The sequence below is a fragment of the Acinetobacter sp. V115_6 genome, from assembly GCF_031799025.1.
GTDB classification, from domain to species: Bacteria; Pseudomonadota; Gammaproteobacteria; order Pseudomonadales; family Moraxellaceae; genus Acinetobacter; species Acinetobacter pittii.
Window position 1 is genome coordinate 980,415 of sequence record NZ_JAVQNO010000021.1, and the last position, 461,373, is coordinate 1,441,787.

414 protein-coding genes and 10 pseudogenes (2 of these 424 running past the window's edge) are annotated in these 461,373 nt (G+C 38.2%); 198 read left to right on the top strand and 226 right to left on the bottom strand.

What is annotated here, in order from left to right; all coding sequences use genetic code 11:
- Positions 1-167 carry the 3' end of a hypothetical protein gene (locus tag RMA94_RS13085; RefSeq protein WP_311083294.1) on the top strand. It extends 301 nt beyond the left edge of the window, so 167 of the gene's 468 nt are visible here — the last part of the coding sequence; its start codon lies off the left edge, out of view; the stop codon is at positions 165-167.
- Positions 168-461: 294 nt separating this feature from the next.
- Here RMA94_RS13085 and RMA94_RS13090 read toward each other — a convergent pair whose 3' ends face one another.
- Positions 462-1,547, bottom strand: a complete 1,086-nt coding sequence (locus RMA94_RS13090; RefSeq protein ID WP_311083296.1) for an alpha/beta fold hydrolase — start codon at positions 1,545-1,547, stop codon at positions 462-464.
- Positions 1,548-1,683: 136 nt separating this feature from the next.
- On the opposite strand from RMA94_RS13090, the gene RMA94_RS13095 reads away from it, so the two are divergent.
- From RMA94_RS13095 to RMA94_RS13115, 5 genes are all read left to right on the top strand, one after another.
- Complete coding sequence (locus RMA94_RS13095) at positions 1,684-2,871, top strand: O-succinylhomoserine sulfhydrylase (RefSeq protein ID WP_311083298.1); 1,188 nt, start codon at positions 1,684-1,686, stop codon at positions 2,869-2,871.
- 169 nt (positions 2,872-3,040) lie between these two features.
- Positions 3,041-3,277: a hypothetical protein gene (locus RMA94_RS13100; RefSeq protein ID WP_311083300.1), complete on the top strand. Its 237-nt coding sequence runs from the start codon at positions 3,041-3,043 to the stop codon at positions 3,275-3,277.
- Positions 3,278-3,542: 265 nt separating this feature from the next.
- Positions 3,543-3,872 carry a YbaB/EbfC family nucleoid-associated protein gene (locus RMA94_RS13105; protein ID WP_002113538.1) on the top strand — a complete coding sequence of 110 codons (330 nt, stop codon included), beginning with the start codon at positions 3,543-3,545 and terminating at the stop codon, positions 3,870-3,872.
- Positions 3,873-3,881: 9 nt separating this feature from the next.
- Positions 3,882-4,478, top strand: coding sequence for a recombination mediator RecR (gene recR / locus RMA94_RS13110; protein ID WP_086398987.1), 597 nt, complete (start codon positions 3,882-3,884; stop codon positions 4,476-4,478).
- Between the two features lie 332 nt (positions 4,479-4,810).
- The gene (locus RMA94_RS13115; protein ID WP_311083304.1) at positions 4,811-5,935 is read left to right on the top strand and encodes an HRDC domain-containing protein; all 1,125 of its coding nucleotides are present in this window, start codon (positions 4,811-4,813) and stop codon (positions 5,933-5,935) included.
- Positions 5,936-6,398: 463 nt separating this feature from the next.
- Here RMA94_RS13115 and RMA94_RS13120 read toward each other — a convergent pair whose 3' ends face one another.
- Complete coding sequence (locus RMA94_RS13120) at positions 6,399-7,073, bottom strand: NAD(P)H-dependent oxidoreductase (RefSeq protein ID WP_311083306.1); 675 nt, start codon at positions 7,071-7,073, stop codon at positions 6,399-6,401.
- A 118-nt stretch (positions 7,074-7,191) separates the two neighbouring features.
- Between RMA94_RS13120 and RMA94_RS13125 the strand changes: the two genes are divergently transcribed.
- The 3 genes from RMA94_RS13125 to RMA94_RS13135 all read left to right on the top strand — a co-directional run bounded on the left by RMA94_RS13125 (position 7,192) and on the right by RMA94_RS13135 (position 8,922).
- Positions 7,192-8,043, top strand: a complete 852-nt coding sequence (locus tag RMA94_RS13125; RefSeq protein ID WP_311083309.1) for a LysR family transcriptional regulator — start codon at positions 7,192-7,194, stop codon at positions 8,041-8,043.
- Between the two features lie 97 nt (positions 8,044-8,140).
- On the top strand, positions 8,141-8,407 hold the full coding sequence (locus RMA94_RS13130) for a hypothetical protein (RefSeq protein WP_014206661.1): 267 nt from the start codon (positions 8,141-8,143) through the stop codon (positions 8,405-8,407).
- 179 nt (positions 8,408-8,586) lie between these two features.
- Positions 8,587-8,922, top strand: a complete 336-nt coding sequence (locus RMA94_RS13135; RefSeq protein WP_311083311.1) for a hypothetical protein — start codon at positions 8,587-8,589, stop codon at positions 8,920-8,922.
- A gap of 72 nt (positions 8,923-8,994) precedes the next feature.
- Here the strand turns inward: RMA94_RS13135 and RMA94_RS13140 are convergent, their stop codons facing one another.
- The gene (locus RMA94_RS13140) at positions 8,995-9,159 is read right to left on the bottom strand and encodes a hypothetical protein (protein ID WP_002113596.1); all 165 of its coding nucleotides are present in this window, start codon (positions 9,157-9,159) and stop codon (positions 8,995-8,997) included.
- 471 nt (positions 9,160-9,630) lie between these two features.
- Here RMA94_RS13140 and RMA94_RS13145 point away from each other — a divergent pair, with 471 nt between their 5' ends.
- The 8 genes from RMA94_RS13145 (at position 9,631) to RMA94_RS13180 (ending at position 17,036) form a co-directional block, all read left to right on the top strand.
- Complete coding sequence (locus RMA94_RS13145; protein ID WP_005069366.1) at positions 9,631-9,936, top strand: YcgL domain-containing protein; 306 nt, start codon at positions 9,631-9,633, stop codon at positions 9,934-9,936.
- A complete protein-coding gene (locus tag RMA94_RS13150; protein ID WP_025469819.1) occupies positions 9,929-10,315 on the top strand; it encodes a hypothetical protein in 387 nt (128 codons plus the stop codon). The genes RMA94_RS13145 and RMA94_RS13150 overlap by 8 nt, the downstream gene beginning before the upstream one ends.
- A 29-nt stretch (positions 10,316-10,344) precedes the next feature.
- Positions 10,345-11,196: a MoxR family ATPase gene (locus RMA94_RS13155; RefSeq protein WP_002113662.1), complete on the top strand. Its 852-nt coding sequence runs from the start codon at positions 10,345-10,347 to the stop codon at positions 11,194-11,196.
- Positions 11,197-11,211: 15 nt separating this feature from the next.
- Positions 11,212-12,399, top strand: coding sequence for a VWA domain-containing protein (locus RMA94_RS13160; protein ID WP_000498060.1), 1,188 nt, complete (start codon positions 11,212-11,214; stop codon positions 12,397-12,399).
- 36 nt (positions 12,400-12,435) lie between these two features.
- Complete coding sequence (gene trpB, locus RMA94_RS13165; protein WP_311083313.1) at positions 12,436-13,641, top strand: tryptophan synthase subunit beta; 1,206 nt, start codon at positions 12,436-12,438, stop codon at positions 13,639-13,641.
- Between the two features lie 236 nt (positions 13,642-13,877).
- Complete coding sequence (gene prmB / locus RMA94_RS13170) at positions 13,878-14,885, top strand: 50S ribosomal protein L3 N(5)-glutamine methyltransferase (RefSeq protein WP_311083315.1); 1,008 nt, start codon at positions 13,878-13,880, stop codon at positions 14,883-14,885.
- A 12-nt stretch (positions 14,886-14,897) separates the two neighbouring features.
- Positions 14,898-15,989 carry a chorismate synthase gene (gene aroC, locus RMA94_RS13175; RefSeq protein WP_311083317.1) on the top strand — a complete coding sequence of 364 codons (1,092 nt, stop codon included), beginning with the start codon at positions 14,898-14,900 and terminating at the stop codon, positions 15,987-15,989.
- A 330-nt stretch (positions 15,990-16,319) separates the two neighbouring features.
- Complete coding sequence (locus RMA94_RS13180; protein ID WP_017401713.1) at positions 16,320-17,036, top strand: hypothetical protein; 717 nt, start codon at positions 16,320-16,322, stop codon at positions 17,034-17,036.
- 244 nt (positions 17,037-17,280) lie between these two features.
- On the opposite strand, the gene RMA94_RS13185 is transcribed toward RMA94_RS13180, so the two are convergent.
- Complete coding sequence (locus RMA94_RS13185; RefSeq protein WP_017386898.1) at positions 17,281-18,510, bottom strand: GGDEF domain-containing protein; 1,230 nt, start codon at positions 18,508-18,510, stop codon at positions 17,281-17,283.
- Between the two features lie 320 nt (positions 18,511-18,830).
- Here RMA94_RS13185 and RMA94_RS13190 point away from each other — a divergent pair, with 320 nt between their 5' ends.
- Positions 18,831-19,583, top strand: a complete 753-nt coding sequence (locus tag RMA94_RS13190; RefSeq protein WP_002113940.1) for a TenA family transcriptional regulator — start codon at positions 18,831-18,833, stop codon at positions 19,581-19,583.
- 48 nt (positions 19,584-19,631) lie between these two features.
- Here the strand turns inward: RMA94_RS13190 and RMA94_RS13195 are convergent, their stop codons facing one another.
- Positions 19,632-20,771, bottom strand: coding sequence for a transcriptional regulator (locus RMA94_RS13195; protein ID WP_311083322.1), 1,140 nt, complete (start codon positions 20,769-20,771; stop codon positions 19,632-19,634).
- Positions 20,772-20,927: 156 nt separating this feature from the next.
- Positions 20,928-21,914: a lipoyl synthase gene (gene lipA / locus RMA94_RS13200; RefSeq protein ID WP_032034987.1), complete on the bottom strand. Its 987-nt coding sequence runs from the start codon at positions 21,912-21,914 to the stop codon at positions 20,928-20,930.
- A 362-nt stretch (positions 21,915-22,276) separates the two neighbouring features.
- Between lipA and RMA94_RS13205 the strand changes: the two genes are divergently transcribed.
- The 6 genes from RMA94_RS13205 to RMA94_RS13230 are packed head-to-tail and all read left to right on the top strand — an operon-like array spanning position 22,277 to position 29,126.
- Positions 22,277-23,239, top strand: coding sequence for a thiamine pyrophosphate-dependent dehydrogenase E1 component subunit alpha (locus RMA94_RS13205; RefSeq protein ID WP_001177517.1), 963 nt, complete (start codon positions 22,277-22,279; stop codon positions 23,237-23,239).
- Between the two features lie 13 nt (positions 23,240-23,252).
- Positions 23,253-24,272 (top strand): alpha-ketoacid dehydrogenase subunit beta, encoded by a 1,020-nt coding sequence (locus tag RMA94_RS13210; protein ID WP_004792520.1) that lies wholly within the window; start codon positions 23,253-23,255, stop codon positions 24,270-24,272.
- 1 nt (position 24,273) lies between these two features.
- Complete coding sequence (locus tag RMA94_RS13215) at positions 24,274-25,812, top strand: 2-oxo acid dehydrogenase subunit E2 (protein ID WP_311083325.1); 1,539 nt, start codon at positions 24,274-24,276, stop codon at positions 25,810-25,812.
- Between the two features lie 10 nt (positions 25,813-25,822).
- Positions 25,823-27,226 carry a dihydrolipoyl dehydrogenase gene (gene lpdA, locus RMA94_RS13220; protein WP_311083327.1) on the top strand — a complete coding sequence of 468 codons (1,404 nt, stop codon included), beginning with the start codon at positions 25,823-25,825 and terminating at the stop codon, positions 27,224-27,226.
- Between the two features lie 26 nt (positions 27,227-27,252).
- Complete coding sequence (locus RMA94_RS13225; protein WP_104074564.1) at positions 27,253-28,038, top strand: acetoin reductase; 786 nt, start codon at positions 27,253-27,255, stop codon at positions 28,036-28,038.
- Between the two features lie 29 nt (positions 28,039-28,067).
- Positions 28,068-29,126, top strand: a complete 1,059-nt coding sequence (locus RMA94_RS13230; protein ID WP_044103219.1) for a 2,3-butanediol dehydrogenase — start codon at positions 28,068-28,070, stop codon at positions 29,124-29,126.
- Between the two features lie 47 nt (positions 29,127-29,173).
- On the opposite strand, the gene RMA94_RS13235 is transcribed toward RMA94_RS13230, so the two are convergent.
- Both RMA94_RS13235 and RMA94_RS13240 read right to left on the bottom strand, forming a co-directional pair.
- Positions 29,174-30,085 carry a bestrophin family protein gene (locus RMA94_RS13235; RefSeq protein WP_311083331.1) on the bottom strand — a complete coding sequence of 304 codons (912 nt, stop codon included), beginning with the start codon at positions 30,083-30,085 and terminating at the stop codon, positions 29,174-29,176.
- 69 nt (positions 30,086-30,154) lie between these two features.
- Positions 30,155-31,426: a sigma-54 dependent transcriptional regulator gene (locus RMA94_RS13240; protein WP_311083333.1), complete on the bottom strand. Its 1,272-nt coding sequence runs from the start codon at positions 31,424-31,426 to the stop codon at positions 30,155-30,157.
- A gap of 191 nt (positions 31,427-31,617) precedes the next feature.
- On the opposite strand from RMA94_RS13240, the gene RMA94_RS13245 reads away from it, so the two are divergent.
- From RMA94_RS13245 to RMA94_RS13265, 4 genes are all read left to right on the top strand, one after another.
- The gene (locus RMA94_RS13245; protein WP_005076121.1) at positions 31,618-32,313 is read left to right on the top strand and encodes an MBL fold metallo-hydrolase; all 696 of its coding nucleotides are present in this window, start codon (positions 31,618-31,620) and stop codon (positions 32,311-32,313) included.
- A gap of 9 nt (positions 32,314-32,322) precedes the next feature.
- Positions 32,323-33,978 carry a TIGR01244 family sulfur transferase gene (locus tag RMA94_RS13255; RefSeq protein WP_202732466.1) on the top strand — a complete coding sequence of 552 codons (1,656 nt, stop codon included), beginning with the start codon at positions 32,323-32,325 and terminating at the stop codon, positions 33,976-33,978.
- 238 nt (positions 33,979-34,216) lie between these two features.
- Positions 34,217-35,008, top strand: a complete 792-nt coding sequence (locus tag RMA94_RS13260) for a sulfite exporter TauE/SafE family protein (RefSeq protein ID WP_202732465.1) — start codon at positions 34,217-34,219, stop codon at positions 35,006-35,008.
- Between the two features lie 109 nt (positions 35,009-35,117).
- Positions 35,118-36,122: a homoserine dehydrogenase gene (locus RMA94_RS13265; RefSeq protein ID WP_311083337.1), complete on the top strand. Its 1,005-nt coding sequence runs from the start codon at positions 35,118-35,120 to the stop codon at positions 36,120-36,122.
- A gap of 32 nt (positions 36,123-36,154) precedes the next feature.
- Here the strand turns inward: RMA94_RS13265 and RMA94_RS13270 are convergent, their stop codons facing one another.
- Entirely contained in the window at positions 36,155-37,072 is a 918-nt protein-coding gene (locus RMA94_RS13270; RefSeq protein ID WP_311083338.1) for an EamA family transporter, read from the bottom strand.
- A gap of 166 nt (positions 37,073-37,238) precedes the next feature.
- Between RMA94_RS13270 and RMA94_RS13275 the strand changes: the two genes are divergently transcribed.
- Positions 37,239-38,093, top strand: coding sequence for a helix-turn-helix domain-containing protein (locus RMA94_RS13275; RefSeq protein ID WP_068565760.1), 855 nt, complete (start codon positions 37,239-37,241; stop codon positions 38,091-38,093).
- Here RMA94_RS13275 and RMA94_RS13280 read toward each other — a convergent pair.
- Positions 38,090-38,485, bottom strand: a complete 396-nt coding sequence (locus RMA94_RS13280; protein ID WP_081309808.1) for a helix-turn-helix domain-containing protein — start codon at positions 38,483-38,485, stop codon at positions 38,090-38,092. The two genes, RMA94_RS13275 and RMA94_RS13280, sit on opposite strands and share 4 nt — an antisense overlap.
- Positions 38,486-38,580: 95 nt before the next feature.
- Here RMA94_RS13280 and RMA94_RS13285 point away from each other — a divergent pair, with 95 nt between their 5' ends.
- On the top strand, positions 38,581-39,189 hold the full coding sequence (locus RMA94_RS13285; RefSeq protein WP_005069320.1) for an FMN-dependent NADH-azoreductase: 609 nt from the start codon (positions 38,581-38,583) through the stop codon (positions 39,187-39,189).
- 83 nt (positions 39,190-39,272) lie between these two features.
- On the opposite strand, the gene chrA is transcribed toward RMA94_RS13285, so the two are convergent.
- The gene (gene chrA / locus RMA94_RS13290) at positions 39,273-40,622 is read right to left on the bottom strand and encodes a chromate efflux transporter (protein WP_311083339.1); all 1,350 of its coding nucleotides are present in this window, start codon (positions 40,620-40,622) and stop codon (positions 39,273-39,275) included.
- A 183-nt stretch (positions 40,623-40,805) separates the two neighbouring features.
- A complete protein-coding gene (locus RMA94_RS13295) occupies positions 40,806-42,092 on the bottom strand; it encodes an MFS transporter (protein WP_311083340.1) in 1,287 nt (428 codons plus the stop codon).
- A 516-nt stretch (positions 42,093-42,608) separates the two neighbouring features.
- Between RMA94_RS13295 and RMA94_RS13300 the strand changes: the two genes are divergently transcribed.
- Positions 42,609-44,816 carry a TonB-dependent siderophore receptor gene (locus RMA94_RS13300; protein WP_311083341.1) on the top strand — a complete coding sequence of 736 codons (2,208 nt, stop codon included), beginning with the start codon at positions 42,609-42,611 and terminating at the stop codon, positions 44,814-44,816.
- A gap of 54 nt (positions 44,817-44,870) precedes the next feature.
- Here RMA94_RS13300 and RMA94_RS13305 read toward each other — a convergent pair whose 3' ends face one another.
- Positions 44,871-46,289, bottom strand: a complete 1,419-nt coding sequence (locus RMA94_RS13305) for an aspartate ammonia-lyase (RefSeq protein ID WP_311083343.1) — start codon at positions 46,287-46,289, stop codon at positions 44,871-44,873.
- 404 nt (positions 46,290-46,693) lie between these two features.
- Between RMA94_RS13305 and RMA94_RS13310 the strand changes: the two genes are divergently transcribed.
- The 4 genes from RMA94_RS13310 to RMA94_RS13325 all read left to right on the top strand — a co-directional run bounded on the left by RMA94_RS13310 (position 46,694) and on the right by RMA94_RS13325 (position 49,773).
- Complete coding sequence (locus RMA94_RS13310; protein WP_002113649.1) at positions 46,694-46,876, top strand: hypothetical protein; 183 nt, start codon at positions 46,694-46,696, stop codon at positions 46,874-46,876.
- Between the two features lie 110 nt (positions 46,877-46,986).
- The gene (locus RMA94_RS13315) at positions 46,987-47,208 is read left to right on the top strand and encodes a hypothetical protein (protein ID WP_014206692.1); all 222 of its coding nucleotides are present in this window, start codon (positions 46,987-46,989) and stop codon (positions 47,206-47,208) included.
- A 544-nt stretch (positions 47,209-47,752) separates the two neighbouring features.
- Positions 47,753-48,646 carry a LysR substrate-binding domain-containing protein gene (locus RMA94_RS13320; RefSeq protein ID WP_002113716.1) on the top strand — a complete coding sequence of 298 codons (894 nt, stop codon included), beginning with the start codon at positions 47,753-47,755 and terminating at the stop codon, positions 48,644-48,646.
- Between the two features lie 233 nt (positions 48,647-48,879).
- Positions 48,880-49,773: a LysR family transcriptional regulator gene (locus tag RMA94_RS13325; protein WP_003651675.1), complete on the top strand. Its 894-nt coding sequence runs from the start codon at positions 48,880-48,882 to the stop codon at positions 49,771-49,773.
- A 49-nt stretch (positions 49,774-49,822) separates the two neighbouring features.
- Here RMA94_RS13325 and RMA94_RS13330 read toward each other — a convergent pair whose 3' ends face one another.
- The 6 genes from RMA94_RS13330 to RMA94_RS13355 all read right to left on the bottom strand — a co-directional run bounded on the left by RMA94_RS13330 (position 49,823) and on the right by RMA94_RS13355 (position 55,564).
- On the bottom strand, positions 49,823-50,995 hold the full coding sequence (locus RMA94_RS13330) for a thiolase family protein (protein WP_311083345.1): 1,173 nt from the start codon (positions 50,993-50,995) through the stop codon (positions 49,823-49,825).
- Positions 50,996-51,060: 65 nt separating this feature from the next.
- Positions 51,061-52,470 carry a short-chain fatty acid transporter gene (locus RMA94_RS13335; RefSeq protein WP_086264642.1) on the bottom strand — a complete coding sequence of 470 codons (1,410 nt, stop codon included), beginning with the start codon at positions 52,468-52,470 and terminating at the stop codon, positions 51,061-51,063.
- Between the two features lie 116 nt (positions 52,471-52,586).
- A complete protein-coding gene (locus tag RMA94_RS13340; RefSeq protein ID WP_014206696.1) occupies positions 52,587-53,228 on the bottom strand; it encodes a 3-oxoacid CoA-transferase subunit B in 642 nt (213 codons plus the stop codon).
- Between the two features lies 1 nt (position 53,229).
- Positions 53,230-53,934 (bottom strand): CoA transferase subunit A, encoded by a 705-nt coding sequence (locus RMA94_RS13345; protein ID WP_199992402.1) that lies wholly within the window; start codon positions 53,932-53,934, stop codon positions 53,230-53,232.
- Positions 53,935-54,179: 245 nt separating this feature from the next.
- The gene (locus tag RMA94_RS13350) at positions 54,180-55,061 is read right to left on the bottom strand and encodes a LysR family transcriptional regulator (RefSeq protein WP_311083347.1); all 882 of its coding nucleotides are present in this window, start codon (positions 55,059-55,061) and stop codon (positions 54,180-54,182) included.
- A gap of 116 nt (positions 55,062-55,177) precedes the next feature.
- Positions 55,178-55,564 (bottom strand): hypothetical protein, encoded by a 387-nt coding sequence (locus RMA94_RS13355; protein ID WP_013197973.1) that lies wholly within the window; start codon positions 55,562-55,564, stop codon positions 55,178-55,180.
- A gap of 191 nt (positions 55,565-55,755) precedes the next feature.
- Between RMA94_RS13355 and RMA94_RS13360 the strand changes: the two genes are divergently transcribed.
- Together RMA94_RS13360 and RMA94_RS13365 are read left to right on the top strand one after the other, a co-directional pair.
- Positions 55,756-56,583, top strand: a complete 828-nt coding sequence (locus RMA94_RS13360) for an RsiV family protein (RefSeq protein WP_130172682.1) — start codon at positions 55,756-55,758, stop codon at positions 56,581-56,583.
- A gap of 87 nt (positions 56,584-56,670) precedes the next feature.
- A complete protein-coding gene (locus tag RMA94_RS13365; RefSeq protein ID WP_130172681.1) occupies positions 56,671-57,072 on the top strand; it encodes a J517_1871 family lipoprotein in 402 nt (133 codons plus the stop codon).
- Positions 57,073-57,326: 254 nt separating this feature from the next.
- On the opposite strand, the gene RMA94_RS13370 is transcribed toward RMA94_RS13365, so the two are convergent.
- The 3 genes from RMA94_RS13370 to RMA94_RS13380 all read right to left on the bottom strand — a co-directional run bounded on the left by RMA94_RS13370 (position 57,327) and on the right by RMA94_RS13380 (position 58,715).
- A complete protein-coding gene (locus RMA94_RS13370; RefSeq protein WP_130172680.1) occupies positions 57,327-57,740 on the bottom strand; it encodes a hypothetical protein in 414 nt (137 codons plus the stop codon).
- A gap of 104 nt (positions 57,741-57,844) precedes the next feature.
- Positions 57,845-58,270 (bottom strand): hypothetical protein, encoded by a 426-nt coding sequence (locus RMA94_RS13375; RefSeq protein ID WP_228259741.1) that lies wholly within the window; start codon positions 58,268-58,270, stop codon positions 57,845-57,847.
- A gap of 16 nt (positions 58,271-58,286) precedes the next feature.
- The gene (locus tag RMA94_RS13380; protein ID WP_130172679.1) at positions 58,287-58,715 is read right to left on the bottom strand and encodes a hypothetical protein; all 429 of its coding nucleotides are present in this window, start codon (positions 58,713-58,715) and stop codon (positions 58,287-58,289) included.
- A gap of 603 nt (positions 58,716-59,318) precedes the next feature.
- Here RMA94_RS13380 and RMA94_RS13385 point away from each other — a divergent pair.
- The 3 genes from RMA94_RS13385 (at position 59,319) to RMA94_RS13395 (ending at position 62,873) form a co-directional block, all read left to right on the top strand.
- Positions 59,319-60,740, top strand: a complete 1,422-nt coding sequence (locus RMA94_RS13385; RefSeq protein WP_311083353.1) for a GntP family permease — start codon at positions 59,319-59,321, stop codon at positions 60,738-60,740.
- Positions 60,741-60,773: 33 nt separating this feature from the next.
- Complete coding sequence (locus tag RMA94_RS13390; protein ID WP_000163845.1) at positions 60,774-61,559, top strand: 3-hydroxybutyrate dehydrogenase; 786 nt, start codon at positions 60,774-60,776, stop codon at positions 61,557-61,559.
- Positions 61,560-61,886: 327 nt separating this feature from the next.
- Entirely contained in the window at positions 61,887-62,873 is a 987-nt protein-coding gene (locus RMA94_RS13395; RefSeq protein WP_005076090.1) for an AraC family transcriptional regulator, read from the top strand.
- Positions 62,874-62,940: 67 nt separating this feature from the next.
- On the opposite strand, the gene RMA94_RS13400 is transcribed toward RMA94_RS13395, so the two are convergent.
- Together RMA94_RS13400 and RMA94_RS13405 are read right to left on the bottom strand one after the other, a co-directional pair.
- Positions 62,941-64,284, bottom strand: coding sequence for an aromatic acid/H+ symport family MFS transporter (locus RMA94_RS13400; RefSeq protein WP_311083358.1), 1,344 nt, complete (start codon positions 64,282-64,284; stop codon positions 62,941-62,943).
- 16 nt (positions 64,285-64,300) lie between these two features.
- A complete protein-coding gene (locus tag RMA94_RS13405) occupies positions 64,301-65,512 on the bottom strand; it encodes an OprD family outer membrane porin (RefSeq protein ID WP_404976537.1) in 1,212 nt (403 codons plus the stop codon).
- A gap of 368 nt (positions 65,513-65,880) precedes the next feature.
- Here RMA94_RS13405 and RMA94_RS13410 point away from each other — a divergent pair, with 368 nt between their 5' ends.
- Genes RMA94_RS13410 through RMA94_RS13430 form a run of 5 tightly spaced genes read left to right on the top strand, consistent with a single transcriptional unit; the run spans position 65,881 to position 70,769 of the window.
- A complete protein-coding gene (locus RMA94_RS13410; RefSeq protein WP_130172675.1) occupies positions 65,881-67,131 on the top strand; it encodes a dienelactone hydrolase family protein in 1,251 nt (416 codons plus the stop codon).
- A gap of 12 nt (positions 67,132-67,143) precedes the next feature.
- Complete coding sequence (locus RMA94_RS13415) at positions 67,144-67,929, top strand: SDR family oxidoreductase (protein ID WP_069123283.1); 786 nt, start codon at positions 67,144-67,146, stop codon at positions 67,927-67,929.
- 43 nt (positions 67,930-67,972) lie between these two features.
- A complete protein-coding gene (locus RMA94_RS13420; RefSeq protein WP_199112525.1) occupies positions 67,973-69,211 on the top strand; it encodes a styrene monooxygenase/indole monooxygenase family protein in 1,239 nt (412 codons plus the stop codon).
- 28 nt (positions 69,212-69,239) lie between these two features.
- Positions 69,240-69,770: a flavin reductase family protein gene (locus tag RMA94_RS13425; RefSeq protein ID WP_032003622.1), complete on the top strand. Its 531-nt coding sequence runs from the start codon at positions 69,240-69,242 to the stop codon at positions 69,768-69,770.
- Between the two features lie 51 nt (positions 69,771-69,821).
- Entirely contained in the window at positions 69,822-70,769 is a 948-nt protein-coding gene (locus tag RMA94_RS13430) for a transporter (RefSeq protein WP_311083367.1), read from the top strand.
- A gap of 57 nt (positions 70,770-70,826) precedes the next feature.
- On the opposite strand, the gene RMA94_RS13435 is transcribed toward RMA94_RS13430, so the two are convergent.
- From RMA94_RS13435 to antA, 4 genes are all read right to left on the bottom strand, one after another.
- Entirely contained in the window at positions 70,827-71,885 is a 1,059-nt protein-coding gene (locus RMA94_RS13435; RefSeq protein ID WP_311083369.1) for an AraC family transcriptional regulator, read from the bottom strand.
- A gap of 450 nt (positions 71,886-72,335) precedes the next feature.
- Positions 72,336-73,370, bottom strand: a complete 1,035-nt coding sequence (gene antC / locus RMA94_RS13440) for an anthranilate 1,2-dioxygenase electron transfer component AntC (protein WP_081312809.1) — start codon at positions 73,368-73,370, stop codon at positions 72,336-72,338.
- 5 nt (positions 73,371-73,375) lie between these two features.
- Positions 73,376-73,867 (bottom strand): anthranilate 1,2-dioxygenase small subunit, encoded by a 492-nt coding sequence (antB, locus tag RMA94_RS13445; RefSeq protein ID WP_000076809.1) that lies wholly within the window; start codon positions 73,865-73,867, stop codon positions 73,376-73,378.
- 2 nt (positions 73,868-73,869) lie between these two features.
- Entirely contained in the window at positions 73,870-75,285 is a 1,416-nt protein-coding gene (antA, locus tag RMA94_RS13450) for an anthranilate 1,2-dioxygenase large subunit (protein ID WP_213385015.1), read from the bottom strand.
- A gap of 220 nt (positions 75,286-75,505) precedes the next feature.
- Between antA and RMA94_RS13455 the strand changes: the two genes are divergently transcribed.
- The 7 genes from RMA94_RS13455 to RMA94_RS13485 all read left to right on the top strand — a co-directional run bounded on the left by RMA94_RS13455 (position 75,506) and on the right by RMA94_RS13485 (position 80,905).
- On the top strand, positions 75,506-75,856 hold the full coding sequence (locus RMA94_RS13455) for a winged helix-turn-helix domain-containing protein (protein WP_068530616.1): 351 nt from the start codon (positions 75,506-75,508) through the stop codon (positions 75,854-75,856).
- Positions 75,857-76,038: 182 nt separating this feature from the next.
- Complete coding sequence (modA, locus tag RMA94_RS13460) at positions 76,039-76,824, top strand: molybdate ABC transporter substrate-binding protein (protein ID WP_202724090.1); 786 nt, start codon at positions 76,039-76,041, stop codon at positions 76,822-76,824.
- A complete protein-coding gene (gene modB, locus RMA94_RS13465) occupies positions 76,821-77,513 on the top strand; it encodes a molybdate ABC transporter permease subunit (RefSeq protein ID WP_227063765.1) in 693 nt (230 codons plus the stop codon). Before modA ends, modB begins: the two co-directional genes overlap by 4 nt.
- Positions 77,514-77,517: 4 nt before the next feature.
- Positions 77,518-78,138: an ATP-binding cassette domain-containing protein gene (locus RMA94_RS13470; protein WP_202724091.1), complete on the top strand. Its 621-nt coding sequence runs from the start codon at positions 77,518-77,520 to the stop codon at positions 78,136-78,138.
- Positions 78,139-78,497: 359 nt separating this feature from the next.
- The gene (locus RMA94_RS13475; RefSeq protein ID WP_130625472.1) at positions 78,498-79,268 is read left to right on the top strand and encodes an SDR family oxidoreductase; all 771 of its coding nucleotides are present in this window, start codon (positions 78,498-78,500) and stop codon (positions 79,266-79,268) included.
- Between the two features lie 68 nt (positions 79,269-79,336).
- Positions 79,337-79,999, top strand: a complete 663-nt coding sequence (locus tag RMA94_RS13480; RefSeq protein ID WP_311083375.1) for an isochorismatase family protein — start codon at positions 79,337-79,339, stop codon at positions 79,997-79,999.
- A gap of 504 nt (positions 80,000-80,503) precedes the next feature.
- Positions 80,504-80,905, top strand: a complete 402-nt coding sequence (locus RMA94_RS13485) for a transcriptional repressor (RefSeq protein WP_005076029.1) — start codon at positions 80,504-80,506, stop codon at positions 80,903-80,905.
- 66 nt (positions 80,906-80,971) lie between these two features.
- Here RMA94_RS13485 and RMA94_RS13490 read toward each other — a convergent pair whose 3' ends face one another.
- A complete protein-coding gene (locus RMA94_RS13490) occupies positions 80,972-82,753 on the bottom strand; it encodes a bifunctional metallophosphatase/5'-nucleotidase (RefSeq protein ID WP_311083377.1) in 1,782 nt (593 codons plus the stop codon).
- Positions 82,754-83,001: 248 nt separating this feature from the next.
- Here RMA94_RS13490 and pqqA point away from each other — a divergent pair, with 248 nt between their 5' ends.
- The 8 genes from pqqA (at position 83,002) to RMA94_RS13530 (ending at position 88,577) form a co-directional block, all read left to right on the top strand.
- Complete coding sequence (gene pqqA / locus RMA94_RS13495) at positions 83,002-83,076, top strand: pyrroloquinoline quinone precursor peptide PqqA (protein WP_001982218.1); 75 nt, start codon at positions 83,002-83,004, stop codon at positions 83,074-83,076.
- Positions 83,077-83,150: 74 nt separating this feature from the next.
- Complete coding sequence (gene pqqB / locus RMA94_RS13500; protein ID WP_311083379.1) at positions 83,151-84,062, top strand: pyrroloquinoline quinone biosynthesis protein PqqB; 912 nt, start codon at positions 83,151-83,153, stop codon at positions 84,060-84,062.
- A gap of 8 nt (positions 84,063-84,070) precedes the next feature.
- Entirely contained in the window at positions 84,071-84,829 is a 759-nt protein-coding gene (gene pqqC, locus RMA94_RS13505; protein WP_311083381.1) for a pyrroloquinoline-quinone synthase PqqC, read from the top strand.
- Positions 84,826-85,110 (top strand): pyrroloquinoline quinone biosynthesis peptide chaperone PqqD, encoded by a 285-nt coding sequence (gene pqqD, locus RMA94_RS13510; protein ID WP_068565827.1) that lies wholly within the window; start codon positions 84,826-84,828, stop codon positions 85,108-85,110. Before pqqC ends, pqqD begins: the two co-directional genes overlap by 4 nt.
- The gene (gene pqqE / locus RMA94_RS13515) at positions 85,107-86,261 is read left to right on the top strand and encodes a pyrroloquinoline quinone biosynthesis protein PqqE (protein WP_311083382.1); all 1,155 of its coding nucleotides are present in this window, start codon (positions 85,107-85,109) and stop codon (positions 86,259-86,261) included. Before pqqD ends, pqqE begins: the two co-directional genes overlap by 4 nt.
- 18 nt (positions 86,262-86,279) lie before the next feature.
- Positions 86,280-87,332, top strand: a complete 1,053-nt coding sequence (locus tag RMA94_RS13520) for a dipeptidase (RefSeq protein ID WP_311083384.1) — start codon at positions 86,280-86,282, stop codon at positions 87,330-87,332.
- A 579-nt stretch (positions 87,333-87,911) separates the two neighbouring features.
- Positions 87,912-88,088, top strand: a complete 177-nt coding sequence (locus RMA94_RS13525; RefSeq protein WP_002113575.1) for a hypothetical protein — start codon at positions 87,912-87,914, stop codon at positions 88,086-88,088.
- A 252-nt stretch (positions 88,089-88,340) separates the two neighbouring features.
- Positions 88,341-88,577 carry a hypothetical protein gene (locus RMA94_RS13530; protein WP_016806236.1) on the top strand — a complete coding sequence of 79 codons (237 nt, stop codon included), beginning with the start codon at positions 88,341-88,343 and terminating at the stop codon, positions 88,575-88,577.
- An 80-nt stretch (positions 88,578-88,657) separates the two neighbouring features.
- On the opposite strand, the gene RMA94_RS13535 is transcribed toward RMA94_RS13530, so the two are convergent.
- Entirely contained in the window at positions 88,658-91,765 is a 3,108-nt protein-coding gene (locus tag RMA94_RS13535; protein WP_311083387.1) for an efflux RND transporter permease subunit, read from the bottom strand.
- Positions 91,762-92,928, bottom strand: coding sequence for an efflux RND transporter periplasmic adaptor subunit (locus tag RMA94_RS13540; RefSeq protein ID WP_017386946.1), 1,167 nt, complete (start codon positions 92,926-92,928; stop codon positions 91,762-91,764). The genes RMA94_RS13535 and RMA94_RS13540 overlap by 4 nt, the downstream gene beginning before the upstream one ends.
- A 143-nt stretch (positions 92,929-93,071) precedes the next feature.
- Between RMA94_RS13540 and adeR the strand changes: the two genes are divergently transcribed.
- The 3 genes from adeR (at position 93,072) to RMA94_RS13555 (ending at position 95,565) form a co-directional block, all read left to right on the top strand.
- The gene (gene adeR / locus RMA94_RS13545) at positions 93,072-93,803 is read left to right on the top strand and encodes an efflux system response regulator transcription factor AdeR (RefSeq protein ID WP_002113657.1); all 732 of its coding nucleotides are present in this window, start codon (positions 93,072-93,074) and stop codon (positions 93,801-93,803) included.
- A complete protein-coding gene (gene adeS / locus RMA94_RS13550) occupies positions 93,793-94,857 on the top strand; it encodes a two-component sensor histidine kinase AdeS (protein WP_014206730.1) in 1,065 nt (354 codons plus the stop codon). Before adeR ends, adeS begins: the two co-directional genes overlap by 11 nt.
- A 120-nt stretch (positions 94,858-94,977) precedes the next feature.
- Positions 94,978-95,565: a uracil-DNA glycosylase family protein gene (locus RMA94_RS13555; RefSeq protein WP_014206731.1), complete on the top strand. Its 588-nt coding sequence runs from the start codon at positions 94,978-94,980 to the stop codon at positions 95,563-95,565.
- Between the two features lie 17 nt (positions 95,566-95,582).
- Here RMA94_RS13555 and RMA94_RS13560 read toward each other — a convergent pair whose 3' ends face one another.
- A complete protein-coding gene (locus tag RMA94_RS13560) occupies positions 95,583-97,172 on the bottom strand; it encodes a phospholipase D family protein (RefSeq protein ID WP_080759656.1) in 1,590 nt (529 codons plus the stop codon).
- A gap of 189 nt (positions 97,173-97,361) precedes the next feature.
- Here RMA94_RS13560 and RMA94_RS13565 point away from each other — a divergent pair, with 189 nt between their 5' ends.
- From RMA94_RS13565 to RMA94_RS13575, 3 genes are all read left to right on the top strand, one after another.
- On the top strand, positions 97,362-97,796 hold the full coding sequence (locus tag RMA94_RS13565) for a GFA family protein (RefSeq protein ID WP_227063838.1): 435 nt from the start codon (positions 97,362-97,364) through the stop codon (positions 97,794-97,796).
- Between the two features lie 188 nt (positions 97,797-97,984).
- On the top strand, positions 97,985-98,440 hold the full coding sequence (locus RMA94_RS13570; RefSeq protein WP_002113876.1) for a hypothetical protein: 456 nt from the start codon (positions 97,985-97,987) through the stop codon (positions 98,438-98,440).
- An 832-nt stretch (positions 98,441-99,272) separates the two neighbouring features.
- The gene (locus RMA94_RS13575) at positions 99,273-99,578 is read left to right on the top strand and encodes a hypothetical protein (protein WP_311083391.1); all 306 of its coding nucleotides are present in this window, start codon (positions 99,273-99,275) and stop codon (positions 99,576-99,578) included.
- Positions 99,579-99,643: 65 nt separating this feature from the next.
- Here the strand turns inward: RMA94_RS13575 and RMA94_RS13580 are convergent, their stop codons facing one another.
- The gene (locus RMA94_RS13580; protein ID WP_311083393.1) at positions 99,644-100,801 is read right to left on the bottom strand and encodes a catalase family protein; all 1,158 of its coding nucleotides are present in this window, start codon (positions 100,799-100,801) and stop codon (positions 99,644-99,646) included.
- Positions 100,802-100,984: 183 nt separating this feature from the next.
- Here RMA94_RS13580 and RMA94_RS13585 point away from each other — a divergent pair, with 183 nt between their 5' ends.
- Both RMA94_RS13585 and RMA94_RS13590 read left to right on the top strand, forming a co-directional pair.
- The gene (locus RMA94_RS13585; protein ID WP_311083395.1) at positions 100,985-102,856 is read left to right on the top strand and encodes a phage capsid protein; all 1,872 of its coding nucleotides are present in this window, start codon (positions 100,985-100,987) and stop codon (positions 102,854-102,856) included.
- A 228-nt stretch (positions 102,857-103,084) separates the two neighbouring features.
- Positions 103,085-104,194: an S-(hydroxymethyl)glutathione dehydrogenase/class III alcohol dehydrogenase gene (locus RMA94_RS13590; RefSeq protein WP_014206736.1), complete on the top strand. Its 1,110-nt coding sequence runs from the start codon at positions 103,085-103,087 to the stop codon at positions 104,192-104,194.
- Between the two features lie 42 nt (positions 104,195-104,236).
- On the opposite strand, the gene RMA94_RS13595 is transcribed toward RMA94_RS13590, so the two are convergent.
- The 6 genes from RMA94_RS13595 to RMA94_RS13620 all read right to left on the bottom strand — a co-directional run bounded on the left by RMA94_RS13595 (position 104,237) and on the right by RMA94_RS13620 (position 111,075).
- A complete protein-coding gene (locus tag RMA94_RS13595) occupies positions 104,237-105,229 on the bottom strand; it encodes a DUF4882 family protein (RefSeq protein WP_311083396.1) in 993 nt (330 codons plus the stop codon).
- 93 nt (positions 105,230-105,322) lie between these two features.
- A complete protein-coding gene (locus RMA94_RS13600; protein WP_039761636.1) occupies positions 105,323-106,336 on the bottom strand; it encodes a fimbrial protein in 1,014 nt (337 codons plus the stop codon).
- Positions 106,333-108,894 (bottom strand): fimbria/pilus outer membrane usher protein, encoded by a 2,562-nt coding sequence (locus tag RMA94_RS13605; RefSeq protein WP_311083399.1) that lies wholly within the window; start codon positions 108,892-108,894, stop codon positions 106,333-106,335. The genes RMA94_RS13600 and RMA94_RS13605 overlap by 4 nt, the downstream gene beginning before the upstream one ends.
- A gap of 55 nt (positions 108,895-108,949) precedes the next feature.
- Positions 108,950-109,684 (bottom strand): molecular chaperone, encoded by a 735-nt coding sequence (locus tag RMA94_RS13610; RefSeq protein ID WP_017398844.1) that lies wholly within the window; start codon positions 109,682-109,684, stop codon positions 108,950-108,952.
- Between the two features lie 87 nt (positions 109,685-109,771).
- On the bottom strand, positions 109,772-110,305 hold the full coding sequence (locus RMA94_RS13615; protein WP_000731824.1) for a fimbrial protein: 534 nt from the start codon (positions 110,303-110,305) through the stop codon (positions 109,772-109,774).
- Positions 110,306-110,784: 479 nt separating this feature from the next.
- Positions 110,785-111,075: a hypothetical protein gene (locus RMA94_RS13620; protein ID WP_005069200.1), complete on the bottom strand. Its 291-nt coding sequence runs from the start codon at positions 111,073-111,075 to the stop codon at positions 110,785-110,787.
- A gap of 1,232 nt (positions 111,076-112,307) precedes the next feature.
- On the opposite strand from RMA94_RS13620, the gene RMA94_RS13625 reads away from it, so the two are divergent.
- The 8 genes from RMA94_RS13625 to RMA94_RS13660 are packed head-to-tail and all read left to right on the top strand — an operon-like array spanning position 112,308 to position 122,019.
- Positions 112,308-113,366, top strand: coding sequence for an ABC transporter substrate-binding protein (locus RMA94_RS13625; protein ID WP_206260876.1), 1,059 nt, complete (start codon positions 112,308-112,310; stop codon positions 113,364-113,366).
- Between the two features lie 13 nt (positions 113,367-113,379).
- The gene (locus RMA94_RS13630) at positions 113,380-114,090 is read left to right on the top strand and encodes a class II aldolase/adducin family protein (protein WP_000209266.1); all 711 of its coding nucleotides are present in this window, start codon (positions 113,380-113,382) and stop codon (positions 114,088-114,090) included.
- A 32-nt stretch (positions 114,091-114,122) separates the two neighbouring features.
- The gene (locus tag RMA94_RS13635) at positions 114,123-115,316 is read left to right on the top strand and encodes an LLM class flavin-dependent oxidoreductase (protein ID WP_032061420.1); all 1,194 of its coding nucleotides are present in this window, start codon (positions 114,123-114,125) and stop codon (positions 115,314-115,316) included.
- Between the two features lie 10 nt (positions 115,317-115,326).
- Positions 115,327-116,901 carry an ABC transporter substrate-binding protein gene (locus RMA94_RS13640; RefSeq protein ID WP_311083403.1) on the top strand — a complete coding sequence of 525 codons (1,575 nt, stop codon included), beginning with the start codon at positions 115,327-115,329 and terminating at the stop codon, positions 116,899-116,901.
- A gap of 5 nt (positions 116,902-116,906) precedes the next feature.
- Positions 116,907-118,058 (top strand): ABC transporter permease, encoded by a 1,152-nt coding sequence (locus RMA94_RS13645; RefSeq protein ID WP_311083405.1) that lies wholly within the window; start codon positions 116,907-116,909, stop codon positions 118,056-118,058.
- Positions 118,055-118,903 carry an ABC transporter permease gene (locus RMA94_RS13650; RefSeq protein ID WP_000096369.1) on the top strand — a complete coding sequence of 283 codons (849 nt, stop codon included), beginning with the start codon at positions 118,055-118,057 and terminating at the stop codon, positions 118,901-118,903. The genes RMA94_RS13645 and RMA94_RS13650 overlap by 4 nt, the downstream gene beginning before the upstream one ends.
- Before the next feature lie 2 nt (positions 118,904-118,905).
- Entirely contained in the window at positions 118,906-120,723 is a 1,818-nt protein-coding gene (locus RMA94_RS13655; RefSeq protein ID WP_311083407.1) for an ABC transporter ATP-binding protein, read from the top strand.
- Between the two features lie 27 nt (positions 120,724-120,750).
- The gene (locus tag RMA94_RS13660; protein ID WP_021510746.1) at positions 120,751-122,019 is read left to right on the top strand and encodes an acyl-CoA dehydrogenase family protein; all 1,269 of its coding nucleotides are present in this window, start codon (positions 120,751-120,753) and stop codon (positions 122,017-122,019) included.
- A gap of 336 nt (positions 122,020-122,355) precedes the next feature.
- On the opposite strand, the gene RMA94_RS13665 is transcribed toward RMA94_RS13660, so the two are convergent.
- On the bottom strand, positions 122,356-123,408 hold the full coding sequence (locus RMA94_RS13665) for an ABC transporter substrate-binding protein (protein WP_000209743.1): 1,053 nt from the start codon (positions 123,406-123,408) through the stop codon (positions 122,356-122,358).
- Between the two features lie 283 nt (positions 123,409-123,691).
- Between RMA94_RS13665 and RMA94_RS13670 the strand changes: the two genes are divergently transcribed.
- The 4 genes from RMA94_RS13670 to RMA94_RS13690 all read left to right on the top strand — a co-directional run bounded on the left by RMA94_RS13670 (position 123,692) and on the right by RMA94_RS13690 (position 131,291).
- Positions 123,692-125,503, top strand: a complete 1,812-nt coding sequence (locus RMA94_RS13670; protein ID WP_311083410.1) for an ABC transporter ATP-binding protein — start codon at positions 123,692-123,694, stop codon at positions 125,501-125,503.
- A complete protein-coding gene (locus RMA94_RS13675; protein ID WP_311083412.1) occupies positions 125,500-127,332 on the top strand; it encodes an ABC transporter ATP-binding protein in 1,833 nt (610 codons plus the stop codon). Before RMA94_RS13670 ends, RMA94_RS13675 begins: the two co-directional genes overlap by 4 nt.
- A gap of 166 nt (positions 127,333-127,498) precedes the next feature.
- Positions 127,499-129,991 carry a TonB-dependent receptor gene (locus tag RMA94_RS13685; protein WP_311083415.1) on the top strand — a complete coding sequence of 831 codons (2,493 nt, stop codon included), beginning with the start codon at positions 127,499-127,501 and terminating at the stop codon, positions 129,989-129,991.
- An 88-nt stretch (positions 129,992-130,079) separates the two neighbouring features.
- Complete coding sequence (locus RMA94_RS13690) at positions 130,080-131,291, top strand: lipase family protein (RefSeq protein ID WP_192833734.1); 1,212 nt, start codon at positions 130,080-130,082, stop codon at positions 131,289-131,291.
- A gap of 92 nt (positions 131,292-131,383) precedes the next feature.
- Here the strand turns inward: RMA94_RS13690 and RMA94_RS13695 are convergent, their stop codons facing one another.
- A complete protein-coding gene (locus tag RMA94_RS13695) occupies positions 131,384-132,472 on the bottom strand; it encodes an LLM class flavin-dependent oxidoreductase (RefSeq protein ID WP_005131911.1) in 1,089 nt (362 codons plus the stop codon).
- Positions 132,473-132,788: 316 nt separating this feature from the next.
- Here RMA94_RS13695 and RMA94_RS13700 point away from each other — a divergent pair, with 316 nt between their 5' ends.
- The gene (locus RMA94_RS13700) at positions 132,789-133,865 is read left to right on the top strand and encodes a sigma-54-dependent Fis family transcriptional regulator (RefSeq protein ID WP_000846949.1); all 1,077 of its coding nucleotides are present in this window, start codon (positions 132,789-132,791) and stop codon (positions 133,863-133,865) included.
- Positions 133,866-133,894: 29 nt separating this feature from the next.
- Here RMA94_RS13700 and tatC read toward each other — a convergent pair whose 3' ends face one another.
- The 7 genes from tatC to RMA94_RS13735 form a co-directional block, all read right to left on the bottom strand.
- Positions 133,895-134,641, bottom strand: a complete 747-nt coding sequence (gene tatC / locus RMA94_RS13705; RefSeq protein ID WP_311083417.1) for a twin-arginine translocase subunit TatC — start codon at positions 134,639-134,641, stop codon at positions 133,895-133,897.
- A complete protein-coding gene (gene tatB, locus RMA94_RS13710) occupies positions 134,638-135,054 on the bottom strand; it encodes a Sec-independent protein translocase protein TatB (RefSeq protein ID WP_311083419.1) in 417 nt (138 codons plus the stop codon). Before tatB ends, tatC begins: the two co-directional genes overlap by 4 nt.
- Positions 135,055-135,067: 13 nt before the next feature.
- Entirely contained in the window at positions 135,068-135,283 is a 216-nt protein-coding gene (locus RMA94_RS13715; RefSeq protein ID WP_013197898.1) for a Sec-independent protein translocase subunit TatA, read from the bottom strand.
- A gap of 96 nt (positions 135,284-135,379) precedes the next feature.
- The gene (locus RMA94_RS13720) at positions 135,380-136,135 is read right to left on the bottom strand and encodes an ABC transporter ATP-binding protein (RefSeq protein ID WP_311083421.1); all 756 of its coding nucleotides are present in this window, start codon (positions 136,133-136,135) and stop codon (positions 135,380-135,382) included.
- Between the two features lie 34 nt (positions 136,136-136,169).
- Positions 136,170-136,958: an ABC transporter permease gene (locus RMA94_RS13725; protein WP_311083423.1), complete on the bottom strand. Its 789-nt coding sequence runs from the start codon at positions 136,956-136,958 to the stop codon at positions 136,170-136,172.
- Complete coding sequence (locus RMA94_RS13730) at positions 136,958-137,797, bottom strand: ABC transporter permease (RefSeq protein ID WP_311083425.1); 840 nt, start codon at positions 137,795-137,797, stop codon at positions 136,958-136,960. Before RMA94_RS13730 ends, RMA94_RS13725 begins: the two co-directional genes overlap by 1 nt.
- Before the next feature lie 3 nt (positions 137,798-137,800).
- Positions 137,801-138,874 carry an ABC transporter substrate-binding protein gene (locus RMA94_RS13735; RefSeq protein ID WP_311083427.1) on the bottom strand — a complete coding sequence of 358 codons (1,074 nt, stop codon included), beginning with the start codon at positions 138,872-138,874 and terminating at the stop codon, positions 137,801-137,803.
- Positions 138,875-139,189: 315 nt separating this feature from the next.
- Here RMA94_RS13735 and RMA94_RS13740 point away from each other — a divergent pair, with 315 nt between their 5' ends.
- From RMA94_RS13740 to RMA94_RS13755, 4 genes are all read left to right on the top strand, one after another.
- Positions 139,190-140,323, top strand: coding sequence for an LLM class flavin-dependent oxidoreductase (locus RMA94_RS13740; RefSeq protein ID WP_202732420.1), 1,134 nt, complete (start codon positions 139,190-139,192; stop codon positions 140,321-140,323).
- Positions 140,324-140,513: 190 nt separating this feature from the next.
- Complete coding sequence (locus RMA94_RS13745) at positions 140,514-141,341, top strand: energy transducer TonB (protein ID WP_311083430.1); 828 nt, start codon at positions 140,514-140,516, stop codon at positions 141,339-141,341.
- Positions 141,342-141,365: 24 nt separating this feature from the next.
- Positions 141,366-142,103, top strand: coding sequence for a MotA/TolQ/ExbB proton channel family protein (locus RMA94_RS13750; protein ID WP_272350590.1), 738 nt, complete (start codon positions 141,366-141,368; stop codon positions 142,101-142,103).
- Positions 142,103-142,507 carry a biopolymer transporter ExbD gene (locus RMA94_RS13755; protein ID WP_001018517.1) on the top strand — a complete coding sequence of 135 codons (405 nt, stop codon included), beginning with the start codon at positions 142,103-142,105 and terminating at the stop codon, positions 142,505-142,507. The genes RMA94_RS13750 and RMA94_RS13755 overlap by 1 nt, the downstream gene beginning before the upstream one ends.
- Before the next feature lie 64 nt (positions 142,508-142,571).
- On the opposite strand, the gene RMA94_RS13760 is transcribed toward RMA94_RS13755, so the two are convergent.
- Complete coding sequence (locus RMA94_RS13760) at positions 142,572-144,155, bottom strand: ABC transporter substrate-binding protein (RefSeq protein WP_311083433.1); 1,584 nt, start codon at positions 144,153-144,155, stop codon at positions 142,572-142,574.
- Between the two features lie 285 nt (positions 144,156-144,440).
- Between RMA94_RS13760 and RMA94_RS13765 the strand changes: the two genes are divergently transcribed.
- The 14 genes from RMA94_RS13765 to mgrA all read left to right on the top strand — a co-directional run bounded on the left by RMA94_RS13765 (position 144,441) and on the right by mgrA (position 163,482).
- Positions 144,441-147,053, top strand: coding sequence for a TonB-dependent receptor plug domain-containing protein (locus RMA94_RS13765; RefSeq protein WP_311083435.1), 2,613 nt, complete (start codon positions 144,441-144,443; stop codon positions 147,051-147,053).
- 252 nt (positions 147,054-147,305) lie between these two features.
- Entirely contained in the window at positions 147,306-149,636 is a 2,331-nt protein-coding gene (locus tag RMA94_RS13770; RefSeq protein ID WP_404976533.1) for a TonB-dependent receptor, read from the top strand.
- Between the two features lie 22 nt (positions 149,637-149,658).
- On the top strand, positions 149,659-150,855 hold the full coding sequence (locus tag RMA94_RS13775; protein WP_167563585.1) for an LLM class flavin-dependent oxidoreductase: 1,197 nt from the start codon (positions 149,659-149,661) through the stop codon (positions 150,853-150,855).
- 319 nt (positions 150,856-151,174) lie between these two features.
- A complete protein-coding gene (locus RMA94_RS13780) occupies positions 151,175-152,800 on the top strand; it encodes an ABC transporter permease (protein WP_311083438.1) in 1,626 nt (541 codons plus the stop codon).
- Positions 152,801-152,809: 9 nt separating this feature from the next.
- Entirely contained in the window at positions 152,810-153,625 is an 816-nt protein-coding gene (locus tag RMA94_RS13785; RefSeq protein WP_019459188.1) for an ABC transporter ATP-binding protein, read from the top strand.
- A 12-nt stretch (positions 153,626-153,637) separates the two neighbouring features.
- Positions 153,638-154,480, top strand: a complete 843-nt coding sequence (locus RMA94_RS13790; RefSeq protein WP_311083442.1) for an energy transducer TonB — start codon at positions 153,638-153,640, stop codon at positions 154,478-154,480.
- A gap of 36 nt (positions 154,481-154,516) precedes the next feature.
- The gene (locus RMA94_RS13795; RefSeq protein WP_311083445.1) at positions 154,517-155,251 is read left to right on the top strand and encodes a MotA/TolQ/ExbB proton channel family protein; all 735 of its coding nucleotides are present in this window, start codon (positions 154,517-154,519) and stop codon (positions 155,249-155,251) included.
- On the top strand, positions 155,251-155,658 hold the full coding sequence (locus tag RMA94_RS13800) for a biopolymer transporter ExbD (protein ID WP_004925095.1): 408 nt from the start codon (positions 155,251-155,253) through the stop codon (positions 155,656-155,658). Before RMA94_RS13795 ends, RMA94_RS13800 begins: the two co-directional genes overlap by 1 nt.
- Positions 155,659-155,814: 156 nt before the next feature.
- On the top strand, positions 155,815-156,612 hold the full coding sequence (locus RMA94_RS13805; protein WP_068527854.1) for a Crp/Fnr family transcriptional regulator: 798 nt from the start codon (positions 155,815-155,817) through the stop codon (positions 156,610-156,612).
- Between the two features lie 119 nt (positions 156,613-156,731).
- A complete protein-coding gene (locus RMA94_RS13810) occupies positions 156,732-157,640 on the top strand; it encodes a TauD/TfdA family dioxygenase (RefSeq protein WP_086223722.1) in 909 nt (302 codons plus the stop codon).
- A 50-nt stretch (positions 157,641-157,690) separates the two neighbouring features.
- Positions 157,691-158,758: an ABC transporter substrate-binding protein gene (locus RMA94_RS13815; RefSeq protein WP_311083450.1), complete on the top strand. Its 1,068-nt coding sequence runs from the start codon at positions 157,691-157,693 to the stop codon at positions 158,756-158,758.
- A 128-nt stretch (positions 158,759-158,886) separates the two neighbouring features.
- The gene (locus RMA94_RS13820; RefSeq protein ID WP_311084033.1) at positions 158,887-161,082 is read left to right on the top strand and encodes a TonB-dependent receptor; all 2,196 of its coding nucleotides are present in this window, start codon (positions 158,887-158,889) and stop codon (positions 161,080-161,082) included.
- A gap of 61 nt (positions 161,083-161,143) precedes the next feature.
- The gene (locus tag RMA94_RS13825) at positions 161,144-162,472 is read left to right on the top strand and encodes an LLM class flavin-dependent oxidoreductase (RefSeq protein WP_311083452.1); all 1,329 of its coding nucleotides are present in this window, start codon (positions 161,144-161,146) and stop codon (positions 162,470-162,472) included.
- A gap of 11 nt (positions 162,473-162,483) precedes the next feature.
- A complete protein-coding gene (gene mgrA / locus RMA94_RS13830) occupies positions 162,484-163,482 on the top strand; it encodes an L-glyceraldehyde 3-phosphate reductase (RefSeq protein ID WP_311083455.1) in 999 nt (332 codons plus the stop codon).
- A 68-nt stretch (positions 163,483-163,550) separates the two neighbouring features.
- Here the strand turns inward: mgrA and RMA94_RS13835 are convergent, their stop codons facing one another.
- From RMA94_RS13835 to RMA94_RS13845, 3 genes are all read right to left on the bottom strand, one after another.
- Positions 163,551-166,040 (bottom strand): TonB-dependent receptor, encoded by a 2,490-nt coding sequence (locus tag RMA94_RS13835; RefSeq protein WP_311083457.1) that lies wholly within the window; start codon positions 166,038-166,040, stop codon positions 163,551-163,553.
- Between the two features lie 213 nt (positions 166,041-166,253).
- Entirely contained in the window at positions 166,254-167,918 is a 1,665-nt protein-coding gene (locus RMA94_RS13840) for an arylsulfatase (RefSeq protein WP_311083459.1), read from the bottom strand.
- 117 nt (positions 167,919-168,035) lie between these two features.
- Positions 168,036-168,857, bottom strand: a complete 822-nt coding sequence (locus tag RMA94_RS13845) for a Crp/Fnr family transcriptional regulator (RefSeq protein WP_004701544.1) — start codon at positions 168,855-168,857, stop codon at positions 168,036-168,038.
- Between the two features lie 221 nt (positions 168,858-169,078).
- Between RMA94_RS13845 and RMA94_RS13850 the strand changes: the two genes are divergently transcribed.
- Together RMA94_RS13850 and RMA94_RS13855 are read left to right on the top strand one after the other, a co-directional pair.
- A complete protein-coding gene (locus tag RMA94_RS13850) occupies positions 169,079-170,032 on the top strand; it encodes a TauD/TfdA family dioxygenase (protein WP_202732407.1) in 954 nt (317 codons plus the stop codon).
- 72 nt (positions 170,033-170,104) lie between these two features.
- Positions 170,105-171,205 (top strand): ABC transporter substrate-binding protein, encoded by a 1,101-nt coding sequence (locus RMA94_RS13855; RefSeq protein ID WP_311083461.1) that lies wholly within the window; start codon positions 170,105-170,107, stop codon positions 171,203-171,205.
- Between the two features lie 292 nt (positions 171,206-171,497).
- On the opposite strand, the pseudogene RMA94_RS13860 reads toward RMA94_RS13855, so the two are convergent.
- Positions 171,498-171,716 (bottom strand): annotated as a pseudogene (locus RMA94_RS13860) (aldehyde dehydrogenase family protein); the annotation flags it as partial.
- A 13-nt stretch (positions 171,717-171,729) separates the two neighbouring features.
- Between RMA94_RS13860 and RMA94_RS13865 the strand changes: the two are divergent.
- On the top strand, positions 171,730-172,212 hold the full coding sequence (locus RMA94_RS13865; RefSeq protein WP_151302532.1) for an RNA 2'-phosphotransferase: 483 nt from the start codon (positions 171,730-171,732) through the stop codon (positions 172,210-172,212).
- 124 nt (positions 172,213-172,336) lie between these two features.
- On the opposite strand, the gene RMA94_RS13870 is transcribed toward RMA94_RS13865, so the two are convergent.
- The 8 genes and pseudogenes from RMA94_RS13870 to RMA94_RS13905 all read right to left on the bottom strand — a co-directional run bounded on the left by RMA94_RS13870 (position 172,337) and on the right by RMA94_RS13905 (position 175,607).
- Positions 172,337-172,672 carry a hypothetical protein gene (locus tag RMA94_RS13870; protein ID WP_311083462.1) on the bottom strand — a complete coding sequence of 112 codons (336 nt, stop codon included), beginning with the start codon at positions 172,670-172,672 and terminating at the stop codon, positions 172,337-172,339.
- A 435-nt stretch (positions 172,673-173,107) separates the two neighbouring features.
- Positions 173,108-173,614: a hypothetical protein gene (locus RMA94_RS13875; RefSeq protein WP_202724123.1), complete on the bottom strand. Its 507-nt coding sequence runs from the start codon at positions 173,612-173,614 to the stop codon at positions 173,108-173,110.
- 11 nt (positions 173,615-173,625) lie between these two features.
- The gene (locus RMA94_RS13880) at positions 173,626-173,850 is read right to left on the bottom strand and encodes a hypothetical protein (RefSeq protein ID WP_311083465.1); all 225 of its coding nucleotides are present in this window, start codon (positions 173,848-173,850) and stop codon (positions 173,626-173,628) included.
- Positions 173,819-173,986, bottom strand: coding sequence for a hypothetical protein (locus tag RMA94_RS13885; RefSeq protein WP_311083466.1), 168 nt, complete (start codon positions 173,984-173,986; stop codon positions 173,819-173,821). The genes RMA94_RS13880 and RMA94_RS13885 overlap by 32 nt, the downstream gene beginning before the upstream one ends.
- Before the next feature lie 65 nt (positions 173,987-174,051).
- Positions 174,052-174,216, bottom strand: a pseudogene (locus tag RMA94_RS19395) (hypothetical protein); the annotation flags it as partial.
- Complete coding sequence (locus RMA94_RS13895) at positions 174,217-174,771, bottom strand: hypothetical protein (RefSeq protein WP_311083468.1); 555 nt, start codon at positions 174,769-174,771, stop codon at positions 174,217-174,219.
- Positions 174,772-174,773: 2 nt separating this feature from the next.
- Positions 174,774-175,055: pseudogene (locus RMA94_RS13900) on the bottom strand (hypothetical protein); the annotation flags it as partial.
- Positions 175,056-175,058: 3 nt separating this feature from the next.
- Positions 175,059-175,607 (bottom strand): TetR/AcrR family transcriptional regulator, encoded by a 549-nt coding sequence (locus tag RMA94_RS13905; protein WP_202724125.1) that lies wholly within the window; start codon positions 175,605-175,607, stop codon positions 175,059-175,061.
- A gap of 398 nt (positions 175,608-176,005) precedes the next feature.
- Between RMA94_RS13905 and RMA94_RS13910 the strand changes: the two genes are divergently transcribed.
- Positions 176,006-176,146 carry a hypothetical protein gene (locus RMA94_RS13910; RefSeq protein ID WP_284090669.1) on the top strand — a complete coding sequence of 47 codons (141 nt, stop codon included), beginning with the start codon at positions 176,006-176,008 and terminating at the stop codon, positions 176,144-176,146.
- A gap of 172 nt (positions 176,147-176,318) precedes the next feature.
- Here RMA94_RS13910 and RMA94_RS13915 read toward each other — a convergent pair whose 3' ends face one another.
- The 5 genes and pseudogenes from RMA94_RS13915 to RMA94_RS13935 form a co-directional block, all read right to left on the bottom strand.
- On the bottom strand, positions 176,319-176,759 hold the full coding sequence (locus tag RMA94_RS13915; protein WP_311083472.1) for an immunity protein YezG family protein: 441 nt from the start codon (positions 176,757-176,759) through the stop codon (positions 176,319-176,321).
- A gap of 36 nt (positions 176,760-176,795) precedes the next feature.
- Positions 176,796-177,152, bottom strand: coding sequence for an Imm8 family immunity protein (locus tag RMA94_RS13920; RefSeq protein ID WP_311083473.1), 357 nt, complete (start codon positions 177,150-177,152; stop codon positions 176,796-176,798).
- A gap of 238 nt (positions 177,153-177,390) precedes the next feature.
- Entirely contained in the window at positions 177,391-177,723 is a 333-nt protein-coding gene (locus RMA94_RS13925) for a hypothetical protein (protein ID WP_202724126.1), read from the bottom strand.
- 67 nt (positions 177,724-177,790) lie between these two features.
- Positions 177,791-190,816 (bottom strand): annotated as a pseudogene (locus tag RMA94_RS13930) (hemagglutinin repeat-containing protein); the annotation flags it as partial.
- A gap of 63 nt (positions 190,817-190,879) precedes the next feature.
- The gene (locus RMA94_RS13935; RefSeq protein WP_311083475.1) at positions 190,880-192,637 is read right to left on the bottom strand and encodes a ShlB/FhaC/HecB family hemolysin secretion/activation protein; all 1,758 of its coding nucleotides are present in this window, start codon (positions 192,635-192,637) and stop codon (positions 190,880-190,882) included.
- A gap of 380 nt (positions 192,638-193,017) precedes the next feature.
- Between RMA94_RS13935 and adeT1 the strand changes: the two genes are divergently transcribed.
- Positions 193,018-194,013 carry a putative multidrug efflux protein AdeT1 gene (gene adeT1 / locus RMA94_RS13940; protein WP_311083477.1) on the top strand — a complete coding sequence of 332 codons (996 nt, stop codon included), beginning with the start codon at positions 193,018-193,020 and terminating at the stop codon, positions 194,011-194,013.
- A gap of 43 nt (positions 194,014-194,056) precedes the next feature.
- On the opposite strand, the gene RMA94_RS13945 is transcribed toward adeT1, so the two are convergent.
- A complete protein-coding gene (locus RMA94_RS13945; RefSeq protein WP_311083478.1) occupies positions 194,057-195,076 on the bottom strand; it encodes an AraC family transcriptional regulator in 1,020 nt (339 codons plus the stop codon).
- 191 nt (positions 195,077-195,267) lie between these two features.
- On the opposite strand from RMA94_RS13945, the gene RMA94_RS13950 reads away from it, so the two are divergent.
- The 3 genes and pseudogenes from RMA94_RS13950 (at position 195,268) to RMA94_RS13960 (ending at position 197,962) form a co-directional block, all read left to right on the top strand.
- Positions 195,268-196,182 carry an alpha/beta fold hydrolase gene (locus tag RMA94_RS13950; RefSeq protein ID WP_311084034.1) on the top strand — a complete coding sequence of 305 codons (915 nt, stop codon included), beginning with the start codon at positions 195,268-195,270 and terminating at the stop codon, positions 196,180-196,182.
- A gap of 30 nt (positions 196,183-196,212) precedes the next feature.
- The gene (locus RMA94_RS13955; protein ID WP_311083480.1) at positions 196,213-197,073 is read left to right on the top strand and encodes an SDR family NAD(P)-dependent oxidoreductase; all 861 of its coding nucleotides are present in this window, start codon (positions 196,213-196,215) and stop codon (positions 197,071-197,073) included.
- Positions 197,074-197,118: 45 nt separating this feature from the next.
- Positions 197,119-197,962 (top strand): annotated as a pseudogene (locus tag RMA94_RS13960) (SDR family NAD(P)-dependent oxidoreductase).
- Positions 197,963-198,061: 99 nt separating this feature from the next.
- Here the strand turns inward: RMA94_RS13960 and RMA94_RS13965 are convergent.
- On the bottom strand, positions 198,062-198,961 hold the full coding sequence (locus RMA94_RS13965) for a LysR family transcriptional regulator (RefSeq protein ID WP_182918046.1): 900 nt from the start codon (positions 198,959-198,961) through the stop codon (positions 198,062-198,064).
- 110 nt (positions 198,962-199,071) lie between these two features.
- Between RMA94_RS13965 and RMA94_RS13970 the strand changes: the two genes are divergently transcribed.
- Complete coding sequence (locus RMA94_RS13970; RefSeq protein WP_311084035.1) at positions 199,072-199,995, top strand: alpha/beta hydrolase; 924 nt, start codon at positions 199,072-199,074, stop codon at positions 199,993-199,995.
- A 62-nt stretch (positions 199,996-200,057) separates the two neighbouring features.
- Here the strand turns inward: RMA94_RS13970 and RMA94_RS13975 are convergent, their stop codons facing one another.
- On the bottom strand, positions 200,058-200,576 hold the full coding sequence (locus tag RMA94_RS13975) for a GNAT family N-acetyltransferase (RefSeq protein WP_161282172.1): 519 nt from the start codon (positions 200,574-200,576) through the stop codon (positions 200,058-200,060).
- Positions 200,577-200,783: 207 nt separating this feature from the next.
- On the opposite strand from RMA94_RS13975, the gene RMA94_RS13980 reads away from it, so the two are divergent.
- Positions 200,784-201,497: a hypothetical protein gene (locus RMA94_RS13980; RefSeq protein ID WP_311083483.1), complete on the top strand. Its 714-nt coding sequence runs from the start codon at positions 200,784-200,786 to the stop codon at positions 201,495-201,497.
- 12 nt (positions 201,498-201,509) lie between these two features.
- Positions 201,510-202,619 (top strand): XRE family transcriptional regulator, encoded by a 1,110-nt coding sequence (locus RMA94_RS13985; protein ID WP_161282174.1) that lies wholly within the window; start codon positions 201,510-201,512, stop codon positions 202,617-202,619.
- 37 nt (positions 202,620-202,656) lie between these two features.
- Here the strand turns inward: RMA94_RS13985 and RMA94_RS13990 are convergent, their stop codons facing one another.
- Positions 202,657-203,202, bottom strand: coding sequence for a TetR/AcrR family transcriptional regulator (locus RMA94_RS13990; RefSeq protein ID WP_311083487.1), 546 nt, complete (start codon positions 203,200-203,202; stop codon positions 202,657-202,659).
- A 795-nt stretch (positions 203,203-203,997) separates the two neighbouring features.
- Here RMA94_RS13990 and RMA94_RS13995 point away from each other — a divergent pair.
- Positions 203,998-204,438 (top strand): HD domain-containing protein, encoded by a 441-nt coding sequence (locus RMA94_RS13995; protein ID WP_311083488.1) that lies wholly within the window; start codon positions 203,998-204,000, stop codon positions 204,436-204,438.
- 35 nt (positions 204,439-204,473) lie between these two features.
- Here RMA94_RS13995 and RMA94_RS14000 read toward each other — a convergent pair whose 3' ends face one another.
- The 14 genes from RMA94_RS14000 to RMA94_RS14065 form a co-directional block, all read right to left on the bottom strand.
- Entirely contained in the window at positions 204,474-205,118 is a 645-nt protein-coding gene (locus RMA94_RS14000) for a hypothetical protein (RefSeq protein WP_311083490.1), read from the bottom strand.
- 11 nt (positions 205,119-205,129) lie between these two features.
- Positions 205,130-206,101 (bottom strand): 5'/3'-nucleotidase SurE, encoded by a 972-nt coding sequence (gene surE, locus RMA94_RS14005; RefSeq protein WP_311083491.1) that lies wholly within the window; start codon positions 206,099-206,101, stop codon positions 205,130-205,132.
- Positions 206,102-206,333: 232 nt separating this feature from the next.
- Positions 206,334-207,497 (bottom strand): hypothetical protein, encoded by a 1,164-nt coding sequence (locus tag RMA94_RS14010; protein WP_311083492.1) that lies wholly within the window; start codon positions 207,495-207,497, stop codon positions 206,334-206,336.
- Complete coding sequence (locus tag RMA94_RS14015) at positions 207,490-208,818, bottom strand: TolC family protein (protein WP_311083493.1); 1,329 nt, start codon at positions 208,816-208,818, stop codon at positions 207,490-207,492. The genes RMA94_RS14010 and RMA94_RS14015 overlap by 8 nt, the downstream gene beginning before the upstream one ends.
- Positions 208,815-210,401 (bottom strand): GH3 auxin-responsive promoter family protein, encoded by a 1,587-nt coding sequence (locus RMA94_RS14020; RefSeq protein ID WP_311083494.1) that lies wholly within the window; start codon positions 210,399-210,401, stop codon positions 208,815-208,817. The genes RMA94_RS14015 and RMA94_RS14020 overlap by 4 nt, the downstream gene beginning before the upstream one ends.
- On the bottom strand, positions 210,398-211,186 hold the full coding sequence (locus RMA94_RS14025; RefSeq protein ID WP_311084036.1) for a hypothetical protein: 789 nt from the start codon (positions 211,184-211,186) through the stop codon (positions 210,398-210,400). Before RMA94_RS14025 ends, RMA94_RS14020 begins: the two co-directional genes overlap by 4 nt.
- A gap of 187 nt (positions 211,187-211,373) precedes the next feature.
- Positions 211,374-212,921, bottom strand: coding sequence for a DHA2 family efflux MFS transporter permease subunit (locus tag RMA94_RS14030; protein WP_311083495.1), 1,548 nt, complete (start codon positions 212,919-212,921; stop codon positions 211,374-211,376).
- Positions 212,922-212,945: 24 nt separating this feature from the next.
- Positions 212,946-214,007: an HlyD family secretion protein gene (locus RMA94_RS14035; RefSeq protein ID WP_126645530.1), complete on the bottom strand. Its 1,062-nt coding sequence runs from the start codon at positions 214,005-214,007 to the stop codon at positions 212,946-212,948.
- Between the two features lie 730 nt (positions 214,008-214,737).
- A complete protein-coding gene (locus RMA94_RS14040) occupies positions 214,738-214,860 on the bottom strand; it encodes a hypothetical protein (RefSeq protein ID WP_000737387.1) in 123 nt (40 codons plus the stop codon).
- A gap of 166 nt (positions 214,861-215,026) precedes the next feature.
- Positions 215,027-216,421 (bottom strand): methylenetetrahydrofolate reductase C-terminal domain-containing protein, encoded by a 1,395-nt coding sequence (locus RMA94_RS14045; RefSeq protein ID WP_311083498.1) that lies wholly within the window; start codon positions 216,419-216,421, stop codon positions 215,027-215,029.
- Between the two features lie 72 nt (positions 216,422-216,493).
- Positions 216,494-217,261, bottom strand: a complete 768-nt coding sequence (locus RMA94_RS14050; protein ID WP_311083500.1) for an NrtR DNA-binding winged helix domain-containing protein — start codon at positions 217,259-217,261, stop codon at positions 216,494-216,496.
- Between the two features lie 60 nt (positions 217,262-217,321).
- Entirely contained in the window at positions 217,322-218,815 is a 1,494-nt protein-coding gene (locus RMA94_RS14055) for a nicotinate phosphoribosyltransferase (protein ID WP_311083502.1), read from the bottom strand.
- A gap of 11 nt (positions 218,816-218,826) precedes the next feature.
- Entirely contained in the window at positions 218,827-219,711 is an 885-nt protein-coding gene (locus RMA94_RS14060; RefSeq protein ID WP_311083503.1) for a phosphoribosyltransferase family protein, read from the bottom strand.
- A 181-nt stretch (positions 219,712-219,892) separates the two neighbouring features.
- On the bottom strand, positions 219,893-220,702 hold the full coding sequence (locus tag RMA94_RS14065; RefSeq protein WP_284090908.1) for a sulfite exporter TauE/SafE family protein: 810 nt from the start codon (positions 220,700-220,702) through the stop codon (positions 219,893-219,895).
- A gap of 98 nt (positions 220,703-220,800) precedes the next feature.
- Here RMA94_RS14065 and RMA94_RS14070 point away from each other — a divergent pair, with 98 nt between their 5' ends.
- Complete coding sequence (locus tag RMA94_RS14070; protein ID WP_311083504.1) at positions 220,801-221,589, top strand: helix-turn-helix transcriptional regulator; 789 nt, start codon at positions 220,801-220,803, stop codon at positions 221,587-221,589.
- On the opposite strand, the gene RMA94_RS14075 is transcribed toward RMA94_RS14070, so the two are convergent.
- The 4 genes from RMA94_RS14075 to RMA94_RS14090 are packed head-to-tail and all read right to left on the bottom strand — an operon-like array spanning position 221,584 to position 224,865.
- Positions 221,584-222,075: a GNAT family N-acetyltransferase gene (locus RMA94_RS14075; RefSeq protein ID WP_284090910.1), complete on the bottom strand. Its 492-nt coding sequence runs from the start codon at positions 222,073-222,075 to the stop codon at positions 221,584-221,586. The genes RMA94_RS14070 and RMA94_RS14075 overlap by 6 nt on opposite strands.
- Positions 222,072-222,836: an ABC transporter ATP-binding protein gene (locus tag RMA94_RS14080; RefSeq protein WP_311083506.1), complete on the bottom strand. Its 765-nt coding sequence runs from the start codon at positions 222,834-222,836 to the stop codon at positions 222,072-222,074. The genes RMA94_RS14075 and RMA94_RS14080 overlap by 4 nt, the downstream gene beginning before the upstream one ends.
- Entirely contained in the window at positions 222,833-223,843 is a 1,011-nt protein-coding gene (locus RMA94_RS14085; RefSeq protein ID WP_311083507.1) for an iron ABC transporter permease, read from the bottom strand. The genes RMA94_RS14080 and RMA94_RS14085 overlap by 4 nt, the downstream gene beginning before the upstream one ends.
- Positions 223,844-223,845: 2 nt before the next feature.
- Positions 223,846-224,865 (bottom strand): ABC transporter substrate-binding protein, encoded by a 1,020-nt coding sequence (locus RMA94_RS14090; protein ID WP_311083508.1) that lies wholly within the window; start codon positions 224,863-224,865, stop codon positions 223,846-223,848.
- A gap of 323 nt (positions 224,866-225,188) precedes the next feature.
- Between RMA94_RS14090 and RMA94_RS14095 the strand changes: the two genes are divergently transcribed.
- The gene (locus RMA94_RS14095) at positions 225,189-226,532 is read left to right on the top strand and encodes a PepSY-associated TM helix domain-containing protein (RefSeq protein WP_311083509.1); all 1,344 of its coding nucleotides are present in this window, start codon (positions 225,189-225,191) and stop codon (positions 226,530-226,532) included.
- Between the two features lie 79 nt (positions 226,533-226,611).
- Here RMA94_RS14095 and RMA94_RS14100 read toward each other — a convergent pair whose 3' ends face one another.
- From RMA94_RS14100 to RMA94_RS14110, 3 genes are all read right to left on the bottom strand, one after another.
- A complete protein-coding gene (locus RMA94_RS14100; RefSeq protein ID WP_311083511.1) occupies positions 226,612-227,166 on the bottom strand; it encodes a TetR/AcrR family transcriptional regulator in 555 nt (184 codons plus the stop codon).
- A gap of 788 nt (positions 227,167-227,954) precedes the next feature.
- Entirely contained in the window at positions 227,955-228,656 is a 702-nt protein-coding gene (locus tag RMA94_RS14105) for a DsbA family oxidoreductase (protein ID WP_311083513.1), read from the bottom strand.
- A gap of 84 nt (positions 228,657-228,740) precedes the next feature.
- Entirely contained in the window at positions 228,741-229,850 is a 1,110-nt protein-coding gene (locus RMA94_RS14110) for an alkene reductase (protein ID WP_311083516.1), read from the bottom strand.
- 282 nt (positions 229,851-230,132) lie between these two features.
- Between RMA94_RS14110 and RMA94_RS14115 the strand changes: the two genes are divergently transcribed.
- The 7 genes from RMA94_RS14115 to gorA all read left to right on the top strand — a co-directional run bounded on the left by RMA94_RS14115 (position 230,133) and on the right by gorA (position 235,909).
- On the top strand, positions 230,133-230,315 hold the full coding sequence (locus RMA94_RS14115; RefSeq protein WP_311083518.1) for a thioredoxin domain-containing protein: 183 nt from the start codon (positions 230,133-230,135) through the stop codon (positions 230,313-230,315).
- A 338-nt stretch (positions 230,316-230,653) separates the two neighbouring features.
- Positions 230,654-231,448, top strand: coding sequence for an SDR family NAD(P)-dependent oxidoreductase (locus tag RMA94_RS14120; protein ID WP_068556606.1), 795 nt, complete (start codon positions 230,654-230,656; stop codon positions 231,446-231,448).
- 26 nt (positions 231,449-231,474) lie between these two features.
- On the top strand, positions 231,475-231,810 hold the full coding sequence (locus tag RMA94_RS14125) for a carboxymuconolactone decarboxylase family protein (protein WP_311083520.1): 336 nt from the start codon (positions 231,475-231,477) through the stop codon (positions 231,808-231,810).
- Between the two features lie 86 nt (positions 231,811-231,896).
- The gene (locus tag RMA94_RS14130; RefSeq protein ID WP_068556605.1) at positions 231,897-232,451 is read left to right on the top strand and encodes an OsmC family protein; all 555 of its coding nucleotides are present in this window, start codon (positions 231,897-231,899) and stop codon (positions 232,449-232,451) included.
- Between the two features lie 96 nt (positions 232,452-232,547).
- A complete protein-coding gene (locus tag RMA94_RS14135; protein ID WP_068556604.1) occupies positions 232,548-233,111 on the top strand; it encodes a TetR/AcrR family transcriptional regulator in 564 nt (187 codons plus the stop codon).
- 238 nt (positions 233,112-233,349) lie between these two features.
- Positions 233,350-234,564, top strand: coding sequence for an MFS transporter (locus RMA94_RS14140; protein WP_311083522.1), 1,215 nt, complete (start codon positions 233,350-233,352; stop codon positions 234,562-234,564).
- The gene (gene gorA, locus RMA94_RS14145) at positions 234,557-235,909 is read left to right on the top strand and encodes a glutathione-disulfide reductase (RefSeq protein WP_311083524.1); all 1,353 of its coding nucleotides are present in this window, start codon (positions 234,557-234,559) and stop codon (positions 235,907-235,909) included. The genes RMA94_RS14140 and gorA overlap by 8 nt, the downstream gene beginning before the upstream one ends.
- A 128-nt stretch (positions 235,910-236,037) precedes the next feature.
- Here gorA and RMA94_RS14150 read toward each other — a convergent pair whose 3' ends face one another.
- The gene (locus tag RMA94_RS14150) at positions 236,038-237,090 is read right to left on the bottom strand and encodes an NAD(P)-dependent alcohol dehydrogenase (RefSeq protein WP_311083526.1); all 1,053 of its coding nucleotides are present in this window, start codon (positions 237,088-237,090) and stop codon (positions 236,038-236,040) included.
- 287 nt (positions 237,091-237,377) lie between these two features.
- Here RMA94_RS14150 and RMA94_RS14155 point away from each other — a divergent pair, with 287 nt between their 5' ends.
- Complete coding sequence (locus RMA94_RS14155) at positions 237,378-238,268, top strand: AraC family transcriptional regulator (RefSeq protein ID WP_311083528.1); 891 nt, start codon at positions 237,378-237,380, stop codon at positions 238,266-238,268.
- Positions 238,269-238,382: 114 nt separating this feature from the next.
- Here RMA94_RS14155 and RMA94_RS14160 read toward each other — a convergent pair whose 3' ends face one another.
- The 4 genes from RMA94_RS14160 to RMA94_RS14175 all read right to left on the bottom strand — a co-directional run bounded on the left by RMA94_RS14160 (position 238,383) and on the right by RMA94_RS14175 (position 242,785).
- A complete protein-coding gene (locus RMA94_RS14160; protein ID WP_311083530.1) occupies positions 238,383-239,255 on the bottom strand; it encodes an NAD(P)-dependent oxidoreductase in 873 nt (290 codons plus the stop codon).
- The gene (locus tag RMA94_RS14165; RefSeq protein ID WP_032003681.1) at positions 239,255-240,631 is read right to left on the bottom strand and encodes an MFS transporter; all 1,377 of its coding nucleotides are present in this window, start codon (positions 240,629-240,631) and stop codon (positions 239,255-239,257) included. The genes RMA94_RS14160 and RMA94_RS14165 overlap by 1 nt, the downstream gene beginning before the upstream one ends.
- A gap of 33 nt (positions 240,632-240,664) precedes the next feature.
- Entirely contained in the window at positions 240,665-241,636 is a 972-nt protein-coding gene (denD, locus tag RMA94_RS14170; protein WP_233732766.1) for a D-erythronate dehydrogenase, read from the bottom strand.
- 213 nt (positions 241,637-241,849) lie between these two features.
- Complete coding sequence (locus RMA94_RS14175) at positions 241,850-242,785, bottom strand: LysR family transcriptional regulator (RefSeq protein WP_086376248.1); 936 nt, start codon at positions 242,783-242,785, stop codon at positions 241,850-241,852.
- Positions 242,786-242,896: 111 nt separating this feature from the next.
- Between RMA94_RS14175 and RMA94_RS14180 the strand changes: the two genes are divergently transcribed.
- The 3 genes from RMA94_RS14180 (at position 242,897) to RMA94_RS14190 (ending at position 247,541) form a co-directional block, all read left to right on the top strand.
- Complete coding sequence (locus RMA94_RS14180) at positions 242,897-244,072, top strand: fumarylacetoacetate hydrolase family protein (RefSeq protein WP_233732769.1); 1,176 nt, start codon at positions 242,897-242,899, stop codon at positions 244,070-244,072.
- Between the two features lie 87 nt (positions 244,073-244,159).
- Positions 244,160-245,947: an IlvD/Edd family dehydratase gene (locus RMA94_RS14185; protein ID WP_311083536.1), complete on the top strand. Its 1,788-nt coding sequence runs from the start codon at positions 244,160-244,162 to the stop codon at positions 245,945-245,947.
- Between the two features lie 16 nt (positions 245,948-245,963).
- Positions 245,964-247,541, top strand: coding sequence for an aldehyde dehydrogenase (NADP(+)) (locus RMA94_RS14190; RefSeq protein WP_311083538.1), 1,578 nt, complete (start codon positions 245,964-245,966; stop codon positions 247,539-247,541).
- An 83-nt stretch (positions 247,542-247,624) separates the two neighbouring features.
- Here RMA94_RS14190 and RMA94_RS14195 read toward each other — a convergent pair whose 3' ends face one another.
- Entirely contained in the window at positions 247,625-248,245 is a 621-nt protein-coding gene (locus tag RMA94_RS14195; RefSeq protein ID WP_311083540.1) for a TetR/AcrR family transcriptional regulator, read from the bottom strand.
- Positions 248,246-248,411: 166 nt separating this feature from the next.
- Between RMA94_RS14195 and RMA94_RS14200 the strand changes: the two genes are divergently transcribed.
- Both RMA94_RS14200 and RMA94_RS14205 read left to right on the top strand, forming a co-directional pair.
- Positions 248,412-249,989 (top strand): MFS transporter, encoded by a 1,578-nt coding sequence (locus RMA94_RS14200; RefSeq protein WP_069123413.1) that lies wholly within the window; start codon positions 248,412-248,414, stop codon positions 249,987-249,989.
- Positions 249,986-251,071, top strand: coding sequence for an HlyD family secretion protein (locus RMA94_RS14205; RefSeq protein ID WP_032003689.1), 1,086 nt, complete (start codon positions 249,986-249,988; stop codon positions 251,069-251,071). The genes RMA94_RS14200 and RMA94_RS14205 overlap by 4 nt, the downstream gene beginning before the upstream one ends.
- 88 nt (positions 251,072-251,159) lie before the next feature.
- Here the strand turns inward: RMA94_RS14205 and RMA94_RS14210 are convergent, their stop codons facing one another.
- From RMA94_RS14210 to RMA94_RS14220, 3 genes are all read right to left on the bottom strand, one after another.
- Complete coding sequence (locus tag RMA94_RS14210; protein ID WP_005075928.1) at positions 251,160-252,551, bottom strand: amino acid permease; 1,392 nt, start codon at positions 252,549-252,551, stop codon at positions 251,160-251,162.
- Positions 252,552-252,655: 104 nt separating this feature from the next.
- A complete protein-coding gene (locus RMA94_RS14215) occupies positions 252,656-254,224 on the bottom strand; it encodes a CoA-acylating methylmalonate-semialdehyde dehydrogenase (protein WP_311083545.1) in 1,569 nt (522 codons plus the stop codon).
- 108 nt (positions 254,225-254,332) lie between these two features.
- The gene (locus RMA94_RS14220) at positions 254,333-255,715 is read right to left on the bottom strand and encodes an aspartate aminotransferase family protein (RefSeq protein WP_311083546.1); all 1,383 of its coding nucleotides are present in this window, start codon (positions 255,713-255,715) and stop codon (positions 254,333-254,335) included.
- 97 nt (positions 255,716-255,812) lie between these two features.
- Between RMA94_RS14220 and RMA94_RS14225 the strand changes: the two genes are divergently transcribed.
- Positions 255,813-256,730: a LysR family transcriptional regulator gene (locus RMA94_RS14225; protein WP_068612978.1), complete on the top strand. Its 918-nt coding sequence runs from the start codon at positions 255,813-255,815 to the stop codon at positions 256,728-256,730.
- Here RMA94_RS14225 and RMA94_RS14230 read toward each other — a convergent pair.
- The 3 genes and pseudogenes from RMA94_RS14230 to RMA94_RS14240 all read right to left on the bottom strand — a co-directional run bounded on the left by RMA94_RS14230 (position 256,727) and on the right by RMA94_RS14240 (position 259,079).
- Positions 256,727-256,915: pseudogene (locus tag RMA94_RS14230) on the bottom strand (type II toxin-antitoxin system Phd/YefM family antitoxin). The gene RMA94_RS14225 and the pseudogene RMA94_RS14230 overlap by 4 nt on opposite strands.
- 61 nt (positions 256,916-256,976) lie before the next feature.
- Positions 256,977-258,245 (bottom strand): DcaP family trimeric outer membrane transporter, encoded by a 1,269-nt coding sequence (locus tag RMA94_RS14235; RefSeq protein WP_311083547.1) that lies wholly within the window; start codon positions 258,243-258,245, stop codon positions 256,977-256,979.
- 156 nt (positions 258,246-258,401) lie between these two features.
- Positions 258,402-259,079 (bottom strand): RraA family protein, encoded by a 678-nt coding sequence (locus tag RMA94_RS14240; RefSeq protein WP_311083549.1) that lies wholly within the window; start codon positions 259,077-259,079, stop codon positions 258,402-258,404.
- A gap of 199 nt (positions 259,080-259,278) precedes the next feature.
- Here RMA94_RS14240 and RMA94_RS14245 point away from each other — a divergent pair, with 199 nt between their 5' ends.
- Both RMA94_RS14245 and RMA94_RS14250 read left to right on the top strand, forming a co-directional pair.
- Positions 259,279-260,268 (top strand): hydroxyacid dehydrogenase, encoded by a 990-nt coding sequence (locus RMA94_RS14245; RefSeq protein WP_080973570.1) that lies wholly within the window; start codon positions 259,279-259,281, stop codon positions 260,266-260,268.
- 75 nt (positions 260,269-260,343) lie between these two features.
- Entirely contained in the window at positions 260,344-261,663 is a 1,320-nt protein-coding gene (locus RMA94_RS14250; RefSeq protein ID WP_017399159.1) for an MFS transporter, read from the top strand.
- A 62-nt stretch (positions 261,664-261,725) separates the two neighbouring features.
- Here RMA94_RS14250 and RMA94_RS14255 read toward each other — a convergent pair whose 3' ends face one another.
- The 4 genes from RMA94_RS14255 to RMA94_RS14270 all read right to left on the bottom strand — a co-directional run bounded on the left by RMA94_RS14255 (position 261,726) and on the right by RMA94_RS14270 (position 264,672).
- A complete protein-coding gene (locus RMA94_RS14255; RefSeq protein WP_002113797.1) occupies positions 261,726-262,424 on the bottom strand; it encodes an IclR family transcriptional regulator in 699 nt (232 codons plus the stop codon).
- A 318-nt stretch (positions 262,425-262,742) separates the two neighbouring features.
- Positions 262,743-263,876 (bottom strand): OmpW family outer membrane protein, encoded by a 1,134-nt coding sequence (locus tag RMA94_RS14260; protein WP_311083551.1) that lies wholly within the window; start codon positions 263,874-263,876, stop codon positions 262,743-262,745.
- 342 nt (positions 263,877-264,218) lie between these two features.
- Positions 264,219-264,455 carry a hypothetical protein gene (locus tag RMA94_RS14265; protein WP_013197775.1) on the bottom strand — a complete coding sequence of 79 codons (237 nt, stop codon included), beginning with the start codon at positions 264,453-264,455 and terminating at the stop codon, positions 264,219-264,221.
- Between the two features lie 7 nt (positions 264,456-264,462).
- A complete protein-coding gene (locus RMA94_RS14270; protein WP_311083554.1) occupies positions 264,463-264,672 on the bottom strand; it encodes a hypothetical protein in 210 nt (69 codons plus the stop codon).
- A gap of 351 nt (positions 264,673-265,023) precedes the next feature.
- Here RMA94_RS14270 and RMA94_RS14275 point away from each other — a divergent pair, with 351 nt between their 5' ends.
- Positions 265,024-265,200 (top strand): hypothetical protein, encoded by a 177-nt coding sequence (locus RMA94_RS14275; RefSeq protein WP_262519633.1) that lies wholly within the window; start codon positions 265,024-265,026, stop codon positions 265,198-265,200.
- Between the two features lie 254 nt (positions 265,201-265,454).
- On the opposite strand, the gene RMA94_RS14280 is transcribed toward RMA94_RS14275, so the two are convergent.
- Both RMA94_RS14280 and RMA94_RS14285 read right to left on the bottom strand, forming a co-directional pair.
- Complete coding sequence (locus RMA94_RS14280) at positions 265,455-265,691, bottom strand: hypothetical protein (RefSeq protein ID WP_061875132.1); 237 nt, start codon at positions 265,689-265,691, stop codon at positions 265,455-265,457.
- 192 nt (positions 265,692-265,883) lie between these two features.
- Complete coding sequence (locus tag RMA94_RS14285) at positions 265,884-266,024, bottom strand: hypothetical protein (RefSeq protein ID WP_000770264.1); 141 nt, start codon at positions 266,022-266,024, stop codon at positions 265,884-265,886.
- A 249-nt stretch (positions 266,025-266,273) separates the two neighbouring features.
- On the opposite strand from RMA94_RS14285, the gene RMA94_RS14290 reads away from it, so the two are divergent.
- Positions 266,274-266,726, top strand: a complete 453-nt coding sequence (locus RMA94_RS14290; protein WP_311083556.1) for a hypothetical protein — start codon at positions 266,274-266,276, stop codon at positions 266,724-266,726.
- A gap of 100 nt (positions 266,727-266,826) precedes the next feature.
- Here RMA94_RS14290 and RMA94_RS14295 read toward each other — a convergent pair whose 3' ends face one another.
- From RMA94_RS14295 to RMA94_RS14320, 6 genes and pseudogenes are all read right to left on the bottom strand, one after another.
- Positions 266,827-267,606 (bottom strand): hypothetical protein, encoded by a 780-nt coding sequence (locus RMA94_RS14295; RefSeq protein WP_311083557.1) that lies wholly within the window; start codon positions 267,604-267,606, stop codon positions 266,827-266,829.
- Between the two features lie 181 nt (positions 267,607-267,787).
- Positions 267,788-268,039: pseudogene (locus RMA94_RS14300) on the bottom strand (TetR family transcriptional regulator); the annotation flags it as partial.
- A gap of 109 nt (positions 268,040-268,148) precedes the next feature.
- Positions 268,149-270,548 (bottom strand): membrane-bound PQQ-dependent dehydrogenase, glucose/quinate/shikimate family, encoded by a 2,400-nt coding sequence (locus RMA94_RS14305; protein WP_311083558.1) that lies wholly within the window; start codon positions 270,546-270,548, stop codon positions 268,149-268,151.
- A 331-nt stretch (positions 270,549-270,879) separates the two neighbouring features.
- The gene (locus RMA94_RS14310) at positions 270,880-271,473 is read right to left on the bottom strand and encodes a glutathione S-transferase family protein (protein WP_311083559.1); all 594 of its coding nucleotides are present in this window, start codon (positions 271,471-271,473) and stop codon (positions 270,880-270,882) included.
- A gap of 70 nt (positions 271,474-271,543) precedes the next feature.
- A complete protein-coding gene (locus RMA94_RS14315) occupies positions 271,544-271,963 on the bottom strand; it encodes a DoxX family protein (protein WP_017403364.1) in 420 nt (139 codons plus the stop codon).
- A gap of 12 nt (positions 271,964-271,975) precedes the next feature.
- Positions 271,976-272,548 (bottom strand): FMN-dependent NADH-azoreductase, encoded by a 573-nt coding sequence (locus RMA94_RS14320; RefSeq protein ID WP_017403365.1) that lies wholly within the window; start codon positions 272,546-272,548, stop codon positions 271,976-271,978.
- A gap of 158 nt (positions 272,549-272,706) precedes the next feature.
- Here RMA94_RS14320 and RMA94_RS14325 point away from each other — a divergent pair, with 158 nt between their 5' ends.
- Positions 272,707-273,624: a LysR substrate-binding domain-containing protein gene (locus RMA94_RS14325; protein ID WP_000654049.1), complete on the top strand. Its 918-nt coding sequence runs from the start codon at positions 272,707-272,709 to the stop codon at positions 273,622-273,624.
- 54 nt (positions 273,625-273,678) lie between these two features.
- Here RMA94_RS14325 and RMA94_RS14330 read toward each other — a convergent pair whose 3' ends face one another.
- A complete protein-coding gene (locus RMA94_RS14330; protein WP_017481061.1) occupies positions 273,679-274,740 on the bottom strand; it encodes an MBL fold metallo-hydrolase in 1,062 nt (353 codons plus the stop codon).
- Positions 274,741-274,933: 193 nt separating this feature from the next.
- Positions 274,934-275,110, bottom strand: a complete 177-nt coding sequence (locus RMA94_RS14335; RefSeq protein WP_017481060.1) for a hypothetical protein — start codon at positions 275,108-275,110, stop codon at positions 274,934-274,936.
- A 312-nt stretch (positions 275,111-275,422) separates the two neighbouring features.
- Between RMA94_RS14335 and RMA94_RS14340 the strand changes: the two genes are divergently transcribed.
- Both RMA94_RS14340 and RMA94_RS14345 read left to right on the top strand, forming a co-directional pair.
- On the top strand, positions 275,423-276,757 hold the full coding sequence (locus tag RMA94_RS14340) for an MFS transporter (RefSeq protein WP_032052081.1): 1,335 nt from the start codon (positions 275,423-275,425) through the stop codon (positions 276,755-276,757).
- Between the two features lie 49 nt (positions 276,758-276,806).
- Positions 276,807-277,670: an alpha/beta hydrolase gene (locus RMA94_RS14345; RefSeq protein ID WP_311083560.1), complete on the top strand. Its 864-nt coding sequence runs from the start codon at positions 276,807-276,809 to the stop codon at positions 277,668-277,670.
- A gap of 38 nt (positions 277,671-277,708) precedes the next feature.
- Here RMA94_RS14345 and RMA94_RS14350 read toward each other — a convergent pair whose 3' ends face one another.
- The 9 genes from RMA94_RS14350 to RMA94_RS14390 form a co-directional block, all read right to left on the bottom strand.
- A complete protein-coding gene (locus RMA94_RS14350; protein WP_068556871.1) occupies positions 277,709-278,275 on the bottom strand; it encodes a TetR/AcrR family transcriptional regulator in 567 nt (188 codons plus the stop codon).
- A gap of 778 nt (positions 278,276-279,053) precedes the next feature.
- Positions 279,054-279,938, bottom strand: coding sequence for a bile acid:sodium symporter family protein (locus RMA94_RS14355; protein WP_068556869.1), 885 nt, complete (start codon positions 279,936-279,938; stop codon positions 279,054-279,056).
- A gap of 76 nt (positions 279,939-280,014) precedes the next feature.
- Positions 280,015-281,652, bottom strand: a complete 1,638-nt coding sequence (locus tag RMA94_RS14360) for an AMP-binding protein (protein ID WP_311083561.1) — start codon at positions 281,650-281,652, stop codon at positions 280,015-280,017.
- Between the two features lie 137 nt (positions 281,653-281,789).
- Positions 281,790-283,163, bottom strand: coding sequence for a long-chain fatty acid transporter (locus RMA94_RS14365; RefSeq protein WP_311083562.1), 1,374 nt, complete (start codon positions 283,161-283,163; stop codon positions 281,790-281,792).
- Positions 283,164-283,320: 157 nt separating this feature from the next.
- On the bottom strand, positions 283,321-285,144 hold the full coding sequence (locus RMA94_RS14370; protein ID WP_311083564.1) for an acyl-CoA dehydrogenase: 1,824 nt from the start codon (positions 285,142-285,144) through the stop codon (positions 283,321-283,323).
- 3 nt (positions 285,145-285,147) lie between these two features.
- Positions 285,148-285,615 (bottom strand): MaoC family dehydratase, encoded by a 468-nt coding sequence (locus RMA94_RS14375; protein ID WP_017386095.1) that lies wholly within the window; start codon positions 285,613-285,615, stop codon positions 285,148-285,150.
- A 2-nt stretch (positions 285,616-285,617) separates the two neighbouring features.
- Positions 285,618-286,529, bottom strand: a complete 912-nt coding sequence (locus tag RMA94_RS14380) for an SDR family NAD(P)-dependent oxidoreductase (RefSeq protein ID WP_311083566.1) — start codon at positions 286,527-286,529, stop codon at positions 285,618-285,620.
- 44 nt (positions 286,530-286,573) lie between these two features.
- The gene (locus tag RMA94_RS14385; RefSeq protein WP_311083567.1) at positions 286,574-287,329 is read right to left on the bottom strand and encodes a glucose 1-dehydrogenase; all 756 of its coding nucleotides are present in this window, start codon (positions 287,327-287,329) and stop codon (positions 286,574-286,576) included.
- Positions 287,330-287,341: 12 nt separating this feature from the next.
- A complete protein-coding gene (locus tag RMA94_RS14390; RefSeq protein WP_000190710.1) occupies positions 287,342-288,106 on the bottom strand; it encodes an SDR family oxidoreductase in 765 nt (254 codons plus the stop codon).
- A gap of 179 nt (positions 288,107-288,285) precedes the next feature.
- Between RMA94_RS14390 and RMA94_RS14395 the strand changes: the two genes are divergently transcribed.
- Complete coding sequence (locus tag RMA94_RS14395; RefSeq protein WP_311083568.1) at positions 288,286-289,221, top strand: LysR family transcriptional regulator; 936 nt, start codon at positions 288,286-288,288, stop codon at positions 289,219-289,221.
- 39 nt (positions 289,222-289,260) lie between these two features.
- On the opposite strand, the gene RMA94_RS14400 is transcribed toward RMA94_RS14395, so the two are convergent.
- The 5 genes from RMA94_RS14400 to RMA94_RS14420 are packed head-to-tail and all read right to left on the bottom strand — an operon-like array spanning position 289,261 to position 293,888.
- Entirely contained in the window at positions 289,261-290,136 is an 876-nt protein-coding gene (locus tag RMA94_RS14400) for a metal-dependent hydrolase (protein WP_311083570.1), read from the bottom strand.
- Between the two features lie 35 nt (positions 290,137-290,171).
- The gene (locus RMA94_RS14405) at positions 290,172-291,401 is read right to left on the bottom strand and encodes an NADH:flavin oxidoreductase/NADH oxidase family protein (protein WP_311083572.1); all 1,230 of its coding nucleotides are present in this window, start codon (positions 291,399-291,401) and stop codon (positions 290,172-290,174) included.
- Positions 291,402-291,458: 57 nt separating this feature from the next.
- Positions 291,459-292,328, bottom strand: a complete 870-nt coding sequence (locus RMA94_RS14410; RefSeq protein WP_060466493.1) for a metal-dependent hydrolase — start codon at positions 292,326-292,328, stop codon at positions 291,459-291,461.
- A gap of 13 nt (positions 292,329-292,341) precedes the next feature.
- On the bottom strand, positions 292,342-293,088 hold the full coding sequence (locus tag RMA94_RS14415; RefSeq protein ID WP_311083574.1) for an acetoacetate decarboxylase family protein: 747 nt from the start codon (positions 293,086-293,088) through the stop codon (positions 292,342-292,344).
- Entirely contained in the window at positions 293,085-293,888 is an 804-nt protein-coding gene (locus RMA94_RS14420) for an SDR family oxidoreductase (protein ID WP_060466491.1), read from the bottom strand. Before RMA94_RS14420 ends, RMA94_RS14415 begins: the two co-directional genes overlap by 4 nt.
- A gap of 107 nt (positions 293,889-293,995) precedes the next feature.
- On the opposite strand from RMA94_RS14420, the gene RMA94_RS14425 reads away from it, so the two are divergent.
- The 5 genes from RMA94_RS14425 to RMA94_RS14445 all read left to right on the top strand — a co-directional run bounded on the left by RMA94_RS14425 (position 293,996) and on the right by RMA94_RS14445 (position 298,962).
- Entirely contained in the window at positions 293,996-295,042 is a 1,047-nt protein-coding gene (locus RMA94_RS14425; protein ID WP_000654754.1) for an AraC family transcriptional regulator, read from the top strand.
- Between the two features lie 80 nt (positions 295,043-295,122).
- The gene (locus RMA94_RS14430) at positions 295,123-295,692 is read left to right on the top strand and encodes a TetR/AcrR family transcriptional regulator (protein ID WP_068530018.1); all 570 of its coding nucleotides are present in this window, start codon (positions 295,123-295,125) and stop codon (positions 295,690-295,692) included.
- Positions 295,693-295,832: 140 nt separating this feature from the next.
- Positions 295,833-296,852, top strand: a complete 1,020-nt coding sequence (locus tag RMA94_RS14435) for an MBL fold metallo-hydrolase (protein WP_311083576.1) — start codon at positions 295,833-295,835, stop codon at positions 296,850-296,852.
- A 199-nt stretch (positions 296,853-297,051) separates the two neighbouring features.
- Positions 297,052-297,600 (top strand): Rrf2 family transcriptional regulator, encoded by a 549-nt coding sequence (locus RMA94_RS14440; RefSeq protein WP_199987599.1) that lies wholly within the window; start codon positions 297,052-297,054, stop codon positions 297,598-297,600.
- A gap of 156 nt (positions 297,601-297,756) precedes the next feature.
- Positions 297,757-298,962 carry an FAD-dependent oxidoreductase gene (locus RMA94_RS14445; protein ID WP_311083579.1) on the top strand — a complete coding sequence of 402 codons (1,206 nt, stop codon included), beginning with the start codon at positions 297,757-297,759 and terminating at the stop codon, positions 298,960-298,962.
- Between the two features lie 97 nt (positions 298,963-299,059).
- Here RMA94_RS14445 and RMA94_RS14450 read toward each other — a convergent pair whose 3' ends face one another.
- Complete coding sequence (locus RMA94_RS14450) at positions 299,060-299,752, bottom strand: type 1 glutamine amidotransferase domain-containing protein (RefSeq protein WP_311083581.1); 693 nt, start codon at positions 299,750-299,752, stop codon at positions 299,060-299,062.
- A gap of 155 nt (positions 299,753-299,907) precedes the next feature.
- Here RMA94_RS14450 and RMA94_RS14455 point away from each other — a divergent pair, with 155 nt between their 5' ends.
- Positions 299,908-300,324, top strand: coding sequence for a MerR family transcriptional regulator (locus RMA94_RS14455; protein ID WP_151768034.1), 417 nt, complete (start codon positions 299,908-299,910; stop codon positions 300,322-300,324).
- Positions 300,325-300,414: 90 nt separating this feature from the next.
- Here RMA94_RS14455 and RMA94_RS14460 read toward each other — a convergent pair whose 3' ends face one another.
- The 4 genes and pseudogenes from RMA94_RS14460 to RMA94_RS14475 all read right to left on the bottom strand — a co-directional run bounded on the left by RMA94_RS14460 (position 300,415) and on the right by RMA94_RS14475 (position 304,503).
- Positions 300,415-300,990 (bottom strand): dihydrofolate reductase family protein, encoded by a 576-nt coding sequence (locus RMA94_RS14460; protein ID WP_311083585.1) that lies wholly within the window; start codon positions 300,988-300,990, stop codon positions 300,415-300,417.
- Positions 300,991-301,191: 201 nt separating this feature from the next.
- Complete coding sequence (locus RMA94_RS14465; protein WP_311083586.1) at positions 301,192-302,259, bottom strand: saccharopine dehydrogenase NADP-binding domain-containing protein; 1,068 nt, start codon at positions 302,257-302,259, stop codon at positions 301,192-301,194.
- Between the two features lie 15 nt (positions 302,260-302,274).
- Positions 302,275-303,513 (bottom strand): annotated as a pseudogene (locus RMA94_RS14470) (NADH:flavin oxidoreductase/NADH oxidase family protein).
- A 159-nt stretch (positions 303,514-303,672) separates the two neighbouring features.
- The gene (locus tag RMA94_RS14475) at positions 303,673-304,503 is read right to left on the bottom strand and encodes an alpha/beta fold hydrolase (RefSeq protein WP_191900911.1); all 831 of its coding nucleotides are present in this window, start codon (positions 304,501-304,503) and stop codon (positions 303,673-303,675) included.
- 328 nt (positions 304,504-304,831) lie between these two features.
- Between RMA94_RS14475 and RMA94_RS14480 the strand changes: the two genes are divergently transcribed.
- Entirely contained in the window at positions 304,832-305,728 is an 897-nt protein-coding gene (locus tag RMA94_RS14480; RefSeq protein ID WP_151302491.1) for an acetoacetate decarboxylase family protein, read from the top strand.
- Between the two features lie 129 nt (positions 305,729-305,857).
- Here the strand turns inward: RMA94_RS14480 and RMA94_RS14485 are convergent, their stop codons facing one another.
- The 6 genes from RMA94_RS14485 to RMA94_RS14510 are packed head-to-tail and all read right to left on the bottom strand — an operon-like array spanning position 305,858 to position 313,027.
- Positions 305,858-306,475 (bottom strand): NIPSNAP family protein, encoded by a 618-nt coding sequence (locus tag RMA94_RS14485; RefSeq protein WP_192835626.1) that lies wholly within the window; start codon positions 306,473-306,475, stop codon positions 305,858-305,860.
- Positions 306,472-308,208, bottom strand: a complete 1,737-nt coding sequence (locus tag RMA94_RS14490) for an FAD-dependent oxidoreductase (RefSeq protein WP_311083591.1) — start codon at positions 308,206-308,208, stop codon at positions 306,472-306,474. The genes RMA94_RS14485 and RMA94_RS14490 overlap by 4 nt, the downstream gene beginning before the upstream one ends.
- A 12-nt stretch (positions 308,209-308,220) precedes the next feature.
- Complete coding sequence (locus RMA94_RS14495; protein WP_202724175.1) at positions 308,221-309,996, bottom strand: FAD-dependent oxidoreductase; 1,776 nt, start codon at positions 309,994-309,996, stop codon at positions 308,221-308,223.
- Between the two features lie 5 nt (positions 309,997-310,001).
- Entirely contained in the window at positions 310,002-310,829 is an 828-nt protein-coding gene (locus tag RMA94_RS14500) for a sugar phosphate isomerase/epimerase (RefSeq protein WP_151302489.1), read from the bottom strand.
- Positions 310,819-311,634 (bottom strand): shikimate dehydrogenase, encoded by an 816-nt coding sequence (locus RMA94_RS14505; RefSeq protein ID WP_151302488.1) that lies wholly within the window; start codon positions 311,632-311,634, stop codon positions 310,819-310,821. The genes RMA94_RS14500 and RMA94_RS14505 overlap by 11 nt, the downstream gene beginning before the upstream one ends.
- Positions 311,635-311,671: 37 nt before the next feature.
- Positions 311,672-313,027 (bottom strand): MFS transporter, encoded by a 1,356-nt coding sequence (locus RMA94_RS14510; protein WP_202724176.1) that lies wholly within the window; start codon positions 313,025-313,027, stop codon positions 311,672-311,674.
- A 209-nt stretch (positions 313,028-313,236) separates the two neighbouring features.
- Between RMA94_RS14510 and RMA94_RS14515 the strand changes: the two genes are divergently transcribed.
- The gene (locus tag RMA94_RS14515) at positions 313,237-314,007 is read left to right on the top strand and encodes an IclR family transcriptional regulator (RefSeq protein ID WP_151302487.1); all 771 of its coding nucleotides are present in this window, start codon (positions 313,237-313,239) and stop codon (positions 314,005-314,007) included.
- Between the two features lie 88 nt (positions 314,008-314,095).
- Here the strand turns inward: RMA94_RS14515 and RMA94_RS14520 are convergent, their stop codons facing one another.
- On the bottom strand, positions 314,096-315,304 hold the full coding sequence (locus RMA94_RS14520) for an MFS transporter (protein WP_311083595.1): 1,209 nt from the start codon (positions 315,302-315,304) through the stop codon (positions 314,096-314,098).
- Positions 315,305-315,405: 101 nt separating this feature from the next.
- On the opposite strand from RMA94_RS14520, the gene RMA94_RS14525 reads away from it, so the two are divergent.
- Positions 315,406-316,023, top strand: coding sequence for a TetR/AcrR family transcriptional regulator (locus RMA94_RS14525; protein ID WP_005305827.1), 618 nt, complete (start codon positions 315,406-315,408; stop codon positions 316,021-316,023).
- A 38-nt stretch (positions 316,024-316,061) separates the two neighbouring features.
- On the opposite strand, the gene RMA94_RS14530 is transcribed toward RMA94_RS14525, so the two are convergent.
- The 5 genes from RMA94_RS14530 to RMA94_RS14550 form a co-directional block, all read right to left on the bottom strand.
- Positions 316,062-317,396 carry a carbohydrate porin gene (locus RMA94_RS14530; protein ID WP_404976538.1) on the bottom strand — a complete coding sequence of 445 codons (1,335 nt, stop codon included), beginning with the start codon at positions 317,394-317,396 and terminating at the stop codon, positions 316,062-316,064.
- A 211-nt stretch (positions 317,397-317,607) separates the two neighbouring features.
- Positions 317,608-318,960, bottom strand: coding sequence for an aromatic acid/H+ symport family MFS transporter (locus tag RMA94_RS14535; protein WP_311083600.1), 1,353 nt, complete (start codon positions 318,958-318,960; stop codon positions 317,608-317,610).
- 87 nt (positions 318,961-319,047) lie between these two features.
- Positions 319,048-319,380: an NIPSNAP family protein gene (locus tag RMA94_RS14540; protein WP_311083601.1), complete on the bottom strand. Its 333-nt coding sequence runs from the start codon at positions 319,378-319,380 to the stop codon at positions 319,048-319,050.
- The gene (locus RMA94_RS14545) at positions 319,370-321,154 is read right to left on the bottom strand and encodes an FAD-dependent oxidoreductase (protein WP_311083603.1); all 1,785 of its coding nucleotides are present in this window, start codon (positions 321,152-321,154) and stop codon (positions 319,370-319,372) included. Before RMA94_RS14545 ends, RMA94_RS14540 begins: the two co-directional genes overlap by 11 nt.
- Before the next feature lie 312 nt (positions 321,155-321,466).
- A complete protein-coding gene (locus RMA94_RS14550; protein ID WP_005305842.1) occupies positions 321,467-322,273 on the bottom strand; it encodes an IclR family transcriptional regulator C-terminal domain-containing protein in 807 nt (268 codons plus the stop codon).
- A gap of 190 nt (positions 322,274-322,463) precedes the next feature.
- Here RMA94_RS14550 and RMA94_RS14555 point away from each other — a divergent pair, with 190 nt between their 5' ends.
- Complete coding sequence (locus tag RMA94_RS14555) at positions 322,464-323,204, top strand: glucose 1-dehydrogenase (RefSeq protein WP_311083604.1); 741 nt, start codon at positions 322,464-322,466, stop codon at positions 323,202-323,204.
- Between the two features lie 370 nt (positions 323,205-323,574).
- Here the strand turns inward: RMA94_RS14555 and RMA94_RS14560 are convergent, their stop codons facing one another.
- Genes RMA94_RS14560 through RMA94_RS14575 form a run of 4 tightly spaced genes read right to left on the bottom strand, consistent with a single transcriptional unit; the run spans position 323,575 to position 327,692 of the window.
- On the bottom strand, positions 323,575-325,044 hold the full coding sequence (locus RMA94_RS14560; RefSeq protein WP_206222876.1) for an amidohydrolase family protein: 1,470 nt from the start codon (positions 325,042-325,044) through the stop codon (positions 323,575-323,577).
- A complete protein-coding gene (locus RMA94_RS14565; protein WP_206222875.1) occupies positions 325,041-325,835 on the bottom strand; it encodes an ABC transporter permease in 795 nt (264 codons plus the stop codon). Before RMA94_RS14565 ends, RMA94_RS14560 begins: the two co-directional genes overlap by 4 nt.
- On the bottom strand, positions 325,828-326,649 hold the full coding sequence (locus tag RMA94_RS14570) for an ABC transporter ATP-binding protein (RefSeq protein ID WP_044103375.1): 822 nt from the start codon (positions 326,647-326,649) through the stop codon (positions 325,828-325,830). Before RMA94_RS14570 ends, RMA94_RS14565 begins: the two co-directional genes overlap by 8 nt.
- A 50-nt stretch (positions 326,650-326,699) precedes the next feature.
- The gene (locus tag RMA94_RS14575; protein WP_019767751.1) at positions 326,700-327,692 is read right to left on the bottom strand and encodes an ABC transporter substrate-binding protein; all 993 of its coding nucleotides are present in this window, start codon (positions 327,690-327,692) and stop codon (positions 326,700-326,702) included.
- Positions 327,693-328,350: 658 nt separating this feature from the next.
- Here RMA94_RS14575 and RMA94_RS14580 point away from each other — a divergent pair.
- From RMA94_RS14580 to hpxO, 3 genes are all read left to right on the top strand, one after another.
- A complete protein-coding gene (locus tag RMA94_RS14580; RefSeq protein ID WP_311083608.1) occupies positions 328,351-329,364 on the top strand; it encodes a 2-oxoglutarate and iron-dependent oxygenase domain-containing protein in 1,014 nt (337 codons plus the stop codon).
- 233 nt (positions 329,365-329,597) lie between these two features.
- Positions 329,598-330,314 (top strand): FadR/GntR family transcriptional regulator, encoded by a 717-nt coding sequence (locus tag RMA94_RS14585; RefSeq protein ID WP_311083610.1) that lies wholly within the window; start codon positions 329,598-329,600, stop codon positions 330,312-330,314.
- A 192-nt stretch (positions 330,315-330,506) separates the two neighbouring features.
- Complete coding sequence (gene hpxO / locus RMA94_RS14590; protein ID WP_311083614.1) at positions 330,507-331,664, top strand: FAD-dependent urate hydroxylase HpxO; 1,158 nt, start codon at positions 330,507-330,509, stop codon at positions 331,662-331,664.
- A 98-nt stretch (positions 331,665-331,762) separates the two neighbouring features.
- Here hpxO and RMA94_RS14595 read toward each other — a convergent pair whose 3' ends face one another.
- The 6 genes from RMA94_RS14595 to abaQ form a co-directional block, all read right to left on the bottom strand.
- The gene (locus tag RMA94_RS14595) at positions 331,763-333,058 is read right to left on the bottom strand and encodes a hypothetical protein (protein WP_151302477.1); all 1,296 of its coding nucleotides are present in this window, start codon (positions 333,056-333,058) and stop codon (positions 331,763-331,765) included.
- Between the two features lie 176 nt (positions 333,059-333,234).
- A complete protein-coding gene (locus tag RMA94_RS14600; protein WP_068529981.1) occupies positions 333,235-334,608 on the bottom strand; it encodes a nucleobase:cation symporter-2 family protein in 1,374 nt (457 codons plus the stop codon).
- Positions 334,609-334,658: 50 nt separating this feature from the next.
- Complete coding sequence (gene uraH, locus RMA94_RS14605) at positions 334,659-334,994, bottom strand: hydroxyisourate hydrolase (protein WP_068530032.1); 336 nt, start codon at positions 334,992-334,994, stop codon at positions 334,659-334,661.
- Positions 334,995-335,392: 398 nt separating this feature from the next.
- Positions 335,393-336,967, bottom strand: a complete 1,575-nt coding sequence (locus tag RMA94_RS14610) for an aldehyde dehydrogenase (NADP(+)) (RefSeq protein ID WP_202724183.1) — start codon at positions 336,965-336,967, stop codon at positions 335,393-335,395.
- Between the two features lie 10 nt (positions 336,968-336,977).
- Positions 336,978-337,976: an AraD1 family protein gene (gene araD1 / locus RMA94_RS14615; RefSeq protein ID WP_262728678.1), complete on the bottom strand. Its 999-nt coding sequence runs from the start codon at positions 337,974-337,976 to the stop codon at positions 336,978-336,980.
- A gap of 10 nt (positions 337,977-337,986) precedes the next feature.
- Entirely contained in the window at positions 337,987-339,291 is a 1,305-nt protein-coding gene (gene abaQ, locus RMA94_RS14620; protein WP_202724184.1) for a multidrug efflux MFS transporter AbaQ, read from the bottom strand.
- A 169-nt stretch (positions 339,292-339,460) separates the two neighbouring features.
- Between abaQ and RMA94_RS14625 the strand changes: the two genes are divergently transcribed.
- Positions 339,461-341,194, top strand: coding sequence for an IlvD/Edd family dehydratase (locus RMA94_RS14625; protein ID WP_202724185.1), 1,734 nt, complete (start codon positions 339,461-339,463; stop codon positions 341,192-341,194).
- 83 nt (positions 341,195-341,277) lie between these two features.
- Entirely contained in the window at positions 341,278-341,994 is a 717-nt protein-coding gene (locus RMA94_RS14630) for a FadR/GntR family transcriptional regulator (protein ID WP_151302474.1), read from the top strand.
- Positions 341,995-342,062: 68 nt separating this feature from the next.
- On the opposite strand, the gene RMA94_RS14635 is transcribed toward RMA94_RS14630, so the two are convergent.
- On the bottom strand, positions 342,063-342,869 hold the full coding sequence (locus tag RMA94_RS14635) for a TorF family putative porin (RefSeq protein WP_202724186.1): 807 nt from the start codon (positions 342,867-342,869) through the stop codon (positions 342,063-342,065).
- Between the two features lie 80 nt (positions 342,870-342,949).
- Positions 342,950-343,864, bottom strand: a complete 915-nt coding sequence (locus RMA94_RS14640) for a LysR family transcriptional regulator (protein ID WP_017386078.1) — start codon at positions 343,862-343,864, stop codon at positions 342,950-342,952.
- Between the two features lie 100 nt (positions 343,865-343,964).
- Between RMA94_RS14640 and RMA94_RS14645 the strand changes: the two genes are divergently transcribed.
- From RMA94_RS14645 to pcaD (RMA94_RS14675), 7 genes are all read left to right on the top strand, one after another.
- Entirely contained in the window at positions 343,965-345,071 is a 1,107-nt protein-coding gene (locus tag RMA94_RS14645; RefSeq protein ID WP_032035240.1) for a muconate/chloromuconate family cycloisomerase, read from the top strand.
- Between the two features lie 23 nt (positions 345,072-345,094).
- Positions 345,095-345,385 (top strand): muconolactone Delta-isomerase, encoded by a 291-nt coding sequence (catC, locus tag RMA94_RS14650; RefSeq protein WP_032035242.1) that lies wholly within the window; start codon positions 345,095-345,097, stop codon positions 345,383-345,385.
- Positions 345,386-345,545: 160 nt separating this feature from the next.
- Positions 345,546-346,466: a catechol 1,2-dioxygenase gene (catA, locus tag RMA94_RS14655; RefSeq protein WP_032035244.1), complete on the top strand. Its 921-nt coding sequence runs from the start codon at positions 345,546-345,548 to the stop codon at positions 346,464-346,466.
- Between the two features lie 131 nt (positions 346,467-346,597).
- Positions 346,598-347,269 (top strand): 3-oxoacid CoA-transferase subunit A, encoded by a 672-nt coding sequence (locus RMA94_RS14660; protein ID WP_311083621.1) that lies wholly within the window; start codon positions 346,598-346,600, stop codon positions 347,267-347,269.
- A gap of 18 nt (positions 347,270-347,287) precedes the next feature.
- Positions 347,288-347,941 (top strand): 3-oxoacid CoA-transferase subunit B, encoded by a 654-nt coding sequence (locus RMA94_RS14665; RefSeq protein ID WP_311083622.1) that lies wholly within the window; start codon positions 347,288-347,290, stop codon positions 347,939-347,941.
- 399 nt (positions 347,942-348,340) lie between these two features.
- Positions 348,341-349,555 carry a 3-oxoadipyl-CoA thiolase gene (pcaF, locus tag RMA94_RS14670; RefSeq protein WP_311083623.1) on the top strand — a complete coding sequence of 405 codons (1,215 nt, stop codon included), beginning with the start codon at positions 348,341-348,343 and terminating at the stop codon, positions 349,553-349,555.
- Between the two features lie 10 nt (positions 349,556-349,565).
- Positions 349,566-350,345 (top strand): 3-oxoadipate enol-lactonase, encoded by a 780-nt coding sequence (pcaD, locus tag RMA94_RS14675; protein WP_311083625.1) that lies wholly within the window; start codon positions 349,566-349,568, stop codon positions 350,343-350,345.
- 57 nt (positions 350,346-350,402) lie between these two features.
- Here the strand turns inward: pcaD (RMA94_RS14675) and RMA94_RS14680 are convergent, their stop codons facing one another.
- From RMA94_RS14680 to RMA94_RS14740, 13 genes are all read right to left on the bottom strand, one after another.
- Positions 350,403-351,890: an NAD-dependent phenylacetaldehyde dehydrogenase gene (locus RMA94_RS14680; RefSeq protein ID WP_311083628.1), complete on the bottom strand. Its 1,488-nt coding sequence runs from the start codon at positions 351,888-351,890 to the stop codon at positions 350,403-350,405.
- A gap of 33 nt (positions 351,891-351,923) precedes the next feature.
- Positions 351,924-353,141, bottom strand: a complete 1,218-nt coding sequence (locus tag RMA94_RS14685; protein WP_311084037.1) for a hypothetical protein — start codon at positions 353,139-353,141, stop codon at positions 351,924-351,926.
- A gap of 144 nt (positions 353,142-353,285) precedes the next feature.
- On the bottom strand, positions 353,286-355,601 hold the full coding sequence (gene tynA, locus RMA94_RS14690; protein WP_311083630.1) for a primary-amine oxidase: 2,316 nt from the start codon (positions 355,599-355,601) through the stop codon (positions 353,286-353,288).
- Between the two features lie 209 nt (positions 355,602-355,810).
- A complete protein-coding gene (gene feaR / locus RMA94_RS14695) occupies positions 355,811-356,725 on the bottom strand; it encodes a transcriptional regulator FeaR (RefSeq protein WP_032060578.1) in 915 nt (304 codons plus the stop codon).
- A gap of 198 nt (positions 356,726-356,923) precedes the next feature.
- A complete protein-coding gene (locus RMA94_RS14700; RefSeq protein ID WP_311083631.1) occupies positions 356,924-357,880 on the bottom strand; it encodes a p-hydroxyphenylacetate 3-hydroxylase reductase component in 957 nt (318 codons plus the stop codon).
- Positions 357,881-357,925: 45 nt separating this feature from the next.
- Positions 357,926-358,879, bottom strand: a complete 954-nt coding sequence (locus RMA94_RS14705) for a PDR/VanB family oxidoreductase (protein ID WP_311083633.1) — start codon at positions 358,877-358,879, stop codon at positions 357,926-357,928.
- A 34-nt stretch (positions 358,880-358,913) separates the two neighbouring features.
- Positions 358,914-359,651: an SDR family NAD(P)-dependent oxidoreductase gene (locus RMA94_RS14710; RefSeq protein ID WP_032053853.1), complete on the bottom strand. Its 738-nt coding sequence runs from the start codon at positions 359,649-359,651 to the stop codon at positions 358,914-358,916.
- 10 nt (positions 359,652-359,661) lie between these two features.
- Complete coding sequence (locus tag RMA94_RS14715) at positions 359,662-360,147, bottom strand: aromatic-ring-hydroxylating dioxygenase subunit beta (protein WP_069122229.1); 486 nt, start codon at positions 360,145-360,147, stop codon at positions 359,662-359,664.
- A gap of 10 nt (positions 360,148-360,157) precedes the next feature.
- The gene (locus RMA94_RS14720) at positions 360,158-361,435 is read right to left on the bottom strand and encodes a Rieske 2Fe-2S domain-containing protein (protein WP_005074154.1); all 1,278 of its coding nucleotides are present in this window, start codon (positions 361,433-361,435) and stop codon (positions 360,158-360,160) included.
- 29 nt (positions 361,436-361,464) lie between these two features.
- Entirely contained in the window at positions 361,465-361,992 is a 528-nt protein-coding gene (locus RMA94_RS14725) for a nuclear transport factor 2 family protein (RefSeq protein ID WP_130172538.1), read from the bottom strand.
- Between the two features lie 10 nt (positions 361,993-362,002).
- Positions 362,003-362,362 (bottom strand): hypothetical protein, encoded by a 360-nt coding sequence (locus RMA94_RS14730; RefSeq protein ID WP_000387554.1) that lies wholly within the window; start codon positions 362,360-362,362, stop codon positions 362,003-362,005.
- A gap of 25 nt (positions 362,363-362,387) precedes the next feature.
- Positions 362,388-363,536: an acyl-CoA dehydrogenase family protein gene (locus RMA94_RS14735; RefSeq protein WP_311084038.1), complete on the bottom strand. Its 1,149-nt coding sequence runs from the start codon at positions 363,534-363,536 to the stop codon at positions 362,388-362,390.
- 36 nt (positions 363,537-363,572) lie between these two features.
- Positions 363,573-364,682: an amidase gene (locus tag RMA94_RS14740; protein ID WP_202724194.1), complete on the bottom strand. Its 1,110-nt coding sequence runs from the start codon at positions 364,680-364,682 to the stop codon at positions 363,573-363,575.
- Between the two features lie 149 nt (positions 364,683-364,831).
- Between RMA94_RS14740 and RMA94_RS14745 the strand changes: the two genes are divergently transcribed.
- The 3 genes from RMA94_RS14745 to RMA94_RS14755 all read left to right on the top strand — a co-directional run bounded on the left by RMA94_RS14745 (position 364,832) and on the right by RMA94_RS14755 (position 368,431).
- Positions 364,832-365,299 carry a MarR family winged helix-turn-helix transcriptional regulator gene (locus RMA94_RS14745; RefSeq protein WP_151302469.1) on the top strand — a complete coding sequence of 156 codons (468 nt, stop codon included), beginning with the start codon at positions 364,832-364,834 and terminating at the stop codon, positions 365,297-365,299.
- Between the two features lie 416 nt (positions 365,300-365,715).
- On the top strand, positions 365,716-367,065 hold the full coding sequence (locus RMA94_RS14750; protein WP_174740394.1) for an MFS transporter: 1,350 nt from the start codon (positions 365,716-365,718) through the stop codon (positions 367,063-367,065).
- Positions 367,066-367,174: 109 nt separating this feature from the next.
- Positions 367,175-368,431, top strand: coding sequence for an OprD family outer membrane porin (locus tag RMA94_RS14755; RefSeq protein ID WP_130172535.1), 1,257 nt, complete (start codon positions 367,175-367,177; stop codon positions 368,429-368,431).
- Between the two features lie 35 nt (positions 368,432-368,466).
- Here the strand turns inward: RMA94_RS14755 and RMA94_RS14760 are convergent, their stop codons facing one another.
- Genes RMA94_RS14760 through RMA94_RS14775 form a run of 4 tightly spaced genes read right to left on the bottom strand, consistent with a single transcriptional unit; the run spans position 368,467 to position 372,302 of the window.
- Positions 368,467-369,210 carry an SDR family oxidoreductase gene (locus RMA94_RS14760; protein ID WP_202732329.1) on the bottom strand — a complete coding sequence of 248 codons (744 nt, stop codon included), beginning with the start codon at positions 369,208-369,210 and terminating at the stop codon, positions 368,467-368,469.
- A gap of 16 nt (positions 369,211-369,226) precedes the next feature.
- Entirely contained in the window at positions 369,227-369,925 is a 699-nt protein-coding gene (locus RMA94_RS14765) for a histidine phosphatase family protein (RefSeq protein WP_202732328.1), read from the bottom strand.
- Positions 369,922-371,043, bottom strand: a complete 1,122-nt coding sequence (locus tag RMA94_RS14770; RefSeq protein WP_202732327.1) for a phosphotransferase family protein — start codon at positions 371,041-371,043, stop codon at positions 369,922-369,924. The genes RMA94_RS14765 and RMA94_RS14770 overlap by 4 nt, the downstream gene beginning before the upstream one ends.
- A 17-nt stretch (positions 371,044-371,060) precedes the next feature.
- Positions 371,061-372,302: an acyl-CoA dehydrogenase family protein gene (locus RMA94_RS14775; protein ID WP_033847199.1), complete on the bottom strand. Its 1,242-nt coding sequence runs from the start codon at positions 372,300-372,302 to the stop codon at positions 371,061-371,063.
- 88 nt (positions 372,303-372,390) lie between these two features.
- On the opposite strand from RMA94_RS14775, the gene RMA94_RS14780 reads away from it, so the two are divergent.
- Positions 372,391-373,311 (top strand): LysR family transcriptional regulator, encoded by a 921-nt coding sequence (locus RMA94_RS14780; protein ID WP_130119274.1) that lies wholly within the window; start codon positions 372,391-372,393, stop codon positions 373,309-373,311.
- Positions 373,312-373,353: 42 nt separating this feature from the next.
- Positions 373,354-374,166, top strand: coding sequence for an IclR family transcriptional regulator PcaU (gene pcaU / locus RMA94_RS14785; protein WP_002120879.1), 813 nt, complete (start codon positions 373,354-373,356; stop codon positions 374,164-374,166).
- Between the two features lie 58 nt (positions 374,167-374,224).
- On the opposite strand, the gene RMA94_RS14790 is transcribed toward pcaU, so the two are convergent.
- The 20 genes from RMA94_RS14790 to RMA94_RS14885 form a co-directional block, all read right to left on the bottom strand.
- The gene (locus RMA94_RS14790) at positions 374,225-375,091 is read right to left on the bottom strand and encodes an MBL fold metallo-hydrolase (RefSeq protein ID WP_033847203.1); all 867 of its coding nucleotides are present in this window, start codon (positions 375,089-375,091) and stop codon (positions 374,225-374,227) included.
- A gap of 4 nt (positions 375,092-375,095) precedes the next feature.
- Entirely contained in the window at positions 375,096-375,509 is a 414-nt protein-coding gene (locus RMA94_RS14795) for a DUF6691 family protein (RefSeq protein ID WP_060466636.1), read from the bottom strand.
- A gap of 4 nt (positions 375,510-375,513) precedes the next feature.
- Positions 375,514-375,927: a YeeE/YedE family protein gene (locus tag RMA94_RS14800; RefSeq protein WP_005069081.1), complete on the bottom strand. Its 414-nt coding sequence runs from the start codon at positions 375,925-375,927 to the stop codon at positions 375,514-375,516.
- A gap of 135 nt (positions 375,928-376,062) precedes the next feature.
- Positions 376,063-376,521, bottom strand: a complete 459-nt coding sequence (locus RMA94_RS14805) for a DUF6438 domain-containing protein (RefSeq protein WP_014206923.1) — start codon at positions 376,519-376,521, stop codon at positions 376,063-376,065.
- A 646-nt stretch (positions 376,522-377,167) separates the two neighbouring features.
- Complete coding sequence (locus RMA94_RS14810) at positions 377,168-379,597, bottom strand: glucose/quinate/shikimate family membrane-bound PQQ-dependent dehydrogenase (RefSeq protein ID WP_311083647.1); 2,430 nt, start codon at positions 379,595-379,597, stop codon at positions 377,168-377,170.
- Positions 379,598-379,679: 82 nt separating this feature from the next.
- Positions 379,680-380,999: a carbohydrate porin gene (locus tag RMA94_RS14815; RefSeq protein ID WP_311083649.1), complete on the bottom strand. Its 1,320-nt coding sequence runs from the start codon at positions 380,997-380,999 to the stop codon at positions 379,680-379,682.
- A 65-nt stretch (positions 381,000-381,064) separates the two neighbouring features.
- Complete coding sequence (locus RMA94_RS14820; protein WP_311083651.1) at positions 381,065-382,516, bottom strand: right-handed parallel beta-helix repeat-containing protein; 1,452 nt, start codon at positions 382,514-382,516, stop codon at positions 381,065-381,067.
- A 19-nt stretch (positions 382,517-382,535) separates the two neighbouring features.
- Positions 382,536-383,363: a type I 3-dehydroquinate dehydratase gene (gene aroD, locus RMA94_RS14825; RefSeq protein ID WP_075383137.1), complete on the bottom strand. Its 828-nt coding sequence runs from the start codon at positions 383,361-383,363 to the stop codon at positions 382,536-382,538.
- A 69-nt stretch (positions 383,364-383,432) separates the two neighbouring features.
- Positions 383,433-384,062: a protocatechuate 3,4-dioxygenase subunit alpha gene (gene pcaG, locus RMA94_RS14830; protein WP_311083653.1), complete on the bottom strand. Its 630-nt coding sequence runs from the start codon at positions 384,060-384,062 to the stop codon at positions 383,433-383,435.
- A 14-nt stretch (positions 384,063-384,076) separates the two neighbouring features.
- Positions 384,077-384,802, bottom strand: a complete 726-nt coding sequence (pcaH, locus tag RMA94_RS14835; protein ID WP_000077913.1) for a protocatechuate 3,4-dioxygenase subunit beta — start codon at positions 384,800-384,802, stop codon at positions 384,077-384,079.
- A gap of 10 nt (positions 384,803-384,812) precedes the next feature.
- Positions 384,813-385,226 carry a 4-carboxymuconolactone decarboxylase gene (gene pcaC, locus RMA94_RS14840; protein WP_000997505.1) on the bottom strand — a complete coding sequence of 138 codons (414 nt, stop codon included), beginning with the start codon at positions 385,224-385,226 and terminating at the stop codon, positions 384,813-384,815.
- 15 nt (positions 385,227-385,241) lie between these two features.
- Positions 385,242-386,597, bottom strand: a complete 1,356-nt coding sequence (locus tag RMA94_RS14845) for an MFS transporter (protein ID WP_005069068.1) — start codon at positions 386,595-386,597, stop codon at positions 385,242-385,244.
- 42 nt (positions 386,598-386,639) lie between these two features.
- Entirely contained in the window at positions 386,640-387,425 is a 786-nt protein-coding gene (pcaD, locus tag RMA94_RS14850; RefSeq protein ID WP_017386044.1) for a 3-oxoadipate enol-lactonase, read from the bottom strand.
- Positions 387,422-388,777 (bottom strand): 3-carboxy-cis,cis-muconate cycloisomerase, encoded by a 1,356-nt coding sequence (locus RMA94_RS14855; RefSeq protein WP_311083657.1) that lies wholly within the window; start codon positions 388,775-388,777, stop codon positions 387,422-387,424. The genes pcaD (RMA94_RS14850) and RMA94_RS14855 overlap by 4 nt, the downstream gene beginning before the upstream one ends.
- 2 nt (positions 388,778-388,779) lie before the next feature.
- Positions 388,780-389,991: a 3-oxoadipyl-CoA thiolase gene (gene pcaF / locus RMA94_RS14860; RefSeq protein ID WP_311083659.1), complete on the bottom strand. Its 1,212-nt coding sequence runs from the start codon at positions 389,989-389,991 to the stop codon at positions 388,780-388,782.
- Between the two features lie 12 nt (positions 389,992-390,003).
- The gene (locus RMA94_RS14865) at positions 390,004-390,657 is read right to left on the bottom strand and encodes a 3-oxoacid CoA-transferase subunit B (RefSeq protein ID WP_119685088.1); all 654 of its coding nucleotides are present in this window, start codon (positions 390,655-390,657) and stop codon (positions 390,004-390,006) included.
- 18 nt (positions 390,658-390,675) lie between these two features.
- Entirely contained in the window at positions 390,676-391,347 is a 672-nt protein-coding gene (locus tag RMA94_RS14870) for a 3-oxoacid CoA-transferase subunit A (protein ID WP_017386040.1), read from the bottom strand.
- Between the two features lie 348 nt (positions 391,348-391,695).
- Positions 391,696-392,412: a 2-C-methyl-D-erythritol 4-phosphate cytidylyltransferase gene (ispD, locus tag RMA94_RS14875; protein WP_032036311.1), complete on the bottom strand. Its 717-nt coding sequence runs from the start codon at positions 392,410-392,412 to the stop codon at positions 391,696-391,698.
- On the bottom strand, positions 392,378-392,767 hold the full coding sequence (gene ftsB / locus RMA94_RS14880) for a cell division protein FtsB (protein ID WP_005069056.1): 390 nt from the start codon (positions 392,765-392,767) through the stop codon (positions 392,378-392,380). Before ftsB ends, ispD begins: the two co-directional genes overlap by 35 nt.
- Positions 392,768-393,042: 275 nt before the next feature.
- Positions 393,043-395,235, bottom strand: a complete 2,193-nt coding sequence (locus RMA94_RS14885; protein ID WP_347745706.1) for a TonB-dependent siderophore receptor — start codon at positions 395,233-395,235, stop codon at positions 393,043-393,045.
- Positions 395,236-395,609: 374 nt separating this feature from the next.
- On the opposite strand from RMA94_RS14885, the gene RMA94_RS14890 reads away from it, so the two are divergent.
- A complete protein-coding gene (locus tag RMA94_RS14890; protein ID WP_311083663.1) occupies positions 395,610-396,290 on the top strand; it encodes a hypothetical protein in 681 nt (226 codons plus the stop codon).
- A 348-nt stretch (positions 396,291-396,638) separates the two neighbouring features.
- Positions 396,639-397,316, top strand: coding sequence for a DUF421 domain-containing protein (locus RMA94_RS14895; RefSeq protein ID WP_068557086.1), 678 nt, complete (start codon positions 396,639-396,641; stop codon positions 397,314-397,316).
- Positions 397,317-397,399: 83 nt separating this feature from the next.
- On the opposite strand, the gene eno is transcribed toward RMA94_RS14895, so the two are convergent.
- The 3 genes from eno to RMA94_RS14910 all read right to left on the bottom strand — a co-directional run bounded on the left by eno (position 397,400) and on the right by RMA94_RS14910 (position 401,278).
- A complete protein-coding gene (gene eno / locus RMA94_RS14900; RefSeq protein WP_002121066.1) occupies positions 397,400-398,689 on the bottom strand; it encodes a phosphopyruvate hydratase in 1,290 nt (429 codons plus the stop codon).
- 63 nt (positions 398,690-398,752) lie between these two features.
- Positions 398,753-399,610: a 3-deoxy-8-phosphooctulonate synthase gene (gene kdsA, locus RMA94_RS14905; protein WP_002121042.1), complete on the bottom strand. Its 858-nt coding sequence runs from the start codon at positions 399,608-399,610 to the stop codon at positions 398,753-398,755.
- A 30-nt stretch (positions 399,611-399,640) separates the two neighbouring features.
- Positions 399,641-401,278, bottom strand: coding sequence for a CTP synthase (locus RMA94_RS14910; protein WP_002121060.1), 1,638 nt, complete (start codon positions 401,276-401,278; stop codon positions 399,641-399,643).
- A gap of 223 nt (positions 401,279-401,501) precedes the next feature.
- Here RMA94_RS14910 and RMA94_RS14915 point away from each other — a divergent pair, with 223 nt between their 5' ends.
- Positions 401,502-401,957, top strand: a complete 456-nt coding sequence (locus RMA94_RS14915) for a hypothetical protein (protein WP_032003774.1) — start codon at positions 401,502-401,504, stop codon at positions 401,955-401,957.
- A 241-nt stretch (positions 401,958-402,198) separates the two neighbouring features.
- Complete coding sequence (locus tag RMA94_RS14920) at positions 402,199-403,044, top strand: metal-dependent hydrolase (RefSeq protein WP_311083666.1); 846 nt, start codon at positions 402,199-402,201, stop codon at positions 403,042-403,044.
- 62 nt (positions 403,045-403,106) lie between these two features.
- On the opposite strand, the gene RMA94_RS14925 is transcribed toward RMA94_RS14920, so the two are convergent.
- From RMA94_RS14925 to RMA94_RS14940, 4 genes are all read right to left on the bottom strand, one after another.
- Positions 403,107-404,201 carry a YheT family hydrolase gene (locus RMA94_RS14925; RefSeq protein WP_032036318.1) on the bottom strand — a complete coding sequence of 365 codons (1,095 nt, stop codon included), beginning with the start codon at positions 404,199-404,201 and terminating at the stop codon, positions 403,107-403,109.
- Between the two features lie 19 nt (positions 404,202-404,220).
- Positions 404,221-404,937: an SGNH/GDSL hydrolase family protein gene (locus RMA94_RS14930; protein ID WP_151283076.1), complete on the bottom strand. Its 717-nt coding sequence runs from the start codon at positions 404,935-404,937 to the stop codon at positions 404,221-404,223.
- 37 nt (positions 404,938-404,974) lie between these two features.
- On the bottom strand, positions 404,975-405,382 hold the full coding sequence (locus RMA94_RS14935; RefSeq protein ID WP_199112711.1) for a nuclear transport factor 2 family protein: 408 nt from the start codon (positions 405,380-405,382) through the stop codon (positions 404,975-404,977).
- A 73-nt stretch (positions 405,383-405,455) separates the two neighbouring features.
- Positions 405,456-407,480, bottom strand: coding sequence for an NADPH-dependent 2,4-dienoyl-CoA reductase (locus RMA94_RS14940; protein WP_311083669.1), 2,025 nt, complete (start codon positions 407,478-407,480; stop codon positions 405,456-405,458).
- Positions 407,481-407,615: 135 nt separating this feature from the next.
- On the opposite strand from RMA94_RS14940, the gene RMA94_RS14945 reads away from it, so the two are divergent.
- Positions 407,616-408,176 carry a PadR family transcriptional regulator gene (locus RMA94_RS14945; RefSeq protein WP_005069032.1) on the top strand — a complete coding sequence of 187 codons (561 nt, stop codon included), beginning with the start codon at positions 407,616-407,618 and terminating at the stop codon, positions 408,174-408,176.
- A 2-nt stretch (positions 408,177-408,178) separates the two neighbouring features.
- On the top strand, positions 408,179-409,096 hold the full coding sequence (locus RMA94_RS14950) for an alpha/beta fold hydrolase (RefSeq protein ID WP_002120883.1): 918 nt from the start codon (positions 408,179-408,181) through the stop codon (positions 409,094-409,096).
- 46 nt (positions 409,097-409,142) lie between these two features.
- On the opposite strand, the gene RMA94_RS14955 is transcribed toward RMA94_RS14950, so the two are convergent.
- From RMA94_RS14955 to argC, 6 genes are all read right to left on the bottom strand, one after another.
- Positions 409,143-410,198 carry a 3-deoxy-7-phosphoheptulonate synthase gene (locus RMA94_RS14955; protein WP_005073981.1) on the bottom strand — a complete coding sequence of 352 codons (1,056 nt, stop codon included), beginning with the start codon at positions 410,196-410,198 and terminating at the stop codon, positions 409,143-409,145.
- A 425-nt stretch (positions 410,199-410,623) separates the two neighbouring features.
- On the bottom strand, positions 410,624-410,986 hold the full coding sequence (locus tag RMA94_RS14960) for a YnfA family protein (RefSeq protein WP_086265565.1): 363 nt from the start codon (positions 410,984-410,986) through the stop codon (positions 410,624-410,626).
- A gap of 3 nt (positions 410,987-410,989) precedes the next feature.
- On the bottom strand, positions 410,990-413,266 hold the full coding sequence (clpA, locus tag RMA94_RS14965; RefSeq protein ID WP_017400370.1) for an ATP-dependent Clp protease ATP-binding subunit ClpA: 2,277 nt from the start codon (positions 413,264-413,266) through the stop codon (positions 410,990-410,992).
- A gap of 9 nt (positions 413,267-413,275) precedes the next feature.
- On the bottom strand, positions 413,276-413,689 hold the full coding sequence (clpS, locus tag RMA94_RS14970) for an ATP-dependent Clp protease adapter ClpS (protein WP_002121129.1): 414 nt from the start codon (positions 413,687-413,689) through the stop codon (positions 413,276-413,278).
- 9 nt (positions 413,690-413,698) lie between these two features.
- Positions 413,699-414,457 carry a DUF6776 family protein gene (locus tag RMA94_RS14975; RefSeq protein ID WP_086265567.1) on the bottom strand — a complete coding sequence of 253 codons (759 nt, stop codon included), beginning with the start codon at positions 414,455-414,457 and terminating at the stop codon, positions 413,699-413,701.
- A gap of 75 nt (positions 414,458-414,532) precedes the next feature.
- Positions 414,533-415,588: an N-acetyl-gamma-glutamyl-phosphate reductase gene (gene argC / locus RMA94_RS14980; protein ID WP_086265568.1), complete on the bottom strand. Its 1,056-nt coding sequence runs from the start codon at positions 415,586-415,588 to the stop codon at positions 414,533-414,535.
- Between the two features lie 184 nt (positions 415,589-415,772).
- Here argC and RMA94_RS14985 point away from each other — a divergent pair, with 184 nt between their 5' ends.
- On the top strand, positions 415,773-417,293 hold the full coding sequence (locus tag RMA94_RS14985; RefSeq protein ID WP_311083671.1) for a hypothetical protein: 1,521 nt from the start codon (positions 415,773-415,775) through the stop codon (positions 417,291-417,293).
- Here the strand turns inward: RMA94_RS14985 and RMA94_RS14990 are convergent.
- Both RMA94_RS14990 and rpiA read right to left on the bottom strand, forming a co-directional pair.
- Complete coding sequence (locus tag RMA94_RS14990; RefSeq protein ID WP_119685721.1) at positions 417,290-417,970, bottom strand: SprT family zinc-dependent metalloprotease; 681 nt, start codon at positions 417,968-417,970, stop codon at positions 417,290-417,292. The two genes, RMA94_RS14985 and RMA94_RS14990, sit on opposite strands and share 4 nt — an antisense overlap.
- Before the next feature lie 2 nt (positions 417,971-417,972).
- Complete coding sequence (gene rpiA / locus RMA94_RS14995) at positions 417,973-418,641, bottom strand: ribose-5-phosphate isomerase RpiA (protein ID WP_311083673.1); 669 nt, start codon at positions 418,639-418,641, stop codon at positions 417,973-417,975.
- 101 nt (positions 418,642-418,742) lie between these two features.
- Here rpiA and ilvA point away from each other — a divergent pair, with 101 nt between their 5' ends.
- The 3 genes from ilvA (at position 418,743) to RMA94_RS15010 (ending at position 422,441) form a co-directional block, all read left to right on the top strand.
- Positions 418,743-420,290, top strand: a complete 1,548-nt coding sequence (gene ilvA / locus RMA94_RS15000) for a threonine ammonia-lyase, biosynthetic (protein WP_170814121.1) — start codon at positions 418,743-418,745, stop codon at positions 420,288-420,290.
- Positions 420,291-420,434: 144 nt separating this feature from the next.
- Positions 420,435-421,085 carry a TrkA family potassium uptake protein gene (locus RMA94_RS15005; RefSeq protein ID WP_033847250.1) on the top strand — a complete coding sequence of 217 codons (651 nt, stop codon included), beginning with the start codon at positions 420,435-420,437 and terminating at the stop codon, positions 421,083-421,085.
- Positions 421,086-421,103: 18 nt separating this feature from the next.
- Positions 421,104-422,441, top strand: coding sequence for a TrkH family potassium uptake protein (locus RMA94_RS15010; protein WP_311083675.1), 1,338 nt, complete (start codon positions 421,104-421,106; stop codon positions 422,439-422,441).
- A 42-nt stretch (positions 422,442-422,483) separates the two neighbouring features.
- Here RMA94_RS15010 and RMA94_RS15015 read toward each other — a convergent pair whose 3' ends face one another.
- Both RMA94_RS15015 and RMA94_RS15020 read right to left on the bottom strand, forming a co-directional pair.
- Positions 422,484-423,635, bottom strand: coding sequence for a phospholipase A (locus RMA94_RS15015; protein WP_311083677.1), 1,152 nt, complete (start codon positions 423,633-423,635; stop codon positions 422,484-422,486).
- A gap of 20 nt (positions 423,636-423,655) precedes the next feature.
- A complete protein-coding gene (locus RMA94_RS15020; RefSeq protein ID WP_311083678.1) occupies positions 423,656-426,595 on the bottom strand; it encodes an insulinase family protein in 2,940 nt (979 codons plus the stop codon).
- 382 nt (positions 426,596-426,977) lie between these two features.
- Between RMA94_RS15020 and RMA94_RS15025 the strand changes: the two genes are divergently transcribed.
- The 8 genes from RMA94_RS15025 to RMA94_RS15060 all read left to right on the top strand — a co-directional run bounded on the left by RMA94_RS15025 (position 426,978) and on the right by RMA94_RS15060 (position 432,657).
- Positions 426,978-427,982: an adenosine kinase gene (locus tag RMA94_RS15025; protein WP_017480985.1), complete on the top strand. Its 1,005-nt coding sequence runs from the start codon at positions 426,978-426,980 to the stop codon at positions 427,980-427,982.
- Between the two features lie 16 nt (positions 427,983-427,998).
- On the top strand, positions 427,999-428,307 hold the full coding sequence (locus RMA94_RS15030) for a Rieske (2Fe-2S) protein (protein ID WP_002121079.1): 309 nt from the start codon (positions 427,999-428,001) through the stop codon (positions 428,305-428,307).
- Positions 428,308-428,332: 25 nt separating this feature from the next.
- Positions 428,333-428,941, top strand: coding sequence for an OB-fold-containig protein (locus RMA94_RS15035; RefSeq protein WP_002121106.1), 609 nt, complete (start codon positions 428,333-428,335; stop codon positions 428,939-428,941).
- Between the two features lie 381 nt (positions 428,942-429,322).
- The gene (gene cydP / locus RMA94_RS15040) at positions 429,323-429,517 is read left to right on the top strand and encodes a cytochrome oxidase putative small subunit CydP (protein WP_005073962.1); all 195 of its coding nucleotides are present in this window, start codon (positions 429,323-429,325) and stop codon (positions 429,515-429,517) included.
- On the top strand, positions 429,517-431,103 hold the full coding sequence (locus tag RMA94_RS15045; RefSeq protein WP_057068257.1) for a cytochrome ubiquinol oxidase subunit I: 1,587 nt from the start codon (positions 429,517-429,519) through the stop codon (positions 431,101-431,103). The genes cydP and RMA94_RS15045 overlap by 1 nt, the downstream gene beginning before the upstream one ends.
- Positions 431,100-432,245 (top strand): cytochrome d ubiquinol oxidase subunit II, encoded by a 1,146-nt coding sequence (cydB, locus tag RMA94_RS15050; protein ID WP_057068260.1) that lies wholly within the window; start codon positions 431,100-431,102, stop codon positions 432,243-432,245. The genes RMA94_RS15045 and cydB overlap by 4 nt, the downstream gene beginning before the upstream one ends.
- Before the next feature lie 10 nt (positions 432,246-432,255).
- Complete coding sequence (gene cydX, locus RMA94_RS15055; RefSeq protein WP_002120988.1) at positions 432,256-432,357, top strand: cytochrome bd-I oxidase subunit CydX; 102 nt, start codon at positions 432,256-432,258, stop codon at positions 432,355-432,357.
- Complete coding sequence (locus RMA94_RS15060) at positions 432,358-432,657, top strand: cyd operon YbgE family protein (RefSeq protein ID WP_004791954.1); 300 nt, start codon at positions 432,358-432,360, stop codon at positions 432,655-432,657. It abuts the gene before it with no gap.
- Positions 432,658-432,721: 64 nt separating this feature from the next.
- Here the strand turns inward: RMA94_RS15060 and RMA94_RS15065 are convergent, their stop codons facing one another.
- The 5 genes from RMA94_RS15065 to RMA94_RS15085 form a co-directional block, all read right to left on the bottom strand.
- Entirely contained in the window at positions 432,722-433,393 is a 672-nt protein-coding gene (locus RMA94_RS15065; protein ID WP_262729681.1) for a DUF2057 domain-containing protein, read from the bottom strand.
- Between the two features lie 221 nt (positions 433,394-433,614).
- Positions 433,615-434,211, bottom strand: coding sequence for a nitroreductase family protein (locus RMA94_RS15070; RefSeq protein ID WP_002121011.1), 597 nt, complete (start codon positions 434,209-434,211; stop codon positions 433,615-433,617).
- Positions 434,212-434,400: 189 nt separating this feature from the next.
- Positions 434,401-435,513: a signal recognition particle-docking protein FtsY gene (gene ftsY, locus RMA94_RS15075; RefSeq protein ID WP_004791946.1), complete on the bottom strand. Its 1,113-nt coding sequence runs from the start codon at positions 435,511-435,513 to the stop codon at positions 434,401-434,403.
- A 120-nt stretch (positions 435,514-435,633) separates the two neighbouring features.
- Positions 435,634-435,960, bottom strand: a complete 327-nt coding sequence (locus RMA94_RS15080) for a hypothetical protein (RefSeq protein WP_005306180.1) — start codon at positions 435,958-435,960, stop codon at positions 435,634-435,636.
- 104 nt (positions 435,961-436,064) lie between these two features.
- Complete coding sequence (locus tag RMA94_RS15085) at positions 436,065-436,424, bottom strand: hypothetical protein (RefSeq protein ID WP_004791942.1); 360 nt, start codon at positions 436,422-436,424, stop codon at positions 436,065-436,067.
- Positions 436,425-436,640: 216 nt separating this feature from the next.
- On the opposite strand from RMA94_RS15085, the gene RMA94_RS15090 reads away from it, so the two are divergent.
- From RMA94_RS15090 to RMA94_RS15100, 3 genes are all read left to right on the top strand, one after another.
- The gene (locus RMA94_RS15090; RefSeq protein ID WP_002121063.1) at positions 436,641-436,874 is read left to right on the top strand and encodes a hypothetical protein; all 234 of its coding nucleotides are present in this window, start codon (positions 436,641-436,643) and stop codon (positions 436,872-436,874) included.
- A 331-nt stretch (positions 436,875-437,205) separates the two neighbouring features.
- A complete protein-coding gene (locus RMA94_RS15095; protein ID WP_004791939.1) occupies positions 437,206-437,580 on the top strand; it encodes a DUF2750 domain-containing protein in 375 nt (124 codons plus the stop codon).
- Positions 437,581-437,724: 144 nt separating this feature from the next.
- Positions 437,725-438,156: a CBS domain-containing protein gene (locus RMA94_RS15100; RefSeq protein WP_032036362.1), complete on the top strand. Its 432-nt coding sequence runs from the start codon at positions 437,725-437,727 to the stop codon at positions 438,154-438,156.
- A gap of 54 nt (positions 438,157-438,210) precedes the next feature.
- Here the strand turns inward: RMA94_RS15100 and RMA94_RS15105 are convergent, their stop codons facing one another.
- The gene (locus RMA94_RS15105; protein WP_311083680.1) at positions 438,211-439,419 is read right to left on the bottom strand and encodes an aspartate aminotransferase family protein; all 1,209 of its coding nucleotides are present in this window, start codon (positions 439,417-439,419) and stop codon (positions 438,211-438,213) included.
- Positions 439,420-439,646: 227 nt separating this feature from the next.
- Here RMA94_RS15105 and grxD point away from each other — a divergent pair, with 227 nt between their 5' ends.
- Positions 439,647-439,988 carry a Grx4 family monothiol glutaredoxin gene (gene grxD / locus RMA94_RS15110; RefSeq protein ID WP_002120913.1) on the top strand — a complete coding sequence of 114 codons (342 nt, stop codon included), beginning with the start codon at positions 439,647-439,649 and terminating at the stop codon, positions 439,986-439,988.
- A 47-nt stretch (positions 439,989-440,035) separates the two neighbouring features.
- Here grxD and RMA94_RS15115 read toward each other — a convergent pair whose 3' ends face one another.
- Positions 440,036-440,359 carry a hypothetical protein gene (locus RMA94_RS15115; protein WP_262470323.1) on the bottom strand — a complete coding sequence of 108 codons (324 nt, stop codon included), beginning with the start codon at positions 440,357-440,359 and terminating at the stop codon, positions 440,036-440,038.
- Positions 440,360-440,600: 241 nt separating this feature from the next.
- On the opposite strand from RMA94_RS15115, the gene RMA94_RS15120 reads away from it, so the two are divergent.
- Positions 440,601-441,500 (top strand): LysR family transcriptional regulator, encoded by a 900-nt coding sequence (locus tag RMA94_RS15120; RefSeq protein WP_002120927.1) that lies wholly within the window; start codon positions 440,601-440,603, stop codon positions 441,498-441,500.
- Between the two features lie 45 nt (positions 441,501-441,545).
- Here RMA94_RS15120 and map read toward each other — a convergent pair whose 3' ends face one another.
- On the bottom strand, positions 441,546-442,340 hold the full coding sequence (gene map, locus RMA94_RS15125; protein WP_002121088.1) for a type I methionyl aminopeptidase: 795 nt from the start codon (positions 442,338-442,340) through the stop codon (positions 441,546-441,548).
- Positions 442,341-442,692: 352 nt separating this feature from the next.
- Between map and brnQ the strand changes: the two genes are divergently transcribed.
- From brnQ to RMA94_RS15140, 3 genes are all read left to right on the top strand, one after another.
- A complete protein-coding gene (gene brnQ / locus RMA94_RS15130; protein ID WP_005073945.1) occupies positions 442,693-443,994 on the top strand; it encodes a branched-chain amino acid transport system II carrier protein in 1,302 nt (433 codons plus the stop codon).
- A gap of 189 nt (positions 443,995-444,183) precedes the next feature.
- Entirely contained in the window at positions 444,184-444,603 is a 420-nt protein-coding gene (locus RMA94_RS15135) for a heme-binding protein (RefSeq protein ID WP_005073943.1), read from the top strand.
- Between the two features lie 259 nt (positions 444,604-444,862).
- A complete protein-coding gene (locus RMA94_RS15140) occupies positions 444,863-445,117 on the top strand; it encodes a hypothetical protein (protein ID WP_005073940.1) in 255 nt (84 codons plus the stop codon).
- 25 nt (positions 445,118-445,142) lie between these two features.
- On the opposite strand, the gene RMA94_RS15145 is transcribed toward RMA94_RS15140, so the two are convergent.
- Entirely contained in the window at positions 445,143-445,598 is a 456-nt protein-coding gene (locus RMA94_RS15145) for a hypothetical protein (protein ID WP_019767691.1), read from the bottom strand.
- 141 nt (positions 445,599-445,739) lie between these two features.
- Here RMA94_RS15145 and RMA94_RS15150 point away from each other — a divergent pair, with 141 nt between their 5' ends.
- The 5 genes and pseudogenes from RMA94_RS15150 to RMA94_RS15170 all read left to right on the top strand — a co-directional run.
- Positions 445,740-446,600: an alpha/beta fold hydrolase gene (locus tag RMA94_RS15150; RefSeq protein ID WP_311083681.1), complete on the top strand. Its 861-nt coding sequence runs from the start codon at positions 445,740-445,742 to the stop codon at positions 446,598-446,600.
- A gap of 316 nt (positions 446,601-446,916) precedes the next feature.
- On the top strand, positions 446,917-449,769 hold the full coding sequence (gene ptsP, locus RMA94_RS15155; RefSeq protein ID WP_311083682.1) for a phosphoenolpyruvate--protein phosphotransferase: 2,853 nt from the start codon (positions 446,917-446,919) through the stop codon (positions 449,767-449,769).
- A 15-nt stretch (positions 449,770-449,784) separates the two neighbouring features.
- Positions 449,785-450,732: a 1-phosphofructokinase gene (gene pfkB, locus RMA94_RS15160; protein ID WP_311083683.1), complete on the top strand. Its 948-nt coding sequence runs from the start codon at positions 449,785-449,787 to the stop codon at positions 450,730-450,732.
- Complete coding sequence (locus tag RMA94_RS15165; protein ID WP_311083684.1) at positions 450,719-452,437, top strand: fructose-specific PTS transporter subunit EIIC; 1,719 nt, start codon at positions 450,719-450,721, stop codon at positions 452,435-452,437. The genes pfkB and RMA94_RS15165 overlap by 14 nt, the downstream gene beginning before the upstream one ends.
- A gap of 76 nt (positions 452,438-452,513) precedes the next feature.
- Positions 452,514-453,161 (top strand): annotated as a pseudogene (locus RMA94_RS15170) (hypothetical protein); the annotation flags it as partial.
- On the opposite strand, the gene RMA94_RS15175 reads toward RMA94_RS15170, so the two are convergent.
- Complete coding sequence (locus tag RMA94_RS15175) at positions 453,158-453,910, bottom strand: hypothetical protein (protein ID WP_311083685.1); 753 nt, start codon at positions 453,908-453,910, stop codon at positions 453,158-453,160. The pseudogene RMA94_RS15170 and the gene RMA94_RS15175 overlap by 4 nt on opposite strands.
- 60 nt (positions 453,911-453,970) lie before the next feature.
- A complete protein-coding gene (locus RMA94_RS15180) occupies positions 453,971-454,720 on the bottom strand; it encodes a hypothetical protein (RefSeq protein ID WP_311083686.1) in 750 nt (249 codons plus the stop codon).
- 183 nt (positions 454,721-454,903) lie between these two features.
- Between RMA94_RS15180 and RMA94_RS15185 the strand changes: the two are divergent.
- From RMA94_RS15185 to RMA94_RS15205, 5 genes and pseudogenes are all read left to right on the top strand, one after another.
- Positions 454,904-455,183 (top strand): annotated as a pseudogene (locus RMA94_RS15185) (DNA adenine methylase); the annotation flags it as partial.
- Between the two features lie 854 nt (positions 455,184-456,037).
- Complete coding sequence (locus RMA94_RS15190; RefSeq protein ID WP_002121027.1) at positions 456,038-456,502, top strand: MarR family winged helix-turn-helix transcriptional regulator; 465 nt, start codon at positions 456,038-456,040, stop codon at positions 456,500-456,502.
- Between the two features lie 195 nt (positions 456,503-456,697).
- Complete coding sequence (locus RMA94_RS15195) at positions 456,698-456,913, top strand: hypothetical protein (RefSeq protein WP_002120955.1); 216 nt, start codon at positions 456,698-456,700, stop codon at positions 456,911-456,913.
- Between the two features lie 580 nt (positions 456,914-457,493).
- The gene (locus RMA94_RS15200; protein WP_311083687.1) at positions 457,494-459,584 is read left to right on the top strand and encodes an EAL domain-containing protein; all 2,091 of its coding nucleotides are present in this window, start codon (positions 457,494-457,496) and stop codon (positions 459,582-459,584) included.
- Between the two features lie 147 nt (positions 459,585-459,731).
- Complete coding sequence (locus RMA94_RS15205; protein ID WP_002120966.1) at positions 459,732-460,175, top strand: universal stress protein; 444 nt, start codon at positions 459,732-459,734, stop codon at positions 460,173-460,175.
- Between the two features lie 53 nt (positions 460,176-460,228).
- Here RMA94_RS15205 and RMA94_RS15210 read toward each other — a convergent pair whose 3' ends face one another.
- On the bottom strand, positions 460,229-461,373 hold the 3' portion of the coding sequence (locus RMA94_RS15210; RefSeq protein WP_064784803.1) for a glucose/sorbosone family PQQ-dependent dehydrogenase. The gene runs 292 nt beyond the window's last position; 1,145 of the gene's 1,437 nt are visible here — the last part of the coding sequence; its start codon lies beyond the right edge, outside the window; its stop codon occupies positions 460,229-460,231.

Below are 461,373 nucleotides of genomic sequence, written 5' to 3' on the forward strand. Positions count from 1 at the left end.
AGTTTCCACCACTTACAAATAGTTTACTACCGAGCTGTATAGTGACTAATCCTTATTTAACAAAACTGGAGCAGGCAAAGGCTTCTTCTGAAAAAAGTGCACAGATGATTGTAAATTACTTTAAATCATCCGATTATAAAAAAAATAATAAAGTTCCTACATCTTAAAAAATAATAAAATTGAAGTGCTTAAGATGCTTTTTATATAAAAAGATTTGAGTCATAAATGAGATGACTTAATAGAATAGTTGATTACTCTTAGTAAATATATTTCATTGACTTATATTTTATAAACCGCCCATTTGAACGGTTTTTTTATATTTAAATTAAGTACTTTTAAACTATTAAGACAAGCCAGTAAGTAGCTATGAAAATAATAGTATTATTAGTCAATGCGCAGCTATACGGTATCAATTACTCCTAAACCAGTAAATGCAACGAATTGAATCATGACTTTTATCATTAAATTTGCGTTGATCGTTCGGTGAGCCATTTTGCTAGTTGTGGCCAGAACTCCAATGCACTTGCCTGACTCGACATGAGGCCTAAATGTCCGCCAGGGATGAGAGTAAACGTAACATCTTGGCTACTGGTTAACTGGCTTAATGGTTGAGCTGCATCAGCGGTAACCAGTTGATCACTACGACCCGCGCCCACTAAGAGAGAGCAGTCGATATTTTTTAATTCAATTTTTTTATCTTTTAACTCAATAAAGCCGCGCTTCAATGGATTTTGTAGCCAAACATTGAACAACATGTCCTGATTAATTCCCCCCGGGTAATCAATCATATTATTTAAAAAGCTACTTAGTGTGGCATGTTCTTGTACGAACTGAAGATCATTAAGATTTTTAAGTAATTGAATATGACCATCGAGCCAGCCTTTAGGGTCGAGAATTTTGAAACCTAAAGAATTTAAAATTCCTGGGCTATGAATCAAACGTTTTGGTAGTCCAGAGTAAATACGTTCTTGAATTTTTTTATTGCGACCAATCGCGTTGTTTATGGCTCGGTAGAGTTTTCCAATATAACCAGAAGCATAACTGTCTATTGGACTACCAAGAACAATAAGATTTTTAACATAATTTGGATGATTATGCGCTGTATATAAAGTGACGAATATACCTGCCATACTCCATCCGTGAAGCGAGATTTGTTCACTTCTGGAGTGTGTTCTGACAAGTTGTATGGCTTTAGGAATGAAATCTTCAATAAATGATAAAAAGTTAAGATGTCTGTCCTTAAACTTTAAACGGCCCCAATCTACCAAATAGACATCAAAACCAGCATTTTGGAAGTATTTAATAAGAGAACGATAAGGATATAAATCATATATCGCCATATTAATAGCTAAAGGAGCAACGAATACTAAAGGTTCTTTAAATTGTTTTTGAGTAGCTGCGTAATAACGTATACGGGTTTGATTAAATTCACCAATCACTTCGAACGGAGTGCTTTGTGACAATACTAATGTCTGTGGGTGAAATAGTCGGGTAGAGAGATGCTTGATTTGACTTTGTTCAGAGACAAGGGACTTTAAGCGTTTCATCTTACTTTTACCAACTATTTACTAAAGTTGAATAAAGTCTAAGCGATAATTTTAAGGTTTACCTTGACCTTAAATACCCTAGACACTCAAAATGATGATAGTTTTTTAGTACATGACCAGTAAAGGCGAACATTTAATGCACCAGTCTGATGATTTAGAATACCAACTTGATACTTTAGCCATTCGTACCGGACATACTCGTAGTTTTGAAGGCGAACATGGCGAACCGATTTTTTTGACTTCATCATTTGTATATGAAAATGCGGCTGAAGCTGCAGCAAAATTTTCTGGTCAGGTTCAAGGAAATATCTATTCTCGTTTTACTAATCCGACTGTATCGATGTTCGAAAAACGTTTAGCAGCTTTAGACAGTGCTGAACGAGCTGTAGCGACGAGCTCTGGAATGGGCGCAATCTTGTCAGTTGCTATGGCATATCTAAAAGCGGGTGATCATGTTATTTGCTCAAGAGCAGTTTTTGGTTCAGTTGTTGCCTTATTTGAAAAATATATTGCCAAGTTTGGTGTAGACATTACATTTGTTGATTTATGTGATTTAGACGAATGGAAAAATGCTGTACGTCCTGAAACCAAACTTTTCTTTGTTGAGTCACCGTCTAACCCTCTAGCTGAGATTGCAGATATACAAGCACTAGCAGATATCGCCCATGCGAATGGCGCATTACTTGCGGTTGATAACAGTTTCTGTACACCTGTTTTGCAGCAACCACTCAAGTTTGGTGCGGATCTTGTGATTTACTCTGCGACTAAATACCTAGATGGGCAAGGCCGTGCATTAGGCGGTGCTGTTGTTGGCAATCATCAGTTGTTAGAAGAAGTTTTTGGTGTTGTTCGTACGCTTGGACCATCAATGAGCCCATTTAATGCATGGGTTTTCTTAAAAGGTCTAGAAACTTTACGTTTACGTATGAAAGCACACTGTGAGAGTGCTCAAATTCTTGCAGAATGGTTATCTACTCATGAAAAGGTAGAGAAGGTTTACTACGCTGGTTTACCACCTCATGACGGTCATGAACTTGCTGCCAAACAACAAAATGGCTTTGGCGGTATTGTATCGTTCGTTGTTAAAGGCGAGCGTGAAGGTGCGTGGAAGGTTATTGATAATACTAAGTTTATCTCGATTACAGGTAATCTAGGTGATGTGAAATCGACGATTACCCATCCAGCAACCACAACTCATGGCAAACTTTCTGTTGAAGCAAAAGAAGCAGCTGGTATTCAAGAAGGTCTAATTCGTGTTTCTGTTGGTCTAGAAGATATTAATGATATTATTGGCGATATCTCGCGTGGGTTAGATTTAATCTAATTAAGTTATGTTTGTTATGGAAAAGCCACATACATTTTAATGTGGCTTTTTTTTGTTACTTATAAACAACAATAGCAATAAAAAGTCTACGTTTTGTTATAAATCAGTCTAAAATTTCAACGTATAAAAGTTCTAAATTTAATAAAAATAACAAAGAGAGTCTTTAGTCATGCTTAAACCAATAATTATTTTAGTTACGATAGGGGCAATTGGTCTGGTTGGATATAGAGTATTTGCCCAAAAAAATGAACCAACACAGATGAGTGAAACTGTATTATTAATTAATGATGCAAACAAATCTGTTCAGGATGCTGATCTTTCAATAGAAAAAGCCAATACTTCGTTCAAGAAAGTTCCCTTAAGTGAATATAAAACAAACAATAAAAGTCTACAAGCTGCCCAGTAACTTTTCTAAATTTTACTTTTTTCTATTCATCAAAAGTTTTTTATATAAAAGCTTTATAGTGGATTGACCATAGAAAATAGTTTCATAGATACCAATAGAAAACATTGATTTATTGTGTCAGAATTACGGATTAATTTTGATTTAAACGTACTAACCTCAATGATCTTGATGATCTATAGGGGGAGTAGAAAGAGTTTAAGTTTTGCAGTGTTATGTGACTATCAATAATACTTGAAATATTTGATAGAGATACGGAGTTAGGTTTATGAATATCAATATGCTTATGCAGCAAGCGCAGCGCATGCAAAAAGATATGGAATCAAATATAAAAAAGGCTAAAGAAGAGCTTGCTCAAACTGAAGTACACGCTGAAGCGGGCGGTGGTTTAGTTAAAGTCACAATGACTGGCCGTTATATCGTAAAACGTATCGAAATTAATCCAGAATTACTTCAAGATGAACCAGACATGATAGAAGACTTAATTGCTGCTGCAGTAAATGATGCTGTGCGTCAAGCAGAAGTGATTTCTGAAGAAAAAATGCAAAAAGCAAATTCTGGTATGGGTTTACCACCTGGCTTAGCGGGCATGTTCTAAGGAAATTCAGTGTTTAGCGATAGATTTGAACAACTCGTTCAAGCTTTACGTATATTGCCAAGCGTTGGTCCGAAGTCGGCTCAACGTATGGCTTTACATCTTTTGATGAAAAATCGAGAAGGGGCATTTGCATTAGCTCATGCTTTACATGAGGCTTCAAGTTATATACATGAATGTAATGTCTGCCATTCTTTGACTGAAAATGAAGTTTGTGATATTTGCGCCTCAACTGACCGAGATGATCAGTTATTGTGTGTAGTTGAATCACCAGCTGATGTGATGGCGATTGAGCAAAGCGGTAGCTTTCGTGGAAAATACCATGTTTTAGGTGGTCATCTTTCTCCATTAGATGGTATTGGTCCAGAAGAAATTGGTATTCCTTACCTAATTCAGCGTCTAAGCCAAGGTACTATTGAAGAAGTCATTTTGGCAACTAATGCGACTGTAGAAGGACAAGCGACAGCCCATTATTTGGTAGAGGCGACTAAACATTTACCAATACAAATGACGCGTATTGCTCAAGGTGTACCTCAGGGTGGTGAACTCGAATACGTAGATAGCCATACTTTAAGTCAGGCAGTACATAATCGCATGAGAATGAAATAAGTATTTCGATGCTTATTTCATTAATGAATGTACTATCAATTTGATTAAATTTATTAATTGAATTCAGTTATTAAACATAAATATTATTTTGTATTTTATTATTAAAGATATTTTAAACAAAATATGAATATAAGCATGAAAAAGATCTTATAAATTTTAAATAAAGAACATTTGGAGATAAATTTAAAAAGTACAAATAAAAGATCAAAAAATTATCTATTTTCGAAAATTTGTTCAAAAATAGAGTATTCATAAAGGTTTAAGTGGCATTTTTCTGCTTCTATGTTATATATACCAGAGTTTAAAGCACTCTTTGCAATACTTGAGAAAGCATGTTTCAGTTTATCCAACAGCAAACCGAATTGGTTGATGTTCTTCAAAAAATGGATCAATGTTCAATATATGGACTTGATACAGAATTTATTAAGGTTGATACACTCTGGCCTAAACTTGGAGTATGCCAAGTCAATGTAAATGGTGATGTCTATCTGTTGGATGGTGTTTCATTAGATCTAAGTCAGTTTTGGAAAAAGATCTTCCTCGCACAGCAAAACATTTTTCATGCATGCGGAGAAGATATTGATTTAATCTATCATTACGCTGATCAAGAAGATTTGCTTAATGTATTTGATACTCAAGTGGGTCTTTCTTTTTTAGGTCATGGCCTGCAAGTGAGTTACCAAGGTGCTTTAAAACTTTGTCTTGATATTGATATTGAAAAAGATCAAACCAGATCTGATTGGTTAGCTAGACCTTTATCGCCTCAACAACTTTGTTATGCTGCTAACGATGTTTTGTATCTAATGAAGTTAGCTCATCATATTCAAGAGCAGCTTAAGCAGAAAGGGCTTTATAATTATGTTCTTGAGGACTGTAGTAGTCTAACTAAAGAAATCATTAGTGAAACCCCTAACGAATTACTATATACCGATGTGGGAAATTATCGTCACTCACGTCGTCAGCTAATGCAGCTACAAAATTTAAGCGAATGGCGTGAATACATTGTGAAAGCAACGAATCAGCCACGCAGTTTTATTCTTAGAAATTCAACCATGATTGATATGGTTGAAAAGAACCCACGCAATAGCTTTCAACTATCGCAAGTGAAAGATATTCGTCCAAATGTGGTTCGCGAGTACGGCAAAACGATTTTAGAGCTTCTTAAAGATTTGCCAGTCGAAAGCAAATGGCCATCAAAGATTGCAAAACCATTTAAGATTACGTCTAAAGAGACTTTAAATAAAATGGATATGGTGCTTGCTCATGCAATAAATGAGACTTCTATTCCTAAAGAAGTGTTGCTGAGAAAAAAATGGTTAAACGCCATTCATCAACATGTTCTATCTCAAGGGGATGAACGAGATTTACCCGACTATCTGTTAGGATGGCGTTATGAGTTATTAACGCAACCATTAATCCAATTGTTTCAAGAAGAAAAACAAAGTTTATCTATTTAAAATGCAATAAATAATTAGAAATTTAAAGGCTCATCATATGATGAGCCTTTTTAACTAAAGCATAACCATTCTGTTAAATTTTTAATTAATTACTATTTAAAATGAGCTAATTATAATATCTAAGTATACAAAAAATAGATTTTCTTTAGTTTATCTAAATAATTATGTAGTCTAATAAAATTCATAAAATAATGTAATAAAGTAAATATAATTTGAAATTTCAATAATGAATTAAATTAACTTATATAATGAGAAAAATTCAATTGATTAAACATACAGGTCTGTATATTCTTGGATTTAAGAAAAACAACTTCAATTTATATAATATATAACTATAAGTTTGTTTCGGTGCAGAAATGAAAAGCCTACCCAATTGGGTAGGCTTTTTTATTTTTAATGATATGGCTTAGTTAAAGTAACTTAATTTATAAAATTTAAAAATGAGTATTAAAATCTACAGATATTATCTAAATGAATCAGCAAGTTTAGAAACAACTTCTTCAGCTTTTTGAAAAGCATTTTCCAATGATTCTATATGCCTATGATCTCCAAACTCTTGATACTCAGAAGTAATTTCATAAATTTTTTCTACGCCTAAATATTTGCTCAGTGTACGAATGTGGGGTACAAGATGACTCATATCGTGCCGAAGCCCATCTTTCTCAAACCCAAATTCACCGCTGGAAGTGATAATAATTAAAATTTTTCCAGCTAAAACTGGCTGTAAGGGAAAGTCTCCCCGAGCAAGGTCAAAATCAAAGGTTTTATTGATCCGAATAATTTGGTCAAACCATGCTTTCAGTTGAGCAGGCATACCGTAATTGTACATAGGCGAAGAAATTACAAGTATATCTGAGCTCGAAACTTCTGCTATTAATTGATCTGATATAGATAAAACATCACATTGAGCTTCGGTTCTTTTATTGTCAGGTGTGAACACAGCATCAATCCAGTCTTGATTAATAAAGGGTGGTGGATTTATTCCTACGTCACGATAGATATACTCATCTATAGGCAGTTGTTTTTTCCATGAGTTGATTAGCCGATTGGCAATATTTTTTGAAATAGAATTATGATTTGGGTTGGGGTTAATCGCAGCTCTAACACTAGCATCTATATGTAATATCTTACTCATCATTAATTCCAGAAGGGTTAGGATTTAATTTATTTTGATTTTTAAAACATAAGTAGACAAACGAGAAAATTACATTTATAGATGATTTTAGTTCATCTATAAATATAAATGGGGAGGAGGCATGCAAGTTTCTTTGCAAGCACTTAAAGCATTTGAATCAGCCGCTCGATTGGGTAGTTTTAAGTTGGCTGCTGAAGAACTTTCGCTAACACCGACTGCAATTTCACATCATATTGCGAATCTAGAAAGCAGGTTAAATGTTGATTTATTTCATCGACAGGTAAGGAAAATAACGCTTACAACGACAGGGGAAAGACTTGCTGGAGCAATTTCTGAAGGATTTCGTAAAATTGAAAATGCGCTAGATGAAATAACAGTAAATGGAAACGTAGTGAGAGTTGCTAGTACTTCTTCAGTAGCTGCAATGCTGCTAATTCCTTCAATAAATGAATTTTATCAATTGCATCCCGATATATCAGTTGAGTTTTCTACAGGTGAAACTTTAGATAATCACTTATATACATTACCTATTCGATATGGCGACGTATCTTTGGTCCAGTCTCAAGATATCGTTAAATATGAGTCTTTTAATGTATTTGGTTCATCCAAACTTGATCTGCTTAAATGTTCTAGTGAGCCAATAACTTTATTTACGACAGAATGGAAAAATAAGGCGTTACCGAGCCCACCACTAGAGGCTTGGCTTGAGGAAAATGAATGGAACCAAGATAGGGTGACGATTAAGAAATTTGATCAGGAAATTTTTGGGATACACGAGGCTTTATCTGCCAATGGATTAGTATTTTGCTCTACTACACTTACCCAAAGGTTTGTTAAGGCGAATCTTTTACAGGAGTTTAAAACTAAAGCCGTTCAATCAAAGCTGTGTTACTACATTCCAAATAAGGAGGATCTTAAAAATAGAAATGCCAGAAAATTTATCGAATGGGTGGAAAGTTTATTCAATCAATAAACCTATATCTCTGATTGGTTTTAACTACACAACACTAAAACTTATATAGCCTTTTTATGCTATAAAATTATATAGATTAATAATTAGAGAGATAAATATGCTTAACAACTTTAATGCTGAACAAGCTCGTCAAAACGCTAAAAACTTTAAAATAAATCAAGACGTCATATTGGAAAAAATTTTAACTGGGACGGAGTCTGAATCTAAAGAGGGGAAGCGAAAAGCAACTTTCTGGTTTCCTGTTGATGCTATAAGTCCTGATCATCTTACACTGGTTGAAGAGGAGCTTAGAAGCAGAGGTTTTAATGTGTCAACTGATATTGAGCACTCCGGTACTACGATCACAATTGAAATAAGCTTCTAATGAATAATTGTTTTAACTAAACCACTCTTAAAAAAGAGTGGTTTTTTTATTGCATGATTTATCGTGATCTAGAGGAAGTTAAATATAAATTTATTTACAATTAAATTTATATTAATCAGGATATTATTTGACAGGTTTTATCTTGTTCTGTAGCTTTACTTTTTGAGTGGAATATGGATATGAACTTCCAAACAATACTTTTATCTTTCAAAAATCAATCTACTGGTACAGATGCATTTAAAGACTTAAAAAATGCATGTGAGCAGTCACTTAAAGAATCTCAAGATACAAAAGAAAAAGCAGCAGTTTACCTAATCTACGGTTTCGCACGTAGTTATGTAATCTTATATGAAGATGAAGCTGTAACGAGAGAATTTGCCCATACCTCTAAAACTCAACTCATTGCTTATATGGAGAGTTTTAATGAGGCTCTATTAAGTCAAGATGATAGCGCTATTTTGAGTGCCTTAAATCAAGTAAGCGATGACTATATAAAAAGCTCTCGCGTCTTCTAGAAAAAAATTAACACGTCCTTAAATAAAAAATACTTCTTTAGTTTGGGCTAAAGAAGTATTTATTTTAATATATTAATGGGACTTTTTCTTACCGCCACCATCTTGTTTATTGACGGTAGACCATGCAATTCGTTCGGCTTCTTCTTGAGAATGGCCTCTATCTACTTCACTCTCAACAATATGTTTGGCCTGACGTTTTTGCTTGGCTGTATAAGCAGTTTTATCACCACGAGGCATAATTTCATCCTCCATATCTATGAACAAGATACTTAATATTTAAACATGTTGAAAATTTAAACCAGTTAAGTAATGTCTCCCAATGTGTATTAAGTGCATAGAAATTTTACTCAAATGTGAATTTAAAAAGGTAATACCTGATTGTAATATGATAAATTTCATAGAATTAAATCGTGAAATTATTAAAGATAGATCACAAAAAGTACTCAGTAACGAACATTTTTTCTTTTTTCCTAAAAATTGTTTTATTTTATTAAATTTGAAAATTATGTTTAATTATTTAAAATCAAATATTTATTAATTTTATATGGAACCTTGTTTTTAACAGGAACAAAGTTATTATCGACCTTAATCAATGTTGTAGGTTAATATTTCTCAAGAATTAAAAAAACGACTGATGCGTAAACAAACCTGCGTGTGTGTGTCGTTTTTTTTCATGTATGCTGTCCTTAGTTCAAGAGTTGATTTGAAATGCACTGTGATATTTATAGATCGAGCAAAAAAGATGAAATGTACATGTATATTGCTCGTCCAAACTATCCTGACAATACGGAACAAGCTGATCCGTTTGAAAATGTTCCTGAAGCTGTTTTACAAGCGTTTGGTCGTGCAACGTTTGTCATGCATTTAGAGTTGGCTCCAACACGTAAATTGGCGCGTGTTAATGTTTTACATGTTTTAGACTCATTACAAACAAAAGGTTTCTTTATTCAGATGCCGCCAGAAGGGTTAATTAACCCGAATGCAGTTGAACCAGAGGGCTTACGTGGTGCGTGAAGATCAAACTGGAATAATGAATCAATTATTCTCTTTTTTGGATGTTATTCCTGAAGGTGTTATTGCTTTAACAGCTTATGGAATAGGCGCTATTATTGCTTTGTGGTGTTGGTGGCGATTAATGCGCCGTCTTCCTACCACCTTTGGTGCAATTAGCTGGCTGATTGTATTTGCTATTTTAGTTACACCAACAGTGTCTGAAGGACCGAATGCATCTGTAGCACCTGCTATTTTTGGACTACTTTTTGGTATTTTAACTAAAGATAGTCCGTTGATTTGGTCAAATTTATCTTTAATTCTGTTTGTAGTTGGTCTAGGTTTGGTGATTGGATATTGTTGGTCAAAATATTCAACAAACAAAAGCATGCGTTCCATCTAACCATTGAAATAGAAAAATAAGGTCTTTACATGTCTGCTGATACCCAACATTTTACCGGTACAGATCAATATATCGCGACTGATAGTCTTAAGCTTGCTGTAAAAGCAGCTCGTGCTTTGCAAAAGCCTTTACTGATTAAGGGTGAACCGGGCACGGGTAAAACTTTACTTGCTGAACAAGTAGCACAAAGTTTAGGTTTAAAACTGATTACTTGGCATATCAAATCTACAACTAAAGCACAGCAAGGGTTGTATGAATATGATGCAGTTTCTCGTTTAAGAGATAGCCAATTAGGTGATGACCGAGTTTACGATATTAAGAACTATATTAAACCCGGTAAATTGTGGGAAGCTTTCACCAGTGAAGAGCGTTGCGTATTATTAATTGATGAAATTGATAAGGCCGATATCGAGTTTCCAAATGACTTGTTGCATGAACTCGATAAAATGTCTTTTTATGTTTATGAAACGAATGAAACAATTACGGCAACGCAACGCCCAATTGTAATTATTACTTCAAATAATGAAAAAGAATTACCAGATGCATTCTTGCGTCGTTGCTTCTTCCACTATATTGAGTTTCCAGATGAAGCCACAATGCGAGAAATCATTGCGGTTCATTTCCCAAATATCTCTGCAACATTGGTGAACGAAGCTTTACAGGTTTTCTTTAAACTACGTGAAATTCCTAATTTGAAGAAACCACCATCAACCTCTGAGTTAATTGATTGGTTAAGCTTGCTCATGGCAGATGATATGCCTGAAGATGTATTACGTAATCGAGATACCTCTAAAGCTATTCCACCTTTATATGGTGCTCTCATCAAAAACGAGCAAGATGTACAACTTCTCGAACGCTTGGCTTTCATGTCTCGACGTTAAGGGAGGAAGTAACCCATGTTTGTGCGGTTATTTTACACCTTACGTAAATATGGTGTTCCAGTTACCACTCGTGAACTCATTGATCTAAACCGTGCGGTGAGTGAAGGTTTGGTTTTTGCTGACCAAGAAGAGTTCTATCAGCTTGCTAAAACTATTTTAGTTAAAGATGAGCGATTTTTTGATAAGTTTGATCGTGCCATGAAAGATTACTTTGATGGTATTGAAACTTTTGATATCGATGAGTTGCTTAAGCAAGTTCATAAATTACCAAAAGACTGGTTCGATTTAGAACTTCTCGAAAAGCATTTAACCCCAGAGCAAAGAGCTGAACTTCAAAAAGCAGGTTCTTTAGAAGAACTGATGAAGATGCTAGAAGAGCGTTTACGCGAACAGCATAAGAAACACCAAGGTGGTAACCGTATGGTTGGCACAGGTGGAACTTCACCTTTTGGAGCTTTTGGTGACCATCCAGAAGGAGTCAGAATTGGTGGGCCGGGGCGTAAACGTTCGGCGGTTAAAGTCTGGGAACAACGGAAATACCAAAATCTAGATGACGACCAAGTTCTTGGAACTCGTCAGATGCAAATTGCGTTACGACGTTTACGCAAATTTGCTCGCCAAGGCGCAGCTGAAGAGTTAGACGTTGATGGAACTATTCGAGAAACAGCCAAACAAGGTATCTTGGATGTTCAGATGGTGCCAGAGCGTCGCAATCGAATCAAAGTACTCATGTTGTTTGATGTGGGTGGTTCGATGGATGCACACATTGCCCAATGTGAAAAGCTTTTCAGCGCAGCTAAAACCGAATTCAAAACGCTTGAATACTTTTATTTTCATAACTGTCTCTATGACTATGTTTGGAAAGATAACTACCGAAGAACAGCAACCCGCATGAATACATGGGATCTGTTCCATACTTACGGACGCGACTATCGTGTAATTGTCGTAGGTGATGCCAGTATGGCACCGTATGAGCTGAAATCGGTGGGTGGCTCGGTTGAATATATGAATGATGAAACAGGTGAGGTTTGGTTACGTCGCCTACGTCAACATTTTGATAAAACAGCATGGTTAAACCCTGAAACTGAAGGGTATTGGCATTACACTCAAACCATTGGTTGGATTAAAGAGATTTTTGAAAACCATATGTATCCAATGACCCTAAAAGGTATTGAGGATCTGACGCGTTACCTTTCTCGATAAACTTGATAACTTTAATAATTTAAAAAGAGGGATGATATGCAACATCAAATTAATGGTATTGCTTTGCCAAATGAACAGGGATTTTTTGGTGAATATGGAGGCCAATTTATTCCTCCGCATTTAAAAGAAGCAATGGATGAAATTAATGTTGCTTATGAAGAAATTCGCCATACACCAGAATTTCAAAATGAATTATCAGACCTCTTTTCAAATTATGTAGGTCGTCCAAGTCCTTTATTTCACGCAAAACGTCTTTCTGAGCAGTTAGGCGGTGCACAAATTTATTTAAAACGTGAAGACTTAAATCATACAGGTGCTCATAAAATTAATCACTGTTTAGGTGAGGCTCTACTTGCTAAATATATGGGCAAAAAGAAAGTTATTGCCGAGACTGGTGCGGGACAGCATGGCGTTGCTTTAGCCACGGCTTGTGCTTTAGTTGGTATTCCATGTGAAATTCACATGGGACAAGTCGATATTGAAAAAGAACACCCTAATGTGGTCAAAATGAAAATTTTGGGTGCTCATTTAGTTTCAGTAACACGTGGTACAGCAACCTTAAAAGATGCTGTAGATAGCGCGTTTGAAGAATATTTAAAAGACCCTAAAAATTTTATATATGCCATTGGTTCTGTGGTTGGACCACATCCATTTCCAAAAATGGTTCGAGATTTTCAATCGATTATTGGCAATGAAATTAAAGAGCAGACGCATCATCATTTTGGTAAAAACCCAGATTATGTTGTCGCATGTGTTGGTGGCGGTTCAAATGCAATCGGTGCTTTTACGGCATTTTTAAATGATTCGGATGTGAAATTGGTTGGGGTTGAACCAGCAGGACATGGTTTAGAAACTCACATGCATTCGGCAACTTTAACCTTAGGTAAACCAAGTCAAATTCATGGTATGGCGTGTTACGTGCTTGAAAATGAAGCTGGTGAACCGTTACCCGTGCATTCTATTGCTTCAGGATTGGACTATCCTGGTGTTGGGCCACAGCATAGTTTCTTAAAAGATTTAGGCCGTGTTGAATATAGCACAGCAACTGACCAAGAATGTTTGGATGCTTTTATGACCTTATCTCGTGTAGAAGGAATAGTTCCTGCGCTTGAAAGCTCACACGCTGTCGCATGGGCAATACGAGAAGCGCCAAAGCTGTCGAAAGAAACCATGATTGTGGTTAATCTTTCTGGTCGTGGAGATAAAGATTCAGATTATGTGGCAGAAAAACTTAAGATTTAAACCCACTAAACATCAAAAGCGGTCAAACTTCAAAGACCGCTTTTTTATTTCATAGACGAAATCTATCCTTTGCTAAAAGTTCATTATTTCTTAATTAAAACAAAGTATGCTGATTTTAAGCTGTGATTGTTAGAGATAGGTGTGTAAAACACTGCTTCACAAGGCAAAGCGTTGCGTTGCTTTGTCTCACTCAGTAGAATAGTCACTTTGCAAAATTTGCCTTTGGAGACGCCTAAGTGGAGCGACCGACGATTAGCCCTGAACATTTACAGGAAGCTGCTGAAAATTTATCTACAATTCGAGATTTTATTCGCTTTGGGGTATCAGCATTACGTCAACATGATGCACATTTAGGACAAGGTACTGAAGATTATTTTGCAGAAAGTTCTGCATTAGTTTTACAAACCTTATCTCTTGAATGGTCAGCAGACTCAGAGATTTTAGACGCTAAGCTTTTGCCAAGTGAAAAAGCAGAATTCTTAAGTTTGTTAGAACGTCGTATTAATGACCGTATTCCGACTTCTTATTTATTAAATTTAGCTTACTTCTTTAATAAGCCATTTTATGTGGATGAGCGCGTACTTATTCCGCGTTCACCAATCGCTGAATTAATTGAACAGCGCTTTGCACCATATTGCTTAGATGAAAATGGTCAAATGCGTGAAGCACTTAACAACCTGCCAGAAAATGCTAAACCTAAAACTCCACAGCGTATTTTAGATATGTGCACAGGTTCTGGTTGTATTGCTGTTGCTTTGGCTTATGCATATCCAGATGCGGAAGTGGATGCAACGGACATCTCTAAAGAAGCCTTAGAAGTAGCATCGATTAATGTTGAACACCACAATAAGCAATATCAAGTTGCGTTACTTGAATCTGATTTATTTGCCAAGATTCCAGCTGAAAACCAGTACGATTTAATTGTAAGTAATCCTCCGTACGTTGATGCCGAAGATATGGCTGACTTACCGGAAGAGTTTTTACACGAACCTGAGCTTGCATTGGCAGCAGGCCAAGACGGTTTAGATCTAGTGCGTAAAATGCTTGTTCAAGCGGCAGATTATTTAACTGAAGATGGTTTAATTGTCATTGAAGTGGGTAATTCTGAATGGGCTATGCGCCAAAACTTCAATACGATTGATTTCAACTGGCTTACTTTCCAAAAAGGTGGTTCTGGCATTTTTGCTTTAACCGCAGAACAATGTCGTCGTTATAGAAAACTATTTGAACAGCAACAAGCATAAGGAGTTGTACATATGGCAGGGAACAGTATTGGACAACTCTTTCGTGTAACGACATGTGGCGAGTCTCATGGCGTTGGCTTAATGGCAATTGTTGATGGCGTGCCACCTGGTCTTGAGTTAACTGAAGACGATCTACAAAAAGATCTGGACCGCCGTAAGCCGGGAACCTCGAAATTTGCGACTCAGCGTAAAGAACCTGATCAGATTGAAATTATTTCTGGTGTGTTTGAGGGCAAAACTACTGGTACGCCAATTGGTTTACTCATTCGTAATACTGACCAAAAATCGAAAGATTACGGCAATATTGCTCAGACTTTTAGACCGGGTCATGCGGACTACACCTATACACAAAAGTATGGTTTCCGTGATTATCGTGGTGGCGGTCGTTCGAGTGCACGTGAAACTGCTATGCGTGTTGCAGCAGGTGCTATTGCAAAAAAATATTTAGCAGAAAAATTTGGTGTCTTGATTCGTGGTCATGTCACTCAAATTGGTAATGAAGTTGCTGAAAAACTGGATTGGAATGAAGTTCCAAATAATCCATTTTTCTGTGGTGATGTAGATGCTGTTCCTCGTTTTGAAGCATTGGTTACGTCTTTGCGTGAACAAGGCACAAGCTGCGGGGCTAAGCTAGAAATTTTAGCTGAAAAAGTTCCTGTAGGTTGGGGTGAACCTGTTTTTGACCGTCTAGATGCTGACATTGCTCATGCCATGATGAGCATTAATGCGGTTAAAGGGGTTGAAATCGGGGATGGTTTCGCAGTTGCTGGGCAGTTTGGTCATGAAACACGTGATGAGTTGACGAGTAATGGCTTCTTAGCGAACCATGCAGGTGGTATTTTAGGCGGTATTTCGAGTGGTCAGACGATTCGAGTTGCCATTGCATTAAAACCTACTGCAAGTATTACAACACCAGGTAAAACGATTAATTTAAGCCGTGAAGATACTGATGTGTTAACTAAAGGTCGTCATGACCCATGTGTAGGTGTACGAGCAACTCCAATTGCAGAAGCAATGTTGGCTATTGTCCTAATGGATCACTTCCTACGCCATCGTGCACAAAATGCAGATGTTGTTCCACCGTTTGAACCAATTGAACCATAGTCATAATTTTGACTATAGTAAATTAAGCCCCCATATTTAACTTAAACTTGGGGGCTTTAATTTTTTTATCATATTCGGCTCTATTAAATTTTAAATTATTTCCTTGTCTTATAATCTCTATATAAATATAATACCCGCGATTTATTTCTGAATATATTTATCTGCTTAAGTAAGAAATTAAAGTCTTATTAATTTTATACTTACTCAAGATATTTATATCTTAAAACTAATTTTATTCAAATTAGTTTTATATAAGTTTATTACATATTTAAATTTTATTACTTTAAACAAATAATTTTCAAAGTCATCATTGAAATTGGGGAAATATCAATGAATCAATGTACATATAGAATTGGCTGTATGTCAAAGGATAAACTATTGCCTAAAAACTTAGAGGCAATGATAAAAGTTATTCATGACTTATCTTTATCCTCTCAGCTATCTGAAAACTGGATATATAGTGATGATAATCCAGATATATATATTATTGATTTAGACAGTGGCTATACAAATATTCTTATTCCTAAAAAAATTAAAATTGTATTAAGTAATAACCCTGAGCTTTTAAAAGGTTATCAATATGGATTAAAGAGGCCCTTAAGGTATCAGGAGCTTTTAAAAATTTTATTAGAAATTGAAAATAATGAATATTTTAAAAAATCTTATCGAGAACGAATAGAAAATATAACTGCTACAGATCCGTTTGAGACAAAAATTCTATACAAACTTGTTTGTTATCCAAACTTTAAAAATATTCATGCAGAGCAGATTGTTAATGTCACTAGAGTTTGTGCTTTATTATCTATTGAATCAAAGACAGTCCAAGAAATTAAAAAATTCTTGAACTTATCTGTAGATGAAATACAAAAAATTATAGAGATTATTAAAAAAGAGGCTTATCCGAACTATGAAACGATACATGAGAATATTGTCTCGATATTGCCGTTTTCAAATGAAGTTGTTCAGACAACACCTCCAAGGATGGAGCAAAACTTATTGCTCTATTTTATAAATAAACTTTGGAAGAAGTTAAAAGGAGAATTCTGATGAACTGGAATTTTTTAGCTTAGAGTAGGTATGTATTAATCTTAACTAAACCATTCTTAATTTAATATTAAGAACTAAACAACAATATTTAGTACATATTAAATCTAGATTACATTTTAGCTTTACCACGGATGGAAAAGCTAAATAGAGAATTCTTTCATTATTTTAATTCAAAAGATTAATATCAAAAAACAAATAATGTAATCACTAGCCAAAAGTTATCCTCAATTGTTATTTGCCATTATTAAGTTAAATCTACAATTTGTTCTTCATTTACAGCAATCTTATATTGATTACGTCCATTGGTTTTTGCTTTATATAATGCATGATCAGCTCGTGCCACAAAAGCAGAAATAGAATCGTTTAGACGTGGAATTGTGGTTGCGACTCCTACACTAATAGTGACATGTGGTGAAACATCACTACATGGGTGTTTAATCGCAATTTTATTAATCGCATTCATTAAACGTTCGACTTGTATCAAAGCTTGCTGAGAATTTGTCATTGGGAATAGTAGTAAAAACTCTTCACCACCATAACGAGCAACTAAATCTCCACTACGAGCAGCAATAGAAGAAATAGCAATTGCGATTTCTTTTAAACATTCATCACCTTTGAGGTGTCCTAGCGTGTCATTGTATGCTTTAAAATAATCGATATCGACCATCATAATAGTGAGTGGGGTTTCATGTCGTAATGCACGTCGCCATTCATTATCCAAAGTTTCATCTAGATAACGTCGATTGGCTAAACCAGTAAGTGCATCTTGCTGAGAAAGTAAGGATAACTGCTGCGCTTGTTGCATGAGCTCAATGCGGTTCAGCTCAATCATACAGTTTTGTAAATAGTTTTCTCGATGTTGACGGTCCGTTGCATAGGCGAGGGTCATTCCCAAAAAACTACTAAAAGTGTAAGTTCGGTTTAAGAACGTCCAGTCGATCACACCATTTAAGTAGTTACTTACTAAAATTCCAACTAGTCCTCCCATCCATCCAGCAAATATGGCGGTATAAAAGCGCATACCAACAGCACCATAAATAATAACGATTGCATACATCATGGCAGCATGAAAAAGAACATTATCTTGTCCATTCTCAATAACGTTAATTAAAATAAAAGTAATTGCTACCGCTAAAGCCGAGCCAACTCCTACATAATAATCAAAATACTGATTTAATTTTTTAATAAATGATAAAATCCAAGCGATAAGAACAATTACACCAACCCAAGAATAATAGCTAAACCAGGATAAAACTTGTTCACTTGGTAAAACTTGATATATACCAAAGCTTAAAAATATATATAATATTAAAATAATAGGCGCTCTATAGCGGAACTCATAGGCAGCACCGTTTTGGTATTGAAAACGATAAATCGTTTCAAGCTGCTTTGGAAACCATACAAAGTTTAATCCTCGTGTGGTTAATAAATCTATTTGTTCCTGTCCCAATATATTGGAACCCTGCAACTTCATAATTAATGCTCTCTATATTGGAAGTTGTCATAAAATGAGACTTATTTTAAGTAAAGTTCCATCTAAAAATATTGATTATATAATGTGTGGTTTATTCAAAATAATAATACAGATTTTTTAAAAAAGTAATGATTTTTATCTATGTTAAATGTGATAAAAATCACGACATTTCAATGATTAGCCTAATAATTATCTAAAGTTCTCCAATTCATCGAAAAAAGTTACAAATGGTCGATTAACGATTGTATCTTTATCATTTTCGGATAGACTTATAGCGTGAAATACAGATGATTGCTGTCATATAAATAGGAAAATTAGCAATGACTGCTCTAAATCAATATGGAATGAATTTAGAAATTACGCCGCATAATGGATGGTCACAACGGTTCTGGGACGACCTGTTACCAGCTAAAGAACGGGTGAGTAAACATCCGTTTTTTACGGAAATGGCCAATGGGGGATTGAGCCTAGATAGTTTCCGTTATGCTCTACTTAATTTCTATCCATTAGTCGCCCATTTCCCGTCATATATGGCTGGAGCATTGGGGAAAGCGACTGGATTTTCTGAACCGGGAGTTACTGAAGCGCGAGATTGGTTAATTCAAAATATTAAGGTAGAAGAGCGACACTTAAAATGGTATCGCGATTGGGCTGGAGGTTTTGGCTTAACAGTTGAAGAACTTGATCATGTACGACCACCCGCTGCTATGAATGCTGTAAACCATTTTCTATGGAATATGAGTCATCGAGGCAATTTGGCAGAATGTCTGGCTGCAACAAATTTGGCGATTGAATGGGCAACTGGAGATTGGTCTATTCAGGTGTATAAAGGTATTCATACCTATACTAATCATCCTGAAGTCACGATTGATAAACGTTCTTTAGCTTGGTTGCGCGCTCATGCACATTACGATGATCTTCATCCATATGAAGCTATGGAGTTGATTAAACGCTTATGTAATGACCGTCCTGACTGGCAGCAAAAAGCATTTCATGCTGCTGAAGAAGGGCTGCGATATTATGAATTAGCTTTGGACGACTGCTATAGGGTACAGCTTCAAGCCTCTGCTTGATCTAGCCTTAAAAAGGGAGAATATCGTATGGATATTCTCCCTTTTATTTTATTCGAGCAACTTTAAGAGTTTAGTTCGATAAGGTGTTTCTTCGGGTAATAATTCAAGTAAACGCTCAACAGCATCTACACGGTCTGGTACACGACTGACTACTCGCAATAATTGATCAATATCTTCAATTTGATAAATCACATGACTCAAACGAGCATCAAAACAATCTCTCCATGCGCATAAAAAAGGACTTTCTGATTTAGCTAAGAAACTTCCTCTATAGAGTGTAAGCGTAGTTGATGTAAAACCAAGGTTTAAGGCTTGTTCGGCCATTAAAAAATCACATTGAATTTCGCAGTTAAGTCTATATGGTCGCGACTCGATAACGTCAGGTATTAGGTTTCTGAGTTGAGAAAGTTCTGCTTTTAAAGTGGTGGTACTTACAGGCCGATCACCATATAAAGCATAGTGAAGTTCTTCAAGATTAATTCCTTCGGGACAAAGGGTTAGGATGCACAGAATCTCAATTTGACGTTGAGTCAATGTAAGGCTGTGTTGGTTATATTGAACTTTAGGAGTGCCGAAAGCTTTAATATATAAGATATTTTTCTGATGAAATTGAATTGCTTGTTTAACAATGTCAGCACAACGCTCTACTGCTAAAACTCCAAGTGAATTATGTTTTTGATATTTAGTCGATAAATTCATAATTCCATAAAACTGACCTGTATTTGTATCAGTTATTGGGGCTGCATAACAGACCCAGTCTCTGACACTATTCATTTGGTTTTCATGTGAGTAAACACAGCTTGCAGAATGTGTATTTAATGCTAGACCAATGGCGTTTTGACCTACTGCCTGAGTAGACCACTGACCACCTTCAACAAAGTGGACTTGCTCAGCCGATGAGCGCATAGGGTGACTACTCCATGTCCAAAGTAGAGTACCATGAGGATCAGTCACACCAATGGCCATATCGGCATCTTCGGCAATATGCATTAAGTTGCGATGGCACTCGTGAATCGAACGACCAAATAATGAGTGTTCCCATTCCTCACCCAGATCAAACAAAGGTGCTGCTTCAAGGTCAAGTGATGGTTTTTTTCCTAATTGTTTAGAATGAGATGAGGATTCCGGCCGAAATAAGGACGGAGTAGTGTCTATTAAAGGCGATGATAATTGTTCTGACATATCCATATCGAAATTCCTTTATCATTGAAATGGCGTATCCGTAGCCGCTCAACAGTTATAACTTTCTTATTGTGACTATTTCCTAGTTATCTCCTTACCTTAAATAATTTTATAAGTCTTGACCATTATCCTATTGGATAAGTTTTGTTAATTGCCTAATCATTAAGATAAGACATCTTGTCGGCTGAAAGGCTTTGGCACTTCTTCTCCAAAATATTGTCGATCAGCAAAATAGCTAGAACGAACCATAGGTGCACTCCAAATATTTTTAAAACCTAATCGCTTACCGTGTCGGGTATATCGTTCAAATTCTTGTAAATTTACAAATCGATGAATAGGTGCATGTGATTTTGAAGGCTGAAGATATTGACCAATCGTGACAAGATCGACTTGATAATCTTTTAAATCGTTGAGTAGGGCAAGCACTTCAGCCTCTATTTCTCCTAATCCAACCATCAGGCCAGACTTGGTTTTGATATCGGGACAATATGCTTTAAAGCGTTTAAGTAACTCTAGTGAATGTTGATAATCTGAACCGGGGCGCATCGCTTTATATAAACGAGGAACGGTCTCAATATTATGATTAAACACATCTGGAGGCGATAAGCTCAAAGTCGAAAGAGCTGTTTCTAAACGACCGCGAAAATCTGGTACTAAAATCTCAATCAATGTTTCTGGACAACGTTTCCTAATTTCTTCAATACACTTTACAAAATGTGCAGCGCCGCCATCATGTAGATCATCGCGGTCTACAGAGGTAATCACGACATACTTTAAGTTTAGATTTGCGACTGTTTCTGCAAGGTGCTTAGGTTCATCTTCATCTAGCGGTTTTGGGCGACCATGAGCGACATCACAAAATGGGCAACGACGAGTACAAATATCGCCCATAATCATAAATGTTGCCGTACCTCCACCAAAACATTCCGGTAAATTTGGACACGCCGCTTCTTCGCAAACACTGTGTAACTTCTGTTGGCGTAGCAAATTTTTTATGCGGTTAATTTCTTCAAAATCGGTTATTTTGGCTCTAATCCAGTCAGGTTTAGTCGGTAACTCTTCTGTAGGTAAAATTTTAATCGGAATGCGAGCAACTTTATCCGCTCCTCTTAATTTAATACCAGTTTCTATTTGCCTTTTTAAGTCCATATATAAAATTCCATTTTATATTAAATAATATTTAACTAGACTCTATATAATAAAAATCCTTATAATTTAAATAAAGGACATAGAGTTTATTAATGAGCGTAGTACACAGCTAATATTATAAATTAATAAAGGTTGGTTAAAGGTTTGTTTCACAAGCCAATGAAATGTATTAAAATTTTTTAATTTTATTTTTGCTGTACAAGTTTTTGAAAAATAAAAAATAATATCCATAAAAACCATTTAAAACTTTTTAGTCTAATAGCATATTAAATTAAATTGAGCTTTATTATTTATAGCGAAATATATAACTCTCGCTGAAACTTGGTTGATTTTTAATAATCAAGATAATAAAGGAAAAGGATATGCAATTAACGGAAGAGCAATTACTCGCAGCATATAAACGCATGCGCGATATTCGTGAATTTGAGGATCGACTTCACGAAGAAAATACCAATGGTGATATTCCTGGCTTTATTCACTTATACAGTGGTGAAGAAGCTGTAGCAGTCGGGATTTGCGAAAATTTAACCGACAAAGACTATATCACTTCAACACACCGTGGACATGGACACTGTATTGCAAAAGGTTGTGACATTCACGCCATGATGCTGGAAATTTTCGGTAAAGATGACGGGCTATGCCGTGGAAAAGGTGGTTCTATGCATATTGCCGATTTAGATAAAGGTATGCTCGGTGCCAACGGGATTGTGGGTGGTGGACCTCCTTTAGCAATTGGTGCGGCGTTGACAGCGAAAACCTTAAAGACTGGTGGGGTCGGACTGTCTTTTACAGGTGACGGTGGCTCAAACCAAGGCCTTACTTTTGAAGCGATGAATATGGCTGTTGTACTTAAACTTCCAGTAATTTTCGTTTTCGAAAATAACGGCTTTGGTGAAGGAACAGGGCATGATTACGCAGTAGGAAGCAAGGACATTGCTGGTCGTGCAGCAGGTTTTGGTTTACCTGCAGTTAAAGTTGATGGGACCGATTTCTTTGCCGTCTATGAAGCTGCTCAAACTGCCATTGAACGTGCACGTCGTGGTGAAGGTCCAAGTGTGATTGAAACCATTACAAACCGTTTTTATGGCCACTTCGAAGGTGACCCTGGCTTGATTCGTTCTAAAGAAGAAGTCGAGTTCATCAAAGAAAATAAAGATCCTTTGAAAATTTTCCGCGAAAAAGTCAAAGGCAAAATTGATGAAGCCAAACTAGACGAGATTGATGCAGCTTCTAAGGCAAATGTTGATGATGCCGTTGCTAAAGCTCGTGCTGCGGCTTATCCAAAACCAGAACAACTCCTTACTGACGTCTATGTCTCTTACTAAAGGAATAGTAAAGATGCCAAATAAAAGTTTTCGTAATGCAATTAAAGAAGCCATTGAATCAGAAATGCGTCGTGATCCAACCGTATTTGTTGTTGGTGAAGATGTTCGTGGTGGGCACGGCGGTAAAAATACCGAAGAGAACGAGCTTGAAGGCTTCGGTGGGGTACTTGGTGTAACCAAAGGTTTATGGACGGAGTTTGGTTCAGAACGTGTGATTGATACACCAATTACCGAGTCTGCAATTATCGGTATGGCCGCCGGTGCGGCTGCAACAGGTTTACGTCCTGTTGCTGATTTAATGTTTATGGATTTCTATGGCGTGTGTCATGACATGCTTTATAACCAAGCCGCTAAATTCCGTTATATGTTTGGCGGAAAAGCAAAAGCGCCAATGGTTGTACGTGGCATGATTGGCGCAGGTTTTTCTGCGGCAGCTCAGCATTCTCAGTCACCATATAACGTATTTGCCGCGGTTCCGGGCTTAAAAGTTGTGGTTCCATCTAGCCCATATGATGTGAAAGGGCTATTAATTCAGGCCATTCGTGATGATGACCCTGTGGTGTTCTGTGAGCATAAAATGCTCTATGACATTAAAGGCGAAGTTCCAGATGATGCCTATACCATTCCTTTTGGTGTAGCAAATTACACCCGTGAAGGGACAGACGTGACCATTATTGCTTTAGGCTTGATGGTACATCGTGCTAATGAAGTGGCAGACAAATTGGCAAAAGATGGTATTTCGGTTGAAGTGGTAGACCCTCGTACAATTTCACCTCTGGATGAAGAAGGAATTTTAGAGTCTGTTGCGTCGACTGGACGTGTGGTTATTGTGGATGAATCAGCTGCACGTTGTGGTTTTGGACATGATGTTGCTGCACTAGTTGCACAGAAAGGTTTCCACTATTTGAAAGCACCTGTTGAACTTGTAACGCCACCACATACGCCTGTTCCATTCTCTCCAGTTTTAGAAAAAGAATGGATTCCAAGTGTAGAGCGTATTGAGCAAGCTGTGCGAAAAACATTGGAGGCTTAGGATGAGCGAAATTAAAACGCTGGAGATCCCGAAATGGGGATTATCCATGGAAGAAGGCACGATCGCCCAATGGTTGATTAAAGAGGGTGATAGCTTTAATAAGGGCGATGAAATTTGTGAAATTGAAACCACAAAAATCGTCAATGTGTTAGAAGCGCCTTTTGCTGGAACACTCCGTAAAATTTTAGCGAAAGATAGTGATACTTTACCTGTTGGTGGTCTTATTGCTGTATGTGCTGAAAGCCAAGTTTCTGATGCAGAAATTGAGCAGTTTATTGCATCACTAGGTGGTTCAGCAGCTAAAGCCCCTGAAACACCTTCGGAGCAAAGCAAAGCAGAAACATCTGCACCTGTTGCTGAAAAAGCAGAACAACCACAGACTGTAGCAGCTAGTGCTTCAGCTCCTGCAAAGGTAGCGAAAGATGACTACGCTGTACCAGAGTCATTACAAGGCTATCAAACATCTGATGTTTTTTTTGCAACACCACATGCGTTAAAGCTTGCAGAAAAGCACAATGTAAACTTGGCAAAAATCACGGGTTCTGGTCGTGAAGGACGTATTAGTGTTCAAGACATCCAGAAAGCTGTACAGGCTGCTGGTGGTCAATGGCCTGATATTAAACAGCAAACTCAAGCTAAAGTGTTTAAATCTACAGCCGATGATAGCCAAGTTTTAGCGACACCTGTAGCACGTCGTTTAGCAAAACAATGGGGTATTAACCTAAATGACTGCCGTGTTTCAGGTACTCGTGGTCGCGTCTGTAAAGAAGATGTTGAGGCAGTTTACTATCGTAATAAACCAACGTCGGTAAATGAACAATCTGCTCAATGTGCTGTTACTCAACCACAATCAACAATTACGACTGTGGCGATGAATGGGATGCGTAAAGCGATTGCTTCACGCTTACAAGCTGCAAAACGTAATGCACCGCATTTCCGCTTAGTGGTCGATCTCAACGTAGAGGCTTTGCAAAAATTACGTAAGCAGATTAATGAAACGGTTCCTCAAGTCAAACTTTCTATTAATGACATGCTAATTAAAGCAGCTGCTGCGGCACTGATTAAAGTACCTGAAGTGAATGTTCAATTTGATGAGGCGACTCAATCAATTTTACAGTTCTCTCAAGCGGATATTTCGGTGGCTGTAGCGATTCCAAACGGTTTAATTACACCCATTGTGAAAGCTGCAAATCAGAAGTCTTTAGCACAGATTTCCGATGACATGCGTGATTTGGCAACCCGTGCTAAGACTGGCAAGTTGCAACCTGACGAGTTTCAGGGGGGGAGCTTTAGCATTTCAAATTTAGGAATGTTAGGCATTAAACAGTTCGACGCCATTATCAACCCTCCGCAAGGTGCAATTATGGCATTAGGTGCTTCTGAATCACGTGCTGTTGTTGAAAATGGCAATGTAGTGGTTCGTGAGATTGTTACAGCGACGTTGTCATGCGATCACCGAGTCATTGACGGCGCAGTTGGGGCGAAATTCTTGGCCAGCTTTAAGCAGTTTGTTGAAAACCCTGCTTTAATTTTGGTGTAGGAGAACCCGCATGTCAGAAGCTCAATTTGATTTAATTGTGATTGGCGCGGGACCGGGTGGGTATGTGGCTGCAATTCGTGCAGCCCAGCTCGGGTTAAAAACCGCAATTGTAGAAGAGCAACATTTAGGCGGAATTTGTCTAAATTGGGGCTGTATTCCAACTAAAGCTTTGCTTGCAGGAGCAGAGCTTGCAACCCAGTTTAAACATGCCGGACAGTTTGGTTTTCAGGTATCCCAACTCGATTTTGATATTCAAAAGCTTGTGCAACATAGCCGCCAAGTGTCAGCTCAGTTAGTACAAGGCATCGATTATTTACTTAAAAAGAATCAGGTGACGGTTTTTAATGGTCGTGCTCAGCTTACGGCGAAAGAAAAAATTGAAGTGACAGATGCTCAAGGTAACAGTCAGGTTTTAAGTGCGCCACATATCATCTTGGCAACTGGAGCTAAAGCCCGACATGTTCCTCAACTTCCTGTCGATGGAATATATGTCTGGAGCTATAAAGAAGCACTGGTTCCCGAGCAGTTACCAAAAAGCTTATTGGTTGTAGGCTCGGGAGCGATTGGCAGTGAGTTTGCTAGTCTTTATCAAGACTTGGGTTGTCAGGTAACTTTAATTGATTTGGCTAAACAAATTTTACCAACCGAAGATGCAGAAGTTGCTCAATTTGTCAGAAAACAGTTTGAACAAAAAGGAATGAAAGTCTTAACCGATGCTGTCGTTCAAAGTATTCAAATTGAAAATGATCAAGTCCACTGTGTGATTGAAACAGCAAATGACGTTCAAACGATTATTTTCGACCGTGTGCTTTCAGCAATTGGTGTACAGCCTAATACCACGGGGCTAGGACTAGAACGTTTAGGTGTAGAACTCAACCCACAAGGTTTTGTGGCAATTGATGACTATTGTAAAACCAACGTAGCGGGGCTTTATGCAATTGGTGATGTGGCTGGTGCACCGTGTCTTGCCCATAAAGCAAGCCATGAAGCCATGATATGTGTCGAGAAAATCACTGGTGTAACAAACGTCCATTCACTCGATCGTAGCCAGATTCCGGGTTGTATTTTTACTCATCCACAAGTGGCGAGTATTGGTCTAACAGAAAATGCAGCAAAAGCTAAGAATCTACCTATACGAATCGGCAAGTTTTCTTTAACCGCAAATGGCAAAGCTTTGGCAATTGGAGATGCGTCAGGTTTTGTGAAAACTATTATTCATGCAGAAACGGGTGAATTACTTGGTGCACACATGGTAGGTCATGAAGTGACTGAACATATTCAGGGCTTTGCGATTGCCAAATACTTGGAAGCAACTGATGAAAGTTTAGCTCAAGTGATTTTCCCGCATCCAACATTATCAGAAGCCATGCATGAATCCATTTTGGCTTCAATGCAACGAGCGATTCATATGTAGAAATTCTGCATTTACAGGAGTTGAATATGGTTAAGGGATTAAAAAATAAAGTCGTTTTAGTGACGGGGGCAGCTCAAGGCATTGGCCGTGGGATTGCCCTGCGCTTGGCGCAAGAAGGGGCACACATCGCATTAGTTGATATGAAACAAGATCGACTGAATGATGTGCAGCAAGAAATTCAGGCTTTAGGCGTAAATGCGAGTACATTTATTGCCGACGTAAGTGACCGCGAGCAAGTGTATGCCGCTATAAATCATGCTGAGAAGACCCTTGGTGGGTTTGATGTCATAATTAATAATGCTGGAATTGCACAAGTTCAAGCGATTGCGGATATCACACCGGATGAATTTCAAAAAATTGTTGATATTAATATTGGTGGCGTGCTGTGGGGAATACAGGCTGCTGCTGCAAAATTCAAGCAACGCCAACATAAAGGTAAAATCATTAATGCTTGCTCAATCGCAGGCCATGATGGGTTTGCTTTACTCGGTATTTATTCGGCAACCAAATTTGCGGTACGAGCACTTACCCAAGCTGCGGCAAAAGAATATGCCAGTCACGGTATTACGGTAAATGGATATTGCCCCGGAATTGTCGGAACTGATATGTGGGTTGAAATCGATAAACGTTTTGCTGAAATTACCGGTGCCGCAATTGGTGAAACTTATAAAAAGTATGTGGAAGGTATTGCTTTAGGTAGAGCCCAAACACCAGACGATGTAGCCGCATTAGTTGCTTTTCTGGCAAGTGAAGATTCGGACTATATTACGGGTCAATCCATTTTAACAGACGGCGGAATTGTCTATCGCTAAAACAACATCCTGATTTGAGGGAGATAATAATGAAAGCAGCACGTTTTTATGACAGAGGCGATATTCGTATTGAAGATATCCCTGAACCAGAAGTCACTCCCGGCACTGTAGGTATCAAGGTGGCTTGGTGTGGAATCTGTGGTACAGATTTACATGAGTTTATGGAAGGGCCAATTTTTATTCCACCGTGTGGACATCCGCATCCTATTTCAGGTGAATCTGCACCGATTACCATGGGACATGAATTTTCAGGTGTGGTCTATGCCGTAGGAGAAGGTGTTGATGATATTGAAATTGGTCAACATGTCGTCGTGGAGCCTTATATTGTGGCGGATGATGTACCGACTGGACCGGGCGATAATTATCATCTTTCCAAAAATATGAACTTTATTGGTTTAGGCGGTCGTGGCGGTGGCTTATCGGAGAAAATTGCGGTTAAACGCCGTTGGGTGCATCCAATTTCCAATAAAATTCCACTGGATCAGGCGGCCTTAATTGAACCGTTATCGGTAGGTCATCATGCCTATGTGCGCAGTGGTGCAAAGGCTGGTGACATTGCACTGGTTGGCGGAGCCGGCCCAATTGGTTTATTGCTTTCGGCAATTTTAAAAGCGAAAGGGCTTAAGGTCATCATTACTGAGCTAAGTGCAAAACGTAAAGAAAAAGCCAAAGAGTCGGGAGTCGCAGATTATATTTTAGACCCGTCAGAAGTTGATGTTGTTTCTGAGGTTATGAAAATTACTAATGGAGATGGTGTTGATGTTGCGTTTGAATGTAGTAGCGTTAACAAGGTATTAGATACTTTGGTTGCGGCAGTGAAACCAACAGGCGTGATCGTTATAGTTTCGATTTGGAGCCACCCAGCATCAATTAATGTGCACAGTGTTGTAATGAAAGAGCTCGATGTAAGAGGCACAATTGCCTACGTAAATGACCATCAAGAAACCATTAAACTGGTCGAAGAAGGTAAAATAAATCTGGAACCTTTTATTACCCAGCGCATTCAACTTGATGATTTGATTTCAAAAGGTTTTGAAACCTTAATTCATAACAATGAATCAGCCGTTAAGATTATTGTACATCCATAAATAGACACTTATGCCTATAAAAAAGAGCGATGATTCGCTCTTTTTTATTAAAGTAAGTTGTTGTTTTGAGCTTCAATAATAGGCGGCAATGGCTGTCCTAAAGAGCTTAGAGACTCACGTTCAATCAAACGTACAATTGAATCGAGCGGTAAATCATTTTCTTGCAAACCAAAAGGTTCTTCAATTTGAGCACTTAGGGCATCTAAACCTAAAAACATATAAGCAATTAAGCCGACAATAAGCGGTGTCCAAATACCTAGAGCTGCTTCAAGGCTAAACGGTAATATGAAACAGAAACAATAAACGGCACGGTGTAAAAGTACTGAATATGAGTAGGGTAAAGGTGTCCCAGCAATACGGTCACAACCTGCTTGAATATTGCCTAGCTCAACAATATGTCGATTTAAGGTGCTATAGATAATGTCACTAATTTCGCCGTCTTTTAGTATTTTAACTAAATCTTTTTGAATATTTTCGAGTACAAACTGAGGGGCATTAATATGCTCATTTAAATACTTAAGTGAAGAATTATTTAAATAGGCATGTTCAAGAAATTTTGTGGGTTCGACTGTTTGTTGACGTAAACGATCACGCAGTAAATTACTAAAAATTAAGACCTGATGAATTAAATGTTCACGTTGTTCATTGGTTAGAACATGGCTATCTCTAACAATATGTCTAGCATTGGCAATTAGTGCACCCCAAAGTTTGCGACCTTCCCACCATCGGTCATAACACGCATTATTTCGAAAACCCGTACAAATCGAAAGAATCACACCAAATATTGTAAATCCAATCGCAGGTACGGTAGGAATTTGAATCCAATGATAATAAGAGAGCCAGACTACACATGCTGAAATAAGGACAACAAAACTCAGTGCAGGTAAAACCTTCGGCAAAATTGTTCCTTTCCAAGCAAATAATAATTTAAATACATTGCTTTTATCGCGGACAATCATATAAAGCCTTTGAACTAACGAACCTAACCTAGTGCAATATGATACGCCTTAGACGAGCCAAATACCTAGCTAAAGCTTATGCTTTTGTCTGTATCGCCAAAGAGTAGTGCGGCTAATTCCAAAAATATTCGCGACCATATTCAGGTTATGGTTATATTTTTCTAAAGCTGCTTGTACATTTTCAGGACTAAGCTCTGTATTTGTCTCGGGTAATTTAACGTAATCTTCAGCATTTAAGAGTTCATTTGGTAAGTCTTCGACCTCAATTTCATCTTTACCATTTGCCATGGTTAACGCATAAAGGAGGGTGTTTTTTAACTCACGAACATTTCCTGGCCAGTCATAGTTTAATAAAATTTGCATGGCTTTTTGATTAACATGCCGAGGCATGGTGTCGAGTTGAGTTGAGCTTTCTTTTAAAATCTGATCGACAATGAGTGGAATATCGACTTTTCGTTCTCTGAGTGGTGGTATAAAAATTGGAATCACACGCAAACGATAGAGTAAATCATGACGGAAACGCCCAGCCTTAGCCTCTTCGCGTAGCGCCTTATGCGTTGCAGTGATAATACGGACATTGGCTTGAATTGGTTTTTCACCACCTACAGGAGTAAATTCACCTGTTTCTAACACCCGTAATAATTTAGCTTGAAGCTCTAAAGGAATCTCGGCAATTTCATCTAGAAACAGTGTTCCACCTGCGGCACGTTCAAAAACGCCTTTATGGTCACGAATTGCTCCCGTAAAAGCACCTTTCACATGTCCAAAAAGTTCACTCTCTAGAATATTGGCATTAAGAGCTGCACAGTTAATCGCAACAAAAATCTTATTTTTACGTTGGCTATAATCATGAATTGCTTTTGCCACAAGTTCTTTACCACTACCAGATTCGCCGCGGACGAGCACTGGAAACTCAGTAATTGCCACTCTTTGAATAATTGAAAACATACGAGTCATTTCTGGTGAACAACTATTGAAAACTTTAGCCAAGTCTTGCAATTGTTCTGTTAGCTCTACTTGATCAGCAATATCATTCTCTATGCTAACGGGCTGTAGAATATGCAATTTCCCGATAATGCGATGCTCTGCGATGTAAATATCATTTTCCTGATAGATGAATCGCTTTCTCATTTTAGGAGTATTAATTTCAAGATACTGATTATGATGGTCTTGAGTAAGCGCTGCCATGCTCTCTACAGAAATATCGTCTGTATTAAATTTATAGTGAATTGCTTGAGTCGTTGTGTCTGCTAAAAACAGACTCGCATTTGGGAATAAAGCTTTTAATTGCTCAAATAAAATAAAAAAATCTTGTTCTGACTCAAAATTTAACTTTGCCATTTCATATGTTTCACAATCGTTTCATTGAAACATACTTGAGTTTCATAGGAACATCAAGCTGCGTTTGTTTTCTAACTTTAATTTCATTTTTTATTTTAAGTATTTAATTTTTATATTTATTATTTAATTTTAAATAATTGGCATCTTATTTGCAAAATATAGGAAAGAAATAAATTATTGGGGTATAAATCATGTTCTTTAAGCAGTTTTTTGAAAAAGAAAGTTCGACTTATACATATATGCTTGGGTGTGAAGAAACACGAGAGGCTGTTTTAATTGACCCAGTCGCATCAGATATAGAGATTTATGCCAAAGAATTAGAGCAGCATCAATTTACGCTCATCTATACCTTAGATACCCATGTTCATGCAGACCATATTACCGCTGCGAATTTGCTTCGGGAACGTCTCGATTGCAAATCGGTTTTACACCGTAATTCAGATGTAAGTTGCGGAGATATTTTAATTACAGATGGTTGCATGCTTAAAGTTGGCAACCTCAGTATTGAAGCGCGCTATACACCAGGTCATACCAATGCTTGTACGAGTTACTTGGTTGAAAACATGGTTTTCACTGGTGATGCATTATTAATTGACGGCTGCGGTCGAACCGATTTCCAGCAAGGTAGTGCGGGCACACTTTATGACAGTATCCATAAACAACTTTTTAGCCTACCTGACGACACTATTGTATATCCGGGACACGATTATAAAGGTCGTTTGTCTTCAACGATCGGTAATGAACGTTTAAATAACTCACGTTTAGGTCAGAATCGCTCACGAGAAGATTTTATTGAATTAATGAATAACTTAAATCTGCCATATCCAAAACAAATCGATAAAGCACTTCCTGCCAATCAGGCTTGCGGCTCAATTTCACAATTATAAGGTGGCAATATGGAACTTAAACGAGTTAATCAAGATTTTTATGTTGCTGGCCAGATTACTGCCAACGATATTGCAAAAATTGCAGCCCAAGGAATAAAAACTCTGATATGTAACAGACCAGATGGAGAAGGTGCAGATCAACCCAATGTGATTGAAATTGAAGAAGCAGTTCAGCGGCATAGCCTAAAAGTAATCTATCAGCCTGTGACCAGTGGCAAAATTACCGATCAACAAGTTACCGAGTTTAAGCAGCTTTATCAGAATGCTCAGAAGCCCGTTTTAGCATATTGTCGCTCTGGTATGCGTGCAATCAGTTTGTGGGCTTTGGCTGAAGTTGCCCCACAAGATGTAGCACTGTTAGTTGAATCGGGTAATAAGCTTGGGTTTAACTTAAAAGGCTTGGTGCCACGTATTTTAAAACGTGATCATGAACCAGCCACAATTCCTTGTTATAGCGTTGTGATTGTTGGCGCTGGAGCAGCTGGAATTTCTGTAGCGTCTAGTCTTTTATGCCGTGAACCTAATTTAGATATTGTCATTATTGATCCCGCAGATACACATTATTATCAACCGGGCTGGACCATGGTTGGTGGCGGTATTTTCAAACCACAAGTAACTGCACGCTCAATGGCAAGTGTGATTCCTTCAAAAGTAAAATGGATGAAAGCAGCAGTTGCCGGATTCGACCCTGAGCATAATCAGGTTATTTTGGAAGGATGCCAACCCATTCAATATAAAGCTTTGGTCGTCTGCCCTGGTTTAAAACTGAATTGGCATGGAATTGAAGGTTTAGTCGAAACCTTAGGTAAAAATGGGGTGACGTCTAACTATCGTTATGATCTAGCGCCGTATACATGGGAACTGGTGCAACAGCTAAACGGTGGAAAGGCAATCTTTACCCAGCCGCCTATGCCGATTAAATGTGCCGGTGCTCCTCAAAAAGCGATGTACCTTTCAGCCGACTACTGGTTAAAGCAAGGCAAACTTAAAGATATCTCTATCCATTTTTATAACACTGGTGCTGTTTTATTTGGTGTGAAGGAATATGTACCTGCACTAATGCAATATGTCGAAAAATATGGCTCTGAACTTCATTTTAACCATCAACTTGTCAAAGTAGATGGGCCTGCAAAAAAAGCATGGTTTAAGGTAGTGAACAATGAAAATGCAGCATTGGTCGAGACTGATTTCGATATGTTGCATGTTGTTCCACCGCAACAAGCCCCAGACTTTATTCGTGCCAGCACACTCACTGATGAAGCAGGCTGGGTGAGCGTGAATCCTCAAACCCTACAACATACACAGCATGCCAATATTTTTGCTTTAGGTGATGTGATGAATGCGCCTAATGCCAAAACTGCTGCTGCGGCACGAGCACAAGCTCCGATCGTTGCAGTAAATGTTCTCGCACAACTGAACGGTGAGCAAAACTTCTGTGAATACGACGGCTATGGCTCATGTCCACTTACTGTAGAACGTGGAAAAATCGTTCTGGCTGAGTTTGGTTACGGCGGCAAATTACTTCCAAGTTTTCCAAAATGGGTGATTGATGGGCAAAAACCGTCTCGTTTGGCTTGGTTGCTTAAAGAACAGATTTTGCCACCGATTTATTGGCAAGGCATGCTAAAAGGCCGCGAGTGGATGGTCAAACCTGAGCGAGGATAAGTAAAGCAACGCTTTGTACGAGCGCAAGGCGAGAGCTATGCTCGAGCGGAAGAGGATAAGTAAAGATTAATAATCTTTACCCGAGCGCAAGACGAGAGCTGTGCTCAAGTTAAGAGGATAAACAAAGCAACGCTTTACCCTGAGAAGCGGTTAAAGCTTCGCAAGAAGACGAGAATCTACTTCCTCATTAACCAGCAGTCTACTGCAAATGATGTATATGCAATTTTAGGCTTTTGATATGTTATTACTTGTCGTTGAAGGCATCGTGATTGGCTTTTTACTTGGTCTTACTGGTGCAGGTGGGGGTATTCTTGCTGTACCCGCGCTTATGACCAGTCAAGGCTGGAGTGTGGCTCAAGCTGCGCCGATTGGGTTATTGGCGGTTGCGCTATCTACTCTCATAGGAACCATTGAAGGCTTATTTAAAAAGATTGTTCGTTATCGTGCTGCGATCTGGATTGCCTTAATTGGTGCTCCTATGGCACATATCGGCATTTTAATAGCTAACACGATTTCACCTATTTGGCTCATGTTAATGTTTAGCTTGGTCATGTTTACAGTGGGTTATCGACTTATTAGTAACCGAGTATCAGACTTTCATAACCCGCCGTGTCAGGTCAATCCAAGTACAGGACGCTTTATCTGGAATTTTAAAACTGGTGGTGTACTTGCCGGCATTGGAATTATTGCGGGGCTTTTAACTGGGATGCTCGGTGTAGGTGGCGGCTTTGTAATTGTGCCAGCACTTAGAAAAGTCACAAATTTGGATATGCATAGCATTGTTGCAACGTCACTTATGATTATTTTTCTCATTAGTGGAATGAGTATTGTGATGCATATTGCAGAGGGTTTTCACTATCCAGTAGACATTACTAGTGCGTTTGCGCTCGCATGTGCAGTTGGTATGTTATTAGGGCGCAGAGCTATTCGTTTTATTCCGTCTGCAATTGTGCAAAAAGTCTTTGCTTTAATGGTTTTTGCTGTCGCAATTTATATGGTCATTAAGATAGTTAATCTAACAAATATCTAAGTAATATAGTATTTTAACTATCTCTGTAGTTAGCAATTTTCCAAAGATGAGATGTTAAAATTCTCTTGGGAAATTTGATTTAAACGATATAAATTTTTGAGAAAGCGATATGAAGCGAGTTAACGTAGCAATTTGTGGTTTTGGACGGATTGGGCAACAAATTGCAGAGCTTCTTTTAAATAGATCGACATACTATAAACAAAAATATCAAATTGATGCCCGTTTAGTGGGCGTCTGCAACTCATCATCAGGTTTAATTGATCAAGAAGGTTTACACGCTTCGAAGTGGCTAGATAAAACAAAATATCAAGTAGACCTAACAGAGCAAAAGTTTTTAGAACAGGTTCAAGCAGATGTCATTATTGAGACAGGGCCAAGTGACTATGTGACAGGTGGAAAAGGCCTATTTTATTTAGATTATGCTTTAACACATAGCATGAATGCGATTGCGGTATCTAAAGGTGCTTTAGTCGTAGATGGTAAAAAATTAGTTAACTTGGCACATCAGCACAATAAAAAACTATTTTTTAGCGGTGCAACAGCTGCTGCCTTACCAACTGTTGATTTATTTGAATATAACTTAGCTGGCTGCCAAATTTTAGAAATAGAAGGTGTGTTTACAGGCACCACGAATTTTATTTTGAATGATATGTTGCAACACGAATGTGCATTTGCTGAATCTCTTGAAAAAGCTCAAGCAAAAGGTATTGCAGAACCTGACAGCTCTTTCGATGTAGATGGATGGGATACTGCTGCCAAAATTACGATACTAGCCAATACTGTTTTGGGGGCTGATGTAAAAATTCAAGATATTCCAAGACAAGGAATTAATCACGTTACGGCTGAACATATTCGTGGTTGGAAAAAAGAAAATGTAATTCCTCGTCTGGTTGGTTTTATTGATATTAAAAATCAGCAAATCCAAACAGGTGTTGAATTAAGGTTAGTCCCAGCAAATCATCCTTTTGCTTATCTACAAGGTTCTAATAAATGCATTCGTGTGTTAACGCAAGAAATGGGAGAATTTGTGGTAAGTGGAGGGGCATCTGCGCCTTTAGCCACAGCAGCCGCGGCTTTAAAAGATTTTGAGTTGATGCTTAAAACGGGCTGCTAGAGATGAATTATTACTTATAAAAAAGCAGGCTTTTAGGCCTGCTTCTCACAATTTTTTTGACTATTAAATAACTTTTTTCCAATTTCTAACTTACTAAACATTAAGTAGTTACCAAGTAAGATTAATAAAATTCCAAATACCGCATTTAAAGTCCATACATATCCTTCAAAGAAAGTAGAAACTGTTAGAGCAACTAAAGGAAAGAGCAATGTGCTATAGGCTGCTTTGGCTGCGCCAATTCGTCCAACAAGAGAAAAGTAAGCAGAGAACCCAATAACCGTACCAAATACAGCCAAGTAAAGTACCGAACTTAAAAATGGGAAATTCATTGGAGGCATTAAATCTTGGCCAGTAAATAAAGCTAGACTTAACATAACCAATGCACCATAAGTCATAGCATAACAGTTTGTTGAAAAGATATTTAGCCCACGTTTTTGGTGTCTAACACTAATCATATTTCCTAAAGAAAAACCGTAAGTGCCTATTGCACATAGGCCGATACCCATTAATAACTGTATATTAAATTGGCTATTAATCAGGTCATGGCAGAACAGTAAAACAATACCAATTAGACCCAGAATTGCAGCTGGTGCAAAGTTTGGGGAAGGTTTTTGCTTAAAAAAGATAAGCGCATTAATGGCATTAAAGAAAACAGCCATCGAAAAAATAACGGACTCTAAACCGCTGTTTACATATTTAACGGCGGTATAAAAACAAATAAAGTTTAGGCCGAAAACACAAAGGCCTTGCAGCATACAAAACAAGTGATCTTTTAAAGCAATTCGCTGTAATTTTCCTGAAAATAATAAAACAACCCACAGTAATAAGGCTGAAATAGCAAAACGCCATAAAATTGCGACAACTGGTGTTGCATAATGGCTTTGAACCGCAATTCCAATCCATGTTGTTCCCCAAATCAACACCACCGCAACATAGAGTAAAATATTCATAACTTCATCCTCGATTACCAATCTTAAGTATCTAGGATTGCTTTATTTTTCACGTATATATTCTTGTGTTGTACATGCAAGATCTTGCGTTTTTTATAGATCTAAACTAGCTGAATTTTGCGGAATATGGTTAACTTAAGCTCAATGATATTCGTTTTAATTTTGCATGGCCTATCAAACTTTAGAACAGCTACAGCAATCTAAAGCCAAGCTTCACGAAACTGTGGTGCTTGATGAGAATATGCAACTTGCATTTTGGTCTAATCAGCAAGATCGTGTAAGTGTCTGTAGCGATCACCACACTTTAAGTCTCTATATTCAAGATGGCTATGAAAGCTATCAAAAAACCCCTGCAGGCTGGAAAAACGGCGGTGGGCCGGGGCGTTTTTGCTTATTGCCTGAGCATCAGGAGTCGACTTGGGATATACGTGGTGGGCTTAAATTCGTTCACCTATATTATACCGACCAACATTTGCGTGATGTTGCTGAAAAAATATGGGACAAAGAGCCGAACCAAATTGAACTAAACGAAGTTGTTTTTAACGATGACGAAAAGATTCGAGCGCTTTATCAGTTTTTCTTGCTAGATTGTGATTGGAAAGATTCAGCAAACCATTTACAAATGAGTACAACTGCCAGTTTATTGCTGAACCATTTAATTCGAAGATATAGCAATGTTAAGTGGCAGCAACCTATCATTAAAGGTGGGCTCGCTCCTCATAAACTCAAATATATTCAGGACTGGATTGAAGGGCATCTAGATCAAGCACTTACCTTGTCTGATTTGGCAAATGTTGTAAATTTAAGCGAATACCATTTTGCTCATATGTTTAAACAGTCCATGAATATGGCACCTCACCAATATGTCATGCAAAGACGCTTAACCAGAGCCAAAGGGCTAATTCAGTCATCTCAGCTTTCCTTACAAGATATTGCCTTAGTGTGTGGTTTTAGTTCAGCAAGCCATTTGAGTCATCGCTTTAAACAGTTTTATGGTATGAGTCCTTCACAGTTACGTTAAACGTCAAATGTAATTGGTTTATCTTGAGCTGCATCAAAGGCAGCTCTTGCCGCATCAATATCCGCAATGTGCTGCTGAGCCCATTGGCCTAAAGCAATTACAGGTTCTGTAAGTGAATGACCGAGTGGAGTTAATTCATATTCAACACGAGGTGGAACTACAGGATAAACCGTACGTTTAACTAATCCATCTCTCTCTAAACCACGCAAACATAAGGTAAGCATACGCTGCGATATTCCATTGATACTTCTTTTAATTTCAGAAAAGCGATGAGAACGTGATGCAAGTGTCATTACAATGAGTATACTCCATTTCTCGCCAACTCTAGCCAATACTTGACTGACTCTTTGGCAATCTGAACTTTGGATATCGTGAGGTATGGTTACAGTCATATTACTTGGTTCCCTAAATGTGCCTTCTTGTGCATCAGAATAATAGTAGTAACATAATTAGTACAAGTAACAATTTTATACTGTAGGTATAAACGATGAAACTACTTCAAATTGACACAAGTATTTTAGGTGAGCAGTCTGTTAGCCGCCAACTCACCTCATCTGTTACTGGAAAGCTCAGCGCAGCTTATCCTGATGCAGAAATTATTCATCACGATTTTGCTTTAGAACCAATTCCTCATTTGTCTGATGCTGAGTTTTTGGCATGGCAAGGTGTTGAACCTAATAATGAAACAGCGCAGCAACGTGTTGCACGAAACACCCAATATTTGGACGAGTTCTTATCGTCAGATATCGTTGTAATTGGCGCACCAATGTACAACTTTAGCTTCCCATCACAGTTAAAAGCGTGGCTTGACCGACTATCTGTTGCTGGAAAAACTTTCCGTTATACGGAAAACGGCCCTCAAGGTTTAGTAGAAGGTAAACGTGTCATTATTGCTTCTTCGCGTGGCGGTGTGTACTCAGAAGGTTCACCAGCCGAAGCTTTAGACTATCAAGAAACTTATATCAAAGCGTTTTTCAATTTTATAGGTGTGACTGATATTACTTTTGTGCGCGCGGAAGGGATCGCTTTCGGCCCAGAAGCACGTCAAGCTGCCTTAGATAACGCAGCAGCACAAATCGCACAATTAGCGGGTTAAAAATATAAGCAACCGAACAGTAAAGAAACTGTTCGGCCTTATTGATAAGATTTTATGAATTTAAAAAATATTAAAATCAATAGTTAACTAAAAAAAGTGACAGAGAGTCCAACCAGCGCTGATGCAAAAATCACATATAGCACGTTCACGTTAAAGCGGAATAAAGCAATAAATGCAGCAACAGTAATGAACGCTGCAACAATGTCAAAATGCCCTGAAAAGCCTTGTGGCCATAACACATGATAACTAAAAAATAGGGCGAGATTTAAAATTACACCGACCACAGCCGCGGTAATTGCAGTGAGTGGCGCAGTAAATTTAATTTCATTATGTGTAGATTCAATAATGGGCGCACCCGCAAAAATAAATACAAATGAAAAGAGAAAGGTAAACCAAGTCACAATGACTGCACCAAGTGCTCCAGCAAAAAATAGATGCTCAGAGCCAAGTAATGAATGATTGACGCCTCCTAAAAAGCCAACAAAAGCCACTACCATAATCAGTGGACCCGGTGTAGTTTCACCTAAAGCTAAACCATCAATCATTTGTGTAGGTGAAAGCCATCCAAAATGATTTACAGCTCCTTGATAGACATAAGGTAAAACTGCATAGGCCCCCCCAAACGTAAGTAAAGCAGCTTTGGTAAAGAACCACGCCATTTGAGTATAAGAATGATGCCATCCAAAATATGCGCCTAAAGCTAAAATTGGCAATAGCCATAAAGCGATTGCTACAAAAATAAGTTTAGCTAAACGCAACCAATGGAATTTAGCGTGCTCTGGTGTTGGAGTCTCATCATCAATAAATGCCGGACCATAATCTTTTTGACTGGCTTTATGTCCAGCCGCGGAGGAAAATAGTTCTGGGTACTTTTTACTCGCTAAATAGCCAGCAATACCAGCTGATAAAACGATAAGCGGGAAAGGAAGCTTTAAGACAAAGATGGCAAAGAACGCCGCAATCGCGACGATCCATAAAAACTTATTTTTAAGCGAACGACTACCTATACGGTACGTTGCATGGAAAACAATTGCGGTAACGGCAGGCTTGATTCCGTAGAAAATACCTGCAATAACGGGAACATCTCCAAATTTTATGTAAATCCAAGACAGTCCAATTAAAATAAATAAGGAGGGTAATACAAATAGAATACCTGCAACCAATCCTCCAGCAGTTCTATGCATAAGCCAACCAATGTAGGTTGCTAATTGCTGTGCTTCAGGACCAGGTAATAACATGCAGTAGTTCAGGGCATGCAAAAATCTTTTTTCGGATATCCAGCGTTTTTGCTCAACGAGTTCCTGATGCATCACAGCAATTTGTCCAGCTGGTCCCCCAAAGCTAATAAAGCCGAGCTTGAGCCAAAATAAAAAGGCTTGCCAGAAGGTGACTTGAACAATACTTTCAGGTAAAGGGGATTTTTCGTTTTCCATTTTTTATCCCATCAAAAAATTGATTCATACGGATCAAGAACATCAAAAATTAGTAACGTTTAGTTAATTGAATGATTTAGATGTGCTAGGCAGCTATAGCATACAGAACAAAAATGACTTTCTTATTATTTTAAAAAGATATTCTTCTAAAAAATCTCTAGAAGAATATCTATCTTTTACTTTTTAATGATCATGTTCTAAATAATCTGGTTTTCTCGGAAGCGCAAGGCTACATAAGAAACAGATAATCAGCATGACAATGACATATATAAAGAAGGTATTTTCAATTCCGGCAGCTTTAAACTGTAAGGCAACCGAAGGCGCAGAACCACCAAACAGCGCATTACCTACTGCATAAGAGAAACCTACACCTAAAGCTCGCACATGAGGTGGGAACATTTCAGCTTTTACCAAACCACTAATAGAAGTATAGAAGCTGAGTAACATCATCATAAAGATGAGTAGCAAGGTAATAATGATCGGCGAATCTATATAGGCACGCATCCCGATCACCATGACGGGATAAATAAAAATGGCGGACAATAAGCTAAATGCCAACATTGAAGAGCGTCGTCCAATACGGTCCGAAATTGCACCAAATACAGGTTGAGCACACATATAGACAAATAGGGCGAAGGTCATGATATAACCAACGGTTTTTCCATCCATCCCTAAGTTGGTTAAATAGGTTTTTGAATAAACAGTCTCTACATAAAACGTTAATGAACCAGCAGAAGTGTATCCAACCACCAATAAAAAGGTTTTCCAGTGCTTTTTAAAGAGTTCTCTTAAGCTACCAGATTCTTTTCGTTCACTATCTTGATGAGAAAGCGTTTCTTCTAAACGACTACGTGCAAGCAAAGATAAGATTGCTGCGATACCACCAATAACAAATGGAATACGCCATCCACCATCATGTAATTGTTGTTCACTTAAGAACGTTAATAAAATTACACCAAGTAAGCTTGCGAGTAACTGACCACCAGAGAGGGTGACATATTGGAAAGATGAGTAAAAACCACGTTGGCCTTTTAAACCCAATTCACTCATATATGTTGCTACTGCACCATATTCACCACCAACCGATAAGCCTTGAAGTAAGCGCACTACCAGTAAAAGAAAAGGGGCAAATAAGCCAACTTGGTCATAAGTAGGTAGGGCTGCAAATAGAAAAGAACTCAAAGCCATCAGACAAATTGAGATGACCATCGACTTTTTTCGACCATGCCGGTCTGCAATTCGTCCAAATACCCAACTACCAATAGGACGCATAAAAAAGCTTGCAGCGAATACGCCCCACACATAGATAGATTTAGTCGTACTATCCATATCTGGTGCAGTTAGAGCTTGTGTAAAGTAGGCAGCAAATACTGCATAGATATAAAAGTCGAACCATTCAACTAAATTACCAGAGGCTGCGCCTACAATCCCACGTATTCTGCTACGTTTTTCTTCCTGAGTGTATGTCATATTTCTTCCATCATTTTGCAGACAAAAATGAGGAATTTTTAGATATGCTGGATAGAAAATAGAATGAAACTTTAAATATCACTCAATCCTGAGCACTTCCTTAAATTCCTAACCATTCATTTTTTCTAATTTTAAAATTCGTTTCTAGTAAGATTACGTCCTTTTGTTCGATTTAAAGATAATTTTACCAATGATCGAACACTTCCTTTCATTTAACTTAATAATTAATTCTATTTAAAATCAGTGAGCTAATTTACAACGGTACTTTTCTATTTTATTTCTCCTTTTAAGTTTCATTTCGAGCTTAAGTTTATTTTGAATATTTGGTAATACTTAAAAAGTTATAGCGTCAATTCCTAATAAAATAAATGAAATTTATATAATGATAAGTTTATAAAATTTGTGTCAAATACACTTAATCGAAAAAGTACAGAATATGTTGTTTCTCAATATATGTAGCTGTATTCTTGCGTGGCTAAAAATAGACTCCGCATTCATTTCTAGCGCTTTAGAATTATGCACGGTATGGCAGGTAGTTATTCAATGGAAAGACGTTCGTTAAATCTTCACTTCATGACATGCTCTAAAACAGCATTGGCTTCATCTATTGCACTCATAACATCTGTCGTCTATGCAAATGAAGCGGAGATTTCGCAGCTCCCAACCATTACTGTGAATGCTACACAAAATAATGATGCACTATATACATCTAAGAAAGTCAATTTATCTGGTTTTCAAACTGGTGATGTAAAGAAAGTTCCTGCATCTATTACAACCATTACCTCTGAACGCATAGCAGATCAACACGCAAAAACACTGACTGATGTTATTAAAAATGATTCATCATTAGGGGATGGCTACGCTGCAATTGGCTACTATCCAAACTTTGTAGCACGTGGTTTTGCGCTTGATTTAGGCTCAAGTTATCTTATTAATGGTCACACTATACGTGGCGAACAAAATGTGGCTTTAGAAAATAAAGAACAAGTTGAAATCTTAAAAGGTATTTCTGCAATTCAATCTGGAATGTCGACGCCGGGTGGTGTGGTTAACTATGTAACCAAAAGACCCGTCGATGTTAAAACTATTACGGTCGATGCAAATTCAGAAGGCGGCTATACACTGGCAACAGATGTTGGCGGCTTTGTTAATGATAGTTTTGGTTATCGAATCAATTTAGCCCATGAAAGCATCCATCCAAATGTTGATCACGCAAATGGTAAACGAGAGTTTGGTTCAGTTGCTTTAGACTGGAAAATTAATGAGCGTTCTAAATTATTATTTGATATTGAAGCTCAGCATCAAAGTCAACGTTCAGTACCAGGTTATCAACTGCTTGATGGGCAAGAAGTACCAACAAATGTAGATCAAGACCGTTTATTGGGTTACCAGTCTTGGAGTAAACCTGTTGTAAATAATAGTGTAAATGCGAGTTTGAAATATCAATATGCATTTAACGATCAATGGAATGCTAGCTTAAGTGCGTCTCAAAGCCGTGTTGTGATTGATGATTACAGCGCGTTTCCATGGGCTTGTTATAGTAATAATGGAGTTTGTCAAAATAATACTTTTGATAAAGATGGTAATTACGGTATTTACGATTTTCGTAGTCCAGATGATACACGTATTACCAACCAGTTTTCTGCTGGGTTAAATGGTCAATTCAGCACTGGCATCATTCAGCATCAAATCGCTTTTGAAATACAACATACTTATAAAACATTGAAGCGCTATAACTCTAACTCAATGGAGCTTGACCCTATCGGATTAGGTAATATCTATGAAGAAACAAAGGATTATGAACCAGCTCAGATTGACTTAAGAAATTACTATAAAGCGTTAGAAAGTGATCAGACTGCATTTACTCTATCTGACCGAGTTCAATTTAATGATCAATGGTCAACTTTACTCGGTGGAAAACTTATTCATCTTGATGAGCAAACTTATAATTCAGATGGGCAACAAAGTCGTGATACCGACTTAAACAAGTTCTTGCCACAATTAGCGCTCATGTATAGTCCAACTGCTGGGACTAACCTTTATGCTTCATATGCCAAAGGTTTATCGGATGGTGGTGAAGCTCCGTGGTTCGCTAATAATGCTCTAGAAGTTCTATCTCCTAAAAACTCTGAACAATATGAAATTGGTATTAAGCAACAAATTCGGAACTTCTTAGTAACAGCAGCTATTTTTGATTTAAAACAAGACAATCAATATAGCAAAGTGAATGCAGAAGGAACTTTCGATTTTGTTTCACAAGGCGAACAACACAACCAAGGTATTGAGTTAGGTTTAACTGGTGCCTTAACCGATACAGTTGACGTAAGCTCTGGCGTTACCTATACCAAATCTCGTCTAGTTGATATTGATAGTGACAGCTATAAAGGTCATCAAACTCAAAATGTACCAAAAGTACGCGCAACTGCACAGTTATCTTATAAAGTTCCGTCAGTTGAAGGGTTAAGATTACTCAGTGGTATGCAATACAGTAGCAGTAAATATGCAAACAAAGAGGGAACGGCAAAAGTAGGTGGTTATAGCGTCTTTAATATTGGTGCTGCCTATAAAACAAATTTTGCTGGACATGACACAACTTTTAGATTCAATATTGATAACTTATTTAATAAGAAGTATTGGCGTGATGTTGGTGCATTTATGGGTGATGACTACTTATTTTTAGGTAATCCACGTACAGCTCAGTTCTCTACAACTTTCAGTTTTTAAAATATAAAACAAATAAAAAAGGAGCTTATAAAAGCTCCTTTTTTATTTCAGGAATTAAGCCGACATTTTTGGTTTAACCATATTATTAATCGACAAGATATCATCAAGCATTTGTGCCGATAATAAACCTTCATTTTGAACTAAAGCCAATACGCTTTGTCCAGTTTCGTTTGCAGTTTTAGCAATACGAGTTGTAGTTTCATAACCTAGATATGGGTTAAGTGCAGTCACGATACCAATTGAGTTTTCAACCAAAGCTTTACAATGCTCAGGGTTCGCCGTAATTGTATCAATACACTTAGTTTGGAACATTGCCATTGCTTTACCGAGCAAGTCCATCGATTCAAATAGTTTGAATGCAATAAGTGGTTCCATTGCATTTAACTGTAATTGACCAGCTTCAGCAGCTAAAGTTACAGCCAAGTCATTTGCAATAATTTGGAAACAAGCAAGGTTCATTGCTTCAGGTATAACTGGGTTTACCTTACCCGGCATGATCGAGCTACCCGGTTGGCGAGCTTCTAAATTAATTTCATTAATGCCAGTACGTGGACCACTTGAAAGTAAACGTAAGTCATTGGCAATTTTTGAAAGTTTAGTTGCGGTACGCTTTAATAAACCAGATAAAAGAACAAAGTCACCCATATCTGAAGTTGCTTCGATTAGATCAGGAGCAGACTTAATTTTCTTACCAGAAATTTTTGCAAGCGCTTGAATCGCAAGTTCACGGTAACTATATTCAGTAGTAATTCCCGTACCAATCGCCGTGCCACCAAGGTTCATATACGCTAAAATATTTGGAATAAGCGTATTAATTTGCTCAAGGTCTTTTTGTAAAGTTACTGCAAAAGCACCAAACTCTTGACCTAATGTCATTGGCACAGCGTCTTGTAACTGTGTACGGCCCATTTTTAGAATATGAGCAAATTCTTGAGATTTATTGCGGAAACTTAAGATTAAGTTGTTAAAAGGAAGATTTAGTTCATCTAAGCTTAATAACAAACCTAAGCGAATCGCAGTAGGGTACACGTCATTTGTTGACTGTGACATGTTAATGTCATTATTAGGATGCAAATATTGATATTGGCCTTTTGCGTGTCCCATATATTCTAAAGCGATGTTTGCTAATACTTCATTTGCATTCATATTGGTTGAAGTACCAGCACCGCCTTGCATCATATCAATTGGGAACTGGTCGTGAAAATTACCACGAATAAGTTGATTACAGCTGTATTCAATCGCTTCAAATTTAGTCTGATCTAAGCTTTTAAGATTATAGTTCGCTTCAGCACAAGCAAGCTTTACCATTGCTAAAGCTTTAATAAGGTGAGGGAAATTTCCGACCTTGCTTTGAGTTAAATTAAAGTTTTCTAGAGCACGTAATGTTTGAACTCCGTAGTAGTCGTTATTATTGATCTCTCTATAACCAATAAGATCCTTCTCAATACGGGTGGTAATTTCAGCGTTCATCATTAAACTTCGAATTAGTAAAGAAGATAATTCATATTAGATTTCGAAATGCTTCACTTCTAATGCATTTATCAAGTTAATTATGCATTTTTTGCATATCAGTTTTTTAATTTTATAGTCAACTAACTAGGAGGGTTCATTTTAAACTATTAATTTAACTATATAAATTAATAACTTAATAATTAGATGAAGTTAATTTCAAAATTTGCTTGATACAATGAATGGTCATCTAATTTTTAAAAGCAACCCATTGCAAAAATTAAGACTAGTTAATTTAAGTGAAATATCAACTTAATTATCTTTATTATTAGCTTTTAAAGTGAAGCCTATCTAACAAATTCATATAAAAATGTGATGCATTTCACATAAAAAACACTATAATACGAAAAAATCTTAGTTTTAAGTTTATGTTAAAAGTCACAGCCGCATTAATTATTTTGGGAAGTTTTACATACTATGTGCTTTTCCATGGTGAAGAGAAAAGTGAGTCTAAAACTTCTCGTCTGCTTAAAGAAGCAGAGCAATCAATCGCTTCTGCTGAAACCTCGGTAAACAAAGCTAATAGTATTGTGCCCATATCTTACAAGTAGCCTCAGTTCTTAGGTTAACTATTTCATATTATCCATCAAAATATTGTTTTATCTAGATTTTTTTAAAATTTGGGTAAAAGACTGTATGTATAGAGACAAAATTCATGAGAATGAAGTTTATCGCCTATGATCCCAATTCTGGGGAAAAATTAAGCTTAAAAGAGCATATCCACCATATGGATAAATACACCACTTATATCTTTTTTAGTGATGAAAATGACAATATGGTGTTCAATCCCCAGAAAAAGCAAGTTTTTGAAATTACTCAATATACTTCTAATATGATGGTTGAAATTTCAAGAAAGTTATATTACCTCATTGGTGAATATTAAGAATTCGTTTTAATTCAATCTTAAGTTAAATACTTTAGTAGAATAGTCAGGTTTTATGGACTGAGCTATACTACAAGCATATCTTCTGATCTAAATGAATTTATTGAGTCAGAGAGCTTAACTCCTGAAATAAGCAAGATAGTCATTTTCAGTTTTACAGTCCGTATTCTTCCCCAAGGTGCGGACTTTTTTTATAAAATAAAACATGAGTAAAGCATAGGATTATTTCTATTTTTTATTAACTTAAAATTTGTTATTTACTTGCGTTATATGCTCCTTACTTTTTGATTTAAAATAATTTTTAGAGTGATAATTTTATATTTGTATGAGTTGTTGAGTTAAATCAAAGTCTTTTATTCTCTTACGCTCTTTTCTATGTCAGAATTATTTAAATACTTACTTTTATTGTTTGGCTTTGCCAACCCTCCATCGCATTTTTGCAGGTACTCCCATGTTTTATAGTTTTTATTCATCTATTCAGCTATTTATTCAGCTTCCCAACCAGACAGATTAAGGACATAACTATAAAAAGGGAATGCATAAAATGAACTTAGAAGTACGTTGGGTAGAAGACCTTTTGACACTTGAGCGTGAGCGTTCTATTTCAAAAGCAGCCGAAAAACGATTTATTAGTCAATCTGCGTTTACGCGTAGAATTCAGCAAATAGAAGAGATGATCGGAGCTGAAGTTATTATCCGAAATAATAAAAATAATATTGAATTTACAGACATTGGACGGATTATGCTGGTGATGTCTAAAAATATTGAGAAGCAGGTAGAAGAAACAGCAAAGCTGATTAAAAACATCAAAAATGAAACCGAATCTACGATTCGTTTCTGTGTTGTCCACTCATTAGCATCAGGTTTTTTAACCACTTTTTTAAAAAAATTCCCAACGTTTATGCGTGATTTAAAAATTGAAATTGTCGCAACGAATAGTGGTGAAGGCTTATCTCTTTTAAAAGAAGGTGCCTGCGATTTTATGATTTGTTATGCAGATCGATCTAATATTAATCGAGTTGGTGATGATATTTTAAGTGGCATCAAGATCGCTGAAACAGAGATTGTCCCAGTGTCAGCTACCGAAGCAGATCATACGCCTAAGCATACAATTCAGAGTAATTTTTCATTACTTGCTTATAGTAAACATGCTTATTTGCGCAAATTGGTCGATCAATTGATTGAAGGTAAACTGATCTATAAAACCTTATATGAAACTGACAATGCCACCAACTTGAAAGAGCTTGTATTACAAGGTTTAGGTGTAGCATGGATTCCAAAAATTAATGTAGAGGAAGATCTCGCTACCGGAAAATTGGTCATGTTGGACCATAACGAATACTGCCTGCCACAGGATATTTATATTTTTAAAAATAACTTGAGTGATAACAAATCTGTTCAGCAAATTTGGAAGGGCTTCCAAACTCAGCATGATTAAAATTTATAATGATATGTGATGTCCTCAAGATATTTACATACAAAGTAATCAATCAAAGAGCTCATACCTTTGTCTTTATGATGAAAGGCTTTATAAAGCATTGCTCATGGTCTAGGTTCTTTGTTAATTTAGACCATATATCAATAATTCAGAAATCTAGTGAGCATTTTTATATATGCTGTGTCTGATTTTATTCCTTTTGAATGGATTATTTGATCCAGACGGAGACAATTTTGTTTGATCTAGATAGTAGATTACTAAATATTTTTTATCATATTTATCGGTTTAAAAGTGTTTCAATGGCTGCTGATGCTATTGGGCTTACACAACCGAGCGTTAGTAATGGACTGAACAAAATCCGTCAGCATTTTAATGATCCACTTTTTATTCGTGTTGGGAATGAAATGATTCCAACCGAATTAGCTAAAGAAATCTTTCCACTCATTAGTGAAGTGATTGATAAAGTGGAAAGCATTAATAATTTTAGTGTGAATTTTGATCCGCTAACTTCAGATCAGCTTTTTACAATTGCGATGACAGATGTATCTCATCTGGTTTTATTACCGCAATTAACAAACTATTTAAAAGAGAAAGCCCCTTTAATTCGCTTGAATATTAGGCCGATTACGCCAGAAACCAGCTATCAAATGGCAAATGGTGAGATTGATCTTGCAATTGGCTTTTTACCCCAATTAGAAGAAGGCTTTTATCAACAAAAGTTTTTTAAACAACATTATGTGGTGATTAGCTCTAAAAGCCATCCTCGTTTAGACCCAAATAATTTTACTTTAGATGATTATATGCGCGAGTATCATATCGACATTGATGCGGGAATCGGGCACTACCATATTAAAAATGAATTGCAGAACAAAGGATTGGATCGAAATATCTTAATTCGATTACCAAGCTATCTTGGAGTAGGATTAGTCGTTCAAGAAACAGATGCGATCGCAACGGTACCGTATTATTTAAGCCAAGTCTTATTGGTGAGAGAAAATTTACAGATTTTACCAGCACCTCTAGACTTTCCAACTTATGATGTAAAACAACATTGGCATATGTCATGCCATCATAAAAGTAGCCATAAATGGTTCCGTCAAACCTGCTATGAGCTTTTTAAAGTCTAAAAAAAGAAGATGTAAGAAAAATGCTTACATCTTCTTGGTAGTTTGATTTTTAGATTTCAATCGCGACAGCTGTAGCTTCACCACCACCAATACATAACGCAGCAACACCTTTCTTTTTACCAAGGCGTTTTAAAGCATAGATAAGAGAAAGAATAATTCTTGAACCAGTTGCGCCAATTGGATGGCCTAAAGCACAAGCACCGCCATGTACGTTGACTTTTGCTTCATCGATACCTAAATCATGAATTGGTGCCATTGCTACCATTGCAAAAGCTTCATTAATTTCCCAAGCATCTACCTCGTCAACAGACCAGCCAGCGCGCTCAAGCACTTTTTGAATTGCACTAATTGGAGCAATGGTAAATTCGCTTGGATGTTGTGAGTGAGTAGAAGTTGCAACAATTTTTGCTAAAGTATTTAAACCATGACTTTGAGCATATTCTTCAGTGGTAAGTACTAACGCAGCAGCACCATCAGAAATTGAGCTTGAGTTCGCAGCTGTAATTGTCCCATCTTTACTAAAAGCTGGACGCAATGTTGGGATCTTCTCAAGATTCGCTTTTAATGGCTGTTCATCTTGATCGATAACTTCAACACCTTTACGTGTTTTTACTTCAACAGGAACAATTTCTTCTTTGAAGTAACCTTCGGTGATGGCAGTTTGCGCTTTTTTCAATGAAGAAATTGCAAAGTTATCCATTTGCTCACGGGTAAAGCCTTTAGTATTTGCCATGTCTTGAGCAAAAGAACCCATTAAACGGCCTGTTTCTGCATCTTCAAGGCCATCTAAAAACATATGGTCTTTAATCTCACCATGACCCATACGGTAACCACCGCGAGCTTTTGGTAAAATATAAGGCGCGTTAGTCATAGATTCCATACCGCCAGCAACAATAATATTGGCACTGCCTGCTTTTAGAGTATCTGATGCCATTAACACCGCTTTCATGGCAGAGCCACAAAGTTTATTAATGGTGACAGCGCCGACATGATCAGGTACACCAGCTTTACGCATCGCCTGACGAGCAGGACCTTGGCCAATACCCGCACTTAATACGCAACCAAAAATAACTTCATCTACTTGTTCAGGGGTAACACCTGCACGTTGGATCGATTCACGGATAACTGCAGCGCCAAGTTCTGGTGCAGTTAAAGCCGTTAGGCTGCCTTGAAAACCGCCCATTGCAGTACGGCTACCTGAAACTATAACAATTGAACTCATCTTAATATCTCTTATTGATGTATTTGCTAAATTTGCCTTTAGCCGAAACTAAAGGCGCCGGTAAATTAAAAAGTAGGTGGGGTATAGCTAAGCGTTCTTCCAAAGAACCATAATAAAAATAAAACTAACGGAAAATGCACAACGAGTTGAGTGACTGTAAAACCAATCACATCTTTTGCTTTTAGTTTTAGAATGCCTAACATTGGAAGCATAAAGAATGGATTAATTAAGTTCGGTAAAGCTTCGGCTGCATTATAAATTTGTACAGACCAGCCTAAATGAACTTTCAAATCATTTGCTGCTTGCATAACATATGGGGCTTCAATAATCCATTTTCCACCACCAGACGGTACAAAGAACCCCAGAATCGCAGAGTAAATCCCCATCACGATTGCAAAGGTTTCTTTTGAAGCGATTGAAACGAAAAACTCAGCTATATAATGCGACAGCGATAAATCTTGACTGTTTAAAGCTTGCGTCATAATAAAAGCGATGCTTCCATAAAGTGGAAACTGAATTAAGATTCCTGATACAGCTGGAACTGCCTTTGAAACAGCATTTAAGAAGTTTCTTGGTGTTCCATGCAAGGCTAACCCAAGCATTAAAAACACAAAGTTGTATGTGTTTAAACTTGAAATAGCAATGATTGGATTGCTTTTTGAAAATTCAAAAAACATCCAGATTAAGCCTAATGCGACGACAATAATCGTTAAGATAGGCGAGTTTTCTAACCAATCACCCGGACGCGTCGATTTTTCCTCATGTGGTTTGTCTTCTTCAAATTGAACATCAAAACTATCAATTGTTTTAACATTATTGCCTTTTGGAGCTGACCAGTAAGCGATTGCGATTGACACAATAACCAAAATAATGGTCATCGCAATTGATTGCCAAAGGAAAATCGTTTCGGTAAATGGAATAACCCCTGTTAGGTTATAAATTGACTCAGGTAAACTAGTTTTATTCGCTTGAAGCTGTGCTGCCGAAGAGCTAATTCCAAGTGCCCAAGTTGCTCCCATACCAATAATTGCCGCCGCCGCTGCTGCACGGTAATCCATGTTCAGCTCTTTACGTTTTGCTAATGCAATCACTAAAAGTGCAGTAAGAATCGTACTTACTGCCCAATTGACTAATGAAATTAACAAGCTGACAGTTGCAACTAAAACAATAGCACCACGTCCAGAATTTGGAATACGTGCCATTTTTTGGATTAGGAACTTTACGGGCTTAGATACAGAAACGACATAACCCACAATAATGAGCATCGTCATTTGCAGGGTAAAGGGAATAAGACTCCAGAAACCGTTACCGAAGGAAGTCGCGACATCGTGAATAGGTGCACCAATACCTAAAGAGGCAACTGACACGATAATGACGCCAAGTAATGCAAAAATATATGAATCAGGAAACCATTTTTCAGACCAGTCACTAATCCGAAGGGCAAATCTTTCAAAAATTCCTTGTTGTTTTTCCATAGCTGAAAAAATCCTTCTCGTTCTTATTTATAAACAGCACATCCGGTGCTTAAAAGGGCTAAGACTTAAGCTAACTTTGTAACTTAAGTCTTATCTGGCTAACTAAAAATTAGAATTTACGCAACTAAGGTTTTATAAAACTCGACACCTGTAGCAGCTTGAATCTGTTCAAGCGTGACATCTTTAGCAAGTTCAATGAGCTCTACACCTTGCGGGGTAATGTCCATTACGCCTAAGTCAGTAATGACGCGATGAACCACACCTTTACCTGTTAAAGGTAGGCTACAGTTTTTCACGATTTTTGGCGTACCGTCTTTTGCACAATGTTCCATAAGCACTACAACTTTTTGGACACCAACAACCAAGTCCATTGCACCGCCCATACCTTTGACTTTCTTACCCGGAATCATCCAGTTCGCTAAGTCACCATTTTCGGAAACTTCCATTGCGCCTAAAATTGCAATATTGACATGACCACCACGGATCATGGCAAAAGATTCTGAACTTGAGAAAAAAGCAGCACCAGGGCGAGCTGTAACCGTTTGTTTACCGGCGTTAATTAAATCGGCATCGACAGTTTCTTCAGTCGGGAATTCACCAATACCTAATAGGCCATTCTCAGATTGAAGCCAAACATTAATATTTTCAGGAATATAATTAGCAACAAGGGTAGGTAAGCCAATACCTAAATTGACATAAAATCCGTCTTCAAGTTCTTTTGCAGCACGTTGTGCCATTTCATTGCGTGACCAAGCCATTTTATACTGCCTCCGTGCTTAAAGTTTTATGCTCAATGCGTTTTTCAGGTGACGCATTAAGTACAATGCGGTTTACATAAATACCCGCTAAATGGATCTCATCTGGATCTAATTCACCAATTTCAACAACCTGTTCAACTTCGGCGATTGTAATTTTGCCAGCCATCGCACATTCAGGGTTAAAATTTTGAGCAGTTTTACGGAATACTAAGTTACCTGCCTTGTCTGCCTTATAGGCTTTAACAAGCGAAACATCTGCTGTTAACGACTCTTCTAAAATGTAGTTTTTGCCATTAAAGGTACGTTCTTCTTTACCTTCTGCAATGAGTGTACCGACGCCTGTTTGTGTGTAGAACGCAGGAATACCAGCACCGCCAGCACGTAACTTTTCAGCTAATGTACCTTGCGGAGTAAGCTCTACATCAAGTTCACCATTTAAATATTGGCGCTCAAATTCTTTGTTTTCACCAACATAAGAAGAGATCATTTTTTTGATCTGTTTTGTTTGAAGCAAAATACCTAAACCAAAATCATCTACACCTGCGTTATTTGAAATACATGTGAGACCAGTCACACCACTTTGCTTAACTGCAACAATCAGTTTTTCCGGAATTCCACATAGACCAAAACCGCCTACGGCAAGTGTTTGATTATCTGCAATAACGTCTTTTAGTGCTGCCTCTGCATTGGCATAAACTTTATTCATTCTATTGTTATCCTATATCCCTTAGTAATCTTAGTTTTAGCATCACATTTTGCGTTATAGAAGTTAATTTTTTTAAAGGATTAATGAGTATATTCAATGAATGCTATCAAATTAACAACAAAAAATTAGATGTATAGAATGCTAAAATCTTCATGAATTTGCATTAATGTATTGAAAGTTATAATAATTAATAAACTTGGCTTAAGCCTATGCTTAGCTCATCCTAAAAAGCAGTCTTTAATTTTTTAAAATTTATATTGAATCAAAGCTTCAATAAATTGAGTCGAAATATTTGAAATTTCAAAGTTCTTTTTATAAACAATTCCTACAGTCTTATGAATAGATTCATCCTTTAACTCAATGAGTACGTTATGTTCTTTATCAATGTGTTTAGCAAAATGCCTTGGAATTGCACTCACCCCAATTCCATAAGCCACAAAGCTTGAGAGTGATGAAATTTGATGACATTCAACTTTCAAATCGAGCGTTATATTATTTCTCAAACAATTTTGTTCAACTAAATATCGAACAATTGAAGGTTTTTGCAATGTCACGAATGGATTTGAACAAAGCTCGGACCATGTAATAGAAGATGATTGAGCAAGTGGGTGAGTCTTAGGTAATAGAGCCAAGAAATCTTCTTCAAACAAAGGTCTAAACTCTAAGCCCTCGGTAAGATCTGGTTCAAAGCAGATGCCAAGCTCGAAAATACCATCTTGTACTTTTTCTATAATGGTCTCGTTAGGGATATCGTGAATTGAAAAGTTAAGATTGGGATGAAGTTCTAAAAATTGATGAATCACCTCAGGCAAAATTGCATGAGTCACAAAGGGCATTGAGGCGATACTTAAGGTTCCGCGATTGAGCTTAAAACGTTGTTTAACATCGTTTTCCATTTCATCCCAATTGGCGAGTAATTTTTTAGCATAGGGAATTAGGGATTTACCTTCTTGGGTAAGCTCAACACGACGTGTATTACGATTAAACAATTTTCCGCCTAACTCTTCTTCTAAGCTTTTAATGGTGAGGCTTAAAGCAGACTGGCTTAGATGTAGCTCTAGTGATGCATTGGCATAGTTGAGGGTACGTGCAAGAGCTAAAAAAGCTTTTAATTGTTTAAGCGTCATTTCATTCCTTTAGATTGCTCAGCTCACCTAGAAGGATAATTTATACGAAAAGTTGTCTAATATGATGTTTTTTGACAAAAAATTATGAAAAAGAAAGTAGAGAACAGTGTGCTGAACTACTTTAGTAAATTTTCCCAGCAGAATTCATCCGTGTTGTTTGCAAAATATAGAGCCATTCCAACAACATGGAAAAATAAATAACCTAGCCAAATTGCTTGAGGGGCAACTTTTAAGCCTTCTAATAAAATTATGGTTGAATAAATTGCTACTAAAAAAGTGAATAAGATGATGTATGTAATACTCGCTACAAACTTATATTTTGGTGCTAATTGAGGAACTTTATAACCAATCAAAATTTGCATACCGCAATTTATGATCAGTGCAATTATAGCTACAATTATTTGTGGTGCATTTAAAAATTCTAAAGAAAGCTGTTCGATGATGAAAATGATTTGCCACAGTACAAACATTCCCAAAGGGTACAACATAAATTTAAGCCACATAGTTTTTTCATTTTCTTATCAATATTTTATAAAAGTATTCTATTAAATAACAAAGATTAAATAAATACTGTTTTTCAAAAAAACTATATCTCAATATAAAGCTGGTCTTAATTCAATTAAAATATTTGTGAATTTTAAATTCATTAAAACTTAATTTAAAAGATAAATGAGATTATGTAAGGGTAAAATTAATGAATAAAACTATTCTTGGTTTAGTGCTGGCTCCACTCATATTAAGTGGCTGTGTGAAAAAAGCTGAAGAAAAAACTGTAGAAAAAACAGAAAATGCTTCAACTATAAAAACGACTGAACAACCCCAAACAAAAGAAAATCAAATTCCTGCAATAATAGCGCACAGTTTTCTCGTGAAGTTTGAACAACCCAAAATTTGTGGGTCTAATCCAGATGTCGAGGGTATAGTATGTACTTCTAAAGAAGCCATTGCACTTAAAAGTAATATTGACTGGATTGATCAAGTAATCGATAAGGAAATCCGTAAAAATTATGCAGATGCTCTTACTCCTGCATCAGAACAGCAAAAACAGTTAAATCAAACACAAGCTGAGGGGCTTAATAACTGGTCAGATAGTGTGGTTTATCGCTTTAATGGACAGTTTGGTCAATATGTTCAAATTTCGAAAGTTAGCTCAGAATATTCTGGCGGAGCACATGGTATATCAACTTTTGAAGATTATATTTTTGACTTAAAAAGCAAAAAGCGCATTGGATTAAAAGATATTGTAGTCAATGGAAAAATGAATGCGCTTAAAGATGCTTTATGGAAACAGTACGAATATTGGTGCCAAGAAAATGATATGGAACCTTCTATTAGCAAAGAAGACTTTAAAGTAAGTGATAATTTCTATATCAATCAATCAGGTGGAGTGACCTTTGATTTTCAGCTTTACGAATTGGCTCCATATGCTGCAGGTCCTGTGAGTTTAGAGCTATACGATACAGATCAACTGATAAAATCAGATTTTTTACCGCCAATGCCTACTTTAAAAACTGAAATGTAAGATTAACAAATTACTTGAACCACCTTCGGGTGGTTTTTTATTTTCTGAACTGTTAAATTTTACTCATAATTAAAATGGATAATTATCATGCAAAAGATAATTGTATTAAGCTTAATTTTTTTATTAAGTGGATGTGTAAGCCCAACTAATCAAATGAATAATAATAATTTTAGCGAAGTGCAGCCTTCAACACCTTCAATATCAGGTATATGGACGATTTCAATTGGCCCAAGCATATCAACCATAAAACTTGACTCAGATGGCAATGGAGTACTTTGTGATGATACGAGTGGGCATGTTGTATTCAACAAAGTTAAGTCTGTAAATAATATGATCTATATTCAAAATGGTATGACTCTAGAAGTGAAGCATCTAAACAAAGATATACTCGAAGCTAGAACAATTTTAAGTGCTTCTAATTCAAATATGATCTACAAAGCTGATAATGATTTAAAGGCAGCTTCATTAAAGTGTGTCAAAGAATTATAGATAACTATCTTCATAAACCAGTAGGCGTTTTTTTATTGTCTGGAGGAAAGTAAAGATGGCATAAGAATCACGTCTGTTCATTTTTATTGTTAGCGTAGGTAATTTCATGAAAAAATTATTTTTTAGGGTTAATTTCAAGTTTTACTTTTTTTTAATGGTTGCCAATCTATAGAACAGCAAACGAAAAATAAAGTAAGCACTTAATGATTGTGCCTAAAAGATATTAATATGTAATAAAGAATACGTAATCGTCTTTAAGTTTCACATTTTGAATTATTGGTTTTGAAATGATCTAAATATTCCTGAGATTGAAAGAAAATTGGTTTCGCATCTTTCTGTTGTAAAAGCTTTGGATAGTACTGCATATACACTGCCAGAAGTTTTTGAGCATCTGCAAGATAATCACATTCTGCTTGAAGTTTATCCTGTAAATTATTTGCAAATTTAATTCTTGGTTCATGGTGAGCTTTAAAGATATCAACCTGTTTTTTCATTTTTTGGTCAAATATTTCTCTAGATGCTTTTTCACCATCCGAAAAGAATACGTAATGAAAATCAAAACCCTGCCAATTCAAATCATTTTTAGGTATGTAAATAATTTGTGCTGCATGGGTAAATTTATAAGATATTAAGGAAAGAAGAATAATTAAAATTGTCTTTTTTATCATTTTCCAACTCTTTTCAAAATTTTAAGGAGATTCTATCAAATAACAAATTTCTCACAATAATATCCAAGACTTAATTTTACGATGATATTAAGCCAAATAAGAGCTTATTTTACTTCCATAGGGCCAGCTAACCAATAACCATAATCTGCGCAAGCTTTAGAAATAGAAGGAGTAACTTGAGTAGATTTCACTTCATATAAGCCACCACCTAGTGATATCTGTTCACCAATTACAGCAGATTGATTTGTAAAACCATTAGTGATTTTAAATTTACCATGGCCTAAATTTACTAATTTGCTGCCATAAGGCCAAATAATCAACGGACCTTTTTCATCGCCCAGTCTGATACATCCATTTTTATCTGCTATAAGCTTTCCATGTGCTGAAGCCATCATTGAAATATTACTTTTCGTATTGCTTGTAATAAGTATCGGTTGAATAGAAACCTCTTCATGGTTAGTTATAGTAGGCTTTACCATGCAAGATGTTAGGCTAAAAGCAGTTAAAGAGGCTAAGAGTTGAATTTTCATATAGGGGCTTTTTTCTTTACTTTTTAGTAAGAGGTTCTATAAATTGATTGATAATAACGCCTTTACTTAAATCACATGTAGTATCAGGTTTAATTATCCATTTGTAGTTGTTCAAATTAATGGGATAAGCTTCTCCGTTGCCATAAGCAATCGTGTCACCATCTTTATATTCTTTTGAGTCAACAATTAAAAGATATTTATTGCTATTCCAATGAGCATCTTTAGTTGCAAAAATAGGAATCACTCGATCATTTGTATTCATTAAATAAACACAAGAGCCTTCAATCTTGATTTGTGCCTCACTATAGCTTGCATTATCAGCATTACCAGAGTAACCAATTTTTGGAACAATAACCTTATTTTGAGCCAGAGAAGTATCGGTACATCCATTAAGTAGGATGATCAATCCAGTTTGAATAGTAAGCAAAAGATTTCTTTTATTCATGACTAAGATACTGGTGAGAAGTCTAAATTATAAAGTTCATCAGTAGAAATGTAATAGTATTCATTAAATTTTCCAGCTCTAATGACGTAAGTAGAAGTTACTTTTAATAAACTAAATACCGTTTTCGAGTAAAGATGAGAATAGTAAAAAACATGATTTTATATTCCTGTTTTAATCCTTGGATGGCTTTGTTCAACTAAAGATAAAAAAATTATCTGTGTGATATTTATAAAGAATAAGACAAAAAAAATTTATTTAATTATTTTAAGAAATATATTATTTAATTGTCTTTATTAAATAATATAGAGATATTAATTTAATTTAATTTGCTCAACAATTAATAAGTTTTATAAAATAATAATAGCTTTTAAATAATAAAATTTTACCAACAAACCAACTTAAATATTTGTATTATATGTATATTTTAAAATTTAAATAAATTACATTGTTTTTAAATATTTTAGTGATATTTTATTTTTAAGCTCATTTACCTATTACCACACATGGATATTGTGATTTTTATCATTATAGGTTTGGGATAACCTAAATATCTTTTGGTAATTTTATTGAACCTAATATCTATTCTTTAGGGAGAAGGAATATATGTGGGAATTATTTGTAATTCTACTTTCGCTTGGGCTGTTGATGTATACAGCTTACAAGGGTTTTTCAGTCATTCTCATGGCACCAATTTGTGCCTTACTCGCTGTTTTACTCATTAACCCAGCCAATGTCTTACCATTTTATTCGGGTGTATTTATGCCCAAAATGGTGAACTTTATTAAAGATTACTTTCTTGTATTTTTACTCGGAGCAATTTTCGGTAAAGTCGTTGAAATGTCAGGAATTGCTGAGTCTATTGCACGAACCATTGTGAGATGGATTGGAGCAAAAAAAGCAATTTTAACCGTTGTATTGTTAGGTGCAATTTTAACATATAGCGGTGTAAGTTTATTTGTTGCTGTATTTGCCATTTATCCTTTTGCAAACCAGCTTTTTAGACAAGCGAATATTCCAAAACGTTTAATTCCGGGAACTATCGCACTCGGTGCATTTACATTTACCATGGATGCTTTGCCTGGTACACCACAAATCCAGAACGTAATTCCAACCACATTCTTTGGCACCAATATTTATGCCGCACCATTTCTAGGAATTATCGGTGCAATTTTTGTTCTATGCATGGGTTTGGCTTACTTGGAATGGCGTCGCCGTGCAGCTGTAAAAGTTGGTGAGGGCTACTCTGGTTTTGGTGTAGACAATACGCCGTCTCAAGAAATTGAAGCCGATATGAACTTGCAAAATAATGGAAGTACGGCTCGTCAGTTTTTAGCATTTGTACCCCTCATTCTTGTTGCTGTAATGAACAAATATTTGTCTAAAGCCATCAAAGAATGGTATCCAAATGGTTTTGATTTTGCCGCAGTTGGTCTTGCTGATTACACCGTAGATGTTGCAAAAACTGGTGCAATCTGGGCGGTGGGCCTTGCACTGATTGTCGGGATTATTTCTGCAATTTTATTTGATTATCAGCGTGTAGTGACGAACTTCAAAGAAGGCATTAATGCCAGTATTGGTGGCTCACTTTTAGCAGTGATGAATACCGCATCTGAATATGGTTTTGGTGCAATTATTGCGTCATTACCAGGCTTTGCCCTGATTAGCCATGCAATGAGCAGTACCTTTACAAATCCTTTAGTCAATGGGGCTGTGACCACAACCGTTTTAGCAGGTATTACTGGTTCCGCTTCTGGTGGTATGAGTATCGCTTTAAGTGCGATGGCTGAACAATATAACGCCGCGATTTTAGCCGCAGGTATTCCACCAGAAGTCATGCACCGTGTGGTTGCAATGGCATCGGGTGGTATGGATACCTTACCGCATAATGGTGCTGTTATCACTTTACTCGCTGTTACGGGTTTAACCCATAAACAGTCGTATAAAGATATTTTTGCAGTTACGGTAATTAAAACGGTAGCGGTATTTGTGGTGATTACGGTCTTTACCGTAACGGGTATTGTTTAAGTCAGCACGTTATAAGTATTAAGGAGTAAATAAATGACAAAACTTTTAGACGGTAAGGTCGCTTTTATTACAGGTTCTGCAAGTGGTATCGGTCTAGAGATTGCTAAGAAATTTGCTCAAGAAGGTGCCAAAGTTGTTATTTCTGATATGAATGCTGAAAAGTGTCAAGAAACGGCGAACTCACTTAAAGAGCAAGGTTTTGATGCATTATCTGCACCATGTGATGTGACCGATGAAGATGCTTATAAACAAGCCATTGAGCTCACTCAAAAGACCTTTGGTACAGTTGATATCTTAATTAATAATGCTGGTTTCCAGCATGTTGCGCCTATTGAAGAGTTTCCAACTGCTGTTTTTCAAAAATTAGTTCAAGTCATGTTAACGGGGGCATTTATTGGTATTAAACATGTTCTTCCAATTATGAAAGCTCAAAAATATGGCCGTATTATTAATATGGCTTCAATTAATGGCTTGATTGGTTTCGCTGGAAAGGCAGGTTATAACAGTGCTAAACACGGCGTAATTGGCCTAACAAAAGTTGCAGCTTTGGAATGTGCACGTGATGGTATTACGGTAAATGCTTTATGTCCGGGGTATGTAGATACACCATTGGTCCGTGGTCAAATTGCAGATTTGGCTAAAACCCGTAATGTGAGTTTAGACAGCGCACTTGAAGATGTAATTTTGGCAATGGTTCCTCAAAAGCGTTTGCTATCTGTTGAAGAAATTGCTGACTATGCGATTTTCCTTGCGAGTAGCAAAGCAGGTGGGGTAACAGGCCAAGCTGTTGTTATGGATGGTGGTTACACCGCCCAATAATTTAAGTATTTTATAAAAGCCGCTTATTTAAAATAGGCGGTTTTTTATTCGTTAAAAATTTACGATAGTCTCCTGTTCAAAATAATGATTTATCTCTACTCTATTTGCTTATAAAAAATCTAATAAAATAAATTCGTTAAGGTATGAAATTATACTTTAAAGGTATTTAACTTATTTCCATTTTTAAAATTTAATAGAGTATGAGAAAGTAATCTTTACTCTCTTTCTTGATTCGATATTTTTCAGGAAAACTCGTCAATTAAAGGATATTAATTGGCATACAAGTTGCTTTTTAAGCAATAAGTTATTTAGCTAGGTGAAAAGGATATGATATCACTCAGCCAACAGATGGAACTCAATCATTATTCACGCAAAGCTGAATTTGCGCAGAATTTGATGTCCACAATTTGTGGTGAACACCGTCTAGACACAATTTACAAAGACACTCTCGATTTTCACTATGACGGAATGCGTTTGCCTAATAAAAAAATGGCGATCGGTACAATCAGTTATGGTGCAAACGTTGCCATCAACATCTCAAATTTAAAAGCGTATAGCATTAGTTTGCCGATACAAGGTCGACAAGCTCTTAATATTCGTGGCGCTCATTATCAATCTGATGAAAACAGAGGCCTCATTGTTTCAAATAACGATCAGCAAGATTTGATTATCGATAAAGACTGTAGAAAATTTCAGGTCGTTATTCCTGAGCGGAGTATGCAGATTGTCCTTGCAGATCTACTGAATAAACCTATAGAAACGCCTATCATTTTTAACCCTGAAATGCATCTGGACTCGGAGCAACTGATTGGTGCATGGTGGAAGAATATTCAGAATTTTTTACAGCTAAAATCGCAATATAGTAATTTTTATGGTTTGCAGATGTTATCTGAAGACTATGAAAATTTTGTAATTAAAGCCTTACTATTATCTCAAGAAAACAACTACTCTGAAGCCTTAAAGTCACTTTCACATCAAGATGAGCCAGCTTATATCCGTAAGGTTCGTAATTTTATTATTGAACATGCGCATGAAGAAATCTGTGCAGAAGATTTGCAGCGTTTGGCTGGGGTTTCAAAATCAAAATTGTATGATGAATTTCAACAATACTATGGCACCAGTCCAATGTCATATTTAAAAAAATATCGCCTCCAACAAATTTACAAAATCCTGAGCACCACAGGTGCAGATAGAAAGGTTTCTATTTCAAAGCTTGCCTATGACTGGGGCTTTAACCATTTAAGTCGTTTTTCTCAAGAATATCGTGAAGAGTTTGGTGAAAATCCAAGCGAGACCAAAGGGAAAATTTTCTGACATTTAACTTTCGCAATAAAAAACTGATTTAGGCAACTAAATCAGTTTTTTATTTATTGCCTAATATTTATAAACTTTCTTCGAGCTTTAACACTTGTTTGTTTTTAGATTTCTCATAAATCACTTTGAGACTAAGTGCAATAAATGAGATGAAAGTTGGTATTGCTAGAATAAAGAAAATACCGCTTAAGCTTAGGTTAAAAGTAAAAATGAGCGAGCCAAAGAAAGCACCTAAAATTGCACCGATACGACCAATACCATGCATCCATGAAACACCAACCGCGCGACACACTGCCGGATAGAACATAGCTGCAAGTGGCAGTAATGAAGACTGCGCACCAGCGAGTAGTGCACCAATTAAGAAGATAGTAAGACCTAATAAGAAAATATTTGAGCTCACCAGACCAGCAATAATGAATAGGGCGAAAGCAATTAGGTATGAATATTTAATCACTGTAGTTGGATTCAGTTTATCCATGTACCATCCCATAATAGTTGCACCAATTACACCACCAAAAGGGAAAATCGCAGCAATTAAACTAAACTGTTGAGTACTAAAACCTGCTGTTTTTAAAATCGTTGGCATCCAGCTTGTTAAAAGATAAAACACTAAAAGACTCGTAAAGCAGCAGAGCCAAAGCATACTTGAACCCCACAGATATTTTCCTAAAACCACTTTAACTGGATTTTCATCTGATACAGTTTCTGCTTGAGTTAAAACAAGTTTTACTGGCTCTTGGAAGGAATGACCTTGAATATCTTCTAAAATACGCTGAGCTTTGTCTTGTTGATGACGTGTAATTAAGTATTGAGTTGATTCAGGTAATTTAAGCAATAAAGCAACCACTAAAATGAGGGGAATGCTTCCGCCAATAATAATAACCTTAGCCCAACCATAGCTTTCTAACAGATAAGCGGATAGCACACCGCCGCAAGAAATACCCAGCATAAATCCACAGCCAGCAAGACCTGTAAGAAATGCTTTACGTTTTACAGGCATATACTCAGAAACAATCGTACTGATGTTTGGCATGGCTGCGCCTAAACCAACACCTGTTATAAAGCGATAAATCATTAAGTCTTGAGTTGAGTTGGCAAAGCCACACAAAATCGTAAATATGGAAAATAAAAGGCTTGTAAAAACAATAACGCCTTTGCGGCCAAACTTATCAGACAGAGGCCCAGAAATAATTGCACCAATCGACATACCGACTAAAGCAGCACTTAAAACTGGAGCAAGCTGAGGCTTAGTAATTCCCCAATCATCGAGTAATGCTGGAGCAACAAAACCAATAATTCCTGTATCTAGACCATCACAGAAGAAGACAAAAAAGCCTAGTATAAAAACCATCCATTGTAATGGAGACAGTTTTTCGCGATTGATAATCGTGTTTGCATCTATCGTTTTCATACGTATTCCTTATTCATTAAAATTTTTTGCTGTAATTGACGAAGAAACGGTTTTCAGAGAAATCGTTTCCATGCTTAACGTCGTAATTGATGAAGATGTACTGAAGGGCTAAACCTTTGAGGAGTGGCTGTTGAAGGGCATAATTGATGATAACGTTGGATTCACTTTCTTTATTTTTTAAGCCATCTGCTGTCTTAAAGTGATCGCCATATACATATTTGAAAGTGGTATTTAAACCAGGCACATGATCTTTAAAGTCATAGCCATAGATGAAGTGATAAGACTTTTCATCTTGTTTGAAGAAACCAGTCGTGTTCCAGTTAATGAAATAAGTTTCAGGCAAGAAGCCATCTGGTAACGGGTAAGCAGACTCACCAATAATTTGCTGATAACCCACACTAAAGCTGTGATTTTTTACTTTAAGCGTTTCTAATAACCCTACGTTTTGTGCGTCGATGTCAAAAAGATTTCCATTATCTTTAGCATTGAAATATTTGAATTTTGAATTAACTGAAAAATTAGAATTTTTCCATAGATGGTCAATGCCGACATAGTGTTTGTTATATAAATCCTCCATATTCCCAAAGTAATATTCACCCTTCAATGTAGGCGTAAATTGATAGCGCAGATCTATGTAGTTAAGTCCGTCGGAGTAGCCAGTCACACCTTTTGAAGTAAAAGAAAATCGATGGAAATCTTCTTCATTTCGCGGTGATACTTTTTCAATACGGCCAATTTCAGCAAAAAGTTTGTCGTTTAGCTGGCTCTTAAGATTAGTTCCCCAATAAGACGTCAGTAGTTGTCGGCTTGCATCTACAGTGGTTACGGGTAAATCCAGCCATAATTCACCAATGCTGAGTAGCGTCTTGTTATATCCTAACTTTAAGGTCGCACCATATTTTAGATAATCGGGTGCTTGGGACTGCGTCGCTTTATCAAAAGGTAATACCGTATCTGCAACATGTTTATCTTGGCTTAAACGAACCGCATATTGTGCTGAAGCATTTGCGCCAATTTGAATCGGGGTTCCTCCAATTTCTAACGGCGTATCATGCATATTTGAGTTGTAAAATAGAGAAACTGATTGTGACCAACTACCTGTGTCTTTTACATCTGGATTGTCATAGTTTCTGTCTATATATGCATTTTTTAATGTAAATTTCCATTCTTCATCCGCTGAATAAGCCTGAGTAGAAAATGCACTGCAACATAAAATATTGATGAGCATTAACGTTTTTTGTTGTCCATAAATTGGCCATGGTCGATGCATAAATAAACGCCTTAATTTAGAAAATGACTGGGCTTTTTTTATGTAATCAAACGAATTACATGACTTGATTGAACTATTTTTAGCCAATCGTCACTATCCAATAAGTCCTAATCTTCATCCATTTTTTCCAAATTAGATAAAAAGCATTCATTTCCATTTTTAATTTAAAGTTTTGAAATATAGGTGTTTCTTTGTTTTTAATTTTTTATCCAGTTTGATTGATTTTGATAATTGCGCAGAGATTGGATAGTGCTTGCAGCTTTTGGACAGTCTAAAAAAAAATTCGGATAGAAGATAAAGCCATAACAATGTCAGGAGTTGACACTATGGCTGGTCAAACCGTTCAAATTAAAACAGCATCTGGAAAGCAGTTCAGTGCATATCTAGCAACACCAGAAACAGGAAAAGGACCTGGAGTTGTGCTTTGTCAGGAAATCTTTGGGGTTAATGCAGCCATGCGAGAAAAAGCAGAATTTCTTGCAGAAGAAGGCTATACCGTTTTAGTTCCTGATTTATTTTGGCGTGTAGCACCTAATATAGAACTGGGTTACACACCAGAAGATTTTCAAAAGGCTTTCGAGCTTTATCAGCAATATGATGAAAATCTTGGGGTTGAAGACATTCAGGACAGCCTAGCTTTTTTAAAGACTCGACCAGAATGTGACACCTCTACAGGCCTCGGTGTAGTGGGGTACTGTTTGGGTGGAAAGCTTGCTTATCTGGCAGGCTGCCGACTTCCTGATGTGGCATGTGCTGTAGGTTATTACGGTGTAGGCATTGAAAAATCGTTAGATGAGTTAGCCAACGTAAAAGGACATTTGGTTTTACATATTGCAGAACTGGACCAATTTACACCGCCAGATGCGAGACAAGCGATTGTTGATGCAGCCAACCAATATTCAAATGTACAAGCTTATGTTTATGAAGGTGTTGATCATGCTTTTGCACGCCCAAAAAGCAATCATTATCACAAACCTTCAGCACGTTTTGCCCACGAGCGTACAGTAACAGCTCTACATGACACGATTGGACCGAAATATGACCTAGTTGCCTTATGGGAAGAGCATATTCGTCATGAGTTTGATACGCGTGATGTGCCAGCAACCATGGCAACAATGGTCGCAGAACCGTATGTGAACCATATTCCAACTTTAACTGGTGGTGTAGGCCAAAGCCAGCTTGCTCGTTTTTATCAATATCACTTTGTGCATCAAAACCCGAAAGATATGAAGATCACCTCGATCTCTCGTACGGTTGGCTCAACGCAAGTGGTAGACGAGTTCATTATGAGCTTTACACACGACGCTGAAATTGACTGGTTATTACCGGGTGTAAAACCGACTGGTAAATATGTCGAGATTCCAATGTTAGGTGTAATTCAGTTCAGAGGTTCAAAGCTATGCCATGAGCATATTTACTGGGACCAAGCATCGGTGCTCGTTCAAATTGGTTTATTAGACCCAACAGGCTTGCCAGTTGCAGGTGTCGAGACAGCACGAAAACTTCTTGATGAAGATCTTCCTTCCAATACTTTGATGCCATCTTGGTCAAGTAGCGAAGGCAAGCCAGTCAATTAAGGAGTATTTGCAATGAATATAAATTTAAAAGGAAAAGTCGCTGTGGTAAGCGGCGGTGCAACACTCATTGGTAAAGCTGTTGTGCAAGCCTTAGTCAGTGCAGGTGCTCATGTCGCTATTTTAGATATTGATACAAAAGGTAAGGCGATTGCCGAAAGCTTTAACCATGACGTGATGTTTATTCAAACCGATTTAACCAGTGATGCGGCTATCCACCAAGCCGTGGCGGATATTCACCAACATTTAGGTGAAGTGAGTTATTTGGTCAATCTGGCATGTACCTACTTAGATGATGGTTTTAAATCTTCACGTCAGGACTGGTTACAAGCACTCGATATTAATTTGGTCTCCACAGTTGAGCTGAGCCGTGCTTTATACACTGACCTAAAAAAGCAGCAAGGTTCAATCGTTAATTTTACTTCAATCTCGGCCAAAGTGGCACAAACAGGGCGCTGGTTATATCCAGTGTCTAAAGCCGCGATACGTCAACTCACACAAAGCATGGCAATGGATTTTGCTGCCGGTGGTATTCGCGTCAATTCAGTTTCTCCCGGTTGGACATGGTCTCGTGTCATTGCAGAAGTCAGTGGTAATAACCGTGAAAAGGCCGATAGCGTGGCAGCCGATTACCACTTGCTAGGCCGATTGGGCCATCCCGAAGAAGTCGCCAATGTTGTTTTGTTTTTATTGTCACCTGCTGCGAGCTTTGTCACCGGAGCAGATTACGCAGTCGACGGTGGCTATTCAGTGATGGGCCCTGAAGGATCACAGCCTGCTATTCCACGCTTAGCCGAATAGCACAGCGTTTTAAAAGTACATTTAGAAAATTATGGAGAATATTATGCGCCGTATTGCAATTGTTGGAGCAGGACAGTCTGGTTTACAGCTTGGTTTGGGGTTATTAGATACAGGTTATGACGTGACCATGATCACCAATCGAACTGCCGACGAAATCCGTCAAGGTAAAGTCATGTCAAGCCAGTGTATGTTTCATACCGCTTTACAAACTGAACGTGACTTGGGACTAAATTTCTGGGAAGAACAATGTCCAGCAGTAGAAGGCATTGGGCTAGCTTTAGTTAACCCTGAAAATGGCGGTAAAGCATTTGAATGGAGTGCTCGTCTTGAGCGCTACGCTCAATCAGTCGATCAACGCGTCAAAATGCCATATTGGATGGAAGAATTTGAACGCCGTGGCGGTCGATTGGTGATTCAGGATGTTGGTATAGAAGAGTTAGAACAACTCGCAAACGACTACGAGCTTGTATTACTCGCGGCTGGTAAAGGTGAAGTTGTTAAACAGTTTGAGCGTGATGATGCACGTAGTGTTTTCGATAAACCTCAGCGCGCTTTGGCTTTGACCTATGTCAAAAATATGAAGCCAATTTCACCATACTCTCGTGTGACTTTTAACATTATTCCTGAAGTCGGTGAGTACTTTTCATTTCCAGCACTTACCGTGAATGGGCCTTGCGACATTATGGTCTTTGAAGGTATTCCAAATGGGCCAATGGACTGTTGGCAAGATGTCAAAACACCTGAACAGCATCTGCAATGTAGTTTGGATTTGCTCAAAAAATTTGTGCCTTGGGAATATGAACGTTGCACAAATGTTGAGCTAACCGATGCAGGCGGATATTTGGCAGGGCGTTTCCCGCCGACAGTACGCAAACCAATTTTGACATTACCGTCTGGCAAGCAAATTTTTGGTATGGCAGATGCCTTGGTGGTCAATGATCCAATTACTGGTCAAGGCTCAAACAACGCTGCTAAGTGTAGCAAAATCTATTTCGATGCCATTTTAGCCAATGATAATCAAAGATTTAGCGAACAATGGATGGCTCAAACTTTTGAACGTTATTGGGCTTATGCAGAAAAAGTCGTGGCTTGGACTAATAGTCTGTTAGTACCACCGCAGCCACATGTTGTTGAACTATTAGCAGCCGCAAGCCAAAACCAGAGCATTGCTTCGATTATGGCCAATAACTTTGATGACCCACGCGCATTTGCTCCTTGGTGGTTTGATGCAGATCAGGCTCAGGCATTCTTGGCTTCAAAAACCGCAGCAAAAGTAGCTTAAGGGCAAAACAGCAAAGGGAGAATTAAAAATGGACACAATTGAAACTTTAGCTTTACAAGCAATTAATGCTGAAAACCCAAGAGAAATCCGTAATTTACTTGGACAGTTTGCAACTGGCGTTACAGTGATTACAACTCGTGGTAAAGATGGTCGGAAGATAGGCATGACAGCCAATTCATTTTCATCGCTGTCTTTAGATCCGCCATTAATTTTGTGGAGTCTTTCAAAAACAGCGCCAAGTTTGTCTGATTTTGTAGAAGCTGAATATTTTGCCATCCACATGTTGGCACAAGAGCATCATCAACTTTCTGGACATTTTGCTCGAGGTGCCGAAGACAAATTTGCAGGCATTGCCCATCAACAATGCAATGCTGGCGTTCCAATTTTATCCGATGCACTCGCAACCTTGGTTTGCCGCAATGTAAATCAGTATGAAGGCGGCGATCACCTGATTTTTATTGGTCAAATTGAACAATACCAACAGCGCCAAGGTGAACCATTGGTATTCCACGCAGGAAAGTATCGGATTGCCGCTGAGCATCCAGAATTAGCAGGTTAATTCACTACAATCACGATCAATCCGGTCGTGATTTTTTTAGGAAATAAGAAGATGAAAAGCACTTTAATTAAACATGGATTTTTAGCAGGGACATTGTTGGGTTTGCCATTAGTTTCTCATGCCTATGATTTACCAACCGTAAATTTAGGCATGACCAGCTTTCTCGATGGCGGATTACCCGCTGGGCCCGGTTGGTATGCTCAAACCTATTTTCAAAATTACGATAGCAATAAACTAGTCGATGCCAATGGACAAAAACTCGGTTTACCTAAAACAGATTTAAATTATCAAGTATTGGTTGAGCAGATTAGTTATTTATCGAATGTCCGAGTAAAAGATAAAGCCAGCCTAGGTATGAATTTTTTAATTCCTTTTGTCAGTAAAATGGACATGGATGATGGCTTGAATAATGCTGCCATTAAGGCCCAAAGTGGCTTTGGGGACATTATGATTGGACCTTTTATTCAGTTCGATCCAGTCATGGGCGCACAAGGACCGAGGTTTGTACATCGTTTTGAGTTTCAGGTGAATTTACCTACTGGCGAATACGATCAACAAAAAGATATTAATCCAGGTAATAACGCTGTTTCATTTGACCCTTATTGGACTGCAACATATTGGTTTAATCCCAAATGGACCGCTTCCACACGTATCCATTATCTTTATAACTTTAAGAATAATGACCCAAGCTATGCTTTTGCTGGAGCAAATGATATGCAGGCAGGGCAAGCAATTCATGCAAACTTTGCAACGGACTATGCCATTACCGAACGGTTCCGCTTAGGACTAAATGGTTATTGGCTAAAACAAGTCACTGATACCGAAGTTGATGGTGAAAAAGTCAAAGGTCGACGTGAACAAGTTTGGGCAATTGGTCCCGGTGCGATGTACAGTTTTTCTAAAAATGATCACTTAGTTGCAAATGCATATTTTGAGCAAGATGCTGAAAACCGCCCAGCGGGAACACGACTACAAGTTCGTTATGTCCATCATTTTTAAATTATAAAAAAAGCCTTTTATATCAATCAATATAAAAGGCTTTCGTCTATTTTAAACTTAAGAAAAAATTGAAGTAATTAAGCCTGAACCTTCACTGTGACCAGATCGACGAGTAGACGAAGGTAGCTCCCCATAACGGCGTTTATATTCTTGAGAAAAACGGCCCAAGTGAGTAAATCCCCATTTAAATGCAACGTCAGTAACCGATAGATTTTCATTATGCATCAGTTCTAAATGAGCTTGTTCGAAGCGTAATTCTTTTAAATAAGACATTGGGGTAGTACCCAAATAGTTTTTAAAACCGGTAAATAGCGTTCTCACGCTCACGCCTGCATGCTCGGCCAGAATTTCGACGTTAAGCGGCTCATGTAAATGTTCTTTTATGTAGGCTTCTGTACGCTTCACAAAATAAGGAGAGACTGTTTTTTCTTTATGCTGATCTATTTTATGTAACGCATTATTAGGTTGACCATAAATGAGTGCATTAAATAGATTTGACTCAAATTGTTTAAAGGCTAAAGGATGATGAAGCGGGTGTTGCTCGCATGCTAAAGCATCCATCAGTGTTCTGACGAGCTGTAAAAAGTAGGCTCCACTTTGTGTAGCAAAGTCTAATTTTGGGTCGAAAACGAGTAAGTTATTTTCTGAATCGGCAATGTGTTGGCGACAATGGTAAGTAAAATCATCCTTTGAAACTTTTAAAATGAGCTGCGGTGAGTTCGCATGCCAGCGCATACGTAAAGATTGCTGAGGAGAAATAAGAGAAGCAACTTGAGAATAAGAAATAAACTTTTGAGAACCAAACTCGATTTCTGCGTAGCCTTGAGTTGGAATTTGAATTAGGTAAAAGCTATCAAGGTGATCTGGTTCAATAATGACATCCGCGCCATATTCCAAGCGACTAATAGACAATGCGCCTGTTTTAACATGGTGCATTGTTGCACTGAAATCTCGCTTCTGATGAGAAATTTTAAGATTATGCGGTTTAAAAATTTGCCCTACATTTCGGCAGGTTTCGCTTAAATCGTGGTGATCAAACACTAAATTATGATCAGTAAAGATAGACTCATTTTGAAAATGACGTCCACTGAGTTCGGGGGAGTTGGCTTGGTTCATATATATCCCTTTTGGCTCACTCCTGTATTTACCTGTGTTGTAAAAGCTTTAAAACTTCGCTGTACAGCAAGTAAATACGGTACTTAAAAAATTAAGTTACTCGCAAATTACAATGAGATATAAGCAAAATACAGACCAATTTAACCGCTAATTAATGTGATTTTCTCAAATTTTTAATTCGGATTTTGTCCATCAATTTAATACATTTGAGAAATAGAATAGGGGGATATAAAAGGTGCTATAAGTTAATCTCATCATGATCTTATTCCTTAAGATCTATCAAAATTTATAGCAAATCCGAGCGAACTGGTCAATTTATTTTGTCGGAATTTATTATTTTATATTATTGATATATAATAACTTTTAATTTAAATGCAAAAATTCAATATACCCCTTGCAGAGTATATTGAATAATTTCAGGTTTCAGTGGTTTTTAAATTATTTATACTTTTAACGTGAGGTATTGCTCTGTAAAAACTTTTCGCTATAAATACGATAGTTTTGCAAAGATTGCTCATCTAACCAATTTTTCACGGCTTCAATCATTGGTGGTGGGCCACATAAATACATATCAAAAGCCTGCTCGGCCAGTTGATCTTTATTTAAGTGCTCATGGATATAGCCGGCTTTACCTTGCCAAGCTTCGGTTGCTTTAGTCACAATCGGGTGATAACTAAAGTTTGGAAGCTGTTCTGCATAGGCATGTAAACGCTGTTGTTCACACAAGTCAGTTTCATTATTTACGCCGTAATACAACTGAACGGCAGGTGAGTTAGGCTGTTCAACCAAGTTATCTAGCATTCCCAAGAAAGCTGATAATCCTGTTCCACCTGCTACAAAAACCAATGGTCGCTGTACTTCACGTAAATAGAAACTACCAAGTGGGGCTTCAATGAGTAGGGTTTGTCCAACTTTACAGCGATCACGCAGGTAATTACTCATCACACCGTCTGGCAAGAGACGAATGAGAAATTGCAATTGATTGGTTGTATTTGGTCTGTTTGCAAAAGAATAAGAACGCCAATCTTCAGTATCTGGAATTTGCAAACGAGCATATTGACCCGGCAAAAACTGAAGTTGTTCAGCATAACTGCTCGCATCAAGATGCAAAATTGCTGTCGTTTCAGAAACCAGCTCAACCGCAGTCACTTTGGTTTCAATTTTTAAAGTATCACCAGCGTTACAGATAGCAGAATCATGATCGAAATAAAAAGCTGCATCTGATTTCACACGCGTCTGGCAAGCTAACATTTTTCGCTCGGCCAAATCACGTTCACTTAATGCATCTTCATCGACATATTCTTGTTCATAAATACCAGTTTCACATTGTCCCTGACAGGTACCACAAACACCTTCACGGCAATCTAATGGCAGGTTAATTCCTTGGCGAACTGCTGCATCAAGCAACAATTCGTCGTTATTTACCGAAATGAAAAAGGTTTTGCCATCGGCAAAGTTAAGTGCAACTGAATGTCCCATTTTCATTCCCCTTAAACGTGATAGAAGTCTAAAACGGAATCAATTTTGTCATTAAGCAAAATGCTGTGCTGACGACGAATACGGAAACCATCTGCGGTTTGGCGTAAAAGATAAGTAGCGTGTCCGTAAAAACAGCCTTCTAATCCTTGACGGTTATAGAGCGTTTGCCATGCAACTTTTGCTTCAATTAACCCATCATCCAATGTTTTCACTCGGATATTGTTTATGCTGTGCAAAGTACGTGGTAAGGGTGTTGCAGACGCTGCTTTTCCGGTACGAATACGGAATACACGGTCTTCGAGTCCAGTACGGTCTGCATAATAAATATAAGACAAACCCTGATTTGGATCTTGAACATAGTTATGGTCATCAATCCACTGTGGAATATGATATTCACTATCTTCATCGTAAAGCTCTAGATAGGCATCCCAGTCATAAGCATCGCAAAGCTCTGCCTTTTTGTACAAAAACTGAGATACAGCAAAATGTAGTTCTTGTGACATGGTTACACCTCATCCATTAGGGCATTGTTTTCAAAAGTAATATCCTGCATTTTTAATGCTTTCTTGTTTAATCCGTCGAGCATTAGACGTTGCCAATGTCCATGCTGGTTTACATACAGTCCTTCGTGGGTAAATTCACGACCAGTAATAACGGGGTGAATGCCTAAATCTTGCGAGTTTTTGGTCGCGCCATATTCCCAAGACTGACAACCACGCGAAATATCGCTCCAACGTTCAAGTCGTGCCTGAAAACCTTTTTGCTGTTCACGGAATTCAACTAAATCGTCGGGTGTACCAAGGCCTGATACGTTAAAGAAATCTTCGAACTGGCGAATACGGTTACGGCGTGCTTCAGCAGATTCACCTTTAACACCAATACATTGGCTGATGACTTCAGTTTTATTCCATGCAACAGGGCGAACAATACGAAGCTGTGAACTAATTTGGTCCATAAAAAATAGGCTAGGGTACAAGTTCAAATTTCTTAAACGATGCATTGCCCATTCAGCATATTTTTCGCCATATTTTTCGACCATATATGGCATAACTGTACTGTAACCCGGACGAACAGTTGGGTTCGGCATGTCACTAAACAATACGCTATGACCATTTTTGAAGCTGAACCAGCCATCGTCAGTTTCTGAGTCACCGGCACCTAACTTGCTATAGTCAAGCGTATCGAGTTCTTCACCTTTTGATGCATTGACTTGCTGACGGTGTTGGACTGTAGAGACATAGTTATAGTGAACAGTACTTACATGGTAACCATCTAGGCCATTTTCATTTTGTAGCTTCCAGTTACCTGCAAAGGTATAAGATGACTTGCCTTGTAATACTTCGAGTTCACCTGTTGGAGATTGGTTAACCATTAAATCAAGGAACAGTTTTGCATCGCCCAAAAAATCTTCTAGAGAGTCTGTTGCTTGAGTATCAAGACTTACAAATACAAATCCACGATAGCTGGCAATACGGCCTTGTTTTAAGCCACGGCTTGATTTATCAAAATCTTCACAGTACTCGCTAGGCGCTTTGACTTTAACCAAACGACCATCTGACTTATAGCACCATGCGTGGAACGGACAAGTAAATGTAGACTGATTGCCTTTAGCAACGCGTGTTAAGGTCGCACCGCGGTGTTCACAAGCATTAACCATGGCATGTAGTTCGCCTTTACCATCACGGCTCACAATAATCGGTTGACGACCAATTTGAACGGTTAGGAAATCATGATTGTTTGGAATCTCACTTTCGTGGCATGCATAAATCCAAACCTTTTCAAAAATAAGTTCCATTTCCAAGTCAAATAGTTCAGGCTCGGTAAACATATTACGTGCAATACGAAACACGCCATCGTTAGGACGGAAGTCGATACATCCATCTATAAAATCATTCCATTGTTTTAAACTAGATGAGGTCATTGCTCAATCCTCCAATCAATCAGCTTTTAACTGATTGAACCGCGATTAAGCCTTAGCCTCTATCCGTTTTTTCCAGATCTTTATCCACTTTGTGCAGATTTGATTTTTTAAATGAACTCTTTTTATGAAAGAGTAGAGATTTAAATTTGTATGTGTTTTAACCTATTAAAGTTCCTTATAATGTTAAGGAGCATAAAATGAAATTTTGTGAACTAAGTCTATGAAAGAACAAAACTTAAAATTACAAATTAGAATTCTTTTAGAGCAAAACATCGCATTTGGTCCGGGTAAAGCAGATTTACTTGAAGCAATTGAAAGAACTGGTTCGATCTCACAAGCTGCAAAATCTATGAATATGAGCTACCGCCGTGCATGGCAGCTGGTAGACACCATGAACCAGTGCTTTGAAACAGCTTTAGTTGAAACTCAAACAGGCGGAACACATGGTGGTGGGGCAGCTGTTACAGCTTTAGGCCAAAAAGTCTTAGAGCATTACCGACAAATGGAAATCAATGCTCGACAAGCCTTAGAACAGGACTATCAAATCATGAGTAGCTATTTAAAGAAATAAGATGAGAAATACTTTATAAATTAAAGAATTTAAGCGCGAATCAGTTTTATCTACCAATAGTTTTCAGTTGCTCAGAAAAAAATATCCATCTTTATAAATAATTTCTACTTTTCATCGTCTATGGTTATCGCTATATTCTTGGGTATATATCGCTGCAAAAAACGACAAAAAGGTAAAAAATAATGGTAAGTGATACGAAGATAAAAAAATTGGCTTTAGCCTGTTCTGTGCTCAGCATAGGATTGGTCTTTAATGTTCCAGCCAAGGCTGAATCGGTTACCGTTTATGCAGCAGCGAGCTTAACCAATGCAATTAATGATTTAGAAAAAATTTACGAAAAACAGAATAAAGTAGAAGTTAAAACTTCGTATGCTGGTTCATCAACCTTAGCTAAACAAATTGAAGCTGGGGCACCAGCTGATGTATTTATCTCTGCTGATACCCAGTGGATGGATTATCTGCAAAATAAAAAACGAGTTGCAGCAAATGACCGTATAAATTTATTAGGCAACCGTCTGGTTCTAATTACCCCAAAAGGGCAGTCACTAAATATAAAATTAGATAAAACGACCGATCCCAATAAAGTATTTACAGGCAAGATTTGTACAGGGGATACCAAAAGTGTGCCTGTAGGCAAATATGCTAAACAAGCTTTTACTAATTTAGGTTGGTGGAGTCGTATTGAGCCAAAATTAGTCGAAACACAAGATGTTCGAGCTGCATTAAACTTTGTGGCACGTGGTGAATGTCAGGTTGGGATTGTTTATGCAACCGATGCAGCAATTAGCAAAGAAGTGAAAGTAGCTGGTGTATTTCCGCAAAATACACATTCACTAATTATTTATCCTGTAGGGTTGATTAAAAAGAACTCAAACTCAGTAAAGTTCTATCAATTTTTACAAAGCAACCAAGCCAAAGCAGTCTTTAAAAAATATGGCTTTAGTGTGTTGGCTTCAGTTAAACCATGATGCTTTCTTTAACTCCAGAAGAACTCAGCGTTCTGCAACTTTCTTGTAAGGTTGCATCAAGTTGTCTTGTGGTCAGTATTATTCCTGCAATTTGTGTGGGATGGTTTTTGGCACGTAAAGAGTTTTGGGGTAAGTCATTTATTGAAACATTGGTGTTTTTACCTTTAGTGCTACCGCCAGTTGTACCTGGTTATTTGCTTTTACAAGTTTTTGGCAGTCGCGGCATTATTGGGCAATATTTGGCACCGATCGGAATTGATTTTGCATTTAACTGGAAAGGCGCTGTTCTTGCTTCGGCAGTGATGGGTTTTCCGCTTTTGGTGCAATCTATTCGACTAGCAATTGAATTGGTCGATCAGCGTTTAGAAATGGCAGCAAAGACATTAGGAGCTTCATCTTTAGGGGCATTTTTTCATGTCACTTTACCTCTTGCCAGCAGTGGCATTTTAGTTGGTGCTATTTTATGTTTTTGCCGTAGTTTAGGTGAGTTTGGTGCGACCATTACCTTCGTGGGTAATATTTCAAATGAAACACGGACTTTGCCTTTAGCTATGTATAGCTTAATGCAACAACCAGATACAGAGGCCGCTATTCAACGGCTTATTGTTTTATCGTTAAGCGTGGCTTTTCTGGCATTATGGTTTGCGCAGTGGTTTCATCGTTATCAAAAGAAGCGTTTAGGGCGGTAAAATTATGTTGATTGATTGCCGTTTCCAGCTACAAATGGGGCAATTTCATATTGAACCTAGTTTCCAGTCAGATGCTTCTGTTATTGGCTTATTCGGTGCATCGGGTTCAGGTAAAACATCGATTTTACATGCCATTGCTGGCCTGAACACTCCGCGTAGTGGGCTCATTAAAATACAGGACCAAACATGGTTTGATTCAGATCAAAAAATTAACTTGAGTACCCAAAAGCGGCATGTTGGGTTGGTTTTTCAAGATGCTCAGCTTTTTCCGCATAAAACGGTAAAGCAAAATTTATTATTTGGTCTTAAGCATCTGTCCCAACAAGAACGTCACTTCGAAGCAGATTATATTATTGAGTTATTAAAGTTAGGGCATTTATTACAACGCATGCCCATTAAACTTTCAGGTGGGGAAAAGCAGCGCGTGGCACTAGGTCGAGCATTGTTATATTCACCTAAGCTGTTACTGCTTGATGAGCCTTTATCAGCATTAGATGCGAATCATAAAGCTGAAATTATTCCTTTTTTTCAGAAAGTAAAAGAGGAAATAAAAATTCCAATGATTTATGTGAGTCATGATATTCAAGAGATTAAACATCTGACCGAAACTATGTGGATTTTATAATTTTTCATTTTTTATACGCATTTCCAAACTTACGAGAGTCGGAGTTATAGAGAACTCATTCTTAGCCTGCTGGAGATTGAACCCTAAAAAGTTACTAGGTTTGATAAACCATAAATCTGATTTTAGCCGAATAAATCAAAACCTGCTTTATTGAAAATGATTATTAACAATAAAATATTTCTGACCTTCTAATTTAATAAAACTAATATAAAACAACAATGTAATTTAAAATTTTAAGCTAAAGCTCATTTACCTGAGATCATAAATTAATCTTTTATCTTAATTTGCTCTTGATAAGAATGATAATTATTTGCAATTATATTTATAGATTTCTTTATAATATAAATTGGAGTATCCACATGCGCTCTACCATCGTGGTCACAGGTGCTGCAAGAGGGATAGGAGCGGCTATTGCCAAGCAACTACTAGATCAGGGCTATCACGTTATTGGTATTGACCGACAAGAAAATCCTAAACAATGGGATATCAGCAAAACAATAACGCCAGATCAAACTTCACAATGGCAAGGCATCTCACAAGACATTACCCATCAACAAGAAACACAAACTTTAATTTCAGAGCTTTTAGAAAGATACGAAATTACGGGGTTAGTAAATGCAGCAGGAGTATTAATTATGCGCTCCATGCTTGAAGCAAAAATGGAAGATTGGGAAACACTTTTTGCGGTCAATGTCATGGCGCCTATCGCGATCAGCCAACAAGTAGCTAAACATTTTTGTGCAAAAAAGCAGGGCAGTATTGTCACTATTAGTTCAAATAGTGCACGAATGCCGCGTATGCAACTTGGTATGTATGCCACCACTAAGGCTGCACTGAGTCATTTTTGTCGCAATCTGGCACTTGAAATCGCGCCTTATCAAGTCAGGCTGAATATTGTTTCACCAGGATCTACTCTCACTCAAATGCAGCAACAACTTTGGACTGATAATGCACCTCCACCTGCAGTAATTGATGGTGATTTGAGCCAGTACCGAACAGGTATTCCCTTAAGAAAACTCGCGCAACCAGATGATATTGCCAATACCGTGAGCTTTTTACTCTCGGACCAAGCTGCCCAAATTACGATGCAAGAAATAGTGGTAGATGGGGGAGCGACACTTGGGGTTTAAATACTACTTCAGCACAACAACCATCTGAAATTAAAAAATATTTTGAAAAATAGAAAAGGAAAATACTAATGAGTATTCCAAAGATTGCAAGTTACAGTATGCCCCAAGCCCATGAATTTACTCCCAACAAAACAAATTGGTTATTGAATACCAATCGAGCTGTTTTATTGATTCATGATATGCAGCAATATTTTTTAGATTTCTATGACTTAACTCAAGAACCTATTCCAGAACTCATTAAAAACACCAAAGCATTAATTGATGCCGCTCATCAGTCTAATATTCCCGTTGTTTATACAGCGCAACCCGGCAATCAATCACCTGAACATCGACAGTTATTAACTGATTTTTGGGGACCTGGTTTAAAGAACGAGCCAAGCTTTACGCAGATTTTGCCAAAAATTTCACCTCAAAAAAATGATACGGTTCTTACCAAGTGGAGATATAGTGTTTTTAAATTTTCACCTCTCGAACAACTCATGCGGGAATCTGGTCGCGATCAACTGATTATCTGCGGGGTATATGCGCATATTGGTTGTCTTATGAGTGCTGCTGAAGCATTTATGCTAAACATCCAACCATTCTTATGTGGTGATGCACTAGCTGACTTTAGCCGCGAAGAGCACGATATGGCATTAAAATATGCCAGTACACGATGTGCTCAAGTCATGACAACACAACAAGTAATCCAAGCATGGATGCAAGAACAAGATGTACTATCTTTAGCATAATAGTCATTTAACTTATTCTATTTAAAATATAAAAAGCAGATCATCGATCTGCTTTTTATATAGGTGGAAATGAATACTTATAATAGAGAATTGATGCAACTCATCATCATTTAATTGGTAATATATAATGGTTATCATTATGTATTTGATAATTACTTAATATTGAATATTAAAACTTATATGTATATGATACACCGCTAAACACAAATGATAATATTTATCATATGTTAATCATTATATAGAATAAGCTCGAAAAATGACTTAATGAAGAGGGTCGCAATATGGTTCAGCTCAAGAATGCTTTTATTCGCCAAGGGCGTACATGTAGATAGTGAGGTAGGAATAATATTAAATTATTCAGAATCTTATAATCAGATCAAAGCTTATTTATAGGGTAATAAGCTCTGATTTATACATCAAATCATTTCCATAATTTTCAAGTAAGTATAGACAAAATAATTTTAAAAAATTTCTATATTTTTTCAACATTAAGGTTAATTAATCATGACAGCAACTTCAAAATCATTATTAAATGGACTACCCATAAAAAAATCGAGAATACAGGTTTTTGAAATTTTAAATCAAAATCCACAAGGCTTAAGTGCTGTGAGTATTTATACGCAAATTAAAAATGAACATAAAATAACGCTAGGAACGATTTATCGAATCTTGTCGGAATTTGAAAACCGTAAACTCATCAAAAGGGTGTTTTTAGGAAAAAGCAAAAGTATTTATAAGCTTAGAAAAGACAAGATGAGTTGTAACCTCATTTCGCTCAAAACCTCTGAAGCTTTGAACTTTGAAAATGACAAAGTTAAAGAATTACTTCATGAGGTTACTGATATTATTTTTGCAAATACTGGAGTCGATATCAGTAGTGTTGAGCTCAATCTATATACCGAATAAAAATCTTTTAAACTGCCATAAAAATAAAGGACAGCATCATACTGTCCTTTATTTTTATTAAATCAGTTACTTGATAACTTTAATTCGAGTCGTAGCTGGAATAGTTAAAGGTGAATTGTTAGCAACATAAGTTTCAAGAGCATCAATATCTTGACCACCACCGACACGGTTTTGGCCTTCTTTTAATACCGTAAAGTTGTCACCACCATCTGCCAAGAAGCTATTTACTGTCACGCGATACACTTTAGTGTCAACCAACGGCGAACCTGCAATCATAATATTACTTGCTCGTGGTGAAACAGATGTATTTGCCGCATATTGGTAACTCAACTCTTTAGATGGCTGTAAAATTCTAGGTGAATTTGCATTTGCACCAGACCATTGCTGTTCAAGCACATCTCTAATCTGTTTACCGGTTAAGCTCAAAGTCACAATAGAGTTACCGAAAGGTTGAACTGCAAAAACATCGCCAAAGGTAATCTGGTTACTACTATTAATGAGTAGATCCGCACGCACACCGCCTGGATTCATTAGTGTAAAGTCTGAGCCTTGATTACTTGCTTTTAAGGCAGCCGCTTGCTGAGCATCGGCAATCATAATACCTAGCGGACTTTCACCACTTTCGACTTGAGTACGGCTCACAACGGCAGTAGATGTACCAACCACACGACTTGAAATGGTGGTCACAGCTTGGCGGTATTTATCTAAAATCGCTTCAATGCTTGGGGTTTTGTTAAATTTTTGATAGAGGTCTGTCAGGCTTACCGTGGTTGTGCCAGACGTATAGGCCTCACTTTGTACAGGAACTTGTTTAGCATCTTTTTTAATGACATCACCAGTTTTACCATCTAATTCAATCTTGATGTCAGTAATGAGCGTGCCATATTGTCCAGCTGAAGTAAGTAAGAATGGTTTAGCTGGATTTTTTGTTGCATAGTCACAAATATAAGATTGATGTGTGTGACCTGAAACAACAATATCAACTGCTGGATTAAGCTTATCCAAAATTCCTAAAATCGGACCACTTAAACCATCACATGTTTTTTGATTGAGCTTCGTACTTGGCGCCGCACCTTCATGTACCACAACAACAATTGCTTCAATGCCTTGTTTTTGTAACTCAGGAATCAAGGCATTTACCGTATCAGCTTCATCACGAAACTCAACATCCTTAATACCCGCCGCAGAAACAATACTTGGCGTCGCTTTAAGGGTTAAACCAATAAATGCGACTGGAATTCCACCATAAGTTTTGACTTTATATGCAGGAAAGATTGTTTTGCTCGCATCATTTTTCATTGCTACGTTAGCAGCGAGAAAATCAAATTTTGCACCACTAAAATTTTTATTAATTTGACAAGGTGCAGTGCTGGTATATTGCTGACATCCACCATTTTTTAAACGGCGTAATTCGTCTGTACCACGGTCAAATTCATGGTTACCTACAGCATTAAAGTCAATTTGAATATCATTCATGACTTCAATAGTTGGTTCATCTAAAAATAAAGAAGAGGTGAGAGGAGAGGCACTAATTAAATCACCCGCCGAAACCACAACATTATTTGGATTTTCTGCTTTAAGTTTTTTAATTGCATCGGCAAAGTAACTCACTCCTCCCACAGGAATACGAACAGATTGAGTAGCATCATTTGGATTTGATGCCTCGACATAACGTTTAGGTGGCTCAAGATTTCCGTGAAAGTCATTAAAAGCTAAAATATTTACAGTTTGATTGCTTCTTTGGGCAGGTGGTGCTGTGTCATTATCATCATCGTCATTACATCCCGCCAATAACGCTACAGCCAGAGAAAGTGTTGTTACTTTAAAAAATATTGTTAAATTTTTCATTTTTTTATCATTTGATCAATTAAGACGGATAAAAAATACGCTTTTAGTATGAATATTTGATGAAACACCCAATAAGGAAATATGTTCGAAATATTAAAATTTGGACAAAAAACACAATTATCGAACAATATCTTAGCTAGGGGTGGTCTACAAACCCAATTTTTTTATTTAGAATAAATTTTTAATTGCCTTATAAATCTTAATCAAGTGATTCATTTCATAAGATTAATATGAACCGGAGATAATTTATGCAATGGACTAAACCAGCTTTTACTGATTTACGCATTGGTTTTGAAGTTACAATGTACTTTGAAGCACGTTAATCAGTTTCATCAAATATGTCATAAGCCCTAGTCTTGTTCTAGGGCTTATCTCTTTCTAATAAGATATTAATTTTATGTATATTTATGTTTTAGGTTCAGCTGCTGGAGGCGGATTCCCGCAGTGGAATTGTAATTGCCCGAATTGTCATGGTGTGCGCACAGGCACAATCCAAGCCAAACCCCGTACTCAATCATCAATTGCTATTTCTGAAAATGGAACAGACTGGGTTTTATTAAACGCATCACCTGATATCCGTCAGCAACTCTTCGAATTTAAAGCGGCTCAACCAGCGCGTAAATTGCGTGATACAGGAATAACAAGCGTTATTTTAATGGACAGTCAGTTAGACCATACGACTGGGCTTTTAACCTTACGTGAAGGTTGCCCAATGAATGTATGGTGTACAGAAATGGTCCATCAAGATTTAACGAGTGGTTTTCCAGTTTTTAATATGCTCAAACACTGGAATGGTGGTCTTCAATACAACCAAATTAATCCTAAACAAGCCTTTAAAATTGATGGTTTCGAAAATTTAGAGTTTGTGCCTTTAATTATTAAAAGTGCTGCGCCGCCATATTCACCACATCGATATGACCCACATGATGGCGACAATATTGCTTTAATTATCAAAGATCATAAAACACAAAAGCAGTTGTTTTATGCACCAGGTCTTGGAAAAATTGATGATCAAATCATGCAGATTATGCAGAGTTCAGACTGCGTCATGATTGATGGTACGCTTTGGACAGATGATGAAATGCAGCAAACAGGGGTGGGAACTAAAACTGGTCGCGAAATGGGGCATTTATATATTAGTGGCGAGGGTGGTTCACTGTCTTATTTAAACCAGCTGAGTACACCTAAAAAAGTGCTAATTCATATTAACAATACCAATCCAATTTTAAATGAAAACTCTAGCCAGTTTGCTGAACTTAAAGCAAATGGTGTAGAAGTTGCCTATGACGGCATGCAGATTGAACTCTAAGGTGAAACATGACTCAAACACCTGAAGCTTTAACAACCGAACAATTTAAACAAGCCATTATCGATAAAGGCCAGTATTATCATATCTATCATCCATTTCACGTGATGATGTATGAAGGTAAAGCAACCCAGCAACAAATTCAGGCTTGGGTTGCAAACCGCTATTACTATCAAATTAATATTCCGCTTAAAGATGCGGCGATTATGGCAAATTGTCCTGATCAACGTGTGCGTCAAGAATGGATTCAACGTATGATCGATCAAGATGGTGAATATCCAGATGGCGGTGGTCGAGAAGCATGGCTACGCTTAGCCGAAGCTGTGGGCTTGAGTCGTGAACAAGTTATTTCCGAAGAATTAGTTTTGCCGGGTGTACGTTTCGCAGTAGATGCATATGTGAACTTTGCACGTCGTGCTTCATGGCGTGAAGCAGCAAGCAGTTCTTTAACAGAACTTTTTGCTCCTCAAATTCATCAATCACGTCTTGATTCATGGCCACAACATTACCCATGGATTGATGATAAAGGCTATGAGTATTTTCGTTCTCGTTTAAGCCAGGCACGCCGTGATGTTGAACATGGTTTAACAATTACGCTTGATTCATTTACAACTTTTGAGCAACAAGGACGAATGCTGGAAATATTACAGTTTAAGCTGGATATTTTATGGAGCATTTTAGATGCTTTAACTTTGGCATATGTTCACAATGAAGCACCATATCACAGCGTGACAAGCAAACGAGTTTGGCACAAAGGACTATTTAAATGAATAAAGAGCAGTTTGATTTAAACCTTGTGCCAACATGGCGACAAGGTTACCGTTTTCAGTTCGAGCCAGCTCAAAATGGTTTTGTGATTTTATATCCTGAAGGCATGATCAAATTAAATGAAAGTGCAGGGGCAATTGGACAATATATTGATGGGCAGCAAAATGTTTCTGCAATTATTGCTCAGTTAAAGCAAAAATTTGGTGATATTGCTGAGATAGATCAAGATGTAGTGGATTACATGCTGGTCGCAAAACAGCAACACTGGATTGATTTAATATGACAGAAGGTGTTGGCCTACCTTTATGGTTATTAGCGGAGTTAACTTATCGTTGTCCGCTACAATGCCCATATTGCTCAAACCCATTGGACTACGCTCAGCATAAAAATGAGCTGACTACTCAAGAGTGGTTTGATGTTTTTGATCAAGCACGTCAGATGGGTGCTGTTCAACTCGGTTTCTCTGGTGGTGAACCACTGGTACGTCAAGATTTAGAACAACTCGTTGCACATGCTCATCAGCAAGCGTTTTATACCAACCTCATTACCTCAGGCATGGGCCTTAGCGAACAACGTATTGCTGATCTAAAACAAGCGGGTTTAGACCACATTCAAGTGAGCTTCCAAGCGAGCGACCCTGTGGTAAACGATGCCTTGGCAGGTTCAAAGCATGCTTTTGAACAAAAGTATGAAATGTGCCGATTGGTTAAGAAATACGATTACCCAATGGTGCTTAACTTTGTTATTCATCGGCATAACATTGACCAGATTGAACAAATCATTGAACTTTGCCTTGAGCTGAATGCAGATACAGTCGAGCTAGCAATTTGTCAGTTTTATGGTTGGGCTTTTTTAAACCGCCAAGGTTTATTACCCACACAAGAGCAACTGACACGAGCTGAACGGATTACCAATGAATATCGAGAAAAATTAAAAGCGCAAAATCACCCTTGCAAACTCATTTTTGTAGTGCCCGATTATTATGAAGAACGACCAAAAGCCTGTATGAATGGCTGGGGTAAAATCTTCTTTACGGTTGCTCCAGATGGTATGGCGCTACCTTGCCATGCAGCACGACAACTGCCCATTTTGTTTCCAAACGTCCGCGAACATAAATTGTCAAATATTTGGTACAAATCAACCGGATTCAATCATTTCCGTGGCGATGCATGGATGCCAGAAGGGTGCCGTAGCTGTCCCGATAAAGATCGTGACTTTGGCGGATGTCGTTGTCAGGCCTATATGTTGACTGGAGATGCGGCTAATGCCGATCCTGTATGTGGGAAATCGCCGTATCATCAAATGATTGAACAAGCACGGGCAGAAAGTCAGTTGGTTGCACCTCTACAAAATTTAGTCTTCCGTAATAGTAGAAACTCTAAATCTTTAAGCGCCACCCAAAATATTCCAGTCCACACAATTACAGACATATAGCAATTAACAGGAATACTCATGAAGCCTAGCCATATTCCAGTTTTTGATGGACATAATGACGCATTAACACGCTTATGGCTAAGTGACTATCCAGATCCTGTACATGCTTTTGTTCATGAACGCCTATCAGGCCATCTTGATTTAAAACGCTGTCAAGAAGCTGGTTTTATTGGTGGAATGTTTGCGATTTTTTTACCGCCATATAGCTATGTGCAACAGCATCATCCTAATAAATTATTTGATCCGAATGCTTCTGATTTTACCCAACAGCAAATTGAACAAATTTGCTTGGAACAACTCGATTTAGCTCACCAACTTGCTCAGTATTCTAAAAATATTAAAATTTGCACCTCGGTTCAAAATATTCAGGATTGTTTAGCAGAGCAAAAGCTAGCAATTGTATTGCATATGGAAGGTGCAGAAGCTTTACAACAAAATCCTGATTTACTCGATGTATTTTATGAAAGAGGCTTACGTAGTATTGGTCCCCTCTGGAATAGACCTAGTCGTTTTGGACATGGTTTAAATACTAAGTTTCCGCACTCACCTGACACAGGAGCAGGTCTTACCAGCGATGGTAAAGACTTTATCAAACGCTGTGCTGATAAAAAGATGGTGATTGATGTTTCACATATGAATGAGAAAGCTTTTTGGAATACTGTAGATATATTGCAGCAGCCAATTGTAGCAACACACTCTAATTCACATGCTTTATGTCCTCAAGCTCGCAACTTAACTGACCCACAACTCAAAGCAATCCGAGAAAGTAAAGGGATGGTGGGGGTAAATTTCGATGTCGCTTTTTTACGGTCAGATGGACAACGAAATGCAGATACATCGATTGATGTAATTTTGGAACATTTAGAATATTTAATGGATCATTTGGGCGAAGAACATGTGGGCTTTGGTTCGGACTTCGATGGTGCACTTATAGGTACTGAACTTGAAGATGTAACAGGCCTACATCGCTTAATTGAACGTATGCAACAGCGTGGTTATTCAAAAACACTAATTGAAAATATATGTCTTAATAATTGGGTGAGGGTGCTTTATAGAATTTTTGGTCAATAATGAATGACTAAATAGAGTTAATCTACAGAATCATAACTATTTTTTTATTGGCCGAAATGACTAAAAAAAATACAAATAGTTTAATTGTCAACCATTCGGTATATTCACTACACTCAACCTTACTGAATGTAAGAACATTTGGTATTTCAGGTCTTTTGTGGTTTTCACATCACCCATTTCTTTATGAGAAGTAGAAATGGGTTTTTTCTTATTCTAATTATATAAACGTGACAGTCATCACAATAATCGCTAATTATTGGTAAAAACCCTCAATCCCATCTTGACTAAAAGTTCAGCATTAAATACATTTGTAATGTATTTTTAAAGATAATAAGATTGCCTAAAGCGATTCATAATACTGCTTAATCCTGAAATACAGTGAAAAGCCTATTCTTTTTTAGAATAGGCTTTTTGCTTTGTATCAAAATTTATTTTTCGGGATTATTTTTCTCTTCAATTAACATAAAAAATAAACACCTTACAAAAGCGGAGCAAATGAAAGCCGTTAAATAACAAATTTTATGTTATTAATTTAAGCTAATTTCTCAAAAGTTACTCCGTTAATCGAAGAGGTGCAAAATGTTAAAGTCAATTATAGTATTGGGAACAGGTATCGCGATTGGGATGTGTATGTACAAGAAAAAGCAAAAAAATAGCAAAAGCTTTACCACAGATAGTGATACAGACTCATTGATTAGTAAAGACACTGCTAAAAATAAAGATGATGGTTCGCTGGATAACGCAGTACAAGTTTAGAATTAAATAAAAAGGGTTCAGTTAATGAACCCTTTAATTTTGATTAAAAGTAAATTTTTTAATAAGTAATATTTACATTGAATAGATTAACTTAAAAATAATATTTAAATTAAATAATCACTCAACTATTCATTTAATTATTGCAAAAATATGATTAAAACAAAGAAAACACTTTCATTATTAAAATTTACATATTGTATCAGTGGAGTCTTTATTATTGTCGATGCGGATAATAAAAAAATGGAGACTAGTATGTCAAAACGCCATATCTTAAAAGAAGTGAATGCTAAAAGTATGTGTGGTATGGAAATCGTTGTCGAACAAATTTATGAAAATATCAATGAAAAAAACTTTATAGACGTTGAACTGGAACAGAGCTGGTTACCACTTTCTAAAATTGTGATTTCGGATAAAGTCATCAATTTAGATCCAGATAATAGCTTTGCTCATCCTAGAACAGGTAAAGTCTTTAAAGTCCTTAATTCTTAATCGTTTTTCTGTAAGTACATTTTTCATATTTCTAAGTCATTGAGGCGAAACATAGATACGTTTCGCCTCAATGTATTTAACTAAGAATTAATTTTCTTTTTGGAAAATAGTTTCTCTGCGGCTCCCAACACAAAAATAAAGAACACGGGAACAAAAAAGATGGCCAAGATGGTGGCAGATATCATGCCTCCAAATACTCCTGTACCTAATGCATGCTGAGTTTCCGAACTTGCTCCAGTTGCAATGACCAATGGGATAACACCACAAGTAAAGGCAAGGGAAGTCATCAAAATTGGGCGTAGGCGTAACTTTGCTGCTGCAACGGCTGCTTCAATTAAAGTCATGCCTTCTTCTTTGAGCATCTTTGCGAACTCAACAATTAAAATCGCATTTTTGGCAGATAAACCAATAATAGTGATAAGACCAATTTTGAAGAAAATATCGTTTGGCATTCCTCTTAACATAATGGCCATTACCGCACCAAAGATGCCTAAAGGAACAACAAGCATGACAGATAACGGAATTGACCAACTTTCATAAAGTGCAGCTAAAACTAAAAACACGACTAACATTGATAAAGCAATAAGGAATATCATTTGAGATTCAGATTGCTTTTCTTGCAGTGAAATACCTGTCCACTCATAACCAATACCTTGAGGAAGTTTGGCAATCAGCTTTTCCATTTCTCGCATCGCATCACCTGAAGATACCCCTATGTTAGGCACTCCAGCGATACTTAATGATGGTCGGCCATTGTAGCGATTATATTGCTGCGGCAACTTATTCCACTGAGGAATCACGACCTCGGATAAAGACACCAGTTGTCCGTTTGCGCCTGCAACCTTTAAACTCAAGATATCTTTTAAATGCATTCGTGATTTTGCATTGGCTTGAACAATAACTTGCTGCATTCTGCCTTGATTTGGAAAATCATTGATATACATCGATCCCATTGAGGTCGAAATAATATCCGAAACAGAAGCAAAGCTTACTCCTAGAGTGTTTAATTTCTCGCGGTCGATCTTCAAGCTAATATTGTCACCTTGAGGTAAACCTTCTGGGTAAACCATGTAAAACTTTTTGTTTTGTGCCGCCATTTCCATGAGCTTTTCTTGGGCCGAAATTAAAGCAGGCATTCCTAAATTTGCTTTGTCTTGTAAACGCAAACTAAAGCCTGAAGATGTACCCAATTCATCAATGGCAGGGGGAAGTACAGACATAGTTGTACCTTCTTTACTGTTTGCCATTTCTGCATTTATGAAGTTGGTATAGTCAGTAGTAGATTTATCACGCTCACCAAAATCTTTTAAGGTTGTAAAAGCGAGTGCAACGTTTTGGCCAGCGCCACTAAATCCCCAACCCATAATTGAAATATTGCTTTTAACATCCGACTGCTCATTTAAATGGCCTTCAAAATCTTTCACAATTTTTGTTGTACGTTCAGCAGTCGCATCTGAAGGTAATTGAAACGACGTTAAAAACCAGCCTTGATCTTCCTCGGGCATAAAAGCAGTTGGCCAATATTTCATACCTGCAAAAGTTAAACCTGTAATCACCACAAAAATAATTAAAGTCGGAATAGTATGTTTAACAACTTTAAGTAAAATCGCTTCATATTTTTTTGTGACTTTATCAAAGCTACGATCAAACCATGCATAAAAACCTTTCTTTTGATAATTTGCATCAACTGGTTTTAATAAGGTTGCACAAAGTGCAGGGGTGAGTGTTAAAGCTAAAAATGCCGAGAATAAAATTGAGACTGACATCGTAATGGTAAATTGGCGGTAAATAATACCGACTGAACCACTTGCTAAAGCCATTGGTAAAAATACGGCTGCTAGTACCAAAGTAATACCAATAATCGGGCTGGTAATCTCTGTCATGGCTTTGGAAGTCGCTTCTTTAGGCGATAGACCTTCGGTTGCCATAATTCGTTCTACATTCTCAACGACTACAATCGCGTCATCGACAATAATCCCGATCGCAAGCACCATACCGAACATAGTTAACACATTAATTGAGTAACCCGTTAAAAGCATGATGGTAAAGGTGCCAAGCAAGGCAATTGGAGCGACAATCGCAGGAATTAAGGTATAGCGAACATTATGAAGAAATAGATACATCACAATAAAGACCAAAACCATGGCTTCAATTAATGTATGAACGACCTTTTCTATCGAAATTTTAACAAAAGGTGCAGTATCGTAAGGAACGCTAAATTGCATGCCTTCAGGTAAATTTACTTTTAGTTCTTCGAGTTTCTGTTTTACCGCATCTGCTGTTTTTACTGCATTTGCACCAGGGCTCAACTGAATGGCCGCAGCTGTTGCAGGTTTACCATTTTCTAAAATCGCAAAATTATATGACTGAGCTCCCATTTCTACATCGGCGACATCCGACAACTTAATATTGGCGCCGCTAATATTGCTCTTTAGACTAATATTTTTGAACTGCTCTACATTTTCAAGCTGTCCTTGAGCGGATAAAGGTATGGTAATTAATTGACCATTAACTAGAGGACGATCACCAAGTCGTCCTGGTGCAATATCGATATTATTGTTACGAATCGCATTATTTACATCACTAATCGATAGACCATAAGAAACTAATTTATTTGGGTCTACCCAAATTCGCATCGCTTTTTCGGCACCAAAGGACTGAATTTTTCCGACACCGTCAACACGTTTAAGCTCTTCGACCACATTACGAACCATATAATCGCTTAAATCGACTTCTGAATAACGATGGTTAGGTGAGTTTAAACCGACAAGCATTAAAAAGCCTGAGGACGATGCCTCTACAGCTAAGCCTTGTTGGCGGACGACTTGGGGTAAGCGTGCTTCAACCGCTTTAATTTTGTTTTGTACGTCGACTTGTGCCATATCCACATTAGTACCGGGTTTAAACGTCGCGGTAATTTCAGCGGTTCCTGACGAATCTGTTGTAGCACTATAGTAGAGTAAGTTTTTTACTCCTGACATTTCCCGTTCAATAAGGGTAATTACACTATCATTAATCGTTTTGGGAGTAGCGCCAGGATAACTTGCTGTAATGTTCACTTCGGGTGGAGCGACACTCGGAAAGCGTGCAATGGGTAACTTTGGAATACTCAGTACACCAAATAGAATAATAAAAATTGCAATTACCCATGCAAAAACAGGACGGCGAATAAAGAATTGAGACATCATTTAGCATCTCCTTGCTTCACCGTATTTTTTGTTGAGGCTGCTTTCCATGCTGAAATTGCCAGTTTTTGGTTGGGTTGGATACGCTCTATGCCTTCAACAACAACTTTGTCGCCTGCTTTCAGCCCTTTATTGATGAGATAAAACTGCTCATATTGTTGCCCTAACTCTATTGAGCGAACATCTGCGCCACCTTTGGCATTCACTACATATACTTGAGGATCGCCATTCATATTGCGCTGAATAGCTTGTTCTGGCACGAGTAAGGCCTGAGGAACCGAAGCACGCTCAATATTAACGCGGACATACATACCCGGCAGTAATTTTCTTTCAGGATTGTTCACTTCAATACGGATGGTGACATCCCCAGTTTCAGGGTCCACATTTATATCTTCAAACAGCATTTTTGCTGTAACGTTATAGGGCTGTCCCAAACTATTCAAAATCTGTACAGCTTTTTGATTGTTGGCTGATAACTCACCACTTTGTAGAGCCGCCTGTAGGCGCTCATATTCTCCAATAGACTGCTTTACATCGACATAAACGCGGTCAATTTGTTGAATAGTCGCCATAGTGTTGCTATCAGCCTGACTAACCAAAGCGCCTTCCGTTACGAATGATTTACCAATACGTCCGGAAATCGGTGCTCGCACTGTCGCATACTGTAAATTAAGATTTTGACGAGCCAATAACGCTTTCATTTGAGCAACATCTGCAATCGCTTGTCGATATTGCGCTTCGACATTACTTACTTCTTGCTTGCTAATCGCATTACTTGGTAAAAGTTGCTGGTAGCGCTCAAGTTGTATTTTTAAGCGGTTTACTTCTGCTTCAGCTTTATTTAAACCCGCTCTATTACTATTTACATCAGCCTCAAATGTTTCTGAGTTTATTTTATATAGAGGTTGTCCAGCTTTAACTTCACTACCTTGAGCGAATAAAACTTTTTCGATAATACCGCCAACTTGAGGACGAATTTCAGCAGTTCTGAAAGCTTGAACACGCGCTGGTAGATTTTCACTAAAGTTAATAGACTGCGGTTGAATTGAAATAACGGTAACCTTAGCCGTAGATACCTGTGTTTGATCACTTACTTGTTCATTGCCACAGCCATGTAATACAAGACCGAAAGATAGAATGAATGGAACTAAAAAATGCTTTTGCACTTTTATAACACCTAATGGACTTCTAGATGCTGGCATTATTTTTGATGTGTGTGTAACCAAAATCACGAATATGTGGAAAAAGTGTGGAGATCTATCAAAAAATACGCGTATGATAAATCAAATTTTTCCCGCGTCTTATTGCTATGTTCGAGTCAACCTTTACGTTTAATTGTCAGGATAAGCTTATTCTTGTTGTAGAAGATGAATATGATATTGGCGATATTATTGAACATTATCTTAAGCGTGAAGGTATGCGTGTTGTACGGGCCATGAATGGTAAGCAGGCAATTGAAATACACGCAGCGCAGCCTATTGATCTGGTGATTCTCGATATAAAAATGCCGGAACTGAGTGGGTGGGAAGTACTGAATAAAATTCGGCAAAAAGCAGCGACACCAGTCATTATGCTTACGGCTTTAGATCAAGAAATTGATAAAGTCATGGCTTTAAGAATTGGAGCAGACGACTTTGTCGTAAAACCCTTTAACCCAAATGAAGTGGTCGCACGTGTACAAGCAGTACTAAGACGTACTCAACAAAACCAGCAAACTCCTAACCGAAATCTGATTTATAAAAATATTGAGGTCAATACCGAAATTCATACTGCTTACATCCATTCGGGCGATCAAAAACAAACACTCAATTTAACTCTAACTGAGTACAAAATTTTATTACTGATGTTACCGCATCCTCATAAAGTCTTTACTCGTTCAGAGCTCATGAATCAGTGTCTACCAGACCGAGATGCATTAGAACGTACGGTCGATAGTCACGTCAGTAAGCTACGAAAGAAAATAGAAGATCTTGGTTTACGAAATATGCTCATTAATGTTCGTGGTGTAGGCTACAGGTTGGATCATCCACATGAAAAATAAAACGGGAATTAGTAAACAACTGATTATTGCACTGAGCTTTACCAGCCTAAGTGTTACGCTGAGTTCGCTAATTTTAGGTTATGGCACCTACTATGTTGCAATTGAAGTAGGGCTTATATCTCTCGAAAAGCTGAAAGAAAGTGATGAGTTTTTTCACTATCTAGATGGTATATGGTTATTCGCCGTGCTTTTGTTTGGCACAGCATTATCAATTATTTTAGGCATCAAGCTTGCTCAACGCTTTATCGTGCCTATTAATCTATTAGCAGATGCAGCCAAGAAAATTAGTCATGGGGATTTAAGCGCACGAGTTGAAAAACCGACGCATCATTCTTCTGAAATTGGTGAGCTCATGGATAATTTTAATGATATGGCTCAAAAACTAGAGATTTCAGTTGAAAATGCTCATGTCTGGAATGCCGCAATTGCACATGAGTTAAGAACGCCAGTCACCATTTTGCAAGGTAGGTTGCAGGGGATTATTGATGGTGTTTTTGAAGCTGACCCTATTTTATTTAAAAACTTACTGAATCAAGTAGAAGGTCTTTCAAACCTAGTCGAAGATTTACGTACATTGAGTCTTTTTGAAAACCAACAGCTTAGACTTAACCTCGAAACGATTTGTTTTAATGAAACTGCTCACAAAGTCGTGCACATGTTTGAAGAAAAATTAGAAAAAGCTCAGCTTAAAGTCATTTTCGATATTGAAGCGCCAAAAGTTGAGTGTGATCAACGGCGAATTGAACAGATTTTAATTGCTTTACTTGATAACGCTACACGTTATGCAAATCCGGGAAAGTTAATTGTTTCAACGAGACAAGAACAAACTAGCTGGATTCTTGAAATAGAAGATGAAGGACCTGGCATTTCAGCTGAGCATCGCAAAGATTTATTTAACCCTTTTTTCAGGTTAGAACAATCAAGAAATAAAGAGTTAGGCGGCACTGGGTTAGGTCTTTCGGTTGTACAAGCTCTTGTCATTGCCCATAAAGGTCAAGTCGATTATTTAAATCAATATTCACATAGTATTTTTAGAATAAGCATTCCTCAATAATGATCGCTTTTGTACAACCTTTAACGCTTTAATTAAGAGAAATTGCATTTCATGACTCGTGATTAACTCAAAAATAGGTTAATTTGTTTATAAAATTTTTTAAGTAAATACTGATTTTTTATGATAATTGAGATAGAAACCCATCCACTTGAGCCATTTTTACCGGAAAATGCCCGTTTATTGATGTTAGGCAGTTTTCCACCGCCACGTAATAAATGGAAGATGGATTTTTACTATCCGAATTTCCAAAATGATATGTGGCGTATTTTCGGTTTGATCTTTTTCCAAGATAAAACACACTTTTTAAGTGAAAGCCAAAAAAATTTTAATGAAGAACGTATTCGAAAATTCTTAATTGAAACTGGTATTGCAATCTTTGATACTGCTTATCAAATTAAGCGGTTGAAGGGGAATGCCGCAGATAAATTTCTTGAAATAGTAACACCAACAGATCTTGCAGTTTTACTTCAGCAGATTCCTCTATGTCAGACCATTATGACCACAGGCGATAAAGCGACTGATACTTTAATTTCAGTTTTACCAGAGCACACCGAAAAACCGCTTATAGGAATGTCTACCTCGACTTACTTTGCTGGACGAAATATTAATTTATATCGTCTACCATCTTCTTCTAGAGCATATCCATTAGCGCTAGAGAAGAAAGCAGAGGCTTATCAAAAATTCTTTAAAGAGATAGGCATTTTATAAGTAAACTTGAAATGCTGTTACATCATCCATTCAACTGGTAAATATGAAACAGCTTTAATCATAGTACGTTGGAAAAGGCTCGTATCTGGGTCTTTTTCATATTCAACAATCTTTCCATCCGACTGATAATCTAACCAAATGATCTTTCCTTCACTATTTAACTTAAGCTGGTAAGCAACTTGAGGTAAGTGCTGATCGAGCATGACTGAAATTTGCGCTTGTAATTGACTCGACTCGATAACAAGACCGACCTCTGTATTTAAGTAAGTCGAACGCGGATCAAAGTTAAAAGAACCAATAAATACTTTACCGTCTACATCAAAAAATTTGGCATGTAAGCTCGATTTATTTTTACCTTTTGCAGGGATCACACTTCCAGTCACCACTTCATACCATGTTCTGCGCCTGCGTTCTAAAAATGGCTTAAACTCAAATAGTTCTACACCACTTTTAAGCATCTCGACTCGATATTGACTATAAAAGGCATGCACAATTGCTACGTCATTTGCAGCAAAAGAGTTGGTTAAAACCCTAACTTTAACACCTTGCACCTTGAGTTGTTTTAAATAGTAAGTGCCTTGTTGAGTAGGAACAAAATAAGCAGAAGCTAATTCAATATGCTGCTTTGGTTCACCCATAATGGCCATAACTTGCCCATAAAGCATTTCTTCTTTAGAAGCTACTCCTAAGATCTTTTTTGGTGAATCAGCAACAAAATATGCTTTTGACCACTGGATTGGATAGTGCTCTAAAAGTTCTTTTAAATAGCTTTGAGCATCATAAAGCTTATCTTCGGTTTGAGTATGATTTTCACTTTCATGAATTAAATCATGGTAGTGCTGCCTTAGTGTTTGCAAATGGTGAACAGCACATGTTCCCACCAACTCAGTAGCATTTTGACTTAAATCACTTTGCCAAAAATCATTAAAGACAGACTGTGCATGTTGTACAGTATGTCCATAAAATAAAATATCTAGATCTGTAAACTGAAACTTACTACTTGCGTCAAAATATTCACTACTAATATTTCGACCGCCTGTTACCGCAATCACGCCATCCGCAATAATTAACTTATTATGCATGCGATGGTTTACTTTTTTGAACCGAAAAATATAGTCTAAAATTCTTAAATATCTAAATTTGTATGGATTGAATAATCGAATTTCAAAATTGGGATGGTGGAGAAGGCTTCTAAGAACTCCATCCAGCTTTACTCCATTTTGATCATCAATAAGTAACCGTACTTTTACACCACGATCTGCCGCCGTTAGTAACTCGTGCAACATTAAGTTTCCAACAAAATCATTTGTCCAAATATAATATTGTAAATCGATTTTTTCTTTTGCATTTCTAATTAGATACATACGAGAAGCGATACTGATAAAGGCATCATCTAATGCCACAAAAGCAGTCAGTCCTTGTTCTGTTTTTTTTGTAGCTTGCTCATCATTCAACCAATTAAAGCTATTCGTCACTATATCATTCTCATCAGGGTCGTATGTACCGTTATACGAAGGTGTATGTGTAAAGCCCCAAGCATTTAATGCCATACTACTATACTGCTGATAGATTTGATTAATCATGTAAGCTTTTAAAGTCGCATCCAAGATAAGCACATCACAGCATTTTTATATTCAATTTATATGTCAAAATTCATATTAAACGTTATAAATACATTCTGCCAAGCCTCAACGCTAGCAATTCTTTATTTTTATAGAGATATATCTATTTAAAAATATAAAGTTAAATTTAACCCTTTTATGCCTAATGCTATATTCAACATTATTTTTTTAAGGATGCTTGAGATGAGTCACGTGGGTTCTTGTCTGTGCCATGAAGTCAAATTTTCAGTTACTAAGAGAATAAATACTGTCTATCATTGCCACTGTAGTCTCTGCCGTAAACAAACCGGAACCGGGGCAAACGCAGCAACATTAGTGAATAAGGATAAATTTGAATGGTTATCAGGTTTAGAATTTGTCCGCACCTATAAAAAAGAAACAGGCTTCACATCTTCATTTTGCAGTCAATGTGGCTCACCAGTACCTAACTTGGTAGGCACTACTGATTTTATGTGGATTCCATTAGGCCTGTTAGACCAAGATATTGTTGTGCTAAAAAAGCTTAATTTTTGTATCGTTTCAAAGTCAAATTGGGTAAACACAGTAGATGCAGATGAATCTTATGATCAACTTCCAACTCTGAATGAACTAAACATATTGTTTGACTAAAGAATTTTTTAAAAATGAGATTTAGTTTGCATTAAATTGAATTTTTTCGGATGGTTATGCTTGCAGGTTTCACAAAAACACACTAATTACAATTGGCAGTACAACAATTACATTAGAAAACATGATATCTATCATACTTCCTTAAAGGGCTGAGTGAGTAGCTTAATAATAAAAGGGAGAAAATAGAGATGCCACAATATTTAATCATCGCTGAGAATGTATATAAAAAGATTGAGGACAAAAATTTATTTTCAGAAAGCTCGGCAGAAAACTTAAATCAATTAGTTGGTGTAATTCGTAATGAAATTAAAGGTACCAAATTTAAACTTAAATACAATTTTATAGATTTTGAGGAATGCCTAACCAAGCCCTTAGAGGAGTGTGCCATTAAGTTAGACATGAGCCTTATGCCTAAATATAAAAATAAAGACGAATATATACTTTGGCTTGCGGGTTTTATTGAAAGAATTACGACAGGAGGTGAGGCAAAGCTTCCTCCGATCTCAAAATTTATTCCTCCAGACTTTAAGTTTAATTATGAGGAACCACCCAAAGTATCATCTTCTACACAAGATGATGGAGAGATGATCATTAATTATTTCAAATCAGATGCCTTTAATAAAATTATAAGCCAAGAAAAATAAGTACATAAAAAATATAGAAGTGATCGTCCACTACACTTCTATATCTCGCTGTAAATTCAGCAACCGCCTACTGGGGCGGTTTTTTAATTTTACCCACCTTATTCATAAAAAATATATTGTTATAACTTTTCACAAAAGTTTGCATAACGCACAGAATCAGTCTCATTGGCCTAAAAACAGATACAACCTTCAATGTTAATTTTAAATTTACTTAATTATCGTTTGGAGATAAGTATGTTCAAGGCTATGTTTTTCTTTGGTGCTGGTGCTGTTTTCGGTTACTGCTGTAAACACAAGGAGGATAAAGCTAAAGAGGAAAACTCATCAAAATAAGCGAACTGCATTCATAAAGAACTTACTAATGAGTTGGTTTTTTATAAGGAGGTGTCTATGCTCCACAACCTTAGACAGCTTTTCTGTATTCATGTCTGGGAATATGACTTTGATATTACTCATGACGAAGTTAAAGAATGCAGAAAATGTGGGAAAATTCATAAAATCAAGAATTTCCCAAAATTGACTTAAGATGTGAATTTTTAATTTTAGTCTTAAGTGAATATTAAAAATTAAATAGGCTCAAAATTTTAAATATTGAGCCTATTTAATATAAAATTTAGTTAATTACCCTTAAATGAGATTAAAGAATACCTACCAATTTAATCAGAATAAAATCCCAAATAAATCACATTTTAAAACAATAAAATAGTTATATTACACATAACTTATCAATTAAAATTAAAAACACAGAAACAATTTAATAAAAATTAAAAAATTATTTTTATAACTTTCAACTTATACTTATATTTTATAAATAATTAATAAGGAAGTAGAAATGCCAAAATACTTACTATTAGCAGAAAAAATTAATAAAAATATTAAAAGTTCTTATTCAAACAACCATTTTAGAAATTTAAATAATCTCATTATAGAAATAAAAAAAGCTATTGTTGGCACTGAACTAAAGTTTTTATATAACTTTGTGAATTTTGAAGGTACTGTGGTTAGCGTAAAAAATGAACTTCCTATTAGGCTAGATATGAGTTTGATTCCAAAGCATAAAAGCGAAGATGACTTTATTTTATGGTTGGCAGATTTCATTGATCGAATCACTATCGATACAAGCAAAAATCTCCCTTAAAAAGAAGCAATTGCAAACTCTCATCTTTAAAAAATTTTTATACCAAACCACAATAGATAAGGTATTTAAGGTTCTTGTCTAGGAACTGAATTCATATCATGTCGAACTCTGCTGATGTTTTCATAAATGACTTTACGCATTCGGTTTACTGCACCTAATGGTTTATGCTCAGGTAGGGCATGCCACGGTGTAAAAGACAGATTCTCACAAAACTTATTTTGCTCGGCTGTGTCAAAGTTCTGCTTGGGAATATGAATAGTTGCGACTTGATAGAAAGGAGCTGCTTTTTCATCCCATTCTGTCATTGAGTCTTCTACCAACATTTGATTTGAAGTTCGTGGTTGAATAAGGAACTCCATACAAGCATCTGTACTTTGCAAAGTATTCTTTAAAGCTTCTCTTAAAAAATCATGATTAGGATTCTTAGGTAGATTGTTTGGCTGCATTGAACAAGCACGTACTGAATATTTAACTGCTTTTCGATCATTACCAAGTCCTAACTGATAGGGAACCATAGACCAATAACGTGCATATAATGGATTTGCAATTTGTGAATTACGTGCTCCAAGAGCATTCATTGTTCCCTTAAAACCTAAAGCAAATGGAATGTGAAGTTTTCTGACCATATTATGGCTATTCACGTCATTCATAAAAGAAAGGTATCGTTTAGCATCATTCGCAAAAAAGACTGGATGATTAATCATAATAAAATCTTGAGTTGTTGCTTGCTTTTCACTTTCTAAAATTTTCTGTCCAGACACACCTAAAATTTTTATTGCTATGCCACGTGCATCTTTTTTAATGTCGGCATTAGAGGCATCATTTGAAGCATTAGAAAATCGAATCCATGCTTGATAACTTCGATCTGGAATAAACATTCCTTTAGCAAACTGGGTAGGTATATTTTTTGAGACATGAAAATCGGCACGAACACAACCATGCGCCTTAGGATGTGCATCACGTAAAGCATTTCCAGCCGTATACTGTTCCCGAATTGACTTTTCAATGACTTGAGCTATGTTTTGAGCGAGCAACTCTTCGTTAGGCTGTAACTTTTCTCCTAATACTGTGTCGATCTCTGAATAAGCGTTACTTTCCGAAGAGATCTTTGTGGTCGACGTAGTGTTGGAATATAAAGTTTCTGTACAACCTGATAATGCAAATACAAGAGGAGTAAATAAAAATAAACTCTTAAAATTTATAGGCTGTATAAAAGTTGCCATTTATTAACTCCTCAGTGTAAAAATATTTTAGGATAATATTAAGATTTCATGTTTAATTTTATTTTGAACTTTATGAAAAATATAAACTGTAAATAATTTAAACGTCATTGTTACTTATCTGAACAATAAAATAGGAATTATTATTTAATATAAAACCTCTTAATACATTAAGAGAATGACGTCATGATAACTAATCGACAAAATGTGCAAAATAATACTAACACATCACCTCATCCAATCACTCAAAATACACTTATTGATCGGTTTAGTCCTATTTATTGGAGAATAGACGGTCCACAAACAATGTCTTTTGCTATTACCAATTATGGAAATGGATTTGAAGCATCTTTTAGATCACGCATGACAACGGATTTGGCAGGAATTACTTGGGATTCTTATGATTCTAAAGATCATAAATTTTTAGCGTATGAAACCAAGTATAGCTATTCAGGTGTGGTATGGGACTTTGATATTGAACTGTCTCCCTCTATGCCTGTTTTAAATAATGGGGCACTAACCCCAACTTTAACTGTTTACTATAACGACAATGGCGTAGATAAAATTGCATATATTGTTCTATTTAATTACGCAAATAATCCATCATCACGAACGGCACATATTCATATTAACTGGGATACAGTAAAAGCAGGCTTCTCTGCTACAGATAGCTTTCCAGTTACTAATATTCAGCGGATTTCATTTTCTGCTTTTACAAGCAGCTATAACGCGCACTCATCATTGCCTCTCAGTCAAGCAGAAGATGGCTATATTCGTATTACCAATTCAGTTGTAACAGGGGCAAATGCCAAGTTAAATCTAAGCCGAGTTGTAGTACCACAGCATAATTATGGCATCTGTACAAGCTATGATGACCACTATGATTTAAATCCTCAGCGCTTAGTTAACAATATGGTGACTTTGGGATATAAAGGTTTGGTCAATCACTATTGTGGAATGTCGCACTATCCTGAAATGACGTGGAAAAGTGATATTAATAAATGGCAAATACCAGATACATTGGTGACAGGCGAGACAGTTGTTAATTCATGTACTCGTAAATGGCATGAAAAATATGCCCAAGCTTTGCATAATGCCAGTATGCAACCTATCTTTGGGGTCAGCTTTGAAATGTATTCCTTGGGAGCCAATGAATATTGGGCTCAGCGTGACTGGAACAGTAATTTAGGTAAAACAGGCTACCAACCACCGAGCTATTTTTTTAGTTTAAGTCATCAGAATGCTTTGGCATATCTACATAAAGTCTTTATTGAGTTTGCAGATGCAATGGTCGTAGGGGGATGCGATGTAAATATGCAGATTGGTGAACCTTGGTGGTGGTATAACACTGACACCAATCTACCTTGTGTGTATGACTACCCAACAAAATTGGCTTTTAATGCAGATACAGGTTTATATGCACCAGATTTGGGTACTATTTATGAGGCAATGAACAAAACAGGAACGCCATATGATGAGTTTAAAACATGGCTTAGAAATAAATTAGGTCAAACCTGTCAAAATATTCGTACCGTGATCAAAGCAAAATATTCCAGTGCCAAAGTTAGTCCTCTTATTTTCTTTCCTTCCATTCAGTCCCCAATTCAGACTTTAGCCACTTATATTAACTATCCAAGCCAACACTACTCATATCCTAATTTTGATTACATGATGACAGAAGCTTATGACTGGCTATTAGAAGCTCGCTTAGACTTGGCACATCAGGCAGTTTCCCAAATACCTATACAAGGTCTAAGCTATCCTGCCAATAAAGTCATTTATTTATCCGGATTCGTTCCCGATGCATCTATTGCTTACATATATGGATTTGATAAAACAAAGCCATATCGAACACCCATTTGGCAACGAATTTTTGGTGATATGAAGAATAATGTTTCTTTAGGGTTAATGAAGCAATTTATCTGGGCATATCCACAAGTTATGTATGATTCAATTACGATTGATACTACTCAAGCCCCAAATGGCTTCTTTGTTGAAAATACGCTTTATGCTCCAATTAGTGATAACACACCATATCCACCAGATATTTACCTATAAGTAAAAACAAGCTGCTTATAAGATAATGATTTGATAAGAAACCTCTTCAAGTAAGAGGTTTTCTTCTTTTTTAAATGTAGGCTTGCTTAGATGTATCTGACTGGCTATGCTGTGATGGATTGTCATGAAAGCCAATTTTAATTTAAGCAAAATTAAGCTCTTGTATTACCGATATATAATCTATTTTGCTCAACTATAAATACCGAATGATTTAAAGGAAACCCAAAGATGAAATCTCGTGCAGCTGTCGCCTTTGCCCCAGGAAAACCTTTAGAAATTGTTGAAGTTGATGTTGCACCACCTCAAGCGGGTGAAGTTTTAATAAAAATTACCCATACAGGGGTATGTCATACTGATGCTTTTACATTATCTGGCGATGACCCAGAAGGTGTTTTTCCTGCCATCTTAGGTCATGAAGGCGCAGGTGTTGTGGTTGAAGTAGGTGAGGGCGTCACAAGCGTTCAACCAGGTGATCACGTAATTCCGCTTTATACAGCCGAATGTAAAGAATGCTTATTCTGTAAATCTGGAAAAACCAACTTATGTGTTGCGGTACGTGCTACTCAAGGTAAAGGTGTAATGCCGGATGGAACCACACGTTTTTCATATAACGGCGAACCGATTTACCATTACATGGGTTGTTCAACCTTTAGTGAATATACGGTAGTTGCAGAAGTCTCTTTGGCTAAAATCAATCCTGAAGCGAATCACGAACAAGTTTGTTTACTTGGATGTGGCGTGACAACTGGTATTGGCGCCGTGCATAACACAGCAAAAGTACAAGAAGGTGATTCAGTTGCTGTATTTGGTCTAGGCGGTATTGGTTTAGCTGTTGTACAAGGTGCACGTCAAGCGAAAGCAGGGCGCATTATTGTCGTAGATACAAACCCAGATAAATTTGAACTTGCTAAACAGTTTGGTGCTACCGATTTCTTAAATCCAAAAGATTATGATCAACCTATTCAGCAAGTGATTGTAGAAATGACAGGCTGGGGCGTAGATCATTCATTTGAATGTATTGGTAACGTCAATGTTATGCGCTCGGCTCTAGAGTGCGCACATCGTGGTTGGGGACAATCCGTTATTATTGGTGTTGCTGGTGCAGGCCAAGAAATCTCGACACGCCCATTCCAGCTAGTGACAGGCCGTAAATGGTTAGGTACTGCGTTTGGTGGGGTAAAAGGTCGTACACAACTTCCAAAAATGGTCGAAGATGCTATGAAAGGTGAGATTCAACTTGAACCTTTTGTGACTCATACTATGCCTCTACAAGACATTAATACCGCTTTTGATTTAATGCATGAAGGTAAATCAATTCGTACTGTCATTCATTTCTAAATAAAAGAAAAAAAGGGCTGTGATTCAGCCCTTTTTTACCACTTATAGGTTTATATCTTGAATAACATTGCCACATATGTCAGTTGTACCTTGAGGGTAGTTAAACTGTAGCGCATTACGGTCAGTAATCAGTTCATTTGACAACTCTTGTCCAAATAATTGTTCAGCATCTATTGATATAGCACTTGAAGCAGAAAAACTTATATTCTCAAGTGGGGCAGGTAAAGTAGATTTATATCCCTGATCAACCCCATTTATAATAAAGCCAACTTGCTTAATGTTCTGATTAATATACACACCTAATCTTTGGTATCCATTTGCATTATTTGTCAGCTTCTGACCTTTATAGTATGGATGGTCGGGGCCGCTATTATCTCTAAGCCGATAAGCTATATTATAGCTTAATTTAGTAGGATTCTGACCAAAATCTGGATCATAAGTGCCCATATCAAACCAATAGTTGGATCTAACTGTATAGCCATTATTTGTTACGCCATTAAAACCAATGGCAGAGGAGTAATAAGCAGAATTACCAAATGATGAGTTTCCAAGAGCTGAGATTGGAAGCTTAAGCTCCATTTCAAATGCAATAATACCTGTGTGAGGTAATATGAAATCTCCAATGTTATGGGGTGAATGAAGACTAGCTTTACTTTTAGCTATATACTCTACAATACCATATTCATTTTCTGATATAGGCTGATCCACTTTAAGGCTAAATTTTTGGCCAATTATCAATGGGAATTTTTTCATAGACCAATAATCAGAGTGTTCTTTATTCCAAAGATCATAATCTTCTTGAGTTGCATCAAAATTGTATTGGCAGACTGGGGCAGAAGAGTTAAGGGAGGTAGTTTGAGCCAAGAGGGTTTGAGACGCTAATTTTTCATTCTTTGCAGTTGATGAAAAGTTTTTAGAGCCGCCTTTTTTGCCTGAATCATTATGTGTTACTGTATTGGTATTATCAGGATATATATCATATATAGCCCAACATAATGTAATTGCACTAAGAGTAACTATACCTATTTTTTTCATAAATATTCCTATCAAATTAAGTATTAACTTTTTATAAAGTAAAATTTATTATTAATATTTAAAATTATTATGTTTATAAACTATTGAATATGATTAATCATATTCAATAGTTACAGTGGCCATTGCACGAACTTTACCAGGCGTAACATTTGCTGCAGTTTGATAGTATCGAGCTGTTAAAGGAACATCATATTGAATGGTTTGATTTGATTGTACGGTTCCCAATTCTAGTTTATTACCTACGCCAATAACCTGATTCTTATTTTGATAATTCCATACAAGTTGAACTCCAACACCATTTGCTTTAGTTGCATTTGGTTCAAGATTTTTTAAAACTTGAGTATTAGTGCCGTCTTGTTGATAATCAAAACTCAAGCTAATAAGGTTTTTTTCTTCATAACCCGTTGGGTTTATACCGCCATTACACAGAATATTTAGTTCGAAGGATTGGTCTCCTTGAGTTGAACCAACACCTTTAAACCCTGCCTTTGTAACCGTTGGCAGTTGTACCTGTTTATTAATAGCACCACGCCATTCACAAGAAGACGAAGCGATAGTAATTGCGTTGCCATATACGGTACTGGTTAAGAATGGACGATCACTTCGGTTTCCAGCATAATAACTACTATAAACACCAGGAACTAAAGTTCCAGCTCCAGTACTTTCAGCTGTTTTCACAATTTCTACAACGAAATAGCCTTCTGCAAGATAAAAGCGACTGCTTGGGACACGACGAGTATAAGGATAGTAACCAGAGAAATTTCCAGCATTAAATGCTTCACGATAGAGACGAATACCAATTCCTGGGATATTTGTTGAATAGATGCTATCCCCAAGTGAACTAATTGGGTAATTTTGTAATAACTGTGCCGTCAACATATCGGAAAGACTACAGGTATAGTAGGTATAAGAATCTGGTCTGATCTCAAAAAGTGATTTAACTAAAACTTTACCCACAGGGTCGCTTGGTCGAACTACAACTCGTCCAACCCTCATAGGAACATCAATTGTTTTGAAGCCCGAACTAGTTGAACACGCAGCTTGAGTCGCCGTATTAATACAAAAACCTACTGCGACTAATGCACTGTTTAAGAGTAATTTTTTCATTTGCAGACAGCCTCAGTCATTACCATGCTTTGTTGCTTATTTTGCAACTGATTACTAATGTTGTACTCAACCGAACAACGTTCATTGCTTTCATCGCCCCATTTTACATAGAGACTATCTTGAGCAAGTGGGGTACGTAAGTAAATCATACTACCTTGTGCAACAATACCTACAGCTTCATCTTTTTGATTAAAGACTTGAGCGCCAAACGGTAAACTGTTGCCATCAGCAGTTTTACTATTAATGTAGACTGCATAACCTGTCTTAGTCGCAAAATCTACTTTAGCAATTGCGCCAGCAAAAGGTGCGATACGTTGACTAGTTTCTTCAAGCTCTACTTGGCTCGACATTTCTTGTGGGTCAAGCGTAATATCGTTTAGGCGATAAGGTGTTACATACGGGATAACCGCATAACCAGCCTTATTAACGCTTAAACCAACAGTATTATTAACTTTTGCTCCAGCTGCATCAGGTGCATGTACAAGTACCATTGTTTGGCCTTGCTCAGGTCCAAATAAAATACCATCTGAATGTGCAACTACACTACCACTTAAGCTAACCATTGCTTGTTGGTAAGAATCAGCAATACTATAAGAGCCGCCAACAGTTGCATAGTTAGTACGATAACGACCATTAGCATTAAACGTTGGGTTTGCATAGTCTTGATGTGAAACAGAGGCACCATAACTAAAGCGATCGCCAACCATCCCACTTGCACCAACAGTACGGCTGTCTTCAGAAGCAGTAACGTTGACGTTGACTGAATTCTTCTTAAAGTTAATCGGGAATGAAAGCGTCATTAAATATTCAGTATCATGCGTCGCATCATTTGAACCGTACTCAACCTTACGGTTAATCGCAGATAAACCATAAGTTAAACCATGGTAGTTATTGCTATAACCAATTTGGTACTGTTTAGTACTTTCGCTACGGTTCCAATAGTCAACCCACGAACCCACGACATAGAAGTTACCCCAACCTTCAGGAAGTCCTTGGTTTAAAGTAATTTGGAATTCACTACGCTGGTGGCCCGAAGCCGCATAAGTGTTTACACCTTTTTCTTCTAAATCGCGAATAAGTAGAGCATCACGTAATTTATAGAAATTTTCTGTCGAGTAACGATATGCAGCAAGGGTTAAGTTTGTGTTAGTCGGAGAAATTAACTTACTATAGCTTAAACGGAAACTTTGCCCAGATTGTGATGACTGTTTTTCAAAGTCGGCTTCAGAGTGGGTCACATCTAACGCAACAGCACCAATTGGTGTAGCAAAAGCAGCACCTAACAATACAGCAGCATAATTTTCTGTAGCTTGTATGCCTGTATAACCTGTTAGGTAGTTGTTAATACCTTGTTGGTATTTACCCTGAACTACCCAAGGATTAAGGTCAATATCTTGATCTCGGAACTGACCTACAGTTAAAGAATAACGGTTTACACCTGGACGCAACATTTGTACAACTGAAGCATATGGAACCGAAAATTTTTGTACTTGGCCATTTGCTTCAATAATAGAAACTTCAATTTCCCCACCAAAACCAGTAGGGTAAAGGTCATTAATCTCAAAATTACCTGGTGCAACAGTTGTTTGATAGATAAGTTGGCCTTGTTGACGAACTTCAACTTTTGCATTGGTTTTTGCGTTACCACGAATACGCGGGGCGTAACCTAACATACTATTTGGTAGCATTCGGTCATCACTTGAGAAATCGATACCACGATAACCAATAGAGTCAAATACTTCGCCGTTTGTAAAACTATCACCTAGCGTTAAAACACCACGGTATTTAGGGAGGGCTCTTTGTAAGTATGTACTTGTTTCTTGATAATCTGATTTAGATTGATTTTCAGCAGGTGTATCTTGCCATTGCCACTGGCCATTATGACGTAATTGCCAGCCAGCAATATTTAAACCAGCTGTAACACCCATAAATGCGTTTGTGGTTTCGCTTTGATCATTCGACTGATTAAATGTTTTATAGGCACTACCACTATAAGATAGAAAACCAGCATTAATACCGCGATCCCATACGCTTGGGTCGACATAGCCTTGCGCATTTTTTTGCAAAGCAACTTGCGGAATAGAAATATCTACACGTAAACGAGAGGTATCAAATTCATAGAATGCATTTTCAACCCACTCTTCAATTTTATAACAACTATTATTTTCTTTTTGAAGGGTAGTGTGTTTAGACAAAACGTCTTGTTTAACGCCGTACTCAAGCAGGTTCATCCCTGTAAAACAGGTTACCGCATTTTTATTAGGGTCTAATGCTTTAAAGACCATACGACGTTTACCAAACCATTGACCATTTACATATACGTCAACGTTATATTCGCCTGGTAAAACAGGGTTTCCATATTTAAAACGAGAAATATCAACTTTCTGAGCATCCCCAATTAAAAAAGCAGAATCAAATTCAGCCTCTACTGGAGCACTCGTAGTTGTTTCTTCAGCATGCACGAATACAGGCATTGTCATTGTGACAACACCAGAAGCCAAGTAGTAACAAATATGGCGTTTTAATAATTTATAAGATTCTTGCCTTTTTTTTGGCATAGCTAAGTCCGCCTACACATATAGGTGCTTAAATTTATTAAAAAGATAAATCTGATTACTGAAGTTTTATCGGGTGCTCAACGCGACCACCGTAGTCATTGACGTTAATAAAACTCATATCTTGAAGGTTGCCATTCTTAAGCTGAACTGACGCTTCAGAGAAAGGCTTAATCATTAGCCCCTGAGGTAATAAATCAACCTTTTTATCACCTGCCTTTTGGTAAACAGAAGTCATTGTGATATGAAAAGGGGTAGGATTTTTTACCGTTAAATTTTGACCAGATTTAATCCATTGAAGCTTATCTGATGCTAAATTCGCATCTTCTTTAATCGATGAAGGACGATAGAAGAATTTAATACGTGAACGAATTGCAAGTTGTAAGAAATTATCAGGCGTCGTATCTTCACTTTTTGAAGTAGGTCTTGGTGGAATATCTAAGATATTCAACCACAGAACTGTTTCTTGCTTCTGATTTAACTGAGAAGCATTTGGTAAAGCTGTAATACGAAGAGTCTGACTTTTCGTTGCTTCAACACGAGAAATAGGAGGAGCAATCATAAAAGGAACTTTTGATTGGTCCGGTGTACTTTTTGGGTCACCTTCGTCAATCCAAGCTTGGACAAGTGCTGGCTTTGAACCGTTATTGCTAACTTGTAGCGTAACTTCTCTAGCATCTGACGGGTAAATTACACGAGTGCCATGAATTACAATTTCTGCTTGAGTAGCAGGTGCAATAACTGCTGAAGCAAATGCTAAACCTAACAAAAAATTATAACTGTTCAATTTCATTTTCGAGTTCTCAACCAAGAAAGATTCAGGAAAGTGTTACACAAAACAGGGTTTCCATGCGGACATAGAAACCCCGCTATCAATTAATTATTGATAGATAATTGTGTATTGAACAGAAGTAGTTACTTTACCAGCAGTAGAAGCGCCAGTTGCATAGTATTCAGCATAGTAGTTAAGGTCAGCAGTACCAGTTGCACTTACATCAACCCATTGAGAATTAGCTTGAGCACCATTTGTACCCGCAGCAAGTACAGGTATGAAATTATTATTACTACCTAAAAGTTGAACATTAACGTTTTTAGCGCCAGTAGCATCTGTGTTAATTAAACGACCAGTATTGAAGTCAACAGTTGCACCTGGCTCAAAGTAAGTAGCTACTTTACCTTCAGAACATTTATCTAATTTAATTTGGAAAGGAGTACGACCAGCAACATTCCCAGCAGCAGCTAAAGTTTGTTTAGAAACAGTTGGAAGAGTAACTGTGAAATCTTTACCAGCTGGAGTAGCGATGTTACAAGTTTTGTCTGTAACTAAACCATTAATTGTAATTGTACCATCAGCAGCTTGAGCATTAGCAATCCCTACAACCGAAAGAGCAGCGATCAAAGCAAGTTTTTTCATAGTGTTTTCTCAAAAGTCTGGATAAAAGTTTATTTCCTTACTTTTCCAGTGTTTGACATCTTGAAAAGTAATGGGGCGATCTTAACACTTATTAAACAAAATGCAAACTAGATCACATTATTTTTTCATAATTTTAATTAAATCACATTTATTATTTGAGATGTAGAGTCGCCATCAATAGCCTATACCATTGTTTATGAAAATTTTTTTGTTTTATAAAAAAGAAAAGCAATGAAAAGAAGCAAGTTACATAAGAACACAATGTAAATAAAAAAGAATTAAACAAATTATGTGAAAAATAAGCTTCTATTCTTAGAATACAATTATATAGAATAAATTATGCATATGTATACAGAAAAAATATATAAATAGTCATTTTTTATGAAAAAAAAGTGACTCATCAATCAATTCATCAAAACATGCGATGAATTCGACAAATCACTCTTTCATCAAACTTACTGCAGAAATAAGTTGGGATATTAATGGTAATTAATAAGCACGACTTTGTGATTAGAACTTATGCTCTCAATGCTTGTGTCCATTTTCTCAGTATGTTGAGCTAATTTAAAAAGACTATCTTTATTTAAATATTCACTATCAAGTTTAATATTTAAATTATTTACCTCAACACATTCTATCTCGCTATGTTCTCTTGAACATGTATCTTCAACAATATTTCCTCTTATCATTATTGTGTTACTTGCATAACAAAATAGTGGGGAAGAGGAAAGCACCATCAAAACAAGAAGTTTAAATATATTATTTTTCATTTTATATACCTATTTATAAAATAGTTTATATATATTTGATACCTTATTTTTAATTTAAAAACAATCATTAAGCTTTAAATAATAAAAAATCATTAATTTATACGTGATATAAATCACATTAAATACTTTAAATAATGTAATAGTTATAATTTCTAAAAATTTATTAATAATAAAACCACCAAAACAATATTAAGTTATTGTTATTTATAAAAATTTATAAAATAATGATTAATAAAAAAACAGACTGCAAATTAAAACAGCATGATATACATTAAAATATTTAATAAAAATATAATTCATTTTTTAATTTATAATTTATATTTCAAAATTATTACTGAGAAATAAAATATAGATTTCAATAAAAATGTGACTAAATATACATTATTCAACCAATCTGTAATTAAATTTGCTTTATATTGCGGATTTGAGCATATCAGAGTTAATAAATTAGAATTTAGCATAGACTTTAAAGATTTTAGAAAAATGGTCTAGCGAAATATAGTTTTAATTTCTAGGAGCTCTAGGTAGAGAAAAAGCTCAATAAAAATCAAACAAGCGATTATTAGCCAAACCTAATCATAATTTCTATTTAATTAGATTTTATGAATCCTATTTATTATGCATCGCTAGTAACTTCAGAAGATGCTAGTGCTGAATTTAATTAGAATAAAAATTCATTCCACATAGCTAAAAGTACCGCAATAGCTAGAAAGTAATAAGCACTACAAACAAATGAAAGATCGTATGTTTAACTCAACTTGTTCCTTTTTGGTCTTATAAAATTCAATAACTTAAGTAATAAGGTAACAAGTTGAGTTAATTTTTTTTTTAACTGAACTTGTTAGCTTAATGAGCAGTAATATAAGGATATTTTTTAATGAAGCCTATTTAGAATTGATTTCAGTCCATAGTATTAGTGAGATGAGATAACTGATGTTTTTTTATATATAAACATTGAATCCTTAGCTTTCTGATACTTATATCTAGAAGATAGTGTTCTGGCATCCTAAAAAAATCATTGAATTAAAAAGTGGTCATAACAAATATATAGAAAGTTATATTTGTCTAAAATAATTGTTGATAAAACAACACTAGCCTTGAAAAATGATGAAATATAAACATTTCCAATCCCACTATATTTGCATAAACATTTGAAAATAAATAATAAATTAAATTGGCATAAAAGCTGCTCAATGTAAGTGATGAAAGTGGAATTATCCTAAGGAATCCGTATGTCACTTGTAGTAGATAAAAAAGAAAATTCTAAAGAATTTGTAAAAAACATCCTGTCTGAAATTTGGGTCACTCGATGTCCAGTACCCACAGCAACAGGTATTTCATTAAAACGCGGTACTTTAGTTAAAAAGTTTGAAAAACACGGCATTGATGTTGCTGTCTTGCAAGATGCGCGTAAAGGTTTATCGGTCCATCATTTTGATCATCAATTGCCAGCTCTGTTCCGAGAGGGTGGAAATGTACCTGCGTTAGCCGCACGCTCTGAAGGCGCGCCAAGCCGACTCATTGGATTGACTTGGATTGATGAGTGGCAAGTCATTATTGTGCGACCTGATTCAGATATTAGCCAGCCAGAGCATTTAAAAAATGCGAAAGTAGCTTTACCAGAATATGCTGACAAACGTGCTGGCAGTATTTTTAGAGCCATGTCATTGCAAGGTATTCGTGGTGCTTTACAACTTGCCAATCTCACTTTTCGTGATGTGAATTTTATTGAAGTACCTGAACGTGCTGGATCTAAAGAGAATCGTGATGCGAGTACGTATTGGTCAGGTCTTGATGCATTAATTACAGGTGAAGTTGATGCCGTGTATGTAAAAGGAGCTTCTGCTGTTGAAGCTGCAACTAAACGTGGCCTAAAAGTTGGGATTGATTTAGATAAATTTGAAGATGTGACTTCTCGTGTTAATAACGGTACACCTCGTCCCATTACAGTCCATGAAGATCTATTAGAAGATAATTTTGATGTGGTCGTCGATTTTCTTGAAGAGTTGTTTGATACCGCAGATTGGGCACAAGATCATTTAGATGAGGTCTTGGTCATTTTAGAAGATGAAACGATTGCAGGAGCAGAAAGTGTTGCAACAGCCTATCGAAATAATTTTCATAAGTCTTTACATCCGTCATTAAGTGAAGACCGTTTAGAGCTATTAAAACAACAAAAAGATTTTCTTTGGTTGCATGGCTTCTTAGAGCGCGATGTCGATATTGAAACATGGGTTGATCATCGTCCTTTACTCGAAGTTTTAAAACGCCGTCAAAATAAAAATTTTTAAAGAGGATTTGAACATGACAACACTTATTCAAACGCCATTATCTCGTGAACTCAATGACTTTATCGAATTGAACCGTGAAAAAGCTGAATTTGCTTTTGAAGTATTCCGTGAAACAAGAACAATTACTGCAAATGGAACAGTTAATTTTGTTGAACGTGGACCTGAAAATACCTTAGTCACTTTTAACTATGCAGGACCGTGGTCTAAAGATAAAAAAAGCAAAGTATTGGTGGAGACAATTGATGGTGAAGTTTTATTGGGAAGAAAAAGTGCAGGTGGGCGCTATAACAAGCTTTTTAAAGAGCATGCAGATGTCACCACAATATCTCATGTACACGCGCCGAATTTAGGCGCATGGGCTCAAACCCATCGTACTTTACCGATCCGCTATGTGCCTGTTCAGCGCTTCCATTTATTTAAAGAGTTGCCGATTTACATTGATCGCCGTCAAGCTGAAGTGGATTTTATTTTAGATCAACTCAAAGTTGATATTGAACATCGGGCCATTTTGGAAGCCAATGGTGGAGCAACTGTATGGGGACGCCAAGGACTACAGGAAACTGCTGAATTTATTTTATTGCTTGAAGAAGGTGCTCAAATTCAGCTGCTGGCTGAATTAGTCGGTGGCAGCCGAGAATACGGGCAAGGGGTTTTACATCAGCAATGGAAAATGAGCGGATTGACTGAAAAAGCAAAATCGCTGGGTTTACTTCCCCTGAATTAGATAAAGATTAAAAAATAAAGATCGAGAATACTATGGCTGTAAAACTTTTATGGTATCTCACTTCTCCAGATGGACCATATCCTTGGTTGGAATCTGGGCGGTGGGATACCGATTATGAACACTTGCAACAGATTGCGATTACCGCAGATAGACTTGGTTTTTACGGTTCACTCATGGGTACAAGTGAGTATGAAACACTTGCTGTTGCTGCAAGTTTAATTCCATTTACTGAACGTTTAAAGTTTCTGGTTGCCCAACATCCTGGAGAAGTCCAACCAGCAGTTTTGGCAAAATATGCGCAAACTTTTGATGCATTTTCTAAAGGGCGTTTGTTATTTAATGTCGTCAATGGAAATGATAAGGGTTTGGCAGCTTTAGGCATTCACTATACTCATGATGAGCGTTATGACTTTAGTAAAGAATACTGGAATGCATTTCAACAAAACTACTTAGGTGATACCTCGGGATTTGAGGGCGAGTTTATTCAAATTGCTCCACGCTTAGAGGGTGGATCTCCAATGTCCAAATGGCGTGGTCCAACTCAAAAGCAGGGTGTTCCTTTGTGGGGAGCAGGAACTTCTGCCAAAGGCGTTCAGCATTCTGTTGAATTATTAGATGTGTATTTAAGTTTTGCGAATACACCACCATTACTTGGAAAAAAGTTTAGCAAGGTTGCGGCTGAGGCAGCAAAAATTGGCCGAACTTTAGAATTTGGGACTCGATTACAAATTATTGTTCGGGAAACAGAAGAAGAGGCTTGGCAATATGCTCAGTCGTTACTTGACAAGATTGATGTAAATTATGCAATCGAAGCTGTTAAACGACAGCTTCCTCCAAATGAAAGTTTTGAGAGTTATCAAAGCAACAACCCATCTATTCAAAAGAACTTAGAACAATTACGTCGAGGTGATTTGCCTCAAGCTAAAGATTTTGAAATTTATCCTAATGTTTGGACTGGCCCATCTTTATTTGGTTTCGATATTTTAAACCCAGCCGCAGGAACTGCCTTAGTTGGTAGTGCTGAAAATATTGCCAAACGGATTAAAGAATACGAAAGCTATGGTGTATCAACCTTTATCTTGTCTGGTTTCCCTTTAATTGGAGAAGCCTATCGGGTAGCAGATTTATTGTTTCCATTATTAGAGCTAGATCATGGTTTTGAGTTACCTAAGCTAAATAAAAATTCATCCATTGATTCCCTCTTGAATCAAGAAGTCGTGGTTTAAGGGAGAAGGCATGAATAAAATTACACGTAGAGAACTCATTAAACAGACGGGATTAGGTGTTGGCGCTTTTGCTGCAATTAGCCTTATAGGATGTTCTAAAACAGATTCTTCATCTTATGATAATACTCATGCGAGTACAGCTGGAAATCATACGCCCAAAAAAGGTGGTGTGATCAAAATTGGGGTGATCAATGGCAATCAATCAGGTAATTTAGATGCACATAAACCCATCGGTATGTCCAGTGCATTCAGAGGCTGGCCTTTATATGCCAAGTTATGGGAATGGGGACGTGATATCCAGCCTAAATTGGCGTTGGCTGAATTTGCGGAACCGAATGAAGATGGAAGCAAATGGACTATTCGTCTCAAAAAAGGACTTGAGTTTCATCACGGTAAAACTATTACTGCTGATGATGTGGTTTTTTCTTTACGTCGCCTGACAGACCCTAAACTAGCTTCTCCCTTTGCAGCTTATCTTTATTCATTGCAGCGTGATGAGATCAAAAAGCGTGATGCATACACGGTTGAGATTCCATTTGCTCAAGGAAAGGGATTGGTTGCTTTACCAGAAGCATGGATGAGCTGGGGTGGCATTGTTCCTACAGATTATGACCCAGTTAAAAATGTAGTCGGAGCTGGCCCCTTTAAGCTGGAAAGTTTTACACCCGGTCAGCGTTCACGCTTTGTCCGTTTTGAAAATTACTGGAAAGAAAATCAACCTTATGCTGATGCAATAGAAATTATTGACTTTAAAGATCAGACAGGACGTCTTGCTGCTTTGCAATCAGGCCAAATTGATATTGCCTCTGGAGTAAGTGCTGAGCATCTTTCTTTAATTCAAGCCAATAAACGACTGAATCTCGTTTCATCTGAAACAGATGCTTGGCAATCCTTTGATATGAATACCAGCAAGGCGCCTTTTAATGACACTCGGATACGACAGGCATTTCGCCTGATTGCTAATCGGGATGATTTAGTCAAACGTGCATTGGCAGGACAAGGCCGAATTGCCAACGATCTGTATTCATTCAGTGATCCAGTTTATAACCATGATATTGCGCAGCGTCAGCAGGATTTGGCAAAAGCGAAAACATTATTAAAACAAGCGGGTTTTGATAACAACTTAAAGGTTGATTTGTATACAGGGCCTGACAGCAATGCCGCATTGGTCTTTGCTCAACATGCAGCTCAGGCCGGTGTGATTGTTAATGTCAAACAAGTTGAAGCAGCAACATTTGCAGATGCAGTCAAACAGGATTGGGCATTCAGTACAGGTTCTAATGTTTCTCGACCCTTCTTATTAACTGTCTTACAAATTGATGGGCCAGGCGCAGCCAACAATAAAACTCGTTTTAATAATGAGCGTTTTACTGAACTGGTACATGCGGCATTACAACAACCAGATTTGGAAAAACGTAAGGTGTTGGTGCATGAAGCCCAGAAAATTCAACATGAGCAAGGTGGGTTATTGATTTGGGGGTTTAATAATGTTTTGGATGCCCATTCTAGCCAAATTGGTGGTGTAACGCCTGATCGCACTGGTTTCGCTGCGTGGCGTACAGATGAATTCTGGCGTAGAGGGTAACTGATATGACAATTCAATCCAGCAAAATAGAAGCATCCATTCAACAACCAGCAATTGTCAGATCATTTGAACTTCCTGCATGGTTGCCTTGGTTTTTGATACGTTTAGTGTCAGGGGTATTGGTTGTTTTTGTTATTAGTCTCATTGTGTTTATTGCCACACAGGCACTTCCATCCGATCCAGCGCGTGTTATTTTAGGTGCAGAGGCACCTGAAGCGACGGTACAAATACTTCGTGAACAATTGGGATTAAATGATCCGATATTGCTTCAATACTGGCATTGGTTGAGTCAACTGTTACAAGGTAATTTTGGACGCTCGATTGATTCCAATGTGCCTGTTTTAGAAATTATTCAGAATTATTTTGGTAATACAGTTGCACTCACGAACCTCGTGATTGTTGTTACTGTACCGATTTCAGTCGTGTTAGGTGTGTGGCTCTCGCTTCATCGCGATAGCAAACTCGATCGTATTATTGTCTCTAGCTCTATTGTGTTTAAAGCGGTGCCGGGGTTTGTTATTGCGATTTGGTTAATGATGTTTTTTTCAACATCGGTTTTACATATATTACCAGCGGCCTCGTTACTGATTCCTAATGAGTCTCCTTATAGCCAACTAGAGTTTTTAATTTTACCAATTTTAACTTTAGCTTTATCACTCATTCCATATCTGATGCGTTTAGTACGTGGTTCAATGATTGATGCGCTAGAGTCGGAATATGTGACCTCTGCACGACTGCGTGGTATTCCTGAGCGCCGGATTATTTGGAAACATGTTTTACCAAATGCATTGGTTCCTGTGGTGCAGGGTACAGCATTGACCATACGAGTTTTGCTGAGTGGTGCTCTCATTATTGAGGTGGTTTTCAGTTACCCCGGTATTGGTAATGCACTTAATGCAGCAATCGAAATGAGGGATATCCCGACCATTCAAGCAATCGTTTTATTGCTCACCATTTGTGTGGTCGTTGTTAATTTAATTGCAGATTTAATCACGACTTTACTCACACCAAAAATACGAACTGCAAAAAGACATAAAGCACGTTCACCAGGGCGACGTCAGGCATTACGTTTATGGAAGTCTGGCCGACCAATTACGGTAAAACCTGTCGATCGTCGCAATGCGTTAAAGAATATTCAGCAAGGAGGTGGGAAATGAGCTCACTTCATTGGTACCAAAGAAACTTTTTTCAAACATTAATCCGTGAAAGACAAGTACGTTTTGGATTTGTAGTCACAGCCCTAGTTTTGATTTTCGCATTGGTTGGACCGTTATTTGTTGCATTTGAACCTACGGCATTGGTCGGCATGACTTATGGACCACCCGAAGGAAAATCATTTTTAGGTTATGACTATATTGGTCATGATGTTTGGTCACGTGTTCTTGCTGGCGGTGCTTCAATTATCTGGATGACGCTAGCTGCCAGTTTGGTCGCATTAGTTATTGGTTCTAGTTTAGGCATATTAGCTGCTTTTGCCCGAAATAAGATTGATCAGTTCGTAACTTGGCTGACTGATGTTTTTATGGCCTTTCCTGATCTTATTTTGGTCTTACTTATCGTTTCGATGTTAGGTCGACAGCCTTGGCTCATCGTTTTAACGGTTTCAATTGCTTTTATTCCAGGAGTCGTGCGTCTTGCACGAAGCGTTGCACTTAATTTAGTGGAACAGGAATATATCGAAGCTGCCCGAATTCTTGGTTATTCAAAAACTTATATTTTATTCCGTGAAATTTTACCCAATATGTTGACGCCATTACTCATTCATCTTGGTGTGATGCTGACATGGGCAGTGGGTATGTTATCTGGTTTGGCTTTTCTAGGTTATGGCGTGGCACCTCCAGCAGCAGATTGGGGGCTCATGATTAATGAAAATCGCGCTGGTTTATTAGTTCAACCATGGGCCGTGTTTGCTCCTGTCATCTTAATTGCCTTGTTTGCGCTCGGAACGAATGTATTGGCTGAGGGCGTTGGACGTGCAGCAGCTCGGATTGAGGAAAAATAAATATGGCAAATACATTTAAAAATACAGTATTGACCATAACAGACTTAACCGTGGCATTGGTAAACACCGGCAATCACATCGTTTCTAATATTTCATTTAGCTTGCGAGAAGGTGAAGTTTTAGGTCTGGTCGGAGAGAGTGGTTCTGGTAAAACGACATTATCGAGTGCCTTATTGGGCTATGCACGACATGGCGCCAAGATTATTCAAGGAACTATTGAACTGGATGATGAAGATATTCTCAGTTTAGATGATCATGCTTTACGTCAGGTTCGTGGCTATAAAATTAGTCATATCGCTCAAGATCCTGGAACGGCACTCAACCCAGCATTAAGTATTGGTCAACATTTATTTGAATTATTAGAAGTCCATCAGGCCCAGTTATCAAGCGCTGAAAAATACCAGAAAGTAGCCAAAATTTTAGATGAAGTGGGGTTACCGCATGATGAGCTATTTCTCAAGCGTTATCCTCATCAACTTTCAGGTGGACAGCAACAACGAATTTTATTGGCCTTGGCATTCTTATTACAGCCACGTTTGATTGTTTTAGATGAGCCAACCACCGCCTTAGATGTGACGACACAGACATTGGTGTTGAACATCATTCGTAAATTATGCCGTGAATATAATGTTGCTGCTATTTATGTATCGCATGACTTAACGGTTGTAAAAGATATTGCAGATCGGGTGATTGTTTTATATTCAGGGCGAATTGCTGAAGATGCGGTATTAACCCAACTATTTGAAACCCCTAAACACCCTTATACGCAAGGTTTACTTAACGCCATTCCCGATGTGGCCATTCGTAAATATTTATCTCCAATTGAAGGACACGCACCCTCACCAAATGAGCGTCCAGCCGGATGTGCTTTTGCAGTACGTTGTACTTTCGCCACAGACATATGCCGTCAAAAACAACCTGAATTAACTCAATTAAAAGATGAGTTTGACCCGCATTTTGTTGCTTGTCACCATTCGGATCATGTTGGCGTGATTAATTTTAAAGAGCTTGATCATCAGGTTATTGAACGAGAAACTGATCGAGAAGCACTGCTGAAAGTTGAACATATTAATGCGTGGTATGGGCAGCAACAGGCTCTTTTTGATATCTCATTTCAACTCAAAAAAGGTGAATGTTTAGCATTGGTTGGTGAATCTGGCTCAGGTAAGACAACTTTATCACGTGTGATTGCTGGCCTGAATGAAAATGCAGATGGACAAATTACATTAGCAGATGAAGTCTTGTCATTGCGTGGACAACAGCGTCATTTACGGCAACGACATAAACTGCAATATATCTTTCAAAATCCTTATAAAGCCTTGAATCCAGCGCATACGATTGGACAGACCTTAATTAAAGTTGTGCAGCATTTCTTTGGAGCATCTCGACAAGAAGCCATAGAAAAAGTCACACAGGTACTTAAACAAGTCTCTCTACCTATACAAGTTCAGGAACTCTATCCAAGAGATTTATCGGGTGGGGAGCGACAACGAGTGGCGATCGCGCGAGCTTTATTGTGCCAACCTGATGTTTTGATTTGTGATGAGATTACCTCTGCTTTGGATGTTTCAGTTCAGGCATCTATTTTAAAACTGTTACAAGACCTTCAGCAGCAAGGTGTGACCTTACTATTTGTGACTCATAACCTAGGGGTTGTTCGTGCAATCGCAGATCGAGTCGCCGTATTAAAAAATGGACATATTGTTGAATACGGTGAAACAGATCAAGTGCTTAGTCATCCTCAACATATATATACCAAAACTTTGCTTACCCATGCGCCAAGCTTGTTTAAAAACAACGTATTAGAAGTTGGCGTATAAAAAAGAACAGATTTTTCGGAGTTAAAAATGAACGATATTAACCAACACAGTTTTTTAGAATTAGGTAGCGTAAGACATATTCAAAGCGAGCAAGAAGCACTTGAGATTGCAAATGAGGTGGCAGATCAACTGAATCAATTTGCTCGAGATCCAAGTTATAACAAGACTGTCCCTTATGATCAGGCGCGTTTAATTTCAGAAGCTGGTTTAACCGCGATTATTGTGCCCAAGCAATTTGGAGGCTTAGGTGCCAGTATTTCAACCTTGGTCAATGTGGTGAAAATTATTTCATCTGCCGATGGTGGTGTAGGGCAGTTATTACAGATTCACTTCACTATGTTCCGAGGAATTTTAACTGGCTATGACGATGAAATTCGTGATCAATTACTTGCCGATGTATTAAGTGGAAAGCGTTTAGGCAATGCACTTGCAGAAGTGGGAGGCAAAGATAAGTTCCAGCATAAAACACGCGTAGAAAGGAATGCAGAAGGACAATTAATTCTAAACGGCAGTAAGTTTTATTCTACGGGCTCTTTACTTGCAGAATGGATTTCTTTATTTGCGGGTAGTGATGATGGACCAGTCTCGATTTTAATTCATCGAGATACAGAGGGAGTAGAGTTGCTTGATGACTGGGATGCAATGGGACAAAATAATAGCGTCAGTGGCACTGTTAATTTTAAAGATGTGATTGTTGATGAACGTTATATTGCTAAGCGGAATACTGGTGGTTTAGGCACGGTTTTACGTACGGGACTCACTTGGCCTCAGATTTTACACGCTGCAATGGACACAGGAATTGCCAAAGGGGCATTACAAGGCGGGATTGATTATTTACAACATCATGCTCGACCTTGGGTAGAAAGTGGGGTCGATTCACCTACACATGAATCTCATATTATTAAACAAATTGGTGAGTTTGCTGTTTTGGTCCGTTCGGCTGAGGCATTGTTAGATCGTTCAGCACAAATTTTTGAACAGCATTTGGCAAATGTAGAAGATGAAGACTTACAAACGGAACTGATTTTATCGGTTGCTGCTACTCGTAGTCAGTCTGATCATGCATCTTTAAAAATTTCGAGTGAAATTTTTGGATTACTCGGCGCAAGTTCAACCTTATCGAAATGGAATCTAGACCGTTTCTGGCGTAACGCACGAACCCACACCACGCATGATCCAATTCGCTGGAGGCTATATCATGTTGGAAATTATTATTTAAATAATATTCCACCAGGAGAATACAACTCGGTACTTCTGAAGAAACAGGCGGAAAATGTGACTAAATTTAATAAATAACCCGAGTTCGAAAGTAAATATGATACTCGGAAACGTCATCTGCAACCTGCATGGTTTAAACAAGAGGCTGTTTCTACGAGAGGTTTTAATAAATCCAAGAAAAGAACAGGTTTTGCAGATGACAATGCCTTTGGTTACTTTGGGCGAAACCAAAGTAACTCCAGCTGAAAGCTAATCCTAAAATTGGATAAAACTCGATAAGACTCCGTTAAAATAATTGTTGTTAAAGAGATTAACATTACCGATGCTAACTACTACGATAGTTTAGGGTTACTTGAATTTGGATGCTAAAAATAAAAAAGGTTGTCATCAAGACAACCTTTTTGTTTTGAAGTATTAAGCCACTTGAGCTTGAATAGAAATATCCTGCGCCAGCCATTCACGAACATTAATCTGTGCAGGAATAAAGTTCCAGCGGTATAGAAAGTCACTCAGGTCTTGTAAAGCAACAATAGAAGTCTCATCAAAGTTAGTGTTGAGTTTCAGATGCGCATCTGCACCATACGCCGCATGAACCCATTGTTCACTGCTATTACACTCTTTTGCCAAATAACGATGGGTTTCATCGGGATGGGCATGAGCCCATTGTTCTGCTTGTAAAACAGCATCGACAATCGCTTGGGCTTGCTCTGGATATTGCGTTAGAAAATCTTCATCAACAGTGAGCGTTCTTGGTGTTCCATTATTAGAGCGTAGAATAGGGTCTGGATGTGAGCCAATATCAATAATAGTATGCAGGGCGAAATCATGAGCAATTTGCGCAGCATGTGCACCTTTTAGGAAAATAGCATCGACATCACCTTTAATTAATGCCACGATTTCTGCACTTGCATTAATTTTGTTACGATTACCATAAAAACTAGAATCATTTTCTTCAGGCTGTTGTTGCTGTGCAGCTAAAATATCTGCTCGTAAACAATCGACCAGCTCAAGATCGCTCACCTTCAAATCCACTATTTTTAAGGCATTCTCTAAACCACGAATCGCCTGTGCACGTGAGAAATCAATAATTGCATCTTGATTCAGTGGAATACCAAAACGTTTGCCTTTTAAGTCTGCAACAGTTTTGATGTTTGAATCGTAGCGTGTTAATAACAATTGAACTTCATCAGCCCAAGATAAGCCAATCACTTTGGTTTTTTGACCAGATGCATATGCCCAAATTGCAGGAATACTGCCGCCATGTCGAACTGAGTTGGCAAGGGTATGGTTAAAATGGGAGTTACGAATATCTTTGGAGTTTGATTCTCGAATTGATTTTATTTCAATCTGCTGCTCATTAAATTTTTCTTTGAGCCAACCTTTTTGAATTGAAATGCCTAGACCAGTTGGTACGGGGCAGCGTGTATACCAAAGTGTGTTTAATGGTTGAGTTTGAAGTGTTGTCATCGTGACATCCTTTTGTGGTTTTCATGCTTTAAAGCAAAATTGATGCCACTCATTAATTTATTGATATTTATAAATTATTTTTAATATCTTTTTTTATGATGTTGATATATCAAATTTTGTTGCGATTACAACACAAGAATTGCGTTGGTGTTTTAAAAACAACACCCCCATAAATAGCGCTCTATAAAAACAATATAAAACAATAATTTAAAATATTTTTTAAGGTCATTAATTTGGCATGAATCTCGCAATAAAACGGAATCTTAAATTTTTACTATCTTTTATGTTTAAAAATTATCCATTACTACGAAGTTTGGCTTTATATCGTTTTATGCCATTTCGTTTCTTATTGACGGCAACCTTATTTGTTATTGCGAATATAGGGTTAGCACTTCAACAGTATTCAATCGGACATGCGATTGATACCTTAAAACATAGTGAACGAGAAACCTTATTTCAGCATGCTATCACTGATCCTTTAAATCCTTGGTTTTGGTTCATTCTACTTACGAGTATTGCCAGTATTAGAGCTGTTATTCAGTATTTGGCAGGGTTAAGTGCTTTAACCATTGGCCAGCAACTGCTAAGTATTTTAAGAGAAAGAATCTTTAGTCAAGTACAGCATTTAGATGTTTCATGGCACTGGAAACATGGGCTAGGAGAAGTATTATCTCGTACAACACGTGATTCAGATAAATTAAAAGAAGCACTCATCAATTTTTGGCGACAAGTGTTTGAGTCAAGCTTGGTTGTTACCGTAACTGTTGGACTCTTGTGTTGGTATCATCCTTGGCTCGGCCTAGTTCCTTTATTATTTATTTTTTTAGGGCTTTGGGTTCTATTTAAACTGACCAATGAATTGGTGGTTCTGGACCATCAAGTTGCATTTGCATATGAAAAAGTCAGCGATACCTTGGCAGAGAGCGTGAATGGAATTCGGGTAGTTAAAGCTTTTCAACTCGAAGAGAAACTTTTACAACATTTTAACCATGCTGTAGATCTATTTATTCATCATTCTATTCAGACCATCAAGACAAGTGCGAAAAGGTTGCCTATTCCACAAGTGATTATTGCAGGTTCATATTTATGGGTCATTGCTTTTGGTGCTTATTTAATTGGTCAAAATCAGTTACAAGTAGGGCAATTTGTTGCTGCCATTCTCATGGCAAATTTATTGGTGTTTCGTATTGAAAGCATTGGTCAGGTCTTACATATTTTTGCTGATGCGCGTTCGTCTGCAACAAGAATCTGGCAAATGCTAGATGAGAAGTCCGCAATTAAAGATCAACAATATCCTCTAACATTGCAATGGCGTGATGGGTTAAGCATTAAATTAGAAAATGTCAGCTTTCAGGATAAAACAACAAAAAATTATATTTTAAAGCAATGCAGTGTTGAATTTCGAGCAGGTCAAATCGTTACTGTTGTCGGTAAGACAGGCTCAGGTAAAACGACTTTGATGAATTTACTCAATCGGTTTATTGACCCAACAGAAGGACAAGTTTTGATTGGTTCTGAGCAAATGGGATGGACGAACATTAAAGATTTAAGCCTATTTGAATTACGTCATTTGGTTCAGATCATTCCTCAAGAAAATTTCTTTTTCAGTGGCACACTGGCAGATAACTTAAGAGTTGCTAAACAAGATGCAACGGAGCAAGAGATGAAAGAGGCTTTACATTTAGCTTCTGCATCTGAACTATTACAAAGACTTGATCATGGTTTAGACACGTTGATTGGGGACAAGGGCGTTACTTTGTCTGGAGGACAAAAACAACGACTTGCCTTAGCCCGTTCTATTTTAAAAAATTCGCCAATTTTAGCGTTAGATGATTCTACCAGTGCCTTAGATGCGACTACAGAAAAACAAGTTTTACAGCGTCTATCAGCGCTGTCTGATGATGGAAATCATTTTAAGAAAACAATCATTATTAACTCTAATAAACAAACCACGATTGCTTTATCTGATCGCGTTATTGTGCTTGATCAGGGTCATATTATTGCCCAAGGCTCGCATGCTGAATTGGTTCAAGATTGTTTGTTTTATCGAGAGTTGATGGGTTTTCAGTTAGAGCAGCAGGAGATTGATGCATGAATACCAGTGTTAAAAATTTCCGCCCATTTACAAAATCAGCTGATCTACAAATTGAAGAAAATTTGGCAAATACCTCAATTCATAGAGGCATGCTAAAAAAACTTATTCCTTTAGTTTATCCCATCCGTTACTTGCTACTTGCTTTAATCGCAGTAGAAATTTTACAAGTGATGAGCGTTTTTGTTCGGCCTTGGGTGGTGAAATATATTTTAGATTCGGGCTTTCAACACATTGCTGGAAAAATGGTATTGAATCAGCCTGTTTTATTCATTTCGATTAGCATTTTAACCTTAAGTTGGATTTGTCGTTTTGCTTTAGCTGGCGTATCAAAATATCTTTCAGGCCGAGCAGCTTTGAAAGTGATTAATGGTTTAAGGCGGTCGTTATTTCAGCATATCCAAAGTTTAAATATTGGTTATTTTGATCGTACCAAGGCTGGCAGGATTATTTCACGGGCTGATCGTGATGTCGAAACACTAGAGCCTGTTTTAATACAAGGACCACCAGAGTTACTTTCGGCAATTTTGCGTTGTGGATTAGCTTCAGTACTGCTTTGGCATATCTATCCACCATTTTTCTGGTGCTTATTTGCGACGCTACCCATTTTATTTGGTATGACCGCTATTTTTAAAAAGTCATCACAAAAACATTGGGGACGAGTTGCGGAGGAACGCAGTCGATTTACTGCTCATTTGGTTGAAACAGTAAATGGAGCAAAAATCATTCAGCAGTTAAATTACACTGAAACCAATCAATCTCGTTATCAAGAGTTATTAAAAGACTTTAATAACTCTATTATTTATGGCAGCAAGCGGACCAGTTGGTTTGCTCCCTTTACAGGTTTGCTTTCGACTCTAGCTACTGCCGGATTCATTGTGATTGGTAGTTTTGCTTATAGTGACGGCATGATTAGTATAGGACAATTTGCAGAAAGTATTTTCTATGTGTTTTTATTCTTAGCGCCGTTGCAGGAACTGACTGATCTATTTGAACGTTATGCCAATGGAGCGGCATGTGCGCAGCGAATATTTCTACTTTTAGACACTCAATCTACGATTCAAGAACAACCGAATGCTGTGAAGCTTGAACATTTAAATGGTCATATTCGTTTTCAGTCGGTAGATTTTGCCTATACCAACAAACCTGTTTTACAAAACTTTAATTTAGACATTGAAGCTGGAAAAATAATTGCGATTGTAGGGCCAACAGGACATGGCAAAAGCACCATGGTTCAGTTACTAACGAGATTTTATGAACCCCAGCAAGGTGGAATTTTTCTAGACCGTTATCCAATACAGAGTATTCATCTTGCAAGTTTAAGACAGCATGTGAGTATTGTTTTACAAGATAATGTTTTATTTAGTGGAACAATTTTAGATAACTTACGTCTAGTTCAACCTGATGCTTCAGATCAGAAACTTATCCAAGTTATTGAAGACTTAGGAGCGGATGAGATATTGCAACAACTGCCGCAAGGCTATTTAACCGAAGTTGGGGCGCTTGGTAAAAATCTTAGTCATGGACAAAGACAACTTGTTTGTTTAGTTCGTGCTTATTTGGCAAACCCCAAAATATTAATTCTAGATGAAGCTACCTCTGCAATCGATATTTATACTGAGCAAAAAATACAATATGCGCTCAGACGGCTATGCCAAAATAGAACATGTATTGTCATTGCACATCGGCTGAGTACCATTCGTGAGGCCGACAAAATTGTTGTGATTGAAAATGGCCATGTCGTAGAAGAAGGTTCGCATGAGCAGTTAATACAGCAGCAGTCAGCTTACTTTCAGTTATATCAGTCATATTTACAAAACCAACTTGTTTAAACGATTTGCAAATTTCACAACTGTAGTTTTATAAACATTTTTTTGAATCATTGTTTAAATTTAAACAATGATTCTTTTATTTAATCTCCTTAATATATTGATAATAAATAATAAAATATTTGGCATCGGCTTTGCTATATCGGTCTAGATCGTTAAGGAAGCCAATATGCGTACATATTTTTCTCAATTCATTCTTCACTCCTCAATTTTTGCACTGAGTACACTCACTGCCTCAATTACTTTGGCAAATGATCAAAAGAATTTGCCAGAGAAAGAGGATGCCATCACATTACAATCTGTGGTTGTTACAGGCTCTAGACGAGCAATTAGTAATTCTCTCGATGCACCTGCACCCGTTGATATTTTAACTGCCAAAGAGTTACAAGAGACTGGTGCAACTGATCTTGCAGCAGCGTTAACACGGCTTTCTCCTTCGGTGACTTTACCGAGTTCTCCTGCAGGTGGGTTTGGGGCATCGGTTCCGCCAAGTATTGCACTTAGAGGATTATCTGCTGATCAAACTCTAATTTTAATTAATGGAAAACGTCGTCATACATCCGCTTATTTCACCCGCCAAGCCTATGCAGGTGGAAGAGGCGCAGCGGTAACTGACCTAAGTTTAATTCCAGTGAGCGCGATTGAGCGTATAGAAATCTTGCGAGATGGAGCTGCCGCACAATATGGGTCAGATGCAATTGCCGGTGTCGTTAATATTATTTTGAAATCACGAGATCATGGAGGTGGCGTAAGCTATCAAACAGGTGGCTATACTCAAGGAGATGGTGAACAACATAAAGTTAATCTTTGGAAAGGTTTTGCGCTCCCTAATGATGGTGCATTGACGGTTGCATTAGATTTAGGCAAACGTGAAGCGGCAAGTAACACGGCACCTGATACGCGAACTTTTTATGATGGTTCAACCAAGGCTCAATATACAGAACAAAATACACCCTATAGAACGTGGAAATTTGGCTCCCCCGAACAAAAAGATCAAATCAATGTGACTGCCAATCTAGATTTGCCTTTGACAGATGACGTTGCACTTTATGGTTTTAGTAGCTATGGCCATCGTAAAACAATAGGGGAAAACTTTTATGAGCCCCCAACAACCAAAACATTACTGAATCAATCCAGCTATTTTAAAGAACGTTATCCAGATGGACGCTCGCCATTGAGCTTAGTCACTGTAGATGATTTTGCAACGACAGTTGGAGTTAAAAAAGGAGAGCAAAAGTCAGGTAAATATGATCTTTATGCGACCTATGGACAAAATAAAGTCAGCACAGAACAAGGCAATGGCATTAATCCAAGTTACGGGCCAAATTCTCCTTCAAACTATGACTTGGGTGAAAATATTTTTTCACAATTAAATACAGGGCTAGATTATAGCCGTGATATTGCAATTGACTGGTTAGCAAGCCCACTCACGTTATCTACAGGGGTTTTATATCGTTGGGAGCAATATAAGCAAAATGCAGGTGATCCAATTGCCTACACCCGCGGTCCATATTTCAATCCAAGCACAACTTTAGGCGTTGGTGTTCCGGGAATATATGCAGGAATTACAGATCAGGATCAACGAAAAATCAGCCGTGATGTTTACGGTGTCTATTTAGATTTAGAAGCAGATATTATTAAAGACTTGAATGTCGGGGCAGCAGTCCGGAGTGAAAAATATTCAGACTTTGGATCAACAACAAACGGAAAATTATTTGCTAAATATGATGTATCACCTAAATTTACGGTACGTGGTTCAGTAAATACAGGCTATAGAGCGCCGTCATTGGCACAGCAGGGCTATTCGGCTTATAGCGTACAAACAGTGCAGACCCCTTCAGGTTGGCAAGATGTTCAACAAAGAACTTTAGTTGCAGGAAGTGAGGCGGCTTTACTCATTGGCGGAACTGCTCTTAAACCTGAGAAATCGACGAATTATTCTTTAGGTTTTGTTTGGAAGCCACTTGTTAATACATCGGCTACTTTAGACCTTTATCAAATCGATATTAAAAATCGTATTTTGCTTTCAGACAATATTACTGGAAGTGTAATTACCAATGCTTTTGCCAATACACCATATTCAAATATTGCCAATGTGGCGTTCTTTAATAATTTACTAGATACACGTACTCAAGGCTTAGAGCTCGCGCTTAAGCATGATTTAAACCTTGAACAATATGGCAAGTTAAATCTGAACCTGGGGCTGGCATATAACAAAAATGAAATTACCGAAAGTAGAGATTCTATTACCGCAAAAGGTGAACGAATTCCTGTTTCAAGCATTGCAGGACGAAATACACAAAGCCTCATTGAGTCTGCTGCACCGAAAACAAAGCTAACGCTTGGCGCACTTTGGTCAAATCAGACATGGAGCGTGAATACAGCAGTCCGTCGCTACGATAAATGGACCACTTTAAATAATACCAATACTGCACTAGACCAAACCTTTGACCCTCAATGGATTGCAGATTTGGATATTGGCTACAAAGCGGATGCATTCGTGAAAGGCCTGAAACTCAATTTAGGGGCAATCAACTTATTTAATAGCCATCCTGATCAAGCCAAAGATTCTTCGGTCGGCAACATTGTCAAATATAGTTTTAATGCGCCTGAAGGAGCATTTGGAACGTATTTATATGGCCGCGTAAGTTACGAATTTTAAATCAAAAATGATGAGACAGTTTTTAAGGTAAATAACAATGCAACATACTTTTTTATCAACTTTATGCAAGTTTTCTTTAATCACAACGATGTTAACTTCAAGTTGTTTGGTGACCGCTCAAAAAGCTCCAGCGCCAGAAGATAAATATGGAGATGGCCGAGTTTCCGAGTTTTATACATGGAAATCGGCTATTCCTGAACAGGCAGGAAAATTATTAAAAACAGAAGCGATTCATAATCCTTATATTCGTTTAGCAAATGACAGTCAGGCTATTCGGATTCTCTACAGTTCTACCAGTGGTAAAGATAGCAAAACACCTATTGTGGTTTCAGGAAGTATTCACTTACCAAAAGGAACTCCACCGAAAGAAGGTTGGCCAGTGGTGTTATGGGCTCATGGTACTGTAGGTTTGGCCGATGCTTGTGCGCCGTCTTGGAGTGGACGATCATACCGAGATGTACAATATTTAAATCGTTGGCTTAAAGAAGGTTTTGCTGTCGTTGCCACAGATTACGAAGGGTTAGGTGTTGCAGGACCACACTTGTTAATTAATAACCCAATGCTGGCTTATAGTATTTTAGATAGTGGTAGAGCTGCTTTAAAAACCAAGTTACCACTTGCGAATAAGTTTGTGATTGTTGGCCAATCACAAGGAGGCGCTGGGGCTGTTGCGGCTTCTTCCTACTCGGCAACGTACGCACCTGACTTAAATATTAAGGGTTCAATTGGTACGGGCGTGATTTATCAAGATCCTGAAGCGACGCCTGAAAAAAATCAGTTAAAGTTAAATCCTTACGAAGTCAGCCCATCACTGGCTTATGGCATCTATAGTTTTTTAGTGACACAAAGTTTATATCCAGAAATTAAAACAGACGATATTTTCACGCCTGAAGCTGCTCCTTTAGTTGAACAAGCAAGAAATGCCTGCTTAACAAGTTTTATGGGAGATATTCAAACCGCAGGGCTTTCGCCAGCACAAGCATATAAACCTAATCCGCCGGCAAGCTATAAAAAACTGCAAGAGAAACAGTCAAATGATTATGGTTATTACCCTACATTAAAAATTAGTCATCCATTATTTATTGGGACAGGGGCAAATGACCGAACTCCAGATGCTCGTTCTCAAATGAAGCTGGTGGCAGATGCTTGTAAAGCAGGTACAGTGGTCGAAGGTCATTTGTATCATGGCTTAGGACATAGCGAAACTGTTAATGCTTCCTTAAAAGATTCAATTCCGTTTGCTAAAAAGGTGATTGCGGGAGAGAAAATTCAGGCTATTTGTAAACCTGACTTGCAATAAAAGATGGACTAAAGATTTTCTCACTAAAGAAAATCTTTATTAAAAAAGCCGCTCTTCAAAGATATTGAATGAGCGGCTTTTGCTTTAAATATTTAAGCGATTTGTTTTAATCTTTTGGCTGCCTCTTCACGTACAGCGGGGATAATATAACGACCATAATCGACCGTATCATAGATCGGATCGTAGCCCCGATTTAAGAAAGTCGTCACCCCTAAATCTACATAATCAAGTAATGAGGCAATAATGGTGTCTGGTGTACCAACAAGGGCAGTCGTATCGCCATAAGCTCCAACAGCAGTTGCTGTTGGCATCCATAATGCGCGGTCATGTCGATCACCTTGCTGGGCTGCTGCTAATAAGCGCTGTGAACCGATACCTTTGATTTTATGTCCCGATAATGTGCCGTTATTTTGAAAAGTCGGATTATTTTGAATATCTGCAAGAATCTGTTCTGCTCGTTGCCAAGCAAGTTCTTCGGTTGCACCAATAATAAGACGTACAGATAAACTAACAGGAGGCTGTGGTTTATTGGCTTTTTCTGCTGCGAGCTTCAATTTAGTAATTTGCTCTTTTACTCCAGCCAGTGGTTCACCCCATAGTGAATAGAGATCTGCATGGCGGACTGCAATATCATAAGCAATGTCTGATGAACCACCGAATGAAATCGGGATTGTACCGTTGACAGGCTTTAACGGGCAAAAAGCATTATCTAACTTAAAGTATTTACCTTCATAACTAATCGGTTGATCGCTTTTCCAAAGTTTCTGGATGATATCTAGATATTCACCCGTCCGCTCATAGCGCTGAACTTTATCAACAATATAATCACCTTCTTGAGGCTCCGCTGTAATTCCCGTAATTGCATGTAATCGGATTCTTCCACCACCTGTAGTATGGTCAAGCGTAGCAAAAGAACGTGCAGCAAGATTTGGAGTGAGGAGTGCAGGACGATGGGCAATCATAAATCCAAGACGTTCTGTATGTTGGGCAAGGTATGCCGCGATTTGTGCACTGTCTGGGCTGGTTGGCCCGCTAGCAATTAAGACTTTATCAAAACCCGCATATTCATGTGCCCGTGCGTGGTAACGTAGATATTCGAGGTCAATTTTATGGCCAATTCGTGTTCCTTTGGTTTCAGACCATTGGTTAGGGAAAACCATACCTACAAATTCGATGCTCATTATTAAACCTATTTTGTGGATTTTAAATGAATGAGCAAAATAAATGCCAAACTTTATACCTATATAAATCAAATATAGGAATGGATTATAATTTTTTAGAGTGTTTGGATTTAATCAAAAACACAACATTGTGTTTGAGAAGCAACATATCATAAAAAAAGAATTGTGTTTATTTTTAATTTATAAGAGAAAATATTTTCAGAATAAATTAGATGAATTTTGGATTAAATATATTTATTTGTTATTTATTAAAAAACACACTGAAATGTAATATAGCCTTTTAGAATGCTTATATCATAAGTTTTATGGGGTAATTATGAAGACCTTTTTAGATAATGATTATAAAGTAATTACTTTGCCTGATAATGGTGTTCCTGTAAAACCAATAAGAGCAAAAGCAATTATCTTTTCAGATCAGAACTCCCGTAAATTATTAAATCAAGTTGAAACGATTGCTCCAAGCTCTGCTAGTGTCATCATTCAAGGAGAGTCTGGGACAGGTAAAGAGTTAATTGCACGCGAAATTCATTTGAAAAGTGATCGTAAAAATAAGCCTTTTCTTGCGGTCAATTGTGGTGCTTTGGTCGAGACTCTTGCCGAGTCTGAACTGTTTGGCTATGAAGCTGGTGCTTTTACGGGTGCAAACAAAACTCGAGCTGGTATTTTTGAAACGGCCGATGGTGGTACTTTATTTTTAGATGAAGTAGGTGAGTTGCCTCTATCCTTACAAGTTAAGCTGTTAAGGGTGTTGCAAGAAAAAGAAGTCGTACGCGTGGGTGGTCGAAAACCAATCCCAATTAATGTCCGCATTTTATCGGGGACACACGTTGATCTACGTAAAGCAGTAGCAGAAAATAAGTTTCGTCTAGATTTATATTATCGCTTGAACGTGGTTGTGCTTAATATTTTGCCACTGCGTGAACGTAAAGGAGATATTTTACCTCTGGTTGATTTCTTCTTAAGTTCATACTCTCAGAAGCTCATTACGACTAAGCCCAATATCAGTGATAGAGCAAGAAATGCGCTGCTGAACTATAGCTGGCCAGGCAACATTCGTGAGTTAGAAAACAATATTCACTATGCTTTGCTCGTAAGTGGAGGTAAAACAATTGATCTTGAGCATTTAAGATTTTCTGAGGAAACGGGTTCTGCCGTGCTACCAGACAATGACCTTATTCAAGAGTTTGAAAGTATTTTGAAGCGTTTGTTTCAAGAATATGATGGGGAAGCATGGCATATTATTGAAGATAAAATAGTAAATACTGCATTTTCAAGTTGCTGGAACAATCAGGTCAAGACAGCAAAAATGTTAGGCCTATCGCGTAACGTTTTACGTAATCTTTTATCAAGATATAACTTACTACCTAATAAGAATGAAAATGAAATTGCTTAAGGGTTTTACATAAAAAAAACATCCATTTTTTAATGGATGTTTTTTTGCGTTGTGAATTTTGTGACCCATAAACCCAATTCAAATAACAACCACATTGGGACTGCAAGAGCAAGCATGCTAAAAACATCAGGAGGGGTAATAAACATTGCAATAAAAAAGAAGAATACAATGATGTGCTTGCGATGTGCTTCTAGCTGTTGAATAGAAATAAGGCCAATAAAAATAAGAATATAAGTTAAAACTGGAATTTGAAATGCTAGACCAAAAGCAAGAAAAAGCTTTAAACAAAAATCCAGATAGCTATTGATATCCGTCATAGGTAACACATTATCGGGCGATGCCAATACGAAGAACTTTAAAGCAAGTGGCAAAATTAAAGTATAGGCAAACACAACTCCTAAATAAAATAAAAGGTTACTCGAAATCACGAGTGCTATACCGAACCTTTTTTCTTTTTGATAAAGTGCGGGAGCGACAAATTGCCAAAATTGATAAAGAATAAAGGGAATGCTTAGTAAAATCGCAAAATAAATATTGAGTTTAAATGGTGCTAAAAATGTACTCATCACATCTGTTGCAATCATGGTGGAGTTGCTAGGAAGCAATGAAATTAAGGGATGAGCAAGAAAATGGTAGTTCTTCTGAGCAAGCGGAAGTAATAATAAAAAAATCGCTAAAACTGCACCAATGCTATAGATCAGCCGTTTTCTTAATTCTTTTAAATGTTCGCTATATTTCATTTCAGTGAGGCTTTCACTGACAATATATTCCGTCATGCGGCTTGATCCTCACTGAATTTATTGGCTATTTTAAAATGAGCTAAAAATGGTGTCTTTAACTCATCTTGTGAAAGGGTATAGATATAGTCATTGATGCGCCGTGGTTTGGCTTTTTGTTCTGTAAAAACAGATGTTTGTACATTTTCAATTTCTTGTTGCATAAGAGCGAGTTGTTGTTTGAGCTGCTCTTCATTTTGTTTTATTTTTTGCAGCTCTTCTTGCATGACTCTCTTAAGTTCGATCAGGTCAAGTTCGTTTTCAATATCATTTTGAATTTTACTAATTTGGTTTTTAACTGCTCTGTATTTGAGGAGAACTGATCTTAACGTGTGAGGAAGTTTTTCAGGTCCTAAAATAATAAGCGCAATAATTGCAAAAGCTAATAACTCTCCAAAGCTGATATTAAACATAATACTAAATCACTCATATTTTATTTTGTTTTTCATTATGTGATTCGAGTGGACTGATATCTTTGTATTGCTGGTTTTGCAATAATTTCTGATCATCAGAGTTAACTGAATCTTTAAAGTCTTTAATTGCACCACCTAAATCCTTACCTAGATTTTTTAACTTTGAAGTTCCAAATAATAAAACAACAATCACTGCAAATAGCAAAATATGCCAAATAGATAAACCCATTTTCTCTATCCTATATTAATTAAATGTAAAGAGTATTAATATCACGATATTATCTGTTTTCTAAATCACATTAATATCGATCAATATTCAAATTAATTATGCTGTGTGATCTAGCATATTAAGTGCCTGATTACGGAAACCAAATAAAAGTTCACTTTCTTTATGACGAGGATGTGTCAGCGGAACGTGAATAATTTCTTTAATTTTTCCTGGCCGGGCTGACATCACAATGACACGGTCTCCGAGATAGACAGCTTCTTCAATATCGTGGGTGACTAAAATCATGGTGATTTTTTCGTGTTGCCAGATACGCTGAAGTTCAGCTTGTAAGTGACCCCGTGTGATGGCATCTAAAGCGCCAAAAGGCTCATCCAAAAGTAAAATATCGGGTTTATTGACGAGTCCGCGGGCAATTGCAACACGTTGTGCCATGCCACCAGAAAGCTCATGTGGATACGCCTTTTCAAAACCCTTCAGCCCGACAATTTCTATATGTTCATTTACCCGTAAATTTCTCTCTTCACGGGTGAGTGGAGTCTCTTCAAGTGCTAAATGGATATTTTCAAAAACAGTAAGCCATGGAAGTAATCGGTGTTCTTGAAAGATAAGACCTCGCTTTAAATCTGTGCCTTTTATCTGAGTTTGATTCAGTAAAATTTCACCGTCATAGTCTTGATCTAATCCAGCAATAAGACGTAATAGTGTTGATTTTCCACAGCCACTACTGCCAACAATTGAGATAAATTCACCTTGTTCAATGTTGAGATTAATACCATCTAAAACGGTCAAAGTATTTTGATCACGTTGAAAAGATTTATTGAGTTTTTTAATAGAAAGTAGTGAGAACGACATTTAAATTCCTAACAATATTTTTTAAAAAGACAAATTAGGTACGCCATTGCAGCAGGCGTTTTGAAATAAGATGAATACTTATCGTCATAAGGGCCCCACAAAGGGTAACCGTTATGGCGCAAACCAACAGAATATCCATTTCGGCATTAATCTCGGCTTTCATCATTAAGTTGCCAAGTCCCGCACCTGCATTGAATAGCAATTCACTTGCTGTAGTGGTGATCCAAGTAAAGGGCACAGCTAAATTTAGACCAGTTAAAATATGGGGTAGGGCTTGGGGAAGGCGTATTTTTTTAAATTTTCGCCAGAATGAAAATTGATAAATACGTGCGATTTCATCGTATTTTGCATCATTGTGGCTAAGGCCCTGAAATGTATTAATCACTAATGGAAAAAACGAGGCAAGCGCGATAATAAAGATTTTTGCTTCTTCTCCATTACCAAACCATAAGGCAATTAAAGGTGTTAAACCCAGTAACGGAACTTGTCGAATACTGTTAAATAGTGGAGAAACTAAAGCATTTAAAACTTTTGAATAGGCAAGCAAAGTACCTAAAATTAATCCACTTATCGAACCTAAGATAAATCCAATTCCAGCTTTTTTAAGACTTGCCCACGTGTTTAGCCACAATTCACCTGTTTCAAGCAATTTAATAAATGCGAAATAAATGTTTTGCAAGGGAACAAATGCATAGGCATGACTGGCGCCTAAGCTTGAGTTGTATTGCCATAAGCCTAATAACAATAATGGTAGTACTAAGCCTTGTATTAAAATAATTGGCCGTTGCCATGCCTGTTTTAAAGTAAAAGAACGCTGAGACATTATTTTTCCCCCTTACTAAGCTCAGGTGAGATAAAGCGTTGTTCCACTAAACGTAAAATTTTATCTAAACCAAACCCGACCACGCCTGTGATAAACACACCAACCATCACAACATCTAAGCGCAACATTTGACGTCCTAGCTCCATCATTTGTCCAATACCCGTTCCAGCTGCCAGTAGTTCAACGGCAACTAAAATCAGCCATGCACGACCAAGTGCAATACGTAGTACACCAATTAACGGCGGGAGTATGGATGGAAGAATAATAAGCCTGAGCCAAGCTCGTGTTTTAAGCTGGTAGATTTGTCCTAGTTCAATATATTTTTTGGGAATATTTTTGACTGCATCGGCTGCTGCTAACGCTATTGGAAAAAAGCAGGCTTTAATAATCAGTAAAATTTTAAATAACTCACCAATTCCAAAAACTAGAATAAAAATAGGAATAAGGACAAAGATTGGAATTTGATAAAAAACGTTAAATAAAATATAGGTATAATTGCGAAAGAGAGTATTTGCCCCGTAAGCAATACCAAAAGCAATTGCACTGATTGCTGCAATAGAAAATCCCAAAAACAAACGTGAAAGACTATCTTTGAGATGCATTTGAAGCTCACCGCTTTGTAACAACGCGATGAAAGTATTCCAGACAGTTTTAGGTGGCACCAAAATTTGGGTTGGAAAAATCTGTAAAGAACTGATCAAATGCCAAATGAATAATACTAATAAGGGTGAAATCACAGAGAGCAACCCATACACCTTTTTAGAAGAAAATTTCTTACGGAGTGGGGTTTTAAATAAAACGTTATTTTGCTCAATAAGCGGCTTTACTAGTATTTTCATTGTCTAGTTTCCCTGCTTATTTGAAGCATGATTCGCCTGTAAATTTTGAATCGCTTGACGGGTAAACTTCGGATTCAACAGTTCATCTGCTTTGATTAGTGTTTGAATAAGCTGATTTTTCACAGCGTGATCAATGACTTTTGAATAATGCTGTTTCAGAAAATCGACTTGATAGTCTGGAGACCAGTCTTGTTGCCATGTGCTTGCCGTATTCTGGCTTTCACGTTGAATCACACTAAGAGGTTGGCCAAACTTGGTTTGACTTTGCTGAAACTCATCTTGATGGTGAGCAATCCAGTCCATTGCACGTACTGTCGCATCCGCAAGTAATTGTGTGGTATCTGGATGTTGCTCAATATAACTTTTGCTACCCCAGAGTTCGGCACGCATTTTCCAGTCTGCTGGCAAAGATTGTGATGACCAAATAATTTTACCCAAATGGCGGTCTTGTAAAGTAAGCGCATCGCTTAAGGTAAAAAAGGCATCTACACTTTTGGCAGATAAAGCCGCAGCCCCAGCTTGCGGATTTAAATTCACAATTTGAAAGTCTTTTAGGCTTAACCCTTTAATTTGTATGAGTTGTCCGAAGTTAATTTCCCACGGACGACCACGATGTAATGCAATTTTTTTACCTTTTAACTCTTCAATAGATTTAATAGGTGAATTTTCTGGAACAATAAGGTAGACGTTATTACCAATACCTCCAGGTACAACAATTTGAGTTTTAACGCCTGTGGCATTAAGAACTACAGCAGGAAGGTTCCCATAAAAAGCAAAATCGATTTTATTATTTAGAAAACTTTCATTAACCAGAGTTGCTACAGCAGCAGTGGTCACAGGTTCCCATTTTAATTCAATGTGATTTTGCTTTAATGCTTTTAGAAAAATTTGATCTTGAGAAATGAGTTGTGGCACACCAATAAAGTCCAAACTACCTGAAGTGCCATTGGCAACGACAGCAATTCGGAGTTGCTGCTGTTCAGACTGTTTTGGGGTGGTCTCTTCTGTTTTTTGTGCGCCACAAGCAACAACACCCAAAAAACTAAAACCTAAAAGTAGACGTGGAAAAATACGCATATCATCATAAGAATTAAAAAATATATGGGGATTGAGCAAGAACCAAGCCAATAAAAATAACTAAAATAAATCAATTAATTATAATTTTTTAGAATTATTATTGAGGTTAAATGCCGCCGTTGTGTTGTGATTGGGACACTCTTTAGCGTTTAAGTGTTGAAATATCAACACAGCCTTTAAACTCATTTTTTTTAATATTCATATAAAACAGTAGTATAGCTAAAAATTAATTTAAAAAAATAACGGCATGATTCCTGCTCATAAGACTTTTAACGAATTAAATATCGTCAAATCTTTAAATTATCGAGATTCATTATGTCAGTTGAGTTTTTATGGAGAATCCCTGTTCATGGGGATGGTCGTCGAGCGCATCAATTACACACACGCGGTGAATGGAATCAATTAACGCCATCAGTTCAATCTCCACAACGTGTTGCACCGCAACATGAAGATCAGTTATTTGCTTACTATGACTATGTCGAGCAAGTAGCGAAAGCAGCCGATATTGTTGGTTTTCATGGCGCACTCATTCCTGCTTTTCCACATACTGAAGAACCATGGGTGTTAGCGTCTGCACTGGCAAGAGAGACAAAAAGACTTCGTTTGCTCATCGCAATTCAGCCTTGGTTTATTCATCCTGCTTATGCAAGTCAAATGGCTGCAAGTTTGCAGCGTTTAAGTCAGGGACGAGTAGAGTGGAATGTGATTTCAGGTGGAGGCGGTGCACAACAACGCGCATATGGGGACTTTATTGAACATGATCAACGCTATGCACGGACCAATGAATTTTTAGAATTTGTGAAAGGTTATTCGCACCATGCACCTTTCAATTACGATGGAAAGTTTTTCCATGTTGAACAAGGTGGCCTGAAATACCCAATGAATCAATATGACGTTCCACGTTTATGGTTAGCAGGTGCAAGCGATGCAGCTTTACAAGTCGCAGGACGTCACGCAGATATCCACTTAACTTGGGGCGAACCTGTAGACCAACAGAAAAAAGTGATCGAACAGGCTCAAAATTTCTTTGAGCAGAATTCGCCGGAACGAAAAGTTAAATTTGGCATGCGTATTGATATTTTAGCGCGCCCAACCCAAGAACAAGCCTTTCAAGAGCTTAAACAAATGTATGAAACCATTGCTGTCGATAGTAATGCTTTTGAACGCAAAGACACTGAATCTGTAGGAGCGAAGCGCCAGCAAGCTTTGGCGCAGGGCAACCGTTTTGAAGACTTATTTGTGAGTCCAAATGTGTGGGCGGGAATGTCAAATGTACGAGGTGGCCCAAACTGTATTTTAGTCGGGAGTTATGAGCAAGTCGCAGAACGTTTGCAAGAATATATTGATATTGGGGTGGGACATTTTATTTTAGCCAGTAACCCGCATTTAGAAGAAGCATATCGTGTGGCTGAAGAAGTCTTACCCTTAGTAGGATATAAATTAAAATAATAAACTTAGATCCCTTTGCGATATCAAAGGGATCTTGTTGTTTGAACAGCATAACACTGTCTGAAAACCAACATCTTTTGTATCAATCATTTAAAAAACACAAATTAAATTGATAAAAAATAATAACTTATAATTTTGGCATGGCTTGTGCAATTTACTACTTAATCTTTTATTTTTAGTTTAAATTTTTATGCGTGATCAAATCTTTAATCCCCATAAGCGGGCTTTGCTCTTTGAGCAATTTGCGACAGTTGCAGCCACAACTGAAATTGCAGATCCGTTTGCACGGCATGATCAAGATGTTATTCAACCTGCTCCAGTGAAGTTGAATAAAGTCTTAATCGCAATTATTGCGGTTGCTTCAGCACATCTTGGAATTTGGTATGTTGCAAAACAATTGCCGACACCAGCTTTAGATATTCATAAACCAGAACCTGTGGTGATTGAAATCGTAAAACCGGTTGAACCACCTAAAGTGATTGAACCCAAAATTCCACCGATTACTGAAAAGCCAAAAGTTCCATCTGTGGTGGAAAAACCCAAGCCAATTTCTAAACAAGTGGAACAACCCAAACCTGTCCAAAAAAGTGTGGAGCAACCTAAGCCAGTTGCAAAAGCCGTGGCTGAACCCACTCCACAAAAAGTTGCAGAACCAGTGATCACAAAAGAAGTAGTCGCAGAACCGGTTAAAAAAGTGGCTGAGCCTGTAAAAGCGTCAGATGACAATTTACCTGTGACTGAAGCCAAAGGTTATGCCGGATATCTCAGTAACCCTACACCTGAATACCCTGAACAAGCTTTAGAACGTGGTTGGGAAGGCTCAGTCATTTTACGGGTCAAAGTATTAGCAAATGGCAGCCCGGATACAGTCAGTGTCAAGCAAAGTAGTGGCAAAAAACTTTTAGACAGTGCTGCCGTAAGAACAGTAAAGCAATGGAAATTTTCACCTGCGCTCAAAGGGAAAACCCCTGTAGAAGGCTGGGTCGATGTTCCAATTCATTATCAATTACCGAAATAAAATTTAAATTAAGAGGATATTTTCATGTCAGATATTAATTCATTGATCCATGACGGCACGATCTGGTTATTAGTTGCTTTCTCAATTGTGACTTGGGTGTTGATTGTGGTTAAAGTGGTCCAGACACAGCGAGCAACAAAACAAAGTAAGCTTTTTGTAGAAGAGTTTTGGAAAGCAAAAAACTTATCAGATGCAGTAACTAAGTCTGAACTGGGGGAAGGCCCAGCAGCACGAGTGGCTAATACAGGTTTTCAAACATTAATTGAAGCAGATGAAAAGACGCATCAAGATTTACAAAACAGTTGGAGCCGTCAGGACTTATTAGAGCGCCATTTAAGTAAACAAGTTCTAACTGAGCGCCGCCAATTAGAAAAAGGCTCGGCTTTACTGGCTTCTATTGGAAATAACGCCCCATTTATTGGTCTATTCGGTACAGTATTTGGGATTATTCATGCATTACAAGCGATTGCTCATTCAGGTAATGCCAGCATGGATGTCGTGGCTGGACCAATTGGAGAAGCGCTGGTTGCAACTGGTATTGGTATTGCAGTTGCTGTACCTGCGGTGCTTGCCTATAACTACTTTGTACGTAAAGTAAAAACAATTGGCGCAGATCTTGATGATTTTGCAACTGACTTCGTAAGTCTAAATCAAAAAGCAGGATTCCAACTACCAACTGCTAAAACCAAGGGTACGACTGGAAATACGGCGCTTAAAGATAATTCTGCTAAAGAAGTGAAAGAGAAAGGAGTGTTTGCATAATGGCAATTTCTACTTCTCAAGAAGACGATGTCGTCAGTGAAATTAATATTACGCCGTTAGTCGATGTCATGTTGGTCTTACTCATCGTGTTCATTGTGACAGCTCCTTTGTTAACAAATACGGTGAAAGTAAATTTACCCAAGGCAGCTCCAACTCAATCTACAGATCAAAACAAAGCTGTGGTGATTAGTGTAAATCCACAAGGTGAAATATTCCTTGATAAAGATAAAGTGACACTTGCGAACTTTGAACAAGAAATAAAGTCACGCAAAAGCAGTAATCCTAAATTAGCATTAAATTTAAATGCTGATGAGACCGTACCGTATGGAACAGTCGCAAAATTATTGGCAAGTATTGAACGTGTAGGTGTAGATAAACTCTCTGTGATTACAGTACCTAAGTAATTATTACCCCCGTAAAAAAAGCTGCTTCGGCAGCTTTTTTGTATTGTGACTTTATAGATGAGTATTAAGCTTTCCAGAGTTTTTCAAAGCGCCATGTCGGAAAAATCGTATGTTCAGGAGCTAAACCACCAATATTTTTAACTGCTGCGTCAATGGTATGGCTAAACCCCCAAATGAGCATTCCACCACGTTCATGCTGAATTTTCTGTGCTTGGGCTAAATAGATTTTGCGTTTGGCTAAATCAGGCTCTGCCAGTGCTTGAAAAAATAACTCACTATATTCAGGGTCTTTAAAGTTCACACGGTTAGTCGTGGAAATTGGGGCATCGTTAACAACGGCAGTCGATAAATAGGGTGTGCCGACATTGGTAGCATTACTCGATAGTTGCCACTTATTGCGGTCAGGGCCATTAAATGTTGCAAAATCGACTTGTTTAACTCGAATATTCACATTGGCTTGTTTTGCTTGCTCGGCAAAAATTAATGCAGGTTGAGCACTACTCACAGGGGTAACAAGCTCTACACTCAAACCATCTTTAAAACCTGCTTGCGCTAATAGATTTTTTGCCTCGGCAATATTTTGTTGGCGCTGTGGCAAATTGAGAAAAGCAGGGTCTTGCGGCGAATAAAGATCGTTGGCAATTCGCCCTTGTCCATTTAAGCCCCGTTGTACCAACTCCTCTCGGTTTGCAATCAAACGAAATGCCTGACGCACTCTAGGGTCATTAAACGGCGCTTGTTGAGTATTAAAGTCAAAACTATTATGCGTATTGGTCGCAGAGCGTATGGTTTGAATGTGTTTTGCCTGCTCCAAAATTTTAATATATTCGGGCGAAATCGCATTCGCTACATCAATTTGCCCAGCCAATAAAGCATTTAATCGAGAGACCTGATCTTTAAAATCAATCACTTCAAAACTATCTGCATAAGGTTTATCCGCTTTAAAGTAGTTATTAAAACGGGTAAAAACAGAACGCTGCCCCGGAATAAACTCTTTGACTTTATATGGACCAGCTCCAACTGGATTATGAATAGGGTCGAAGTCGGTCGGTACAATTCCTCCAAAGTTTACCCAAGTTTCAGGTAGTGCGACAAAGCCGGGAATCGTACTAATAAAAGGAATACGAACCGTATATTCATCTAGTTTTTGAATACGATCTCGGTCAATCCACTGCACCAGATTACGAAATGGTGAAGCAAGTTTTGGGTCTGTTAGGCGTTTAACTGAAAAGATTACATCATCTGCGGTAATAGTTTTACCGTGATGGAATTCTAATCCTTTGCGTAAACGGATTGTCCACTCACTTGCATTGTGATTAGGCTCTGCAAACTCCGCTAAAGCAAGTCGGGGCAGCATATTTTCATCCCATTCCCATAACTTATTATAAATAGCGAAACCTCGGGTAATGCCACTTCCCGATGCTGAAAGATGAGGATCTAGACTGCCTGATTGTTGTCCTCCAATTAAACCCAAACGTATAACTCCTCCATGCTTAGGCGTTGCTGAAGAGGTAGTTTTTGATTCGGTACTATTATCTGGAGAGGGGCCACAGCCTGATAAACTGCCCATCAAAGAGACGCCACCTAGCGCCGTAAGACTTTGCGTTAAAAATTTCCGACGTGATAACAGAAATGTTTGATTTGTCATTATAAATACCTGATTAGATCTTCATCTTCTAAGGTATTGCAGAATAAATGCCAAGTTTTTTATATAATTTTACGATATTTATCATTGGCTTATATAAATCTTGTTTTCGGCAAGTGTCTCTATTTCAACAGCTTTGTTGAAAAAATAAACATGAATAGAATTAATAAATAAAGAATGATAAATTAAAAATAACTAAATCAAATGGTTAAGGGTAATTATTTGGTCGTTTATTGGTTGGCATAGGCTTTGCGTAACGCCTTGTAAATTTACTTTACTGAGTGTGATATGAGACAGCCTTTTCAATTAAAACCTTTAGTTATTGCGCTTAGCGTATTAGGGGTGACTTTACCGTTATATGTTTTTGCCGAAGAAACGCCACAACAAGCAGGTGATTCTGAAAGTGATGTAATTACTTTGTCCGATGTAGTTGTTACTGGAGCAGCCAAGAAAACTACCGTTGTTCTCAAACGCAAAGTTACCTCAATTTATGGAACGGATAGCTCTGTATTGGATACACCGCGTGTAGTATCCCAAGTGTCAGAACAACAATTTAGAGAAGATGTTATTCGTAGTGCAGATGATCTCGTCAAATATGCGCCTAGCATTACGCGAGGCGGGGGACAAAATGCTAACTTTGCACCACAAATTCGCGGACAGAATTCAGAAGTTTTTCAAGATAGTCAACGCATTTACAGTACTCGCCATCCAACCAATCTAAATGCTTATGAAGCAGCTGATATTGTGGCAGGACCAACAGGTGTAATTTTTGCACCGACTTCTGGTTCGGGTGGATATATTAACTACCTGACCAAAAAGCCTAATTTTAATAAAGCCGAGACCAATATCTCTGGGACTGTAGGTTCCATTTACTCAGGTAAAGGCGCAGAGCCTAATTTCTCTGTCAGTATTGACCATACGGCACCCATTTCAAAAGAGTTAGCATTTCGCGTGAGTGCAACAGCACAAAAGACAGATGACTATTATGACAATGTGAAAAATAACTTTAATGCATTTTATGGAGCGCTTGCTTGGCGTCCAAATGATCGTTTAAGGGTAGATTGGAATATCAGTTACGATGACTATTACGATTTTAATGTCACACATGGCTGGAATAGAGCATCACAACAATCAGTTGATAATGGCCTTTATTACAAAGGTAGAGCTACGCCTATTATTCAAAACGGTTCGACTTTTTGGTCTCCTGTATTTGAATCTGGTGCGGCAAATTCTAAAGTCATTGGTTGGCAAACTCGTCAGAAGAACGATAAAAACCAATATGTGGCTGTTGGTGGAGTTCAGACCACGCCGTTACCGAACTCAACTGCCGATCAAGCAGGAACTATTAAAGGTTGGGTGTATGATCCATCAATCCCCGGCAATGAATTGGTCAAGCTAGATGATAATGTTTCAGGACGTAGTGAAGATAAAAATAGTGCCAAGCGATTTAGCACCCAATTAAAAGTAATTAAAGATTTAAATGAACATTGGTCTATTGCAAACAGTACGCTCTATCAAAATAATAAAGATCTAGGCGACTCTGTTGGAAGCTTCTTTACAGATTTAGATCATGAGTTAATTGATAACCGACTAGAATTTTTAGGCGACTATGATTTTGAAATAGGTGGCGTAAAAATTAATAATAAAAGCAGTACAGGGGGAACATATCGTCATGAAAAGTTTACGTCCTTAGCAGCAAATAATAGTTTTAATATCAATCCTTATGATTTAACCAATGATCCATCGCAGAAGAACCCTGGAGACTTACTGGGGTTAATCAACAATAGCGGTTCAACAGGAGGTTGGATTGGGCAAGCAGGGGTACCTCAATATTCTCAATATTTTGGATATTTAAATTTACCGCGCATGTACCCAATTGGAAATGGTTTATATGCAGAAAAAGGTGGCTTTCCACCGAATGGAGGAGGTGCTGTCTATACCGGCTCTGGTTTTTGGGATACGTTAAGTGTATTCACCCAACAAAATTTTACCTTTAACGATGTATTCGGTATTAACTTAGGAATTAACCATAGTTCTGTAAGAGCAAAACTTGAAAACCCACTTGTTTTAACCCCAACAGATGTCCGCTCATCGAGTGATAAATATAGTCTATTGAGCTATCAACTGAGTACGTTTATTAAGCCTACTGCGAAAAGCACACTCTATTTTACTTATGACAAAAGTACTGCATTAAATACAGGAGTATTTGGGCCTTTCTTGATTTGGGGTGCAGGAAATCAACTTAATCCTTTAGCTTTTGATAGTCAAAGTGAGCTAAAAGAAGTAGGATTTAAATATGAACCTATCACTGACCAATTATTTTTAACCCTAAGTGGGTTTGAACAAAAACGAGATTTATCACCTGATACGAACGGTAATATGGCTCGCTTTGAAGTAAAAGGAATTGAGTCATCATTAAGATGGCAACTTCAAAAAAATATAGCGATTGGGGGCAATTTCACTTATTTGGATGCTGAATACAGCTCTATTATACCTGCGGGTTTTTCACCATTTGGCTTTCACGCAGACAATGCTACGGTTTGGGGAGATAATAATGCTTTAAACCAACGTAAAGCTGGCCGCTATGATGCAGCTGGAATTCCCAAGTACTCTGCTAGTGCTTATGTAGATTACCAACATCAATCTGGTTTTGGGGCCAACCTATCAGGATGGTGGACAAGCTACTGGTACACGAACCTAAGCCAAACCGTGAAAGTACCGAATAACTATAATCTGGACTTAGGTCTTTATTATCGCCAGCCACAATGGACGGTGGGTCTTAACATTCTTAACCTAACCAATGAACGAAATTTTGTGAATGGTTTGGCAGGGTCAAATAGCGAGTTTTTACAACCAATGCGCCCTCTGACTGTACAAGGTCAATTTAGTTATAAATTTTAAACCCAATCAATCATTTCCAAGAATCTTAAAAAGCCATACATCTGTATGGCTTTATTATTAATACGGGATATAAAACACGTTAAATCGTGAATGTTGAAATAACAACAATAATACCTTTCAGACTGTCTATCTATCAGCAGCATTGAATCATTTTTATTTTTAATTTTTTATTAAGTATTTGAAATTATTTAAATAAATTTAATGGCATGGAAGTTGCCAATATAAGAATAGATTTATTTAAATGGAGTCACCATGTTTAAGGTTACAAAAATTAGGCAAAGTATTTTAACTGCTATGTGGGGAGTAACGGCGAGTGTTTCGACGTTAGCTTTAGCGAACGATGATGCTGATACAATTCCTGCTGAGCAACAAGCTCAAGTGGTAAATGCTAAAGATGTAAAAAAACTAGGCGATGTCATCGTTACTGCACAATATCGTGCACAAAACATTCAAAAAGTTCCGACTGCAATTACAGCAGTTTCGGGCAAAGATTTGGCTGCGAAAGGCTCAACATTTATTGGCGATGTTTTAACTTATACGCCCAATGCAGCAGCTGAAAACCCAGATGGTGATAGCCGTCCACGCTGGTATATTCGTGGTCTAGGAACTGGCGATGTTGCTGCCTCTACAGTTTTCCCAGTCGGTATTTATGCAGATGGGGTTTATTTAAATGCGCCTGTTGCTGGTGCTGGAGATTTATTCGATTTAGAACGTATTGAGGTTCTACGTGGTCCACAAGGTACACTTTACGGTAAAAACACCACGGCTGGGGCAGTAAATTACATTTCACGAAAACCTGTTTTTACAGATAAACCGACTGGTTATGGAACAATAGGAATAGGTGACCATAATCTTCGTACTTTTGAAGGTGCCGTGAATGGGGCTATATCAGATAACGTTGCCGTACGAGGAGCATTCTATTCAGAAGACCGCGATGGCTATGCAAAAAATTTAGCCAATGGTGAAAATTACGGGGATGTAGATAAAAAATCATTTCGCTTCCAGATATTAGGAAAAGTTAATGATGATTGGAATGCTTTAGTCAATCTACATAGCCAAACTTATAATGGTCTTGGTAATAATGGCTCTTTAAGTATTGGAAAATACTGGGGTGTTTATGAAAGACCACAAGGCCGAGATACAAATTTAGATTTGCCTGAAAGTAATAAAATTCAACATGATGGCGCTTCACTCACATTAACAGGAGATTTAGGCGGCGGTCATACTTTTACATCCATTACAGCATTTGATAAAACCACTCAAAAATCTATTTCTGATGGTGACTATACGCCTTACGATGTAGCAAGAAGCTATAGCGATAATGAATGGCGCCAATATAGCCAAGAGTTTCGTGTTTCTTCTGATGCTGAAAAAAGACTCAGTTGGATCGCAGGTTTCCACTTTTTCAATGAAGATTTAGACTCAACAGGCGTAAGTGCGCGAGTAAATAAAACATTACCGAATGGCGCTCCAGCTCAAACGGCGGGCACTCCAGCTTTTAGGGACATTACCTATAACCAGACCACACAAAGTTTTGCCTTATTTGGTAACAGTACCTATAAATTTACCGATAAATTTAAAGTGACAGGTGGTTTACGTTGGACAAGTGAAGAAAAAGACATTGATCTAGATCTTGTTCAAATTACCTCAGGTGATTACACCAAAGGCAGTTGGTGGCAAAAGGATGGATATAGCAATGCGGTCTATAACCCAGCGCCGAATGCAAATGGTTCAACAAGTCGTAAAAAGAGATGGAATGAGCTGACCTACGATATTACGCCAGAATATGAAATCACTCCTGATATCAACACATACTTCCGTTTTGCTCGAGGTTTCCGTTCAGGTGGTTTTAACACTGGTCTTTCGAGTAGCCTGACTCAACTAGCAGATGTTAACCCTGAATATTTAAATAGCTATGAGCTAGGTTTGAAGTCTAGCTTGTTAGAAGGCAATTTAACGGCCAATGCCAATATTTTCTATTACGACTACAAAGATATTCAAACAAATTTATTGGTTGCCACAGAAGGACAAGGTGGAGGAGTAACCTCAGTTCTAGCAAATGGACCTAAAGCAGAAGTAAAAGGTGCCGAATTAGAATTAGATTATTTAGCTACCGATAACTTACGCCTACGGTTTGCAGGTGCTTATTTAGACAGTGAATACACCGACTTTGTTGATAAAAACCCAGTAACCAATGTCGTAAATGCTGACAATACAGGTAACAGCTTGGTTCGTTCTCCAAAATACACCATCGGTTTAGGGGGTGAATATACCTTTAATCTTGATAGTGGAGCACGAGTCATTGTGGGCACAGATGCAAAATATCGTGACCGTGAGTTTTTCTTAGTCAATCGTCAAGATTATTCTGTTGACCCAATCTTGAGTCAAAAAGGGTACACCTTATGGAACGCAAACGTTGGGTATATCAGCGCAAATAATAAATACCAAGTTAATGCTTACGTTAAAAACTTGCTAGACGAAGAATATCAAGTTCATGGGCGACCAAATGGTCCTGCTGGACAATATGTCTTAACCTATGGAAACCCACGTCAAGTTGGTGTTTCTCTCACTGCAAAATTCTAAGCTTTGCTTTACGGAGAAAATAATGGGAATTGAATTTTTTACACGTTTACCACTTCATGGCGAAACAGAATTTTTACCTGGTGATCCACGTAATCGCGGTGATTGGGCCAATATTGAAAATGTTGAAAATACCGGAGCTGTTTCGAACTATGAAGTAGGTGATGACTTTACCTATATTGATTACTTAAGTCAGGTAGCACGGGCAGCAGAAATTAATGGTTTTGCTGGTGCACTCATGGTAAACGCACCAACGGGTGAAGAGCCTTGGACAGTATGTTCATTGCTGGCAAGAGAAACCAAAAAACTTAACTTTGTGACTGCATTTCAGGCCTATCATTTTAGTCCATATAATGCTGTACAAACTGCGGCAACTTATCAGCGTGCAACGGGCAATCGACTGGTTTGGAATATTATTAATGGCGGCTCGGAAGTCATCCAACGTCAGGTCGGCGATGACTTACCTCACGATGAGCGTTATGCACGTGCTACAGAGTTTCTTGATGTTGTAAAAGGATATTGGAATAATCCTTCATTTCACTATAAAGGAAAGTACTATTCGGCAGAAGGCGGTGGTCTAAAATATCCACTGAATAAAGCAAGCCTTCCAATTATTTGCACGGCTGGTTCTTCTGAAGCTGCTCGCGAGTTTGGAGCAAAACATGCCGACTATTATTTAATGCGAGCTGAAAAACCAGAAGAAATTGCCGCATTGATTACAGACGTACGTGCTCGTGCAAAAAAGTATGGTCGTGAAAATATAAAATTTGGTCTATCAATCGATACCATTGCTCGCCGTACTGAACAAGAAGCTTTGGCAGAGGCACAGCGCTTTCTTGATGAAGCTGCTGAAAAGCAACGTTTACACGCGGCAGCAGCCCATGCGGGTTTACGTTCAGCGCGCGTATTAAGCTTCGAAAAAGAGTATGCCGAAAAAGATGGCAGTAAAAATGTTAGCGACTTTTTCATCCATCCAAATGTTTGGTCTGGATTTGGATATATTGGTGTGCCACCCGGTGTTGCTTTGGTAGGGAGCTACCAACAGATTATTGAGCGTATTGAAGAATACAATAGCATTGGCATAGAGTTATTCTTTCTTGCTGGCTATCCACATCTTGAAGAGTCATACCGTCTTGGTGAACACGTTCTTCCACACTTTAAAAAGCAACGTGCTCGATTACAGCCTACGGTAGCTAGCCCAGAATTTGATATTGCGCTTTAAAGTTTAAATGTTCTTTACATAAGCCTGATTAGTAAGCTAGTTGGGCTTTTTTAATTTTTTGTTCTTTATATACGTTTCATCTTTTATGAAAGGTCTATACAAGAATTCTTATCTTTATCTCTTATTTATAAATATAAATATTTTCTGATCTTTGTACCTGTTTAGACAGTTAAACAAAACATCTCTCTTTACACTTATCCAGAGCATAAAACCAAAGTTGATCACAACACGTCTCATATTAGATCTGCATGACACGGATAAATGATCATCAGGTATACGTTTAGTTAAACATTCTGAGAGATCTATAACAGCAGAATGTATGGATATATATCGAGATATGAAAGAAATAATTTCGCAAAAAAATTCATCCAGCATTGTCTGGAAAAGTACCAAGAAACCATGGTTCATTTCTGTTGGGTATTTTAACTCGCTTGCGATCTATTGGATTGTACCTCTTTGTTTATTCTTACTATGGTGGGTAGCATCAAATGAGCAATGGATGCCTGCCCAAATTTTACCTACCCCAAAAGACACATGGCATTCTTTCGTTGAAATCGCATCGCAAGATCTATGGTCACAGCTTGCGATCAGTCTTGAGCGCTTTGGTCTTGGCTTATTGTCAGGTGTATTAGGCGGCGTATTTCTAGGTGTTTTACTGGGTTATAGCCGCATTGCGGAAAAATACCTTTCTGCAACGTTTTATGCATTGGTCATTATTCCAACATTGGCTTGGTTACCTTTGCTCATGATCTGGCTCGGCATCGAAAATAGTTTAAAAATTTTCATCATTTTTAAGGCTACGATGGTGCCGATTGCCTTACATACTCAGGCAGGGGTACGTGACATTCAACCCAAACTCAAAGAAATGGCAGCAATCTTACAGTTTAATCGGCTAACCTTGCTCACAAAACTTGTACTGCCAGCCACACTTCCATATTTCTTTACGGGTTTAAGACTTGCTGTTGCAGCAGGTTGGACGAGCTTAATTGCTGTTGAGTTATTGGCTTCATCGGAAGGCATTGGATATTTGATGGTGACAGGTCGTCAGCTATTTCAGCTTGATATTGTCTTTGTCACGATTTTTGTGATCGCATCTGTAGGAATTATTTTCGATTTTATCCTACATCGAATTGAACGTAAGTTTGTATTCTGGCCACATGCTGCTTTAAGTGCTCATACTTTTCACAAAAAAAGCAGAACAGATATTTTCAAATCGTGGGTTTTACCTTTGAGTTTAGTGGTGCTTTGGGCAATCAGCAGTTGGTTTAACTTGATTTCGAGTCAAATCTTTCCCACGCCGTGGAAAGTATTAGAAGCACTGTGGTCAGGTATTCAAGATTTCTCACTCACTACCGCCATGTATTACAGCCTTTATCGTGCAATTTTGGGTTTGATTATCGGCGGGTTAATTGGGGCTTCAGTAGGAATTGTGGTGGGGTTATTTAAACCTATTGAAAATCTGTTGGCACCTACACTCAACACATTACGTCTAATCGCCATTTTTGCTTGGATTCCGCTACTGACAGCTTGGTTTGGGCTCGAAGATTTATCAAAAATTGTTTTCATTTCAATAGCAACATTTTTTCCGATGTTTATTGCGACATGGAAAGGCATGTCGAGTATTCCAATGCAGCTTGTTGAAGTCTCAAGCACTTTAAGAATGACATTGGTTCAGCGCTTAACAATTTTGATTTTACCGAGCATTGCACCCTCAATGTTTGCTGGATTTCGATTGGCCTTGCTCTATTCGTGGATGGCATCTTTTGGAGCTGAATACTTGATGGGCTCTGGAATTGGCATAGGTAGCTACATGATGGCTGCACAGCAAAACTTTGAAATGGACCGTGTAATAGCAGCAACCGTTTTGGTCGCTGGTTTAGGGGCGCTTCTGGCATGGCTGGGAAAAATAACTGAAAACTACGCAACATCTTGGCGAAAAAATTGAGGTCAGACCATGACAATTACCCTTAATACAAATACTGAAAAACATCACCAATCTTTTCAATCTAATGCTCAAACACGTGTGGCATTTCACCATGTTCATAAGTCTTTTGTCGTCAATCAACAACCTGTCAAAGTCATTCACGACTTTAATCTAGAAATTAAAGAAGGCGAGTTTATTGCGATTGTAGGTAGCAGTGGTTGCGGTAAATCTACGCTCTTACGTCTTTTGGCTGGACTTGATCAAGATTTTGATGGTCGAATTTTAATTGATGGTGCCGATGTAAGCGGGATTGGTGGCGATCGAGCAGTAGTTTTTCAAGAACATCGCTTATTTCCTTGGCTTACCGTTGAGCAAAACATTGAGCTGGGTTTATTAAATGAGGCGTTAACTGCGCGCGATAAAGATATTCTGGTTCAGAAAGCAATTGAATTGATTGGTTTAAATGGCTTTGAAAAGGCCTACCCACACCAACTATCTGGTGGGATGTCTCAACGTGTAGCTATTGCTCGTAGTCTTGTGGTGCAACCACGTATTTTTCTGTTAGACGAACCGTTTGGTGCCTTGGACGCATTAACACGGCATCAAATGCAAAATGAATTACTTCGCATTCAATCTCAACAAAAAATGACCACTGTTTTTATTACACATGATGTGGAAGAGGCCGTAACTCTGGCAGATCGTGTAGTGATTTTAAAACCCAAACCTGGTCGTGTTGAACAGATAATTCCCGTCAACTTGCCGCGTCCTCGAAATCGTTCAAGTTTTGAATTACATCAATTAAAAGAACAGATTTTTCGGATTTTGACCGAAGACAAAATTGGTTAATAGGAGTTATTGATGAGTGAATTTAGTCAAGGCTCGATTAGAAAAGCATTTTTATTTGAGCAATTATCCAATCAGGTCACCCATACAACGACGGTTAATGATCCTTTTAGCCATAACGTAGATGTTGAAAATGATACTGCTGAACCAAAAAAGAATGCTTTGGCAATTGCGATTGTGGCGGTTGCTGCGGCACATTTGGGAATCTGGTATATCGCCAAACAACTTCCTACACCTCAGCTTGATGTCAAAACACCTGATCCTGTGGTGATAGAGATTGTCAAACTGCCTGAACCACCTAAGGTGATTGAACCTAAAATCCCTCCAGTGGTGCAAAAGCCAAAGATACCGCCTGTTAGCCCAAAGCCTGAGCCTTTACAAAAGCAAATAGAGACACCAAAACCAGTACAGAAACACGTTGAGCAGCCTAAACCTGTTGAACAGCATAAGGCAGTAGAGCAACCAAGGCTTGTAGCGGAACCCTTAAGTAAAAACCTGGTGTCGGCTCCTGTTCAACAACCCGTTTCAAAACCCGCTGAAGCACCTGCGAAAGCTGTTGATGACAATTTGCCAGTTACAGAAGCAAAAGGCTATGCAGGTTATTTGAGTAATCCAGCGCCTGAATATCCTGAACAGGCTCTCGATCGAGGTTGGGAAGGTTCAGTCATCTTGAGGGTAAAAGTCTTGCCAAATGGCAGTCCTGATAGCGTGACAGTCAAACAGAGCAGTGGAAAAAAAATACTCGATAGTGCAGCAGTGAGAACCGTAAAACAATGGAAGTTCTCACCGGCTTTAAAAGGGAAGACACCAGTCGAAGGTTGGGTCGATGTTCCTATTCACTATCAGCTCCCAAAATAATTTTTAACTTAATATTGATCTATAAGGAATTTCAAAATGAGTGATATAAACTCCCTGATCCACGATGGGACTATCTGGTTATTGGTTGCTTTTTCGATTGTGACGTGGGGTTTGATTGTCATTAAACTGGTTCAAACCCAAAAAGCCAACCGCCAAAGTAAAGCCTTTGCAGAAGAATTCTGGAGTGCTAAAAATCTGCAAGATGCGATTCAAAAATCGGAAGTAGGGCAAGGACCAGTGGCACGCATTGCAAATACTGGTTTTAAAACACTTGCCGATGCAGACGATGATACTCATCAAGATTTACAACATAGCTGGAGTCGTCAAGATTTACTCGAGCGCCATTTACGCAAACAAATTTTGTCAGAACGTCGCCAGCTAGAAAAAGGCTCTGCCTTGCTCGCATCAATTGGTAATAATGCACCTTTCATTGGGCTATTTGGTACAGTCTTTGGGATTATCCATGCTTTACAGGCCATTGCACATTCGGGTAATGCCAGTATGGATGTCGTTGCAGGGCCGATTGGTGAAGCACTAGTTGCAACAGGCATCGGGATTGCAGTGGCTGTTCCAGCGGTACTGGCATATAACTATTTTGTGCGTAAAGTAAAAACTATTGGTGCAGAACTAGATGACTTTGCGACTGATTTTGTCAGCCTAAACCAAAAATCAGGTTTCCAGCTTAAGACTGTCAAGACAAAAACAACAAATACGAGCATTCCAGCCAGCGAGTTAAGCCATACCCACAATAAAGAAAAGGTATATGCATAATGGCAATTTCAACATCAGAACAAGATGATGTCGTTAGCGAGATCAACATTACTCCTTTAGTGGACGTGATGTTAGTTCTTCTGATTGTATTTATCGTCACGGCGCCCTTACTAACCAATACTGTTAAGGTAAACTTACCCAAAGCTGCACCAACACAGGTGACAGATCAGACCAAGGCAGTAGTCATTAGTGTTAATCCAAAAGGGGAAATTTATCTGGATAAAGATAAAGTTACTCTTGAACACTTTGAACAGGCCATTCAAACGCGTAAGGCGGCCAATCCTAAACTGGCTCTGAACCTGAATGCGGATGAGACGGTTCCTTATGGTACGGTTGCCAAGTTACTGGCCAGCATAGAACGGGTAGGCGTTGATAAACTATCAGTTATTACATCGCCTAAGTCTTAAGTTCTATCCAAATAAACAAGACGAAAGAAAATCAAGATCCAAATTTGAGATCTTGATTTTTATATAATTGTTTAATCTAAATTTATATTAAACTTGAATTTCACGATTAGGTTGTATGGTCTATTTTAGAGCTTCAATTTGATGGTGAGATGGCGAATGACAACACTTGTTTATAACGATAAAAGAAGAAATAACTATGATCATTTTTTAGATTTATTAGATCAAACTCATATCAATCGTTATCAAGATTTCAACATTACCTTTGAATATAAAAAACTGGCTGAACAAATGCTGTCAGAATGTGAATTCATGGACGCGTGTTCACTTGAAGAAAAGCAGAAATTATTTAATGAAATTAAGATAAAGCATCTTTATCAAGGGCAAGTGCTATATTCGAGAAATCAAGACTGTCGTGAACTGATCATTGTTTTAAGTGGTGTACTCAAATTAGGTTGGAATTCATACGATGGGAAATATCTTATTCATCGTTTTATTCCTACAGGCGCACTATTAAATATTGTCTATCTTATTTCTGAATCTGCCTTAGAGCATGAATATGTTGCACATGAAGCAACTGTGGTAGCAACCATTCCTGAACATATCTTTAAGCACACCATACAGCACAATTCACGCATGCTATATCAGGTTTTAAAATTGGTATGTCAGAGAACACGGCTTTTAGACAATGATATCTATCACACATCTACGCAACCTTTAAAGGTACAAATTGCACGACAGCTCATCTATTTAATCGAATTTTTTTCGACCCAAACTCAAAAAGGTATTGAGGTTTTATTAAAACTCTCACAAGAAAATTTAGCTGAACTTTTAAAAATATCGAGACAAAGTATCAGAAAGGAAATTCAGTGGTTTGTTGAAGAAGGCATTATAGAAACAAAATACAATCATATCTCTGTAAAAGACATCGACAAATTAAAAGCCTTACTGCACTAAAGAGATTATGACGAATTATGAATAATTTTTCATAAATGCAGAAATGCTATGTAATTTTTGTTGCAGAATTTAAAGGGGGTAATTTCTAAACTCATATCATCAATGATGAGAACGATGATATGGCAGATTTATTAATAAAAAAACCAGTGAGTAAGTTAATCGATGTGATCCCTTTAGCAGGTCGTATCGGTGCACAAATTAATGGTGTTGAATTATCTTCAAACCTTAACCCTGAGGTCTTGAATCAAATTAGGCAATCATTGCTTGAACATAAAGTTATTTTTTTCCGTAATCAGGAACATTTAACAGATCAAGAACAGGAAAAATTTGCCGAATTGCTTGGGCAACCTATTTCTCATCCTACTGTTCCAGTGGCAGAGGGTTCGACTTATATATTTGAACTTGATTCCCGTCATGACGGTCGTGCAGACGTTTGGCATACCGATGTCACCTTTGTATCAAATTATCCAAAAATCAGCATTCTAAGAGCGGTAACTACGCCCAATCGAGGGGGCGATACCACATGGGCAAATACAGAAGCAGCCTATGATGAATTGCCAGAGCCGCTAAAGCTCCTTGCCAATCAGCTCCGTGCGATTCACACCAATGATTTTGATTATGGTGGTTTTCGACCTTCTGCAAGTGATGAAGTCGTAAAACGCCATCAAAAAATCTTTGCTTCAACGGTCTATGAGGCGGAACACCCATTGGTCAGAGTACATCCTGAAACAGGTAAGCGAACCTTAATTTTAGGCCAATTTTTTAAACGTTTTGTAGGTCTGACTGCTAAAGAGTCCAACAAGCTGTTTGAAATTTTTCAAGATCGTATTACCAAACCAGAAAACACGATTCGCTGGACGTGGAAGGATGGAGATGTCGCTATTTGGGACAACCGTGCCACTCAGCATTTAGCCGTCAATGATTATGGTAATGCCTTGCGTATTATGCGACGCGTTACGTTGGCAGGCGATGTTCCTGTTGATATCGATGGCAAAGCGAGTAAGCAAATTAAGCCATCTACGTCTTAAGCGTCTAAGCAATACGACGCTGATTTATCAATAAAAATGTGGAAGATATAATGAAACCATCAATTTTTAAAAAATTGATCCTGCTGAGCTTATTGTCTTTTGGACATGCCAGTTATGCTGAAAGCCTTAAAACAATTCGAATTGGCTCTCCCGATTTGACTGCTGGTCAGAAACACGCGGGTGGTGGAGTTGTTGATGTGCTTTACAACAAAAAATGGCTTGAGCAAGAACTTGCAAAAAACAATGTCAAAGTGGAATGGCATTTCTTTAAAGGTGCTGGGCCAGCCATTAATGAAGCTTTGGCCAACAATCAACTGGATTTCGCCTTTTTAGGGGATTTACCTCCAATCATTGGTAAAGCCAATGGATTAGATACCCAATTACTTGTTCCAACAGCGCGCGGCATTACCAATTATCTAGCGGTAAGATCTGATCTTCCGATCAAAAAATTTGCTGAATTAAAAGGGAAACGCGTTGGTTTGTTAAGAGGAACAGCAGATGAGTTGTCATTTGTGAGTGCATTGAACAGCCAAGGTTTAAAGCTCAGCGATGTGCGAGTGGTCAATTTAGATTTTAACGCCGTCAACGCTGCTTTGGCCGCAAAAAAAATTGATGCGTCATGGGGACCTTCTCGATTTTTTGCGTTACGTGACAAACACATCGTTAACTTGCCTATAAGTAGTCGTCAGTTAAATGGTGCAGGATCTACTCAAGGTGTGTTTTTAGGTCGTCAATCGTTTATTCGACAACATCCAAATGAAACACAACAGGTTGTGACTCAGGTTGTAAAAGGACTGAATTGGCTCTCAAATGAGCAAAATCGAGTACCACAAGTCGCACTCTTTTTTACCCAATCGGGTTATCCAGCATCTATATATGCTCAGGAACTCAATGGTGTAAATCTGAAGTTTTTATATTCACCGTTATTTGATGGCTATTACACCCAACAATTGCAGCAAAAAATCACTTTGGCTACGCAACAAGGGTTGATACGCAAAAATATTGACGTCAAAAGCTGGATTAATCCGTCATTTGTAAATCAAGCACTTGAACAATCAAATTTAAAGACTTACTGGAAGCCAACTCAGCAGTACGAATATTTGAAATCAGTGAAATAAGCATCGTCTTTTAAAACTTAATTATGGGGTAAATAATGTCGATACATTCGAGAAATGTAGGGCGTGATCCGTTCACGTCAGTAACTAAACAAAAAATTTTAAATTTAAGTCTGCTTTCGCTGAGTATCTTGTCAGTTTGGGGACAAGCTCATGCAGAAACAGTCTCAAGCACCGCACGTTCTTCAGAGGATGTGGCTCAATTAGAGACCGTTGTTGTGACAGCAACACGCCGTGAAGAATCACTCCAAAAAGTACCCGTTGCCGTTTCAGTTATTAGTGGAAAGGAACTCGATAAGCAACAGCGAAACTCACTTGAAACATTGGTAACACAAGTACCGAGTGTTAACTTTCGGGCTGGAGCTTCCAATAAGGATACTTCTTTATTTGTTCGCGGTATTGGAACTGTTACCACTTCACCGGGTGTTGAGCCTTCCGTCTCTACAGTGATCGATGGCGTTGTGTACAGCCGACCGGGGCAAGCAACACTCGATTTGTTAGATGTGGATCGTATTGAAGTCCTTCGTGGTCCTCAAGGGACACTTTTTGGTAAAAATGCATCGGCAGGTGTAGTTAATATTGTGACCAAAAATCCAACCAGTGAAACCTCGGGTTATATTGATGCCTATGCCACTAGCGATAGTGAACAACGAATTAAACTAGGAGCATCTGGTACATTAATTCCTGAAAAATTAACTGCCAATGTCTCGGCGCTATTAGGTAATTTTGATGGCAATGTAGATAACCTTACAACCAATCAAGATGTTAATGGCTATAAAAACTATGGGTTTAGAACCAAATTTGAATATACGCCTACCGATAGTTTAGTTTTAGGCTTTACTGCCGATTATCTGCATAAAAAAGGAAGTGCTCCGACAGGTATTGTGGTTAAAAATACCGATGCCAACTATGCAGCAGCATTATCGCCTGTTGTAGCATCTCCAACCAATCGAAGTACGGTTGAAAATACTCAAGCCTCGACTGATGATACCAATCAGGGGGTAGCGCTTACCGCAGACTGGACATTAACCAATCATCAATTGTCATCCATTACGGCCTTTCGCCAATGGAAAAACACACAGATTGGTGACAGCGATCAGCTTGCTGCTCCGACACCAAATTTTGCCGGAATTGCCGATTTAGGGCATGTTAACAGTAAGCAATTTTCTCAAGAAATTAGAATTAAACCGCTCGATCATGGTTTTTTTGATTATGTCGCGGGTCTATATTTTTCAAAGAACAAAAACGATGAGACTTATCAACGCGAGTCAACTTGGTACAACAATGCCTCTAATGCCTATGTCGTAGATTTTGGTAAGGCAATCTATAACACAGACAGCACCAACTATGCTGCATTTGGTGAAGGTACCTTTCATTTCACAAATCGGTTGAGATGGATTGCTGGTTTACGTGTTACTCGAGATGAGTTGTCTTATGATCACAGCCGAGTTTCAACTGTTCCAAGCAGTGTAGGTGTCCGAAATGCTATTCGTTCTTCATTTAGCAGTGATGGATCAACCAGTGAAACTGGAGTTTCAGGCCGCATTGGACCTCAATATGACTTTACACCGAACATATTGGGCTATTTTACCTATTCAAGAGGTTATAAAGGTCCTGCATATAACGTTTATTTTAATATGCAGCAAAATGATACGCCTGTCATTGACCCTGAAACGGCTAACTCTTACGAACTTGGTCTCAAATCTCAATGGCTGAATAATCGTCTGCGCGTCAATGTGGCTTTATTTAACACGGATTATGATAACTATCAGGCAAATTTTAGAACTCTCGACCCAAATGGTTTCCCGATAACCCGCTTGGTTAATGCAGGAAGTGTCTCTACCTATGGGGCTGAAATTGATTCGGTATATAAGATTAATCCAAATTGGGCATTAAACTTTTCAGGTGCCTATACACATGCGCGAATTGATGACTTCAAATGTCCAGCTGCCGATACTTCGTGCCCAAATGTAAATGGTAAGCCGCTGCCATTTTCTCCGGATTGGAAATTTAACACTCAGCTCGATCGCTATTTTACTCTGGCAAATAACAAGCAAATTGAACTTTCAACCCAATATGCATGGCAAAGCAAAGTACAGTTCAGTCTCGACCAGAACCAAAACACCATTCAGGGTGCATATGGACTTTTGAACGCGAGCATTGCTTTAGCTGATACTGCTTCTGACTGGCGATTGGCATTGAATGTACGAAATATAACGGATAAATCATATGCGACCTTACTGAGCACCAATGGTAGCCGTATTACTCGTCAAGTCCCTAGAGATGATGAACGCTATTTTGGCATTTCATTCCGTAAAAATTTCTAAAAAGTATGTCTAGTACGCCTCGTTTTTAAGAGGTGTACACCCATCCATTGGACTGATTAAAATGAGTAATCCTTCGTCTACAAGAAAGCTTCACCTTAATTTATTTTTAGACAGTTATGGCCATCATTTGGCCAGTTGGAGACATCCAGCGAGTCAATTAAACCTAAGCCCCTATGAGCGCTACTTACATGCAGCAAAAATAGCTGAAGAGGGTAAATTTGATGCTATTTTTTTTGCCGATAGTTTGGCTGTTGATCCAGCGATTGCGACATCAGGCAAAATTCGCGGTAACGAGATTGAACCTCTCACATTACTTTCGGCAATCGCAACTCAAACCCGTCATATTGGACTCATTGGAACAGCCACGACAACCTATAATGAGCCATATCATCTCGCAAGAAAGTTTGCTTCTTTAGACCAGATTTCTGCTGGACGAGCAGGTTGGAACCTCGTCACTACGGATTTTGCACTTGAAGCGAAAAATTTCAGCACAAAGGAACATGTCAAACATCACGACCGCTATGCACGTGCTGAAGAATTTCACGATGTCGTAAAAGGACTTTGGAATAGTTGGGATGAGGATGCAGCTATTCATGATAAAGCCACAGGGATTTTCTTTAATCCCGATAAGGTACATACGCTCAATCATTGCGGTGATATTTTTCAGGTAAAAGGTCCACTCAATATTAGCCCAAGCCCACAGTCTCACCCTGTGGTGGTTCAGGCAGGCAGTTCAGAACGAGGCAAAAATCTGGCAGCTCGTACCGCAGATGTCATTTTTACTGCGCAATCTAACTTAGCCGCTGCACAGCAATTTTATAGCGATGTTAAACAACGTCTTGAAGACTTTGATCGCCAAGAACATGAGTTAGTGGTCATGCCGGGTGTATATGTGCTTGTTGCTCATACACATGAAGAGGCTAAGAAACAGCAACAGCTTTTAGATGAACTCGTTGATGATGACATTGGCCTTGGGCTTTTAGGAAGAATGTTGGGCAATTTTGACCTAAGCGATGTTGATGTGAATCAGCCTTTAGCTTCCTTAGATTTATCCGAGACGCAAACAGGGCAGCAAAGTCGCCAGCAATTGATTCAGGCACTCGGGCAAGAGCAGGGTCTAACTATTAAACAGCTCTATCAACGTATTGCATCAGGACGAGGGCATTTTTGTTTGGTTGGAACGCCAGAATATATCGCCGACCAGCTTGAAGAGTGGTTCGTTAGTGATGCAGCAGATGGGTTTAACATTATGCCTGCCGTCATATCAAACGGAATTAGGGACTTTGTCGATCTGGTTATTCCCATCCTTCAACAGCGCAATTTATTCCGCAAAGAATACGAAGGTCAAACATTAAGACAAAACCTCGGCCTCTTGGCTGATGCCGAATAGAAGGACAAAGTATGTATCTCGCAAATTCAGAACGATATCAAACATTTCAATACCGAAAAATTAAAAATAGCGGTTTGGTATTACCACCATTGTCACTTGGTTGCTGGCATAACTTTGGAGATGACACTCCAATTCAGCAACAAAAATCAGTACTTTACACGGCGTTTGATCATGGAATTAATCATTTTGATCTGGCCAATAATTATGGAACACCCTTTGGAAGTGCAGAGAAAAATATTGGGCACTTTTTAAAAACTGACTTCAAGCCATATCGAGACGAACTCATTATTTCGACAAAGGCAGGCTGGGACATGTGGCCTGGACCTTATGGACAAGGTGGTAGCAGCCGAAAATACCTAATGGCTAGTCTTGATCAAAGCTTACAGCGACTGGGGCTTGATTATGTCGATATTTTTTATTCACATCGCTATGACTCAGAAACACCGCTTGAAGAAACAGCCAAGACACTTGCTGATATTGTGCAACAAGGTAAAGCTCTCTATGTGGGGATTTCTTCTGGATATACACCAGAGTTAACTTTACAGTTGATAGAATTGCTTCAGGCTTATCACGTTCCACTTACTTTGCATCAACCGATTTACAATTTTTTTGAACGTCAGATTGAGCAGGGTTTAACGGAGACTGCTAAACAAGAGGGGTTTGGTGTAATTACGTTCTCACCACTGGCTCAAGGGCTATTGGCTGGAAGATATCTGAATGGTGTACCTGAAGACTCACGTATTGGGCGTGGTAGTCGTTATTTACAGTCAGAACATCTCGTTGCATTGAAGCTACAGCAAATACAGCAGTTAAATGAAACAGCAAAGCGTCGAGACCAAACATTGGCTCAATTGTCATTGTCATGGGTTTTACGAGATGAACGGATTACATCGACAATCATCGGTGCTAGTCGACCAGAGCAGATCATCGAAAACTTAAAAGCATTGCAAAATACGACGTTTAGTGCAGATGAGTTGACTCAGATTGACGCTATTCTAAATACGCCATAAAACTCTATACAAAATTTGCAGCATGGCTTTTTAGGAGCCAATGCTGCAATGATTGAGCATTTTATTTGTTAAAAGCTAAGTTTCACGGTTGCACCAATGGTACGAGGCTGACCTAAACTAGCGAGAACAATACCATTAGAAGAATTCCATGTATTGGTCACATAGGTTTCATTGGTGAGGTTTTTTACCCATAGCGCAACATCCAGTTCATTTTCACCAATACGATGTCGTGCACCCAGACTCGCATTTGTTAATCCATAAGCTTTAATAACACTGTACGGGTTATTATCTAAAGAGCCATATGACCAATCTCGCCAAGCATAACTTCCTGAAACATAGGGCTGCCAGTTATTATGCTCAGCTAAGTCATAACGGAAATTGAAATTTGCAATCCACTTCGGTACGCCATATACACGCTCTCCAGACAGATCTTGTGTATTTACGCCTGTTGGAATGCTGATATTGGATGGAGCCGGGGCATTTTTGTATTCTGTATAAGTAGTATCGTTAAGAGAACCATTAAAATTAAGTGTAAGGCGACGAATAGGCTGATAGGTTGCATCGAGTTCAATCCCTCGGCTGCGTACTTTACCTGCATTTGCCAATACACTCACGACAGAGTTACCGACTTGTTCATAGCTTGTGGTTTGATAGTCAGAAACATCAATCCAGAATATATTGCTATTGAGCTGTAAGGTATTATTAAGAAAATTTTGTTTTAATCCAATTTCATAGTTATCTGCTTTTTCAGGATCAACCTTTAACGAGTTAGCACCCGCTGCTGGTGCAGAACCAATGCTCAGGTTAAAGCCACCTGATTTCTCGCCGTGTGAATACGTTGCATAGGCCAGTGTGCTCGGATTTACCCGATAGCTGCCAGTCAGTAAGCCAGAGTAACTTAAACCATGTTGCTTCAGTTCGCCTGAGTCGTATGCGCCAAGCTGGGCATTTAGTAAATTACGCTCTGCCGCACTTAAACCCGAAACTGGAGTACCCCCAATAGGGTCGGTTCTATAGATACTGGCAGATTTATCTTCATAGGTGACTCGTGCACCTGTGGTGATGTCTAACTTCGGTGTCGCATGCCATGTACTTTGACCAAATAGTGCTGAGCTTTTTGTCTCAGTTGTTCCATATGAATACGAATCTCGATTATTCAAAATATTCGATTGACCATTTGCAATTAAGGTTCTCACGCTCGGAACGTTGTAAAGATAGAATGCGTCAGCCGTATCTCCATATAAAGAGAACGTCGTATTGTCTAACTGTTGCTGAAAGTAATATAGACCTGTTACCCAATCCACTTTTTGATTTCCAGCAGATGTTAGGCGTAGCTCTTGAGAATACTGTTTATCTCGAACCGAAACACCGGCATTCGTCAATGCATTTGAACTAATAAAATCACTATTGGTTGGAGTGAAGTTCCAAAAGCGGTATGCACTAATCGACGTAATTTTTTTACCGCTATCTAGCGACCAATTGGCTTCTGCCGATCCACCACCTTGCTCAACAGACATGTGTTGTGGGGCATCTGAATGAATCTGTTTATCGTTCCAGTTGGTATAAAGATTTTTAGCACCTGACTGTGTGGCATTTTCTAAGTAACGATTGTAGTTATTGCCATATACGGTACTGTTAAACGTTGGCCCAGCGTAGTACATGACCATCGCGCCTTGATCGTCATCTTGTTTGTTGTAATCTGCAATTAAACGTAAATTAAAATTCTCTTGCGGTTTCCAGAGAATTTGACCGCGGACACCTTCGCGATCTGTATTGTTATAATCTTTACCATTATAGGTGTTATCAATAAAACCATCCTGAGTGGTTTTATAAAATGAGAGTCGGCCTGCTACATTTTCGGATAGAGCATCTGAAAACGTTCCTTTAGCCTGCAAATAATTGCGTGAGCCAAAAGAAATTTCAGCAGAATGGTCTGGGTCGAAGGTAGGCTGTTTTGAGCTAATGTTTAATAAGCCCGCCGTAGTATTTTTACCAAATAATGTCCCTTGTGGCCCGCGTAATAATTCGAGTTGAGCAATATCTAATAAATCAAATACAGCCATGCCGGGGCGACCTAAGTAAACATTGTCCAGATAGACCCCAACACTCGCTTCCAAACCATCACTGGCTGGGTTATTACCCAAACCCCGAACCGCTACACTCGATTGACGAGGGTTTAAGAAAGCAACATTAAGGCTGGGTAGGGCTTGTTGTAGATCTTCAAGTTTGCTGAGTTTTTGTGTTTCCAGTGTTTTAGCACTTAAAATACTAATCGGTGTTGGAACATTTTGTGCTTTTTCTTCACGTCTTCGTGTAGTCACAATAACATCTGCAAGCTGAATGACATCATCTGCTTTACTGTTTGACTTTGAATTTGACGTACTGGCTTCCGTTACCGCTGTACCTGAAGTAGCGGAAGTGTCCTCGGCATAGACAATAGATGAATATCCTGCACACCCTATAAATGAAATAAACAGACTTTGCGTGATTTTATTTAAAACTAATCTTTTTCTCTTGAAATGAAAGGTGTGCTTTTGAACTGACATTAATGACTCCATTTGTGTTTTCTTTGTGATGATTTTAATTTTTATGTAATTGAACACTGTCATTATCAGTACAAACTTAAGTTTATATTTTGATGATCTTATCTTTATATTTAATAGTAATTTTTTAAACATAGGCCTTTTAAAATATTGTTCAGGTGGCAAATGTAAAAGCCAGCATGAGGTGCTGGCTTAGTTCAATCAGTTGATACCAATCTCTTCTTTATTTTACGCTTCGAACGGTTCTAGCTGATCATTTTGTAATAATCTTCGTTGTTGCACATTTTCAATCACACCATTTTCTTTGACATAAGTTGCCCATTCTTTGAGTAATTCATCGAGCTTTTCTGGATATTGTTTTGCCAAATCCTCAGTTTCGCCTTTATCATCTTTAAGGTTATATAGCTGCCAGCGATTTGGTCCATTTGGCGCAGGGATAAAGAGCGCTTTCCATTCTCCTTTGCGCAGAGCCTTTTGACCAAATAACTCCCAGCCTGTGACATGATCTTCACTGTGAATGTGATCTTGTTGTACTTGTAAATACGGCAAGATAGAACGACCACGGAGTGGGACCAATTGACGACCTTTATATACCTGACCAGGATGCTGAATATTTAAATAATCTAATAGGGTTGGTAGTAAATCCATGACCGTCAAAAATTCGTGACTGATCTGATTTTGGCGTTTAAACCCTGCGTAGTGAATGAAAGAAACTGTTCTAATTCCACCTTCGCTAGTATGTGCTTTATAAAGGCGAGCAGGAGCAGTAGCTGCTTGTGCCCAATGTTCTCCGTACCAAACATATGAATTTGCTCGTCCAATATTATCAATACTGTTGTCGTAATATTGCTCGATAATTTCATTAAGTTGGCCCCCAAAGACGGGTAGAGCTTCAAGTTGAGCACCTTCTGCACCATTGTCTGATAGAAAAATAACAATGGTATTGTCCAATTCCCCTCGATCTTTGAGGTATTCCACTACACGTCCAACGTTTTGATCCATACGATCTACCATGGCCGCATAGACTTCCATAATTCTTGAAGACTTATCACGTTGCTCTTGAGTAATATTTTCCCAGAATGGAGTTCTAGCGAGGACAGGGTGAATCGTTGTTTCTGCATCTACCAATTGAAGTTGCTTGAGTTTCTCAAGGCGCTGTTCACGCAATTTAACGGGGCCATCTGCATAACGTCCTTTATATCGATCGATATCTTCCTGAGGTGCCTGTAAGGGCCAGTGCGGTGCAGAGAAAGGTAAGTATGCAAAAAAAGGACGTCCTTGGCGTGCTTCATCATCTTGTAAAAAGTCTAGAAGGCGAGTGGTAAAATAATCTGATGAATAAAACCCTTGAGGTAGTTCTTCCGAAAACTCGTCATCTTCTGCATAGAGTCCTTTTGTTGACTTAAGTAAGCGTGGAATTTGGTCTTCAGGAATATCAGCTTCAAATAGATAATGATTAGCGGCACCCGGTAATAGGGCAAAAGAACGTTCAAATCCTTTTTTAATTGGAAAATATTCTGGCTTTAGACCCAAATGCCATTTCCCAGACATAAGGGTGTAGTATCCCGCATCTTTTAATAATTCTGGTAATGCGGCAACTTTGTTATTTAATACACCTTCATAGCCTTCTTTACCTTCGAGCTCTGGGGTGAGGGCCTCTGCCATGGTTCCTAAACCAGCTAAATGATGGTCAGTACCTGAAAGTAACATCGCACGAGTAGGGGAGCAGGTTGACGCCGTATGAAAATTAGTAAGTCTTAAGCCGTTTAATGCCAATTCATTCAAATGAGGTGTATTGATTTCTCCGCCAAAAGCACCTAAATCTGAAAAGCCTAAATCATCTGCCACAATCAATAAAATATTAGGTTGGTTTTTGATATTTACATCTGTCATGTTTTATCCAACAAAGCGACTAAAATGCTTAGTGTAAATATGACAAATTTTTATTCTGTTTCTATTCTGACAGTTATCTCCTAATAAAATCATATCATTATGACAAAAGCAGATATATCAAAGGAACTTGGTGGTACTGTTGAACTGATGAGTCTGTGCAATATCGCTTAGCTTTTCAAAGTCCAAAATAAAGATTTGATTGTATTTAACCTCAATGATGTTTTGATTCGAAAGCGCTGCTAGTTCTTTATTAATACTTTGTCTTGAAGTCTGCAAAAGTTCTGCCAGATTTTCCTGACTCAATTTGAGATTCAGTAAAATTTTATCTTTGTCCTGATAGGAATGATAATCCACTAGAAAAACTAGTTTTTTAGCGAGACGAGTTTGCAATGTTTCAGTTGAATAAATGAAATTTTGTTCACGATTTAGTTGTGTTCTTACACAGATTAATTTCAACACCATGAATAAAGCATCTGCATTATTTCTGATGACATCCATAAACAATTGGCCAGGAAGGTTGGCAATGACCGTTCTACCTTGTGCAATATGGTCGTGAAGGAGGGGTTGACCCGTTACGATCGGAACAATATTGATTAATGTACCTGAGGGCACAAAAATATCGGTGTGGTATTTGCCTTGAGATGTGCTCCAGCCAAGTTTAAGCGCGCCTTCAAGCAAAATATTGATATCAGTACACGGATCATTTTGATTGTATATCGTTTGATTATGATAATACTTTCTTATTTTTAAATGCTGAATAAGCGTAGATTTCTCTGTATTAGATAAAGATTGAATAACCTGATAATTTTCTAAAATACGAATACTTTTATGAATAAATTCATTCGTTATAATTTGATGATCCGAAGATTGTCCGCCGTCAAAATCATTCTGATATTTTGAGATAGGATTCCTAAATTCGATAATTGATGATGCTTTCATGATAAATCAGAGATATAAACTAAGATTTTAAACAGCTTATCAGAGTTGAAATTTATTCAAATTTCAAAAAAATATAATTTCATATTTAATTTTCATATGTGCGTGTTATTAATTATTTAAATATCAAAATAATTTTTTACGTGATGGATTGTCTCTGAAATAACAGAATATGCCACCGTTTCTGATAAAAATTCAGTCATATATTATGACAGGAAATTAACATGACCACATTTATTCAGAAACCAGCACAACAACTACACGTTAAAAAATTAACTGGTCGAATTGGGGCTGAAATATCAGGCATTCATTTAAGCTCTGAGCTTGATTCATCCACAGTTCAGTTTATACACGATGCGCTATTAGAGCATAAAGTACTCTTCTTTCGTGGCCAGCAACATTTGGGGGACACGGAACAAGAAAAATTTGCAGAATTATTTGGATCACCCGTTAAACATCCAACAGTACCAGCAGTGGATGGCACAGATTTTATTTTTGAACTTGACTCACAAAAAGGTGCACGCGCCAATTCTTGGCATACTGATGTAACTTTTGTTGATGCCTATCCTAAAATTAGTATCTTGAGAAGCCTAATCATCCCTGAAACAGGTGGTGATACAACTTGGGCAAATACTGAAACTGCTTATGAGGATCTTCCTGAGCTTTTACAGCAATTTGCTGAGCAATTGGTAGCTGTACATTCAAATGAATATGATTATGGTGGACCAAAACAAAATGTTGAGCCGGAACAGCTCGAAAGACTGAAGAAAATTTTTGTATCTACCAAGTATGAGACAGAGCATCCAGTAGTCGTAGTACATCCAGAAACTGGCAAGAAAAGCCTCTTACTTGGGCATTTTTTCAAACGACTTGTGGGGTTTAGCCAAAGTGATTCACAGCTTTTATTTAATATTTTACAAGAAAAAGTAACGCGACCAGAAAATACAGTGCGTTGGCAATGGCAGGAAGGGGATGTGGTGATTTGGGATAATCGCTCTACACAGCACTATGCGGTTAACGATTATGGCGATCAACATCGCGTTGTACGCCGAATTACACTTGCCGGAGAAGTAACGACTGGTGTACATGGCTTAAAAGGTAAAACCACATTACCCAAAGATTTATCAGCAGAACAACTCGAAAAAGCCAAGCTTCACGCCGTTTTAAATGCCAACTAAATACCATTTTAAACATGCAAAACGTCACTGTCATTAAACAGTGACGTTGTATATGTTGTTGAGAAAAACGATATGGCCACACTATCAAAACGTAATCGATTTATCTGGATTATTCCTGCACTTATTTTTGTCGCTTTGCTACTGTTTATTTTCAAACCATCTTCATCAGCACCATCAAAAACAACAAATCAGACTGAAAACATTGTAAAAATTAGAATTGCTGTACCTGATCTAAGCAGTAGTGAAAGACACAGCAGCGGCACACCATTAGTTGATTATATTTATTTAAATCATTTACTTGAAAAAGAATTCGCAAAGAAAAATATTCAGGTTGAATGGCAATTTTTTAAAGGTGCAGGGCCAGTAATCAATGAAGCTTTGGCCAATAAGCAATTAGATTTTGCTTTTTTAGGCGACTTAGCTGCCATTATTGGTAAATCGAATCAAATTGATACCACATTACTGGTAGCGACTGGACGGCACATAGATGCTTATTTGGGTGTTTTGCCAAATAAAGGATATACCAGCCTCGAACAGTTAAGAGGCAAACGAATAGCAATTTTTCAAGGAACTGCTATGCAATTGTCGTTTGATCAATATATCGAGCGATATGGCTTTACTGAAAAAGATTTCCGCATTATTAATTTGGATCCTGCTGCGGCCAATGCAGCACTTGCAGCTAAGCAAATTGATGCCAGCTGGGGTTTAATGCCAATTCTAGCGCTTAAACAGCAGAAAATTGTAGAGGTTCCACTGAATACTGGGCAGAGACAAGATGGTGCTGGAACAATTCAATCAGGTTTGGTGGGTCGTAGTGAGTTTATTAAGCAACATCCTGAAATTGTCCAAACATTGGTAAATACGGTTTTACAATCAGCACATTGGGTTTCACAGCCTGAAAACCGCGATAATGCGATTCAACTTGTCACTAAAAATGCAGGATTACCAGCAGAACTCTATGCATTGAGTCTACAAGACAAAGCCTTAAAAACAGTTTTTTCGCCACTTTTAGATGAATATTATCTAGGGCATCTACAAGAAGGTGTACAGACTGCATTAAAGGCCAAACTGATAAAACGCGATGTTGATGTAAAACAATGGCAAAATGCTGAGTTTGTAGAACGAGGTATTCAACAGTTGAATTACGTCAATTATTGGAATTCTTCAAAATAAAATTATGAAATTAATTTAACTGTGCAAAAAGACCTTAACAAAGGTCTTTTTTATAAATTGCATAATACGCATCTAAAATAATTAATAATTCTTTGTAGGGCAACAAGTATAGCTAAACGTACAGCAACAGAATCAAGGACTTACTAGTGAATTATATAACTGTTCGTATAATGTATATTATGTTAAATAGAAGATTTAAAAACCTACCATATATAAGGCCCTGGCGTCACGTGACTTTAATAAGTTTAAATTAATATTAAAGATCATGAATTTATGATCTTTAATATTTCCCCTACATTAACCCACCTATTAAAATATATTTGATCTCTAAATAATCTTCAACTCCATATTTAGAACCCTCACGCCCTAAACCAGATTGCTTTACTCCACCGAATGGTGCTGCTTCATTTGATAATAATCCTGTATTTAAAGCAACCATTCCATATTCAAGTGCATCCGCAACACGCATAGCACGTCCCAAATCTTTGGTAAAAAAGTAAGATGCAAGTCCCAAACCAGAAGAAATTGATCTGAATTTAGATCGTGAAGGTTGGGCAAATATTGAAGAATTAATCTCAAAGTCACAACCAGTCAAAAATGTAGTTTTAGACGAAGAAATTATTAAGAGTATCGTGAGCAATAGTGATAAAAAGCGCTTCCAAATTTCTGATGATGGAAAATATATTCGCGCTGTACAAGGTCATTCAACTACAAGTGTTGATATCACACTTAAGACACTCGTACCTCCAACTTATCTTTATCATGGTACAGCTCAAAGGTTTATAGACTCTATAAAAGAACAAGGTTTAATCTCAAAAGATCGTCAATATGTACATCTAACACAAAACAAAGATACAGCCCTATCTGTTGGAGCACGTTATGGTAAACCTCAGATTTTAATTATTCACGCTTTAGAAATGCATAAGAATGGATTTGAATTTTTCCAAGCTGAAAATGGAGTCTGGTTGGTTAAACATGTACCGATAGAATTTATTGTTTTTCAGTAGAATGAAAATTATGCTTCCACTCAAAGGTAGAAGCATTTTTCAACAATTAAAAAAACTAAAATCCAATAAGATAAGTTATCTCAATCATATTAATACTATAATTAGATTTCACTAATGACGAACTTTAACCATTCATCAAAATCTTTTTCTCATAATGATTTTCCCTATTTCCAAGGTCGTACACTAGAACTTTAGGATCACCACTATAATCTGTTGCATCAAAACAAGCTGCCCAGTCACCATCTCTAGCAAATACAATTAAATTTTTACATCCTGTAAGACTAAAATAAATCTCCATAGTTTCATCCAAGGGTTCGACAGCATCATAAAACCACCAAGAGAAGTATGGTATTGAATGTAAAGGTTTTAAATTTTTAGATAATTCCAAATATTTTACAGGATAGTTAAAACCCTGTGGCAGTTCATCTTCACTAAATGGTTTAAAAGTATTTTGAAACATAACAATCTACCTATTTATTTACTCTTTATTACTTTAGGATCAAAAATACTTCCATAAGGAAATTGTATAGACCAATTATCAGGAGATCCCTTCTGGCTAACTTGCTTTTCTACTCTTAACTTAATTGCCTCTCCACAAGCTTTAGGTACAACATTACCTAATTTAAAACGATCTTTTTCTAAGGAAATTAAAGGCGTATTAAAATCCCTAACTTTAGTTTTAACATTTTAATTGTTTTCCAAACCATACTTAAGAATAAATGCAAACTCTTAGAATTAAGAGTTTGCATAAGTAAATATCCGAATCTCACATATTTTCAATATATAAGGCTGACTCAATAAATAATGAAAAGGTATCATTATTTCCCAAAATCATCATTTATAATTTTATTCCAGTTATTTATGTAAAAAAAGGTTAGAAATTCTTGAGTAACAATTAAGCTTCCACCTTATATTTTGGTTTTCCCCATAATTCAGGCATATGAGGAAATTCAACAAATTCCCTATCTATTCTTTCACGGTATTGAGATAAATTGGCGGGAATAAAAGGCTCATGAAACCACTCATCCCATAAAATTAATAAAAAATTAAAAAAATTCTTGTCCCAATTATCCCAACCATCCCAACTGTCCCAATATTCATTGCTAATATTGGGCTTCTGCACATGAGTTGCATCTCCATCCAAATTGTTTAAATCAATATTACCAAGTGGATATTTTTTCTTAGTAATACAATATCTTAAATCTTCCTTATGTTGCAGCATAGATTCTATAGAATGCCATTTATCTATGCTTAGCCATTTATTGATTGCATAGCGAGCATCTTCTACTTTTGAAAAATCCAAACAATAAAATTCATTCTCAAAATTATAAAATTCCACGGTATCAGGATGCCATGCTCCTTCAATTATGCGCTCTATATGTTCTGGGCTAACATCTATCATACCTATTTTCCTTAACGACGTTTTAATGGGTTAGGTTTAGATTGACCTAATTTTAAATTTGGATAGGCTGTAAAAGCTTTCCCTGTTTTAGGGTCGATATTAATGGTTGCAGTATTACTCCAACGATATTCACCTACAGGAATATTATTTCTAACATTTGTTTTAGTATTTCCTGTGAACCCTTCACTAATTGGACGATTAAACTCAATATTTACGGTAATCTGATCCCCGATCATTAGTATATTTACTTGGATTTTGCTTATATAAAGCTTCTGCTTTTCCAATTGCAGTTTGCATATCTGTTGAGTTAAAGAATTTTGAGGCATCAGCAGGTCTACCTTTTCCTCCTGTTTGCGGATTAGTTCCATTCATTGCCCGATCATATTGCTGCTCTAAAGTTGTATAAGCTCCATGTTTACTATCATAATGAGGATTATAACGCTATTGGAATCACCCGAAGCTTTGCTACTACTAAAATTACCAGATGCATGCCAAGCTGTACCGAACGAAGCTTGCAAGCGACCGCCTGCTCCAGTTTGTTTGGTATTTTGCTCAACAGTGTCTTGTAAACTTTCAACTTTGAGCTGACCACTTAAATTTGCTTATGAAAAATCTAGATTTTTTGGCATACTATCAAGTACTCGAATTGAATTATTCAATCGATCTTGTAATATCACCTTAATTTTATATTTTTGTACATAATAATTAACAACCTGATAAAGTTCCTGATAATTATCACCTTTATAAGTTGCCACACCCCACACTAAAGAACCAGGTTTTATATGAGAAACCATCATATGATACTGGAGTTTCCAATTGTTTTTCTGTTTTACAATTATTATCTCTTTAACTTCATTCCACTCAAGATTTTTTCTCCTTAAAAAAAGCGTCCTATAATGCCCACCATGGCTATCAATATAAACTGGAAATACAGAATAAAGCCCTGAAAGTAGCATAAAAAACCATCCAACTAAAACCACTAATAAAACAATTGTTTCAAAATTAAAGTTTACGATTAAGTCAGTAAAATCTGTTTGATAGATTTTTTTCAAAACAAAGAATAAACCTACGCAACCAATTACTGAAGCTATTAATGTTATCAACCAACCAGAGCTCTTATATATATAAGAGGGCTCTAACTGTTTTAAATTATCCATCCTTATTTATTTCCTTCTTTATTATTCTGAGTAGCTTTTTTAGGTTCTACCTTTTGAATTTTTTCCGCCGCAGTACCAACTACAGCGGAATTTATACTCACAACCTTTTGAATTTTACCACCAGCACCCGCTGCAGTAACTGCCGCCTCACCACTGATTGCAGGTACTAAAGCACCAACAACTGCAGATTTAGGTACATCTTTCTTTAAAGGATCATTATTAATCACAGTTCCCCCTGCACCACTCAATCCTCCCATACCAATCGTAGTTGTTCCTTGCAACAAGGTCTAAAGCATTAATAAAAAATACTCAAGCAACGTATCTCTTTCCTTTACCTGATCTGAACTTAACAGCCCCAAAATTGCACCATCAATCATATATACGAAAATCTCTGCTTCTGCATAGGAAACCGATTTTTTACTTTCTATCAGCAAACAGAAAATTTCATTTTTAAGCCATCTTCTATAACGCACAGCGGTTTGATAAGCGTTAGGGTACTTCGCTTTAACTTCAAAAATCGCTTTAAACAGTAAGTAATAAGCGCTATTTAAATCGGCATGTAAAAGATAAATCTGCCTAAGTTTATCAGTCAAAGTTGAGTATTGAGAAGTTTCTATAACTCCTCTCACTTTTTCTTTTAACAGGTCTTTTTGGAACAGCAAACACATCTCAATAAGTTTTTCTTTAGATTGAAAGTAGTTGTAAAAGGTGGCTTTGGGAATTTTGACCTCTTCAATAATGCGGTCAATCCCAATGTAGAACCCATATTGATTAAATAAATTTGTTGTCGTGTAGAGCACGCGTAGCGCTCTAAATGAAGTTTTTAAATTTGGCATAATTTTTACCGTTATAAATTAAGTTTTTTGTTGTATATAAATGAGATAAAAAAAGCCTGTACCCTTTCTGGGAGAAAAAAAGGCACAGCAAAGCCTATAAAGACTGTGCTTGGCACATCTCAAGTTTTATTGTTGAACTAAGTTTTTAGACGAAATAACTTAAAGCCTGAAAACCCTAAAGGTCATCAAGCTGCTTTAAATTTTTAAGTTGTGTTGTTATAGCTTTTGGCAATGAACGCCAAGAAATAATGAATGTGCAAAGCCAACTCCTTTTTATTGGGAGTTCTGCCAGACATTAAAATTATGGTGGCAGAACGAAGGGGGTTCGCAGACTGGTCAAACGAGGCCAGCACACCCAAAGGTGTCCCCCTCCGTTCCACCATAGAGGGGGCACGAGGGTGTACACACTAAAAGAAGAATCTTTTAATGCTCGTTTGATTCGGTCTGCGACAACCGACTGGCAATGTGGCCAGCACGTAAAGGATAATAGTCACTATATTTGTCGTCAAGCACAAAAAGTGACAACTGTTTTAAAATAAATCAGTCAAAGTATTTGATAAATAAGTGGGTTTTTAAAGTGTGGCTTAATAAAAACTATAATTAAATATTATTATGACTTTTCTGTTTCCAACACCACTAATATATCTCTTATAAAAAAAGGCCTATCTAATGCTGATAGGCTTTTTTTTATACTAGAATGAAATATTCAGTCTATTTTTTATTTTGCTCTTTCAATTTTATCCGTTTCTCCCACTCATCAAAAGGAATGTTATATTCATCTAGCTCTTCTTCTTTCAAATCACTAACTGCCTTCATATATAATCCAGACCAATGTTCTTCTTCTGGGATATAGGCAAACTCTATATTAAATTTTCCTTCCTCTGTTAAAGTTACTTTATAGTTAGTCCATTTTTCTTTAAAAACATCCAAAGATCTCAATTCATCAATTAATATACATATTTTATTTTCAATTTCATAAGCACGTTCACCGAAAGGAAATGTCTCAATTTTTCCATTTTTAAGAAGCCATTTTGCCCCACCTGAAAAATGCTCAGGATAAATATCTCCTGTAAAATATATTACAGTTGCATCTTCAGGCATTATAGACCATAAAAGTTCACCTATTTTTTGATATATTTCTTGATCTTTCATAAACTATTTTCCTGTAGCAGTTCCAGCAAGGCTACTTCAAAAATTATTTTCCGATACAATATAATCCTCATACTCCCATTGAAAATACCTCGATAGTTTAAATGAAATATCATTTCCATCACACTTATCAATATATTTGTTAATAATATTTAATATTATTTCAAAATCATAATCTCTTACCAACAACACATGTCTAATAATTTTATTTTCAAACATATCATTTGAAATTAAATACTCTGGACTACAAACAGTAATATCAAAAAAATCTGCCCCTTGTTCATTTTCAAGACCAATAGCACAAGTAAAAGTAATATAAATATCACTTAGTTCTAGTGGCATATACTCATATGGATTTTCATGTGACCAATCAATTGACTTCAATATAGCTTTCATAATCGACCTATTACTTAATAATATCTAAATGTGCATTATCAACTTTAGCAGACTTTCCAAAACTATTTATTTCAAATGTTTCAAAATTAGCTTGAATTCCTGTTGACGCAAATTTTGAATTTTGTTTCGCTGTTAGATAATCATTATGATCGCTATCTATTCGGCCAAAAATCTTTCAAGCAATAAAAAGCATGTCAATTTAGACATGCTTTTTATTTTCAAATATTAATAGTTAATATTAATTTTCATCGTAGATAAACTTAGTATGTGCCTTGCCATGTTCATCTAAACTAAGAATAAACTCTTTCCAATTCCCCCCTGTATGGGCAACCATTAAATCATGTAGTTTTATAATTAATTCATTGACCCTATAATCGGGGTCATTTAATAATGCATAATTAACATTATCTTTATCAATATATGCAAATTTTGAACCTATTGATAAAGACCCATCATCAGAATCCTTATAATAATCAAATATGCATTCTAAAGAGTCATATGAGGTAGAGACACTGTCATGCATTATTTGCAATAAACTATTTAAGATTTCTGTTTGTTGATTGATACTCATTTCTCACCTTTTATTTTGAAGACATATTTAGGAAATCTTTAGTCTGTGGTACACCACCAATATTGTAAGTTACTCGAAGAGAGTCTGGCCTTGCATTTGATGAGGTAGATCTATTGAATTTGATAGTCACATTATCTACTTTAGTGCCTTTTTCTAATGCATTTCGAATCTCATTTTCCCACTTTTTATATGCAGAATTGTTGAAATTTCCATTTTGTGGAAAAAGATTAAATCGATCACATGTTCCCCCTAAAGAACAAGCTTGAGCATGCCCACCGACATCACCCGTTACGCCCTCTTTTCCAGCAGCAGTCTGACGACTATCACGTGGTATTTTATTCAATGTTGGTTGAAAACTTAATTCCTCAACATAACCATGGGCATTAGTTTTAAACTCAGTACCATTATCCAACTTTACATGACTATTTGCTGGAGGTTTATTAAGAATATCATACTCTTTTGTTCCTTTTTTTGCCTGATCAGCTTTAATATTAATAACTTTAGGTGTCGTTTTAGGAGGTAAAGAGAAACCATTCGTCTGAACATTTATACTGGGATCAAAATCAGCCTTAAGTTTAATCGTCTTAGAAGCATCAATAACAATTTTGCCTCCTTTCTTCGCAACCGTAACTGTCCCTGCACTAACTAGCCCTGATAATGTATTGAGTGCAAGTGCCATATCAGCTTCACCCAACTTTTCAAACTCTGCTGGGGTATCTCCTACTGTATTGACGTTAGCGATTGTTTTACCCGTATCTATTATATCTCGAGGAACTTGCTTTAAGCCCTCATATATCGCCTTAGCTGTACCTGTAGGGTCATTTTTGATCGCCTCATAAACCTCTTTAGGAACATTTGGTAAGTTCTTCAGATCACTAACAAATTTAGCAACAGCTCGATCTTTACCTTTCTGATATGCCGCCTCTTGAACTACATCTAAATGTTTATATTGCTGATGACATTCTAGACCCCAACAAGTTAACGCATGCTTAATATCTTGCTTAATAGATGTTTTATTATTCTCAACCGCATTCTGACCAATCACACCTGCTAACTGTGCATTCGATGCCGAATCTCCGACTGTACCACCAACAACTGCACCAATCGCTGCAGTTAAGTCTCGAATACCTGACTTAACATTTTCTGGTAATAAATTTGCATCGAACTTACCTGTTTCAGGGTTAATCGCTGTTTTGCCATCGTTGTATTGATTTGCAAAGTAATCTGCTGCTGCCTCACTTGCAACTGCTGTACTACCACCCGCTGCAGGGTTGCCTCCATTTAAGTAAGCTAGCGTTGCACCCAATATCGCATGACTCGCTAATTGAGCAGCTTTGTTCTTGTCTTCACCATGTTCAAATTGTGAACCAATCAGATTCGCCGCATAAGGTGCAAGTGTATTAGCTACAACTTGAACGTCTGTTTGCCCACCAAGTGCGCCTGTGACTGCCATAGTCACTGCATTCAAGGCTCGACTTTTGTCTCCGCCCATACCCCAAGCTTGATTCATATCACTAGCTTTTGCATAGTCAGGTGAATATTGACGTAGATATTCCTCTTGCTTCGCTGAATCAAGGCTTTGGTAATACTTCAGCGCATCACTATCTAACCCTAGTTGATTAAGTACATTTTGCTTTTCAGCATTTTTTGCTTTTTCCGCCTGTTGTTGCTGATTCTGACTATACGTTCTTGTTGCAGCTGCAATCGTAGAAGTCGCATCTGCTACTGTTTTTTGCTTATCTAAAATAGTTTGTAAGTTCGGTAAAGTCTCAACCGCTCTATTTGCTGTCGAGGCGTCGCTATGAATACCCAATTGCTCAACCGTAGTTGATTTGCCACCAACCTTAATATTACCTGCACTTAAAGTAGCATATGTCGTACTGCTGTCTTTGTCAGAGTCATGTTGCGGTAAGCTTGGGCTAAAGCTGGTTGCATTACGCCAATTGTCATTATTGGTTCGTGTTGATGCTTTGCTATCTCCAGTTTTACCTTTGCCTAAACTTGTACCTCCAGACAGGCTAACTGTAGTCGCGTCGTACTGACTTTGGTTCTCGATATTGCTAAAGGTTAAACGGTTCGTAGTCAGATCATTCTTATCTTTAGTTGCAGTCGAAACAATTGCACCGCCTTTTAAATCAACACTATCTGCTTTTACATGGTAACCACCGTCTCCTGCAAATAAGCCAGATTGTTGATTAACACTATTGGAATCACCCGAAGCCTTGCTACTACTAAAATTACCAGATGCCTGCCAAGCTGTACCAAATGAAGCTTGCAAGCGACCTCCTGCTCCAGTTTGTTTGGTATTTTGCTCAACAGTGTCTTGTAAACTTTCAACTTTAAGCTGACCACCTACATTTGCATCAATACGGTCTGCTTTTGCCTGTGCTCCACGTAGAGTGGTGTCACCTTTACTGGTTAAGCTGATATTTTTTGCATCCAAAGTCGTTTGGCTATGCGTATTACTGTCTAAATGATTGCTGCCTTTACCAAAACCAGCCTCACCATAAATGTAAGCACCTGTTTGCGCACCTACAGAGACACCAACACCCACACTTAAGCCCGCATTACTGTTTTTACCGTCGGCTTTATTTTGGCTTTGACCTGACTCCAGAATAATATTTTTTGAAGAATCTAGATTGATTTTATCTTCTGCTTTTACCTGTGTATTTTGAAGATGAATATCGCCATTAGTACTGGTTAGGTTGACATTGCCACCAGCTTTTAAGTTGTTTTGTTGCGAAGTGGCATAGCTGCTATTTTGCTGATTTTTGCTGGTGCTAAAGCCGATGCCAGATTCAGCTTTAAATAGTGCGCCACCTTTTATATCACTATAGGTTTGGTAACCCTGAGCACCTGCTGCAACAGCTTGTAATGCTTGTGTACGGTCATCAGCTTTACTGTTTTTTGCTTTATCTGCAGCATTTAATAAATCAATCAGTGGTGAACTCACACGACTAAATTGTCCAATTTTTAAGTCTTTTGTATTTTCAGACGAACTACCCGTGTCATGGCCTTCTAAAACCTGAATATCTTGCGCCTTAATATTTAAATCTTTCGCAGCAACAACGTCAGCAACTTGTTGGGTATATTGACGGCCTGCCTGAATATTGACATTGCCCTCTAAACTGCCCACTTGACTGCGTTGCTGTTCAACACCTTTACTATTGCTTTGGCTCTGACCATTCATATAGCCATAGAACTGCTCCGTATCCGAAATCTGCGCACTACCAATACCTTTGTTTGAACTCTGCTCACTTTGGCTTTGGCTGTTCTGGCTCGACTTGATATTGATATCACGAGCAGCATTAATGTTCACATCACCTTTTGAAGCAACCGAACTACCGATAATATTAATATCGCCTTGCCCAGTTTGTAACGTTGTTTTTCCACCAACCGAAAGCTGAGTTCCTGTCGTTTGAGTACTACGCCCATCACCATGATTTTTGTTTTTAAATGTTCCAGCAGGTGCAGCCCAATCACGGTTATCAATACTAAAACCACTTTGTTTACGGTCAGCAGTTTGCTCTGAATGACTCTCGGCAATACCCAGATTAATATTTTCCTTAGCATGCAATAATGCATCGCCTTCGGCAGAAAGCTGCGCACCTTCGCTATTAATACTTCCTTCTGTTGCAATAATATTTAAATTGCCTTTAGCGGTAGCTTGAGTGACTACAGCTTGAGTGCTGGATGTATTACTTACCTGATTTGTTTTATTGCTACCAGCTTGGATAGTAACTGGTGTCATTGCTGCCATAGACGCTTTTCGTACAGCTTCACCTTGAGCCATCACCTGACCAACGGCGCTATCCGAGAATTGACCATTGTTCATACTGTTTTTGTAAGCAGATGCGGCAGCCATCGCTGGAGAATAGGTCACACCAACCGAAATACCAGACTGTTTACTATGAACTTCTGAATGTTGCTCATCGGTTGCATATGCTGAATTTAAATTAACATTTGCACCTTTTAGATTGAGGTCTTTTCCTGCATCTAAAATAGCTGCTTCGGTAGTCAAATCTTTACCAGCAATAATCGTTGTATCACCCGACTGACTTCGAATCACACTTTGGGTAAGTGTTGTAGATTTTCCGTCCTCTTTTGTATTCAAGCTAGATTTTGCATAACCTACACTTGCCACTCCATCAGAAAGGCTCGCTTTAAATCCTGATTTCTTAACAGTCTGCTCTTGTTGGTTGGAATATTGATTTTGTGCAGCGGTAATATTCACATTTTCTTTGGCCTGAATCTGTGTTAACTCATTCGACACCACCTGACTACCACGAATATTGACATTATTTGCATCGAGTAGAACTTTTTTACCGCTGATCGTACTTGCTATCGCTTCACTAGATTGATCATGAGTAAATCCAGTATCTGTCTTACTGCCTAAAGTTCCTTTATGTTTCTCATACCACTGTCGATCAAACTGGCTAGTCTTACGGCCTTCTTCAATATCTAATTGATTAACAGCGGAGAGTTGAGTCGTACCTTGTACGCTATTTAAACCCGAACCTTGTACTTTAATATTTTGCCCATTTAACAATAATGAGCCGTTGCTATTCAGCTGACTACCGACATCTTGGGTTTTCTGGCTAGTCGCATGATTTTGTGCATCACGGTAAGTTGTAAGTTTATAACCCGTTTGTACAGTTCCAATGTCAACATTACCTACTGTATTGATCACCGCTGCGCCGTTGCTATTATTGAGTTCTGCAGCTTTCAGAACCGTATTTCCAGCAACATCAACGACTAGAGTTGCCTTATTCGGTTGAATCTTATTGCCACTACCTACATAAAGCCCAGCAACACGATCCACTCCTGTTGTACTTGAACCAAAGCCACCTACCTGGGTTGTCGATGTTCTTGTCGTAGTCTCAATTTTGAGATTACCACCGACCTTAACCGCCATTGCATCTTTGGCACTGATTTGACCACCAATATTATTAAGGTCTTTTTTCGTGGTGATATCAACGGTATTGCCCTGAATACGGCCCATCAAGTTATTAATATTATTTGCAGTAATCTGAACAGCTTCTCGTCCAGCAATGGTTGAACCATTCAGTAAGTCACCGTTTAACTTAAAGTTAACACTATTACCAGAAAGTAAAGAACCGTCTCCTTTTAAGTCTCCTACACGAGCTTTTACATAGACTTGCGGAACAAGCGCCTTAGTTTTCGTTCCATCTTGTAGAGTCACGTCTTTTTCAACTAACCAGACAATATCACTGGTCAATTGCGCAATTTGTGCAGCACTTAAAGCAATACCCGGACGCAAGCCATATTGTTTGGCAAAAGTCACCCCGTTATTCATTAAGGCTTTATATTGTTCCTCATCAGATGCATAACCTTCCAAGAAGCGATAACCAGTTAAGTTAGCTATCTGGTCTTGGACCATGCGCTGCTCATAAAAACCATCTCCTAAACGTTTTTGTTGCAATGCAGGGTCAAGGCCTAAAGCATTCAACATATAGTCTGAAGACAACCATTTGTTGTAATTGGTAAAGTTCGGGTCAGTCTCAATGAGATAACCTGCTTTACTATCAGCTCCTGTTCTATACAAGGCGTTATTGGCAACTTTAATATTGTTGTTATTAATGGTACGAATTTCGAGTTGCTCCCCAGTACCCGCTTGATCTGGTGCAGTGGCCTGATCTGAAGTGGAGACACCTGAAACTTGAGAAGCTTTTTGACCTTGTAATTGGTCCAAAACAGAGATTTGAGTGGTATTGTCTTTTTGTTGAACGTTAGATGAGTTTCCATTTAGCCCTGAAGTTTGAACATCAGTTTTTACAGAAGTTTGACCTGCTGCTTGTAAATTTTTATTTTGTGCCACACCTGCTTGCTCAACAAAAGTTGTATTAGATGTAGCTGTTAAATCATTAACATGAGTTGTTTTGATCTGTGCATTCATGATTGGGCCACCAGCACTCTTAGAAACAGCCGTAATATCTTGATTCGTTTGGTTCAGCTCATAATGATCGGCGACCTGACCTATTGGCACATCAATTGTTGTTTCACTTGAAACTTCAAAAGGTCCCTCCCAATCACCTTCATATTCCCAATGTTTATACACTGTCCCCTGATCTACAACCTTTCTAGTCCCTTTTATGCCATTATCTGAAACAATAGCGCCTCCCAAATTAATAAGCTCTCCTCCAGCTAAAATTTGGCTCTTATCATTAAATACCTGTGCACCACTTAGATCCAGATTTCCGCCTGCTTTAATTTGACCCGGAGCGGATTCAATGGCTTTGGTTTCATAAGTAATTTCACTATAGGTGTATCTCATCCAGTCTTCAAACCAGTTACCACCATCATATTGACCGTCAAAGGTACACCAAGCATTACAGAATTTTTCTAAGCCATCTATACGTGATACTTCAACATTATCATCGGTTATGAAATGCTTATTAATATTATTAATCTGAGCAGCAGATAAGCGCATGTTACCTAAAGATTCAATGGTCGCGCTTTCATTATTAAGCACACTGGCTTGACCAGTCGCTTTACGGTTCTCATCTAAAGCACCACCTAAATATAAATTTGCAGCACTGAATATAAGCGCCTGACTCGCATAATCTTGCGCATTCGCCAGATTATTTAACACTCCCACACCAAGGTTCATATCACCTCGTGAAGCAATAACTGGAGCCTTACCTTGAATATCTGGCAAGTTATTTAAAGTGTTAGCGCTAATCGCAAGATCTGTACCATAGATACGACCTGTACCTTGGTTATTTACAGTATTTGCTTTTAGTATGGTGTAATCACCATTGATCAGCCCAGTGTTATTAATCTGGCTTTGTGCTTCAATTTGAGTATCGTGACTTTCAATTTGAGCATTGCTATTGTTGGTTATATTGGCTGCATTTAGTTTTAAAATATTGCCTGCATTGATTTTGCCATCATTGGTAATATCCGCAGCAGTACTTAAACTAAGATTGTTATTTGCCTGTAATTGACCTTCTTGAGTCTGCTTAAAGCTTTCTTTTAGAGTAATATTCGCATCGCCCAAACTTGCAATCTGACCATCACCTGTAAGCGATTGAGCTGTAATATTTAAATTTTCACCTGATAGCAACTTGCCTTTTTGGTTATTAATAACAAGCTGATCGCCTTGTAAATTAAGCTCTTTAACGGCGCTGATTTCACCAGAATGGTTACTCAACTGCCCACTAACATTAAGTACAGCATTTTGGTTACTACGGATTGCACCAGACTTGTTATTCAAAGTTTGGGCGCTCAAGTTTAGATTACCAGCATCAATACCTTGAACAGACGTACTATCCGTAGTTAATGTGTTTTGGTTATCTAACTGCTGAGTTACAAGATCTAGCTGCCCCGTGGCCATGATATGGCTATCTGGGTCTGTTGCCACCAATTTACCTTGGTTGTTGACCTGTTCAATGGTCAACTGCATATCACCCATCGACAAAATCTGACCAGACTGGTTATTTAGCAGTTGGTTTTGACCTGTCCCTTGCAATTTCAGGTTTTGGGTTGCAAGCAATGTTCCTTTGTTATTAATAACCTGATTCGCAATTAAATCTAAATTTTGCCCACTTGCAATGTAACCTTGCGTATTATCGAGAGCACTAAGATTTTTTAAAGTGAGATTACCTTGGCTAAGTAATCCCCCTTGTGTACCGCTATTGGTATTCACAAGATTCTGCCCATTGGTATCAAGCACAAGTGATGTTTTTGCCTGCACAAGACCCTGATCATTATTAAATAGACCAGATGAAATCGAAATCAGATCTGAGCTAATCGTACCTTGTTGGTTAGTGAATGCCTGTTGTTGACTATCTATATTTATCGCTTTTAATGATGTAATTTTGCCTAATTTGTTATTTACACCACCCGCTTTAAGATCAATTACGCCAGACGACTGCAATGATCCGGATTCATTATTTAAAAGTGAAGAACCTGCATTAATATTTAATGCACCGCTCACACTTCCAATTTTACCTTTGGTGTTATTTAAACCATAGCTGTTAAGCGTAAGATTCTGTCCAGCCGCTAAAACACCTGTTTCATTATTCAAAAGACCTGTGCTTTGGAGAGTAGCGCTACCTTGCGCATTAATCTGTCCTGATAATGAGTTATCAATTGAGGCAGCTATCACGGACATATCTTGTCCAGATTGAATAATACCAGCTTGGTTTTTTAATGCTTGTGTACCCGCTTGAACAGTTAAATTACCTTGGGTTGCCAGCTTCCCTTGATTATTAATCAAACCTTGACTATGGATATTGAGGTTTTGATCTGCAACAATTGAACCTTGAGTATTATTAATAGTTTTCTGGCTATTTAAATCGATTGTACCCTGAGCACTGAAGTGTCCAGCTGTATTATCTACAGATAAGGCTTTTGCCGTTAAATCAGTTTTTGCCTGTAATACGCCAGACTGATTGGTGAGAGCCTGATCCCCAGCATCAATAACTAATCCGCCTTGGATACTGCCAATCTGGCCCTGATTATTATTTAAACCTTTACTGCTCAAATTTACATTTTGGTTTGCAACCAAAGAACCAGCTTGGTTATTGATGAGTCCTGTACTAATAATATTTAGTGCATCTTGCGCACTGATTTGCCCTTGCTGGCTATTATCTAAAGTATTCACTTTCAGATTCAAACCAGCACCACTCAGTAATTGGCCTGCTTGACTATTATCTAATGCTCCATTAATTACCAGATCTAAAGCTGAACCACTACCTGACTGAATCGTTCCAGCCTGATTAGTTAAATTCTGACTTGTAATTGTGGTATGAGCATTCGATGCAATTTTCCCTGCTTTATTGCTGATGTCACCCGTGCTTGTAATTGTATTATCGGTAAGCGCAAGAATAGTGCCCGAATCGTTATTCAAACCACCACTCGTGATTTTAAGACTCGTTCCTGCTTGAAGCGAACCCGAAGTGTTTAATAATTTTTCTTTTTGAGCATCAATGGTTAATGAACCCTGAACACTACCAATTTGCCCCGACGTATTATCCAAGCCCTGACTTTGAATAGAAACGTTCTGATTCGCGGCCATTACCCCAGTTTGGTTATTAATTCCTTGTTGCGATAAAACAGTTAAGGTATCTGTAGCATTAATTTGGCCTTTATTACTATTATTTATTGAGCCTGCTGTAATTTTTGTAGTGTTGCCCGTCAATTTGCCTGACTGACTGTTATCTAATGCACCTTTGATATTTAAAGTAAGATCAGCATTTGTCTCAATTGAACCACCTTGGTTATTCAGACTTTGTCCCGTAATTTCTATGGCATCGCCACTTTGAATTTGACCTTTAAGGTTGTTTAATTTCTGAACTTTTAATGCCAATTTTTTTTGAGCAGAGATAAGACCAGACTGATTATCTAAATTTTTAGCGCTTAAAGTCAGATCTTGAGCAGCAAGTATTTTACCTGCTTGATTATTCAAATCGCCTAAACCAGCATCTAATGAGACATTGCCTTGAACGCTACCAATCTGTCCTGAATTATTGGTCAAACCTTGACTGTGTGTAGTCACATCTTGTTTAGCAATGATTTGTCCAGATGTATTATTAACATCTTTACGACTACTTAAACTAAGTGAACTTTGGCTGTTCATAAGACCAGATTGGTTATTAATCTGGTCAGCAGTTACAGTTAAATCTTTTTCAGCTTGTAAAGTTCCAGAAGTATTATTAACTACACCAGTTCCTGCCTTAACCGCTACAATACCTTGGCTACTACCAATTTGGCCACTGCTATTGTCTAGGCCATTAGAAGTAAGAGTGACATCTTGATTCGCCACAATTTTACCAGACTGGTTATTAATGATTCCCAAGCTGGTCAGAGTTAATGCATTTTGTGCAGAAATAAGTCCACTTAAACTATTATCAATAGAACCAGCTTGAATAACGCCATTCTGACCTGCGTAAATTTTGCCTGATTGACTATTATCGAGTAAGGCTGCCACATCAAGTTGTACATCATAATTAAGAGCAGAACTTAACTGACCACCCTGATTATTAAGCGTAGTTGTTTTTAGCTGTAAACCCGATTGGCTCTGAATAAAACCTAATTGGTTATTCAATTGATCTTTAATCGCTAAGGTAAGCGGTTTTAATGTACCGCGCTGAACCATTTGACCTTTTTGATGACTCAAACTATCCGCAGAGATATTGATCTGATTAGCCGAAGTAGTTGCACCATCTAATACAACTTGTCCACCCTTCAATAATAGCTGTCCATTACTGAGAATCTGGCCTTGTGCTCCTTGCAATTGATCGGCAGTGATATTCAGTTGCTGACTCCCTGCATGGATAATCTTTCCAGCTTCATTATTCAGAGCAGACGTGTTCAGGTTAATTGAAGATGCATTACTACTAATTTCACCTGATTTATTATTTAAACCGTTTACAAAATCTAGGGTAAATTCATTGTTCCCAATATGCTGAATTTTACCTTGACTGTTATCAAGTTGTTTGGCGTTCAGCACTATATTTTGAGCACTTAATTGCCCTTGTTGATTATTAATGAGGTTCTGGCTAACTAGGTTGAGTTGATCTTTGGCAACTACGCTTCCAGCTTGTGTGGAAATGTTGCCAGTTACACTCCCTAGTTCAATATTTTGTGCCTGCAATTGCCCTTTTGCCGCATCAATATTGCTTTGTGCTTGTACTTTTAAATTACCGCCAGCTAAGGTTTGTCCATGTAAACCGACTTGATCTGAACTAATTGAAACATTACCAGCATTAGCTAATTTGCCTTCACGATCTAGGCCCGCTGCAATCAATCCATCTACACTATGTTCTAAAGTTGAACTGGTAATTTGGACATTTTTTCCAGCCGCCAAAGTACCAGCATTCTGAGTATTTTGTCCTGTAATCGTTAAATCTTGATCTGCATAAACACTACCAGTGTTTTTAAGTTGATCATGCTGTAACTTTATTGATTTAGCTTGAATCTGACCTTGAGTATTATCAAACTGCTGAGCAATACTGTTTAAATTTTGCTGAGCTGCGATAGATCCCTGATTGTTATTAACCGTCACATGTTTCTGATTAATTTGATCTGCAACAATTTGTCCTGATGTATTATTAAGTGATTGGCTATCTAAATTTAAATTGGTTTTAGCCTGAATGAGCCCCTCAGTATTATCAACCGCTTTATTCGCTTTAATATTTACAGCTTGGTTTTCTGAATACACGACACCTGACTGGTTCTTCAAATCACTTGCATTAACATTGATAATTGCTCCACTAGCAATTTGTCCATCAACATTATTCAACTCACCAATTACAGCTAAATCAAGCTGTCCAATTGACTGGATTTTTCCGCCTTTATTGTTGGCAGACTGAGTTTGAATATTAAGAGTACTATTAGAAGCAAGCTGGCCTTGCTGGTTAGTAAAACTTGAGGTTTGGATATTGGCACTTTTAACAGTAAGCTGACCTTGGTTATTATTAAAGCTATTTCCTTTAATATTGATAGCACCTAAATTAAGTTGGCCGCCTTGGTTATCTAAACCATTTTGGCTGTCTAAATCTACACCACCATTAGCAACAATTGCACCTTGATCATTATTCAGCACATCTGACACATGGATAAGACCAGTATCGTAAGTTTTTGGAGTTGTATCTACTGGAGTTACAACACCTAAACTTCCACCATCTTTAGATGGATCTGTTGGGACCGTCGGAACACTTCCACCTGTAGATCCCCCCGTACCGCCACCAGTATTACTCTTAGCAATTCCAATTTTACCGCCAAGATTTGTCATTGAGCCTGATTTTAAATCAAGCCCTTGTATGCCTGTTTGTTCGATAGAACCACTATTTTTTAGATTTTTAGAATTAATCGCTATTCGAGCAGCATTTAACGTACCACTATTGTTAACAATATTCTGGTTTTGGAGATGTAACTCATCTGCACTACTGATTAGACCAGAGTTATTTAAATTTTGGCTCTCAACTGAAATTTGTGAAGTTGCACTACTGATATTACCTGTATTCTGAATGTTTTGAGCTTTAAGTTGCACCTGATCTTTATTTGCAATCAAATTACCACTATTGACCAGATCACCATTTGTATTCAGGGTAAGGCTGCTTTGGGTACTGTTAATCGAGCCAGCATTACGAACACCTAATCCTTGCTCTGTTCCTACTAGAAAGATTTTACCACCATACATTCCACCAAGTTGGCCCACATCTAAGGCAAAGTTCGGCTGAGGTGTAGATGTTGACCCTGTAGTTGCTTTAATTTGAGGAGTAACTTGGTCTTTGACTTGAATGTCATTTTGTCCAAGTACCGTGCCCAATTCATTTGCATACAAGCCAGCATTGACTTTTAAGGCACGCGCATAAATATCTGTATAAGGTGTTAAGCTTCCATTTAAGCCTTTACCTTCAATCGTAACTTGCCCTTCACGGACACGGAATGATTCAAGATAACCTTGATTCATTACCGCTTGGCCTGTGGTTAAAGTAAAACGGTCTGCATTAATCACACCACAGCCATCACAAATTAGACCTGAAGGGTTTGCGATCACGACTTGAGCCTGTTTTCCGGCAACTTCGATATAACCTTTAAGTTGACTTGGGTTACTGCTATTTACCTCATTCAAAATAACTTTGGCTTCACCTGTTGCAAGCCATGGGTTGCCTTGTACCCATCCACCAATCTGGGTTTGAGTGTTATTACGCGAGTTATTTAAAATCGCACCTTCTTGACCAACATCAAACTGCGTATAGGTATTCCGCGAAACACCACCTGCACTTGGGGTCTGAATATTGACTTGAGTTGTTCCATTGGCACTATTTAAAATAGTTGGCTGCTGTGATGTCGGCGCACCTTTGTCTGCAATGATCTGCGTTCCAGCAACACTACTCATTGGTAAGCTGATCACCAATGCCCCTAAACAACCAATAACGGCAAAGTTAAGCGGATTTAGTTTTTTATAATGAATAGGTGAAACAGAAGACGTTATTGAGCCTGTTTCCATTGTTCCCTGACTTTGTCCTGCTTGCTTAGTTTTACTTTTTACAATCTCGGCAACAGCAATAAACATACCGCGAGCATGGCTAAAGATAATACGATAACGGTTCTTATTCATTTTAAAATCTCACTAAATCTTTTTTTAATACAATTAATTGCGTCCTAGACCTTTGAACTTAAATTAATAGGTCCAGTTCACGCTAAATCCAGTCGTGTAATCATCCGTTTCAAAGTGATCTGGCTTTTTCAACGGTGCTCCGACAAAAGCGTCATAATTCAAATGCAGAGGGACAATTTGTCCACGCAATCCCACAACTGCACCTAATAAACTGGTACCCGGTAAAGGGTTTGGATAATGCGCGGTTTTTCCACCCACCTCTCCATAATCAATACCGGCATACCATGAATGTGGTTTATTCATGATTGAGCCACTCAGTTCATTGCGAACTAAAAAGCCATTATCTGCCAACAACGTTTGCTCACCGTCAAAACCTCTTACGGTATAACGGTTTCCAATCGAGAAGCGGTCTTGCGGTGTTAAAGGTTTATTACTGTGCTGGGTACGCCATTCTGCAAGATATTGCAGGTTCTGTTGCCCTACTTTAAAAGGAACTTGTAAACTGGCATTGGCCTGTAAAATCCCTACATGTGTATAAGCCTCACCAAAATCTTCTTCTGGTGCTCTCATTGCATTAAGCCAGCCTGTACCACGCTTATAAGTCACATTACCGCTTAAAGTGGCATTAGAAAAATATTCGGTATGATCGACACTTGCTTTCCATCCCGCCGTTTTTCGGCGTTGTACTTCTACTTCAACATCATTGATATAGTTTTGTGATTCACGATACCAGCCACCAAAACCTACGGCAGTTTTACGGTGTGCATCGCGATAAATAATTCGGGACAAATCTGCATTAATAAGTTCGCTTTTACCGCTATATTGATAGGTCTCACTGCTTCCGGCGACTGTTTGTAAATAGTTAGAACGGCTATAACTGGTTGAAAATAACCAATAATCAAATGGAATGGTATAACTTGCATAAAAGCCATCTGTACCATGCTTACCAGAACCACTACCCCCTAAGTCATGATTATAACTAACATAAAACAAATCATTTAAAGTCAACACATGATCAAGTGACAAGGTCGCTGTACCTTGGTATTTTCCAGTAGCATCAGAACCTGAATCATCAATTCCCACATGTAAGCGATAAGGTTTAGCCTGTTGCCATGCAAGAATCACATCACTATAGCCCGGTTCATTTTTTTGTTCTGCTGGCTGAATTTTAAAATCAGCCTCAACCGTAGGTACTCTTTTAAAGTTTTCTAAGCCTTGCTCCATATCACGAATATTTAAAAGCTCACCCGATTTCATCGGTAAAGCGTTCCATAAATGAGCACGTTTAGAAGTACCTTCAGCAAACTTAATCTGATCAACTCGGCCAGGAATAACACGAACTCGAACAGTGCCAGATGCGATATTTTGCTGAGGAAGCAAAACTCGTGTTGTGACATAACCATCTGCAATAATTTTGTTTTGAACAAGATCAAGTGCCTGATTGAGACCATTTACACCCAAGCAACGTCCAATAATATTGTTCTTGCCAGTCGTAATCACATTAAAATCTGATATGAATTGATGAGCTAAATCACCTTCTAAAAGTATTTTTTTAATTTCAAAACAAGGAGTTTCACTATTAGAGCGTAAATATTGTAATTGTTGAGCTAAATTTTTATTTTGTTCTTGCCCCAGATTGACATTTACATTGGGCTGGATTTGTTTTTCTAACGCTGTATCACGTTGTTGTTGACGAGTAGACTGATCAGCCTGAATTCGCTGTCGAATCGGGTCATCAGGATCTGCAGCGTAACTTAATCCTCCCATAATCGATAAACAGATAAATAAGACACTTTTATTAAATTTGTTATAGTTCACCATAAACTAGGCAATCCGTGATAAATATCAACTTAATTTTATTTTAACAAAACCTTAACAAAGTGGAAGCATTTTTTATACAGATTTGTCTGTATATGAAGCACTATTTGACGAACGGATTAATTTTTCTAAGATTACTCAACAAGAAATGTATTTCCATTCCCATTAAGTTAGAACTTGTTCAAGAAACCAAGTATTAGTATTTATAATAAATAGCTATTCCGTCATATTTTTCATTTTCTCTTGCACAATTTTCTACTTCATTAAGTAGTAATAAAGCCATCTTTTGACCTTTTCTCTTTAAATTCTTATTTAAATGTCATATCTAATCTAAGCAAGATTCATAAAATAATTTTTATAATTTAAATAATGGATAATTAAATATGGATCATTTTAAAACTATTTTACTCATTGCAAGCACATGTTTAACAACAACTATTTATGCAAAACAACAAGTCGTTTGTGTGTATGACCCGATTGGTAAATCGGGAGATGCTTTCGCTTTAGCCAAAGACTATGCACTTGAAGCTAAAAACTGGGGAGCTGATCTATCTTTAAAAGCATATGTAGATGAACGCATTGCGGCTGAAGATTTAAAAGTCGGTAAGTGTGATGGCGCTATTATTAGTGGTTTACGTGGCCGTCAGTTTAATAAATACACAGGATCTTTAGATGCAGTTGGCGCATTAACAAATATGAAAACGGCAATTAATGCCTATAAACTGTTGTCTTCACCAATGGCCGCAAAAAACATGGTGGTCGGTTCTTATGAAATTGCAGGTTTAGGCACAATTGGTCCTGCATACTTATTTGTAAATGATAGAAGTATCAATACACTCGCTAAAGCTGCCGGTAAAAAAATTGGGGTATTTAAATACGATGAGGCGCAACCAAAGCTTGTCCAACATGTTGGAGGTCAGGCTGTATCGGTAGACGTCACCAATGCTGGTGCGAAGTTTAATAACCATGAAATTGATATTGTGCCCGCTCCTATTGTGGCATTTAAACCTTTTGAACTACACAAAGGTTTAGGTGAGAAAGGAGCAATTGTTCGTTTTCCTTTAACTCAAATTTCAGCAAACTTCATTATTCGTAAAGATCAGTTTCCAGCAGGTTTTGGGCAAAAGTCGCGAACTTGGGTAGCCAGCCAATTAAATAGAACCTTTGGCATTATTGCTAAATATGAAAGTGATATTCCTTCAAAATATTGGATGGATATTCCTAAAAATGAGCAATTAAACTATATGAAAATGATGCGCGAGGCACGTATACAGCTAACCAAGGCTGGTATTTATGAACCAAAAATGATGAATTTTTTGAAAAAAGTAAGATGTAAAGAAAACCCAAGTAATTTTGAATGTGCGTTAAACGATGAATAAACACTCAAAACATATGCACATCTTATTTTAAGAGGTTCTACTATCAGTTATTCATTTCCTCACGGGCTTGTTGTGGCGTTTTACCCGACCACTCTTTATAAGCCCGTGTAAATGGACTGTGCTCGGCATAACCTAACAGTAAGGCTATTTCTACAATTTGTAGCCTTAGATCTTTTAAATACGATTTTGCCAATTCGTAACGGACAGTATTTAATTCTTTCCGAAAATTCGTACCTGCCTCGGTTAAACGGCGTTGCAAGGTTCTACGTGAATAATTTAATCGCTCTGCAAGTTGTTCAATAGTTGGTTCGCCTTGATGAAGTAAGTAAGCAATCTGTTTGCGGACTTGGTCTGTAATTTCATCAATATGTGGCAGGCTTGCCAGTAACTTGTCGGCATGTTTTTCTAGTATGGCAACTAAGACGGCGTCGGAGTTTTTAAGCGGTAGACTTAAGACTTCCTTATCAAAACGCATAAGTGCCACGGGTTGCTCAAAAAGTACAGGACAGCCGAAATATTCTTCATAAGGCTTAACATTTTCAGGCTGCTCATGAATAAAATGTATTTCTTTTAGTTTTACTTTTCCTCTAATGAGACTACGGCAAAACTGAACTATAACGGTACGGCCAGTTTCATCCGACAAGGGACCAACTTGCTCACCTTTTGTATCCCATGAAAGTTCTACATATTCAGTATGAATGTAAACAGTGGCAGGATAAACATCATAGACAAGCCTCTGATATCGTTCAAACCTATCTAAAACTGCCCCCAGATTTTCACAGGCAAGAAATACAGATCCTAAAACACCTAAATGCTGAGCTGTAATGGTTTGACCCACATGTAAACCAATGAAAGGGTCATTTAAATAATCTTTAGCAATAATGAGAAGATTTTCCCAATGGTCGATATCTACGCCTTCTAAATGATTTGAATCTGCTTTAGGCCACGGTTCACCCAGCACCTTTTCTGGGTCATGTCCTAGTTTTTCGAGATATTCAAATAATAACTGGACATAGATTTCAGAAATCCTTCTTCTATACAACGGCTTATTCAATCCATTCATTCCGTATAGTTCTAATTTGGCGCCAATTATCAATTAGTGTACTTAAAGCTTTCAAGCAAAAGCAAATGACTAAAAATACCTGCTCAATCCAAATTTTGGCGCAAAGTGTCAAGCAATATGGCAGCTTTCATCAAGCCCAATCTCATTATTTTTCAGAAGATAGCGTTATAGCCAATATTGAGAAAAATACGATGGGTAAAAGTCTAAATAATGTGACCCAAGCGCCAGTGGATGTTCATTTTGATTCAAATGGCATGAAATGCAGTGCCTATTTATATCGTCCAGCGACCGAGGCCACTACACCAATTATTGTGATGGCGCACGGTCTGGGTGGTACTCGAAGAATGCGTTTAACAGCTTTTGCCGAGCGCTTTGTGGCAGAGGGTTATGCTTGTTTAGTGTTTGATTATCGCTATTTTGGTGATAGCGAAGGACAACCTCGACAATTACTAGATATAAAAAGTCAGCTTGAAGACTGGAAAGCCGCTATTGCCTATGCACGTAGCCTAGAAAAAATTGACCCAAACCGCGTAGTTATATGGGGGACTTCTTTCGGTGGAGGCCATGTGCTGGCAACAGCTGCTGATGATAACCGACTTGCTGCTGTTATATCACAATGCCCCTTCACTGATGGTTTCTCATCTAGCATGGCAATGAACCCAATAACGACTCTCAAGCTCACGGGACTCGCTTTAAAAGACAAGATTGGATCAATGCTCGGCACCAAGCCAGTCATGGTGCCTCTTGCAGCTCCAACAGGACATACAGCATTAATGAATGCACCTGACGCTTATTCAGGCTATCTCGCACTTATGCCTTCTGGATCAAATATTCCAAACTATGTCGCTGCACGTTTTGTACTCGACATCATACGCTATTACCCGGGCCGTAAGACATCACGTATTCAAGCGCCCGTGTTGTTTTGTGTCTGCGATACCGACTCTGTTGCACCCTCAAAAACAACATTGCGTCATGCGAGCCATACACCCAATCATGAAATTAAGCACTACGCCGATGGTCATTTTGAAATTTACGTTGGAGAGGCTTTTGAGCGTGTTGTTCGTGATCAGATCGACTTCCTTAAACGCATCGTTCCAGTCAAGTAACAGTAAATTTAAAATATTTGGAGAAAGACCATGAAATATGACCTTAACAAAAAAGTTGTTTTAATTACAGGAGCCGCTGGAGGAATTGGTGCAGCAACAGCCCGTGAATTTTATGCATTAGGTGCAAACTTGGTACTTACCGATATGCAACAGGAAGCTGTAGATAAACTTGCATCTGAATTTGAGGCATCTCGGGTTTTACCATTAGCGCTAGACGTTACTGATGCAATAGCCACAAAAGATGTAGTCCAGAAAACAATAAAACACTTTGGACATCTTGATATAGCTTTTGCCAATGCAGGTATCTCATGGCGTGATGGTGCTTCGACAATTGCTAGTTGTGATGAAGCTGAGTTCGATAAAATTGTTGAGGTTGATTTACTTGGTGTCTGGCGTACAGTCCGTGCCGCCTTACCAGAGGTGACTCGCAACAAAGGACAAATCCTCATAACCTCTTCTGTTTATTGCTTCGTCAATGGAATGGCAAACGCTCCATATGCAGCCTCAAAGGCGGCAGTAGAAATGCTCGGACGCTGTCTCCGTACAGAGATTGCATATACCGGTGCAACAGCCAGCGTTGTCTATCCAGGCTGGACAGCAACACCAATCGCCAAGGTTGCCTTTGGAGGGAACGCAACTGTAACGGAGATGATTGAAGCAGGATTTCCGGCATGGTTACGCAAGCCTATTTCTCCGGAATATATGGCGCAAGCAATTGTAAAAGGTGTACAGGGTCGACAGCCACGCATTTTTGCTCCAGTGCGTTGGGTTCCGTTCTCGATATTACGCGGACTGTTTAATGCAGGTAGTGATGCAATGGTTGTACGCCACAAGAAACTGCAGGGATTACTTCAACAACTTGAAAATGAATCTAAACCTGTCCAGAAATAATCCATTTCCTTAAAACTCATTTATAAAAATGTCTGGAAATCTGATATGTCTAAGTACAAATTAAAAGATAAAGTTGTGGTCATCACAGGCTCAACAGGTGGTCTAGGACTTGCGATTGCCCAAGCATTACAGGCCAAAGGCGCAAAACTAGCACTCCTAGATTTAGAGCTTAACAAAGTTGAAAGTCAGGCAAAACAGCTAGGTGGAAAAAGCATTGCCGCAGGTTGGGTAGCAGATGTACGCTCTTTGGAAAGCCTAGAAATGGCTATGGCAAAAGCAGCTCAACACTTCGGTAAAATTGATGTGGTGATTGCAAATGCTGGCATAGCTACAACCGAAGCATTAGAACATATGGCTCCTGAAACCTTTGAGCGAACCATCGATATTAACCTTACAGGGGTATTTCGTACTTTCCGCGCAGCTATACCGTATGTAAAACAAACTCAGGGATATTTACTGGCTGTGTCCTCAATGGCTGCTTTCGTCCACTCCCCGTTAAACACGCACTACACTTCGAGTAAAGCAGGCGTTTGGGCTTTATGCGATAGTCTTCGTCTGGAATTAAAACATTCAAATATAGATGTTGGTAGCCTTCATCCAACTTTCTTTAAAACCCCAATGATGGACAGTATTCAAAATGACCCAGCAGGTAAAGCTGTATGGAAAGGTAACTCGGGTATTTGGAAATATATCTCTATTGAAGAAGTGGCCTCAGGCGTAGTTGAGAGCATAGAACAGCGTAAAGATATGACAGTTGTACCTAAAATAAATACTCCGATTGCTAAAGCACCCGCATTGTTTAAAAATGTGATTGAGTTTTTAGGTTTCAACCGTAAACAGCTTAAACAGACCATGCTCTTGGCAGAGAAAAAACCATAGTTCATTTTAGGTCTTTTAAGACACGGATGTTTTTGAAATATCCGTGTTTATTTATTGAACTAGCAGCAAAATTCTAATCATTGACTCAAACCATAAGTCTTATGCGCAGCTATTTTTTATTAAAATTTTCTTTTAACGCATCAATTAAGATATTTAATAAAGGTGCTTGCTCACGTCTATGGGGATAATACAAGTGATACGGTTCATAGCTATGTCGCCAGTCCTTCAGCGTTTCTTCCAGTTCACCACTTTCAATATAAGGCTGAACCATATCAATAGGTAGATAAGCGATTCCTACACCGCTCCTTACTGCTTGAAGCACTGGAGATAAGGTTGTAAAAACAACTTTAGCATTAACAGTAATTGTTTGTGTTTTACCTTGTTTGGTAAATTGCCAACGGTAGAGTTCACCATGTGTGGGTAATCTTAAATTAATGCACTGGTATTCCACTAAATCTTTTGGATGCTTTGGATGACCATAACAAGCTAAAAACTCTTTGGTTGCAACTGTTAGCATTTGTATTGGCTCACTCACCTGTAAAGCGATCATGTCTTTAGAAACTAAACCGCCTCTTCTAAGTCCTGCATCAAAACGCCCTTCTACAATATCGACAAGACCATAATCAGATATGATCTCTACTGAAATTTTTGGAAATTGTTGTATGACTTTTTCAACTGCTGGCCATAAAACACTTTGTATTCCATATTCATCTGCACTAATACGTAATGTTCCTGCTGGATCATTTTTTAAAGCACTAATTTGATTTATGCCATTTTCTATTTCTTCTATTGCAGGTTGAAGCAAATTCAGTAGATATTCACCTGCTTCTGTCGGTGCGACACTTCTGGTAGTTCTGGATAATAGTTTTATGCCAATTCGGTCTTCTAAATTACGGAGTGTTTGGCTAATGGCTGACTGTGAAGTTCTGAGTTTTGCGGCTGCACGGGTAAAGCTTCGCTCTTGAGCAACGACCATAAAAGTATGCAAATCATTTAAATTTTCTTTCATTATTTATAAGTATTCAATATAAGTGCTATCTAATTATAGTGGATTATCATAATAAATCACTAGAGTTATATTAATTTCATCGACCTAGTTCTTCTTTCGGAGAGAAGATGATGAAAACTGTAACTTTCAAAAATAAAAATATCGATGTTTCTGCAACTATTCGTTTTCCAAAAGATTTCGATGAAAACAAAACATATGCAGCAATTGTATGTGCGCATCCAATTAGTAGTTGTAAAGAGCAAACTGCAGGCGCAATCTATGGTGAAAAACTCACTGAAGCTGGGTTTATCACTTTAGCATTTGATGCATCGTATCAAGGTGCTAGCGGTGGCGAACCTCGCTTTATTGAAGACCCTGCAACACGTGTAGAAGATTTCCGCTGTGCAGCCGACTATTTAACAACGCTTGCTTATGTTGATGAAAACCGTATTGGTGTATTAGGTGTATGTGGTGGCGGTGGTTATGCTGTCAATGCAGCTATGACTGAACGCCGTTTTAAAGCTGTAGCAACTATTGTAGCAGCAAACTATGGCCGTTTAATGCGTGAAGGTGACCAAACACCTGAAGCTGCCATTAAAACTTTAGAAGCTATTGCAGCACAGCGTACTGCGGAAGCGCGTGGTGCGGAACCATTTATTACCCAGTACATTCCAAACTCACAGCAAGAGCGTGAACAAGCTGGAATCAATGATATTGATATCAAAGAAGCGATTGATTACTACAAAACCCCGCGCGGTCGGGCAGAAGGTTCACCAAATAAACTTCGCTTTTCAGGTTTAGCGGCTGCTGTTGGGTTTGATGCGTTTCATTTGGCAGAACACTTGCTCACTCAACCTTTACAAATTGTGATTGGTGATATAGCGGGTGGATTCGGTTCTTATCGCGATGGTTATGAGTTATATAGCAAAGCTGCTTCTAAAGATAAGAACCTTTTTGTGGTTAAAGGTGCAAGCCATTATGACTTATATGACCAACCTGAACCTGTTGCTCAAGCCTTAGAAAAAATTATTCCGTTCTTTCAAAAGCATCTTTAAGCCAAATATTGGAAAGTTTCTCAATTGGAGGAACTTTCCAAATAGATACGTTTTAATGGTAATTAAACAAGCCTTTTATAATAAATCGCCGTACCGTCATAGCTCCCATTTGAACTTAATGCAAAACTTGGAATTACGCCCACACGAACAAATCCAATTTTGCTATATAAAAGCTCGGACACATCGCCTTCACGTGTATCTAAGACAAGTAAACGCAGACCATTTTGTTTTGAAAAATTTTCTAGCTCATTCAGTAGTAATGTTGCTATTCCTTGTTTTCTTGCCGATGTAAGCACCATGAGTTTTTCAACTTCAGCTCTATGAACTCCATTCTTTTTACTCACTAAGGACAATTGAACACTACCTACAACCTTTCCTTCTTGTATGGCAATCCATAGGCGGCTATTACCTTGTGCTAATTTATGGTTGACCTCACGCCAATAATTTAAGACCTCGTTCTTTTCTACGGGAGATAAGAAACCTATAGAAGCTCCGCTATTGATAGAATCTTCTAACAATAGCAATAGATCTTCTTCATGGTCACCAATTTCTTTTATTTCTAAGATTTCAATGTCTTTCATATTTTTTCTCAAATTAATAGTTGTAAACCTTCATTGCTGAACTACAAACTAAGCTCTGCTTATTTTTAATTAGATTTTTACTAATTCATCCTCATTAAGTCTTTTATGATCTTTCACAAAAGTAAAACAACTTCATAGAAATGTCTTTTTTTTAACATCAAAAGATGTTATAAAAAAGACATTCGCTACCTTTTGGATTTTGCTTTTATGAATTTGGATATGTTTAATAATGAATCCTTAAAGGATTCAGAACCCACACCTTGTGACTTCTTCAGTGGAGAAGATGCTATAGCAAAAGCTAAAGAACTGGGTCTACCCGATCCTCATATAGTTATACAAGCAATTATGGTTGGTGATTCTGAATTTAGAACCAATACAATATACAACAGATCAAAATTTATCGCTCGTTGGGGAAAGATTGGAGAACAGCTCGCTTTACTTCTTAGAAAATCAGATCCAGCTTGGGTTTATCATAATGAAAGCCAGCCAAGACTAGAAAATATTGATAAGAAAATTCAGATTATTTTCATGAGTGGTAACTTAGCCCTTGGGCATTCAGAACTTGTACTATCAGCTCTTTGTGAAAAGGGTTATATGACTTTGAAGAATATTAAAGAAAATCAATCTAGTTATGATGATGCATCAAAATTAAGAACTTGGATTCTTTATTTTCCTTCTACATCTCATCCGGCCTACACAGCAACTGATATACCAACAATTCCTTTTGAAATCGCATACCCTACAAGTTTTGTACAAACTCCTGATAAGACAAAAATTGACATATTACCAAGCAATCACACTTGCAGAATTGCATTTGAGATAGATAATACTCATCCAGTCGACAATGATCCTAAAAAGCCAATATTGGAACCATCTAACGAGATTAAACCAGATGATTTTGATATTCAGCTTGTAGTCTAACTTGAGGTTAAAGTGTTTAGTAAAGATCGTTTAAGAATTGCTAAAGATTTAAGAGGTCTTAGCAATACTGATTTTGCAGAAAAACTAGGCTGCTCGCTTTCTAAAGTGAAGCAGCTTTTAGATGCAGATAAGGAAATCAGTGAAAATGATCAAACCGAAATCTGTAGAGTATTAAATGTGCCAATGTCATTTTTTATAGAAAATGATATCCAACCTCATGACACAGAACAAATTTTTTATAGATCCGTTGCTAGAATCAAGGCTCAACATAGAAAAGCTAATGAAGCCTATACACTTTTAGCAAAGAATATTAATACCTATTTGCTCAAAAAGGTTAAATTACCCCAATTCTCTCGTCCAGTTTTAGATATTACTGAGATACAAGATCAGCACTATCGTTATATTGATCATATTGCTATTGAATTAAGAGCATTATGGGGATTAGGGGTTCAACCCATTAACAATATTGTGTCACTCTGTGAACTTAAAGGTATTCGTATTTTTAGACTTCCCAATGAAGTTAAAGAAATTGATGCTCTGTCTTATTTCGATGATGAAAGTGGTTCTCCTTTTATATTCGTCAATAATTTTAAGTCGGCAGAACGTTCGCGTTTTGATTGTGCACATGAGCTTGGACATATCATTATGCATACTCATAATCGAAAGGTTCGCGAAGAAAAAGACAATAAGCTCTTAGAAATTGAAGCGGATCAATTTGCTTCAGAGTTCTTAATGCCCGCAGAAGCTTTTTTTGCAACCTCTCCACGTTACCTATCAATTGATAACATGATTGAATATAAAAAAATCTGGAGAACATCTTTAAAAGCAGTGAACTATAAAGCTCATAAACTAGGCTTAATCAGTGACTGGGTTAATCGAAGTAATCTAATGAAAATCAACTCTCTTGGATATCATATTGAAGAGCCGGAAGAAACTCACCGTGATGAAAGTATGATGCTTCCAAAGATTGTTTCATTATTAGTTTCGCAACCTTCTTTTGATAAAAATAAGATGCTCGATGAAATAGGAATTTCTGAAGTTGATTTCAATCAGCTAACATTTGATGCACTTGCTAAAGTAGATATACCGAAAAAGAAAACAAAATTATATCTTGTTGATTGATTATATTAAGGTGTCAATAAAGACACCTTTTTTATTTCTAAATCCCCCTCAAAAACACTTCCAACACCTTTTCATCAACTCCACCCAAACTTAAACGCTGAATAATTGTGCCTTCGATCAGATATAAAAAGAGTTTGGCATCAGTAAAGGAAACATCGGTGTTAAGTGCTCTAAGCAGGCTATATATTTCATTGATGAGCCATGTTCTATATCGCACGGCGGTTATGTAGGCTTTTGGATGAGTCAGTTTTGTTTCAAAAATAGCTTTAAATAATAAGTAATACAGCCCATCTAGGTCTGCATGTAAAAGATAGAGTTTTTTGAGTTTATCGGCTGCGTTTGTGCTGCGGTCATATGCAACCACTGAAACCACTTTTTCTTTTAGGCGCTCTTTTTGCACAATCAGGCAGATTTCAATCAACCGTTCTTTTGAGTGAAAGTAGTTATAAAAAGTCGCTTTGGTCACTTCACACTCTTTCACAAGTCTGTCGATGCCGACTAGATGAAACCCATTGTAGTGAAATAACTCAATTGATTTATTTACGACTTGTACTGCACGTGTTGGGAGAACTATTTTTGGCATATTTTTACCGTTATAAAAAATTATTTTTGTATATAAATGAGATATAAAAACCGCTGTCTTTTGGGAGAAAAAAGGCATAGCAAAGCCGTAAAGACTGTGCACAGCACATCTCAAGTTTGAATTGTCTAAGTTTTAAGTAATAACGAGCTAAAGCCTGAAAAAAGCCTTACGGCGATCAAGCTGCGTTAAGTGTTTTAAGCTGTGTTGTTATAGCTTTTGGCAATGGCTGCCAAGAAATGATGAATGTACAAAGCCAACTCCTTATATATGGAGTTCTGCCAAGACATTAGAATTATGGTGGCAGAACGAAAGGGGTTCGCAGACTGGCTTCAAGACCCAGCACACCCGAAGGTGTCCCCCTCCGTTCCGCCATAGAGGGGGCACGAGGGTATACACACTAAAAGAATAATCTTTTAATGCTCTTGAAGAACGGTCTGCGACAACCGACTGGCAATGTAGGCCAGCCCGCAAATGGTAATCTCCAATATTTGAAGTGTCAATGTGAAATTGGCTAGAAATTATTTAAATAATTATTGTTTTTCATTTAATTACATAATTAAGGAAATTCTTAAGTAATATTTTTAATCTACCCTTATATCATTAAGTTAAAGTTTAAAATTTCAAAAACTTAAGGTCTGGATTGGTTCATATCAACTAAGAATGAATAAATAAAAAAGAGTAACTACTGTTATTAAGAAGAGTTTTTATGAGTCGCTATTCAGTATAAAATTGTGTTTAAGCGACTAATCTCACCAATTAGGCCGTGTCATATACTTAAAGTGATAAGAGCAAAAAATGACTCAAAATAAAGTTGAATTAGCAGAGAAATTGTCAAAAGAATCGCATCAAGATCAAAAGTATGGTCCTCATGATTACTTTGATTACCATATTAAAGGTGTGGTCAACTCATTAATTGAGCACCAATTTTCAGAAGTCTATATTATTACAGCCCTTCTACACGATAGCGTTGAAGACACACCTCTTACCCTAGACAAAATCGAAAGCTTATTTGGAAAAGAAGTCCGTGATGCCGTTGATGCATTAACTAAACGGGAAACTGAAACACGCGAAGAATATTTAATTCGTTGTGGTTTGAATCCGATCGCTCGAGTTGTGAAACTTCATGATGCAGCCTTTAATGCACATAACTCGCATAAGGAAAATAATCAATCACGTGTAGATTATTATCTTCAAACCATGTTAGCTGTTTCAACGGCGCAAGATAGGTTGGGGTAAAAGACAACGAAATGAATCCGTTGCCTTTTTTATTTTTAAGATTGTGTAAATGCCCAAATGTCTTTTGAGGCAACCGTGTCAGATACGAGTCTAAAACTCATAGGTTCTAAGTCTTCATCTACCACAACATAGCCTTTCGAGTTATTTTTTAGCGCATCACACTTGTTATCGGTCAGTTGATAGCTTGCTGTATTGGCTAATGCACTTTCAGTAATAACACCTGTAAACACACAATTTGGGTCTTTCGAGACAATTTTGCCTTGTGCATTCACCTCGGCATTTACCGTTGTTCCATCTGGAAACGATAAATCGTAATTGCCGACCAATTGATTCAGCGTAATTTTCTGATCATCAATTTTTTCATAATGCGCTAATTCAACTGTTATCGTTTGATTAGACTGATTGCTCTGCCAAGCTTTGTTTTTTGCATCATAGCTCATCACAACCTTGGCACGGTTTTCGTCATCATCTAAAACCAGTAATTTAGAACCATCTGCACCAGAATAGTATTTACCCGCCATTGGTAACTCTTGATCAGTTTCAGTACTAATAATATAAGTACCGACGTCTAAGCTCGGAGCCAGTGCAGGTTTTTCAGTCGAGACTTGGTCATCATGATCATTGTCATTACAAGCCGCCAAGCCAAGCCCAAGGAGTAAAACCAACAAACAACGTTTCATGGTCTTTCCCCTTACTTATTAAATAGGCTTTTTAGACGAATTTTGAGCCATTCCTGAGCTGGTGGTCGCTGATCGTAAGCCACTTGCATTGCAGTCACAGCAATTTTGCTTTGCATTACAGCGCTTTCATCCGACATTTGCGCGGCAGTTGGTGCCGAAGGAGCAGCATCAATTCCTAGACCAAATTGGTTATTGCCTTTATTGTCTTTGGTTACTTGGAACTTCAATTTATATAAGTCATAAGTTCCAATTTTTGAGAAAGCAAATGGTGTGCTGGTTGTTAAATTTTTAGGGAAATTCACATTTAGGGTAATGCCTTTTGGCAACAACTGGCCCTTGCCTGCCTTAGCTTGTAATTCTTTTAATAACACTACGGTCTGTTTTGCCACAATCGCAGAGTTAGGGTTGTTTAACATTTTATCGTCTACCGTGTTGGTATCGGCGCTTAAGGCAATAGACGGAATGCCACGTCCTGCCGAAAACTGTACATTACCAATCGTGCCAGAGTGCACAACGACTTTTCCGACATTTTGTCCTTCATTCGGGCCAGATAAAACTAAGTCCGGCGCTTTACCCCAACGCTTTGGCGCAACCACGTCTAGTCCATAAACTGTTGCCATGACTGGTGTGCCATGCGTGTAATTCCAGTCGCCATTGGTATAACCCGCTTTGGTAAAGGTTCCAGCCGCAGGTGCGCCAACGGGTGCTGCGCCATTGTGACAACCATTTTCAGCCGCAATTTGCTTATCGTTATCCGCAGTAATCGTTGTTGAGCTGTACATCACGATTGCACCACCGCGACCACTTTGTGGTGAACACGGTACAGACACAAGCACGTTATGACCATTTGCTTTTAGTTCATCATAGAGTGCTTTGACATTGCTGGTTAGACCGTCATCGTTAACCAATAGAATATTTAGTGCAAAAGCTGGAGTTGTACACAAAGACAGAATAAGGCCGCCCAATAAACTTTTTTTCATCACTTAACTACCATGTTCTTAAATTTCGATTTGTATAGTAGTTGCGCTATATGTACGTTTAGTGAATACGCATCAATAAAAATTAAAATACTTTTCCATTAAAAATTAAATAATTATATTATAAATTATTGCTATATTTTCTTTTATAAACTGATCTTCAACTTCATCACTCGTATTCAAAATGACAAAACCCACTTCCGTGGGCTTCATCCAAAGTATCAATTCAAGCGTTAAATCAAATACGGCCAACTTCTAAGTATGGAATCAAGTTTTTATCAAAATGTGGTCGTGGGTCGCCTTCATAACTAATAAAACCATGCATTCCTGTTAAGCGTTCGCCTTTATAAAACTGGTTTAACTGATAGCGCGGGTCTTTATGTGAAAGCGTAAAACTCACCACACCAACGCCCTGCTGTTTTGACTTGTGATAGGCATCTTCGAGCATTTTATGATGCAAAGCCAAATCTTGTGGATGGCACATAAGCGTATGTAGCACATGGTACTTGATAGAGTCACCGAGTTTAGGCAAACGCATGCCTTTAGTAATTGGGGTTAGCAAGTTATAAACGGGTCTAAGCACACCTATAGCCGAACTATAATTTAAAATCTTGGTTTGCTTAATACTATGCTGATCCCACAAGCCAAACATACCCACCAGTTTTTCGCCCTTAAAGTAAAGTGAAAAATCCGAGAGTTTTATCCCTGAAAAATACCGATGTCCTTGGGCCAGTTCTTCAAAGTTATAAGCTGGAATAAAGTTATAGTGTTCTGCCATGTCGCTAATAAATTGGTTCATGGCTTCTACATGCTGAGCTTCAGCAACACAGCTACGAATCTCTTGAAGATCACTCTGTTTATCAACCTGATTTAAAAAAGACGTGATTTTTCGTTTTGCGCCAGTGTCGGTCAGACTTAATGTCTCAATAAGCCCTTCGTCATAATAATCTGGCATTCCTGTTTTGCCCGTTTGGATGGCAGCGCGCGCAGCATGGTTATCATCAAAAATAATCATTTGACTATAGTTCGGTTCATGCATGGTTTGTTTTACATGCTTCGCCAAAACCTTAACCAGTGATTTCCCGCGATAGTTGTGATCTACCCGTAAATCCCCCGCATAGCGTAAGTTTTGAATATTCCGATCGACATAACATGGACGGTAACCATTGCTATAACAAGCGACATTCTTTTGACTCTCAGTGTCTTCAATTACAACATGCAGTTTATGCCGATAAACAATGTCAGATGCTCTAAAATAACTTGGTTCACGCTGAAAGCTAATTTGTATGCCTTTGGTGGTCATCGGTACGGCAATTAAGTCTCGTAAAGCTTCGTCATCTGCCAAAGTCGCTTCTCGGGTAATGAGGGTATTGTCAGCAAGTGGTGGATTTGTTTTATTCATTATTCACCTGTTGTGCGGTCTGAACGGGAACCAAGTTATTTAAACGGCCCATTTGGTCGAGTAGCTGATAGACAAACACCACTTCGTCTTGGTCATTCACTGTTTTTTGGGTTTGTACATCAAGTAACTTCTGCTCGGTATTGAGCAAATCAAACGTGGTTTTGGTGCCAACATCAAACTCTTTACGTGTGTAGACAAAGGCAATAGACGCGGCCTCTATGGCATTTGCCAATGCTTCTTTATTTTGTCGAATGGTTTGAAGCTGGGCGTAGGTCGTGCGTGTACGCTTATTTAAATCTAGTTCAAGACTTCGCGTTTTTTGGTTAGCCAAATCGATATCGGCCTGTGCTTTTTTAACGTTGGCGCGATTTAAGCCATCGTCATAAAGCGGTACATTGAGCTGCACCCCAACCATATAGTTATTACTTTCCGAACCAATATAACTTGCTTCATCTTGCTTTCCGGCACGGCTGGTGAGCATGACCGTTGGCCAGAGTTCACGCTTAGTTAAAGCGTATTGTTTCTCGGCAGCTTGCTTTTCGTATTTGCTGCGCATTAAAGCGGGATGGTTCTTGGTTTGAGCCAAAATTTCATCTAAGTTAGCTGGAATAACTGGCAGTTGTTTAATGGGGACAAGGTTTTCAGGCGTTACACCTGTCACTTGGTAAAACTGCGCTTCGCTTACGGTTAAGTTAGATTGGGCCTGTGTAATATCGGCTTGGCCTTGTGCAACTTGCGCCAAAACCTGAGCTAAGTCTGCACGGGTAATCATGCCCACATCAAAACGGCGCTTTGACTCATATAAAGACCGTTGCAGATTTGCCATGGTCTTTTGTCTAAGTTCTAAAATGGCTTTCTTTTTTAATACGTCGGTATAGACCATCACGGTATTTAAGATAGTTTCCGATCTTTGATCTGACAAACCTTGGTTTTGGGCAGAAAGCTGACTTTCGGCAACATCTATTCCTAAACGGTGTCGTCCAGATGTATAAATCGGATAATCAGCCTGCAATTGTAAACTTCGACCTTTACGGTTTCCTTCGGTTGGAAACAAGACGTGTGAAGGTGTATCTATTCTTTCATAGTCCAGTTGACCGACTAAATTGACTTTAAGTCCATCGCGCTGCTTGGCTTGCTCAAGCATTGCGGTGGACTGGTTCACGCTTAAACGACTGACTTCAAGCTGACTTTCATGTCTTAAACTGGCTGACAAAGCCTCATCTAAAGTCATAGCCTGTACATTCGACACAACCAACACGCCTAAGTACAAGGCGTGTCGAAGTGTTAAAAAACGAGTATTAAATGGCTTCATCCCTTTCATAGTTGTTCCAAACTATTGAGGGTGACTTTTTTAAGTGGCTCAGGTTTGATATTGCCTTCGATAATGCCATCAAACATGACCAGTTTCTTGTACGCATTCCAACCATTATTGGCTTGGCGAATTTGAGGCTCATCAAGCTGCCCCAAGTTTCGTGCAAGTTCGTAATGGAAGTTTTGACGCAAAATACTGTCGATATATTCATTGCTAATGCTGTGATGAATGTCACCTTCAAAAAGCACGCAATAAAATGGTTTAACCTGTTGCTGGGTATCAATCGCGAGTAAAGAAATCGCTTTCGATTCGGTTTCATTTAACTGCGACAATAACTGATGAGCTGTTTCAGGCGCGAGTTTTTCACCGACCAGATCTACCCCAAAACGACGACCTTGGAACTCAAAACACGGAATTTGCTCTATAAAGCCAGTGACGCGTAAGCAATCATCCAGACAGTAGCGAAGTAAGCCATTACCCGAAGTAATCAGCGGACTCACCACATCACCTTGTTTAAGCTGCCACGACGGAATGATTTGCCCTTGTTTATCACCTTCTAAATATTCAAATTCGTAGAAGTGACTTTGGTAGGCCAATGGATATTGGTCGTTGTAGGGAATGGTCACTACACCTTCGGTCGCCCATAACCCTTTGCCTTCAAACTGAACACTGGGTAACTTCTCTTTTAATTTTTCGGCCCAAGCTTTTGAACCTGCGGTATCCCAACTCGACACCAGGCTTAACTTTGGCCAGAGCTTTTTAAAGTCGATTTGTTCAGCGTTTGAACAAGTAATTAAGGCTTGAGCACTTTCAGGGCTATGCGGTGCAGTCACTTCTTTTAATGAAGCCTGACGATTGCCCCATAAACCACTTTGTAAAACTTCAATCACGTCTTGTTGTAGTAGCTCCAAACGCTCAAGCAATTGCAGCGCAAAAGTTGGACTCCACACCGAAATCATGGCTAAGTTACGGTTTGCAACCAAATAACAAATGGTGGCAAACAGTGCATCATCGGCATTGGCGGCAAAGGCAACATTACTTGGAACGGCTTGGGTAAACTTAGATAAAATGCGCTTACCTATACCAAGTAGCGCACTGTCATCATTTAAATTTTTATCTTTTAAAACTTCACGCTGACTTTCAGGCAACCACGACACCGACCAGTAGTGTGTACCAGAGCTAAGCTCTGGACACTTACGGTATAAACTTGCCATCCACGGTGCAATCGCATGGTCAAGTTCATCTAAAAACAACTTGGTATATGGAATGAACTTGATTTGTTCACTCGAACCACTGGTCGGCTGGAAACGAACGAGCTTACTGCTAGACAGTGAAAGCTTTTGTTCACGGTAAAGTTGAATGTCTTCTCGCCATGCGCCATAACGTGTCGCAGGAAATGATTTTACAAACTGCTCATAATTTTGGACCTTTTTATCTTTAGCAAAGGTAGAGGTTTGTAATATCGAATGCAAAATTTGACGTTGTGTGGTCTCTAAGGCATTAAACTGCTTTTGGAAATTACGGTCAGATGCATCACACCATTTTTTTAAAATCAGATGCGAACCCAAAGTTAGCCATTCATTAGATTTCATTGGATGGCCTCTCTACGTTTTGTTTTATGGGTTACGCATGCTTCAAACTTTCCTTTACTGGTCGGTTTAGTCATCAGCTTTACGGGAAAACGGGCTATGTCTTTCCAACCAAGACGGCCGATACACGGCAGTTCAGTACCGGCTTTCCAAGTTGGATTTTTTTGTTCAAAGAAATGAATATTTGGGTTCTTTTCTCTCATTTCGGCAGTAATCGGTGCAACTTCGCCTTTTAATGGTTGATAGTCGTCTCCAAAATTTAAGAGCCCCGCATCTTTGTCATAATATTCGCCAAAGAATTTTTCACAGTAGTGCTCAACGACTTCTGAAAGATGCTGGTTTTCATCTTTAATGTTTGGGTAATACACATAGTAGTTATTGGCGAGCAGTAAGTAGGTTTTATAGCCTTTAGAAATCAGGAGCCAATAGAGTTCGTTAAATGGATATTTGATTCGAAGCTTAATCATCAGTTTTAGCATGGTACTTTGCAGACTACGCGTACCCCAAAACTTCTTCAAAACAACCGTGTCTCCGCTAAATAACACGGTGTAGTCTTTACCGTTTAAATAGAAATGCTGCACCACCACAGTCGAAAAACCGACAATCTCATCTGTTTCCGAATCAAAAATTAAGATCGCACCGCTTTTATTTTGGAAATCATCTACGAAAATAGAAAATCTCGTATTTTCATAATACTGTTCGTAAATGGAATACATCACTTTTAATCGTTCAGTATCGATTTGCTCTTTTTCAAAATATTGACCATAAGTCGTGTTTTTCAGGTTCAATTTTGAAATTAGTTTATACGTTGTATTAATCATAATCCTTTAACCTTCCACCTCTAATTTGTGAGTTCCCCGATCTCATCAACCGATTTTAGAAAACTCAGATCAATGTTCTTTTTCTATGAAGGGATATGTTTTGATATGCCCTGTTGTTTTTCATTCTTTGAAAGCTGCCTTTATTTTTAAATATCTACATATTCATTTTCTTCCCCCGATCCATAAAGATGGTTAAAAATGCGGTCACAAACATGATGATTGCGAGCATGCGTAATAGGTCATTAAAGCTCGATGTCAGTGCCTGAAAATGAATGTCGCGGTAAATCACACTGAGTGCGATTTGCTGTGCATTTGAGCCGACTTCTTGATATTGCGCCGTGAGTTGGTCGAGTCGTTCTGTAAAAATCCAGTTTTGCGGTGTCATCCCCTGATTAATCTGGGTGACATGTAGCGCAGTCAGCCAATCTAACGATGAGTTAATGAGAGCTAGTCCAACCGCACCGCCGATATTGCGCATCAGGTTATAAATACCGCTGGCATCGGCTACTTTACTCAGCGGCAAAGTGCTCATGGCTAAATGTGAAACCACAATCAGGCAGATCATGAGGCCAATACCACGGTAAATTTGCGGCCAAAACATAAAGTCATAATCGCTGTGAATGCTGAGGTGCGAATTGAGCCACACACCAAAACCAGCCAAAATCATTCCGACAAATACGGTTTTTCGGGTATCAAAATTGGGAATGAGCCACGCCAGGAACGGCGCAAAGCAGAACATGACAATGCCTGTCACCATCATGACGTGACCAATCTGGCTACTGTTCATTTCACGGACTTGCCCAAGAAACACGGGAATCATGTAACCCAAGCCATAGAGCGCCATGCCAATCACAAAAGTTGTGATGGCACTTAAGGTAAAATTTTTATTTTTAAATACAGACAAATCGAGCAAAGGCTTAGGCTGGGTAAAACTTCTAGAGAAGAAAATCATGCCGCCCACAATGCAGATCATAAACGCAATACGGACACCTGTGTCTGCAAGCCAGTCATGTCTTGCGCCTTCATCAAGGAAATATTCAAGCCCACCTAAAAACATCGCCATACCGACCAAACTAAACCAGTCCATACTTTTGATGAGTAAATAGTTGGCACGGTCGATATTAGGGCCTGAGTAAATGACCGTAGCAATGATAATGCCCGGAATAATATTAATCAGGAACATCCAGTGCCACGAAAAGTTATTGGTGAGCCAGCCGCCAATGGTTGGGCCAATCGCAGGCCCTAAAGTACTGATCATGCCAAACATAACCAATGGCAATGAACGTTTTGGTTCGGGGAAAAGTAGATACAATGCGGTCATGGAGGTCGGAATCATGCCGCCGCCCATAAAACCTTGTATGCCACGGAAAACCAATAAACTTTCTAAGTTCCATGCCAAGGCACAAAGTAAAGAACTCACCGTAAAACCAATTGCACAGATGGTGTAATACACCCGTGTTGAAAGTACCCGCGAGACAATACTCGACATGGGAATTGCAATAATCTCGGCAATTAAATAAACCGTTTGCACCCAAGTGACCTCGTAACGACTTGCACTCATACCAGCTTGAACTTCGTTTAAAGAACTCGCCACAATCTGAATATCAAGAATCGCCATGAAGTTGCCAAAAATCATGGCAGCAAAAATTGCCCATGCAGTTTTTGCTGGGAATCTCCACTCGGCCTCAAGGTGCTTATTCATTTGTTATTACCTAAAATTTTATTATTAAGTTCTTAGGTCAACGGTGGCACTCACCGACATTCCAGGTTTTATCAAATCAATATGTGGGCTTGAATCTATGGCAATACGCACAGGAATACGCTGAACAACCTTGTTAAAGTTGCCTGTGGCATTGTCTGGTGGCATGAGTGAAAAAGTTGCGCCTGAAGCAGGTGAAAAGCTTTCAATTTTTCCGGTATAGGTCAGGCTTGGGTAGGCATCAAGTTTTAATTTAACTTTCTGACCAATATGCATTTTTTCAATTTGAGTTTCTTTGAAGTTGGCTTGTACATACAAACTATTTTCAGGAATGATCGCCATTAAGCGGGTTTGCGGAGAAACACGTGAGCCTTTCTGGATTGCAAGGCTACCGATCTTACCGTTTACAGGACTGACCACTTTTGATGAAGCCAAATCGACCTGATACAGATTTAAGTTTGCATTGGCACTTTGAATATCTGCTAGAAGCTGCGCTCGACTCGCTTGTAAACTCCCCAACTGAGCTTCTGCCGCATTTACGGCGGCTTGCGCTTTGCTGAGTTGAGCTTGGGCCGTTAAATATTGAGACTGAACCCCTTCAAAGTTTTGTCGGGTAATCACCCCATCTTTTAATAAATCTTGATAACGCTCAAACTCTTTTCTTAAACGAGTTAAATCAGCTTGTGCTGCCACTACGCCACTATGAGCTTCAGTAATTGAAGAGCGTGCAGACTTTTCATTTTGTTGTTGTACACCCAGCGCTGCCTCTTTTAAGCTGACTACTGAGCGGGCTTGGTCATAACGAGCTTGATAATCGCGGTGATCTAATACCGCTAAAGTTTCCCCTTTTTTTACCACCTGATTATCGTTAATTAATAATTCTATTACTTCGCCCGAAATCTTTGGCATCACCCAAGTGACATCGGCTTGCACATAAGCGTTATCTGTAGATTGATAGAAACGATATACAAAAAAATAATATAATATGCCAGCAAATAAAAATAACAGTAGGACACTAAAAACACCCCAAGTTATTTTCTTTCGGCTTTGGAAATTAGTATCAGTTTCTAGCTGAGCTACGTTATCCATATTCATTCCGCTTATTTGTAATATTCGATTTTTTATTTAAGCCAATAAAATTATTGGTTTCTTTTTTACGTAACTTTTCACTTGGTTTTATACAATGAATCGTGACAGCGTAAAATTTGGTGCAAATTATGGTTCTTAAGTGAATTAAATATCATTGACCTATTTGCCAGATATTTTTTCTATTTATGTCAATAAAACATATTATATAAACTATATTAAAAAATTATGTAATTCTAATTTGTAGAGATTTTTGGTTAAAAAAATCTCAAAAAAACAAAGATAAGCACCTGTTAATAAATAATTTATAAGAATAGTAACAAATAGAGGTATATGTTTGAATAGAGTGATTTATTTCACTAACATTAAGAATAAGTTTTATTGTGTAATCATTAAGTATTATTAATCAAAACAATATTTAATTTAAAAATGAGTTAACAATCAAATTTGTTATACTTATAAATATAAAATATATATAAGTTATAAATATTATATTTTTCAAAAATAACAATATCCATAAAACAAATAAACGTTATTTTTAATAAATAAGCCATTCTGATGACTAAAATAACTTATATTTTCCAGATAAAAATAGTTTCAAACCCTTTATTTAAAAGTCAAACAAACCTTTAAAAATAGTGATTTAAGTGATCTTTTACTTATATAAACCCTTAAAAATTTCTTCTAAAGTTATTCCAAATGAAAACCCACTCATTGAGTGGGCTTTTTATTACTAACCGTTTTGCCTGAGGTGATCTTGGAACTCTTGGTCGTGTATTTTGTTGTAATTAACAGGGTCGTAAACGCATCCAGTTAAAACAACAATTACAGTAAGTACAGCAACCAATTTTTTCATTGAGACAGCCTTTCCTTTAACGCAAAAGATTTGCTTTAAGTATACTCCTCGATAGCCATTTTGATTGGACATAATTAAGGCAAACAATTGTTATTTTTAAATTATCGCCGTGCTTTAGCATCTCATTTAATTTTTTAGCAAGACAAATCAACGGTTAATACAAAACTTAAGCCTCAGTCGCTAAATACCAGTTTTTCCAAGAACTGGTCCCTCTAATTTCAAGAGGCACAGTTGGAATCAATTTCTCCTTTAATATTTCTGTTTGTGCAACAGCTTTTGCAAGTCTTGCTTTGACTGAGTGAATACATTCACGGTCACCAAATTCACAGCGGTCTAAAGTTGTACCACCACAAGGGCCGTTGGCTAAACCTTTTGGACACGTTTCAGGGCAAATGTATAAAGTATCGCTTAGGCGGCACTGACCACAGCTTTCACAGCCCACTAGGCTATGTTTACTCAGCACTTCCGTTTTAAGTAAGAGTTTGGCGATCAAAGCATTTTCCCAAAAAGATGCTTTGAAAATAAAACGTCCGACGCCTTTAGCGATTTTTGATCCAAACATTGCTTCATGCATAACATGTAGCTGACGATATTTAATTAATTGTTTAGACGTTGGCTGACGTGAAAAACGCGAAATTTCAGGCGAAAACTCTTTGCCTGACGTGACTTGCCAAAGTGAATTCCAAAGCTCTTCTAAAGCTTTAAGCTCCAAATGTCTGTATTGCTCAATGTAGCTCTCAAGCAACATTTGCTCTTCTGGCTTATGACAAGCAGATAAATGAATTCCTGCAAACCCTAACTTTTTACATATCAAAATCTGTAAAGCACAGCGCAAATAAACTCGGTCTGTATGTCCTGCCTGTTTTTCGTCTACCAAGACTTTTAACATGTGTGGAGTAATCACAATACCCGCGACTTTATGCTTCACCATAAAATTGGCACGGCCCAAAGTCAGCGGCATGACACAAGCCAGTATTTGCTGCGAATAAGCATGCTTTGTTAAAAATGATTTGGCTTGTTTTAAAGCATCAATGTCATAACCCAATTGGGTAATGATAAAGTCAGCACCTGCTTTAATCTTCTTATGCAGTTTTAAATACTGTGCATCACGCTCAGCTTCGACATATTTAAACGGATTAAAAGCAACGCCAATACGAAAACCACCATGTTGCTTAGCTGCCATTACGGCGTTTACCGACTCTAGGTATCGGCTACGCGGCTGTCCATCTCGACCATTATGGTGTTCTTTGAGTTTATCGCCTGTAAGCAATAACAAGTTTTGAATATTGGCTGCTTGAGCTTGTTCTAAAAAGCGCTCAAAGTCTTGTATGTCTCGCGCCTTACCTGAAAAGTGTAAGACTTTCTCTATTGAGTCAGGGTAACTTTTGCTGGCTTCAAGCGGCGCAATATCATGATCTGAATGTACGCGATCTGCCAATGTCATTGCAGCTGGATATCCTGCGAACTCATGTTTCACAGGATAAATTTCATGCAGTGAAGTGAGATATTCCACCAACACAAAAAACTGGTTTTGCTGGAAGCAGGAAGAAACGTGAGACATAGGCAAAGTGCTGATCAAAACATGACATCAATCATAAGCGCGGCATTATAAATCAAAGTGCATCAAGATGCGCTAGTCAGAAAGCTCATTGTTTTGCTTATCTTCACTCTCTTTATTTCTAGGTAATTCGAGTGAGCGAGGAAATATAAAATCGAAAGAATCGAGTGCATAGCGGTAAAGCTGAGCTGGCCGTTTGCCTACAATTTTACTGTGGTTGGTTTCTTCAACTGCGCCCGCTTCTATCATACGGCGTCTAAACGCTTTTTTATCTAAAGATTGCCCAAGAATAATTTCATAAATAGTTTGTAGCTCGGTTAGCGTAAATAACTCAGGCATTAGACTAACTGGCAATGCGGTATAGCGAGTTTTACTGGTTAAACGCTCTAAAGCCAAACTGAGCAATTCATTATGATCAAACGCCAATGCTAAATCTTTTGCTTTTGCTACAGACACCCATTCACTGTATTCAGCCAATGCTTGGTGTTGATAGGCATTAAAATCGATTAATGCAAAATACAAAATGGTTACGGCCCAGCCACGCGGGTCACGTTTAGCATTACCCACAGAGGCAACTTGTTCCAAGTAAGGTGAACTAATTCCTGTTTTTTCGACCAGCTTACGATAAGCTGTGGCCATCAAGTCTTGATCATGAGTTAAATCGGCAAAACCACCCGGTAAAGCCCATTGGCCTTTGGCTGGAAAGTTGGGGCGCTTAATGAGTAATACCTGCAACTCACCATTAAATACCGAGAAAATAGCCATATCGACCGTGAGTAAAGGTGCGTCATAATCTCGGCGATCATAACTGGCAAGGAATTCTTGTTCAGTTTGAATAGTCACGTTCAGCCTCTCAATAAAAATGATGAGCCGATACCCATGTAACGACTCATATAAACTCAGTTATGCGATGGATAAACGCTCACGAATTTGATCCAAAGTACACTCATATTGAAGTTTACCATTTTCAAAGACGGTTTTTAGTGCTCCGCCTTGTTCTTGTTCGGCTGTTTGCTCATCAAACAAGGTAAAACCATTTTCACTTTCTTCGATCCGTAACAGACCTTTCGCAGATTTTTTCACACCTGAGTCAGTAATCGGGTCTTTAAACAACTCACGGCCTACACCATTCACCTGTCCCCAAGTCGCTTTTACAGCAAATCCAAAAGTATCTCGAGTTAAGTAGTTATAGGTAAAGCTGCCTATACCAAACACCAAGTTGTTTGAAGCAAAACCTTTGGCTTCTAACCCTTCTAAAATACGCTGTGCACGGTCTAGAGTAATTGAGTCACCATAAATTAAACCGACACGTTCATTCAGAACTTTATAGCCTTGCTCAGTTGTTGTACCGCCAAATACTTCCCATAAACATTCAACTGCACCTTTGTAGGCTGGGCTGCCGACTTCAGCATCTGGATCACCACAAATAATTTTGACAGGGTCACCAGAGTCTGGACGAAAAACCAATTTAGCCAAGCCTAAAGCATTCGATTGTCTTGCCAAAATTTCAGGTTTTAAAGCCACTGTAAACTCGGTAATCACTCGCCAAAAGTCCCAAGTATCAGACACGATGCTGACAACACCCGACGGATAAAGCTCACAAATTAAACGCTTAAATGTTTCTAGCTCACTGTCTTCTGTGCCCATACACATCACACTGTGTTCGGTCGCTGGTACAGATACCCCAATCACCCCTGTGGCATTGTAATATTCTTCTGCATAGTCAATTGAAGCAACCGAGTCTGTTCCAATAAAACTGGTTAAGTGGCCAACGCCAGATTGTGCAGCATCATAAATTCCACTCATACCACGGCTACTAAAATCGTGTCCTTGTACAGGTATAAAATCGAGTGGTGCGCCAGTTTTTACGGCATATTGTGTTAATAAACGTTTGTATTCATAGGCAATTGTGGCCGTAGTACAGCTTTTCCAAAGTTCAGCACTTAACACCGTTTCAATATAGTTCGTTAACCAAAAGAAACGCGGGTCGGTATTAATTACGGTAAGCACAGGTACACGCATATTGACGCGGCTACCTTCTGGCAATGCTTTAATGCGTAATGGTAAATAGCCCAAGTCGTGTAATGCTTCAATGTGATCAACTGGTACAGCACCTTCACCTAATGAACTATCCATACGGCGTTTATAAGCAGCCACTACTTTGTCTTTAGGTTGTTTGAAAAAGCCTTCATTCCATGTATCGATTAAAAAGTGTTTGATAAAACCCTGAAGACCAAAGAACACAACTTTATCGTCAAAGTCAGGCAACATTTTAGCGAGTCGAGATGAACGCGGCGTAAAGTTGGCATACACGTACTCTGTACCTGCTGGATACTGACGTCTGTGATCAGCTTTATAAAAATCGATAGCGTTTAATGGATTAAGTTTAATCGTCATCTTTGTTCTCTTTATTTTGCTGCAAAAGCAATTACTGAAATTTTGTCTGATGGTTGTTGTGGAAAGCTGTCTGAGGTAAATAGTTGATCTAGCAGTCCATCAAAAACCTCTATACCTTTACTAAAAATACCGTGGGTCACGTATAGAACGACCTTATGGCAATTGAGGCGACGGAGTTCTTTAGCAATACCAATAAAGGTTGCACCGCCATCACAAATGTCATCGGTAATGACCGCTGTTAGGCCTAATAAATCCGTTGCATGTACATGTGTACCTAAAATTTTGCCAGTCACTGGGTCACGTTTTTTATCACACTGAACAATAGTGAGGGGTTGTTTGCGCTCGCCATTAAAAGCACTTGCAACCATTTGTGTGCGTGCTTTTGCACCTTTGTCTGGGCAAATCAGTACTGTTTTTTCATCTTTTAACAATGTACTTAGCGCTTCACTCTTTGAGATGATGTCGACTGAACTGATGTTTACAACTTCACTAAAAGAAGTATTGGCAGCAAGTAATGCTGTCGTTACTTCACTATGGCAGTCCCAAACAGTCACCTTGCCTTGTTTGCCCGCTTTTTTGTCTGCATTGATATTGAGTAGCTTCGTCATCACATCAAGCGAGAACGCTTGGCCTACTGCACAAATACGGTCCTGACGGGCGTATGGAAAATATGGAATTTCTAGGTCAACGGTTAAGCCTTGAGTCAGCAATATATTCTCAAGTAACAAATAGTCCATCACATCATGACTTGAGGTCATATTGGCGCGAACCATTATCTTGCCAGATAATGAACCTAACGTTGTCTCATCAATTTGAACATGACGCTCGCCACCAGAAAACTGCGTGAATTTCACTGGAATTTCATTTCTTGACGCATCTAAAAGCTGGATAGCCATATCATCCTCTTTTTGTCTGATGACCTTCGATGAATATATAGTGGCACAAAGCCACTATATATTGCAAGTCTAATTTTTAAACTTTTTTTAAAGCCATTTAAGAAATAAAATTTACAGTTTTAGAGTATTTAGAGATTTGTTATTTAATAAAAATTATTCTTCAAACAAGTGAAATAAAAAATTAATTTACAAAAAGCATGACAGTCAAAACCCCTATTAGAAGTAGTGGATACAACTTTGCACGCCATAAATCAGGTAGTTTTGAAATAAATTTTTCTGAAAAATATAGCCCAATCCATGTTCCAACAACCAAGAATAAAGCAGCTTCAAACCAGATTAGGCCGATAAATCCACTAGGTGTCCATGTAGATTGCCAAATTGACAATACACAATAGGTCAGTGTTGCAGTTAAAGACAAAGGCAGCGTGAGAATGTTTGCAATAGCCGCAGCCTCTGCCATAGAACTACCCCGCCGCCTTAATAACGGAACTGTCATTACACTGCCACCCACACCTAAAAGTGCTGCAACCCAACCAATAATGCCCCCTTTAATGAGTTCGCTGTTCTGCCCATATTGTTGCTTTTGCCTCAAGGTCACTATAAACCCTGGTCGGTAATAACAATCAATAATGGTTACGAACACATAGCTCATAAATATCCAGCGAAGCCAATTTCCATTAAACAATGAGGCCATTACCGCACCAACAATTCCACCAAGTGCAATACCGCCCCATAAAAAGCGGATTTGTTGCCAATCTATATGTCCAGACCGATAGTGTCGGAAGGTTACAAAACTTGCCGAGCAGAGCATGACAAAAGCTGATGTAGCTACGGCGATTTGCATAGCATGTATGCTGACACTGCTTTCGTTACTCCACTTTTGAATAATGACTGTATAAAGCAAAGGTACAGCCACAAAACCGCCGCCAAAACCAAATAACCAAGTGGTTATGCCTGAAAGTAGTCCAAATAAAAATAGCTCATATAGCATGATTATCTTCCTCACGTTTATAGAGGCATGATATAAAATAGCTCTATGGCAAACTAACGTAGAAAAGCCATATTTTTATTTATTTCAGCCAAAAATATATGCGTAATATTCCAATTAACGAGGTAGACCATCTACCGCAACCAGTTCTAGCGTTAGGATCAGACTATCCTGCTGATACTTTGCTAGATACGCATAGCCATCGTCGTGCTCAGTTCTTATATGCACCCGAAGGTCTCATGAAAGTTGAAACTGAAGATGGTCAATGGCTCGTTTTACCGTACAGCGGTGTATGGATACCCGCAGGTAAACCACATCGGGTATGGCTATCTAAAGTCAGTACTTATAGTTTATATATAGAAGCGGGCCATGCACCAAGACAAGCAAACTATTGCGAGGTTATACAAGTCTCGCCTTTGTTACATCAACTGCTCATTCAGGCAAATCAGCTACCTATTGACTACCAACACTCATGCCGTGACGGCGCTCTTATCGATTTATTGTTATATGAACTAGAAGCTGCACCAGCCCTGCCTTTGTTTATTCCTCTGCCTCAAAACACATTACTCTCTAAACAGTGTGCTGAGTTTATGGAGCATCCTGATATTCATAGTAGCCCTAAAGATTGGGCACATGACCACAATAAAAGTGAACGAACTTTTCATCGTTGGTTTAAGTCTGAAACTGGCTTGTCATTTCAAGCTTGGCGTAATCGAGTCTGCATTATCTATGCTTTAAATGCCTTAAAAGAAAATATCTCAATTACGGAAATTGCTTTTAATTTGGGCTATGAACACTCGGCAGCTTTTACCACAATGTTCAGTAAAATTATGGGTTATCCACCTAGCCAATTTCAAAAAAGATTTTATGCACATGATAAAGCGCTATAAAGATTTACTCATGTGAATAGTGTCATAGGTATCGATCCATTCTCTTTTAATAACATCAAAACCTTGTAGAGCCCAAAACTCTTCAGCCGCCGGTAAAAATGGATGAGTATGCAAATACAAACTAGTAATAGAATGGTTTTTGGCATGGCTAAACAACATGTTGCATAGCTGAGTTGCGATGCCATTACGGCGGTATTCAGGTAATACAAACAACTTAACCACCTCAACCGTATTCGAGGGTAAATTTAAATCAAAACGATGGTCATACACCCGATATGCAATGGTGCCAATAATGCGGTTTTGATCTTTTACCGTAATAAAGCAGCCCAATGGATCATGGACATAAAATTGTTCAAATTTTTTTAAATCTTTGGGAGTTTGCCCATGATAGATTTCTGGGAATAACAGTTGTCTTGTATAAAGCGCAAACTCTACCGCAGGCTCATAGTCTGTTTTTCCAACCACCTGATAATTCAACATATTCATAGCCACGAATGATCAGGAATAACAATAGTTTTGTCTTGAATCATGGCTTCATGAAACTCAACATCGTAGACACTTTTTAAAAACTTCGGATCGGTTATTCGTGTTTTAGACTCAGGCTTAACCACTTCATGTTGGCGCATAAAAAACAAATGGTCTGCAAATAAAAAAGCCAAATTGGGATCATGCATAATCGCAATCACCGTAAAATTTTGCCGCGACAACTGACGCAATTTTTTCATTAAATAAGACTGATAATAAACATCGAGATGATTGGTTGGTTCATCGAGCAAAATAACTTTTGGGGCTTGCACTAAAATACGGGCAATCATGACCAATTGTCTTTCGCCACCCGATAGCTCGGTATAAGGTCGGTCACGTAAATGCTCAATGTCTAAATCAAGCAAAGCTTGGTCTACACGTTCCCAGTCTGATTTTAAAGGTCTATATCTGCTAAAAGCGGCACGTCCCGTAATCACCACATCTTTAACCAAAAATGGAAATACGGTTTTATGAAACTGCGGTAAAAAGCCGAGTAAGGCTGCCCGATCTTTCCCTTTAAAGTCCGATAGTGGTTTTCCAGAGTAACGAATCAAGCCATCTTTTACAGGTTCTAGGCCAGCCATCAATTTAAAAAGTGTCGATTTACCACAGCCATTGCGCCCTAAAATTACGGAAAACTGATTTTCAGGAAACTCCAAATGAATGTTTTTGAGAACCTGTTTGTGCCCATAGGCATAATTTAACTGATCAATTTGAATCATGCCCAATGAGTCCTCTGTGTTTTCATTAATAATAAGAAAAATGGCGCACCAAGTAGCATAGTAAAAATACCAATCGGTATTTCAAACGTAAGTAAAACCCGAGAAAAGTTATCAATCATCAGTAGAAAACTGCCGCCCAACACCATATTGGCAGGAATGCTATAGCGGTGATCTGGCCCAACCAACATTCTCACAATATGCGGCATAAACAGCCCATATAGACTAATAATGCCAGCAGCAGCCACAGACGTTGATGTACATACAGTTACTAGTACAATTAAAAGAAGCTGTTCCCACCTTGGGTTAACACCCACAGCCTGTGCTTCTTCGGCACCGAGTGCCATTAAGTTTAAGCGCCAACGCATTGCAAATAATCCGGCAAGACCAATACAAATCGGTAGCACGGCGTATTGAACTTTTTGCCAAGAAGCCTGATGTAAGTTGCCCATCGTCCATTGCACAATGGCTTGTAATTTAAATGGATCACTTAAGTATTGAATAACTGTAAGTCCTGCCAAAAACAGCCCCGAAACAATCATGCCCGATAAAATCACCATCACTAACGACGTCTGGCTTTCATGTTTTTGATGCGCAAATAAATACGTTAAGGCAACAGCACAAACACCAAAAATAAAGGCTGATAGATTTGGCGAAAGCCAACTTAAAGAAAGTGCTAAAGCTGCCCCAAACGCCGCACCAGATGAAATACCGAGCACATATGAGTCAACTAAAGGATTACGAAACAATGCCTGCAAGCCATTACCGGCTGTTGCTAATGCAGCCCCCACCATAAAGGTCAGTAAAATTCTAGGCAGTCTGACATTCACAAGAATATTTTGCATCAGTCTAAATTGTTCAGCATCAAAATATGGTGTACCGAAGACCGCTTGCACACCCCACCGCAAATAGTCCCATGCACTCAAGGTCTGAGTTGGCCCTATGAGCAACGAGATAAAAATCATGACGACGGGTAACGGGTAAAACCAATAATATTTCAGTTTTTCCATATTCATTGCACCAACGCTTTTGCAAGGTGCTCACCATACAACTTGGTTAAAATACGCTGTTGTAAAGCACTTACAGGTAAATCGGACTGTTCAGGATAAATACTGTGATTCAAATAAATCGCCGTAATAATAATTTTGATGGTATGCGGGTTATATATAAATGCGGGACTCAAATTAAAAACCTTTCGGTTTTGTACAGCGCTTAAGCCTTGTAATTCTTTTCGTTCATAAATCAGTTGGGGATTGGTATTCCAAAGAACGATATTGTCTGGGTTCCATTCAATTAAGGTCTCGGGATTTACGTTGGGTTGATTTGCATCGGTCTGAACAATGTTGTAAGCACCCGCCAGCTCAATAAAGTCATTAGTAATAGACTTGCGACCAGAGGTAGAAAAAATCCGCCCTCCTGACCATGCATAATAAATCGATTGTTTATTTGTCTGACGTGCAGTTTTAGCTGCGACTTCTGCCACAACTTCATCAGAAAAACTTAAAATTTCTTGGGCACGTTTTTGGGCACCGCTTAGAATAGCAATTTCAGAAAGTTCTTCTTTCACTTGTTGGTAGGTACTGGACTCCATCACATATACAGCAATGCCAAACTGCCGCAACAGTTCAATCGTTTGGGTTTGCCCACTCCCTAAAATTACCAGATCTGGTTTTAACAAAACGAGACTTTCAATATTGGTTGCATTTGCGCCTTGTGAAGGTGTCGCAAGCTGTTTATTGGCGATACGCTTATCTATTTTTGAGTAGGCATTAAACAATAAAGGTTGAATGTATACTTCGGCCGGTATGCCAATCAATTTATGACCTTGCCCCAGCATATATAAGCCATCTAAACCCGACTCAAACAAAGAAACAATTCTTTGGGCTGGTTTGGCTACACAGACTTTTGTATTTGTACTATCAAAAACACATATAGAATGGGCTGCTAACTTTTCTTGCGCTTTACCACTTTGTTCAGATGAAGAGCATCCACATAGGATGAATAAAGTGAGTATTGAAACCAAAAACTTCATTACACTACCCAACGCACAAATACAGTGCAAAATAAAAAGATGCGTCTATTTAGTGCATTTTTCATGTGAAAAAAACACCATAAGAGAGCAAGACGGTTTGAATCATAAGCTGTGAAGTTATCAAATAAAGTTTGGTAGACAAGATCTTAAATACTAAGCAAAAAAAGCGCCAAATTTACTAAGTAATAAAAACTATCTAATTATTAGTCTAAACACTCTGCCTAAGCGCCATTCAAATAATTTAATAGCGGTTACAGCTCGATCAACATTAAGAGAAATAAGTCGTTATAATCCGCCCAACACCTGATAGACATTATCTTCTGATGCTGACCCATTCATCCTTTTGGCGTAGTCTTTACCGTTTAATTCATATTTATGCTGGTATTTTCATTGCACCATTTATATTGGTCGCAGCATTCACCGGCTTACTCTATGCGATTACACCTCAACTTGAACAAGCGATTTATAAAGATGTTCTATACGTTGAGCCATTGAACCAAGTGCAATATAAGCTGAGTCAGCAAATTGAAGCCGCAAAGCAAGTGATGCCCAAGTCTGCACAGGTAATTGAAGTTAGACCAGCCCCAAGTTCTGATCAGACAACTCGTGTTATTTTCTCAGACCCGATACATCATTTTACCAGTGAAGCCGTTTTTGTTGATCCCTTTACGCTTAAAGCCAAAGGCCATCTGGCTGTCTATGGTACTAGTGGAGTTCTACCGTTTCGGACTACGCTCGACCAATTACATAGCAATTTATTACTAGGGAAATGGGGCCGCTTTTATAGTGAACTGGCAGCAAGTTGGTTAGCCATTTTGACTTTAACTGGACTGTATAATTGGTGGAAACGTCGTCAAAATCTTAAAATCAGGCAAACACAAAAAAATAAATTATTAAGATGGCATAGCACGCTTGGTTTATTTTTATTTCCACTTTTATTATTAATCGCCATTACTGGTCTTACATGGTCCGAGTGGGCTGGCGATAATATTCGAGTTGCTCGTCAGTGGCTTAACTGGCAAACCCCAACATTAGCAACTTCCCTTCAAACAGATAATTTACCTACAGTGATGCATCATGAACATCACGACATGCCACACAGTGAAAATCTTAATTTAAATATTGTGTCAGCTGAGTTTGATACCGCTCTTTCAATAGCCAGAGCACATGGCATTGAGGCGGCACAAATACAAATCAAACCACCCACCAGTGGAAATCAAGCTTGGACAGTGGCCGAGATTCAGCGTAAATGGCCAACTCAAGCAGATAGCATCGCCATTGATATGGAACAATATAAAGTCATCGATCAACTTGCTTTTAAAGACTATTCACTGGTGGCAAAACTAACTCGTTGGGGAGTTGATGCTCATATTGGTATTTTATTTGGCTGGATAAATCAGTTGGTTCTCGCACTTTATGCGCTTGCACTTTGTATCATGATTATTTATGCATATAAGGCTGCATTTAAAAACTCAAATTTAAAACTCATGACAACTCACTTTGTTGGTCAAAGCTTATTTATTTGGAAGCGTGCAACTGGCCAGCAAAAAGTATTGTTAATGCTAGCTGGCATTGTGTTAGGCCTAAGCTTACCTGTTTTTGGTCTTAGTATTTTGCTTACGATACTCATCCTTGTAATGCGTAAATACATCCCTTCTAAATCATAAATCTTCATTTGATTAAGGAGTTAGACTTAAATTTTGCCTAACTCCTTTTTTAATCAAAAATTCCAAGTCAAAGAAAGAATTACGCAATCTGCGCCAAAAAATAATCTAGCAACCTTTCCCTGTCATCCACACTATTTGAATCTAAAAATTGAACCATCGCCCCATCAATCACAAATAAAAACATGTGCGCATCAGGTTTTGAGGCCGTACTTTTTACCGTTAAAAGTAAATTATAGATTTCATTGATTAACCAGTTTCGATAGTTAACTACAACCTGATAAGCCTTTGGATGTGTTTTTGCAATTTCAAAAATGGCCTTAAATGGCAAATGATAAAGCCCTTCTAAATCTGCATGTAAAAAGTAAATTTTGCGAAGTTTTTCAATTACGGTTAAATCTTTCTGAACGTAGATGATTGAAAGCACCTCTTCTTTTAATCCATCTTTTTGAAAGGTCAGACTCATTTCAATGAGGCGTTCTTTTGAGTGAAAATAGTTATAAAACGTGGCTTTCGGCATCTTTGCTGCTTCAATAATTCGGTCTACCCCGACTTTATGAAAGCCATAATTATTAAAAAGGCTCCGAGAGGTATGTAGCGCGCTTAAAGCACGAGATGGGAGATCTGAATGTGGCATAATGTTACCGTTTTAAAATAAATTATTGTTGTATATAAATGAGATATAAAAGCCTTCCACTTTTTTTAAAGGTGAAAAAAGGCATAGCAAAACCATAAAGACTGTGCTTGGCACATCTCAAGTTTTATTGTTGATTAAGTTTTGATTGATAATAATTTAAAGCCTGAAAAACCTACAAACCTTTTTAAAAGTTTAAGTTGTGTCGATATAGACTTTGGCAAAGACTGCCAAGAAATGATGAATGTGCAAAGCCAACTCCTTTTTATTGGGAGTTCTGCCAAAACATTATAAATTATGGTGGCAGAACGAAAGGGGTTCGCAGACTGGTCAAACGAGGCCAGCACACCCGAAGGTGTCCCCCTCCGTTCCACCGTAGAGGGGGCACGAGGGCTCAACACTAAAAGTATGAAACTTTTAATGCTCGTTTGATTCGGTCTGCGACAACCGACTGGCAATGTAGGCCAGCCTGCAAATGGTAATCTTCAATATTTAAGGTGTCAATGTGATATTGGCTAGAAAATATTTAATTAATTATTGTTTTTCATTAAATTACATAATTAAGGAAATTCTTAAATATTGGCTTAATAATATTGTCTTGTTGAGAGAGTTTTTTGAACTGTGCACCCTAAAGCGAAATGCACAGCCCAGATTAATTAGAAATAATGAGATTTACCGAAACACGGCGTTTATTGAGGAGCAAAGAAAGTGATATTTCAATTACTCGTATTTAGATGGACGCGGATTTATTTAGAACTTTACTTAAAATACAATCATTCCTTAGCATCAAACTAAATACTACAACCATTAATGCCACAGCTTTGACCCTCTGTGATCATTAATTCATTCTGCTTTTCTTCCCATACCTGCTCTAATGCACTTAAAAAAGTTTCTATAGGCTGAGCACCACTGATTGAATATTTATTATTTATAATGAAAAGCGGCACTCCACTAGCACCCATCGCATGTGCACTTGCTTCATCTTTTAAAACTTCTTGTTTAAACGAAATATTACTAAAGGCACTGTTAGCTTCTTCACGAGGAACTCCAACTTCATTAGCAAGCTCAACCAACACCTTATGATCAAAAATAGACTTACCTTCAGTTATGCTTGCCTTAAAAAACTTTTCTGTTAATAGTTCACCAACACCCTTCTGTTGCGCCAACTTTACAATGGCATGGGCATCTAAAGTATCGCCAAAAAGCATACTATTAAAGTTATAGATCAGACCTTCTAGCTCACCTGCACTTTTTACATGGCTCATCATCGCATCAGCCCCACTTTTCCCACCAAATTTTTTATACAATGCATCTTTAAAGGGCTGTGGTGTAAGGCCATTTACTAGACGGTAACTGTGATATTGGATAGTTACCTGATTCTTATGTTCAAAGGCCTCTAAACCTTTCTCAAATCTTTTTTTAGCAATCCAGCACCAAGGGCAAACAAAATCTGACCATATATCTACGGTAATTTGTGAAGGTAGAGTTTTCATAAATTTCTCAGTAAATTCATTAGATGTTTAAAAACAAAGAAGTTTTAATGCCTAGTGTCAAAAATTAACTAGGCACCCCATTGTTTATTTGCCGTTATATTCTGGATAATCTGTATAGCCTTTTGCTGGAGATCCACTTACGCCGTAGTATGTTGTGCGATCACTTTCCGCCAAGGGCCAGTTATTCTGCATCCGCTCTACTAAATCGGGATTAGCAATATAAGGGACACCAAACGCAATTAAATCGACCTCACCTTTTTCTAATGCCGCCTCAGCACTTTGTTGATTAAAACCACCAGCTGCGATAATAGTTCCAGAAAAAATTTCTCTGAATAAAGTTTTAAAATTTTGGGCTTCTAAAGGTGCTGTTTCATAGGTAGGTTGATAGTACAAATGGACATAGGCCAATTTACGTTTACCAAGAGCTGACGCAATATTTGCCCAAGTATCAACCTCGCCTTCATAAGGTGCCAAGTCATAAATACGACCAAAAGGAGAAAGTCGGACAGCCACTTTGTCATGGCCAATTTCTTGCGAAATAGCATCAATAGTTTCTAGAAGAAAACGTTGGCGATTCTCAACAGTTCCGCCATATTGATCTGTTCGGTTATTTAACTCAGTACTGAGGAACTGGTCAAAGATGAATCCATTTGCAGCCATAATTTCAATGCCATCAAACCCTGCTTCAATTGCTAATTGTGCAGATTTAACAAAATCATGAGTAACACGTTTGATTTCTTCAGTTTCTAAAGCTCGAGGTTTACTTGGCGTAACTGGACCGGGTTCACCCGAATCAGTATATGCAAATACTGTAGTGTTGGTCGCTGGAATAACCCCAGAAGAAACAGGCACTTGACTATCAGGTAAAACTGAAACATGCGACATTCTTCCCACATGCCAGAGCTGAGCAAAAATACGACCACCTTTTGCATGCACTGCTTCAGTAACCTTTTTCCATCCTTGCATTTGTTCATCATTATACAAACCAGGCGTATATAAATAACCACGCCCTTCTTCAGACACAGGTAAACCTTCAGTAATGATTAGACCCGCGGAAGCTCGCTGGGAGTAATAAAGCGCAGTAAGTTCATCTGCAACTCCATTCAATGTTCGCGTACGCGTCATGGGTGCCATTACTACGCGATTTTTTAATTGGATATCCACCAAATTATGGGGAGTGAATAATTTATTCATCACAGACCTCTAGAGAGATTTACAGATAATTAAGAAATTTCTTTAACCACACTCATCATTCAGTGAATGACTCAGGCATTGACCTGTTTTAGAAGTACAAAATTTGCACTCCCTCATTCCTATTGCACAAATGACAAGTTGATGCCACTATATCAACCAACTAGTAGGTAGGCAATAGTATTTTTAATTTCCCTCTGAAATTGATTGCGCTTAATAAGTGATTAAATACTATTCATTAAATGAATTCTGAATCTTTAAATACAGAAAAGAGGTAGTTTTATAATGCGTAAATTACATACTTTAAACGAAGATAGCTTTCATGAAATTGAATGGAAAGAAGGCTTAGCAGTGGTCCGTTTTTATGCTCCTTGGTGCCCACCGTGCCACAATAGCGAAAGTTTATTTAATACATTTGTGAAAAGTATTGAAGCTAATGTAACTATTGGCACAGTTAATGTTGATTAGGCACCAGTTTTAACAACCCGTTATAATATATGGGGTTTACCATCTGTATTAATGTTCAAAGATGGGCAATTAATCCATCGTATTGTAGGAGTAAAGCCTATCTCCGATTACCAAAAAGCTTTAGAAGAACTCATAAAGTCCGAATCAAAAAATGATGAGAAAAACGAAGAAAAGAGTTCCATTGGTTCTCTTTGCTTAACGAAATCTGAGATTAAAGCTGAATAATTTTCCAAACTATTTTCTGCTAGTGCTTGACATTTAAAATTAGCCTATATAATCTACAAACCAACTAGTAGGTAGGCTACTTTTCTAATTAGTATTAATGATTAGGTGATCATATGAGTGAGCAACAATTTAAAGGCAAGAAACTTCTCGTCATTGGTGGTACTAGTGGCATTGGTTTAGAAACAGCAAAGAAAGTTGCTGAACAAGGTGGGACTGTAGTAATTGTTGGCAATCGCACAGATAAAGCCGAGACTGCCCGTAAACAATTAGTTGCTATAACAACTGAAGAACAAGTTTTTGCACTGACTGCTGATTTAACAAATTTTGATAGTGTTCAAAAGTTAATTAGCAAATTGGATAGTGAACATAAAGACATTAACTTATTAGTTAATTCAGCAGGAATTTTTTATCCTAAAAGCTTCCTAGAGCATTCGCTAAATGACTATAACAATTTTCTGGATCTAAACCGCGCATTTTTCTTTATTACCCAACAAGTTGCTTCATCAATGGTTGCGCAGAATAAAGAAGGTTCAATTGTAAATGTTTCTGCTGTTGCAGCTCGCCAAGCTATCGAAACTGTCACCGCATCTGCCTACTCAATGGCAAAAATGGGTTTAGAAGCTATGACCCGTCATGTGGCTGCAGAGCTAGCAGAACATGGAATTCGAGTAAATGCTGTTAGTCCCGGCATGGTGGAAACCCGTATTTTTGAAAGATTCATTCCTTCAGATCAATTAGATAATGCACTTCAAGATTTCAATAGTTTCCATCCCTTAGGAAGAAACGGTACCCCAAACGATGTAGCAGAAACTATTGTATTCCTTCTTTCTGAAAAAACATCTTGGGTAACTGGTGCTATTTGGGATGTGGATGGTGGTGTCATGGCATCAAGAAAACTAGGCAAATAATATTTAATAAATGATGAGGTTTGAAAATGAACGGTGAATGGACTAACAGATTATCTACTCTTGTTAAAAACATCGGTAATTTTGCAAAAGCAAATAAACCCGTTGCTACTGCTTTTCACAACTTAGAAGTTGCAACGCGTGAAAATAAAGTACTCGACGCAAAAACTCACGAGTTGATTGCGTTGGCAGTAGCAGTTACTACGCGTTGTGATGGTTGTATATCAGCTCATGCGGGCGCAGCTAAAAAAGCAGGTGCTACAAAAGAAGAAGTTGCGGCAGCTTTAGGAACTGCTATCGCTTTAAATGCTGGTGCAGCCTATGTGTACTCGGCACGAACTTTAGATGCTTATGACGAAATGTAACCTCACCAGAGGTTACATAGACAAGCTTAGTGATGGGGAAATTATTCTCCATTCACCACAATTTATATCTTAATTGGAGTTCTATAATGAACAATGTAGTAAATGAAATTGATCTAAATGCTTTTCAACAATTTGCAGATAAAGTAAGCCAGAATCCTACTACTTCAAAAGCTCGTTTTAACGTACAAACAAGATGGGCGGGTCAAACACGTTCTGTTTCAACTGTGAAATCTTATGAACTCTTTGGTAAGACTTATGAACGTAACTTCCATATAGCTGCTGATGAACCTCATGAAATTTTAGGAACAGATAGTGCACCTAATCCACAAGAATTATTGATGGCTGCACTTAATGCATGTCTTACAGTTGCTTATGTAGCTATTGCTGCTACTAAAGGTGTCAAGATTAATTCATTAGAAATTGATACTTCTGGAGAGCTTGATCTTAGAGGTTTCTTAGGCTTAGATGAAAAAATTAATCCTGGATATGATGAAGTCCAATACACTGTAGTTATTGATACGGATGGGACACAAGAACAATTGGATGAAATACATAGTGCTGTTCTAAAAACTTCACCAAATTTCGCCAATTTTTCACGATCAATTCGAATGAAACCGCAATTAGTGATTGCAAACAAATAATATGTGATGGGTGGCATACTCGTTTATCAGATGATTCATCTTTAACAACAATGCTATAGTATGCCGCCAAATCTCTCTAGTCTGGGAACTACGAATATGACCATTGATACTCGCCAAAGTTTAATTAACTCAGCAGAGCTTATGTTGAGATCAAGAGGTTATGCTGCTTTTAGTTATGCTGATTTAGAGAAGATTGTTGGTATTAAAAAAGCCAGTATTCATCATTATTTTCCCAAAAAAGAAGATTTAGGAATTTTAATAGTCGAAACATATATTGAACAGACTATTCAAGATTTTGAAAAAATTGAACATGATTTTCCTAATGCATTCGGACGTCTTTGTGCCTTTGCTTCCTTATTTAGAAGCTCAATGTCTGAAGGAATGTTACCGTTATGTGGAGCTCTTGCTGCTGAAATGGCTGTTTTACCAGAGAGCATGCAAGAGTTGACCCGTAAATATTTTGAAATCCAATTATCTTGGATAGAAAAAATTATCCATTTAGGAGTAGAAAATGGAGAACTTGCCGAAGGTGATGAAAATCAGAAAGCCTTTCAATTATTAAGTTTAATGGAAGGAAGTAGTTTTGTAAGATGGGCAATGAATAATGGAACAGAACTTGATCCTAAGGTAATAGGAAAAATTGTTGGCGTGCTTTCTTAAGATTGGCTCGGATATTTAAATATTTTTAAACTCAAATATCTAATCTATTTCTAATAAAAGAAAATATAGGAATGCTTTAAATAAAGCATTCCCTTTATATTCGTCCATGTATAGCACCCACTATGACCATCCCAACAAAATTAGTTTAATTTTTATGTCAGGTGAAATATCCATCGGACAACCTCTAATTTTACGGTAGTACTTTAAATAGTTATCTACCTAAATGGGAGTGCCTTACATGGTAGGTTACAACATTCAAAATAATAAAAAAAGTTATGGCTTACATGCCACTACTATTATTAGTTTGGCTCAACTATTGGGCACATCCTTGTGGTTTAGTGCAAATAGTGCAGCAATAGATTTAATGCAACAATGGCAGATAACAGTTGCAGATATTGGCTGGATTACCAACGCTGTTCAGGCGGGATTTATCATTGGAACTTTTGTATTTGCTTATACAGAAATAGCAGACCGCTTTAAAGCCAGCCATATTTTTGTTTGTTCAACACTATTAGGCGCCTTTTTTAATTTCTGCTTTGCATGGTTCGCTCATGGACTTATGGATGCCCTTATATATCGTTTTCTCGTGGGATTATGTCTTGCAGGGATCTATCCAATCGGAATGAAACTTATCGTTCTATGGGCACCTCATCAGGCTGGGCGAGCACTAGCAAAATTAGTTGCTATGCTGACATTAGGCACGGCTCTTCCCTATTTTATTAATAGTTTCCCCACTCATTTTGCATGGCAAACAGTCATGATCTGTTCTTCAAGTCTTGCATTGATTGCAGCCTTGTTAATTTACCAGCTAGGAGACCCAACAGTCTCTCCAAAATCACAAAATATAGTGTCATCAGGTGGCACTTTTCAGGTTTTCAAAATTCGAAAATTTCGTGCAGCTGCTATAGGCTATTTTGGTCATATGTGGGAATTATATGCCTTTTGGACGATTATTCCTTTATTTATTGCTAAATCAGGTATTCCAGAAAAATTGGGATACAACAACATTTCGCTCCTTACTTTTTTTGTAATGGCATGTGGAGCAATTGGTTGCTTGGTGGGCGGATATCTTTCTAAATATATAGGTAATAGATATGTTGCTATAGGATCTTTATCTATCTCAGGTTTTAGTTGCTTGGTATTTGCTCTAGGCTGGCGTTTTTTACCTGCGTGGTTCTTATTGGTTTTATTTGCGATCTGGGGAGCCTCTGTTATTGCAGACTCACCGCAATTCTCTGCGCTTTCCGCCCAATCTTGTCCATCCGAAAAAGTTGGTGCGGCATTAGCTATTCAAAATTCAATTGGTTTTACACTGACTATCATATCTATTGCATTGACAACCTATGCCTTTGAAATAATTGGCTTGGATTCAGCATGGATATTATTGATTGGCCCCATTCTAGGTGTTGCTGGATTCTACTATTCAGCAAATAAAGGAGTTATCCATGTCTAAACATTACGATTATATTGCAATTGGTGGAGGCAGTGGCGGTATAGCCTCTGTAAATCGAGCAGCCATGTATGGAAAAAAATGTGCATTAATTGAAGCAGGAGATATTGGTGGCACATGCGTTAATGTTGGCTGTGTCCCTAAAAAAGTGATGTGGTACGCTGCTCATATTGCTGACGCAATTCGTCAATATGCGCCATCATATGGTTTTACTACGGAAGTAAAATCATTTGACTGGCAGAAACTCATTAGAAATAGACAGGCATATATCGAAAGAATTCATACCTCTTATAACAATGTCCTCAGTAAAAATAATGTTGATGTCATACATGGGTTTGCAAAATTTATTGATAAAAACACAATTGAAGTAAACGGAGATTTATTAACAGCTGATCACATTCTCATAGCTACTGGTACAGAAGCGAGTTGGCCTGCAATTGAAGGTGCTGAACATGGTATCGACTCAAATGGCTTTTTTGATTTAGAAGTATTACCAAAACGTACCGCTATTGTGGGTTCAGGATATATTGCAGTAGAAATAGCTGGTGTCCTTAAATCATTAGGTTCAGATGTCCAGCTTTTTATTCGACGCGAAAAACTCCTACGTAATCTAGATCAGTTCTTAGGAGAAGCATTATTAGAAATTATGCAGAGTGAGAATATTAAAATTCATAAAAATGCTGAAATCAGTAAAGTAACAAAATTAGAAGACGGTTCTATCATGTTGCATTTAAAAGATGGAACTCAACAAGTTGTAGATTGTCTTATTTGGGCTGTTGGAAGGAAACCCAATACCAAAGCTCTCCAACTTGAATTAACAAATGTAAAATTGGATGAACAAGGGTTTATCAAAGTTGATAAATTCCAAAATACAACACACGCTGGTATTTATGCAGTTGGAGATATTACTGGAAAGGTTGAATTAACGCCTGTTGCAGTTGCTGCCGGACGTAGGCTCTCAGAACGGTTATTTAATAACAAGCCTAATGAATGCTTAGATTACAACAATATCCCCACTGTAGTATTTAGTCACCCGCCTATTGGAACAGTTGGATTAACCGAAGAACAGGCGATTGAAGAATTTGGCAAAGATATGGTTAAAGTATACAAATCTTCATTTACAGCAATGTATGACGCCGTGGCACAACATAAACAACTCACTAAAATGAAGCTTATATGTGTTGGTGTAGAGGAAAAAATTGTTGGTATCCATGGGATTGGTTTGAATATGGATGAAATTCTACAAGGCTTTGCAGTCGCTCTAAAGATGGGGGCAACTAAAAAGGACTTTGATAATACCGTTGCTATTCATCCTACATCATCTGAAGAATTCGTGACGATGCGTTGATTATTGCCTTAATTGAAAGAGCTTTAGATGATAGTTCTTTATAAAAGCACATCTCAATATTTACATTTTGATTAAGGCTATAAGCTGTGCACCTTTTTAAAAAGATGCACAGCCCAGATCAAACCATATTAATGATCAGATAAAGTTTTCATATCAATCACAAAACGATACTTCACATCACTCTTTAACATACGCTCAAAAGCTTCATTGATATTTTGCATATCAATCATCTCGACCTCAGAAACGATATTATGCTCACCACAAAAATCGAGCAACTCTTGTGTTTCTTTAATTCCACCAATTACCGAGCCAGCAATTGATTTTCTACCCAAAATCATAGGTACTGAATTTGCACTGATTTCACCTAAATATCCAACTAACACAATAGTTCCATTTAAAGCTAAAGTTGGAATATAAGGCTTTAAATCATGGTCATAAGGCACCGTATCAATAATCAAATCAAATTGATTTAATACTGATTTCATTTGAGCCTCATCTGTTGATAACACAACATGATGTGCGCCAAGTTGTTTTGCATCCTGTTCTTTGTTGGCTGAGCGGGTAAATAATGTCACTTCAGCGCCTAGAGCATTGGCAAGTTTAATCGCCATGTGCCCTAAACCACCTAACCCCACTACAGCGACTTTACTCCCCTTACCAACATTCCAGTGACGAAGCGGCGACCAAGTGGTAATGCCAGCACAAAGCAGTGGTGGCACAGCTTGAGCATCCAGATTTTCAGGTACTTTTAATACAAAATCTTGGCTACAGGTAATGCTTTGTGAATATCCACCATAAGTTGGGCGTTGGTCATGGCGATCTACGCCGCCATAAGTCTGGATGTTACCTTCTTCACAATATTGCTCTAACCCTGAATGACAAGCAGAACAAGTACGGCATGAGTCGACCATACAGCCAATGCCCACTAAATCACCCACTTTATACTTTGTGACTTTAGGTCCGATTGAAGTGACACGCCCGACAATTTCATGGCCCGGAACTAATGGATAAGCACTAAATCCCCAATCATTTTTAGCTTGGTGTAGATCGGAATGGCAAACACCACAATATTCAATTTGAATAACAACATCATCTTCACGTGGGGTTCTACGTTCAAATTTAAACGGAACTAAAGGAGTTTCTGATGACAGCGCGGCATAACCTAAAACTTCAGTTGTCATATTTTTTCTCTCGTGTTTAATGTTTAAGTAGAAATGATTCCTTCATTGGATATTCATTAATGGCTATTGATTTTGAAAACCCATGAATACGTTTTGGAAACGGTGATCCAGCAGAATTGAATCAATCAGTTTTTTGCCATGTTCCTCAGTATAAAAATGAAAGTTGTAAGGTGTTGTTCTATTCCTCTTACAGATTTGCCTAATCCTCCGAATTGTTGCACTTCTCACTATTTTTCTTATTTGAAATGCCTACAATAAAAACACAGAGGGTAATCGGTGGAATCTGAATGTCGAATAGGTCTTCTCTAGACAGTAATCAAGAATTAGCTCAACTTATCGATCAATGGACCCGAGAAAAAGGTACATTCGAAGCACCTATTATGGGATTGACTTTATATCGTGCAGAGACATTGGCCCAACCAAGTAGCAGCATGATGGATGCCAGTCTATGTATGATTGCTCAAGGGAAAAAACAGGTGATTCTTAGTGAAGAAACCTATACTTACGATTCTAACCATTTCCTTTTTACTGCAATTGATTTGCCTGTAATTGCTCAAGTGCTTGAAGCTTCAGTTGAGCGACCTTATCTTTCAATCGTGTTACGCCTAGACCCTTATGTACTCGCCCAAATCATGCTTGAGGCGCATATTCCTTTTAAAGATGTAAATACTGAGAAAAAAGGAATGGCGGTTGGAGTAGTCAATTCAGAGCTGAATGATGCGTTTATACGGTTAATAAAACTACTAGATACGCCACAAGACATTCCCATCTTGTCTCCTCTTATTATTAAGGAAATTTTTTATCGTTTATTGATGAGCCCACAAGGTGACCGACTTAAACGTATTGTAGCGGCAGGCACTACAGGGCATCGAATTGTGAAGGCGATTGAATGGCTGAAAACAAATTTTGCAAAATCATTTAGTATTGAGGAACTGGCAAGCACATTGGGGATGAGTGCATCAAGTTTTCATCAACATTTTAGGGATATAACTTCAATGAGTCCCTTACAGTATCAAAAGAGAATAAGGTTGACCGAAGCACGGCGTTTATTAATGACCGAAGAATATGATATTTCATCTACCAGCATGCAAGTCGGCTATGAAAGTTTGTCGCAATTTTCCAGAGAATATAAACGTTTTTTTGGAGTTTCTCCGTCAGTAGATATTAAGAATATATAAAAGCGACACGTACGGACCATTAAGGTTATTTCAAGGTATTAGCATCAAGCATAAAAAAAGCGGTACCTGATTATGTCTATCATCAAATACCGCTAAATTTAAATCAAAGTAACATCACACTGGATTCATTCGCTCAAGTTCACGAATTAAACCAGAATGATCCAACTCACCATCTCCGGCAGCAAGCATATTTTCAAATAATTGGCTGACTTGTTGGGCAACAGGTAAATTCAATTCTAGTGATTTAGCGTAGCTAACGGCTGTATGAATATCTTTATGCTGGTTTCGAGCTGTACCTCCCGGTTTAAAATCTCGATTTAACATGCGTTCGCCATGCTGTTGCAAAATCGGAGAATCTGCAAAACCGCCTGTTAATGCTTGTTTGAGTTTTATCGGGTCTGCTCCTGCTTTACTGGCAAGCAATAAACCTTCACTCACGGTTGCAATGGTGGATGCGACTATCATTTGATTTACCAGTTTTGCCAGCATTCCACAGCCAACCCCACCCACTAAAATTGGTCGGCCCATTGCACTTAAAATAGTTTCAGCTTGTAAAAATATTTTAGTTTCACCGCCTACCATAATAGCAAGACTTGCATTTTTGGCACCTTTTTCGCCTCCAGAGACTGGAGCATCTAAATATTTAAACCCTCTTTCTCTGCATTTTTCACTTTGTGCTTGTGCAACTTCAACGGGTATTGAACTCATGACAATGACCGTACTTTCAGGTTTTAGCTTCGAAGTCGCGCCGTGTTCTTTAAACAGGATTTCATCACAGGTTTTTCCATCGCTGAGCATACAAATCAAAAACTCTACATCTTTCCCGACTTGTTCAAGGTCAAAGCAAACTTGGGCACCAGCTTCTTTTAAACTATCTGCTTTAGATAAAGTTCTATTCCAAACCTTAATTTGATGGCCTGCTTCGAGTAAATTCATAGCCATCGGTAGTCCCATAATGCCTGTACCCACAAATCCGATGGTCACCATTATTTCATCTCCGTAGCAGTTCGAACTTTAAGTTGCTGCTGTTCTACTTTTAAACTATTCGATTTTAACTTTGCTAATAACAACAAGCCCAAACCACCCATTGCTACAAAGCCAGCAATCGCAAGGAATGCCACTGTATAGGTGCCTGTGGTGGTATATAAATATCCAGTTAAATATGGACCAGTAAAACCACTTAAATTACCCACCGAGTTAATTAACCCAATTCCAGCTGCGGCACCCACACCCGTTAGAGTTTGCCCAGGAATGGTCCAGAAAATATTAATCGCGCTAAATACACCAATCGCAAGAAGAATAAAGCCCACTATAATTGCCCATGGTTGATTTACAATCAGTGCAATCGCAATGGCTAATGCCGCCATAAGTGCAGCACAAGCACCGTGTTTATAACGTTCTTGTTTACGGTCAGAACGGCGGCTCCATAGCACCATTCCAACAGCTGCAAATGCATATGGAATTGCGGTAAGTAAACCATTTTGAATAAGGCTAATTTGCATACCAAATGTGTTACGGAATGACTCTAAAACACTTGGTAAGAAGAAGAACATTGCATTTGAACCGGAAGTAATTCCAAAATAAACAACCGCCATAATCCAAACTAAAGGATTTTTAAATACTTGTTTAATGAGTTCACCTTTAGTTAAAGCAGCATCGGCAGATTGCTCTTTTTCTCTTTCTTCACGTTCAAGCGTATTCATGAGCCATTGACGCTGCTCAGCTGTTAACCACTCTGCTTCTTTTGGGTTATTGGTTAAATATTTAAGGCAGATTAGTCCTAAAATAATGGATGGGATCCCTTCTAGCACATACATCAAACGCCAGCCTTCATAGCCAATGGTATTGCCCCATTGCATAAGACCAACTGAAATTGGTGCTCCAATAATTTGAGCAATTGGCAATCCAAGATAAAACGTGGCAAAAACACGGGCACGATATTTTGCAGGAAACCATAAGGTTAAATAAAAGATCACGCCTGGAAAGAAACCCGCTTCAGCAATACCGAGTAAAAACCGTAAAACAATAAATTGCGTGCCGCTATGAATAAAGCCCATTAGTGCTGCAATGATTCCCCAAGTAATCATGATTCGGGCAATCCAGATCCGCGCTCCAAACCGATGAAGTAAAATATTACTCGGTACTTCTGCAATAAAATAACCTAGAAAAAATACACCCGCACCTAAACCAAAAATGGTTTGAGTAATTCCAAGTGCATCATTCATATGTAACGCAGCAAAACCAATATTGGTCCTGTCTAGAAATGCCATAATGAATAGAATAATGAGAAACGGGATAATTCGGTTCGAAATACGTTTAATTGTCTGCTCTTCGAGAGCAGTTACATTCTTGATATCTTCCATAATAACTCTCACATCAACTGGCGATCACTGCCATTAATTTTGGGTATCTTCTATATGTGCCTGAATCACGCTTTCAAAATTTTTATCTGCTTGGAAACCTAAAGATTCGGCATATTCAGCTTTCACCTGAACAGGCCAACTTTGAACAATACGTTGAATGGTTTTGTCTTCTTGCCATTGCACCAAATCAGTTGCTTGTTTGCCCGCAACTTTTTCAAGCGCTTCCAGCATTTCTTTAACCGTAACTGTTAATCCCGGTAAAGGAATGATTCGGTTATCTTGAAGTACATCTGAAGAAATTGACGCCGCTTTAATCATCGACTCAACACAACGTCGCGGTGAAGTAACAAAGACTGGAGTATCTGACGGTACTGGGCAAACGGCCGTTTCGCCTTTTAACGGTTCGCGAATAATTGAACTAAAAAATGTCGATGCCGCTTTATTAGGTTTACCGGGACGAACCACAATAGTCGGTAGTCTTAAAATACGGCCATCAATAAAGCCTTTTCTTGAGTAATCCGATACAAGCAATTCTCCTACTGCCTTTTGCATGCCGTAAGAAGACTTTGGTGTAACCACAGTCTCATCTGTCACAATCTCTGGCAACTGTCCGCCAAATACAGCACAGCCACTGGCAAAAATGACTCGAGGCGTAGTTTGTTTCTTTCTTAATTCTTCTAATAAATTTAAGAGTCCATACAGATTAACATCCATACCTAAATCAAAATCAGCCTCCGCTGCCGAGCTCACCACAGCAGCCAAATGCCAAACGACATCAATATTTTCTGTAATATGAGCAACTGTAGTTTTATCGGTAATATCACCGACAATCACTTCAATTCTCGGATCTTGCGGCAAATCATCGCCTGCAAATGCATCAAACAGAATAATTTTATCGATGGGCTCAGGTTTATTGTTATCTAAATTCAAACTGCCAGTTTTTAAGATCTCTTTGGCAATTTGTTTTCCAATAAAACCTGTTCCACCAGTGATTAGCACATTCATACAGAGGTCCTTTCCTAGTTTTTATTCACTTAAAAACTTTTGTAATTGTCGTGAATTAAACGATAAGGAGTCCTTTCAATAATTTCCAATGAATAATTTCTAAATATTGATAACTTTTTAATATCAGTTTTGTGTTTATAAATTTACTCAATAAAGCAAGTTGTCTTTCAACTTGAAAACCTCAAACCGCTCCTTGGCTTGAGGCTGAATACTTTATTTACGTTTCGCATTTTTAAGTAAGATATTAATAAATGCTGCTGCAATATCAGAAACTGGTTCATCTTTACGCGTCAAAATTCCATAATCCTGCGCATCTAAAATTAGATCTGTTTCTAAAATCTGCAATTGCCCTTCTTTTACCTGATCGATCACCATGGCTTCGGGCAACATTCCTACCATAGGCGCACCTTTTAAGATCTGCAAAAAGGTCTGCATCGACATGGTATTGACTGTATTTAAGGGAATTTTAACTTTAGCTCGGGCAAATGCGCCTTCCATACGTTGTCGAATTGGCGTGCCTTTAGGATAAAGTACCCACGGCCAATTTAATAATTCTTCTAATGTACAAAACTTTTTCTTTGCACATGGATGAGCATTATTTACAACAATACAAAACGGCTCTGGGCCTAAAGGTTGAAAATCAAAAAACTGACTTTGTGTCACATCGGTAAAACGGCCAATAGCTAAATCTAAAGTATGCTCACTTAGCATTTCCATTAAATGGTCACTGGTCTGCTCAACAACATCAATAGAAAGTAGCGGCCATTGTTTCTTAATCTCAATAATTGAGTTTGGAATCACCACAGCGGTTGCAGCAAAAATACCCCCTACTTTTAAAAAACCGTGACCACCTAATCGTAAAATTTCAATGTCTTCGACAAAATGCTTTGCATCATTTAACACACGCTGGGCATATCGAATTACATGTTCACCCAAGGCTGTTACTGGCATATTTCTAGGCAGCCGCTCAAAGACCTGAAACCCAAGCAGACCCTCAATTTCCTTTAGCATTTTACTAACAGCAGGTTGACTTAAATTCATCTGCTCGGCAGCTAAATGCATGTTATTGGTTCTCGCCAAAGTTTCCAACAACACCAAGTGTTTAAATTTCAACCAATTATTTAAACTTGTGTAAGTCAAATCTGCCATTTATAAAAATCCTTTTCGATAACTTTTCGTTATTAATAATTAAATTATTACGATTGGTGTTTATTAAATAAGAAACATATCATGATTTCAAATAAAAGAAGGATGCTTTAAATGAACTTTACGTTAAATTCCCAGAACTCATTACCAGACGACGCTACCCAAGGATGTTTAATTGGTCGCGCGTGGATTCCAAATCAAATTTCCGGTCCATCTCCAATTCTTTTAAAAGGTGATCAGGTTTTTGATATTTCTGAAAAGTTCCACACGATTTCCCAGTTACTTGAAAGTTCAGATCCTTTAAAAGCTTTATCTGAAATTGAAGGAAAATTAGTTGGATCAATTGATGAGTTGTTTGCCAACACAGTCGCTGAACCAGATACCAACAAGGCATATTTTTTAGCCCCTATTGATCTGCAAGTGATTAAAGCGGCAGGTGTTACTTTTGCCGCAAGCATGTTAGAACGCGTGATTGAAGAGCAAGCAGGTGGCGATGCACAAAAAGCCCAATCCATCCGTGAAATTGTACAAGGGGTAATCGGCGATAATTTAAAAACAATTGAACCCGGTTCTGATAAAGCGCTGCAACTCAAAGAATATTTAATTGAACAAAAAATGTGGTCTCAATATCTTGAGGTGGGTATTGGTACAGATGCCGAGATTTTTACTAAAGCCCCTGTTTTAGCAGCCGTAGGAACGGGTCAAAATATTGGTATTCACCCAAAGTCTGAGTGGAATAATCCAGAACCAGAAGTCGTATTAGTTGCCAATAGCCAAGGTAAAATTTTAGGTGCGACTTTAGGTAACGATGTGAATTTACGGGACTTTGAAGGCCGTAGCGCCCTACTGTTGAGTAAAGCAAAAGATAACAATGCTTCGTGTGCAATCGGCCCCTTTATTCGCCTTTTTGACCATACTTTTACTTTAAATGATATCCGCGCTTGCGATGTTGAACTGAAAATTGAAGGGACAGATAACTTTGTGCTTAATGGGGTGAGCTCTATGTCTCAGATTAGCCGTGACCCGGAAGATTTAATTCAACAAACCCTCAATGAAAACCACCAATATCCAGACGGTTTTGTTTTGTTCTTAGGTACTTTATTTGCACCGACTCAAGATCGAGAACAAGCTGGGGCTGGCTTTACCCATAAAGTTGGAGATGTGGTCCGTATTCATTCACCTAAACTCGGCACTCTATACAACACGGTCATGACCAGTGACAAAGCAACGCCGTGGAATTTTGGAATAAATGCTTTGATGCGTAACTTGAAGCAACGTGAATTACTATAATTTTCACGTATTATCGACTGGTTCAATCGTAATATTCAGCACTTGAAAAATTAAATTACTGAGCAAGATCAGTAGAAGGATCTAAAAATGAATGATCAAGATAAACGGATTTTTTTACGTAGCCAAGAATGGTTTGATGATCCTACACATGCTGACATGACAGCACTCTATGTCGAGCGTTACATGAATTATGGCCTGACCCGTGCCGAGCTACAATCCGGCCGCCCGATTATTGGGATTGCACAAACTGGCAGTGATTTAACCCCATGTAACCGTCACCACAAAGAACTTGCTGAACGCGTTAAAGCGGGTATTCGAGATGCGGGTGGTATTCCCATGGAATTTCCCGTTCACCCAATTGCTGAACAGTCTCGACGCCCTACTGCTGCACTCGATAGAAATTTAGCTTACTTAGGTCTAGTTGAAATCTTACATGGCTATCCACTTGATGGTGTGGTACTAACAACGGGCTGCGATAAAACGACACCTGCATGTTTAATGGCAGCCGCAACAACAGATATACCGGCAATCGTGTTATCTGGTGGGCCAATGTTAGATGGTCATTTTAAAGGTGAGTTAATTGGCTCAGGCACGGTACTTTGGCATGCAAGAAATTTACTTGCCACAGGTGAAATCGACTATGAAGGCTTCATGGAAATGACCACTTCAGCATCGCCTTCGGTCGGGCATTGCAACACCATGGGCACTGCACTTTCTATGAATGCTTTGGCAGAAGCGTTGGGTATGTCTTTACCGACATGTGCAAGTATTCCGGCGCCGTATCGTGAACGTGGGCAAATGGCCTATATGACAGGCAAAAGAATTTGTGAAATGGTTCTAGAAGATTTACGCCCTTCTAAAATCATGAACAAACAATCATTTGAAAATGCCATTGCGGTAGCCTCAGCATTAGGCGCATCAAGTAACTGCCCTCCTCATTTAATTGCAATTGCTCGTCATATGGGGATTGAGCTGAGTTTAGAAGACTGGCAACGTGTTGGAGAAAGCATCCCGCTCATTGTGAACTGCATGCCGGCGGGCAAATATTTGGGTGAAGGTTTCCACCGTGCCGGTGGTGTTCCTGCTGTATTACATGAATTACAAAAAGCAGGTGTTTTACATGAAGACTGTGCATCAGTCAGCGGTAAAACGATTGGGGAAATTGCTAAAAATGCAAAAACCTCAAATGCAGATGTAATCTTCCCTTATGAACAACCATTGAAACATGGCGCAGGTTTTATCGTGCTGAGTGGTAATTTCTTTGACAGTGCCATTATGAAAATGTCTGTCGTTGGTGAGGCATTTAAGAAAACCTATTTATCTGACCCAAATAGTGAAAATAGCTTTGAAGCACGTGCGATCGTTTTTGAAGGACCAGAGGATTACCACGCCCGAATTAATGATCCAGCTTTAAAAATTGATGAACATTGTATTTTGGTCATCCGTGGCGCTGGCACTGTTGGTTATCCGGGCAGTGCGGAAGTTGTAAATATGGCCCCACCCGCAGAGTTAATTAAAAAAGGGATTGATTCACTGCCTTGCTTAGGAGATGGCCGCCAAAGTGGAACTTCTGCCAGCCCATCTATTCTCAATATGTCACCCGAAGCGGCTGTAGGGGGCGGCATTGCTTTATTAAAAACCAATGATCGTTTACGTATTGATTTAAATAAACGTTCAGTCAACGTACTCATTTCTGACGAAGAGTTAGAACAACGCCGCCGTGAATGGAAACCGATGGTCTCTGCATCTCAAACACCTTGGCAAGAAATGTATCGCAACATGGTAGGTCAATTATCTACTGGTGGTTGTTTGGAACCCGCAACTTTATACATGCGAGTCGTAAAACAAGACAACCTTCCAAGACACTCTCATTAATTTCAGGATATTTGTTATGACCATTATCGGACACAACTTTATTGGTGGTTCACGCACCACACAAAGTTCAACTTTACTAAAAAGTGTGAATGCAACAACTGGCGAAGCTTTGCCTTATGAATTTCGCCATGCAACCGAACAAGAGGTGAATCAAGCCTGTGAAGCTGCAAGTCAAGCGTTTAAGACTTACCGCCATACATCACCTGAACAGCGTGCTACTTTTTTAGAAAATATTGCCGATGAGCTTGATGCTTTGGGTACAGATTTCCTAGAAATCGTCTCACAGGAAACCGCTTTGCCACTTGCACGCTTACAAGGTGAACGTGCCCGTACCAGTGGACAAATGCGCCTGTTTGCCAAAGTACTACGCCGTGGTGACTTTTTAGGTGCCCGTATTGATACGGCTTTACCTGAACGTCAGCCTTTACCGCGCCCAGACTTGCGCCAGATTAAAATCGGTGTAGGCCCTGTTGCCGTCTTTGGGGCAAGTAACTTTCCTTTGGCCTTTTCAACCGCAGGTGGTGACACTGCTTCTGCACTAGCAGCTGGTTGTTCTGTGGTAGTAAAAGCGCATAGTGGGCATATGGCCACAGCAGACTTCGTGGCTCAAGCTATTGAACGTGCCGTAGAAAAATCAAATATGCCTAAAGGTGTATTTAACATGATCTACGGTAATGGTGTGGGTGAACCTTTAGTGAAACATCCTTTAATACAGGCTGTAGGTTTTACAGGTTCACTTCGTGGTGGTCGCGCTTTATGTGATATGGCCGCAGCCCGTCCACAACCAATTCCGGTCTTTGCCGAAATGAGCAGCATTAACCCGATGTTATTATTGCCAGAAGCATTAAAAAACCGTGGTGAAAAAATTGCACAAGACTTAGCAGATTCGGTTGTTTTAGGCTGTGGTCAGTTCTGTACCAATCCGGGTTTAATTTTAGGTATTAAATCAGCCGAATTTACTCAGCTCATTAGCAACCTGACTGAAATTATGGGCGCTAAGCCTGCACAGACTATGCTGAATGCCGGCACCTTAAAAAGTTATACCGCAGGTCTTGAGCACTTAACTGCACATCAAGGCATTGAACATTTGGCAGGTAAAACCCAGCAAGGCAATCAGGCGCAACCGCAACTGTTTAAAGCTGATGTTGAATTATTGCTAGCAGGCGACCAGCTTTTACAAGAAGAAATCTTTGGGCCAACCACAGTCATCATTGAAGTTGAAGATAAAGCCCAACTCATTCAGGCCTTACAAAGCATGAATGGGCAACTGACCGCGACTTTAATTGCTGATGAAGCTGACTTAACCGAGTTTGCAGATGTAGTTCCAGTTTTAGAGGAAAAAGCCGGTCGATTACTTATAAATGGCTACCCAACGGGTGTAGAAGTATGTGATGCCATGGTACACGGCGGGCCATACCCAGCCACTTCAGATGCACGAGGTACTTCTGTTGGAACCTTGGCAATTGACCGTTACTTAAGACCTGTGTGTTACCAAAACTATCCGCAGAGTTTATTGCCAGAAGCTTTAAAAGACAGCAATCCATTGCAAATTTTAAGGTTGGTGAATGGTGAGATGACCAGAAAGGCTATCTAATCAATTTAAAAAAAGAGACCACTCGCTGGTCTCTTTTTTATTTTCTACATTTAGGGCTTATAGATAGAATAAAACTTCCTAAATTAACTTGGTTTATAATTGATATTTTTTAAAAATAAATCAACTGCATATTCAACCCAAGTACTAATTTCATTCTCTGATATTAAATAATCAGGATGCGTCAAACATTTTAGATGAGCATCACTTCTTAATAACGATAAAAATATATTCGCAGCAACTTCTGAAGAAGAGCTTAATTCAATTTCGCCCTGTCTAACGGATTTTTCTAGATATCCTGCAATGATATTTGCCAGACGCTTTGGACCCAATTCAAAGAATTTTTCAGATAACTCAGGGAATCTTACAGCTTCTGCAATACAAACCCTAAAAAAAGCCAAACCTGAATGCGATAATATAAAACACAGATAGGTCTTCCCAATTTCAGTTAGAGCTGAGCGTAAATTGTCAGCTTTTGTCTCAACTAAAATAATTTGTTTTTGCATGTTGGTACATTGACGTTCAATCACCGCTGCAAACATCGCTTCTTTATTCTTATAGCAACCATACATTGTTGCTTTTGAAACTCCCGCTTCCTTTTGAATCATGTCGGTCGTTGTGCCACTAAAGCCGTGGATCAAAAAAAACTTTGTTGCTGCATCCAGAATTTTTTGATCTTTTTCATTGGTTTTAGTTGTAACAGACATATTAACCTTATAAAAATTTTAGCGATTTCATTCTAAGTGTAACTCATCGAAAACGTCAAAATCGAGAATTGACGGAAATTTAATTAAAGAGTAGAGTACCGATCGGTACAGTACAGTAAATATCTACTCCGTGCAATGAATTGATGTTTAAGATTTAAGGTAAAAGATGAATACAAAGCCACTCATCGGTTTAGCAGGTGCAATATTTGCTGCAATGACTGTTGAATTTAATAACCGAATTACCAGCATTACTTTAGTCGACATTCGAGGTGCAATGGGCATTAGTGTCGACTCGGGTTATTGGGTTAACAGTATTTACGCAAGTGCAATGATTATTGGAATGATCCTGTCTACGAGTTGGGCAGTCATTTTTTCTATGCGCAGAGTTCTTCTTTTTGCTATAGGACTTTGCCTTTTTTCTAGCGTTTTAATTCCTTTTAGTCCAAATATCGAAATCTTTTATCTATTACGTGGCTTACAAGGCCTCGCTAATGGTTTAACCATTCCTTTACTCATGGCCTGTGCGCTTAGATTTTTAGGACCTGATATTCGACTATGGGGATTAGCCTGCTATGCATTAACTGCGACGTTCTTTCCCAACTTAAGTACTGCACTCTCAGCTTTTTATTTAGATGTAATTGGCTGGAAAATGATATTTTTTCAAACCATTCCTTTTTGTGCGCTAAGTGCTGCTCTGGTGTATTTTGGGATTCCCCAAGATCCTCTTAATTATTCAAGAATAAAAACTTACGATTGGATGGGTGCCATTTTAGCAATTATTAGCTTAGCGAGCCTGAGCACCATGTTGTTGCATGGAAATCATTTAGATTGGTTCCATTCCCAATTAATTTGTGTATTGGCCTTAATCAGTGCGATTACTTTACCTTGGTTTTTCATACATGAATGGCGCTATCCTTCACCACTCATTAAACCGCAAATGCTCGAAATCAGAAATTTTGCTTATGCTGTTTTCGCACTCTTTTGCTTTGTCATTATTGGTATGTCCACCAGCACATTACCACTCAATTACTTAAGTGCTGTGCATGGCTATAAACCCACTCAGACCATGTGGATTGGCTTACAAATTGCGGCATTGCAATTTATCTATATTCCTATTGTTGTGAAGCTTTTAAATCAAGCTTGGGTGGATAGCCGATATGTACACGGATTTGGTTTACTTCTGGTCATTGCGGGTTGCCTAGGTGCAAGTCAACTTGATACCACATGGAATCAAGACCAATTTTATTTTTGGCATGCAATCTCATGTCTGGGACAAACCTGTGTCGTGCTCTCGCTCTTAATGATGGGAACAAACAGCGTTCACCCAACCATGGCAATTTATGCATCCCCTATGATTAATACCCCGCGTGCTATTAGCGGTGTACTGGGTGTGTGTATTTTGGACTGGGTCAATCGAGTTCGCGGTGAATACCATTCAACACGGCTGATTGAAAATACAGCCCAACATGTTTTCCAAAATATTCAAGGCCCTGTTATTAATCCACTTACTCCACCTGTGCTCACCGCAAATGGTGCAGATCGTGTTTCAGGTGGTTTATCTGCCCTAAATTCTGCGATTCAAGCGCAACAATCAGTTTTAGTTATTAGCGATCAATATCTCATCTTAGCTGGCCTTACCGCTATTTTATTCATCGTGATGTTGATTTTGCCAGTTCGAACTTATCCGCCACGTATTGCTCTCATTAAGTTAATGAATAGTCATAACTCAGGAAAATCTTTATGAGTACTCTCGAAGCCCAAGACACCACCCATACCGAACCACCCAAGTTAACCAAGGTGCAATTTCTCAAAAAGCATTGGGTTATGGCTATTGCGTTTATTATTGTCTTAGCATCTATTTTGTGGGTTTTAAAACTTATATTTTTACCGTCTTCGGTTGTTGAAACAGACGATGCACGTGTAGATGTAGAGTATTCAACTATTGCCCCTAAGGTATCTGGCAATATTGAAGAAATTTACATTAAAGATCATCAGACCGTAAAAAAAGGCCAACTTTTAGCAAGGATTGATGCACGTGATTATCAAGCTGCTTTGGCTGAGGCTGAATCTAATTATGCCAAAGCGCAAGCTGACCTGAGTGAAGCAATGCTCGCAGTGGATAGACAACCCACTGTTATTCGTGAAACTGAAGCACAGCTGAGAAAAGTAGAAGCTGGAATTAAGCTCACAAAAGACAATACGGCGCGTTATGAGCAACTACAAGCACTTGGAGCGGAATCTAGATTAATTACCCAGCAGTCTAAGACTACATTGACTGAACAATATGCTGACTTAGACAGCAGTAAAGAAAAAGTGATTGATGCACAGTATCAGCTCAACCAATACAAGATTCAGGTACAAGCCAAACAAGCTGCTCTTAAACAAGCACAAGCCGCACTTGATAAAGCAAAACTAAATTTGAGCTATACAGAGGTTCGTGCGCCTATTGATGGCATGATTGGTCAAAAGTCAGCTAACGTAGGTAACTTTGTGAGTGCTGGTAATCCACTCATGGTGGTTGTTCCTTTAGATCAGGTTTATGTTGAAGCCAACTTCCGTGAAATTGAATTAAAAAAGATCAAGATTGGACAACCAGTTAATGTCTATGTAGATGCTTATAACGTTGAATTAAAAGGTGTGGTAGATAGCTTTTCTCCATCTACCGGCGCATTTTTTTCTCCCATCTCGGCGACTAACGCGACTGGTAACTTTACCAAGATTGTTCAGCGCCTTCCTTTACGAATTAAGCTTATTGAAAATCAAAAAGACGTTAAATTATTACGCCCAGGTTTATCGGTTTTAGTCTGTATTGATACGACTAAATAGTTCGTCTAAATCTTGGAATATGAGAGAAAAAAAGAGACCGTTTATGGTCTCTTTTTTAATTTATATATAATTTAATTTTATTGGATGATTAATCCAAATTCATGGCAACCGCTCTGGTTGCTTTACGCTTTCGCGTGACAAACAAACCACAAACCACCACAAGCGAAGTTACACCTAAAGATAAAGTGGTTTCATAACTATATGCTGGTGAGAAGAACATATAAGCTAACACACTTAAAATAATAATAATCACAAACCAAGTAAGCCATGGGAATAACCACATTTTAAATGGTATTTCCGCTCCAGCTGCTTCTAACTTATGTCTTAAACGTAGTTGTGAGAACGCAATAACTAAGTACACCAGTAAAGCAATTGACCCTGTGCTTGAAAGCAATAAGCCAAATACTTTTCCAGGGAATACATAGTTAATGACACAACACACTAAACCAATAAAAGTTGAAGAAAACACTGCAATTGCAGGTACACCTGCATAATTGATTTTAGTTACTGCCTGAGGCGCTTCACTACGAGTGCCCAAACGAAATAGCATACGAGAGGACGTATAAATCGCAGCATTCATACAACTCGCAACGGCGATAAACACGACCGTATCAATGATGAGTTTAGTGCCCGGTACGTTCAAGCTCATTAAAACGTATTGGAATGTTCCGTACTTTTGTAAGTCTGGTGAACGCCAGTCGACAAGTGAAACAGCAATGAACATTGAGACCACAAAGAAAAGGATAATACGGTACAACACCAAATTGGTAGCGCGTCTGATTTTCTGTTTAGGGTTTGATGATTCCGCTGCTGCAATTGAGACAATTTCTACGCCAAAGAATGAAAATGCCGTAATTAAAATGGCAGATAAAATGCCTCCCATACCGTGCGGCATAAAACCAGCATTATTGTATAAATTGGCAACACCGCTAACATTTTTAGCTAAAGGCCAAATACCTGAAATTGCCAAAATACCAATAATAATGAAACCGATAATGGCCACTACTTTGACCAAAGAAAACCAGAACTCAAACTCACCAAAACTTTTGGTACTAAAAAAGTTAGCTAAGCTTAAGAACACAATAAAACAAAATGCGTAAATAGAAACTGAAACGTTCGGAAACCACGAATGTAAAATTTCAGCACCTGCAATGGCTTCTACAGGAATCGCAAGCACCCAAAACCACCAATATAACCAACCAATGGTAAAGCCTGCCCAAGGACCAATCGCTTTACGGGCATATGTAGAAAATGAACCAGTGTCCGGCTCTAAAACGGCCATTTCACCTAACATTCGCATCACCAGAAATACCATAATGCTGGTAATGAGGTATGCAAGAATTACTGCTGGGCCCGCCTTGGCAATTGCAGAGGATGAACCGACAAATAAACCTGCACCAATAACACCGCCAATACTAATCATTGTGATATGGCGATTTGAAAGTCCTTCGCCTAATTTTTTTGTTGTATCATTATTCATATTTCAATCCTTAAAAATATATTTATAAAAACAATCTATTACATGTTTAAAATCCTACGATAATGAAAAAGGGAAAACTTATTGTTTTCCCCTTGTTGCAATAATTAATTTAAAGTTGGCATTGAAAATTGTTTTGCTTCACGGACCTGAGCAGACGGCCAACGTTGAGTAATGGTTTTACGGCGTGTGTAGAAACGGACACCATCTGGACCATAAGCATGTAAATCACCGAATAATGAACGCTTCCAACCACCAAAGCTATGGTAAGCAACAGGTACCGGTAAAGGCACATTAATACCGACCATACCGACTTGAATATGGCTACTAAAATAGCGTGCTGCTTCCCCATCACGGGTATAGATACAAGTACCATTACCATATTCGTGTTCATTAATGAGTTGCATGGCTTCTTGCATAGTATTCACACGCATAACTTGCAAAACGGGACCAAAAATCTCTTGCTGGTAACTGGTCATGTTTGGTGTGACTTGATCAATTAAAGTTGGCCCAACAAAGAAACCTTTTTCATAGCCTGCCGGTTTTGCATCACGGCCATCTACTACAATTTTTGCGCCTTGCTGTTCTGCACTTTGAATATAGGCTTGTACCTTGTCTTTATGTGCTTGAGTAATCAGTGGGCCAAAGTCATTGCTTGCATCTGCATAGTTACCAAACTTCAATTTTTTCATTTCTTGAGTCAGCTTATCAATGACTACATCGGCAACTTCATCTCCAATGGCAACTGCTACTGACAACGCCATACAACGTTCACCCGAAGAACCAAAAGCTGCGCCTAGCAATGAAGTGACTACGTTATCAATATCGGCATCCGGCATAATGATCGCATGATTTTTTGCCCCACCTAATGCTTGGCAACGTTTGCCCGTGGATGTTGCAGTACGGTAAATATATTCAGCAATTGGTGTTGAACCCACAAAGCTGACTGCCTGAATGCGAGGATGATGCAATAAGGCATCTACCGCTTCTTTATCACCATTGACCACATTAAACACGCCGTCAGGTAAACCCGCTTGTTTTAATAATTCTGCAAGGTATAAAACCACAGAAGGCGCTTTTTCAGAAGGTTTTAAAATAAAACAATTACCGCAAACCAGTGCCATTGGGAACATCCATAAAGCCACCATGGCTGGGAAGTTAAACGGTGTGATCCCAGCGACAACACCTAACGGTTGGAACTCGCTCCATGAGTCGATATCTGGACCGACATTTTTTGAAAACTCCCCTTTTAAAAGCTCTGGTGCGCCGCAAGCATATTCAACATTTTCAATACCACGTTGCAACTCACCTTGAGCATCATGGGAAATTTTACCGTGCTCTTGCCCAATCAAAGCACAAATCTTTTCGGCATTTTGCTCTAATAATTGTTTGAACTTAAACATGACACGTGCACGTTTAATGACTGGTGTATCTCGCCATGCAGGAAATGCTTGTTCGGCTACCTGAACTGCTTCATTTACTGTTTGAGTATCTGCAATTTCGACTTCTTTACTAATTTCACCCGTCGCAGGATTGTAAACTGGCTGTTTTCTTGCCGTTTTAGATACAATTCTTCCTTGAATGAAATGCCCTAGCACTTTTTTGGCTTGTTCACTATGCGTACTATTTTCAGTTGAAACTTCTTCATAGCTAAAATCTTCTAGGCCATTTGTCATTGTTGTTACTCCTTACTACAATTAGTTTTCAGATCAAACTGTATTTTTCATTTGGTTTTTAAAGAGCATCTAGAGATGTTACCGATGCTCTTTAAATGTCTATAAGCCTTAATTCACTTGATAAAGTGCATCGCCAACGGCATTCAATAAGCGGTCAATATCTGCTTCTGTGCTATTAAACATTGGACCGAACTGAAGCGTGTCGCCGCCAAAGCGAACATAGAACCCTTCTTTCCAGAGTTTCATACCAAGTTCAAAGCCTCGAATCGTGGCATCGCCATCACGCGGAGCTAACTGCAAAGCACCAATCAAACCACAATTACGAATATCTAAAATATGCGGTGCGCCTTTTAAGCCATGCAGCTTTTTTTCAAAAGTTGGTGCTAACGCCGCAGATTGAGCTAATAGGTTCTTCTTTTCTAAAACTTCAAGCGCAGCTAAAGCAGCCGCACAAGCGACTGGATGCGCCGAATAGGTATAACCGTGAGTAAATTCAATGGCATGTTCCGGCAAGTCTTGTTGCATAAAGGCAGAGTAAATTTCATGGCTTGCCACCACGCCACCTAAAGGTATGGCACCATTGGTCACCTGTTTCGCAAAGTTCAAAATATCTGGTGTTACCCCAAAATATTCTGCAGCAGTCCAAGTTCCTAAACGGCCAAAACCTGTAATTACCTCATCAAAAATTAACAAGATGTCATGCTGATCACAGATCTCTCTTAAACGTTGTAAATAACCCGTTGGTGGCACAATACAACCCGCCGAACCAGAAATAGGCTCCACAATGACAGCGGCAATATTTGAAGCATCATGTAGCTCAATTAACTTAAGCATTTCATTGGCAAGTTCTACCCCGCCTGTTTCTGCACAGCCTTTGGTAAAAGTTAAATTCGGCTGTAAGGTATGCGGTAAATGGTCTACATCCATAAGCTGGCCAAACATTTTACGGTTGCCACCAATACCGCCTAAGCTTGTTCCCGCAACGTTTACACCATGATAGCCACGGGCACGACCAATCAATTTAGTCTTGCTTGGTTTACCTTTAATGCGCCAATAAGCTCGTGCCATTTTAATAGCGGTATCTGCCGACTCTGAACCCGAGTTGGTAAAGAAAACGTGTTGTAATTTTTCAGGCATATGCTGAACAATTTTGTCTGCCAACTTAAAAGACAACGGATGGCCAAACTGAAAAGCTGGTGAGTAATCGAGCTGACCTAATTGTGCACTTACCGCCTGTTGAATTTCAGGCAAGGTATGACCTGCACCACAAGTCCATAGACCTGAGAGTGAGTCATAAATTTCACGACCCGAATCATCAATCAGGTACGATCCTTTTGCGCCCACAATCATGCGAGGATCTTTAGCAAAGTTTCGATTTGCTGAGAAAGGCATCCAGTGTGCCTGATAATTTATGTGCATATTATTATTAGTTTGAACCGTATCCAAAGTATGCTCTGAGTCGCTGAATTTATCCGTATCAAACATAACCATTCCTGTTTATTTTCAAATTATGGTTTGAGTGTACATAGCGTGATAAGTTTGATAAATTCAAATTATCTTGAGTTTAGATTTAAAAAAACAAAACTAAATGAAACCGAAAAAATTAAATCAAGTTACTGATTTTGATATAAAACTTCTCAAAATATTTAAAACGGTTTGCGACTGTCATAGTTTTACGTCTGCCGAAAGTATTTTAGGTATTAGCCGCTCTGCAATCAGTTTGCATATGAGTGATTTAGAAAATCGTCTTGGCATTCGACTATGTCAACGTGGTCGTGCAGGTTTTGCCCTGACCGACGAAGGACGAGAAATTTTAGAATATATCGAAGTGCTCACAGCAGCGATTGAAGATTTTCGCTCTAAAGTCAATCAAATGCATAACCGTCTTAAAGGTGAGTTTAATATCGGTATTATTAACAACCTTGTGACTATGCCTAGAGGCTATATCACCAACACGTTGACACAACTTGCCGAGGAACATGCTGAGGTTATTATTAATATCAGTATGAGTACTTTGTCAGATATTGAATGCCGTGTGCTCGATAACCGTTTGCACGCAGGCGTTATCCCCCTTGTGACGCCATTGTCTGGTCTAGACTATTTCGATTTATATAGCGAAAGTTCATTTTTGTACTGCGGCAAAAATCATCCCTTGTTTAGCCAGTGCAGCAACATGAATTTAGATGAGTTAAAAACATGGCAAGCAATCCTTCCTAATTATGCCATCACACCAGAAGCGGCAAAGTTGCATCAGCTTTTAGACTGTAAGGCGACAGCAAGTGACCGTGAAGGCATCGCATTTCTGATTTTAACTGGAAAATTCTTGGGTTTTTTACCCGATCACTATGCAAAAAAATGGGTTGAAGATGGTTTTATGCAAGCTGTTTCAAAGGAGAAAATGCATTACAGCACACCTATTTGTTTAATTACTCACAAGGGCAAAAATCACAATATTATTTTAAAAACCTTTATGGAGATGCTTGAGAAGCGGATTGTTGGGGGTTAAAAATCTTTGTTTTTTAATTTATTGAGCTCAAACATTGCATTTTTATATTCAAGGTAGGCTTTTTCACTGATTAGAACCACTGCATCTTTCTCTTTTCATGTAATTTTTACGGCGTAACCTAACAGCACTCTTTCCATGACTTTTGAAAATTGTGATCTTGCATTCGCATAATTAATTTGTTCCACAATATTAGCCCTTCTCAAATAAAAGAAAGCCACTTCTGATATTAAAGTGGCTGTGATTACATTAAAAATTGTATCGACCTAATAAGTTGATTCGAGATAATTTCCCTTCTAAATCTGAAAATGTTTCTCTCTTTCCATAGGTGTATTCAACACCAAGATCGACTTTCTCAACAGGCGTCCAAAATAAATTGACGCTTGCATTGATGAGCCTTTTATTTTGATCAGGGTTATTTTCTGAAAAATTTGAATCTTTATAGATAAGGCTACCAGCAGATAAAGAAGAGCGTAAATTTTCATTCCATTTACGCAGATACCCTAACTCAATAGAATCAAATTCACTTAAATACATTCGATTTTGATCAAAGTAGAAGGCATCATTATCTTTTGAATAAAGCATGTAACGGTTATCGCCAGCTATGTGATAATAATTAAACACAACTGAGTCATTTTCAGAAAGCTTATACTTTGTGCCTAATCCAGCCCCCCAAGCAAGTTTAGTTTGCTCTTCATTCGTGTCAGAAACTGCTCGATTTTCATGAAGCATGCCGTGCAATTGAATCAAAAAATCTGGATTTTTAAATTCATATCGCATGGTTAATGCAGGAAAACGGCTTCCACCTTCTACATTTTTATTTTCAACATCACCGCCTTCCAAAGCGAATAATAATTTTTGTTTGGCATCAACGATGTGCTGATAACGGATTTGGATATTACGCTGAGTTCCTGTGCCCATCGCACCTGTAAAATCAACCAAACTTGGAGCTGTATCACTATTCACAAAAGGTGAAGTCGTCTGGCCAATCAACCAATTTCCTAGTGAAATATAAGCGTGTCTAACCCGAACCGAACCATTACCGTTATCTCCACCACTTCCCATGAAGTCGGCTTCTAGCTTTCCAACCAAGTCTCCTTTCGAGGTCGGCTTAACGATATCCACCCCTACACGTGAAGTCGCGGCAGAAACATTTAATGATTTACTTGTTGAGTTTGAATTGTTTAATGGTATTGACCCTGTCTTATTCGCAATGGAACGCGTTGAACCTTCAAAATCATATGCCGCATCAACACGTATATTTCCATAAAATTTAATTTTAGTCTGATCAGTCGAAACAGGTTTTTCGGTATTTGAGGTTTTATTTTGAATTAGCTCAGGCGCTTTACTCACTCCGTTATTTTGATTTAAATTCTGCCTCTCCATGAGATAGTCTATTTGCTGTTGTAATTTAATTATTTTCTCATTTAACGCCGAGTTATCTTCGCTTTCAGCTTTGGCTTGCTGCAAAGTCATACTCATTAGTAATGATAAAGAAATTATCCCTTTATATTTCATGTCCTTTTCCTTTAGACGAAATCACATAGACCGAATTGAAATTTCCTATTTTTCAATCAGTAAAATAATGATTATTGAATTAACTTTAGATAGGCTAACGAAGCTCAATCATTGACTTCGCTAGTTCCCTTCCTGTTTGAATAGTTTTGAATGACCTTATTCCGGTAATTCACATCCTTTTTGTTTTAAGCTGTTAATCACCCAGCTACGGTCATTTTCACCTATGGCGATTTGATCTAATTGCTTTTGTTCAGCGGCATGTTTGGCGCTTGCTTTCAGATAAACTTCTTCAACTTCTGCATAAGGCACGCTTAAAAGCCCATCTTCATCACCTAAAATCAAGTCTCCAGGTTCAACCACCATTCCATTAATCGCGATAGGAACATTAATTTCCCCAGGTCCGTCTTTATAAGGTCCTCGATGTGAAATTCCTGCCGCAAAAAGTGGAAAATCTCCCTCTCCAATGACAACCGAATCACGAATAGCGCCATTAATAACGATGCCAGCTATACCTTTCTTAATAGCATACGCAACCATCATTTCCCCAATTAATGCATTGGTTAGATCGCCACCAGCATCAACCACAATGACGTCTCCCGGTTGGGCGATATCAATAGCATAGTGCAACATCAAGTTGTCACCCGGACGAGCCTTAACTGTAATGGCAGGCCCACAAAGATATCCCTTTTTATGCATTGGTCTTAATTGAGCCCCACCTGAAGTCATTCGATTCATTGAGTCACTGACATTAGCGACTGGTAGATCTCGATATTGCTCAATCCATTTTTGCTCAACTTTTCTGTCGTTTTTTAGCACTCTAAAACCAATTGCCATAACTTTTCCCTTAGATCAGTTTTCTTGTGCAAATTAATATGACAGCATTTTTTTGAAATGTCATTTCATTTTTAATTAAATTTAAACTAAAATTTACTCGATTTTCAAATATAATTTTTACTATTGACTATTTTTTTGAAATGACGTTTTAATAATATGGATTATTAAGGACGTATTTTGCTCAAAATACTTAAATGGAGTGCAAGTCAAAATGAAACGTAAAGTTCTTATCACGGGGCCAACATTAACTTCAGATGCGTTACTGTATGCTCAGTCCCATGATATTCAGTTGATTCCAACTGAACCCTACATGGCAAAAGATGAAATGGAAAAACTCATCCATGATGAACAACCTGATGCAATCATTGTTCGAACAGGCAAACTTTCTAGAGATATGATTTTTGCTTCTGATAATTTAAAAGTGATTGCAAAACATGGTGTTGGGTTTGACACAATTGACACTCAAGCTGCTGCTGAACGAAAAATTCCTGTCACTATTGCAGTAGGCGCAAATGCACAATCTGTTGCCGAACACGCTTTTGCACTCATGTTTAATGTTGCTCGACAAGTCACATGGTTAGACCAACGTATTCGAGAAGGTCATTGGGACAAAGCAAGTGCAAATGGTGTGGAGCTTTATGGCAAAACGTTGGGCTTAATTGGTTTAGGGGCAATCGGTAGCATACTCATGAAGTTAGTGGCTCCCTTAAACATGAAAGTAAAAGTATATGATCCATTTTTACAAAATTTGCCAGAGCTCGATTATGTAGAACAGGAACACGACTTTGAAAAACTTTTAGAAACCAGTGACATTATTAGCCTACATTGCCCACTTACAGCAGAGAATAGACACTTATTTTCTCATGCCCAATTTGAAAAGATGAAACGCTCAAGCATCTTAATCAATACCGCACGTGGTGAATTAATTGATCAAGCTGCATTAGTTGATGCACTAAAAAATAATAAAATTGCTGGTGCAGGTTTAGATACCTTTTCTTCAGAACCACCAGAAAAAGATAATCCACTATGGGAATTACCTAACTTGGTTGTGACTCCTCACATAGGAGCAAACACAACAGATTCACGTAATCGCGTCGGTCTTTTAGCACTTGAACAGATTGTGAGTATTTGGGATGGCCAATTACTAAACCCACGAGCTATCGCTAACTGGAAGTTACTCAATAGCTAATCATGGAACTCAATTGTTTCTAAGCTTTTAGATGCGAGAACAATTAAAATACTGAATATAAAAAAGGATTTTTTTATGTCTACAGAATACTCTCAACCGAGTGCGATTGAACGCGAAACGATGCGCAAGGTGGCGTGGCGATTACTGCCTTTTTTAACAATTTGTTATGTCATCGCTATTATTGACCGTGGCAATATTGGTATGGCTTCATTACAAATGAATGAAGACCTTGGATTAACAGCTACTGCTTTTGGTTTTGCCAGTAGCTTATTTTTCTTTGCATATTTTCTATTTGAAGTACCCAGCAACCTCGCTATGCAAAAATTTGGAGCAAAAGTATGGATTGCCCGAATTATGGTGACATGGGGGGTAATATCATCCGCAACTGCATTCGTTGAAAGCTCCACATCATTATATATTATGCGGTTCTTACTCGGCGCTGCCGAAGCAGGCTTTTTCCCTGGTGTAATTTTATATTTAACCTATTGGTTGCCTGCAAACTATAGAGCCAGAATGGTCGCAATATTTATGGTGGCGATTCCGGGTGCAAACTTTATCGGTTCACCATTATCTGGGCTTTTATTATCCCTAGATGGTTGGTTAGGCATGCGTGGATGGCATTGGCTATTTATTTTAGAAGGCATTCCTGCTGTTTTACTGGGTATCGCCTGCCTATTTGTTCTCACTGATCGACCAGAACAAGCAAAATGGCTCAATAGCGAACAAAAAGCTTGGTTAGTTGAAAGATTACAGTTTGAACGCCAACAAAAAACCCCAATTGGCCATATTTCACTATGGCAACTTTTAAGGAATAAATATATTTGGTCTATGATCATTATTTATTCTGGTGCTTCTGCTGCTGGAAGTACAATGAGTGTTTGGGCACCTCAATTAATTAAATCATTTGGTTTAAGTAATTTAGAAATCGGTTTAGTAAATGCGATTCCTTATGGCTTAGCTTCTATTGCAATGATTTTTTGGGGTCGTAGTTCTGATCGTAAAAATGAACGCCGTTGGCATACAGCAATCACACTATTGATGATCTCTTTTGGTTTATTAATTGCTTTGTTCACGTCTTCACTTATTGGCACAATCTTTTTACTCAGTGTCGTATTAATTGGTGCTTATTCTATGAAAGGACCTTTCTGGGCTTTAGCATCCTCATGGATGTCACCGACTACAACGGCGGCAGGACTAGCAGCAATTGGCGCATGCGCTAACCTGATTGGTGGCGGCATGATGGTGAATATCTATGGCGCAATTCATGATGCAACAGGAAGCCACGCTATTGCCTTACTTCCACTTGCAGCCTTAAATCTCGTGTCGGCTATCATGGTTTTCGTTATGTCTAGAAAGAAAGCTGTTTTGTTTAGCCAACCACAAAGTACTTCATAAACAACATACATAAAAAGGGGCTAACGATTTAGCCCCCTTTTTTTATATCTACAATATTAGAATTAATTACGAATACTCTTACCACCTAAACTTTTCGTTAAATCATCTGCAATTTTGAAGAAAAAATCCCCCACAGATTTTGCAATTTCCGCAGTAAAACGACTTGATGGCCCCGAAACGACTAATGCTCCAACCACATCATTTTGAGCGTCAAATACTGGCAATGCCATTGAAGCAGCATGTGGCTCCGTTACACCCGTTGAATAAAAAGGTTCAGTTCTCGCTAAAACTTGTTCGTGTGTTGATCGCAATGCTTGAGCGCCTGCTGCCCCATCCATTGGTCGAACTTCGCCCGGCTGAATATGAACACGCAGTCGATGGGTAGAGTTCACTCTATATTGGCAAAGACGATATGCCCCATGTTTAACGTAAAATGAAGCAGTTTCACCAGTTTCATCAACAAGTTGCTGTAAACACGGCACCACATGTCTTTCTAGATCTAAAGCATCTTGATAAATTGTATTTAAACGCATAACTTCGCTGGCAAGCGTATATCTGCCATCCGAAAGACGGTTAACAAAACCAAAATCTTCTAGCGAAACAATTAAGCGCATGATGGTTGCTTTATTTAATTCTGTTCGTTCTGCGAGTTCTGCTAGGGTTAAAGATTTATCACCTATTCTAAAAGCAGTTAACAAAGTTAAAAGGCGATCAGCCGATGCATTTCCGCTTGTTGCTGGGTGAGGTTTAATTTTAACCATGTTTTTCCTACAATAGCTTGATATCAATTTTAATGTATTGAATTAGGTTTTTAACTTTACCATATTTCTTATATTTTAATTTAATCTCTCAAGTGACCTTCGGTTTTTCTTTAATCAACCATATAAAGCTTATTTCTTTCAGATATTTATCATAAAAAAATAAGTTCTTCCTTGATTTTACAAATAGACCACTACACTGCTTTGCTTATAAAAACCCCGCCAATACTTGATATTTGGCAGGGCTTTCCATGCACAGAAAATACGACAGGTTAAATCGTAAATTTTCCTAAACGAAAGAATAATATTTAAATGAGGATATTAAAAACGATAACCCACACCTAGATATGTAATTAAAGGATCAATATCAACTTTGGTTGAGGCATAAATTAGTTGCTTACCTGTTTTGCTATCAATCACATCAATATTTGCGCGGTTATTTAACTTTGCATAAGACACTGAACCAACAGCATACCAATTTGGCGTGATGTCATAAGTAGCGCCTAGACTCACAATTGGTGCAATCGCATCAGTCGTTTTAACTCGTACATACGGATTTGCACTTGAGGTTTTACCATCTAAGGCTGCACCAGCATTGTTATCTAGAACATTCTGAATCATATGACCCGCAGCAATTAAGTCAGAATTAATTTGGTCGTTTAACTTAATGTTAGAGAAGCGTGAATACATAATTCCGGCACCAATATATGGACGGAATTTATTTACTCCGGCCTTACCAAACTGATATTGAGCTTCTAGTGCTGGAGTCCATGCACGTACCGTAGCAGCTTTCGATTTATTACCAAGATTAGTGATCGGAATGTCTTGTAATAAATCAAGTTTATCCCCTATAACCAAAGCAGCTAACCCTTCAGGATTTGCAAAACCAGATAGCGGTGCGTTGATTTCTCCTTTCCCCTTAATATCAACTTTTGGAGGAATCCCACCGATTAACTGTAAAGACACGTTCTCATTCACATAGTAATTGAACATTAAACCCAGAGTGTCTACATCTTCTGCTTCAAGCCCTGTGCCTTTACCTTCCCATTGCTCTAGTCCTTTAATGGTTGCTGTACCCGTGATATCTGGCGAAACCATGTCATTTTCATCTACAAGCCCTAATAACTGACCAACCGATTGTTGCTGATTGCCGTTTTCATCGACTGGATGACTAAATACCATATCAAGAACTTCTTTGGCATTTTCCCCAGTTGATAAGGTTGCATTAGGGTCTATTGATTTCATAAATGCTGAAGTAGAAATAGTTCCGACTTTGGCAGTGGTTCCATTTGCTACAGCAGTATTTATGTTGAATGGATTTGCTTTCCCTTGTGGCATGACATGCAACCATCCAGCAGATACAGAAAACCGTTTAAATTCTGCATGTGCTGTTTGAGTTCCCGTTACAAAAGCCACGGCGAGCAGATTTCCGCCTATTAATTTTATAATATCCATTTTATTTCCTTTATTTTATTTAAGAGGTTTCCATTAACCTCTTCATTTAAAATAAAGATTTTTTTAACTTTTGGTAAAATTTTCCGACAAAAAGCATTATAAAACAATATATTAATTTTACTTAATTTATTTTAATTGATTGAAAAATATACAATATAAGTGAATTTTCTATGGAATTTATAAATTAAAAAAAAGCCCATCTTCCGATGAGCTTTTTATTTAATTAAAATTACCGGTATGTATTAGGCTTTAAATTCTGCTAATACTAGACTTATAAGATCTATGATTTAAATACAACGACTACTTATTAAAAAAAAAGAGCACCTAAGTGCTCTCTTGTTCTTATTGATTTTTGGATAAGGCAAAATTTATTGCCCTGTCATATGCGTGTTCTTGTAACTCTGTATATACATAGAAATGCTGTTCTGTCTTGGTAACAGGATTAATGAGTTTCATTGCTTCATAACTATGAGTATTTAAATCATTAGGATCAACATCAAATGCTTCTAATTGCTGCTCTCTCCACTCACCACTTAGAACACCACCCACACAAAGCCATTTTGTTGAATTGTCTGACATATCATGTTTACTCTATATAATAGCTGTTGCCATCAGAACTGTTGAAAACCATATTTAAAGTAGGGTAAATAAATTCACCTCTTAACAAAATATATTCAACTTTGGCTCTCTGAACTCTAAATGAATGATTGATTCTATTAGTATTTTCCTCTGTATAGTTTGCCTGTGCCCTTGTTTCTTTTCCTTGGTAATCAATAATTGTAATGTCTTTTAGCATTAATATGCTCCAATTTAATTAGACATATTATGCTTAACAAAATTTTTATACTATCAATATTTTGTAGGCAACTAATTTAAATTAATTTTTAAAATTTAATCATCTGTACGTTGAGAAAATTTATATATGTGTGCTTTATGTACCCCTACTTGAAATTGAGATAGGATAATTTCAAGTTTTAAAGGATAAGACTCAACAGGTTACATATAATTGATTTTATTTACGAAATATAGAGTCGAAATAAAGTCCATTTCTATGACATATCAACACATATCAGTCTTAAAACAACCGTAATGTAAAGTGATTTAAAGCGTAGTATGAACTTTCCCTAGTGAAGATAAGAAGATAAAAATGTCAGGTTTTAAAAGTTTTTCTCAAAATACAACTAACAACGCTAATATCATTAAAGCCCAAATGAATAAGCATTCTGCAACACAAGCACCTACCGAAACTCAACCATCAGAAGTTCCTGGCACCGTAAAAGATTTGCCTGAGAATAATGATCAACCTGATCCAAATAACAAATAATTTCTTATTAACAGTGCCTTGGAAGTTATTTTGAGGTCCTGCTACTACTAAGAATAAATTAGTGCACTGATTTATTATACTATTAACTACTTTTATCAATTTGATTTGTTTAGTTATTTTAAGAAATTGCAGCCATTCATTCCAGAAAATTGATATGACTAGTCTCTCAGATATGAGGGGCTTTTTTAATTGTATTTCTACTTAACCAGTACTTACCCACTCATTAAAAAGAGCACCTAAGTGCTCTCTCATACTTATTGATTTTTGTATAAGGCAAAATTTATTGCCCTATCATATGCCTGTTCCTGTAACTCCGTATATACATAAAAGTGCTGTTCTGCTTTAGTAACAGGGTTAATAAGTTTCATTGGTTCATAACTATGAGTATTTAAATCATTAGGATCAACATCAAAAGCTTCTAATTGCTGCTCTCTCCATTCTCCACTTAGTACACCACCTACACAAAGCCATTTCGTTGTATTGTCTGACATATCTAATCCATATTTTTGGAGGTGTTTACATACCATATCACGCCGTTCTTCGAGCTGTATTATTTTTTTCATGACTAAAAAATCGATCATCTAATTAAATGACTTCTTTAGTAAAGTAACTTTAGGATCCATCACAATAAAAAAAGCCCATCTTCCGATGAGCTTTTTATTTAATTAAGAATATTAAATGCATTAGGCTTTAAATTCTGCTAATACAAAGTTTTTTACTATTTCATCAAAATTAGGTTTCAGAAGAGTTGGCTTGCTATCTTTTATAGTTTTATACCAATAACTCGCTGCAACTCCCATACTAATCAAAGCTAACAATTTCATTGCTCACCTCACTTATTTGGAAGAGTGAAACTTAAAGTATCATTCGCGTTTGTAGCGTTCCAACTCGTTTTAGGGAGGTTTCTGTATGTTTTTTGAGCAATGTGTAATATAAAAAATCCCATCTTTAGGAGCTTTTTTTTAAGGACAATAGTGCAATTTACTTACACTTCTTCTCATATAACTTATACTTAGTATCGGTCCTCTACAGGGTCTATTTTCAATAAAAGATAAATAAAGGAATCTTCTAGAATGAAGAAATATTTATTAATTTGCCTTTTACATATTTTTACTACTGCTTGTAGTGCTAAGCCAACCCCACAAGAAGAACTAGATATTCAAGCTACTTTTTTACCTACTGTCTTCAATCTCGATGCTGGTACTTATGCTTTAGCCCCAAAACAAGCTCCTACAGCTTTAACCAACCAATTATATGAGGATGCCTTATTTAAGCTTGGTTTATTAAAAAGATATGATGACCAGGCAAGTGCAGAGTCCAAACTTGAAAAGTCTGTAAGACCAGTTGCATTAAATACTTTATGTTTAATGAGTAAGTTTGTTAATAACCCAACTTATATAAAAGCTGTAAAGCATAGTATTGAGCAAGAACCTGATTTAAATAAATGGCTCAAAGAAAAACAACCAGAATGGCAAAAAGCTTTGAAAAAAGAGAACAAGGAAATCTTTGATCAATCTTGCCTATAAAAGTACATAAGAATTAAGTAAAAGCATTTTTCTATAATCAGAGGTTCTTTAATATTACAATTTCATCCATTTTCTTAAAGTTTATCTTGTGAAAGGATCTTTAATTTAAAAAATTTAATGTTTGTGGATATTTTTCAGCAATTTCCTTAGTAACTTTTAAAGATCGAAAAACCTCAGGGATACTTAACATGTCTACATAAGGAATATGTAAAATGCTTTTCTTTTTTCGTAGAACACCTATTTCATACAATTCATTTATCTCTTCACATCCTAATTTTATTTCAAAACAATAACCTAAAAACACCATTAAATATGAGATATTTTTACCATTTGATCTAGGTGCAAGATTAGTGATAACTCCCTGTATTACATCTTCTGTATAATAATTTCTAGAATCTATCAATTTTGATATTCTCACAGAAAAAAGATTATGGTCTAAAGTTACTTCTCCTAATATACATTTTTTCAAATATTCTGTAATTTCTGTTGAGAATTTCACTTGTCTAAAAACTTTATGTTGAGAAATAGCTGCTCTCCAAATTATTGAAATAACGTACATAATTAAGCGATATTGATTAACTGGTACAATCGTCAAATATTGGAGGCGAATCTTATGCTTGACCCCTTTTTGCTTATTTTTTAAGACCCAAAGTGCATAATTTTCATATCTAGAATTTAGCAAATTTTCACAATCATTACATAGCATCATTGATGCCCATTGATCTGTTGATCTAATTATTCTTTTATTCTCTGGTTCAGTTACCAAGCCATAATGCGTATTACTCCTTTTTAGAAGCTCTCGAAATACTGATTTCCCAATTACATGCGAATTTTTAAGCTCTTTAACTTGATCACATAATTTACATGTTTTATTTTCCATAAAATATAATTACTAAATTTATTCAGCTGTTAAAATAATATATGTTTATTAAAAAACCAGCTAGCAAATCTAAAAAAATTAACCATAGAATCAATTGTTTTCTTTTATTGAATAACAAACCTTATGATTTGATAAGCTTTAAAACATATAAGACTTTATAAAAAAAAATAAAGCTTCACACTTAACAGAGTTCGACTCTGTCAAAAAACCTCTCCACTACCACATCCCTTTCTTCCAAACTTTTTGAGCTTAAAATTTGAAACATCAAGCCATCAATCAGATTTAAAACCATGTCGGCACTTGGTTTTAACGCATGAGTTTCCAAACTAAAAACCAAATCAAAAAGTTCTTAAAGCAGCTATTTTCTATACTCAATTGCCATGTGGCAAGCCTGCGGGTAAATCTATTTAGTTTCAAAAATGGCTTTAAGTATGCGGTGCCGCCCAATTATGCCACCACACCTCAAGCAGTAAAACTAAGAAAAAAGAGACCTTTTATGGCCTCTTTTTCTAAAAAATAGAACTTGGTAAAAGATTTTAAATTTATTTTTTCATTAGTTTAAAAGCAACTACATAGTCACCGGGCGGTGTTTGCATAAAGTAATGGCCACCTGCAACAATAACAACATACTGCTCTCCATCAATAGAATAAGTCATAGGTGTTGCTTGTCCACCCGCAGGTAATTTGGCACTCCAGATCGACTTACCAGTTTTACTGTCAAAGGCATGCAAACGGTTATCAGTTGCAGCAGCAACGAATACAACTCCACCATCTGTAATAATAGGCCCACCATTATTAGGTGTACCAATATTAATAGGTAAATATGTTGGCAATCCAAATGGACCATTGTGCTCTGCTGTTCCCAAAGGTTTTTGCCAAATCACTTTCTTGGTGTTCATATTAATAGCGGTAACCATGCCATAAGGCGGTTCATTGCATAATACATTGGTAATTGGAGCATAGAATGGTTGAACATTTACTGCATAAGGCGATTCAGCCATTGCCGCAATTGAGCCATTTTTCTTAGCACTAAATTTCGGATCATCCATCGGTAAAATACCTTCTTGATCTGCTTTAGCTCTTGCAACCAACTGGTTGTACATTGGGGTATTACTCCAGTTAGCGATCAAAATACCATTTTTAGGGTTATAGGCTATGCTTCCCCAATCACTACCACCATTAAATCCAGGATATTGAATCCATGGTTTATTAACCGTAGGAGGAGTAAATTCACCAACATAATATGCTTGTCTATATTTAATACGACAAAGCATTTGATCAATTGGTGATATGCCCCACATTTTTGATTCTGTTAAATCTGAAAACCCTAATCGAGGAATATCTACAGACCATGGTTGTGTAGGCGAACGCACATCATCTGGAATAACAGATTCAGGAGCTTGGCGCTCGACAACTTTTGAAATGGGTTTGCCTGTAATTCGGTTTAATACAAATGTTTGTCCTCTTTTTGTTGGCATAATGAGCGCTGGAACAATCTTTCCTGATTGATCTTTATAATCAAGTAGAGTTGCTTGTGATCCTAAATCATAATCCCATGCGTCCTTATGAACAGTTTGAAAGCTCCATTTTTTTAACCCTGTTCGAGCATCCAATGCAACAATTGCGGTAGAAACTTGATTTTCTTCTTCTGTACGTAAAGCGCTATAGTAGTCGGGCGCCGAACTTCCTGTTGGAACATAGACTGTATTTAATTTTTCATCAACAGTCATAACTGTCCAAGAGTTAGGCGTACCACGGCTATAGGTTTCACCTTTTGGAGGTAATCCATGTCGATTTGGTTGTCTTACATCCCAAGCCCATTTAAGAGAGCCAGTATCAACATCATATGCACGTATTACCCCGGATGGAGCTGTACGGCGTTGGTTATCTTGAACTTTATGGTTGACTACAATTACTCCATTTACTACAGGGGGTGGCGATGTAACAGCCATGAATCCTGGAACTGTATGACCAATTCCTTCTAGCAAGTTCACATGTCCGTTTGTACCAAATTGGGGACATTCCTTTCCTGTTTTTGCATCTACCGCTATAAGTTGCATATCTAGCGTGCCTTCAATCACCTTTTCATGACATATTTCATTCTCAGGAATTACTTTTGAAGTATAGAACGTGACACCGCGACACACTGCGGTCGACGGTAATTTTTCATAAGCTAAATTATGCTTATATTCCCAAATTTTCTTACCAGTACGCGCATCTAATTTCAGCATGTTATTGGTAGCAGTACACAAGTAAAGAGCATCATTGACTTTAATTGGTGTTGTTTGGGCAGCCCATTTATTTTTTTTATCTACAGGAGGCATATCTCCTGTACGTGTTACCCAGACTTGTTTTAATTGATTAATATTTTCAGGGGTAATTTGATTAGTGGGTGAAAAACGGGTTCCCTGCGCATCTCTTCCATAATACCGCCAATCTTCAGTAGGCTGTTGATTATCCGAATGGTATTGAGTAAGAGCTGTATTTGGAATTTGGTTTTGATCAAATGTAGAGTAATGTGGAAACCAAGCTAATGCACCCGCCATAATAAAACATAAAATGACTAGACCTGTTAAAATACGAGAGATTCTTTTGCTAACTCCTTGTTCAATATAAGGTAAAAGCAAAGTTAAAAATAAAGTAAAAATAGCAATTGTTGCAACCCTAGGTATCCACCCCCAGTATCGATCACCTACCTCCCACATTGTCCATATTAAAGTATAAATAAAGACGCCAGCAAAAATTTTAGCTCCTAGCAATTTATTTCTGAATAAATAAAAACTTGAGACTAAAAGTAAAAGCCCTGTTATCAGATAATAACTAGATCCATTCAGATAGATTAAATACGCACCCCCACAGTACAATATAAGGGCAAATATCATTTGAAATAGTGCATAGGTTTTTATAAAAAAAATATGCATATTAGTAGGTGCATCTTTCATTAATACCTCTTTAATTTTTATAGAACATGAGAGTGCTAATGAATAGTTAACTAACCTCTTTAAATATGATTTTTTCAATACTTAAAGACTCATTTTTAATTCACGCTTTCTTATTATATTTTTTTTAACGCAAATCTTTGTTGCCAAATTCACAACTTTAAATTTCACTTTTGACAACATAATTTATCTTTAAGGTATAATTTTAATTATTTATTTAAATTTCATTCTACAAAATACGTTATTTCTATAATCTATTTTATGACTATAAAATATAAAAGAGGAACACTCGTATGTTCCTCTTTCTATATAAAATTTATTGAGAAAAACTTGATTAAAACTTTAGAACTTCTTGTATAGAACTTCTTTTTTCCAAGTTATATTTCAAATTGAGAATCTTAGGCCATTTCTCTAAGTCTATAGAAAAATAGTCACACCAATGAAGCATTACAAAGAAATAGAAATCTGCGATTGAGATTTCATTGCCGTTTAAATACTGATTTGACTGAAGTTTATTTTCAATAAAATCAAAACTTCTTGACAACTTATGTTTGGATACTTCAATCCAAGACTCAATCTTTTCTTTGTAGAAAAAAGCAGAGAAATTTTTATGTATATCCATACTAATAAATGACAATAGACTCATCATTTCATAACGTTCAAAAGAACTAGATTTGGGTATTAGATTTTTCTCTGGAACCAAGTCAGCTAAATAAGTCAGTATTGTTGTAACTTCAGTTATGACTTTACCATTTTCAAGTCCAAGTGCTGGAACTGCCCCTTTAGGATTAATCTTTAAATAATCCAATCCGGACCCAGTGACTTTTGTTGATAAGTCTACAAACTCTGTATCAAATACTTGCCCTGTTTCTTTTAAAGCAATATGAATCGCCATTGAACAGGCATGAGGATAAAAAAATAATCTCATTGATAACAACCATTATTTAAATAGAAAAATAAAGGTAAAAATACAAATATGTACCTTTACCTTTCTGAAATTATTTAAGTTTCTTATCTACACTCAGGCCGCCTGCACCAAAGATAACAAGAGCCAGTAGACCTCCAGCCATTGAAATGTTTTTCATAAACATAATTTGGCTGTTCATATCAGAACCACTGTGAAATAGCACTGCTGCCACTAACGAGAAACCAAACAATAGAAATGCTGCAAGTCGCGTTTGAAGACCAATCAATACAAGGAAACCACCTCCAAATTCAACCAGAATTGCTAATGGCAATAATGCAGACGACACTCCCATAGACTCCATATATCCAGCATTACTCGAATATTGAAATATCTTTCCTAATCCGGATAAGACAAAAATTACAGATATCATTACCCGCATTAGAAGTGATGCAAATCCAAATACTTTTGGATGTTGGATAATTTTTTCGATTGCGTTATTAATTCTAGTCATGATTATTCTCTCTCAGTTTGGAGCAGGAATAGCAAACATTTGTGGAATACTATTAATTGCTTTACTAATTGATTGAGAACGCGTTGGAAAAGCCATTCCTTCAGCACGTACTACAAATACGTCTTGTATACCTAAGAAATTAAAAATATCTTTTAAATAAGATTCTTGATGATCCATAGGAAATTGATCACCATAAGCACTACCGCGAGCACTCACAATAATCACTTTCTTACCAGAAACTAAGCCTTGTGGCCCATTCTCTGTATATCTGAAAGTCCGACCTGCAATTAAAATTCGGTCAATCCATGCTTTCAATGTAGTGGGAATACTCAAGTTGTACATCGGTGCACCTAGTACAAAAATATCCGTTTCTTCAAATTGTTGAAGAATACGTTCATCAACTTGTGCTTCTTCACTCAAACTATCAAAGTGTTTTGAAAAATGTGGAAGTGGCTCTACATGCAAGTCGCGATAGGTTACCTCTAAAGGCCCATGTTTTTTTAACTCTTGAACTACTGCTTGCCCAATCTCCCGAGTAGCCGAGAATTCACCGAGAGCACTTGAGTCTAAATGTAAAAGTTTCATTTCATACCTATAAGGGTTTTAAGTCGTGAAATGAGTTTATTCGTTTTATATTTGCCACTTAAGCCCTATAATCGGGAACATATGTTGCAAAAAATGCAACCAACAAAGATAAAGTTCGAAGTAAGATAAATTATTGGTTCATTAAGGTTAAAACACCGATGAAAGATTTAAATGATTTATATATTTTTGCTTTAATTGTCGAACATGGTGGTCTAAGTAAAGTAGAACAAAAAACAGGTATATCTAAATCAAAATTAAGCAGAAGACTCTCAAATTTAGAGAAAAATTTAAACGTTAAATTATTACAACGAGACTCGAGACAAATTAAGCTTACGGCAATCGGTGAGCAGATTTATCAATATGTACAATCAATGCTTTTAGAGGCGCAAACTGTTTATGACTTAATAGATCAGTTACGCGGTGAGCCGATTGGATCAATTACTGTAAGCATTCCTATAGATGTTGCAGAAAGAATTATGCCTCTCATTCTTCCTGAATTTATGGATAGATACCCCAAAGTAGAAATTAAATTTATTGTCACTAACAAGAGAGTTGATATCCTTAAAGAATCTGTCGATATTGGGATCCGTATTCGACAGAACTTAGATAGCGATCACAATTTAGTGATGAGACATCTTGGTTATACACAATCAGTATTAGTCGCCAGTCCACAATATCTCAACCAATATGGTACACCTACGCATCCTAGCGATTTAAGTAAGCATAAATTGTTAAGTAATATCGAAAATGAAAATCAAACTTGGTTCTTTAGCAATCAAACTATTAATGAAAATGTAAGTTTGCCTATAAAACCATTTATCAAAGCTGCAAGTTTAACTTTGCTTAATTGTTTAGCTACCGATGGAAAAGGTATCGCTTTGCTGCCTTTGTTAAAATGCAAAAGCCTGATATTAGAAAAGAAACTTATCGTCGTTTTACCTGAATGGGAACTTCCAACTGGAAATTTTCATTTAATCTTTCCATCTCGAAGCGGTGCTTTACCAGCATCAAAGGTTTTTCTTGATTTCTTAATCGAAAAAATTCCTCCTCTACTCAAAGAAATGCAGGATATTTAATTAAAATAAATATATAAAAAGTCTATACCCGATTTTAGGTATAGACTTTTTTTACTATTGATAGGCATACATTAATAAAGCTGTGATTTCACCATTCTTTGGAACTGAAGTTTCAAACCCATAATATTGTCCATATTTTGGTCGTAAATATTCAGTTGCCTGATTACCTATTGCATCAAGATATGCTGGTAGCTGGGCCATATGTGAATTTGTTTTCTGAGGATCAGGAGCTCCTACTCCCCACTGCACTACGCCATATGATTGGCCCACTGCTTGTTTCATATCTTTTAGGAACTCTAAATAGAAATCTACATCAGCTTTAGATCCAACATTTCCATGGCCACCACTCAGAAATACCCAATTTAAACTTTTTAATTCTTTTAAATTTTCTTCAAAATAAAGAGGAACTTCAGCACCAGCGAAACCCCAATAAGGTAATTGATCGGCATTTATTAAATCGGGAATATGTGCAACTTTCTCACTTGGAATTAACCAAACACCTGTATCGGCAGTATGTGCTGCATATTTGAAACCATGTACCTGAACATTCACCCCTTCAAAATTAAAACTACCATTTTTAAAAGGAATTGTTTCCGTAGGTTTTGGTAATTTACTTTTAATTCGGTTTAAAAGCTCTGCTGTAGCATCAGATGAAATAATACGTACTTTGACACCTGCCTTTTTAGAAGCTTCAACAATTACTGGAGCTGAGCTGATATGATCAGCGTGCGCATGCGAATAGACAATTGTTGTAACAGGTAATTTTGTTACTTCTGAGATGGCTTTTAAAATCTTTTCTCCAGCATTTTCAACTGGGTCAAATAACAGTACTCCTTTTTCACCTACATAAAACATCGTTCCATAAAATTGAGATTGAAAAAAATAAGTATGTTCTGTCATACGTTGCAGTACATACTCTTGCTGAAGATTTCGGTTATATAGCCGGTCAATTTTTTCCGATGGATTTAAAGCTTTTTTACTCGATTGGGAAACATAAACCGCATTTACAGTAGAGGGAGCTTCTGGAATATCTATCGTACTTTGAGCATTGGCTCCATGACTTATGTTCAAATACATTAAGCCTAGTAGTGTGGTATTTAAAAAGATCTTTTTCATTCGAAACCTCAGATATACAATTAAATTAAATGTTCTATACTTGATAAAAACATTCTTATATTTCTGATTTCGAAAGATTAAAACAAGCTACTAAAATAAGAACTTAAGTTGCAAAAATAAGAACAGTCAGCAGTTATTTTTTAACTTAATATTCTCGTATTAATAAATTTTTTTTAAATATAAATGCTCAACGCTATTTTCTAGATTCGTAACAGGCTTTTTTTAAGTTTTCCATTGCCTCTGCTGGCATAGGTGCTGTCATCATTGCATGATAATTCATACATTCTGGGGTCTCTTCCTTTTGCACATTCTGATTAGTAACACAGGCAGAGATAATAAAAGGGATAGATAATATTCCTAACAATTTCATAAGCAAATTCCCAAATTATGATGAAATAATTCTAAATAATTTTATTTTAATATATGTTTGATTTTGTTAAAAAAGAAAATTTACTTCATACAACAACTTTAAAAAAAATATTAATTTTTAAAATGAAACAATTAATTGAAAAATATAACTTAATTAAAATTTGGAATTATCGGATATAAATCTGGATAAATTGGATATCTTATATCCTATAAAAAACAATAATAAAGCTTAAAAGCATCTTCATCTTTAACCTAAATTCATAAAACCTATTCTACATTTTTATGAATATTTAAATAAATTTCAGGAATGTATATGATTAAAATAGATGTGAACGATATTGTAGATAGAGAAAAACTAGCCCCCCTCCAGTGGGTAGTCTTTGTTTTAGGTTTCTTAGTATTTTTCTGTGATGGACTTGATACTGGAATCATAGGTTTTATAGCACCACCTTTGTTAGATGAATGGCAAATTTCAAAGGCCGAATTAGCTCCTGTATTTGGTGCTGCTTTAATCGGTATGAGTATTGGCGCCTTAATATCAGGTATTTTTGCAGATAAGTTTGGCCGAAAGAAAATAATGATTATCAGCATGCTAATCTTATCTATATTTACAATAATCTCTGCTTACTCGACCAATACAGCAGAACTCATTATCTATAGATTTATTACTGGACTTGGGTTAGGTGCAACAATGCCTAATGTTAGTACAATCGTTTCAGAATATATGCCTAAAAAGCATCGAGCATTTCTCACGGGTTTAGCTGGTTGTGGATTTCTAATGGGAGTATCTTCTGGAGGGTTCCTTTCAGCTTATCTATTAAAAATTTTTAGTTGGTCTGAATTATTAATTATTATTGGCTTGATACCTGCATTACTTACCCTTGTACTCATTTTCTCCCTGCCTGAATCCACACAATTCCTTATTATCAATAACCAACAGAATAAAGCACTTTTAATTTTAGAAAAAATACATGGAAAAAAAATTGAGAAAGAGTTTGTCTTATCTTTAGCGGAAAAGGAAGTTGTTGAACAAAATAATCCACTTAAAGATATCTTTAGCAAATACTTATTTGGTTCATTAATGTTATGGCTTTGCTCTTTTATGAGTTTATTAGTGTTTTATCTTTTTACAAGCTGGATGCCTACAATTTTAAAAACTGTTGGTTTTGATCTACAACAATTAAGTCTTATGTCTACTTTATTCCCATTCGGGGGTGTGATTGGAGCTATGATCATGTGTAGATTTATGGATAGATTAAATCCAACCAAAGTGATTACTTCTTCATATTTCTCGGCATTCTTATTATTCATTCTTCTTAGCTTTACGCATACAAACATTAGCCTCTTTTCAATACTGATCTTTATGATTGGAGGCCTATTAGCAGGTGCCCAAACAGCATTATTTCCGTTAGCTACTCTTTTTTATCCAGCGAACTGTAGGGGCTCTGGCGTTTCATGGATGCATGGAATAAGCCGTATTGGGGCAATTTTAGGATCATTTTTAGGTTCTTTCATTTTTACTTTAAAGCTAGATATGAGTTCAATTTTCTTAAGTTTAGCCGTACCTAGTTTTATTGCTTTTATTTGTTTAGCACTTAAGTGGTATCGGGAGCTAAATATAGCTAAACAAAAATTTAAAGTTGTCTGAACTAATTAATTACTATCCTTTTATTAAATAAATTGTTATCGAGGCTTATATGACAGACCTATTCTTCTCAAATCTTCAAGAAAGAGAAATTCAATACAATGCAAGAAATTCAGTGGCTGATTTTGATGCTTGTATGAAGGAATATGCACGACTTGCGCAGAAATCCAAAGATGCGATTACAGGCTTATATAATCTACATTACGGCTTAGCTAGAAGAGAAACATTAGATATTTTTCCAGCAAAGAAACAGCCTTCACCAATTTTTATCTATATCCATGGAGGCTATTGGCGGGCACAAAGTAAAGATGATGCTTGCTCTATGGCTGAAAATTTTGTAGCACATGGAATAGCGGTGTCTACAATTGAATATAGCCTCTGTCCTCAAGCATCACTTTTTGAAATTGTGAGAGAAGTAAGAACATCGATTGCTTGGATTTACCATAATGCTAAAAATTATGGCATAGACCCTGAGCAAATATATATAGGCGGGAGTTCAGCTGGAGGACATTTGGTTGCAATGCTGTGGAATGATTGTTGGCAAGAAGAATTTAATTTGCCAAAAAATGTCATTAAAGGTGTTCTTGGGTTAAGTGGCCTTTATAATTTATTACCCTTATGTGATACCAACATTAATGAATGGCTTAAACTCAGTCCAGAACAAGCAACTAACCTCAGCCCTTATGAAAATTTACCATTGCCAGTAAATGCTGCACCACTCATACTCAGTGTAGGAGAGCTAGAGACAGAAGGTTTCAAAAATCAAACCAATTTTTTCTACTCAATATGCAAAGAAAAAGGATTAAACGTTTCATTAATTAAAGATGAAGGACATAATCATTTTGATATTGTGAATACCCTTGCCGACAAAGATAGTCTGTTATTTAAAAAAATGTATGAAATAATCTCTGACTAAGTTTATAAGATTATGGCTCTTTCAATAGAGCCATCTATTTATAAATGTATTTGCTTATTTGTAAAAAACCTCTCCACCACCACATCCCTCTCTTCCAAACTTTTTGAGCTTAAAATCTGGAACATCAAGCCATCAATTAAGTTTAAAACCATATCCGCACTTGGTTTTAACGCATGATGGGTGTCCAAACTAAAAACCAAATCAAAAAGTTCTTTAAGCAGCCATTTTCTATATTCAAGCGCTATACGGTAGGCCTGCGGGTAAATCTGTTTAGTTTCAAAAATGGCTTTAAGTAATAGATAGTACAGGCTATTAAAACTGACATGTAAAACAATAATCTCTTTAAGTTTATCGCTTGAGGTTCGGTAACGGCTTGAGTAGATAATTGCCAGCACTTCTTCTTTGAGTTTGCTTTTTTGAAAGGATACGCACATTTCAATAAGCCGCTGTTTTGAGTGAAAGTAATTATAAAAAGTGGCTTTAGGAATTTTGGATTTTTTGACGATTAAGTCCACGCCCGTATTGTGAAATCCATAGATATTAAACAGCTCAATTGCTGTATGAAGAACCTGTAATTTTTTGGAAGATCTTTCTAAAGTTGGCATCGTTTTACCGTTATAAATTCTTGTTGTTGCTAAAAGAGATTAAAAAGCCTGTGCCTTTTCTGGGAGAAAAAAAGGCACAGCAAAGCCGTAAAGACTGTGCTTGGCACATCTCAAGTTTTATTGTTGCTAAGTTTTAGACGTAATGATTTAAAGCCTGAAAAGCCTATGGCTCATCAAACTGCTTTAAATTGATTTAAGTTGTGTCGAGATAGATTTTGACAGTGACTGCCAATAATTTATGAATGTGCATAGCCAACTCCTTCTTTTGGGAGTTCTGCCAAAGCATTATAAATTATGGTGGCAGAACGGAAGCAGGTTGACGGACTGGGTAAGACTCCAGCACACCCGAAGGTGTCCCACTCCCGTCCTACCGCTACGGGAGGGAACGGGGTGTGCACATATGAGTATCCCTCAGAAGGAATAGCTCTGATGTGGTCTTACAAACTCGGTCCGTCAAAACCGACTGGCAATGTAGGCCAGCCCGCAAATGGTAATCTTCAATATTTGAGCTGTCAATGTGAAATTGGCTAGAAATTATTTAATTAAATTATTGTTTTTCATTTAATTACATAATTAAGAAAAACCTTAAATATTGGCTTAACAATTTGCTTTTATAACAGCACTCTAACGCTTTCTTTTTATTGTGACTACGCTGACTCGGCCATAAATATTTTAAATTTTGAGACTAAAAAAGGAGGTATTGACCTCCTCTTTTAATTCAAATTATAAACATGTGGTGGTAGTTAAATATCTTTATCTGCAAGATATTAAGTTCGTTTTAGGTGATTGTTGATATTTGTGCCATCTCTTTCTTTTCTAGACGATTTAGCAATGTGCCAAAGATTGCGGCAACAATGTACATAAATAATGAATAAACTGCTGCTGGCATAGCGGCCATACTGCTTGCCATTACAGTAAATGCAATGGTCATAGCTAAGGTACTGTTATGAATCCCAATTTCAAACGCACAAGCTTTTGCCTGAAAGCTATTTACACCGAATAATCGTGGAACAAAATAGCCAACCATTAAACTACATACGCAGAACAGCAAAGTTGCCAATCCAATTTGCCCAATATACGTCATCAGATTTTGGTAATCTCGCGCAATTGCCAATATGATGATGGATACGAGAAAAACAATAGCAAAAATACGCACAGGTTTATTGAGCTTTTCAGCCATATGCGGTGAAAAATGACGGACTAACATCCCAATACCCACGGGCACTAAAATAATGAGAAAAACTTGTATGATTTTAGAGAATTGCAAACCTACGTTTTGTCCATTTTCCATAAAGTGTTGTATTGCAAAATTCACAATTAATGGAAGTGTAAAGGCAGCAATCACCGAATTTATAGCCGTTAAAGTAATATTTAAAGCGATATCACCTTTATAGAGATAGCTAAATAAATTAGCAGTTGGCCCGCCCGGTGATGCAGAAAGGAGCATTAATCCCACAGCGAGCAATGGTGGTAAAGCAAGAACCTTACAAATAATAAAAGCAATACTGACTAAAATAACCAGTTGGCAAAATAATGCGATAAAGACTGCTTTGGGGTGTTGTCGTACACGTTTGAAGTCATTTACGGTCAGCTCTAGACCTAAACCAGCCATAATAATTGCAAGTGCAATTGGTAAAAATACGGTAATTAATCCTGAACCCATAATCTCATTCCTTTTTTTCCATTTATTGATGGACCTTCTAGTCCCATACGCTTATGTTTTTAATTAAAAGTTCTTATTAAACTTTTAGTTCTTTTCTTAAAATTTTACCCACGTTCGACTTGGGTAATTCATTAATAAATTGAATATAGCGTGGTTGTTTGTAGCCTGTCAGGTTTTCTTTTGCATAGGTCTGGATTTCTTCAACCGATAAAGAGTCATCTTTTTTAACAATAAAGGCTTTAGGCACTTCACCCGATTTTTCATCTGCAATGCCAACCACGGCGACTTCCAAAATTTTTGGATGTTGGGCTAAAACTTCTTCAATTTCGTTCGGAAAAACATTAAAACCTGACACTAAAATCATGTCTTTTTTACGGTCAATAATTTTGGTATAGCCTTTTTCATTCATGAAGCCAATATCACCCGTTCTAAAGAAACCGTCAGCAGTCATGACTGCTTTCGTTTCTTCAGGTAAATTCCAATAACCTTTCATGACCTGCGGGCCACGAATTGCAATTTCTCCAGTTTCACCGGGTGCTAATTGGTGACCTTCATCATCCAAAATTGCAATATCCGTGCTCGGGACAGGAATACCGATCGTGCCACTAAAAGTATTAGAGATTGGTGGGTTAAAGGTTGCAACAGGCGAAGTTTCTGATAAGCCATACCCTTCACGGATAATACGTCCTGTCAGTTTTTCCCATCCATCGGCAGTGGATTTCAAAATTGCCATACCGCCGCCTGTAGTAATTTCTAAACGGCTGTGGTCCAATTTATTAAAGCCTTCATGATTAATCAGTGCATTAAATAATGTATTTACAGCAGGAAAAACCGTAGGACGATATTTTTCAAAACAATGTACGAGAGCATCTAAATCACGCGGGTTTGGAACTAAAACAGTGGCATAACCTTTATTCATTGCACTATGCAATAAACAGACAGTAAAACCAAAAATATGATAAAGCGGTAAGGCACAGATCGCTATTTCATCTTCAAAAGCATCTCGGTCACCAAAATAGCTTTTAAAAACCACATTATTTTGTAATAAGTTGGCGACAATATTTTTATGGGTTAATTCTGCGCCCTTGGATACACCTGTGGTTCCGCCCGTATATTGCAAAAGCGCAGTGTCCTCAAGAACAAGCTTAGGACGTATATAGTCTCGGGCATTTGTCTTCAATAAGATTTGCTTAAAAGCGTATTTTTTAGAATCTAAGGTGTCTAATTCAGTAGGTTGGTCTAACATTTCAGTCATGGTGGTCGTAATAATCTGCTCAACCGCCACTTGCTCTTTGACAGCGTCATAAACAGGTAAAAACTGCTCTAATATAAATAAGACTTTTGCGCCTGCATCATTTAATTGATGCTTTAACTCACGTGCTGTATAGAGGGGGTTAATATTGACCAGAATGTAACCTGCACGAATGACGGCAAGTGAAATAATTGGGTACTGAATAATATTGGGCATCATTACGGCAACACGTGTACCTTTTTCTAGCCCTAAACTTTGCAAGAATGTTGCTACTTGTCGACTATATAAATCGATTTCAGCATAAGAAAAAGATTGATCTGCAAATATAAAAGCCTTTCTTTGCTGGAACTTATTAAAACTATTGTCCCATAAATCGAGAAGTGAAGTTTGTTCATCCGGCAATGTAATCGTACTTTCTATATTCCATTGCTTATATTCATCTAACCAGATCTGTTTTGTCATCTTATTGTCCTTTTATGAGAGGGAGAAATGGAACTGTTCCTACTCCACTTTTTATATTTTCTTTAATCTCTTAATCTGCTTACTCTCGTACAGAAATAAACTGTTTATATAACTAAGCGATCCATCAAATAGTTGAATTAAAATTTATAACCAATTTTCAAACCGTAACCGATTGAATAGTTATTTTTATATTCACCCACATAATATTCACTGCCTGCCTGAGCACCAAGCTGACCTTTGGCGTCACCAAGCCATAGGTACTTCATTCCACCTGAAATAAAGTATTTTGAAGTTGGACTATATTGCGCACCAAGACCAACACTGTAATAACCTTTAGCTGGTCCGCCTGTGGATACGCGCTCACCTGCTCCCGAGTCCCAACCTACAGAAACTGAACCTGACCATTTATCGCTTAGGCGTTGTCCAATTCCAAGATTGGCAGACCATTGATCATCATAATAACGAACCAGATTAAAACCATTTGGACGACTTGGCGTTGATAGAACCCCAACAACTTCTGAGATTTCGCCAAAACGATAGGGTTTAAACTCAAAATCGTTCCAGTGAACCCAACGCACGTTACCGAACAATAAAGTACCTTTGCGTAATCCGGTCTGAAATTCCAAATTTACTGACTCTGGCGCTCTAAACTTAGTTGAGCCTGATGTGCCTGCTTCGGGTAAGCCCGCAACAATATGATTGAGTGCATCCTTCCGCGATTCAGTGAGTTGTCCTATAGAAACCATATACGCCAAATGCTGATCAAGAAAATCACGGCCTTGCTGTGTACTTAACATATCAACCAGTGGCGCATTTTCATTAGCAGTCACTTCATGCATAATTTCTGAACGATAGGTCAATGAGGCTTTAATGGCTTTTTCGGGAATTTGATAACCAAATCCTGCCAACCATCCCCAATCTCCAACTTCTTTGGCATTAAAGTCATAGCCATTATATAAACTGAAAACTTGACCTCTTAAATTGACGTTACTTTTAAATGTCTGATAAACAGGACCTGCATAAAAATTCCAGTTCTTATCCGGTTGATAACCAAAAATCAGACTAAAATTTTGCATAACAAAATTCGATTTGGTGTTACCTGTTACGGCTTCTCTACCGGTCTTTTGGGCCAGTGTTGCTGAATCAATGCCCGGTACTAAAATCGTATCACTCGGCTTAGCAACAAAGCTGTTATTTCCATAATATTCTGAGTCGGAAGTAAAGGGCTGATCGTATAGAAAACCAAATGAGAACTGAGGTGCTAACTGTAATTTCAAAGCCGCACTGGGACGATAATCAGAGTTTGCAATATCAGAAATACTATTACGTGTTGGGTTTGTACCCGCTTCTTGTCCTTCTAACGAAGTGTCTGAAACAGATAAACTTGCCTCAAAATAATTATCAGGTTGTAGAAATGCAGAAATTGATTGTCCTGTTCGATCAAATGCTGCTGCATAGATTGGGCTCGTACAAAATGAAGCCATGACCATGACTAATGTTTTCTTTTTCATCTTTTAATCCGTCCTAGATTTTTATTTTTACTTATTAGGGCGCTCTTTACTGAACGCCTGATGTTTGTTTTTACATAGTGATTCTTATTAGGTATTTTCTATAAAATCAGGTTGTTCTCCTTTTCTGTCAAACGGCGCGGTTAAGGAATGGTTCTTACTAGAACCATTCTTCTGACATATTGAGTGGAGTCGTCTCTACCGGATCAAGTACCGCTAACCAACTCATAATTTTTGGCATTTCCCAGCCAAAGAAATAATCACACGCGGCAAGCTTCCCACGCAGAAAATCAGGGTCTGTTGAGTTCGGCATGAGTTTATGAATGACTACTGCTTGATCAAGCCATAACCATCCCACCACAAGATGTCCAAAAGCTTCTAGATAATTGGCTGCATTTGCCAGTTGAAGTTCTACATCGGTTAATGCATGCAATTTCTCTGTTACATTTCGGATGAGTTGCCACTTTTGGTCTAATTGATCTGCATGATCTTTTAAAGAAGGCTCTGCGTTGGCTTGTTCGATCGTATTCATGATTTTTTCATGTAATAGCTTCATCGACAGTCCCTGATTAAGACGAGTTTTTCGTCCTAATAAATCAAGCGCTTGAATGCCAAATGTTCCTTCATGAATCGGGTTGAGTCGATTGTCCCGATAAAACTGTTCAACATTATATTCACGGGTATAACCGTAGCCGCCATGAACTTGAATGGCTAAATCATTTGCCACAAGCCCCCATTCAGAAGACCAGCTTTTCACCACTGGTGTTAATAGATCAAGTAATTGATGGGCTTGATCGCGTTGCTCGGCATCTTCAAGCGAGTGGATATCATCGGTTAATCGGGCTGCATATAGGCATAGTGCCAACGCACCTGAGACATATGCTTTTTGCGCCAAGAGCATACGGCGAACATCCGCATGTTGAATAAGCGGGATTTGTGGAGAACTTGGATTGCGTTCACTACGAGAGCGACCTTGTACTCGAGTTTTTGCATAATCTAAAGCATGAAGATAACCTGTATATCCTAATGCTGCTGCCCCAAGTCCAACCGAAATTCGGGCTTCATTCATCATATGGAACATATAGGCCAGCCCTTTACCAGCTTCGCCGACTAGCTCACCAATTGCGCCTGCTTCTCCTTCGGGTGTGAAACGACCTTCCCCAAAATTCAGCACACAATTCACTGTTCCTCGATAGCCCATTTTGTGGTTAATGCCAGCTAATACCACATCATTACGTTCACTTGGCTGTCCATTTTCATCGAGTAATTTGCGCGGTACGGTAAACAGAGAAATGCCCTGCACACCTGCTGGTAATTGTCCATTTTCATCTGGAATTTTTGCCAAAACCAAATGAACAATATTGTCAGAGATATCGTGCTCGCCACCTGAAATCCACATTTTGTTTCCAAACAAACGATAACGACCATCTTTTGTTTTAATCGCACGTGTACGAATATCAGCCAGACTTGAACCTGCTTGCGGCTCCGATAAACACATCGTTCCGAAGCATTTGCCTTCCATCATGGCGTTGACATAGGGCTTAACTTTTTCAGGTTCTCCATGAGCCATTAATAAATTTGCATTACCAATGGTTAAAAAGGCGTAGCCCGCAGTTCCAGAATTGGCACCGAGTAGATATGCCATACCTGCACGCTCGATGGTATTGGGTAAGTTCATCCCATTCCAATCTGACGGAAACGCTGCACTCATCAAACCTGCATCAGCAAAAGCCTTAAGCGCTACCCCGACTTCAGGATTGACAGTTACACGCTCACCATCAAAAACAGGTTCGTTACTGTCATTTTTTTTATTATGAGGAGCAAATAAATCGGTTGCCAAAGCCTCGTAAACGTTTAAAACAGACGTATATTCAAAACGGTCCTGTCCTGCGAAAGAATTGCGTTGGCTGAGTTCTTCGACTTTTAGCCAATCGAATAGCAAAAAATCGACATCACGGCGAGAGAGAATTAATTCATTGCTCATGGTTTATTCCTCTACATTTACAAGTGTAAGCCACTCGGCCACAAGTGCCGGTTTTGCCTGATCTTCGATTTCAATCGTGACTTCCATGATCAACTGATAACTTCCCTTATTTTTTTGGGAAACATTTTTTAAGTGAAAATTTCCACGCACCCGCTTACCGCTATGTACAGGACTCATAAAACGCAAATTATTGATGCCATAATTCACGCCAGATTTCTGCCCCTGTACAGTCGGCAACACCTGAGCGGCCATTGCTGAAAGTAAAGAGAGTGTTAAAAAACCATGGGCAATCGTGCCCCCAAAAGGTGTCTGGCGAGCAGCTTCCTCATCCACATGAATAAATTGATGATCTTGTGTGACATCCGCAAAGGTATTAATCATGCTTTGATCAATGGTCATCCATTGCGAGCTACCTAATGCTTGGCCTTGCAACTCAACCAGTTGGTCGATGCTTAATGTATTTTTTGTCAAAATTATTCTCCTGCCATTAATGAAGCCTTTTTCAGCTCAAGCTCGCCCTGAGCGCCTCCTCTGGCAGGCACAAACTCATCTGTTCGGTCTGAAACATCAGCTAAACGTTGTGCTAAGACATGCGGAACTTGTTCATCCGTACCTAAATAAATTCCTTGCGTAAGGGTAATGTGGGCAGCTTCAAAACTACCTGCGCCCGCACAAAGAATCATACGGGTAGGTGCATCTTCGCTAACCAAAGTCGCGATTGCAGGACTGACCGCACTTGGAGCAAGAGCTTTAAGGGCTTCTTCGGGTAATAATCCTTCAAGCATACGAGTTGCAGCTGTTGGTGCTAGACAGTTCACCCGAACATTAGATTTTTCACCCTCTAAAGCCAGTGTCTGCATGAGCCCAACCAATGCCATTTTTGCAGCACTGTAGTTGGACTGCCCAAAATTGCCATATAGACCAGAGGATGAAGTCGTCATAACAATACGACCATATTTTTGCTCGCGCATGATATCCCATACCGCTTTAGTGCAATTTACTGCCCCCATTAAGTGGACATCAATCACGGTACGGAAATCATCTAGTGACATTTTACTAAAAGTTTTATCTCGAAGAATTCCAGCGTTATTAATTAAAATATCTACACGTCCCCAACGGGCAATGGTTTCATCTACCATCTGTTGAACTTGTTCAATATCAGTGACTGAAGCACCATTTGCCACCGCCTCACCACCAGCCGCAATAATTTCATCCACGACTTTTTGGGCCGCCATGGTTGAGCCACCTTTTCCGTTTACATCGCTACCAAGATCATTCACGACCACTTTTGCACCCAAACGAGCCAGTAACAATGCATGTTCCCGCCCTAGACCTGCGCCTGCACCTGTAACAATAGCCACTCGATCGCTTAAATTAATTGTCATGATTTTTTCCTAAACATATGAATAAGATGTATTTAATAAATGTTTTAATAAGCTGTCACGCCGCCATCAATTGCAATGGCTTGACCTGTGAGATATGAGTTTTCTTTGGCACACATCATCAGCATCATTGCCACCACTTCGCTTGGATGGCCAAGACGCTTCATTGGCGAGGCCTGCGCTAAAAAGTCTTGTTTCTCTTTGAGTTCACTGTCGACCACCATCGGAGTGGTTGTATAAAATGGACAAATTGCATTAACTCGAATGCCTTTATTTGCATATTCAATCGCTGCTGTTTTGGTTAATCCCACCACAGCATGCTTTGCCGCAGAATAGGCAGCCAATTTGGGAGCCGCACCTAAACCTGCAACAGAAGCAACATTCAGAATAATGCCCCCACCTTGTTGCAACATCTGACGAATTTGATGCTTCATTCCAAAGAACACGCCTTTGGCATTGACGGCAAAACTCAAATCCAGATCTGCTTCATCGGTATCAATAAAGCTTTTCATAGGCGGACTCATACCTGCATTATTGATCCCAACATCGATTCTACCAAACTGAGTAACTGCACTTTGCACCAAAGCCTGTACATCTGCTTCACAGCTAACATCACACACTTGCGCAATCACCTCCACTCCTGCTTGGCGTAGCGGTTCAACTACAGTATTTAACCCTTCAATATTCAAGTCACCCAACGCTAATTTTGCACCATACTTCGCCAGTTGCTCTGCCAGCAATGCACCAAATCCACTCGCCGCACCTGTGATTAAGACCACTTGACCTGAATAATGTTCGTACATTGCTATTCCTCCCTAAATAGTTAAACCGCCATCAACCACAATACATTCACCATTGGTGTAACTCGCAGCATCTGACACTAAATAAAGTACAGTTCCAGCCATTTCACGTGGTTCTGCGTGACGGCGTAATGGAATTGTGTCCATCCAGCTTTTATAAATATCTTCATTTTCAAATAGTGCCGAAGCAAATTTGGTCTTGGTAAGACCCGGCAATAAAGCATTCACTCGAATGCCCAATGGTCCACATTCTTTTGCAAAGGCTTTGGTCATATTCACCACCGCAGCTTTGGTAATAGAATAAATACCTTGTCGGTCTCCGGGTTGTAGGGCATTTACAGATGCGGTATTAACAATTGCACCGCCACCCTGTTCTTTCATTAATTTACCTGCCTCGACAGACATGAAGAAATATCCACGAATGTTGACTTCAACCGTTTTGTTATAGGCCCCAATATCTGTATCGAGAATATGACCAAAATAAGGGTTGGCAGCTGCATTATTGACTAAAATATCTAAACGACCATGTTCTTTACGAATATATTCAAAAATTGCTGCAATATCTTCGAGTTTACCCACATGACAAGCGGCTGCCTCCGCTTTACCATTTGCTGCAATAATTTCATTAGCAACGCGTTGGCAATCTTCAATCTTGCGACTAGATACAATTACATGTGCGCCTTGTTCAGCTAAAAGTTTGGCAATTTCCTCGCCAATACCACGGCTTGCACCTGTAACTAAGGCTATTTTTCCAGTCAAATCAAATAAATGTGTTGCCATATCATTTCCTTATGTTCATAGGTTTTATAAAAATTAGTGGTAATCAACGCTTTCTAAACGCTGTTACCACAAGCGCTACATTCAAAATTCACGGTTTTAATCACTCTATTTTTTACGCTATTTCCTGACCATATCTAACTTGTTACAATGAATAAAATGAATTGTTTGAATAACAAACTATGAATGAAATGAATAATAATATTGCCTCTCTTGCTCGTATTGACCTGAATTTATTTCGTGTATTTGTGGCAATTTATAAAGAAAAAAATCTAACACGGGCCAGTGAACAACTTTTTCTAAGTCAACCTGCTGTTAGCCATGCTTTGGCACGTTTACGTGATCATTTTAATGATCCATTATTTATTCGAGATGGACACGGTGTTGTTCCATCACCTTTAGCCAAACGTTTATGGCCTAAAATTGAACAGTCATTACAACTTATGCATCAAGCAATTCAAAGCACGCATGACTTTGTGCCAGCACGAGATTTAAAGCATCTCACAATTGCTATGAATGATGAGTATGAAGGAATTTTTTTACCCTCTATTATTCAGCACTTAACTCAATTTAATCCTAATTTGCAGTTAAATAGCGTACGCATTGATCGTAAAAACTTAAGACATGAGCTTTCTACGGGGAAAATCGATTTTGCGATTGATGTGCAACATTCGGTTGAAGATAGCATTGGTTATGAATGCCTTACTAAAGATCAATTTGTAGTAATAAGTCGCAAGCAGCATCCTTTATTATCCACAACAAACCTAACCAAAGAAATTTATTTAGAAGCTAAGCACATTACAGTGTCTTCTCGTCCCACAGGTCGTGTTTTTGAAGATTTTTTCTTATCTAAACAAGGTATTAAAAGAACGATTAGTTTCCGCTGCCAACAATATGAAACGGCAATCCGATTAATTACACAAATGGACCATTTACTCACGATTCCTGAATGTCAAATTGCTCATTTTAAAGATACTTACCCTCAAATTAAGGTGCATCCGCTACCGATAGATATTGTTGGATATCAAATGAATTTATATTGGGATCAGCAAAAGTCTCATGAACACCAAATTGTATGGTGTAAGAATCAAATATTGCAGCTTATGAATAGTTTATAAAATCATTTCAAAACTGATTCAGAAAGATAATATAGTCATTTAAGTGACCTGTTGGTAATTACCATCATTTAAAAATGCCAATGCTTGCTCAGTTGATCCCTCATTTAAAGGATTATGATGAGGATTAAAATATCGCAAGCAAGCACGTATTATATCGTCAACCTTAGGCACACGGTCTTGTCGAGCTGCTCGGAAATAATCTTTGAAACGAAAACGATGTGGTAATTGTGCATCCTGTTCTACTAGATTTTCTACAGCAATATAAGCCAGAACAATAAATAGCGGGAACGTGAAAGCTGCCGCCCCAACCCGAAGTACATTACTATTGCTAAAGTATCTAAACATTGCATCGGCTACTTCACGGTGTTCTACCTCTTCAGCTCCATGCCATTGCAATAAACGTAACATTTCTACATCGACAGGCGCTTGTTGTAGCCCCTCTGCATTGAGAACCCAATGTCCTAACACTCCAGTCAGATGTTCGGCGGCAGCCACCATTGCTAATCGGGTCGTTAACCACAATGACTTTAAGCGTGGGTGCTTCAATTCATAGCCTAATGGTTTTGGGCCAATCATGTCATTAAATATCCAATTCATCATCTTGGTATAACGACTTAAATCAATACCTAAAGCCTCTATATGCCTAGTTCCGAGAGTATGTCCATAACTATGAGCACCCTCTTGTTTAATGAAAGCAATTGCTGCCTCTTTAAGTTTTTCATCTTTAATATAAGGCAATGCATCTCTAAAAGTCTGACAAAACCAACGTTCAGGTGCAGGTGTAATTGGGTTAATTGAATTTAATATTTGTGAAACTAATGGGTCATCATAAATCCAATGCTTTGGTGTTTCAGTGAAATTAAATACAGGACGCCGTGGAACAATGACATGGTTTTGTCTAATTAAACTATTCATGATTACAATTCCTTATATTTCAAAAGGGCTTACCATTAATCCTGAGTCAGAATGTTAAAGCCCATACGGGGACCAAAGGCAATCAATGTTCGTACTAATCCCTTAATCGCTTTCGGTTGTTGCCCACTGCTAATACGACGAAACTGCGAAGCATGCCAAGCGAGTTGCAAATAAGCATCGACGGGTTTGTATCCAATGGCTGGAATTTTTGCTGGTTTTAATACAGATTTTCCCGCTAACAGTTTTTTTACTAAATCTGGCTGTACTGCAAAAGGCCGAGCTAATCCGACCAAATCAACCGTACCATTGGCAACAATATGGTTCATGAAATCTACATCTCGCAGTCCACCTGTTAACATGAGTGGTAATTTGCTTTGTTTGCGAAGTGCGGTGGCATAGTCAATAAAATATGCATCACGTTGAGCAGAACGATCTGGTGCATACCCTAACTGTGCAGGAGATTCATAATTCCCACCGGAAATCTCTAATAGATCGATTCCTTCTGCTTCTAAAGCTAATGCAATTTTTAGAGATTCTTCCTGACTTAAGCCGCCCTTTTGAAAATCGGCAGAGTTGAGTTTTACGCTTAATATTTTGTCTTTGCCTATTGCAGCTCGTACAGCTCGAACCGTTTCAATTAACATACGGCGTCGATTTTCAGGACTTCCTCCCCACCCATCGTTTCGAACATTTGAGAGTGGTGACAAAAATTGTGAGAGTAAATAACCATGTGCGGCATGAACCTGTACGCCATCAAAGCCAGCTTTAACAGCAAGCGCAGCAGTTGTAGCAAATCGATTGATCTGCTCATATATTTCCGGTTCGGTCATCGCACGTGGAATGCGAAGAATATTCATGGCAGGTAAATCAAGACCGACTGCTGATGGTGCTATGGGCTTTTTTAAAAGTGGCAAGACAGCAACACGGCCCGGATGGTTAATTTGCATGATGATTTTGCTACCATTGGCCTTAGCCGCCTGAGCCCATAACTTATTTGCTTGTAAAAATTGCTCATCTTGTAAAACAACATTTCGGGGCTCAACAAAGGCGCGATGATCAATCATCACGTTGCCAGTAATTAATAACCCAGTGCCACCCCTCGCCCATGCTGCATAGAGTTGCTGTAAGTCAGTGGTGGGCGAACCATGTCGATCTGCTAATTGTTCACTCATGGCCGACTTTGCAATACGGTTGGGTATGGTTATGCCGCACGCCAATTCTAATGGTTGCTGTAACGGAGAATTTGTAAATGTAGACTGTGCCATGATAATTATTCCTAAAATTGTTTGTTCTTTGGGTGCTACATAAACATCAGCTTTTGATCAATTCAGCAGCTCTTCATTGAAATATTGCTTTTTTAATAAGTTCATCATGTCCCGATTGTCATGCTTCCAAGGATGAAAATCTGCGGAGAAAAAGTCGAGATAGTGTTTGCCAATCCGTCTAACTAGACCTTGTTTTCCAAGCAAATAACGGAAACCTTGATAAAGTTCTTTTAAGTCTCTTTGTTTTCCAGAAGCTCGTAAAAGTTCGGTTGTTCCTCTGCTGGTAATGATAAGAAAAGAAAGCGTAGTTTCTAACATCACCAGCCGTAAGAAATAAGGTCTATTGACCAACGACTGGTACACATCAAAAGCCACAGCTTTATGTTCTGTTTCTTCAATCGCATGCCATGCCCAGATTTTCCTTACATGGGTATTAAATAGCTCTAAATCTTGGGGTGCGGTACTAATGAAATAGTCAGCTAAAATTGCTGTGAGGTGTTCCATACATACCGTGCAAGCTAACTGATGTTCTAAAGAAAACCGTTGCTGCAACATGCGGTTCATCTTTTTAAAGCGTTTATAAATGCGTGCAACTGGGTAACCTTTTTTAAGCATCATGGCATTAAGTGCATCATGCTCTTTACCGTGATGCGCTTCTTGGCCAATAAAAGCTCGGACTTGTTTAAGCAAAATAGGATCGCTAATTTTGTCCTGATAATTCCGCACACTATGAATAAATTGACGTTCACCATCTGGAAAAGCACTCGATAATGCAGTCAATAACATCGTAAGCAAGGCATTATTATTGAACCAGAACTCTGGAATTTCATCTGGAAAGGCAAAGTCCATTACTCTTACAGGAATATCAATTGAAGCTGAGATTTTAGAAAAATCTTGTATTTTTTTTGATTGAAAGAGCGCATTCATATTTATTCTCCAGTTATAAAACACGAGGATTAAACTGACGCAATAAAAATAATGGCGTACGTAAACGAGGTATTTGAATTGGAGGAATTACCCCACCTGACAAATCAACTCGATGCAGTCTTGCTTCAATGACATTACCTAGTCCCATCTCATGTAAAGGGTCATTTTCAGTACCCGTAAAACGTAGGTTCATTTCTACACGACGGATTTCAAGTGGGTGTTCTTTCGGGGTAAATCGAACTTCACGAGGTAAACCAATCCCCAATCCACCTGTAATATTTCGATGTGGTAAACCTAAAATTGGAGACGCATCATGAATGACTTCACCCAGCTTGGCTTCCATTTCAATGAGTGTTGTACCGCGGCGTGAGGCATTGCTAACAATACGTTTTCCGTCATTTTCCCAGCTAATCTCACCCATCTTTTTAGGGTAGCCCAGCAACTCACGTCCAATAATCATGGCGCGATCATCGTCCAAAATCATCCAAGGGCAAAAGATTCCTGTTTTATTGCCTACTTTAATATGAACGAATAAACCCGCTTCATGGTAAGCACCCGTATAGACATTTTCTGGGAAATAAGCACAGAACAAATCAGCTCTGGCAGGTTGAACCAGTGTCATTCCAGACGGTAACCAACGAGCCATCGCTTTTTCATCGACTTCAACAACAGCCGTCAAATACTGAGCATTGTGATACAGCTTATTACCAAGATTGGCTAAGCCAAGTGGAACACTTAAATCATTGATGAGTTGTCTCATGATTTTAATCTCGAAAATACTTGTTTCAGAATTGGGAGCAAAATAATGCGCGGGGTATAACGTCCCCCAAAAGTTTGCGCCTGTGCAATAAAACCGGGAATCACAATACGGCGATTGCAATCCATACCTTGAATCGCCTCTTTGGCGACTCGCTCTGCGGTTACCCAAACAAAATTTCCACCGACTCCATCAATTTTGGTGATACCCGCAACTTCATTAAAACCTGTTTTAGTAGGCCCTGGAGCAAGTAAAGTACAGGTCACTCCTGTACCAATTAGTTCGCTATGTAAAGACTCTGCAAATGAGTTTGCAAATGCTTTAGTTGCCGCATATGTGGCATTTGCCGGAGTCGGTTGATGACCAGAAGTAGAACCTACTATCAGTATTGCTCCGGATTTTCGTTTAAGCATTTGTGGCAACACAGCTAAAGTCAGGTCATGAATTGCCACACTATTGACTTCGACTTCTTCGCGCTCTCGATCTGCATCTAACTCTTGAAGTCGTCCAAAAGTTGCGAAACCTGCGTTATTACAAAGAATGGAAACCTCAATAGTCTCTAAATATTGACGAAACTTAGCTCTAGCTTGTCTATCTCCCAAATCACATGGATATAGATCTACGGATATTTGATATTCAGCTTTTAGTTTTTCAGCCAGTGCTTCTAATTTTTCGACACGGCGAGCGACTAAAACTAAGGAATAGCCTCGTAAAGCGAACTGTTTTGCTAACTCTTCACCAATGCCCGATGAAGCACCTGTAATCACAACGCGAGATAAGGCTCGTGGAATAGGTAGACTCATAATTCTTGCTCAAAATAGAATAAATTGATTATTCCGAAGTTTTGACTTGAGCGTGAGATGTAGATCAGACATACTGATAATCATTTTCGGCCATAATAAAAAACAATATGAAAGATCCTTATGGGCTATCCAAAGCCAGCATTCCTATTTCTTATGCTCATTTATTATTAGAAATTATGGTAGACAAAGGATTTTTAGCCCTTGAGATTTTGAAAAAAAGTAAAATTCCCTTAACACTTTTAGACAGATTAGACGCCCGAATTACCCCTATTCAATGGTCTAAACTGGCATGGGAAAGCTTAGTATTGTCAAAAGATTCTGGTTTGGGATATGAGTATGGAATAAAACTGCGCTTAACTGCTCATGGGCCAATGGGATATGCCCTCATGAGTAGTCCAAATCTGCGTCAAGCTATAGAGGTTTCAACACAATTCTTTAATATGCGGTTAAAAGATTATCAGATTGCTCTGCTAGATGAGCATGAATTTTCTATTATTGAAATTAAAGAAACTCACCCTGTTGTCAGCAATCAACCCACCCAAGCCGAAACGCTTAGACGTTTTTTTTATGAGTGTCTAATGATTGGAGTGATTCAAGCTGGTCAATTTTTGAGAGAGCATGATTTTTCTGATATTGAATTATCTGTTGACTGGTCAGAACCTAGCTACCACAAAGCTTATCAACACCTATTGCCTACTATTCATTTTAATCAACCAACCAATCAAATTCGGTATAAAAAACAGCTTTTAGATTTACCTATTAAAATGGCGGATCCGATTGCTTTCAAACAAGCTCTAGCCCAATGTGAAGCTGAACAACTCCGCTTTTCCGAACAAATTAAAGATATATGCCTGACCGTAAAAGCAGAGTTAAATTTAAACCCACAAGTCGGTTACCCTACATTTGATGAAATTGCGAATCGCTTAAACATGTCTAGCCGAACATTACGGCGCCATTTAAGCCAAGTCGGTTCTTCATATCTGCATCTATTAGAAGAAGTGCAACAAAAAGAAGCTGAAAACTTACTACTCAATAGTGATATGGAAATACAAGAAATAGCTCTTTATTTAGGCTATATACAACCCACAAATTTCACTCGTGCATTTAAGAAATGGACAGGTCAAACACCGATTACATTTAGAAAGAATCAATAATGTTGATCAAACAAAATATCTCTTGCTGTCTTAATATTTTTATGTATGATTGAGTAATCACTCAATTAATATTTTTGTATATGGCTCGTCCTCGTAGTGAAGATAAACGTAATGCAATTTTAAGTGCTGCTATCGAAACATTGGCAGAGCTTGGCGAGCGTGCGTCTACCTCAAAAATTGCCAAAGTTGCTGGCGTGGCAGAAGGTACTTTATTTACCTATTTTAGTAATAAAGAGGAACTGCTGAACCAGTTATATCTTTCGCTAAAGGCCGAACTACGTCAGGTGATGATGCTTAGTTACCCGACTAACGCTGACCTGAAAACACAAATGTCGCATATCTGGCAAAGCTATTTGGACTGGAGTTTAGAAGCTCCCCTTAAACGTAAAGTAATGGCGCAGCTTTCAACATCGGAACAAATTACTGAGCAAAGTAAACAAATTGGCATGCAAACCTTTTGTGACCTCACCCAAAACATTCAAGAGCGTATTAACGATGGCAAGTTAAGAGACTATCCACCGTTATTTATTGCTTCAATTTTAGGTGCGCTTGCTGAAGTTACACTCAATTTTATTGCCCAAGACCCTTCTCAAGCCGAGCGTTATCGCAAATCTGGTTTTGAAGCGTTTTGGCATGCAGTTTCAATATAGATAAAAAATAAGGATGCGCGGCGTCCTTATTTTTGAATGAATTAATGAGCGAGTAAACACTCATTTAAATAAATCTAAATAAGCACTTAGCTCAAGTTCTTATTTGTACATATAGGTTTGTTCCAATAAGGAAAAACAAAATGACTATTTCAAACACAACAGACTTGCCTGCTCCCTTAATGCCATCACAGCAATACAATGGCAAATTTAGAAATACGCGTCCGAACCAACACAAGCCTTCTTTTGGCAAAACGCTTCAACTTATGTGGAAGTTTCTATTTAATAAACCAAAAGAAACTGTTCCAAACAGAGAAATTCCTGTTTTAAGTTTGTCAAAAGAACAGCTTTTAAGTGCACCTGACCGCTCTCTATTTCGTTTGGGCCACTCAACTATCTTGTTAAAACTTCAAAATGAGTTTTGGTTAACCGACCCTGTTTTTTCAGAGCGAGCATCACCTTTTCAATGGTTTGGACCAAAACGTTTCCATCAACCCCCAATTAGCATTGCCGAATTACCACCCATTAAAGGCGTGATTTTGTCGCATAATCACTACGACCATCTCGACTACCATGCAGTAATACAGCTTAACGATAAAGTTGAGCATTTCTTAACTCCGCTTGGTGTGGGTGACACACTCATTAAATGGGGAATTCCAGCAGAAAAAGTTCAGCAGCTCGACTGGTGGGATACCACACAGGTAGATGGACTAAAATTGGTGGCTACCCCTGCCCATCATTTTTCAGGCCGTGGTATGGGCGATAGCAATGCGACACTTTGGGCGTCGTGGGTGATTATTGATAATGACTTACGTGTATTTTTTAGTGGAGATACGGGATATTTCGATGGGTTTAAAGAGATTGGACATCGTTATGGCCCTTTCGATCTCACCATGTTAGAAACGGGCGCTTATGACCCTGAATGGCCTGATGTTCATATGCAGCCAGAGCAAACTTTACAAGCACATATCGACTTAAAAGGACGTCATTTGTTGCCTGTGCACAATGGTACTTTTGATTTGGCCCTTCATGCTTGGGATGACCCGTTTGAACGTATCGTCGCCTTGGCTCAACAAAATAATTTAGCGATTAGTACACCTCAAATGGGTGAACTCTTGAATCTTAATGAACCAAATGTCGAAAATTATTGGTGGCGTTCGTAAGTTTTTTCGATAATTTTTTAAATTAATTATGTTGTTCAACTTTACTTTAAAGGTATTTAAATTCAGTTATATATCCCCCTTTTCTTTCATCTGTATCACTCCCAAACAGAACTAGGACTAACTTTGCCCTAGTTTTATTATTGACTTAAAACGCAGACTACATTAGTCTGTGTTTGTAGTTGATCAATTATGAAATTAAATGGCTTATATCACTAGTAGCGTCGAGTATGCGATTCACTGTCTTCTTTTTCTTGTGAACAATGAAGATAAACCTTTGAGTAGTAAGGATCTTGCCGAATTACAAGGAGTCTCTCCGAGTTTTATGGCAAAGATTTTTCCTAAACTTGAGAAGGCTGGTCTCGTTATTGCTCAAGAAGGTGTTCGTGGTGGGTATTTACTGGCTCGATCTGCTCATGAAATCAGTTTTTTAGATATTGTGAATGCAATCGAGGGTGAAAAACCGCTTTTTGAATGCCAAGAAGTTCGCGGTAAATGCGCGGTCTTTAATCATGCTCCACCAGACTGGGCAACCAGTGGTGTATGTGCAGTGCATGCCGTCATGCTACAGGCCGAAAAAGCCATGCGAGATGCGCTAGGTGCTCATACACTTGGCGATATTGCAGACCGTTTTGGCCGTTATGCACCCGACGTATTTTTTAGTGATGTAAATGGCTGGATCAATGATCGCATTGAAGGAAGAACAGCAAAAATGCGGAAAAATAAAATATCGCCGGACACCCCCGACTAATGAACTGATAGGGCCTAAAACCCTAAGCTAAAACTCCCCTAATCGTTTTAAACGCCTTCTCAGATTTTTCGGACAATCAGAGAAAGGATTCGCTCACCCTAAATTTTGTGATGAGTTGGAATGTGTTGTCCGAAAATCTATCAAAAGGATAATCAAATGAGTAAGCGTATTATTATTGCTGGTTCTGGCTTTGCTGGTTTATGGGCTGCACTTGCTGCACAAAGAGCAATTCACTTAGCGTCGCAAGAACAAAATATTGAAGTAGTGATGGTTTCCCCTAGCCCAAATGTTGGTATTCGTCCTCGTCTTTATGAAGCTGTACTAGAAAACATGAACCCTGATATTTCAGATTTATTAAGTGTGGTTGGGGTTAAATTTCTAGCAGGTTGGGTAAATAAAATTGATGTCGACCAACAGGCAATTGAAGTTTCCACCACCGATGGCAGCAAACAAACCTTAAGCTATGACCGTTTTATTCTGGCAACCGGAAGTACTACGTTTATGCCCCCAATACCGGGCCTTACCGAATATGGCTTTAGCGTAAGCACACTAGAAGATGCCGAAAAACTAGATCAACATCTTAAAAACTTAGCCAATAAACCTGCAAATGCAGCACGTAATACTGTGGTGGTTGCTGGTGGCGGCTTAACTGGACTTGAAACTGTGACCGAAATGCCTGAACGTCTACGTAGTATTTTAGGCGAAACTGATGTGCGTGTAGTTTTAGTAGATTCATCTACAGAAATTGGTGCAGCAATGGGTGACCAAGCTGCTACTGTTATTCGAGAAGCTCTCACAGAACTCGGTGTGGAAGGTAAAGCTGGCCTACGAGTTACAGCACTCGATGCAACTGGCGTGACACTTTCTAACGGCGAAAAAATTGAAACACAAACCGTGATCTGGACTGCGGGCATGCGAGCCAACTCGCTCACCTCTCAAGTTACTGGTGAAAAAGATAATTTAGGACGTATTTTAGGGGATGCTTATTTACATGCACCTGAAGCAAAAAATATTTTTGTCACTGGCGATACGGTAAAAGTTCCAACCGATGATTTAGGTAACTTTAACGTGATGTCTTGCCAACATGCCATGAGTCTAGGCCGTGTAGCGGGTTACAACGCTGCGGCAGAACTAGTTGATTTACCACTTCATCCATACAGTCAACCGAAGTATGTGACGTGTGTTGACTTAGGTCCTTGGGGCGCACTCTATAGCGAAGGTTGGGATCGTCAGGTTCAATTTGTGCGTGATGAAGCTAAAAAAATTAAACAAGAAATTAATACCATCTGGATTTATCCACCAGCCGCAGACCGCGAAGCAGTTTTTGCAATAGCTAACCCTGATTTTGTGATTGTTCCTTAAAGTTAGCCTTGCTAGATCACACCACTTTATTTAAACAGTCGAAAAGCAAAACCGTCACTGGTTTTGCTTTTCTAGTTTATATTTGAATCATTAACAATTATGACTTTTCTAGCTCTTCTACTATTGCTAAAGCCGTCTTTCTAGCTGAAAAAGGGTTTTGACCTGTAATTAACTTGCCGTCTTGAACGACATATGGAGCAAAAGGAATAAAAGCTTTTTCATAATTAGCGCCGTATTCTTTCGCTAACTCTTCGGCATTGTACGGCACTTTTTTTGCTACCCCTGCCAAAACCTCTTCACTCCAAGCAAAGCCTGTTAACTTCTTATCTTTTATCAGTCGCTCACCATTTGAAAGTTGTACATTAAGTAACCCACAGTAGCCATGACAAACACTTGAAACAATGCCGCCTTTTTCATAAATGTTTTTGGTAATTTCTTGGAGCTCTGGGTTATCTAAAAAATCCCACATCACCCCGTGACCACCTGTGTAGTAAATCACGTCATAGTCTTGCCAATTGATATCTGAGGGTTTAAAGGTATTTGCTAACAGCGTAATAAAAGCTTGATCTTTTTCTCGGTCTTTAACAGATTTATCAGCAACTAACGGTGCAAGCGATTTTGGTTCAATCGGGGTTTTGCCACCATTTGGACTGACAATGTCTTGCACATAACCTTGCTTTTCAAATTCATCATAGGCATGAGTGAGCTCGCCTAACCACAGCCCTGTTTGTTGATCTACATCCTTATAGCGTGAAACATTGGTCACGACGTGTAATATGCGTTTAGACATTTTCTCACCTCATTTTTCATATTTATAATTCTATTCTTTCGTCTATCAAAGCATAGAAAGTTGTTACTGAAAGTGTGTGCTTGGTAAAGTTATGAACCTTGCTTTTATGTTACTATAAGTCTAAAGTTAGCTTGAATGTCAAGAGAGTAGTGGCTATGAATATTAGCGAGTTATCGAAACTAAGTGGTTTAAGCACCCCTACAATTCGTTACTACGAGCAAATCAAACTCTTACCTAAAGCAAAAAGAAAATCGAATGGCTATCGTGAATATACCGATAATGATTTGAAGCAACTTTCTCTCATTCAGCAAGCCCAGCAAGTTGGGTTTTCTTTAGCTGAAATTAAAGGTTTTTTGCCCTCGAAAGTTGTCGCTTGGGATCATGATGCACTTATTCAAACGATTGAAACCAAAATTCAGGAAATAGAACTTTTAGAACAAAAGCTAAAGGTGAGTAAACAAAACTTACGCACTATGATTCACGCCATTAATGATAAACCCGATGAAATTACGTGTGAGCAAAATGCAGAACGGCTTATGACCCTCTATTTCGACAAAGTAAATACACCTTAGTTTTAAACTTTAAATAGAACTTTTGTTGAAAAAACCAATTACAGGCGAACGCTGTAATTGGTTTTTTTCATATAAATATTATAGAAAAAATTAGCTTATCTTTTGATAGTGAAGACCGAGAGCTCCAGAAGCAAACGTTTTATTTTCAATAAGTTTAAGATTGGTCTTTTGCTGAATGCCTTGAAACAGTGGCAAGCCCTTACCAATCAGCACGGGCGAAACCGTGATTTTATATTCATCAATTAACCCAAGTTGCATCAAATGGTGTGCGAACCTTGGACTCCCCAGAATCACCATATCCTTACCCGCTTGCTGTTTCAGCTTATTAATTTCTTCTTCGACATGGTCTTTTACAAGACGGGAATTATTCCATTCAACCGTATCTAATGTGGTTGAAAAAACGATTTTTTCAGTCTTTTCAATCCACTCAGCATGATTGCGTTCATGCTCTGAAGCTTCTGGATTTGAAAGCATGGTTGGCCAGTAATTATGCATCATCTGGTAGGTCGCTCGTCCCCAAATTACCGTATCGGCAGTGCTCAAAATTTCTTTGGCATGATTTGCTAAATCGGCATCGTAAGCAATCCAACCTATGTCCATTGCCCCATTTGGACCTTCGACAAAACTGTCTAGGGATGCATGTAGAAATAGTATGAGTTTTCTCATTATTCTCATTCCTTTGTTATGAAAAAGATTTATCGCTTTTTAGTATATTCAATTTGAATTATTTCTTATTGAGTGTTTTGTTTTCTGTTTTTCTTTTTATCCATATTAAGCCGTATTTACTTGAAATATTTAAAAATAACCCGAACAAGAATGACTCCTTGTTCGGGACGATCTATAAACATGCTGTTTTAATAAAAGCTTTTAATTAATGACCAGCGGACCAGAACCCGGCAGCTCGGTCACTAATTTATAGCCCATCAGCTTTGCTGGCGTATATGTACCGCCTTTCACGGTATTTTTGAGTAAATAATTCAGCACAGTCAGTGAACCATTTACGGTAAGGCTATACGCATTTTCCGTTTGGATGCGGGCAGTTTTGATTTCCCCACGCGTATTTCTTGCCTCACCCCAAACATAGGTAGGTACTTTCGCGCGAAGTTCCTCGTTTGGTCCCACAACCGTTTTTTCAATACGCGACTTAATAAACTTCTGCACAGCATTAATTTTTAATACTGGGCGTAAATAGTTCATCATTTTCGCACCAAAAATCATTTTAGGGAATGCAGGTACAAACACTTCAATGTTTGGAATACCTGTTGTATAGAATGCAGTAGATACGTCTCCCCACGGAACACTCATGGCACTTTTTTTACCGTCACCAAAATCAATGGTCCGAACATAATGTGCTAATGGAACGGTGGTAATTTTTCCGTTTTTACGAATTTTCCCGCCTTCGGCCATGCCTTCTGTACTTGTTTTAGCAGTACCCGGTGAAAACCCTGTTCTAGAGTCAAAACCAAGTGCTAAATGGGTCGCATCTGGCAATGCTTCTTTCAGTGCCGCGGCAACACAATCTGTCGGAATCACATCGAAACCAACACCCGGACAAAGCACAATATCGGCTTTTTCAGCTTGGCTGTTAAGTGACTGTGCCAATTCAAATACAGCGATTTCACCCGTAATATCTAAATAGTGAGCGCCTGCTTTAATACACGCTTCCATCATGGGTTTTGATGTTGCTGAAAATGGCCCTGCACAGTGCATGACCAGTTTAAAACCTTGGACTTGCTCACTGACCGCATCTACGTTATCAAGCCCAAAAGCTTTATAATCGAGCCCCAACTCTTGAGCTAATGTTTCAACCTTAGCTTTGTTACGACCAGCCAAAGTTGGTTTTAGACCTTGGCGTACAGCTTCACGAGCGATTAACTCGCCCGTGTAGCCATTTGCTCCATAAATTATCCAGTTTGAATCGTTAGGATTTGTCATAACACAACTCACTTATTAAGAAGCAAATGTATAGTCACGCATGCTTTTTTTGTATTGGCGGGTACGGCATGACATCGCTGATTGTTGCAAAATTAAAGCCCAAGCTGGTGAAACATTTGGTTTTGTTTTTTTACCAGCGCTTAAATTACGTAACTGGAATTTCACCACTGCCATATTGGCAAGAGAAGCGAATGTTTTATTTTCCCAGGTAATTGGCTTGAGTTCAGGTGAAACATTTTTGCCTTGTTTCCAAGCATTTGGCAAGTTAGGTTCAATGGCTAAAGCTGTGGCAATACCGACCATATCTACACCACTTTCAACTACTTGCTCTGCTACTTGTTTACGGCGTATGCCACCTGTCACCATAACAGGCATTTTGGCAACTTTACGAATTTCTTGTGCAAATTCTAAAAAGTAGGCTTCACGAGCGAGTGTTCGGCCATCACGCGCTTGACCTTGCATTGCAGGTGCTTCATAGCTACCGCCTGAAAGTTCAACTAAATCGACTGCATGCTCATTTAGCATTTTAACCACTTGTTGAGCATCCTCTGCACTAAACCCACCGCGTTGAAAATCGGCTGAATTTAGTTTTACTGCAACAGTAAACTGAGGCGAAACCACTTTACGAACTGCTTCCACAATTTCAATTAAAATGCGAGCGCGGTTTTCTAAAGAACCACCCCACTGATCTTGGCGTTTATTGCTCAGTGGAGAAAGAAACTGGCTTAATAAATAACCATGCGCTGCATGAATTTCTACACCAGTAAACCCTGCTTTTTCACCTAACCGCGCCGTGTTTGCAAAACGCTGAATCACCTATGCAATCATAGATTCAGTCATTTCAATCGGCGTATTAAAGCGATTTGACATTTTGCCAAGATCAAGTGAAATAGCCGATGGTGCCCAAGTCTGCTGACCAAGGTTCGCTTGCATTTGACGCCCCGGATGGTTAATTTGAAGCCAAATCTGAGCGCCTTTTGAACGACCAATTTGTGCCCATTTTTTAAAAGTATCCAGATGCTTTTCATCTTCAAGCACTACACCGCCCGGTCCAGTCATCGCTCGGCGGTCTACCATCACATTTCCAGTAATGATTAGACCGACACCACCATTTGCCCAAGCTTGATATAAACGCATTAATTCTTCTGATGGTGCATGGTTTAAATCGGCCATGTTTTCTTCCATTGCTGCTTTAGCAATACGGTTCGGAACATATGAGCCATTTGGGAATACTAATTTTTCGAACACTTTCATTGGAATGACCTCATTCAGTATGGCTTTACTTTAAGATTAAAGCTAACTTTAATGTCAATACCTTTTAGCATTTTTATATTTATTACTTTCAATTTCATTTACTTATAAATTAAAAAGAGGCACTTAACAGGCCTCTTTTTTAAAGTTTAAAGCTTTAAATTATTCACGAATAAACGCCAACAAGTCAGCATTAATCACTTCATGGTTTACAGTTAACATGCCGTGCGAAAAACCTGGGTAGATTTTGAGTTGGCTATTTGGGAGTAACTCAGCAGATTTCACACCAGAAGTTTTATAAGGCACAATCTGGTCGTCATCGCCATGCAACACCAAAACAGGAATGGTGATTTTCTTTAAATCTTCGGTGAAGTCAGTTTGTGAGAACGCCACAATACCATCGTAATGTGCTTTTGCACTGCCCGTCATACCCTGACGCCACCAGTTAGCAATGATACCTTCAGATGGCTTCGCATCTGGTCGGTTAAAACCATAGAACGGGCCAGATGGAAGGTCTCGGAAAAATTGCGCACGGTTGGTGAGAACTTGATTTTGCAGGTCATCAAAGACTTCTTTTGGTAAACCTTCAGGATTATTTTCAGTTTTAACCATTAGGGGTGGAACTGCACTGACAAGAACAGCTTTTGCAACGTTTTCTTGACCATGACGAGCAATATAGTGAGCAACTTCACCGCCACCTGTAGAGTGGCCAATATGAATTGCATTTTTAATATTCAGATGTTTAACCACTTCTGCCACATCATCTGCGTAGTGGTCCATATCGTGACCATCCCACACCTGACTTGAACGTCCATGGCCACGGCGGTCATGAGCAACTACACGAAAACCTTCTTTAAGGAAAAAAAGTAACTGTGTGTCCCAATCATCTGAACTTAAAGGCCAACCATGATGAAAAAATAAAACTTGGGCATCGCGTGGTCCCCAATCTTTATAGAAAATTTCTACGCCATCTTTTGTGGTTACATATCCCATCTTTGTTCTCCTGGTGAAAAACTGCTTGTTGATTCGTTATAAAGATTTGAATATTTATACTAAGCTTAAAGTTAACTTTAAGGTCAACTATCTTAATCATCTTTTAAAAATAAAATTTATATGAAGACGCTCATCAAGTTTGTATCTTTTTAAACTTTAATTGTTTTTATTTTATTTCTTTTAAATGTCAAAGATTTGACATGTCAAAATTAAAGCCTTGACTTTAAAGTTAGCTTTAAACTTATAGTGACCACATTGGCTATTAATTAATACGTCTTGTTAAAGACAACGGTAGCTACTCGGTCAATTAATGTAAAGGTGAACTCCAATGAATATAAAACAACAATTTACTGAGGTTGAATTCGGGCAACAAAAAGTCAAAGTACCGAAAGGTGGTTATTATGACCGCTTTAGAATGAATCCTGACCTAGATGAAGTGGCTCAAGATCCAGCTGCTGGCAATATTAGCTTTTTCCGTCATATTCCTAAAAAAATTGTGGAATCGAGAGTAGGTCCTGTTTGGGCACCCAACTTTTATTATCGTAGTGCAAATGTTCAATTGTTAATGCTTGCTCCGATTAAGCAAATTAAAGCAAAACTTCCCGCTGCTTTAACGCCATTACAACCATTTCCGGGCTATGGTTTGGTCGCCGTCACATTCTTTACCTATTCAGTTTGTGACAATGCCCCTTATAACGAAGTGTCGATTGCGATTGTTGTCCGTAAGCCTAATGCTCGTGGGCCACACATCGCAGAGTTAATGAAATCGATGCATCAACGTCATTTTTATGCACATGTTTTAGCTTTGCCAGTTGATACTGAAATCGCCAGAGTGCGTGGTGTATATGGTTACCAACTACCAAAATGGTTAACTAAAATTGATGTCGAGATTAACTCAAAAGAAGTGCAAGCCAATATTTTTGATGTTAATGGAAAATTAGATTTAAGTTTAAAAACTGCTGTTCCTACTTTAAAAAGTGTCGATTCTGAAACACATATTAATAAAGCAACTATGCTACATGTAGTCGATGGAAAATGGCACCAGACAGAGGTTCAGTCCAACATTCTTTCTTTTGCGCAAAAGCTTTTTCCAAAGAAAGTACAACTAGTGAAAAATGAAGGCCCTTTAACTAAGTTGCTAAATGAACTTGGCGCTTCAAAAATTTTACGCTTAGATGTTATTGAGGATGCTCAGGTGGTGCTTAATTTGCCAGTTAAAATTTAGTAATGCTTTATTCAATAAGATTTGAGTAGTTAAACTAGATATATAAACCTATTTCTTGCTTGTATTTTCTATATTTAAAAGCCTACTAAGTAAATAGTAGGCTAGTTTTCAATACATTATTACCAAATTTTATTTCAGTGGCGATATTGAAGTTGGTAATGCAATCATTGACTTCATTTCATGAGTTAACCACTGTGGACCACCTTTTGGTGGCCAAATGCCATCTGCCACAGATTTGGCACGAACTTCCGAACGCTCATTCAATGACGCATATGGCCAAATACTTACAATACGAGGTGTGCCATCAAGAGCATACATCGCTATTGTTAATTTTGAGTATTGAGTGCGAGTCGGCACTGCATTTTTCCATGCTTCAAGGACATGAGGGACACCACCATTTTTCAACTCATAAGTACGGATTTCATATACAGGACCAAATTCACCCACCTCAACTTCTGGTAAGAAGTCAAAACCAGCAAAATTTTCTACTGAATATCTAATAATATTTTCAGATGCACCAAACAAGTTTTCTTGTGCTGCTAAACGCGCATTTTCATCATCTAATTCTTGTTGTGAAGCATAGCTGCGTAATACAACAACTTGGTTGAGCTCGCCTATATCAGAGAAAAATACTCCAAGTAACTTACCCTTAGCTGTCTCAGCTTGGTAAAAACTTTGAACACCTGCTGCAACAGTCGCAGTTGTACCCATTTTGATAGTGATGTTAATCAATTGATAAAGCTTCATGCGGTTCTCCGTGGTTGTGTCATTTGTGTAGGTTGTTCAGTCACTTGTTTATTTAGTTTTCCTGCGGCAAATTGAGCAATTCGCCAAGCAAATACCATCCCTGGCCCTAGTGTTGTTCCTGGGCCTGGATATGTTCCTTTAAAAATTGAAGATAGGTCATTACCGCAGGCAAATAGTCCAGTAATCACCTGATTATTCTGATCAAGCACTCGACCATAAATATCGCCAGCTAATCCACCACTACTCGCACAGTCCATTGGAATGACAGGTAAAGCGTAAAAGGGACCTTGCTCAAGTTTGCCCAAGCATGGATTAGGTTTGACTTCAGGATCTCCATTAAAACGATTCATCACACCACTGCCTTTACCAAAGTCTGTGTCTACACCCTGTTCAACGAGTTGATTAAAACGTTGAACTGTATTCACCAATCCTTGAGCGTTAATCCCAACCTTTTGGGCAAGCTCTTCTAGTGAATTTGCAGAGAATAAATATTTTGCTTTGAGGTAGTAATCGAGTTTTTTTGCGCCTGGCAAAACAAAACCTAACCCATATTTTTGAATCGCAGTTTGGTCGCAAATCAGGTAAGACTGAATTTTTGGTTTACCTTGATTTGTTTTAAGCTGAGCCATACAAAAGTCGTGGTACGAATCTGATTCATTGACAAAGCGTTTGCCATCATCATTGACAGCTATCACGCCTGGTTTGGCCCGGTCTAAAATAATGTGCGGCCAAATAGCTTTATAACCGTTGGCATGAACATGGATGGAGCATGGGAAATACAGCACACTGCTATCCACAGATGGGTCAAGTTTTGCACCTTTTTCCATAGCTTTACTAAGCCCATCGCCCGTGTTTGAGTAAGGTGAAAGTGAGTCTGCGATTAAACCTTTTGGGAACAATTGTTGGCGTAACTTTATATTCCATCCCACACCACCAGTAGCTAAAACTACACCCTTTCTGGTACGAACGACTTTTACGCCTTGTTCGGTTTCAATTTTGGCTCCCACCACTTTGCCTTTTTCGATCAGTAACTCTTGCAGTGGTGCATTGAACCAAACAGGAACATGTTTTTGTTTAAGGTTATAAAATAAGCTACCTACCAAAGCATTACCCATAACAAGCCGTGTACCCCGATTAAAGCGTATACGTGACAGAAAATAAGGCACCACAACTTTTAAGGTAGTCATAAAGTTCTGAAAGCTTTGTATAGGATTTAACAATGCATTTAATTCAGTACGATTGACCATCATGCCGCCTAAACCCATAAATTCCGCTCGTGGAGGACGTACATATTTAAAGTCAGCACCTAAAACACTTGCATCAAATTCAGCAGGCGCAAGTGCACGACCACCAAATGCTTCACCTGGTTGGTTTTTCACATAATCGGGGTGTGCTAAACAAGCATTAAGCTTAACTGTAGTTTTCTCATCTAAATCACGAACCATATCCGCACATGAAGCTAGAAATGCTTCACGAAGTTCTTCACCACCACGTTCACCAACGACAGATTTAAGAAAAATTCGAGCTTGCTCAATATCATCAGGAACACCTGCTTGAACACTTAAATGTGAGCCTGGTGCCCAAATGGTTCCACCTGATGTTGCTGAAGTGCCACCTACTTGTGAAGCCTTTTCGCAAAGTAAGACATCTAATCCATTAAGCTTGGCAAAAAGTGCTGCGGACATGCCTGCTGCCCCACCGCCAATAACCAATAAATCAACTTCTTTATCCATGTTCAATTCTCCTTAATCTTGCTTATGTGGCGTGAACGCTACTATTTCAGTTCTAGCTTGTTCAGCAATTTTTTTTGCAGCAAGATAACCAAATGTCATGGCTGGACCTAAGGTAATTCCACCACTTGGATATTGACCACCCATGATGCTATTGAGATCATTTCCAGCCGCAAATAATCCATTAATCGGTTGCCCTGCTTTATTTAGAACTTGGGCATATTCATCTGTAACTAGTCCTGCAAATGTCCCTAAACTTCCTGGCACCACTTCAACTGCATAAAATGGTCCATTTTCAATCGGGGCAATACATGGGTTCGGATGATGATCGGCATCACCCTGTGCTTTTTGATAAGGAGTAGTTCCACGTTGAAACTCGGGGTCTTGGCCTAAATAGGCATATTCGTTGTACTGCTCAACTGTTTTTAAAAACTGAACTGGATCTATGCCGCACGCCACAGCCAGCTCTTGAATAGTGTGTCCTTGTTTTAAGTAACCGTTGTCTAGCCAAGGCTTTAGAGAAATTGGAAAAGGTTTAACAGCACCTAAGCCGTAACGGCGGATGAACTTGTGATCGCAAACTAACCAGCAATGTGCTTGTTTGCCTTGCGGTGTATGTTTGAATAAATCTTTAATAAATGCAGGATAGGAATCACCTTCATTGGTAAAACGGCATCCATTTTTTAAAACTGCAATTAATCCTGGTTTGCCTCGTTCAACCAAATGTGGAAAACGACCTAAAGTTCCATCTAAACGTGGAATTAATGAAACAGGTGCCCATGCACCAGACCAAGGCAAGGTTTGATCAACAGTTGCGCCAATTGCTTCCCCTGCATTTAAACCATCACCTATATTTGTTTCAGGAGCGGCTGAATGATGGGGAGTACCGTCACTCACATGTTTAAATAAAACCTGTTTACGTTTTTCATCATGCGGAAAACCACCAGTCGCTAATACCACGCCATGTTTTGCTATTATCTTGACGATACCAGCTGGTGTTTTAAATAATGCTCCAATCACTCGACCATTTTCTTCAACTAATTCAGTCATGGCATGATTTGCTAATAGTTTTACTTTGTAATCAAATGCAGATTTGAGTAAGCGAGCCACCAAAGCATTACCATTCACAATTTGAGTAGAGCGTTTCCTAAAAATCAGGTCAAGGAAATGACGTAATACGCGTTTGGTCGCATAGATAAAGGATGGAATTGCATTAAAAGTATTAATGAAATGCTTCATATCTGCGCCAGAAGCGATACCCATTCCCCAAAGCGTAGTTTCAGGAATTGGCGGACGTAGGATATTTAGTTTCTGACCAAGTAAACAGCCATCGTAAGGTGCTGCAACAATCGAACGCCACCCAACCCTAGCACCTTCAATATTGAAAAAGTCAGGTACTGCGGCACCAATATTAAACTTAACCTCAGTTTTGGCTTCGAAAAATTCCACCATTTTGGGTGCTTGAGTTAAATAAGTATGAATCTTTGCTTCATCATACTTTTCACCCAAAATATTTTTTAAATATAGCTTAGGTATCTCAATTGGTTCGGCTTTTCCTTCACGTACAGCATGAGGTGTATTAGGAATCCATAACCACCCTCCCGATACAGCAGTAGTTCCACCAAATACGGATGCTTTCTCTGCGACAATAACCTTTAATCCTTCATATGCTGCGGTCACGGCGCTTGAAAGCCCACCTGCACCTGAGCCAATGACCAAAACATCACATTCGTAGCATTCACGAATTGGCATCGGAATCATCTGAAATGGTTGTTGGGTTTTTGCGTTCATACTTATTACCCCGTAACCGTGCCCAATTGAGCGAGCGCAACGAGCTGCTTCATTGCTTGCAAATTAACTTCAGCGCGTTCGAGAGCAGGACGTTCAGCTAGTACTAAATTGGGGACTTCTGCAGCTAACATAATTTCTTTAGGTAAAGCACGAATTAACCCTACAAGATCAATTTCTCCTTGCCCTGGCACTAATCGATTAGAACGTGCAATCTTAATTAAGCCTTCGTCGCTCGGATCATATTCAGCAAAACCATCGCAAAGCTGAACATAGTTCAATTGCTTTGGATTAAGTGCTTTGATCTGCTCAAGTGTTGAATCTGATCGGTCAAAATGCAATGCATCAATTAAAATGGCCGCATTTTCTTGCCCTGATTGATTCACGATATATTCAGCCTGCGCCAAATTTTTCACATTGGTCCACGGCATGAACTCTAGGTCACAACTCAAGTCAAACTGTCTACTTAATTCACAAAATTGTGCGAAGTGATGAATTAGCCGTGATTGCTCAGGGTCATTTCCTGCAACTAAAATATGCCTAGCACCGAGCTGCTCAGCGGTACTTAAAAACTGCAAATATTTTCTTGATTCAAAATCTTGAGTAATTCGCACAATTTCAACATCAGCAATACGAACACCCGTGTCATTCAAAGCAGCCTTTGTTTCCTTAATTAGCTTGCTATCATTTAAAATTGGATAATCTACTTCATTAGGTGCTGCTGGCAGCAGGCGTAAGCCCACTGCTGCATAACCACACTTTGCTGCAATTTTGACTGCTTCTACAGGACTCACATCTGCAACTGTCAAAAATGAAAGTGAATATTCACGCGACATCTTGTTGCTCCTGCTCTTTCTCAAGTAAATAAGCAATCATTAGGTCACGAACCTCAATAAACATGTCCGTTCCTTTGACTGCGTTACATCCCAAAGTCGACGCATGCTGAATAAATGGCGTGTTTTCAGGACTAGTCACCACATCTGCAACCGACATTTGTGCAGTTATTTTTTCTAATTGAAAAGCTGCTGAAGGGTCACCATTCATTCCCATAGGTGTCGCATTGACCACAACGTCGAATCCTGTTGGATCATTGTTATGTGCAACAACTTTACCTTTACCTAGCTGTTGAAGTTGTTCAACTAGTTGTTTTTGACGCGTTTGATCTACATCAAAAATTGCTAACTCTGCTACCTCAGCAAGAAGTAATTCATAAGCAATCGCTTTACCTGCTCCACCAGCTCCCGCCAAAATGGCACGTTTATCTTTTAGCTCGATTAACTTATTTCGTATCGCTTGTACCATGCCTTTACCATCAAGCATGTCTCCTTCCCACCCTTCTTTACAGCGGCGAATCGTATTTACCGCCCCAATAAACTGTGCACGTGAAGTTAATTTTTGGCAGCAATTCAAAGCCGAAATTTTATGAGGCACCGTGACAATCAAGCCGTCACTATTATTTAAATACAAATTTTGCTGAACAAAATTTGGGAAGTGTTCTGGTGCTACATCAGCAGGTATAACAATCGCATTTAAATCCTTTTTAAGCAGCTCCATCGTTACACCCTCAGGTGATTTGACCTGTACAATCGGATGTCCGACCACAAAATAAAGACGAGTTGATCCATTCAATTGAATATCCATTATTCAATCTCCTTAAAAGTAGATGAGTTAGAAAATTTTAGATTTGAACTTTTTTAAGTTCGTGCTGACGTATCTTTGTTGGCGAATAAACCAGTTTCATAATGATTAACGCTGCGACCATGCCGGCGGTTGGTAAGCAAAGCACAAGGAAAATTTTGCTCGTTGCCCATCCCAGGCTTAAAAAATATGCTCCGGCAAATGCGCTACCCACTGCTCCTAATCGACCTATCCCATGCATCCAACTGTTGCCGGTCGCGCGAGCAAAAACTGGGTAAAATGAACTGGAAACACTGTTAAGACCTGCATTCGCACCATTCATCCACATACCGATGAAGAAACACATCATGCTATACATTACAAAGTTATGACCCACTGCACCTAGAAAGAACATGAAGCCAATCGCTAAAAGATATGCAATCACTAATCCAAGGTGTGGATTCAACTTGTCCATCAAATAACCGCATGCGATACAACCTACTGGGCCCCCTAACTGATAAATCGCAGTGATAATTGAAGCTTCGCTAATGCTGAAACCAAATTCATGGCTCATCATTGGTAACCAACTTCCAAGTAAATACACCACAAACAAACCAGATGCATAGCTCCACCAGAGCAAAAAGCTGCCTAAGAAATAAAAAGGACTCAGGACTGCTTTTACTGGATTATCAACCGTATTAGTTTTTGCTTTAGGTAAAACAAATACAGTGTTAACCGTATCAAACTCTGGCGCCATTTTATGGATAATGGCATCAATCTCTGCTTTTGGATGTTCCTTCAGGACTTTATAACCAATAGATTCAGGTAATTTAAATACTGCGATAACGGCTAGAACAAGTGGTAGGACTCCACCAATAATCATCATGGCATGCCAGTTAAAATGTGGAATCACCCAAGCAGCCAAAAAACCTCCAATAGCAGCACCAATTGTGAATCCACTTAGAATGATGGTAACCATACGGCCATTCATTCTCATAGGAGAGTAATCCGTTACCAACGTAACAGCTTGCGGCATTACCCCTCCCATAAATAAACCAGCAATAAAACGGAACATCATCAGTTCTGTCACATTGCTAGAAACTGCTGCACATAAAGTAAATACACCAAACCCCATTAAGTTAATAATGAGTAGTTTTTTACGTCCAAACTTGTCTGCCAAAGGTCCTGAAATCACTGCACCTACAGCTAAACCAATTAAAGCTGCACTCATTACGGGTGCAAGATCAGTTGTAGTAATTCCCCATTGCTGCTTAATGACGGGAGCCACAAATCCCATGATTGATATGTCGATACCATCAACAACGACAATCATTAAACATAAAAAGATGACTAGTTTTTGTATTGGGGATATAGGATTTTCATCAATAAACTCCCTTAAATTTACCTGTTGAGTCATACACTTACTCCATTAGTGTGTATAAGCAAATATGCGTTTTCCATCGCTTATTCAGTTTTGCTCCCTACTTATTCTCAAAAGCTCAATAATTAGGAAACTCCTTATCTGAATGATTCATCTGTACGGCATTTGAGATAGAATCTAAAACAACTATAATCTGTTTTTAATTTTTTTGGAACACTGTTCCAGAAAATAATATTAGGATTTTTATGCTCAGCAATACCGATCGTTCTTTGCTCATCCTCGAAGCACTATTAAAAGAAGTGGATGGATGTGCACTTAGTCAGCTTTCTGTTGATCTTGATATCCCAAAGTCTGCAATGCATCGCATTCTGACTGCGATGAAAGACATGGGATATATCTATCAAGATGAAATCACGCAGCACTACAAGCTCACTCTTAAAATTGCCTCAATGGGTTTGAGTTTTCTATCATCGCGCTCGATTACCGAAACATTTCAACCCTATCTTGATGAATTGGCAGAAACCTCTTCTGAACTGGTTCGCCTCGGTTTAATCGAAGACGAAAAAATTATCTGGATTGGTAAGGCTCAAGGAGCCAAATCAGGTCTAAAATATGATCCTGACTCAGGCAACGTGGCCTATTTACCAGCTTCAGCTTGTGGTTTAGCCTATTTATCTACCCTTGACCAAAATGACTTTTCACGAATTGTGGAACGTGAAGGTTTCGATAAAGCCAAGAACTTTGGACCAAACTCACCAAAAGACCTTACAGAACTAGAGCAAATGATTAATGCTTCTAGAGAGCGAGGTTATGGTGTGATTAGTGACACCTATGAGCTAGGCATGTCTGCTATGGCTAAAATCATTCTCAATCCACAGACAGGTGAGCCTTTTGGCACAGTCAGTATTGCAGGGCCTTCTGTACGTTTAAGTCCTAAACGTATTGAAGAGTTAGCACCAGCACTCATGGCAACTTCTGAAAAAATTGCATCCATCATCAATTTAATCCATATCTAATTTTTAGCCTCTAAGGCAATCAAAATCATATTTCGATTGCCTAAACTCCCTTTAAAACATTTTTCAAGCTCCAAAAACTGAGCAATCATTATTTATGACAAGCTAATATAGGCCCTACCTTAAATTTAAGTTGATGCATCAACCAAACGATAGTCACCATTAATAATGCTGCAATCAGCCCTAATGTGATGCCCACCCCAAAATATTCAATAAAATAACTGGAAAGGATGACAGGCCAGATCGTACCTTGATAAGCAATAAACAAATAACTAGAAAAGATCAGCGGATTTTTTTCACGATCCATCATATTGCCGATAAAGTGATATACAGCACTTAAGGTAAAACCATGTCCCATACCCGTCAGTAAAATACTGATCAATAAAAACCAAACGATGTGTTCGATTTCTGCCATTACCAAACTAATGGTTCCAAGCAATAAAGCGAATAGCCCGGCATACAACACATGCAATTCTTTAAACGATTTACAAAATAATTGACTCAGTACTGACACAAATAAAATGATTGAAATTGATACACCTGTTAAGGTGGCTGACGATTTAATCAGTAATTCTTTAATAAAAGTCCCAGCTAAAGCTGCATATAAGCTGAAGGCTCCGAAACTACAAAGTGCAGCCACACTACAGACCCAGAAAACTTTACGTGAAGCTACCTGCGGCAATGCTAAACCTTGTAACTTTAATAACTCATTTAACTGATATTTTTTCTCAATTTTAAATCTGGGTTTGACCCAAAACACACTGATAAATATTAGAAGTGAAAAAGAGATAATAATCCAATAAGGATCAGCCAAAGGTCGCACGGTATGGTCAGCCAATACACCACCGACCAAAGGCCCCAAACCAAAACCCAAGACAGTAATTATAGAAGTAAGCTTTTCAACTAATGCCTTATTACGAAACGGATATTGGTCTTTGAGTCCCACCATTGCAGCGGTGGTAATAAGTCCTGAAGCAATTCCGATCAGAAACCTCGAAAAGCCCAGTAACCAAACAGAACTTGCCAATGCAGACAACATTAAACCTAAAATGGTTAAAGCCAGACTGACCAAAATCACATTTTTATAGTGATAAATTGCATTGATTTTATTTAAAAACAGAAGTGAAAAAACTACGCCTAACATATAGGAAATAAAGATATAGCCTATTTGAGACGTTGAAACTCCCCACTCTTGTTCATAGATTGCATATAGAGGACTTGCTAGAGCGGTGCTTAAAGCAGCAAGACACAGCGCAAAGCTAATAATGCAATATTGAACACTGGACTTTGGTGTCTGCATAATTCAACCAAAAGTGACTTTTAAGTCGATTTTAATTCAAATATGACCCGCAGGTCAATTTATGTTAAAATAATCTTGTTAACAATGAAATCTAGTTCAACATGACGAAATCTAAAACACGCGGCCCTAGTCTAGAAAAGACGCAAGAAACTAAAAAGAAAATTATTGACTCTGCTCTACAACATTTTATTGAAGTGGGTTTTGCAAGAGCAAAAATTTCAGATATTGCTAAACATGCTGAATTAGGCAAAGGTACAATTTATTCTTATTTTGAAACTAAAGATCAGTTATTTGAAGCAGTAATTGATGCTCTTATCAACGATTCATTTCGCCCTATTCGCGCTTCTGAAATCACTCAAAATGAAACTGTTTACGAGTTTATTTGTAAAAAGATTATTCCCAGTGTTTTAACGCTTGAAACGACTGGTCGTGCGGATATGGCACTCTTAATTTTACGTGAAGGAAATAATTTTCCGCATATTCGTCAAACTTACGTAAATAAGATTTTTTTACCTATTCAGTATGAGCTTGAGCAATTAACCAGTTTAGCGATTCAACGTGGAGAATTATCAGCCACTATTTCCCCACAGCAATTTGCATTGCTTATTGTGAGCCCTATGTGGATGGGTATGATTCACAATGGCATCCTAAATCCAAATGAAGTTTTATCACTTGAAACGCTTTTCCAAGAAAATCTAAAAATCTTGTTTGGAAAATAAAAAGGCAAACCTCTGTTTGCCTTTTTACTCATACATATTTAAAAATTAAGTTTCATGGTCATACCGGCTACCCAAGCATCATCCACTTGTTTTAGACCACCAGCTTGATGCACATATTGAATATTTGGTCGTAAAGCAATACTAGGTGACCATTGAAAGTTATAGTTCAATTCAATATTCAATTCGTCATGCTGAATCGGTGTATATTTCGGATTCGCATAGTCAGCTTCGGTTAATCCCAGCAATTGATTAGATGCATTTTGGCGTTCTCGGACACGATCATTCACATCAAAACGTGCCAGACCTAAACCAATAGTATCATTTGGTCGATGCTCGAATATGCCCTTATACCAAAGTGCTAATTGCTGTGTGCTTTCAACAACAGTTGTAGATTTATCATTAAAAGTAAAGTTTGCTGAAATAAATAAACCATGCTTAGGGTCGTCCGCAGGCGCAAAAACCTGTTGTTGCGCATTAAGCCAAACACTATGCTTATTGTTTTGCCATTTCCGATCTGCTGCATTTGGCTCAATATTACCTTTTTCATCTGTACTAACATTACGTGCATCTGCCATTGACAAAAATGCACCGACTTTATATTCACCACTTAAGCCATCGAAAAATGCTAGATTGGGTTTCCAAGATAGTTCCACAGGAATTAAAATACCTTTACGTTGATCCATATCCAAATTAAAACCATGTTGCTCTAAAGCATTTTCAGGATTGACCTCATAAATCCCTGTTCCAAACCAGAGCGATGGTAAAAATTGATATTTGGCGTTAATTCCCCATTGGCTTACAGGACTATTGAACCAAATATCTCCTACTGTTTTACCTAACTGACCTCCACATAACATTAAGTTTTGAAACTCACAATGTGATGCATTAAAATCATCTGAAAGTCCCATACGACCTATCTTAATTTGTAGATCATTATTCAAAAAACCTTTTTTAATCCATGCACTGGTTAAGCGCCACCATTGTCCACGTCCGTAAATCTCTTGAGCACTACTAAATTGCGGCGCCCTAGGATCACTAATCCGATCAGTAGAAAGCGGTTGTCCATCTCGTTTCGTTATGCTCAACTGGGCTTGAGTATCTTTCCAACCTGAGATTTTTTCTAAATCTAGACGTGTACCAAATGTCCATTGGTTTGCATTAAATAGTCGTGGTGAATCGTCATATCCCCCACTCAAATTAACAGCACTTTCATTTTGAAAAGCGGCAGTAAATTGATAACCCTGCTGTTCGAGTTGAGCCCGTTTTCCGTTCCAATCGCCCAATATCCATTTTTGATCCTGAGCTAAAGGATCGAAGGCGAATACCGCACTACTTGCTAATGTAAAAGTTGAAATCATCGCAAGCGAAGTCATAGAAAATTTCATTAATGCTGTTCCTTAGCACATTGTTTATTATGAACATAAAACCTTGAATTATTTCAGCTGAATCAACTGCTATACATTTTTTAAGTGTATTTATCCCTACCTGACCAGCATGCTGATCAAGCTAATTCAAAGCCATAGAAAATATTTAAGAAGCAAAGATAGATTTAAAAATAGTTAATCAACTTGCTTTATTACGGATTTAACTCAACTGTGTTTTGGTTTGCACAATAGATTGTTTCGTTTTAATACCTTGAATTAAAACAGCAAAACCAGAAAGTACAGCAGGAATCATTAACAATGAGAACATCATAGAAAATGGTATACCTGAACTGATCATCGCAGCTCCAGCAAATGCACTTAATATTGCACCAAAGCGCCCAATACCATTCATCCAGCTTGCTCCGGTTGCGCGAGCAGAAGTCGGATAATATCCAGTCGCTAAAGCACTTAAACCAACAGCCCCACCATTAAAAGTAAAACCAAGAATCCATGCAAAAATACACATAAGCACCATATCATGACCAAAATGCCCTAAGCCAAAGGTTGCAAGTGCACCAATCAACATGGCAATAAAAAGAACCAAACGTGGACGATAATGATCCATACACCAACCAAGAGTGATACTTCCAACAGGACCACCAATTTGAAAGAACGAGGTCACAATGGCAGCTTGAGAAATCGTAAATTGATTCGATTTAATTAAGGTTGGTAACCAGCTACTGCATAGATAGATTAAAAATAATGCCATAAAATAACTGATCCAGAGCATAATCGTGCCATAGCGATATTTACTAGATAAAATTAGACCTAGACCAGATTTCTCGGTTTTTACTTCATTCAGATAAATTTCTTGATTTAAAAAAGAAGATTGTGGAAATAAGCGTTTTAAAATCGCTTTGATTTTGTCTTGGGAGTACGATTGTTTGACTAGATAGGTAATTGATTCAGGCATTTTCAAATATAAAAATGGTACCAAAATCAAAGGTAGTACACCGCCTAATATCAACATACTACGCCAGCCAAACTCTGGAATCAGCCATGCTGCTAAAAAACCACCTGCTGCAGCGCCTAGAGAAAAACCACAGTAGGCAACAGTAACTGAAAATGAACGGCGATGATCTGCTGCATATTCTGAAACTAAAGTCGCTGCATTGGGAGCAGCAGCACCTGCACCTAATCCAGTAAGAAAGCGATAAATTAAGAGATGTGTGATATCAGTTGAAAATGCTGTTAGCAAAGTAAAAATACCAAAGCCAAGTACGCTTAAAATTAGCACTGGTTTTCGGCCAAATTTATCTGATAAAGGCCCAGAAACTAATGCACCTATTGCTAATCCAACCAAGGCTGCACTTAAAACTGGTGCTAACTCTTGTGCACTAATGCCCCACTCCTGAATAATCTGAGGAGCAATTAAACCCATAACCACGACATCGAGACCATCTAGGGCAATAATAGCAAAGCAAAAAAATAGAATGAGCTTTTGTAAACCACCCATCTTATTTTCATTTAATATGCTTTTTACATCTTTCCTTTGTATTTGACTTGTGCTCATGAGTTTCTCCTTTTAAAAGCACGAAGTTTCCCTCGGTGTTTTTCTCAAAACACCGTTCCTTAAGGGAATTTTTAAATAAACTGCTGTTTAAGGCTTAATTAATGAAGCCAAATTCACTGGCCTTAAAATTTGATTCACCTGTGACGTCACTAAACCTTCAGATGCTTTCAAATAAACCTGGAAGTCAGGATCTGTATCTCGGGCAAAACTACGCTTTTCATAGTCATCCAGACTGTAATAACCCCACAAATGTACGACCTGATTTAACGTACCGATATTACTAATATAAAAACCAAGTGGCTCGCCCAAGTGCTTTTTCAAAATAGGCATCGCCAGCTGATCGAATACCTCAAGAAATCTAGGCATGCATCGTGGTGTAATATTGTAAATACGGTGATCAACAATCGGTTTATGAAACATGAAAAGTCTCCTTAACAGATTGAGAGTTGGCAGATTTAGAATTTTTAGATGATATAAAACCATTCCCTCCTTTAGCTAAATCAGCAATATGTGATCCTGTGATATAACCAAAAGTCATGATTGGCCCTAAAGTAATTCCTGCACCTGGATAGTTTCCACCCATAATACTCGCACGGTCATTACCAACTGCGTATAAACCTTGAATGGGTTGGTGAAACTGATTTAAAACTTCACCAGTAACGGCTGTTCTGATTCCATCAAATGTTCCTAAGTCACCCATAAACACCTTCACAGCATAAAATGGACCTTGCTCAATTGGTGCTACACATGGATTTGGTTTGTGATCTGGATCAGCCAAATATCGGTTAAACGAAGTAGAACCACGGTGGAATTCTGGATCCTGGCCTTTCACAGCCCCTTCGTTATAACGCTGTACTGTTTTAGCCAACTGCTCAGCATTAACTCCCATCTGCTGTGCCAGTTCTTTTAAACTATTACCTTTAAAGAGATAGCCTTTTTTAATTAAAGATGAAATTGGCATTGGGGCGGGTTTGGCATAACCTAAACCGTATTTGCTAATCGTTTTATGATCGCAGATCAACCACATGGCTGTTTCATCGAACTCCTCACACGCCCTAAATAAATCTGCACCAACATCATGATAAGAGTTTGATTCATTGGTAAAACGTTTACCGTTTTTAAGCACACCAATAATTCCAGGCTTATAACGGTCTAATAAATGTGGGAACACGCCGTAGCCATCTGTATAAGGGACTTTTGACACAGGCATCCATGCAGCAGAATCCGCATATTGAATATCCACTACACCACCAACCGATTCTGCAAGGCGACAACCATCTCCTGTATTAGTCTTTGGCACAGGTGAGATATGTTCACCACCACGTTTCAGGTGTGCATAAACTTGTTTGAGTCGTTCAATATCATGTGAAAAACCGCCACATGCCAGCACGACTCCGTTTTTAGATTTAATCTGGCAGTGCTGATCTGGTTGTTGAACTTGTACGCCAACAACTTTGTCATTTTCAAAATTTAACTGCTTAACTTCAGCTTCTGTATAGATTGGAATATCTAAATCAAATGCAGATTTAGCCAAACGTGCAGCCAAAGCATTACCGCTTGTGACATTGGTACCACGACCATAGACAGCCAGTTCTTTTAAATGAATAGCTAATCGCTTTGCCACATAGATAAATGAAGTAAACGATTTAGTGGCATTAAAAAAGTGCTTTAAATCTGCATTAGATGAATTAAACATCATGCCAATAAAGGTAATGGTTTTAAGAGGTGGACGTAGGCGCTTCATATTCTCGCCCAAACCACGAATATCATAGGGTGCAGCTAGTACAGAGCGACCAATATCAACCCCACCCGGAGCATCCGGATGATAGTCTGGATAAAGTGTCGGGATAAATTTGACTGAGGTATTTTGCTCAAAAAACTGGAGCATTTCAGGTGCATAATCCAGAAATGCGTTTACAGCCTCAGCATTAAAAAATTCTTTGGTTTCATGCTTTAAATAGGTCAATGCTGCTTCACGGCTATCTTGTATACCATTTTGTTTTGCATGTTGATTCCCTGGAACCCATAGTACTCCACCAGAAAAAGCTGTTGTACCTCCGAACACATCGTCTTTTTCAAGGACAATAACATTTAAGCCTTTTTTCTTAGCAGTAATCGCAGTCGACAAACCGCCTGCACCTGCACCCACCACAACCAAATCGCATTCAAGCTGTTGAGGTAATTTGGTATTCATTGTTGTCACTCCTTGCGACAGATCCATGCGTTCACTTGCCTGAAATAGCTAGCTACACCATCCTGATAGTGTTGTATCGAACGCTTTTCTTTTTATTAAACTACGGGGCTATCACAGTTCCGACTAGACTACTTTCTTTTAAATTGAACGATGATCGCGCAAACACATCTTATATCGTTCACTGTTTATAAAATCATCTCTTCCAACGGTTATATAAGACAAATTAAATAGTCTTAAAATATTGATAAAATTATTTTAAATATAAAAAAAACGCCCGATGAGGACGTTTGATTGAAACTACAGAAAAATAAACTAAATCATGTCTCGAATTTCTTTGGCAGCCTCTCTTAGTAATGGCAAAACCGTATTAATCAGATAGGTATCATTTACTTTAGAAATCGGAGCAACAGCATTTAATCCCGCAATAATATCACCAGTCTGATTAATAATCGGTATCGCAATTGCTGTTACGCCCAGTTCATATTCTTCAGCGGAAATACAATAACCATTGTCCTTAATGGTCTGTAATGCAGCTAGAAAACTGGCTTCTTCTGTGTATGTATATGCAGTAAATCGTTTAAGTCCATATAACTTAATCCAGTTTTTCTGCTCTTCTAAAGATTTATGCGCTAATAAAACTTTACCCGTAGATGAAGCATGAGCAGGAATTCGGTTACCTAGATGAATACCAAAAGGACTTACTCGGAAATGATCATTTTGCGGGACACTTCTAGCAATCGGAACAACCTCATAATTATCTTGAACCACCACTGAGAAAACTAATGTCGTTTTTTCAGATAAATGATTTAAGACAGACTGCGATATTTTTGGCAAATGTGCTGTACTTAAAAAAGCCCCTGAAAACTTAAGTACCTTATGTGTTAACCAGTAATAATATTCATCAGTTTCAAGATAGCCTAAAAACTTGAGTGTCTTTAGATATCTACGTGCTGCTGTACGAGTAATATTAGTTCGCTCTGCGACCTGAGTAACATTTAAACGCTGTCGATCTGTGCCAAATGCTTCGAGAATATTGAGACCCTTTGCTAAACCTGCAATATAGTCATCGTATTTAATCGTCTCTTCTGAGAGCGGATGTTGAATAATCTGATCCCTCATCATTTTCCCTTTTCTAAATTCCCTGTCCGATATTCGCTCAGTATGTCTGAATATCGTCTTCATTCCCAGATTGTATCTAGAGCTCGTTTGGCTAAATACGTATTTTAAGTCTTACAGGAGAACTTCAATATTTAAGCATCTATTTCACAAACAGAGCTTAGATCAAAACTTAGGATTTAGGAAATGTATTATGTCTAGACTACAAAATAAAGTCTGTATTATCACAGGTGCGGCCTCTGGTATGGGTGAGTCGGAAGCAATTACTTTTGCACAACAAGGAGCAAAATTAATTATTGCCGATATGAATTTAGAACAGGCTAACCAAGTTGCCGAGAAGATCATCAACGCAGATGGAGAAGCCTTTGCTTTTCAAGTTGATGTCACTCAATTTGATCAGCTCAAGCAATTAGTTGAATTTACTTTAGAGAAGTTTGGACGAATTGATGTACTACTGAATAATGCAGGTATTTTCGACAAATATACCAATAGCTTAGATACGACCGAAGAACTTTGGGACACTATGTTTGCCATAAATGTAAAAGCCGTATTCAATTTAAGTAATTTGGTTTTACCAAAAATGATTGAACAGGGTTCTGGTGCAATTATCAATATTGCATCTATTGCGGGTCTAGTTGCTCAAATGGGAGGCGCTTCTTATACAGCCTCAAAACATGCTGTAATTGGTTATACAAAACATCTAGCAGCAGTGTATGCCAAACATGGCATCAAAATTAATGCTATTTGCCCAGGTACTATTCGTACACCAATGACGGCCAAAATGCTAGAAAACCGTCCGACTGATAAAATTCCATTGGACCGTTTTGGAGAAGCGTCTGAAGTTGCCGAGTTAGCTATTTTTCTAGCTTCCGATGAAGCCCGTTTTATGAATGGCTCATGTATTACAATTGATGGCGGATACACTATTATTTAATAAGATGTTTTTACTAATCTAATAGAGATACCTATTAGATTAGTTTAAAAACAATTGCAAATTCTTTTAGTCGATTTTCATCTTTATTTACTTTTAAAAAACTATTTATACAGCTTTTAGTACTCTAGATAAGTTTACTAAAAATTATAAAAAGACAAATATTTCATCTCTTCTGACCTTATTTATATATAAGAACTACGCTAGAGAATTCTCCGCTTAGATGTTATTGAGGATGCTCAGGTGGTATTAAACCTACCGATTAAACTTATTTGATATTTGGCGGTATGATTACCGCCTTCGTTTTAGCTAATATTTATCAAATTAAATAAACTTAAAGCTATCAATATCATAGTCTAATCAGATAACTCGGTTAGGCTATTTTCGCCATTTCGACACTACGCTGCTGCAACAGTTTCACCGATTGCTTCGCTTGCCAAGCTAATTCCATCATATCAACATCAGGAATTTGATCATTTTCCACCACCATTTTTCCAGCCACAAACATGGCTTTAATATGTGCTCTCCCACCACTTGCCACAGGGCCAATCGCCATATCATGTAAGCCGAAATAACGCGGATCATCCAATTGATAAGCCACTAAATCTGCCTGTTGTCCAACCTCAATTGAACCAACTTGATCTAAACCTAAAATCTTAGCTCCACCTAAAGTTCCCCAACGAATGATATCCTCAATACTTGCAGCATCTGCTCCTCCTTCAAATAACCCACCCTCATATTGAGGTAGAGCCGACATGCCCTTTCTGGCCCGTTGTAACAGCCATGCAGCATGGGTTTCAGATAACATATCTGCGGCTTCATTCGAGCCCGCACCATCTACTCCAATCGAAATAGTCATACCCGCTTGTTCTAAACTGACAAGATCGGCAATACCACTACCTAAACGTGCATTACTCTGAGGGCAATGTGCAATCCCTGTTTGAGTTTGGCCCAACAGCTGTATTTCTTCAGGTAATAGCTTAACTAAGTGGGCAAACCAGACATCACTTCCAACCCAATCCTGCTCTGCGCAAAACTGTACAGGTGTCATGCCAAATTTGGTTCTAGCCGCATCCAGATAATCTACTGTTTCAGATAAATGGCTATGCATGCGGATACCCAATTGTCTGGCAATCTTGGCACTTTCTCTTAGTTGCTGTGCAGTGGTCGAATGCAAAGCTGTGGTGGGTGCCATCACAATTTTCCGAAATGCATCGGAACTCGGTTGATGATATCGCTGTACTAGGAGTTCTATATCCTCCATATAGTCTTCAAATTTCTCAGGACGTAATGCTTGCGGTAATTCGCTTTCTAAGCCACGCGTTAGAGTTGCGCCACCTCGGCATAACACAAAACGCATGCCTAACTTTTCAGCTTCATCAAATAAAATCGCAGCCCCATCGAACGGCATTTGTGGCCAGTAAAGATAATGATGATCGGCTACTGTTGCACAACCTGACCTTAATAATTCAATCAACCCAATGCGTACTGCCACCCGAAATGTGGCTTCATCGAATGCACCACGAAATCTATAGGGTGTACTGGCAAGCCAAGAGGTTAGGTTTTGATTTAAACCTTGCGGTTCTCCCTTCAATAAGGATTGAAATAAATGATGATGAGTATTTACCCAGGCTGGATAAATTACACAGTCTTTCGCATCGATAATTTGTTCATTCGATTGTGCGGTCAGTTGTCCCAATTCAATAATTTTACCGTCTTGAATACGGATATCAGTAAATGAAGAACGTGCTGCATCCCCCGATAACCCTGTCAAAATGGCATAAGCATTTTTGATTAAATAGCGATGATTTAAAGAACCATTATTTGAAAGATCAGGACTCATACTTGTTCACTCTCATGCCATTTACTTAAAAAGAAATGACTTAATAAAGACATCAGCACAAATAAACCCAAGCCTGTGCACGTGATAAGAAATAATGCTGCAAACATTAATGGTAAATCGAGCTGAAAACCTGCTTGCAAAATTTGGTAAGCCAAACCTGCACTAGTCCCACCTGCTCCAGCCACAAACTCCGAAACCACGGCGCCAATAAGTGCCAAACCAGAAGAAATACGCAACCCACCAAAGAAATAAGGCAAAGCATTCGGCACACGTAAGCGCATTAAAATTTGCCAACGACTGGCTTTATTGATCTGAAAAAGATTAAGTAAACCTTTGTTGACGCTACGTAAACCTAAAGTGGTGTTAGTCAATATTGGAAATACTGCAACTAACATGGCACAAACGACTAATGCTAATGTTGTATTTTGAATCCAGATAATCACCAGAGGGGCAATAGCGACAATTGGAGTCACCTGAAATAAAATGGCATAAGGCATAAAACAGGCTTCTACTACACGGCTTTGTACAAAGACGAAAGCGATCAAGGTGCCAATGACTACAGCACAGACAAAAGCCAATAAGGTAATTTTTAGTGTGATCAACAAGCTTCCAAATAACACACGGGACTCTTTAATCATTGCCATAACAATATCGCTGGGTTTTGGTACGACATAGACAGGTACTTCAAGCTGTTGAAAACTCAACTGCCAAACCAGTAGGAAAATCAGACCTAACCCTAGTGGAGCTGCAATACGTTGTACCTTTGGATGTTCCATTAATGGTTTAATCATGACCATGCCCTCCGCTTGCTTCAGCTAATACTTGGGATAGATGTGAACATTGTTGAATAAAGACTTCAGAACTACGGAAAGCTTCATCACGCACATAAGGGCCCTCAATTTCTAGATCGGCCACCACACGCCCTGGTCTCGCCCCCATCACAATGACCCTTGAAGATAAATACACTGCCTCATAGATGCTATGAGTGACAAAAACCACCGTTAAATCTCGCTCCGACCATAATTGACGAATATCACTGTCAAGTTTATGGCGAGTAAATTCATCTAAAGCTCCGAAGGGCTCATCCATTAACAGTAAATCTGGTTCAGTCACTAATGCACGAGCCAAAGAGGCACGCATTTGCATACCTCCCGAAAGTTCGCGTGGATAAGCCTGGCTAAAGTTTTCTAAACCAACGGCCTTTAACGCGGCTATAACTTTTGGTGTACTACTTGATTTCGAAATATGCTGTAAATCCAAAGGTAAACGTACATTTTCTGCAATATTAGCCCAAGGCATCAGGGTTGCTTCTTGAAAGACCATTGCCATTTTGCATTGTGATTGGATCTCGGCCTTGCCATTCCAACGCACTAGTCCTGCAGAAGGTTGCTCCAGATCGGCAAACATTTTCAGTAAAGTACTTTTCCCGCAACCTGACGGTCCAAGTAATGAAACAATCTCACCACGTGCAATATTTAAATCCAAACGTTGTAAAGCATTAGTACCATTTGGATAAGTCTTTTCTACCCCTCTGACCATAATCATTGGCGTAATAAAATTTGAAGATTCATGTATAGAAGTATCAATTGTTAATGCAGAATTCATATGGTTTCCCCTCCGCGCGAATACCTTTTTTCTTAACCCTATAACCCTGACTACTTGGCAGTTTTAACAAACTGTGTGGTATAAGCAGTTTTCCAGTTGGTTTGAGCTTTTAACAAACCAGCGTTCACCATAAAATCTCGTGTGGCTTTCCAACGCGCATCGGTCATGACCCCGATTCCTTGTGTTTTAGCATCTCCTCCATCAATCAGTTTGAGTTTGCGCATTTGACCTACTGCAAAGGCCAGCAGATCATCTTTCATATTTGGGTTTTCTTTTTTAATCAGACTATTCCCTAATCGAGGATCAGCTAAATAGTTTTTCCATCCTTCCATCGATGCCTGAACAAAACGACGCACAACATCTGGTTTGTTTTGAATCACATCATTGCGTGTAACTAAAATACCGCCATAAGCTGGATAGCCAGCATCAGCAAATAAAAAGAAATTACTTGAAGGCTCTGCTTTTTTTGCCTGAAAGACTTCAGAGGTTGCATAGGCTTGCTGTGCCACATTTTTGCCAGCTAAAAATGGCTGCATATTGAAGGTATAAGGGCGAGCCTGTGCTGCATTTAATTTATATTTCCCTTTTAACCATGGCCACCAGCTTGCTTGCCCACTGGTTGAAACAAGAATTGTTTTGCCTTTTAAGTCCGCCAAAGACTTTACATCGCCATGAGTTAATACACCTTGTGGGTCAAACTGAAATGGTGCCGCAACTGCTTTGATTGGAAAATTACTTTCAATACCCTTTAAGACCTGTAAATCATAATTAATTATAATGTCGGCACGTTTGGACAATAGTAAGGTCATATTATTGACCTGTGGCCCACCAATTTTAATATCGACATCGAGTCCGTATTTTTTATAAATCCCTTGTGCAAGTGCCTGATAATATCCACCTTGCTCGGCTTGTGCATACCACGTGGTTTGTAGAACAAGTTTATCGGCAGCATAACTGGTTGAACTGAAAATTGTTCCTAGCCCCAATAATGCACTCACAATAACAGTACGTCGCCCTTTGCTTACATAGTGCTGAATATTCATAAATAAGCCCCCTAAATCTGTATTGATTTATCTTGCTATTCTTTTTAGGGGGGCAATCAATGTATCAAATGCACATTTCTCTCAAAACCAAGATGGTTTTGTCCCCAAAAGAGGAACAGCAAACGCTGTAGAGCAATGTCCCGCATGTTTACCACACACTGACCGCTTATACTCAGGAATGATTTAGCAAGCTCTGTGCCAATTTTGATTTCATTTTGTTTTTCATAGTAATAATCTAATTTGGGCTTATTTTTAATCATGCCTAAATGAACAAACTACATTAATCCATTTGTTTTATATGCGGCTTAGTGGTGCATTAGGCCATCATTCATGCACTTCGCAGGTGCTTGTCTGGCATAAGGACTTTTTGATCGTTCATCTGTAATTCCTCTATAAATGCAATATTGCTCTGCCTATCCCAATTTCAGAACCTATCCTTAGAAATTGGCACAAAAAGTGCTTCATTCTCTATGTCAGAGTAGAAGCGTTCAGCATAGTAGTAATATTAATTGCTATGTGGGTCATTGCTCAGAAAACAGCTCATGTTCTTTACATAAAGTTATCTTTTATTAAGAACGTGTGGCTCTTTTTTGAATGTGACCCATCTATTTCAATCTATTTGATTGGGTCACGATTATCCAAAATATGAGGTTGAAATATGAACAGCGCCAATATGACTCCAGTAGCTGAAAATGACTACAGCTTAGAAGAACTGCAAAAAGAAGCTCGTATGGGAGCTTTTGGTCAAGAGACCTTTGAACGGGAAGTCCGGGTCATTGATTTATCAAATTTTGAACAACGTAAATATGAAATTGCGGACCAACTTTGGTCAGCAGCTACCGATATTGGTTTCTTTCAAGTATCGAATCATGGCATTCCACTTGAACAGATTCAAACTGCATTTGAAATGACACAACAGTTTTTTAATCTGCCAGAATCGATTAAAGCTCGCTACCCACTCAATCGCAATGCAGGTTGGGAAAGTAAGGCACAGGTTCGTCCATCGACCAGCACACCAGACCAAAAAGAGTCTTATCAAATTACCCGCCCACGTATGGAAGGTCTTTATCCTAGTCAAGAGGAATTACCTAATTTTAAAGATACCATGTTGGAGTTTGAACATGCATGCTGGCAAGTCGGCATGAAAATTTTATCTTGCTTTGCTTATAAACTAGGCTTTGCCGATAACTTCTTTACTCTTGCTCATGACCCGGATCAAGAAAGCTACCAAAGTACTTTAAGAATGCTGCACTACTATGCAATTGACCCTGCTCTTAAAGATCAATTAGGTCTATGGCGTGCAGGAGCGCATACAGATTTTGACTGTTTAACGCTACTGCTCCAACGTAAAGGACAAGGTGGCCTGCAAGTTTGTCCGGGTAAAGATATGGAACAACAGCAATGGACCAGCATTGAGCCACGTGATGATGTAATTACCTGTAATATCGGTGATATGCTCACTCGTTGGAGCGATGATCAACTGCCTTCTAATTTTCATCGTGTTAAAAATCCTGAAACAAATGAATATCAAGGGGCACGTTATAGTTTGGCGTTCTTCTGCCAAGCCAATGAAGATATGATCATTGAAGGACCACAAAAGAAATATCCGGCCATTACAGCTAAAGAATATTTAAAACAAAGAATTAGCGCAAACTTCAACGGAAAGTATTAAAATTACTGTGTACGGTCAGAGATAAATAGTCTCTGACCGTTCTGAAGTTTCAGCAATACATATTGTCATTAATCATTCTTAAACTTTTTATCCTTATTCAATAACGTAATATCCAGTTCAACTGGTCTGATCTGTTATTAAAAATACGGCTAATTTTAAGCACGTGCACCAACAAATAGATAAATTTTGTGTAGAATCAAATTATTTATTTATATATTTATGGTGTGTTGCTTATGAGTCCACAAGCTATGCTCAATGGAAAATCATCTCAGGTGACTGAGCAAGCGGTGGAAATCATTTATCAACGCATTCAACAAAATACTTATGCAGTCGGGTCTGCTTTACCCTCACAACGTGAGCTTGCCATTCAATTAGGAATCAGCCGTGCTTCTTTACGTGAAGCATTAACCCGCCTTGCCGCTTTAGGTCTATTAGAAATCAAAGCAGGCAAAGGAGTTTACGTTATTTCACAGCATAGCCAAGCCGCAGAACAATGGGATGGTGAACATCGTGTATCACTTAAAGATTTCTATCAATTACGCTATGTACTAGAAAGTTTTTGCGCACTTCTCGCATGTGAGTATTTAACTGAAGATGATAAGTCCATCTTACAGCAACATTACCAATCATTAGCAAGTGCAATCAAAGAACAAAATTGGCAATCAGCCTCTGAATTTGATTATGCATTTCATCAACATATTATTGAACTTAGTCATAATCAATCTATTATTCAAACACTTAAAATACATACTGACTGGATTAAAAAGAGTCAGATCCTACCCTTTGTTCAACCCAATCTGGCATTTAAAACCATTCATGAACATGAATTAATTCTGCAAGCTTTATATAATCAGGACTCAGCAGCAGCTGAAAAAGCTATGCAAGCACATATTATTGGTGCCGCACAGCGTGCTGGTGTGTATTTTTCCAGACATAACAGCGCAATATAATCATAAATTCCAAATTTGTAGTGCTATGCACTACTTTGCTCCATACTTTGAACCACATCAATACCACCTTTTTAAGATTGCTTTTTAATGGAGCAATATTGCTGGTATGACCAGTAAAACCAGTTAATAAAATTGGCACACTTCTCGCTTAGAACGGTTTAGAAACTTACTTAAATACTTAGGATCTGAACAATGAATATCGCGATTGTAGGTGCAGGTATGGGCGGTTTAACTGCTGGTATCGCTTTAAAAAAATTTGGTCATCAGGTCACAATCTATGAGCAAGCAGCCGAAATATTACCTGTTGGCGCTGCCATCTCACTTTGGTCAAATGGTGTTAAGTGTCTCAACTATCTTGGTTTAACGGATCAAATCCAGAAACTAGGTGGAAAAATGGAGTCTTTAGCATATCTTGATGGCCTTAACCAACAAACCATGACTCAATTTAGTTTGTTACCTCTATATAAAGAAGTAAGCCAACGTGCCTATCCTGTCGCTCGCGCTGATCTACAACAATTATTAATGCATCAATTTGGTCTGGAAGACATCCGACTCGGTATGAAAATGACTGCAATTGAAGCTCATCAAAATGATGTAACCATACATTTTCAGGATGGTTCGCAGATTACAGCCGATCTATTGATTGGTGCAGATGGTACACATTCACTTACGCGGCAGTTTGTATTGGGCCATCAAGTTGAACGTCGCTATGCTGGCTATGTAAATTGGAATGGCTTGGTTGATATTGATGAGCAGATTGCACCAGCCATGCAATGGACCACATATATTGGTGAAGGTAAACGTGTATCACTCATGCCCGTTGCACAAAATCGTTTCTATTTCTTCTTTGATGTACCACTTGAGGCTGGACTGTCAAATCAGCGTGAACATTATAAGCAAGACCTTAAAATGCATTTTAGTGGTTGGTGTAAACCAGTACAAAAACTCATTGAGCGTTTAGATGAGAAAAAAACCAATCGTGTCGAGATCCATGATATCGAGCCTTTTATGAATTTCTATAAAGGACGTGTAGTGCTCTTAGGTGATGCTGCCCATAGCACTACTCCGGATATTGGACAAGGTGGCTGTCAAGCCATGGAGGATGCGATTTATCTTGCTCGTGCCTTACAAATCAATACCTTTGGTTTAGAAGATGCTTTGAACCGCTATCAAAACAAACGCAATGATCGTACTAAGGAAATGGTGTTAAGAGCCCGCAAACGTTGCGATGTGACACACATGAAAGACCCGAAAATCACCCAAGAGTGGTATGAATCTTTATATCAGGAACAAGGTACTCACATCATGCAAGGGATCATCAGTAATATTATCGGCAATCCTCTCGACTAAAAATTTAAATGCTTTCCCCCTCTATAAGGGGATTTTTTTACCCTACAAAAAAAGTGCATATTTCGATTTAAATATGCACTCGATGCTATAAAACACAGTTAAAACTTATAAGACAGTGCAAAACGGTTTTGTAAGAAATTTTTGTCATAGCGTGGTGATGTTTGGATACCTGCAAAATTGCTGACACTAAAACCTTTTAAAGCTCCCGTAAAATTATAAATACCAAATAACATGTATTCAGATTGATTTCGACTCGCGACATTTTCCGACTCTTTTAAGTCCATAAATGAATAACGCGCGCCAGCTATCAACTGATCTGTCAATTTACCTTCTAAAGACAACATCAATGCATTACCTGCACCTAAATCTTGAGTGCTGGTGAAAAATGGCTGGGCAAAAAGTTCACCTGAAGAGGTTTTAGCTGCATAGGGTGTTAATAATGCCCCATTTAAATAACTACCCTGATCTGGTTTTATATAGTTATACGCGACTTTTAGACTGGCGGTAGGCATAACCTTAAACGCAGCCTGTACACCGAAAATTTGGCTATTAACCTCTCCAGCAAGTGCTTTGCCTTGATCTTTACCTGAAATATACTGGATTGAAAATTCAGGACTATAATTAAGCTTTGGAATTGCTAAATCAGCTTGAGTATAAATTAGACGCGTATAGTCATCATAATTTTGATACCAAAATTGCGTTTTTAAACTTTTATCATTGGCTAAATTAAAGCGCTTTCCTGCACCAACCGACCAAACCCCATTGGTTTCCACATTTGAATTTTGACGAGAAGTTTTATTGAACTCATCCTCGCCATAACTTTTATATTTATTTACTTTAGTGAGTCGTAAGAAATCATAATTATTCCCGATCTGTACATCAGCGGCCTGATATAAAAACATCAATACACGACGGTCAGCATAATCGCCCATAAAAGGTAAATTTAGCCGCTGGTTACCAATCGTCACTCTAGCCAAATCGTTTTTCCAGCTTACATAAGCTTCTGCTAGACCATCCCTATCTTCTTTTAATTCTGGCACTTCATCATTTTCATTTTTATCATCCAGTCGGCGCTGTATGTCATATCCCACAGCTGCCTGTATGCCATAAAAAGGAGCTGTTTCATATTTAATATACCCACCAATGACGGTCGTATCCTGATTTAAATTATTCACAAAATAGCCATTATTAAGTGAGTAATATGCAGATTTGACTACCCCATGAATACTGCCGCACGCAAATGCTGCCCCTATACGGTCAATTGAATCATTATTCGTTTGACAATCCTGCTTTAGATTAAATAGGCCATTCAGACTGGTATCAGCAGCCCATACCGGCACAGTAGTAGCCATGCTCAGCATAAGTAATGCCGATTTTAATTTAAAATTTCTCATAAAATTCCCCTGTAAGATTTGGTTTAAAAGTCGCTTATGGTCTTTCAAAAGACCTGTTTTTGACCTTTTTAAAGTCAAAATCCCCCTAACCTATTCATCATTGAATAAGCGGCCTTTAAATTTTTGCGAATGAAAATGTGGTTAAATTAGAATGTCTAATCCCTAACCGGTGTCGATCAATGCCCTGAATTTATGGGCGTAGTTGCAACATCAACGGACTTTTTGCTAAACGGTAAGTGGTTAAAAATAATATTGAGCAAAATGGCAGTGATACAGGCAGAACTAATACCTGAATGTAATAGGGTTTTTACCCATGTCGGAAATTGCGCATAAAACTCTTGGTTTACAATTGGAATCATGCCGATTGTGAGTGAAGTAGCCACAATAATCAGATTTTTATGATCGTTATAATCTACTTTGGCTAGAGTTCGTATTCCACTGGCAGCAACAGTACCGAATAATACAATGCCTGCTCCACCTAAAACTGGCATCGGAATTGATGCAACAAAGCGGCCAATAACAGGTAATAAGCCCAAGATAATTAAAATTCCACCAGCCGTTGCCACTACAAAACGACTTTTAATGCCTGTAATTGCAACCAGACCTACATTTTGAGCAAAGGCGGTTTGCATGAATGAACCAAAGATTGGGGAAATTGCACTCGATAGCATATCTGCACGTAGACCATCACCAATTCGTTTTGAATCAACTTTAGTTCCAACGATTTCACCAATCGCAATAATATCGGCCGTGGTTTCAGTCATGATTACCAAAGTAACAATTACCATGGAAAGAATGGCAGAAAATTCAAATACAGGAGAACCAAAATGGAAGAAACTTGGAAAAGCAAAAATAGGACCTGTACTTACTCTTGAGAAGTCAGTAAAGCCTGCAATATAAGCAATTACTGTACCCAAAACGATTGCTGCAAGAATCGCAAGGCGGCGCAGAATCTGATTTTGCAACATACTAAAAATAATCACAATCGCTAGCGTAATTACCGCCAAACCAGTATTAGTCGGATCTCCCCAGTTTTCAGCTTTCGGGTTTCCCCCCATAATCCAGCGGATCGCAACAGGTGTGAGCGAAATACCAATCATGGTAATGACGCATCCTGTGACCACAGGTGGAAAGAAGCGGATAATTTTTGCAAAGAATGGTGTAATCAACAAACCAATTAGAGATGCGACAATCACAGCACCAAATGCAGATGGCAAACCCCCACCGGTACTCACAATTGCCAAAATAGTGGCAACCCCTGCGAAAGATACCCCTTGCACAATCGGTAGTTTTGCACCGAAATATTTAAAACCAATGGTTTGTATAACTGTGGCGAGGCCTCCCACAAATAAGGCGGCAGCCACCAATAAGCCAATCTCTGAAGCATCTAGACCTGCAGCTGCACCAATAATCAATGGCGGTGCAATAATTCCACCGTACATGGTCAATACATGCTGCAAACCATATAAGATGTTTTTATTCATTCCTAAATATTGATGTTCTGCCGAGATATGCTGATCTCTCTCTGGATTTATATTGTCTTGATGCATGGGTTAGTTCCTCAAATTAAATTCATGATGTCCATATTGCTTGGGTTGATTTAGCTGCCACGATACGTTGAATATGAGAAAGGACTGATCAATAGAGGCACGTGAAAGTGCTGGTGAATATCATTGACTTTAAAATCAATACAGACTCTCGGATAAAAGCTATTAGTATTTAGGGCCTGAAAATAATCCCCTACTTCAAAAACCAATTGATAATGACCACGAATAAATGAGTCGACATTAAATGCTTGAATACGTCCATCTGCATCAGTGAACTGTTCATCGATTAAAATATATCCATGGCTCGTTTCCTCGAATAATTTCACCAATACTTGAATTACTGGCTCGCCGAGTGATGCACTTAAAATATGTGTGCTGATACCCGCCATTATTGAATCTCCTGATTTGAGCGAAGAAGGACGTTTCTGAATTAATTCAGAAATCCAAGTTGGGATATGCACACAAGCTTGTAATACCAGCCGAGCCTGGCTAGAAGCTAGTTGATTAAAAGTTTCGAGTTGCATATCCGCTCCAATTTAATGCATTGTCTGACTGGTCTGACCAGATGCATTAAATTAAGCAACAAATATGCCAGTTTAAATAAGATAGGCTTTCTAATAGTTATACATACAATCGGTTTAAAACTAATTCAGGGATTATTTAAATGCGAATAAAAGAAATAAAATTCTTTCAAAAGAACTTTATGTAGACTTTTGAACAGTATCCTTAGGAATAGAAAAGAAGAATAAAAAAAGAGACCAGTTTGTGGTCTCTTTTTTTTAATTGATTAGATCGCTTCTCTGGTCATCTCACCATTCACCAACCTTAAAATTTGCAATGGATTGCTGTCTTTTAAAGCTTCTGGCAATAAACTCTGCGGATAGTTTTGGTAACACACAGGTCTCAAGTAACGGTCAATTGCCAAGGTTCCAACAGAAGTTCCTCTTGCATCTGAAGTGGCTGGATATGGTCCGCCGTGTACCATCGCATCACATACTTCAACACCCGTTGGGTAGCCATTTATAAGTAATCGACCAGCTTTCTCTTCTAACACTGGAACCACATCTGTAAATTCAGTTAAGTCTGCTTCCTCAGCAATTAAAGTCGCAGTCAGTTGCCCATTCATGCTTTGTAAGGCCTGAATGAGTTGGGCTTTATCTTCAACTTCAATGATGACTGTGGTTGGCCCAAAGATTTCTTCTTGCAGAAGTTGGTCGCCTGCCAGTAACAACTCAACATCCGCTTTAAACAGTTGTGACTGTGCCTGATTGCCTTGCTGGGTTTGACCTGCCAAATGTTTAATGCCTTGATGCTGGGTTAAGTGCTCAAGACCATCGGTATAGCTTTTTAATGTTCCGGCATTCAGCATAGTTTGTGCAGGTTTGCCACCCATAATTTCGGTTAGGTTGCTAATAAGCTGAGTAAATTCGGCTGATTTAATCCCTAAAATTAAACCCGGATTGGTACAGAACTGACCACAGCCGAGAACTACTGAATCTGCCAAGTCCTGTGCAATTTTGTCACCACGGTTTTTTAAGGCTTCTGGCAACATCAGCATCGGGTTAATACTGCTCATTTCCGCAAAGACCGGAATTGGCTGTGGACGGGCTGCGGCCATATCACATAAAGCACGACCACCACGAAGTGAACCTGTAAAACCTACAGCCTGTATTAAAGGATGTTTAACTAAAGGTTCACCCACGCCATTACCATAGATCATGTTAAATACACCTTTAGGCATATTTGATTTTTCTACTGCACGTTCGATTGCCTGAGCCACGAAGTCTGCTGTCGCCATATGTCCACTATGCGCTTTTACCACTACAGAACAGCCTGCCGCTAGTGCAGAAGCCGTGTCGCCACCCGCAGTTGAGAATGCTAAAGGAAAATTACTTGCCCCAAAGACCGCAACAGGGCCTACACCGATTTTAATCTGTCGCAGGTCTGGTCGAGGTAAAGGCTGACGCTCAGGCAAGGCTGTATCAATACGGGCACCTAAAAAATCACCACGGCGTAACACTTTGGCAAATAAACGCATTTGTCCACTGGTACGACCACGTTCACCTTGTAAACGTGCAAGTGGCAAAGCGGTTTCCTGCGAAACAATTTCAAGGAAATCTGTACCCAAAGCATCGAGCTCATCGGCAATATTTTCTAAAAAGATAGCACGCTGTTCAGGTGAAGTATGGCGGTAAGTCTTAAAAGCTTGACTGGCTGCTTCACAGGCCTGATTGACCTCTTGTTCGGTTGCATGGTGAAATTCATAAGGCAAAGTTTCGCCAGTCGTTGCATTCACGCTTTTTAGTAAAGTGGAACTTTGTGCACTACGTGAACCGCCAATAAAGTTGTGTCCTATGACCATTTTATATTCCTTAGAGTGTGATAACTGAACCGATCGGTAACTCGGGTTGCATATGAGCAAGTTTGTTTTGGAGTGGAGGTCCGAACTCTTTCATTTCTATTTCGAACTCATCGTTGACCTGTGCTTGGATACCATCAGCAAAAGATAGAGTCGCAGTACCGAAATAGTGAATATGAACATCCCCTGCTTTTAAGAATTGTTGATACTTAAAGTGGTGATATTCCAGATTTGCCAAGCTATGGCACATATTGTCTTCACCCGACAAAAACTCTTTTTCCCAAATGATTTTTCCATCACGGCGCAAACGGCTAGTTCCGACTAAATGTTTTGGTAATTCGCCTGTCCGTAAAGCTGGACCAAAACTACAAAAACGTAATTTTGAATGGGCCAAATATAAATAATTACGACGCTCCATTACGTGATCAGAATATTCATTGCCTAGCGCAAACCCGATTCGGTAAGGCTTTAGATCTTCTCCAATAACATAGAGGCCTGCAATTTCAGGTTCTTCGCCGCCGTCTTCAGCAAATGGAGGTAAAGGCAACTCTGCTCCCGGTCTTACCACAATTGAACCGTCGCCTTTATAAAACCATTCTGGCTGCGCCCCGATCTGACCTTGTGCTGGACGCCCCTTTTGTAGCCCCCATTGAAATATCCGCATGGTGTCGGTCACCGAGCTGTCATCGCTTAAATTTTGTTGATGCATTTTGTCGCGTGCAGATGCAGAACCTAAATGGGTTAAGCCTGTACCGGACACTAAACAGTGTGTTGGGTCTGGATGGTCTAAAGGCGGCAGTACCTTTAAGTTTGCTAATAAAGATGAATAATCATAGGTCTCCGCTTCAAACCCTAACGCCTCAATTTGTCGTTCCAATGAAACTTTATTGCGGATTGCTAAAAGTGCTAAATCACGAACCGATTGAATATCTTTAACTGGATATGCCATGTTGCCTTCTACTTTGGCGACGGCACGTTGATTTGCACGATTTTCAAATTGAATAATTTGCATGTTTTATTCCTTACAAAGACTTTTGAATATTCACTGTTTGTGTTTTTTGACGTTCGAGCTTGGCATAGACGATGTAAGTCAAAATCAAGCCAAAAAGCATGACGATAGATAAGAAATACAAACCAGCAGCCATATTTCCTGTGTATTCTTTTAAAAGTCCGATGCCAAATGGCCCGACATAGCCACCTAAATTTCCAACAGAGTTAATTAAGGCGATACCAGCTGCTGCACTTGCACCAGTTAAGAAACGACCTGGTAATGTCCAAAACACGGCAGTCGATGAAAATAGACAGAACGCAACTACAGCCAAAGCTACCAACTGCATAACTGGAGAATTTAGCCAACCACTTAAAAACATTGCACAAGCACCTAGTGCGTAGAGAAAACTTAAGTGTCCGTAACGATCGTTCAGGCGGTCAGTACTACGTGGAATAATGAGGAGTCCAATAATTCCAAAAACGTAGGGAATGCTAGATAAGAACCCAATTTGAATATCAGTACCGCCTCCAAATTGTTTAATAATGGTAGGAAGCCAAAGATTTAAACCATAAATACTTAAAGTTACTGGTAAATAGTAGAGTGCTAATAAAAGTACGCGTTTGTCTTTTAAGGCATGCAGTGGATTGGCATGTCGGGTTTGGTCGTATTCAGCTTCATCTTTAACAAGTTCATTTTTAAGCCATTGTTTTTGTTCAATGCTTAACCATTTTACTTTGTCAATGTTATCGGGCAGCCACAGGAATGTCGGTAGAGCTAATAAAACCGCGGGCAAGCCAACTGCAACAAACAACCATTGCCAGCCGTGCAAATTTGCAATGCCATCCATTCCAAGTAATAGACCAGCTAAAGGCCCTGCAATCATCATGGCAATCGGTTGTGAAAGCACAAACATTCCCATGATTTTTCCGCGATGCCGCACTGGATACCACTGTGTAATTAAATATAAAACACCAGGGAAAAAACCTGCCTCTGCTACACCGAGTAAAAACCGTAATAGATAAAAACTTTTAGGGCCTTGAATAAGCGCCATGGCCATGGTGATGAGGCCCCATGTTAATAAAATGCGGGTAAACCATTTACGAGCACCAAATTTGTCTAAAAGCAAATTACTTGGAACTTCAAAAAGAAAATATCCAATAAAAAATAAGCCAGCTCCTAGGCCATAGGCAGCATCACCAATTCCTACATCGGCACCCATATGCAGATGGGCAAACCCGACAGCGGCCCGATCAATGTATGCCACCAGATATAGTATGACTAATGCAGGTATCAGCTTAAACGTGACCGTCCGTATTACATCCTTTTCGAAATCCATCTTCGACTCCATTTCCTATTATTTACTTATAGAGCATCTTGCTCGTAAATTATCCTTTCAATTTAAAATATAGTAATACTATTTAAATTTCAAACCTTTTAAAAATAAAATTTATGGTGTATTTTTAAATTAATTAATTCTAATAGTAATACTATATAGGGAAATTTGTATGAATAACAAACAAGTTCTTCGCTCGGCTGCTTGGTTTGGTACAACGGATAAAAATGGCTTTATGTATCGTAGCTGGATGAAGAACCAAGGAATTCCAGATCATGAGTTTCAAGGCAAACCGATTATTGGAATTTGTAATACGTGGTCTGAACTCACCCCATGTAATGCGCATTTTCGAAAAATTGCCGAACACGTAAAAAAAGGGATTTTAGAAGCGGGCGGCTACCCTGTTGAGTTTCCTGTGTTTTCAAATGGTGAGTCGAATTTACGTCCCACCGCCATGTTTACACGCAACTTGGCTAGTATGGACGTCGAAGAAGCGATTCGTGGTAACCCTATTGACGGTGTGGTGTTACTGACAGGTTGTGACAAAACCACCCCTGCATTATTAATGGGAGCTGCAAGTTGTGATATTCCTGCCATTGTAGTGACTGGTGGACCAATGCTGAATGGTAAGCACAAAGGTAAAGACATTGGTGCAGGTACTATCGTTTGGCAAATGCATGAAGAGTTAAAAGCAGGAAAAATTGATTTAAATGAATTTCTATCTGCCGAGTCTGGTATGTCACGCTCGGCTGGTACATGTAACACCATGGGCACTGCTTCTACAATGGCGTGTATGGCTGAAGCCCTAGGCACTTCCTTACCCCATAATGCGGCCATTCCAGCAGTAGATTCTCGACGTTATGTGTTGGCTCATCTTTCGGGTATGCGTATTGTTGATATGGTTCATGAAGATTTACGCCTTTCTAAAATCTTAACCAAAGAAGCTTTCGAAAATGCCATTAAAGTCAATGCAGCTATTGGTGGTTCAACCAATGCAGTCATTCATTTAAAAGCAATTGCCGGACGTATTGGGGTTGATTTACAACTTGATGATTGGAACCGTGTTGGCCGTGGCATGCCAACCATTGTTGACTTACAGCCTTCGGGTCGTTTTTTAATGGAAGAGTTCTATTATAGTGGTGGCTTACCTGCCGTAATTCGCCGTATGGGCGAAGCCAATCTTTTGCCACATCCACAGGCTTTAACCGTAAACGGTCAAGCCATTTGGGAAAATTGCCAGCAATCATCTATTTATAACGATGAAGTGATTCGGAAAATAGATAATCCAATTCGACAAGATGGCGGTATGTGTATTTTGCGCGGAAATTTAGCGCCTAAAGGTGCGGTGCTTAAACCATCTGCTGCTACACCGGAATTGATGAAACACCGTGGTCGTGCAGTCGTATTTGAAAACTTCGATGATTATAAAGCCCGCATTAATGACCCAGATCTAGATGTCGATGAAACTTGTATTCTTGTGATGAAAAATGCCGGCCCTAAAGGCTATCCGGGCATGGCCGAGGTTGGAAATATGGGGCTACCACCAAAAATTTTAGCCAAAGGCATTACCGACATGGTTCGTATTTCCGACGCACGAATGAGTGGAACAGCGTATGGCACGGTCGTTTTACATGTTGCCCCTGAAGCCATGGCAGGTGGGCCTTTGGCCGTAGTTCAAAATGGTGACTTTATCGAACTTGATGCCTATGCTGGAAAACTTCACCTAGAAGTGAGTGATGAAGAACTTAAGCAACGTCTTGAAAATTTAGCACCATCAGCTCCACCAAGTTTTATTGGCGGTTACCGTAAGCTCTATGTAGAACATGTTTTACAAGCCGATGAGGGCTGTGATTTTGATTTCTTGGTCGGTTGCCGTGGCTCAGAAGTTCCACGTCATTCTCATTAATATTTATTCTTGAAAAAGATGATCTTGTTAAAACACAAGGTCATCTATACCATAGGATATTCAACATGTCGTAATAGTGAAATATGAGTAAAGCTGACTATAAAAATCCTATTCCAAGCAAAAGCCAACATGCATTAATTGTTCAACAATTGGGATTAAAAATTGTTTCTGGAGAAATTTCAGAAAATGAAAAGCTCCCGAGTGAAGTTGATTTATGTGAGGAATATAAAGTCAGCCGCCCTGTCTTTCGCGAAGCAATCCGTGTTTTAAACGCTAAAGGCTTAACTTACTCAAGACCCAAAATTGGAACGGTGGTTAGACCTAAAGACGAATGGCATTTACTCGATCCAGATGTATTGTTTTGGTTGATTCAAACCACGCCTGAACACGAATTTTTTAAAACACTTTCTACCGTACGACGCGTTTTGGAACCAGAGCTTGCTTATATTGCGGCAAGTACGGCAAACGAAGAAGATATTGAACGTATTAAACATGCCTATGAAGGGATGGAAAAAGCGACAACAGTTGAAGAATTTATAGAGCCAGATATTCAATTTCATTTGGCAATTGCCAAAGCAACTCATAATGACTTGCTGGCTTATATGTCAAAAATGTTGGTTTTACCTTTGCAGCAATCCATTCAAGTCACTAGTCTGCGCCCAAATTTACAAGGCCATTCACTACCTAGACATAAAGCGATTTTAACCGCAATTGAAAATAAAGATCCGCTCTCGGCTCGCCATGCTTCACTTGTTCAGCTTGATGACACCAAAATGGCTTACGATTTAATTAAAAAATAATCTTTATATATTCACTATTTAAAGCCTGATCACTCAAAATAAAGTCATCAGGCTTTTTTATTTATAAATTAGAATACCTTTTTAACCGAGACAGTAAATGTCGAATCAATCGGATTTGAAATTGGCGCATCAGGTTCACCATTACTATACTTTTTATAGAAACCATCTTTGTCCCAAGCTTTGGCATACGCTAAACCAGTAGTCCAGCCATCCCCTAAATCTTTAATCAATTCGACTTTCATATCTTGAAAGTTAGCTTCCGAGAAATTTTTAATTCTTTCATAGCCATAATGGGCACCAAAAGTCCAAGACTCATTGATAGGCTGAGTAAAAGTTAAATCTAGATAGGTTGTTCCTCGTGAACGTTTACCTTCTGTGCCACCCATCGTGTCTGAGTTATAGCCTGCATAATCTGGAGTGTAGGTAATAAAATATTTAAGAGTCAAAGGCCCATAACCAATTTGAGGCACAATTTCGCCATAGTTATAACTGGTACTCCCCGTTTCAGGTGTACTTTTAGCTCCCGGATAGTAGTAATAAAAAACCGTCATTCCAGCCGAAAACTTATCAAAAGTTTTTATATAACCTGTATAAAAATCCCACTCAACTGAAGCATCACGAAGATAGTTAGAACTTACATTTGAAGCCCAAGTCCCCACAAATAATCCATTCGGATTTGCATAATCTAGACCAATTTGTAATGCAGGCTTGCCCCAAGTTTGTTGAAAACCACGTGATATATATTGACTTGCGAAGGTTACATTAGCACTGTATGGAGAAATTTTTTCTTGTTCGTTGACTTGTTCATTTACTTGCTCAGCATGTACAACACCAGTAGACATAATAAGAGAAGCTATCCCTAAAATTTTTCTCATCTAATAATCCTTTTAAATATTACCTATAGGTTTAAAGTTTTAAAATAACATGATAATTCAATTTAAAACGTATTAAAAAGTTATAAATTTAAATTTCTGGATACTTCTTCTTCGCTATAGATCTCTTCAATACAATCTAAGATTTTAGGAATATATGAACTTTGGTCCATATTGCGCATCGATAGAGAAATGGGACTATAGGCTTCTAAGTCCAAGATATTTAAATAGGTTAGATTCTTCATTCCAATATCACAGGCGCTTTCCGGAATAATACAAATACCCTCTCCAGATGCCACCAAGCCAAGTGCCATATGAATTTCGCGGACTTCAGTCAGTTTGGCAGGAACAAGACCTAATTTGGTAAACAAAGCTTGAATAGTGGTCGAAAAATTCGGCTTAGGTGTTGTGGGATAAGAAAAAATTGTCTCATTGATAATTTGAGATAAATAAATTCCTGATTCTTGGAACTCACTTAAAGGATGTTTTTTATGAATCGCGAGTTTTAATTTTTCTTTTCGAAGTAGAAGTCGCTTAATGGCAGGATCGCTAATAGGTAGCCGTCCGAAACCTAAATCAATTTTTCCTAACTTTAAGGCTTCGACCTGATCTCGTGTACCACATTCAATAAGCTCGACATGAATGTCAGGATTTTTTTGTCTAAATAGATAAATGACCTGTGGTAATCGCCCATAAAGAAGCGAACTCACATAGCCAACTTTAACAACATTCTCGACCAGCTTCATTTTTTTTGCCATAGAAGCTGCTTGAGCCGTATGCGTTAAAATCTGAACAGCATGTTGGTAAAAAAACAGCCCTGCTTCTGTCACTTTTAATGGACGTGAGCCTTTCACAAACAGATCAATTCCTAACTCTTCCTCTAATTTCTTGATTTGACGCGTGAGTGGTGGCTGAGCAATAAAAAGCTTCTCAGCGGCTTTAGTCAGACTTTGTTCTTCAACAACTGTAACAAAATAACGTAGATGTCTTAATTCCATTAATATACCTTTTTAGTATCTTAAAATACCGTTCTATATCTATTTTAGGCTATTACATTCTTCTATGGTATGTAAACAAGTTTGAAATAGTTGAAACTTCATGTATAGAACCATAGAAACCATACTTGTGGATATTCCAACTATCCGTCCTCACCAGTTGTCTGTGACTACCATGCGTACTCAGACTTTGGTGCTCGTTAAAATTACGACCACGGATGGTATTGTAGGTTGGGGTGAAGCGACCACCATTGGTGGACTGAACTATGGTGAAGAAAGTCCTGAAAGTGTCAAAGCCAATATTGATACTTACTTTGCACCATTACTCGTATCAGTTAAAGATTTAAATGTTGCTCAAACACTAAAACTGATTCGTAAGAATATTAATGGTAACCGTTTCGCGAAATGTGCCATTCAGACTGCTCTACTTGATATTCAGGCAAAACGTTTAGGCGTGCCATTAAGTGAAGTTTTAGGCGGCCGTCTGCGTAATAGTTTACCTGTACTTTGGACGCTCGCGTCTGGTGACACAGAAAAAGATATTGCTGAAGCTCGAAAAATGATTGAGTTAAAACGTCATAACACGTTCAAACTCAAAATTGGTTCACGCCCTTTGCAACACGATGTTGATCATGTGATTGCAATTAAAAAAGCACTCGGTGCAGATATTAGTGTACGCGTTGACGTAAATCGTGCATGGTCAGAGCTGGAATGTATTCAAGGTATTCAACAGCTTCAAGATGGCGGGATTGATTTAATTGAACAGCCTTGTGCTATTCAAAATACTGAAGCACTTGCGCGTTTAACACAGCGTTTTGATGTCGCAATCATGGCGGATGAAGCTTTAACTGGTCCTGACAGCGCATACCGTATTGCAAAAAGTCATGGTGCCGATGTATTTGCCGTGAAAATTGAACAATCTGGTGGTCTCATTGAAGCGTGTGAAGTTGCCAAGGTTGCAGGTTTGGCTGGAATTGATCTTTATGGCGGCACTATGCTTGAAGGCCCTGTAGGTAGCATGGCTTCTGCTCATGCGTTTGCAACCTTTGAAACATTAGCGTTTGGTACTGAATTATTTGGTCCGTTATTGCTTACCGAAGAAATTCTGAAAGAACCGCTACGTTACGAAAACTTTGAATTGCACTTGCCAACGGCTCCCGGCTTAGGCATTGAAATTGATGAAGATAAAGTCGAGAAGTTACGTCGTTAAGGCAACAGGATAAGGAGTTTCCCATGTTATTTCATGTACGTATGGATGTGCATATTCCACTTGATATGCCAGCCGACAAAGCAAATGAAATTAAGGCTGTTGAAAAAGCCTATTCGCAAGACTTACAGCGTCAAGGTAAATGGCGTCACATCTGGCGTATTACAGGTCAGTACTCGAACATCAGCATTTTTGATGTCGAGAGCAATGAAGAATTGCACAATATTTTACAGCGTTTACCTCTCTATCCTTATATGAACATCGAAGTTATGGCGATGAATCGCCACCCTTCTTCTGTTCGTGATGATGATTCGTAAACCAAAAGAATTTTTTAAATGTGATCTCTGAAGTCCATTTAAAAATCAAGCAGATTATTCAGAAGGTAACAAGGAATGTGGCGGCACTTATTCGCTAGCAAAACGAAATGCCCGCAGCGCTGCCACCCAAAACCGTATTGCATACTTAAGGAGTTTTAGTATGAACCGTCAACAAATTGATGCGCTTGTAAAACAAATGAATGTCGACACTGCAAAAGGCGAAGTTGATGCACGTGTTCAACAAATTGTAGTGCGCCTTCTTGGGGATTTATTTCAAGCCATTGAAGATTTAGATATTCAACCTTCAGAAGTATGGAAAGGTTTGGAATATTTCACAGATGCTGGTCAAGCAAACGAACTTGGTCTTTTGGCAGCCGGCTTAGGTTTAGAGCATTATCTTGATTTGCGTGCAGATGAAGCTGATGCCAAAGCTGGCGTTACGGGTGGCACACCTCGTACCATCGAAGGCCCACTTTATGTAGCTGGCGCGCCTGAATCTGTTGGTTTTGCGCGTATGGATGATGGTACAGAATCTGGCAAAATTGATACCTTAATTATTGAAGGTACTGTGACCGATACTGATGGCAATATCATTGAAAATGCCAAAGTTGAAGTATGGCATGCCAACAGTTTGGGTAACTACTCATTCTTTGATAAGTCTCAATCTGACTTCAACTTACGTCGTACTATCTTGACTGATGCTGATGGTAAATATGTCGCATTAACGACGATGCCTGTAGGTTATGGTTGCCCGCCAGAAGGTACAACTCAGGCCCTTCTTAACAAATTAGGCCGTCATGGTAACCGTCCATCTCACGTTCATTACTTCGTTTCTGCACCGGGTTACCGCAAGCTAACTACTCAATTCAACATTGAGGGTGATGAGTACTTATGGGACGACTTTGCTTTCGCAACGCGTGACGGCTTAGTTGCAACAGCAGTTGATGTAACTGACCCAGCTGAAATTGAACGCCGTGGTTTAGATCACGCTTTCAAACACATCACATTTAACATCGAACTTGTTAAAGATGCCGCTGCTGCTCCTTCAACTGAAGTTGAACGTCGTCGCGCTAGTGCTTAAAAGTATATGTGAGTTAAAAGTTCGCTTTTGACTCACAAAATTTATTCCATTTATTACTACCATTAAGAATTTAAATAAATTTTTAGCGGTAGTAATAACATCACGTTACCTCATGCTCTAAGGTTTCTCACATGATTGACAAAAGTAAGTCCTCTCTTAGCGAGGTACTATCGCAGATTAAAGATGGCGCGACCATCCTGATTGGTGGTTTCGGTACCGCAGGACAACCCGCTGAACTCATTGATGGACTGATTGAACTCGGTGTTAAAGATTTAACGATTGTTAGTAATAACGCCGGTAATGGCGATTATGGTCTGGCTAAACTGCTTAAGGCTGGTTCAGTTAAAAAAGTGATCTGTTCTTTCCCACGTCAGTCAGACTCTTATGTTTTTGATGAATTGTATCGTGCCGGAAAGGTCGAGCTTGAAGTGGTTCCGCAAGGTAATCTGGCTTGCCGTATTCAGGCAGCAGGTATGGGACTTGGTGCTGTGTTTACCCCAACAGGCTTTGGAACACTTTTAGCTGAAGGCAAAGAAACTCGCCAGATTGATGGTAAAGATTACGTACTCGAATATCCTATTAAAGCTGACTTTGCCTTAATTAAAGCTTACAAGGGCGACCGTTGGGGCAATCTGGTTTACCGTAAATCTGCTCGTAACTTTGGCCCGATTATGGCCATGGCTGCTGATGTCACGATTGTTCAGGTTTCTGAAGTGGTAGAGTTAGGTGGATTAGACCCTGAGCACATTATCACCCCGGGTATCTTTGTACAGCACGTTGTACAAGTAGCGCCCGCACAGTAAGCAATAAGGAGAAATAACATGAGCTACCAGAAACTCAGCCGTGACCAGATTGCACAACGTGTGGCACAAGATATTCCAGATGGTGCCTATGTGAACTTGGGTATTGGCCTACCGACCAAGATTGCAAGCTACCTACCTAACGATAAAGATATTTTTCTTCATTCTGAAAATGGCCTGTTGGCTTTTGGCCCACCGCCAGCAGCAGGTGAAGAAGATCCTGAACTGATTAATGCGGGTAAAGAATTTGTGACCATGCTTGAAGGCGGCAGCTTTTTCCACCATGGCGACTCATTTGCGATGATGCGTGGTGGTCACCTTGATATTGCAGTACTCGGTGCATTTCAGGTTGCCGCGAATGGTGACTTGGCGAACTGGCACACGGGAGCACCGGATGCGATTCCTGCAGTAGGTGGTGCGATGGATTTAGCTGTGGGTGCCAAGAAAGTATTTATCACTACAGACCATGTGACCAAACAAGGTGAACCGAAGATTGTGGCTGAGCTAACTTATCCAGTAACGGGTAAAAAATGTGTTGACCGTATTTACACTGATCTTTGTGTGATTGATGTGACCAAAGATGGTTTGAAGGTGATTGAGAAAGTGGAAGGTCTTAGCTTTGATGAGTTACAGGCTTTGACTGGTGCAACTTTGGTTGATGCGACTCAAGGGTAAGTTTAAACAGCAGTAACTATCGTGACAGGCGACATGGATGTCGCCCGTTGGACAGGGAGGCAAGGAAGCCTCCTCTGTTCAACAAAGGTTTTTGTTACTTTTGACCTTTCAAAAGTAAGGTATCGCTTATGCAATAGACCTATGGATATCACAGTAAATTACAGCCGTGATGTTATCCGTTGATATGAAAATTTATAAATCATCACAACGGAGGCTTACCTGTTTAAGCCAGATACCACCAGCTAATTCGTGTCACTTTTTTAAAAAAGTAACCAAAAACCTTTGTTACTCAGACACAACATCCCTGTTGTGCTGAGCAACGAGGCGACATCCATGTCGCCACCGCGAAATACCTACGGAGAATGGCTAAAAGGCCTGAAGTAAAGGACAAAAGTTAGAATGAAAACCGCTTATATCATCGATGCCATCCGTACTCCATTCGGCCGTTATGCCGGTGGCCTTGCTCCTGTCCGTGCCGATGATCTGGGGGCTGTGCCGATTAAAGCCCTCATACAGCGTAATCCGAATGTAGATTGGGAACAGGTCGATGATGTGATCTATGGCTGTGCCAACCAAGCCGGTGAAGACAACCGTAATGTTGGTCGTATGTCAGCACTGCTTGCGGGTTTACCGTATCAGGTACCAGCAACGACTATTAACCGTTTATGCGGTTCTTCACTCGATGCCATTGCCATTGCAGCCCGTGCCATTAAAGCCGGTGAAGCAAATTTGGTGATTGCAGGTGGTGTGGAAAGCATGAGCCGTGCACCTTATGTGATAGGTAAGTCAGACAGCGCTTTTGGCCGTAGCCAGAAGATTGAAGACACTACTATGGGCTGGCGTTTTATTAACCCTAAACTTAAAGAATTGTATGGTGTAGACACCATGCCCCAGACTGCCGAAAACGTGGCTGAACAGTTCAACGTGAATCGTGCAGATCAGGACCAGTTTGCCTTGGTGAGCCAACAACGCACCGCAAGCGCGCAAGCCAAAGGCTTTTTTTCTAAAGAAATCGTGGCAGTTGAAATCCCTCAGCGTAAGGGTGATGCTGTTGTGATTGATACCGATGAACATCCACGTGCATCGACCACGCTTGAAGGCTTAAGCAAACTTAAATCTGTGGTTAAAGCAGATGGCACAGTCACTGCGGGTAATGCTTCAGGCATTAATGATGGTGCAGCAGCTCTACTGATTGCTTCTGATGATGCAGTTCAGGCTTATAACCTAAAACCACGTGCCAAGATCATTGCTTCAACAGCAGTGGGTGTGGAACCACGTATTATGGGCTTTGCTCCGGCACCTGCAATTAAAAAATTACTTAAACAAGCTAACCTGACTTTAGAACAGATGGATGTGATTGAGCTGAATGAAGCGTTTGCTGCACAAGCTTTGGCAGTGACTCGTGACTTAGGCTTGCCAGACGATAGCAACAAGGTAAATCCAAACGGTGGTGCAATTGCTTTGGGTCATCCACTTGGTGCATCAGGTGCACGATTAGTCACTACAGCCTTAAACCAGCTTGAGCAAACAGGTGGTCGTTATGCCTTGTGTTCGATGTGTATTGGTGTGGGACAAGGCATCGCTTTGATTATTGAACGTGTTGAAGCATTTTAAGGAGAAACAAATGCCATCTTTTCAATCTGCCGATGCACAAATTAACTATCAAACTTTTGGTGAGCCATCTTCCTCTGCCCTGGTGTTTTCCAATTCTTTGGGCACCAACTATGGTATGTGGCAAAAACAGTTTAATGAGTTAAAAGATCAATTTTTTGTGATCTGCTATGACACACGTGGTCACGGTTCATCTTCTACACCTAATGGTCCATACACTGTAGAGCAATTAGGTGAAGATGTTGTCCGTTTACTGGATCATCTGAATATTAGTAAAGCTGCTTTTTGTGGAATTTCTATGGGTGGTTTAACGGGCCAATGGCTGGCGATTCACTACCCTGACCGTTTTAGTCATGTGGTTGTGGCAAATACTGCCGCTAAAATTGGACAAGAACAGGCATGGCTTGACCGTGCAAAATTAGTACGTGAACAAGGTTTACAGCCAATCGCAGCCACAGCAGCTTCGCGATGGTTTACAGATCCCTTTATCCAAAGTCATGCTTCAATTGTCAACAACCTGTGTAACGACTTAAGTGCTGGCAGCGCAATAGGTTATGCCAATTGTTGTGAGGCTTTGGCTAAAGCGGATGTCCGTGAACAGTTAAAAGACATTAAAATTTCTGTATTGGTGATTGCTGGAACTCAAGATCCTGTAACGACTGTTGCAGATGGTGGGTTTATGCAGCAACGCATTCCACAATCAAAACTTGCAGAAATAGATGCCTCTCATATTTCCAATGTAGAGCAACCAGAAGCTTTTAATAAAATCTTAAAAGATTTTTTATTAGGTTAATTTAATGATTCAAAAAAAATGGCCTATAAAGGCCATTTTTTTATATCTCGTAGAAACTTAATATCGAATCATCACCGATTTTAATTCGGTGTAATCTTCAATAAATGCATCTGAAAACTCTCTTCCAATGCCAGAAGCTTTTACCCCGCCAAATGGAACTGACGGATCTAAGAAAGTATGCATATTCACCCACAAGGTCCCTGCTTCAATTTTAGGAATTAAACGTAAGGCTTTAGACAGATCATTTGTCCAAATACTTGCTGTTAAACCAAAGCGTGATTGATTCATGAGCTGAATAAGTTCTTCATCAGTTTCAAACGGCATTAACCCGACCACTGGACCAAACGTCTCTTCTGAAAATAATGGATCATCCGTATTTTTAAAGGAAATTAAAGTCGGCTGCACAAAATATCCTGTTTGATCTAATACCTCACCCCCTGCAATAATTTGGTTGTTTGCTTTTGCCATATCTAAATAATGTTTCACTTTATGAAAATGTGCCTGATTAGACAGTGGCCCAAACATACTTCCCTCATCCATCGCTGACCCAATTTTGAATTGAGATAGTGCTTTAGAAAGTTTTTCGACCAATTCATCATATTTTGTGTGGTGTACAAAAAAACGCTCTGGAGATGCGCAAACTTGCCCTTGATGCACAAAAGTTGCTTGCAACAAAGTTGGTAAAATCTCATCGATATTCGCATCAGCCAAGATGGCTATGGCATTTTTACCACCCAACTCTAGACTGACACGGGTTAAATCACTGCTCATCGCGAGCTTACCAATAGCGATGCCTGTTGGTACTGAACCTGTAAATGAGACTTTCTTAACTAACGGCGATTCAATTAAATATTGTCCCGTATCCCCTTTACCCGTAACCACATTAATTACGCCAGCTGGAATACCTGCCTCGATGGCAAGTTCAGCTAAACGTAATAAAGATAAGCTGGCATACTCACTTGGCTTAAGCACAATGGTACAGCCAGTTGTTAAAGCTGAACCAATTTTCCAAACACCGATCATGAGTGAAAAATTCCAAGGCACAATACCTGCGACTACACCAATCGGTTGTCTTAAAGTAAAGGCTGTATATTTTTCACCTTGCATTGATGGAATAGAAGGTTGCATGGTTTGGCCATTAATTTTGGTTGACCACCCTGCAAAATATCTTAAGAAAATAACAGATTGTGCGACTTCAAGATGACGGGAAATATTGATGAGTTTTCCAGTAGATAAAGTCTCGAGCTGAGCAAGTTCTTCACCATATTGCTCAATTAAATCTGCTAACTTGTTTAGTTTAACGCTACGTTCATACGGCGTAGTATCGGCCCAAGCATTTTGGAAAGCATGTTCAGCACTTTTCACGGCACTTTCGATATCGTGTTGACTACCAATACTAATTTGAGCAACCACTTGTTCAGTCGATGGATTTACAATATCTACTTTATCTAAATGCTCAGCAGCAACTAATTTTCCATCAATAAAATGTCCATGTTGACGCGCCATAAACTGCTGTACGCTTGCTAAAATCTGAACTTCACTCATTTTTATTTCTCTCAATTCATTTAAAAGGATCTATTAATAGATGTATTGCAGAATCAACTGTGCATACACATTGGTTTTGTCATCGTAGTTTTGAGTGCCGCCACTCTGGATATCGTGTTTTGGTTTATAGAGCCCAACTAAAGGAATCACGTTGAATTTTTTATTGACGGACCAAATCGAGAACACATCCAGCTCATGTCCATCCACATTGCTTAAAGACTTATTTACTGTTTTGAACTTATAGGCCAAAGCACCTAACATGAAATTTTCTTTTAGATTCATACTGTAAGAGACTTGATGGATATCTGCATTTTTATTAAATGGGCCAGCATAATTTCCGGCAACTTCTCCCTGAAACCACGTGCCAAAACCGACAGTATTTCCATAAAACATAGGGTCGTATTGGTCTGAAAAATGGCTAAAACGGTAACCTAATGTGGGCGTATATTTTGAAGATAAAAAGTTATAGTTCAGCCCTAGGTAACCTGCATTTTCTTGACTATCTTTTTTATCTTGAATAACAAACTCAGACTTAACTTGTAGCTCTGGTAAAGGTTGATAATTCAAACGTAAAGCATAGTTTTTAAGATCTTCGCGCCCTGAAACGTGTTCAGCATCTTCAAGGTCTAATACATTTAAGTAAGTAAACCCAACGCCCTTACCTTTAAGCTGATACATCAGATCAGTCACAAAGAGTTCAGGTGAAAATTGTGCTTTATTGTCGGACTTTAAATAAGCCAGTTTTAAGGTTGTGTTCTCTTGCGGTTTGTATTGAAGCAAACTTGTAAAATCAAAGCTTCGACGAGCTGCCAGATAATATGCCCCGCCACGGTCTAATGTACCATCCGCAGGCGCTTTACCGAGATTTAATGCATCACCTGCAATGAAGAACCCGTCACCAATCATAATATTTTGCCGACCAATACTTAAATCATAGGTGGTCAACTCATCTTTATTGGTACCGTCTTTAAAACCAATGATCCATTCATTCACATCCGTTTTACGTTCTTTGCCATTACTATTTTGGCCAGCGTCGCCATCACCAAATGTTGCCGAGCTAATACCGCTCAAGCTTGCATAGAGCTGATTGTTTTTAAAGGTATATTGCCCTTTAGCACCATATTTAAGATGACCTTCTTGCCAATTGACTCTTTCATCATCTAGGTTTTCGCCGTTATAGCTTTTACCGCTACTAAAAGCCCCAAAAGTTGCTTCAAAAGTTGGCTTAATTTCAAGCTCACCAGCATGCACAGTTGAAAAAAATGAGACAAAGAGAGTCCCTCTCACAACCTGAGAAAATAAATTTTTCATTGAGAAATTCCTTTTTTGCGAACTGCCTAACCGTGCTCAAGTGTGGGTAACCGATTCGTTACCCACTCTAGATCATGCACCCATTTAGTGATGGTCGTGCTGTGTGTTTTGCTCTTCTTCACCCAAGTTTAAAGTCGGGGTACTGTCAAAGAAGTTCCAAGGTTTGATGAGTGTATTCACCCATTCTGTTGGCATGATTGGCCACTCTTCAGCACGTGCCACATGGGTTGTTCCTGTTGTCATCCACACTACAAGGTCTTTATTTTCAATATTTTCATTGTTGCCAATGAATTGTCCTAACCCTGTGTCATGAGTTGAACGGTTTGAATATTTCCCTTCTGGATAGCGTTCGTCTGGGTTGTACTGAGTCACCCAAATTTGCTTATCCATAAAGTTCAAACGTTTAAATAACCATTCATCTTTAGAGAAATTGGCTCCTTTTGCCACAGGGTGTGTTCCACCTGCAAACGGAATGAGTTGGTAAGAAACCGGATTACCTAATTTATTTTCCTTATTGAAATTCGTGAGTAAACGAATGGTGGATGGATCAAATTTTTCAGCTGCATTTTGCTCATTCGTAATGACTTTACTGTCAATTTGCATTGAACTTGTACGAACACCGCCTTTGTCGTTGGCTTTCACTACAGGGTCCATATGCATAAAGCTGTTGTTTTCACCATCGACATCCATGTCTAAGCGGAAATTATAGATGTGCTGATGCGTTGTACCCACAATATTATGATCAATTAAAGTTCCATATTTGGTGTCTTCTTTGGCAGTACTGTCATGCATGGTGCGTGATTTAACGCCTTTAACAGCTTCAATACCTGTTGCACCCGCATTAATCCCAATTACACCATTTTGGGCAAATACCCAGTCAAACATGTAATCGTAGTTTCCAACCGTACTAATCCAGCGAATGACAAGTTCACGGCGGGCTTCACTCGCATCTTGGTTACCAAAAATTTCGTGATGTTTATATTCAGGCCCAGCATAACGTTCAAACACAGCAATGGCATTTGGAATCACTTGTGGCTGGCCTTTATAGTCTGCAATCACGGCATCAAGTAAAACAGCGTTGTCAGGTGCATCTGTTCCAGGAAGAATAGATGAGGTAAGGGTTCCCATACCATATTCGCCAGAGTCCAAATAAGATTTGAAGTACCATCCAATATCAGGGTCACCATATGGAACTACCATTCCACCCAAGTTCCCTTCATACATGACTTTACGCTTCACACCTTTATCTTTGTAAGTCACGGTTGAAAGCTGTAAGCCAACACGAGAATCTAACGCCACATGCAAACACCAGTTGCCCCAATGTATGGTTTGGCCAGTAATGCTAAAGTTTTTGCCCTCAGGTTCAGAAATATTGAGTGGTTTTAGCTTACTTGCTACCGGCTTATTCGACATATAAGGTCGATTTGCCATTGGCACAGGAATAATCGCACCTTCTTCAATCTTGATAATTTTTTCTTTATCTAAATCAACTACAGCAACTAAATTTTCAATTGGATGCGCCCAATAATTGCCATCCCCTACATCCAGGTAAGCGACGACTTTTAATATATTGAGTTGTTTATCCAAACCATCTTTACCGCCAAAATATCCAACAGTTAGCGGTGTAGCAATCACTTTCTTCACATCGGTAATGCCGCGTTTCCGTAAAGCTTCCTGATATTCTTTACTTGTCTCAATTACGCGTTGTACAGCTTCAAAATTATCGAGTAACACCATTCCATGAGTGTCTTTCAGTACATTCCATTTTGTGACTTGTTGAGTGTTAAGGTTAACTTCACCTTCAATCGCTTGACTCCCCTTTAACAAAATAAAAGAGGCAATACGATCTTCTTTAAATTCTTTGTGATTAATAAAGTAATCCCAAACTTTTGCTTTTTCAGGCTCTTTAAGCTTTAACTCGGCAAAACGCATATTTTTATAGGCGTATTTCGAACGGGTAATCACATCAAATGTTTTTTTAATTTCGTCAGAGTTTAGGCTATTGAGCGGGTGAAACGTATTTTCAATTTTAAAAGTTTGATCTAACCCAGACTGGAATACTTCATTAAAAAAATCTTTTCCAATAACAGGTTTACCATCCTTAATTAATAAAGGCACACTGAGCTTGAAAGGTTTGCCATTTATCAAAACCTGATCTGAATTAGGTTTAGCTCGAACCACCATAGAGCCTTTGGTGATCATATAAGTATTAGTAAAATCGTCTTTGACAACTTTAGCACCTTGCTCACTCATGTTTTGATAAAGTGAGACCATTTCGGCCTTTCCACCATGAGCAAACGCTTGAGTATTGAGTCCCCAAAAGCTTGCAGCGATTGATAAGTTAAGTGCCAGTATTTTTTGTATGTCATTCAATAATCGTTGTTTACGCATTGGTTTCATCCTTTTCATCTATCCCTGAACTATCTGAATCAGACAGTTAAAATGCACTTTCCTGTGAGTGAAATTTATTAGACCAACTTAATAGTTTTATGGTTATTAAGCTTATCTAACCTGCTCTAATGAATTTAATTTCAACACAGTTACATAGGGCTAGCTTGTTCAAGAATGACGTCGAATTTGTCTAAAAGTGACATTAAAAGAAGAAATATTTAAACCGGCATACCCTCTCTAAATTCTTTAGGGGAGATACCATAAGTCTTTTTAAAGATTTTTGAAAAATGAGCGCCGTCCCAAAAACCCCATTTCAAGGCAATCTGGGTAATCGAGCTTTGTTTATTCTTTTTATCGAGTAAATCTGCTTTGACTTTTTCTAGGCGTTTGAGCTGTATATATTTGTTAATAGATAAATTTTCTTGAAGGAACAAACGGTAGAGATGTCGTAGTGATACCCCAATATGCTCTGCAATTAATTTAGGGGTTAGATCTGGTTTTGCTAAGTTTTCTATAATATATCGCTCGGCTTTTTCCATCAGATTATTGGAGCTATGAACATTTTTATAATTGATTGTGGGTTTGATTAAGGCGATCAGTGCATCTTCAAAAGCATTACCGTCTTCGGTTGCGTACCAAAGTTTGATGTTTTCAGCAGACATATTTTTCAAAATATTTTTAAGTAAAAAACCACTCATATTTTGCGTAATCAGTTTTCCAAAATATTCAGTACTAATATTTTCTTTCAGTAATTTTTCACGCGACAGATGGACTGAAATCTGACTTACCAAACCTTGCGGGTACATCGAAATTGTTTCGACTGGGTCGACCAAGACAATATCACCTTCATTTAGGCTTAAGGTTTCATTTTTATACTCGAGCAGCATTTTTCCCGAATACTGCAAAATCAAAAAACAAAAGCGATTATTCACTCGATCGATTTCATCGGCTTTTCGGACAATTTTATTGGCATTGTTTTTGATAAAAGCAATTTCGGTATCGCCCAATAAAAAGCACTGAACTTCACCAATGAATAAATTACGGGTCCCGTCAAAATCGGTTTCAAAATTGCCGCACACGCTTTTAATATGGTGCGTCCATGTGAGTAATGCATCGCTTACATATTGGTTCATCCCTTACCTCTCTATACATGTGCCACCTCTCAAAATTTTGCGTTTATGGTGGTGCACTGTCTTGGCTTATTTGCAATCTTGTTTTATTGATAAACAAATTGTGTGCCAAAAATTCCTTATCCTTGGAATTGTTTTGATGATAGTCAGCTAGATATGAAGAAGCTGATAAATCAATTCAATTTATCAGCTTAATGGGACTTATGCTACTCCTGCAAAATCTCGCAGCATGGTAATAAAAATATCCTTTTGTTCCTCAGAATACTTTTTAAATACCTCATTTTGATGGCTATCGGCAATATCAAATAAATACTGCGCCGTTTGTTTGCCTTTTTCAGTCAGTGCATACAAATTATCGTGATCGACCAGCAACCCTTCAAATTTTAGAATTTCAGCCGACCTTTCAACTTCCTGCATTGGCATAGCAATATCACGCGGTAAATCTTCTTTACTTGAAGCAGTACCACTGGCCAAAACGAGCAAAAGACGTGATTCACTGGTCCGGAAACCAGAAGCCATTTGCTTAGGAATATAGTCGGTTTGATAAGCTTTAAAAGCACGACTCATCAAATAGCAAACATTGTTATATAAGTGCCCATAATGTGTTTGGTCTACGCCGTTCTCTTCAGTTTGCTTAACTTGAAGGCTCGGATGCGGCATGACACAAGAATATGCGCCTTGATGGTAGACCAGTGGGCTTCGGCCTTGGTCATGGAAACGAACCACTTTGCCAATAATAATCCAGTGGTCACCACCTTCAATTACTTGATAGCGTTCGCACTCAAACACCGCAGAACAATTTTCTAAAATGGGTGAGCTTCCTGCACCAAGTTGAAAATTGGTGTCTGCAAATTTATCAATATTACGTCTCGAAAACTTATTAGACAGCTCAATTTGGGTGCCCGATAAGATATTGACAGCAAAATGTGTCGCTTCTTCAAATACTGAAAAACTCGAAGATTTTTTATCAATGCTCCACAAAATAAGTGGTGGATCGAGTGACACCGAGTTAAAACTATTTGCGGTTACACCGACTTTCTCGCCTTGTGCATTTTGTGCAGTAACAATGGTAACGCCTGTTGCAAAATTTCCTAATGCTCGTCGGAACTGTAGTGGATCGACCGTAAACTCATCTATTTGTTGTAATACATTCATCATCTTTCTCCTAAACCGTCTCTTACATCCATATAAATCGCGAGAGCATTAGATATCTAAAACTAGTCTCGGTGTTTTAGAGCGCGAACAGCACACCAATATTTGTTCATTGCTGGCTTTTTCTTCATCAGTGAAATAAACATCTCGATGATCAGGTTCGCCTTCAATTACATCGCACATACAGGTTCCGCATACGCCTTGCTCGCAAGACATTTCAATATCGATGCCTTCTTTAGCCAAAGCCTGCAAAATGGTTTCGCCAGCTTCAACCATAATGATTTTTCCGCTACGCTCAGCCACCACCTCAAATGAATCTCCAGAAGTATCAGTTTCAACTTGAAAGTATTCTTTGTGGATTTGCTGCTCAGAAAAATTGTGAGTCGTGGCAAGATTAATCACCCAGTCCATGAAACCGACTGGACCACAGGTGTAAATATGGCTCTCAAGATCAATATCTTTAATGGCAGATTCAAAAAATGCTCGGTGGCTTGCACCTTCCGATTTAAAATGAAAAGTTGTGTGTTTTGCTAACTCACCATTTTTAATTTCATCAACAAAAGCACAGTTTTCTGGGCTAGCCCCGCAGTAGTGAAGCTCAAATGATTCGCCTTCATGTGCAAGTTGATACGCCATCGTGATTAATGGCGTAATCCCGATTCCACCGCCAATCAAGACACTGTGTTTGGCTTTTAAAAGTGGAAATAAATTTTTTGGCTCACTGACCTGAATTTGCATGCCATCTTTAATTTCATCAAAAGCGGATATTGAGCCACCACGTGATTCAGGGTCACGTAAAATTCCAAGGCGAAACTTACCTTCATCATTTGGATTTTGGCAAAGTGAATATTGGCGCACCATGCCATTCGGTAAGTGCACATCAATATGCGCACCTGCTTCAACTTTTGGCAATGTTGTAGAAGTTGCAGATTCAAATTCCATGACTGCAATATTTCCACCTTCCACATGGCGATTTTTAACGACAACATCATAAAGTGTAGTCATGATTCAACTCCCTTTTCATGCGTAGCCTATTGGCTTAACGCATGAATAAACCACCGTTAATATCCCATGTTGCACCAGTCACAAACCCCGCATTTGGACTCGCAAGCAACCCACAAGTTTCAGCAATAAAATGCATACTTCCTAAGGCTTTAACCGGAATATTCTGGATGAACTGTTCCATTTTTTCGTCTGGCACCACGCTATGAACGATCGGTGATTCCATAGGTCCCGGTGCAACTGCATTGACCGTTACCCCTTTTGCCGCAAACTCTTTGGCAAAAATTTTGGTTAACGTCACAATCGCGCCTTTGGTTGCTGCATAGTGTGCACCTGTTGCAGTACCACCGTTTTGTCCTGCTAACGACGCCATATTAATAATGCGTCCATAGCCTTTTTTAGCCATATATTGGCCAATAATTTGGCAAGCCTGAAAGGTGCCGCGTTGGTTGACTTGGGTCACCCAATCAAAATCGGCTGCGGTAATTTCTAATACTGGCGTTGCTTTAGTGACGGTAGCATTATTAATTAACACATCAAGTTTAGAAAATTTCTCTTCAATCCATTGCACCGCTGCATGAAAATCTGCCTCAACTGAAATATCTAATTTCAAGGGAAACATATTTTGGGCATATTGACTTTGAGCCTTGGCATTTTCGGCTTTTTCAAGCGTACTTGCCGACAAAATCACTTGATGGCCTTGGCTCGCAAAATATTCAGCAATAACATTACCGAGTCCAGAAGCAGCACCTGTCACTAAAACAACCTGTTTCATGTTACCGCTCCTAAAGAATGTAGCTAATACCAGCTAAGGCATCGGTTGAGTTAACCAAGTTAATGATTTTACGGTTAATCTTAAAACCTGTAGCCGCATCACGAGTCAAATGGTAAGTAATATCTGCTGTGTAATGCTTGAGGTTTTCTTTACGAAATTCACGTAAGTTTTGAGCACAACGCAAAACGATTTCATCATCTTGGTCTTGAATGACTCGTACTCGCGAAATACTGCGTACCGTATTCGCCTTTGGTGCCGTAGAAATTGCCTCACCATTTTCAAGACGCTGTACACGTAAAGTACGCATATGATTATCGTCATAGGCATAATTTAAGTTGTTTTCGTAGTCAGTAAGGTTCGGGTCAATCGGAATGATATAAACACCCTTTTCATTCCATAAATTGAGCCATTCACGATATTCGCTGTGGTCTAACATATCTGCTTCAGCCCAGATGAAAGCAGTGACTTCATTTAACAATTGCAGATTCATATTCATTGCTCTCTCCTTAAGCCGTCATCATCTTTTTCCACTGCTGATAGGCTGCACGCATACCTGTTTCAGCACTGACATCACTTTTTAAGCCATCTTCGGTTTTGACTTCGCCTGGTAAACCACGGTTCAACATGATCCATAAATCATTACCCGCATTGGCACCGTGTTGTACGCGCTCCCAAGCTTCTGAGTCATCTGGTGTACCAAAACCAAAGGGACCTTGGAAATGTTCATGCAAACGTAAGCGATATTGGTTGGCAATTTGCGGGCCACCATCCATCGTAATCACCGAGTGATGAATTTCTGTTTCAGCAACTGAAATTGGCTGTAACACACGGAAGAACGCCATCGAACATGCAATATTCGGGAATAAATTTAAGTTAAAGCCAGAACCACCAACAGCACGAACAATACGGCGTACTTCTAATTCTTCATGACCTTCGTCGCGCAAAGCTTGAGCCAAGTCTTCAAAACGTTCTTGAATTGGTCGCTCCATAAGCTCTTCGTCTAGATCAACCAGTTCAGGAATCATCACCATAACACTGTGACCATTACCTAAGTCTTCAACAAAGCCCGGTTGGTTTTCGAAGTTAAAGAGTTCTTCTGTTTTTTCATCTACAGAACTTAAGAATGACTTATGTACCAACGGGAAGTGATATGCATCGGTGGTATTTTCAAGCTGGATTTTCCAGTTACCCGGGAAACGGAAACGGTGTTCACCCAACACTTTAATTGGATAACCCGCGCCCTGTTTCATAAATAGGTCAATCCATTTTTTTGCAGGCCCAAGGAACTCTTCAAGCGGTTGAATGTCTTCTTTAAATGAAGCGAAGATCATCCCGTTATATTCTTCTACCCGTAGACTCACCAGTGGCAATTCTGATTTATCTAAACAATCGCCGTAGCTTTCCGGAGATGGTACACCACGTAAACTACCGTCAAGTGCATAACTCCAACCGTGGTACGGACATACAAAACTATTAGTTTTTCCTTTTTTATGTTCGCATACGGTTGCTGCACGGTGACGACAACGGTTTAAAAGTACATGGACTTTCTTTTTACGGTCACGTACCGCCACAACAGGCTGTTTACCGATGTTAATCGTTTTATAGCTTCCGCCTTCCGGAATTTCGCTGGCATGCGCAACCCAGACCCAAGTGCTATAAAAGATTTTTTCCATTTCTTCATCAAAAATACGTTCATCTTTATAAAGAGAAGTATGGGCACGGTCACTTTGAACCAAAGCATCGTAATCAATGCCAATGTTATGCGTTGGGATAATACTGTTCATATCAATAGTCCTTTTAAATATGTCCTGGGTCATTCCTGGGAAGGTACCGGCAATTCAGCTTCACTGTGCCAATGCGATACCGGACGACTGAAAATATTCTGTGTTTGGAAATGTTTAATTTTCCATGTTCCATCTGCTTGCTTTTGAAACTTCACATTGAGCTTTGCTGTATTCAGATGACTACGGCCATCTTTAAAGGTTGAAGTTTGCAACATGAGCCAAGAAGCATTTGCATCATTTTGATTTACATAAATTTGTTCTGAATTTACAAAGTGTGCATTCATAACAAAGTGAGATTCTTTTTGGGTATAGCTTTTAAACATGTCGTAAATCGACTGCCAAGAATCATAACGGCCAAAAGATTTGGCATATTTCTCGCCAATACCTTCCCAAATACAGTCCTGATCAAAAAGATTCATTAGCTCATCAAGGTCTGTATTTGCATTAAGCTCATCGCAGATTTCCATATAGCGATTCAGGCAGTTACGAATCGCATTGTGCGCTTCTAACTGTTCTAGTCGCTCTATGATTTTTGCAATATCCACTTTGTCAGTCATTGCGGTCGCCTTAACGTTGAATAATCAATTCACGCCCAACACGAGCTTCAACTTTGCAATATTTCCAAAGTTTGTATGGCCCTTCACCCACCACAGTCGTTCTAAACAAGTTACAAGCCGCGTGTACGGTTTCAATATCCGGAACATCTGCAAGCAAGTATGTTGTCCAAGGCCAGCCAGCACTTGGGCCAACCATACTTTGGTCATCATCAAGATTTCCAAAAACATGAACACCCGGTAAGTCATGAATGCCATTCCACATTTCACCAAACGCTGCCCAAACTGCTTTTGCTTCAGCAGGTTCTGCATCAAAAAAGTTTTGGTTAATACCCATGCAGAACAAAACGCGTAATGATTTTTTAGCTTCCATCTCAATATCCTTTTAAAAATTAAACTTATAAATAACCTGGGGTTGGTTTTAACCCGAAACTGATTGAGCCTGCATTTTGTAAAGTTGCATCACCCATAAAGGCATGCTGAGTCACCACGTTGGTGTCATTCACAAAACGGCTAAATGGATTGTTGGTATAAATTGCTGTCATGCCTGCGAGCATTTGCATTTTTCGGGTCACTTTGGCGCAAACTCGCGCTGCATGGGTACATGCCAGACGCATATCGCTAATTTGTTCAGCAGTTGCTTCACGACCAGCAATAATTTCATTCCAAACAATATCCATGGTTTGATAAAACCAAGACTTTGCAGCCTGAAATTCTGCATCTGCCTGAGCAAACTCATATTGAGTCACTGGTCGGTTGGCAATTTCTGAACCGCCTGTAATGGATGCTTTACCCGGTGCTAATTTTTCAAATTCTTCTAATGCCGCAGCTGCAACTCCAATACCCACCACGGTTAATACTTGAGTCGCTAAAGACAGGGACGGATATTTAAAAAAAGGCTCGCTTAGTTTTGAAGGTTCACCCCGAACAAAGGTCCATTTCTTTTCGACCAATACATCTTCGACCACCAAATCGTGGCTTCCCGTACCTTTTAAGCCAACGGTGTCCCATGTCATTTCAATTTTGGCTTTTTTTGCAGGCATCACTGCCATGCGTGGTAAACCTTGTATTTCATTGTTTTTAAGCGGTGAAATCCCCACACCAACAATGTCTGCTCCCATACAGCCGCTTGAAAATTTCCAACGTCCACGAACCACGACACCTTCATCGGTAATTTCAGCAGGTTGTGGTGGAAAAATACCTCCAGCAAACACCACATCTGGGCCGTTTTGGTACAATTCTTTAAGTGTATCTTCAGGCAAACTTCCCAAATACGCAGGACTCATACCGAAACTTGCCACCCAACCGACTGAACCATCAGCTTTAGATAAAGTTTCGATCAACTCGCAAAACTGTCGCGGTGACCATTCTTCACCACCAAAACGTTTTGGAACTAATGCACGGTAAACGCCAATCTGCTTAAGTTTTTCGATAATGTCTTGGCTCACATACGCCTGATTATCGAACTCGCCTGTACAGGCACGCTCACGAATTTCTTGACACAAAGCATCTAAGTCAATTGCTTTGTCTTGAGAAGCAAACTCCATTTTAGATAACTTATTCATCATCTAACTCCTTGTAATTTATTGCATTGCATCAACACAAAATTTAGCTATTGCACATAATTGCTCATCTTTTTGATGCTTCGATACGATCTGTAAGCCCACAGGTAAACCTTCAATGGTTTCAAGTGGCACTGAAATAGCTGGATGACCTGATAAATTAAATGGACGAACTAAAGCCGTAAGATTCAGAAAAGCGACTGTATTTTCAGCTTCAGCAACTTTTGGTGGAATTTGCGGAAGCGTTGGTAAGATCAATGCATCATATTTTTCTAATAAAGCATCAAGTTCTTGAGTCAGCTGCTGCTTCACGACTTCGGCTTGCTTTACTTGCTCTAAGGTAGTTTCAGCAGCTTTTAACAGGCGATTATTTACATCAGGACCAATTAAACCTGTTTTGGTTAACTCACCAAAAGCTTGCCAGTTTTCATAATTAATAATCTGCATGCCTGCGTCATAAGCCGCGTCAAAATGTTCAACTTTTTCTAAAGTGGTCTGTAAATTGGCTTTTTGAAATGCTTGATGGATACAGTTCCAAACAACCTCATCTGCGCTTACATCTAAAACAGCAAGTTTTGGTGCACTAGTACATGCAGTTGGCTTAAAAGTTGGATCAATAATTTGCATCGCCTTTTCAATCATCTCGACTGAATTTGCAAAAGGACCAACGCAATCTAAAGAACTCGACGGCGGATATACACCTTTTCTGCTAACACGGCCAAAAGTCGGTTTTAAACCAAAAACTCCGCAGCATGCAGCGGGCATACGGATAGAGCCGCCCGTGTCGGTACCTAAAGTAAAATCAGCTTGTTTTGCTGCAACTGCCGCAGCCGAACCACTCGAAGATCCGCCTGGAATAAGTTCAGGATATTTGGGATTAACAGGTGTACCAAAAGCGTGGTTAATGCCTGTAATACCAAAAGCCAATTCGTGCAAATTTGTTTTCGCAATAATTTCACAGTCAGCTTTTAAAATGTTTTTAACCACCTCAGCATCATCTTGAGCAGGTTCAACATTTAGTAAAGCTCGACTACCAGCAATGGTTTTTAGACCTTGAATATCAATTGTGTCCTTGACCATCACCTTGAGCTTGCCACTTCCTTTGTGCACGCTTTGACTAACAATATTCATTCACTTTTCCATGTATTTTTATTCATTAATCAAAATATCGGAAAATTTAATGGAATTGTCAAGTATTTTTTATAATTTGTTCTCAAGGAAATATCCAAAATTTTGTTTATAATAGGATTACCCTTTTTTCACTAAGTTATTGCTTAGCTATGCTTGATCATTTAGAACAATTTCTTCCTAATAAAGAACCGTCGAGTATTCAAAATTTCCCTTTTTTTTGGGTTTCTCAAGTGAATGGAAAATATTCACAACTCATTGAAAAATCAATAAAAAAACTAGGTATTGATAATACACGCCGTAAAATCATTTTAAGTACTAATGCTTTGAGTGAAGCCAGTATTACCGATATCGCTAATCTTTCTACCTTAAAGTTAACTACAGCAACAAAAGCTGTATATCGCTTAGTAGAAGATGGAATTGTCGAGGTCTACTCTTCTACCACCGATGAACGAATTTCGATGGTGAAATTAACTCCCAAAGGTATCGAGCTGGTTGAACAGATTAATCAAATTAGTGTGGTCACCTTAGCGGGCATCCTAAATGCCTTTTCAGAAGATGAGCTTCACAATTTAAATCATCAGTTAAAGAAATTATTTGATCTTATGCCATCAAGTTAATTATTTGACTTGATATCGGGTTCAATGCGCTCAAGAGCAGCATGAAATAGTTCTTCTTTTCTCGCTGCTCTTTATTAAAATAAGTTTCAATATTAAAAAAATAAATAAAAATCAGTTTCTTAATTCAATAAATTATTACTATCTGTTTACTTAACATACTTTTTAGGTATTCTAACATACTCAATAAGTAATGGAATTTTACATATAAAAAGAAAATAATAATTCCATGATCTTTAAAATCCCATTAACTCCTAATTGGGTTTAGACGCACTCTTCCGGTCTGTACGAGACCAAATTACTCATTTCTAGCCTATTTATTATTCTTATCTAAAAGGGGGAAATATCGAAGACTTCAGAGGAATAATAAAAGTTAGATATCAATTTCTTTAAGCGTTTTATACATAAGGATTAAGTGTATGAACCAAAGTAATATCGCTGTTGAAAGGACACAAAAGAAAAGCAATGCTTATGCATGGTATGTCGTCACACTTTGTATGTTGGCATATATATTTTCATTTATTGACCGCCAAATTCTGGCGCTGATGATTGAACCCATCAAAGCAGATCTCCAACTTTCAGATACACAATTTAGCCTGTTACATGGCCTTGCCTTCTCACTGTTTTATGCGGTTATGGGTTTACCCTTAGCCTATATTGCCGATCGTTTTTCACGACCAAAATTGATTTCAATCGGGATTATTGTTTGGAGTTTAGCAACGGCCACTTGTGGTTTAAGTAAAAACTTTATTCAACTGTTCCTGAGCCGTATGGCGGTCGGCGTAGGTGAAGCTGCGTTATCTCCAGCCGCTTATTCAATGTTCAGCGACATGTTTAGTAAGGACAAACTAGGTCGTGCTGTCGGAATTTATTCAATTGGCGCTTTTTTAGGTGGTGGTATTGCCTTTTTAGTTGGCGGGTATGTCATTAACTTGCTTAAAGGTGTAACGCTCATTGAAGTTCCACTATTAGGCGCACTGAAAGCATGGCAAATTGCCTTTTTTGTAGTAGGTTTACCGGGCATCATTATTGGTCTGCTATTTATTCTGACCGTTAAAGACCCTGCACGTAAAGGCCAACAGCTCAACCAAAATGGACAAGTTGACCAAGTTAAATTCTCTCAATGTCTTCAGTTTATTAAAAAACATTCGAAAACATTTGCATGTCACTATTTAGGTTTTACCTTTTATGCAATGGCACTCTATAGCCTAACTAGCTGGACACCTGCATTTTATATTCGTAAGTTTCAACTCGCACCGACTGAGACAGGCTATATGCTCGGTACGATTCTGTTAGTCGCAAATACATTAGGCGTATTTTGTGCAGGTTGGCTAAATGATTGGTTTATTAAAAAAGGACGCCAAGATGCACCGATGTTCACGGGTGTGATTGGGATTGTTGGCCTGATTATTCCAATTGCATTTTTTACCCAAACAGATCAGCTATGGCTTTCAGTCAGCTTACTGATTCCTGCAATGTTCTTTGCATCTTTCCCTCTAGTAATTTCGGCAACTGCTTTGCAAATGTTAGCCCCAAACCAATTTAGAGCACGTCTTTCTGCCCTATTCCTTTTAGTGAGCAACTTAATTGGACTCGGTATTGGTACAACATTGGTGGCCATTATCACAGATAAAGTTTTTGGTAGCCCGTTAATGGTAGGTTCTTCTTTATCTATTGTAGGTGGTCTGTCGTGTGTACTGGCTCTAATTCTGCTTTTTAAAGGCTGCAAATTCTTTAGTGAAAGCATGAAACTTGAAAAATTAAATTAATAGGTCTCACCAATTGCAAAAATGTACTCTCTAACTAAACGCTTAGAGAGTACCGAAATATTCAAAATTACGTAGTGCCGAGGACTGGCATACATCTGGGAAATGGATTATGGAATTATTTCACCGTTTTAAACCAAACACTTTAGCCGTTGCCACTTTATTACTGATGTGCAGCAACTCATGGGGCGCAAATCCAAATCAGCAAATTGAAGATGAATGGAAATTCACTTTAAAAAATGCCTACATTAACCGTGATTTTGATAATGATGCACTCAAAGATACGGGCAGTTGGTCTCAGGCAGCGTCTTTATTTTATAAATCGAAAATGCATGACACTCCGTTAGTCATAGCAGACAAGCCAATCACGATTGGGGCCGATGCATCGGTTCAATACGCCGTGCGCTTGAGTTCAGACAAACATGTCGCTGACACAGTTTTGCCTTTTAATAAAGAAACGCAATCTCAAGCATCAGACTATCTAAAATACGGCGCGACTTTAAAGCTGGGCTATGACAAAACACTTTTAAGTGTCGGTGAACTCTGGCTAGATTTACCTGTAACGGCAGTCGATGCTAGTCGTCAGTTACTTACTTCGTATTGGGGAACCAACTTAAAGTCACAACTTTCAGATCAACTCTATGCTGAAATTGGCCGAGTTGAAAAAGTGTCTCCACGAAATGAAGAAGACTTTAAAAAGTTTTCGTTCACATCAAATGGAATTACCAAAGAATCTGACGGTTTGAACTACATTGACCTGCGCTATCAATTTACGCCATCTTTAAAGGGCGAATATTATTTTGGCAATTTAGAAGATCTCTACAACAAACACTATGTTGGCCTTGAGCATAATTGGAAGCAGCCAAGTTTTGCACTTACCTCTAAGTTTAAGTACTTTAATGCAAAAGATGACGGCAATACTTTTGATATTGATGCGCAGAACATTGGTTTACTTGAAACCGTCAAAGTAAAAAACCATACCTTTGGTTTGGGTTACCAACAAATTATTGGTGAATCGGCTTACCCATTACCAGATGGTTTCTTACCAGAGACGTACTTTATTAACTGGAACGCCACAGGTTTCTTTAAAGAAGATGAAAAGTCTTACCATGTCATGTATGGCTACGACTTTAAAGATTATGTGCCAGGCCTAAACGCGATGGTGAAATATGTTTACGGACATGACTTTAAAGCAGCAAATGGTGAGAAAAACCACGAAACCGAGTCCAATATCATTCTGAACTATGCCTTTCAGCAGCCACTCTTAAAAGGATTTGCCCTGCAATATATTCGGATTGACTACAACGTAAGACATGGTAATGACTTTGGTGAAGACCGTTTATTCGTCAATTACACCAAAAAGTTTTAACTAAAAAATCCCCCTAAAATTTAGGGGGTATTTTTTTATCCTAATTTATTGACCAACTTTAATGGTAAAACCTTCATAGCAATACTCATTGGTAACCATGGCCACTGTGGTACATACGCTTTTACAGGTTGTTTTTCGATAGCTTTGACCAAAGCTTTACATCCTGTTTTGGCATCTACCTCAAAAGGTAGATGTTTAGCACCTTCATTTATTTCAGTACGAATGTAACCCGGGAAAATTGTAGAAACTTTAATTGGGGTATCCAGTAATTCAGCACGAATACCTTCAGCCAAGTGAGCAACCGCAGCTTTACTTGCTGCATAGGTCGATAAATGTTTTGGTAATCCACGCATGGCACTCATGGATGACATCACCACCAAATGACCTGCGTTTTGCTCTCTAAAAATTTCAACCGCCGCTTCACACTGCGCTAAGGCAGAAATAAAGTTGGTTTCAGCGGTGGCTTTATTAATTTCAAAATTGCCTTTACCAATACGGCGACCATTTCCGACTCCAGCATTGACAATAATTCGGTCCAAATAACCAAACTCTTGCTTAAATGCACGAAAAACTTCGAAAACCTGATCGTAATGAGTCACATCTAGACTTTTTGCAATCACCTGAATGCTATATTCATTTTCAAGTTCAGTTTTTAAAGTCTCTAATCGGTCTAAACGGCGTGCACAAATTGCCAAGTTATAGCCTTTCGCTGCAAATTCATGCGCCATACCCGCACCCAACCCAGAACTTGCACCTGTAATTAAAATTGTCTTTGCCATGCTTTTATCCTTATTTTTAAATCCATGTCAGCAAATCTGGACGTTCAGCTTTGATAAAATGATGTTCATTTAAACTTAAAACCTGAGCTTCATTTCCAACCAACCGCAAAGTCGTGAGGCTTGTATTAGCAATTGCCCAATTCAACGCAAAAGTTCGATTAGGACTGAGTTCAAGCAGTTTTCCAATGGCTACAGAAATCACTCCACCAGAGGTAAAAACGACTGCATAGCGAGGTTTGGTTTTTGCTAAATCATCACAAAGTTGCTGCAATGCTGTTTCGACTCTTTCTTTAAAGTGTGGCCAAGACTCATCATATTCATGATGAAAATCGCCATCGGTCCATCGCCCAATGGCACCTTCAAATATTTTGGCAAGATACGCACGTGGGTTTTGTTCTTGTGCTACGTCAGCTTTTAGCAGTTCAGGCTGTTCAAAACGCGGCTCATAGCGTGCAAAAACCTGTTGATGGTTAAACTCATTCCATAAATTACTATGTTGAATCACCGCATCTGGAAAGCATTCATTAAGTGCGAGCTTTGCAGTCTGCTCATGGCGCTGCATAGTTCCTGCAACCACATAAGGTTGTTCTTTCAATATTTGCTTAAAATAACGACCTAATAAAGTCGCCTGAGCCTCACCATTTTCAGACAGCTCATCATAGTTACTTTTACCAAACGATGCCTGTCCATGTCTTACCAGATAAATTGTGGTCATTTTCTTAAAATACCCTGTATTTTCTGTAGAGATTGCTGAGCAAATTCAGATTCTTGCAATTTTTGCTGTGCGATAAGTTTTAAAGCTCGGATATGTAGCGCATGAATCACGATCCAGAAATCTTTAAAAGCGGGGTTTCGGGTTTGTTTATGGTAATAACGATAATAGATTTGCTGGGCAATCACGGCTAAACGGAATACACCGAAGACTTCATAAAAAGCCCAGTTTTGAGGCTCCAGACCTGTTTTTTGCAAATAATAGTCAACGACTTCTTTGCGAGAGAACATTCCCTTTAAGTGAGTCGGCTGACGGCGTGTTGATCTAAAAATCATATTATCCGTTGGCTCAACCCAATAGGCCAAAGCACTGCCCAAATCCATTAATGGATCCCCCAAGGTCGCCATTTCCCAATCCAGCACCCCAATCACATCTGTTGGATGCTCTGGATCTAAAATCACATTATCAAAACGCCAATCATTGTGAATAATACAAGTCGTCGAGTCTTGAGGGATATTATCATTTAGCCATTTTCGGACATATTTAAATGAAGGAACGTTGATTGTGCGGACTTTTTCATAGCGTTTATCCCAACCTTCAACTTGTCTACGACAATATCCCGCACCTTTGCCTAGTTCAGCTAAAGGCGTGTTCTCATAGGGAACTTGATGTAGCTCAATCAACTTATCAATAACATTTACACAAAGCTCATGAACATCTTCTTCATTAAAACCAAGTTCAGGCGGTAATTTTGCACGAGGAATAATGCCTTCAATCCGTTCCATGACATAAAAATCACAGCCAATGACCGATTCGTCCTGACAAAGTGCAACCATTTTAGGAAGCACTGGATAATAAGGCGCAAGATTTTTCTGCACCATATATTCACGGGCCATATCGTGGGCTGACTTCGCTTTTGTTCCTTTTGGGGGACGTCGCAAAATTAAATCGGTATTTTCATATTTTAAACGATAAGTCCAATTCGACGCCCCGCCCGTATATTGAGTAACGACTGCTGGGCCAACCAACTCAACCCCTTGGTTTTTTAACCAGTTTTCAACTGCCCCAATATCAAGCTCTTCACCTTCACGTACTTCACCGCCTACATCAATTACCGACATATTCACTTCCTTTAAACTTATACTTTCTTATGACGACCATAACCACGTTTGGCCAACTCTAATTTGGCAATCATGCCTTTATGTACTTCATCTGGACCATCAGCTAAACGTAAACTGCGTGCTTGGGCAAAGAAACCTGTTAATGGCGTATCTCTTGAAACACCTGCACCGCCATGTAGCTGAATTGCCATATCGACTACTTTTTCTAAAACACTCGGAGCGACCACTTTAATTGCAGATATTTCTGTTAAAGCAGCCATATTGCCTAAAGTATCCATTTTATAAGCAGCATACAAGGTTAAAAGTCTGGCTTGATCTATGGCGACTCGAGCATCAGCCACGCGTTCGAGGTTTCCACCGAGTTTTAAAATTTCTTTGCCAAACGCCGTTCTAGACATGCCTCTATCAATCATGAGTTCTAGCGCTTTTTCAGCAGCGCCAATACAACGCATGCAATGGTGAATACGCCCTGGCCCTAAACGCCCTTGTGCAATTTCAAAACCTTGCCCCGCTCCACCAATAAAGTTTTCAATAGGCACTCGAACATTATTAAAGTGAACCTCACCATGTCCATGCGGCGCATCGTAGTCACCAAATACAGGTAACATCCGTTGAATTTCGACACCTGCGGTATCAATCGGTACTAAAACCATGGAGTGTTGATGATGGCGGTCTTTGGTTTCATCTGGGGTATGCGCCATAAAAATAATGACTTTAGCATTTGGGTCACCTAAACCAGACGACCACCACTTTTTGCCATTTAAAACAATTTCATTACCGTCGATGAGTGCAGTCGCTTGCATATTGGTTGCATCGCTTGACGCAACATCGGGTTCAGTCATACAAAAAACCGAACGAATTTTTCCGTCCAATAATGGCTCTAACCATTGCTGTTTTTGCTGTTCATTACCATAGCGCCATAACAATTCCATATTTCCTGTATCTGGTGCATTACAGTTAAAAACGGTAGGTGCCAATAAGCTACGGCCAGTCAATTCAGCAATATGCGCATATTCTTGAACTGATAACCCTGCACCGAGTTTTTCATCGGGTAAAAACATATTCCAAAGACCAGCTTGTTTAGCTTTAGTTTTCAGAGTTTCTAACAGTTCAGGCCACTGCCATTTTTTCCAGTTCCCATCTGGATTTAGCTCATGAACCTCTTCCCAAAATTTTGCTTCGACAGGTTCTATTTCTTCTAAAATAAATTTTCTTGTTCGCTCAGCAAAATCTTGAGCTTTCTTGGAGAGTTCAAACATTCTTTTTCCTTTACATCATTATCTGGTCTTTACATCAACATAACTTGAAACTTAATATGAATGAAATGATTTTATTAAATAACACCTCATGAATAATATTCATAACTTACATGGTCTAGACCTAAGTTTTTTTCACCGAATTGATATCAATTTATATCCGCTTTTTATCGCGATTTATGAGCAAAAAAGTATTTCGAATGCTGCAAGTAGTCTCAATATTACGCAGTCAGCAGCAAGTCATGCTTTGCAGCGTTTACGCCAGCAACTTGAAGATGATGTATTTATACGTGTAGGCAATAAAATGTCTGCCACTCCTTTTGCAGAACAGATTTATCCAACTGTGAAGCAAGCACTTTTAACCATCCAAAATATTAGCCAACAGAAACATGTCTTTGATCCAACAAGTTTAAAAAGCTTAAAAATCGCCGTTCATGATGAGATTGAACCGATTATTCTTCCAAGACTGGCTCAACATTTTCAAAATCTTAATTTAGATTTGCAGTTTGTGAGTATGAAGCTAGATCGAAAACATATTATGGCGGACTTGGCGACACAACAGCTCGATTTCGTGATTGACCTAGAACAATACTTATCTCCAAAAATTACCTTTGATCATTTGGTAACAGATGAGTTTGTCATTTGCAGCCAACTTAAAGAAGTCGATTTAGCTAGTTATATCAGTGGTCGGCACATTGGTGTTTCGTCACGCCGTACGGGCGCTTTACTTGAAGATATTTATTTAAACCAACACCAAAAAATCTCTAGAAATGTATTTATGCGCTGTCAAAACTATTCAACGGCATTACAAGTTTTAGGAGCTCAAGCCGACGCAATACTCACTATGCCCCGAATGATTTTGCAGCATTTGTCTTATAGTCCTGAAATTTGCTTACATTCTCTGCCTTTTGAGATAACCAATATTAAAATGGGTATGTTTTGGCACGAAGATTTAAGGGATAATTTAAGACATCAATTTTTGCGACATGAAATTATTAAACTTTTTCATTAAAGCAAATTGATCTACTAAGCTTCTATCGTACAAGGATCAGTAATGAGTAAAGATGAACGGATAATCCAGAATCAGGACAACAAAAAAACGATTCGTCATGAAGATTACATTGCTGGTATTGGTAAAGGCATGGCGATTTTAGATAGTTTTAGTAGTAATCAACATCGTTTAAACATTTCTATGGCTGCTGAAAAAACTGGGCTTACCCGAGCAGCAGCAAGACGACATTTATTAACTTTAGAATATTTAGGGTATCTTGAGTCAGATGGTCACTATTACTATTTAACTCCGAAAGTTCTTAAATTTTCAGGAGCTTATTTAGGTGCAGCCCAGCTTCCGAAAGTATCTCAGCCTTTATTAAATCTTCTAACTAACCAAACTTCTCTCATTTATTCGGTGATGGTACTTGATGGTTATGAAGCCATTACCATTGCTCGTAGTGCGGCCCACCAACAAACTGACCGTGTAAATCCATACGGCTTACACTTGGGTAACCGCTTACCTGCTCATGCGACATCTGCGGGTAAAATTTTACTGGCACATTTAAGCCAAGAAGAACAATTGGACTGGCTCCAAAAATATCCTCTTCAGCGTTTAACTAAATATACGCATGTCGAAAATGATAAATTTTTAGAGTTACTACAAGAGATTCGAGAACAAGATTGGTGTTATTCGCGTGAAGAACACGAATTAGGAGTTCATGCGCTCGCCGTACCGATTTATGGACAAGACTTTAAAGTGGTTGCAGCTTTAAATATTGTTTCTCCAACTATGAAAACAACTGAAGAATATTTAATTCAACATATTCTGCCGCTATTGCAAGAGACTTCGCGAGATTTGAGACAAGTTCTTTAAATCTTGCTTAGGCTATTTGAATAGATAGAACGATCCTGAATAAATGCTTAGGCTATTTCTAAAAGTAATTGAAAGGGATTTTCAAATAACGGATGCCATTCGCTTCAGGTTCCGGAAAATTTCCACCATTCATATTAATTTGAATTGAAGGCAAAATTAATTTTGGCATTGCCAAAGTAGCATCTCTTTCTTGACGCATTTTGATGAATGAGTCCTTGGAAACTTGTCGATTTAAATGAATATTGCTTTGCTTTTGAGTTTTTATATCTGTTTGACAGATATATTCATCACGGCCTTCGGGCTTATAGTCATGGCATAAGAACATACGCATATTGTCGGGAAGTGTATAAAGTTTTTGTACCGAATCATAAAGCTCAGCAGCACTTCCTTTAGGAAAGTCACATCTTGCTGAGCCATAATCGGGCATAAATAAAGTATCCCCGACAAAAACAGCATCAGCGATCACATAGCTTAAGCAAGCTGGCGTATGCCCTGGTGTAGGAATGTTATAGGCTTCTATCTCCCCTATTTTGAAATGTTCATAATCTTCAAACAAATAATCAAAGGGCTGATTTTCATTAAATTTCTTAAAATCAAAATTATAGATAGCCGAAAATGTTTCTTGTACTACCGAGATTTTTTGACTAATCGCAATTGTACCGCCCAATTTAGATTTTAAATATTGAGCCGCAGTCATATGGTCCGCATGTACATGGGTTTCTAAAATCCATTGTACTTTGAAGTTTTGCGCGAAGACATAATCGACGATCAGATCAGCATTGGTTGTTTTTGTAGTGGCCGATGCGGCATCGTAATCAAGCACGCTATCAATAATAGCGCATTGAAGAGTCGCTAAATCTGCAACAACATAGCTAAAAGTATTGGTGTTTTCATCAAAAAAATCTTTTACTAGAGGTTGTTGCATAGGTTTAATTTCCTTTATTTAAAATTCGGTAAATAAACATTCCTAATAACATTGCGACAATAAAATAAAGCGCTTCAAAATGTCTTAATCCAATCAAAGTTAAAGCGGGCGCTGGACATATACCTGCTATTCCCCAGCCTATACCGAAAATAAAAGCACCCACAATTAACCTTTGGTCAATCTGTGTATTCGTTGGTAATTGAATTTTCTCATTAAAAAGCGTTTTAGGAGTTTTTATAGCCTTTTGAAATGGAATAAATGCCACAGCAATAGCACCTAACATTACAAACATTAAGCTAATATCCCACTGCCCAAAAATATCTAAAAAACCTAATACCTTTTCTGGATTAGACATGCCAGAGATCATTAAACCTAATGAAAATAAGCTACCAAATAAAAAAGCAAAAATGTTTTTCATAGGATTACCCCATCACATGACGAATGATATAAACCGTTAACATGCCAGCAAACATAAAAACTGCTGTCGCTATCATCGAGCGTTTTGATAACCTGCTCATACCACAAATACCATGACCGCTTGTACAACCCGACCCTAACCGTGTTCCAAAGCCTACAAGTACACCTGCTAGAATAAGTGCAAATGTATTAGCTTTAATTTCAATTTCAGGCTGATAAAAATAACCATATATGAAAGGTGTAATCACGAGTCCCGCAATAAACCAGAATGCCGAACTCTTAAAGGTGTCTTTAGTAGGATTGATGACTTGAGCAAGCAAACCACTGATTCCGGCTATACGGCCATTTATATATAAATACCCAACTGTTGCGATGCCTAGTAATAAACCACCAAAAAAGGCATAGACAATATTTGACATATAACCACTCTTAACAATATATGTTTTTATAATCTGTATTATACGCTGATTCTTTTAGAAATACTTAATATAAAACTTTTGAGTTTATAATTCTTCTTAACAAGAAAAAGCCCCAAGATTTTGGGGCTTTTATCATTAAATTAGATCTTTAATGCCTAATTGTTCAGGTAACTTTTCCATAACCTTATTCAATCTATTATTTGCTGGAGAGATACAACCTGTGTAATGGCTTAATTTAGTTTCTGTGCCATTAGGTTGAATCCAAGTAATGTAATAGCTAGACATGTCGGTCGCTGTTTGCTGGCAACCCGCAGTTTTTGATTGTGTACCTGTTTCAGGGCGATAAGTTTTTAGATCATCTGCAAGTTTTTTATAATCTTTAACGCTACCTTGAATTTCTTTAACACCTATAGCTTTAGTGTATTGTTTACCTTCAAAGCGAATTAAACCTGTAGGTGTTACTTCTACAGAATAAATCGGACATGCGCCAAAACATGGGCTAGAAGCATAGCGGATTGTCTCTTGTGTATTCGGTGCTTGCTGAACAGAAGCACAACCCATCAAAGCTAAACCAGATAAAGTTGCAAGAACCAAAAATCTCATTACATCACCTATTATTATCAAGTGGCTTTAATTTATCAAATCATACACTTCTTGTCATTAAAGACTATTTTTTGTGATTTTATTCATTATTTAACTTTTAATTTTGCTTAGGCTATTGAGCAAGATAAAAACATTTTCTTTCACCCATAAAAAAAGGCCCATCTTTCGATGAGCCTTAAGCCATAAAAGCTTAAATTCCTGAAATACAAATTATTACTGGATAGTAATAATCTGCGTCGACCATTCTAGCGCAACCCAATAAATTATATAAATATAATATAAGTATATATTTAAGCTCGTTTTTCCAACAAAAAACACCTTATTTTTAAGGTTTAAAACTTAATAATGTTTATTTTTAATTAAAATTCACAATGTTAAGTTAAACAAAACTTAATAAAAGTTAAGGTTTTATTTATAGGTAAAACATCCTAAGGAACTGGTCAATAGTTAAGCTATATCTAGCGTTCAGGCTGAATTGACCATAAGACTATTTCAAGTTTAGCAACAACATCAAGCACTTTTTTACTATTTGGTAAAGCTATCTAGTTAAAAATATAGAATTTACTTTTACTCTTTTATATAAAAAATATATTAAAGGATAAGGCAAAAGAGAAATACTCTCTTTTGCCTTTCTTAATTATTGTTCTAAGCTATAAGCAATCACATAATCACCATGATCAGGTGATTGACGTGCTCCACCTGCGGTAACAACCACATACTGTTTACCTGTTTTAGGTGAAACATAGCTTATTGGTGTTCCTTGGCTACCTACTGGCATGCGTGATTTCCACAGTTCTTTACCTGTAGATGAATCAAATGCACGTAAGTAGTAATCTTGTGTTGCAGCAAAGAAGACCAAGCCACCTTGAGTTGCCATCGGCCCACCAATTGTTGGCATACCGATCGGTGCTTTTAAGCCCATCTTGATACCCATCGGCCCAGTATCTTCAACTGTACCTAATGGTACTTGCCATGCAACTTGACGAGTTTTCAAATCAATCGCAGTCATGGTGCCAAATGGTGGTTTTTGACAAGGAATGCTTAGAGCCGACATAAAGCGGTTTTTATTCACTTTATATGGTGTACCTTTCATTGGTACAGCTCCCATACCTGTGTTTACTTTCTCTCCACCATTCGCCTGAATCTTAATATCTTCAGGAGTTTGCTCCATCAATTGAATCCATAAGCCAAGGCGCATATCGTTCACGAACATATAACGATGAGTCGGGTCAAAAGCGATGCTACCCCAGTTCATACCACCCAACGAACCTGGAAAGCTTAATGAAACATCAGTACCTGGTGCAGTAAATAGGCCTTCGTAACGCATTGACTTGAAGTTAATACGACACATCAATTGATCGAACGGCGTTGCACCCCACATATCTGACTCAGTTAAAGTCTGATTACCAATTTGAGGCATTTCAACTGAACGAGGTTGAGTTAAGCTGTATTGTTCACCCGGAATATTGGCAGGTTTAACTGGTTGTTCAATCACTTTAGTCAGTGGTTTACCCGTTACTCGGTCAAGAACAAAGAATTGGCCTGATTTGGTTCCAATGACAACAGCTGGTTTAGTCGTACCATCTTTTAATGGGAAATCAACCAAACTTGGTTGCATTGGTAAGTCAAAGTCCCATAAATCGTTATGAACAGTTTGATATACCCACTTCTCTTTACCTGTTGTCGCATCAAGTGCTAACACAGAAGTATTGTATTTATGATCCAATGGATTACGGTTACCACCCCAAATGTCGACAGATGAACTGCCCATAGGTAAGAATACCGTATTCATTTGTGGATCATATGACATTGCAGCCCATGAGTTTGCCGAACTACGTTTATAGGTTTCACCCGGTTTAAGAACATAGTTCGGGTTTGGATTGCGCGGGTCAAATGCCCAACGAAGTTTACCCGTAATCACGTCATAACCACGAATAACACCACCCGGCATATCTGCGGCTACGTTGTCGGCAATACGGCTACCCACCACAATAGTTGTTCCAGCAATAGTCGGTGCAGAAGTCACTTCAAAACGTGGAGCTTTTGTTCCAGCACCAAGACCTTCTAGCAAATCAACCGTTCCATTTACACCAAAATCAGCACAGCGCTGACCGTTATCTGCATTCACTGCAATTAAACGACCATCAGGTGTATTAGTATATACACGGCGTGGACATGCTGTATTGGTTGCAACCGCAGTTACTGCATTTGCACCAGCTAAAGTTGGTTGTACAAGCGGTTTAGTTGAATCAAAGTATGCAACACCGCGGCAACGTTCCCAAGCATCGGCTGTAGAGTTCACCTCAGCTTTCCAGAGTTGCTTGCCCGAGTCGGCATCTATCGCAAAAATGTTGTTATGTGGTGTACATAAAAACACTTTATTTCCAACTTGTAGCGGGGTCATTTGGTCTTCAGCCCCATTACCGCTACCCGTTGTAAAGTCGCCCGTTCTAAAGCGCCAAGCTTCTTTTAATTTATGAACGTTATCTCGGTTAATTTGATCGAGAGCAACAAAGCGGCTACCACCTGCATCATTACCATAATTTTCCCAATTTACCTGTTTTTTTGCAGGATCAACTGGTACTAAAGGTAATTTTTCACCTGAACTTGCTACTGTGGGATGCGGTTGGAACATTTGATAAAGCGCAATCAACATACCCACAACAACTAATCCACCTACCGCATAGGATGAAGATGCCAAACTAGTTTGAAATTGGTAACGTCTAATTGAAGGTAAGGTAAATAACAACGCAGCAAAAAGACCGGCAGGAAACATTAAGCGCGAAAATAACGGCCAAAATTCCCATCCAGCATCAACAAATGACCAAATTACGGTACCAACAAAAACAGCCGCAAAAATCCAGACACCCAGTGCTTTTTTACGGAAAATACTAATTGCAGAAATAGCAATAAACAGTCCTGAGATAAGGAAATACCAAGAACCACCAAGGGATACTAGCTTTCCACCACCTACGATGTAAAAAACACCAGTAGCCAATAAAACTAGACCTAATATAAAACACCATATTTTGAATAAGATATGAAACTTAGAATCTGACTCAGACATAGATCCTACTCCACATATACTGAACCCGAATAGTTCAAGCATTTGGGCCAGTTAAACTATGTCTAACCAGCCATCAATATTGTTAAAAATTGACTTTCACACTAAGACCAGCCACCCAAGCATCATCAACTTCTTTTACACCAGCAGGTTGATGAATATATTGAATGTTTGGACGTAACATGACGGCCGGAGACCATTGATAGGTATAATTCAACTCGACATTTAGCTCGTCGTCTTGAATCGGAATATAGTCAGATGCAATCGAATCATAGCTATAGTATCCACGACTTTCATTTGTTGCGATCTGTTTATCTTTAGCACGGTCATTAACTACATAATTGGCTATACCAAAACCAATCGAATCATTTGGACGGCTATCAAACGGTCCCTTATACCAAAGAGCAAGCTGTTGCGTACTTTGAACGAAGGTAGTTGCTTTATCATTTACAACACCATTAAAACTTACATATAAACCGCGTTTCGGATCTTCGCCTTTATTCGTCAGTTGTTGTTGTGCATTAATCCAGAAACTTTGTTTTCCATCATGAACCTTACCCGCAGTTTTAATATCATTGGCTTCTGCGGTTGAGTACAGTGCACCTACTTTATATTCACCCGGCAAGCCATTAAAGGCAGCAAGTTTTGGTTTCCATGCGAGCTCAACTGGTATGGTTGCACCCTTCACGTTGTTCATATCCAGATTAAAACCATCACTATTTGATTCGGTTTTAATGTTGTCTGGATTTACTTCATAAACACCGACACCCAAAGTCCACTCAGGCGCAAATTGATATTTAACGTTTGCAGCCCAAACACCAACTGGTGAGTTGTACCAAATTGAACCAATTGATTTTCCTAGCTGCCCACCGCAAAGCAATAAGTTCTGAAACTCACATTGAGAACTATTGAAGTCTTCTGACATGCCCATACGGCCAACTTTGGCCTGTATAGTATTATCAACAAAGCCTTTCTTTACCCATGCTTGAGACAGACGCCAGATTTTACCGCGACCATAAATCTCTTGAGCATTACCTAATTGGCTAGAACGCGGGTCTTTAATACGCTCCAAAGTAAGCGCATTTCCGTCACGTTTAGTCACGACTAGGTTCGCTGTTGTATCTTTCCACCCAGCAATCTTTTCTAAATCAAAGTTTGCACCTAAAGAAAGCTGCGCGGCATTTTCAAAAGTATTGCTGTCGTTGTAACCACCATCTAAATTTGTGGCACTTTGGCTCATAATAGAAGCTGTAAATTTATAGCCCTGTTGTTCTAGCTGTTGGCGCTCACCATTCCAGTCGCCTAGCAACCATTGACGGTCTTGTGACCAAGGATCATTCGCGAGCGCACATTGGCTACCTAATACAGCGAGCGTTAAAACACTCAGTTTCATTAAATTTGGCATTTCAAGTCCCTTTTATCATTTCTATATTTCTATGCTGCGCCTCATATGAGGCGCTTTCCTTATTGTTATTTAACACTTGTAAAACCAAGCTCAGAAGTTGCGCCAAAACGATCAGTAATATTCGCTGTAATTGAGGCAACTTTTACGGTCGGCTTCCAATTCGCTTTTGCGATCCCTTGTGCATTTGTAGCAACAGTTACTGCTCCTAAATATTGCTCAGCTTCTTTTGATGACGCATTTTGATTACCAAAAAATTCAACTTGATAGCGTTGATTTGGCAAGCCATTGACTTCTACAGCAACTGAACCTTTATTTGCAGTTAATTTAGGAGCTTTAATACCCTGATTAGGTTGAGCATTACAGCCTTGTTCATTTGGCTGAGTACATGTTTTTTGTTGTTTAGATGGGTCAACAACCACACCACCACCACGAGAACCTACAAATCCTGCATGCTCAAGTGCAGGCACAGCAAATACAATTGCACCCAAACGCTGATCTGGTACACATGAACCACCCGCTTCACAGCGTTTAATATCTTTACCATTGTCCCAAATCAGGTTTTTAGTCAATGTAATTTTTGCATTTGCATCTTTTTCAGAACGGATGGCTACACCAATACGATTACCATGTACTTTATTGCTATCAAGAATATTGCCATCACCCGTCATGTTGAAACCAATCGAGTTATTGGTCATTTCGTTGTAGGCAATATAGTTACGCTTACCCCAGTTGATCTGTAAGCCATCTGAATAGTTTTCGAATTTATTACCAACTACCGCATTATCATTACCCCACAAAATTTCAATACCTTGTGATGGTTCTGGGTTTGCTTTGGTTGAAACAAAATGGTTATTGGCAATTAAGTTAAACGCAGCACCACGTGTCAGCTCTAGACCATCACCATTGTCTTGGAAAATATTGTCTAAAACTTTGTTGTTATTGGTGGTGGTTGCGGTTGGGTTACCTTGACCATCATCACCAGTAAGCATGACACCAGCACCGCCGTAGTTATTACTAATACGGTTATGTTGAATCAGGTTATTACTCGAGCGGTTAATCAATACCCCAATACAGAAGCGATGGATGTCTAAACCTTTTAAAGTAACGTTGTTGACGTCACGTAGTACTAGCCCCGGTAAAGTCATAGTACGTACATTGGTGCCATACTGCTCAGGGTTTGCACCTGGGCAAGCTTTCGCCCCTTCGCCTTTAATATAGTTTGAACCATCTATCGCGATGTATTCACCAGTTTTATCCCACTGTGTACCAATGATTTTGACAGGTGCTTTAATTTCAGGAAGTGCACTATTTAATTTAATCGCATAAGGCGCTTTGCCTACTGCTTGAATCAAAATGTCGCTAGCTTCGCTTGGGTTTGCATTGGCTTGTTCAATTGCCCAGCGTAAAGAGCCTTTATTGCTATCGTCTTGATAACGGTCAACCACATAAGTTTGAGCCGCAGCTATTCCTGAAACCATCAAACCTAATGCAAGAGTAGTTAAACGTAATGTAGTCATTTCATCATATCCTTATGATTTATGGGTTTGTTGGTTGAACGGTTTGTAAAATCTGTTTGAGCTTAGTCACATCAATTTGACCCGGTGCAGAAGCCTGACCAATCATGCCAAAGCTATAACTTCCGCCCATGTTGGCAGTCGCAACACGAGAAATCGTACCTAGTTGCCCCATTGACATCGTCAATAAAGGTTTAGTTGTTTGCTGACTTACTTTTAAAGTTGCGTTCATTAAAGTAAAAACGTCTTGTTTAGATTTTGGCATTACGGCAATTTTGAGAATATCTGCACCCATTTGATCTTGTTTTAATAAGCGTTTTTCAATTTCATCTTGGCTTGGTGTTTTTTGGAAGTCATGATTAGACATGACAATCAGCACTTTCTTTTGATGTGCTTTTTGAACAATTTCTGAAACTACTTTTTGATCACGGAACATTTCAACATCTAACCAGTCCATGAACGGATTCTTTAAGTAAGCTTGATAAGTCTTACCATAATCCACATCACTAATTTCAAGCTGGCCGCCTTCGTTTTTGGTACGAATTGTGGCGATCATTGGCTTATTGCCTAAAATCTTTTTTAACTCATGCCCCAAAGCAATCACTTGTTTTGTATCACTCGCAAAACTAAGTAAATCGATACGAAACTCTGCCAAATCAGCATCTGCTGTATTTGCAATGACTTGAGCTTGTGCCAAAGCTTGTTCTTTGGTTTTTGCGGTAATCGGAACAATCGTTTTAACGGCTGTAGCGGCAGGTTGTGTTTGAGCAGCTAAAGCAACAGGTTCAGCATTCACCTGTGCAGTAAAAAATGGGAGTGCAAGCAAACTTAGGCTTAATAATGTTTTCATGTTCATATCGTTCATCCTTAAAAAGGCTACACGTATCCTTGAATAATCAGGTGTAGCCTTAGGTGTTTCTTAAATATCAAAAAATACAGTTTCCTCATCACCTTGAATACGAATATCAAAGCGGTAAACAACTTCACCATTTTCTTCAAAACGTTTTGCAATAAGTGTTTGGCGACGTGGTGCCCATTCAATGCTATTTAGAATTGGGTCGTTAGCATTTGCTTCAGCTTCATCTTCAAAATAAACACGTGTATGAAGACCTAAGTTAATACCGCGAGCGAAAATGACTAATGCAATATGAGGTGCTTGAGTTGAACCTTTACGGCCTGCTGTCGCGCCCGGTTTAATCGTATTGAAACTCCAAACGCCTGTTTCAAAATCGGCACCTGTACGGCCCCAACCTTGAAATGCTGGGTCAGCTTTTTGCTCACGCGTATCTGCCTGACTTGGATAAATACCGTTCGCATCAGCTTGCCAAATCTCGATCAGCACATCGCGTAGCGGTAAACCCAACCCGTCAAACACTTGGCCTTCAAGACGAATACGCTCACCTTTGGTCTGATCTTGTACTAACTGGTTATTAAAGTTGTTTTTAAACACTTCAATATTTGCTTGTTGTGGCAATAAGCCAATGTGAACGTAAGGTCCACCTGTTTGAGATGGAGTTTCTTTTAGTTCCTGAAAATTCCAATTATTCATGCTCGTGCTCCCGATTAAGTCAATTCGTTTTCGAAGTAAGTCGCTCGACGGCCACGTAAAGTGATGTCAAAACGGTAACAACGACTATCAGCTTCGATAAAGTTGTTTTTATCTTCTAGTGCAATCAAGGCACGACGTTGATCTTCAGAAGGAATCGTTTTTAAAATCGGGCAAGTGTCAATGAGCGTATCGCCTTCAAAATAAAACTGCGAAATTAGGCGCTGAGCCCAACCATCAGCAATTAAAGAGAAATGAATATGTGCAGGACGCCATTCATTAATACGGTTACGCCATGGGTATGGACCCGGTTTAATGGTACGGAAAATATAGAAACCGTTTTCATCAGTTAAGGTACGACCACAACCACCAAAGTTAGGATCCATTGCACCAATAAACTTGTCGTTTGGATGACGGTAACGACCAGAAGCGTTGGCCTGCCATACTTCTAGAAGTGCATTTTTTACAGGACGACCAAATTGGTCACGAACATAGCCATGAACAATGACACGCTCACCAATTGGCAAACCATCTTTGGCATAGTTCAAAATCAAATCGTTATCTTTTGGGCCAAATAGATTTGAAGAAAAATGTGGTGCAGTAACTTCAGTTAAAGTCTCATTAATTGAGATCAATGCATTTTTTGGCGAACGTAATACACTTGTTTTATAACCTGGCGTATACGCTGGTGGATGATCATCTGTATTACGTTGGGCGTAGGCACCCCAGCTATGTTGTGACATCTTTATCTCCTTAATCCTGTTCTTTCGCTGCAATTGGGTTTACTTCTATCCCCAACTCTTTAAAGACTTCTTCAGCCATATGCATTGCAGCGTTTGCAGCAGGTAAACCTGCATAGAGTGAACTGTGTAAGATCAGCTCTTTTAAATCTTCTTTAGTTACGCCATTGTTAAAGCAAGCACGTAAATGCATGCGTAGTTCGTCTTCACGACCAAGCGCCAATAAAATCGCGATAGTGACTAAACTACGTGTATGACGCGGTAAGCCTGGACGAGACCACACCTCACCCCATGCATAACGGCTAATAAAATTTTGAAAATCTTGGTTAAAGTCATTCAGATTTTGCAAAGACCGACCAACATGCTTTTCACCCAAAACTTCAGTCCGCACCTCAATGCCTTGTTTATAGCGTTGTTCATCATTCATTGTGATAGACCTCTATTAAGTTGCATCGGTATGCGCAACAATTGATTTAACAAATACAGCAACAGCCGCAGCAGTCGCTGGAATTAGTAATAAACTAAGAATGGCGGTAAACGACCAATCATTGCCGAGTAGTACAGCACCAATCCAAGCACCAAATACCGCACCGAAGCGTCCAATACCAGTCATCCAAGACACGCCAGTTGCACGGCACTGCGTTGGATAGAAACGAGCGCTTAACGCAGGCATTGAAGATTGCGCGCCGTTAATTGCGATACCCGCACAAAGCACCAATACAGCAAGTAATGTTGAGTTTCCTAAGCTTTGACCAACAGCAATCGCAAATAGACCTGCTGCAAAGTAGAAAATAGCAATCACTCGATTCGGGTTGAATTTGTCCATCGCCCAACCAATAAACAATGCACTCACCACACCACCGAACTGGAACAATCCACCGATAAATGCAGCACGCTCCATTGAGGCACCTGTTTCACGCATAAGCGTTGGCAACCAGCTGGTAAGCAAGTAAACAACCACGAGTCCCATGAAATAGGTCAACCAAAGCAAAAGCGTTCCTTTCGCATATGGTTTAGAAAACATAATTCCAAAGACATTTTTCTTTTGAGCTGTTTCAGTTTTCTCTTCAGGTACGTGAAACGCAGTCGCATTTTGAACTTGAGTTGGTGCGATATGATTTAAGATTTTGCGTACTTTTTCAGGATTCTTACCTTTCACAATTAAAAAGCGGTAAGACTCAGGTAAAACTAAAATCACTAAAATCATTAAGATCAAAGGTGACCAGCCACCAAGTAAAAATAGACTGTGCCAACCATAAGTCGGGATCAGCCAACTACTGATAAAACCACCGGTTGCCATACCTAAGTTATAACCACAGAACATACAGGTCACGAGTAATGAACGAATACGTGTTGGGCAGTATTCAGAAAATAATGTAGTGGCATTTGGCATCGCTGCACCCAAACCAATACCTGTCAAAAAGCGTAAAACGACAAGGCTATCTAAGTTGGTTGCATAAGCAGATGCCAAGGTGAACCCACCAAATACAAGCATCGAAAAAGCTAAAACGATTTTTCGACCAAAACGGTCAGCTGTCGGACCAGAAACTAAAGCTCCAATAATCATTCCACCAAGTGCAGCACTCATCACTGGACCTAACTGAGAGCGATCAACACCCCAGTCTTGTGCCAAAGCTGGAGCAATAAAACCCATTGCAGCAGTATCAATACCATCAGTAAAAATAATTAAAAAACAGATAATTGCGATCATCCATTGATATTTACTGAGTGGAGCATCATTAATTAATGCTTGAGCATCGATACTTTTATTTGGTGCAGCGTAATCCTGAGACGCCATATTTGCCTCCTTAAGGCCAATTCCTTTTAAATCACTAAGCTATTAGATTTGCTGAATAAACCTAGTCAATTCCTGAGTAAATCTTTGCGGTTGCTCAATATTAGAAAGATGAGATGCTTCCAATTTAGCAATCTGACTATTGTTGATAGCGCGTTGCATAAACTCAGCATCTGCTACTGTAGTTACTGGATCTTCTGTCCCCGCAACCAGTAGTACCGGAATTTGAATTTGTGCAATTTCATCTCTTAAATCGGCATACGCTAAAGCACGACATGCATTCGCATAACCTTGTGCCGGTGTGTTTGCAAGACTTTGAATCGTCGTTTGTGCAACCACGTTATGTTGATAGTCGAAGTTTTCACTGAACCAGCGAGTATGCGTGGTTTTAACCAACTCAGCTAAACCATTCTGCTCCACAGAATCAGCACGACTCAACCAAGCCTCCGCCTGACCAATTTTGGCTGCCGAGTTCGCAACAGTAATACTTAAAAAGCGCTCTGGATGATGAATACCCAACCAAAGCCCAGTAATTCCACCCATTGAAATGCCACAAAAATGAGCTTTTTCAACACTCAAGGCATCTAAAATATCAACCACATCTTCAGCTAAGTTTTGCAATGTGGTATCACTAATTACATCACTTTCACCATGACCACGTGTGTCGTATGTAATGACATTAAAATGACTTTTTAATTCACTTACCTGTGACTGCCACATACCACGGTCTGTGCCTAATGAATTAGAAAATACAAGCACAGGAGCGTCTTTTAAGCCGTCGGTATAAACAGCTAACTGTTTTCCTTGGCGATTGCTAATAGTCTGTTTCACTTTGACTCTCCTTGTGCTTCTTGCAAAACTGCATCAATCTGTTGCTGAATATTGCCTAAATAGTTTTCTGGTTTGAAAATATCTTGTATTTCTGCTTGGCTAAACTGTCCTTTCACTTCGTCTAGTTGGCTAACAACATCAAACAAATGCTTGTTTTGAGCCACGGCTGTTTTACAAGCTGCTTCAACAACATGATGAGCATTTAAACGTCCAATTTTTGGAGCAAGTGCCATCATCACAGCTTCGGCCATAATCAGCCCGTTGGTACAGTCAAGGTTCTGTTGCATATGCTCAGCATTCACTTCGAAACCTTGTAAAACTTCACCAGTACGACTTAATGCTCCAGCACAAAGTTGAAAGATTTCTGGAACTGCTAACCATTCTGCATGCCATGCACCTAAGCTACGCTCATGTTCCTGCACCATACTTTGATAGATGCTAGACATAAGTGCCGGTACACGATTCGCCGCGGCTAATACGGATGCTGCCGCAACTGGATTACGCTTATGAGGCATGGTCGATGAACCACCACGACCCTTTGCGGTTGGCTCAAACAACTCTGCAATTTCAGTTTGCATCATGAGTGACCAATCCCGTGCCATCTTGCCCGTATTCCCGACAATCATGCCAAGCACACTTGCAATTTCTACAATACGATCACGCTCACCATGCCATGTGCTTGTCGGTACAGTCAGATTCAGTTGCTTCGCAAATGCATTAACCACAAGTGAACCTTGATCTTGCAAAGAAGCTAATGAACCCACAGCACCACCTAACTGAGCAGTCAGTACACGTGACTTCATAGCTTGAATACGGTCTAAATCACGTTTAAATGCAGAAGCCCAACGAGCAAGTTTATACCCCAAAGTAATGGGTAAAGCTTGCTGTAACCATGTACGCCCAATCATGACTTGATGGCGATATTGCTTGGCTTGCTGTAATGCAGTCGCATAGCATTGTTGAAGTTGAGCTTCCACAATGTTCAACGCATCACGACATTGCAAAATACAAGCTGTGTCTAAAATATCCTGACTCGTTGCACCCCAATGCACATAACGTGAAGCATCTTCATCAACATCTTTAACAATTGCTGTAAGCTGTTTTACAAATGGAATTGCGATATTTCCAGCTAAGCCAGTTGCGACAGCCAAAGCTGAAAAGTCAAACTTTTCTAATGCCTGCTCAGCTACTTGGGCAATTGTATTAGCCGCATTTTGAGGAATCACACCAACTTGTGCCTGTGCTTGAGCTAAGGCAACTTCAACTTGAATCATGTATTTGATTAAAGATGAGTCACTAAAGATGTCAGTGACGTCTTTTTGGTAAAACAAGCTGGCATATAACTGGCTCATGATTAGACTCTCTCAATAATCAATGCGATGCCTTGCCCCACACCAATACACATTGAACACAAGGCATAACGACCATCCGTTTGTTCAAGCTGGTTTAAGGCTGTAGTCACGAGGCGTGCACCTGATGCACCAAGTGGATGACCCAATGCAATTGCACCACCGTTTGGATTTACCTTGTTGCTATCATCTGGCAAGCCTAAATCACGGGTCACGGCTAAAGCCTGTGCAGCAAACGCTTCATTTAGCTCAATTACATCCATCTGCTCTAAAGTCAGGTTGGCTTGTTTAAGTAATTTTTTAATGGCTGGTGCCGGAGCAAAACCCATAATGCGGGGTTCTACACCCACTGCTGTTGAAGCAATGATCTTGGCACGTGGTTTTAGATTGTAAGCTTGAACTGCCTCATCAGAAGCAATCAGTAGAGCTGCTGCACCATCGTTGATGCCTGAAGCATTACCCGCAGTAACTGTGCCATCTGCTTTAACCACAGGTTTAAGTTTGCTTAAAGCTTCAAGGGTGGTCGATGCACGTGGATGCTCATCGGTATCAATCACAACAGCATCGCCCTTACGCTGAGGGATTTCAACTGCCACGATTTCTTTAGAAAAAAAGCCTTTGGCTTGCGCGCTTGCGGTGCGTTGTTGGCTCACCAAGGCAAACTGGTCCTGATCTGCACGATTCACGTTAAACTGTTCAGCCACGTTTTCGGCAGTCTGGGGCATGGTGTCTACACCATACAATTCTTTAAGTTTCGGGTTAATGAAACGCCACCCCATAGTGGTATCTTCAATCTTCTGGCTACGGCCAAAAGCACTGTCTGACTTACCCATCACATAGGGTGCACGGCTCATGCTTTCTACACCACCTGCAATCACCAAGTTTGCTTCACCGGCTTTAATAGCACGGGCAGCAATGGCAATCGCATCGAGTGAAGAACCACACAAACGGTTAATGGTGGTTGCTGGAACCTGATACGGTAAACCTGCAAGAAGTGCTGACATACGACCGACATTACGGTTATCTTCACCGGCTTGATTGGCACAGCCATAGATCACATCATCGACCTGTTCCCAATCTACATTCGGGTTACGTTGCATGAGAGCTTTGATCGGCACAGCACCAAGGTCATCGGCACGGACAGGTGCAAGACCACCTGCATAACGGCCAAATGGAGTACGGATGGCATCGATGATATAAGCGTTTTTTAATGTCATTTCCCTACTTCCTTACCCTTGAGTCGCATCAATCAAAGTTGCACCAGTCAAAGCCTGTAAATCATCAAAGCTAAGACCTTCAACTTTTTCAATCACCTTTAAACCATCTTTAGTCACGTCAATCACACACAGGTCCGTGTAAATGCGGTCAACACATTTTTTACCTGTAACCGGATAGCTCAGCTCAGCCACAATCTTCGGCTCACCTTGCTTGGTCACATGATCTGTGGTGATAAATACTTTCTTGGCACCAACCGCTAAATCCATCGCACCACCTACAGCAGGAATCGCATCGGGTGCACCCGTGTGCCAGTTCGCCAAGTCGCCATTCGCAGCAACCTGAAATGCACCAAGTACCGCAATATCAAGGTGACCACCACGCATCATCGCAAACGAGTCGCCATGGTGGAAAAAGCTACCACCTTCAAGCATGGTCACAAACTCTTTACCCGCATTAATCAGTTCTGGGTCTTCTTCACCTGCCGCCGGTGGCGGGCCAAAAGCCAACAGGCCATTTTCAGAATGAAGAAAAATATCTTTATCGTTAGGTAAGTAGCTGGCAATCTTGGTTGGTAAACCAATGCCTAGGTTCACATAGGCGCCATCTGGAATATCTTGCGCCACACGTTTTGCAATCTGGTCACGGCTGAGTTTCTGGTAGCTCATGTTATTTCTCCTTATTGCTTACTGTGCTGGCGCTACTTGTACAACGTGCTGTACAAAAATACCTGGGGTGATGATGTGTTCCGGGTCTAATCCACCGAGTTCAACCACTTCAGAAACCTGAGCAATGGTGACATCAGCAGCCATGGCCATGATTGGGCCAAAGTTACGTGCAGATTTACGGTAAACCAGATTGCCCCAGCGGTCGCCCTTGTAAGCTTTAATCAGGGCAAAGTCAGCTTTAATCGGATACTCAAGCACATAGTCTTTACCATCAATTTCGCGGGTTTCTTTGCCTTCGGCTAAAAGTGTTCCAAAGCCTGTTGGGGTAAACACAGCGCCTAGGCCCATACCTGCTGCCTGAATACGACACGCCAGATTACCTTGCGGGACCACTTCAAGCTCGACCTTTCCAGCACGGTACAGTTCATCAAATACATAAGAATCTGACTGACGTGGGAAAGAACAAATCACTTTTTTAACTGAGCCTGCTTTCAGCAATTTCGCCAGACCATAATCGCCATTACCGGCATTGTTGCTGACAATGGTTAAATCTTTAACACCGAGTTCAATAAGACCATCAATGAGTTCAGCGGGTTGTCCTGCGGTACCGAAACCACCAATCAGAATGGTTGCACCATCTTTAATCTGCGATAGAACCTCGCTTAGTGAGGACTTACTTTTGTCAATCATTAGACAACTCCATTGTGCTCATTGAAGAAGAGATAGGTAAGAGAGTTAGGCACACTGAGGCGAGAAGAATAGATAAATATTTCACTCAATCCCGAGTGTTTCCCTTAGATTTCCCTTTTAAACATTTTTGATAATTTTCGTATTTTGATCTAGTAAGCTAGACACAGTTTTGTTCGCTATAAATATATTTTGTTCGATGATCGAACATTATCTAAGTAAATTACTCAACTAATCTTATAGACTTGGGATGTAAAAAAACATTAATTCTTATAAATAGATATATAGAAATGAAATATTTACTTAGGCTATTTTACACTTAAAACTACAACTTTTTATTCGATTTTTATCTTAAGACTGTGATTGTAAAATTAAACGTGCAAGTTCTAAATCATCAGGATAAGTAATTTTAATATTATCAGAACGCCCCATCACAACCTGCACAGTTTCACCCATATATTCGAGTGCACTTGCCTCGTCGGTAATAGCAATATTATTTTCTAAAGCGTATTCAATTGCCTTTTTGAGCTTCCCAATTTTAGCAATTTGAGGAGTTTGAGCTTGCCACAATGACTCCCGACTTACCGTCTTATTAATATAATTATCTACCCTAACCTGCTTTAACGTATCACGAACAGGAATCGCTAAGATAGCACTATGATTTGATTTAATTACTTGTTCGACAAGGGCATTTAAACATTCAATTGTTACACAAGGCCGTGCTGCATCATGCACAAGCACCCAATCATTTTCGTCAGCAAAAGTTAAAAGATGATTTAATGCGTTTAATACTGAATGGACTCGTTCTGCCCCACCCATACAAAAATGGGCCTTATCTATATTTTGAAATGCGAGAGTCTGAGCAAAGGTATCTTGGGTACCAATTGCCAGAACATAACCATTTAATGGAAGTTGACTTATGCGCCGAACAGTATGTTCTAAAACAGTCGTATTCTGAATATATTGATACTGTTTCAATTCAGTTTTAGAAAATCGACTTCCTGACCCTGCAGCGGGAATTACTGCCCACAATTTAGTCTGGGATATCTGGGGATGCAGGTGTCTCATTCGTTTCCAAATCAACTTTAGCGTTCGGGTCAATATAAATAGGCTTGTAATGGGTACTGATGGTACTCATTTGAACAAATGTCTCATGTGGTTTCACTAAACCAAGATCAAGGCGAGCATGTTCTTCTATTGCTTCTGTACCATTTTTCAGGTCAAAAACCTCTGCTGCCAAAATACGGTTTCGTTCTTTAAGCTCTTCATTTACTTCAGCTTGTTGCTGAATTTGTTGCATGAGAGCTTGATGAGGGAGATAGCCACCCTCACCTAACCAAAATTGATATTGCAGTATGGCTACTAAAACAATAACCAGTAGCAATATCAGTTTGCTTGAAGTGGATCGAAATACTTCTAACATATCATTAAGATTTTTAATTAAAAACTTTCGTTAAGAGATTGTATTGTATAGTAATTAAGAAGTAGCATGCGAAATTCCTGCAAAAATTTAAGCAAAATTATTAATGGGCATATTACTTTAATTGACCATTGTGACATGTTTCATTTTGTCAAAAATGAATGGAATTTGAAAGGGAAATAATATTTATAAGTACAACTGCTTATAAATCAATCTACGCACCAAAAAGCCCTCTTTTGAGGGCTTTTATAAATCGGTTACTTATGAGTATGTCTGTATCAAAAATTATAACGAACACTCAGCGTTGCATTTCGTGGTGTTCCCCAGTTCATTGAGTTTTCACCAATACCTTCATAATATTTCTCATCAAAAATATTATCGATGTTAAATTGAAGTTTAATATTTTTATCTACTTGATAGCCAAGCATCGCACTTGCTAAAACATAAGCATCTTGCTCAATGCGAGAGCTTCCACTACCCGTATAGTATTTACTCTTATAATTTAAGCCAAGTCCTGCACTCCACTGATTAAGTTTGTACTTAACAAATAAATTTGAAGTTGTTCGAGAGTTTGTCGTATTAACCTTCGTACCCTTTGCATCTTTTGCTTCAAAATTAGCAATACCGAAATTAACAGCCCAATTATCGTTAATTTCCCCATCAGCTTCAAACTCAAAGCCTTTACTTTCAACCCCATCTACAGCACGATAGGCCTGTTCTGTAGTTTGTGTACCATTACGGACAATAAATACTCCAGGTATCAATTCAGCAAAATTAGACTGCTCTATTCGAAATACTGACAATGCTGTATTTAAACGCCCTCCAAACCACTCACTTTTTAAGCCAGTCTCATAACTCTTACCTTTAATCGGGTCAATATATTGATCATTTACATCTTTACGATCTTGAGGTTTGAAAATTTCTGTATAACTCGCATAGACAGAATGATCTTGGGCAAAATCATAAATAGCGCCAATATATGGTGCTAATTCATTGTTAAATTCACGGTTACCTTTATCATTTTCAGACTTGTATTCCCAGTTAGATAAACGTGCACCAGCAATAATTTTCAAAGGATCGAGAATTTGAAATTTACCCGCAATATATGCAGCAGTTTGTGTGGTTTCATTGAGTGCACCTCTAGTATTTAGTACCAGTGGCTGAAGTAATTCTTGCGCTATATCATTATAGTTAAGCGGGCCACCTAAATATTTTTCAATCTCTTTGTTTGCATTAGAACCACCAGAAAGATCTTTGGTCTTTTCATTCTTATTCCAAGATCCACCAATAATGATTTCTTGTGGGCGATTAAAAAGCATAAATGGGGCATTAATAAAAACATCAATATTGTTTTCTTCACTGGCAGCTTTTGCGCCATATACAGAAACATAATCAGTTTTATTCTCAGAATTATCATTTGGATTTTCTAATGGACTGGTGTTGGTTGCCTTGTCTACTCTTCCAGCTGTATATAACAACATTGAGTCCGTATCTTCTTTGCGGAAGGTATAAGCAATATTTAAATTAACATCACCAAACAAATTCTGTTTTAAGTTTGCAAACACTGCCGTTGTATTCACATCCCAATATGTCCAAGGCGCACTTACTGTTAAGCTTCTAGAAAAATTGGTACGGGTCCCATCAGTATAAAACGCAGGTGTACCACCCCAGCGGATACCATCACGATGCAATTCTTGATAAGTAGCTCCAAGCGACATACTTGTTTTATCGCTCAGATCATAATCAAGGGCACCATAAAATACATTCCGTTCTTTCTCATAAAAATCCATAAATGAATTTTCATCAGAATGCTTCACAAACATACGTCCACGCAATGAACCATCAACATTAAGCGGTGCAGAAATATCTGCCGAACTACTCCAAGAGTTCCATGAGCCTAATGATGTACTGACATTACCACTAAGTTCTTTTGAGTTTGCATGTTTGCGAATCATGTTCAGCGCCATCGCTGGATTGCCCGCACCTGTGGTTAAGCCATTAGCACCTTTCACCACCTCGACGCGATCATAAATATCTAAATCAAGGTCCCCTGTACCTAAATTAATCGTGCTCGGTATTCCATCTATTAAGTAATAATCTACCTCAAAACCACGTGCATAAACTTTCTGACGCTCATCAGTACGTGAAGTCGAAACACCCGTAATATTGTTCATTAAATCTTGAAAAGAATCGATTTTCCGATCATCTAAATATTCACGGGTTAAAACCTTCACCGACTGTGGTGTTTCACGAAGAGATAAATTTAATTTTGTAGAAGTATTTGTGCTTTTTGCTGTATAGCTGCCCGAACCTTCGGTAACAGCGAAATCTTCTTCTGCTTGTACTTTTATCGTTTCTAAAGTGGCTGTTCCATTTATCTCATCAGCATAAACAATTGAAGGAGCAGTTAAAGCCATAGCAAGTGCTAACGGATGAGATGTAAACGCTTTTCTAAAGGGCGGAGTGTACATAAGAAAATTCCATAATAACCAATGTGCTGTGCGAGATTCCTTAGCCTTTTGCTACTTTGGTCCTTGTTACACAGCAGCAAAAGTCGGCACAAAAATTAACATGAATGATAATTGTTATCAACAATATATTAATAATTATTCCTATTTGTTTAAATTAAATTATCAATGGTTCTAATCACTTATATATTTTCACTCTCTTCAAACCTTGTTTGGTCATCACATCTTTTAAATTTATTGCTCTTTCAATTAGCCAATAAAATGTTATGCAATAGTTTTATGATTAACTCAAATAATAATAAACTAAACAGTATTTTCTTTTATATTTTATTATTCTTCTCAAACCTCTTAAGAGAGAATAAAAGGTACAAGTTGTAGTGCATAAAGTTTTAGCATTTTCTTTAGTAAGCTTAGGTTTGAGCGCTTGTAACAACCATACTGACGATAGTCCTTCAAAAATAATTAATACGAAGGACAATCAGAATCAACACAAATCAAATAATAATTATATATATGAATATAATGAAATTATTTATAAATTAAACACGGAACAAGATCAAACAACTGCTCACTTAAGATTTAAAAACTTATTGAAAAAGATACCTTCTAACGAGAACAATCTAAATATTTTAAAAACTAAACGCAAAATACTTGTACATTTAGGTTGTCTTAATGAAGCATATATTGTTACCGAAAAAATACTTGCTAAAACAGATAGTTCAAAGCTACAAGAGATGCAATGTATTTTCCTAAGTAAAATGAAGAAAGATGCTCATGAAATAAAAGCATGTTATGAAAAAACCGCGAATAGTTATTTAAATGAGATAAATTTAATTCCTAAAGCTGCTTTGCGATATCAATATGCTTTATGGGGACATTATGCAGCAATGTTCCATGCTGGTCATATAGAATATAAAGATAAACTCCAAGAAGTTATTGATTATCACAACATTGAAGATCACAAAAAAACATATCAACAAATGTATAAAAATGTTATGGATCCTCAAGTTTTTCAAAAACGTCTAGATGAGATTCCTTATACTCCTTGTTGTCATTAAACTATTTTTTTAAATCTTAATATCAGTTATTTTTATAGCTTGCATCATTATTAAATCTAATCTACCTAATAAGAATGTCTTTGTTGATATATCTTTTAATACTGCCTTCCCTTTTGGGAATAGCATCACCTATTAATAGATCTATTTTTGAATAGTACAGCACATAATTAGACTAACTATCTTAAGTTTATTCACACAGAATTAGTTACGAATAAAATTTATAAAAAGTCACATATGCTTCACTCTTTTAACCAATAACTACCTAAAAAGTATATTTTTTTATTTTCTAATTTGTTAAGAATTTTATAAGGATTTCTCTCAAAATTTTAATAAGGAGAAAGGTGAAAAATGGATTTTATTAATATATTTATAGGTGATACAACCTGGAACTTTGTTTTAGAAGTTTTAGTTCGATGTACCGTGATGTTTATCATCATTATTAGTTTTTTAAGATTATCTGGTAAACGAGGTGTACGTCAGCTCTCCCTTTTTGAACTCGCAATCATTTTATGTTTAGGGTCAGCAGCTGGCGATCCGATGTTTACTGAGGATATACCTATTGCACATGCCTTTGTTGTGTTTATCGTTATTCTTTTTCTTTATCGATTTGCTACATGGAGCATGGTAAAGCATAAAAAAATTGAAGATTTACTTGAAGGAAAAGCGCTTTGTATTGTTAAGGATGGTCTTGTAGTCTACAAAGATTTCCAAAAGCAATCATATTCTCATGATGAGTTTTTCTCAGAAATGCGGCAACAACATGTTGAGCATCTTGGACAAGTGAGAACAGCTTTATTAGAGTCTGATGGTATTCTTAGTCTGCTTTATTTTGAAGATGAGGACGTGAAATGGGGCCTACCATTATTCCCTGACGCCTACCGCAGAGCTAATGTACTTAAACTTAATACTTTTTATTCATGTATGAAATGTGGTGAAACTAAAATTTTAAATAAAATCGACCAAGAATGCAGCCGATGTCAACATCACAGTTGGGCTGAGTCTTTAAAAACACGCCGATTAGGATAATAAAAAAGGTGCTATTTCCTATTAAAAACAGGAAATAGCACCTTAAAATGTTAAAAAATTAATTTTAACTTTTTATTTAAAGATTAGTTTAAACCTTTAAATTCAGCTTTACCGCGGTAAGCAGCTTTAGTCAATTCTTCAATACGAAGTAATTGGTTGTACTTAGACACACGGTCAGAACGGCAAAGTGAACCAGTCTTGATTTGACCAGCAGCTGTACCTACTGCTAAGTCAGCAATAGTAGAATCTTCTGTTTCACCAGAACGGTGAGAAATAACAGTCGAATAACCATTTGCTTTAGCAAGATAGATTGCATCTAAAGTTTCAGTCAAAGTACCGATCTGGTTGTATTTGATTAAGATTGAGTTACCAACTTTTTCATCAATACCACGTTGTAAAATCTTAGGATTAGTTACGAACAAGTCATCACCAACCAATTGGATTTTATCACCAAGGATTGAAGTCAAGTAGCTCCAGCCTTCCCAATCAGACTCATCAAGACCATCTTCGATTGAGATAATTGGATATTGATTTACAAGACCAGCTAAATAATCTGCAAACTGATGGCTTGTAAATGCACGGTTACCTTCACCTTCTAAAACGTATTGACCGTTTTTGTAGAATTCTGAAGATGCGCAGTCAAGTGCAAGCATCATGTCTGAACCAGCTTTGTAACCAGTCAATTCAATTGCTTGTAAAATGATTTGAATTGCTTCTTCGTTAGAACGTAAGTTAGGAGCAAAACCACCTTCATCACCTACAGCAGTATTCAAACCTTGTTTCTTTAAAACTGATTTTAAAGAATGGAATACTTCAGCACCAGCACGTAAAGCTTCAGCAAATGAAGTGAAACCTACAGGCTCAATCATGAACTCTTGAATATCAACAGTGTTGTCCGCATGCTCACCACCATTTAAGATGTTCATCATCGGTACAGGCATTGTTAAAATTGTTTGACCACGAAGATCTGCGATGTATTGGAAAAGAGGAAGTTTCTTTTCTTCAGCAGCAGCGCGCGCAGCAGCCAATGACACAGCTAAAGTTGCGTTAGCACCTAATTTCTCTTTGTTTTCAGTACCGTCAAGCGCGATCATTGTATTATCAATGTCTTTTTGCTCAAAAACTGATTTACCCAACAAAGCATCACGAATCAACGTATTAACGTTATTAACTGCTGTACGAACGCCTTTACCTAAGTAACGCGATTTATCACCGTCACGTAGTTCTAAAGCTTCACGAGAACCAGTTGAAGCACCAGATGGTGCACATGCACGACCAACAACCCCAGATTCTAAAATTACGTCTGCTTCGATGGTTGGGTTACCACGAGAGTCCAAAATTTCACGTGCACGAATGTCAACGATTTGGCTCATGAACAATTCCTCTTTGAATGAATATGAGCTGCGGTTAAAGCAGCGTAAGGGTTATAAAACAACTCAATGGGTGTCTAACTTTTTGAATCCTTTAACTAAAGTATCCAATTCTTTTATTTGTGCCAAGAACGGTTCAAGTTGCGACATACGTAATGCACAAGGTCCATCGCATTTTGCATGTTCTGGGTCCGGGTGCCCTTCCAAGAACAATCCAGCCAAACCAGTTGCCATTCCAGCGCGTGCTAAAGTTGTAATTTGAGCACGACGACCACCTGCTGAATCAGAACGACCACCAGGGGTTTGTAACGCATGTGTCACGTCAAAGAAAACTGGCACATTCATTTCTTTCATTGTGTCAAAGCCAAGCATATCTACAACAAGATTGTTATAACCAAATGCTGAACCACGTTCACAAAGAATAAGTTTGTCGTTTCCTGCTTCTAGACATTTATGCAGGATATGACGCATTTCATGAGGTGCTAAAAACTGGGCTTTCTTAATATTAATAATAGCCTGTGTTTTCGCCATCGCCTCGACAAGATCAGTCTGACGACTTAAGAAAGCGGGTAATTGAATAATATCGGCTACTTCTGCGACTGGCGCAGCCTGATATGGCTCATGCACATCAGTAATGATAGGAACATTAAAATGTTTTTTAATATCACCTAACCATTCGATACCTTTTTCAAGTCCAGGACCACGGAATGAATGCAGACTAGAACGATTTGCTTTATCGAAACTCGCTTTAAATACATAAGGAATATCTAAGCGTTTGCAAATATCAACATACGTTTCTGCAATTTCAAAAGCTAAATCTTTTGATTCAAGTACGTTCATTCCGCCAAATAATACAAATGGCAAATGATTTGCCATTTGTATATCGCCTAAACGTACAACTTCTTGTGGTTTTAATTGTGACATTTAAACTTTCCCAGTTTATTTAAAATCGCATTATTTACTTTTTTGATGCTGTGTTTTTGCAGCGTCAATAAAACTAGCAAATAATGGATGTCCATCACGTGGTGAACTTGTAAATTCCGGGTGGAATTGTACAGCAATAAACCAAGGATGTTCAGGAATTTCTACAGTTTCAACTAAATGTTGTGCTGAAGAGTAACCTGAAATCTTCATACCAGCTTGTTCAATCGACTCGATGAAACGGTTATTCATTTCATAACGGTGACGATGACGCTCAGTGATTTCAGCTTTACCGTAGACTTCACGTGTTTTTGTGCCTTCAACCAATTCAGATTTTTGAGCACCTAAACGCATAGTTCCACCTAGGTCAGACTCAAGGCTGCGTTGTTGTAATTCACCACGCTCATCTAACCATTCAGTAATTAAACCAATGAGTGGATATTTTGTAGAACGGTTAAATTCTGTAGAAGAAGCTTCTGGCATACCTGCAACATGGCGAGCGTATTCAATAACAGCCAATTGCATGCCTAAACAAATACCCAAGAATGGGATTTTGTTTTCACGTGCGTATTGAATAGCTTTCATTTTGCCTTCAGTACCACGTTCACCAAAACCACCTGGAACTAAAATTGCGTCAGCTGTACTTAAAATAGATACGTCTTGGCTTTCAAGTTCTTCAGCGTTGACATAATCGATTTGTACTTTTACGCGATTTTTAATACCTGCGTGTAATAACGCTTCATTCACAGACTTATAAGCATCTGGTAATTCAACATATTTACCAACCATAGCTACACGTAAAGTGTATTCAGGATTTAGTAATGCTTCGACTACATTGTCCCAATCTTCTAGGTTTGCTTCTGGAAGATCATTAAATCCAAAACGCTCACAGATCAAGTCATCAACGTTTTGTTCATAGAATGTGCGTGGAATTTGATAAATCGTTTTCGCATCTTTACATACCACTACAGCACGCGCTTCTACGTTAGTGAACAATGCAATTTTGCGTTTAGTGTCAACATCCACATCATATTCAGTACGGCAGATAAGAATATCCGGCTGAATACCAATCGAAAGCAACTCTTTTACAGAGTGTTGAGTTGGTTTTGTCTTAAGCTCTGCTGCAGATTTGATATATGGCAACAAAGTTAAATGCATAAGCATGGTTCTTTTATGACCAAGCTCAACCATTAACTGACGAACTGACTCCATAAATGGAAGTGATTCGATATCACCTACCGTACCGCCAATTTCTACGATTGCAACATCGTAGCCTTCGCCTGCGCGAAGTACGCGTTCTTTAATGTTGTCGGTAATATGTGGAATAACTTGAACTGTACCACCAAGGTAGTCACCACGACGTTCTTTATTTAAAACGTCCTGATATACACGACCACTGGTAAAGTTATTAAGTTTGGTCATTTTCGCACGACGTAAGAAACGTTCGTAATAACCCAAGTCTAGATCAGTTTCGGCACCATCCTCTGTGACAAAAACTTCACCATGTTGGAAAGGGCTCATTGTCCCTGGATCGACATTAATGTAGGGATCCATTTTAACCATTGTGACTTTTAAGCCACGGGCTTCCAAAAGTGCAGCAACTGAAGCAGCAGAAATACCTTTACCTAGCGATGAAACTACACCACCAGTGACAAAAATAAAATGGGTCATTAAGTTTCTCGTACAATCAAGCCGAAATCGGCCTACAATGTTTGGCAATTTTACTGTACTCTGCCCCTATAAAGCAAAGTCAAACCGCATCAATTCAAAGATCATTAAACAACTGGCTATTCTATCAGCATTTTTAATAAAAATTTAGGTCAATCTCACATGATTTTTTCATTCTCTTTTGCTGTTATAATGCCAGCTCCTCAATTAAATGTTGTTTAGGACAATGGCAAATAAAAAACTTTTAATCTGTGCTGCAATTGCTGCTGGACTATTGTTAACCGCATGTGTCAAAAAAGAAACACCTAAAGAAGAAGAGCAAGAAAAGGTTGAAACTGCTGTTTCAGAACCTACACCTGCTGAACCTGCAAAATTTGAGTCTTTAGAAAGTGTTCAAACTGAAGAAGCTCAAACTCAGGAACCAACGCAAGTTGAGGTGCATCACGAAGAAACAGCAAATACGACAACTGAAATTCGCCGTGAAACTCGCCCTGCCCAACCTGATCAAGGTTCACAAACAACAGTTTCTGAGCAACCTAAAGTAGAGCCGAAACCAAAACCAGAACCTAAGCCTGAGCCAAAAACAGAGCCAAAACCATCTAAGCCAGCTGAACCAGCTCAAAGTGAAGATGATGCTGTTGCTGCTGCAATTGCGGCTGCTACTCCAGCGCTTAAGAACTAAGTTCGTATGCGAATATGCCCAAATTGAACCATCAGTTTGGGCTTTTTAAATATTATTTAAATTATCAACACAATAATAAGTTTTACTTTTCTTTCTATTTATCTTTAAAGTTTTCTTAGTTATCAATTAGGGACAATCTACTTTTTCTGCCAAAAAAAGCATTGACGATAGATATAGGGCGGTGTAGTTTTTGATCAAGTTCCTTTTTGGAACTTTAATTAAAAGAAGATTGGAGCCTAGAATGAATACAGTATCAAATCGTGTCCCCGCCTCATTTCCAGTCCGTCGTATGGACTACAATTTTGAAAACGTACCTCGCTACTGGTGTAATAACGAGCCTACTTTTACACATTATTTTACTGGTTTATCAACATTGTTCCCTGAAGGTGAATCATATTTTGTTCGCTCTGTTCGAGCTTTACGCGCCAAAGCAAAGTCGAATGAAATTTTAGATCGGGAAATCAGTGCTTTTATTGGCCAAGAAGCAATGCATTCGAAAGAACATCAAGCTTTTCATGTAAGTGCACAGCAATATGGTTTAGATCCTCAATCTTTAGAAAAAGTAACTGGCATCGTTTTAAAAACTATTGAAAAAGTTTTTAGTAAAAAATGGAATTTGCTTGTAACAGTAGGTCTAGAACACTACACAGCAGTACTTGTGGTTAGCATGATGCAATCCGTTAATGAATTGATGACGGACTCAACTATTCGCAATTTGTGGCTATGGCATAGTATTGAAGAAACTGAACATAAAGCTGTGGCTTTTGATCTCTACCAACATTTATATGGAAGTGGCTTAAGTGCATACCTTCCTCGCATTACAGTCTTTACTTTAAGTCTATTTTTAATTACAGGCTTTTCAACAATCTATCAATTTGTTCTTATGAAACGAGATCATCAACTTTTAAATTTCAAATCTTGGCATAAGTTCTTTAGTTTTGCAAATACACAATATAGAACATTGATCCCTCAATTTTTTGATTATTATCGCTTTGACTTTCATCCCAACCAAACAGATGAAAAAGACCTCGTGGCTAGCACAAAAATCAAAATTGGACTAAAAGATCCCAAATTGCTTTTATCTTGATCTAATAAAATTATAAGGCCCATCTATTGAATGGGCTTTATTTAACTTATTGCAAATTACCGTTATTGCTTATGTTCGACCAAAAAATAATTTGATATTAATTTGGCAGCCCATGATGTACTTTTCCAACCTTCATAGAAGCCACAATGACTTCCTTTTTTTGTGGTGATTACCGCAATATTACTCATTTGCTGAATCGTTTCTTTGTAAGGTTCCAAATTTTTAATAGAACAGACTGGATCATCCTCAGCATTAAGAATCATTAATGGTATTTTTACATTCTCAAATACATAAATTGGATTAATGGCTTGGCAATAGCTTTGATAATCTTCAAAGCCAGCCATTTCAAAATATTCTTTCTCAAACTCTTCTAGACTTGTCGTTGCAAGAACCTTTTCTAAAGAAGCAACCTGGTTCCAAGTACTTTGATAAGGATGAATAAAATACTTGAATAACTTTTTGGTCATCATTTTGCTATAAAACGGATGAACATTTTTAAAGCCAATCTCTGTGTTGTAGCCCGGACACATTGCAAAAGCAGCTTTAAATGGCGTGTCAGTACCTTGCTCTCCTAAGTAACGAACTAGTAGCCCTGTCCCGGCAGAGGAACCTACTGCGTATAAATCCGTTTTAGGGAATAATTTTTGAATATGCTCAAGTTGCTCTTTAAGGTCGCTTGTTGATCCAAAAAGAGAAATCTGTGGCACAGGCATAGGTAAGCCAGCATGCCCACGGCGTAAGCATAGTGCTATTCTCCATCCCGTATAATGATGTATGTCTTTCACAAGTTCACGCATACTTTCAGGTGTTCCTGTAATGGTATGCATAATGACAACAGTTGGAGTATCTGGAGGAAGATCATAGCCATACCACGCGATCGCAGTTACGCCACCATCTTTCATAGTGAGCTGATCAATACGGTCATATTCAAGTTTGATAGTTTTTTTTCTAATGATATCAAAATACAAAAGATGAACGTGATTGTTGCTCAACCACGGTGTGGGCCGATATTTTTGCTTGAGCTGGGGCAATTTCTCCAGAATATCTTTTATTTTCCCGTTTGGGTCATAATAGATTTTTGGCTGTTCAGCACCTAATACCGAATCGAACAATTCTGAACCGAAAGCTTTAATTTTATTTAAAGTAGATATGCCCATTTCCAATCACTACCTCTGATTATGAGTTAAATGATTGCCGCACTAATGCTGCAACCTGTTGTCCCCAAATTGCATAAATTTCCTTACTCGGATGAAAGCCATCACTTGCCATAGGCAGATTCATCGCTTGAAAATGCCCAATATCATATTGAATGAATCTAAATTGGTTTTGTGATTGTAACCATTTATCTAATGTCTGATTCATTTGTTCCGCATATTTTCCAAACAACCAAGCCAATGGATTTGGTAACGCTGGAAAATGCTGCATTGGCGGAACACCAGAAACAATAATGAGCTTAGGCTGAAAACGTGCCTGTATATATTGAAATAATTGTTTTTGTTGTTTTATCCATGAACTTGCTGAGGTTAATTTTGTTACATCATTAACACCAATCGACGTAACCACCACATCGTAATTTTGTTGCTCTAAATGCTGTACTGCTTGAAAAACCTGCTTAGTTGTATCACCTGTTTTTGCATGCAGTTTCCAGCGTATCGAATATTGATCTTGCAACTCAGAAATGATTGCACCAGATAAAGCATCTTTTTGGTTTTCTACCCCAACACCTGCTGCGGCAGAGTCTCCTAAAATAAGTAATGATAGAGGTCTTCCCTTGCCAACGATGCCTTCTCTATCACCGCTTGCTTCTAGCAGTCGTGGTGTATTCTTACGAACCTTTGTTCCTTGTACAAACAGTACAGGAAGCAATGCTAGAGTTGAAAGCTTTAACCACATTTTATTGATCTCTATCTTACTAGGCTATTTACTAAAATTATTGAGGTTGAAACTTAGCAATTCTTATACCCATTTGTTCAGCCAATGCAGCTAAGCCACTCATTGGACGTATCATTACTTCAAAATCAATAATTTTGCCTTGTTCATTAAAACGAATCATATCAATACCTTTTAATGATTTACCACTAACATTGGCACTGAACTCAAGCACTACATTTTCACCGTCTTCTGTATAAAACTCACGATGATAGGTAAAGTCTTCGAACACCTGAATCACATTGGTAAGAATGAAGAAAACGACCTGCTTTCCTTCATAAGGTTTGTAAGCAACTGGTGAGCGAAAAATCACTTCATCCGCCAGCAAGTCATTTAGATCGGATAAGTTACCAACCTGAACCATTTCATGCCATTTTTCTAAAGACTGTTTTGTTGTTTCGAGTGTCATTGTTTTTTATATCCTATAATTTAACCAAAGAAGTAATGGGCATTTCTCTTTAAAAAGAAATGCCCATAAAAATTTATAGTGTCGCTGCTAATTCAGCGCCTTGGCGTATTGCACGTTTTGCATCTAGTTCACCTGCCTCTTTAGCGCCACCAATTAAATGAACTTTTTTTCCATCTGTTTTTAATTGATCATACATTGCAGTAAATGACTCTTGGCCTGCGCAAATCACCACATGGTCAACCTCAAGTACACTTGGTTTCCCATCCACAGTAATATGTAAACCTTGATCGTCTACCTTGTCGTATTGCACACCTGCAAACATTTTGACCTGACGATTTTTTAGTCCTGTGCGATGAATCCAGCCTGTTGTTTTACCTAAACCAGCACCTACAGCAGCAGTTTTACGTTGTAGTAAATAGATTTCTCGTTCAGAGGCCTCAACTTTTGGCTGTTTTAAACCGCCTACATGTTCATATTGAGTATCGATTCCCCATTCTTCATAAAACTTTTCTGGATTTAAGCTGCCACTTTCACCTTCATGAGTAAGATATTCAGCTGTGTCGAAACCAATACCACCCGCTCCAATAATGGCAACACGTTGTCCTACTGGCACACGCTCTTTTAAAACCTGTAAATAGCTCAGTACTTTAGGATGATCAATTCCCTCAAACTGTAATTGACGAGGCGTTACACCTGTTGCAACCACAATTTCATCAAAATTTGCTTGGCTTAATTCTTCATAAGTTGCTTGATGATTTAACACAAGTTCAATATTTGGTCGCAATTCAATTTGACGACTAAAGTAACGTAAAGTTTCGTAGAACTCTTCTTTTCCAGGCACCGTTTTTGCAATATTAAACTGACCACCAATTTGATGACTTGCTTCAAAAATTTTAACTTGATGCCCGCGATCTGCTGCATATACCGCAAAACTTAAACCTGCCGGACCCGCACCAATAACAGCAATATTCTTTTTAACCTGAGCTTCTTTAAAGATCAGTTCAGTTTCATAACATGCACGCGGGTTTACTAAACAAGTTGCAATTTTCATTGAGAAAATATGATCTAAACAAGCTTGGTTACATCCAATACACGTATTAATTTCATCACTGCGGCCTTCACTTGCTTTCAAGACAAATTCAGCATCCGCTAACATTGGTCGCGCCATAGACACCATATCAGCATGACCAGATGCCAATACATGTTCAGCCATTTCAGGCGTATTGATTCGGTTAGAAGTAATTAAAGGGATAGAGACTTCACCTTTAAGTTTTTCAGTCACCCAAGTAAATGCAGCACGAGGAACTTTGGTTGCAATTGTAGGAATACGTGCCTCATGCCAACCAATACCAGTATTGATAATTGTTGCGCCTGCTTTTTCAATTTCTTTTGCAAGCTGAATCACTTCATCAAAACTTGAACCGCCTTCAACTAAATCAAGCATAGATAGGCGATAAATGATGATAAAATTTTCACCAACTAAAGCACGTGTGCGCTTTACAATTTCAATTGGAAAGCGGATACGGTTTTCGTAACTACCGCCCCATTCATCATCACGATGATTCGTTCGAGCTGCAATAAATTCATTAATTAAATAACCTTCAGAGCCCATGATTTCTACACCATCATAGCCCGCATATTGAGCAAGTTTGGCACAGTTGGCAAAGTCATCAATGGTTTGTTGTACTTCCGCAGAGCTTAAAGCTTTAGGCTTAATCGGGTTAATCGGTGCTTGAATTGCTGAAGGTGCAACGTTATTTGCCTGATAAGAATAACGACCCGTATGTAAAATCTGCATAGCAATTTTACCCCCAGCTTCATGAACAGCTTGGGTAATTACTTTATGTTTTTCAGCTTCTTCAATTGTATCTAGTTTGGTTCCGTGGCTAAAGACAACACCATCATCATTTGGAGAAACACCACCAGTTACAATCAGCCCCACATCACCTTTTGCACGCTCAGCATAAAACGCAGCCATGCGCTCATATCCTTGCGGTGCTTCTTCTAAACCAATATGCATAGACCCCATAAGCACACGGTTTTTTAAAGTAGTAAAGCCTAAATCAAGTGGCTTTAATAAATGTGGATAAGCTGACATATTTTCTCCTATGGCTAGCAATATGCTTGCTAATGCAACTTGTTGCATAAATTTATAATCAAATTTTGACTTTTATGCAACATGTTGCATAATCTCATGAGTCACACTTTACTTTTGCTTACAAACTGGATTGCCATGTCACTTCCTCATGTTTTATTGACCAGCTTGCTTGAACGTCCAAGTACAGGGTTTGAACTCGCCCGCCGCTTTGACCGATCAATGGGCTTTTTCTGGAATGCCACTCACCAGCAAATTTATCGTGAACTCAATAACATGCTTAAAAAAGGCTGGGTTTCCACTTTAGAAAATGAAATGGATAATGGCCGAAAAAAAACCTATCAGGTCGAACAACTGGGTCGTATAGAACTGGCTTCATGGATGACTCAACAAAGTGAACCTGCGCAGCTTCGTGATGATTTGATGGTTAGATTGCGTGCAGAAGCACAATTGAGCAATAATCAGATATTACCTGAACTGTTAAGGCATCTTGGTTTACACCAAGAGAAGCTCAAACTTTATCAAAGTATTTATGATAAAGATTTTAAAGACAGTGATGATCTAAATGACCGTGTGTTATACATCCACAAAATGATCTTAGAACTTGGAATTACGATGGAAAGTGAATGGATCAAATGGTTGGAACAAGTCATCCCTCAATTAAAACGCTTTGCCCAAGATAACCCATCTGGAGAATAGCCATGCCGTATTACACCATGCCCGATCGGGAAAATTTATTTGTACGCCGTGTTGGTCGTGGTGAGCCTGTTTTGGTTTTATCTGGCCTTGGCATGCAAAGTTGGCAGTGGCTACCGTTTATTTATGCAAACCGCAAAGAATATGAGTTTATTATTCCAGACTGGCGTGGTTTCGGTGGGTCAAAGAATTGTGCAATTCCCGAGCAAGATGCCATTTCTAGTCATTGGCAAGATGTTGCTCATTTGATAGATCAATTAAAACTCGATAACTTTATCTTGATGGGTTATTCAATGGGCGCGACAACTGCCATGCATGGCATGAAACACGCTCAACTGGCACAGCAGTTAAAAGCCTATTTACATATTGATCAGACACCGAAAATATCAGTAGATTCAACTTGGGAATATGGTTTATTCGGCCCTCTTCACACTCAGTTCAAACAACTATTAAATGATATTTATCAATTATTGCTAAAGCATAAAAACGCCAAATATCTTTATGAACTATCTCTTCCAGATCGACAAGAACTAGTCCGTCTATGGGTAGATTTTATTGAGTTACAAAGTAGCAATCCATTTAGTCCACTAGTTTTTAAAACAGCTTTAAAACAGCCTTTTCTACAAAAATATTTATTACCTATTCAACGTTTGGATTACTTGTTTTGGTATGTTGAAAATTATCTTTATCACAATGAAGATTATCGAGAAGCAATTCAGCAGTTAGCATGTCCTACCACTTTTTTTATTGGTCGTAATTCGACACTTTATCCAGAAACTGGTCAGACACTGATTGCACATAGTGTTGAGCATGCAAAAGCAATATATTTTGAACGTTCAGGCCATACACCTTTATTAACCGAACCCAAAAAGTTTGGGCATGAAATCACTACATTCTTATCCGAACTCAAGCATGCTTCTTAAAAAAAAGGGATCTATTTACAGATCCCTTTTTAAAGCCCATAAATAATTAAGCGGAATGAGCTAATTCTTTTGTCTTTAATTGCTTCGAGACATTTAATAAAAGCTGCTCTGTTTTTTCCCACCCTAAACAACCATCAGTTACTGACTGGCCATAAGTCATATCACAAGAAATCTTTTGGTTACCATCAACCAAATGACTTTCAATCATGACACCTCGAACTTGTGTTTTTAAACGTTCAGCAACGATTTGCTGTAAAACTTCTGGCTGACGCAATGGATCCTTACCGCTGTTACCATGACTACAATCAATCACCAGTGCAGGTAAATTTTGTTTGTATTTTTCGCGTATCGCCTGAATTGAAGCTAAATCGTAATTTGGCCCATGATTCGCACCACGCAAGATCAAGTGCGGTAATGGGTTTCCAGCACTCTGAATCACTGAAGGCAAGCCTTGTTGATTCATTCCTAAAAATTGATGTTCATTTTGCGCGGACTGAATCGCATCTAATGCAATCTGAATTGAGCCATCAGTACCATTCTTGAAACCAATACTGTATGGCATATGACTTGAGATTTCACGGTGAATCTGAGATTCGCTTGTTCGAGCTCCAATTGCACCCCAAGCCAATAAATCATCAAAATAGCCAGTTGCCATTGGACTTAAAATTTCACTCGCAATTGGCAAACCCTTTTCAATAATTTGTAGGTAGAGTTCACGAGATTTTTCTAAACCAAGTTGTAAATTTGATGAACCATCTAAATTTGGATCATACATGAACCCCTTCCAACCCACTGTGGTACGTGGTTTTTCAATGTATGTACGCATAACGATAAAAATCTGATCTTTAACTTTTTCTTGTAATTTTTGCAGTTTTTCAGCGTATTCAAGTACTGCAACTGGATCATGAATTGAACAAGGCCCTGTAATTACCATTAGACGATGATCTTTGCCGTTAAGAATATTTTGAATAATTTGGCGGTGTTCGGCAATTTGACGTGCGAAAGAGTGTGCAAGCGGGTATTTCGCTTTTAACTGGATAGGTAAACTAACTGGTGTTTCTTTTGTATTGGTTTGAGTCAGTAAAGTATTTAGGGCATTCATTGGTTTTTTCCTTGGGACTGCAATCTACTCAGTCCGATCATTTATTTGAGCGTTTTGGATCTATTCGTTGGTAAAGGTAAGCAAAAGTAAAACCAATAAAAGTTGCTAAAGTATGAATAAGTCATGTTGTTCATTTTAAGTTCCTCGATTCTAAAAAGATAAAGCATAAAAAAACCTGATCGGGGTTGCCGATCAGGTATTAACTGTGATGGGCAACTTTCTCATGCCCGAATACGCTCAGGCAACTATCTAAATTGCCAAAAGTAATAGTAAGCGTTAGTGTTCACAGATTGATTTAACATCTTTATCTCAAATATTAAAAAATGTTCCTTAAATCTAAAATACGCATTGTTGATGAGTTTGACAAGTCTTTTTTTTGAAAAAAACTTCTTATTTTCTCGCTTAAGATTTGATTCAATGATGCATTAACGAATCAACCCTTGAGGTTGCAAAATAATTAAACCAGCTCCACAAAGCACAATTAGACCACCTAATATATCCCATCTTGTTAATCCCACCTGGTCAACAAAGCGTAGCCACATAAGCGCAGTAAAAATATAGATACCGCCATAGGCCGCATAAATGCGTCCAGAAGCTGCCGGATGTAAAGTCAACAGCCATACAAAGACCGCCAAGCTTAAAATAGTAGGTAGCCATAACCAAGCCGACTTCCCTTCTTTTAAAATCAGATAAGGAAAATAACAACCAAGAATTTCAGCAATTGCCGTGATAATAAATAACCCGAATACGCTCAGTATTCGGGTTATAGTAAAACTCTCAATTAACATAACTTATGCTGGTTCTGCCGTATGATGATCTTCAAATACTTCAAGTTTTAAGCCGACAGCTTTGCCATCTTCTTTTTTCACCGATACAGCCACATTACCACCATGATCTGCAAGTTCACCAAACAGAATCATTTCAGCGAGTGGTTTCTTCAAGTGCTCTTGAATGAGACGTTGCATTGGACGAGCACCCATCAAACGGTCATAACCATTTGTAGCCAACCAATCTCTCGCACTTTGATCAACATCAAGAACAACTTGTTTTTCATCCAATTGCGCTTGTAATTCTGTTAAGAATTTGTCGACTACAGACTCAATCACAGTAGTTGGTAATGCTTTGAATTGAATAACACCATCTAGACGGTTACGGAACTCTGGAGAGAAAGCACGTTTCATGGCTTCTTGGTTATCAGAACTATGATCTTGTTCAGTGAAACCAATACTCGCGCGAGAAATACTTTCCGCTCCAATATTCGTAGTCAAAACAATAATCACATTTCTAAAATCTGACTTACGTCCATTATTATCCGTTAAAGCGCCATGATCCATGATTTGTAGCAATAGATTAAACACATCTGGATGTGCTTTCTCAATTTCATCAAGCAACAAGACACAATGCGGATTTTTATGGATCGCATCAGTGAGCAAACCACCTTGGTCATAACCCACATACCCTGGAGGTGCCCCAATTAAACGTGAAACTGCATGACGTTCCATATATTCAGACATATCGAAACGAACAAGCTCTACACCTAATAATTTAGCGAGCTGCTTAGTAACCTCGGTTTTACCTACACCTGTTGGACCAGCAAAAACAAAACTACCCACTGGTTTATCTGGTGACTTCAATCCAGCACGAGATAACTTGATCGCTGAACCTAATGCAGTAATTGCTTCGTCTTGACCAAACACCACACGTTTTAAATCACGCTCAAGATTTTCAAGCACTGACTTATCATCTTTAGACACAGTTTTTGGTGGAATACGAGCAATCTTAGAAACGATATCTTCGATATTCTCAACAGTAATCAAGCTATCATCACTTTCAGCTTTCAAACGGCGCTGAGCACCTGCTTCATCGATGACATCAATTGCCTTATCTGGCAAGAAACGATCATTAATGAACTTAGCAGAAAGTTCTACAGCTGACACCAAAGCCTTATCGTCATATTGTACGTGGTGGAAATCTTCAAACTTAGTTTTCAATCCACGTAAAATATCAATCGTTTCAGCAATACTTGGCTCATTGACATCAATCTTTTGGAAACGACGTGATAACGCATGGTCTTTTTCAAAAACCTGACGATATTCTTGGAAAGTCGTTGAACCAATACAACGTAAAGTACCATTAGCTAAAGCTGGCTTAATAAGATTTGACGCATCCATCGTGCTGCCCATACTTGAGCCTGCACCAATGATCATATGAATCTCATCAATGAATAAAATCGCATTTGGATTTTTCTTCAATGCATTAAGCAATTGTTTTAAACGTTTTTCAAAGTCACCACGATATTTAGTTCCAGCAACCAATGCACCAATATCTAAACTATAGATCTCAGCCTGACTTAAAGGTTTAGGTGCTTTACCGTTCACAATTAACCATGCCAAACCTTCAGCAATCGAGGTTTTACCCACACCTGGATCACCTACAAGCAATGGATTGTTTTTACGACGGCGGCATAGAATTTGTGCTGTACGCTCAATTTCTTTTTCACGACCAATTAATGGGTCAGTTTTGCCTTTTTGCGCTTCAACATTTAGGTTCAGTGTATAAAGCTCTAATGGCCCTGCATTGCTTGCGCTAGTTTCACCCTCAATATCTTCAACTTCTTCTTCAACTTGCACTTCATCTTTACGTGTCCCATGAGACAAGTATTGAGTCAATGTCAAACGATTGATTTGATGACGTTTAAGTAAATACACAGCAAAAGAATCACGCTCTGAATACATTGCGACCAAAACATCTGCACCCTCAACAGTACGATCGCCGCCACTTGATTGCACGTGGAAAATAGCACGTTGCAAAATGCGGTCAAAACTTTCTGTTGGATGAGGAGCTTGCTCGCTATTTTCGCCAAGCTTAGGAGTATGTTGTTCTACATATTCTTCTAATTCTTTACGCAAAGAAACTATATCAGCCCCACATGCTTTTAATGCATTCACGGCTGAATCGTTGTCGAGTAGTGCTAATAATAAATGTTCAACTGTAAGAAACTCATGTCTCTTTTGACGAGCCATGCTAACAGCCAAACGTAATGATACTTCTAATTGACGACTGAGCATGTAACCCCCTTATGCTTTAGGCTCAATCTGGCAAAGTAATGGATGACCTTGCGATCGAGCGTAATTATTAACAAGGTTTGCCTTAGTTTCCGCGATGTCTCTTGGATAGACTCCGGCAATACCTTTACCTTCATAGTGTACTGTTAGCATTACTTGAGTTGCTTGGTCAAGATTCATTGCAAAGTATTGTTGTAAAATTTCAATTACAAAGTCCATTGGAGTGTAATCGTCATTCATTAATACAACTGCATATAATGGGGGACGCTTGAGTTCAGGAGGAGCTGTTTGTACTACAACCTCTCCATCATGATCTTCGTTTTGCGAATCACTTAAGCGTGGATGGAAGTGCCAATCGACATAGCCAGACTGCTGAAAAGAAGCCTTGATATCTTTTAAGTTTGTTTGACGCTTATTTGTTCGCATAGGATGTTACTATTGTGAATTTGCTTCAGCTTGAGGAATTTCTGCCACGAATGCAGAAGATGTTTCGACAGGTTTACCACGCTGCCAACTAAAACGTTTAATAACTGGTGTTTCAGAGCCGCCTGTTAAACGCACTTCAATAAATTGAGGCGTGAAACCTTTAGGCATCGTCCAACGACCTGTCAAACGCTCAAAGTCAGTAAAGTTAAAGTTCTTCGCTTCAAGCGGTACAACTAAAACCTCTGTATCTTTGATCAATCTTATTTCAACCGATCCTAAAGCACGGCGTTTACTTGGACTTACTTGCACTAAGTCTAGCTGATATTCATAAGCATTTTCAGGTAAAGGCTTAATTGCCAGATTTTGAATCGTTAAGCTTAAACCACCGCGCTGTCTCAAAATCTCACGGTAGATATTACTCATACCTTCTTGCTGAGTCTTATCGGCATTCGCTTGATTAAGCGCTTCAAACAGATCATTTGCATTAGTCACAGCTACATCACGCTCTTGTACTGCCGAGTTTAGGCTTTTGTTAACTGCATCTAAAGCTGTTTTTTGCTTTTGCACTACCTCAACCAATTGCTCCGCATCTGCATCGTAACCAACAACAGTTAAACCTTGACGGTGCCCAATTGTATAGCCGAGCGCAAAACAACCACTCATTAAAATGGCAGCACCAATAAACAAAGGCTTATTGGTGTTTAAAAAATTTTTCTTTTGCAACGAACTTTCTGCCGAAGTCGTCTGTCCAGAGTTTTGCATCGTCATCTCAGTGTTCAAGATCAGAGTCAAGACACACATTTAAATCGAAATTTAAATGTGTGTGAAGCAAAAAAGAGTTTTTTATGGTAATAAACCAATCCCTTGTAAGCCTTCGTCTTCATTAAAGCCAAACATCAGGTTCATATTTTGTACAGCTTGACCAGATGCACCTTTTACAAGATTATCCTGAGCCGCCAAAATAATCAGTTTATTTGGTTGTGGTTTATACAAAGCAATACGAAGCTCGTTTGCACCGCGCACACTACGTGTTTCAGGTGAACTATTCGCAGGCATCACATCTACGAATTTTTCATTAGCATAGAAGTTTTCATATAAAGCTTGTAAGTCTGCCTGCTTACCCGCTTCCGTTAAATCTACATAAATTGTACTTAACATACCGCGAATCATCGGTACTAAATGCGGAACAAACAAGAGTCCTTCAAACCCACCTTTTTGTTCTGCAATATTTTCTAGTGCTTCTACAATTTCCGGATGATGACGATGGCCTGCAACACCATATGCTTTAAAGTTATCTGCATTTTCACTGTAAATCATGCCTAAGCTTGCTTTACGGCCAGCACCAGAAACACCAGATTTCGCATCAATAATAATATTTTTGGTTTCAATTAGTGCTTGTGCTGATTTTAATAGTGGCGCTAAACCTAATTGAACAGTAGTCGGATAGCACCCAGGGTTACCAATCACTTGAGCTTGTTTAATTTTTTCACGGTTTAACTCAGTTAGACCATATACAGAATCTTTTAATACATCTGGGCAAGCATGCTCCATGCCATACCATTTTTCAAACTGTTCAAGATTTTGTAAGCGAAAGTCTGCTGCTAAATCAATAACTTTAGTTCCAGCTGCGATCAAATCTTTGGCATGCTGCATCGCAACACCATGTGGAGTTGCAAAAAATACAACATCACACTCTTTTAATGCATCAATGTTTAAATCTGAAAATTGAAGATCTGTATGTCCACGTAAATTAGGGAACATATCTGCAACTGGTTTGCCCGCTTCTGTACGTGAAGTAAGAACTCGAACCTGCGCTTTAGGATGTCGTAATAAAATACGTAATAGTTCAACGCCTGTATAACCCGTTCCACCAACAATTCCGACAGAAATCACGTGCATTACCTCAATTTTTGAATCTATACTTGGGCAGTAGTATGACAGGATGTCCAAGCTTACAAAACCATTTCATGCTTGGTAATTTTAATTTTTTTAATTTTAACGACAATCAGATAGCACATACTGAACTGTCATAATCACATAAATATCAGCAAATAAATACCAGATTAATTTTTGGAGAGCTAGGATGCTTCAACAATCAAAAGAAAGAAAATTATGTAACTACCTTGGCTTGAGCACATTAATTTTAAGTGTAGCCCTTGCTGGTTGCGGAGGTGGAGGTAGTAGCGGAGGCAGCTCACCAAGTACTCCGGCACCCGTGGATCCCACACCTGAAGCAACAACTGATGTTACTTTAAAAACCCCTGTAGAAATGCGTAATATCCAGCTTAAAGTATATGACAACACCAACAATGCTGTTTTAGTGGATACTTCAATTGCGAGTTTAAACAGCTTTAATGTCAAAATTCCTACTACAAAATTGAATCGTGTATATCGCGTAGAAATTACAACTCAAAGTTCATCTCAAGTGTTTGACCCAATTACTTCACAATATCAAAATTTGTCAGGTATTTATCATGCATTTATTACACCGAATACGGTAAGTAACAGAACCCAATTCATCAGCCCAAGCAGTGAAGCGGTTTATCAAAGAGCTATCATCCGCTCAGGGCAACTCCCTCAAGAGACTGTTGACCCAACCCGTATTGAACAATTACATGTTGATTTAGCAACTCAAGATGTCTACAAATCGTTAATGAACGCATTTAAAGACCCAGCTATTCCTAGTTTAAGCCCAGCTAATACATTAACAATTTTAAATTTACAGCAGTATTCAACTAAACAACCCACCACATATGTGGATAGTTATCTTAGCTTTGGTTACTTACAATATTGGTCAACAATTCATGGCGGAACAAACATTTACCAAGAACTCGTTAAAAGTTTAGCAACTGATTTAAAAGATGGTTTTTTGGATGGTAAAAAACTTCATGGGGATCAAACATCCTTTACCCCTATTTTTACTGCTGCCCCCGATAATATTGATCCAATCAAAAATACGCTGTTAGATATTGCAGCTAATCAAAAAGTAACGCGCGATTACTTTGGAACCAACCTAAAAGCATCTACTTTGCAATTGGCTCAGGCTAATTCACAACAGTCTTTAGATCAGACGGGTTATGAACTTCTACAAAAAAAACAATATACAGGAATTGTTCCTACTGTAAATTCAATGACATTTATTCGCATTGACGGTGCGGGAGATTACCGTAGAGCTGTTGGGTTTACTACCACAGCGACGTGTAATGGATCAAACTATCCATGCAAACAAGGTTTAACTAGCATCAATCTATCAGATCCAAACCTACCAGCTACAGACTATTTAGTGGGTCACTATGAAGACACCTCAACTGGATGTCAGCTTAATTTTCGCGCGAACGGTCAAATCGACTTAAGTAAAGGTTCACAAATTTATCGTGCTGCTTTAAGTGCTGATAGTACCGATAATTTATTGCAAACAGATGCTGCTAGTTCAAGTTATTTACTCAATTTAAGTTCAGCCGAACCAAATAACACGACGCAACAATACAACTTTATCCAACTATCTATTAAAGCAAATAAGATCATTAGTGCTACAGCAGGTTTAGATAGCCGAAAAGCACCCGATAGCTTACAAACACCTCAACTAGAATGTAGTTTTAGTTAAGCTGAAACATACCACCATGCAGGCAATGGATTTGATTTAAGTTGTCTGCGGTGTTTTTGAAAATATGGATCGTATTTTTCAACTTCTGCCCAAAATGCAGGACTATGGTCAAAATGTTTGGTATGCGCCAACTCATGAATAGCCACATAGCGAGCAATTTCGTGTGACATCAGCACCAATCCCGCATGTAGCATAATATTATGCTGGCTACTACAACTTCCCCACCGAGTTTTCGGGCGGCGAATTGTACACTCCCTATAAGCCAAATGAGTGTGCTCACTTAATTCTTTCAAAAGCTCTGGTAATTCTTGTTTCGCATAGGCAATAACTGCGTTTTGCAATGCCAAATAAGGCTGTGTATCTTTAATAAATAAAGAGTTGTTTTCCCAGTCGAATTGAAAAACACGATGCTGCTTTTGAACAATCACTTGAAATGGCTGTTCTTTATTAAAGAAATAAATTTCAGAAGGAATATCAATGGACGCCGATTGGACGTTTTGTTGTTTATTCCACGTTTCGGTTAACCATTGTTCAGATTGCGCTAAAAAATGCTGAATTTGCTTCTTACTGCAAAATAGCGGAACAGTAAGTCGTATAGACGCAGGCTCAACACGTAAGCGCAATTTTCGTGCTCTTACGTGTCGAACGATTTTAATCTCTGGCATTTTTGCAGACATTACTATGCTGTACGCTCTTCAATACCATTATTCGTTGCAACAATTGCAATCGTTGCTGGATTTAACGCAAAAATACCGTTAGTTACCACACCAGGAATATTGTTAATTGTTTTTTCAAGTTCAATAGCATTTAAGATATTAAGATTGAAAACATCCAAAATAACATTACCGTTATCTGTAACTACACCTTCACGATAAACCGGATCACCACCTAAACTTACCAATTTACGAGCTACAGCCGAACGCGCCATTGGAATAACTTCTACTGGAAGTGGAAAATCACGTCCAAGTTGATCAACCCATTTTGAATCATCAACAATACACACAAATTTCTTAGCGATTGATGCAACAATTTTTTCACGAGTTAATGCTGCGCCGCCACCTTTAATCATATGCATATGGCGATCAATCTCATCTGCACCATCAACATAGGCATCTAGGCTACCTACATGGTTCATATCAACCACTTCAATACCAAGTTTTTTAAGACGATCAGCTGTTGCTTGAGAACTTGCCACAGCTGCTTCTAATTGTAATTCAGGTAATAAATCAATTAGAAAGTTTACGGTACTTCCAGTCCCAACACCCAAAATGCCACCTCTGGGTAAGTGTTTTAAAGCAGCTTTCGCAGCTGCTTGTTTCTTTTCATCTTGGGTTGCATATAGGCTCATTACATCACTCAACTATTTTTTGACATTTATGCGCCAATAAACGGCGCAAATGCACAAGGGTTTGCTACAATAATTTCCTATTTTAAACTGTTATAGGGAAGATGAACATGCTGTCTCGTGTGGTACGACAAATTTTACAAGCAACGGTTTATGATGTTGCAATTGAAACACCTCTCGAAGCAGCTCCACGAATTAGTCAAAAATTAAACAATACAATTCGTTTTAAGCGTGAAGATTTACAACCCGTTTTTTCTTTTAAATTACGCGGTGCCTATAACCGTATTAGTCAATTACCTAAAGAACAACTCGAACGTGGGGTGATTTGTGCCTCTGCTGGCAACCATGCTCAAGGCGTAGCATTGTCAGGACAAAGACTAGGAATTCCCGCTATTATTGTTATGCCAAGCACAACACCTGACATTAAAGTTCAGGCTGTTAAACGCTTAGGTGGCCAAGTCGTGTTACATGGCGATAGCTTTGATATCGCAAATAAATATGCTCAACAACGTGCAGAAGTTGAAGGTCTTGTATTTATTCCACCTTATGACGATGAGCTTGTAATCGCAGGTCAAGGCACAATTGCCAATGAAATATTACGTCAATGGCGCGATGTAGAATACGTATTTGTTGCTGTAGGTGGTGGTGGCCTTATCTCAGGCGTAGCTGCTTACCTTGGTGAAGTTGCACCGCACGTAAAAGTTATTGGTGTTGAATATGAAGAGTCTGCTTGTTTAAAAGCAGCTTTAGAAGCAAATGAACGTGTAATTTTGCCACATGTAGGCTTATTTGCAGATGGTACAGCTGTTGCACAAATTGGTGCTTTACCATTTGATATTATTCGTTTGCGTAAATCTGATAATTCAGGACCGATTGTTGATCCTGATATTGTCACTGTGAATACAGATGAAATCTGTGCAGCAATTAAAGACACATTTGATGAAAACCGCAGCATTGTTGAACCTTCTGGAGCAATGGCTTTAGCGGGTATCAAAAAATATATTCACGAGCATAAAATCAGTAATAAAAATATGGTGTCGATTGTTTGCGGCGCCAATATGAATTTTGACCGCCTACGCTATATTGCCGAACGCACCGAGTTAGGTGAGCAACGTGAAGCGATTTATGCAGTTACCTTATCTGAAGAAAAAGGCGCATTCTTAGGCTTCTGTCGTGCTTTACAAGGTCGCAATATCACTGAGTTTAACTACCGAGCGAATAATACAGATGAAGCGCAAGTATTCGTCGGTATTAGTTTAAAAGGTGGAGATGCAGAGCGTCATGAAATTTTAGAGCAACTTAAACAGCAAAACTATGTAGTTGATGACCTTTCTGACGATGAAGTTGCAAAATTACATATTCGTTATTTAATTGGCGGTCACGCAAATCTAGATGATGAAAGATTGTTCCGTGTTGAATTCCCTGAACGTCCGGGTGCGCTCTTAACTTTCTTAACTCGTTTAGGTCCAACCCACAACATTACCCTCTTCCATTACCGTAACCATGGTGCGGCAGAAGGACGTGTGTTAGTGGGCTTACAAGCAACTGATGCGAAACAAAACCCTGATGGATTGATTGAAACACTCGAGCAGATTAATTATCCGTATGCAGAAATTACTGATAACGTCGGCTATAAACGTTTCTTAAAATAATCTTTGGTTTTGATAAAAAGCCGACATAGTTGTCGGCTTTTTTATACAATTCTTTTTATATTTCTGGCATCTTTACATTGCTTCTCTTTATCTTAAAGAAAATATCCTTAAAAATAATGATCTAACTAGGAAAAAAGGACCAACATGGCACAGTTTGCAGTCATTGGCTTAGGTAGTTTCGGAGCAACGGTTGCTCAGGAACTCACAAAATTAAATCATGATGTTATTGGCATCGATACGGTCAAAAAGAATGTTGAAAATCTTGCCGATGTTTTAACTCATGCCGTCATTGCTGATGCCACTGACGAACATGTGCTTGACGAACTGAATATACAAAATTGTGACGCAGTTGTAGTCGCAATTGGTGAAGATATTGAAGCCAGTATTTTGTGTGTGCTGAATTTAAAAAATCTGGGAATTGAGAAAATTTGGGTTAAAGCAAAGACCAAAGCTCATCACACCATTTTGTCACACCTTAATATCAATAAGATTATTCATCCTGAAGAAGATATGGGGGTAAGAGTTGCTCAAGCTCTGAACTACCCTATGGTAAGCCGTTATATGTCTTTAGAAGATGATCATTACATTATTAAAATTGAGATTCCAGATAAACTTAATGGCATCAATTTATATGGCATTATGCAGCAAGCGCCTCAAGTCAAAACATTGCTCGTGAAAAGACAGCAACAGATTTTGTTTGAGACTGAAGAAAATTTCACTTTGCAAACACATGATATTCTTATTTTAGAAGGTCATCTACCTCAGTTAAAGAAACTTTCTAACTGCTTCATATAAGAAAACGAACTCTAGAATATGTCTATATATCCCAAGCTCCATAAAACGTTAAATTTAAGCCCGCCTTCACTTTTAGCGCTAGGGTTTTTAGGCTTTATTATCTTTGGCACTTTATTGCTTAAATTACCATTTGCCAATACAGGCAATGTCAGTTGGATGGATGCGCTGTTTACAGCCACTTCAGCAGTAACAATTACGGGTTTATCTGTTTTAAATATTCATGAGTCTTTTACCCTGTTTGGGCAAACTATTATTTTATTACTGATCCAGTCTGGCGGTTTGGGGTTTATGACTTTTGCGATATTGGCGGCATTAAGCTTGTCTCCTAAAGTCGGTCTTAAACAGCAAATGATGGCTCAAGATAGTCTCGGACAAACGAGTCTATCAAAAGTTACTTTTGTTGCTAAAGGAGTTGTTACCTATACCCTTATTTTCGAACTGATTGGTACAATTATTCTCACGACTGCTTTTACACCAACATACGGGTTTGCACGTGGTTTATATTATGCGGTTTTTTATAGCATTTCCTCTTTTAACAATGCAGGTTTTTCATTATTTTCCAACAGCTTAATGAATTTTCAAAGCAACTATATTATTTGTATAACCATTAGCATCCTTTACACTTTAGGTGGTCTTGGTTTTTTAGTGCTCATGGATATTAAACAAAACAAAAGATGGAAAAAACTGACACCAAATAGCAAGCTTATTCTTACCACCATTGCAATTATTAACCTCATTGCCTTTATTTTAATATGGGCTTTAGAAGCTCAAAATCCCGCGACTTTAGGGACGTTAAACTCAGGTGAACAAGCATTAAACGCTTGGTTTCAAGCAACAGTTCCACGATCTTCAGGCTTTAATACCATTGATACGGGTGCAATGACCAACAGTAGTTCCTTACTGATGATGTTACTGATGTTTATTGGTGGTGGTTCACTGAGTACAGCTGGTGGAATCAAAGTTGGAACCTTTGTCATTTTAGTACTTAGTGTAATTTCATTTTTACGGCGCACAGATGAAATTCGAATATTTAATCATTCAGTCGCACATGAAACCACTTATAAAGCTTTAGCAGTCACTGCAATTACGAGCATACTCATTTTCATGGGATTCTTTATTATTTTGCTTTTAGAGCCTAAAGCAGACTTTATGAACTTGTTATTTGAGGTTGTTTCCGCAGCGTGTACTGTAGGGCTTTCTCGTGGAATAACACCAGAGCTACATAATGGTAGTTTGTTCATTTTAAGTTTATTGATGTTTGCTGGGCGACTCGGCCCATTAACACTGGCATATTTAATTGCCACTCCGAAAAAAAGTCGACTCAAACACCCTCAAGCCAACATTCAAATTGGTTAATAAAAATGCCGCTATAAAAGCGGCATTTTTACAAGTAAGGACTTAGTACCAATTCATGAGTGAAACACCCAAGCCCGCGTAAGTTGCTCGATGGTTATAATCAATCAAGCTTTCACCATAACCGTTAAACAATTGGAAATGTCCACGCAGCTTGCCACTAATCGGGAAAGCCCAGTCAAACTGAACAGCGCCATGAGAATCATCACCACCTTTTAAAGAGTGACGCAGCATTAAAGAGAAGTCATTTTCCTTCCACTTATAAAATGCTGTTAAATCACCACGACCGATGTAATTTTCCATATCAGGGTTATTATCGTCTTTGCTGTCTTCTTCAATGCGCACCCACGGACGAAGCATTAAAGCAAAGTTCCCGCGCTCTAACCCCACATTAAAGATTACACGGTTCCAGCTACGAGATAATGGATCTGAACGACCATTTGACTGGTGATTTAAAGTGACTCCAAGCAAACGACCATCTAGACCAAGCAATTCATAGTTCGTTCTAAACATTAAACTTGCTTCTGGCTCATAGTTCGTTTCACGAAATGGACGAGATTCTTCAGCATTAAACGTCTGCCAACGTGAAGATTGGGTATACCCCACCCACAAATCACCATTATTTCCAAAAATATTTTCCCAAGCTTTCGTTTTTAAAGAAAGCTGAAACTTACTTTCGGTCGATTTCAAGTTTTGAGCTGTATTTTCTACATTGTTGGGATTTGGACTGGTTGGTAATTCATTTTTATCACTGGTCCAAAATACAGGTAGTAAATAGACTGGCTGATAAGCACGAATATTCCAAACACCTAGCTTACTTTTTTCTGATAACTCCCAACGTTGATCTAACAAAGAAGTAGTAGGTTCAAGTGTAGGCGCTTTACCAATCACTTTAATATTACTAACTGTATCTACCACCTTCTCTTTAAATGTTTCTGGTTGAACAGCAGGCTGATCAATTTTTTTAACAGGCTCAGGTACTACCGCGGCTTGCACAACTGGTAGAGCTGCTGGTTTAAATACAGAGTCGTAACAAGCCAGACGATCAGCATTTGAAGCAAGAGCAACACATGCATCAACTGTCGCAGGGGTTACAGGTGCCAAGGTGTCAGCATATGTCACAGACGCACATAAACAGCTAAGCACGATTCCCATGCTTAGCTGTAAAGATGTGCGTTCAAATTGTCTGAACGCCATGTTCATCTCCAATTTTTATTTTAATTAACTTGTTGAATGGTAAAACCTAATTGCTGCAATTCATCACGTTTTGCAAATGGCGCAACTACAGCTTTTACAGGAGTTTGTTCTACTAAATATTGACGAGCAACACGTTGTAAATCTTCCAATGTTACATGCAACAATCTTTCACGCAAAGTATGGCGGAAAGCTGGTGTTCTTGCATGCAACAATGCATAACATGCTGTAATCGCTTCACCTGCTGGAGAGCCTGGTTTATCCATACTTGCCACTAAACCAAGAATCGCTTCTTCAAGCTGATGAGGTTGTTGCTCTGTATTTAATAACCATTGCACGCTTGCTTCAAAGTCTTTAAAAGTCTCTGCTAAACGTGGATCGCGGTAGCTAAAGAAACGGAATGAGCAGGCATTTCCATCATAACTAGCACCGCCGCCATAAGCACCTCCTTTTTCACGGATAGCACTGTGCAAGAATCCGTTACGTAAATAAGCTGCCAATACCATTAATGGAGCCGCATCTGGATGTGATACTTCTACGGCTTGATATGCAGACGCACAGAATTGAACGTTTGCCTGAATTAACCATGCTTCATGATTATTATCATTAGCTTGTTCTACTTGAGTTAACTCAGTTGTAGCTTTATCAACATTCAACTTATCCCAAACATTCTGGATTTCTTCAACCAAACGTTCTGATTGATGTTCTTCACACACTAGTAAGAACTGTTTAGGTGCTTGCAACAACTTACTATGAATACGTTTTAATTCTGCAATCAGCTCATCGTAAGCGGCATCATCTTGGGTAATTTTAGTAACAAGCTCACCCAACCAATTCAATGCACCTAAACCCGTGTTTTGATAGTCACGTTGAGCCAGGGCACTCATGTTACGAGAAGCAATCTGCATCGCATAGCTGTGACCTGAACCAGATAAACGAGATTGCCAACGTGTTTTACGTTGTTGCAATAACTCGATAATTCGTTCTTTCTCATCAAATCGGAGCTGTTCAAATGCTAATTTTAATAAATGAATTGCATCAAATTTCTGAGTCAACGATTTAGTCGTTAAAGTCAGCCAAGCACTAATTTTATCTTTATCATCAACTTTACTACGTAAAGAGGCACCCATTCCTAAACCACCACTTACAGCGGTTTGTAAGTTTTGTAGTTCAAGATAGCCATATTCGCCTGCACCTACTTCACCCATCAAAATAGAAAGCAAATTGAAATAAGGCGACTTCACAATATCTTCAGGGATCTGGATAAGTACTTGTTGATAGTAAATGCCGTTAGTACCCGCATGGTACAAGTTCAACGGCGTATCCATACGATTACAAATAATTTCGCGTAACTGACCTTGCACAATATGCAAGTCAGCAGGTACATCTTCCAAACCTACTTTTGGCAATAACTCAAGATTATCAGGAGTGTCCTGACGTTCCTCTAAAGCCTTAGTCTTAGCAATGATTTCAGCCTTATCAGCATCAGTTAGCTTTTCACCAATAGCTGCTAAGCGTGCTTTTTCAGCTTCTTGCTCTTTTACAGACTTGGTTGGGTCTGGAACTAAAGTCATCTGTACGCGATGAGGGTTATCGAGCAAATGTGTTTGAATCAGATTTGATAACCACATTGGGTCCTTCAACTCTTCTTTAACTTGTGCAATTGCGCTGTCAACATCCCAAATTTGGATTGGATCATTATGGTGAATCGCACCACTTAAGCCATTTAAAATTAAACTTAAGCCATAAGGTGTACCGTCGCCATTAATTTCACGTTGATGTAACTCGATTTGATGCAAAATTGCATCGACTAAATTACTATCAATTGGTTTTGCAGCAACCTCACGCAGAATATTTAAAACACCCTCTCTAAAGCTTTGCGCATGTTCTGGATTTGAACCTTGAACACCACAGTAGAAAGTCATTTCAAAATTACTATCGTCTACGCCCATTAATGGACCTGTTGATTGAGCGTAGCCACAAGTTTCTAGGTAATGACGCAGTGGCGAAGCTGAATTTTCTAATAAAATTCCTTCAACCAAACGCATTCCTAAACGCAATTTAATGTCATTTGCCTCTGGTAATAACCAAGATAAAACATGATAAGTTTTATCTTTTAAATCATCACTATCAACACCATAGTTCTCTGTTACTTCAATTGGTGCAGCTAAACGTTTTTCAGGCTTAGAATATAAAGTTGTTCCTGCCGAAAACTTATGTAGAGCTAGTTTTTCAAATTGCTCTTGTAATTCATATGCTGTTTGATTACCAAAGGTCATGAATACAGCATTACTTGGATGGTAATGTACTTTATAAAAATCGACTAACTGCTCATACGTTAAATCAGGAATATCTTTCGGATCACCACCAGAGTTGTAATGATAGGTCGTTTCAGGAAATAAATGATGGGCCAACTGATGATAAAGTTGGTCAGACGGTGCACTCATCGCACCTTTCATTTCATTAAAAACAACACCTTTATAAACAGGTTGACCATTTTCCAGTTCAATACGAATACCTTCTTGAGCAAAATCAAGTGGATTCAAATTGGCAGCAAATGCCGCATCAAGATAAACAGAAAGTAAGTTTTGAAAATCTTTTTTGTTTTGAGTAGCGAATGGATATGCTGTCCAATCTGCTGCTGTAAATGCGTTCATAAAAGTATTTAAAGAACGACGAATCATTAAAAAGAATGGATCACGTACCGGAAACTTTTCAGAGCCACACAAAGCCGTATGTTCTAAAATATGTGCCGTGCCTTTAGAGTCCATAGGCTGTGTTCTAAAAGCAACAAGAAATACATTTTCATCATAATCAGTTGCCAAGTGATAATGCACCGCACCTGTGACTTTATGCTTATATTCAGACACTAAAATATCTAATGCTTCTACATGGTGCTGACGTAGCAACTGAAACGCAGGGTGAACAGTTTGAGAAATGGTTTCAGTGACATCTACAGTCATGTGATCTCCTAACATATCGGATAAGTGAATAAGTCTCATTATAGCCTGAGTCAGCTTGAGATTGGCGAACAAAAGCCAAGTAAAATACTATGTTTTTGTTGAGTATTAGTTTTCATTGGCACGGCTTTGATATCAAGCACATAGTCATGAATGTTTTATCCTAACAGAACAAAAGCTTTTAATTCTATGTATATGTTAGGTATTGAATTAAAAAGCTTATCAATTTTATCTTAACGAGCTATTTTCGAATCTAAAGAATATTCACACAACAATATTTTTCCACTAATTTTTGATTTAACTGAATTTTATTCAACAAACTACAGCAAATCCAAGCAATGGTGTAAACTTAGCAACCTGATTTTTTTATTTTGTGACAACACATATGGCAACTGTAGATCTTTTTGCAATTGGTAATGCATTAATCGACCAAGAATTTAAAGTGTCTGATGATTTTCTTAGTCAACAAGGTTTGCAAAAAGGCACCATGCAGTTGTCCGATGGCGACACTCAATCTGCTCTTTATGCAGAGTTAAAACAGCATCAAGATTACAAAGGTCAAGCAAGTGGTGGTTCTGCTGCGAATACTACTGTAGCCTTTAGTGCATTAGGTGGAAGTGCTTTTTATGGTTGCCGCGTTGGTAACGATGATTTGGGTTCAATTTATCTGCAAGGTTTAAATGAAGCTGGCATCCAAACCACTCCAAAGTCAATTAGTGAAGGTGTAACAGGCACCTGCATGGTACTCATTAGCCCTGACTCTGAACGTACGATGCATACCTATTTGGGCATCACTGCTGAACTTTCTCAAGATCAAATCGACTTTGAACCGTTAAAAACAGCAAAATGGCTTTATATTGAAGGTTATCTTTCTACAAGTGAAACAGCGCGCAAAGCTGTAAAACAAGCCAGAGAAATTGCAAAAGCAAATGGCGTTAAGATTGCTTTATCTCTTTCAGATCCTGCCATGGTGCAATACGCTCGCGAAGGCTTAGAAGAGCTCATGGATGATGGCGTAGATTTACTATTTTGTAATGAACAAGAAGCCTTAATGTATACAAATACAACAACTGTTGAAGATGCTCTTGCTCAATTACGTTTTAAAAATCATACAGTAGTCATTACACAAAGTGCTAAAGGTGCTTTAGTTTCTAACTCTACTCAACATTTCCATGTTGCAGGTCGCCACGTAGAAGCCGTTGATACAAATGGTGCTGGCGATGCATTTGCAGGCGCATTCCTATACGCCCTAAACCATCATCAAGATTTGAATGCTGCTGCACAGTTAGCTGTCTTAATTTCTAGTGAAGTTGTTTCTCAGTTTGGCCCACGTTTAGCGATTAATGATTATGCTAAACTTCTTGAAAATTTTCAGAAGGAATGTGCTTGAAATGGAAAGGATCTGTATGACGGAAGAAGTTCCTGAGCGTGAAGCTAGAGCTTTTGACACTTTACAAGGAACTACTATTTTCATTACGCAACGTGATGGCGCATTCTATGCTTATCAAAACTTATGCCCTCACTTGCAAACAGAGCTTGAATATTTAGAAAATCAATTTCTTGATCAAGACCAAGAGTATATTCAATGTTCTACCCATGGTGCTTTATTCACTGTGGAAACAGGCGAATGTATCTCAGGACCATGTTTAGGTGATTTTTTAAATAAAGTTGAGATTAAAGTACATTCAGATGGCGGTATCTATATCGTAGACTGAAGCGATCAACATTAGAGTTTCTGCCATGGCTGATTTCTTTTTCAATTATTATCTTATGCCATTTCACTTAAGTGTAGTGGCTTTGATATTACTCAGCGTGGTAGAAACCATTGGTATGTATATTGGACTTCGTCCAAGTCAATTACTCAAAAAAATTGCGCCTGTTTGGCTTTCTAACTCGCCACTACTTAACGTTAAATTTTCTAAAGCTTTAATTTTCGTTTTTTTACTTATCAATTTTAGTTTTGCAGGCTATTTTTTACAGCTCTCTTTCTTTGCAATCCAGCATTATTTTATTTCACCATTTTATTTAATCGTCCCAGCTCTTGTCATCGCAATCTTTTTTACTGTGTTCATGATTCACTGCCTTGACCAAGTAATTAAACCAAAGCTTACTCATACAAACTATAATCTTCTAGGACGCTTAGCGACAGTTTCTAGTGGTAATGCTAGACCTGGATTTTCTGCCCAAGCGCGAGTGCGTGATGAATTCGGCCAGCTCCATTATGTTCAAGTCGAACCAGAATACGGCGAACTCGAATTATACTCTCAAGTTATCCTTGTCAGAGTACATAAAAGCCATTATGTAGCCAAGAAAATTTCTGTATCAAACGATCTTTTCGCCCCCGATTAAATTCTCACTACCATTCTATTTATTATTTGCTGCTTTTTGCAGGCTTTATTATGACTATATTTTATTATTTTCTTTTTAATTAATTATTTATTATTCCAACTATTTTAGTTTGAAATAGTATTTATAAATATAATATACAACCATTTTAGTTGGTATTAAATTAAAACAAACTATTTTAATCAACTTAATATTTTTATTTACAAGTGTTTTAGTAGGATTTAATAATCAATTCAAACTATTTTAGTATGGTATTTATTTTAAAATATTAAGTATTTGTTTCATAACAGTTAATTATTTAAATATTCATTTAAAATATATTTAATGTTTATTTTTATTATATTTTGATTAATAATAAAATTAATATCAAATGAGGTTTAATTTATGAGCCTTAATTTTAAAAATCTTAATGGTCGTTTAGTTAAAGAAATCACTATTATTCTAATAATAAAAATAGTGCTTCTCTTAACGATCAAACATATTTGGTTTGATGCTCCCACCATCCCCAAAAATTTTGACAATCAGGTCGCCGAGCATATTGCTGGCGATAACATTTCCCACATTAAGGAGACACGTTGATGATTTCTGAAAGCGTGGTTGATCTTTCGCGGTTTCAATTTGCGATGACCGCAATGTATCACTTTCTTTTCGTCCCTTTAACTCTAGGTTTGGCATTTATCCTTGCCATCATGGAAACCACTTATGTCATTTCTGGTAAAGAAATTTACAAAGATATGACTAAATTTTGGGGAAAATTATTTGGTATTAACTTTGCTTTAGGGGTAACAACTGGCTTAACAATGGAGTTCCAATTTGGAACAAACTGGGCTTATTACTCACACTATGTAGGTGATATTTTTGGTGCTCCATTAGCAATTGAAGGCCTTATGGCATTCTTTCTTGAGTCTACATTTATTGGTTTATTCTTCTTCGGATGGGATCGTTTAAGTAAGGTTCAGCATCTAGGCGTAACGTGGTTAGTCGCTCTAGGTTCTAACATGTCAGCACTCTGGATTTTAGTGGCGAATGGCTGGATGCAGAACCCTGTAGGTGCTGCATTTAACTTTGAAACCATGCGTATGGAATTAGTTGATTTCGGCGCGCTTATCTTTAACCCTGTAGCTCAGGTGAAATTCGTACATACCGTTTCTGCGGGCTATGTAACTGGTGCAATTTTTGTACTTGCCATCTCAAGCTACTACTTACTTAAAAAACGTGATCTTCCTTTCGCACGTCGCTCATTTGCAATTGCTGCCATTTTCGGTCTTGCATCTACACTTTCAGTGATTTTGTTAGGTGATGAATCTGGTTATGAACTCGGTGATGTTCAAAAAACTAAACTCGCTGCGATCGAAGCCGAATGGGATACTCATCCTGCTCCTGCTCCGTTTACTTTGTTTGGTGTACCAAACCATGAAGAGATGCGGACAGATTACGCAGTTAAAATTCCATATGCATTAGGTTTAATTGCAACTCGTTCAACAACCAAAGAAGTTACTGGCCTTAAAGATCTCATGCAACAGCACGAAGTTCGTATTCGCAACGGTATGCTTGCCTATGCTGAACTTGAAAAATTACGTGCAGGTGATCGCTCACCAGAGTTATTAGCCTCTTTTGAAAAAAATCAGAAAGATTTAGGTTATGGCCTACTTCTTAAGAAATATGCACCCAATGTAGTTGATGCAAGCGAGCAAAATATTAAAGCTGCTGTAAAAGATACTGTTCCAAATGTTACAGCGCTATTTTTCTCTTTCCGCGCAATGGTTGCCTCTGGTTTCCTAATGCTATTACTTTTCATTTTAGCGACTTGGGCTGTAGCAAAAAGAAATGCTGAAAATAAACCTTGGCTCCTGAAATATGCATTGTTTGCTCTACCGCTTCCTTGGATTGCTGCACAAACTGGCTGGTATGTAGCTGAAGGCGGTCGTCAACCGTGGTCTATTGGTGAAATCTTACCAACCCATCTCTCTACTTCTAGTTTAAGTACTGGTGACGTATGGGGTTCAATTATTGCTCTAGCAGCGTTCTACACTGCTCTTTTGATTATTGAAATGTATTTAATGATCAAATTTGCTCGCTTAGGACCAAGCTCTCTACACACTGGCAAATATCATTTTGAAAAGCAAGAACCAAAAGCAGCGGTTAATGGGGAGGCCTTATTATGATTGAATATGAATTATTAAAAATCATTTGGTGGGTGTTAGTTGGCGTACTTCTGATCGGCTTCGCTCTGACTGATGGCTTTGATATGGGGTCTATGGCTCTCATGCCTTTCGTTGGAAAAACCGATAGCGAACGCCGTGCTGCGATCAATACCATTGCCCCACACTGGGATGGTAATCAGGTCTGGTTTATTACGGCAGGTGGTGCATTATTTGCTGCATGGCCAATGGTTTACTCAGTCGCTTTCTCAGGCATGTACTGGGCACTCTTGTTAGTTCTATTTGCACTTTTCCTAAGACCAGTAGGTTTCGATTATCGCTCTAAACTTGAAAATACCAAATGGCGTAACTCTTGGGACTGGGGTCTATGCATCGGTGGTGCTGTTCCAGCGCTTGTGTTTGGTGTGGCTTTCGGTAATTTGTTTTTAGGTATTCCTTTCAGTTTAGATAGCACATTACGCTCTGAATATACAGGCAGCTTTTTTGCCCTTCTTAACCCCTTTGCTTTAGTTTGCGGTGTGGTAAGTCTGTCTATGCTTTGTGCACATGGCGGTGCATGGCTCATGCTACGTACTGATGAAGCTTTAAAACAGCGCTCTGCCAAGGCCACTCAAATTATGGCGATTATATTTTTAATTTGTTTCCTTGTAATTGGAGCATGGCTGTATTTTGGGCAAGTTCCAGGTTATAGCTATGCTGTTGCTATAGACCCAAATACTGCGCTTAACCCTTTAGCTAAAGAAGTGGTTACCAATAGCAATCCAGGTTGGATGAACAATTACAGCACCTATCCAGTGACTAAAGTTGCCCCTGCTCTTGCCATCTTAGGTGCAATCATTGCAATTTTTGCTTCTTCAAAAGCAAAAGCAGGCCTAAGTTTTACTGGTACAAGTTTAATGATTGTAGGAGCAATTTTAACTGCCGGTTTTGCCCTATTCCCATTCCTACTTCCATCTAGCATCAATCCTAACTCTAGCTTGACGATGTGGGATGCTGTATCAAGTCACCTTACTTTAGGCGTTATGACAGTTGCTGCTTGCATTTTTGTTCCTCTTATTTTGATCTATACCAGTTGGTCTTATTACAAAATGTGGGGAGTCATCACTAACAAACATATCGAGTCAAACTCGCATAGCTTGTATTAAGGAGAAAACTATGTGGTATTTCGCATGGATCCTAGGTATTTTGATGGCATGTTTTGCGGGTGTACTCAGCGCGCTTTATATCGAACATCATCAAGATTTAGATGAGGAATAAATGATGGCAAAAGCAATGACAGCATCAAATCATCGAAAAGCTCAAGCATTTGCAATGGCCCTTTCTTTTCTGTTGGCATTGCCCCTTGCTGCAATTTTGTTGGTTTACCCTTCACTCATGCTAGATGCTAATGGGCACTACAATCATAGCCAGCTTATGCTGGTGATGATTGGTATTTCTGGTGGATTTATTTACGGAGTGGGTTTCGTACCTAACTTCTGGTTATGGAAATGGCTATTTAGCCCATGGGTAGCTTGGCCTCTCATGCTTTTAGGTTATTACATCTGGTTTCTAACCTAAATCAAAAAGACCTCATCTGAGGTCTTTTTTCATTTCGCTTAAATTAATAACTACTAATATTAAATTAATTTGATTGTTCAGCTAACCATGCCATAAATTTTTGACGCTCAGCTTTAGAAGCTTTCTGCCAAGTTTCAACTAAACGTTGATCATTCGTTTGTGCTACGCCTGTTACAGGCATAGATGTTGGAGCTGGTACAGCCACCTGAGCAGAAGTAGGTTTAGCAGAGGCATACACTGCCTCAGGCTGCGATTTAGATGATTTAGTCGTAAAGTCAGTGACTTTTCCTAATAAGCCCGTTGCAAACCATGGTTTTGCCTCATTGTTTGCACCAGTTTGTTGTACGATTAATTCATTATTTGCGCTGTACAAAGCCACAGTTGGTTGCTCAGCATATTTCTTTGCTTGTTCAAATTGCTTTGGTGCATCTACCATTGCGAGCTTATAAGTTTGCCCATCTTTGAGCACTGGAGTTTGAATTGTAACTACTCCAGATTTAACAATGTCATGCTCCCCGCTTAAATGTTCAAAGTATTCTTGATAGCGCACACTTAAGCTTGTTTCACCAGCATCGACTTTATAATTATTTTTAGATGAACGAAATAACCCAGAGTTGACTTCCTGACCATTCACCGCAAGGATTACAATTTCCTCTGGTGCTGTAATTGTAACTGCTGAAAATACCGAACCGCTGAGTAATAAACCAATTGCAGCAACACCTAATCTTAAAGTCATCTGTCTCTTTCTCTGTGTTTGATAAGCTATTAAATCATGAGCAATATGCAATATGATTGTGACTATTTTATGACAATGCAGTTATCGACTAATTTCTTGATTTATTATTTTGAAATATACATTTGAATTTCATAAATTTTTGTTTTATGTATTCCTCCTATTCATTCTAAAAACATAAAAAAAGCACCTAAAATAGGTGCTTTTTTTTAATTTCAATTAAATTAATTGAAAGTTTTGAAACGATCAGCATCATTAATAAATGCTTTTTCACCTGCTGGTGCTTCAACCGAACCAAATACTAATTGAGCACGTAATTTCCAAGTTGCAGGAACATCAAATGCTTCAGCTGCGTCTGCATCGACAATTGGGTTATAGTGCTGTAAAGAAGCACCTAAACCAAGCTCTGAAAGCGCAGTCCAAGTTGCAAATTGAGCAATTGCACTTGAGTGTTCAGACCATACAGGGAAATTGTCTGCATATAGTTCGAATTGCTCTTGTAAGCTTTTAACAACAGCTTGGTCTTCATAAAATAAAACCGTACCAACACCAGCTACAAAGCTATCAATTTTTGCATTTGTACCAGCAAAAGCTTCTGCAGGAACAATTTTACGCAAAGCTTCACGAACTAAATTCCAGAATTTAGCATGAGATTCACCGTATAGTGTCACTACACGTGAAGATTGTGAGTTAAAAGCTGAAGGACTATGTTTAACTGCTTCACGGATAGTTTCTTCAATTTTAGTGCGATCTAATGCAACGTTTTTACCAATTGCATAAATTGTACGACGGTTTTTAATTTTATCTAAGAAAGTAGACATTTTGTTATTTCCTACCTATTGATTTGACCAAGGGTCGTTGTTTGGGAATGAGTACAGTGTATTAAAGTCATTTTTCATAATCAGCATTAAAAATATGACAGTTCGTTTTATTTTCGCAACAATAATAAAAGATATACATATAAAAAAAGCTTCACGATTTAGTGAAGCTTTTTAGGGTTACCAAGCAATTTACTTATCAGTTTCAAACAGCGCAGCAACAAAAGATTTAGCCGAGAATGGTCTTAAATCATCAATTTTTTCACCTACACCAATAAAACGAATTGGCACATGGGTACGACTTGCAATATTAAAGAGCACGCCACCTTTCGCAGTCCCATCCAGTTTGGTAATAGTAATACCAGTTAAACCCACAGCTTGGTCAAACTCTTGCACTTGGTTAATCGCGTTTTGCCCTGTACCCGCATCTACTACCAACATAATTTCATGAGGTGCAGTTGCATCAATTTTTTGCATCACACGTTTAACTTTTTTGAGTTCTTCCATCAAGTTACTCTTATTATGTAAACGACCTGCCGTATCTGCGATTAATACGTCAATTCCTTTAGCACGAGCACTTTCAAAAGCATCAAAAATAACAGAAGCACTATCAGCTCCGTGACCTTGAGCTACCACAGAGATATCATTACGTTCACCCCAGATCTGTAATTGTTCTGTCGCTGCGGCACGGAACGTATCCCCTGCAGCCAACATCACTTTTTTACCTTCACCCTGTAAACGTTTCGCTAATTTACCAATAGTTGTGGTTTTACCAACACCATTTACCCCAACCATTAAAATCACATAAGGCGATTTGTTAGGATCAATATGTAAAGGTTTAACACGTGGGGCCAACAAAGCAACCAGCTCTTCTTGTAACGCTTTATATAGAGAGTGGGAATAGATCAAATCACCACGAGCTGTACGCTCGGTTAAATTGGTAATGATCGTTTTAGTAGCTTCAACACCAATATCTGCAACTAATAATTGCTCTTCTACTTCTTCGAGTAACTCATCGTCAATTTCTTTTCCGCCAATCAAGATATTGACCATACCATCAGCGAAATTACGACGAGTTTTGGTTAAACCTTCTTTCATCCGGCCAAAAAAACCGGTTTTTGGTTGTTCAACCGCAGTTTCTGTAGAAGCTAATTCAACTTTGGCTGCTTCAATATTTTCTTGCGATTTAACAGGAGATTCAACGATGGGAACATCGATAGCAGGTAAATTAGGTAATGTGACATCGTCATCACCGATCTCAGCATCTATCAAGAATTTATTTTGCATATTCGATTGTTGCTCCATGCGGATTCCTTGAAAAGCAGCGCGTTTAAAAAGATAAAGTTTAGCATAAATTCAAAATTTTGCCTGCCACAATAGTGCTCAAAAAGCTTTGGAAACCAAGATTTAGCCTGATTAACTCATTTACTGGGTATCTTCCTGAGCGAGTGCTGGATATTGCTTAATATGAGCACCTTCAAATTGGTAAGCATGCATTAACTTCAAATAATCTGCCCGATGAATTTCTGACTGAGCTATAAGCAACTCAGCCATGTCTTGAGTTCTTGGATAAGTAGCCTGATGAGAAAGTTGTATAATTCGTTGATATTGATCCGGACTAATAGGCCGAAGTAATGCTAAATATGACAGCACAAAAATACAGCCAATGACAATAACCACAAACAGGTTAAAACATTGATCAACTTTTAACTCAGACTTTAATTTAAGAAAATTTTGTTTGAATATGAGCATGACCTACCTCGAATTAGTGTAGTGTAGGGTTCAATACTCATAAGTACAAGATCAAACATCCAGTAAGGTTAATAATCATACCTTACTGGATAGTATGAGTATGCTTAACTTATTAGTGAACGAATGACGGAAAAGTATAAAATTGCCGCAATAATCACCAAGACTAAAAACATAGCAAAAATACTTAACCCTTCTTCTGCATCTGCTGGATGCAATTCGTCTTCATCAGCAATTTTTCGAAGTTCCCCATCATAAACTTGATAAAACCAGTTTTTTTGGGCGGGTTCCAAATGACCAGCAAAATCAAACACCCTTTTACGCTGTGCTAGACAGTAATCCCCTAAATGGATTTCCTCATGAAAAATAGCTTCATCTAATAATTTACGGTGATAATGGGCCAGTTCTATGATTTGTTCCTCTTTAGGAGGGGTGTCAAAAACAAAGCCATCGATTGTATTTGTCATATTTTATTCTCCTTGTCTTTTATTCTCATATTGATTTTAATCAAAATTATTTGTGAATAATGTTTAATCATGTATCCTAATAGTGAACTAAACGAAATGACAAATAGTTGACAAATCCATCAATTTGTAATATTAGTTTAATAATTCTAAGTTAAATTAATTTAAAGGCACTAGCCTTTAGAAAAAAGTAATCATAATTACAATAAGGAGTTTTCTATGATTCAACGTATCTCTCATCATGATTTAGAACATGTATATGCAACTGCAGTAAACACAATTCACTCTCAAATGAATTTCCAAGATGCGGTTGCACAGTTAGAAGAAGTTGCTCGCGCTGGGCATGGTAAAGCCGCTCTATTCTTAGCAGAATTATATTATCAAGGTTTCCGTGTTGAACGTGACTCTCTTAAAGCACAATATTGGCAAAAGTTAGCCACAATGCAAGCATAAAAAGACGTCACCTAGGTGGCGTTTTTTTATGTCTGTAAAATTTGATATAAACCAATTCATCCCTTATCTCTTCTTGCGCTTCACCAAAGCTTTAATCGCTTTGTTTTGCTCAGGTGGCGTTTTTTACATCCGTAAAAATATTCTATAAATATAATTCGTTATGCACTTCGTTTGTCTTACGCTAATGCCAACGCCTTAATCATATTAACGTTCTCAAGTAACATTTTTTGTAGCTGGGAATATTTGTTTACGATTTGATACCTGTTTAAACTGAAATGTCATCTGATTTTTCTATAATAAGCAAGATAAGTTAAGAACCATTAAATTGACAATGAATAGTTTAAGCAATCTGCAACCGGTTTCAAAAGACTTGATGATTAAAATTTATATTTTAAGAACTATGATGTATTGCGGAGTTCTCTGGGGATTATTTCATCAGGGCTGGGCAATTAAATCAGATCAAGAAGACTTTATTTTTCCTTTCTGGCTCAATGGATTGCAAGCTCACCGCTACGCTAAAGAACATTGGCCACATTACAAACCGAGAAGAATTACTCCTAAAGATTTTCACGAGTCTTTATTACCAACTTTAACTCGACTCAACGTTACACCAGCTTTGTTTAATTCGTCTCATCGCAAGTTGAAATTATCTACCCAACAAATGCAACATTTCTTTTTTAAACATCCGCACTGGCAAGGAGCCTAAAGTTTTCTTTAGGTTCTTAATCTCTATTAGAATGCTTTTTGAACGCTTGAATGTAAAACTTGTATTTGAATGACTATCCAGTCTTTGCATTTTTATAAAATCAAGCTAATTTAAAACAAAATGATAAAACACAGGACAGAAGAAATGACAATCGTTGCACAAGTAATCAAGAACAAAGCAGAACAAGATATTTTTACAATTTCTCCGGAAGCCACTGTCCTTGAAGCAATTAAGATTATGGCGGATAAAGGAATTGGTGCACTCGTCGTATCTGAGGGCGAAAAAGTTGTCGGAATTTTGTCTGAACGTGACTACACGCGAAAAGTAACGCTTATGGAACGTTCATCATATAGCACTACAGTCGCTGAAATTATGACATCCAAAGTACTTACGGTAAGCTTAAATAACACGGTTGAAGAATGTTTGCAGCTTATGACAGATCGTCATTTACGTCACTTGCCTGTACTAGACAATGAAAAATTAGTTGGTTTTATCTCTATTGGTGACTTGGTAAAAGCTGCAATGGAAGACCAGAAAAATTTAATTGAACAATTAAAACAGTACATCTCTGGTTAATTATTTCATATAAAAAATGGGCATTTATATGCCCGTTTTTTATTGATATAAAACTTAAAGATAGTTATTAATTAAAGCAACTAAACGCTCTAGCAAGTCATCAGCCTGTGCTTGAGTCATGTTAATTGGTGGCAATAAACGCACTACTGAACCAGCTGTAACATTAATAATAAGCTTATGTTGATCACGAGCTATTGCAACGAGCTCGGCGCAGTCTTTAGGCAATTGAATACCAATCATCATACCAAAGCCACGTACTTGCACATCTTTATGTGCCAATTGCGCACGTAATTGATCAACAATATAACCACCAACAACTGCCGCATTTTCTACAGCATTCTCTTTTTGGATTGTATCAATTACTGTATAAACCACACGAGAACCTAGCACTGTGCCACCATAAGTAGACCCATGGCTACCAGGTCCTAATAAGCCAACAGCTTTACCTTGGGTCATTACCGCGCCTACTGGAAAGCCATTACCAAGTCCTTTAGCAGTCGTCAAAACATCAGGCACAATGTTTGTATGTTGATAAGCAAAATACTTACCGGTACGACCATTACCAGTTTGGATTTCATCTAGCATCATTAGCCAGTTATGTTGATTACATATGATGCGAACTTCTTCAAGATAGCTAAAGCCCTGAGGCGCAGTATTAATACCACCCTCACCTTGAATTGGCTCAATCAAAATCGCAACAATATCTGGATGCTGTAAAGCAGCTTCTTGAATTGCTTCTACATCACCAAATGGCACACGAATAAAATCACTGGTTAATGGCGCAAAACCATCTTGTACTTTTTTATTACCAGTTGCTGAAAGTGTTGCTAAAGTACGACCATGAAAAGATTGCTCTGCCACAATTATCTTTGGTGAACTTATACCTTGTTGAGTACCAAATTTACGAGCAATCTTAATGGCACCTTCATTTGACTCAGCACCACTGTTTGAAAAGAAGATCTCTTCCATTCCTGAAACTTCAGCCAGCTTCTGAGCAGCAGCCGTTTGCCAAGGAATTTCAAATAGGTTACTTGTATGTACCAGTGTTGCAGCTTGTTCTGCAATTGCTTCAGCAATGGCTGGATGCGCATGACCTAAACCACATACAGCAATACCAGTTAAAGCATCTAAATATTCTGTGCCATCTTCGGTATATAGATATGCTCCTCGGCCTCGTACAAAACTGATCGCTTGGCGACCATAAGTAGCCATTAAATGTGATGGTTGATCAGGTTGTATTGGAGCTAGGGTAATATCATTCATAACGAACTCTGTCTGTATGAGATTTTAGGAAGGGTTTATATAAGCAAAAACTAGCTCTGATGAAAAGTCTCATCACTCATTTATCTAAAATTTCGTCCGCTTTCCGCTATCACTTCGGTTTATACAATAAAATATTGAATATTCAATGCAACTTTAAGTAATCAGGTGGTTTGCAAAGCGATGTAAACACCCCCTATAATGCTGCTAGATTAGTTGAGGATCTCTTTATGACTGAACAAGCACGTGATACTGAAGCGTTAATCCGCGATCAAATTGCGAAGCATCCCGTTTTACTTTACATGAAAGGCACTCCACAGTTTCCACAATGTGGTTTCTCTGCACGTGCTGTAGAGGCGCTCAGTCAAATTGGTCGTCCATTTGCATATGTAAATATTTTGGAAAACCCTGATATTCGTGCAACCTTACCCAAAATTGCGAACTGGCCAACATTCCCGCAACTTTGGGTAAATGGCGAACTTATTGGCGGTAGCGATATCATGCTCGAAATGTTCCAAAATGGCGAATTAAAACCATTAGTTGAACAATATAGCGCAGCGCCAGAAGCGTAAATAATAAAAAAGCCAATCAATAGATTGGCTTTTTTATACTCTCAATCTTAACGATCACTTACCCCGACATAGCGAAATAAATTTTCCACACCTAAATCAGATTTTAAAATAATTAGATTTTCATAAGTTGTTGTTGTGAGAGCTTCAAAAATATTCATATTCGGATGTTCATGTAACTCATCTACACTCTGATCCATACACTCTTCAAATCGATCAGCAATAAATTCAAACCCTAAGTCCATAGCAATAAATAAAGTATGTTCACATGGCTGAACATATTGTTCTTGTGCCCAGTCAATTATCGCTTGTTTGCAAAATGGACATTCAATATTCGCAGAAGCATCGTTAAGTTCAATCAATTGATAGTGCATTAGATTTGAGAAATAAGGAAAATGATAGTGTAAGAGAAATTAATTAAAAGTTCTAGAAAAGGGTATAGACATTTAGTAGAAAATACACATTAAAATTACATCGTAATTACAATGTAATTTATTTTTTCACTTAAACTGAATATGTTAGTATATGTTTTAATTACAAAAAATTTAGTTTAAAAATTATCGTTGCAAAAATAATAATGTAAAATCATGGTTGTTGCAGAAATAGGATATTTTAATGCTCACAGATCTTGATGATTTTTATTGTTTTGCTCTCGTCGTTGAGCATGGTGGCTTTAGTGCTGCTGAGCGTGTAACGGATATACCAAAATCAAAATTAAGCCGTCGCGTGTACAGCCTCGAAGAAAACTTAGGCGTTCGCCTGATTCAACGCAGCTCTCGTCATTTTGCTGTTACAGATATTGGGATGGATATTTATAGACATGCTCAAGTCATGATGAATGCTGCACAGGCTGCTCATGATTTGGTTGATCATTTAAGCATTCAACCTAGAGGTGTTGTAAAGGTTAGTGTTCCTGTTGATATTGCTCAAAATCAACTGCCTAAAATTTTGCCTGCTTTCTTAAAAAAATATCCAGAAATTCGTTTGCAACTTATGGTCAGCAATCGTCGAGTAGATGTCATTAATGAAGGAATTGATATTGCTTTACGTGTTCGCTCAAAACTAGATGATGATCCAAGTTTAGTTCTTAGACAGTTTGCACTTATTGAACAGAGTCTATTTGCAAGTCAAGCATATCTAAATGAATTTGGAGATATAAAAAATCCAGAACAACTTAGTGAGCATCGCATTTTAAGTTTGTCTGAAGAGCATCTTGATCAACAATTCCTTTTGCATGGTCCAGACAATCAGCAAAAGAAAATCAAAGTCAGCCCTATCGTAATGGGTACAAATATCCATATGTTGGCGCAATTAGCGAGTCAAAACTGTGGGATCGCTTTACTACCAGAGAGCGCAGCAGAAGATTTTCTAAAATCTGGACAGCTTGTACAAATTTTACCGGAATGGAAAGCTCCTCACGGTATATTACATGCTGTATATCCATCACGCCGAGGGTTATTACCTGCTGTACGAGTATTTATTGATTATTTGGTAGAACATCTTTCTGAGCATTAAAATGAATTTAAAAAAAGTTCGATAATTATCGAACTTTTTTTATTTTTAAATTACAGGATAGTTTCCTACACCTTCAGGCCAAGGTGTTAAGAGTTCAAAGCCAGTGTCAGTTACAGCAACCATATGTTCCCATTGCGCAGATAACGAAAGATCTTGAGTAATAACTGTCCATCCGTCATTTAATTCTTTAACCTGTGGTCTACCCGCATTAATCATCGGTTCAATCGTAAAGACCATACCTTTTTTTAATACTAAGCCTTGGCCGCGCTGTCCATAATGTAAAACATTAGGTTGTTCATGATAAACCTTACCAATCCCATGACCACAATATTCTCGAACAATACTATACCCTTCTCGATGAGCAACTGACTGAATAGCATAACCAATATCGCCTAGTGTAGCTCCTGGCTTAACAGCATGAATCCCAGCAACCATCGCTTCATAAGTTGTATCAACAAGTTTTTTTGCTTGCGGGTTTACATCACCTACAAAATACATGCGGCTCGTATCACCAAAATAGCCATCTTTAATAATTGCGACATCAATATTAATAATATCGCCATCTTTTAAAATCTTATTCGGTGACGGAATTCCATGGCAAACTACTTCATTTACTGATGTACATATTGTTTTAGTAAAACCATGATATCCCACATTCGCAGGAATAACTTTTAAAGTATTTACAATATAGTCATTACACAGGTTATCTAAATATTCAGTAGATACACCCGGTTTAATATATGCCCCTATCATTTCTAAAACTTGTGCAGCCAAGCGTCCAGAAATTCTTAACTTTTCCAGATCTTGTTCAGTTTTTATTGTAACAGTAGAAGCTCTCATTCAGTTTTATCCTCGTAGGCACTGCTTTTACCACGCCTACAAAAATGTAAGTTAATTTAGAATATTCTAGAACGGATATAGGATAGGCTGGAAGCATTAAATGCCCAAATATTCAACATTCATAATAGAAATTCCTACTTTTATTTTTGCATAATTTCTTTAAAAAGTCAGAGACAAAAAATGATTTCCTAATTTCTTTCAATGGTTTTTCAAATACATACCTTAACCAGTTGATATTTTTAATATCTATTAAAGGTTTTTATGCTCTGAAAAAAATCTTTTTCACATAAAATACCGCTTGATCATGATCTCTTTTGCTCTAAAATTCCTTCTTTTTTATTAATTTTAATTTATGCAACATCTTCGTACTGGAGATATTATTGCCCTAGGTTTTATGACCTTTGCTCTTTTTATTGGGGCTGGCAATATTATCTTTCCTCCCATTGTCGCTCAACAAGCCGGTGATCATGTATGGCTAGCCGCTATAGGCTTTTTGATTACTGCAGTTGGTCTACCCGTAATTACCATCATGGCACTCTCTCGTATGCAGGGTTCCATTGAAATTATTAGCTCTCCTCTCGGTCGAGTAGCAAGTCTGATTTTAACCGTTGTTTGTTATTTATCAGTAGGCCCTTTATTTGCTACTCCACGTACAGCTACTGTTTCTTATGAAATTGGTTTTTCATCTTATTTTGGAACATCAAGTAGTAGCCTTTTAATTTACAGCGCAATTTATTTTTCATTTGTAACTGTAGTTTCACTTTATCCAAACAAGTTATTAGATACTGTTGGTCATGTGCTTGCTCCCCTAAAAATTATTGCTTTAGCAATTTTAGGTATTGCAGCAGTTATGATCCCAGCGGGTTACGTCCCTGCTCCAATCAACCATTACGTTGAATCTCCAGTTTCGGAAGGTTTCGTAAACGGTTATCTCACTATGGATACTTTAGGCGCATTAGTATTCGGTATCGTAATTATTCAAGCGATTTATTCGCGTGGTGTTACCGATAAAAAATTAGTCACTAAGTATGCGATTATTGCCAGTCTTATTTCTGGTGCAGGTCTTACTTTAGTCTATTTAAGCTTATTCAAATTAGGTGTAGGTAGTCATGAAGTAGCACCAAATGCAGCAAATGGTGCAGTAATTTTACATGCATATGTTCAACATGCTTTTGGCAATATGGGTTCATTATTCTTAACTGGACTAATTTTTCTAGCATGTATGGTGACAGCGATTGGCTTAACTTGTGCTTGCGGTGAGTATTTTGCTCAGTTAACTAAATTACCTTACAAACTTTTAGTATTCATTTTAGTTGGTTTCTCTTTCATTATTTCTAATCTTGGATTAACCAAACTTATTGCCGTATCAGTACCTGTTTTAAGTGCAATTTATCCACCAGCCATTGTTGTGATTATGCTGAGCTTCTTTTGGAAATTTTGGCACAAACCCTCTTTTATTGTCGGTTCAGTAACAAGTATTGCTTTAATTTTCGGTATTATTGACGGTATTAAAGTTGCTGGTTTTGGTGATTATTTACCTGCATTTCTTCAACATTTACCTTTAAATGAACAAAACTTAGCTTGGTTGATCCCATCTTTAGTTGTTCTAGCAATTACCGTAATTATCGACAAAGTTAAATTTAAAAACATTTAATCTAGTGTCTCTTTTGAAATCGAGTTTTACCCAAACATGATTTTATATATTGAATAAAATGCTGAGTTTACCCAACCGGCATTTTATTTCCACACTACTTTCAATGACAAATCAACTATAGATATAATCAGTTTTTACTGTAAAATTACACTAAAATAATTTTTAGCTTACTAGGAAAGAAGAGCAACAATGAAAAGTAAATATTACCTAACACAAGCAGATGCAGAGTTTTTAATGGAAGAAGCTCAAAAATATGCAATTGAACACAACTTTAAAGTCAGTATTGCTATTGTTGATGAAACAAGTTCTCTTCTGATGATGAAACGTTTAGATGGTGCTTCACCTTTATCCTCACATTTATGTTTAGAAAAAGCAAAATGCTCTTCAATATCAGGTAGACCTTCAAAATTTTATGAAGAACTTCTACAAAGTGGACGCTTAGGTTTTTTAAGTATGCCTAGTGCTCAAGGAATGTTAGAAGGTGGAAAACCCATTATTTATGACGGACAAGTTTTAGGGGCGATTGGCGTTTCTGGTGTCCAATCTTTTGAAGATGCAGAAATTGCTCAACATGCGATTGATACATTTTTAAAAAAACAAAACAGCTAACCTGAAATGATAGAAAAGAGAAATTATTACACTTTTCATTAAAATATTTTCTCTTTTCTAAAATATTAAGTATTTTATACAAAAATATTTAATATTTACTTTTTTAATACCTTAACCTTTTATAAACATAGAGTTTTTTATAAAACTGTTCAAAAAATTTTCTATTCACTATTGAATTGAATTAAAAATAGAAGTACAACATTAAACTTATTCTTGACTAAAACATTCGGTTTTAGCGCAACCACAAGGAGGGATGGAGATGTTATCATTACATTTCAACAAACAAGTCTTCATTAACACTCTGAACAGCAAAGATTCAGTTGTTTATGGAGTAACACCGCTTGCTCTTATGCTGACTTTACTGTTTCAAGGTATGATTAAAGGAAATCTGAAACCCGAATACTTTATGTATGCGATGGTTGTTTCTTTCATATTTTGTGTGTGGGCCTTTGTCGACCATAAGATGCGAAAACTAGCTAAAAGACGTCTTAGTCAACAAAACTTGAATACTTAAAAAATGGATGAGCAATCATCCATTTTTATACATCCAAAAATAAAAAAATTGTTCCGATAACTAAAATAGCTGTAGCTAATAATTCAGTCAAAATTAATCCCACCATCATTAAAGTCATCATCCATGAAGGTAAGCTAAAACGACCTAGCTTGTGAGGACGTTTGAATTGATTTGTTGTGTCCTGTAAATAGCCATGTATGATATAAACCAGAATTGAAAAACTAAAAAATAGAATATTTGCGAACACACACCATAAAGTAATATTTTCATTTAAAACAGTAAAATAGCTTAATACAGCTAAAATTAGGCTAGCAGCTGCATATAACAAACTACTTCGATGAGCGATATCCACATAATAATGAGCACGACTTAATTCTGAACGGCGTATTTGCCAATATTTCCATACCCCAGTTAACATCCCTATCCATAAAAATATGCCACTAAACACAATTGCGAGCTGTACAGCTTTCGGTAAATCCATCTTTTTTCCAATTATTTGTTTTATTCAAATTTAATGAGCTATATAACATAAATATTGACTTTATAGTCACATTTTAACCAAGTTTCATTTCAGAACTCGTGTAAATTAAAGATATCAATAAACCAATCACTACGAAATATTATGGATAACACTTTTGAATCATTTTGGATGACCTGTAAAGATGGTTATCAACTTGCTGCACATTTTTATCCAGCTCAATCCCCAAAATCAGTAAATCCCGTGTTGATCTGTCCTGCAACAGGTATTACTAAAAACTTCTATCACTCTTTTGCTACATGGTTAAGCGAACAAGGATATGACGTATTAAGCTTTGATTTCCGTGGAATTGGAGGCTCCTTACACGGGTCTTTGAAGCAAAGTACAGCAAGTATTAATGATTGGGGAGTTCTCGATATTCCTTGCGCAATTGATACGTTATTAGAAAAAACTAAAGCAGAACAAGTTACCCTTCTGGGCCACAGTGCTGGTGGTCAGTTATTAGGAATTGTTCCTAATTTTCATAAAGTAGCAAAAGTTATTGCGGTCGCAGGTTCCACTGGCCATGTAAAAGGTCTTAAAGGTAAAACCAAGTTTTTAGCACCGGTAATGTTCAATGTCATCTTTCCAATTTCTAGTGCTTTTAAAGGTTATGGTGCTACCCAATTTATTGGAATGGGAGAAAACTTACCTAAAAAAGTCGCCCAACAGTGGCGAGAATTTTGCAGCCATCCTGGCTATGTGAAAAATGCTATAGGTAAAACAGTCCATCATGATTTTCATAGTGAAATTATCTGCCCTATTACTTCAATTTGGGCAAGTGACGATGAAATTGCAACCGAGCGTAACGTTGAAGATTTATTAAAACTTTATCCTAATGCGCCCACAAAAATGCTAGAGCTAAATCCCATGAAACTTGGGCATAAATCAATTGGGCACATGCTAATGTTTAAAAAATCACATCAAAACTTGTGGGTACTTTTAGAACAGGAAATCCAACACTAATCTATTGATCTTTTACTTTTGCCTCTATACCCGTAATCCGGTATAGAGGTTTTTTTTAATATTAATACCCACTTCTTTTATAAAGTTAGTTTATTAACCTAATAATTATCATAAGAAATCAAAATATATTAATCACCTATTCCTTTGTATTAAAAACAAGCACTTTTTACGTAAATACGTCGATATAGCTTTAAAGTTCTGCTATCGTTATTTATATGAAGCTGTTGTTTAAAAACGGTTAAACTAACCTATTTTTAATACTAACAGCTTCTTTTTTTCTGTTTAGCTAAACCAAAGAAATTGTTCAAGGATAAGTATGCTAGCACTAGAGCCTCGACATATTCATATGAATCAACATGCTGTTGATAAAAAGCATGCATTACAGTGTCTAGTAGATATATTGGTAAAAGATGGGTTAGTTACACCTGACTACATTACAGGACTCATCAATCGGGAACAACAAAGTGCCACCTATTTAGGTCAAGGCATTGCTATTCCCCACGGTACACCCCAATCTCGCGAATTTATTCTAGAAACAGGTATCCGTTTAGCTCACTTTCCAGAAGGAATTATATGGGATGGTGAAAACAGAATTTATTTAGCTGTTGTTATTGCAGCAAAATCTGATGAACATTTACAAGTTCTACAAATATTAACTCGAGCTTTAATGCATGATGTAAGTGAACAGGTAAAAAATGCTAAACAACCTGAACAAATTATTGAAATCTTACAAGCTCAACCATTATCTTTAACTTTGCATGAGAATTTAATTCAAACTGAAATTGAATCTCAAGATATTGAAGATTTATTTTGGTCTGCATCTCAGATTTTAAAAAAACACAATTTCGTAAAGTGCGGTTTTCTAAGTTCACTTGACCCTGATCAAGTTATTCAACTACAAGATCAGATCTGGTCTATTTCAAGTAGTAAGTTTGTTCAACAACCAGCGATCAGCATTGTAAAACCTCGCCATGCTTTAGAGCTAGGTGAAAAAAAATTAAATACTCTCGTGTGTATAGCTGCCAATGAGCAATTAGATAGTCAGAGATTTAATCGACTGATTGATATTCTATTTAATCCAGAGCAAATTGCGCAATTAGACCAAACACAAGCACCAAATGAAATTGCTAAAATCATTGGTGCAGATGTTATTCCAGATTGGCCTCACCGTTCGGTTGTATTAGCCAATGCCCATGGATTACATGCTCGACCAGCAACTCATTTAGTGAACTTAACTAAAAGTTTTCAAGGTGATATTCAGGTCGCAGTAGATGACGGAAATTTTGTTTCTGCTAAAAGTTTGACGCGCCTCTTGGCTTTAGGTTGTAAACGTGGCCAAACTTTACGTTTCATTGCCGAACCAGAAACAGATGCTGTTGATGCTTTAGATAAAGTTATTCAGGCCGTGCAACAAGGCTTAGGTGAAGAAGTTGAACCTATAAAATCTTCAGACATTAAAATTGAGCAATCTAGTGAAATTCCAAGCCATTCAAAACCACTTAGCTCAAATACAGGAATTGCTGCCTCAAGCGGTTTAGCTTTCGGACCTGTACATGTAATTAAGCCAAAGGTTTACCAATATGAACGTATGGGTTTAAGTGTCAAAGTAGAAAAAGAAAAACTTGATATTGCTCTTCACGCTGTTAAAAACAATATTCACCAAGTTATTGCAAAATCTGAAGTGGCTGAGATTAAGCAAATCTTCCAAGCACATTTGGAAATGCTTGACGACCCAGATCTGATTAATGGTGTTTATCAAAAGATTAACTTGAATCTTTCTGCCCCTGCTGCATGGCATGAACATATTGAGGCAGCAGCCAAAGAGCAAGCAGCTTTACCAGACCGATTACTGGCTGAGCGTGCTACAGATTTACGTGATATTGGTGATCGCGTTTTGGCTCAACTCTGCGGTGAGGTCATCATCGAAGAACCTAAAGAGCCTTATATACTAATCATGTATGACGTAGGACCAAGTGATGTAGCCCGACTTAATAAAGATCGTGTAGCAGGTATTTTGACAGCTGTAGGCGGTGCAAGCGCTCATAGTGCTATTGTTGCTCGTGCTTTAGGTATCCCTGCAATTGTTGGGGCTGGTGATCAAGTACTAGATATTGAGCAAAAAAGTTCTCTTTTAATTAATGGAGATACTGGAGCTTTTATCTTAAATCCCAATGCTCAACAAATCGAACAAGCAAAACAAGAACGAGAGCTTCAGAAAAAAATTCGTGAAGAAGCTGAACGTCACAGCCAAGAACCTGCGATTACTCTAGATCAACATCAAATCGAAATTGCTGCCAATTTAGGAAAAGTTCAAGCAACAGCCCATGCGGTTGAATATGGCGCTGAAGCAATTGGCCTACTCAGGACTGAGCTTGTTTTTATGGCGCATAGTACCGCTCCGAGTGAAGCTACCCAAGAAGCAGATTATCGTATTGTTTTAGATGCTCTAGCGGGCCGCCCTCTCGTAGTACGTACGCTAGATGTAGGTGGTGACAAACCACTTCCTTACCTTCCAATTGCTGAAGAAGAAAATCCATTTTTAGGTCTAAGAGGTATCCGTTTAACGCTAAGACAGCCTGATTTGTTGCGTCAACAACTTATTGCTTTGCTTAAAGCTGCAGATGACCGCCCTCTAAGAATCATGTTTCCAATGATTGGCCGTGTGGAAGAATGGCGTGCTGCAAAAACTATTCTTGATGAAGTTAAAGCTGTACATCCATGCGCCAACTTACAAGTTGGTATTATGGTTGAAGTTCCTTCTGCTGCGTTACTTGCACCTATCCTCGCGCAAGAAGTGGACTTTTTCAGTATCGGAACAAATGACTTAACTCAATATACTTTAGCCATTGACCGTGGTCACCCTATCCTCTCGGCTGAAGCAGATGGACTACACCCAAGTATTTTGCAATTGATTGATCAAACTGTAAAAGCTGCACATAAGTATGGCAAATGGGTAGGCATATGCGGTGAACTCGCAGCCGATCCAAAAGCTGTGCCCATTCTAATGGGCTTAGGGGTCGATGAGCTTAGTATGTCACCAAATAGTATTCCTTTGGTTAAAGCCCAAATTCGTACACTTAACTACAGTCAAGCTCAAGTGCTTGCAAAGCGTGCACTTGAATGTGATAGCGCTACTGCTGTACGTCAGTTATCCGAACAAGAAATGTAAAGATTAGGAATGGTAATGGCTAAAGTTTTAACAATTACTTTAAATCCTGCAGTTGATGTGACTATACAACTCAAAGAGTTACAGATAGGTCAAGTAAACCGCCAAGAATCTGTAGAAATACATGCGGCAGGCAAAGGTTTAAATATTGCACAAGTTTTAAAAGATTTGGGGCATGAGGTTGTTGTTTCTGGTTTTCTAGGAGTAACAAACAGACAGATTTTCGATGACCATTTTAAAGAAGCTCAATTTCAACCTGAATTTATTTATATTGAAGGTGAAACTCGCCAAAATATAAAAATTGCTGAACATTCGGGACGTATGACTGATTTGAATGGAAAAGGTTTTTTCATATCTGAACTAGATAAGAAAAACCTCTTTCAAAAAATCGAGATGATTTTGCCTCAGGTAGATGTGGTTGCTATTGCTGGAAGCCTACCACAAGGTTTTAGTGCTGATGAGTTACAACAACTTATTAAACTTATTCAAGAGCAAGGTAAAAATGTTGCACTTGATACAAGTGGTAAAGCGTTGGTTGCTGCAATTGAATGTCAACCTTGGATGATTAAACCAAATACAGATGAGTTAGTAGAAAGTTATCAGCTTCCTGCTACAACCTATGCTGAACAAAAAAAACTTTTTGCAAACTTAGCTAAAATTGAACATGTCGTTATTTCGATGGGTGAAGACGGTGTAAACTGGTTACATGACACTCACCCACTGCATGCCACAGCACCTAAAGTGATAGTTAAAAGTACAGTTGGTGCGGGTGACTCTCTTTTAGCAGGTATGATTCATGGCTTATTAAGTGGCTTCTCTGCCGAAGAAACATTAAAAATTGCTACCGCAATTGCAAGCCACGCTGTAACACAAATAGGCTTTCGTATTCCTAATGCTGAAAAGCTAAACCAATTAAAAGCCCAAACTATAATCAATTCATTGAGTGAATCTGATGCCAACTGCTAAACGTTTATTATTTGTTATTAATAGTCCGCAACAGCAAGTCAATGCTTTGATTTTAGCTCGTAAGCTTGCACAAGTCGCGTCTCAACAGGGTTATCAAAACAGCATTATTTCGCTTGATGAATTCGAGGTGAATGAAAGCTTTGACCAAGTTATCGTTGTTGGACAACGCCCGAAAAATCTTAATATTTTTGGTACACACCTTTTATCTTTCGTTAACATTGAAGAGATCAAAAGTGATACTGATTCAGCTCTTCAAACTGCTTTAGATCATTTTAAATCTGCTCAAGACTGGCAAAATGATAATAGCCTATCAGCAACTACAGCTAAAAAATTTGTTGCGATCACTGCGTGTCCTACGGGTGTCGCGCATACTTTTATGGCAGCCGAAGCTTTACAGCAAGGCGCAGAAAAGCTCGGTTATGAGATTGAAGTAGAAACTCAAGGTTCCGTTGGCGCAAAAAATATCTTATCACCTCAAGCTATTGCTGATGCGGACATCGTCATTCTTGCGACTGACATTGAAGTTAATACAGACCGTTTTGTAGGTAAACGTGTTTATAGATGTAGTACAGGTTTTGCTCTAAAGCAAACAGATAAAGCTTTTGCTGAGGCAATCAGTAATGCGCAAGTTTTAGAACAAGGTAAGCAACAAACATCTGCAGAAAACAAAGATAAAACCGAAAAAGTTGGCGTATATAAACATCTCTTAACAGGTGTCTCTTATATGTTACCTATGGTGGTGGCGGGAGGTCTTTTAATTGCTCTGTCTTTATGCTTTGGCCTTAATGCAGCTGAACAAGCAGGCAGCTTACCGGCTATATTAAAACAAATTGGTGCCGCTGCATTTATGCTTATGGTTCCAATGTTATCTGGTTATATCGCCTACTCGATTGCTGATCGTCCTGGCCTCGCACCTGGTTTAATTGGCGGCTTACTTGCTTCTCAGTTACAAGCAGGTTTTTTAGGAGGTATTGTCTCAGGTTTTCTTGCAGGCTATATCGCACTATTTATCGCTAAAAAACTTAAACTTCCAACTAGTTTAGAAGCACTTAAACCCATTCTAATTATTCCGTTATTAGGCACATTATTTGTTGGTCTAATTATGTTTTATGTGGTTGGACAGCCAGTAGCACATATTTTTGAGCTAATGAAAGATTTCTTAAATAACATGGGTACAACAAATGCCGTGTTAATGGGAATTATATTAGCAAGCATGATGTGTATTGATTTAGGTGGACCAATCAATAAAGCAGCCTACGCTTTTACTGTTGGACTGCTGACAACAAACACGTATATGCCTATGGCAGCTACAATGGCTGGCGGCATGGTTCCTGCTATTGGTATGGCTATTGCGACTTTCATTGCTAAAAATAAATTTAGTACAGGAGAGAAAGATGCCGGAAAAGCTGCTTTCGTATTAGGTTTATGTTTTATTTCAGAAGGTGCTATTCCCTTTGCGGCTAAAGACCCAATGCGTGTTATTCCAACTTGCATTTTAGGTGGCGCTGTAACTGGAGCACTTGTTGCATTATTCCATTGCGAATTAGTTACTCCTCACGGCGGTGTATTTGTTCTTTTAATTCCTAATGCGATTAATCATGCTTGGCTATATCTTGCTGCAATTGCTGCTGGTAGTATCGTTACAGGGATAAGCTATGCCATTGTTAAGAAAAAAATAGAAGAAAAAATTGTGACCACTGCATAATTAAAAAAGGGAGAATATAAATTCTCCCTTTTTACACTTCATATGTTTCATCAAAGAAAACTTGAAGTTGAGAGTTTTCAATAATGAGTACTTAAAACCTGTAATTAACGCATTGTCTAAAAAGCTGATCAGTTATTATGGACTAGACTTTGCACGTAAACGTAAAGCTTGTTCATTCTGGCCTTTGGTAGCTCAGCAAAATACAAAGAAACGTATTCCTTTCCTATTTGAAATGTTTAAAGTTCCATACAAACAACAAGAAGAATTTTTAAAACTTATTGTTGGGATATTACCTAACTTTAGTAAAGGTGCACACGATGCCAGTGGTAATGGTGGTTATTTAGCTGAAGCAATGCAGGTCAAATATGGTGAGCAAATTGAAGCTGTCATGCTGACTGAAGCATGGTATCGAGAGAACATACCGCATTTTAAATCATCGTTAGAAGATGGTGATATTGAGAATATGCCAGCGGATCAAGACGTGATAGAAGATCACCGGGCATTTGTATTGGTTAATGGTGTTGCCCGTATTCCTGCGATGGGGAAAACCAACTCAAATAATAAAGACCGACATGGTGATAGTGCTATTGCTCACTTGCTAGCTGACTTTGCAAGTAATCACCCTTCAGCACCAATTGAGTTCACTTCCCTTCCAGCTAGAGATGAAATTGAAGAGAACCCAGATGATTTTGAAGATTGGTTTAGTGAGGTTGGGTGCATTTAATCAATTTTAGAATGATCTACATCCATCGCATAACTAGTTGTATTATTTTCAAGATTTAAAACAATTGGGTAAGATTTTAAATATTTTGAACCCAGACTTGTTTTATATATAATATCTAATCTTAAGTTTAAGACTGATTTGTTTATAGAGTCGAGCTGCTCTTTACTTATTACTAAATATTCACTCGCTTCTTCATTTGTATCCATTAAAATATATGAATTAACAAATCTATCTACATCTCCTGAAATACTTATAATAATTGTAGAAATTTTCTGACCAGAATTTTTAATTTTTATATCTAACGCTTGCCCCATAGTATTGGGAACCATCACAGCTCGTTTTAATTTTTCATCATATTTAAACTCTGGTGAAGGTGATGCATTAACTACTAAATCAAATATAGGCTGGGCCGCATGTTCTCTTTCTATACGTTCTGCTTCTTGGAGAGCGATTAATCTATTTTGCTGTTTAAGTTGTTCCGAGAGATGATCGTTACTTTTTCTTAATGCTTCACCTTGCTGTAAGTATCCTAAATATAAAAATAAGAAAGCAAGTGGTGCAAAAACACCAGCTAAAAAATCTCCTAGTTCATTAGAATTAAGAAGACGATTTTCGCCCGGTGCATGAAAAGCCTTATATGTATAAAAACCAATAATACAGCCATATAAGCCTAATACTATTAGTATTCCCCAAAATGTCCACTTTTTATAAAAAGGCTTTGAAACTGTTGTTAAAACTTGTTCTTGCATAAAGCTAATTCTTTCCAAAAAAATTACTTAATTTTTTAACTTTAGGTTCATATTACTATATTAAATATCCTCAAAAACAATAACATCATAGTCTACACTTAATAAATTACCCGAACATTCACAACATATTTTAGAAACTAACTCTTTTCCTAATTTGTCATAATATTTAAGTATCAAGTACGTACTTATGTTTGGGAAATCTTCTGTCTTAAGTTGATAAGTTTCTGACTCACTTAAACTAAAAATAATTTCAACTTGTTGACCTGTCTTTATTTCATAAATTTTATTAAGAATATTCCCACTAGTTTTGAACATAACTGTTAAATCTTTAAGATCTCCACCTATATTTTCCATAGTGAATGTTACGTCTGCATAAGTATATTCATCAATATAATAGTCTTCGGTATCCTCATGCATCGGTATTCGTATTGTTTTTATCTCTAATGATTTCCCTTTAAATTTTAAGCGAGGTTCAATTGAAAAGTGTTTTGAGAAATTATCTTGTAACTGTATTTCAATTAATCGGCGCTGCTCAAAGACGGCATTTTTTAATTCCTCTGCCTGTATTTGCAAAGCTTCTGTATTTAACTTCAACTCCTGTCCCTGTTGTATATAACCATAAATAAGCCACATAAAACCCAGTGGAGATAGTATTCCAGCTATAAAGTCTCCTTTCTCATTTAACTTTAAATTCGCAAATTCAGGCAGCGCATACATGTTATAAAGTATAAATATCAGACAAATTGAACTGACTGTTAACAAGAACAATATAACTATATTTTCTTTAAAGGAGTTGATTAAATCCTTCATGGAAGCTCTTCCTTTTTATTATCAAGCCTTAAATAAGAATAATTAAAAACCCGGGGTGACTAGACTTGCTGGAACAAGAATAGCCCCTCTCGACAATTAGCCTGTCAAAAGCAAAGCCCCGTTGCCATGTACATAGCAACGTTAGGTTAACAAAATTTCTAACGCTTTGAATTAGGTGATTGTATGAAAACTAGCCCGATTGTTCCGTGGCTTGGCGGTAAACGTCGACTTGTGTCGCAACTTATTAAAAAAATACCAGAACATCAATGTTATATAGAACTTTTCGCGGGTGGTGCAGCGCTATTTTTTATGCGTGCAGAAGGTTCAAAAGTTGAAGTGATCAATGATATTAATGGTGATCTCGTCAATTTATTTATATCGTGTTGTTCAAAATCATTTAGAAGAGTTTATCCGGCAATTTAAATGGACCCTTGTTAGTCGACAAATGTTTGAGTGGCTAAAAAATACGATTAGCACTAACAGATATACCTAACCATACAACTACAAACTGCTCAGCGATAACATTGCTTTCAGTTAGTCTCAATACTCAAATGTACATGCTATGTGTAAGGTTCATTAGGTGAGTGTACTCATCTATAGTTATCAATATTCTTCTTATTTATTATGCAGAAAAATCAAAAACTAGGCACATCCAAAGATGGCAATTAAACACTGACTAAAATAAAAACTCTTAAAAATATAATTTATAGACAAAAAAGCTAAAAATATATAATTAACCATTCCACCAGCTATTTAATTTTACATATAATAATCAATAAGTTAATAAATAAATCAAATTTATTTCACTAAATAATAGATGTTTCATGTTAAATGTATGGTAAATTTCACGAACCATAAAACAAATTAAACAACTGATATTTATAAATATTTATTATTTAAATGTCTTGATTTTTCGTAGTTATGACTTTAGAGACAAAAACTTTCTCGTTCAATGCCACGTTCAAATCATAATTTTTTTTCTACGATGCCCTTGCAAGCAATATCGTTCAATTAACGATCAAGCAAGCTTAGATGCAATCTTACATATCCACTCAAAGAGTTTTAGGTACAGCCCTGTTAAGCAGTTTTTACCTTTAATAATCTTTGATTATAGCTGAAGAGTATTTAAAGTTCGCAAAGTTATAGGAACGCTTTATAAAGTTAAGGACAATTAAACCATGTCATTGTTAAATGAAGCTATATAACTTTTGCTCATCAAGTAAAGTCCTGCTATAACTTGCTTGATGAAACTATATTTTTCAACTATTAAAGATAGTTCACCAGGAATGCGATCCACCAAGGTATGGGGAAAAGTCAATGACAAAGAAGTATGCGCGTTTTTTACCTACAACAGAATCTTTTACTCTTGAAGATTTTCCATATTATTGGATTACTCAAGTACATGCTCAATATGTACAAAACATTGATAATGCTTTAAAAAAATATGGTTTAGATAACTCACGTCGACGCATCATGTTGGCTTTAAGCAGCAAGCCCCATGCGAGTGTTTCTGAACTTTCAGATATGATTATTTCAAAAATGTCGACTACCACAAAAATCGTTTATCGTTTGAAAGATGAAGGTTTGGTTGAAACTTACTCTTGCCAAACTGATGGTCGTATTACTCGCGTAGTACTTACAGAAAAAGGGACCGAAATGATCAACAAGATCAATGATCTAACAAGTGTAGTACTTGAGCAGTCTTTTGAAGGTATTACTCCCTTACAGCTAGAAAAAATGATGGAAAGTTTAAAATTACTTTTAAAGAACCTTTCTCGCTAAGATGAAATAAGAATCTATTTATACCCAATAGTTAAAGCTCTCATTACGAGAGCTTAACTATTTTAATGTCTCTACTTTGATATTAAGAGAAATAGCATCCCACATAAAACAATCAATTAACCTTCCATCTGTTGACTTGAGCTCTTAACTCCAGTAGAAATTCTCTTTCAATAACTGAATAGCAAATTTCGGAAAATGGCTAAAAGAAAATACAAAAGTGACAAATTTCAGGTACGTCGTATTAACCGTAGCTGGTGGGTACTTGAAAAAGACCTTGAATCAAACTGCTATTTAAAACATGAGCAAGTGGCAACAAAAACCTTAGCAAACAACTATGCTGATGATTATATCGAACAGTACTATATGAATCTGTACATACAACAACAGTTGAACAAGCCAGAAACTGTATAAAAAGCCATTTTGGCTTTTTTTATTTTTATAATTAAAATCTATAAAAATTATGCATAAAAAAAACCTACATCTTGGGGAAAATGTAGGCTATAAAATGCACAAAAAGGAAATATATATCCTTTTTGACAAAAAGAATTTTACGATAATACAAGCTATTATTTTATATTACTTTTGTAAACTTAATAGCGATTATTGTATTTAATTAACCTCTTTTGAGAGCTTCTTTGTTTATATTATGAATAAAATTTGATTTATCAAATTCTTTATTTTTTTATCTTTACTCCTTCTACTTTCTTAGTTTTATTTTTAATATGACAAATATATATGCATAATTATAAGCTGCTGTTTTAATAAGTTTTTTACAAAAATAAGCATAAATATTTTTTTAAAGAAAGATAAATAAAAATTAATAAATAACAAAAACATAAATTAAATCTTTAGTATATATTAGTTTTAATAACTCAATTTTAGTTCAAAAAAAATACACATAAAATTTATTATTTGCTGTTTTGCTTACTACAGAAAGATTACAATAATGGCTAATAAATAGATTAATCAACACAATCTTTCTAGGCATGTTATGACTTCAATGTCGAACAACACCCAAAAGCATTTTATTGTTGAGCAAATTCCACTCCCAACTTGGGTGAGTGATGAAAATGGCTTGATATTATATTGCAATATAGAGTGTACAGAATATTGGTTGGATACTTTTTCTCCATTGCCAGCGCAATGGCTAGATTTTATTTATCCTACCGATTTAGATGAAGTCAAAAACAGATGGCTCGAAGCAATTCGCCTGCAAAAAAGAATCGAATTAAAATGTCGACTTTTACGAGCTGGAAATCAATATAGATGGTGCAAACTATCGATTCAAGCATCTAAGTATCGCAGCTCCTCACAAACTAGCGAATGGTATGTTAGCTTTTTAGATATAGATCATGATATTCAAGAACAACAAAACTTGCAAAAGAACATTGAGATACAAAATCAGATGTTAGATATCAGTGTAGATTGCATTAAAGTTTTAAATGTAGACGGCACACTTTCTCACATGAACAAATCAGGGTGCCTCGCTTTAGGTGTACCTGTTGATGAAACAGAATTTGGAATGAAATGGCTCGAACTATTACCACCGCACATTCGTAAACGCGGTCGAGTCGCTTTGAAAAAAGCTCTTCAAGGTAAAGTTGCTAGATTTGCAGGAATGAGCTGTTTGCCAGATCAGGATCCTGAGTATTGGGATAATATGCTTACCCCGATTCATCGGGAAAATGGTGAAATTGGACAAATCCTTTGTGTCTCACGTAATGTTACTCAACAACATTTGGCAGAAAACCAGCTTAGGAATATGAGTGAGAGAGATGAACTGACCGGATTATATAATCGGCGTTCATTTAAATTTCAACTTAAGCGTACTCTTTCATATTCAAAAGATACTCAAACAAGTGTAGGGTTACTTTTAATTGACCTCGACCACTTTAAACATATTAATGATACTTTAGGGCATAGCGCGGGCGATCATCTATTAAAAGTTCTCTCCAAACGCTTTAGTCATTGTGTAGATGATGAAAAGTGCTTTGTCGCGCGGTTAGGCGGAGACGAGTTTGCGGTTATTATTAATAATCTCAATTCTGAAAATGATGTCCGAGAGTTAGCAGCCATTTTACTTCAACAGTTAAATCAGCCGATTACCTATTTAGGAAATGTCTTAAATGGTGGGATGAGCATTGGCTGCGCAATTTACCCGCAAGATGCCGTAGACCAGTCAGGTTTGCTCAGTTGTGCCGATATGGCATTGCATGATTTAAAAGCGCGTGGTCGTGGTGGTATTCGCATGTATGATCCATGCATGATGCAAATGACCGAAACAGTCGCTTCTCAGCTTAATTTAGCTCGTCAGCTGATTCGCCATCATACCATCCAACCCTATTATCAACCTAAAGTAGACCTAAATACCCATCGTGTAGTGGGATTTGAAGCTTTATTAAGATGGCATACAACCTCAGCTCAAAGAGGCTACCCTGCACAAATTGCGGAAGCTTTTAAAGATTATAATTTAGCGAGTAAGATCGGTGAAACGATGCAACATCAAGTTTTACATGATATCGCCAAATGGATAACTCTTGGTATTACCCCTCTTCCTGTTTCACTAAATGCTGCACCAGTTGAGTTCTTAAGAGATAATTATGCTGAGAGACTTTTGAAAAAGATTAATCAATTTCAAATACCAACGCATTATATTGAAGTGGAAGTCACTGAGCACATGCTAGGCGACCGAGGCTCGGAATATGTGATCCGTGCACTTAATAAATTAAAACAGCATGGGGTACGTATTGCACTTGACGACTTTGGGACTGGTTTCTCATCGCTAACCCATATTCGCGATTACCCAATTGACAGTTTAAAAGTAGATTGTAGCTTTATCCAAAAGATGCAACATGACCCATCAATCTATGCAATTGTCCAAGCAATTGGTTTACTCGCTCCAAATTTATCACTTGGGCTTATCGCCGAAGGAATTGAAACTCCTGAACAAGAAGAACTACTTCGACAATTTGGTTACAGCATAGGCCAAGGGTTCTTGTTTGAATCTGCTATAGATGCTGCTCAGGTTATTTCCATACTTAAACAAAATCAGCCTTACTTAGAAAGTCATTACAATCTTTGAAAATAAGATGTTTAATAAACCTTTTAGTTTTTATTCATACTAAAAATAAACAATAATTTTAAAAAAACTGTTCATAATATAAGCATAAAGATAATAATTTCGGTGTTCCCGCACCATACATTGTCACAAGACAATAAGGAGCAATATATGAGTTATCACCATATCTTGGTTCCAGTCGATGGTTCTCCTACTTCACTTATTGCCGTTAATCATGCAACAGCAATTGCTAAGGCCTTTGGCAGTAAAGTGACTCTAGTATATGCACTTACCATAGATCCTTTCATTTCTGTAGAATTCATTGATAGTACAGAATTAGCACAGGATTATTTTAATAAAGCTAGAGCATCGATTCAGAGCATTTTAGACCAAGCTAAAGAACAATTTAGCCAACATGGAATTTCTGTTGAAACAAAAATTGTTGAGGGTCAAACAATCCACACAGAAATTATTAAAGCAGCTAATGAGCTAAAAGCAGATTTATTAGTGATTGGCTCACATGGGCGAAAAGGGTTTAAAAAGTTCTTCTTAGGAAGTGTGACTCAAGCCCTTTTAGGAGAAATTCATTTACCGGTATTAGTCGTAACTGAATAGTTTCTAAAGCTAAAAAACCGATCTTTAATAGATCGGTTTTTTAATGGCCTGTATTACTTAGCCTTATATGTAAACTTAATGAGAGATCCTGGATTTTCTAATGTATTTGTTACTGAGCCATCATCTTTTTGAACATTTCCGGCAGTGTCAGTTAATACATATAAGACATTCCCATCTGGACTTGCAATCACATCACGATAACGGTTGTTGCTCTTAAACATCGGTACAGCGTCATCATAAGTAGTGCTATAAGTTGGATCTAACTTAATACGGAAAATAACACCGCGTTTTAAAGATGGAACCAATAATGTATTTTCCCAACCAGTAATTGCTTTTTTACCGCCCTTATAGACATAGGCAGATGACGGCGCAACTGTTGGCCAACAAATATAGGTCATCTCTCCACAAGTTGGATCGTTATAGTTGTAGGTATCTTGAACGGTATATAAAGTTTTTAATGGTGGGACAAAGTTTTTACCAGTCCATTCAGATTCTTTCGTTACAGGAACCCCTGCGGCTACTTTTACTCCATTTTGAGCTAAATCCTTAATTGACTTATTGGCTGCTGCTGAATAATTTGCATAAGCATAGCCACTATCATCTTTATAACCTGCTACATTTGGCCAACCATAATTGCCACCTTTGACAATGAGGTTAATTTCATCGTCAGAGTTTGGGCCTTGTTCAGACTGCAACAATTTACCATTTGGAGTGAATGCTAAGCCCTGCGGATTACGATGTCCAAGTGTATAAATATGGCTAACCACCCCGTTAAAACTTGGATTATCCTTTGGAATACTTCCATCAAGATTTAAGCGTAGTACTTTACCCATATAGGTGTGATAGTCTTTGCCATTCAGTTCTTGTTGAGTTGGCGTATGTTGTGCTTGATTTGGCAAGAATAAATAAGCAAGCTGGTTACGCCCTTGGTCACCAATCGTATAATAAATCTTTTGATCTGGACCAATGACGAGACGACCAGACTGATGGTCTTTCGATGACGGTAATCCTGCCAATAAATCTACTGGCTTCTCGAGCGTATCTGTTGATTTATTATAGGTATAACGACGAATAATAGTTTGATTAGGCAATTCTTTATCTGTAGATTTCGGATTTTTAAATGTACCTGAAATGTAGATATAAGGAATATTTTTAAAATCAGGATGGAAAGCAAAGCCTAACAAACCATTTTGTCCAT

What these genes read in the sequence shown, in the direction of transcription:
- RMA94_RS14020 (WP_311083494.1), bottom strand. Translation starts at nt 210,401, where the DNA reads ATGAAATCTAATGAATGGCTAACTTTGGGTTCGCATCTGATTTTAAAA.
- clpS (WP_002121129.1), bottom strand. Translation starts at nt 413,689, where the DNA reads ATGCGAACAAATAAGCGTCAAACAAACTTAAAAGATATCAAGGCTTCT.
- RMA94_RS14580 (WP_311083608.1), top strand. Translation starts at nt 328,351, where the DNA reads ATGAACAGCGCCAATATGACTCCAGTAGCTGAAAATGACTACAGCTTA.
- RMA94_RS14595 (WP_151302477.1), bottom strand. Translation starts at nt 333,058, where the DNA reads ATGAGAAATTTTAAATTAAAATCGGCATTACTTATGCTGAGCATGGCT.
- RMA94_RS14555 (WP_311083604.1), top strand. Translation starts at nt 322,464, where the DNA reads ATGTCTAGACTACAAAATAAAGTCTGTATTATCACAGGTGCGGCCTCT.
- RMA94_RS13585 (WP_311083395.1), top strand. Translation starts at nt 100,985, where the DNA reads ATGATAACTAATCGACAAAATGTGCAAAATAATACTAACACATCACCT.
- RMA94_RS15105 (WP_311083680.1), bottom strand. Translation starts at nt 439,419, where the DNA reads ATGAATGATATTACCCTAGCTCCAATACAACCTGATCAACCATCACAT.
- RMA94_RS13535 (WP_311083387.1), bottom strand. Translation starts at nt 91,765, where the DNA reads ATGATGTCTCAATTCTTTATTCGCCGTCCTGTTTTTGCATGGGTAATT.
- cydX (WP_002120988.1), top strand. Translation starts at nt 432,256, where the DNA reads ATGTGGTATTTCGCATGGATCCTAGGTATTTTGATGGCATGTTTTGCG.
- RMA94_RS14630 (WP_151302474.1), top strand. Translation starts at nt 341,278, where the DNA reads ATGAGTAAAGCTGACTATAAAAATCCTATTCCAAGCAAAAGCCAACAT.
- RMA94_RS14290 (WP_311083556.1), top strand. Translation starts at nt 266,274, where the DNA reads ATGAAGAAATATTTATTAATTTGCCTTTTACATATTTTTACTACTGCT.
- RMA94_RS13120 (WP_311083306.1), bottom strand. Translation starts at nt 7,073, where the DNA reads ATGATGAGTAAGATATTACATATAGATGCTAGTGTTAGAGCTGCGATT.
- RMA94_RS15145 (WP_019767691.1), bottom strand. Translation starts at nt 445,598, where the DNA reads ATGGATTTACCGAAAGCTGTACAGCTCGCAATTGTGTTTAGTGGCATA.
- pqqD (WP_068565827.1), top strand. Translation starts at nt 84,826, where the DNA reads ATGAATAAAGAGCAGTTTGATTTAAACCTTGTGCCAACATGGCGACAA.
- RMA94_RS14725 (WP_130172538.1), bottom strand. Translation starts at nt 361,992, where the DNA reads ATGACTGACAAAGTGGATATTGCAAAAATCATAGAGCGACTAGAACAG.
- RMA94_RS14345 (WP_311083560.1), top strand. Translation starts at nt 276,807, where the DNA reads ATGACAGACCTATTCTTCTCAAATCTTCAAGAAAGAGAAATTCAATAC.
- RMA94_RS13285 (WP_005069320.1), top strand. Translation starts at nt 38,581, where the DNA reads ATGAAACTACTTCAAATTGACACAAGTATTTTAGGTGAGCAGTCTGTT.
- RMA94_RS13310 (WP_002113649.1), top strand. Translation starts at nt 46,694, where the DNA reads ATGTTAAAAGTCACAGCCGCATTAATTATTTTGGGAAGTTTTACATAC.
- RMA94_RS14040 (WP_000737387.1), bottom strand. Translation starts at nt 214,860, where the DNA reads ATGAAAAAATTGGTTGCTGTACTTACTGTAATTGTTGTTTTAACTGGA.
- RMA94_RS14955 (WP_005073981.1), bottom strand. Translation starts at nt 410,198, where the DNA reads ATGAATGCCCTAAATACTTTACTGACTCAAACCAATACAAAAGAAACA.
- RMA94_RS15090 (WP_002121063.1), top strand. Translation starts at nt 436,641, where the DNA reads ATGATTCAACGTATCTCTCATCATGATTTAGAACATGTATATGCAACT.
- RMA94_RS13780 (WP_311083438.1), top strand. Translation starts at nt 151,175, where the DNA reads ATGGATATATATCGAGATATGAAAGAAATAATTTCGCAAAAAAATTCA.
- RMA94_RS14380 (WP_311083566.1), bottom strand. Translation starts at nt 286,529, where the DNA reads ATGACAATTAATTTAAGCGATCGAGTGGCTATTGTTACAGGTGCAGGC.
- RMA94_RS13655 (WP_311083407.1), top strand. Translation starts at nt 118,906, where the DNA reads ATGGCAAATACATTTAAAAATACAGTATTGACCATAACAGACTTAACC.
- RMA94_RS14085 (WP_311083507.1), bottom strand. Translation starts at nt 223,843, where the DNA reads ATGGAAAAACTGAAATATTATTGGTTTTACCCGTTACCCGTCGTCATG.
- RMA94_RS13480 (WP_311083375.1), top strand. Translation starts at nt 79,337, where the DNA reads ATGAGTATTCCAAAGATTGCAAGTTACAGTATGCCCCAAGCCCATGAA.
- RMA94_RS13245 (WP_005076121.1), top strand. Translation starts at nt 31,618, where the DNA reads ATGTTCTTTAAGCAGTTTTTTGAAAAAGAAAGTTCGACTTATACATAT.
- ispD (WP_032036311.1), bottom strand. Translation starts at nt 392,412, where the DNA reads ATGAGACACCTGCATCCCCAGATATCCCAGACTAAATTGTGGGCAGTA.
- RMA94_RS15045 (WP_057068257.1), top strand. Translation starts at nt 429,517, where the DNA reads ATGATTTCTGAAAGCGTGGTTGATCTTTCGCGGTTTCAATTTGCGATG.
- chrA (WP_311083339.1), bottom strand. Translation starts at nt 40,622, where the DNA reads ATGGAAAACGAAAAATCCCCTTTACCTGAAAGTATTGTTCAAGTCACC.
- RMA94_RS13105 (WP_002113538.1), top strand. Translation starts at nt 3,543, where the DNA reads ATGAATATCAATATGCTTATGCAGCAAGCGCAGCGCATGCAAAAAGAT.
- RMA94_RS13975 (WP_161282172.1), bottom strand. Translation starts at nt 200,576, where the DNA reads ATGAAAGACATTGAAATCTTAGAAATAAAAGAAATTGGTGACCATGAA.
- RMA94_RS13405 (WP_404976537.1), bottom strand. Translation starts at nt 65,512, where the DNA reads ATGCTCATCAATATTTTATGTTGCAGTGCATTTTCTACTCAGGCTTAT.
- RMA94_RS14060 (WP_311083503.1), bottom strand. Translation starts at nt 219,711, where the DNA reads ATGGCTATCCAGCTTTTAGATGCGTCAAGAAATGAAATTCCAGTGAAA.
- RMA94_RS13270 (WP_311083338.1), bottom strand. Translation starts at nt 37,072, where the DNA reads ATGAATATTTTACTCTATGTTGCGGTGGTGTTGATTTGGGGAACAACA.
- RMA94_RS14450 (WP_311083581.1), bottom strand. Translation starts at nt 299,752, where the DNA reads ATGTCTAAACGCATATTACACGTCGTGACCAATGTTTCACGCTATAAG.
- RMA94_RS14280 (WP_061875132.1), bottom strand. Translation starts at nt 265,691, where the DNA reads ATGTCAGACAATACAACGAAATGGCTTTGTGTAGGTGGTGTACTAAGT.
- RMA94_RS14405 (WP_311083572.1), bottom strand. Translation starts at nt 291,401, where the DNA reads ATGGCACAGTCTACATTTACAAATTCTCCGTTACAGCAACCATTAGAA.
- RMA94_RS14920 (WP_311083666.1), top strand. Translation starts at nt 402,199, where the DNA reads ATGAATACAGTATCAAATCGTGTCCCCGCCTCATTTCCAGTCCGTCGT.
- antB (WP_000076809.1), bottom strand. Translation starts at nt 73,867, where the DNA reads ATGTCACAAGAACTACATTTTGCTGTATCTCAGTTTTTGTACAAAAAG.
- araD1 (WP_262728678.1), bottom strand. Translation starts at nt 337,976, where the DNA reads ATGCAAATTATTCAATTTGAAAATCGTGCAAATCAACGTGCCGTCGCC.
- RMA94_RS13950 (WP_311084034.1), top strand. Translation starts at nt 195,268, where the DNA reads ATGGGTAAAAGTCTAAATAATGTGACCCAAGCGCCAGTGGATGTTCAT.
- RMA94_RS13845 (WP_004701544.1), bottom strand. Translation starts at nt 168,857, where the DNA reads ATGAAAGCATCATCAATTATCGAATTTAGGAATCCTATCTCAAAATAT.
- pqqC (WP_311083381.1), top strand. Translation starts at nt 84,071, where the DNA reads ATGACTCAAACACCTGAAGCTTTAACAACCGAACAATTTAAACAAGCC.
- RMA94_RS14545 (WP_311083603.1), bottom strand. Translation starts at nt 321,154, where the DNA reads ATGAATACCAAATTACCTCAACAGCTTGAATGCGATTTGGTTGTGGTG.
- RMA94_RS14135 (WP_068556604.1), top strand. Translation starts at nt 232,548, where the DNA reads ATGACCATTGATACTCGCCAAAGTTTAATTAACTCAGCAGAGCTTATG.
- RMA94_RS14640 (WP_017386078.1), bottom strand. Translation starts at nt 343,864, where the DNA reads ATGGAATTAAGACATCTACGTTATTTTGTTACAGTTGTTGAAGAACAA.
- RMA94_RS14225 (WP_068612978.1), top strand. Translation starts at nt 255,813, where the DNA reads ATGAAACCGAAAAAATTAAATCAAGTTACTGATTTTGATATAAAACTT.
- RMA94_RS13885 (WP_311083466.1), bottom strand. Translation starts at nt 173,986, where the DNA reads ATGAATGGAACTAATCCGCAAACAGGAGGAAAAGGTAGACCTGCTGAT.
- RMA94_RS14310 (WP_311083559.1), bottom strand. Translation starts at nt 271,473, where the DNA reads ATGAGATTATTTTTTTATCCTCATGCCTGTTCAATGGCGATTCATATT.
- RMA94_RS13140 (WP_002113596.1), bottom strand. Translation starts at nt 9,159, where the DNA reads ATGCCTCGTGGTGATAAAACTGCTTATACAGCCAAGCAAAAACGTCAG.
- RMA94_RS13210 (WP_004792520.1), top strand. Translation starts at nt 23,253, where the DNA reads ATGCCAAATAAAAGTTTTCGTAATGCAATTAAAGAAGCCATTGAATCA.
- ftsY (WP_004791946.1), bottom strand. Translation starts at nt 435,513, where the DNA reads ATGGAGCAACAATCGAATATGCAAAATAAATTCTTGATAGATGCTGAG.
- RMA94_RS14430 (WP_068530018.1), top strand. Translation starts at nt 295,123, where the DNA reads ATGGCTCGTCCTCGTAGTGAAGATAAACGTAATGCAATTTTAAGTGCT.
- rpiA (WP_311083673.1), bottom strand. Translation starts at nt 418,641, where the DNA reads ATGAGCCTATATGCAACCCAAGATGAAAAGAAACAAGCAGCTGCGAAA.
- RMA94_RS13660 (WP_021510746.1), top strand. Translation starts at nt 120,751, where the DNA reads ATGAACGATATTAACCAACACAGTTTTTTAGAATTAGGTAGCGTAAGA.
- RMA94_RS13920 (WP_311083473.1), bottom strand. Translation starts at nt 177,152, where the DNA reads ATGAAAGCTATATTGAAGTCAATTGATTGGTCACATGAAAATCCATAT.
- RMA94_RS14910 (WP_002121060.1), bottom strand. Translation starts at nt 401,278, where the DNA reads ATGACCCATTTTATTTTTGTCACTGGTGGTGTAGTTTCATCGCTAGGT.
- RMA94_RS14390 (WP_000190710.1), bottom strand. Translation starts at nt 288,106, where the DNA reads ATGGCAACACATTTATTTGATTTGACTGGAAAAATAGCCTTAGTTACA.
- RMA94_RS14385 (WP_311083567.1), bottom strand. Translation starts at nt 287,329, where the DNA reads ATGTACGAACATTATTCAGGTCAAGTGGTCTTAATCACAGGTGCGGCG.
- aroC (WP_311083317.1), top strand. Translation starts at nt 14,898, where the DNA reads ATGGCAGGGAACAGTATTGGACAACTCTTTCGTGTAACGACATGTGGC.
- RMA94_RS15080 (WP_005306180.1), bottom strand. Translation starts at nt 435,960, where the DNA reads ATGCTCATATTCAAACAAAATTTTCTTAAATTAAAGTCTGAGTTAAAA.
- RMA94_RS15150 (WP_311083681.1), top strand. Translation starts at nt 445,740, where the DNA reads ATGGATAACACTTTTGAATCATTTTGGATGACCTGTAAAGATGGTTAT.
- RMA94_RS13215 (WP_311083325.1), top strand. Translation starts at nt 24,274, where the DNA reads ATGAGCGAAATTAAAACGCTGGAGATCCCGAAATGGGGATTATCCATG.
- RMA94_RS14700 (WP_311083631.1), bottom strand. Translation starts at nt 357,880, where the DNA reads ATGATGAATGTATTACAACAAATAGATGAGTTTACGGTCGATCCACTA.
- RMA94_RS14950 (WP_002120883.1), top strand. Translation starts at nt 408,179, where the DNA reads ATGCCGTATTACACCATGCCCGATCGGGAAAATTTATTTGTACGCCGT.
- RMA94_RS14255 (WP_002113797.1), bottom strand. Translation starts at nt 262,424, where the DNA reads ATGGTTAAAATTAAACCTCACCCAGCAACAAGCGGAAATGCATCGGCT.
- RMA94_RS13965 (WP_182918046.1), bottom strand. Translation starts at nt 198,961, where the DNA reads ATGAAAGAAAATTTAAATGATTTGCATACTTTTATGGTCGTTGCTCAA.
- RMA94_RS14055 (WP_311083502.1), bottom strand. Translation starts at nt 218,815, where the DNA reads ATGACGATTAAACTTAATCCATTAAACGCTATCGATTTTTATAAAGCT.
- RMA94_RS14080 (WP_311083506.1), bottom strand. Translation starts at nt 222,836, where the DNA reads ATGATTCAAATTGATCAGTTAAATTATGCCTATGGGCACAAACAGGTT.
- RMA94_RS13455 (WP_068530616.1), top strand. Translation starts at nt 75,506, where the DNA reads ATGAAAGAACAAAACTTAAAATTACAAATTAGAATTCTTTTAGAGCAA.
- RMA94_RS15200 (WP_311083687.1), top strand. Translation starts at nt 457,494, where the DNA reads ATGACTTCAATGTCGAACAACACCCAAAAGCATTTTATTGTTGAGCAA.
- RMA94_RS13425 (WP_032003622.1), top strand. Translation starts at nt 69,240, where the DNA reads ATGGACACAATTGAAACTTTAGCTTTACAAGCAATTAATGCTGAAAAC.
- RMA94_RS13760 (WP_311083433.1), bottom strand. Translation starts at nt 144,155, where the DNA reads ATGACAAATCAAACATTTCTGTTATCACGTCGGAAATTTTTAACGCAA.
- RMA94_RS14815 (WP_311083649.1), bottom strand. Translation starts at nt 380,999, where the DNA reads ATGCCAAATTTAATGAAACTGAGTGTTTTAACGCTCGCTGTATTAGGT.
- RMA94_RS15165 (WP_311083684.1), top strand. Translation starts at nt 450,719, where the DNA reads ATGCCAACTGCTAAACGTTTATTATTTGTTATTAATAGTCCGCAACAG.
- uraH (WP_068530032.1), bottom strand. Translation starts at nt 334,994, where the DNA reads ATGGCGGGTATCAGCACACATATTTTAAGTGCATCACTCGGCGAGCCA.
- RMA94_RS14885 (WP_347745706.1), bottom strand. Translation starts at nt 395,235, where the DNA reads ATGTACACTCCGCCCTTTAGAAAAGCGTTTACATCTCATCCGTTAGCA.
- RMA94_RS13735 (WP_311083427.1), bottom strand. Translation starts at nt 138,874, where the DNA reads ATGCGTATTTTTCCACGTCTACTTTTAGGTTTTAGTTTTTTGGGTGTT.
- RMA94_RS13190 (WP_002113940.1), top strand. Translation starts at nt 18,831, where the DNA reads ATGACTGCTCTAAATCAATATGGAATGAATTTAGAAATTACGCCGCAT.
- RMA94_RS15065 (WP_262729681.1), bottom strand. Translation starts at nt 433,393, where the DNA reads ATGACTTTAAGATTAGGTGTTGCTGCAATTGGTTTATTACTCAGCGGT.
- RMA94_RS13970 (WP_311084035.1), top strand. Translation starts at nt 199,072, where the DNA reads ATGAAAACTGTAACTTTCAAAAATAAAAATATCGATGTTTCTGCAACT.
- RMA94_RS13555 (WP_014206731.1), top strand. Translation starts at nt 94,978, where the DNA reads ATGATAATTGAGATAGAAACCCATCCACTTGAGCCATTTTTACCGGAA.
- RMA94_RS13360 (WP_130172682.1), top strand. Translation starts at nt 55,756, where the DNA reads ATGAATAAAACTATTCTTGGTTTAGTGCTGGCTCCACTCATATTAAGT.
- RMA94_RS14250 (WP_017399159.1), top strand. Translation starts at nt 260,344, where the DNA reads ATGTCTACAGAATACTCTCAACCGAGTGCGATTGAACGCGAAACGATG.
- RMA94_RS15020 (WP_311083678.1), bottom strand. Translation starts at nt 426,595, where the DNA reads ATGACTGTAGATGTCACTGAAACCATTTCTCAAACTGTTCACCCTGCG.
- RMA94_RS13835 (WP_311083457.1), bottom strand. Translation starts at nt 166,040, where the DNA reads ATGGAGTCATTAATGTCAGTTCAAAAGCACACCTTTCATTTCAAGAGA.
- RMA94_RS13880 (WP_311083465.1), bottom strand. Translation starts at nt 173,850, where the DNA reads ATGATCGGGGATCAGATTACCGTAAATATTGAGTTTAATCGTCCAATT.
- RMA94_RS15195 (WP_002120955.1), top strand. Translation starts at nt 456,698, where the DNA reads ATGGCTAAAAGAAAATACAAAAGTGACAAATTTCAGGTACGTCGTATT.
- RMA94_RS13595 (WP_311083396.1), bottom strand. Translation starts at nt 105,229, where the DNA reads ATGAAAAAAATAGGTATAGTTACTCTTAGTGCAATTACATTATGTTGG.
- RMA94_RS13565 (WP_227063838.1), top strand. Translation starts at nt 97,362, where the DNA reads ATGCTTGAGATGAGTCACGTGGGTTCTTGTCTGTGCCATGAAGTCAAA.
- pcaD (WP_311083625.1), top strand. Translation starts at nt 349,566, where the DNA reads ATGCCATCTTTTCAATCTGCCGATGCACAAATTAACTATCAAACTTTT.
- RMA94_RS13805 (WP_068527854.1), top strand. Translation starts at nt 155,815, where the DNA reads ATGACAACACTTGTTTATAACGATAAAAGAAGAAATAACTATGATCAT.
- RMA94_RS13280 (WP_081309808.1), bottom strand. Translation starts at nt 38,485, where the DNA reads ATGACTGTAACCATACCTCACGATATCCAAAGTTCAGATTGCCAAAGA.
- lpdA (WP_311083327.1), top strand. Translation starts at nt 25,823, where the DNA reads ATGTCAGAAGCTCAATTTGATTTAATTGTGATTGGCGCGGGACCGGGT.
- RMA94_RS13365 (WP_130172681.1), top strand. Translation starts at nt 56,671, where the DNA reads ATGCAAAAGATAATTGTATTAAGCTTAATTTTTTTATTAAGTGGATGT.
- RMA94_RS14125 (WP_311083520.1), top strand. Translation starts at nt 231,475, where the DNA reads ATGAACGGTGAATGGACTAACAGATTATCTACTCTTGTTAAAAACATC.
- RMA94_RS14175 (WP_086376248.1), bottom strand. Translation starts at nt 242,785, where the DNA reads ATGGCAGATTTGACTTACACAAGTTTAAATAATTGGTTGAAATTTAAA.
- ptsP (WP_311083682.1), top strand. Translation starts at nt 446,917, where the DNA reads ATGCTAGCACTAGAGCCTCGACATATTCATATGAATCAACATGCTGTT.
- RMA94_RS14160 (WP_311083530.1), bottom strand. Translation starts at nt 239,255, where the DNA reads ATGGTGACCATCGGATTTGTGGGTACAGGCATTATGGGACTACCGATG.
- RMA94_RS13725 (WP_311083423.1), bottom strand. Translation starts at nt 136,958, where the DNA reads ATGTCTCAGCGTTCTTTTACTTTAAAACAGGCATGGCAACGGCCAATT.
- RMA94_RS14775 (WP_033847199.1), bottom strand. Translation starts at nt 372,302, where the DNA reads ATGTTTGAACTCTCCAAGAAAGCTCAAGATTTTGCTGAGCGAACAAGA.
- RMA94_RS15005 (WP_033847250.1), top strand. Translation starts at nt 420,435, where the DNA reads ATGGCACAGTTTGCAGTCATTGGCTTAGGTAGTTTCGGAGCAACGGTT.
- RMA94_RS14985 (WP_311083671.1), top strand. Translation starts at nt 415,773, where the DNA reads ATGCTTCAACAATCAAAAGAAAGAAAATTATGTAACTACCTTGGCTTG.
- RMA94_RS14960 (WP_086265565.1), bottom strand. Translation starts at nt 410,986, where the DNA reads ATGTTAATTGAGAGTTTTACTATAACCCGAATACTGAGCGTATTCGGG.
- RMA94_RS14895 (WP_068557086.1), top strand. Translation starts at nt 396,639, where the DNA reads ATGGATTTTATTAATATATTTATAGGTGATACAACCTGGAACTTTGTT.
- RMA94_RS13260 (WP_202732465.1), top strand. Translation starts at nt 34,217, where the DNA reads ATGTTATTACTTGTCGTTGAAGGCATCGTGATTGGCTTTTTACTTGGT.
- RMA94_RS13775 (WP_167563585.1), top strand. Translation starts at nt 149,659, where the DNA reads ATGGGAATTGAATTTTTTACACGTTTACCACTTCATGGCGAAACAGAA.
- RMA94_RS14635 (WP_202724186.1), bottom strand. Translation starts at nt 342,869, where the DNA reads ATGAGAAAAATTTTAGGGATAGCTTCTCTTATTATGTCTACTGGTGTT.
- pcaU (WP_002120879.1), top strand. Translation starts at nt 373,354, where the DNA reads ATGAGTAAAGATGAACGGATAATCCAGAATCAGGACAACAAAAAAACG.
- RMA94_RS14740 (WP_202724194.1), bottom strand. Translation starts at nt 364,682, where the DNA reads ATGAATATTGTTAGTCAAAGCGTGCACAAAGGAAGTGGCAAGCTCAAG.
- tatB (WP_311083419.1), bottom strand. Translation starts at nt 135,054, where the DNA reads ATGTTTAATATCAGCTTTGGAGAGTTATTAGCTTTTGCAATTATTGCG.
- RMA94_RS14415 (WP_311083574.1), bottom strand. Translation starts at nt 293,088, where the DNA reads ATGAGACAACTCATCAATGATTTAAGTGTTCCACTTGGCTTAGCCAAT.
- lipA (WP_032034987.1), bottom strand. Translation starts at nt 21,914, where the DNA reads ATGGACTTAAAAAGGCAAATAGAAACTGGTATTAAATTAAGAGGAGCG.
- RMA94_RS13265 (WP_311083337.1), top strand. Translation starts at nt 35,118, where the DNA reads ATGAAGCGAGTTAACGTAGCAATTTGTGGTTTTGGACGGATTGGGCAA.
- RMA94_RS14355 (WP_068556869.1), bottom strand. Translation starts at nt 279,938, where the DNA reads ATGGGTTCAGGATTAATTACCGTATTTTTACCAATTGCACTTGCAATT.
- RMA94_RS14075 (WP_284090910.1), bottom strand. Translation starts at nt 222,075, where the DNA reads ATGAATATGTTGAATTATCAGGTGGTTGGAAAAACAGACTATGAGCCT.
- RMA94_RS13435 (WP_311083369.1), bottom strand. Translation starts at nt 71,885, where the DNA reads ATGAACCAAGCCAACTCCCCCGAACTCAGTGGACGTCATTTTCAAAAT.
- RMA94_RS14480 (WP_151302491.1), top strand. Translation starts at nt 304,832, where the DNA reads ATGAATATAAAACAACAATTTACTGAGGTTGAATTCGGGCAACAAAAA.
- RMA94_RS14030 (WP_311083495.1), bottom strand. Translation starts at nt 212,921, where the DNA reads ATGAATAAGCACCTTGAGGCCGAGTGGAGATTCCCAGCAAAAACTGCA.
- RMA94_RS14490 (WP_311083591.1), bottom strand. Translation starts at nt 308,208, where the DNA reads ATGGATAAAGAAGTTGATTTATTGGTTATTGGCGGTGGGGCAGCAGGC.
- RMA94_RS14205 (WP_032003689.1), top strand. Translation starts at nt 249,986, where the DNA reads ATGAGTACTCTCGAAGCCCAAGACACCACCCATACCGAACCACCCAAG.
- RMA94_RS13935 (WP_311083475.1), bottom strand. Translation starts at nt 192,637, where the DNA reads ATGGTGAACTATAACAAATTTAATAAAAGTGTCTTATTTATCTGTTTA.
- RMA94_RS13570 (WP_002113876.1), top strand. Translation starts at nt 97,985, where the DNA reads ATGCCACAATATTTAATCATCGCTGAGAATGTATATAAAAAGATTGAG.
- kdsA (WP_002121042.1), bottom strand. Translation starts at nt 399,610, where the DNA reads ATGTCACAATTAAAACCACAAGAAGTTGTACGTTTAGGCGATATACAA.
- RMA94_RS14660 (WP_311083621.1), top strand. Translation starts at nt 346,598, where the DNA reads ATGATTGACAAAAGTAAGTCCTCTCTTAGCGAGGTACTATCGCAGATT.
- RMA94_RS14045 (WP_311083498.1), bottom strand. Translation starts at nt 216,421, where the DNA reads ATGTCTCACGTTTCTTCCTGCTTCCAGCAAAACCAGTTTTTTGTGTTG.
- RMA94_RS13225 (WP_104074564.1), top strand. Translation starts at nt 27,253, where the DNA reads ATGGTTAAGGGATTAAAAAATAAAGTCGTTTTAGTGACGGGGGCAGCT.
- RMA94_RS13390 (WP_000163845.1), top strand. Translation starts at nt 60,774, where the DNA reads ATGACAAAACTTTTAGACGGTAAGGTCGCTTTTATTACAGGTTCTGCA.
- RMA94_RS14610 (WP_202724183.1), bottom strand. Translation starts at nt 336,967, where the DNA reads ATGGTCATAGGACACAACTTTATTGGCGGTTCACGTAGTGCACAAAGT.
- RMA94_RS15180 (WP_311083686.1), bottom strand. Translation starts at nt 454,720, where the DNA reads ATGAAGGATTTAATCAACTCCTTTAAAGAAAATATAGTTATATTGTTC.
- RMA94_RS14570 (WP_044103375.1), bottom strand. Translation starts at nt 326,649, where the DNA reads ATGAATTCTGCATTAACAATTGATACTTCTATACATGAATCTTCAAAT.
- RMA94_RS14520 (WP_311083595.1), bottom strand. Translation starts at nt 315,304, where the DNA reads ATGCAGACACCAAAGTCCAGTGTTCAATATTGCATTATTAGCTTTGCG.
- RMA94_RS14130 (WP_068556605.1), top strand. Translation starts at nt 231,897, where the DNA reads ATGAACAATGTAGTAAATGAAATTGATCTAAATGCTTTTCAACAATTT.
- RMA94_RS13295 (WP_311083340.1), bottom strand. Translation starts at nt 42,092, where the DNA reads ATGACATACACTCAGGAAGAAAAACGTAGCAGAATACGTGGGATTGTA.
- RMA94_RS13130 (WP_014206661.1), top strand. Translation starts at nt 8,141, where the DNA reads ATGCTTAACAACTTTAATGCTGAACAAGCTCGTCAAAACGCTAAAAAC.
- RMA94_RS14550 (WP_005305842.1), bottom strand. Translation starts at nt 322,273, where the DNA reads ATGAGGGATCAGATTATTCAACATCCGCTCTCAGAAGAGACGATTAAA.
- RMA94_RS14155 (WP_311083528.1), top strand. Translation starts at nt 237,378, where the DNA reads ATGTCGAATAGGTCTTCTCTAGACAGTAATCAAGAATTAGCTCAACTT.
- RMA94_RS14820 (WP_311083651.1), bottom strand. Translation starts at nt 382,516, where the DNA reads ATGACTACATTACGTTTAACTACTCTTGCATTAGGTTTGATGGTTTCA.
- RMA94_RS14065 (WP_284090908.1), bottom strand. Translation starts at nt 220,702, where the DNA reads ATGCTATATGAGCTATTTTTATTTGGACTACTTTCAGGCATAACCACT.
- RMA94_RS14305 (WP_311083558.1), bottom strand. Translation starts at nt 270,548, where the DNA reads ATGAAAGATGCACCTACTAATATGCATATTTTTTTTATAAAAACCTAT.
- RMA94_RS13125 (WP_311083309.1), top strand. Translation starts at nt 7,192, where the DNA reads ATGCAAGTTTCTTTGCAAGCACTTAAAGCATTTGAATCAGCCGCTCGA.
- RMA94_RS14445 (WP_311083579.1), top strand. Translation starts at nt 297,757, where the DNA reads ATGAGTAAGCGTATTATTATTGCTGGTTCTGGCTTTGCTGGTTTATGG.
- RMA94_RS15060 (WP_004791954.1), top strand. Translation starts at nt 432,358, where the DNA reads ATGATGGCAAAAGCAATGACAGCATCAAATCATCGAAAAGCTCAAGCA.
- RMA94_RS14195 (WP_311083540.1), bottom strand. Translation starts at nt 248,245, where the DNA reads ATGTCTGTTACAACTAAAACCAATGAAAAAGATCAAAAAATTCTGGAT.
- map (WP_002121088.1), bottom strand. Translation starts at nt 442,340, where the DNA reads ATGAGAGCTTCTACTGTTACAATAAAAACTGAACAAGATCTGGAAAAG.
- RMA94_RS14270 (WP_311083554.1), bottom strand. Translation starts at nt 264,672, where the DNA reads ATGCTAAAAGACATTACAATTATTGATTACCAAGGAAAAGAAACAAGG.
- RMA94_RS13195 (WP_311083322.1), bottom strand. Translation starts at nt 20,771, where the DNA reads ATGGATATGTCAGAACAATTATCATCGCCTTTAATAGACACTACTCCG.
- RMA94_RS13765 (WP_311083435.1), top strand. Translation starts at nt 144,441, where the DNA reads ATGAGACAGCCTTTTCAATTAAAACCTTTAGTTATTGCGCTTAGCGTA.
- clpA (WP_017400370.1), bottom strand. Translation starts at nt 413,266, where the DNA reads ATGCTCAGTCGTCAATTAGAAGTATCATTACGTTTGGCTGTTAGCATG.
- tatC (WP_311083417.1), bottom strand. Translation starts at nt 134,641, where the DNA reads ATGACGGAATATATTGTCAGTGAAAGCCTCACTGAAATGAAATATAGC.
- RMA94_RS13840 (WP_311083459.1), bottom strand. Translation starts at nt 167,918, where the DNA reads ATGACAGATGTAAATATCAAAAACCAACCTAATATTTTATTGATTGTG.
- RMA94_RS13630 (WP_000209266.1), top strand. Translation starts at nt 113,380, where the DNA reads ATGACAACACTTATTCAAACGCCATTATCTCGTGAACTCAATGACTTT.
- RMA94_RS14930 (WP_151283076.1), bottom strand. Translation starts at nt 404,937, where the DNA reads ATGTGGTTAAAGCTTTCAACTCTAGCATTGCTTCCTGTACTGTTTGTA.
- RMA94_RS14360 (WP_311083561.1), bottom strand. Translation starts at nt 281,652, where the DNA reads ATGACAAAACAGATCTGGTTAGATGAATATAAGCAATGGAATATAGAA.
- RMA94_RS14735 (WP_311084038.1), bottom strand. Translation starts at nt 363,536, where the DNA reads ATGGAGTTTGCTTCTCAAGACAAAGCAATTGACTTAGATGCTTTGTGT.
- tynA (WP_311083630.1), bottom strand. Translation starts at nt 355,601, where the DNA reads ATGAAACCAATGCGTAAACAACGATTATTGAATGACATACAAAAAATA.
- RMA94_RS13385 (WP_311083353.1), top strand. Translation starts at nt 59,319, where the DNA reads ATGTGGGAATTATTTGTAATTCTACTTTCGCTTGGGCTGTTGATGTAT.
- RMA94_RS14235 (WP_311083547.1), bottom strand. Translation starts at nt 258,245, where the DNA reads ATGAAATATAAAGGGATAATTTCTTTATCATTACTAATGAGTATGACT.
- aroD (WP_075383137.1), bottom strand. Translation starts at nt 383,363, where the DNA reads ATGAAAACATTATTAAGCCTAAGTTTGCTTGCACTCCCATTTTTTACT.
- RMA94_RS13700 (WP_000846949.1), top strand. Translation starts at nt 132,789, where the DNA reads ATGAAGACCTTTTTAGATAATGATTATAAAGTAATTACTTTGCCTGAT.
- RMA94_RS15035 (WP_002121106.1), top strand. Translation starts at nt 428,333, where the DNA reads ATGGCTGATTTCTTTTTCAATTATTATCTTATGCCATTTCACTTAAGT.
- RMA94_RS14295 (WP_311083557.1), bottom strand. Translation starts at nt 267,606, where the DNA reads ATGGAAAATAAAACATGTAAATTATGTGATCAAGTTAAAGAGCTTAAA.
- RMA94_RS15015 (WP_311083677.1), bottom strand. Translation starts at nt 423,635, where the DNA reads ATGGCGTTCAGACAATTTGAACGCACATCTTTACAGCTAAGCATGGGA.
- RMA94_RS15175 (WP_311083685.1), bottom strand. Translation starts at nt 453,910, where the DNA reads ATGCAAGAACAAGTTTTAACAACAGTTTCAAAGCCTTTTTATAAAAAG.
- hpxO (WP_311083614.1), top strand. Translation starts at nt 330,507, where the DNA reads ATGAATATCGCGATTGTAGGTGCAGGTATGGGCGGTTTAACTGCTGGT.
- RMA94_RS14350 (WP_068556871.1), bottom strand. Translation starts at nt 278,275, where the DNA reads ATGCCAACTTTAGAAAGATCTTCCAAAAAATTACAGGTTCTTCATACA.
- RMA94_RS14460 (WP_311083585.1), bottom strand. Translation starts at nt 300,990, where the DNA reads ATGAGAAAACTCATACTATTTCTACATGCATCCCTAGACAGTTTTGTC.
- RMA94_RS13600 (WP_039761636.1), bottom strand. Translation starts at nt 106,336, where the DNA reads ATGAAAAAATTACTCTTAAACAGTGCATTAGTCGCAGTAGGTTTTTGT.
- RMA94_RS15025 (WP_017480985.1), top strand. Translation starts at nt 426,978, where the DNA reads ATGGCAACTGTAGATCTTTTTGCAATTGGTAATGCATTAATCGACCAA.
- antA (WP_213385015.1), bottom strand. Translation starts at nt 75,285, where the DNA reads ATGACCTCATCTAGTTTAAAACAATGGAATGATTTTATAGATGGATGT.
- RMA94_RS14210 (WP_005075928.1), bottom strand. Translation starts at nt 252,551, where the DNA reads ATGAATAATGATACAACAAAAAAATTAGGCGAAGGACTTTCAAATCGC.
- RMA94_RS13715 (WP_013197898.1), bottom strand. Translation starts at nt 135,283, where the DNA reads ATGGGTTTATCTATTTGGCATATTTTGCTATTTGCAGTGATTGTTGTT.
- modA (WP_202724090.1), top strand. Translation starts at nt 76,039, where the DNA reads ATGGTAAGTGATACGAAGATAAAAAAATTGGCTTTAGCCTGTTCTGTG.
- RMA94_RS14575 (WP_019767751.1), bottom strand. Translation starts at nt 327,692, where the DNA reads ATGAATATTCAGCACTATGTAAGCAAAGGGCGACGTACTGTTATTGTG.
- RMA94_RS13925 (WP_202724126.1), bottom strand. Translation starts at nt 177,723, where the DNA reads ATGAGTATCAATCAACAAACAGAAATCTTAAATAGTTTATTGCAAATA.
- RMA94_RS13095 (WP_311083298.1), top strand. Translation starts at nt 1,684, where the DNA reads ATGCACCAGTCTGATGATTTAGAATACCAACTTGATACTTTAGCCATT.
- RMA94_RS14410 (WP_060466493.1), bottom strand. Translation starts at nt 292,328, where the DNA reads ATGAATGCGCTCTTTCAATCAAAAAAAATACAAGATTTTTCTAAAATC.
- trpB (WP_311083313.1), top strand. Translation starts at nt 12,436, where the DNA reads ATGCAACATCAAATTAATGGTATTGCTTTGCCAAATGAACAGGGATTT.
- RMA94_RS14440 (WP_199987599.1), top strand. Translation starts at nt 297,052, where the DNA reads ATGGCTTATATCACTAGTAGCGTCGAGTATGCGATTCACTGTCTTCTT.
- RMA94_RS13695 (WP_005131911.1), bottom strand. Translation starts at nt 132,472, where the DNA reads ATGAGCATCGAATTTGTAGGTATGGTTTTCCCTAACCAATGGTCTGAA.
- RMA94_RS13485 (WP_005076029.1), top strand. Translation starts at nt 80,504, where the DNA reads ATGACAGCAACTTCAAAATCATTATTAAATGGACTACCCATAAAAAAA.
- RMA94_RS13320 (WP_002113716.1), top strand. Translation starts at nt 47,753, where the DNA reads ATGAACTTAGAAGTACGTTGGGTAGAAGACCTTTTGACACTTGAGCGT.
- RMA94_RS13235 (WP_311083331.1), bottom strand. Translation starts at nt 30,085, where the DNA reads ATGATTGTCCGCGATAAAAGCAATGTATTTAAATTATTATTTGCTTGG.
- adeS (WP_014206730.1), top strand. Translation starts at nt 93,793, where the DNA reads ATGAAAAATAAAACGGGAATTAGTAAACAACTGATTATTGCACTGAGC.
- gorA (WP_311083524.1), top strand. Translation starts at nt 234,557, where the DNA reads ATGTCTAAACATTACGATTATATTGCAATTGGTGGAGGCAGTGGCGGT.
- RMA94_RS13180 (WP_017401713.1), top strand. Translation starts at nt 16,320, where the DNA reads ATGAATCAATGTACATATAGAATTGGCTGTATGTCAAAGGATAAACTA.
- RMA94_RS14465 (WP_311083586.1), bottom strand. Translation starts at nt 302,259, where the DNA reads ATGACAAATCCTAACGATTCAAACTGGATAATTTATGGAGCAAATGGC.
- RMA94_RS13740 (WP_202732420.1), top strand. Translation starts at nt 139,190, where the DNA reads ATGTCAGTTGAGTTTTTATGGAGAATCCCTGTTCATGGGGATGGTCGT.
- RMA94_RS14215 (WP_311083545.1), bottom strand. Translation starts at nt 254,224, where the DNA reads ATGACAAATGGCCTAGAAGATTTTAGCTATGAAGAAGTTTCAACTGAA.
- pcaC (WP_000997505.1), bottom strand. Translation starts at nt 385,226, where the DNA reads ATGAATGATGAACAACGCTATAAACAAGGCATTGAGGTGCGGACTGAA.
- RMA94_RS14730 (WP_000387554.1), bottom strand. Translation starts at nt 362,362, where the DNA reads ATGGAAGCTAAAAAATCATTACGCGTTTTGTTCTGCATGGGTATTAAC.
- RMA94_RS13995 (WP_311083488.1), top strand. Translation starts at nt 203,998, where the DNA reads ATGACTCAAAATAAAGTTGAATTAGCAGAGAAATTGTCAAAAGAATCG.
- RMA94_RS13855 (WP_311083461.1), top strand. Translation starts at nt 170,105, where the DNA reads ATGGCCACACTATCAAAACGTAATCGATTTATCTGGATTATTCCTGCA.
- RMA94_RS13590 (WP_014206736.1), top strand. Translation starts at nt 103,085, where the DNA reads ATGAAATCTCGTGCAGCTGTCGCCTTTGCCCCAGGAAAACCTTTAGAA.
- RMA94_RS14315 (WP_017403364.1), bottom strand. Translation starts at nt 271,963, where the DNA reads ATGACTAGAATTAATAACGCAATCGAAAAAATTATCCAACATCCAAAA.
- RMA94_RS13955 (WP_311083480.1), top strand. Translation starts at nt 196,213, where the DNA reads ATGAAATATGACCTTAACAAAAAAGTTGTTTTAATTACAGGAGCCGCT.
- RMA94_RS13755 (WP_001018517.1), top strand. Translation starts at nt 142,103, where the DNA reads ATGGCAATTTCTACTTCTCAAGAAGACGATGTCGTCAGTGAAATTAAT.
- RMA94_RS13400 (WP_311083358.1), bottom strand. Translation starts at nt 64,284, where the DNA reads ATGAAAACGATAGATGCAAACACGATTATCAATCGCGAAAAACTGTCT.
- RMA94_RS14625 (WP_202724185.1), top strand. Translation starts at nt 339,461, where the DNA reads ATGAATAACAAACAAGTTCTTCGCTCGGCTGCTTGGTTTGGTACAACG.
- RMA94_RS14600 (WP_068529981.1), bottom strand. Translation starts at nt 334,608, where the DNA reads ATGCATCAAGACAATATAAATCCAGAGAGAGATCAGCATATCTCGGCA.
- RMA94_RS13415 (WP_069123283.1), top strand. Translation starts at nt 67,144, where the DNA reads ATGAATATAAATTTAAAAGGAAAAGTCGCTGTGGTAAGCGGCGGTGCA.
- pcaF (WP_311083659.1), bottom strand. Translation starts at nt 389,991, where the DNA reads ATGACATTAAAAAACGCTTATATCATCGATGCCATCCGTACTCCATTT.
- RMA94_RS14370 (WP_311083564.1), bottom strand. Translation starts at nt 285,144, where the DNA reads ATGAGCAATGAATTAATTCTCTCTCGCCGTGATGTCGATTTTTTGCTA.
- RMA94_RS14935 (WP_199112711.1), bottom strand. Translation starts at nt 405,382, where the DNA reads ATGACACTCGAAACAACAAAACAGTCTTTAGAAAAATGGCATGAAATG.
- RMA94_RS14645 (WP_032035240.1), top strand. Translation starts at nt 343,965, where the DNA reads ATGTATAGAACCATAGAAACCATACTTGTGGATATTCCAACTATCCGT.
- RMA94_RS14455 (WP_151768034.1), top strand. Translation starts at nt 299,908, where the DNA reads ATGAATATTAGCGAGTTATCGAAACTAAGTGGTTTAAGCACCCCTACA.
- RMA94_RS14530 (WP_404976538.1), bottom strand. Translation starts at nt 317,396, where the DNA reads ATGACTTCGCTTGCGATGATTTCAACTTTTACATTAGCAAGTAGTGCG.
- RMA94_RS13380 (WP_130172679.1), bottom strand. Translation starts at nt 58,715, where the DNA reads ATGAATAAAAGAAATCTTTTGCTTACTATTCAAACTGGATTGATCATC.
- RMA94_RS14790 (WP_033847203.1), bottom strand. Translation starts at nt 375,091, where the DNA reads ATGCAACAACCTCTAGTAAAAGATTTTTTTGATGAAAACACCAATACT.
- RMA94_RS13990 (WP_311083487.1), bottom strand. Translation starts at nt 203,202, where the DNA reads ATGCCAAAAATAGTTCTCCCAACACGTGCAGTACAAGTCGTAAATAAA.
- RMA94_RS13580 (WP_311083393.1), bottom strand. Translation starts at nt 100,801, where the DNA reads ATGGCAACTTTTATACAGCCTATAAATTTTAAGAGTTTATTTTTATTT.
- RMA94_RS13750 (WP_272350590.1), top strand. Translation starts at nt 141,366, where the DNA reads ATGTCAGATATTAATTCATTGATCCATGACGGCACGATCTGGTTATTA.
- pqqB (WP_311083379.1), top strand. Translation starts at nt 83,151, where the DNA reads ATGTATATTTATGTTTTAGGTTCAGCTGCTGGAGGCGGATTCCCGCAG.
- RMA94_RS14665 (WP_311083622.1), top strand. Translation starts at nt 347,288, where the DNA reads ATGAGCTACCAGAAACTCAGCCGTGACCAGATTGCACAACGTGTGGCA.
- RMA94_RS13745 (WP_311083430.1), top strand. Translation starts at nt 140,514, where the DNA reads ATGCGTGATCAAATCTTTAATCCCCATAAGCGGGCTTTGCTCTTTGAG.
- RMA94_RS14715 (WP_069122229.1), bottom strand. Translation starts at nt 360,147, where the DNA reads ATGAATATGAATCTGCAATTGTTAAATGAAGTCACTGCTTTCATCTGG.
- catA (WP_032035244.1), top strand. Translation starts at nt 345,546, where the DNA reads ATGAACCGTCAACAAATTGATGCGCTTGTAAAACAAATGAATGTCGAC.
- RMA94_RS15190 (WP_002121027.1), top strand. Translation starts at nt 456,038, where the DNA reads ATGACAAAGAAGTATGCGCGTTTTTTACCTACAACAGAATCTTTTACT.
- RMA94_RS14180 (WP_233732769.1), top strand. Translation starts at nt 242,897, where the DNA reads ATGAACTTTACGTTAAATTCCCAGAACTCATTACCAGACGACGCTACC.
- RMA94_RS14335 (WP_017481060.1), bottom strand. Translation starts at nt 275,110, where the DNA reads ATGAAATTGTTAGGAATATTATCTATCCCTTTTATTATCTCTGCCTGT.
- RMA94_RS13530 (WP_016806236.1), top strand. Translation starts at nt 88,341, where the DNA reads ATGTCAAAACGCCATATCTTAAAAGAAGTGAATGCTAAAAGTATGTGT.
- RMA94_RS15205 (WP_002120966.1), top strand. Translation starts at nt 459,732, where the DNA reads ATGAGTTATCACCATATCTTGGTTCCAGTCGATGGTTCTCCTACTTCA.
- RMA94_RS13640 (WP_311083403.1), top strand. Translation starts at nt 115,327, where the DNA reads ATGAATAAAATTACACGTAGAGAACTCATTAAACAGACGGGATTAGGT.
- RMA94_RS15070 (WP_002121011.1), bottom strand. Translation starts at nt 434,211, where the DNA reads ATGTCTACTTTCTTAGATAAAATTAAAAACCGTCGTACAATTTATGCA.
- RMA94_RS14680 (WP_311083628.1), bottom strand. Translation starts at nt 351,890, where the DNA reads ATGAGTGAAGTTCAGATTTTAGCAAGCGTACAGCAGTTTATGGCGCGT.
- RMA94_RS14505 (WP_151302488.1), bottom strand. Translation starts at nt 311,634, where the DNA reads ATGGATATTCAATTGAATGGATCAACTCGTCTTTATTTTGTGGTCGGA.
- RMA94_RS14865 (WP_119685088.1), bottom strand. Translation starts at nt 390,657, where the DNA reads ATGAGCTACCAGAAACTCAGCCGTGACCAGATTGCAAAACGTGTGGCG.
- RMA94_RS14000 (WP_311083490.1), bottom strand. Translation starts at nt 205,118, where the DNA reads ATGAAACGTTGTTTGTTGGTTTTACTCCTTGGGCTTGGCTTGGCGGCT.
- RMA94_RS14400 (WP_311083570.1), bottom strand. Translation starts at nt 290,136, where the DNA reads ATGAATAGTTTAATTAGACAAAACCATGTCATTGTTCCACGGCGTCCT.
- RMA94_RS14420 (WP_060466491.1), bottom strand. Translation starts at nt 293,888, where the DNA reads ATGAGTCTACCTATTCCACGAGCCTTATCTCGCGTTGTGATTACAGGT.
- RMA94_RS13300 (WP_311083341.1), top strand. Translation starts at nt 42,609, where the DNA reads ATGCACGGTATGGCAGGTAGTTATTCAATGGAAAGACGTTCGTTAAAT.
- RMA94_RS14220 (WP_311083546.1), bottom strand. Translation starts at nt 255,715, where the DNA reads ATGGTTATGTTTGATACGGATAAATTCAGCGACTCAGAGCATACTTTG.
- RMA94_RS13395 (WP_005076090.1), top strand. Translation starts at nt 61,887, where the DNA reads ATGATATCACTCAGCCAACAGATGGAACTCAATCATTATTCACGCAAA.
- RMA94_RS13230 (WP_044103219.1), top strand. Translation starts at nt 28,068, where the DNA reads ATGAAAGCAGCACGTTTTTATGACAGAGGCGATATTCGTATTGAAGAT.
- RMA94_RS14105 (WP_311083513.1), bottom strand. Translation starts at nt 228,656, where the DNA reads ATGAAAACTCTACCTTCACAAATTACCGTAGATATATGGTCAGATTTT.
- RMA94_RS13770 (WP_404976533.1), top strand. Translation starts at nt 147,306, where the DNA reads ATGTTTAAGGTTACAAAAATTAGGCAAAGTATTTTAACTGCTATGTGG.
- RMA94_RS14925 (WP_032036318.1), bottom strand. Translation starts at nt 404,201, where the DNA reads ATGGGCATATCTACTTTAAATAAAATTAAAGCTTTCGGTTCAGAATTG.
- RMA94_RS14140 (WP_311083522.1), top strand. Translation starts at nt 233,350, where the DNA reads ATGGTAGGTTACAACATTCAAAATAATAAAAAAAGTTATGGCTTACAT.
- RMA94_RS13670 (WP_311083410.1), top strand. Translation starts at nt 123,692, where the DNA reads ATGTTTAAAAATTATCCATTACTACGAAGTTTGGCTTTATATCGTTTT.
- RMA94_RS14100 (WP_311083511.1), bottom strand. Translation starts at nt 227,166, where the DNA reads ATGCCACATTCAGATCTCCCATCTCGTGCTTTAAGCGCGCTACATACC.
- RMA94_RS13895 (WP_311083468.1), bottom strand. Translation starts at nt 174,771, where the DNA reads ATGGATAATTTAAAACAGTTAGAGCCCTCTTATATATATAAGAGCTCT.
- RMA94_RS14535 (WP_311083600.1), bottom strand. Translation starts at nt 318,960, where the DNA reads ATGAGCACAAGTCAAATACAAAGGAAAGATGTAAAAAGCATATTAAAT.
- cydB (WP_057068260.1), top strand. Translation starts at nt 431,100, where the DNA reads ATGATTGAATATGAATTATTAAAAATCATTTGGTGGGTGTTAGTTGGC.
- RMA94_RS15120 (WP_002120927.1), top strand. Translation starts at nt 440,601, where the DNA reads ATGCTCACAGATCTTGATGATTTTTATTGTTTTGCTCTCGTCGTTGAG.
- RMA94_RS13665 (WP_000209743.1), bottom strand. Translation starts at nt 123,408, where the DNA reads ATGACAACACTTCAAACTCAACCATTAAACACACTTTGGTATACACGC.
- RMA94_RS13115 (WP_311083304.1), top strand. Translation starts at nt 4,811, where the DNA reads ATGTTTCAGTTTATCCAACAGCAAACCGAATTGGTTGATGTTCTTCAA.
- RMA94_RS14780 (WP_130119274.1), top strand. Translation starts at nt 372,391, where the DNA reads ATGAATAATATTCATAACTTACATGGTCTAGACCTAAGTTTTTTTCAC.
- adeR (WP_002113657.1), top strand. Translation starts at nt 93,072, where the DNA reads ATGTTCGAGTCAACCTTTACGTTTAATTGTCAGGATAAGCTTATTCTT.
- pfkB (WP_311083683.1), top strand. Translation starts at nt 449,785, where the DNA reads ATGGCTAAAGTTTTAACAATTACTTTAAATCCTGCAGTTGATGTGACT.
- RMA94_RS14710 (WP_032053853.1), bottom strand. Translation starts at nt 359,651, where the DNA reads ATGAAACAGGTTGTTTTAGTGACAGGTGCTGCTTCTGGACTCGGTAAT.
- RMA94_RS14285 (WP_000770264.1), bottom strand. Translation starts at nt 266,024, where the DNA reads ATGAAATTGTTAGCTTTGATTAGTATGGGAGTTGCAGCGAGTTATTGG.
- RMA94_RS13980 (WP_311083483.1), top strand. Translation starts at nt 200,784, where the DNA reads ATGAATTTGGATATGTTTAATAATGAATCCTTAAAGGATTCAGAACCC.
- RMA94_RS13645 (WP_311083405.1), top strand. Translation starts at nt 116,907, where the DNA reads ATGACAATTCAATCCAGCAAAATAGAAGCATCCATTCAACAACCAGCA.
- RMA94_RS13525 (WP_002113575.1), top strand. Translation starts at nt 87,912, where the DNA reads ATGTTAAAGTCAATTATAGTATTGGGAACAGGTATCGCGATTGGGATG.
- RMA94_RS14395 (WP_311083568.1), top strand. Translation starts at nt 288,286, where the DNA reads ATGAATGAAATGAATAATAATATTGCCTCTCTTGCTCGTATTGACCTG.
- RMA94_RS13185 (WP_017386898.1), bottom strand. Translation starts at nt 18,510, where the DNA reads ATGAAGTTGCAGGGTTCCAATATATTGGGACAGGAACAAATAGATTTA.
- RMA94_RS14510 (WP_202724176.1), bottom strand. Translation starts at nt 313,027, where the DNA reads ATGACTCAACAGGTAAATTTAAGGGAGTTTATTGATGAAAATCCTATA.
- RMA94_RS14745 (WP_151302469.1), top strand. Translation starts at nt 364,832, where the DNA reads ATGCTTGATCATTTAGAACAATTTCTTCCTAATAAAGAACCGTCGAGT.
- RMA94_RS13720 (WP_311083421.1), bottom strand. Translation starts at nt 136,135, where the DNA reads ATGTCGTTCTCACTACTTTCTATTAAAAAACTCAATAAATCTTTTCAA.
- RMA94_RS14115 (WP_311083518.1), top strand. Translation starts at nt 230,133, where the DNA reads ATGCGTAAATTACATACTTTAAACGAAGATAGCTTTCATGAAATTGAA.
- RMA94_RS13795 (WP_311083445.1), top strand. Translation starts at nt 154,517, where the DNA reads ATGAGTGATATAAACTCCCTGATCCACGATGGGACTATCTGGTTATTG.
- brnQ (WP_005073945.1), top strand. Translation starts at nt 442,693, where the DNA reads ATGCAACATCTTCGTACTGGAGATATTATTGCCCTAGGTTTTATGACC.
- RMA94_RS13790 (WP_311083442.1), top strand. Translation starts at nt 153,638, where the DNA reads ATGAGTGAATTTAGTCAAGGCTCGATTAGAAAAGCATTTTTATTTGAG.
- RMA94_RS13100 (WP_311083300.1), top strand. Translation starts at nt 3,041, where the DNA reads ATGCTTAAACCAATAATTATTTTAGTTACGATAGGGGCAATTGGTCTG.
- RMA94_RS14275 (WP_262519633.1), top strand. Translation starts at nt 265,024, where the DNA reads ATGTCAGGTTTTAAAAGTTTTTCTCAAAATACAACTAACAACGCTAAT.
- ilvA (WP_170814121.1), top strand. Translation starts at nt 418,743, where the DNA reads ATGAACATGCTGTCTCGTGTGGTACGACAAATTTTACAAGCAACGGTT.
- RMA94_RS13615 (WP_000731824.1), bottom strand. Translation starts at nt 110,305, where the DNA reads ATGAAAAAACTTGCTTTGATCGCTGCTCTTTCGGTTGTAGGGATTGCT.
- RMA94_RS14855 (WP_311083657.1), bottom strand. Translation starts at nt 388,777, where the DNA reads ATGAGCCAGTTATATGCCAGCTTGTTTTACCAAAAAGACGTCACTGAC.
- RMA94_RS14565 (WP_206222875.1), bottom strand. Translation starts at nt 325,835, where the DNA reads ATGATTAAACCATTAATGGAACATCCAAAGGTACAACGTATTGCAGCT.
- antC (WP_081312809.1), bottom strand. Translation starts at nt 73,370, where the DNA reads ATGAAAATGGGACATTCAGTTGCACTTAACTTTGCCGATGGCAAAACC.
- catC (WP_032035242.1), top strand. Translation starts at nt 345,095, where the DNA reads ATGTTATTTCATGTACGTATGGATGTGCATATTCCACTTGATATGCCA.
- RMA94_RS13145 (WP_005069366.1), top strand. Translation starts at nt 9,631, where the DNA reads ATGCACTGTGATATTTATAGATCGAGCAAAAAAGATGAAATGTACATG.
- RMA94_RS15100 (WP_032036362.1), top strand. Translation starts at nt 437,725, where the DNA reads ATGACAATCGTTGCACAAGTAATCAAGAACAAAGCAGAACAAGATATT.
- RMA94_RS13730 (WP_311083425.1), bottom strand. Translation starts at nt 137,797, where the DNA reads ATGAAAATACTAGTAAAGCCGCTTATTGAGCAAAATAACGTTTTATTT.
- RMA94_RS13915 (WP_311083472.1), bottom strand. Translation starts at nt 176,759, where the DNA reads ATGAAAGATCAAGAAATATATCAAAAAATAGGTGAACTTTTATGGTCT.
- RMA94_RS13690 (WP_192833734.1), top strand. Translation starts at nt 130,080, where the DNA reads ATGTTAACTTCAAGTTGTTTGGTGACCGCTCAAAAAGCTCCAGCGCCA.
- RMA94_RS13305 (WP_311083343.1), bottom strand. Translation starts at nt 46,289, where the DNA reads ATGATGAACGCTGAAATTACCACCCGTATTGAGAAGGATCTTATTGGT.
- RMA94_RS13635 (WP_032061420.1), top strand. Translation starts at nt 114,123, where the DNA reads ATGGCTGTAAAACTTTTATGGTATCTCACTTCTCCAGATGGACCATAT.
- RMA94_RS14330 (WP_017481061.1), bottom strand. Translation starts at nt 274,740, where the DNA reads ATGAAAAAGATCTTTTTAAATACCACACTACTAGGCTTAATGTATTTG.
- RMA94_RS13470 (WP_202724091.1), top strand. Translation starts at nt 77,518, where the DNA reads ATGTTGATTGATTGCCGTTTCCAGCTACAAATGGGGCAATTTCATATT.
- RMA94_RS14525 (WP_005305827.1), top strand. Translation starts at nt 315,406, where the DNA reads ATGACGAAATCTAAAACACGCGGCCCTAGTCTAGAAAAGACGCAAGAA.
- RMA94_RS14120 (WP_068556606.1), top strand. Translation starts at nt 230,654, where the DNA reads ATGAGTGAGCAACAATTTAAAGGCAAGAAACTTCTCGTCATTGGTGGT.
- pcaH (WP_000077913.1), bottom strand. Translation starts at nt 384,802, where the DNA reads ATGTCACAACATAGCTGGGGTGCCTACGCCCAACGTAATACAGATGAT.
- RMA94_RS15135 (WP_005073943.1), top strand. Translation starts at nt 444,184, where the DNA reads ATGAAAAGTAAATATTACCTAACACAAGCAGATGCAGAGTTTTTAATG.
- RMA94_RS13610 (WP_017398844.1), bottom strand. Translation starts at nt 109,684, where the DNA reads ATGAAATTGAACAGTTATAATTTTTTGTTAGGTTTAGCATTTGCTTCA.
- RMA94_RS14365 (WP_311083562.1), bottom strand. Translation starts at nt 283,163, where the DNA reads ATGAAAAAGAAAACATTAGTCATGGTCATGGCTTCATTTTGTACGAGC.
- RMA94_RS13675 (WP_311083412.1), top strand. Translation starts at nt 125,500, where the DNA reads ATGAATACCAGTGTTAAAAATTTCCGCCCATTTACAAAATCAGCTGAT.
- RMA94_RS14095 (WP_311083509.1), top strand. Translation starts at nt 225,189, where the DNA reads ATGCTGACCCATTCATCCTTTTGGCGTAGTCTTTACCGTTTAATTCAT.
- RMA94_RS13605 (WP_311083399.1), bottom strand. Translation starts at nt 108,894, where the DNA reads ATGCCAAAAAAAAGGCAAGAATCTTATAAATTATTAAAACGCCATATT.
- RMA94_RS14755 (WP_130172535.1), top strand. Translation starts at nt 367,175, where the DNA reads ATGGAATTATTTCACCGTTTTAAACCAAACACTTTAGCCGTTGCCACT.
- RMA94_RS13240 (WP_311083333.1), bottom strand. Translation starts at nt 31,426, where the DNA reads ATGGCAAAGTTAAATTTTGAGTCAGAACAAGATTTTTTTATTTTATTT.
- RMA94_RS13355 (WP_013197973.1), bottom strand. Translation starts at nt 55,564, where the DNA reads ATGTGGCTTAAATTTATGTTGTACCCTTTGGGAATGTTTGTACTGTGG.
- RMA94_RS13520 (WP_311083384.1), top strand. Translation starts at nt 86,280, where the DNA reads ATGAAGCCTAGCCATATTCCAGTTTTTGATGGACATAATGACGCATTA.
- RMA94_RS14540 (WP_311083601.1), bottom strand. Translation starts at nt 319,380, where the DNA reads ATGTTTCATAAACCGATTGTTGATCACCGTATTTACAATATTACACCA.
- RMA94_RS13375 (WP_228259741.1), bottom strand. Translation starts at nt 58,270, where the DNA reads ATGAAAATTCAACTCTTAGCCTCTTTAACTGCTTTTAGCCTAACATCT.
- RMA94_RS13335 (WP_086264642.1), bottom strand. Translation starts at nt 52,470, where the DNA reads ATGGAAAAACAACAAGGAATTTTTGAAAGATTTGCCCTTCGGATTAGT.
- RMA94_RS13090 (WP_311083296.1), bottom strand. Translation starts at nt 1,547, where the DNA reads ATGAAACGCTTAAAGTCCCTTGTCTCTGAACAAAGTCAAATCAAGCAT.
- RMA94_RS15030 (WP_002121079.1), top strand. Translation starts at nt 427,999, where the DNA reads ATGACGGAAGAAGTTCCTGAGCGTGAAGCTAGAGCTTTTGACACTTTA.
- RMA94_RS14795 (WP_060466636.1), bottom strand. Translation starts at nt 375,509, where the DNA reads ATGAAAAACATTTTTGCTTTTTTATTTGGTAGCTTATTTTCATTAGGT.
- RMA94_RS13160 (WP_000498060.1), top strand. Translation starts at nt 11,212, where the DNA reads ATGTTTGTGCGGTTATTTTACACCTTACGTAAATATGGTGTTCCAGTT.
- RMA94_RS14500 (WP_151302489.1), bottom strand. Translation starts at nt 310,829, where the DNA reads ATGTCGCGTGAATATTCACTTTCATTTTTGACAGTTGCAGATGTGAGT.
- RMA94_RS13370 (WP_130172680.1), bottom strand. Translation starts at nt 57,740, where the DNA reads ATGATAAAAAAGACAATTTTAATTATTCTTCTTTCCTTAATATCTTAT.
- abaQ (WP_202724184.1), bottom strand. Translation starts at nt 339,291, where the DNA reads ATGGATTTCGAAAAGGATGTAATACGGACGGTCACGTTTAAGCTGATA.
- RMA94_RS14845 (WP_005069068.1), bottom strand. Translation starts at nt 386,597, where the DNA reads ATGGCGTCTCAGGATTACGCTGCACCAAATAAAAGTATCGATGCTCAA.
- RMA94_RS13825 (WP_311083452.1), top strand. Translation starts at nt 161,144, where the DNA reads ATGAGTAATCCTTCGTCTACAAGAAAGCTTCACCTTAATTTATTTTTA.
- RMA94_RS13625 (WP_206260876.1), top strand. Translation starts at nt 112,308, where the DNA reads ATGTCACTTGTAGTAGATAAAAAAGAAAATTCTAAAGAATTTGTAAAA.
- RMA94_RS13350 (WP_311083347.1), bottom strand. Translation starts at nt 55,061, where the DNA reads ATGACGCTTAAACAATTAAAAGCTTTTTTAGCTCTTGCACGTACCCTC.
- RMA94_RS14770 (WP_202732327.1), bottom strand. Translation starts at nt 371,043, where the DNA reads ATGTCGGTAATTGATGTAGGCGGTGAAGTACGTGAAGGTGAAGAGCTT.
- RMA94_RS14150 (WP_311083526.1), bottom strand. Translation starts at nt 237,090, where the DNA reads ATGACAACTGAAGTTTTAGGTTATGCCGCGCTGTCATCAGAAACTCCT.
- grxD (WP_002120913.1), top strand. Translation starts at nt 439,647, where the DNA reads ATGACTGAACAAGCACGTGATACTGAAGCGTTAATCCGCGATCAAATT.
- RMA94_RS14515 (WP_151302487.1), top strand. Translation starts at nt 313,237, where the DNA reads ATGCTCAGCAATACCGATCGTTCTTTGCTCATCCTCGAAGCACTATTA.
- pqqE (WP_311083382.1), top strand. Translation starts at nt 85,107, where the DNA reads ATGACAGAAGGTGTTGGCCTACCTTTATGGTTATTAGCGGAGTTAACT.
- pcaF (WP_311083623.1), top strand. Translation starts at nt 348,341, where the DNA reads ATGAAAACCGCTTATATCATCGATGCCATCCGTACTCCATTCGGCCGT.
- eno (WP_002121066.1), bottom strand. Translation starts at nt 398,689, where the DNA reads ATGAGCCAAATCGTTGACATTCGTGCACGTGAAATTTTGGACTCTCGT.
- RMA94_RS13410 (WP_130172675.1), top strand. Translation starts at nt 65,881, where the DNA reads ATGGCTGGTCAAACCGTTCAAATTAAAACAGCATCTGGAAAGCAGTTC.
- RMA94_RS13810 (WP_086223722.1), top strand. Translation starts at nt 156,732, where the DNA reads ATGGCAGATTTATTAATAAAAAAACCAGTGAGTAAGTTAATCGATGTG.
- RMA94_RS14495 (WP_202724175.1), bottom strand. Translation starts at nt 309,996, where the DNA reads ATGAACGCAAAAACCCAACAACCATTTCAGATGATTCCGATGCCAATT.
- RMA94_RS14325 (WP_000654049.1), top strand. Translation starts at nt 272,707, where the DNA reads ATGAAAGATTTAAATGATTTATATATTTTTGCTTTAATTGTCGAACAT.
- RMA94_RS15010 (WP_311083675.1), top strand. Translation starts at nt 421,104, where the DNA reads ATGTCTATATATCCCAAGCTCCATAAAACGTTAAATTTAAGCCCGCCT.
- RMA94_RS13275 (WP_068565760.1), top strand. Translation starts at nt 37,239, where the DNA reads ATGGCCTATCAAACTTTAGAACAGCTACAGCAATCTAAAGCCAAGCTT.
- RMA94_RS14705 (WP_311083633.1), bottom strand. Translation starts at nt 358,879, where the DNA reads ATGACTACACTTTATGATGTTGTCGTTAAAAATCGCCATGTGGAAGGT.
- RMA94_RS14940 (WP_311083669.1), bottom strand. Translation starts at nt 407,480, where the DNA reads ATGTCAGCTTATCCACATTTATTAAAGCCACTTGATTTAGGCTTTACT.
- RMA94_RS14200 (WP_069123413.1), top strand. Translation starts at nt 248,412, where the DNA reads ATGAATACAAAGCCACTCATCGGTTTAGCAGGTGCAATATTTGCTGCA.
- pcaG (WP_311083653.1), bottom strand. Translation starts at nt 384,062, where the DNA reads ATGAATAATTGGAATTTTCAGGAACTAAAAGAAACTCCATCTCAAACA.
- RMA94_RS15115 (WP_262470323.1), bottom strand. Translation starts at nt 440,359, where the DNA reads ATGCACTATCAATTGATTGAACTTAACGATGCTTCTGCGAATATTGAA.
- RMA94_RS14800 (WP_005069081.1), bottom strand. Translation starts at nt 375,927, where the DNA reads ATGTCAAATATTGTCTATGCCTTTTTTGGTGGTTTATTACTAGGCATC.
- RMA94_RS13315 (WP_014206692.1), top strand. Translation starts at nt 46,987, where the DNA reads ATGAAGTTTATCGCCTATGATCCCAATTCTGGGGAAAAATTAAGCTTA.
- RMA94_RS14485 (WP_192835626.1), bottom strand. Translation starts at nt 306,475, where the DNA reads ATGAAGCTTTATCAATTGATTAACATCACTATCAAAATGGGTACAACT.
- RMA94_RS13575 (WP_311083391.1), top strand. Translation starts at nt 99,273, where the DNA reads ATGCCAAAATACTTACTATTAGCAGAAAAAATTAATAAAAATATTAAA.
- RMA94_RS13905 (WP_202724125.1), bottom strand. Translation starts at nt 175,607, where the DNA reads ATGCCAAATTTAAAAACTTCATTTAGAGCGCTACGCGTGCTCTACACG.
- RMA94_RS13475 (WP_130625472.1), top strand. Translation starts at nt 78,498, where the DNA reads ATGCGCTCTACCATCGTGGTCACAGGTGCTGCAAGAGGGATAGGAGCG.
- RMA94_RS14750 (WP_174740394.1), top strand. Translation starts at nt 365,716, where the DNA reads ATGAACCAAAGTAATATCGCTGTTGAAAGGACACAAAAGAAAAGCAAT.
- RMA94_RS14560 (WP_206222876.1), bottom strand. Translation starts at nt 325,044, where the DNA reads ATGAGTCCTGATCTTTCAAATAATGGTTCTTTAAATCATCGCTATTTA.
- RMA94_RS14190 (WP_311083538.1), top strand. Translation starts at nt 245,964, where the DNA reads ATGACCATTATCGGACACAACTTTATTGGTGGTTCACGCACCACACAA.
- modB (WP_227063765.1), top strand. Translation starts at nt 76,821, where the DNA reads ATGATGCTTTCTTTAACTCCAGAAGAACTCAGCGTTCTGCAACTTTCT.
- RMA94_RS13620 (WP_005069200.1), bottom strand. Translation starts at nt 111,075, where the DNA reads ATGAAAAATAATATATTTAAACTTCTTGTTTTGATGGTGCTTTCCTCT.
- RMA94_RS13850 (WP_202732407.1), top strand. Translation starts at nt 169,079, where the DNA reads ATGACCACATTTATTCAGAAACCAGCACAACAACTACACGTTAAAAAA.
- adeT1 (WP_311083477.1), top strand. Translation starts at nt 193,018, where the DNA reads ATGGATCATTTTAAAACTATTTTACTCATTGCAAGCACATGTTTAACA.
- mgrA (WP_311083455.1), top strand. Translation starts at nt 162,484, where the DNA reads ATGTATCTCGCAAATTCAGAACGATATCAAACATTTCAATACCGAAAA.
- RMA94_RS13815 (WP_311083450.1), top strand. Translation starts at nt 157,691, where the DNA reads ATGAAACCATCAATTTTTAAAAAATTGATCCTGCTGAGCTTATTGTCT.
- RMA94_RS13875 (WP_202724123.1), bottom strand. Translation starts at nt 173,614, where the DNA reads ATGATAGATGTTAGCCCAGAACATATAGAGCGCATAATTGAAGGAGCA.
- ftsB (WP_005069056.1), bottom strand. Translation starts at nt 392,767, where the DNA reads ATGTTAGAAGTATTTCGATCCACTTCAAGCAAACTGATATTGCTACTG.
- RMA94_RS14185 (WP_311083536.1), top strand. Translation starts at nt 244,160, where the DNA reads ATGAATGATCAAGATAAACGGATTTTTTTACGTAGCCAAGAATGGTTT.
- RMA94_RS14070 (WP_311083504.1), top strand. Translation starts at nt 220,801, where the DNA reads ATGCGTAATATTCCAATTAACGAGGTAGACCATCTACCGCAACCAGTT.
- RMA94_RS14260 (WP_311083551.1), bottom strand. Translation starts at nt 263,876, where the DNA reads ATGGATATTATAAAATTAATAGGCGGAAATCTGCTCGCCGTGGCTTTT.
- RMA94_RS14110 (WP_311083516.1), bottom strand. Translation starts at nt 229,850, where the DNA reads ATGAATAAATTATTCACTCCCCATAATTTGGTGGATATCCAATTAAAA.
- RMA94_RS15140 (WP_005073940.1), top strand. Translation starts at nt 444,863, where the DNA reads ATGTTATCATTACATTTCAACAAACAAGTCTTCATTAACACTCTGAAC.
- RMA94_RS14945 (WP_005069032.1), top strand. Translation starts at nt 407,616, where the DNA reads ATGTCACTTCCTCATGTTTTATTGACCAGCTTGCTTGAACGTCCAAGT.
- RMA94_RS14010 (WP_311083492.1), bottom strand. Translation starts at nt 207,497, where the DNA reads ATGAATAAAACAAATCCACCACTTGCTGACAATACCCTCATTACCCGA.
- RMA94_RS15085 (WP_004791942.1), bottom strand. Translation starts at nt 436,424, where the DNA reads ATGACAAATACAATCGATGGCTTTGTTTTTGACACCCCTCCTAAAGAG.
- RMA94_RS14765 (WP_202732328.1), bottom strand. Translation starts at nt 369,925, where the DNA reads ATGACCACAATTTATCTGGTAAGACATGGACAGGCATCGTTTGGTAAA.
- RMA94_RS13340 (WP_014206696.1), bottom strand. Translation starts at nt 53,228, where the DNA reads ATGGCTTGGTCACGCAATGAAATGGCACAACGTGCTGCAAAAGAACTT.
- RMA94_RS13255 (WP_202732466.1), top strand. Translation starts at nt 32,323, where the DNA reads ATGGAACTTAAACGAGTTAATCAAGATTTTTATGTTGCTGGCCAGATT.
- RMA94_RS14760 (WP_202732329.1), bottom strand. Translation starts at nt 369,210, where the DNA reads ATGGCAAAGACAATTTTAATTACAGGTGCAAGTTCTGGGTTGGGTGCG.
- argC (WP_086265568.1), bottom strand. Translation starts at nt 415,588, where the DNA reads ATGCACGTGATTTCTGTCGGAATTGTTGGTGGAACGGGTTATACAGGC.
- RMA94_RS13785 (WP_019459188.1), top strand. Translation starts at nt 152,810, where the DNA reads ATGACAATTACCCTTAATACAAATACTGAAAAACATCACCAATCTTTT.
- RMA94_RS13800 (WP_004925095.1), top strand. Translation starts at nt 155,251, where the DNA reads ATGGCAATTTCAACATCAGAACAAGATGATGTCGTTAGCGAGATCAAC.
- RMA94_RS13330 (WP_311083345.1), bottom strand. Translation starts at nt 50,995, where the DNA reads ATGAGTTCAATTGTTATAGTTTCAGGTAGCCGTACTGCAATGGGCGGT.
- RMA94_RS14035 (WP_126645530.1), bottom strand. Translation starts at nt 214,007, where the DNA reads ATGGATAACGTAGCTCAGCTAGAAACTGATACTAATTTCCAAAGCCGA.
- RMA94_RS13420 (WP_199112525.1), top strand. Translation starts at nt 67,973, where the DNA reads ATGCGCCGTATTGCAATTGTTGGAGCAGGACAGTCTGGTTTACAGCTT.
- RMA94_RS13685 (WP_311083415.1), top strand. Translation starts at nt 127,499, where the DNA reads ATGCGTACATATTTTTCTCAATTCATTCTTCACTCCTCAATTTTTGCA.
- RMA94_RS15095 (WP_004791939.1), top strand. Translation starts at nt 437,206, where the DNA reads ATGAATAGTTTAAGCAATCTGCAACCGGTTTCAAAAGACTTGATGATT.
- RMA94_RS14425 (WP_000654754.1), top strand. Translation starts at nt 293,996, where the DNA reads ATGAAAGATCCTTATGGGCTATCCAAAGCCAGCATTCCTATTTCTTAT.
- RMA94_RS14810 (WP_311083647.1), bottom strand. Translation starts at nt 379,597, where the DNA reads ATGTCTGAGTCAGATTCTAAGTTTCATATCTTATTCAAAATATGGTGT.
- RMA94_RS14015 (WP_311083493.1), bottom strand. Translation starts at nt 208,818, where the DNA reads ATGAAAGGGATGAAGCCATTTAATACTCGTTTTTTAACACTTCGACAC.
- feaR (WP_032060578.1), bottom strand. Translation starts at nt 356,725, where the DNA reads ATGAACCAATATGTAAGCGATGCATTACTCACATGGACGCACCATATT.
- RMA94_RS14340 (WP_032052081.1), top strand. Translation starts at nt 275,423, where the DNA reads ATGATTAAAATAGATGTGAACGATATTGTAGATAGAGAAAAACTAGCC.
- RMA94_RS13650 (WP_000096369.1), top strand. Translation starts at nt 118,055, where the DNA reads ATGAGCTCACTTCATTGGTACCAAAGAAACTTTTTTCAAACATTAATC.
- RMA94_RS14320 (WP_017403365.1), bottom strand. Translation starts at nt 272,548, where the DNA reads ATGAAACTTTTACATTTAGACTCAAGTGCTCTCGGTGAATTCTCGGCT.
- RMA94_RS13870 (WP_311083462.1), bottom strand. Translation starts at nt 172,672, where the DNA reads ATGTTTCAAAATACTTTTAAACCATTTAGTGAAGATGAACTGCCACAG.
- RMA94_RS13430 (WP_311083367.1), top strand. Translation starts at nt 69,822, where the DNA reads ATGAAAAGCACTTTAATTAAACATGGATTTTTAGCAGGGACATTGTTG.
- RMA94_RS14475 (WP_191900911.1), bottom strand. Translation starts at nt 304,503, where the DNA reads ATGGGATATGTAACCACAAAAGATGGCGTAGAAATTTTCTATAAAGAT.
- RMA94_RS13135 (WP_311083311.1), top strand. Translation starts at nt 8,587, where the DNA reads ATGAACTTCCAAACAATACTTTTATCTTTCAAAAATCAATCTACTGGT.
- RMA94_RS13205 (WP_001177517.1), top strand. Translation starts at nt 22,277, where the DNA reads ATGCAATTAACGGAAGAGCAATTACTCGCAGCATATAAACGCATGCGC.
- RMA94_RS13155 (WP_002113662.1), top strand. Translation starts at nt 10,345, where the DNA reads ATGTCTGCTGATACCCAACATTTTACCGGTACAGATCAATATATCGCG.
- RMA94_RS14585 (WP_311083610.1), top strand. Translation starts at nt 329,598, where the DNA reads ATGAGTCCACAAGCTATGCTCAATGGAAAATCATCTCAGGTGACTGAG.
- RMA94_RS14975 (WP_086265567.1), bottom strand. Translation starts at nt 414,457, where the DNA reads ATGACGATGCAAAACTCTGGACAGACGACTTCGGCAGAAAGTTCGTTG.
- RMA94_RS14240 (WP_311083549.1), bottom strand. Translation starts at nt 259,079, where the DNA reads ATGGCAATTGGTTTTAGAGTGCTAAAAAACGACAGAAAAGTTGAGCAA.
- RMA94_RS13345 (WP_199992402.1), bottom strand. Translation starts at nt 53,934, where the DNA reads ATGAATAAAGTTTATGCCAATGCAGAGGCAGCACTAAAAGACGTTATT.
- denD (WP_233732766.1), bottom strand. Translation starts at nt 241,636, where the DNA reads ATGAATGTGCTAATCACTGGTGGAACAGGTTTTATTGGAAAACAAATT.
- RMA94_RS14870 (WP_017386040.1), bottom strand. Translation starts at nt 391,347, where the DNA reads ATGATTGACAAAAGTAAGTCCTCACTAAGCGAGGTTCTATCGCAGATT.
- RMA94_RS14435 (WP_311083576.1), top strand. Translation starts at nt 295,833, where the DNA reads ATGACTATTTCAAACACAACAGACTTGCCTGCTCCCTTAATGCCATCA.
- RMA94_RS14165 (WP_032003681.1), bottom strand. Translation starts at nt 240,631, where the DNA reads ATGGAAGATATCAAGAATGTAACTGCTCTCGAAGAGCAGACAATTAAA.
- RMA94_RS14915 (WP_032003774.1), top strand. Translation starts at nt 401,502, where the DNA reads ATGGCAAATAAAAAACTTTTAATCTGTGCTGCAATTGCTGCTGGACTA.
- RMA94_RS14990 (WP_119685721.1), bottom strand. Translation starts at nt 417,970, where the DNA reads ATGTCTGCAAAAATGCCAGAGATTAAAATCGTTCGACACGTAAGAGCA.
- RMA94_RS14265 (WP_013197775.1), bottom strand. Translation starts at nt 264,455, where the DNA reads ATGTCAGACAATTCAACAAAATGGCTTTGTGTGGGTGGTGTTCTAAGT.
- RMA94_RS13945 (WP_311083478.1), bottom strand. Translation starts at nt 195,076, where the DNA reads ATGAATGGATTGAATAAGCCGTTGTATAGAAGAAGGATTTCTGAAATC.
- RMA94_RS14720 (WP_005074154.1), bottom strand. Translation starts at nt 361,435, where the DNA reads ATGAACAGTATTATCCCAACGCATAACATTGGCATTGATTACGATGCT.
- cydP (WP_005073962.1), top strand. Translation starts at nt 429,323, where the DNA reads ATGAGCCTTAATTTTAAAAATCTTAATGGTCGTTTAGTTAAAGAAATC.
- RMA94_RS14090 (WP_311083508.1), bottom strand. Translation starts at nt 224,865, where the DNA reads ATGAAGTTTTTGGTTTCAATACTCACTTTATTCATCCTATGTGGATGC.
- RMA94_RS13490 (WP_311083377.1), bottom strand. Translation starts at nt 82,753, where the DNA reads ATGAAAAATTTAACAATATTTTTTAAAGTAACAACACTTTCTCTGGCT.